General features: G+C 61.1%; 409 protein-coding genes, 2 tRNA genes, 1 rRNA gene and 4 pseudogenes (1 of these 416 only partly in view). 189 read left to right on the top strand and 227 right to left on the bottom strand.

The features are described 5' to 3' along the window. The 4 genes from KHO30_RS24860 to KHO30_RS24845 all read left to right on the top strand — a co-directional run. Positions 1 to 602: the 3' portion of a sensor histidine kinase gene (locus tag KHO30_RS24860; RefSeq protein WP_234486762.1), read on the top strand. The gene continues 1,219 nt to the left of window position 1, outside the view; only the last 602 of its 1,821 coding nucleotides appear in the window; the start codon falls outside the window, past its left edge; the stop codon is at positions 600 to 602. Between the two features lie 216 nt (positions 603 to 818). Next, complete coding sequence (locus KHO30_RS24855; protein WP_200619863.1) at positions 819 to 1,265, top strand: Ohr family peroxiredoxin; 447 nt, start codon at positions 819 to 821, stop codon at positions 1,263 to 1,265. Between the two features lie 70 nt (positions 1,266 to 1,335). Next, positions 1,336 to 1,608, top strand: coding sequence for a hypothetical protein (locus KHO30_RS24850; RefSeq protein WP_211702645.1), 273 nt, complete (start codon positions 1,336 to 1,338; stop codon positions 1,606 to 1,608). 246 nt (positions 1,609 to 1,854) lie between these two features. After that, positions 1,855 to 2,316 (top strand): MarR family winged helix-turn-helix transcriptional regulator, encoded by a 462-nt coding sequence (locus KHO30_RS24845; RefSeq protein ID WP_211702644.1) that lies wholly within the window; start codon positions 1,855 to 1,857, stop codon positions 2,314 to 2,316. 14 nt (positions 2,317 to 2,330) lie between these two features. On the opposite strand, the gene KHO30_RS24840 is transcribed toward KHO30_RS24845, so the two are convergent. Then, positions 2,331 to 3,215 (bottom strand): LysR family transcriptional regulator, encoded by an 885-nt coding sequence (locus KHO30_RS24840; protein WP_211702643.1) that lies wholly within the window; start codon positions 3,213 to 3,215, stop codon positions 2,331 to 2,333. A gap of 151 nt (positions 3,216 to 3,366) precedes the next feature. On the opposite strand from KHO30_RS24840, the gene KHO30_RS24835 reads away from it, so the two are divergent. After that, positions 3,367 to 4,398 carry an NAD(P)H-quinone oxidoreductase gene (locus KHO30_RS24835; protein ID WP_211702642.1) on the top strand — a complete coding sequence of 344 codons (1,032 nt, stop codon included), beginning with the start codon at positions 3,367 to 3,369 and terminating at the stop codon, positions 4,396 to 4,398. 87 nt (positions 4,399 to 4,485) lie between these two features. Here KHO30_RS24835 and KHO30_RS24830 read toward each other — a convergent pair whose 3' ends face one another. After that, positions 4,486 to 5,610, bottom strand: coding sequence for a branched-chain amino acid ABC transporter substrate-binding protein (locus tag KHO30_RS24830; RefSeq protein ID WP_200564978.1), 1,125 nt, complete (start codon positions 5,608 to 5,610; stop codon positions 4,486 to 4,488). A 319-nt stretch (positions 5,611 to 5,929) separates the two neighbouring features. On the opposite strand from KHO30_RS24830, the gene KHO30_RS24825 reads away from it, so the two are divergent. The 5 genes from KHO30_RS24825 to KHO30_RS24805 all read left to right on the top strand — a co-directional run bounded on the left by KHO30_RS24825 (position 5,930) and on the right by KHO30_RS24805 (position 10,887). Further along, on the top strand, positions 5,930 to 7,009 hold the full coding sequence (locus KHO30_RS24825) for a GlxA family transcriptional regulator (RefSeq protein ID WP_211702641.1): 1,080 nt from the start codon (positions 5,930 to 5,932) through the stop codon (positions 7,007 to 7,009). A 168-nt stretch (positions 7,010 to 7,177) separates the two neighbouring features. Then, positions 7,178 to 8,428 (top strand): D-amino acid dehydrogenase, encoded by a 1,251-nt coding sequence (locus tag KHO30_RS24820; protein WP_211702640.1) that lies wholly within the window; start codon positions 7,178 to 7,180, stop codon positions 8,426 to 8,428. A gap of 34 nt (positions 8,429 to 8,462) precedes the next feature. Continuing rightward, on the top strand, positions 8,463 to 9,455 hold the full coding sequence (locus KHO30_RS24815) for an asparaginase (protein ID WP_211702639.1): 993 nt from the start codon (positions 8,463 to 8,465) through the stop codon (positions 9,453 to 9,455). A gap of 188 nt (positions 9,456 to 9,643) precedes the next feature. After that, positions 9,644 to 9,964, top strand: a complete 321-nt coding sequence (locus tag KHO30_RS24810) for a DUF4148 domain-containing protein (protein WP_211702638.1) — start codon at positions 9,644 to 9,646, stop codon at positions 9,962 to 9,964. Between the two features lie 194 nt (positions 9,965 to 10,158). Then, the gene (locus tag KHO30_RS24805; RefSeq protein WP_211702637.1) at positions 10,159 to 10,887 is read left to right on the top strand and encodes a hypothetical protein; all 729 of its coding nucleotides are present in this window, start codon (positions 10,159 to 10,161) and stop codon (positions 10,885 to 10,887) included. Between the two features lie 56 nt (positions 10,888 to 10,943). Here KHO30_RS24805 and KHO30_RS24800 read toward each other — a convergent pair whose 3' ends face one another. Further along, a complete protein-coding gene (locus tag KHO30_RS24800; RefSeq protein ID WP_200619855.1) occupies positions 10,944 to 11,540 on the bottom strand; it encodes a DJ-1/PfpI family protein in 597 nt (198 codons plus the stop codon). A 90-nt stretch (positions 11,541 to 11,630) separates the two neighbouring features. On the opposite strand from KHO30_RS24800, the gene KHO30_RS24795 reads away from it, so the two are divergent. Together KHO30_RS24795 and KHO30_RS24790 are read left to right on the top strand one after the other, a co-directional pair. After that, complete coding sequence (locus tag KHO30_RS24795; RefSeq protein ID WP_211702636.1) at positions 11,631 to 12,962, top strand: aminotransferase-like domain-containing protein; 1,332 nt, start codon at positions 11,631 to 11,633, stop codon at positions 12,960 to 12,962. 126 nt (positions 12,963 to 13,088) lie between these two features. Beyond that, positions 13,089 to 13,655, top strand: a complete 567-nt coding sequence (locus KHO30_RS24790; RefSeq protein WP_200619853.1) for a cysteine hydrolase family protein — start codon at positions 13,089 to 13,091, stop codon at positions 13,653 to 13,655. A 22-nt stretch (positions 13,656 to 13,677) separates the two neighbouring features. Here KHO30_RS24790 and KHO30_RS24785 read toward each other — a convergent pair whose 3' ends face one another. The 3 genes from KHO30_RS24785 to KHO30_RS24775 form a co-directional block, all read right to left on the bottom strand. Further along, positions 13,678 to 14,166 (bottom strand): SRPBCC family protein, encoded by a 489-nt coding sequence (locus tag KHO30_RS24785; RefSeq protein WP_093633157.1) that lies wholly within the window; start codon positions 14,164 to 14,166, stop codon positions 13,678 to 13,680. Between the two features lies 1 nt (position 14,167). Beyond that, positions 14,168 to 15,289 carry a sensor histidine kinase gene (locus tag KHO30_RS24780; RefSeq protein WP_200653656.1) on the bottom strand — a complete coding sequence of 374 codons (1,122 nt, stop codon included), beginning with the start codon at positions 15,287 to 15,289 and terminating at the stop codon, positions 14,168 to 14,170. A 90-nt stretch (positions 15,290 to 15,379) separates the two neighbouring features. Next, complete coding sequence (locus tag KHO30_RS24775; RefSeq protein WP_211702635.1) at positions 15,380 to 16,366, bottom strand: alpha/beta fold hydrolase; 987 nt, start codon at positions 16,364 to 16,366, stop codon at positions 15,380 to 15,382. Positions 16,367 to 16,572: 206 nt separating this feature from the next. Between KHO30_RS24775 and KHO30_RS24770 the strand changes: the two genes are divergently transcribed. Genes KHO30_RS24770 through KHO30_RS24760 form a run of 3 tightly spaced genes read left to right on the top strand, consistent with a single transcriptional unit; the run spans position 16,573 to position 20,280 of the window. Further along, the gene (locus tag KHO30_RS24770) at positions 16,573 to 16,944 is read left to right on the top strand and encodes a DUF805 domain-containing protein (protein WP_154560212.1); all 372 of its coding nucleotides are present in this window, start codon (positions 16,573 to 16,575) and stop codon (positions 16,942 to 16,944) included. Positions 16,945 to 16,951: 7 nt separating this feature from the next. Then, a complete protein-coding gene (locus KHO30_RS24765) occupies positions 16,952 to 19,189 on the top strand; it encodes an FAD-binding protein (RefSeq protein ID WP_211702634.1) in 2,238 nt (745 codons plus the stop codon). Next, complete coding sequence (locus tag KHO30_RS24760; RefSeq protein WP_244864124.1) at positions 19,186 to 20,280, top strand: hypothetical protein; 1,095 nt, start codon at positions 19,186 to 19,188, stop codon at positions 20,278 to 20,280. The genes KHO30_RS24765 and KHO30_RS24760 overlap by 4 nt, the downstream gene beginning before the upstream one ends. 84 nt (positions 20,281 to 20,364) lie before the next feature. Here the strand turns inward: KHO30_RS24760 and KHO30_RS24755 are convergent, their stop codons facing one another. After that, positions 20,365 to 20,838: a VOC family protein gene (locus KHO30_RS24755; RefSeq protein ID WP_200619849.1), complete on the bottom strand. Its 474-nt coding sequence runs from the start codon at positions 20,836 to 20,838 to the stop codon at positions 20,365 to 20,367. Between the two features lie 124 nt (positions 20,839 to 20,962). Next, positions 20,963 to 21,847, bottom strand: a complete 885-nt coding sequence (locus tag KHO30_RS24750) for a LysR family transcriptional regulator (protein ID WP_211702831.1) — start codon at positions 21,845 to 21,847, stop codon at positions 20,963 to 20,965. A gap of 78 nt (positions 21,848 to 21,925) precedes the next feature. Here KHO30_RS24750 and KHO30_RS24745 point away from each other — a divergent pair, with 78 nt between their 5' ends. Next, positions 21,926 to 23,227 carry an aspartate aminotransferase family protein gene (locus tag KHO30_RS24745; RefSeq protein WP_211702633.1) on the top strand — a complete coding sequence of 434 codons (1,302 nt, stop codon included), beginning with the start codon at positions 21,926 to 21,928 and terminating at the stop codon, positions 23,225 to 23,227. A 230-nt stretch (positions 23,228 to 23,457) separates the two neighbouring features. Further along, positions 23,458 to 23,859: a hypothetical protein gene (locus tag KHO30_RS24740; protein WP_211702632.1), complete on the top strand. Its 402-nt coding sequence runs from the start codon at positions 23,458 to 23,460 to the stop codon at positions 23,857 to 23,859. A 62-nt stretch (positions 23,860 to 23,921) separates the two neighbouring features. On the opposite strand, the gene KHO30_RS24735 is transcribed toward KHO30_RS24740, so the two are convergent. Next, positions 23,922 to 25,019, bottom strand: coding sequence for a lactonase family protein (locus KHO30_RS24735; RefSeq protein ID WP_211702631.1), 1,098 nt, complete (start codon positions 25,017 to 25,019; stop codon positions 23,922 to 23,924). 143 nt (positions 25,020 to 25,162) lie between these two features. Continuing rightward, the gene (locus KHO30_RS24730) at positions 25,163 to 26,719 is read right to left on the bottom strand and encodes a methyl-accepting chemotaxis protein (RefSeq protein WP_093633167.1); all 1,557 of its coding nucleotides are present in this window, start codon (positions 26,717 to 26,719) and stop codon (positions 25,163 to 25,165) included. A 433-nt stretch (positions 26,720 to 27,152) separates the two neighbouring features. Here KHO30_RS24730 and KHO30_RS24725 point away from each other — a divergent pair, with 433 nt between their 5' ends. From KHO30_RS24725 to KHO30_RS24705, 5 genes are all read left to right on the top strand, one after another. Further along, positions 27,153 to 27,761 (top strand): TetR/AcrR family transcriptional regulator, encoded by a 609-nt coding sequence (locus KHO30_RS24725; RefSeq protein WP_211702630.1) that lies wholly within the window; start codon positions 27,153 to 27,155, stop codon positions 27,759 to 27,761. Positions 27,762 to 27,877: 116 nt separating this feature from the next. Continuing rightward, complete coding sequence (locus KHO30_RS24720; protein WP_200621781.1) at positions 27,878 to 28,687, top strand: oxidoreductase; 810 nt, start codon at positions 27,878 to 27,880, stop codon at positions 28,685 to 28,687. Between the two features lie 93 nt (positions 28,688 to 28,780). After that, entirely contained in the window at positions 28,781 to 29,782 is a 1,002-nt protein-coding gene (locus KHO30_RS24715) for an NADP-dependent oxidoreductase (RefSeq protein ID WP_200621780.1), read from the top strand. 162 nt (positions 29,783 to 29,944) lie between these two features. After that, the gene (locus KHO30_RS24710; RefSeq protein WP_093633171.1) at positions 29,945 to 31,246 is read left to right on the top strand and encodes a UDP-N-acetylglucosamine 1-carboxyvinyltransferase; all 1,302 of its coding nucleotides are present in this window, start codon (positions 29,945 to 29,947) and stop codon (positions 31,244 to 31,246) included. A gap of 45 nt (positions 31,247 to 31,291) precedes the next feature. After that, the gene (locus KHO30_RS24705) at positions 31,292 to 32,251 is read left to right on the top strand and encodes an alpha/beta fold hydrolase (RefSeq protein WP_244179248.1); all 960 of its coding nucleotides are present in this window, start codon (positions 31,292 to 31,294) and stop codon (positions 32,249 to 32,251) included. 171 nt (positions 32,252 to 32,422) lie between these two features. Here the strand turns inward: KHO30_RS24705 and KHO30_RS24700 are convergent, their stop codons facing one another. Both KHO30_RS24700 and KHO30_RS24695 read right to left on the bottom strand, forming a co-directional pair. After that, complete coding sequence (locus KHO30_RS24700) at positions 32,423 to 33,664, bottom strand: NAD(P)/FAD-dependent oxidoreductase (protein ID WP_211702629.1); 1,242 nt, start codon at positions 33,662 to 33,664, stop codon at positions 32,423 to 32,425. A gap of 64 nt (positions 33,665 to 33,728) precedes the next feature. After that, entirely contained in the window at positions 33,729 to 34,517 is a 789-nt protein-coding gene (locus tag KHO30_RS24695) for an ABC transporter substrate-binding protein (RefSeq protein WP_211702628.1), read from the bottom strand. Between the two features lie 240 nt (positions 34,518 to 34,757). On the opposite strand from KHO30_RS24695, the gene KHO30_RS24690 reads away from it, so the two are divergent. The 4 genes from KHO30_RS24690 (at position 34,758) to KHO30_RS24675 (ending at position 38,764) form a co-directional block, all read left to right on the top strand. Further along, entirely contained in the window at positions 34,758 to 35,729 is a 972-nt protein-coding gene (locus KHO30_RS24690; protein WP_211702627.1) for an ornithine cyclodeaminase family protein, read from the top strand. A gap of 144 nt (positions 35,730 to 35,873) precedes the next feature. Next, positions 35,874 to 36,518, top strand: coding sequence for a helix-turn-helix transcriptional regulator (locus KHO30_RS24685; RefSeq protein WP_211702626.1), 645 nt, complete (start codon positions 35,874 to 35,876; stop codon positions 36,516 to 36,518). A 270-nt stretch (positions 36,519 to 36,788) separates the two neighbouring features. Beyond that, the gene (locus KHO30_RS24680) at positions 36,789 to 38,192 is read left to right on the top strand and encodes a GGDEF domain-containing protein (RefSeq protein WP_211702625.1); all 1,404 of its coding nucleotides are present in this window, start codon (positions 36,789 to 36,791) and stop codon (positions 38,190 to 38,192) included. A 125-nt stretch (positions 38,193 to 38,317) separates the two neighbouring features. After that, on the top strand, positions 38,318 to 38,764 hold the full coding sequence (locus tag KHO30_RS24675) for an SRPBCC family protein (RefSeq protein WP_093633177.1): 447 nt from the start codon (positions 38,318 to 38,320) through the stop codon (positions 38,762 to 38,764). 10 nt (positions 38,765 to 38,774) lie between these two features. Here KHO30_RS24675 and KHO30_RS24670 read toward each other — a convergent pair whose 3' ends face one another. From KHO30_RS24670 to KHO30_RS24620, 11 genes are all read right to left on the bottom strand, one after another. Continuing rightward, positions 38,775 to 39,395, bottom strand: coding sequence for an ANTAR domain-containing response regulator (locus KHO30_RS24670; protein WP_093633178.1), 621 nt, complete (start codon positions 39,393 to 39,395; stop codon positions 38,775 to 38,777). Further along, the gene (locus KHO30_RS24665; protein WP_093633179.1) at positions 39,392 to 40,567 is read right to left on the bottom strand and encodes a transporter substrate-binding domain-containing protein; all 1,176 of its coding nucleotides are present in this window, start codon (positions 40,565 to 40,567) and stop codon (positions 39,392 to 39,394) included. The genes KHO30_RS24670 and KHO30_RS24665 overlap by 4 nt, the downstream gene beginning before the upstream one ends. A 32-nt stretch (positions 40,568 to 40,599) precedes the next feature. Then, complete coding sequence (locus tag KHO30_RS24660) at positions 40,600 to 41,901, bottom strand: amidase (RefSeq protein WP_211702624.1); 1,302 nt, start codon at positions 41,899 to 41,901, stop codon at positions 40,600 to 40,602. Between the two features lie 35 nt (positions 41,902 to 41,936). Further along, on the bottom strand, positions 41,937 to 42,644 hold the full coding sequence (locus KHO30_RS24655) for a branched-chain amino acid ABC transporter ATP-binding protein (RefSeq protein ID WP_093633181.1): 708 nt from the start codon (positions 42,642 to 42,644) through the stop codon (positions 41,937 to 41,939). Next, the gene (locus KHO30_RS24650; RefSeq protein WP_211702623.1) at positions 42,641 to 44,503 is read right to left on the bottom strand and encodes an ABC transporter permease subunit; all 1,863 of its coding nucleotides are present in this window, start codon (positions 44,501 to 44,503) and stop codon (positions 42,641 to 42,643) included. Before KHO30_RS24650 ends, KHO30_RS24655 begins: the two co-directional genes overlap by 4 nt. Further along, positions 44,496 to 45,329, bottom strand: a complete 834-nt coding sequence (locus KHO30_RS24645) for a branched-chain amino acid ABC transporter permease (RefSeq protein ID WP_200564904.1) — start codon at positions 45,327 to 45,329, stop codon at positions 44,496 to 44,498. Before KHO30_RS24645 ends, KHO30_RS24650 begins: the two co-directional genes overlap by 8 nt. 64 nt (positions 45,330 to 45,393) lie before the next feature. Further along, complete coding sequence (locus KHO30_RS24640; RefSeq protein ID WP_211702622.1) at positions 45,394 to 46,560, bottom strand: substrate-binding protein; 1,167 nt, start codon at positions 46,558 to 46,560, stop codon at positions 45,394 to 45,396. A gap of 64 nt (positions 46,561 to 46,624) precedes the next feature. Next, the gene (locus KHO30_RS24635) at positions 46,625 to 47,521 is read right to left on the bottom strand and encodes a nitrilase family protein (RefSeq protein ID WP_211702621.1); all 897 of its coding nucleotides are present in this window, start codon (positions 47,519 to 47,521) and stop codon (positions 46,625 to 46,627) included. A 319-nt stretch (positions 47,522 to 47,840) separates the two neighbouring features. After that, entirely contained in the window at positions 47,841 to 48,707 is an 867-nt protein-coding gene (locus tag KHO30_RS24630; protein WP_211702620.1) for an NmrA family NAD(P)-binding protein, read from the bottom strand. A gap of 56 nt (positions 48,708 to 48,763) precedes the next feature. Continuing rightward, positions 48,764 to 50,077 carry a serine hydrolase domain-containing protein gene (locus KHO30_RS24625; RefSeq protein ID WP_211702619.1) on the bottom strand — a complete coding sequence of 438 codons (1,314 nt, stop codon included), beginning with the start codon at positions 50,075 to 50,077 and terminating at the stop codon, positions 48,764 to 48,766. Between the two features lie 50 nt (positions 50,078 to 50,127). Next, on the bottom strand, positions 50,128 to 50,463 hold the full coding sequence (locus KHO30_RS24620; protein ID WP_211702618.1) for a DUF4148 domain-containing protein: 336 nt from the start codon (positions 50,461 to 50,463) through the stop codon (positions 50,128 to 50,130). A gap of 160 nt (positions 50,464 to 50,623) precedes the next feature. Between KHO30_RS24620 and KHO30_RS24615 the strand changes: the two genes are divergently transcribed. Then, positions 50,624 to 51,538, top strand: a complete 915-nt coding sequence (locus KHO30_RS24615) for a LysR family transcriptional regulator (protein ID WP_211702617.1) — start codon at positions 50,624 to 50,626, stop codon at positions 51,536 to 51,538. A gap of 33 nt (positions 51,539 to 51,571) precedes the next feature. On the opposite strand, the gene KHO30_RS24610 is transcribed toward KHO30_RS24615, so the two are convergent. From KHO30_RS24610 to KHO30_RS24570, 9 genes are all read right to left on the bottom strand, one after another. After that, complete coding sequence (locus KHO30_RS24610; protein ID WP_093633190.1) at positions 51,572 to 52,870, bottom strand: L-fuconate dehydratase; 1,299 nt, start codon at positions 52,868 to 52,870, stop codon at positions 51,572 to 51,574. Between the two features lie 171 nt (positions 52,871 to 53,041). Beyond that, the gene (locus KHO30_RS24605; RefSeq protein ID WP_200621635.1) at positions 53,042 to 53,983 is read right to left on the bottom strand and encodes an ABC transporter substrate-binding protein; all 942 of its coding nucleotides are present in this window, start codon (positions 53,981 to 53,983) and stop codon (positions 53,042 to 53,044) included. Between the two features lie 122 nt (positions 53,984 to 54,105). Next, entirely contained in the window at positions 54,106 to 55,131 is a 1,026-nt protein-coding gene (locus KHO30_RS24600; RefSeq protein ID WP_093633192.1) for an ABC transporter permease, read from the bottom strand. A gap of 24 nt (positions 55,132 to 55,155) precedes the next feature. Next, positions 55,156 to 56,667 (bottom strand): sugar ABC transporter ATP-binding protein, encoded by a 1,512-nt coding sequence (locus KHO30_RS24595; RefSeq protein ID WP_211702616.1) that lies wholly within the window; start codon positions 56,665 to 56,667, stop codon positions 55,156 to 55,158. A gap of 266 nt (positions 56,668 to 56,933) precedes the next feature. Continuing rightward, positions 56,934 to 57,899 (bottom strand): LysR family transcriptional regulator, encoded by a 966-nt coding sequence (locus tag KHO30_RS24590; protein ID WP_211702615.1) that lies wholly within the window; start codon positions 57,897 to 57,899, stop codon positions 56,934 to 56,936. A gap of 187 nt (positions 57,900 to 58,086) precedes the next feature. Next, positions 58,087 to 58,728 (bottom strand): DsbA family oxidoreductase, encoded by a 642-nt coding sequence (locus tag KHO30_RS24585; RefSeq protein ID WP_211702614.1) that lies wholly within the window; start codon positions 58,726 to 58,728, stop codon positions 58,087 to 58,089. 143 nt (positions 58,729 to 58,871) lie between these two features. Then, positions 58,872 to 59,354 (bottom strand): cupin domain-containing protein, encoded by a 483-nt coding sequence (locus KHO30_RS24580; RefSeq protein ID WP_211702613.1) that lies wholly within the window; start codon positions 59,352 to 59,354, stop codon positions 58,872 to 58,874. A 48-nt stretch (positions 59,355 to 59,402) separates the two neighbouring features. Beyond that, a complete protein-coding gene (ampC, locus tag KHO30_RS24575; RefSeq protein ID WP_211702612.1) occupies positions 59,403 to 60,572 on the bottom strand; it encodes a class C beta-lactamase in 1,170 nt (389 codons plus the stop codon). A 263-nt stretch (positions 60,573 to 60,835) separates the two neighbouring features. After that, complete coding sequence (locus tag KHO30_RS24570; RefSeq protein WP_200653683.1) at positions 60,836 to 61,345, bottom strand: DUF1993 domain-containing protein; 510 nt, start codon at positions 61,343 to 61,345, stop codon at positions 60,836 to 60,838. Between the two features lie 295 nt (positions 61,346 to 61,640). Here KHO30_RS24570 and KHO30_RS24565 point away from each other — a divergent pair, with 295 nt between their 5' ends. From KHO30_RS24565 to KHO30_RS24555, 3 genes are all read left to right on the top strand, one after another. After that, the gene (locus KHO30_RS24565; RefSeq protein WP_211702611.1) at positions 61,641 to 62,930 is read left to right on the top strand and encodes an NAD(P)/FAD-dependent oxidoreductase; all 1,290 of its coding nucleotides are present in this window, start codon (positions 61,641 to 61,643) and stop codon (positions 62,928 to 62,930) included. 15 nt (positions 62,931 to 62,945) lie between these two features. Beyond that, entirely contained in the window at positions 62,946 to 63,503 is a 558-nt protein-coding gene (locus tag KHO30_RS24560; protein ID WP_097394205.1) for a helix-turn-helix domain-containing protein, read from the top strand. Positions 63,504 to 63,685: 182 nt separating this feature from the next. Then, positions 63,686 to 65,032, top strand: a complete 1,347-nt coding sequence (locus tag KHO30_RS24555; RefSeq protein WP_211702610.1) for a glutamine synthetase family protein — start codon at positions 63,686 to 63,688, stop codon at positions 65,030 to 65,032. Positions 65,033 to 65,040: 8 nt separating this feature from the next. Here KHO30_RS24555 and KHO30_RS24550 read toward each other — a convergent pair whose 3' ends face one another. From KHO30_RS24550 to KHO30_RS24540, 3 genes are read right to left on the bottom strand one after another with little or no spacing between them, the layout of a single operon-like run. Continuing rightward, the gene (locus KHO30_RS24550) at positions 65,041 to 65,901 is read right to left on the bottom strand and encodes a class I SAM-dependent methyltransferase (protein ID WP_211702609.1); all 861 of its coding nucleotides are present in this window, start codon (positions 65,899 to 65,901) and stop codon (positions 65,041 to 65,043) included. Positions 65,902 to 65,953: 52 nt separating this feature from the next. After that, positions 65,954 to 66,394: a GNAT family N-acetyltransferase gene (locus KHO30_RS24545; RefSeq protein WP_200654125.1), complete on the bottom strand. Its 441-nt coding sequence runs from the start codon at positions 66,392 to 66,394 to the stop codon at positions 65,954 to 65,956. Between the two features lie 44 nt (positions 66,395 to 66,438). Beyond that, positions 66,439 to 67,218 carry an SDR family NAD(P)-dependent oxidoreductase gene (locus tag KHO30_RS24540; RefSeq protein WP_200654124.1) on the bottom strand — a complete coding sequence of 260 codons (780 nt, stop codon included), beginning with the start codon at positions 67,216 to 67,218 and terminating at the stop codon, positions 66,439 to 66,441. A gap of 158 nt (positions 67,219 to 67,376) precedes the next feature. Between KHO30_RS24540 and KHO30_RS24535 the strand changes: the two genes are divergently transcribed. Continuing rightward, positions 67,377 to 68,270, top strand: coding sequence for an AraC family transcriptional regulator (locus KHO30_RS24535; RefSeq protein WP_200621644.1), 894 nt, complete (start codon positions 67,377 to 67,379; stop codon positions 68,268 to 68,270). A 17-nt stretch (positions 68,271 to 68,287) separates the two neighbouring features. Here KHO30_RS24535 and KHO30_RS24530 read toward each other — a convergent pair whose 3' ends face one another. The 7 genes from KHO30_RS24530 to KHO30_RS24500 form a co-directional block, all read right to left on the bottom strand. Next, entirely contained in the window at positions 68,288 to 69,190 is a 903-nt protein-coding gene (locus tag KHO30_RS24530) for a metal-dependent hydrolase (protein WP_211702608.1), read from the bottom strand. A 28-nt stretch (positions 69,191 to 69,218) separates the two neighbouring features. Next, complete coding sequence (locus KHO30_RS24525) at positions 69,219 to 71,018, bottom strand: SDR family oxidoreductase (protein WP_211702607.1); 1,800 nt, start codon at positions 71,016 to 71,018, stop codon at positions 69,219 to 69,221. Between the two features lie 11 nt (positions 71,019 to 71,029). Then, on the bottom strand, positions 71,030 to 71,902 hold the full coding sequence (locus KHO30_RS24520) for a M24 family metallopeptidase (protein WP_211702606.1): 873 nt from the start codon (positions 71,900 to 71,902) through the stop codon (positions 71,030 to 71,032). Between the two features lie 345 nt (positions 71,903 to 72,247). Next, entirely contained in the window at positions 72,248 to 74,038 is a 1,791-nt protein-coding gene (locus KHO30_RS24515; RefSeq protein WP_211702605.1) for a chloride channel protein, read from the bottom strand. 6 nt (positions 74,039 to 74,044) lie between these two features. Continuing rightward, the gene (locus tag KHO30_RS24510; RefSeq protein ID WP_211702830.1) at positions 74,045 to 74,458 is read right to left on the bottom strand and encodes a MarR family winged helix-turn-helix transcriptional regulator; all 414 of its coding nucleotides are present in this window, start codon (positions 74,456 to 74,458) and stop codon (positions 74,045 to 74,047) included. Between the two features lie 119 nt (positions 74,459 to 74,577). Further along, positions 74,578 to 75,741: an HPP family protein gene (locus KHO30_RS24505; protein ID WP_211702604.1), complete on the bottom strand. Its 1,164-nt coding sequence runs from the start codon at positions 75,739 to 75,741 to the stop codon at positions 74,578 to 74,580. A 198-nt stretch (positions 75,742 to 75,939) separates the two neighbouring features. Continuing rightward, positions 75,940 to 76,728 carry an SDR family NAD(P)-dependent oxidoreductase gene (locus tag KHO30_RS24500; RefSeq protein ID WP_211702603.1) on the bottom strand — a complete coding sequence of 263 codons (789 nt, stop codon included), beginning with the start codon at positions 76,726 to 76,728 and terminating at the stop codon, positions 75,940 to 75,942. A 191-nt stretch (positions 76,729 to 76,919) separates the two neighbouring features. Here KHO30_RS24500 and KHO30_RS24495 point away from each other — a divergent pair, with 191 nt between their 5' ends. From KHO30_RS24495 to ppnP, 4 genes are all read left to right on the top strand, one after another. Further along, on the top strand, positions 76,920 to 77,774 hold the full coding sequence (locus KHO30_RS24495; protein ID WP_200619187.1) for a helix-turn-helix transcriptional regulator: 855 nt from the start codon (positions 76,920 to 76,922) through the stop codon (positions 77,772 to 77,774). A gap of 547 nt (positions 77,775 to 78,321) precedes the next feature. Further along, complete coding sequence (locus KHO30_RS39585) at positions 78,322 to 79,764, top strand: hypothetical protein (protein WP_211702602.1); 1,443 nt, start codon at positions 78,322 to 78,324, stop codon at positions 79,762 to 79,764. A 315-nt stretch (positions 79,765 to 80,079) separates the two neighbouring features. Beyond that, a complete protein-coding gene (locus KHO30_RS24485; protein ID WP_211702601.1) occupies positions 80,080 to 80,784 on the top strand; it encodes a hypothetical protein in 705 nt (234 codons plus the stop codon). 191 nt (positions 80,785 to 80,975) lie between these two features. Further along, complete coding sequence (gene ppnP, locus KHO30_RS24480; protein ID WP_200619184.1) at positions 80,976 to 81,296, top strand: pyrimidine/purine nucleoside phosphorylase; 321 nt, start codon at positions 80,976 to 80,978, stop codon at positions 81,294 to 81,296. A 125-nt stretch (positions 81,297 to 81,421) separates the two neighbouring features. Here ppnP and KHO30_RS24475 read toward each other — a convergent pair whose 3' ends face one another. Together KHO30_RS24475 and KHO30_RS24470 are read right to left on the bottom strand one after the other, a co-directional pair. Beyond that, entirely contained in the window at positions 81,422 to 83,467 is a 2,046-nt protein-coding gene (locus tag KHO30_RS24475; protein ID WP_200619183.1) for an arabinofuranosidase catalytic domain-containing protein, read from the bottom strand. 779 nt (positions 83,468 to 84,246) lie between these two features. Beyond that, positions 84,247 to 85,404 (bottom strand): pyridoxal phosphate-dependent aminotransferase, encoded by a 1,158-nt coding sequence (locus tag KHO30_RS24470; protein WP_211702600.1) that lies wholly within the window; start codon positions 85,402 to 85,404, stop codon positions 84,247 to 84,249. Between the two features lie 32 nt (positions 85,405 to 85,436). Between KHO30_RS24470 and KHO30_RS24465 the strand changes: the two genes are divergently transcribed. Continuing rightward, positions 85,437 to 86,090 carry a GntR family transcriptional regulator gene (locus tag KHO30_RS24465; RefSeq protein WP_211702599.1) on the top strand — a complete coding sequence of 218 codons (654 nt, stop codon included), beginning with the start codon at positions 85,437 to 85,439 and terminating at the stop codon, positions 86,088 to 86,090. A 12-nt stretch (positions 86,091 to 86,102) separates the two neighbouring features. Here the strand turns inward: KHO30_RS24465 and KHO30_RS24460 are convergent, their stop codons facing one another. From KHO30_RS24460 to KHO30_RS24450, 3 genes are read right to left on the bottom strand one after another with little or no spacing between them, the layout of a single operon-like run. Further along, positions 86,103 to 86,921: an alpha/beta fold hydrolase gene (locus KHO30_RS24460; protein WP_211702829.1), complete on the bottom strand. Its 819-nt coding sequence runs from the start codon at positions 86,919 to 86,921 to the stop codon at positions 86,103 to 86,105. After that, positions 86,905 to 88,146 carry a pyridoxal phosphate-dependent aminotransferase gene (locus KHO30_RS24455; protein ID WP_244864123.1) on the bottom strand — a complete coding sequence of 414 codons (1,242 nt, stop codon included), beginning with the start codon at positions 88,144 to 88,146 and terminating at the stop codon, positions 86,905 to 86,907. The genes KHO30_RS24460 and KHO30_RS24455 overlap by 17 nt, the downstream gene beginning before the upstream one ends. After that, complete coding sequence (locus tag KHO30_RS24450; RefSeq protein ID WP_211702598.1) at positions 88,146 to 88,811, bottom strand: RraA family protein; 666 nt, start codon at positions 88,809 to 88,811, stop codon at positions 88,146 to 88,148. Before KHO30_RS24450 ends, KHO30_RS24455 begins: the two co-directional genes overlap by 1 nt. Positions 88,812 to 88,916: 105 nt before the next feature. Here KHO30_RS24450 and KHO30_RS24445 point away from each other — a divergent pair, with 105 nt between their 5' ends. Further along, entirely contained in the window at positions 88,917 to 89,840 is a 924-nt protein-coding gene (locus KHO30_RS24445; protein ID WP_211702597.1) for a LysR family transcriptional regulator, read from the top strand. A gap of 72 nt (positions 89,841 to 89,912) precedes the next feature. On the opposite strand, the gene KHO30_RS24440 is transcribed toward KHO30_RS24445, so the two are convergent. Then, entirely contained in the window at positions 89,913 to 90,482 is a 570-nt protein-coding gene (locus KHO30_RS24440; RefSeq protein WP_211702596.1) for a cysteine hydrolase family protein, read from the bottom strand. 296 nt (positions 90,483 to 90,778) lie between these two features. On the opposite strand from KHO30_RS24440, the pseudogene KHO30_RS39780 reads away from it, so the two are divergent. Continuing rightward, a pseudogene (locus tag KHO30_RS39780) lies at positions 90,779 to 90,955 on the top strand (tetratricopeptide repeat protein); the annotation flags it as partial. Between the two features lie 36 nt (positions 90,956 to 90,991). Here the strand turns inward: KHO30_RS39780 and KHO30_RS24430 are convergent. Beyond that, on the bottom strand, positions 90,992 to 91,147 hold the full coding sequence (locus tag KHO30_RS24430; RefSeq protein ID WP_167378288.1) for a hypothetical protein: 156 nt from the start codon (positions 91,145 to 91,147) through the stop codon (positions 90,992 to 90,994). A 145-nt stretch (positions 91,148 to 91,292) separates the two neighbouring features. Here KHO30_RS24430 and KHO30_RS24425 point away from each other — a divergent pair, with 145 nt between their 5' ends. Continuing rightward, positions 91,293 to 91,553: a hypothetical protein gene (locus tag KHO30_RS24425; protein ID WP_211702595.1), complete on the top strand. Its 261-nt coding sequence runs from the start codon at positions 91,293 to 91,295 to the stop codon at positions 91,551 to 91,553. A gap of 50 nt (positions 91,554 to 91,603) precedes the next feature. On the opposite strand, the gene KHO30_RS24420 is transcribed toward KHO30_RS24425, so the two are convergent. Then, entirely contained in the window at positions 91,604 to 92,416 is an 813-nt protein-coding gene (locus KHO30_RS24420) for a class I SAM-dependent methyltransferase (RefSeq protein WP_211702594.1), read from the bottom strand. A gap of 358 nt (positions 92,417 to 92,774) precedes the next feature. Between KHO30_RS24420 and KHO30_RS24415 the strand changes: the two genes are divergently transcribed. Next, positions 92,775 to 93,299, top strand: coding sequence for a GNAT family N-acetyltransferase (locus KHO30_RS24415; RefSeq protein ID WP_211702593.1), 525 nt, complete (start codon positions 92,775 to 92,777; stop codon positions 93,297 to 93,299). Positions 93,300 to 93,513: 214 nt separating this feature from the next. Here KHO30_RS24415 and KHO30_RS24410 read toward each other — a convergent pair whose 3' ends face one another. Continuing rightward, entirely contained in the window at positions 93,514 to 94,566 is a 1,053-nt protein-coding gene (locus tag KHO30_RS24410; protein ID WP_211702592.1) for an alpha/beta hydrolase family protein, read from the bottom strand. A gap of 167 nt (positions 94,567 to 94,733) precedes the next feature. Between KHO30_RS24410 and KHO30_RS24405 the strand changes: the two genes are divergently transcribed. The 7 genes from KHO30_RS24405 to KHO30_RS24380 all read left to right on the top strand — a co-directional run bounded on the left by KHO30_RS24405 (position 94,734) and on the right by KHO30_RS24380 (position 98,274). After that, on the top strand, positions 94,734 to 95,537 hold the full coding sequence (locus tag KHO30_RS24405; RefSeq protein WP_211702591.1) for a lipid II flippase Amj family protein: 804 nt from the start codon (positions 94,734 to 94,736) through the stop codon (positions 95,535 to 95,537). Between the two features lie 210 nt (positions 95,538 to 95,747). Continuing rightward, positions 95,748 to 96,254: a GNAT family N-acetyltransferase gene (locus tag KHO30_RS24400; RefSeq protein WP_200619173.1), complete on the top strand. Its 507-nt coding sequence runs from the start codon at positions 95,748 to 95,750 to the stop codon at positions 96,252 to 96,254. 17 nt (positions 96,255 to 96,271) lie between these two features. Beyond that, positions 96,272 to 96,511 (top strand): hypothetical protein, encoded by a 240-nt coding sequence (locus KHO30_RS24395; RefSeq protein WP_200619196.1) that lies wholly within the window; start codon positions 96,272 to 96,274, stop codon positions 96,509 to 96,511. Further along, on the top strand, positions 96,463 to 96,687 hold the full coding sequence (locus KHO30_RS24390; protein ID WP_200654757.1) for a tlde1 domain-containing protein: 225 nt from the start codon (positions 96,463 to 96,465) through the stop codon (positions 96,685 to 96,687). Before KHO30_RS24395 ends, KHO30_RS24390 begins: the two co-directional genes overlap by 49 nt. Further along, positions 96,684 to 96,983, top strand: coding sequence for a hypothetical protein (locus tag KHO30_RS24385; RefSeq protein ID WP_200619171.1), 300 nt, complete (start codon positions 96,684 to 96,686; stop codon positions 96,981 to 96,983). Before KHO30_RS24390 ends, KHO30_RS24385 begins: the two co-directional genes overlap by 4 nt. Positions 96,984 to 97,125: 142 nt before the next feature. Then, entirely contained in the window at positions 97,126 to 97,428 is a 303-nt protein-coding gene (locus KHO30_RS39580) for a VF_A0006 family four-cysteine protein (protein WP_266210533.1), read from the top strand. A 345-nt stretch (positions 97,429 to 97,773) separates the two neighbouring features. Further along, positions 97,774 to 98,274 carry a DoxX family protein gene (locus KHO30_RS24380; protein WP_211702590.1) on the top strand — a complete coding sequence of 167 codons (501 nt, stop codon included), beginning with the start codon at positions 97,774 to 97,776 and terminating at the stop codon, positions 98,272 to 98,274. 64 nt (positions 98,275 to 98,338) lie between these two features. Here the strand turns inward: KHO30_RS24380 and KHO30_RS24375 are convergent, their stop codons facing one another. After that, positions 98,339 to 99,310, bottom strand: a complete 972-nt coding sequence (locus KHO30_RS24375; protein WP_211702589.1) for an AraC family transcriptional regulator — start codon at positions 99,308 to 99,310, stop codon at positions 98,339 to 98,341. Positions 99,311 to 99,404: 94 nt separating this feature from the next. Between KHO30_RS24375 and KHO30_RS24370 the strand changes: the two genes are divergently transcribed. Next, positions 99,405 to 100,238: an oxidoreductase gene (locus KHO30_RS24370; protein WP_211702588.1), complete on the top strand. Its 834-nt coding sequence runs from the start codon at positions 99,405 to 99,407 to the stop codon at positions 100,236 to 100,238. 57 nt (positions 100,239 to 100,295) lie between these two features. On the opposite strand, the gene KHO30_RS24365 is transcribed toward KHO30_RS24370, so the two are convergent. Then, the gene (locus tag KHO30_RS24365) at positions 100,296 to 100,754 is read right to left on the bottom strand and encodes a cupin domain-containing protein (RefSeq protein ID WP_093646096.1); all 459 of its coding nucleotides are present in this window, start codon (positions 100,752 to 100,754) and stop codon (positions 100,296 to 100,298) included. 221 nt (positions 100,755 to 100,975) lie between these two features. Here KHO30_RS24365 and KHO30_RS24360 point away from each other — a divergent pair, with 221 nt between their 5' ends. From KHO30_RS24360 to KHO30_RS24350, 3 genes are all read left to right on the top strand, one after another. Then, the gene (locus tag KHO30_RS24360; RefSeq protein ID WP_211702587.1) at positions 100,976 to 101,848 is read left to right on the top strand and encodes an AraC family transcriptional regulator; all 873 of its coding nucleotides are present in this window, start codon (positions 100,976 to 100,978) and stop codon (positions 101,846 to 101,848) included. Between the two features lie 110 nt (positions 101,849 to 101,958). After that, positions 101,959 to 102,417 carry an NUDIX domain-containing protein gene (locus tag KHO30_RS24355; protein WP_211702586.1) on the top strand — a complete coding sequence of 153 codons (459 nt, stop codon included), beginning with the start codon at positions 101,959 to 101,961 and terminating at the stop codon, positions 102,415 to 102,417. Positions 102,418 to 102,494: 77 nt separating this feature from the next. Continuing rightward, positions 102,495 to 103,067 carry a GNAT family N-acetyltransferase gene (locus KHO30_RS24350; protein WP_211702585.1) on the top strand — a complete coding sequence of 191 codons (573 nt, stop codon included), beginning with the start codon at positions 102,495 to 102,497 and terminating at the stop codon, positions 103,065 to 103,067. A gap of 365 nt (positions 103,068 to 103,432) precedes the next feature. Here the strand turns inward: KHO30_RS24350 and KHO30_RS24345 are convergent, their stop codons facing one another. Together KHO30_RS24345 and KHO30_RS24340 are read right to left on the bottom strand one after the other, a co-directional pair. Continuing rightward, complete coding sequence (locus KHO30_RS24345) at positions 103,433 to 104,098, bottom strand: c-type cytochrome (protein ID WP_211702584.1); 666 nt, start codon at positions 104,096 to 104,098, stop codon at positions 103,433 to 103,435. 145 nt (positions 104,099 to 104,243) lie between these two features. Then, positions 104,244 to 105,026 carry an alpha/beta hydrolase gene (locus KHO30_RS24340; RefSeq protein ID WP_211702583.1) on the bottom strand — a complete coding sequence of 261 codons (783 nt, stop codon included), beginning with the start codon at positions 105,024 to 105,026 and terminating at the stop codon, positions 104,244 to 104,246. 439 nt (positions 105,027 to 105,465) lie between these two features. On the opposite strand from KHO30_RS24340, the gene KHO30_RS24335 reads away from it, so the two are divergent. Continuing rightward, entirely contained in the window at positions 105,466 to 106,632 is a 1,167-nt protein-coding gene (locus tag KHO30_RS24335; protein ID WP_093646106.1) for a porin, read from the top strand. A gap of 88 nt (positions 106,633 to 106,720) precedes the next feature. On the opposite strand, the gene KHO30_RS24330 is transcribed toward KHO30_RS24335, so the two are convergent. Next, positions 106,721 to 107,272, bottom strand: coding sequence for a DinB family protein (locus KHO30_RS24330; protein ID WP_093646108.1), 552 nt, complete (start codon positions 107,270 to 107,272; stop codon positions 106,721 to 106,723). A gap of 15 nt (positions 107,273 to 107,287) precedes the next feature. Then, the gene (locus tag KHO30_RS24325) at positions 107,288 to 108,070 is read right to left on the bottom strand and encodes a GntR family transcriptional regulator (protein WP_200653325.1); all 783 of its coding nucleotides are present in this window, start codon (positions 108,068 to 108,070) and stop codon (positions 107,288 to 107,290) included. A 112-nt stretch (positions 108,071 to 108,182) separates the two neighbouring features. Here KHO30_RS24325 and KHO30_RS24320 point away from each other — a divergent pair, with 112 nt between their 5' ends. From KHO30_RS24320 to KHO30_RS24310, 3 genes are all read left to right on the top strand, one after another. Beyond that, the gene (locus KHO30_RS24320; protein WP_200653324.1) at positions 108,183 to 108,914 is read left to right on the top strand and encodes an enoyl-CoA hydratase/isomerase family protein; all 732 of its coding nucleotides are present in this window, start codon (positions 108,183 to 108,185) and stop codon (positions 108,912 to 108,914) included. Between the two features lie 146 nt (positions 108,915 to 109,060). Next, positions 109,061 to 110,476: an MFS transporter gene (locus tag KHO30_RS24315; protein WP_211702582.1), complete on the top strand. Its 1,416-nt coding sequence runs from the start codon at positions 109,061 to 109,063 to the stop codon at positions 110,474 to 110,476. A gap of 20 nt (positions 110,477 to 110,496) precedes the next feature. Continuing rightward, the gene (locus tag KHO30_RS24310) at positions 110,497 to 112,008 is read left to right on the top strand and encodes an aldehyde dehydrogenase (RefSeq protein WP_211702581.1); all 1,512 of its coding nucleotides are present in this window, start codon (positions 110,497 to 110,499) and stop codon (positions 112,006 to 112,008) included. A gap of 164 nt (positions 112,009 to 112,172) precedes the next feature. Here the strand turns inward: KHO30_RS24310 and KHO30_RS24305 are convergent, their stop codons facing one another. Further along, positions 112,173 to 113,114: a substrate-binding domain-containing protein gene (locus KHO30_RS24305; RefSeq protein ID WP_211702580.1), complete on the bottom strand. Its 942-nt coding sequence runs from the start codon at positions 113,112 to 113,114 to the stop codon at positions 112,173 to 112,175. Positions 113,115 to 113,592: 478 nt separating this feature from the next. Between KHO30_RS24305 and KHO30_RS24300 the strand changes: the two genes are divergently transcribed. After that, entirely contained in the window at positions 113,593 to 113,901 is a 309-nt protein-coding gene (locus KHO30_RS24300; RefSeq protein ID WP_211702579.1) for a hypothetical protein, read from the top strand. A 136-nt stretch (positions 113,902 to 114,037) separates the two neighbouring features. On the opposite strand, the gene KHO30_RS24295 is transcribed toward KHO30_RS24300, so the two are convergent. From KHO30_RS24295 to KHO30_RS24270, 6 genes are all read right to left on the bottom strand, one after another. Then, positions 114,038 to 114,865 (bottom strand): ABC transporter permease, encoded by an 828-nt coding sequence (locus tag KHO30_RS24295; RefSeq protein WP_093646123.1) that lies wholly within the window; start codon positions 114,863 to 114,865, stop codon positions 114,038 to 114,040. A gap of 38 nt (positions 114,866 to 114,903) precedes the next feature. Further along, positions 114,904 to 116,157, bottom strand: a complete 1,254-nt coding sequence (locus tag KHO30_RS24290; RefSeq protein WP_211702827.1) for an ABC transporter permease — start codon at positions 116,155 to 116,157, stop codon at positions 114,904 to 114,906. 37 nt (positions 116,158 to 116,194) lie between these two features. Next, positions 116,195 to 117,241, bottom strand: coding sequence for an ABC transporter substrate-binding protein (locus tag KHO30_RS24285; protein WP_093646128.1), 1,047 nt, complete (start codon positions 117,239 to 117,241; stop codon positions 116,195 to 116,197). Between the two features lies 1 nt (position 117,242). Next, positions 117,243 to 118,424, bottom strand: coding sequence for an ABC transporter ATP-binding protein (locus KHO30_RS24280; RefSeq protein WP_211702578.1), 1,182 nt, complete (start codon positions 118,422 to 118,424; stop codon positions 117,243 to 117,245). A gap of 32 nt (positions 118,425 to 118,456) precedes the next feature. After that, entirely contained in the window at positions 118,457 to 119,623 is a 1,167-nt protein-coding gene (locus tag KHO30_RS24275; RefSeq protein WP_200619153.1) for an SRPBCC family protein, read from the bottom strand. A 182-nt stretch (positions 119,624 to 119,805) separates the two neighbouring features. Continuing rightward, a complete protein-coding gene (locus KHO30_RS24270; protein ID WP_093646132.1) occupies positions 119,806 to 120,732 on the bottom strand; it encodes a LysR family transcriptional regulator in 927 nt (308 codons plus the stop codon). 272 nt (positions 120,733 to 121,004) lie between these two features. Between KHO30_RS24270 and KHO30_RS24265 the strand changes: the two genes are divergently transcribed. The 5 genes from KHO30_RS24265 (at position 121,005) to KHO30_RS24245 (ending at position 126,343) form a co-directional block, all read left to right on the top strand. Continuing rightward, a complete protein-coding gene (locus KHO30_RS24265) occupies positions 121,005 to 122,363 on the top strand; it encodes a flavin-containing monooxygenase (protein WP_211702577.1) in 1,359 nt (452 codons plus the stop codon). Between the two features lie 53 nt (positions 122,364 to 122,416). Next, the gene (locus KHO30_RS24260) at positions 122,417 to 122,854 is read left to right on the top strand and encodes a RidA family protein (RefSeq protein ID WP_054041383.1); all 438 of its coding nucleotides are present in this window, start codon (positions 122,417 to 122,419) and stop codon (positions 122,852 to 122,854) included. A gap of 10 nt (positions 122,855 to 122,864) precedes the next feature. Continuing rightward, the gene (locus KHO30_RS24255) at positions 122,865 to 123,542 is read left to right on the top strand and encodes a DUF1028 domain-containing protein (protein ID WP_211702576.1); all 678 of its coding nucleotides are present in this window, start codon (positions 122,865 to 122,867) and stop codon (positions 123,540 to 123,542) included. Further along, positions 123,535 to 124,722, top strand: a complete 1,188-nt coding sequence (gene argE, locus KHO30_RS24250) for an acetylornithine deacetylase (protein WP_211702575.1) — start codon at positions 123,535 to 123,537, stop codon at positions 124,720 to 124,722. Before KHO30_RS24255 ends, argE begins: the two co-directional genes overlap by 8 nt. A gap of 193 nt (positions 124,723 to 124,915) precedes the next feature. After that, positions 124,916 to 126,343: a purine-cytosine permease family protein gene (locus tag KHO30_RS24245; protein WP_211702574.1), complete on the top strand. Its 1,428-nt coding sequence runs from the start codon at positions 124,916 to 124,918 to the stop codon at positions 126,341 to 126,343. 113 nt (positions 126,344 to 126,456) lie between these two features. Here the strand turns inward: KHO30_RS24245 and KHO30_RS24240 are convergent, their stop codons facing one another. Next, on the bottom strand, positions 126,457 to 127,218 hold the full coding sequence (locus KHO30_RS24240; RefSeq protein WP_211702573.1) for an SDR family oxidoreductase: 762 nt from the start codon (positions 127,216 to 127,218) through the stop codon (positions 126,457 to 126,459). 53 nt (positions 127,219 to 127,271) lie between these two features. After that, positions 127,272 to 128,114, bottom strand: coding sequence for a DMT family transporter (locus tag KHO30_RS24235; RefSeq protein WP_211702572.1), 843 nt, complete (start codon positions 128,112 to 128,114; stop codon positions 127,272 to 127,274). A gap of 99 nt (positions 128,115 to 128,213) precedes the next feature. On the opposite strand from KHO30_RS24235, the gene gcvA reads away from it, so the two are divergent. Then, complete coding sequence (gcvA, locus tag KHO30_RS24230) at positions 128,214 to 129,122, top strand: transcriptional regulator GcvA (RefSeq protein WP_211702571.1); 909 nt, start codon at positions 128,214 to 128,216, stop codon at positions 129,120 to 129,122. Positions 129,123 to 129,174: 52 nt separating this feature from the next. On the opposite strand, the gene KHO30_RS24225 is transcribed toward gcvA, so the two are convergent. Next, positions 129,175 to 130,005: an SDR family oxidoreductase gene (locus KHO30_RS24225; RefSeq protein ID WP_093646149.1), complete on the bottom strand. Its 831-nt coding sequence runs from the start codon at positions 130,003 to 130,005 to the stop codon at positions 129,175 to 129,177. A 115-nt stretch (positions 130,006 to 130,120) separates the two neighbouring features. On the opposite strand from KHO30_RS24225, the gene KHO30_RS24220 reads away from it, so the two are divergent. After that, positions 130,121 to 131,014: a LysR family transcriptional regulator gene (locus KHO30_RS24220; protein WP_211702570.1), complete on the top strand. Its 894-nt coding sequence runs from the start codon at positions 130,121 to 130,123 to the stop codon at positions 131,012 to 131,014. Between the two features lie 100 nt (positions 131,015 to 131,114). Here KHO30_RS24220 and KHO30_RS24215 read toward each other — a convergent pair whose 3' ends face one another. Then, positions 131,115 to 133,292: a carbohydrate-binding protein gene (locus tag KHO30_RS24215; protein WP_244864122.1), complete on the bottom strand. Its 2,178-nt coding sequence runs from the start codon at positions 133,290 to 133,292 to the stop codon at positions 131,115 to 131,117. A gap of 357 nt (positions 133,293 to 133,649) precedes the next feature. Between KHO30_RS24215 and KHO30_RS24210 the strand changes: the two genes are divergently transcribed. From KHO30_RS24210 to KHO30_RS24200, 3 genes are all read left to right on the top strand, one after another. Further along, positions 133,650 to 134,906, top strand: coding sequence for an MFS transporter (locus KHO30_RS24210; protein ID WP_200653315.1), 1,257 nt, complete (start codon positions 133,650 to 133,652; stop codon positions 134,904 to 134,906). 385 nt (positions 134,907 to 135,291) lie between these two features. Continuing rightward, complete coding sequence (locus KHO30_RS24205) at positions 135,292 to 136,899, top strand: tetratricopeptide repeat protein (protein ID WP_211702569.1); 1,608 nt, start codon at positions 135,292 to 135,294, stop codon at positions 136,897 to 136,899. Positions 136,900 to 137,095: 196 nt separating this feature from the next. Next, a complete protein-coding gene (locus KHO30_RS24200) occupies positions 137,096 to 137,554 on the top strand; it encodes a hypothetical protein (RefSeq protein WP_093646159.1) in 459 nt (152 codons plus the stop codon). 81 nt (positions 137,555 to 137,635) lie between these two features. Here KHO30_RS24200 and KHO30_RS24195 read toward each other — a convergent pair whose 3' ends face one another. Further along, a complete protein-coding gene (locus tag KHO30_RS24195; protein WP_200619143.1) occupies positions 137,636 to 138,127 on the bottom strand; it encodes an Lrp/AsnC family transcriptional regulator in 492 nt (163 codons plus the stop codon). 157 nt (positions 138,128 to 138,284) lie between these two features. Between KHO30_RS24195 and glmS the strand changes: the two genes are divergently transcribed. Then, positions 138,285 to 140,114: a glutamine--fructose-6-phosphate transaminase (isomerizing) gene (glmS, locus tag KHO30_RS24190; RefSeq protein ID WP_211702568.1), complete on the top strand. Its 1,830-nt coding sequence runs from the start codon at positions 138,285 to 138,287 to the stop codon at positions 140,112 to 140,114. A 5-nt stretch (positions 140,115 to 140,119) separates the two neighbouring features. Next, positions 140,120 to 140,842, top strand: coding sequence for a P-loop NTPase family protein (locus tag KHO30_RS24185; protein WP_244864121.1), 723 nt, complete (start codon positions 140,120 to 140,122; stop codon positions 140,840 to 140,842). 110 nt (positions 140,843 to 140,952) lie between these two features. On the opposite strand, the gene argC is transcribed toward KHO30_RS24185, so the two are convergent. Next, positions 140,953 to 141,882, bottom strand: coding sequence for an N-acetyl-gamma-glutamyl-phosphate reductase (argC, locus tag KHO30_RS24180; protein ID WP_200619189.1), 930 nt, complete (start codon positions 141,880 to 141,882; stop codon positions 140,953 to 140,955). A 129-nt stretch (positions 141,883 to 142,011) separates the two neighbouring features. Here argC and KHO30_RS24175 point away from each other — a divergent pair, with 129 nt between their 5' ends. The 4 genes and pseudogenes from KHO30_RS24175 to KHO30_RS39330 form a co-directional block, all read left to right on the top strand. Beyond that, the gene (locus tag KHO30_RS24175; protein ID WP_200619141.1) at positions 142,012 to 142,896 is read left to right on the top strand and encodes a LysR family transcriptional regulator; all 885 of its coding nucleotides are present in this window, start codon (positions 142,012 to 142,014) and stop codon (positions 142,894 to 142,896) included. Between the two features lie 323 nt (positions 142,897 to 143,219). Next, on the top strand, positions 143,220 to 144,899 hold the full coding sequence (locus KHO30_RS24170) for an ABC-F family ATP-binding cassette domain-containing protein (RefSeq protein WP_211702567.1): 1,680 nt from the start codon (positions 143,220 to 143,222) through the stop codon (positions 144,897 to 144,899). A gap of 213 nt (positions 144,900 to 145,112) precedes the next feature. Next, complete coding sequence (locus KHO30_RS39775; RefSeq protein WP_425312912.1) at positions 145,113 to 145,643, top strand: GFA family protein; 531 nt, start codon at positions 145,113 to 145,115, stop codon at positions 145,641 to 145,643. Between the two features lie 237 nt (positions 145,644 to 145,880). Continuing rightward, positions 145,881 to 146,021, top strand: a pseudogene (locus tag KHO30_RS39330) (glutamate racemase); the annotation flags it as partial. 157 nt (positions 146,022 to 146,178) lie between these two features. Here the strand turns inward: KHO30_RS39330 and KHO30_RS24160 are convergent. The 7 genes from KHO30_RS24160 to KHO30_RS24130 all read right to left on the bottom strand — a co-directional run bounded on the left by KHO30_RS24160 (position 146,179) and on the right by KHO30_RS24130 (position 155,471). Next, a complete protein-coding gene (locus tag KHO30_RS24160; RefSeq protein WP_200653309.1) occupies positions 146,179 to 146,469 on the bottom strand; it encodes a PAAR domain-containing protein in 291 nt (96 codons plus the stop codon). A 134-nt stretch (positions 146,470 to 146,603) separates the two neighbouring features. After that, on the bottom strand, positions 146,604 to 147,155 hold the full coding sequence (locus KHO30_RS24155) for a hypothetical protein (protein ID WP_200653308.1): 552 nt from the start codon (positions 147,153 to 147,155) through the stop codon (positions 146,604 to 146,606). 151 nt (positions 147,156 to 147,306) lie between these two features. After that, a complete protein-coding gene (locus KHO30_RS24150) occupies positions 147,307 to 148,218 on the bottom strand; it encodes a hypothetical protein (RefSeq protein ID WP_200653307.1) in 912 nt (303 codons plus the stop codon). An 86-nt stretch (positions 148,219 to 148,304) separates the two neighbouring features. Further along, positions 148,305 to 148,880 carry a lysozyme inhibitor LprI family protein gene (locus KHO30_RS24145; protein WP_200653306.1) on the bottom strand — a complete coding sequence of 192 codons (576 nt, stop codon included), beginning with the start codon at positions 148,878 to 148,880 and terminating at the stop codon, positions 148,305 to 148,307. A gap of 395 nt (positions 148,881 to 149,275) precedes the next feature. Then, positions 149,276 to 150,295: a hypothetical protein gene (locus KHO30_RS24140; protein ID WP_211702565.1), complete on the bottom strand. Its 1,020-nt coding sequence runs from the start codon at positions 150,293 to 150,295 to the stop codon at positions 149,276 to 149,278. Then, a complete protein-coding gene (locus tag KHO30_RS24135; RefSeq protein WP_244864120.1) occupies positions 150,289 to 153,078 on the bottom strand; it encodes a glycoside hydrolase family 19 protein in 2,790 nt (929 codons plus the stop codon). Before KHO30_RS24135 ends, KHO30_RS24140 begins: the two co-directional genes overlap by 7 nt. A 56-nt stretch (positions 153,079 to 153,134) precedes the next feature. Then, positions 153,135 to 155,471 (bottom strand): type VI secretion system Vgr family protein, encoded by a 2,337-nt coding sequence (locus KHO30_RS24130; protein WP_200651195.1) that lies wholly within the window; start codon positions 155,469 to 155,471, stop codon positions 153,135 to 153,137. Between the two features lie 625 nt (positions 155,472 to 156,096). On the opposite strand from KHO30_RS24130, the gene KHO30_RS24125 reads away from it, so the two are divergent. Further along, a complete protein-coding gene (locus KHO30_RS24125) occupies positions 156,097 to 156,558 on the top strand; it encodes a hypothetical protein (RefSeq protein ID WP_200651196.1) in 462 nt (153 codons plus the stop codon). Between the two features lie 196 nt (positions 156,559 to 156,754). Here the strand turns inward: KHO30_RS24125 and prpF are convergent, their stop codons facing one another. From prpF to prpC, 3 genes are all read right to left on the bottom strand, one after another. Then, entirely contained in the window at positions 156,755 to 157,939 is a 1,185-nt protein-coding gene (prpF, locus tag KHO30_RS24120) for a 2-methylaconitate cis-trans isomerase PrpF (protein ID WP_200651197.1), read from the bottom strand. A 35-nt stretch (positions 157,940 to 157,974) separates the two neighbouring features. Next, complete coding sequence (gene acnD / locus KHO30_RS24115; RefSeq protein WP_200651198.1) at positions 157,975 to 160,572, bottom strand: Fe/S-dependent 2-methylisocitrate dehydratase AcnD; 2,598 nt, start codon at positions 160,570 to 160,572, stop codon at positions 157,975 to 157,977. 318 nt (positions 160,573 to 160,890) lie between these two features. Beyond that, entirely contained in the window at positions 160,891 to 162,060 is a 1,170-nt protein-coding gene (gene prpC / locus KHO30_RS24110; protein ID WP_200651199.1) for a bifunctional 2-methylcitrate synthase/citrate synthase, read from the bottom strand. A gap of 286 nt (positions 162,061 to 162,346) precedes the next feature. Between prpC and prpR the strand changes: the two genes are divergently transcribed. Continuing rightward, positions 162,347 to 164,323: a propionate catabolism operon regulatory protein PrpR gene (gene prpR, locus KHO30_RS24105; RefSeq protein ID WP_200651200.1), complete on the top strand. Its 1,977-nt coding sequence runs from the start codon at positions 162,347 to 162,349 to the stop codon at positions 164,321 to 164,323. On the opposite strand, the gene KHO30_RS24100 is transcribed toward prpR, so the two are convergent. The 11 genes from KHO30_RS24100 to KHO30_RS24050 all read right to left on the bottom strand — a co-directional run bounded on the left by KHO30_RS24100 (position 164,280) and on the right by KHO30_RS24050 (position 176,863). Then, positions 164,280 to 164,690 (bottom strand): helix-turn-helix domain-containing protein, encoded by a 411-nt coding sequence (locus KHO30_RS24100; protein ID WP_093641162.1) that lies wholly within the window; start codon positions 164,688 to 164,690, stop codon positions 164,280 to 164,282. The two genes, prpR and KHO30_RS24100, sit on opposite strands and share 44 nt — an antisense overlap. Then, complete coding sequence (locus tag KHO30_RS24095; protein ID WP_200651201.1) at positions 164,687 to 165,856, bottom strand: NAD(P)/FAD-dependent oxidoreductase; 1,170 nt, start codon at positions 165,854 to 165,856, stop codon at positions 164,687 to 164,689. Before KHO30_RS24095 ends, KHO30_RS24100 begins: the two co-directional genes overlap by 4 nt. After that, positions 165,853 to 167,223 carry an FAD/NAD(P)-dependent oxidoreductase gene (locus KHO30_RS24090; RefSeq protein ID WP_200651202.1) on the bottom strand — a complete coding sequence of 457 codons (1,371 nt, stop codon included), beginning with the start codon at positions 167,221 to 167,223 and terminating at the stop codon, positions 165,853 to 165,855. The genes KHO30_RS24095 and KHO30_RS24090 overlap by 4 nt, the downstream gene beginning before the upstream one ends. Beyond that, the gene (locus KHO30_RS24085; RefSeq protein ID WP_054039288.1) at positions 167,208 to 167,522 is read right to left on the bottom strand and encodes a (2Fe-2S)-binding protein; all 315 of its coding nucleotides are present in this window, start codon (positions 167,520 to 167,522) and stop codon (positions 167,208 to 167,210) included. The genes KHO30_RS24090 and KHO30_RS24085 overlap by 16 nt, the downstream gene beginning before the upstream one ends. Continuing rightward, the gene (locus tag KHO30_RS24080; protein ID WP_200619188.1) at positions 167,519 to 169,363 is read right to left on the bottom strand and encodes an ABC transporter ATP-binding protein; all 1,845 of its coding nucleotides are present in this window, start codon (positions 169,361 to 169,363) and stop codon (positions 167,519 to 167,521) included. Before KHO30_RS24080 ends, KHO30_RS24085 begins: the two co-directional genes overlap by 4 nt. Next, positions 169,363 to 170,319: an ABC transporter permease gene (locus tag KHO30_RS24075; protein ID WP_093641174.1), complete on the bottom strand. Its 957-nt coding sequence runs from the start codon at positions 170,317 to 170,319 to the stop codon at positions 169,363 to 169,365. Before KHO30_RS24075 ends, KHO30_RS24080 begins: the two co-directional genes overlap by 1 nt. Further along, positions 170,316 to 171,269: an ABC transporter permease gene (locus KHO30_RS24070; RefSeq protein WP_093641177.1), complete on the bottom strand. Its 954-nt coding sequence runs from the start codon at positions 171,267 to 171,269 to the stop codon at positions 170,316 to 170,318. Before KHO30_RS24070 ends, KHO30_RS24075 begins: the two co-directional genes overlap by 4 nt. A gap of 122 nt (positions 171,270 to 171,391) precedes the next feature. After that, entirely contained in the window at positions 171,392 to 173,008 is a 1,617-nt protein-coding gene (locus KHO30_RS24065) for an ABC transporter substrate-binding protein (protein WP_200651203.1), read from the bottom strand. A 67-nt stretch (positions 173,009 to 173,075) separates the two neighbouring features. Beyond that, on the bottom strand, positions 173,076 to 174,350 hold the full coding sequence (locus tag KHO30_RS24060; RefSeq protein WP_211702564.1) for an NAD(P)/FAD-dependent oxidoreductase: 1,275 nt from the start codon (positions 174,348 to 174,350) through the stop codon (positions 173,076 to 173,078). A gap of 54 nt (positions 174,351 to 174,404) precedes the next feature. Then, entirely contained in the window at positions 174,405 to 175,073 is a 669-nt protein-coding gene (locus KHO30_RS24055) for a haloacid dehalogenase type II (protein WP_093641185.1), read from the bottom strand. A gap of 299 nt (positions 175,074 to 175,372) precedes the next feature. Next, on the bottom strand, positions 175,373 to 176,863 hold the full coding sequence (locus KHO30_RS24050) for an aldehyde dehydrogenase family protein (protein WP_211702563.1): 1,491 nt from the start codon (positions 176,861 to 176,863) through the stop codon (positions 175,373 to 175,375). A 278-nt stretch (positions 176,864 to 177,141) separates the two neighbouring features. On the opposite strand from KHO30_RS24050, the gene KHO30_RS24045 reads away from it, so the two are divergent. The 4 genes from KHO30_RS24045 (at position 177,142) to KHO30_RS24030 (ending at position 181,101) form a co-directional block, all read left to right on the top strand. After that, positions 177,142 to 178,014, top strand: coding sequence for a GNAT family N-acetyltransferase (locus tag KHO30_RS24045; protein WP_211702562.1), 873 nt, complete (start codon positions 177,142 to 177,144; stop codon positions 178,012 to 178,014). Between the two features lie 6 nt (positions 178,015 to 178,020). Further along, positions 178,021 to 178,947, top strand: a complete 927-nt coding sequence (locus KHO30_RS24040; RefSeq protein WP_211702561.1) for a 2-hydroxyacid dehydrogenase — start codon at positions 178,021 to 178,023, stop codon at positions 178,945 to 178,947. 205 nt (positions 178,948 to 179,152) lie between these two features. Next, a complete protein-coding gene (locus KHO30_RS24035) occupies positions 179,153 to 180,550 on the top strand; it encodes an aspartate aminotransferase family protein (protein ID WP_211702560.1) in 1,398 nt (465 codons plus the stop codon). Between the two features lie 53 nt (positions 180,551 to 180,603). Next, positions 180,604 to 181,101, top strand: a complete 498-nt coding sequence (locus tag KHO30_RS24030; RefSeq protein ID WP_054039304.1) for an Lrp/AsnC family transcriptional regulator — start codon at positions 180,604 to 180,606, stop codon at positions 181,099 to 181,101. A 12-nt stretch (positions 181,102 to 181,113) separates the two neighbouring features. On the opposite strand, the gene KHO30_RS24025 is transcribed toward KHO30_RS24030, so the two are convergent. From KHO30_RS24025 to KHO30_RS24015, 3 genes are all read right to left on the bottom strand, one after another. After that, the gene (locus tag KHO30_RS24025; protein WP_211702559.1) at positions 181,114 to 183,399 is read right to left on the bottom strand and encodes an LPS-assembly protein LptD; all 2,286 of its coding nucleotides are present in this window, start codon (positions 183,397 to 183,399) and stop codon (positions 181,114 to 181,116) included. Positions 183,400 to 183,545: 146 nt separating this feature from the next. Continuing rightward, complete coding sequence (locus KHO30_RS24020; protein WP_093641202.1) at positions 183,546 to 183,947, bottom strand: hypothetical protein; 402 nt, start codon at positions 183,945 to 183,947, stop codon at positions 183,546 to 183,548. After that, a complete protein-coding gene (locus tag KHO30_RS24015; RefSeq protein WP_093641205.1) occupies positions 183,940 to 184,119 on the bottom strand; it encodes a hypothetical protein in 180 nt (59 codons plus the stop codon). Before KHO30_RS24015 ends, KHO30_RS24020 begins: the two co-directional genes overlap by 8 nt. A 335-nt stretch (positions 184,120 to 184,454) precedes the next feature. Between KHO30_RS24015 and bamA the strand changes: the two genes are divergently transcribed. Both bamA and KHO30_RS24005 read left to right on the top strand, forming a co-directional pair. Beyond that, positions 184,455 to 186,764 (top strand): outer membrane protein assembly factor BamA, encoded by a 2,310-nt coding sequence (gene bamA / locus KHO30_RS24010; RefSeq protein WP_211702558.1) that lies wholly within the window; start codon positions 184,455 to 184,457, stop codon positions 186,762 to 186,764. Positions 186,765 to 187,120: 356 nt separating this feature from the next. Then, entirely contained in the window at positions 187,121 to 187,819 is a 699-nt protein-coding gene (locus KHO30_RS24005) for a winged helix-turn-helix domain-containing protein (RefSeq protein WP_093641208.1), read from the top strand. A 107-nt stretch (positions 187,820 to 187,926) separates the two neighbouring features. Here KHO30_RS24005 and KHO30_RS24000 read toward each other — a convergent pair whose 3' ends face one another. Continuing rightward, positions 187,927 to 188,280, bottom strand: coding sequence for a hypothetical protein (locus tag KHO30_RS24000; RefSeq protein WP_143131763.1), 354 nt, complete (start codon positions 188,278 to 188,280; stop codon positions 187,927 to 187,929). A gap of 108 nt (positions 188,281 to 188,388) precedes the next feature. After that, positions 188,389 to 188,751: a DUF2866 domain-containing protein gene (locus KHO30_RS39325; protein ID WP_234486647.1), complete on the bottom strand. Its 363-nt coding sequence runs from the start codon at positions 188,749 to 188,751 to the stop codon at positions 188,389 to 188,391. 254 nt (positions 188,752 to 189,005) lie between these two features. On the opposite strand from KHO30_RS39325, the gene KHO30_RS23990 reads away from it, so the two are divergent. After that, a complete protein-coding gene (locus KHO30_RS23990) occupies positions 189,006 to 190,670 on the top strand; it encodes an ATP-binding protein (RefSeq protein ID WP_093641213.1) in 1,665 nt (554 codons plus the stop codon). Beyond that, on the top strand, positions 190,667 to 191,374 hold the full coding sequence (locus KHO30_RS23985; protein WP_093641216.1) for a response regulator: 708 nt from the start codon (positions 190,667 to 190,669) through the stop codon (positions 191,372 to 191,374). Before KHO30_RS23990 ends, KHO30_RS23985 begins: the two co-directional genes overlap by 4 nt. 18 nt (positions 191,375 to 191,392) lie before the next feature. Here KHO30_RS23985 and KHO30_RS23980 read toward each other — a convergent pair whose 3' ends face one another. Next, entirely contained in the window at positions 191,393 to 192,334 is a 942-nt protein-coding gene (locus KHO30_RS23980; RefSeq protein ID WP_093641219.1) for a LysR substrate-binding domain-containing protein, read from the bottom strand. 135 nt (positions 192,335 to 192,469) lie between these two features. Here KHO30_RS23980 and KHO30_RS23975 point away from each other — a divergent pair, with 135 nt between their 5' ends. From KHO30_RS23975 to KHO30_RS23950, 6 genes and pseudogenes are all read left to right on the top strand, one after another. Then, positions 192,470 to 193,552: a tartrate dehydrogenase gene (locus tag KHO30_RS23975; protein WP_211702557.1), complete on the top strand. Its 1,083-nt coding sequence runs from the start codon at positions 192,470 to 192,472 to the stop codon at positions 193,550 to 193,552. A gap of 37 nt (positions 193,553 to 193,589) precedes the next feature. Beyond that, positions 193,590 to 194,585, top strand: a complete 996-nt coding sequence (locus KHO30_RS23970) for a M14 family metallopeptidase (protein WP_211702556.1) — start codon at positions 193,590 to 193,592, stop codon at positions 194,583 to 194,585. Positions 194,586 to 194,619: 34 nt separating this feature from the next. Continuing rightward, positions 194,620 to 194,964, top strand: a complete 345-nt coding sequence (locus KHO30_RS23965; RefSeq protein ID WP_093641227.1) for a cupin domain-containing protein — start codon at positions 194,620 to 194,622, stop codon at positions 194,962 to 194,964. A gap of 274 nt (positions 194,965 to 195,238) precedes the next feature. Next, positions 195,239 to 195,409, top strand: a pseudogene (locus KHO30_RS23960) (porin); the annotation flags it as partial. Between the two features lie 94 nt (positions 195,410 to 195,503). Beyond that, on the top strand, positions 195,504 to 196,862 hold the full coding sequence (locus KHO30_RS23955; RefSeq protein ID WP_211702554.1) for an MFS transporter: 1,359 nt from the start codon (positions 195,504 to 195,506) through the stop codon (positions 196,860 to 196,862). 136 nt (positions 196,863 to 196,998) lie between these two features. Continuing rightward, positions 196,999 to 197,328, top strand: a complete 330-nt coding sequence (locus KHO30_RS23950) for a hypothetical protein (RefSeq protein ID WP_211702553.1) — start codon at positions 196,999 to 197,001, stop codon at positions 197,326 to 197,328. Positions 197,329 to 197,362: 34 nt separating this feature from the next. On the opposite strand, the gene KHO30_RS23945 is transcribed toward KHO30_RS23950, so the two are convergent. The 6 genes from KHO30_RS23945 to KHO30_RS23920 all read right to left on the bottom strand — a co-directional run bounded on the left by KHO30_RS23945 (position 197,363) and on the right by KHO30_RS23920 (position 204,982). Further along, a complete protein-coding gene (locus tag KHO30_RS23945; protein ID WP_211702552.1) occupies positions 197,363 to 198,523 on the bottom strand; it encodes a glycoside hydrolase family 53 protein in 1,161 nt (386 codons plus the stop codon). Positions 198,524 to 198,647: 124 nt separating this feature from the next. Then, positions 198,648 to 200,612: a beta-galactosidase gene (locus tag KHO30_RS23940; RefSeq protein WP_211702551.1), complete on the bottom strand. Its 1,965-nt coding sequence runs from the start codon at positions 200,610 to 200,612 to the stop codon at positions 198,648 to 198,650. A 37-nt stretch (positions 200,613 to 200,649) separates the two neighbouring features. Beyond that, the gene (locus tag KHO30_RS23935) at positions 200,650 to 201,501 is read right to left on the bottom strand and encodes a carbohydrate ABC transporter permease (RefSeq protein WP_054039330.1); all 852 of its coding nucleotides are present in this window, start codon (positions 201,499 to 201,501) and stop codon (positions 200,650 to 200,652) included. Between the two features lie 19 nt (positions 201,502 to 201,520). Further along, the gene (locus KHO30_RS23930) at positions 201,521 to 202,426 is read right to left on the bottom strand and encodes a carbohydrate ABC transporter permease (RefSeq protein WP_200651215.1); all 906 of its coding nucleotides are present in this window, start codon (positions 202,424 to 202,426) and stop codon (positions 201,521 to 201,523) included. A 76-nt stretch (positions 202,427 to 202,502) separates the two neighbouring features. Then, a complete protein-coding gene (locus KHO30_RS23925; protein WP_093641246.1) occupies positions 202,503 to 203,756 on the bottom strand; it encodes an ABC transporter substrate-binding protein in 1,254 nt (417 codons plus the stop codon). Positions 203,757 to 203,842: 86 nt separating this feature from the next. Then, positions 203,843 to 204,982: an ABC transporter ATP-binding protein gene (locus tag KHO30_RS23920; RefSeq protein WP_211702550.1), complete on the bottom strand. Its 1,140-nt coding sequence runs from the start codon at positions 204,980 to 204,982 to the stop codon at positions 203,843 to 203,845. Between the two features lie 205 nt (positions 204,983 to 205,187). Between KHO30_RS23920 and KHO30_RS23915 the strand changes: the two genes are divergently transcribed. From KHO30_RS23915 to KHO30_RS23885, 7 genes are all read left to right on the top strand, one after another. Next, positions 205,188 to 206,204 (top strand): LacI family DNA-binding transcriptional regulator, encoded by a 1,017-nt coding sequence (locus KHO30_RS23915; RefSeq protein ID WP_200618448.1) that lies wholly within the window; start codon positions 205,188 to 205,190, stop codon positions 206,202 to 206,204. 272 nt (positions 206,205 to 206,476) lie between these two features. Further along, complete coding sequence (locus tag KHO30_RS23910) at positions 206,477 to 207,949, top strand: NAD-dependent succinate-semialdehyde dehydrogenase (protein ID WP_211702549.1); 1,473 nt, start codon at positions 206,477 to 206,479, stop codon at positions 207,947 to 207,949. A 105-nt stretch (positions 207,950 to 208,054) separates the two neighbouring features. Beyond that, complete coding sequence (locus tag KHO30_RS23905; protein ID WP_200618450.1) at positions 208,055 to 208,954, top strand: LysR family transcriptional regulator; 900 nt, start codon at positions 208,055 to 208,057, stop codon at positions 208,952 to 208,954. 253 nt (positions 208,955 to 209,207) lie between these two features. Then, positions 209,208 to 210,530 carry an MFS transporter gene (locus tag KHO30_RS23900; RefSeq protein ID WP_211702548.1) on the top strand — a complete coding sequence of 441 codons (1,323 nt, stop codon included), beginning with the start codon at positions 209,208 to 209,210 and terminating at the stop codon, positions 210,528 to 210,530. Between the two features lie 79 nt (positions 210,531 to 210,609). Continuing rightward, on the top strand, positions 210,610 to 211,650 hold the full coding sequence (locus tag KHO30_RS23895; protein ID WP_154562493.1) for an amidohydrolase family protein: 1,041 nt from the start codon (positions 210,610 to 210,612) through the stop codon (positions 211,648 to 211,650). Continuing rightward, on the top strand, positions 211,647 to 212,327 hold the full coding sequence (locus KHO30_RS23890) for an RraA family protein (RefSeq protein ID WP_211702547.1): 681 nt from the start codon (positions 211,647 to 211,649) through the stop codon (positions 212,325 to 212,327). Before KHO30_RS23895 ends, KHO30_RS23890 begins: the two co-directional genes overlap by 4 nt. A 110-nt stretch (positions 212,328 to 212,437) precedes the next feature. Next, positions 212,438 to 212,836, top strand: coding sequence for a hypothetical protein (locus tag KHO30_RS23885; protein WP_211702546.1), 399 nt, complete (start codon positions 212,438 to 212,440; stop codon positions 212,834 to 212,836). Between the two features lie 23 nt (positions 212,837 to 212,859). Here KHO30_RS23885 and KHO30_RS23880 read toward each other — a convergent pair whose 3' ends face one another. The 6 genes and pseudogenes from KHO30_RS23880 to KHO30_RS23855 all read right to left on the bottom strand — a co-directional run bounded on the left by KHO30_RS23880 (position 212,860) and on the right by KHO30_RS23855 (position 218,129). After that, entirely contained in the window at positions 212,860 to 213,714 is an 855-nt protein-coding gene (locus KHO30_RS23880; protein WP_093641272.1) for an AraC family transcriptional regulator, read from the bottom strand. Between the two features lie 23 nt (positions 213,715 to 213,737). Continuing rightward, a complete protein-coding gene (locus tag KHO30_RS23875) occupies positions 213,738 to 214,451 on the bottom strand; it encodes an alanyl-tRNA editing protein (protein WP_093641275.1) in 714 nt (237 codons plus the stop codon). A gap of 211 nt (positions 214,452 to 214,662) precedes the next feature. Continuing rightward, positions 214,663 to 215,226 (bottom strand): annotated as a pseudogene (locus tag KHO30_RS23870) (hypothetical protein); the annotation flags it as partial. Positions 215,227 to 215,632: 406 nt separating this feature from the next. Continuing rightward, the gene (locus KHO30_RS23865; protein ID WP_093641280.1) at positions 215,633 to 216,040 is read right to left on the bottom strand and encodes a hypothetical protein; all 408 of its coding nucleotides are present in this window, start codon (positions 216,038 to 216,040) and stop codon (positions 215,633 to 215,635) included. Beyond that, on the bottom strand, positions 216,037 to 217,194 hold the full coding sequence (locus tag KHO30_RS23860; protein ID WP_093641282.1) for a cupin-like domain-containing protein: 1,158 nt from the start codon (positions 217,192 to 217,194) through the stop codon (positions 216,037 to 216,039). The genes KHO30_RS23865 and KHO30_RS23860 overlap by 4 nt, the downstream gene beginning before the upstream one ends. After that, complete coding sequence (locus tag KHO30_RS23855; RefSeq protein WP_211702544.1) at positions 217,188 to 218,129, bottom strand: TylF/MycF/NovP-related O-methyltransferase; 942 nt, start codon at positions 218,127 to 218,129, stop codon at positions 217,188 to 217,190. Before KHO30_RS23855 ends, KHO30_RS23860 begins: the two co-directional genes overlap by 7 nt. A gap of 347 nt (positions 218,130 to 218,476) precedes the next feature. Between KHO30_RS23855 and KHO30_RS23850 the strand changes: the two genes are divergently transcribed. The 3 genes from KHO30_RS23850 (at position 218,477) to KHO30_RS23840 (ending at position 223,589) form a co-directional block, all read left to right on the top strand. Beyond that, a complete protein-coding gene (locus tag KHO30_RS23850; protein ID WP_234486559.1) occupies positions 218,477 to 219,100 on the top strand; it encodes a DUF3455 domain-containing protein in 624 nt (207 codons plus the stop codon). 15 nt (positions 219,101 to 219,115) lie between these two features. Continuing rightward, positions 219,116 to 220,204: an LLM class flavin-dependent oxidoreductase gene (locus tag KHO30_RS23845; RefSeq protein ID WP_200618461.1), complete on the top strand. Its 1,089-nt coding sequence runs from the start codon at positions 219,116 to 219,118 to the stop codon at positions 220,202 to 220,204. A gap of 169 nt (positions 220,205 to 220,373) precedes the next feature. Further along, positions 220,374 to 223,589 (top strand): hypothetical protein, encoded by a 3,216-nt coding sequence (locus KHO30_RS23840; protein ID WP_211702543.1) that lies wholly within the window; start codon positions 220,374 to 220,376, stop codon positions 223,587 to 223,589. Between the two features lie 17 nt (positions 223,590 to 223,606). Here the strand turns inward: KHO30_RS23840 and KHO30_RS23835 are convergent, their stop codons facing one another. From KHO30_RS23835 to KHO30_RS23825, 3 genes are all read right to left on the bottom strand, one after another. Next, complete coding sequence (locus tag KHO30_RS23835) at positions 223,607 to 224,968, bottom strand: polysaccharide pyruvyl transferase family protein (protein ID WP_211702542.1); 1,362 nt, start codon at positions 224,966 to 224,968, stop codon at positions 223,607 to 223,609. Next, positions 224,968 to 226,959 (bottom strand): 2-succinyl-5-enolpyruvyl-6-hydroxy-3-cyclohexene-1-carboxylic-acid synthase, encoded by a 1,992-nt coding sequence (gene menD, locus KHO30_RS23830; RefSeq protein ID WP_211702541.1) that lies wholly within the window; start codon positions 226,957 to 226,959, stop codon positions 224,968 to 224,970. Before menD ends, KHO30_RS23835 begins: the two co-directional genes overlap by 1 nt. Before the next feature lie 89 nt (positions 226,960 to 227,048). Continuing rightward, a complete protein-coding gene (locus KHO30_RS23825; RefSeq protein WP_211702540.1) occupies positions 227,049 to 228,146 on the bottom strand; it encodes an aromatic ring-hydroxylating dioxygenase subunit alpha in 1,098 nt (365 codons plus the stop codon). A gap of 493 nt (positions 228,147 to 228,639) precedes the next feature. On the opposite strand from KHO30_RS23825, the gene KHO30_RS23820 reads away from it, so the two are divergent. After that, positions 228,640 to 229,698: a response regulator transcription factor gene (locus KHO30_RS23820; RefSeq protein WP_234486558.1), complete on the top strand. Its 1,059-nt coding sequence runs from the start codon at positions 228,640 to 228,642 to the stop codon at positions 229,696 to 229,698. Between the two features lie 58 nt (positions 229,699 to 229,756). Here KHO30_RS23820 and sctC read toward each other — a convergent pair whose 3' ends face one another. The 10 genes from sctC to KHO30_RS23770 all read right to left on the bottom strand — a co-directional run bounded on the left by sctC (position 229,757) and on the right by KHO30_RS23770 (position 239,537). Further along, entirely contained in the window at positions 229,757 to 231,541 is a 1,785-nt protein-coding gene (sctC, locus tag KHO30_RS23815) for a type III secretion system outer membrane ring subunit SctC (RefSeq protein WP_200618466.1), read from the bottom strand. A gap of 75 nt (positions 231,542 to 231,616) precedes the next feature. Then, positions 231,617 to 233,092 (bottom strand): helix-turn-helix transcriptional regulator, encoded by a 1,476-nt coding sequence (locus KHO30_RS23810; RefSeq protein ID WP_200651230.1) that lies wholly within the window; start codon positions 233,090 to 233,092, stop codon positions 231,617 to 231,619. A 188-nt stretch (positions 233,093 to 233,280) separates the two neighbouring features. Beyond that, positions 233,281 to 234,135 carry a type III secretion system export apparatus subunit SctT gene (gene sctT, locus KHO30_RS23805; protein WP_200618468.1) on the bottom strand — a complete coding sequence of 285 codons (855 nt, stop codon included), beginning with the start codon at positions 234,133 to 234,135 and terminating at the stop codon, positions 233,281 to 233,283. Beyond that, on the bottom strand, positions 234,132 to 234,638 hold the full coding sequence (locus KHO30_RS23800; RefSeq protein WP_211702539.1) for a type III secretion protein: 507 nt from the start codon (positions 234,636 to 234,638) through the stop codon (positions 234,132 to 234,134). Before KHO30_RS23800 ends, sctT begins: the two co-directional genes overlap by 4 nt. Before the next feature lie 20 nt (positions 234,639 to 234,658). Next, on the bottom strand, positions 234,659 to 236,008 hold the full coding sequence (gene sctN / locus KHO30_RS23795; protein ID WP_211702538.1) for a type III secretion system ATPase SctN: 1,350 nt from the start codon (positions 236,006 to 236,008) through the stop codon (positions 234,659 to 234,661). After that, a complete protein-coding gene (sctL, locus tag KHO30_RS23790; protein ID WP_211702537.1) occupies positions 236,005 to 236,826 on the bottom strand; it encodes a type III secretion system stator protein SctL in 822 nt (273 codons plus the stop codon). Before sctL ends, sctN begins: the two co-directional genes overlap by 4 nt. Continuing rightward, positions 236,811 to 237,596 carry a type III secretion protein HrpB4 gene (locus KHO30_RS23785; RefSeq protein WP_211702536.1) on the bottom strand — a complete coding sequence of 262 codons (786 nt, stop codon included), beginning with the start codon at positions 237,594 to 237,596 and terminating at the stop codon, positions 236,811 to 236,813. Before KHO30_RS23785 ends, sctL begins: the two co-directional genes overlap by 16 nt. Positions 237,597 to 237,614: 18 nt before the next feature. Next, positions 237,615 to 238,442: a type III secretion system inner membrane ring lipoprotein SctJ gene (gene sctJ, locus KHO30_RS23780; RefSeq protein WP_093641321.1), complete on the bottom strand. Its 828-nt coding sequence runs from the start codon at positions 238,440 to 238,442 to the stop codon at positions 237,615 to 237,617. A gap of 77 nt (positions 238,443 to 238,519) precedes the next feature. Next, positions 238,520 to 238,918: a type III secretion protein HrpB2 gene (locus KHO30_RS23775; protein WP_093641324.1), complete on the bottom strand. Its 399-nt coding sequence runs from the start codon at positions 238,916 to 238,918 to the stop codon at positions 238,520 to 238,522. A 25-nt stretch (positions 238,919 to 238,943) separates the two neighbouring features. Then, on the bottom strand, positions 238,944 to 239,537 hold the full coding sequence (locus KHO30_RS23770; protein WP_211702535.1) for an HrpB1 family type III secretion system apparatus protein: 594 nt from the start codon (positions 239,535 to 239,537) through the stop codon (positions 238,944 to 238,946). Between the two features lie 303 nt (positions 239,538 to 239,840). Here KHO30_RS23770 and sctU point away from each other — a divergent pair, with 303 nt between their 5' ends. The 11 genes from sctU to KHO30_RS23715 all read left to right on the top strand — a co-directional run bounded on the left by sctU (position 239,841) and on the right by KHO30_RS23715 (position 250,054). Then, entirely contained in the window at positions 239,841 to 240,983 is a 1,143-nt protein-coding gene (sctU, locus tag KHO30_RS23765) for a type III secretion system export apparatus subunit SctU (RefSeq protein ID WP_211702534.1), read from the top strand. Between the two features lie 11 nt (positions 240,984 to 240,994). Continuing rightward, positions 240,995 to 243,100, top strand: coding sequence for a type III secretion system export apparatus subunit SctV (gene sctV / locus KHO30_RS23760; protein WP_093641332.1), 2,106 nt, complete (start codon positions 240,995 to 240,997; stop codon positions 243,098 to 243,100). A gap of 10 nt (positions 243,101 to 243,110) precedes the next feature. After that, the gene (gene sctP / locus KHO30_RS23755) at positions 243,111 to 243,845 is read left to right on the top strand and encodes a type III secretion system protein SctP (protein ID WP_211702533.1); all 735 of its coding nucleotides are present in this window, start codon (positions 243,111 to 243,113) and stop codon (positions 243,843 to 243,845) included. Positions 243,846 to 243,859: 14 nt separating this feature from the next. Next, positions 243,860 to 245,317, top strand: coding sequence for a type III secretion system cytoplasmic ring protein SctQ (gene sctQ / locus KHO30_RS23750; RefSeq protein WP_244864118.1), 1,458 nt, complete (start codon positions 243,860 to 243,862; stop codon positions 245,315 to 245,317). Continuing rightward, on the top strand, positions 245,301 to 245,951 hold the full coding sequence (gene sctR / locus KHO30_RS23745) for a type III secretion system export apparatus subunit SctR (protein WP_093641338.1): 651 nt from the start codon (positions 245,301 to 245,303) through the stop codon (positions 245,949 to 245,951). Before sctQ ends, sctR begins: the two co-directional genes overlap by 17 nt. Before the next feature lie 36 nt (positions 245,952 to 245,987). Then, positions 245,988 to 246,251: a type III secretion system export apparatus subunit SctS gene (sctS, locus tag KHO30_RS23740; RefSeq protein ID WP_035546645.1), complete on the top strand. Its 264-nt coding sequence runs from the start codon at positions 245,988 to 245,990 to the stop codon at positions 246,249 to 246,251. Between the two features lie 38 nt (positions 246,252 to 246,289). Next, positions 246,290 to 247,327 (top strand): hypothetical protein, encoded by a 1,038-nt coding sequence (locus KHO30_RS23735; RefSeq protein WP_211702532.1) that lies wholly within the window; start codon positions 246,290 to 246,292, stop codon positions 247,325 to 247,327. A 153-nt stretch (positions 247,328 to 247,480) separates the two neighbouring features. Beyond that, complete coding sequence (locus tag KHO30_RS23730) at positions 247,481 to 248,806, top strand: type III secretion protein (RefSeq protein WP_211702531.1); 1,326 nt, start codon at positions 247,481 to 247,483, stop codon at positions 248,804 to 248,806. Positions 248,807 to 248,847: 41 nt separating this feature from the next. After that, a complete protein-coding gene (locus KHO30_RS23725; protein WP_093641347.1) occupies positions 248,848 to 249,096 on the top strand; it encodes a type III secretion protein in 249 nt (82 codons plus the stop codon). A gap of 160 nt (positions 249,097 to 249,256) precedes the next feature. Then, a complete protein-coding gene (locus KHO30_RS23720; RefSeq protein WP_167378473.1) occupies positions 249,257 to 249,424 on the top strand; it encodes a hypothetical protein in 168 nt (55 codons plus the stop codon). A gap of 174 nt (positions 249,425 to 249,598) precedes the next feature. After that, complete coding sequence (locus KHO30_RS23715) at positions 249,599 to 250,054, top strand: CesT family type III secretion system chaperone (RefSeq protein WP_093641351.1); 456 nt, start codon at positions 249,599 to 249,601, stop codon at positions 250,052 to 250,054. A 15-nt stretch (positions 250,055 to 250,069) separates the two neighbouring features. On the opposite strand, the gene KHO30_RS23710 is transcribed toward KHO30_RS23715, so the two are convergent. Continuing rightward, positions 250,070 to 250,534: a hypothetical protein gene (locus tag KHO30_RS23710; RefSeq protein ID WP_211702530.1), complete on the bottom strand. Its 465-nt coding sequence runs from the start codon at positions 250,532 to 250,534 to the stop codon at positions 250,070 to 250,072. A 321-nt stretch (positions 250,535 to 250,855) separates the two neighbouring features. On the opposite strand from KHO30_RS23710, the gene KHO30_RS23705 reads away from it, so the two are divergent. The 5 genes from KHO30_RS23705 (at position 250,856) to KHO30_RS23685 (ending at position 259,487) form a co-directional block, all read left to right on the top strand. After that, positions 250,856 to 251,479 (top strand): GNAT family N-acetyltransferase, encoded by a 624-nt coding sequence (locus KHO30_RS23705; RefSeq protein ID WP_200618478.1) that lies wholly within the window; start codon positions 250,856 to 250,858, stop codon positions 251,477 to 251,479. A 194-nt stretch (positions 251,480 to 251,673) separates the two neighbouring features. Then, positions 251,674 to 254,805, top strand: a complete 3,132-nt coding sequence (locus KHO30_RS23700; protein ID WP_211702529.1) for an ATP-binding protein — start codon at positions 251,674 to 251,676, stop codon at positions 254,803 to 254,805. Positions 254,806 to 254,886: 81 nt separating this feature from the next. Further along, a complete protein-coding gene (locus KHO30_RS23695; RefSeq protein ID WP_211702528.1) occupies positions 254,887 to 258,174 on the top strand; it encodes an autotransporter in 3,288 nt (1,095 codons plus the stop codon). Positions 258,175 to 258,345: 171 nt separating this feature from the next. Further along, the gene (locus KHO30_RS23690) at positions 258,346 to 258,912 is read left to right on the top strand and encodes a chromate transporter (RefSeq protein ID WP_200618481.1); all 567 of its coding nucleotides are present in this window, start codon (positions 258,346 to 258,348) and stop codon (positions 258,910 to 258,912) included. A gap of 2 nt (positions 258,913 to 258,914) precedes the next feature. Next, complete coding sequence (locus tag KHO30_RS23685) at positions 258,915 to 259,487, top strand: chromate transporter (protein WP_211702527.1); 573 nt, start codon at positions 258,915 to 258,917, stop codon at positions 259,485 to 259,487. A gap of 10 nt (positions 259,488 to 259,497) precedes the next feature. Here KHO30_RS23685 and KHO30_RS23680 read toward each other — a convergent pair whose 3' ends face one another. The 8 genes from KHO30_RS23680 to KHO30_RS23645 form a co-directional block, all read right to left on the bottom strand. Further along, entirely contained in the window at positions 259,498 to 260,745 is a 1,248-nt protein-coding gene (locus KHO30_RS23680; RefSeq protein WP_200618483.1) for an enolase C-terminal domain-like protein, read from the bottom strand. 115 nt (positions 260,746 to 260,860) lie between these two features. Beyond that, entirely contained in the window at positions 260,861 to 262,153 is a 1,293-nt protein-coding gene (locus KHO30_RS23675) for an MFS transporter (RefSeq protein ID WP_211702526.1), read from the bottom strand. A gap of 80 nt (positions 262,154 to 262,233) precedes the next feature. Then, a complete protein-coding gene (locus KHO30_RS23670) occupies positions 262,234 to 263,001 on the bottom strand; it encodes an SDR family oxidoreductase (protein WP_211702525.1) in 768 nt (255 codons plus the stop codon). A 90-nt stretch (positions 263,002 to 263,091) separates the two neighbouring features. After that, positions 263,092 to 263,811 (bottom strand): FadR/GntR family transcriptional regulator, encoded by a 720-nt coding sequence (locus tag KHO30_RS23665; RefSeq protein ID WP_211702524.1) that lies wholly within the window; start codon positions 263,809 to 263,811, stop codon positions 263,092 to 263,094. 230 nt (positions 263,812 to 264,041) lie between these two features. Then, complete coding sequence (locus KHO30_RS23660; protein ID WP_211702523.1) at positions 264,042 to 265,037, bottom strand: ABC transporter substrate-binding protein; 996 nt, start codon at positions 265,035 to 265,037, stop codon at positions 264,042 to 264,044. Positions 265,038 to 265,160: 123 nt separating this feature from the next. After that, positions 265,161 to 265,958, bottom strand: coding sequence for a BPSS1780 family membrane protein (locus KHO30_RS23655; protein ID WP_211702522.1), 798 nt, complete (start codon positions 265,956 to 265,958; stop codon positions 265,161 to 265,163). A 56-nt stretch (positions 265,959 to 266,014) separates the two neighbouring features. After that, positions 266,015 to 267,175 carry an HAAS signaling domain-containing protein gene (locus KHO30_RS23650; protein WP_211702521.1) on the bottom strand — a complete coding sequence of 387 codons (1,161 nt, stop codon included), beginning with the start codon at positions 267,173 to 267,175 and terminating at the stop codon, positions 266,015 to 266,017. After that, entirely contained in the window at positions 267,172 to 267,513 is a 342-nt protein-coding gene (locus KHO30_RS23645) for a PadR family transcriptional regulator (RefSeq protein ID WP_054039365.1), read from the bottom strand. The genes KHO30_RS23650 and KHO30_RS23645 overlap by 4 nt, the downstream gene beginning before the upstream one ends. Positions 267,514 to 267,811: 298 nt before the next feature. On the opposite strand from KHO30_RS23645, the gene KHO30_RS23640 reads away from it, so the two are divergent. The 4 genes from KHO30_RS23640 (at position 267,812) to KHO30_RS23625 (ending at position 271,696) form a co-directional block, all read left to right on the top strand. Next, positions 267,812 to 269,170 (top strand): MFS transporter, encoded by a 1,359-nt coding sequence (locus KHO30_RS23640; protein WP_093641390.1) that lies wholly within the window; start codon positions 267,812 to 267,814, stop codon positions 269,168 to 269,170. A gap of 9 nt (positions 269,171 to 269,179) precedes the next feature. Next, a complete protein-coding gene (locus KHO30_RS23635) occupies positions 269,180 to 269,833 on the top strand; it encodes an RraA family protein (RefSeq protein WP_211702520.1) in 654 nt (217 codons plus the stop codon). A 137-nt stretch (positions 269,834 to 269,970) separates the two neighbouring features. After that, a complete protein-coding gene (locus KHO30_RS23630) occupies positions 269,971 to 270,747 on the top strand; it encodes a class II aldolase/adducin family protein (RefSeq protein ID WP_211702823.1) in 777 nt (258 codons plus the stop codon). A 22-nt stretch (positions 270,748 to 270,769) separates the two neighbouring features. Further along, positions 270,770 to 271,696, top strand: a complete 927-nt coding sequence (locus KHO30_RS23625; protein WP_211702519.1) for a 2-hydroxyacid dehydrogenase — start codon at positions 270,770 to 270,772, stop codon at positions 271,694 to 271,696. Here KHO30_RS23625 and KHO30_RS23620 read toward each other — a convergent pair. Then, the gene (locus KHO30_RS23620; RefSeq protein WP_244864116.1) at positions 271,693 to 272,658 is read right to left on the bottom strand and encodes a LysR family transcriptional regulator; all 966 of its coding nucleotides are present in this window, start codon (positions 272,656 to 272,658) and stop codon (positions 271,693 to 271,695) included. The two genes, KHO30_RS23625 and KHO30_RS23620, sit on opposite strands and share 4 nt — an antisense overlap. 141 nt (positions 272,659 to 272,799) lie before the next feature. Here KHO30_RS23620 and KHO30_RS23615 point away from each other — a divergent pair, with 141 nt between their 5' ends. The 4 genes from KHO30_RS23615 to KHO30_RS23600 all read left to right on the top strand — a co-directional run bounded on the left by KHO30_RS23615 (position 272,800) and on the right by KHO30_RS23600 (position 276,844). Continuing rightward, entirely contained in the window at positions 272,800 to 274,032 is a 1,233-nt protein-coding gene (locus KHO30_RS23615; protein WP_211702518.1) for a Zn-dependent hydrolase, read from the top strand. Beyond that, the gene (locus KHO30_RS23610) at positions 274,029 to 274,931 is read left to right on the top strand and encodes an HpcH/HpaI aldolase/citrate lyase family protein (RefSeq protein ID WP_211702517.1); all 903 of its coding nucleotides are present in this window, start codon (positions 274,029 to 274,031) and stop codon (positions 274,929 to 274,931) included. Before KHO30_RS23615 ends, KHO30_RS23610 begins: the two co-directional genes overlap by 4 nt. Before the next feature lie 122 nt (positions 274,932 to 275,053). Beyond that, positions 275,054 to 276,364, top strand: a complete 1,311-nt coding sequence (locus KHO30_RS23605; RefSeq protein WP_211702516.1) for an MFS transporter — start codon at positions 275,054 to 275,056, stop codon at positions 276,362 to 276,364. A 186-nt stretch (positions 276,365 to 276,550) separates the two neighbouring features. Continuing rightward, entirely contained in the window at positions 276,551 to 276,844 is a 294-nt protein-coding gene (locus KHO30_RS23600) for a DUF1330 domain-containing protein (RefSeq protein ID WP_054039434.1), read from the top strand. A gap of 22 nt (positions 276,845 to 276,866) precedes the next feature. Here the strand turns inward: KHO30_RS23600 and KHO30_RS23595 are convergent, their stop codons facing one another. Beyond that, the gene (locus KHO30_RS23595) at positions 276,867 to 277,268 is read right to left on the bottom strand and encodes a DUF302 domain-containing protein (protein WP_093641408.1); all 402 of its coding nucleotides are present in this window, start codon (positions 277,266 to 277,268) and stop codon (positions 276,867 to 276,869) included. A gap of 104 nt (positions 277,269 to 277,372) precedes the next feature. Between KHO30_RS23595 and KHO30_RS23590 the strand changes: the two genes are divergently transcribed. Next, positions 277,373 to 278,095: a phosphonate utilization associated transcriptional regulator gene (locus KHO30_RS23590; RefSeq protein ID WP_211702515.1), complete on the top strand. Its 723-nt coding sequence runs from the start codon at positions 277,373 to 277,375 to the stop codon at positions 278,093 to 278,095. 60 nt (positions 278,096 to 278,155) lie between these two features. On the opposite strand, the gene KHO30_RS23585 is transcribed toward KHO30_RS23590, so the two are convergent. From KHO30_RS23585 to KHO30_RS23565, 5 genes are all read right to left on the bottom strand, one after another. Continuing rightward, complete coding sequence (locus KHO30_RS23585; protein WP_211702514.1) at positions 278,156 to 279,544, bottom strand: FAD-dependent oxidoreductase; 1,389 nt, start codon at positions 279,542 to 279,544, stop codon at positions 278,156 to 278,158. Between the two features lie 106 nt (positions 279,545 to 279,650). Further along, complete coding sequence (locus KHO30_RS23580; protein WP_211702513.1) at positions 279,651 to 280,781, bottom strand: 2-aminoethylphosphonate--pyruvate transaminase; 1,131 nt, start codon at positions 280,779 to 280,781, stop codon at positions 279,651 to 279,653. Between the two features lie 34 nt (positions 280,782 to 280,815). Continuing rightward, on the bottom strand, positions 280,816 to 282,543 hold the full coding sequence (locus KHO30_RS23575) for a putative 2-aminoethylphosphonate ABC transporter permease subunit (RefSeq protein WP_211702512.1): 1,728 nt from the start codon (positions 282,541 to 282,543) through the stop codon (positions 280,816 to 280,818). Next, positions 282,540 to 283,631 carry a putative 2-aminoethylphosphonate ABC transporter ATP-binding protein gene (locus KHO30_RS23570; protein ID WP_093641579.1) on the bottom strand — a complete coding sequence of 364 codons (1,092 nt, stop codon included), beginning with the start codon at positions 283,629 to 283,631 and terminating at the stop codon, positions 282,540 to 282,542. The genes KHO30_RS23575 and KHO30_RS23570 overlap by 4 nt, the downstream gene beginning before the upstream one ends. A 137-nt stretch (positions 283,632 to 283,768) precedes the next feature. Further along, the gene (locus KHO30_RS23565) at positions 283,769 to 284,779 is read right to left on the bottom strand and encodes a putative 2-aminoethylphosphonate ABC transporter substrate-binding protein (protein WP_244179471.1); all 1,011 of its coding nucleotides are present in this window, start codon (positions 284,777 to 284,779) and stop codon (positions 283,769 to 283,771) included. A gap of 284 nt (positions 284,780 to 285,063) precedes the next feature. Between KHO30_RS23565 and phnA the strand changes: the two genes are divergently transcribed. Both phnA and phnY read left to right on the top strand, forming a co-directional pair. Continuing rightward, positions 285,064 to 286,299 carry a phosphonoacetate hydrolase gene (gene phnA / locus KHO30_RS23560; protein WP_200654049.1) on the top strand — a complete coding sequence of 412 codons (1,236 nt, stop codon included), beginning with the start codon at positions 285,064 to 285,066 and terminating at the stop codon, positions 286,297 to 286,299. 13 nt (positions 286,300 to 286,312) lie between these two features. Then, positions 286,313 to 287,767, top strand: coding sequence for a phosphonoacetaldehyde dehydrogenase (gene phnY / locus KHO30_RS23555; protein WP_093641423.1), 1,455 nt, complete (start codon positions 286,313 to 286,315; stop codon positions 287,765 to 287,767). Positions 287,768 to 287,839: 72 nt separating this feature from the next. Here phnY and KHO30_RS23550 read toward each other — a convergent pair whose 3' ends face one another. Continuing rightward, positions 287,840 to 288,313, bottom strand: coding sequence for a hypothetical protein (locus tag KHO30_RS23550; protein ID WP_211702511.1), 474 nt, complete (start codon positions 288,311 to 288,313; stop codon positions 287,840 to 287,842). Between the two features lie 642 nt (positions 288,314 to 288,955). Between KHO30_RS23550 and KHO30_RS23545 the strand changes: the two genes are divergently transcribed. Both KHO30_RS23545 and KHO30_RS23540 read left to right on the top strand, forming a co-directional pair. Then, positions 288,956 to 290,584 carry a methyl-accepting chemotaxis protein gene (locus tag KHO30_RS23545; RefSeq protein ID WP_211702510.1) on the top strand — a complete coding sequence of 543 codons (1,629 nt, stop codon included), beginning with the start codon at positions 288,956 to 288,958 and terminating at the stop codon, positions 290,582 to 290,584. A gap of 187 nt (positions 290,585 to 290,771) precedes the next feature. Then, a complete protein-coding gene (locus KHO30_RS23540; RefSeq protein WP_211702509.1) occupies positions 290,772 to 291,143 on the top strand; it encodes a hypothetical protein in 372 nt (123 codons plus the stop codon). 26 nt (positions 291,144 to 291,169) lie between these two features. Here the strand turns inward: KHO30_RS23540 and KHO30_RS23535 are convergent, their stop codons facing one another. Next, the gene (locus KHO30_RS23535; RefSeq protein WP_093641434.1) at positions 291,170 to 291,391 is read right to left on the bottom strand and encodes a hypothetical protein; all 222 of its coding nucleotides are present in this window, start codon (positions 291,389 to 291,391) and stop codon (positions 291,170 to 291,172) included. Positions 291,392 to 291,469: 78 nt separating this feature from the next. Further along, positions 291,470 to 292,132 carry a DUF3313 domain-containing protein gene (locus KHO30_RS23530; protein ID WP_211702508.1) on the bottom strand — a complete coding sequence of 221 codons (663 nt, stop codon included), beginning with the start codon at positions 292,130 to 292,132 and terminating at the stop codon, positions 291,470 to 291,472. A gap of 296 nt (positions 292,133 to 292,428) precedes the next feature. On the opposite strand from KHO30_RS23530, the gene KHO30_RS23525 reads away from it, so the two are divergent. The 4 genes from KHO30_RS23525 (at position 292,429) to KHO30_RS23510 (ending at position 296,865) form a co-directional block, all read left to right on the top strand. Beyond that, positions 292,429 to 293,025 carry a TetR/AcrR family transcriptional regulator gene (locus KHO30_RS23525; protein ID WP_093641439.1) on the top strand — a complete coding sequence of 199 codons (597 nt, stop codon included), beginning with the start codon at positions 292,429 to 292,431 and terminating at the stop codon, positions 293,023 to 293,025. Between the two features lie 357 nt (positions 293,026 to 293,382). Next, positions 293,383 to 294,660, top strand: coding sequence for a paraquat-inducible protein A (locus tag KHO30_RS23520; RefSeq protein WP_211702507.1), 1,278 nt, complete (start codon positions 293,383 to 293,385; stop codon positions 294,658 to 294,660). Between the two features lie 76 nt (positions 294,661 to 294,736). Next, complete coding sequence (locus KHO30_RS23515) at positions 294,737 to 296,281, top strand: PqiB family protein (protein ID WP_211702820.1); 1,545 nt, start codon at positions 294,737 to 294,739, stop codon at positions 296,279 to 296,281. Then, positions 296,278 to 296,865, top strand: a complete 588-nt coding sequence (locus KHO30_RS23510; protein WP_244864115.1) for a PqiC family protein — start codon at positions 296,278 to 296,280, stop codon at positions 296,863 to 296,865. Before KHO30_RS23515 ends, KHO30_RS23510 begins: the two co-directional genes overlap by 4 nt. A 221-nt stretch (positions 296,866 to 297,086) precedes the next feature. Here KHO30_RS23510 and KHO30_RS23505 read toward each other — a convergent pair whose 3' ends face one another. Beyond that, positions 297,087 to 298,190: an alkene reductase gene (locus KHO30_RS23505; protein ID WP_211702506.1), complete on the bottom strand. Its 1,104-nt coding sequence runs from the start codon at positions 298,188 to 298,190 to the stop codon at positions 297,087 to 297,089. Between the two features lie 431 nt (positions 298,191 to 298,621). Here KHO30_RS23505 and KHO30_RS23500 point away from each other — a divergent pair, with 431 nt between their 5' ends. Further along, positions 298,622 to 299,554: a LysR family transcriptional regulator gene (locus KHO30_RS23500; protein ID WP_211702505.1), complete on the top strand. Its 933-nt coding sequence runs from the start codon at positions 298,622 to 298,624 to the stop codon at positions 299,552 to 299,554. Here the strand turns inward: KHO30_RS23500 and KHO30_RS23495 are convergent. The 13 genes from KHO30_RS23495 to KHO30_RS23435 form a co-directional block, all read right to left on the bottom strand. After that, on the bottom strand, positions 299,503 to 300,225 hold the full coding sequence (locus KHO30_RS23495; protein ID WP_211702504.1) for an SDR family oxidoreductase: 723 nt from the start codon (positions 300,223 to 300,225) through the stop codon (positions 299,503 to 299,505). The genes KHO30_RS23500 and KHO30_RS23495 overlap by 52 nt on opposite strands. Positions 300,226 to 300,304: 79 nt before the next feature. After that, positions 300,305 to 300,979 carry a peroxiredoxin-like family protein gene (locus tag KHO30_RS23490; protein ID WP_093641453.1) on the bottom strand — a complete coding sequence of 225 codons (675 nt, stop codon included), beginning with the start codon at positions 300,977 to 300,979 and terminating at the stop codon, positions 300,305 to 300,307. Between the two features lie 225 nt (positions 300,980 to 301,204). Then, entirely contained in the window at positions 301,205 to 301,816 is a 612-nt protein-coding gene (gene tssJ / locus KHO30_RS23485) for a type VI secretion system lipoprotein TssJ (RefSeq protein ID WP_244864114.1), read from the bottom strand. Positions 301,817 to 301,845: 29 nt separating this feature from the next. Next, positions 301,846 to 302,838, bottom strand: a complete 993-nt coding sequence (gene tssG, locus KHO30_RS23480) for a type VI secretion system baseplate subunit TssG (RefSeq protein ID WP_211702819.1) — start codon at positions 302,836 to 302,838, stop codon at positions 301,846 to 301,848. A gap of 74 nt (positions 302,839 to 302,912) precedes the next feature. After that, on the bottom strand, positions 302,913 to 304,736 hold the full coding sequence (gene tssF / locus KHO30_RS23475) for a type VI secretion system baseplate subunit TssF (RefSeq protein WP_211702502.1): 1,824 nt from the start codon (positions 304,734 to 304,736) through the stop codon (positions 302,913 to 302,915). Between the two features lie 37 nt (positions 304,737 to 304,773). Then, on the bottom strand, positions 304,774 to 306,348 hold the full coding sequence (gene tssA / locus KHO30_RS23470) for a type VI secretion system protein TssA (RefSeq protein ID WP_211702501.1): 1,575 nt from the start codon (positions 306,346 to 306,348) through the stop codon (positions 304,774 to 304,776). Between the two features lie 37 nt (positions 306,349 to 306,385). Beyond that, positions 306,386 to 310,030, bottom strand: coding sequence for an ImcF-related family protein (locus KHO30_RS23465; RefSeq protein WP_211702500.1), 3,645 nt, complete (start codon positions 310,028 to 310,030; stop codon positions 306,386 to 306,388). Between the two features lie 14 nt (positions 310,031 to 310,044). Next, positions 310,045 to 311,319, bottom strand: coding sequence for a hypothetical protein (locus KHO30_RS23460; protein WP_211702499.1), 1,275 nt, complete (start codon positions 311,317 to 311,319; stop codon positions 310,045 to 310,047). Further along, positions 311,319 to 311,576 (bottom strand): PAAR domain-containing protein, encoded by a 258-nt coding sequence (locus KHO30_RS23455; RefSeq protein WP_211702498.1) that lies wholly within the window; start codon positions 311,574 to 311,576, stop codon positions 311,319 to 311,321. Before KHO30_RS23455 ends, KHO30_RS23460 begins: the two co-directional genes overlap by 1 nt. 55 nt (positions 311,577 to 311,631) lie before the next feature. Continuing rightward, positions 311,632 to 312,285 carry a DUF6708 domain-containing protein gene (locus tag KHO30_RS23450; RefSeq protein WP_211702497.1) on the bottom strand — a complete coding sequence of 218 codons (654 nt, stop codon included), beginning with the start codon at positions 312,283 to 312,285 and terminating at the stop codon, positions 311,632 to 311,634. Positions 312,286 to 312,569: 284 nt separating this feature from the next. Beyond that, positions 312,570 to 315,641 carry a T6SS effector BTH_I2691 family protein gene (locus KHO30_RS23445; RefSeq protein ID WP_280531448.1) on the bottom strand — a complete coding sequence of 1,024 codons (3,072 nt, stop codon included), beginning with the start codon at positions 315,639 to 315,641 and terminating at the stop codon, positions 312,570 to 312,572. Then, positions 315,638 to 316,654: a DUF4123 domain-containing protein gene (locus KHO30_RS23440; protein WP_211702495.1), complete on the bottom strand. Its 1,017-nt coding sequence runs from the start codon at positions 316,652 to 316,654 to the stop codon at positions 315,638 to 315,640. The genes KHO30_RS23445 and KHO30_RS23440 overlap by 4 nt, the downstream gene beginning before the upstream one ends. Continuing rightward, positions 316,651 to 319,023, bottom strand: a complete 2,373-nt coding sequence (locus KHO30_RS23435; RefSeq protein ID WP_211702494.1) for a type VI secretion system Vgr family protein — start codon at positions 319,021 to 319,023, stop codon at positions 316,651 to 316,653. The genes KHO30_RS23440 and KHO30_RS23435 overlap by 4 nt, the downstream gene beginning before the upstream one ends. Before the next feature lie 273 nt (positions 319,024 to 319,296). Here KHO30_RS23435 and tssB point away from each other — a divergent pair, with 273 nt between their 5' ends. From tssB to tssE, 8 genes are all read left to right on the top strand, one after another. After that, positions 319,297 to 319,803: a type VI secretion system contractile sheath small subunit gene (gene tssB, locus KHO30_RS23430; RefSeq protein WP_211702493.1), complete on the top strand. Its 507-nt coding sequence runs from the start codon at positions 319,297 to 319,299 to the stop codon at positions 319,801 to 319,803. Positions 319,804 to 319,829: 26 nt separating this feature from the next. Further along, positions 319,830 to 321,377 (top strand): type VI secretion system contractile sheath large subunit, encoded by a 1,548-nt coding sequence (gene tssC, locus KHO30_RS23425; RefSeq protein ID WP_211702492.1) that lies wholly within the window; start codon positions 319,830 to 319,832, stop codon positions 321,375 to 321,377. A 120-nt stretch (positions 321,378 to 321,497) separates the two neighbouring features. Next, entirely contained in the window at positions 321,498 to 322,844 is a 1,347-nt protein-coding gene (tssK, locus tag KHO30_RS23420; protein ID WP_211702491.1) for a type VI secretion system baseplate subunit TssK, read from the top strand. Next, positions 322,841 to 323,512 carry a DotU family type IV/VI secretion system protein gene (locus tag KHO30_RS23415; RefSeq protein WP_211702490.1) on the top strand — a complete coding sequence of 224 codons (672 nt, stop codon included), beginning with the start codon at positions 322,841 to 322,843 and terminating at the stop codon, positions 323,510 to 323,512. Before tssK ends, KHO30_RS23415 begins: the two co-directional genes overlap by 4 nt. Positions 323,513 to 323,523: 11 nt before the next feature. After that, positions 323,524 to 325,251: an OmpA family protein gene (locus tag KHO30_RS23410; RefSeq protein ID WP_211702489.1), complete on the top strand. Its 1,728-nt coding sequence runs from the start codon at positions 323,524 to 323,526 to the stop codon at positions 325,249 to 325,251. Positions 325,252 to 325,264: 13 nt separating this feature from the next. Continuing rightward, complete coding sequence (locus KHO30_RS23405) at positions 325,265 to 325,750, top strand: Hcp family type VI secretion system effector (RefSeq protein WP_200653622.1); 486 nt, start codon at positions 325,265 to 325,267, stop codon at positions 325,748 to 325,750. 104 nt (positions 325,751 to 325,854) lie between these two features. After that, on the top strand, positions 325,855 to 328,641 hold the full coding sequence (tssH, locus tag KHO30_RS23400; RefSeq protein ID WP_211702488.1) for a type VI secretion system ATPase TssH: 2,787 nt from the start codon (positions 325,855 to 325,857) through the stop codon (positions 328,639 to 328,641). Then, complete coding sequence (gene tssE, locus KHO30_RS23395) at positions 328,638 to 329,072, top strand: type VI secretion system baseplate subunit TssE (protein ID WP_211702487.1); 435 nt, start codon at positions 328,638 to 328,640, stop codon at positions 329,070 to 329,072. The genes tssH and tssE overlap by 4 nt, the downstream gene beginning before the upstream one ends. Positions 329,073 to 329,203: 131 nt before the next feature. On the opposite strand, the gene KHO30_RS23390 is transcribed toward tssE, so the two are convergent. From KHO30_RS23390 to KHO30_RS23335, 12 genes are all read right to left on the bottom strand, one after another. Further along, positions 329,204 to 329,983 (bottom strand): cyclase family protein, encoded by a 780-nt coding sequence (locus KHO30_RS23390; protein ID WP_093641468.1) that lies wholly within the window; start codon positions 329,981 to 329,983, stop codon positions 329,204 to 329,206. Positions 329,984 to 330,053: 70 nt separating this feature from the next. Next, complete coding sequence (locus tag KHO30_RS23385) at positions 330,054 to 331,553, bottom strand: indolepyruvate oxidoreductase subunit beta family protein (protein WP_211702486.1); 1,500 nt, start codon at positions 331,551 to 331,553, stop codon at positions 330,054 to 330,056. Positions 331,554 to 331,569: 16 nt separating this feature from the next. Further along, positions 331,570 to 333,780, bottom strand: coding sequence for a thiamine pyrophosphate-dependent enzyme (locus KHO30_RS23380; RefSeq protein ID WP_093641474.1), 2,211 nt, complete (start codon positions 333,778 to 333,780; stop codon positions 331,570 to 331,572). 209 nt (positions 333,781 to 333,989) lie between these two features. Further along, the gene (locus tag KHO30_RS23375; protein ID WP_093641477.1) at positions 333,990 to 334,898 is read right to left on the bottom strand and encodes a LysR family transcriptional regulator; all 909 of its coding nucleotides are present in this window, start codon (positions 334,896 to 334,898) and stop codon (positions 333,990 to 333,992) included. A 379-nt stretch (positions 334,899 to 335,277) separates the two neighbouring features. Further along, positions 335,278 to 336,399 (bottom strand): porin, encoded by a 1,122-nt coding sequence (locus tag KHO30_RS23370; protein WP_244864113.1) that lies wholly within the window; start codon positions 336,397 to 336,399, stop codon positions 335,278 to 335,280. 96 nt (positions 336,400 to 336,495) lie between these two features. Next, positions 336,496 to 336,798, bottom strand: a complete 303-nt coding sequence (locus KHO30_RS23365; protein ID WP_093641482.1) for a Zn-ribbon domain-containing OB-fold protein — start codon at positions 336,796 to 336,798, stop codon at positions 336,496 to 336,498. Continuing rightward, the gene (locus KHO30_RS23360) at positions 336,795 to 337,961 is read right to left on the bottom strand and encodes a thiolase family protein (protein ID WP_093641485.1); all 1,167 of its coding nucleotides are present in this window, start codon (positions 337,959 to 337,961) and stop codon (positions 336,795 to 336,797) included. Before KHO30_RS23360 ends, KHO30_RS23365 begins: the two co-directional genes overlap by 4 nt. 14 nt (positions 337,962 to 337,975) lie before the next feature. Beyond that, positions 337,976 to 339,301 carry an MFS transporter gene (locus KHO30_RS23355; protein ID WP_093641488.1) on the bottom strand — a complete coding sequence of 442 codons (1,326 nt, stop codon included), beginning with the start codon at positions 339,299 to 339,301 and terminating at the stop codon, positions 337,976 to 337,978. 126 nt (positions 339,302 to 339,427) lie between these two features. Beyond that, positions 339,428 to 341,038, bottom strand: a complete 1,611-nt coding sequence (locus tag KHO30_RS23350) for an ATP-dependent acyl-CoA ligase (protein WP_211702817.1) — start codon at positions 341,036 to 341,038, stop codon at positions 339,428 to 339,430. Between the two features lie 240 nt (positions 341,039 to 341,278). After that, positions 341,279 to 341,530 carry a DUF4148 domain-containing protein gene (locus KHO30_RS23345; RefSeq protein WP_211702485.1) on the bottom strand — a complete coding sequence of 84 codons (252 nt, stop codon included), beginning with the start codon at positions 341,528 to 341,530 and terminating at the stop codon, positions 341,279 to 341,281. Positions 341,531 to 341,633: 103 nt separating this feature from the next. Continuing rightward, a complete protein-coding gene (locus KHO30_RS23340; RefSeq protein WP_200653617.1) occupies positions 341,634 to 342,422 on the bottom strand; it encodes an alpha/beta fold hydrolase in 789 nt (262 codons plus the stop codon). A gap of 36 nt (positions 342,423 to 342,458) precedes the next feature. Then, the gene (locus tag KHO30_RS23335) at positions 342,459 to 343,895 is read right to left on the bottom strand and encodes an amidohydrolase (RefSeq protein WP_200618517.1); all 1,437 of its coding nucleotides are present in this window, start codon (positions 343,893 to 343,895) and stop codon (positions 342,459 to 342,461) included. 147 nt (positions 343,896 to 344,042) lie between these two features. Between KHO30_RS23335 and KHO30_RS23330 the strand changes: the two genes are divergently transcribed. The 6 genes from KHO30_RS23330 to KHO30_RS23305 all read left to right on the top strand — a co-directional run bounded on the left by KHO30_RS23330 (position 344,043) and on the right by KHO30_RS23305 (position 351,730). Next, on the top strand, positions 344,043 to 345,032 hold the full coding sequence (locus KHO30_RS23330; protein ID WP_244864112.1) for a LysR family transcriptional regulator: 990 nt from the start codon (positions 344,043 to 344,045) through the stop codon (positions 345,030 to 345,032). Positions 345,033 to 345,256: 224 nt separating this feature from the next. Next, a complete protein-coding gene (locus KHO30_RS23325) occupies positions 345,257 to 346,585 on the top strand; it encodes an MFS transporter (protein WP_211702484.1) in 1,329 nt (442 codons plus the stop codon). Positions 346,586 to 346,708: 123 nt separating this feature from the next. After that, positions 346,709 to 348,193 (top strand): amidohydrolase, encoded by a 1,485-nt coding sequence (locus KHO30_RS23320; RefSeq protein ID WP_244864111.1) that lies wholly within the window; start codon positions 346,709 to 346,711, stop codon positions 348,191 to 348,193. Then, a complete protein-coding gene (locus KHO30_RS23315) occupies positions 348,193 to 349,659 on the top strand; it encodes an amidohydrolase (protein WP_211702482.1) in 1,467 nt (488 codons plus the stop codon). The genes KHO30_RS23320 and KHO30_RS23315 overlap by 1 nt, the downstream gene beginning before the upstream one ends. Before the next feature lie 43 nt (positions 349,660 to 349,702). Continuing rightward, positions 349,703 to 350,410 (top strand): ethyl tert-butyl ether degradation protein EthD, encoded by a 708-nt coding sequence (locus KHO30_RS23310; protein WP_211702481.1) that lies wholly within the window; start codon positions 349,703 to 349,705, stop codon positions 350,408 to 350,410. A 198-nt stretch (positions 350,411 to 350,608) separates the two neighbouring features. Next, positions 350,609 to 351,730, top strand: a complete 1,122-nt coding sequence (locus KHO30_RS23305; protein WP_211702480.1) for a porin — start codon at positions 350,609 to 350,611, stop codon at positions 351,728 to 351,730. Between the two features lie 137 nt (positions 351,731 to 351,867). Here KHO30_RS23305 and KHO30_RS23300 read toward each other — a convergent pair whose 3' ends face one another. The 11 genes from KHO30_RS23300 to KHO30_RS23250 form a co-directional block, all read right to left on the bottom strand. Continuing rightward, positions 351,868 to 352,470: a hypothetical protein gene (locus tag KHO30_RS23300; RefSeq protein WP_244864110.1), complete on the bottom strand. Its 603-nt coding sequence runs from the start codon at positions 352,468 to 352,470 to the stop codon at positions 351,868 to 351,870. 150 nt (positions 352,471 to 352,620) lie between these two features. After that, positions 352,621 to 353,718, bottom strand: a complete 1,098-nt coding sequence (locus tag KHO30_RS23295) for an asparaginase (protein ID WP_211702478.1) — start codon at positions 353,716 to 353,718, stop codon at positions 352,621 to 352,623. Then, a complete protein-coding gene (locus KHO30_RS23290; protein WP_211702477.1) occupies positions 353,715 to 354,086 on the bottom strand; it encodes a Rieske 2Fe-2S domain-containing protein in 372 nt (123 codons plus the stop codon). The genes KHO30_RS23295 and KHO30_RS23290 overlap by 4 nt, the downstream gene beginning before the upstream one ends. Further along, the gene (locus tag KHO30_RS23285) at positions 354,083 to 355,021 is read right to left on the bottom strand and encodes a dihydroorotate dehydrogenase (RefSeq protein WP_093641524.1); all 939 of its coding nucleotides are present in this window, start codon (positions 355,019 to 355,021) and stop codon (positions 354,083 to 354,085) included. Before KHO30_RS23285 ends, KHO30_RS23290 begins: the two co-directional genes overlap by 4 nt. Beyond that, positions 355,015 to 356,001: a dihydroorotate dehydrogenase electron transfer subunit gene (locus KHO30_RS23280; protein WP_211702476.1), complete on the bottom strand. Its 987-nt coding sequence runs from the start codon at positions 355,999 to 356,001 to the stop codon at positions 355,015 to 355,017. The genes KHO30_RS23285 and KHO30_RS23280 overlap by 7 nt, the downstream gene beginning before the upstream one ends. After that, positions 355,998 to 356,612 carry a nuclear transport factor 2 family protein gene (locus tag KHO30_RS23275; protein WP_200618524.1) on the bottom strand — a complete coding sequence of 205 codons (615 nt, stop codon included), beginning with the start codon at positions 356,610 to 356,612 and terminating at the stop codon, positions 355,998 to 356,000. The genes KHO30_RS23280 and KHO30_RS23275 overlap by 4 nt, the downstream gene beginning before the upstream one ends. Before the next feature lie 2 nt (positions 356,613 to 356,614). Continuing rightward, a complete protein-coding gene (locus tag KHO30_RS23270) occupies positions 356,615 to 357,874 on the bottom strand; it encodes an NAD(P)/FAD-dependent oxidoreductase (RefSeq protein WP_200654693.1) in 1,260 nt (419 codons plus the stop codon). Further along, positions 357,871 to 358,203: a cupin domain-containing protein gene (locus tag KHO30_RS23265; protein WP_093641535.1), complete on the bottom strand. Its 333-nt coding sequence runs from the start codon at positions 358,201 to 358,203 to the stop codon at positions 357,871 to 357,873. Before KHO30_RS23265 ends, KHO30_RS23270 begins: the two co-directional genes overlap by 4 nt. Further along, positions 358,200 to 358,616 carry a cupin domain-containing protein gene (locus KHO30_RS23260; protein ID WP_200618525.1) on the bottom strand — a complete coding sequence of 139 codons (417 nt, stop codon included), beginning with the start codon at positions 358,614 to 358,616 and terminating at the stop codon, positions 358,200 to 358,202. The genes KHO30_RS23265 and KHO30_RS23260 overlap by 4 nt, the downstream gene beginning before the upstream one ends. 38 nt (positions 358,617 to 358,654) lie before the next feature. Continuing rightward, positions 358,655 to 359,047: a hypothetical protein gene (locus KHO30_RS23255; protein WP_211702475.1), complete on the bottom strand. Its 393-nt coding sequence runs from the start codon at positions 359,045 to 359,047 to the stop codon at positions 358,655 to 358,657. 5 nt (positions 359,048 to 359,052) lie between these two features. After that, positions 359,053 to 360,381: an aromatic ring-hydroxylating oxygenase subunit alpha gene (locus tag KHO30_RS23250; RefSeq protein WP_211702474.1), complete on the bottom strand. Its 1,329-nt coding sequence runs from the start codon at positions 360,379 to 360,381 to the stop codon at positions 359,053 to 359,055. Positions 360,382 to 360,607: 226 nt separating this feature from the next. On the opposite strand from KHO30_RS23250, the gene KHO30_RS23245 reads away from it, so the two are divergent. Both KHO30_RS23245 and KHO30_RS23240 read left to right on the top strand, forming a co-directional pair. Beyond that, a complete protein-coding gene (locus KHO30_RS23245) occupies positions 360,608 to 361,198 on the top strand; it encodes a TetR/AcrR family transcriptional regulator (protein ID WP_175050674.1) in 591 nt (196 codons plus the stop codon). Between the two features lie 307 nt (positions 361,199 to 361,505). After that, positions 361,506 to 362,855, top strand: a complete 1,350-nt coding sequence (locus tag KHO30_RS23240) for an MFS transporter (protein ID WP_211702473.1) — start codon at positions 361,506 to 361,508, stop codon at positions 362,853 to 362,855. 84 nt (positions 362,856 to 362,939) lie between these two features. Here the strand turns inward: KHO30_RS23240 and KHO30_RS23235 are convergent, their stop codons facing one another. The 3 genes from KHO30_RS23235 to KHO30_RS23225 form a co-directional block, all read right to left on the bottom strand. Further along, positions 362,940 to 364,481, bottom strand: a complete 1,542-nt coding sequence (locus KHO30_RS23235; protein ID WP_211702472.1) for a methyl-accepting chemotaxis protein — start codon at positions 364,479 to 364,481, stop codon at positions 362,940 to 362,942. Between the two features lie 149 nt (positions 364,482 to 364,630). Then, positions 364,631 to 365,830 (bottom strand): porin, encoded by a 1,200-nt coding sequence (locus KHO30_RS23230; protein ID WP_211702471.1) that lies wholly within the window; start codon positions 365,828 to 365,830, stop codon positions 364,631 to 364,633. 280 nt (positions 365,831 to 366,110) lie between these two features. Next, the gene (locus KHO30_RS23225) at positions 366,111 to 367,016 is read right to left on the bottom strand and encodes a LysR family transcriptional regulator (RefSeq protein WP_200621237.1); all 906 of its coding nucleotides are present in this window, start codon (positions 367,014 to 367,016) and stop codon (positions 366,111 to 366,113) included. A gap of 95 nt (positions 367,017 to 367,111) precedes the next feature. Here KHO30_RS23225 and KHO30_RS23220 point away from each other — a divergent pair, with 95 nt between their 5' ends. From KHO30_RS23220 to aroE, 5 genes are read left to right on the top strand one after another with little or no spacing between them, the layout of a single operon-like run. Then, the gene (locus tag KHO30_RS23220; RefSeq protein WP_211702470.1) at positions 367,112 to 368,062 is read left to right on the top strand and encodes a ketopantoate reductase family protein; all 951 of its coding nucleotides are present in this window, start codon (positions 367,112 to 367,114) and stop codon (positions 368,060 to 368,062) included. Further along, a complete protein-coding gene (locus tag KHO30_RS23215) occupies positions 368,059 to 368,451 on the top strand; it encodes a VOC family protein (protein WP_093635363.1) in 393 nt (130 codons plus the stop codon). The genes KHO30_RS23220 and KHO30_RS23215 overlap by 4 nt, the downstream gene beginning before the upstream one ends. A 1-nt stretch (position 368,452) precedes the next feature. After that, positions 368,453 to 368,911: a MaoC family dehydratase gene (locus KHO30_RS23210; protein WP_093635361.1), complete on the top strand. Its 459-nt coding sequence runs from the start codon at positions 368,453 to 368,455 to the stop codon at positions 368,909 to 368,911. Further along, positions 368,911 to 370,131, top strand: a complete 1,221-nt coding sequence (locus tag KHO30_RS23205; protein ID WP_211702469.1) for a CaiB/BaiF CoA transferase family protein — start codon at positions 368,911 to 368,913, stop codon at positions 370,129 to 370,131. Before KHO30_RS23210 ends, KHO30_RS23205 begins: the two co-directional genes overlap by 1 nt. Next, entirely contained in the window at positions 370,131 to 370,964 is an 834-nt protein-coding gene (gene aroE / locus KHO30_RS23200) for a shikimate dehydrogenase (RefSeq protein ID WP_200621241.1), read from the top strand. Before KHO30_RS23205 ends, aroE begins: the two co-directional genes overlap by 1 nt. A gap of 33 nt (positions 370,965 to 370,997) precedes the next feature. Here the strand turns inward: aroE and KHO30_RS23195 are convergent, their stop codons facing one another. Further along, a complete protein-coding gene (locus KHO30_RS23195; protein WP_211702468.1) occupies positions 370,998 to 371,687 on the bottom strand; it encodes a ferredoxin reductase domain-containing protein in 690 nt (229 codons plus the stop codon). A gap of 254 nt (positions 371,688 to 371,941) precedes the next feature. Here KHO30_RS23195 and KHO30_RS23190 point away from each other — a divergent pair, with 254 nt between their 5' ends. Then, on the top strand, positions 371,942 to 373,798 hold the full coding sequence (locus tag KHO30_RS23190) for a beta-galactosidase (RefSeq protein WP_211702467.1): 1,857 nt from the start codon (positions 371,942 to 371,944) through the stop codon (positions 373,796 to 373,798). A 61-nt stretch (positions 373,799 to 373,859) separates the two neighbouring features. Here KHO30_RS23190 and KHO30_RS23185 read toward each other — a convergent pair whose 3' ends face one another. The 3 genes from KHO30_RS23185 to aspA all read right to left on the bottom strand — a co-directional run bounded on the left by KHO30_RS23185 (position 373,860) and on the right by aspA (position 378,746). Further along, positions 373,860 to 375,821 carry an alpha-galactosidase gene (locus tag KHO30_RS23185; protein ID WP_211702466.1) on the bottom strand — a complete coding sequence of 654 codons (1,962 nt, stop codon included), beginning with the start codon at positions 375,819 to 375,821 and terminating at the stop codon, positions 373,860 to 373,862. 88 nt (positions 375,822 to 375,909) lie between these two features. After that, positions 375,910 to 377,202 carry a dicarboxylate/amino acid:cation symporter gene (locus tag KHO30_RS23180; protein WP_211702465.1) on the bottom strand — a complete coding sequence of 431 codons (1,293 nt, stop codon included), beginning with the start codon at positions 377,200 to 377,202 and terminating at the stop codon, positions 375,910 to 375,912. A 116-nt stretch (positions 377,203 to 377,318) separates the two neighbouring features. Continuing rightward, a complete protein-coding gene (gene aspA, locus KHO30_RS23175) occupies positions 377,319 to 378,746 on the bottom strand; it encodes an aspartate ammonia-lyase (protein WP_211702464.1) in 1,428 nt (475 codons plus the stop codon). A 243-nt stretch (positions 378,747 to 378,989) separates the two neighbouring features. Here aspA and KHO30_RS23170 point away from each other — a divergent pair, with 243 nt between their 5' ends. Continuing rightward, positions 378,990 to 381,227, top strand: coding sequence for an NADP-dependent isocitrate dehydrogenase (locus KHO30_RS23170; protein ID WP_211702463.1), 2,238 nt, complete (start codon positions 378,990 to 378,992; stop codon positions 381,225 to 381,227). 67 nt (positions 381,228 to 381,294) lie between these two features. Here KHO30_RS23170 and KHO30_RS39660 read toward each other — a convergent pair whose 3' ends face one another. From KHO30_RS39660 to ansP, 5 genes are all read right to left on the bottom strand, one after another. Then, the gene (locus KHO30_RS39660) at positions 381,295 to 381,570 is read right to left on the bottom strand and encodes an ElaB/YgaM/YqjD family protein (protein ID WP_093635343.1); all 276 of its coding nucleotides are present in this window, start codon (positions 381,568 to 381,570) and stop codon (positions 381,295 to 381,297) included. 81 nt (positions 381,571 to 381,651) lie between these two features. Next, complete coding sequence (locus KHO30_RS23160) at positions 381,652 to 382,482, bottom strand: transglutaminase family protein (RefSeq protein ID WP_093635342.1); 831 nt, start codon at positions 382,480 to 382,482, stop codon at positions 381,652 to 381,654. 8 nt (positions 382,483 to 382,490) lie between these two features. After that, complete coding sequence (locus tag KHO30_RS23155) at positions 382,491 to 383,432, bottom strand: alpha-E domain-containing protein (RefSeq protein ID WP_093635341.1); 942 nt, start codon at positions 383,430 to 383,432, stop codon at positions 382,491 to 382,493. Positions 383,433 to 383,526: 94 nt separating this feature from the next. Beyond that, positions 383,527 to 384,942 carry a circularly permuted type 2 ATP-grasp protein gene (locus KHO30_RS23150; protein WP_093635340.1) on the bottom strand — a complete coding sequence of 472 codons (1,416 nt, stop codon included), beginning with the start codon at positions 384,940 to 384,942 and terminating at the stop codon, positions 383,527 to 383,529. Between the two features lie 99 nt (positions 384,943 to 385,041). Continuing rightward, positions 385,042 to 386,538 carry an L-asparagine permease gene (gene ansP, locus KHO30_RS23145; RefSeq protein WP_200621249.1) on the bottom strand — a complete coding sequence of 499 codons (1,497 nt, stop codon included), beginning with the start codon at positions 386,536 to 386,538 and terminating at the stop codon, positions 385,042 to 385,044. Positions 386,539 to 386,880: 342 nt separating this feature from the next. Between ansP and KHO30_RS23140 the strand changes: the two genes are divergently transcribed. After that, a complete protein-coding gene (locus KHO30_RS23140) occupies positions 386,881 to 387,834 on the top strand; it encodes a LysR substrate-binding domain-containing protein (RefSeq protein WP_093635338.1) in 954 nt (317 codons plus the stop codon). Between the two features lie 17 nt (positions 387,835 to 387,851). Here the strand turns inward: KHO30_RS23140 and KHO30_RS23135 are convergent, their stop codons facing one another. From KHO30_RS23135 to glnT, 7 genes are all read right to left on the bottom strand, one after another. After that, a complete protein-coding gene (locus KHO30_RS23135) occupies positions 387,852 to 388,547 on the bottom strand; it encodes a P-loop NTPase family protein (RefSeq protein WP_200653162.1) in 696 nt (231 codons plus the stop codon). A 185-nt stretch (positions 388,548 to 388,732) separates the two neighbouring features. Further along, the gene (locus tag KHO30_RS23130; protein ID WP_211702462.1) at positions 388,733 to 390,550 is read right to left on the bottom strand and encodes a bifunctional protein-serine/threonine kinase/phosphatase; all 1,818 of its coding nucleotides are present in this window, start codon (positions 390,548 to 390,550) and stop codon (positions 388,733 to 388,735) included. Then, the gene (locus tag KHO30_RS23125) at positions 390,551 to 391,993 is read right to left on the bottom strand and encodes an APC family permease (protein WP_211702461.1); all 1,443 of its coding nucleotides are present in this window, start codon (positions 391,991 to 391,993) and stop codon (positions 390,551 to 390,553) included. Positions 391,994 to 392,073: 80 nt separating this feature from the next. Further along, positions 392,074 to 393,435, bottom strand: coding sequence for an FMN-binding glutamate synthase family protein (locus KHO30_RS23120; protein WP_211702460.1), 1,362 nt, complete (start codon positions 393,433 to 393,435; stop codon positions 392,074 to 392,076). 25 nt (positions 393,436 to 393,460) lie between these two features. After that, the gene (locus tag KHO30_RS23115; RefSeq protein WP_211702459.1) at positions 393,461 to 394,150 is read right to left on the bottom strand and encodes a GltB/FmdC/FwdC-like GXGXG domain-containing protein; all 690 of its coding nucleotides are present in this window, start codon (positions 394,148 to 394,150) and stop codon (positions 393,461 to 393,463) included. Continuing rightward, entirely contained in the window at positions 394,138 to 395,046 is a 909-nt protein-coding gene (locus KHO30_RS23110) for a class II glutamine amidotransferase (RefSeq protein ID WP_211702458.1), read from the bottom strand. Before KHO30_RS23110 ends, KHO30_RS23115 begins: the two co-directional genes overlap by 13 nt. Before the next feature lie 11 nt (positions 395,047 to 395,057). Beyond that, positions 395,058 to 396,446: a type III glutamate--ammonia ligase gene (gene glnT, locus KHO30_RS23105; RefSeq protein WP_211702457.1), complete on the bottom strand. Its 1,389-nt coding sequence runs from the start codon at positions 396,444 to 396,446 to the stop codon at positions 395,058 to 395,060. 223 nt (positions 396,447 to 396,669) lie between these two features. Between glnT and KHO30_RS23100 the strand changes: the two genes are divergently transcribed. Then, positions 396,670 to 397,275: a helix-turn-helix domain-containing protein gene (locus KHO30_RS23100; RefSeq protein ID WP_200621255.1), complete on the top strand. Its 606-nt coding sequence runs from the start codon at positions 396,670 to 396,672 to the stop codon at positions 397,273 to 397,275. A 258-nt stretch (positions 397,276 to 397,533) separates the two neighbouring features. On the opposite strand, the gene KHO30_RS23095 is transcribed toward KHO30_RS23100, so the two are convergent. After that, positions 397,534 to 398,499, bottom strand: coding sequence for a LysR family transcriptional regulator (locus KHO30_RS23095; protein WP_093635387.1), 966 nt, complete (start codon positions 398,497 to 398,499; stop codon positions 397,534 to 397,536). A gap of 187 nt (positions 398,500 to 398,686) precedes the next feature. Here KHO30_RS23095 and KHO30_RS23090 point away from each other — a divergent pair, with 187 nt between their 5' ends. The 7 genes from KHO30_RS23090 to hutC all read left to right on the top strand — a co-directional run bounded on the left by KHO30_RS23090 (position 398,687) and on the right by hutC (position 405,432). Next, positions 398,687 to 399,874, top strand: a complete 1,188-nt coding sequence (locus KHO30_RS23090) for an NAD(P)/FAD-dependent oxidoreductase (RefSeq protein WP_211702456.1) — start codon at positions 398,687 to 398,689, stop codon at positions 399,872 to 399,874. Between the two features lie 341 nt (positions 399,875 to 400,215). Next, entirely contained in the window at positions 400,216 to 401,067 is an 852-nt protein-coding gene (locus KHO30_RS23085; RefSeq protein ID WP_211702455.1) for a substrate-binding periplasmic protein, read from the top strand. Further along, positions 401,034 to 401,816 (top strand): amino acid ABC transporter permease, encoded by a 783-nt coding sequence (locus tag KHO30_RS23080; RefSeq protein ID WP_211702454.1) that lies wholly within the window; start codon positions 401,034 to 401,036, stop codon positions 401,814 to 401,816. Before KHO30_RS23085 ends, KHO30_RS23080 begins: the two co-directional genes overlap by 34 nt. Then, positions 401,806 to 402,600: an amino acid ABC transporter ATP-binding protein gene (locus KHO30_RS23075; RefSeq protein WP_244179388.1), complete on the top strand. Its 795-nt coding sequence runs from the start codon at positions 401,806 to 401,808 to the stop codon at positions 402,598 to 402,600. The genes KHO30_RS23080 and KHO30_RS23075 overlap by 11 nt, the downstream gene beginning before the upstream one ends. Before the next feature lie 38 nt (positions 402,601 to 402,638). Continuing rightward, on the top strand, positions 402,639 to 403,493 hold the full coding sequence (locus KHO30_RS23070; protein ID WP_200621259.1) for a phytanoyl-CoA dioxygenase family protein: 855 nt from the start codon (positions 402,639 to 402,641) through the stop codon (positions 403,491 to 403,493). Then, on the top strand, positions 403,490 to 404,629 hold the full coding sequence (gene hisC / locus KHO30_RS23065; RefSeq protein ID WP_211702453.1) for a histidinol-phosphate transaminase: 1,140 nt from the start codon (positions 403,490 to 403,492) through the stop codon (positions 404,627 to 404,629). The genes KHO30_RS23070 and hisC overlap by 4 nt, the downstream gene beginning before the upstream one ends. Positions 404,630 to 404,679: 50 nt before the next feature. Continuing rightward, the gene (hutC, locus tag KHO30_RS23060; protein ID WP_211702452.1) at positions 404,680 to 405,432 is read left to right on the top strand and encodes a histidine utilization transcriptional repressor HutC; all 753 of its coding nucleotides are present in this window, start codon (positions 404,680 to 404,682) and stop codon (positions 405,430 to 405,432) included. A gap of 14 nt (positions 405,433 to 405,446) precedes the next feature. Here hutC and KHO30_RS23055 read toward each other — a convergent pair whose 3' ends face one another. Continuing rightward, positions 405,447 to 406,043 carry a TetR/AcrR family transcriptional regulator gene (locus KHO30_RS23055; protein ID WP_211702451.1) on the bottom strand — a complete coding sequence of 199 codons (597 nt, stop codon included), beginning with the start codon at positions 406,041 to 406,043 and terminating at the stop codon, positions 405,447 to 405,449. A gap of 178 nt (positions 406,044 to 406,221) precedes the next feature. Here KHO30_RS23055 and KHO30_RS23050 point away from each other — a divergent pair, with 178 nt between their 5' ends. The 7 genes from KHO30_RS23050 (at position 406,222) to KHO30_RS23020 (ending at position 410,808) form a co-directional block, all read left to right on the top strand. Then, a complete protein-coding gene (locus KHO30_RS23050; RefSeq protein ID WP_211702815.1) occupies positions 406,222 to 406,773 on the top strand; it encodes a sigma-70 family RNA polymerase sigma factor in 552 nt (183 codons plus the stop codon). Next, positions 406,770 to 407,411: a DUF1109 domain-containing protein gene (locus KHO30_RS23045; protein ID WP_200621263.1), complete on the top strand. Its 642-nt coding sequence runs from the start codon at positions 406,770 to 406,772 to the stop codon at positions 407,409 to 407,411. The genes KHO30_RS23050 and KHO30_RS23045 overlap by 4 nt, the downstream gene beginning before the upstream one ends. 158 nt (positions 407,412 to 407,569) lie before the next feature. Beyond that, positions 407,570 to 407,881, top strand: coding sequence for a BufA1 family periplasmic bufferin-type metallophore (locus KHO30_RS23040; RefSeq protein ID WP_054041172.1), 312 nt, complete (start codon positions 407,570 to 407,572; stop codon positions 407,879 to 407,881). A gap of 32 nt (positions 407,882 to 407,913) precedes the next feature. Beyond that, positions 407,914 to 408,843, top strand: coding sequence for an MNIO family bufferin maturase (gene bufB, locus KHO30_RS23035; protein WP_211702450.1), 930 nt, complete (start codon positions 407,914 to 407,916; stop codon positions 408,841 to 408,843). Then, complete coding sequence (locus KHO30_RS23030; protein WP_211702449.1) at positions 408,833 to 409,612, top strand: HvfC/BufC N-terminal domain-containing protein; 780 nt, start codon at positions 408,833 to 408,835, stop codon at positions 409,610 to 409,612. Before bufB ends, KHO30_RS23030 begins: the two co-directional genes overlap by 11 nt. A 5-nt stretch (positions 409,613 to 409,617) precedes the next feature. Next, positions 409,618 to 410,124, top strand: a complete 507-nt coding sequence (locus KHO30_RS23025) for a DoxX family protein (RefSeq protein WP_093635322.1) — start codon at positions 409,618 to 409,620, stop codon at positions 410,122 to 410,124. Between the two features lie 42 nt (positions 410,125 to 410,166). Further along, positions 410,167 to 410,808 carry a DUF1109 domain-containing protein gene (locus KHO30_RS23020; protein ID WP_200653174.1) on the top strand — a complete coding sequence of 214 codons (642 nt, stop codon included), beginning with the start codon at positions 410,167 to 410,169 and terminating at the stop codon, positions 410,806 to 410,808. Between the two features lie 64 nt (positions 410,809 to 410,872). On the opposite strand, the gene KHO30_RS23015 is transcribed toward KHO30_RS23020, so the two are convergent. After that, the gene (locus KHO30_RS23015; protein WP_211702448.1) at positions 410,873 to 411,970 is read right to left on the bottom strand and encodes a branched-chain amino acid aminotransferase; all 1,098 of its coding nucleotides are present in this window, start codon (positions 411,968 to 411,970) and stop codon (positions 410,873 to 410,875) included. Between the two features lie 329 nt (positions 411,971 to 412,299). After that, positions 412,300 to 412,476, bottom strand: coding sequence for a hypothetical protein (locus tag KHO30_RS23010; RefSeq protein ID WP_167378411.1), 177 nt, complete (start codon positions 412,474 to 412,476; stop codon positions 412,300 to 412,302). Positions 412,477 to 412,724: 248 nt separating this feature from the next. Here KHO30_RS23010 and KHO30_RS23005 point away from each other — a divergent pair, with 248 nt between their 5' ends. From KHO30_RS23005 to KHO30_RS22995, 3 genes are all read left to right on the top strand, one after another. Further along, a complete protein-coding gene (locus KHO30_RS23005) occupies positions 412,725 to 412,964 on the top strand; it encodes a hypothetical protein (protein WP_200620220.1) in 240 nt (79 codons plus the stop codon). Between the two features lie 384 nt (positions 412,965 to 413,348). After that, positions 413,349 to 414,836: a hypothetical protein gene (locus tag KHO30_RS23000; protein ID WP_211702447.1), complete on the top strand. Its 1,488-nt coding sequence runs from the start codon at positions 413,349 to 413,351 to the stop codon at positions 414,834 to 414,836. A gap of 117 nt (positions 414,837 to 414,953) precedes the next feature. After that, entirely contained in the window at positions 414,954 to 415,280 is a 327-nt protein-coding gene (locus tag KHO30_RS22995; RefSeq protein WP_093635317.1) for a putative periplasmic lipoprotein, read from the top strand. Between the two features lie 123 nt (positions 415,281 to 415,403). On the opposite strand, the gene KHO30_RS22990 is transcribed toward KHO30_RS22995, so the two are convergent. Both KHO30_RS22990 and KHO30_RS22985 read right to left on the bottom strand, forming a co-directional pair. Further along, entirely contained in the window at positions 415,404 to 416,351 is a 948-nt protein-coding gene (locus KHO30_RS22990; protein ID WP_211702446.1) for a LysR family transcriptional regulator, read from the bottom strand. 17 nt (positions 416,352 to 416,368) lie between these two features. Then, on the bottom strand, positions 416,369 to 416,677 hold the full coding sequence (locus tag KHO30_RS22985) for a hypothetical protein (RefSeq protein WP_211702445.1): 309 nt from the start codon (positions 416,675 to 416,677) through the stop codon (positions 416,369 to 416,371). A 27-nt stretch (positions 416,678 to 416,704) separates the two neighbouring features. Here KHO30_RS22985 and KHO30_RS22980 point away from each other — a divergent pair, with 27 nt between their 5' ends. From KHO30_RS22980 to KHO30_RS22970, 3 genes are all read left to right on the top strand, one after another. After that, the gene (locus tag KHO30_RS22980; protein ID WP_200620223.1) at positions 416,705 to 418,093 is read left to right on the top strand and encodes an MFS transporter; all 1,389 of its coding nucleotides are present in this window, start codon (positions 416,705 to 416,707) and stop codon (positions 418,091 to 418,093) included. Between the two features lie 320 nt (positions 418,094 to 418,413). Next, positions 418,414 to 419,160, top strand: a complete 747-nt coding sequence (locus KHO30_RS22975; RefSeq protein ID WP_425312916.1) for a hypothetical protein — start codon at positions 418,414 to 418,416, stop codon at positions 419,158 to 419,160. A 333-nt stretch (positions 419,161 to 419,493) separates the two neighbouring features. After that, positions 419,494 to 421,119 carry a methyl-accepting chemotaxis protein gene (locus KHO30_RS22970; RefSeq protein ID WP_211702443.1) on the top strand — a complete coding sequence of 542 codons (1,626 nt, stop codon included), beginning with the start codon at positions 419,494 to 419,496 and terminating at the stop codon, positions 421,117 to 421,119. Positions 421,120 to 421,598: 479 nt separating this feature from the next. Here KHO30_RS22970 and KHO30_RS22965 read toward each other — a convergent pair whose 3' ends face one another. Then, positions 421,599 to 422,591 (bottom strand): LysR family transcriptional regulator, encoded by a 993-nt coding sequence (locus KHO30_RS22965; RefSeq protein ID WP_211702442.1) that lies wholly within the window; start codon positions 422,589 to 422,591, stop codon positions 421,599 to 421,601. Positions 422,592 to 423,042: 451 nt separating this feature from the next. Here KHO30_RS22965 and KHO30_RS22960 point away from each other — a divergent pair, with 451 nt between their 5' ends. Next, a complete protein-coding gene (locus KHO30_RS22960; RefSeq protein ID WP_211702441.1) occupies positions 423,043 to 424,173 on the top strand; it encodes a porin in 1,131 nt (376 codons plus the stop codon). Positions 424,174 to 424,372: 199 nt separating this feature from the next. On the opposite strand, the gene KHO30_RS22955 is transcribed toward KHO30_RS22960, so the two are convergent. Genes KHO30_RS22955 through KHO30_RS22935 form a run of 5 tightly spaced genes read right to left on the bottom strand, consistent with a single transcriptional unit; the run spans position 424,373 to position 429,178 of the window. After that, entirely contained in the window at positions 424,373 to 425,122 is a 750-nt protein-coding gene (locus KHO30_RS22955) for a GntR family transcriptional regulator (RefSeq protein ID WP_211702440.1), read from the bottom strand. A gap of 36 nt (positions 425,123 to 425,158) precedes the next feature. After that, positions 425,159 to 426,601, bottom strand: coding sequence for a dihydropyrimidinase (gene hydA, locus KHO30_RS22950; protein WP_211702814.1), 1,443 nt, complete (start codon positions 426,599 to 426,601; stop codon positions 425,159 to 425,161). A 25-nt stretch (positions 426,602 to 426,626) separates the two neighbouring features. Next, entirely contained in the window at positions 426,627 to 427,376 is a 750-nt protein-coding gene (locus KHO30_RS22945) for an amino acid ABC transporter permease (protein ID WP_211702439.1), read from the bottom strand. Positions 427,377 to 427,418: 42 nt separating this feature from the next. Then, positions 427,419 to 428,261, bottom strand: a complete 843-nt coding sequence (locus KHO30_RS22940) for an ABC transporter substrate-binding protein (protein WP_211702438.1) — start codon at positions 428,259 to 428,261, stop codon at positions 427,419 to 427,421. A 23-nt stretch (positions 428,262 to 428,284) separates the two neighbouring features. Continuing rightward, the gene (locus KHO30_RS22935) at positions 428,285 to 429,178 is read right to left on the bottom strand and encodes a dihydrodipicolinate synthase family protein (RefSeq protein ID WP_211702437.1); all 894 of its coding nucleotides are present in this window, start codon (positions 429,176 to 429,178) and stop codon (positions 428,285 to 428,287) included. 145 nt (positions 429,179 to 429,323) lie between these two features. Between KHO30_RS22935 and KHO30_RS22930 the strand changes: the two genes are divergently transcribed. Together KHO30_RS22930 and mreB are read left to right on the top strand one after the other, a co-directional pair. Further along, the gene (locus KHO30_RS22930; protein WP_211702436.1) at positions 429,324 to 432,251 is read left to right on the top strand and encodes an FAD-dependent oxidoreductase; all 2,928 of its coding nucleotides are present in this window, start codon (positions 429,324 to 429,326) and stop codon (positions 432,249 to 432,251) included. 287 nt (positions 432,252 to 432,538) lie between these two features. Beyond that, positions 432,539 to 433,576: a rod shape-determining protein gene (gene mreB / locus KHO30_RS22925; protein WP_211702813.1), complete on the top strand. Its 1,038-nt coding sequence runs from the start codon at positions 432,539 to 432,541 to the stop codon at positions 433,574 to 433,576. Positions 433,577 to 433,657: 81 nt separating this feature from the next. On the opposite strand, the gene KHO30_RS22920 is transcribed toward mreB, so the two are convergent. The 7 genes from KHO30_RS22920 to fdnG form a co-directional block, all read right to left on the bottom strand. Further along, positions 433,658 to 433,753, bottom strand: a tRNA-Sec gene (locus KHO30_RS22920). Between the two features lie 57 nt (positions 433,754 to 433,810). Beyond that, entirely contained in the window at positions 433,811 to 435,727 is a 1,917-nt protein-coding gene (gene selB / locus KHO30_RS22915; protein ID WP_211702435.1) for a selenocysteine-specific translation elongation factor, read from the bottom strand. Further along, on the bottom strand, positions 435,724 to 437,154 hold the full coding sequence (selA, locus tag KHO30_RS22910; RefSeq protein ID WP_211702434.1) for an L-seryl-tRNA(Sec) selenium transferase: 1,431 nt from the start codon (positions 437,152 to 437,154) through the stop codon (positions 435,724 to 435,726). Before selA ends, selB begins: the two co-directional genes overlap by 4 nt. Before the next feature lie 16 nt (positions 437,155 to 437,170). Further along, the gene (gene fdhE / locus KHO30_RS22905) at positions 437,171 to 438,169 is read right to left on the bottom strand and encodes a formate dehydrogenase accessory protein FdhE (protein WP_093646699.1); all 999 of its coding nucleotides are present in this window, start codon (positions 438,167 to 438,169) and stop codon (positions 437,171 to 437,173) included. 120 nt (positions 438,170 to 438,289) lie between these two features. Beyond that, complete coding sequence (locus KHO30_RS22900; protein WP_097394618.1) at positions 438,290 to 438,955, bottom strand: formate dehydrogenase subunit gamma; 666 nt, start codon at positions 438,953 to 438,955, stop codon at positions 438,290 to 438,292. Then, on the bottom strand, positions 438,942 to 439,874 hold the full coding sequence (fdxH, locus tag KHO30_RS22895; protein ID WP_093646694.1) for a formate dehydrogenase subunit beta: 933 nt from the start codon (positions 439,872 to 439,874) through the stop codon (positions 438,942 to 438,944). Before fdxH ends, KHO30_RS22900 begins: the two co-directional genes overlap by 14 nt. Before the next feature lie 9 nt (positions 439,875 to 439,883). Next, entirely contained in the window at positions 439,884 to 442,952 is a 3,069-nt protein-coding gene (gene fdnG / locus KHO30_RS22890) for a formate dehydrogenase-N subunit alpha (RefSeq protein WP_211702433.1), read from the bottom strand. Positions 442,953 to 443,206: 254 nt separating this feature from the next. Here fdnG and selD point away from each other — a divergent pair, with 254 nt between their 5' ends. From selD to KHO30_RS39575, 4 genes are all read left to right on the top strand, one after another. Next, positions 443,207 to 444,271 (top strand): selenide, water dikinase SelD, encoded by a 1,065-nt coding sequence (selD, locus tag KHO30_RS22885; RefSeq protein WP_093646726.1) that lies wholly within the window; start codon positions 443,207 to 443,209, stop codon positions 444,269 to 444,271. 145 nt (positions 444,272 to 444,416) lie between these two features. Beyond that, positions 444,417 to 445,484 carry a tRNA 2-selenouridine(34) synthase MnmH gene (gene mnmH / locus KHO30_RS22880; protein WP_211702432.1) on the top strand — a complete coding sequence of 356 codons (1,068 nt, stop codon included), beginning with the start codon at positions 444,417 to 444,419 and terminating at the stop codon, positions 445,482 to 445,484. Positions 445,485 to 445,515: 31 nt separating this feature from the next. Then, a complete protein-coding gene (locus KHO30_RS22875; protein WP_211702431.1) occupies positions 445,516 to 446,571 on the top strand; it encodes a permease in 1,056 nt (351 codons plus the stop codon). A 3-nt stretch (positions 446,572 to 446,574) separates the two neighbouring features. Next, positions 446,575 to 446,709, top strand: coding sequence for a hypothetical protein (locus KHO30_RS39575; RefSeq protein ID WP_266212432.1), 135 nt, complete (start codon positions 446,575 to 446,577; stop codon positions 446,707 to 446,709). Between the two features lie 6 nt (positions 446,710 to 446,715). Here KHO30_RS39575 and KHO30_RS22870 read toward each other — a convergent pair whose 3' ends face one another. Then, positions 446,716 to 448,026: an MFS transporter gene (locus tag KHO30_RS22870; protein WP_093646684.1), complete on the bottom strand. Its 1,311-nt coding sequence runs from the start codon at positions 448,024 to 448,026 to the stop codon at positions 446,716 to 446,718. Positions 448,027 to 448,271: 245 nt separating this feature from the next. After that, on the bottom strand, positions 448,272 to 449,015 hold the full coding sequence (locus KHO30_RS22865; protein ID WP_211702430.1) for a GntR family transcriptional regulator: 744 nt from the start codon (positions 449,013 to 449,015) through the stop codon (positions 448,272 to 448,274). Positions 449,016 to 449,170: 155 nt separating this feature from the next. Between KHO30_RS22865 and KHO30_RS22860 the strand changes: the two genes are divergently transcribed. Together KHO30_RS22860 and KHO30_RS22855 are read left to right on the top strand one after the other, a co-directional pair. Then, on the top strand, positions 449,171 to 450,469 hold the full coding sequence (locus KHO30_RS22860) for an MFS transporter (protein WP_211702429.1): 1,299 nt from the start codon (positions 449,171 to 449,173) through the stop codon (positions 450,467 to 450,469). Between the two features lie 2 nt (positions 450,470 to 450,471). Beyond that, on the top strand, positions 450,472 to 451,407 hold the full coding sequence (locus KHO30_RS22855; protein WP_211702428.1) for an amidohydrolase family protein: 936 nt from the start codon (positions 450,472 to 450,474) through the stop codon (positions 451,405 to 451,407). A 45-nt stretch (positions 451,408 to 451,452) separates the two neighbouring features. Here KHO30_RS22855 and KHO30_RS22850 read toward each other — a convergent pair. The 8 genes from KHO30_RS22850 to KHO30_RS22815 all read right to left on the bottom strand — a co-directional run bounded on the left by KHO30_RS22850 (position 451,453) and on the right by KHO30_RS22815 (position 459,116). Next, positions 451,453 to 451,529: transfer RNA gene (locus KHO30_RS22850), tRNA-Val, on the bottom strand. A 112-nt stretch (positions 451,530 to 451,641) separates the two neighbouring features. Next, complete coding sequence (locus KHO30_RS22845) at positions 451,642 to 453,132, bottom strand: M81 family metallopeptidase (protein WP_211702427.1); 1,491 nt, start codon at positions 453,130 to 453,132, stop codon at positions 451,642 to 451,644. Beyond that, positions 453,129 to 454,409, bottom strand: a complete 1,281-nt coding sequence (locus KHO30_RS22840) for a Zn-dependent hydrolase (protein ID WP_200653907.1) — start codon at positions 454,407 to 454,409, stop codon at positions 453,129 to 453,131. Before KHO30_RS22840 ends, KHO30_RS22845 begins: the two co-directional genes overlap by 4 nt. 39 nt (positions 454,410 to 454,448) lie before the next feature. Then, positions 454,449 to 455,150, bottom strand: a complete 702-nt coding sequence (locus tag KHO30_RS22835) for an ABC transporter ATP-binding protein (RefSeq protein ID WP_211702426.1) — start codon at positions 455,148 to 455,150, stop codon at positions 454,449 to 454,451. Continuing rightward, entirely contained in the window at positions 455,147 to 455,914 is a 768-nt protein-coding gene (locus tag KHO30_RS22830; protein WP_211702425.1) for an ABC transporter ATP-binding protein, read from the bottom strand. Before KHO30_RS22830 ends, KHO30_RS22835 begins: the two co-directional genes overlap by 4 nt. Next, complete coding sequence (locus tag KHO30_RS22825) at positions 455,911 to 456,978, bottom strand: branched-chain amino acid ABC transporter permease (RefSeq protein WP_211702424.1); 1,068 nt, start codon at positions 456,976 to 456,978, stop codon at positions 455,911 to 455,913. The genes KHO30_RS22830 and KHO30_RS22825 overlap by 4 nt, the downstream gene beginning before the upstream one ends. Then, positions 456,975 to 457,835, bottom strand: coding sequence for a branched-chain amino acid ABC transporter permease (locus KHO30_RS22820; RefSeq protein ID WP_093646663.1), 861 nt, complete (start codon positions 457,833 to 457,835; stop codon positions 456,975 to 456,977). Before KHO30_RS22820 ends, KHO30_RS22825 begins: the two co-directional genes overlap by 4 nt. 72 nt (positions 457,836 to 457,907) lie before the next feature. After that, positions 457,908 to 459,116, bottom strand: coding sequence for an ABC transporter substrate-binding protein (locus KHO30_RS22815; RefSeq protein WP_211702423.1), 1,209 nt, complete (start codon positions 459,114 to 459,116; stop codon positions 457,908 to 457,910). A gap of 270 nt (positions 459,117 to 459,386) precedes the next feature. Here KHO30_RS22815 and KHO30_RS22810 point away from each other — a divergent pair, with 270 nt between their 5' ends. Together KHO30_RS22810 and KHO30_RS22805 are read left to right on the top strand one after the other, a co-directional pair. Continuing rightward, positions 459,387 to 460,232, top strand: coding sequence for a FadR/GntR family transcriptional regulator (locus KHO30_RS22810; protein ID WP_093646658.1), 846 nt, complete (start codon positions 459,387 to 459,389; stop codon positions 460,230 to 460,232). A 397-nt stretch (positions 460,233 to 460,629) separates the two neighbouring features. Further along, positions 460,630 to 461,094, top strand: coding sequence for a hypothetical protein (locus KHO30_RS22805; RefSeq protein WP_093646656.1), 465 nt, complete (start codon positions 460,630 to 460,632; stop codon positions 461,092 to 461,094). A 195-nt stretch (positions 461,095 to 461,289) separates the two neighbouring features. Here the strand turns inward: KHO30_RS22805 and rrf are convergent. Beyond that, a 5S ribosomal RNA gene (rrf, locus tag KHO30_RS39770) occupies positions 461,290 to 461,373 on the bottom strand; the annotation flags it as partial.

Raw genomic sequence — 461,373 nt, 5'->3', positions numbered from 1 at the left:
AGCACATCGCGATGGAAGTTCACGACGAACTCGGCCAGTTGCTGACCGCGTTGAAAATGGACCTGTCGTTGCTGAGGATGCAACTGACGACAGGTTCCGCCGCCATGCAAAAAGCCGAACAGATGCGCGATCTGGTTGAACAAACCATCAAGATCGTGCGCAATGTGGCCAGTCACCTTCGGCCAGTCGCACTGAATTTCGGCCTCGCCTCCGCGCTGGAATGGCTCGCGGAGGATTTCACCCGCCATACTCACATTCCCTGTCACTTCAACGTCACGGGTTCCGAACCGACTTTCTCGGATTTCCGCGCCACAGCGCTATTCCGTATCGTGCAGGAGTCGCTGACCAACGTGGCCCGTCATGCCGGTGCGTCGCGTGTCGATGTGACCCTGGTCAACAGCGAAGCGGGTGTCGAAGTGACCATCTGCGATGACGGCCGAGGCTTCGATATGGTTACCGCACGGGCCGGCTACTCGTACGGACTGCAGGGCATGGCCGAGCGCGCCAGGCTGATCGACGCGAAGCTGTTCATCGAGAGCACGCCCGATTCCGGTTCTGTCGTGCGGCTATTCGTTCGGGATGATGCCGTGATTGTCACGTAATCCGGACCAGCACACCTGTGGCGTGAAATGCCACGGGCAGCCGGGCGCTTCGCATTTTGCCCGCGGGGGATCTTCGTTCATTCCCTATAAATATCGCATGCGATTTAATCTTTTGCGATTGACATTCGTCGCTCTTTCCCGCATCATGCGACGCATGCGATTACATCGCATACGATTTAAAGCACCTTGACACCCTTATTCGCAAAGGAATCCATCATGGCCAAGATCGACCAAATCCTCCTCTCAGGCAACAGCCACGCCACCGTTAATCGCGACCCCAATCTCCAGCGCGGCGAGTTTGGCGTCCTCGACCTCAAGCTGTCGGCGTCTGGCGTCGAAAACCTCGAGTTCATCGCCACCGAGCCGCACCCGATAGCCGAGCAGTTGTTTGCGGGCGCGTGGTCGGCCTGTTACACCAGCGCGTTCCAGATTGCGGCCTCGCTGAAGAAGGTCACGCTGCCGTCCGACTATTCCGTGGACATCCAGGTAAACATTGGGCAAACCGGCGCCGCGTGGTTCCTCGGCGCCGAGTTCACCATCCGCGCACCCGGCCTGGAAACGGAAGTCGTCGAGGCAGTCGCGCACCTGGCCCATCAGATCTGCCCCTACTCGAAGGCTGTGCACGGCAACATCGAAATCGGCCTGAATGTCGTCACGGCGTAATCCATCAAGGCACATGCATCTCACTCAAGCACGCGCCCTTCACCGAACATTTTTCTAAGGAATTTCCATCATGAAGACCAAGCTCATCGTTGCACTGCTCGTCGCCGTTTCGGCATTCGCCACCGCACCCGCGTTCGCCAGCGGCTATGGACCAGCCCCGTTCTACAAGCCCTCGGTCGGCGCACCGGCGTCGCAAAGCGGTCAGAGCGCGCGAACCGTCGCTGCCGAACGCAACGACGTAACTGCATCGCAAGAGGCATATGGCGGCGTAGTCGCCGGACTCTCCCAGGCGGGCAGCCATGTCGCCGTGACGCCGCGCGATAGCCTGTACGCGCATCGCTAGATCGCGTGCCCTCTCGCCGCAGGGCCGTCGCGCATTTCCGTTGCTCATGCGCGGCGACCACAGCGCCAGGGAGGGCGCCGCCGCAAGACCTCTACGATGCGAAATAGCGGGCCGGTGAAATTGACCACCAAGTTGCACGCTATAAGGCAGCAGTCCGACTTTCACTACATTGCGATATAATCGCATACGATACATATCGCTTCGTACGTCTTGTGAAACATCAGGCTCCAGCCAAAGAGGATACAGATGAAATCCATCGATCAACCTGAACCCGCAAATCGAATGCTCTCCGACTATCTGTGCTTTGCGATCTACTCCGCGAACCTGGCGTTCGGCAAGGCGTACAAGCCGATACTCGAGGAACTCGGGCTCACTTACACGCAATACATCACGATCATTGCGCTGTGGGAGACAGACCATCAGACCGTCGGCGGACTGGGCGAGAAACTGTTTCTCGAATCCAACACGCTTACGCCGATCCTGAAGAAGCTTGAGGTAATGGGTTATCTGGAAAGGCTGCGCGATCCAGAAGACGAACGTCAGGTGCGTGTCAGTCTGACGAAAAGCGGACGACGCTTGCGCGAAAAGGCCCTGAAAATGGACGTCGTCGAAGCAACGGGCCTCGCGCCCGACGAGTTCGAGAATATGCAGAAGGCAATCGTGACGTTGCGAAACAATCTGATCAAGTCAGTCCAGGACGACGAATGAGCGCTCGTGCGTGACTAGTTTGTGTGGGTCGTGGGATCTTCGAACGCGGAGACGATGCCGTCAATCATGGCTGCGATGCGCGCGGTATGCCGAAGGTCTTGATGCGTAACGAGCCAGGTTTCATAGACCGCCCCACGTGTGGGTTCCGGCCATAGCTGCACGAGGCCGTCCCGTTCAGCCAGATGGATCGGAAGCTCACCGATACCGATGCCGGCCCTTACCGCGGTACGCAGCATAAGACTGGAATTGAAGGTCGATACGATGCGCCCAGCGTGAACCGGTTCGCCTGCAAGAGTTGGCGGTCGATTACCGGTCCAGCTTCCCTGATAGACGACAAGATCGTGGCCCTCGAATGCGGAGCCTGGAACGGGCCTGCCGTGCTGCTCGAGATACGCGTTCGATGCAAAGAGCGCCATAGGCCAGCGCGCCAGGCGCCGCGCGACAAGATCGGGATTGTCCGGCCTGACTGACCGGACCGCGATATCCGCTTCACGCTTTGCCAGATTCAGCATGCACGTCGACGTGTCCAGCAGGACCCGCACTTCGGGATGCGCAGCATGCAGGCGTTCGATGGCGGGCAGCAGAAAATCGAGCGCGATCGAGTCCGTGCTGGTGACTCTTACGTCCCCCGCAAGCCGTGTATCCGTGCCCTGAGTTCGTCTGACGAATTCGTGCGCGGAGTGTTCCATTTTCTCCGCTGATCTCAGCGCGGCCTCCCCTGCCGCAGTCAACGCGTAACCCTCAGAGGTGCGCAGGAAGAGCGTTGCCCGCAGGGCGTGCTCCAGCGCCGCAATCCGCCTGCCGACCGTCGCCTGATCGAGATTGAGCGTTCTGGCCGCTCCGCGGAGCGTTTTTTCGCGCTCCACCGCGAGAAACACTCGCGCGTCGTCCCAGTTCATCGTGCCACCCTCCTGATGCAAATTTGCATCTCACTACATGAATAATGCTGCGTTTATTCATCAATGTCGATGCCTATACTGAACTCAAGAGTTCCTCGCCAAGTGATCCGACCGGATCAATCGAGCCTCATCAAACGAAGGAGTGGTATCCATGTCTGCTTCAACTTATCGTGTGCCGTCGACCATGACGGCGATTGAAATCAAACAGCCCGGCGGTCCTGAGGTCCTGGTGCCGACCACGCGCCCGGTGCCGGTGCCGGACGCCGATCAGGTTCTGATTCGCATCCACGCGGCTGCCGTGAACGGCCCAGACGTTTTCCAGCGCAAAGGGCTGTATGATCCGCCCCCCGGCGCTTCGGACATTCCAGGGCTGGAAGTGGCAGGTCAGGTGGTGGCCGTCGGCGCCGACGTGTCCCAATTCCAGATCGGCGACCTGGTGTGCGCATTGATTCCCGGCGGTGGCTACGCGGAATATGCCGTCGCGCACGCCTGCAACACGATGCATATCCCCAAAGGCCTGACGTTGGTGGAAGCGGGCGCCATGCCCGAAACGTTCATGACGGTATGGCTGAATCTGTTCCAGCGCGGCAAGCTGGTTGCCGGCGAATCGGTGTTGATCCACGGCGGCGCGTCAGGCATCGGTACCACGGCGACCATGCTGGCGAAGGCATTCGGTGCGGCGAAAATCATCACGACAGTGGGCTCGCAGGCACATCGGGAGGCCAGTCTGGCGCTCGGCGCAGACCTCGCGATCGAATACCGCGAGGAAGATTTCGTCGCCGAAACAAAGCGGTTTACCGATGAAAGAGGCGTCGACGTGATCCTCGACATCATTGCCGGCGACTACGTGGCGAGAAACTATGAGGCCGCAGCCATGGACGGACGGATCCTCCAGGTGGGCGTGATCAAGGGACCGGCGAAGGATCTTAACCTCGTGCCGATGCTGACGAAACGTCTGACGCATATGGGCTCGACATTGCGATCGCGCACCTCCGCGGACAAGGCGGCTATCGTCAATGAACTCGAGCAGCATGTCTGGCCGCACTTCGAGAGTGGCAAGATCAAACCGGTTGTCTACAAGACCTTCGCACTGGCCGACGCTCGCGGCGCTCACGAGCTGATCGACTCCGGCACCCACTTTGGAAAGATTGTCTTGACGACAGGTGCCGATCTCATTGGCTGAAGATTGCGTGGTGCAGTAAATGCCGGGCGCATCCGCGCACTGACAGGTGACTTTAAGCGCTCGGCAAAGCACAACCCGCAAATCCGCTCATTGCTCCACAACGCCGAGCAGCGCCTGCTTGCCTCCGACGTATTTGTAGAGCGAAATCACACCGTGCTTCAGATCGCCCTTCGCATCGAACTGCGTTTCTCCGAGCACGCCCTGATGATCGGTCGCAGGCATGGCAGCAAGGATTTTTGCCGGCTCGGTTGATTGCGCGCGCTTCATCGCATCGATGATGACACCCACCGCGTCGTACGCGAACGGTGAGTTCAGAACCGGCGCGTAACCGAAGCGCTTCTTGTAGCGCTCGACGAACGCCGGCCCACCGCTCATCTTCAACAGCGGCGCGCCGGCGATCGAGCAAATTACGTTGTCGGCCGCATCGCCCGCAAGTTTCGCGAGATCGTCGGCGCACAAGCCGTCGCCGGCCAGCACTTTCATCGTCATGCCCAACTGCTTCGCCTGTTTCGCGAACGGACCGCCCGTACCATCGAGGCCGCCATACATGATCGCGTCCGGCTTTTCGCCCTTGATCTTGGTGAGAATCGCGCGGAAATCGACAGCCTTGTCAGTGCTCGCGTCGTGCGACAGCACCGTAATGCCGTTGGCTTTCGCCTGCTTTTCGAATTCCACGGCTAGACCCTGGCCGTATGCGGTCGAGTCATCGACGATGGCGACCGTTTTGACTTTCAGCGTTTTCGCCGCATAGTCGGCGAGCGTTGGCCCTTGCTGGGCATCGGTCGCGACCACGCGATACGCCGTCTTGAAGCCCTGCTGCGTATAGGCGGGATTCGTCGCGGACGGCGACACCTGCGCGATGCCTGCATCGCTATAGATCTTCGAGGCCGGAATCGTCGAGCCGGACTGCATGTGGCCGACCACCGCGACGACCTTGTCGTCCACCAGCTTCTGTGCGACCTGGGTGGCCTGACGCGGGTCGCCCGCATCGTCCTGCGCATCGAACACCAGCGTCACCTTCTTTCCACCGATCACGAGGCCCGTCTGGTTGATCTCCTCGATCGCGAGCCGCGCGCCGTTCTCGGTGTCCTTGCCAAGATACGAGGCCGGCCCCGTCACGGGTGCGGCTTCGCCGATCTTCACCATCTCGTCGGCACGGGCGACGCCCACTGCAGCGGCCGCCGATACTCCCAGAATGCAGACGGTCGCCATACCGCGACCCAAGACTGTGCTTGTGCTCATGCTTCACCCGAAAAGAAGTTGTAATGGTCGGAACGGACGCTAACGGCCGCCCGCCGATCGGAAACACGCGGCCGTTTGTGCCAGCAATGCGGACGGTGTGCCTGCCTTCGCCGGATCGTTCGCACCCCACAGTGCGGCGTCGTTCGTTAGCGGGTTTGAATTTATGCAGCCACAATGCGCCCGGATTGCATTGATCTGCCGGAAAATAGAAGAATTGCGGCAAGGCCGCCTCGGACTGATTCGCCGGGCGTCGCCGTATAATCTGGGCGATCCGCCCTCGAGTTCGCGCATGACCACTGCCGACAATTCCAGTCAGGTAACCCAGACTGCTCACCAACTGGTCGAACAACTGGACGCGCTGCCGCGCACGCTTCAGGCGCGCCCGAGCCGTTCAGGCGCGGAACTGAGCGTCGGCATCCTGTTGTGGCCACGCTTTCCAATGCTTTCGCTGGGCGGCCTGTGTGACGCGCTACGTCACGCAGCGGACCGCGGCGACCAGAGCCGTCAGCTACGCTGCCTGTGGACTATCGTCGGCGCACAGGGCGAATCGGTCGAAGCGAGCTGCGGCATTCCAGTGCAGGCGCAGTCCACGTTTCCAGATGTCGCGCAATTCGACTATCTCGTCGTGATCGGCGGCCTGCTTCCCCACCTCGATCAAGTCGACCGGCGCTACTGGGACTATCTGAAACAGGCTGCCGAGGCGGGCGTTCCGCTCATCGGCATGTGCACGGGCAGCTTCGTTCTGGCGCGTGCCGGCCTGATGGAAGACCATGTTGCCTGCGTGCACAGCTTTCACCTCGACGATTACCGGCACATGTTCCCGGCGCTGCGCGTCGTGACCCACGCCGATTACCTGATCGACGGCACGCGCATTACCTGCGCGGGCGGCATTTCCGTGGTCGAGATGGCCGCGCGCCTGATCAGCCTGCACTGCGGGCCTGACCGTGCGTCAAAAGTGATCCATCAGATGACGGTTAGCCGCCAGGGCGGCTCCTCGTTCGTCGAGCGGCGCGCGGCGCTCGGCTACCTGTCGGTGGAAGATGCAACCGTGCGTCACGCGGTGCTGCTGATGGAAGAGAACCTCGAAGCACCATTGAACATCGTGGTCATTGCGAAGATGATCGGCACCAGTGTGCGCAATCTCGAGCGCGCGTTTGCGACCGAGATGAACACATCGCCAAACGAGTTTTACCGGCGGATGCGACTGCGTTACGCGCGCTGGATGCTGGTCAATACGGCGCGCAAGATCACCGATATCGCCTACGAGTGCGGCTTTGCGGACTCCGCGCATTTCATCCGTGTGTTTCGCGAGGCCTACGGCGTGACGCCTGGCAAGCTGCGCGCATCGCGTGGCGCGGCCGCCGCCTGATCCATTCCGCCGCCCTGCTATTCGCAAGCCTGTCGCGATTCTTCTACTTTCCGGCAGATCAATGCAATTCGGCGCATCGGTGGCGCCGTACAGTCCAGTCAAAGGGCTGACGACGCACCCGCGGCACATGGCCTCCCTGCAAACACACGAAAAAGCGAGTGCAGCTGTATGCGGATATTGATCCTCGGTGCGGGCGTCATTGGCTTGTCGAGTGCGTATTACCTGAGCCGCGCCGGCCACGACGTAACCGTCGCGGATCGGCATCCGGACGTAGCGAGCGAAACCAGTTCTGGCAACGGCGGCCAGTTGTCGTATAGCTATGTCGCGCCGCTCGCCGGCCCCGGTGTCGTCTCGAAGCTGCCACACTGGCTCACGCGCGGTAATTCACCGGTGCGTTTCCGCCCAAAGCTGAGCACCGAACAGTGGCGCTGGTGCTTCGAATTTCTGTCGGCATGCACGCGTGAACAAAGCGAATTCACGACACGCAAACTGCTGTCGCTGTCGTTCCTGAGCCGGACGCTGATCCACGAACTGATCGCCGCCGAACCGGCGCTCGACTTCGACTTCGTCCGTTCGGGCAAGCTCGTGCTGCATCGTGACTCGAGCGAGATGCAGAGCGCGATCAAGCTGCTTGAATTCCAGCGCACGCTCGGCTGCGAACAAAAGGCGCTGAGCGCCGACGCGTGCGTCGAACTCGAACCGACGCTCGCGCATCTGCGTCCATTTCTCGCGGGCGGCATCCATACGCCGAGCGAAGACACGGCTGATTGCGAACGCTTCTGCAAGAGCCTCGAAGCATTGCTGCGCGCTCGCGGCGTGCACTTCCTGATGAACACATCGATCGATTGTCTGAGGCTTACGGCAAGCGGTAGCGTTGAAGCCTGGAGCAACGGTGCGCCGCTCGCGGCCGATCATGTCGTCGTCGCATTAGGCTCGGCTGCGGCATGGCTACTGAAGCCGATCGGCATCCGTGTGCCGATCTATCCGCTCAAAGGCTACAGCCTGACGTTCGACCTGCAAGCACAGACGGCCGCGCCCCATGTGAGCATCACCGACTTTAGCCGCAAGGTGGTTTATGCCCGGCTCGGCGAGCGGCTACGCGTTGCGGGCATTGCCGATATCGACGGCTATTCGCTCGAACCTGATCGCTCACGTCTTGCAACGCTGCGAGCGGAGGCGGCTGCCATGTATCCCGACGTCGCCAGATCTTCCGCGGGTAGTGAATGGATCGGCTTGCGCCCCGCAACGCCACGCGGCACGCCGATCGTCGGGCCGACGCGCTACCGCAATCTGTGGCTCAACGTCGGCCATGGTGCGCTCGGTTTCACACTTGCGACGGGTTCGGCGACGCTGCTGGCGCAGTGGCTGGCAGGCAGCAACGGCCAGGAACTGCGCAGCGCATTTGCCCTTTCGCATTGATGCCGCTCCCCCTTCAAAACATCATCGACTTCGCATGACAGAAAAGGCCAACATCGTCGTTATCGGCACAGGCGGCACCATCGCAGGCCAGGGCAAAGCCGTCATCAACACGTCGGCCTACCTGTGCTCAGTACTCGGTATCGATGAGATTCTCCGCACGATTCCACATGCGTCCGCGCTGGCGAATTTGCGCGCCGAGCAGTTGCTGCAAACCGGCTCCGAGAATTTCAACAACGAGCATCTGCTTGCAATCGGCAGGCGCGTTTCCAGTTTGCTCGCGCAGGACGACGTTGATGGCGTGGTGATCACGCACGGTACCGATACGATCGAGGAAACCGCGTACTTTCTCCATCTCACGCTCAAGAGTGCGAAGCCCGTAGTCGTGGTCGGCTCGATGCGGCCGCCGTCGGCAATGAGTTCCGACGCGGCATTGAATCTCTATGATGCGATTGCAGTGGCTGCGCATCCATCCTCGCGCGCCATCGGCACGCTGGTCGTCGCCAATGACGAGATCCACACTGCCCGGGACGTCGTAAAGAGCAACAGCATCAAGCTCGAGGCGTTTCGTTCACCGTACGGCGCGCTTGGCCATGTGATCGAAGGCCAGCCGCGCTACTATCGTCGCCCATGGCGTGCCCATACGCTCGACACGCCGTGGTCGATCGATACGCTTGGGGCATTGCCCAAAGTAGACATCGTCTATGCGTACGGCGCGCTCGCCCCCGACGCAGTGGAGGCAATCGCCGCGCACGCGCGAGGGCTGATCTATGTGGGCACCGGCAACGGCAACGTCGCGGAGCATCTCATCGAGCCGCTGCGCAACGCTGCCCGACACGGGGTTCACGTGGTGCGCGCATCGCGCACCGGCAATGGAATCGTGCTACGTAATGGCGCACAACCCGACGACGAATACGGCTGGCTCACCGTCGAAGATCAGATCCCTCCAAAAGCCCGCATCCTTCTGACGCTCGCACTCACCCAAACGGACGACATGCAAGCGTTGCAAGTCGCCTTCGAGCGCTACTGAAGCGCATCCTCCTGCTCTCCACTGCCTTCAGGCGAATGAGGGAATAACTGGCACACGCGTGCAGTCTTGCAAGGTGAGCACGCTCAAAGCGCGCGAGCTTCGAGCGCAGCGGAACGCATCTGCCACGGACAACACGGCTCAGTGAACGTCCGTCATTATTTCGCCTGCAAGGCACAAGGAGTACCAACATGAAATCGGATTCGTCGAATCGGCGTACCGCTTCGCTATTACTCAGCTTCGTGATGGCAGGAGCCGTGCTGATGGCAAGTTCAGCGAGCGTTTTTGCGCAAGCCATGCCGGAGCCCGCACCCCATCAAGTCACACGTGCGGAAGTTATGCATGAACTCGAAGAACTGGAGGCCGCGGGTTACGACCCATCCCAGGGGGACGACGGTTCGTACCCCGCCGATATACAGGCTGCGCAAGAGAAGGTTGCCGCCAAACACCGGGCGGAAAGAGACCCGATGATGAACGCAGGCCAAAATGGGCAGGCAAAGCCCACGCCGTAAGGTGCGGGTGCTGTCTGCATATTTTCAAATTGACGTCAACGAAGTAGCACGTTGAAAGGACGACTATTTCCGAGCGAAAACTTTCCGCGCCTTACCGATAGCCGAGATGGCGGGTGAATCCACCCCTTACCAGGCATTTGGAAGTGTTGTCATCGCTTACTCTAAATGCTCAACTCGTAAGGAGGTCAAACATCATGAGCATACAAAGTGTAAGTGGTTCACAAACCGGCACGAGCCTGCTTTCTGTCGGCGCCACTCGTCGCTCGGCCGGCGGCGGCTGCGAAACGGGGTCGTCCTCCTCGTCTTCATCGACCAGTTCGACGGACTCGAATCCGCTGTTGTCGGCACTCGAGGCGGCGTTGTCGGCGCTTGGCATTGGCAGCACGGGCAGCACGTCATCGACCACGGCTACTTCGGGCACGTCGAGTACGACGGCTTCTTCGAACTCGTCCACCACCGCAGCCTCTTCCACCTCCTCGACGAGCGATTCGTCGTCAACGAGCACAATTTCCGGCGCGCTGCAGGCCTTTCTCGGTGCGTTGTTTCAGGCACTAGGATCGCTTCAGCAAACGGGCAACGGTGATAGCTCCACGTCTGATAGCACGAGCGGCTCGACGAGTTCGATCGCGAGTTCTTCCTATGGGGATATTGGCGGCGCGCTGAATGCGCTCGCCCAGGAGCTCGGGTCCAGCAGTACGACGAGCTCAGGTACCGCGTCCAGTACTTCGGATGCAAGCAGCGATTCTTCTTCGTCTTCTTCGCCGGCGTCGACGCTACAGACGGATTTTCAGTCTCTGTTGAGCTCACTCGGCGATAGCAACTCGGGCACGTCGTTGCAGTCGTTTGTGCAGACGCTCGCGGATAACCTCAAGGGACATTCGCATATGCAAACGGTTGGGAGCCTGGTGTCGACTACGGCTTAGGGTAACGAAATGACGGGCGGTCTTTCGGGTCCGCCCAAGTCGAGACCCTTTGCGCATTAGAGGAACGGCGAAATGTTCTCCATCGCGCGCGTCACGTAGACTTCCTTCTCCCCCACTGGCGCCACATAGTGAATCGCGCTACGTGCAGCCTCGACACCTTCCAGACGCGCGATGAACCAGGCTGCCAGATACTGTGACGACAGACACCCGCCGGCTGTCGCGACGTTTCCCTTCGCCACGAACGGCTGATTGAGCACGGCCACACCCGCCTCCTCGACCCAAGGTTTGGTGGTCAGGTCCGTGCAGGCCGGAACGTCGTCCAGCAGGCCCAGCCTGGCAAGTATCAGCGTTCCCGAGCACTGCGCGCCCAGCAACTGGCGCGTCGGATCGAACTTCAGTTGCGACATCAACGCGGCATCAGCGACGACGTCCCGGGTCAGCCTCCCACTCCCAACCAGCACTGCGTCGGCGTCGCATGCGTCCTTTAGCGACGCTTGCGCCTCGATCACCACACCGTTCATCGAACGCACCTTGTCTGTCGGACTGGCGATCGAAACGCGCCAGCCCGGCCGCTTGACCCGGTTGAGAATGCCGAGCGCGATCAGCGAGTCGAGTTCGTTGAAACCTTCAAAGGTCAGGATAGCGATGTGCATGGGGGCCTCGTGCGAGTGGAGACGTTGTATTGCGCCATCGTAGAACCGATAATCAATACATTCAAATAATTGTCATGGATACGCTCAGGCATGCCTCAGCCCCGTTACAAGCAACTGGTCGACCGCCTCGCGGCCGATATCCGCGCGGGGCGGCTGCGTCCCGGCACGCGGCTGCCAACGCACCGCGATCTCGCGGCTCGAGAAGGACTGGCGCTGGTCACGGCCACGCGCGTCTACGCCGAGCTGCAAGCGATGGGCCTGGTAAGCGGCGAAACCGGTCGCGGCACGTTCGTCAAGGAGGCGCTCCCGCGCGGTCAAGGTATTGATCTGCAAGCCTGGAGCGCTGACACAGTGGATCTGAGTTTCAACAATCCCTCGTTGCCGGATCAGGGAGACCTTCTGCGCGCGGCGTTGCGCCAGCTCGCCGCCGCAGGCGACCTGGAGACGCTGCTTCGATACCAGCCTCATGGCGGGCGAGAGCACGAGCGGGCGACCGTGGCGCGCCACCTGACCAGCCGGGGACTGGCGGTACCGGCTGAAACCGTATTGCTCGTGAGCGGCGCACAGCACGGGCTGACAACAATCGCCATGGCCTTGCTCGAGCCCGGCGACGTGGTGGCCGTAGATGCTTTGACGTACCCGGGATTCAAGCTCGCCGCCGAGGTCAACCGGCTGGAACTCGCCCCCATTCCTGCCGCCGGGAACGGCCCGGATCTGGATGCATTGGCGGCACTATGCAAGCGGCGGCGAGTACGCGCCGTGTACGCGATGCCGACGCTCCATAACCCGCTCGGCTGGGTGATGAGCGCAACGCGGCGTCGCGAGCTGGTCACCATCGCCCGGCAGCATGGGCTGATGCTCATCGAGGACGCCGCCTACGCGTTCCTGGCGGAAGGCGCCCCGCCGCCTTTGGCAGCGCTTGCTCCGGAGACGACAGTCTATGTATCGAGCTTGTCGAAGAGTGTCGCGACCGGGCTGCGCGTCGGCTTCGTCTGTGCCCCGCGCGAATGGGTTCCCAGGCTCGAACGGGCCATCCGAGCGACGACCTGGAACACCCCCGCGACCATGACGGCTATCGCCTGCGGCTGGATCGAGGACGGCACCGTAGCCAGGCTTGAGGCCGACAAACGGCGGGATGCCGCACAGCGCCAAAGCATTGCCGCTGAAGTCCTGCGCGGGCTGAAACGGATCAGCCATCCCGCGTCGTACTTCGTCTGGCTTCCTCTGCCGCAGGAGGTTCGGGCAGACGCGATCGCAATGGCGTTGATGCGCGAACACATCTCCGTGTCGACGGCCCATCCGTTCGCGACGTCAGCGCATGTGCCTCATGCCATCCGGTTGGCGCTCGGCTCCGTCAGCCTGTCCACGTTAAAGCAGTCACTGGAGACGGTGGCTCGTGTTGTTGCCAACCAGACCTACTGATGCACGGATGCGGCGGCGCAATCCGACAGACAGGAGTCGCTGGTCAAAGGGCTTAATGGTCGATATAAAGGAGAACGTGTAAATGGAGGCAGTAGCATTGAGAACGGCTAATAGGCGGCGTCAATCATGAATCCAGAAATCGTGCCGGCGCAAACCGCGCTTGTCGTCATGCATTATCAGACTGACATTCTCGGGCTCTTTCCATCGGTCGCGCCGGTCTTGCTCGCCAATACGCGCAAGCTATGCGACGCGGCGCGGGCCAAAGGCGTCAGTGTCTGTTTCGCCAATCTCCGCTTCAGTCCGGGCTATCCGGAGGTCAGCCCATTGAACAAGAATGGGCAGGGAATCAAGCAACTCGGCTTATTCGTCGACGACCGGCCTTCGCCAGAGTTAGGCCAGCAGGCCAGTGAACCCGTCATCATCGCGCATCGCGCCAGCGTGTTCTTCGGCACCGGTCTGCAGGCACGACTTCTCGCACAAGGTGTCGATACGCTGATTATGGTCGGCATTGCATCGACCGGTGTCGTGCTGTCGTCGGTGGCATATGCGAGCGACGCGGACTTCCGCCTGTACACGGTCAAGGATTGCTGTTACGACCCGGATCAGGTGGTACATGAACACCTGTTCTCTACCGCATTCGATTCGCGCACCACGGTGCTGTCGCTTGCGGATGCGTTGCTTCTGCTCGCCTAGACGTTCGACGTCCGCGCCGGCTTCATCCGTGCTCGATGCCAAGCAGCCGCGCGTCCAGCCGCCGCGCTAACGCCGCCCCGCCTTCGCGCATCACTGCATCGTGATTCCATTGGAAAACCGGTCGCAACAACGGTGCCAATGCGTTCATCCATGCGCGGGTTGTACGCACGCGCCAGTCATAGCGGACCACGGTCAGGTTGCGTCCGTCGGTTGAAAAGCTCCACCGCCCGGCGCCTTCGACGTCGCCACTGGCCTCCCCCTCCAGCGCGACCAACGGGTCGACGCGCGTTACTCGCATGTCGAACACGAGGCGATAGGGCAGCCGGCCTTTCCACGTATAGCGTTGTACGACGCCCACGCCCTGATCTGAACCGGCCTCTAGCTGATCCACGCGCTCAACGTTGTTCCACCACTCGGGCCAGCGCGCCGAATCCTGGATTGCCGCCCAAACTTCCTGCACTGGCGCATCGATGCGCCAAATGGTGGAAAAGCGGTATTCGGCCGTTCGCAAGTTATTGAAGACGCGGCAGGCGCACAGCGAACGCGGTTTCTGCCTCGTCGGAGCGTGCCTCGATCTCGCCGCCATGGGCCTTGGCAATCTCGCGCGCGATATACAGTCCGAGCCCCAGGTTGCCGTCGGCGTTATATGAGTCTTCGTGATGCAGGCCGCGCTGGAGCGGGTCGAAGATCCGATGCAGCGTCGTTTGATCGATGACAGGTCCCTGGTTCCTCACCTCGAAACGTACGTTCTGCTCTTCGCCGATCACGACCACTCGCACGGGCGCGTCCGACGCGCCGTATTTGATCGCATTCAACACCAGATTGCCGAGCAACTGCTGCAGACGGCGGCCGTCCCAAACACCCCGACAGTCCCCCTGCACTTCCAGATCGATCTGACGGTCCGGGTGCGCTGCCCGCAACGTGTCGAGTTCGTCGGCAAGCAGGTTCTCCAGATCGGCATCAGTCGGCGCGATATTGATCCCCAAACCCAGCCGGGTTCGATTGAAATCAAGCATATCGTTCAGAAGCGCCTGCATGCGGGCGCCGCTTCTGATCAAACGGGACGCCGCTACGGATACCTGCTCCCCGGCGTTCAGTGCCGCCAGATATTGGGCCGTCATCAGGATGGTCTGAAGTGGGCTGCGCATATCGTGCCCGAGCATGCCAAGCAAAAGATTGCGAGCCTGATCGACTTGGGCGCTGAAATACCCGACCGATTCGGCAAGCGCCTGATCGATGGCCTCGTTGAACCGGATCACATCATCCGGATGTGGCGCTTCGGGCTGGCATTCGTCCATCCAGAGGCGCAGGACGCTCGCGCGCAAGGCGCGATACTCAGCAGCCAACTGGTTAATGTCGAACCCGCCTCGCGCCCGCAGAAGGGCGTGCGTCTGCGCACCTGTCTCTGGCGCCCCGATCAGTATGGGGGCCCGCCCCATCGACTTTTCGGCTTGCGCTTCCCGGGTCTGGGCCGTCGACAGATCTTTCGCGACGGCTTGCAGAATCTGTTGCGCGTGGTCTCGCAGGGCGAGAGATTTCATGTCCACGGCTGCCGGCAACAGCGTGGCGGCGAACGTCTCCCACTGCACCAGAATCGTTTCCATGTCGCGCAGGATGAAGTCAGCCAATCGCATGTTTGCCCTCAAAGAAGCCGAAAGAGACAGTATGGCGCATCCGCTGAACTTATATTACGCACAAATAGCTGCTTTGACTCTATCAGGCCCCTAAACGCCCTGCAGACGGACGAGGAAGCCCTCAAGCGCCCGATTGAACGCGCCATTGTCCTCGACATGAGGTATATGCCCAATTCCCGGCAACACGTTCATGCGTGCGTCGGGCAACAGTCGCGACAGGCGCAATCCTTCGCTAACGGGCGTTACACCATCGGTCCTCCCCCAGATCACCTCGACCGGCATGCTCAGTGACGCGTAGTCCGGCGAGCGACTGCTTCTACTGAGCCCTGGATCATTGACGAATGCATCCAGCCAGTAGCCATACGCCTGCGTTGTTCCCACCACAGAAAGCGGTCGCTGATAGACGGCAATCCGGTCAGCCGTCAGCGCGTCATGACGTGAGGTGAATTTCCGCAGAAACCACCCGGTGAGCCACGGATTGGTCGCCGTCGCGGCAATCACGGGCCGCGCCACGGCCGGTACCTCAATCAGGCTGCCGAGCAAGCCACGTTCGGCTGGCGGCGGATCGATAGCGAGCGCAACGTCCACCAATACCGCCGCTTTAAATCGCTTGGGTTCGGCCATCAATGCTTCGACCGTAGCCCGTCCTCCGAAAGAATGACCCACGAGAATTACCCGCGAAAGCTTCAGCGTGTCGAGCATCCCGAGAATACGCAAGGCCTGGTGGCCAGTGTCGTATGTGTTGTCCGCGGGACGGCTAGTGTACCCAAACGGCGGCAGATCCACCGCGATGCAGTGATAGCCGGCTTGAGCGAGATAATCCATGGTCGGAAGCCATGTCGAGCTCCAGGCGCCCACGCCTGAAATGAAAACGATCGGCTGTCCACTCGCGGGGCCACGCTCCTGTATCAACATGTCCACGTCCGCAGCACGCACGAAGCGCGATCCGGCCGGCGCCGCGCTCCGCGCGATGTCCTGCTCACGGCTATGGGCGATCAGATCCGCGCCGCCTAATACGGCAACCAGCGCGATGATCGGCACAGCGACCAGTGCGACCGCGACTTTATAAAGTTTCATGGCGTTTTACGCATTCTTTTTATGCTTGATGGGTTCGGCGGCACACTTATTCTGGCCGATGATTATGTACAGTTATGCTCAGCCAATTTTCTCAAGATTGAGATCGACCGATAATATCAAGTCCGCTTAAACTTGCGTTCCGAATGAAACGTTTTGATGGCTTCAGGAATCACCAATTGACTTCCGGGAATAGGCAAAAATAAAAAATGCTATTAACCACCCTCACCCCCGCTTTCTTTTTGAGCCGCGGTCGTATTACCCGCAGCGAATGGCTGACCCGAATCATCATTGCCGCATTCGTATGCGCCGCCTTCGGCAGTCTTGCCGGTTCCTGGTTTGGCGAGATCGGCGCGGCCGTCTTCGCGATCGTTTTTCTCTGGAGCGCGGTTGCGCTCTCCACCCAGCGCCTGCACGACACCGGACGGTGCGGATGGTCGTTGCTGACCGCCATCGTTCCGGTGTTCGGGCCGATCTGGGTACTGATCCACGTGCTGCGCCGCGGCGTCGATCACGAGAACCGCTTTGGCCCCGATCCGGCAACTCGCGCGGATTACCTCAAAGTCAACATCGGGGAGTGATGCAGATATGGCAACGGTCAACGACGTCACTCAGCTGAACCGGATTCCTGTATTTTCAATCGCTACGCCCACCTCCACGCAGGAAGTCGTCGAGGCGCTCACCCAGACCAATCTGCCGGTGTCGGTAGGCGGCGGCCACTTCAGCATGGGCGGGCACACCGCGAGTCCGGGCACTCTGCATCTGGACATGCGCAAGATGAACCGTGTACTCCGGTTCGAGCCGCACACGTCGGTGATTCGTGTGCAAGCCGGTATCCGCTGGTGCGATATCCAGCGGTTTATCGATCCGCACGGTCTGTCGGTCAAGATCATGCAGACCTATGCGAACTTCACGGTGGGCGGCGCGCTGTCGGTGAACGCCCACGGACGATACATGGGATTGGGGCCGGTCGTGCTGTCGGTACGGGCGATTACGCTCGTGCTCGCCAACGGCGAAGCAGTCAACGCCACCCCCACTGAGAACAGCGTGTTGTTCAACGCGGCGATCGGCGGATATGGCGGCGTAGGCATCATCACGGAAGCGGAGCTCGACCTTGTGCCCAATACGCGGGTCAAGCGCAGCGATCGCAAGATGCGCACTGCCGACTACAAGGCATGGTTCGATACCACCGTGCGCAGCCATCAAGACGTGATCTTTCACAATTTCGATCTTTATCCGCCGCGCTACACACGCGGCAGGGCGATCAGCTGGACCGTCACCGATGAGCCGGCCACGTCAGCTCGATTGCAGCCGCTCAGCCGCGGCTTTCTTGCCGCGAAATACTTTCTATGGGCAATCACTGAAACGCCGCTCGGCAAGTTTCGTCGCGAGTATCTGTACGACCCGCTGCTGCATTTCGGCAAGAAGGTGCACTGGCGCAATTACGAAGCCGGTTACGACGTCGCGGAACTCGAGCCAGTCGGGCGACGCCAGCGCACATATGTGCTGCAGGAGTACTTCGTGCCTGTAGACGCCGTCACGCGATTCGCCGAGGCGCTATCGGTGATTCTCTCGCGGCATCGGGTGAACGCGGTCAACATTTCGATCCGCCATGCGCTCGCCGACAACCGCACCGTCATGGCATGGGCGCGCGGCGAGACGTTTGCCTTCGTGCTCTACTACAAGCAGCGTACTCGCGAGAATGCCAAAGAGCGCGTTGCGGTATGGACGCGCGAACTGATCGACACCGTGCTCGCCGTGGGTGGCACGTACTATCTGCCTTACCAGCTGCACGCAACGCGCGAACAGTTCCATCGTGCGTATCCGCGAGCGCGCGAGATGTTTGCGCTCAAGCGGGAGCTCGATCCGCAATACCGTCTGCGTGGCGCGCTGTGGGATCGCTACTATGCGCCTGAGCGAAGCACGCTCGACGCGATACCTGAAGTGACGGCGGCACAAGAGGACAGCAACAGCAACGGCACCCTGTTCGCCACGATCTATCGTAACGAGCGCGAAGCCGATCGTTTCTATGCATTCCTGCAGAATATTTTTAATGTGCTGCCCGAAGACCGTCTGCATACGTTGATCAAAACTTCGACAGCCGAACATACGGGCGACGAACGTATCTACCGCGCGATCCAGGCGGGGCTCAAACCGATCACGCCGCGCCTCGCGATGCTTACGCATGCGCTGCCGTCCCTCTCGATGCAGAAGGCTGAAATGGGCCGGCAAGCCGCCATGCTGCTGGGCGACTCACCGTTGCAGGACTATGTCGAGATTGGCACGACAGGGCGCTACGTTCGCGCCATGAAGAAGTATCTGCGGCTCAAAGGCAAGGTGACCCTGGTTCATGACGTGCGGCCGGGAATGAGCCCGGTCGATATTGTCGAGCGTGGGCAGATCGGCTCGATCGGCGAGTTCCAGCCGCTGAACGACTACGCGCCCATCGCGCTGCCTGCCGCTAGCGCGGACCTGGTGAGTTGCTTTGTCGGCTTGCACCACATGGCGCCGGCGAAGCTCGCGCCGTTTCTCGACTCGATTGCGAGAATCGTCCGCCCCGGTGGCTATTTCGTGGTCCGCGATCACGACGTCACGACGCCGACAATGGATGCATTCGTTTCACTTGCCCATACGGTGTTCAACGCGGGCCTCGGCGAAACGTGGGAAACCAACCGGTCGGAGTTGCGTCATTTCGCCAGCGTGGACGACTGGATCGCGCGCGTCGAAGCGGCAGGTTTTCGCCATACCGGCATGCGCCTGACCCAACAAGGCGATCCGTCGGACAACATCCTGATGGCGTTTGTGCGCCATGGAGAGGCGGCATGATGTGGCCGTTGCGCAAGGCGCTTCTTACCGTCACCGTCACCGCCGGCGTCGCGCTCACACTCGCGATGCCGGTTGCGCATGCTGCAGCGTCCTCCGCGACGCCTGAGACACCAGGAGCCTCATACCAAAGCCCTGTGCCGACAGCGGATCGCCGCGGCACTGAGCAGACGCTGCTGACTTTTCCGGAGTGGTATCTCGTGCACAGCCCGGCGGAATACGCGCGAATCGTGCAACACGAACCGTCGCACGATTTTCCGTTTCTGGATCAGATCGGCCAACTCTGGTCGAGTTATGCGACCGTCACGCGTGAGCAGATGCATGACAACTATCCGCTCAATCCCGGTTACCACGTGATGATCTGGGTGATCGCATCGAGTACGACCGTGGAGTATGCGCTGCGCTCCCTCTACGAAAATACGGTGGGTCGTGCGAGCTGGCTGCTCGGCGGGAAAAAGCTGACCGATGAAGACCGCTATGGCGCCCAAGCGGCTCAGGAGTACGTGGACTTCATCCGTCAGGAGCCCTGGTACCTGTTCGATTTCGGCGCCCGCCTTCGCCATCTCTGGAGCGATGTCCCGATGTGGGGACCGGATCTCATACGCAAATGGGAACGCCGCTACGCGCTGACCACCGAATACGCGATCAAGGCCGTGTACGGAAAACTGATCGAGAAGGCGACGCGGGCCACCTACACACCGGCCCTGATGACGACTGACGTGGTCGTCGACCGCCTGCCCGACGGGTGGTCAGCGCCGGCTCACGTCAGCGTGCTTGCCCGTCTGCCGGACGGTCGGGCGTTGCTTGCGTTGCCGCGCTATTTCGACTTCAGGCTTGCGGCGACAGCGCTTGCGCAACAGGGCATTCATCTCACCGACATCGCCGGCAACATGTCAGTCATTCTGGTCACGGTGTGGGCGAAAGACGACGCCCCGTTGCCCGCCGGTAGCGGCCGCATATTGTTCGAACAGCCGCTGGCAATGCCGGCCCATACCCGACGCGTCGCGTTGTTGATGCCGGTTCGGGACCTATCCGATTTTCTGGCGGCAGCCGAAAAAAATGGCCTGGTAACGGAGCACGTGTACGACTATTGAATCGGCAGAGTGTGCGGAGCGTCTGCTGGAAGCGGGTAAGCCTGACCGACGCTCTATAGCGCACACGATGCAAAGGACCTTCTGTTAATCCGCCGTCCCAAGATAAGCGGCCTTCAGGGCCGCCGCGTCGAACTTCACCATTTTCATCATGGCCTGAGCGACACGCCCTGCCTTTACCGGATCGGGGTCAGCCATCATCCTGATGAGATCGCCTGGAACGATCTGCCATGAGACGCCAAAGCGGTCTTTCAGCCACCCGCACGCCTCGGGCGAACCGCCACCCTCAAGAAACGCATTCCAGTAGCGGTCGACTTCTGCCTGATCGGCACAGTCGACCATGAGGGATATCGCGTGGTTGAACGGATCGCCCCCGCTAGAGGTCATGGCAATGAAGGGCTGCCCAAACAGAACAAATTCGACCATCTTCGTGGAACCGGCGGCCGGCACCGGTGTAACCCGGTTGACGCGCGAGTCCGGAAAAATACTCGCATAGAAAGCAGCGGCCTCCTCAGCCTGATCGGAATACCAAAGAAATGGCGTGATCTTTTGAATCGTCATGGCAAATCTCCTGTCAGTGGTGGCTGAATGCGGAGGTAAGCCGCATGCTGCCATTGAGACGACGAACGAAGACTATCAAAATCGACATGCCGGGAAGAAAAATATCACTTCTTACCCGCTGCGATTACAGCAACGGCAACGTCAGCCTGATGTGCTCCGCGAATACCGTAATCAGATGGGCAGGACGCTCCCGCTCGAACTTCAGCGTAATGCCAACGGTCGGCAGGGATGGAAGCGCCGGATCCCCATTGAGTATGCAGAGATCCGGGGGCACTGCCGTCTGTGTGATAACGGCAACGGCCTGCCCCGAGCGGACCAGGGCCGTCAGACCGGCAAGACTGCTGCTCGCATAGGCGATGCGGTAAGCCCTGCCCGCGCGTTGCAGCGCTTCACAGGCTGCAACATGGTCGAGCGTGTCAGGATCGGAAACCGCCAGCGGCAAGGGGTCGAAGTGCGCGGAATCCAGTCCCGGATAACCCACCCAGACCAGTGGTTCGCGGCGAATGATGTCGTCATTCGCCGCGTCGTCCGGCAGCGAGATCATGGCAAGGTCCAGCGCATGCATCTCCAGTTGTTCGAGCAATCGGGGGGTCGGGGAGCACATGACCTCCACCAGGGCATGCGGGTGCTGGCTCGAGAACTGGCGCAGCAAATGCGGCAGGAAAACGGCGGCATAGTCGTCCGGGCAGCCAAAGCGGATCGTCCCCGACAGCCCTTTACCGGACAGATCAGCCATCGCCTCGTCGTGCAGCCGCAAGATGCGTTGAGCGTGGATCAACAGGCGTTCGCCGGGATTGGTCAGCACCACCCCTCGCCCCGTGCGCTGGAACAGCGGCTGATCGACGATTTCTTCGAGGCGCTTCATCTGCTGACTCAGCGCAGACTGGGTTCGGCCGATCCGGTTGGCCGCGCGACTGAGCGCCCGGACCTCGGCGATGACGGTGAACGAACGCAGCAGATCAATTTCCAGGGAAAGACTCAAGGTATAAGCCCCGCTTCTATCTTCGATAAGAACTATTCGATTCTATGAAAGCAGAGAGCCATCTAGACTGCAAGTTATTCTCGCCACCCGCCAAGGAGAAGCAAGGTGTCCCTGAACAACGATGCAAATTTCTGGCGCAACGCCAGGCAGCACCTCATCCGCTACGGCGGCACCTTCGAGCCGATGATCATCGAGCGCGCCCAGGGCAGCTTCGTCTATGACGCGGACGGCCGCGCGATTCTGGATTTCACCTCGGGGCAGATGAGCGCGGTGCTTGGGCACAGCCATCCGGAAATCGTATCGGTCATCAACGAATACGCCGGCAAGCTCGACCATCTTTTCAGCGGGATGCTGTCTCGGCCGGTGGTCGATCTGGCGACCCGGTTGGCTGAGATCACGCCTGACGGGCTCGACCGGGCGCTGTTACTCAGCACGGGTGCGGAGTCGAACGAGGCTGCCATTCGCATGGCGAAGCTCGTCACCGGTAAATATGAAATCGTCGGTTTCGCGCAGTCGTGGCACGGCATGACGGGGAACGCGGCGTCCGCAACTTACAGCGCCGGTCGCAAGGGTGTCGGTCCGGCAGCCGTCGGCTCCTACGCGATCCCCGCCCCGTTCCCGTACCGGCCGCGTTTCGAGCGCAATGGCGAATATGATTACCTGGCGGAACTGGACTACGCTTTCGATCTCATCGATCGTCAGTCCAGTGGCAATCTCGCCGCCTTCATCGCGGAACCGATCCTCAGTTCCGGCGGCATCATCGAACTGCCGGTCGGCTACATGGCGGCACTGAAGCGCAAATGCGAGGAGCGCGGCATGCTGCTGATCCTCGATGAAGCGCAAACGGGTGTCGGGCGCACGGGCACGATGTTCGCCTGTCAGCGCGATGGCGTCACGCCCGACATTCTCACCTTGTCGAAGACGCTGGGTGCAGGTCTACCGCTCGCGGCCGTTGTGACCTCCGCACAGATCGAGGAGCGGGCCCATGAATTGGGTTACCTGTTCTATACGACCCATGTGTCCGATCCGCTTCCCGCCGCTGTCGGTTTGCGGGTGCTGGATGTGGTCGAGCGCCAGGGGCTGGTTGCGCGTGCGAACCTGATGGGCGAGCGACTCAAGCGCGGCCTGCTCGATCTGATGGAACGCTTCGAGTGCATCGGCGATATTCGCGGACGCGGGCTGCTTCTGGGGATGGAGATCGTCAAGGACCGCCGCACGAAGGAGCCGGCGGATGGGCTCGGCGCGAAGATCACCCGCGAGTGTATGAACCTGGGCCTCAGCATGAACATCGTGCAATTGCCAGGTATGGGTGGCGTCTTCCGGATCGCGCCTCCGTTGACCGTGCTCGAGAGTGAGATCGACCTGGGTTTGGATCTGCTTGGGCAGGCGATTGAGCGCTCGCTGTAGTCACATGTGTTGACACGCGTTCCAATTGCAAAGAAACTTGACCCCATGCTGACGCTAAACCTCTTCTCCTTCGCGTTTCAAAGCCACATGGCAGTCCGTTCGGGCATGCCATCGGAGGCCAACGCGCGTTAGATAAGCAGGAACGCAGCTCAAAGGCCTCGCCGACAATACGGTTGAGGCCTTTTTTGTTTGTGGCGTCTCCGTGATCGGCATCACCAGCGGAGATGACCATGGACGAAAGAAGCCCAACGTTGGCCCCATCGGGCTTGCCTGCAATCGACGATTGCAGCAAAGACCGCGTGGCAAGTACTGCGATCTACCCAACCCGTGGCCCTATATCGGCAACGCGTTGGGAAACGACCGGCGAATGGCACGATAGCGGATGCGATGCACGTATTCGCTTCGCCCGGATGTTGTACCCATACGAGTACTGGAATCTTCCGATGCAGGAAGGCCACTTCGACCGGCCAGCCATTTCGATGATTTCAGAGGATGACCCGCCGGCAACGACAGGGCCACCGTTCCTCGACATTCTTGCGACTGTGGGCCGTTTGTGGCGGCTGGCGACTCGCAGGGCACACGCCATCGGGAGAGCAACCTCTGCGCTCTTCGGCAAGCAGTCGCAGGATTGACTAACGTGTTGACGTTCCGCGCGACAGTGCTGCGCTGTCGCGCGGAACCTCATCCGCAAAGCTCAATTGCCGTTTGATCCCTCGAACTCAACGATCTCAATCCAGTTCGCGCCCTTACCCACGGGGTACTGCCCAATCAAAGCCAGTGCGCCGGAGTCGCGATCAATGCGGTAAGCGCTCATGGTTGACGACAGCTGACCGACTGCAAGCAGATACTTGCCCGACGGATCGATATTGAATCCACGCGGCTGCTTTTCCGTCTGGTACGTGCCGATGCGCGTCAGCTCACCCGATTTCGCGCTCACCCGATAAACAGCCAGCGTGTTGGACGTCCGTTCAGAGGCGTACAGGAAACGCCCGTCTGGCGTGACGTGCACATCCGCGCCCCATGGCTTGTCGCCGGAAAAATTGGGCGGCAGGATGGAAATGGTCTGAACGGGTTTGACCTTGTCATGCGTGCCATCGAAGGCGAGCACATGCAGTTTGCCGTCGAGCTCATCGATCAGATAGACAAAGCGATGATCCGGCGAGAACACAAAGTGACGCGGCCCCGACTTCGGAGGCAACGAATAGGCGGGCGCGGCGTCTTCGGTCAACTGACCGTTCGACGCATCGAATTTCAGACGCAACCAAGCATCCGAGCCGAGTACCGATGCGAAGACATAGCGATTGTCGGGCGCATTGCGGATGGCGTGAGCCATTGGGCCGGTTTTGACGGTTTGCTGAACATCACCCGCCACGCCATTTGCGGCGATACGGTTCACCGCCAGAAGGTTTCCGCCATACGACGCGGAAAAGAGGTAGCGGCCGCTCGCATCCGTCGATACGTAGGCCATGCTCTCCGCAAGCGGCGCCCTGCCCAGTTCGATCAGCCGGCCGTCGAGCGGATTGACCGCGAAGCTCACCACGCTATACGGCTTGGAGCGTAACCCTGCATAGAGCCGGAGATGGTCGGGCGAAAGCGCCATCGGCATGACGGTGCCACCAACCGGTACTGTCTCGACTGCGGCAAGTGAGCCGCTCGATTTGTTGAGGCTGAAGACAGAGATGTCCTGACTGTCCGCATTCGATACGTAGGCATACGTAGCAGCGTGCGATACGCCCGATCCCAAAGCACCCGCAAACAGAACTGCTGCGACCAGGGTAGCCCTAACGCTCATCGTGACACTCCGTTGAAATGGTTGAATATGAACATCCAGCATCGGCCGCCTCAGTCTTTTCGAACGAATCTCCGCGGCCGGTGGCAGCGCATTGCCGCCCCGACACTTGCGCGATCGATGCTTTTACTGGATATGGATGCGGGTCAAGCCCGATTGAGGCGGAATGCGGAAACAGCATCCGTCATCGCTTGCGCCTGCTGCTCAAGTGCGCTCGCGGCGGCGGCGGCCTCCTCGACTAGCGCGGCGTTCTGCTGCGTTACCCGGTCCATCTGGCTGACGGCCTGCCCGACCTGCTCGATGCCGGAGCTCTGCTCAACTGTCGCCGAGGTAATCTCGGCCATGATGGTGGCAACGCCTTGCACCGCGCCAACAATCTCACCCATGGTCTGCCCGGCCTGAACAACGAGTTCATTGCCATCGCGGATATCGTTGACGGACGCGGCGATCAGCGTTTTGATCTCCTGTGCCGCGGCAGCGCTGCGCTGCGCGAGCGTGCGCACCTCGCCGGCGACAACCGCAAAACCGCGGCCCTGCTCCCCTGCTCGCGCGGATTCGACCGCCGCGTTCAAGGCCAGAATGTTGGTTTGAAATGCGATGCTGTTGATCATCCCCGTGATCTCGGCAATCTTGTTCGAACTGGCCGTGATTGCCGTCATCGTTTGCACAGCCTGCTGCACGACGTTGCCGCCGCGCTGTGCAACGTCCGCCGCGTTGGCGGCGAGCTTGCTCGCCTGGCGGGCATGGTCGGCGTTCTGTTTGACAGTCGAGGTCAGCTCTTCCATGCTGGCCGCCGTTTCTTCGAGCGATGCAGACTGCTGCTCGGTTCTACTCGACAAATCGAGGTTACCAGCAGCGATCTCACGCGCACCACCGTGGATGGCTTCACAGTTCACGCGCACATTCGACACTGTCTTCGCGAGGCCCGTCTGCATCTGCGACATCGCTGTAAACAGCTGCCCCAGCTCGCTCCTGCCGCCTTCCGGAATCGATACGGTAAGGTCGCTTCCTGCGATACGGTTGAGCAACTCAGAGGCAACCTGCAGCGGACGGACCACGATCTTGCGCAAAGCGAAATGCGCGGCGACGATCAATGCAAGGGCCAGCGCCACGCCCGCCGCCACCATCGTGACGACCCATGTGTATTCACGATCACCTTGCGCGGCGGAATCCTGGGCAAGTGCTTCAGCGAGCTTCTGGAACTTCTCGACATTGGCCGAATAGGCGATGCCGGCCTGCGTGATGTCTTTGTCGTTGATCGATACGTATGCATTTGTATCGCCCCGCTGCAAGGCGTCGAACGCAGCATGCAGAATCGTGGCCAACGTATTGGAGGAATCGAAAAGTTTTTGCTTCAGCTCGTCGTCCTGGCCCGCAAATTTATCGGCATCACGAAACATCTTGGTTTCGCGGTCCGCACGCTCCAACGTCGTGGCGGCACTTTTGAGTGCCGAGTCGCGGGTCGCTTCGTCATTGCGCTCTTTCAATGCGGAATAGGCACGCGTCAGTGCCGCGCGGGTGCGTGTGGAGTCTTTATAGGCATCGTTGACCAGCACTTCCTGGCTGGCGATATCGTGCAGACGCCGAGCGTTGTCGTTAGAACGGCCAAGCGCCAGCACCCCCACTACGCCGCCGATCAGAATCATGCCCGCGAAAAGCACGAGAACGGCAAGGAGACTGTTTCTTATTGTGAGATTACGCATGCCTACCGATCCAGTTAACCATTGTTCGTTTGTTTACGACATAAACAACGCAAAACCTGAGCCGTCCAGCTCGCAAGATTACCTTACAGACCGCTGCGCGGCGCGGCGTCGTAGAGATCCATTTCGAGATACGTCATCATACAAGATGAATTGACCCTTTGTAGAAATTCTTTAATGCGTATTCACCCGAATTTTCCCCTTTCGCTAAATTTCAATTCCTTTCAGCGCGATAGCAGCCGAGATCCTATTTATAAGACGTCATATATCTATCAGGCCTCCCGCGATCACCGAGATCGCAAACGAAGCAACGCGCCCACGCACTCATTATCTTTACAGCCAAGACGCCGAAGCTGGTTGCACTGCTCAGCGCAGTCTGACGAACATTGACCGTCATCGACATTGTCTCGCCCAGCAAACTGCGTCGAAATGTTATATGATGATCATCATGAAAACGCCATCAATCAATCGCAAGGCTGCCAGCCGCAAAGAAATCACGCACGAGCGCATCGTCGAAGTTGCCGCGCGCGCGATCCGGCGCAGCGGGTACGACGGCACAGGCGTGGCCGACATCATGAAGGAGGCCGGCCTGACGCATGGCGGCTTCTATGCCCATTTCCCATCGCGCGAGGTGCTGCTTGCCGAAGCAGCTGACCGCGCCGGTGCTGAAGCCGTAGCCCTGTCAGAACATATCGCCGCCTCCGTCCCGCCAGAGGATGCGTTGACATCGATGGTGCGCGCCTATCTGTCGAAGGAGCATTGCGAAGACATAGAGAATGGCTGCCCGGTCTCCGCCCTTGGTTCCGAGATGCCGCGCCAGGCGCCGGTCGTGCGGCGCGCAACCACCCGCCGCATCAAGGAGATGATCGATGTCATTGCGCGCCAGTTGCCCGATTGGGGTCAGCCGGGCGCGCACGAGCAGGCGCTTGTCACGGCGGCCACCATGGTTGGCACGATGGTGCTGGCGCGCGCCGTCGACGACCCGAAACTGTCGGAAGATTTTCTTGAAGCCGCATTGAAAAAACTCACGCCGACTGACGCGTAAATCCACCGGCCCGGTGTCGGTTTTTGTTGGATCGAAAATATGATGAACGTCATATTTTAGCAAGACAAACACTCACGCAAGCACCTGAAGACATCCCTCAACATCGGAAGGACATCATGGAAACTGGAATAGCGCTCGTGACGGGCGCCTCGTCAGGAATCGGCGAAGCCACCGCCAAGCGGCTCGCGAAGGCTGGATACAAGGTCTACGGCACCAGCCGGCGCGGCGCACAGGCCGGCCAGCGGACGTTTGGGATGCTGCCACTGGACGTGACTAGCGATGAATCCGTCGAAGCTGCCGTCAAGGAAGTACTGCGCCTGCACGGCCGCATCGACCTGCTGGTGAACAACGCTGGTTTCGGCGTGGCGCCTGCTGCTGCGGAAGAGAGTTCGATTGACCAGGCTCGTGCGATCTTCGATACGAACTTCTTCGGGATCGTTCGCATGACGCGCGCCGTGCTGCCCCAAATGCGGCAACAAGGCAGCGGCCGCATCATCAATATTGGTTCGGTGCTGGGCTTCTTGCCCATGCCCTATATGGCGCTGTATTCCGCCACCAAGCATGCGGTCGCGGGCTATTCGGAATCGCTCGATCATGAGTTGCGCACGATGGGCATCCGGGTCTCCGTCATTGAGCCCGCCTACATCAAGACGCCTTTCGACGCGAACTTCATGGAGCCGGACGTTCCCCTCGACGACTACCTTGAGATACGCACGGCGATCGCGAGGCGTGTGAAAGAGGTTGTCGAGAGCGCCGACGGTCCGGAGGTCGTGGCCGAGACCGTACTGCAGGCCGCCATCGCGGCTCGCCCGAAACTTCGCTATACAGCCGGTGGACTCGCCGCCCGTCTGCGATTGCTGCGCAGGTTTGCGCCCGCCGGCCTTGTGGATGCAGGTATTCGCAAAGACCTGCGACTTCAAACTTGAACGGCATGACTGCGTTGCGATCGATCTGGAACGCTGCATCCCCTACTCCCCGCGAAGCACTCTGACTCAACGAGAAACGTACAAGGAAACATGATGAAAGCTTTTGTTGTCGATCGATACGGACGCAAGAATGACTTGCGAGCCGGCGAAATGCCGGTCCCGGAGCTGCGCGAGGACGACGTATTGATCCAGATCCACGCCGCGGGCGTGAATCCGCTCGATGCCAAAATCCGGGACGGCGAGTTCAAGCTTATTCTGCCTTATCGTTTGCCGCTGATTCTGGGTAACGATCTGTCCGGGGTGGTCGTCCGCGTTGGATCGCGCGTTCGGCAATTCAAGCCAGGCGATGAGGTCTATGCCCGACCGCACAAAGATCGCATCGGCACTTTCGCGGAATTCATTGCGGTCAAAGAAGACGGCGTGGCGTTGAAGCCCAAATCACTCGCCATGGAGGAAGCAGCCTCGATCCCGCTGGTAGGCTTGACCGCGTGGCAGGCGCTAATCGAAAAAGGACAACTCAAGAAAGGGCAGAAAGTGCTGATCCATGCAGGCTCCGGCGGCGTCGGCACATTTGCCATTCAACTGGCGAAACATGTCGGCGCGACCGTCGCAACGACAACGAGCGCGCGCAATGCTGAACTGGTGAAGCAACTCGGTGCGGATATCGTCATCGATTACAAAAAAGACGACTTTGCTGACATCCTGAATGGCTACGATCTCGTGCTCGACACGCAGGGCGGCGATACGCTCAAGAAGTCACTGCGCGTGCTCAAACCAGGTGGCAAACTCATCGGAATCGCGGGACCGCCCGATCCCGACTTTGCCAAAGAGATGGGCGCTTCGTGGTTCCTGAAAACGGTGATGCGTCTTTTGAGCTATCGCATCCGGAAAACCGCAAAACGTCATGACGTCAGCTATTCATTTGTGTTCATGCGCGCCAGCGGAGACCAACTGAGCCGGATCGCAGCACTAATCGATGCAGGGTCCATACGGCCGGTGATCGATCGAATCTTCCCGTTTGCGGCCACCAATGAGGCCATGGCTTACGTCGAAACCGGGCGTGTAAAGGGTAAGGTTGTCATCAAGATCCATTAGACGGCCTGGACCGGTCGCGAGCCATTGGCCGGGAGATGCTGGATAGTTCGCTTTAAGCAGCGACAAGAAAAAAACGGCTCCGGAATCCCGAAACATCCTCCGCATGCCATCCAGTGGCATGATAGTGGCCTCGCTTCTCAATCCACCAGCTCTCTCCCGAACATGTCGAACCTGATCGTACATGGCGGCCTCCCGTTACGCGGCGAGATCGTGCCATCCGCCAACAAGAACGCTGTCCTGCCTATCCTTTGCGCCACGCTGCTGACCGACCAGCCACTGCGTCTCATCGGCGTACCCGAAATTACCGACGTCAAGAAGATCCTCGAGATCTTTCGCACGCTCGGCAGCAACGTGTCGATGGACTTTGCCACCGGCATTCTCGATTTGCATCACCACGCCACGTCCTTCGATCCTGTCGCGCACAGGCTGCCGGAGGAGATGCGTTCTTCGATCATGCTGGTGCCGCCGTTGCTGGCGCGTTTCGGCGTCGCACGTCTCGAGAACGATGTGAAGGGCTGCACGCTGGGTGTGCGCGAGATCGATCCGCACGTTGAGGTGTTCGAGCGCTTCGGCGCGGGCATTGAGCGCACTACCGACTCGCTGATCGTGCGCGCGACCACTCAAATGGCGGCCAATCATCATTGGCTGGACTACGCGTCGGTCACCACCACCGAGAATTTCGCGCTGTGCGCGGCGTCGGCCAACGGCACGTCGACCTTGGTCAATGCAGCATCGGAACCGCATGTGCAGGAGTTTTGCCGTTTTCTGGCGATGCTTGGTGTGCCAATCGACGGCATCGGCACATCGCGCCTGAGCGTGGAAGGCGGCCATAAACTCGGCGGCGGCGAGTTCCGGTTCAGCGAGGATTTCCACGAAATCGCGACCTTTCTCGCGCTTGGCGCAATCACCGGTGGCGACATCAAGGTCAAAAACAGCGCGCCCGATCAGTTCCCGCTGATCGACCGAACCTTCGCGAAGTTCGGCGTGCAGGTGGAGCATCGCGATGGCTGGTCGCATGCCGTTCGGGAGGGTCCGTTACGAGTGCGCCGGCCTTTCACGCAGAACATCCTCACCAAGGTGGAAGCGGCGCCCTGGCCGTATCTGCCCGTCGATCTGCTCCCTATCTTCATCGCGCTTGGCGTGAAGGCGGAAGGCAGCGCGATGTTCTGGAACAAGGTCTACGACGGCGCGATGGGTTGGTCCGTTGAACTCTCCAAGTTCGGTGCGCACGTGTTTCTGTCGGACCCTCATCGTTTGATCACTTTCGGCGGACTTCAGTTAAGTCCCGCGAAGGTCGAGAGTCCGTACATCATTCGCGTGGCGATTGCGCTGCTCATGGTCGCCGCAAGTATCGAGGGGCGCTCGGAAATCACCAATGCGCTGCCAATCCGCCGTGCACACCCCAATTTTGTGGAAAACCTGCGCTCGGTGGGCGCGCGCGTGGAATGGACCAGCAGCGAATGATCGTCTAAGGCGATCCGCCAGAACCCGAACATCATGGAGCAAACCTTGCACGAACTTCGCCTCGAGACACTGCAGGTCGGTGCACTGCGCATGCGTGTGGCCAGCCAGGGCAGCGGCCCGCTGGTGCTGCTATGTCATGGATTTCCGGAATCCTGGTACGCCTGGCGGCACCAGTTGGCGGCGCTGTCAGCCGCCGGGTTCCGCGCCGTCGCACCTGACATGCGTGGCTATGGCGGCACCGATGCGCCGCCGGACGCGGAGTCATACACGATGCTGCATCTCGTCGGCGACATGGTCGAGCTCGTCAATGTTCTCGGCGAGAGTGAGGCGGTGATCGTCGGCCACGACTGGGGCGCGCCGGTGGCCTGGAACGCGGCGATGTTACGGCCCGATCTGTTCCGTGCCGTCGTTGGCATGAGCGTGCCGTTCCATCCGCCTGCGCGGGAGGACTTGCTCAGTGCGCTGGAGCGGCAAGGTGTGCAAACGTTCTACATGCAGTATTTCCAGACACCCGGCGTAGCTGAGCGCGAATTCGAGGCTGATCCCGAAGCCACAATTCGACGCGTCACGTTCAGCATGTCGGGCGATGGGCCCGACCACGTGGTGGCGGGCATACTCGCGCCCGGCACAAGTTTTCTCGACAACACAGTGGACCCCGAGACGCTGCCAGCCTGGCTAAGCAGTGAAGAAATCGCTTACGTGGCAGGCGAATTCGCGCGCACCGGTTTCCGAGGTGGGCTGAACTGGTACCGCAGCATTCGGCGCTCATCGGAACTCATGGCCGCTTGGCGAGGCTGCGTGATCCGGCAGCCATCGCTATTCGTGGCCGGCGCGGAAGATGACGTCCTTAAGTTTCCGGGCGCCCAGGCCCGTATCGCGAATCTGGCACGCGTACTGCCCGGACTGCGCGGATGCCATATTCTCGACGGCGCGGGTCATTGGATTCAGCGCGAGCGTTCGGCGGAAGTGAGCGAGTTGCTGGTTGCGTTCCTGAAGGGGCTGTAGGCAGCGCGCATCCCCTGCTCGATCGCGTGCAGCCTACAGCGATCAGAACCTCGCGAGGAATTCCGAAACCTTCGCCAGCCCCGTTTCAAGTACGTTCCGGTTGTTCGCATACCCGATACGCGATGATTCGTGACGCAGTGATTTATGGATGAAGCGGGTCCACCACGCCCTCTATCGGAATCGCTCGGGACGGAACGGATGGGGATCGGTAAAAGGCTCGCCCCCCGTCATCATTTCCGCCAGCAAACGCCCTGTCACCGGACCGAGCGTCAATCCGTGATGGTTATGCCCGAACGAGAACCACAGCCCTCGATGGCGAGGCGCGCGCCCAATGACAGGCCGCATGTCAGGCGTACACGGCCGCAACCCGAGCCATGGCGCGTCGTCGACGCGGCGGCCCAGTCCGAATATCGGCCGGGCCACGGCTTCCGCGCGGTCCAGTTGAACGCCCGTCGGCGGCGCATCGCGCCGGGCGATTTCCACGCCGGTAGTCAGCCGCAGGCGGCCTTGCATGGGCGCGACCACATACCCTTTTTCCGTGTCGACCAGCGGTACCGAGAGCATCGATTTCGTGGCCTCGTAGTGCATGTGATAGCCGCGCTTTGCCCGTAGCGGTATCCGATATCCGAGCGGTTCAAAAACCTTGTCGGACCAGGGGCCGAGCGCTACGACCACCTCTTTGGCACTGATCCTGCCTTGCGACGTCTGCACAGTCCATGCATCGGCTTCCTGACGTACCGTGACCGCCTCGCCAGTGAGCAGCGCGCCGCCGCCCTCCTCGAACAGCCGCGCATAGCCCTTCGTCAACGCACCCGGGTTGGAGATGCTCCTCGGGTCCTGCCAATGCAATGCACCGCAAAAACCCGGCGCGATACCGGGTTCGCGCGCCGCCAGTGCATCGGCATCGCACGGCACCACGCGCAGTCCGTATGTCCTCGCCGTGACTTCGGCGGCCGATGCCTGCCGTTCATACTCCGAGCGGGTGCGAAATGCCTCGATCCAGCCACCGTCGTGCGCGAGGCCTTGGAGGCCGGCACGCTCGATCAGCACATCGTGCTCGGCAACGCTTCGCCGGATCAAGGGCAGCATGTCGCGCGCGGCAGCTTCGAGCCGCTCAGGAGACGACTCCCACCAGAATCGCGCGAGCCACGTCGCGAAAGACGGCAGCGCCTTGTAGTCCCAGTAAAGATCGGTCGACCGATTGCGCAGGTAGCGCAGAAGCGTACCGAGATCGCGCGGAAAGCCGTAGGGAACCACCGACGAGCTTTCGATCAGCCCGGCATTGCCGAAACTGGTCTCTTCGCCGGGGCCGCGCCGATCGACAAGCCCCACGCGGCGACCGCGATCCTGCAGATGCAGCGCGGACGACACGCCGACAATCCCGGCTCCCAACACGATCACATCGAAATCCATAAGCCCGCTCGAATGTTCATTTCGGATCCCGATGCGAATCGGCTCGCATCGGGTCATGAACCGGTTACTTCGCGATGATGTCGCGCTTGAAATACTTCTGCGACAGGTTGCTGAGCGTGCCGTCTTTCTTTAGCGCGGCGAGCGCGGCATCGATCTTTCCGGCCAGCGCCTTGTCGCCCTTGCGCAAGCCAAAGCCCGTGCCTTCGCCAAGCGTTGCCGGATCGCTGAGTGGCTGGCCGACAATCGCATAGTCATGGCCTGACGGCTTGTTCAGGAAACCATCCTCAACAGTCTGCGCTTCCTGGACGGCGGCATCCAGGCGTCCGGCAACGAGGTCGGCGTACACCTGATCCTGGTCCTGATACGAAACGATCGATACACCGGCATTCGCCCAGTGGCGCTTAAGGAAATCTTCCTGCGACGATCCCTGCAGGACGCCGACGCGCTTGCCCTGCAGGCTCTTCACATCCGGCAACAAGGGTGAACCGCGCTTCGCCACCATCACGATAGGCACCACGTAGATCGGCGGCGTGAAATCGATGGACTGTTTGCGCTTGTCCGTAATGTTCATGGCGGAGTTGATGACGTCGAATTTGCGCGCCTGTAGTGCCGGAATCAATCCGTCGAACGAATTCTCCACCCACTCGCATTTCACGCCCATCTTCGCGCAGACCGCGTTGCCGACGTCGACGTCGAATCCCTGCAATTGCCCCGTCGGCGACTTGCTTTCGAACGGCGGATACGCGGCCTCGATGCCGAAGCGCAAGGTGCTTTGAGTCTCGGCGCTGACAGTGCCAACCGAACCGGTTAAAGCGGCAGCGACGAAAAGTGAGAGTGAAAGCTTCAGACGCATGATGGTTCCCTATGAAATTGGGGTTCACAAAATTAGGGCACGGGGCGGTAACTGACGGCGCGACCTCGAGAAGATGCATGAGGTGCCAGAAAGGCCTGTTCTCACACTCGTTCTGGAATGACAGTCTATTCTGGACACTCACAAATGCAAGCGATTTTCAAAATAAAAGTCCAGACTGGACTTTTTGACTTTAGAATTGGGCTGACGCCGCTAGCCGGCAACGATGTGGAGAGCAGTCCCATGAGCAGCACAGACACAGTATTCCCGTTGATCGTCCAGCAGGACGCGGTGCGTAAAGCACTGCCCCACCTCGACGTGCGCGGCGCGTTGACACGCATGTTTCTCTCGCTTGCGAACGATTCCGCGGTGCAGCCGCCCCAGACCTTCACTCCGTTTCCACAAGGGGCTGGCGATTTCATTACGTACTTAGGGGTCCTGGCGGACGCCAAGGTATTCGGAGCAAAGATTTCGCCGTACATCGTGACCGAAGCGAAACCGGTCATTACGGCGTGGACCGCACTGATGTCTATGGAAACGGGGCAACCTTTGATGTGGTGCGATGCGGGTCTGCTCACCATCGAACGCACAGCCGGCGCAACGGCGCTTGCGGTCGAACACCTTGCGGCGCCCGACGCACGCCGGCTCGCCATCGTCGGCGCGGGTGCCGTGGGCCAGGCACATTTGCGCCACCTTGCACCGCTGCGAGCGTGGGACTCGATCAATGTGTTTTCACCCGAGCTTGCAAGCAACGAAGCAAAGCGCGCGGAGGTAAGCACCCTTCATGAACGCGTGCGGATTTGCGCCCAGCTCGATGAGTGTGTGCACGATGCCGACGTGATCGCGTTGTGCACATCCTCAGGCACGCCTGTACTGTCGGACAACCTGCTGACCAAGCCAGCACTCATCACGTCGATCAGCACGAATGTCGCCAATGCGCATGAAATTCCACCGGCGTGGATTCAAGACATGGACGTCTATTGCGACTACCGGCGAACCACGCCTGCCAGCGCAGGTGAAATGAAATTGGCGGCGCAACGGCATGACTGGTCGCCGGAAAGCGTTCTGGGCGATTTGCCCGAACTCGTATCCGGCGGCGCCAGGAAACCCTCATGGCGGCAGCACGTCTTCTTTCGCTCAATCGGACTCGGACTGGAAGATGTAGCGATCGCCTACGCACTATTCAGGCACGTAACCGGGCAACCGATCGGTTGAGCGAGACCGACGCGGCGGTGCGTGGGTTGCCGCAAACAGGGGTGAATATTGCCCGTGGCAAAATAGTGCATCGCACGAATATGCGTTGCACATTGCCGCACATGCCGGCAGACCCGGCCAAACCGAAAAATCTCATGCTTCCCTATGCGAAAGACTAAGATCACACCCGCGCGCCGGCTTTTGCTGGATCGCTACGGCCGTGTCGCCGACGGTATTGCGCTGCTCTTCTTTCCGTACGTCGAAATCGTCATTCATGACCTGCATAGCCAGACGATCGCGTACATTGCAAACAACCTGTCAAAGCGCGAGCTGGGCGATGAATCGGCGCTGGAAGAGATTGATCATTCGGCGCAGTCAGGCACGATCGGTCCGTACGAAAAGATCAATTGGGATGGCAGACGAATGCGCTGCGTCAGCACGGTGCTCTTTGACGACACGGGCGCGGCTGTCGGCGTGATGTGCGTCAATTACAACATCGCCGTCTTTGAGGACATGAAACATGTCATCGATCGCGTGGTGTCGGGCGCGGGTCTGATCAAGCAGCCGGAGGAACTGTTCAAGGACGACTGGCAGGAGCGCATCAACACGTTTCTCCACGCATGGCTTCAGGAACGCCAGTTGGCACTCAACTCCCTGACCCGGGAACACCGTCGCGAACTTGTCGAGGCACTGTGGGAGGAAGGGGCCTTCAAAGGAAAGAGCGCGGCTAACTATGTTGCCAACGTTCTGGGCATGGGCCGTGCGACTGTATATCAGCATATAAGGGATTTACGCGGCGCCGCAGCCTAGGCTGAATCGGATTCAACGGCTGGCGACCGCCGACTACGGCTTCTGATATTTTCAGAAGACAACCGCACGATATATCAGGCGCTAATTGCACGATCGATATACCTCCGATGTAAATCGCAGTCAGCTATACTTTCAATTGCCTTTACGTAGTCCGCTGCGCGGTATGTTTGGCCAAGCATAACCGCATGGTGTCGTGTCCGAGTCGGCTGATCCACGCGTCAATCGCTCGGCAATACGAAAAACCACCGTAGTATTGTCGGAGACGGGCACATGAGCACGACAATTTCAATAGAAGAGCCGCCTCGCCTCATCGGGATCGTGACCAAGGTCTACTCGGGTTTGCTGGTCATTGGTTTTGCGCTCCTTCCCGCCTACCTGATTGCCTATCTGGCTTTCTTTCAAGACCCAAGCCTGAAGTTCGAAAACCACGGCTTCCACGAAATCGCGATTGCAGCGGCAACGCTCGAGGGGCTGTTCGTCACCTATGTGACCTGGCGTTGTTATCTGTCGTCGGGTGAACCGCTGTTGCGGTGGCTGACTTTGGGTTTCCTGGGCTTTGTGCTGGTCTATGCGCTGCACGGCGCGTTCACCGGCATGGCGCACCACAATATCTGGCTATTCCTGCTCTACGGACCCGCATCGCGTCTGGTGATGTCGGTGCTGCTGCTGATCGGGCTTCTCTCGTATCACCGCGCGCCGCACGCGCTCAAGCTGCGCTCGAATCCGCGCCCGTGGCTCATGTGGATCGCTGTGTTCGTCGTGATCGACCTGGTTGTCGGAGTCATTGCGAACTCGCCCATTGCGGGCAACCTCGCCGTGCGGCTATCCATGGAAGGCGGCGCGCTGGTCTTCTCGACACTGAACGTCACGGTGCTGATGCTGCGTCGCATTCGCTCGCCGCTCATGGTGATCTACGGCATCTCAATCACTTTCTTCGCGCTGGCGTCGCTCGCTTTCATTCTCGGCAAGCCGTGGAATCATATGTGGTGGCTGGCACACGCGATCTTCGCCGCCGGCTTTTTCCTGTTGAGCTATGGCGTCGTTCAAGCGTTTCGTACAACGCGATCTTTTTCGACGATCTACAGCCAGGAAGAACTGATGGCTCGCCTCGCCGAAGCGATGGCACGTACGGAAAGCGCGCTGCAGGAACTGCAACGCACCAATCACAAGCTCGAGCATCTCGCCGCGACCGATCCGCTGACGGGCGCCGCGAACCGGCGCGAGTTTATCCAGCAAGTGGAGGCGGAAATCGCACGCGCGAGGCGAGGTGGCGCACCGTTCTCGCTGCTGGCGCTGGATCTCGACCACTTCAAATTGATCAACGACAACTACGGTCATCAGGTCGGTGACGAGGTATTGCAGCGATTCGTGCAGAAATGCCTTGATGCCATTCGGCCCTATGACGGCGTGGCGCGAGTGGGTGGCGAAGAGTTTATGGTGCTGCTGCCCAGAGCCGCGCTGGACGTGGCACGTTCGATCGCCGAGCGCGTTCGGGGCGCCGTGGCGACCGAGGAGTTCTATACCGGAACCGGGCGGACCGTCGCCGTTACCGTCAGTGTCGGCGTCTCCGAGTTCGGCCGCGACGGCGACACGATCGACACCCTCTTACGCGTTGCCGATGAACGTCTTTACCGGGCCAAGCACGATGGCCGCAACCGTGTGGTGGCGGGATAGAAGCGATAACAGGTGATGCTCTTTGCCACCTACGGGTTTTTCCTGGTCTTACCCGATGTCGATACCGGCGTCGCCGGATCGTCGTAGGGGTATGTTCAACTTCTCCAGTGAAGGACCAGCACACCATGACTACCGGAACAATCCGTCTCCATCGCGTCCTGAACGCTACTCCCGAACGCATCTATCGGGCCTTCCTCGAACCCGATGCGATCGCTAAGTGGCTTCCTCCCTATGGGTTCACCTGTCAGGTCCACCACATGGATGCACGCGTGGGTGGCACTCACAAGATGTCCTTCCGTAACTTCGGCACCGGCAATGGTCACTCGTTCGGCGGCGAATACATCGAACTGGTGCCGTTCGAGAAGATCCGCTACTCGGACCGTTTCGACAACCCCAACCTGCCCGGCCAGATGGACGTCACTATTTCCTTGCGGGCAGTGTCCTGCGGAACCGAGCTCACGATTGTGCAGGAGGGTGTGCCCGAGGTCATTCCAGTGGAGATGTGCTACCTCGGCTGGCAGGAGTCGCTGGTTCAGTTGGCGAAGCTGGTCGAGCCGGTGATCCCTGACTAGCGTGTGAGGCTCAAGGCTTTGGTCCCTTGCCAAGGCCGAGCTTTTCCATTGCCTCATGGGCATCAATCACCAACGTGGCGATCTCGCTCACCGTGACCCGGAGACTTGTCGCTCTCGAGCGCATGTGCTCGTATGCGTTACTCTCGCTGAGCTGGTGCGCCTCCATGAGGATGCGGATGGCCTTCTCGATGTGGCGTCGCGCCTTGATCGCCTCCTCGAGCTTGGAGACCTTGCTGTGCAAGCGCTGCTGGTAGCCTGAAGACGCACGCGCGAGCACCAGGGTACTAAGAATGCCCGTAGACCGGTAGGGCTTGGTGATGACGCCATGCGCCTGCGTATCCACCAGCATTTTTAGCGCCGTCGGATTCTCGTAGTCGGATAACGCGATCAGCGTGGCTTCGGTATCGGCTGCGCACCAATTGCCCGCGCTGCGAGTTTCGGGGCCGACGAGAAAGAAAATCGCGTCGACATCGGCGGGCAGTTGCGAGGGAAACGGCCAGAGCACGCGCACCTGGCAGCCGATGCGGCGCAACTGCTCTTCCAGAACAATGCGATCCTCGCCCGGCGGATGAATCACGAGGACGCGCAGCGTGCGTAGATCGTCGAACAGACGACGGGCCCCCGTGCTCATGCCGATTCTCCGTCGAGCCAGAATTCCGCGAATCCGTACGTCGTCAGATAGGGATCGGGTTTGACCGGACCTCGGCCCTCCCAGACGATATCGAACGAGCCGTCCGGCCTGCACACGGCAATGCGCGGCGTCAGTATCGCGTGATTGTTCTCCGGATCGATTTTCAGCACTCCCTCTGGCGAATCGAATTCGACTTCGTGTACCGCCTCCACCAGTCTGGCCGTATCGAGACTTCCGGTACGGGCCAGCGCCAGCGCAAACAGATGCACCTGGTTATACGCCATCTCCGACCACATGCTGGCCGGTTGATCTCCGAATCGCGCATGCCATGATTTCAGAAAGCGCTGGTTACTCGCGAGGTTCAGCGTGTTGACGTAACTCGCCGAGACGATGTGGCTGCCACACAGTTCGGAGCCGATCATCCGCGTTTCGCCCTCGGTCATTGTCAAGCTTGCGATCGGAATCTGTGCGGGGTCGATACCGTGCTCGCGATACAGCCGATAAAAGTCGCGCGCACCTCGCCCGATCAGCGTGGAGAACACCACATCGGGCGCGATGTCCTTGATCTGCCGCACCACTTCTTCCAGCGCCGCTGGATCCGCATCGCTCGGCAGATAGAGTTCTTCCACGATTTCGCCGCCATGCTGCTCGACCATGTCGCGCATGATCCGATTCGATTCTCGCGGATAGATGTAGTCGGCGCCAACCAGAAAAAAACGGCGGCCGTGATTGCGCAGCAGATAAGCGGCCAGTTGCATGCTGTTCTGGTTCGGTACCCCGCCGGTGTAGATCACGTTCGGCGAATACTCAAACCCCTCATAGATCGAGCAGTACCAGAGCAATGCGTTGGTGCGTTCGATCACCGGTAAAACCGCCTTTCGGCTCGACGAAGTCGAACAGCCGAAAATCACGGTCACGTCGTCTTCCTGCAGCATCCGCGTGGCGAGCCGGCGATATTCGTCAGGATCGCTCTTCGGATCGTAAACAACGGGGTCGAGCAGGCGCCCGCCCACGCCGCCGGCCGCGTTGACTTCCTCGATCGCGAGCACGGTGCCGAAAAAATGCTCCGACCCGGTCGCTGAGGTCACGCCCGTGCGCGAGTACAACACGCCGATACGCCAGCCATCGTCCGCGGGCGCCGGATTGGCCGGCTGTCGCGAGCTCGCCTCCATTTTGTCTCCTCCTTGCATCGCTTCCTCGTTGCTCAGGTCGCGGGAAAACGTTCCACTGCTGCCGCGATCGCCTGCTCGGCAAATGCGGCAGCGTCGAGGCATCGGGCATCGTCCCAAGGGCGGCAGATCACCTGCACGCCGATCGGGGCGCCTCGCGCGCCCCTCAATCCCGGCACGTTCACACACGGGCAACCGAGCAAGGTCCAATTGCGATTGAACGCGGGGTCGCCCGTTGACGCGTGGCCCTCGGGCGCTTCGTCGGGCGCGCTCGGTGTGAGCAAGCCGGTGATGCCGTCGAATAGTTCGGCAAGCCTCGCCTTCGCCTGTTCCGCGAGCACACATGCCTCGATGTAGGTTGCGGTATCGACCCTCGCTGCACGATCAAGAAAACCGGCAAGCATCGGCGATAGATCGGTACGATGATGATCGTACTCGAAGCCCAACGACTGATACGCCTCATAGCTCTGGATGGTGTTGTGCGCGGCGACCAGGTCGGCCATCCACGGCGCGAAACGCACACGCCGCACGCGCCCTCCCGCCTGCTCGATGGCGCGCACCGCTCTGTCGAGTACGTCACTCGCATTCGCTGACGGCGCGGTCCATGGGTAGCTGTCCGGCACGCCGAACACCGGGCCAGCCGTCACGCCGCTCAAGGCAAGTGACCGGCCCGACAGGGCCTGTGCGAAGTAAGCCACGTCACGCACACCGGCGCCGAATAAGCCGACCGTATCGAACGACCACGAGAAGCACTTCATGCCGACGGTCGGCAACATGCCGAGTGTGGGCTTGTAGCCGGCGATGCCGCAGAACGAAGCGGGCCGAATGGTCGAGCCGCCAGTCTGCGTGCCGATCGCGAAAGGCACGATGCCGGCTGCCACCGCGGCAGCCGACCCAGATGACGATCCGCCAGGGGTACGCGTCAGGTCGCACGGATTGCGCGTCACAGGCGGCGTCATATAGGCGAATTCGCTGGTAACGGTCTTGCCGATGACAATGCCGCCGTTACGCCGTAATAACGTGACAATCGCGGCATCGGACTTCGGTTGATGGCCTGCGTAAATTGGCGAGCCGTAGCCGGTGACGAGGTCGCTCGTGTCGAAGATATCTTTCACCGCGATCGGTATGCCGGCCAATGGACCCGTTGCATCGGCGGCCGAGGTCAATGCCGTTTCCCGCTGCGCGACGGCCGTCATCGCCCTCACCTCGGGCTCGACTTCCTCGATGCGCGCAAACGACTCGAGAACGGCGCGTTCGCGCTCGCGCGGGTCGCCGGCGGTTTTCTCGAGCAGGTCAAGCCCTGAGCGGGGTCGATAAAAAGAGTTTGCGTTCGTCATGTGCCGCCTTTCGTCATGGTCATCCTGAATGTTGCTTACACACGCAGGTGTTCGAAGATCGATCCTACCGCTGCTTCATCTTTCGCGTTGCCATGCTCGAGGATCTCGCCTTGCTTGAGTACCGCGTAGCGGTCGGCAACCTTCAGCGCAAAAGGAACATTCTGCTCTACCAGCAGCAGCGTCGTGCCGTGCTGGCTGCGTTCCCATAGCAGTGCGTCTGCGAGACGGTCGATCACGGACGGTTGCAACCCTTCCGTAATTTCGTCGAGCAAAATGAGCGAAGGACGCATCATGAGCGCGCGCGCCACCAGCAGCATCTTCTGTTCGCCGCCGGAAAGCGTGCCGGCCAACTGCTTCAGACGACTTGCGAATACCGGGAACACGGGCTCGATCGCGGCAAAGCGTTCGTCGAACGCCGACGCCTTCTGGAGCCCAAGACGCAAATTGTCGCGAATGGTGAGGTCCTGAAACAATGCATGTTCCTGCGGCGCGTAAGCAATGCCCTCGCGCGCGATCTGATGAGGCGCCATGCGCGTGATATCTTGCCCGCGCGCACGAATGGCGCCGGCTTTCTTCGGCAGATAGCCCATGATCGTCTTGAGCACCGTCGTCTTGCCCATGCCGTTCTTACCGAGCAGCGCGACGGCCTCGCCGTCGGCAACGGTCATCGAGAGCTTGCGCAGCACGACCGAAGCCTTGTATCCGCTCGTCACGTCCTGCAACTCCAGCGCAATCTGGCTCATGACGCCTCCTGATGTCCGACGTTTTCGCCTGCCGCAGCGCTTTGCGCAGTCCCGGCATAAATCGTTCTGACCAGCTCCGAGTTGACGACTTCGTCGAAGTTGCCTTGCATCACGATGCGCCCCTGATGCAGGACCACGATACGCGTGGCAATTTCGGCCACGAAGTCGAGGTCGTGCTCCACCAGCAGACAACAAAGCCGATACTGGTGAGCCAACGCGGCGAGCACATTGCCGATTTGCGTGCGCTCCGTTTTGGTCAAGCCTGCCGTGGGCTCGTCGAGCAGTACGATACGCGGCTCCAGTGCGAGCACCATCGCCAGTTCCAACGCCTGCTGTTGGCCATGCGAAAGATCCTTCGCGACAGCGCCCAGCCTCTGATCGAGATGGGTGGTACGCAGCACCTCCAGCGCATAGGGCGGCAGCGCAAGCGTCGTGGAGCGTCGCAGGAGCGATGGCCGCTCGATGATGGTGCCGGCGATTCTCAGGCACTCCGCAACGGTAAGCGTCTCGAAGATATTTGCGTTCTGGAACTTGCGCCCCAAGCCGAAATGCACGCAGCGATCCGGCGGCAATTGCCGGACGTCGTTGCCACACAGCGTGACCGTGCCGGCAGAACGTTCCGCGCCGTCGCTCATGCAGCGCATAAGCGTCGTTTTGCCGGCGCCGTTCGGGCCGATGAGACCAACCAGTTCACCGCCATCGGCGTTCAGATCGATGCCTTGCAACACTTTCAGGCTGCCGTAATGTTTGGCGACGCCGTTCATCTGCAGCGCTGGCACTGATAGCGCCCGTTCATGAGCTGCGCCGACGTCGCGCTCAACCAGCTTCGGTTCGGCGCCGTGACCCGCAAGATGACGTAATGGCTTGAGCAACAGCGGCACCAAGCCTTGCGGCAACAGCACAATCACAGCCACGAATGCAGCACCCAGAATCAGTTGCCACGCGAACGGCATGCTGCCGCTGAGATAGGCGGTCCCGACATTGATCAGAAGCGCGCCGATCACCGGCCCCCACAACGTTCCCCGACCGCCGAGCGCGACCCAGATAATCAGTTGGGTGCCAAGGACAAACCCAGCCAACTCAGGCGCGACCACGCCGCTGAACGATCCGTAGCCAAATCCGGCAACGCCGGCGATGGCCGCGGTTGCAACCAGCAAGACGATCTTGACGAGCGAGGTATTGATGCCGAGATATGCGCAGCGTGATTCGTTGTCGCGGATAGCAGCCAGCACGCGGCCGCCGTCGCTACGAACAAATAGCCACGCAATCGATGCAACAGCCAGCAGCGCAGCGCCGGCGAGCCAGTACCAGGTCTGCAGCGAAAGATCGAAGGTCTCATAGCCGGTGAGTCCCGAACTCGAGCCCGTCCACGCGCCGCCGGAGAGCAGCAACTGGCTGAGAACGATCGGCAATACGAGCGACATCACCGTCGCGAAGAACGGCGACGCACCGCGATAGAACGACAGCCAGCCGAGCAATGCGGCCACGGCCGCGGTCACCGCGATAGCCGCTCCCACGGCAAGCACCACATAACCCGCCGAAAAACCGCCGTGCGTAAACACAAGACCCGCCGCATAGGCGCCCAGACCGAAGAACGCCGATTGCCCGAACGTTAGATACCCGGTGTAGCCCCACAGGATATCCACGGTCACGGCCACGATCGAGAAAAAGAAGGCCTGAATGAGGACGTTGAGCAAATACGAGCCGAAGACAAGCGGACCCGCGGCCAGCAGCACGACAACCAGGCCACCGGCCACGAGCAGACCGCGTCCGTGAATCGTTCGCCCGTTGCTTACCCGCTCATCGTTTTGTACAGCTTGATCTCCGGTTCCATGTGGCGAAGCGTCGACTTTAACCATGAGAGAACCCCTTGGGACGAATGCGCAGCGTGAGCGCCGCCAGCACCGCGATAGTCAATCCGCCCAGCACCGGACTAACGAACGTGCTGACCAGCACCTGGCAAGCGCCGAATACGAGGCACGTCACCAGCAAACTGAGCATCGAATGTCCTGAAACCATGACCAGCATGAACGCGCTCACCAGCCACGGCAGTCCCATATCGGGGTCGACGCTCGACAGCGGCGTAATGAGCGTGCCGGCGAGGGAACCGAGCGCAGCGCCCAGACTGAAGGTGATAAACCGGATGCGGCCGGAATGAATGCCGAGCCCTCGCGCCAGATCCTCATTCATGATCACCGCACGCGTCTTGATGCCGAAGCGCGTTCCCGTGAGCAGCGCGGTCATGAGAATGCACAGACCGAGTGCGATCGGGATCAGCAGCAAACGATAGGCCGAGTAATCGGTCCCACCGATGGTGACGGCTCCTTTGAGCGGCGTCTCCACGAACTGCGCCTCGCGGCCGAAGGTCATCACGATGAGCTGCCCAATCACGATGCCGAGACCCCAGGTAGCGAGGATCGCGTCGAGCGGTCGCTTGTAGAGCGGACGCACGATCACCTGCTCGACGAGCATGCCCACGACGGTACCCACCACGACCGCGAGCGGCAGTCCGAGCCATGGACTCAGCTTGAGTTGCGTCACGACGAAGCTCGCGTATGCGCCTATTGTTAGTAGCGCACCGTGGGCGAAATTGACGATTTTCATCACGCCGAAAATCACCATCAACCCTGCGGTCACGATGAACAGCACCGCCGCGGTTGTGAAAATGTCGAGTGCCAGAACCATTGTCTTCTCCGGTCGCATCCGCCTGCGAATGTGCATCAGGCGGATGCTGTATTTCCAGTTGCGTCTACTTGATATTCGGGCACTGCGCGCCCGGATCCACGCTCGGGAAGGTCTGCAAGATCTTGATCGAGCCATCTGCCTGGATCTGGCCAAGGCGCATGGCGAGAGGCGTGTGGCGGCTCCTGTTCATGGCCACTGGTCCGCGTGGCCCGTCGAACGACACCTGGCCCAGCGCCTTGATCACCTTGTCAGCGTCGGTTGAGCCCGCCTTTTCAACCGCAGCCTTGTACAGGAAGAAGGCTTCGTACTGTGGCTCGGACAACTCGTTCGGCGTCTTCAGATCCTTGCCGAATTTCTTGTCCATGGCCGCGAGAAACTTCTTGTTGCCCGGCGTATCGATGCCCGTCAGGTAGGAGCCCGACATATACATGCCCGTGGCGACGTCGCCCATACTCTTCGCCGTGCCTTCGTCGATCGCCAGGTTGCCATAAGGCAGCGTCATGCCGGAGCCCTTCAACTGTTTGGCGAGCGACACGTTAGGCGCGCCGCCGGCCGTCGCGCTGATCAACGCATCGGGATGAGCCGCGCGGATCTTGGAGAGAATCGGTGTCCAGTCGGTGCCGTCGATCGGCAAGTACTCCTCGCCGACCACCTTGCCGCCGTGCTCCTCGATGTACTTTCTGGTGAATCCAAGCATACCGCGGCCAAAAACGTAGTCGTTGCCGACCAGATAGAAGGTCTTGGCGCCCTTGCTCTTCGCGAAGTAATCGACCACCGGCGCGACCTGCTGCTCAGGCACCCAGCCATTGATATACATCCACGGGCTGCACGAACGGCCCTCGTAAAACGACGTATATACGAACGGCTTCTTGCCACGCGCCACGATCGGCAGCGCCGCGTTACGCGCGGCGCTCGTTTCCATGGAAATGATCGCGTCGACGTTCTTCTGGAACACGAGCGTGTCGTACGCTTTCTGCGCGCCGACTGCACCGGACGCGTCGTCGGTGATGTCGAGCTGCAACTGGCGGCCCATGATCCCACCTGCTGCGTTGATTTCGTCGACAGCGAGTTGCGACGACTGCACGACGGCCGGCGCGACCACGCTATTTGCGCCAGAGAGCCCCACTGCTACGCCGATCCTGATCGGATCGGCAGCGAGCGCGCTCATGCAGGTGCAGGCCGCGACGAGCGCCGCGGCGGCGCCAAGGATTTGTCTATTGAACGGAGTCATGGATTTTTCCTCACAGTGGTCGAATGAAATTCTTGTGTTTCGTACGGGTGTGCCATCGGATGCCTCATGCGCGCGAGGTCGGCCAACCGGTGCCGAGCATCGGGTCGTACACGTCCGCGCGCCGATCGCTCAGCACGTGATTGAAGGCGTTCAGCGTGCGTTCCGAACGGGTGCGCGTCAGATCGATTGCGGCGTACAGGATTTCTTCGCGATCGACACTGGCCGGGCCTGCGACCGGCCATCCGTTACCGCCCACAATCAGGCTCTGGCCGACGAACGGTTGACCACGCTCCGTGCCGATGCGGTTTGCACATGCGATCGCCACGCCATTGCTGTGCGCGGCCGCCATGGTGAGCGTCGTGGCCATGGCGGGCCGATCGTCCGGCTGCGCCGGCATCGGCACCCAGTTGGTCGGCACGCAGACGATGTCCGCGCCTTGCATCGCGGCAAGCCGGTATGTTTCGGGAAACCAGCCGTCGTAGCAGATTGCGATGGCGATTCGTCCCAGCGGCGTGTCGAACACCGGAACGCCACGATCGCCCGGTTCGAAGAAGCGATGTTCGTTGTTCCAGAGATGCAGTTTGCGATAGACGCCGATGTGACCCGCCGGGCCAGTCAGGATCGCTGAGTTGTAGAGTTGCTTGCCCGCCCGCTCGGCAATACCCATCACGACATGGACGCCAAGGCGCTGCGTCGTTTCCGCAAGCAATTGCGCGGTTTCCCCTTCCGGCAGCGTTTCGGCCAGCGCGAGCGCCTCATCGCGATCGTTGAACACGTAGCCGCTATTGGCCAGCTCCGGCAACACCACCAGAGACGCGCCGTGATGCGCCGCGGCTTCAATGTGGCGGATGCATTGCGCCACGTTGTCGTGCTTACTGCCGACATGAGGTTCCATCTGAACGCATGCGACCACCAGGTCTGCGACACCACGTTCCGCGGGGTTGTACTGCAACGTCATCATTTCTTCTCCCAAAAGCAAAAAGCCCCCGAACCAGCGTTGGACGCAAGTTCGGGGGCTGCATAGCCATTCATATGTAGCACGGCATCGTTGCCGTGGAGCCGCCGGAAACAATGACGGCTCAGTCGAAGCGAATTTATGAAGCCAAATTCAGGATGTCAAGCGGTTTGACTGCGCCCAGGGTAATTCCTTGGGGACGTGTTTCTGGTCAGTTCGAAATCTAGAATCCATAGCGAACCCCTTGATATGAGTCCCTTGCTGAACGATGAGCGGAAAGCACCCGGCGACGCGGGATCTGCACACGCCACCGGGTGTGCCCGCGTTAGCCCGCCTGCGAAACGAGGCCTCGCAGAACGGTTTCCAGTTCCACCTCGCCCTTGACGATGTCGGCTTCATCGCCTTCGAAGGCGATGAAGCCTTCATTGAAGCCGTCGAGCATGCGCATGCGCGGCAACGGGTCCGTCGTGCCTTGGGAGCGGAACAGCTCGCCCCATGTTTCGCGCAGCACCACCTCCGCACGAACCGGACGACCGAGCACCTGGGCAAATGCCGCGGCCAGATCGTTCGGGCTCACACGTTGCGGTCCCTCCAGCTCGACGACACGCACGCCAAGCCAGGTTTGCTGAAGCAGTTGCGCGGCAACGCGACCCACGTCCGAGGTAGCGACCATCGGCACCGCCTTGTCGAGCGGCTGCAGAAAGCTGGGGATCACCCCCGCGTCGCGGGCAGGCGCCACGTCCCACGCCGCGTTTTCCATGAACCAGCCGGGACGCAGGAATGTCACCGGCATCGGCAAATCCTGAAGCGCCTGCTCCATCAGCGTACGTTGCGTGAGCAGATTGATCTCGGTGGCTTGCGCGCCGATCGTCGACAGGCAGACCACCTTGCCAGGCGCCGCGGACTGCAGCGCCCCACGCACAGCGTCAATGACTGCACGTGCCTCGGGAAAGCCCGGCGACGGATCGAACTCGGACGGCGGCAGGATGAAGACGCCTTGCGCGCCCTCGAAAGCGGCGGTTAGCGATGCCTCGTCGTCCATGTCGGCCGTCACCACTTCACATCCGCGCTCAGCCCACGAACGTGCCCGGGCCGCATCGCGTACAACCGCGCGAACCGGCTGGCCCGCTGCGAGCAACGTGCGCGCCACCGCGCCGCCGACCTTTCCTGTTATTCCTGTGATTGCATACATTGCAGTTTCTCCATGCGTAAATAGATGTGTCCCGAGTGCCGATCACTGACCAGTGCTCAAGCGTGTTGCAAGCCGTGATACAACCCCTGCTCGAACTGTCCATACAGATCCACCACGCGAGGGTCGTAGAACGGCAGGATCTGCGTGAACAGCGTGCCGGTCACCTTCCTGACAGGATCAACCCAGAAATAGCTATTCAGCAGTCCCGCCCAGCTAACGCTGCCCGCGCTGCGGCCATGCGGACCCGGCTGCGTGTTGATGTCGAAGGAAAGCCCCCACTTGTGCGGCATGCCAGGAAATTGATCGAAGCTGTTCGACCACGCCGGCTGTGCTGTCTTCATTTCGGTTACCTGAAGATCTCCAATGTGATTCTGGAACATCGTCGCAACGGTGTCGGCGCGCAGGACCCGCTCGCCGCGGTACGTCCCGCCGTTCACGAACATCTGCAGGAACGCCATGTAATCGCGCGGCGTGCTGAATGCCCCGCCGCCGCCCATAAAGAATTCGGGTCGCTGGTTGATCTCGAACGGAGCGGGCTTGAGCGATCCATCGGGTTGCCGGTTGTGCATGGTCGCCACGCGTTGCTTCTGCGCGCCACTGATCAGAAATCCCGAATTGCTCATGCCCAGCGGTGCGAAGATGTGCTCGCGAAAATAAATCTCCAGCGATTGATCGGTGACTGCCTCAACCAGCTTGCCCACCCAGTCCATTCCGATGCCGTACTGCCAGCGCTCGCCAGGCTCGAACTCCAGCGGCGCCTTGAACGCGCCGTTCATCGAGTAGCCAATATCCGGCATGCCGGTCACCTTTTCGTACCGGCTCATGTTTTCGCTCCAGATGCTGTAAGTAAAGCCGGACGTGTGAGTCAGCAGATGACGCACGGTAATCGTGTTGCGCGCAGGGCGCAGTTTCGGCTGTCCGGATGCGTCGAAGCCGTCCAGCACTTGCGGCGACTTCAGTTCCGGGAGAATGTCGCCCGCGGGTTGATCGAGTGAGAGCCTGCCCTGCTCGATGAGTTGCATACAGGCGGTCGCAGTGATCGCCTTGGTCATCGATAGCAGCCAGAACACCGTGTCGGGCGTCATCGCCGTACCCGTCTGAGGATTGGCATGGCCGGATGCGCCCTCGTAGACGAGCCCGCGCTGCGTGGCACCCATCGCCACCACACCGGCTACGGCGCCGTTGTCGACGGCCTGCCGCAGGGAAAGATCAATCGCGGCAAAGGCAGGGTTGCGGACCAGAACACGATGACGCTCCTGATGACCCTCCGCGGCCTCTGTTCCGATGCTGGTCAATCCGCCCACGGCGGCGACCGCCAGGAGGCCGGACGCCCGCTTCAACAGGTCGCGGCGGGTGAGTTGAACGGTCATCTCCTACTCCTTGGAAATTGGAATGAACGATGATTGGTGTGACGCGCCGATCAACGATGTGCATAAAGCGAGTTGAACGGTGCATTCGCGAGAGCTGCCTCGGCAACGCGATTGCCCGAATCGGACGAACCGCTGCGCACACCGCCCACGCCGCTGGCGACGTTCGACTCGGCGCCCTTCCGCGCGGCCACTGCTGCTTCGGCTGCCTGAATGTCGGTGGGGTAATGCGGATCATTGGCGCGGCCGGGCTGGTAGCCCACGCTTTCCAGCTGGACGAGTTCCGCGCGCACCTGGGCACGCGTCACGGTCGAGGATTCCTGAGCGTAGCCAGCGACAGGGAAGGCGATGGCGGCGGCAATAGCAACTGCGAAATAACGGGTATTCATGGCAATGCTCCTTTGGATCGTTGCGGTCGAAACGGACCGTTGGGATGCATTGTGGGTAAACTCGATGAGAAACTAAATGATACGAATGACACTTGTGAAGTGACAGGTAGTCACTAATGGGCCATAGTGCGGTTTTTGAAGCAATTCGCGGGGAGCGTCAATGAGATCGTCCAGCGAGAATCTCTCTAGCGGTATCAGCGTATTTGCGGCCGTCGTCGATGCGGGGACGTTCGCAGCTGCGTCCGAAGTAATGGGTATGTCACCCCCCGGAGTTAGCCGGGCAATCGCCCGGCTCGAAAAGCGGCTAAAAATACGGCTCTTCAATCGCACGACCCGCGCCGTTTCCCTCACGGAAGAGGGCAAACGGTTCTACGAGCAGGTCATGCCGCACTTAAGGGGAATGGAGGAAGCGGCGGCCGCCGCTTCAGGCGGCACCGCGACAGTGCGCGGGAAACTGCGAATCAATCTTGATCCCGCTTTTTTTCGAATCGTTCTGGGCCCGAAGCTCGACGAATTCATGGATGCGCATCCTGAACTTGAACTCGAGTTCATTGCGAGAGATCAGCTCGGCGACCTCATCGTGGACGGCTTCGATCTGGCCTTGCGATTTGGCGAACCGCGCTCATCCAGTCTGATTGCGCGAAAGCTTCTGGACACGGCAGTTGTCACCGTCGCAGCACCCTCGTACCTCGCGCGCCGGGGGCGGCCAGAGGAGCCTCAAGATCTGGGTCGCGGGGCGCACCGGTGCCTCGAGTTCCGAAACCCGGAAACCGGCAAGCCGTATCCGTGGGAGTTTCATCGCAAGCGCAAAAAGCTGGTTGTCGAAACGAATGGACGGCTTACGGTGAACGATCCGAGCGCACTCTTCAACGCGTGTCTGGCCGGCTCCGGCATCGCGCAGATGCTTCTGCTCGGAGCGGAACCCCTGATTCGGGAGGGACGGCTCGTCAACCTGTTCCCAGACTGGCCGGATGAACGCTTCCCGCTCTATGCGTACCATCCATCACGACACCACACGCCGGCCAAGACAAGGGTGTTTCTTGACTTTATCGTCGCCTTGGCGAGTACAAGTTAGCCAATAGCCGCAGAGGGGCCCGCGCGTGCCGCTTCAAACCCGCCAGGCCGGCCCCTCGGGAAAGTCATACTCATCAAGCGACGCGGCATGCATTTCGATGCTGTAGCCGGCACGTTGCGGCGGCATATAACGGCCGTTTCGAATCACGACAGGGTCAACAAAATGCTCATGCAAATGATCCACGTATTCGAGCACCCGGTTGTCCAGCGACGCCGACACGCAGATATAGTCGAACAGTGAAATGTGCTGGACGTACTCGCACAAACCGACCCCGCCCGCATGCGGACACACGGGCACACCGAATTTCGCCGCCATCAGCAGGACGATGATCACTTCATTCAGACCGCCCAGGCGGCAACTATCGACCTGACAGAAGTCGATGGCCTGCGCCTGCAGCAACTGCTTGAACATCACCCGGTTATGGCAGTGCTCGCCCGTCGCGACACCGATAGGCCGAATCCGCTCGCGGATAGCGGCGTGGCCGAGAATGTCGTCGGGACTCGTGGGTTCCTCAATCCACCAGGGATCGAATTCCGCCAGGCGCCGCATGTTCGCGACCGCTTCGTCGACATCCCACACCTGGTTCGCGTCCATCATCAGCTTCAGGTTTTCGCCGATTTCTTCGCGCAGGATGCGGGCACGGCGCATATCTTCTTCAAGATTGCCGCCCACCTTCTGCTTGAAGTGCGTCCAGCCCTGCGCGACGCCTTCACGTGCGAGCCGGCGAATCTTGTCGTCGTCGTAGCCGAGCCAGCCGGCCGACGTCGTGTAGGCCGGATAGCCATGCGCCAGCATTTCCGTTTCGCGCTCGCCTCTTGTCTTTGCATGACGGTGCAGCATGGCGATGGCTTCCTGCGGCGTGATCGCATCGGTCACATAACGGAAGTCGAGGCATCGCACGAGTTCTTCGGGGCTCATGTCGACGAGCAGTTTCCACACCGGCTTGCCTTCCGCTTTGGCCCACAGGTCCCAGGCCGCATTCACGACAGCCGCAGTCGCCAGATGAATCGCGCCCTTGTCCGGACCGATCCAGCGCAACTGGCTGTCCGACGTCAGCGTGCGCCAGAAGGCGCCCATGTTCGCAGCGATATCCTCGAGCTTTGTGCCGATGACCAGCGGGGCAAGCGCCTTTACCGCACTTACGCAGATCTCGTTGCCGCGGCCGATGGTGAAAGTAAGGCCATGGCCTGTGAGACCCGTCGGCGAATCGGTTTCGAGCGTCACATAGGTGGCGGAGTAATCCGGTGCGGCGTTCATCGCATCGGAGCCGTCGAGTGAACGCGAGGTCGGGAACCGAATGTCCCGGACGGACAGCTTGGTGATCGTGGGCATCTGAACCCCTCCTCTGCGACAGCTATCGTCTTCTGCTTATAAGCAAAGAGGCCGTACGTGCACGCCCCACCTCTTTGCAGCCACCTTCGTTCCAAGCGGACACTTGGCAGCACGAGAAAAGAAAAGGGAGCGCCATGCCCCCTCCTCTCTCTTCGCGTCAGGTAGTGCCGGTCAATCGTAGAGCACAGCCGCGATCTTCGGATCGCTCATATTGCTCTTGTCGTACCAGTAGAAGCCCGTGTCGACTTTCTTGGGCAGCTTCTCGCCCTTCAACGCCTTCACCGCTGAGTCGACAACGCATTTGCCGATGCCGACCGGGTTCTGCGTAATGGCGCCGGCCATCAAGCCCGAATTGATGTCGTCCTTCTGCTCCTTACCGGAGTCATAGCCGATCAGCACGAGCTTCTTGCCTGATTCCTTGATCCCGATCGCAGCACCTTCCGCCGACCCTTCATTCGCCCCGAAAATGCCCTTGAGATTGGGGTTGGCCTGGATCATCGTCTTGGCGATTTCCGCCGACTTCAGGTGGTCGCCGCCGCCATACTGGACTGAGACGATCTTGATGTTCGGGTGCTTCGTTTTCATCTCATTCAGGAAGCCGTCGCGGCGATCGATGCCGGTGCGGCTGGTCTGGTCATGCACCACCAGACCCACCTCCCCGGCATTGCCGATCGCCTCGGCCATCTTGTCAGCGGCGAGTGCCGCCGCGGCAAGATTGTCGGTCGCGCACGTGGTCAACGGAATGTCGCTGTCGACGCCCGAGTCGAAGGCGATCACAGGTATCTTGGCTGCCTGCGCCCGCTTCAACAGGGGAATGGCTGCCTTGCTATCGAGCGCGGCAATGCCGAGCGCCTGGGGCTTCTTGGCGAGCGCCGCCGAAAGCATGTCGATCTGCTTATCGACCATGGCCTCGGTTTCCGGACCCTCGAAGGTGATCCTGACGTTGTGCTCCTTGGCCGACTGTTCCGCTCCGGCTTTGACCGCCTGCCAGAACTGGTGCTGGAAGCCCTTCGAGATCAGCGGGATGTAGGTGTCTTGCGCGAACGTCACACTCGTTCCGCCAATGAGCGCGCCAACGCCGACCACGACACCGACTAGTTTTCTTTTCAACATGGGGTTCTCCTCCTAAGTTGGCCATCAACCTTCAGCCGTGCGGGGAGCCTTGGGCGCTCCCTTTTCTTGATCCTGTTTCTTGATCCTGTTCTTGACCCTGTTTCGCGTAGCGTCCACCTTCGTCAGCTTTTCTTGCGCCGCAAAATGTCGGCATAAACCGCGAGAATGATGATGAGGCCGGTCACCACGATCTGCCATTCCTGTGCGACGGACATGATGCGAAGGCCGTTGGTCAGCACGCTCATGATGAACGCGCCGATGATCGTGCCCAGAATCGTGCCCGAACCGCCGCTGAGCGAGGTCCCGCCTATGACCACGGCGGCGATCGCTTCGAGTTCGTAACCTTGGCCTAGCGCGGGCTGGGCCGAATTCAGCCGCGAGGCGATCAGCAGCCCGGCGATGCCGCAAATGGCCCCAGCGAGGCCGTAAATGGCGATCTTCCACCGGTCGACATTCACGCCCGAAAGGCGCACCGCTTCTTCGTTGCTGCCGAGCGCAAACGTGTAGCGGCCGAGTGCCGTGCGATTGAGCGTGATCGAACTCACCACCGCAAGGAAAAACAGGATCAGGACCGCGTTCGGAACCGGCAGGCTCGGCAGGAAAGAGCCAATCAGCGAATCCTGGGAAATCATGTAGAAGTTTTCGGTGTCGGTGAAATAGATCGGCTTGTCGGCCGAGACGACGAGCGAAAGGCCTTTCAGCAGCAGCATCATGCCCAAGGTGGCAATGAACGGCGGAATTTTCATTTTCGCCGTGAGGGTGCCCGAAATAGTCCCGCAGATCGCACCCGTCCCGATCGCAGCCAGGACGCCGGTCCACATCGGCAAATGCCAATAGGTCAGAAACACGCCGCAAATCACGGCCGTGAAGGTCATCAAGGTGCCGACGGACAAATCGATGCCGCCGGTGATGATGACGAACGTACAGGCAATCGCCAGCACGCCGTTGACGGCGGTCGCCTGCAGAATCCCGAGCATGTTGTCCATCTGCATGAACGCAGGGGACGCGAAGCTGAAAAAGACCAGCAACAAGATCAGGCTCCCGAAGGCGAGCAGCTTTTGCAGAGCAGTCGGCGTAAAGACGCGGGCTCTGAGGCCGGACAACCGTCCCTCGTTAGCGAGCGTCGAAGTATCCGATGGCTGTGTCATAAACTGGATCTCTCCTCTTCGGGCTCACGCCGCTTTTAAGGTTTCGCGTTGCGTCGCCAGTTGCATGATGCGCTCCTGCGTCGCCTCCGTGGCTGAAAGTTCGCCGGTAATGCGGCCCTCGCACATCACGACGATGCGGTCGCTCATGCGTAAAATCTCCGGCAGTTCCGACGAGATCATTACGATCGCCTTGCCTTCGCCGGCGAGCGAGCGCAGGAGTTTGTAAATTTCGCTCTTGGCGCCGACGTCGATGCCGCGCGTCGGTTCGTCGAAGAACAGCACGTCGCAGTCGCGCTCGAGCCATTTCGCAACGACGATTTTCTGCTGATTCCCGCCCGAAAGAAGACGCACTTCCTGCGTCGCGGAGGGCGTACGAATAGCGAGCAGATTGATGAAATGGGTGGCTGTCCGGCGGATTTCAGTGCGGCGCAAGAAAAAGTTGAGCGACAGGAATTTGCGCAAATTGGACATGACGATGTTCGATTCGACGTTCATGCCGGTCGCGAGACCAAAGCGCTTGCGGTCTTCCGAGAGATAACCGATGCCACGCGCCACCGCATCGCTCGGATTCCTGATCGTCGCCTTCACACCTTTCACGATGATTTCACCCGATTCGATCGGGTCGGCGCCGAACACAGCTCGGGCGACCTCGGTGCGGCCAGCGCCCATCAAGCCGGCAAAACCCAATATCTCGCCTTTGCGCAGTGTGAAGCTGACGTCTCTGACAAGCGGGCCGGCGTTCAGATTGTGGACTTCGAGCGCAACCTCGCCAGTACCTGTCACGTTCACAGAAGGCGCGACGTCGGTCAAGGTGCGCCCGACCATCATGCCGATGATCGCGTCGACGCTGGTGTCTTTCGCGGTGACGGTGGCCACATATTCCCCGTCACGCAACACGGTGACGCGGTCGGCGATCTGCTTCAGCTCGTCCATCTTGTGGGAGATATAGACGATGCCCACGCCCCGGCTCTTCAGCTCGCGGATGATGCGGAATAGCTCGGCGATCTCGGCGTCGTTGAGCGCCGAGGTCGGCTCGTCCATGATCAGCACGCGCGAATCGAAGGACAAGGCCTTGGCGATCTCGACCATCTGCTGCTTCGCGACGGTAAGCGTGCTGACCACGGCCCGCGGGTCGATATTCACATGCATGCGGGCAAGAATGTCGCGCGCCTGCGCATTGAGCTTGTCTTCGTCGAGGAACAGACCGAGGCGCCCACGCGGCTCGCGGCCGATAAACATATTCTGGGCGACGGTCAGGTGATTCATCAGCTGGAGTTCCTGATGAATGATGCCGATGCCGAGAGCCTGCGCCTCGCGCGGACTCGAGAACTCGACCGGCTGACCGTCATAGAGAATGTCGCCCGTATCCCGGGTGTAGACGCCGGCGAGGATTTTCATCAGCGTCGACTTGCCGGCGCCGTTCTCGCCCATCAGCGCGTGGACTTCGCCCGCCATGAGTTCGAACTGGACTTCGTGAAGCGCCCGCACGCCGGGAAAGCGCTTGTTGAGCCTTGTGACGGAAATGAGCGGGATCATGGCGCGGATTGGACGACAATTCCGCGACCGCCGCTGGCCTCAATGCGGGGAGCGGGTCGAGAAAGCGCGGGAAGCCGCTGCGCCGGGCATTGCCGGGTATCGCGGCTGAAATCGTAACGAGAAGCCAGACACATTGCTGGGCCACCCAAACTGATGTGCCACGATTTTACGACGCTGAATGGCAACGGCTCAAGCGTAGGCATTCCCTAGTGTCGTGCGCACTGGTATCTCACGCCCGGTTCCCACTATGTGGTTTGCCGCTCGTTTCAGGCCGGTTCGGCGGTCTCCACGCCACGCAGACTCTGCTGCACGGGCGGCTGCTCATGGCTTACATGCCGCGCTGTTTCGAACAGTTCCGCGAGCCAGTTGACGAAGGTAAGTACGCGAGGCGGAGCGCGGCGATGACGCAGATACGCGACCGATACCGGCAGCGCCGCGGGCCTGTGATGCGGCAGCACTTCACGCAGCCGCCCGGAGTCAAGATAGGGCTGGGCCAACGCCCGTGGCGGCTGGATCAGTCCAAGTCCGCGCAGGCCGCATTCGAGGAACGCGTGCTCGTCGCTCACCTGCACAAAGCCCCCAAGCGACACGTTGACCGTGTCGCCTTCGACCTGAAAATCGAAATCCGCCGCACGCCCTGTTTGCGCGCACGTGTGGTTCACCGCGGCGTGACCGCTTAGCTCCTCGAACCGTTGCGGCGTGCCGTACCGTGCGAGATAAAGCGGGCTCGCGCAGGTCACACGCTCGAGCGCGCCCAGTCGGCGAGCGGCGAAGCCCGCATCCGGTGGCTTGCCAGTCAGAATGCAGCAATCGATCGCTTCGCCGGCCAGTTCGACCTGGCGGTTGCTGACGCCGAAGGTGAGCAGGATGTGCTCGAAGCGCGCGTGAAAATCGTCGAGGGCCGGAAACACGATCGCGTTCGCAACGACCGCCGGCATCTCAACGCGCAGCCGCCCGCGTGGCCGGTCGTCGGGATGCCGCAGGCTCGCCTCGATGTCGTCGATGTCGGCGAGAATCTGCACGCAACGCTCGTAATAGGCGGCCCCCTCGGCAGTCAGACTGAGCCGGCGCGTGGTGCGCACGAGCAACTGGATGCCGAGCATGGCCTCGAGGTTCTGCACGAGGGTTGTCGCGCTGGCGCGCGGAATCCCGAGCGACTGCGCGGCGCGGGTAAAACTGTTGGCGTCGACGATGCGTACGAAGGTCTGCATCGCCATGATGCGATCCATCACGAGCGTCTCTCCTATGGATGTCGAGGCGCTATGGAACACATCACCAGCCTCGTCCTTGTAGAGCACACTACTGCCGTGCATCGAACGGTGTGAGTGACAAGTGTGGCGGGATTCAGTGTGCGGGCAATGAACCCGGTGACGACCCGTTGCGCGCAACGGGTCGCCGGCGCGATTGCCGATTGCCGCCCTACGCTTCGGCGAGAATCTGCTGGATGACTTGCTCGAAGGTTTCCACGGGTTGTCCGCCGCTCACCAGATAGCGACCGTTGAAGATGATCGCCGGCACGGACTGAATGCCCTTCGCCTGGTATTCCCGTTCTTCCGCACGCACGTCGTCGGCATAGATTCCGCTGCGCAGCACCTCAGCTGCTTGCGCGGCGTCGAGCCCCACGGACTGGGCCGCGTCGACCAGAACTTCGTGATTGCTCGGATCTTTGCCCTCGGCATGATAGGCCCGCAGCAGCGCCAGTTTGAGCGGCAACTGCTTGCCTTCGATACCGGCCCAATGCAGCAGGCGGTGCGCGTCGAAGGTGTTATAGACGTGCTCACGCGGGCCGAAAGTAAAACCAACGCTCGCCCCGCGTTCGCGGATCATGGCCTGGGTTTCCGCGATCTGCTCTGGCGTGCGTCCGTATTTCTTGCCGAGATAATCGACAATGGCCTCGCCGTCCGGCCCCATGTCCGGATTCAGCTCGAAGGGATGCACGGTGACTTGAGCGTCGACCGTATCGCTCAAGCGCGATAGTGCAAGCTCGAGTGACGACAGGCCGATGGCACACCACGGGCATGCGATATCGGAGACAAAATCGATTGTTAGCTGTTGTTTCATTGCTTTCCTGACTGAAATAACCTGTGGCGCGGCCGCTTCGGTGCGACGCAAAAACGGCCCACAGGGTAGCCTAGCCTGAATCGCTGATTTCTGCAGGACCGCGCTCCGGATGTACGCCGTAGCGCTCGTCCGCTGCGTGGCCCTCAGTCCGGCATCCCGTTGTGATCCCCTAGCGGCCTGGCGGGCCAGTCTACCCAGCGGTCCGCGCGGGTCCGTTCGTACGCTTCGTTGACCGGATAACGAATGCGGTTGTCGTCGCGCGGACGTTCGCCGATCACCATCAGCCTGACTTCGTCCTTCGTATTGTTGATGAAGGTGTGGCAGATGCCCGTGCCTGACGGAAACGCGACGGAATCGCCTTCAGCAATCGAATGAAGCACGCCGTCGATCCAGACGTCAGGCTTGCCTTCGAGCACGTACACAAACTCCTGCTCGGTACTTTCGGCGTGCGGATATGACGTGCGCCGGCCGGGCAGAAGCCTCACGTGATGAATGCCAATGCGCGTGATGCCGAGTGCGGCGGAAAGCGGCGCGTCGAGCGCCATTTTCTCGGTATCGCCGCGATAGGAATGCGCATCCGGTTCTTCCAGCTCGGTCCAATGCTTGATGAATTCGGGTCGGCTCATCGGGTGTTCTCCTTTGGGGGCTACGGTCGATAATAGCGCCTTACACACTCATTGTTCGTCGTTAGCTAGCGACGTGAGAATCCGGTATGCGGCGGTCACGCGTTCATCAATAGGGAAATTCTTGTTCGCGAGAATGACGATCCCCAACCGCTTCTGCGGAATGAATGCGACGTACGCGCCGAAGCCGTTAGTCGAGCCGGTTTTGTTGATCCAGACGTCTTCACGAGGCGGCTGCGGCGGCACGATTTCAGTGACCGGCGTTGCGTTGAAGATCATCGCCGACGAGTTTCCGTCCAGAAGCGTCTGCAATTTGGCGGGATAGGGATACTGTTCCCATATCAGGTCCTGGGTCATGCCCCCTGCCTTGAAGTATCCGGTGTGGGTGTCCGCAATCGCGCGCTGGAGCTTCGGGTCCAACTGGATTAGATTCATGTTGGCTTCCACGAAACGAACCATGTCGGCAGCCGTGGTCTTCACACCGTAGGCCTCAGCGGACAACACCCCAGGCGCCACTCTGATCGGCCCACCATCTTTCGTGTAGCCCTGAGCGTAGTCGTTCAACTTCCCCGCGGGAACGTTGATGTAACTGCGCTTCATATCAAGCGCAGGAAACAAACGATTTTCCATCAACGCGCTGAAATCCTGCCCCATGCTCTTCGCCGTTATCAGCCCGAGCGCACCAATGCCGGGATTGGCATAAGTCCGATGGGTTCCCGGCGCATAGGTGGGCTGCCACTGCTTGAAATACTGCATCAACTGATCGTCGTTGCGAATGCTGTCCGGCACCTGCAGCGGGAGTCCTCCGGGCGTGTGCGTGCCCAGGTTGAGAAGACTGACCTTGCCGAATTCGCTATTGCGCAGAGACGGAAGGTACTTGCTCGTCTGATCCGACAGAGACAGATAACCGCTCACCTGCGCATAGGACGCGAGCGTCGCCGTCAATGTCTTGCTGACGGAACCCAGTTCGAACAAAGTGTCCGAGGTAACCGGCGTTCTGGTTTTCGTCGACGCGAGTCCGTAGTTGAATACGTAATGCCGGTTACCGTCGATGATGCCAACGGCCATGCCGGGAATACCATCGTTCGCCATGACCGGTTGTATGGCGCGGTCTACCGTACCTCTGATTCTGTTTTGCTGATCGTCGGCCGCGTGACTAACGGTTGCGATAGTGCACGCAAAGACGGTCGCTGCGATGAGGCTTATGGTTCTCAGATTCATGTCCCTGATCGATCGGTTTTGCGTAGGTGGGTGACGGGCGTTGAAACGGGTCTGCCGGGGAAGGAGTATGCGTGCTCGCAGACTCATCGACTATCGACGATATCTTGTCCGTAGCGAAAGAAAATCTTTCGCGTGGCTCGCGATATCCCTCCACGGCTTACCCGCCATTCACCGCTTACGCATAAAACCGAACCATCGAGCAAAGGCATGCGGGCCGGACGGCAAGTGCAGATGAAACGACCGCCCTGCCCGTGCGCCGACGATCAGTACGATCCCATATAGTCGCGCTTCCCGATTTCAACGCCGTTGTGACGCAGAATCGCGTAGGCCGTTGTGACGTGGAAGAAAAACTGGGGCAGACCGTAGTTCTGCAAATAGGCGCTGCCGACCAGCTTCTTCTCTTTCGGCGTACCCGGACGCAGGACGATTTCCTTGTTCTCGCTACCCTCGAACTGGGCGGCGTCGAGCGTGCCGAGGTGGGCCAACGCTTTGGCGATCAGCGCTTGCAGGTCGGCAAACGTCACTTCAGTGTCAGGCCACGACGGCACCTCTACGCCGGCCAGGCGCGAGCTGACGCCCTTGCTGAAATCCGCGGCGATCTGCACCTGGCGCACCAGGGGGAACATGTCCGGGAACAGGCGCGCCTGCAGCAACGCGTTCGGCTCGATGTTCTTTTCGGTGGCATGCGCTTCGGCTTTCTTCAGCACCTCGGACAATGCGGTCAGCATTTGCTTGAAGACGGGGACGGATGCGCTGTAGATGGAACTGGTCATGATCACTCTTTCGGTCGATGTTGGATGCCGGCGCGGAAGATGCCGCGCCGGCCGGTTGAATAATAGGCGGGGGAAGGTTACCACCGTCCAGCCGGAAGTGCGGGTCCACGCGCCTTCGGGGCTGAACAGCAATAGCTGTCTCGCGTTGGCCGAACTCGGCCCGATGCCCGATGCGCGTTTCTCCGTCGGTTGATCGATGAAAAGAACGTCGGCATTTTGACGCGCGCTTGCGCCCGTGAAAAATGAATGGTATTTTTTCATGAAATTTACCGCTAAATTTTTCACGGGAGCCAACATGTTCGACCAGTCAGCCGAGCACGTCGCGAGCTACTACGCACGCACCTATCCTGCCCCGATCCCTCTGCGGCCGGCGCTGGAAGAGCGTCTCGACACGGGAGTGCTGATCATCGGCGCGGGGTTCAGTGGCCTGCACACGGCGCTGCGTCTGGCCCTCGCGGGTAAGCGTGTCACGGTGCTCGAAGCCAGCCGGGTAGCCTGGGCGGCGTCCGGGCGCAACGGCGGCCAGGCTCTGCTCGGTTGGTCTTGCGACATGCCTCCGCTAGAGGCAGCGCTAGGTCTGGAACGTGCCCGCCAACTGTGGGACAGCATGCGTTGGGCCGCCGGCGAGATACGTGAACTGCCGGCGCGGCATGGCTTCGATGCGGACTACCGTGCGGGAAGTCTGTGGGCGGCGGTGCTGCCGCGCCGCACCGCCCTCCTCGAGCAGACCCAACAGGAAGCCGAGGAAAAGTGGGGCTACGACAAGATGCGCTTCATCCCTCGCGAGGAAATGCCTCAATGGATAGCAAGCGAACGCTACCAGGCGGCGCTCTACGATCCCGAGGCAGGCCATCTGAATCCGCTGAAACTGGCCCAAGGCCTGGCCGCGGCGATCGAACAGGCCGGTGGACGCATCTTCGAGCAAAGCCAGGTGTTGGACTACCGCGAGACGCCTGGCGGTTTTGTCGCGCGCACCGATAAAGGCGAGGTGCGCGCGGATGTCCTGGTACTCGCCTGCAATGCCTATATCGACCGGCTCGACCGCAAACTTTCCAGGCGCATGCTGCCCGTTGGCACCTATCAGGTGGCCACGTCGCCGCTGCGGCCGGAGGTGGCCTGTTCGCTACTGCCACGCAACAGCTGCGTGATCGACAACCAGTTCGTTCCCGACTACTTCCGCTTAAGTCCTGACAACCGCCTGCTGTTCGGCGGCGGCTGCACCTACGCGGGCGGCATTCCAAAGGATATTGCGGCGGCAACCCGGCCTTACCTGGAGCGCGCATTCCCGCAACTGCGCGGAGTGGAACTCGAGTTTGCGTGGGGCGGGCATATCGACATCAGCATGAAGCGCACGCCGGATATCGGTCGACAAGGTGAGCGCTACTGGTTGCAAGGCTATTCGGGGCACGGCGTGCTGCCTACGCTCGCCGCCGGCCGGGCGGTCGCCGACGCCATCCTCGGCGACGACGAATTGCTGGACCTGTATCAGGCCATCGACAATCCGCCTTTTCCGGGCGGTGCGCTACTGGCCGCGCCGCTGGAGGTCATTGGCAAGACCTGGTATCGTCTGCGCGACAGAGTCTGAGCGAAGGGGCAGAAGATGAACAAGCAGGAAGAAATCGAAGGTCTCGCGATACTGATTCGGGACCTGCGCAAGCATAAGAAGGTGACGTTGGGGGCGTTGGCGGAAAAGATCGGCCGCTCGGTGGGTTTCCTTTCCCAGATCGAGCGCGGCCTCTCGCGTCCGACCGTGGGCGATCTGACCGCCATCGGCGAGGCTCTCGGCGTGCCCACCACTTATTTTTATAGCCTGAGCAAACCCCGTGCGCTGCCTTGGGTGACCCGCCCGGATGAACGCCGCACGCTGTATTACGCCGAAGGCGTGACCGACGTGCTGGTGTCGCCGAACATGTCAGCAGGTTTTTCGATGCTGGAAAGCCACCTGGCGCCGGGCGCCAGCAGCGGCGACAAACCGTTGAATGACAGCGATGAGCAAGGTGGCTTTGTGCTCGAAGGCGAGTTGACCATCTGGCTGGACGACGAAGCGCAACCCGCGACACTCGGCCCTAACGACGGCTTCCAGGTGCCGGCGCACGCGCGATTCCGCTACGCAAATCTCTCCGATGAACCCACGCGGGTACTTTGGGTGTTCACCTAGGATTCAGGCAATACATGACGCAGCAGTGAAGGCTGCGCTAAATGTCAATTCGGATGACTAATGGACGGCGTTGTGATTATCGCGTTCAGCTCTGTTATGCCGCCGACTTGCCTACGTTTTCCACGACTGCTTTTAACTGAAGCTCAATCATCGCGTCATTTTTGCGTGAGAAGGACAACAACATGACTTCCCCCAGCGTCGACCTGCTCAGCGAAGTACGCGCCTTTCGCGCGGCGTATCCCGAGGTGCGTTACGTCGACCTCATTTGCCTGGATATCCCCGGGCACTTCTACGGCAAGCGATATCCCGTGGACATCCTGGAGAAAGTCGCTGCCGGCAGTCTCCTGAAACTGCCGCAGAACTGCATTTTGCTCGGCGCACAAGGTGGCGTGTTCCCAATCGGCGACTACTGCTTCAACGACGGCGATCCGGATGCGCAGCGCCGACTGATCGCCGGCACTCTCAAGCCCGTGCAATGGGAAAGCCAGCCATTGGGACAGATGCTGATCAGCTCGGACGGCACCGAGACGCCCATCGAGTTCGAGCCGCGCGAGGTATTGGCACGCGTGCTGAAACGCTTCGAGCGGCGCGGCATCCGCCCGGTTGTCGCCTTTGAACTGGAGTTTTATTTGTTCGACGCCAGGCTGGCGGACGGTCTTCCGCAATTCCCGCGCGACCCGTTCTGCGACGATCCGGACGACCAGTCCAACATGCACATCGAGCGATTGTCGCGCTTCTCCAGTGTGCTCAACGAGATTGTCGACGCTACGCGTGAGCAGGGCGTGGACGCTACCGTGATCACCGCCGAGCTCGGGCCCGGGCAGTTCGAGATCAACTTTGGCCACAACGACGACAGTCTGCGCGCCGCCGACTGGGCTGCCCTGTTCTGTCGCAGCACGCGCGGCGTGGCGCTGAAACACGGCTACCGCGCGAGCTTCATGAGCAAGCCGTACCTGCACGCGCCGGGCAGCGGCATGCACGTGCATGTGAGTCTCTACGACGAAGCGGGCAACAACCTGCTGGCCGCCGACGGCCAGCGCCCGCTGCGCCATGCAGTGGCCGGGTGCCTCGCCTTGCTACCGCATTGCATGCCTGTCTTCGCCGCCAACCACAACGCGTTTCGCCGCTATGGCTGGAAGACGAATGCAGCCAGCCGTGCCAGTTGGGGTTTCGAAGACCGCGACGCCTGCATTCGCATTCCGGAATCGGATGACCGCAACCTGCGCATCGAACACCGCCTGGCGGGCGCCGATGCGAACCCTTACCTTGTACTCGCCGCTATTCTCACCGGCATGGAACACGGGCTGGATGCAGGCCGCGAACCCATCGCACCGCTCAACGAAGACCGCCAAAGCGGTGTCGACTTTCCGCAAGACATGCTCTCAGCCGTCGCCGCGATGCAGGACCATCCGGTCGTAGGCAAAGGCTTGGGCGAAGAGTTCGTGATGGTCTACTGCGAGAACAAACGCCAGAACCATCTGGATTTCATGAACGAAGTGAATGCGCGGGAATACCGCTGGTTCCTTTGAGCGAGCGGCTAGGTATTGGCCACCAGCAGCTCCTCAGCATTCTTTGGCGGCCGCAGACCATCGGTCCTGCCCATGAAGTAGCGCTCGGTAAGATCGGCCGCCGAGACGTGCCGTGCTTCTCCGAAGCCCGCTTCATGAGCCAGCGCCAGAATCTCCGGCGGCGTGAAGAAACTGATGAACGGTGTCCCGCTTGATCGTGCGCCCTTCTCTGCCATCTCAAGCCCGGGGCGCACCTCAGGGTCCGCCATCTCAAGCGGAAGCAGGAACGTCATAGCGAGCGTCGATCCTGGAGCAAGGGACGCGACTTCGCGCAGCGCGGCTGCGTTCGCATCCTTCGTGAGATACATGCTGACGCCTGTGGAGACCACGATTGCCGGCTTGCTGTCATCGAAGCCCGCGGTCACGAGCCCGTCTCGCCAGCTTCCCCCCGCCTCGAAATCGACTGGCACAAAGCGCAGCCAGTCCGGAACGCCGAAGCCCAGCTCGATCAGACGCTGACGCTTCCATGCCTGAGGACCCGGCTGGTCGACCTCGAACACCTTGAGATGGGATGCGATCTCCGGTCGCCGCTGCGCGAAGCTATCGAGGCCGGCGCCGAGGATGACGTACTGATCAAGCCCGCGGCCGGACTGCTCCACAACCAGGTCTTCAATGAAGCGGGCACGCGCCACGATCGAAGCGCGAAAGGGTCGCGTGAATTGAGGATCCATGTCCCCGCGGCTGCGCCAGCCCTCGTCCGGAGCCAGCAGCTTTAGGCCGATTACGTCTTCCAGCACATGCGGCGGCGGGTCGGACCAAACATGGAGCGCGCGCCACAAGGCGACTCGCGCTGCTGTGCTGTCTGGCGCTGCATCTTGCTTGTCGGTCATGACTTTCGATCCTCCTGTGGGCGAATATTGTTGACGTTAACCCATTTCACGCTTACGAGGGCAAGAGGACTTTTTTCATCGACGGTGCGGGATGCAGCACGTAATTCTGTCGCTCATAGAAGGGAACGGCATCCGGCCGCGCGTCGAGAAACACCGCAGTCATAGCGCGAGCACGTGCGTCGGCTTCCGCATATTCCGTCAAGGCGCGACCCGCACCGCCGCCCCGTGTCGCCTCATCGACGACGAGATCGTCGATATGCAAGTGCGCCCCGCGCGCCAACGTGTGGACCGGCCTCATCCCCATCACGCCAACAAGTTTGCCGCCTTGAAAAGCGCCGACAAGCTCATAGCCAGAATGCGATTGCAGCCTGGCTCTTTTGAGAAATTCGTCTTGATCAAGCGCCCGCAATTGCGCGATCACCGGAAAGGCTTGCGCCCATTCTGTCGGGGAAAGCCTTCGGATATCCAGGCTGTTGTTGTGATTGTCGGCCATATCGGCATTCTGTCCTCGTTGGGAGAATGCCGATTCTGGCACAGCTACAGAGACATGCCGCCCGAGACTTCGATGCGCTGGCCATTGACCCAGCGATTGTCCTCGGACAGCAGCGACGCGATCATCGGGCCGATGTCGTCGGGCAAGCCCGCACGGCCGAGTGCCGTGCCGTCCGCAACCAGCTTGTTGATCTCGGGATTGTCGCGCACCATGCCGCCGCTGAAGTCGGTGGCGACTGCGCCTGGCGCGACGGTATTGACGGCGATTCGACGCGGACCGAGTTCCTTCGCGAGATAGCGAGTCAGAACCTCGACCGCGCCTTTCATGGATGCATAGGACCCACTGCCTGGGAAGGTGAAACGGGTCAGTCCCGAGGAGATATTCACGATGCGGCCACCGTCCTTGATCAACGGCAGAAGCTTTTGCGTCAGGAAAAACACGCCCTTGAAATGGACATGGTAAAGACTGTCCAGCTCCTCCTCGGTTGTCTTTTCGAACGGCGTGTGATTCGAAGTGCCGGCGTTGTTGACAAGGTAGTCGAAACGCTCGGCGCCCAACTGCGCAAGCGACGCCCGAACCTGCTCCACGAACGCGTCGAATGTGCTCACCTTTCCGGTATCGAGTGGCAGCGCAATGGCTCTTTGCCCCTCCTCCGCCACGAGGCCGACAACCTTGTCGGCTTCCGCCTGATTGGCGCGATAGGTGAATACGGAACTGACGCCGCGCTTCGCAAGGCTCACGACCGTATTGCGCCCCAAGCCGCGACTCCCGCCTGTCACGATGGCAATTTTCGAAATGGCGTCTGCCGATTGTCCTGCTGTCATTTTTGCGCTCCGCGTTAGAGGTGTAGACGCAGCTTATTCCGGCCGATGGCGAGGCTGAATGCCCTAACTGTCCTTCTTCTTGCCTAATCCTGCTCAGGCTCTGCAGCTCGACACGGGAGGCAGTAACATGCGGAAATGCAGGCGCGGAGGAAGTTCATATGTCAAATGCCTTGGTCGAAGGTGTCAAACGCTACACCGACAATCAAGCCGGGAGCGAAGGCCCGTTCATGACCGCCATCGAGGGCTTGATCATCATCCGGTCGGATCATGAAAAACACCCTTCTCATCTGATCATGAAGCCGGCTCTCTGTGTCGTCGTTCAAGGCGCCAAGTGGACGACGTTCGGTGACAGGCGGTACGACTACAGGGCAGGACAAGCCCTGATCGTCAACGTTGAGATGCCGGCGTTCAGCAGGATTGTGAAGGCCAGTCCGACAGAGCCTTACCTCGCTATTGCCATGGAGTTCGACCTTGCCATCATGCGCGATGTCATGGCATGTCTCGATACGCCACCTGCGCCGGAAGACGAGCTCGGCCACGGCGTGTTTGTCACCGAGATTGACGGGCCGCTCGCCGACTGCATGCTGCGAATGGTGCGTCTCCTCGATACGCCTCACGCTATTCCCATTCTCGCGCCGATGATCAAGCGAGAAATTTGCTACTGGTTGCTAACGGGGCGTCACGGCAACGAGGTCGCACGGGTCGTGCTGGCAACCAGCCATGTGCATAAAGTCGTGACTGCCATCCACGCGTTAAGAGGCCAATTCACCGAGACCATACGCATCGAAGACCTGGCCGCCGTGGCACAAATGAGTCCGTCGGCATTCCACCGGCAGTTCAAGGCGCTGACATCGATGACGCCGCTGCAATACCAGAAGCAGCTTCGCCTGCTTGAAGCACGCAACCTGATGGTGGCAGGTATTGCCAATGCCGAAGCTGCGGCCTATCAGGTGGGCTACGAAAGCGCGTCGCAATTCAGCCGCGAATATTCGCGCATGTTTGGAGCGCCACCTCGCCGTGACATAGAGGCTTTGAAAACCGCAACAACTTAGTGCTTCACGCCGCCGTATCAATTCGCATCGCGCACCCAGTTGCCTCCATGCGCCGCGGCCTGCGCAGCGGGCGAGGTGGCAAGATAAGCGAGCGCCTGCTCGGTCGAGCCTTCGTGATGCGGCGTATAGCGCGGATTGAAATAGCGTAGCGCTGCCGCGATCATTTTCCAGAACGACGGCAGGCAACCGCGCCGCGCTCCGGCGCGCCAGGCGAGGATAAAACCCCGGTACGTACCGGCGTCGGGATCGCGCTGGTGCATGAAGCGCGCGCCGTGCGTGAGAAAGTACAGTAGGAGCAACACCGTCGACAGCATGTGGAAGCAGCGTTCGAAGTAGGTACCGCCCATATGCCGGAAGATGTCGAAGGCAACGGTGCGATGCTCCACTTCTTCGGCGCCGTGCCAGCGCAGCAAGTCGAGCATGGTTGGGTCGGCATGAGCGGCATCGAGGCCGTTGGCATTGAGCACCCAATTGCCGAGATAACCAAAAAAATGTTCCAGCGCGGCGATGACACCCAACTGTTGACGCAGCCAGAAGCGCGTTTTACCGATCTTCAGTCCAAGCGGCTGCTCGCCGAGCAGCTTGCCAAACAGCCAGTCGAGTTTCTTTGTGAAAGGCTGCGTGTCGATGCCGTGCGCCTTGTAGTAGTGCGTGAGCACACCGCCGTGCGAGCGCGAATGCACCGCTTCCTGCCTGAGAAACCCCTCTGCGTCGTCGCGCAGCGCCGGGTCGGTGATCAGCGGTAGCGCCTTGTTATAGACGCGGCAAAACCATAGTTCGCCGGCGGGGAACAGCAGGTTCAGCACATTGATGATGTGCGTGCTCGACGGGTCGCCGGGAATCCACTGGATCGGCGTTTGACTCCAGTCGAACTTCACATGGCGCGCCCTGATCTTGTATTGAGTGTGCTCTTGGGTCATGACGGTCTCCGGCATCCGGTGAGTGAGATCAATGCGGCACCATGCCGATGCGGGCGATCACGCGGCTTAGTCCAGGCATGTAGCGCGAGATGAAACGCATTGAATGCGCCTCGAAGCCGATGGCGACCACAGGCTTGTTGCGCAATACCGCACGGAGCGCGGCTTTCGCGACCGTTTCGGGTTGCAGGCCGCGCAACTGGTAAAGCCTGGTGGCTTTCTGGCGCATGCGGTCCTGTTCCTGAGCACTGGCGCCGACGTACTGGGTCGAGGCCATGATTCCGGTCTCGGCGAACCCAGGGCAAATTGCGCTGACGCCGATCCCGTGTGCAGCGAGTTCTCCACGCATGCACTCGCTGAGCATCAACACGGCAGCCTTGGTGGTCGCATAGGCCGGCAGATCGCGCGAAGGAGCGAAGGCCGCGGCTGATGCGGTGTTGATGATGTGGCCACCGTTGCCGCGCTTCACCATCTGCCGGGCGAACAGGCGCGAGCCGTGAATCACGCCCCACAGGTTGACGTGAAGAATGCGCTCCCAGTCTTGTGCCGAGGTGTCGAGCACGCCGCCCGCCATGCCAATGCCGGCGTTGTTGACCACGATGTCGGCGCCGCCAAGGTCCGTTCCTACCCAATTCGCCAGCGCTTCCATCTGTTCGGCGCTGCCAACATCGGCCTTGCGTGCATACGCCTGGCAGCCTGACAACCTGGCCAGGGTAGCCGTGCGTTCCGCGCTTGCAGTGTCGATATCGACCGCGACCACTGCGGCGCCCTGCTTCGCGAATTCCAGTGCAATGCATCGCCCGATGCCGCTGCCCGCACCGGTCACGACCGCGAGCTTGCCGCTGAGCGGTTTGCGTGCGGCGTCCATGCGGGCGCGTTGCAGCGTGTCCGGTTCGACGCCGCCTTCAGTGTGATCGACGAGTTCACGCACCATCCGGGCCATCTGTTCAGGGTGCGTGACCGGCAACCAGTGCCGCGCGGTCAGCTCACGGCACCAGTACTTAGGCACCCACCGCGAAAGATCTTCGGACAAGGCCGGGCTAACGTATTTGTCCAGCGTCGGCACGATCACCTGGACCGGCGCGTGTGCGTAACGCTTGCGCGGCGTGAACAGGCAGCGGATGAAGTTGGCGCGGTACAGCGAGACGCCACGCACGCCGTCCTGCGTTTGCGTCGGGCGCGGTGCGATCTGTGTCTTTTCCACGCGACGCAATACACGCGGCCACGCGCGGCCGAGCCATAGGTGCCAGGTCAAGCCTGGAAGCACCGGCAAATGAAACAGCAGCACATACCAGGAGCGCACCAGCTGACCCAATAGCTTGCCGATCGAACGCGGCGTGGGACGCAGCAAGCGTGCTCGGATCCAGTAAGCGACGTGGTCGAGGCAAGGGCCCGAGCACGATGTGTACGACGCAATGCGCCCACGCAGTCGCTCTTCAGTGACGAACTCCCAGCCCTGGATCGAGCCCCAGTCGTGCGCGACCAGATGGACGGCACGATTCGGGCTTACGGCGTCGATGACAGCGGTGAAGTCGTCGGTGAGTTTTCCCAGACGGTAAGCAGCCATCCCTTTAGGCGCAGTGGATTGCCCCGCACCGCGGACATCGTAGGCAATCACATGGAAATCGTGTGCCAGCAACGCGGCCACTGCGTCCCAGACTTCGCTGTTGTCGGGGTAGCCATGCACTAACACCACAGTAGGCCGGGCGGGGTCGCCCCATGCCCTCGCGGCAAGCGTCACATCGCCCGAGTTCACCGTGAATTCGGTGCGGCGCGTGACGGGCGGCGCCTCGTACAGCGTGGGCGATATCGGTTCCGTTAGAAGTTGCATGCGCGCCTCCGTCATGCCGCAGCCAACGCCCGCCCGCGCTGTGCCCAGCGGCGTACATGCGGCAGGTCGTCGTCGAGCCAGTAGGCGTCGTCATCGGTGATGACCAGCAACTCTTCGAATTTGGCGCCCACACCCTGAAAGCCGAGATGCGGCTCGACGGCCCAGAGGCCTGGCGTCGGCGGGTGATCGGAGCGGCGATCGATCGACCATAACGGCGACCAGCCCTCCTTCCTGCCCGCGCTAACCTGATCGAGGACGAGGTTGCGCGTGGCGTTCAGGCCGAAACGCGCCACGAAACGCGGCTTGGCCGGCTGGTTCAGCTTCGCGACACGATGTGCGAGCACCTTGAACGGATAGGCCTTGTGGCGTGGCTCGACGCCCTGTTTTCTGCACAACAGATCGACCGCGCGCGCGACGTCGGCAAGCGTGTGCCGTTGCTTCACCATGGTGACGATCAACTCGCGGTGCTCGGCCAGGTCGTCTTTCAGTTGTCCAAGCGTGGGATTCGTACCGACGCAGGTGGCGTAGCCGACGTCGGCGATCACGCCGTTCAGCACGGGCGCCACATCGAGAATGACCGGCATGTTTTCTTCCAGCCGGCGCGAACTCGGAAAGAACGCCAGGTTAAAACCGGCCATGTGCGACAGCCCGGAAAAACCTTCAAAGGCGGTGCGTTCGCCAAACCAGGCGAAGGGTTTGTGCAGCCAGTCGCGCACGCCGTGGTCCTGCAGCCATTCGGTCAGCAGCCGGGCGGCGTCTTTTTCCGTCATGCCCGGTTGGACCATTTCGCCGACGCTCTCGACGCAGCGATAGGCCAGTTGCTGGACTTCGCGGAACTGCGTCAATTCTTCCACGTCGACGTGTGGAATGGACTTGTCACCCATACATGCCTCCCGAATATGCTGTCGACGGGGGCGCGGCCACCCGTCACGATGACATTTTTTATTGTTACATTGTTTGATGTAACGATTGGATCGTACACCACCCTGGGTGCTCGTCCACTGGTTGTTTTCCCTGGGGGCTTATTGGGGATGCGGGATGGGGGCGTTGAGGCCGTCCGGTTAGCCGAAGGTACGGGCGCCTGAACTCAGTCAGGCACCGACTTCGGCATCAACCGTGTGGCGTGGGGATGTGGTGGATTACGTGCCGGAGCGTTGCCTGCACCGGCAAACCGCGTATCCGCTCCGGCTGTTGAGCGGCTACTGAGCGGCCTATGACTGGCCGATGGCTTAAGGAACCGGCGGGAAGTGCCGCTTGCCGGAGCGGACTGGCAAGCGCCGGAAGCGTTCTTTCTTGTGCTCTTCGTCGAAGTGCGCAAGTGACGGCTTGACCAGATCGCTGCGCGACACGATGCCGATCAGTTGCAACGTTTCGGAGTCCGTGACTACAGGCAAGCGTTCGAGACCGTGCACCGCAAGCCGAGTTGCGACGAGCCGGCAAGTTTCGCTCGGCAATGCAAATGCGGGGGAACGGTGGCGCAACACGTCAGCGAGGCGCGAATCGAGCGCATCCGCTGCCTCGTCATCGCGCATTTTTTCCAGTAGCGCGCGATCGACCACACCCGCTAGCACGCCTTGACGCACGACCGGATAAGCACGATGTGTCTGCGTCGCGCCGAAGAACGTTGCTAGCGCTTCGCCCACGGATATATCGCCATCGATTGTCTCGACCGTACGCGACATCACCTCATCGACGTGGTGGCGCTCAAGCGGATCGACGCCGTATTCCCGGTAGATGTGATAGCCACGCCGGGCAATTTTCTCGGTCATGATGGAGCGCTTCATGACGACCGTCGCAAACCCGTGTGCGACCAGCGTCGCGGCAAGCAGCGGCAGCAATGCGTTGCTGTCGTGCGTGAGGCCGAATGCGAACACGATGGCGGTCAACGGCGCGCCCAAGGTAGCGCCAAGCGTGGCCGCCATGCAGACGAGCGGCCACAGGGCTGGTTCGCCGCCCGGCAACACGTGGCCGAGCACGACGCCGAGCCCTGCGCCCAACATGAGTAACGGCGCGAGCACGCCACCTGAAGTGCCCGAGCCCAATGCCACGACCCAGATGATCGCCTTCACGATCAGGATCGCCAGCGCGATCTGGATGGCAATGTGTTGGTGTAACAGATCGCCTATCACGTCGTAGCCGACGCCTAGCGCGCGAGGTTCGAGCAAGCCGCCGATACCGACAACGAGGCCGCCGAGCGCGGGCCACCACATCCAGTGGATGGGCAGCTTGCCGAACAAGTCTTCGGTCTTATACAACGCGGCCGAAAGGCCCGATGCAAGCGCGCCGGACAACAAGCCTGCAATGACGCACGACACCAGCGACAGCGCGCCGGGAGGCGCAGTCTCAAGCGGAAACAGCGGCCCCGTGCCGAAGAATGCCGCACGCGCAAAACCCGCAACTGCGCACGCAAGTGCGACCGGCAGAAAACTGCGCGGACGCCATTCGAACAGCAGCAGTTCGACTGCGAGCAACACGGCCGCCACCGGCGTGCCGAAGACCGCTGTCATGCCCGCCGCTGCGCCGGCAACCAGCAGCGTCTTGCGTTCAGCGGACGTGACCTTCACGCACTGCGCGATCAGCGACCCGAGCGCGCCGCCTGTCATGATGATCGGGCCTTCCGCGCCGAACGGCCCGCCACTGCCGATCACAATGCCGGACGACAGTGGTTTGAGAATCGCCACTTTCGGCGACATGCGGCTCTTGCCGAACAGGATGGCTTCGATCGCTTCGGGAATGCCATGTCCACGGATCTTTTCCGAACCGTAACGAGCCATGAATCCGACGATGAGACCGCCGATCACCGGGATGATCACCACCCAGATACCCAACGTGTTGAGGGCCGGCGAGCGCTCCGCAAACGAAAATTGCTGGAAGAAAAACAGATTGGTGAACAGATGAATCAGGCTCAGCAGCACGAACGCCGCAAGCGTGCTGAGCGCACCAATTGCCGCGGCGAGTGCGGAAATACCGGGAAGCCGCGCGTTGGTGGAAAAGTCGCGCTTATGGGTATCGAGACTCATGGTGACTCAAACATCGATCTGGGGAACACTGAACGTGCCTTTGAGCGACTTCAGTTCGGCACGGTGCATCTCGGCGAGGCGGGCCAGCAGTTGCTCGCCTGCTTTCAACAAATGAACCTCGACCTGGCGACGGTCCGTCTCACTGACCTTTCTGCGGACCAGTTCGAGCGCCTCGCAGCGGGACACGAGCGCGACCACGCCGTGATGCTGCGCCTGAAGCCGTTCCGCAAGCTCGCCGACGGTCGCCCAGTCACGCTCCGGATAACCCTTGATATGCAGGAGCAACAGATACTGCAACGGTGTGATGCCTTCACCCTGCGCGGCCTGCTCAGAAAAACGCTCGAAGCGACGCATCTGGTAGCGAAACTCGGACAGTTGCTCGAAGTTCGCCTTGGTCAAGCCGCGAGTGATTGTTTTCATCGGAGTACCGTGGAGAAATAGGTGTACCGTGGAGAAATAGGTGATGCGAAACTCTATCACGTCGTGATATTTATGCATGTACTCACGCGCAAGTGCCTACGATAGTGCGATTGCTTTTGCTATGCCGCGTGTCGCTGCCTGGCGTAAGCCTGGCGATAGAGTCCCGCGATGAGGTCGGCCTGCGTGATCATTCCTGCAAGCCGCTGATTCGAGTCCAGAACCGGGATGTGATGGTGTCCGTAGTTCGCGAACACCGGCACCAGTTCGACGATCGGTGTCGTGGCGTCGACCGTGTGAACGTCAACGTTCATCAACGCACCGACGAAAGGTGCCGGCGTGATGCTGCGCCGGAGCCAGCGTTGCACGGGGGACGACAAACCGGCCCCTTTGCTATACGCCCGTTTGTCGACAAGGTCGGCGCGAGTCACGATGCCGATTACGTGCTGTCTCTCGTCAATGACCGGGAGCGCCTTGATATGGCGCTGTTTCAGCAGACTCCATGCTGCCGACGCTCTCGTGTTTGCCGACACGGCGACCAGCGAACGCGACATGATGTCCGCGCACGTCAGTTCATTGAACGTGCGGGCGTAGGCCTGCAACTGAACGTCGCGCAGCAGGGACTCCAGATCGTCCGTGTCGATATCGAGCAATTCCCCGCGCCGGTTCAGCACCGCCTCGAGGTCCGCGCGCGTGAAACCTTCGTTCGAGGCCGCAGACGATGCAGCCGCGCCTTTGCCAGAATTCTGCGCGACGTGCGGATATCGATGCCCGGTCGCAGCGTGGTAGACGATAGCCGCGCACAGCAGCATCACGGACTGGATCGCAATAGGTTCGGCAACAAAGCGGTAGCCCAGTGCATGCACGGCCGGACCGCCCAGGACCGCGGTCAGGGCGACCGCGCCCGATGGGGGGTGAACGCACCGCAGCGCGAACATCGCACAGATCGCCAGCGAGACGGCCAAAGCAGCGGCGCCTAACGGATCGGCGATCCAGCTTGCACAGGCAACGCCAACCGTCGCGGAGACGATATTGCCGCCGATGATGGACCACGGTTGCGCAAGTGGACTGGCGGGCACCGCGAACAGCAGCACAGCCGACGCGCCCATTGGCGCGACGAGGAGCGGAATGTTTGCCGCTGGTCCGAGAAGAACGTGCATTGTCCCGCCGGTGAACGCAATCCCTAGCAATGCACCGAGACACGATCTCAGGCGTTCCGGCCACCGCACAGCGATGGGATGAGGAGCGAAGCTGGAAAGCCAACGGATGAGGGCGTAGCGGGACAAGGTTTAGATGGGAAAGTTGGCGGGTATCACGTGGGATTGGACTGCACCTTAAGGTGCAAATCCTCACGAAATGAAAGTGCGTCTCGCTAGCATTATATCTCGTTGTGATATAAAAGTCCGTTCCGCGCCGCCACGCCCTGATAGCACTGGCCTTGCCACGCGGATGCCGCGCCCCGCTCCGACGCGCTCGATCCGGATTTACCGCGCGGTCCATCCCCCGTCGATGACCAGATTTGCGCCAGACATGTAGGCCGAGTCGTCGCTCGCCAGAAAGACTGCGGCGCCGGCTACTTCGTCAGGAGAACCAATTCGGCCCAGCACCGTCGCAGCTTCGAAAGAGCGCCGCAGGCCGGCCGGATCGGCGCTGCTGGAAAACACGTCCTCCAGCAATTGCGTCGTAACGGGTCCGGGACAAAGGCAGTTCACGCGAATACCTTGACGACCGTGGTCGATCGCCATCGCCTTTGTCAACATCACCACCCCGCCCTTCGAGGCACAGTAGGCCGCCACATTGGCCTCGCCTACGAGTCCCAGTTCGGATGCAATGTTAATGATGACGCCCCGACCGCGCCGTTGCATCGCCGGGATGATGGCTTTCGAACATAGGAAAACGCCTTTCAGGTTAACGGCCATCAGCTGGTCCCATTCCGCAACGCTCGTATCGAGAACAGTTTTCGCGAATTCGATGCCGGCGTTGTTAACCAGTATGTCCACGTTTCCGAATCGTTCTTCAGCGAGGCGGACCATTTCGCTCACATCGGGTTCCAGCGACACATCCGCACGAACGTAGCAGGCTTCGCCGCCCGAGGCGCACAGCGCGTCTGCCTCGGCGGTCGCGTCTGTTACGTCGGCAAGCACCACCTTTGCTCCTTCGGCCACGAACCTTTCCGCAATTGCATATCCAATGCCTCGTTGAGCACCCGTAATCAGGGCAACGCGGTCTTTCAGTCTCATGTCGTTTTCTCGCTTAAACAGGGTGAGCGTCATGGTATCAGCCGAGATCGCCTTGATTCTCTGAGGCAGTTGGAGTCGTCATACACGTAAACCGACACACCCTTCTCGCGCGCGATGCCGATGTGAAACCCTTCCGAATTCGATTGATTGCGAGCGACGTACGAGGCAGAATCATCCTGTTAAATTGGCAAATTTATCCGGGTATACGTCTTAACAGGTTAAGCATGGCCCAAGTGAACGACGACGAAAGCAGCAACCGGCTCGGCAACTATCTGAAGAACCGGCGGACCAAGCTCGATCCCGCGTCCTTCGGCATTTCCGGTGGCCGGCGGCGCACGGCCGGACTACGCCGCGAAGAGGTGGCGCAGCGCGCCAATATCAGCGCGGCCTGGTACACGTGGCTGGAGCAGGGGCGCGGCGGCAATCCGTCAGCGGACGTGCTGGACCGCATTGCGAAGGCACTCATGCTGACCGAAGTCGAGCGCGAACACGTGTTCCTGCTCGGCCTCGGCCATCCGCCCGAAGTCCGTTATCGCGGAGGTGACGCAATCACGCCGCGACTGCAGCGCCTGCTCGACGCACTGCCCTACAGTCCGGCAATCGTCAGGACTGCGACGTGGGATGTGGTTGCGTGGAACCGCGCGGCCGCGACCGTGCTCACCGACTACGGCTCCCTGCCACCCGAACAACGCAACGTCCTGCGCATGATCTTCTGCGACCCCCGCGTCCGTGCCGCGCAGTTCGATTGGACAAGCGTGGCCCGCTTCGTGGTGGGCGCCTTCCGGATCGATGCCGCGCGCGCAGGCGCCGACGCCGAGGTGGCGCCGCTCGTCGACGAACTGTGCCGCTCGAGTCCCGAGTTCGCCGCCATGTGGCGGGACAATGAAGTGCAGACCTACGGCGAGGGGGTCAAGCGGCTGCGCCACCCCGTGCTCGGGCCGATCTCGCTGGAATACTCATCCTTCGCAGTCGACGGGCGGCCGGATCTTCAGATGATCGTCTACAACCCCGCGACTCCGATCGATCAGGAGAGGATCAGATCCCTGATTGAAGACAAGCAGGCACTTGCAACGAAGTGAGCCGGTGCACCCTCGAATCGCGAGCGTTAGAAGTCATTGAGCCAGCACAGATCTAAACGTGCGTTTCCAACACGTGCCTCAATAGATCGGATTCCGAATGATGGCAACGCCGCCTTTTGTCTGAACTAATTGCGCAGCACGACGTGTAACGGCGAGGTTACGTTCGACGTGACGGGAACACGTAACACCTTGGACGTAACGCGCCCCACGCAATGCCGCCACCGCGTTCTCCCTCTCGCCCGATCTACCCCGTCCAGCAAGACGCTCATCGCCGCACACCGTTCAATTTCTGCACTGCGCGTGCGCGGAACATGCCGCGCTCTGTAACCGGCGCATTGGCTCGGAACTTGCAGCGACCAATTGCCCGAGCAAGCCACATCCGAGCATGGCGCTACCGCGCCAGCTCCAAAATTAATCGAAGGCGACGCGCACAAACGCGGTCTTGGGCTAGAAAAGCAAACGTTTCTGCAAGACCGATCAGCGGTTTTCCGGGGGCACTGATTACACCTTCCAATCAGGACGCGATTTCATCGCGAAAGGACTAATCATGGCTCCCTTCAAACACACTCTTGTTGCATCGGCGAGCGCACTCCTATGGTGGTCGCTAGCCACTTCTTGTCAGGCCGGAGACGTCACGACCACACCGCCGCCCTCGTTTACGCAAGGCGGCGGATGGACGACAACCGGACAACCAGGATCGGGATACGCGTGGGCAGGAGGCGGTACCACATCCGGCGCATGGGCCGGCAGCGGTGCGGGTAACGGCTCGGTTTGGGCCGGCGGCTCGGCATGGGGCGGCGGTTTTGGAGACGGCGGTTATGGCGGCGGCTCGGGTGGCTCCACGGGCTCAGGCGGTTCGGGTGGTGGATACGGAGGTGGATCGGGTGGATCCGGCGGCTCGGGCGGCTCGGGAGGGTCCGGAGGTTCAGGCGGTGGGAACGGTGGCGGCTCTGGAGACGGCGGCCACGGCGGCTCAGGTGGCGGGTACGGCGGCGGCTCTGGAGGTTCGGGTGGCTCCGGTGGCTCCGGTGGCTCGGGCGGCTCGGGCGGCTCGGGTGGCTCGGGTGGCTCGGGTGGCTCGGGCGGCTCGGGTGGCTCGGGTGGCTCGGGTGGCTCCGGCGGTTCCGGTGGCTCAGGCGGTTCGGGTGGTGGGAACGGCGGCGGCTCCGGAGACGGCGGCCACGGCGGCTCAGGTGGCGGGTACGGCGGCGGCTCTGGAGGTTCGGGTGGCTCAGGTGGCTCCGGTGGCTCGGGCGGCTCAGGCGGCTCAGGCGGCTCAGGCGGTTCGGGTGGTGGGAACGGCGGCGGCTCGGGTGGCTCAGGCGGTGGTAACGGTGGTCACGGCGGCACCAGCGGCTCCGGCGGCTCCAACACTGGCGTTGGCTCCAGCAGCGGCAGCCAGACCACCGGCGGCCTGCTGGATCCGATCGTGAACCTGGTCGTCAGCGTCGGCGCGATCAGCGTGCCTATCGTGCCGATCACCGTGGGCAACAACAGTGGTAGCGGCAATGGCAACGGTGTGGCCAACGGCACAACCGGTGGTTCACACGGCGTCACAGGCGGATCGAGCGGACATAGCACCGGTGGCCTGCTGGCACCTGTGACCGCGTTGCTCGGCGGGCTGTCGGTGGCCTCGGTGAACGGCGGCTCGCAAGGCAGCAGCAGCCCTCTCGCACCAGTTACCACCCTGCTCGGTGGACTGACCGGCGCGTTGGGAGGCGGCACAGCGCAAGGCAGCGGCCCTCTCGCACCGGTTACCACCTTGCTCGGCGGACTAACCGGAGGCCTGGGCGGCGGCACCTCTCATGGATCGTCGACGAACACCGCGTCCAATCCGGTTGCACCACTGACCAACCTTGTCGGCACACTGACCGGTATACTCGGCGGTGCAAGCGGCGGCTCGTCTCCGCTCGCCCCGTTGACGAACCTGCTCGGCGGACTCACAGGTGGACTCGGCGGCGGCAGCACGCCGTCCACACCCAAGCATTAGCCGCAATGCGAGGTGCCCCGGGGGGCACCTCCAGCGCGACCTCGTGGGTGCAACAGAAAGACGGCCGGACCTGACTGGCATCACAGCCTCACAACGTCAGGCCCGGCGCATTCATACGAGTCAACCCGCACGATACGTCACACGCCGCACCTGCTGGCCGCTGACTACGCGAGACAATCTCCACGAAGTCGGGCGCGGTCAACCCCGCACACCTTCGCGAACGCCACGGCATGTAACCGGAACGCGCCGAAGCGGGCCCGCGGGATCGTTACAATGCCCGGATGACTCCCCCCTCAACTGAATCGAATGCGCCACATGCTGACCTCCTATTACTGGAGTGACGACGCTATTCGCAGCCGAAGCGTGAGCGACATCGTGCTATCAGGCACCGTCGACGTCCCTATGCCCTCTGTTCGTCTGCTTGCGGATTGGGAGCGAGAGATCTCGTCGCATCTGGTCCTGGAACCCGGTGACGTCGAACCCATGCCGTTGCCGCGAGCGCGGGCGCGCTGGCCGGACTACACGCGCTGCGTGCAGGCCGTGTCCGATTGGACGCACGCGCTTGGACTGCCTGAGGTGCTTGCCGCCAGTGACGTCGCCCTCATGGCCTGCCGCGGCGCGCGGTATCACCATGACGGTGCGCAATATGGCGACGCGGCCTTCTGCAATCTCTTCATGAGCGAGGACCGAGGTCTGGACTTGCACTTTCCCGCTCTGGGCCGGCGGATTCCTCTGACCCGGGGAACGGTTGTGATATTCGATACTGGCCAGCCTCATGGCGTCATCCAGCGCGGCAGCAGTGGTTTTAACGCGGCCGACTTCCCGCCGGACCAGGATTGGATCCAGATATTCCTGACCTGGGAGCTTCCCATCGAAAATGCTCATGTGGGGCACGCACTGAAGGTGGCCTTCGACGTTGCCCCTTCGACCTCGCCGCAACCGGATACCGAGCAGGTCCAGTTGAACGGCGAACAGGTGATTGTGTGTCCGGACTCGGGTCGTTGGTCCCGGGCTGGCTAGTCGTCAGAATCACGTCGCAGCGTTGCCCTGACACGCACGTGGGTTAGCGGCTGACGCCGCCGGCCGCCTGTATGATGGCGGGCTTGCGTCCAACGAAAGCCCGCGCCGGCGGTCCGCGCAGATCGCGCACCGCCCGCCGCCGCAACGCGGCGCGAATGCATCCATTCACGATGACCCAAAGGAAGACCGCCATGACGGCCACAACGCAATTCGATCAGGTTTCCGTTATCAAACGCGCCAACGTCTACTTCGACGGCAAGTGTGTCTCGCACACTGTTCTCTTCACCGACGGCACGCGCAAGACGCTCGGCGTGATCCTGCCCGGCACGCTCAACTTCGGCACCGACGCGCCGGAACTCATGGAGGTGCAGGCCGGCCAATGCCGCATCCGCCTCGAAGGCAGCGACGAGTGGAAGACGTATGGCGCGGGCGAGTCGTTCTCGGTGCCCGGCAAGAGCCGCTTCGATATCGATGTGGTCGAAACGCTCGACTACGTCTGCAGCTATCTGTAAAGACGGACGGGTGCCGGGTCATTCACCCGGCACCGTCACCCACTTTGCTGACCTTTCCTTTATGTTTTCCGTGACGCCCTTCCCTTAAGAGCGACTGTCTGCGGAAACCACCACACGGTTCACGTCTACGCTCCAGCGCTAGTCACGATTGCAAGGCTTGGGCAATAGTGTGTTGCGCTCAAGTACGGCGCTTGCTGTGAACGAGCTCCAGCAGCATTAGACGTGGGCGGATCGATAAAAACTGATGCATTGTTCGATCCCGCGGGAGCGGTGAGGGTCATCGTCACTTTCCACCAGTTACCCGATTTCACTGCGCTCAGCGAAGTTGCCTGTCCGGCGCCCCATGTTCCGCGCACTACAGCGCCCGTATTCGTGTTGAGGACCCAGCCAAATTCAGTGCCGCTCGGGTCATCGGTCTGGATTGATCCCCCAGGAAAGACCGCCGCGTTCGTAGTGGCGAGAACGTAGTCAGTGAAGCTATAAGATTGGCCGCCCTGAACCCTGATGATTTCGCGGACATTCGAGACTGACGAGCCGTTCGTGCTGGTAACCATTGCAGCGCCCTTGTTCACTCCGGAGACATCAGTTGCAGGCACAGCGGTGCCTCCATTCTGTTGCGACCATGCATCCGGTGTGGCGAGATTCAGCGGCGAGTTGATCAGATTGTTTGCATAGCAGGCAGCCACGGCCTTGTCAGCAGGCGGTCCGTAAAACTTTGCAATGCTCGCCTGGATCGCGTTATCGGTCGTGTCGGATGTCGCCTTGGTGATGATCGCTCCTTCGAAGAACTGGATGGGAGCACCGCTACCGTCGCCGCCTTCGCCAAGCGAAAGACCGCCCTGCCATTGCCCATTAAATGCATGACCCGCGTCGTTGCCAAAGTTCAAGGCTTCTGGGGGCGCCTGGTCATAGAGTGCCGTGAGTACGCTCTGCGAGGCAGAGCCGCCTTTGACCACGAAGATATTTGACGCGGTTACCGGTGAGTATTTAGAAAGCACCGTGACGAACTTTTCTTTTGGAGGCTGCTGCGGACCATAGAGATAAACGCCTGCCTCCGCGTCGACGCCCGGCCAGTTAATATCAAGTGCGTTGCACACGGGGTCTTTTACGTTCGGCGCCTGGTTCGAGTCGCCGTCACAATAGCCGAACACAGCTGCGTTGCCGTTCGAGAACGCCAGCGCGAACATTTCCCCTTCTACTTCTCCATGCGCATAGGTGCTCGGGTTAGCACTGCTTTCCATATTTCCATAGGTCCCGCAGCACGTGGAGGACTGGCTATAGTGCGCTCCTGCCACCATGTATTCAGCGATATCGCTATCACCAATCGACTGGTTCACCGTGCCGAACCTGTTGCGATAGGCTTGTCCCGCCAAAGTACCGAGAGCTGGAATCTGAACGCCTTGCAACGGCACGAAGCCTAACTTGGCCGGCGTACCGGGGAGCGCCGGCAAATCGTTTCCGATCGATAATTGGAGCGTCGGTGACTGGGTGGTCAGCGCGGTGGGGGGCTGGAGCAGTTGAACGGTCAGTGCTCCACTGGTTCCTGGAAGCGTGATTGTCGCAAAGCCGTTGAGGACCGGAACAGTCGTCGCTTTTTGCTTCCCTGAGCCGCTATTCGGCAGGGTCAGTGACTCTGTTCCGTCCGCGTTGAGTGTGAGGGTGGCCGGCACATTGCCGAATGCTCCTCCCTTGAGCGGCGCAACCAGGTCGATCTGATCGTAAATGTAGGTGACGGAGCAGCTTGTATTGTTGCAGAACGCGTTTGCGCTCTTAACGTTGGCCGAGCCGATCAGCGTGCGGTCGGCGCCGTTCGGCAAGCTACCCGACGTATAGGGGTAGATGTCCTGCGTTGCACTATCGGACGCACGTCGAACCTGGAATAACGGGCCTCTGTAATTCTTTGTCAGCAAGCGTGTCACGCTATGAGCCGCTGAACACGGCGTGTTGGCAGTTGCTGCGGCGTCGCAAGGTAGCGCGCTCGCGATCGCCTGTTCCGCTTGTGTACTGTCATTTGACTGGGCTGCGTCATTCGTCGGCGACGGCGACGTACTTGAGTTCGACACCCCTGTCGCTTGAGATGCGGACGTGCCACTACTATCTCCGTTACATGCGGCAAGCCCGACGGTCATCGCTAACAAGACAGCAATTAATCCGGTTCCTCTGGACATCATGACCTCCTCCTATGAAGCCATAGCTTCTGATTGGACTCGTTCAACTTAGTCATGCAAAATGATTTATAAAAAATCACCACGGGTCAGGCGGGTTCAGAACTGCCACTCATTGCCGTCAGCTAGAAAACGTGCTGCCGAGCGATTTAACACACCGCCCCAGCCATACGGTGCGTGGGAATAAAGTTGATTGTCTGGTAGACCGCAAAGATGACGGCGTGCGCGGCGGCCTGGCAGTCGAAATGCGTTGGCTGGCCGTCACGCAGGATCTCGCCGGCCACGGACCGCGGCATTGTATTCATCGCGTTCGTGAGCGCGGGCGACTAGTACGCGAGGTCAGCGGCCAACATCGCCACCATCCATTGCGGTACACAACGGCTCGCCATGCTCGTCTCCACTATCGTTGTATCGATCGGCTGCCCTGCGGGACAGCATCTGACGACGCGAGACGGTAGGGTCGCCGCGTTAGGTAATAATATTAGTCAATAATATCGACTCATCGCCTCAGTACAATCCCGTATGTTCAGACTAAGGAATCGAACGTGACACCCACATAGTGGGGAAAGCGGGGCTTGCCCACCCGAATTTCGCCAATATTATCGCTAATACAATTTGTAATAAATCAGCGAGCCCTAGTCGGGCGTTTGTTCCTCAAGACGATTGAGTACGCGTGGCAACTGAGGCATGCCTAGCGAACATGTGGGGGCCGACCTGGTCGTACGACACACTGAAAGCGCTCGTTTTTTGCGGTCAGCGCCGTTTATGTAGCCACTTCTCGGGAGTCATACCTGCCACGACCGGCGTATGCGCTCACGAATGTCATGCAAGCGCGAAACGGATTCGTTGGAGAAAACGAAACGCAGATAGCGGTCCGCGCCGGGTCCCCAATTCGTCATCGGCGTGGCTGCGATCTTGCCGTGTTCGAGCAGCAGCTTCGACGCCTCGGATGGCTCCAGACCCAGCGCACGGGTATCGATGAGCATCGACCAGCCGCCATGCGGACGGATCACCGGCAGATCGGCAAGCGCGCTCATCAGGAAGTCGCGACGGCGCTCCCATTCCGCGACTGCGGCTGCCACGCCGTCGTCGGTTGCAGTGAGCGCGGCAGTGGCGCCGGGCATCGCGATACCAACCTGACACACCACGTTCGACAAACTCACGAGACGTACGTCGTTCATGATCGATGCAGGCCCAACGATCCAGCCGACGCGCCAGCCGATCATCCGATACTCCTTCGACACCGCGCCGATGGTGATGGTGCGCTCGCGCATGCCCGGCAAACCGGCGGGATGAATGACCTCGCGCCCGTCGAACAGGATGCGCTCCATCGCCGCGTCATAAACCAGCCAGATGCCATTGCGCTTGCAATGTTCCGCAATCACAAGCCATTCGTCCCGCGACGCGACGTAGCCGCTCGGCATCGAAGGCGACATGATCAGCAGCGCTTTCGTTCGCGGCCCGATCGCCGCAGCAAGACTGTCGAGATCGAGCCGCCAGCCGTCGGCACCCGGCTGCAGCCGCGCGAACTTCGGCACGCCTGCGGCCAGATGCACCCGGTTGATCAGGCCGGCGTAGGTTGGGTCCGTCAGCACGACCTCGTCGCCCGGCTCAAGAATCGAGAGCAGTACGTTAAAAATCCCCGCCAGGCCGCCGGCCGAGACGATGCACTCACTCGCTGCGTCGTATGCGACGCTCGCGGCGCGGCCGACCCGCTCGGCGGCCGCCTCGCGCAATGCACGTTGGCCGGTAAAGGGCAGATAGCTGTTTGCCGCGTCGTCGTCGATGGCCTCGTGCGTGTGAGCCAGCGCCTGCGCCGGCGGCCGCAGGTCGGTATCGAGATTTTCAAGCCTTAGAATGTCCGCGTCGCGCAGAGAATCCGCGGCGTCGCCGATTCGGTCGACTCCAATGCCAGGAATATTTATTAATCGAGATACTGTCACACGGTCCTCCGTTATCGTTTTAATATATTAAAGTGAAAAAATCTCGAGATAGCAAGCCCTCTTCGACTTCGCTTGCCGAACTCCTGCGCGAGCGCATCGCGAACGGCACCTTGGTGCCCGGGACGCAGCTGCGGCAGGATCTGATTGCGAAGGAATTCGGCACCAGTCACATTCCGGTGCGTGAGGCGTTCGTGCAGTTGCAGGCGAGCGGGTTCGTTACGATCGTGCCGAACCGGGGCGCATTCGTCTCCGCGATGACGCGGCTCGAAGCGTCAGAATTAACGGAGATGCGGATCGCGCTCGAACTGCTGGCGCTCGACTCCGCTATCGATGCGTTCGGCTCAGACGACGAGACCGCGGTCCGCGCAATTCTTAAGCACGACGAGAACGCGCACGAGGTCGAGAACTGGTCGATCGACAACTGGGCATTTCATCGAGCGATCTATCGGCCGAGCGACAAGCGGCATCTGCTGGAGACGCTGGAAGCAATCTGGCGCAAGACTGACCGCTATCTGCGGCTCGTCTGGCAGCTAGAGCGCTACCAGGGCATCTCGCTGGCAGAGCATCATGCGATCCTCGATGCAGTGCTCGCACGAGATCGGCGCGCCGCCAAGCGCTTGACGAAAGCGCATATCGAGGCGGCTGGCGTTGTGATGCAGGACGCGCTGCGCGAAGCGCGGCAATGACGAAGCCGGTAGTCAACCGGCCGAAGCTGTCGCCAGGAACTGCGCCAGGCGCGCCCACATTTCGACGGGATTCGAATACATCGGAAAGTGCCCGCTATGGGATATTTCCGCCAGCTCTATTCCGTGCGCCCGAAGAGACGGCAGATACGACAGAGAACCGTTCTGCTCGCCATACATGAACATCCGCGGAAACGGCAGTGAAAGGAGCTTCGTCATCAGGTCACCATGGTCGGACAGTTCGACCATGGATCTGAAGATGCCCGGCACCGCGTCAGCGCGTACCTTGTGACGCAAGCTCGCGGCATAGAGCGGACACGAATAAAACGGCGAGTGCCAGGTCCGTTCAATGAAGTCATCGAAGAATGCTTGCGCGTTCTCTGCCGGATAATCGATCACCTGTCGGCTCAGGAAACAGTCCTCGGGCGCCACGTTACCCTCGATATCGGTGAAGCTCAGCACGCGCTGAGGTTCTTCATGCGCCAGCATGAGCGCGGTGAGGCCGCCCATTGAGTGGCCGACGAGATGGAACCTTTGGATGCCGAAATGCTCAAGCACGGCCTTCGCAGTCGCGACCAGAAACGGAATCGAAATCTTCGACAGATCGCTGCAGTGTGTTGCGCCGCAGCCGGGTGCGTCGTATGCCACAACCGCACGTCCCGCGAACGCCGGATAGCGAACGATGTCGGCGAAATCCTCCTTGGTCGAACCGAAGCCGTGCAGGTACAAGATCGGCGCCCGTTCACCTGCCCTGCGCATTGCGGCGATCTGGAGGTCAACACCTTGTACGCTCAGCGTCAGCGTTTCTCTTGCAAGCTCACTCGGCGACGGCATGATTTTCCTGACTAAGTAATTGGCAAAAACTCGTGATCGCACGGCACGCTTCAATTAGTGCGTCGTCATCGAGCGCGTAGGCGATCCGGATGTAGGGGCCGAGCCCAAAAGCGCTGCCTTGAACCACGGCGACGCCGGCTTCGTCCAGTATGGCTGCTGCTACGTCCTCGTCGGTGTTGAGTTTTGCGCCGGCCGGCGTCGTGCGTCCGATCAGCCCCTCGCACGAGGCAAACGCGTAAAAGGCGCCGCTGGGTAAGGCACATGTCAGACCGGGGGCCTGATTGAGCAGCTTCACCATCAGGTCGCGTCGCTGCTCGAAGACGGATCGCGATTCGGCGATGAAGTTCTGAGGGCCGGTGAGCGCCGCCAATGCTGCATGCTGCGAGATAGCACTGGCGCCCGAGGTCTGTTGCCCCTGAAGCTTTTCCATTGCATCCAGCAACCAGCGCGGACCGGTGCCGAAACCGATGCGCCAGCCCGTCATCGCATAAGCTTTGGACACGCCGTTCATCGTCAGCGTGCGTGAGATCAGCCGCGGCTCGACCTCAGCGATCGTATGGAAGCTCGCACCATCGAAGATCAGGTGTTCGTAGATATCATCCGACAGGATCAGCACATGGGGATTGGCCAGCAGCACTTCGGCAAGCGCGGCCAACTCTTCACGCGTGTAGACCGCACCGGTCGGATTGGAAGGCGAGTTCAGGATCAGCCAACGCGTGCGTGGTCCGATTGCGTCGGCCAGCGCCTGGGGCGTCAGCTTGAAACCGTCTTCGCTGCCGCAGGTGACGACGACTGGGGTCGCGCCGCACAACTGAACCATCTCCGGGTAACTCACCCAGTAAGGTGCGGGCACGATGACCTCGTCGCCTTCGTTGAGGGTTGCGGCCAGCGCGTTGTAGATGACCTGTTTGCCACCGCTGCAGACGATCGTGTCCTGCCAACTGACGTCAAGACCATTTTCGTGCTGGAATTTGGCGGCCACTGCCTCGCGCAGCGAGCGCATGCCGGCGACCTGCGTATAGCGCGTGTGTCCGGCACGAATCGCGTCGACTGCCGCGTCGCAGATGTGCACGGGCGTGTCGAAGTCTGGCTCGCCCGCGCTGAGCGAGAGAACCCTGGCACCCGCGGCACGGCGCACCGCAACGCGGTCCATCATGCGGTAGGTCGCCGAAGCTTGGGCCTTGGCAAGGTGAACGTTCAGGTGTTGCAGATCTTCGTGATTCATTACCTGCACCCTTCCTTGATGGCGTCGAATTCCTTGTCGTGCATGACATCGGCAACCGACCGCCCGGCACGCACCGCCTGCACCATGCCGTCCTGGCGCCGCGCGATGCGCTCACCCAGTTCAACGACTTCTTCGATGCGCGCAGCCGACACGAACACCGTGCCGCAACGGTCCGCGATGACGTAGTCGTCTTCATGGACGAGCACCCCGGCGACGCGGACGGGCTCGCCTGAGGAAACCTGAACGACCCGATTGCGTGCGCTGATCATCGTGACGCCACGCCCAAAGACCGGGTATCCGATCGATTCGCTGCCGTCGATATCACGGCTCATGCCATCGATTACTGAACCGCGAATGCGCTTGAATTGGGCAGCATTGCCAAGGATGTCGCCCCAGCACGAAATCCCATCGATGCCGCCGGCAATAACCAGAATCCGGTCGCCTGACTGGATCTGAGCGATGACCGGTGAAATCAGGTGGACGGTTGGTGCCGCGTCCGCCTTCGCTCCCAGTTGAACGGTGCTGGCGCGTCCGACGATCTTCGGACAATCCCACAAGGGGCGCAGGCCGAACGTAGCGCCGGGAATGCCAAGGAAGTCCAGCGCGTCCGATACCGTGTTGGTGTCGAGCGCGGCAAAGCGATCAAGCAGTGAGATTGAGGTCATGAAAGCGCCGCGAGATGGTTGCGATGCCCTACTTTCACGCCTACAGTTCGATATGTAAATTCCGAATTTTGGAAGCTTTCGATACGGCAAACCTATCAGTCAATCATGATCAATTTCCGGCTTATCCGTCATTTATGGCTCTTCCTGGCCGTTGCCGAGGAACAGCACTTCGGGCGTGCGGCACGGCGCCTGGATATGTCCCAGCCTCCGCTGACTGAGCAGATTCAGGCGCTCGAGCAGGCGTTGAAGGTGAAGCTGTTCGAGCGCTCCCGGCGTGGAACGCAACTTACGCCGATTGGCGCTGCGATCCTACCTGCGGTGCGTAAGTTCGCGGAGCAGCTCGAGCGACTTGAGCTCTCGGTGCGCGAGGCAGTCGCCGGACGAAGTGGCGTCCTGACAATCGGGGCGATTTCGTCTGCGATGCTGGATGTTCTGCCGCCGCTGGTCGAGCGGCTAAAGTCTGAGTACCCGCAACTTACAATATCGGTCAAAGAGATCGACAGTGTCGAGGCCGTTCCAGCGCTCGAGGCGGGCGACATTGACCTGGCTTTCGCCAGACTGGAGGGCGAGCTTGGCGGGACGATTCAGTCATTGCCGCTGGCCCAGGATCGGCTGGCGGTGGCCATGCATCGTGATCATGCGATGGCTGGAACTTCACGCATCAGGCTGGCGTCGCTCGCGGATCAGGATTTCGTCATGTTTTCGCGGCAGGTAAGCCCGATGTACTTCGATAGCCTGGTGGCGTCTTGCCGGTCCAATGGGTTCTCTCCGCGAATACTGCATGAGGTCCGTTCGGTGGCTTCCCAGGTTGCTTTCGTGGGATGCGGGCAAGGCATCGCTCTGGTGCCCGCTTCGCTGAAGAAACTGGCTCCTGAGAATGTTGTGTTTCGCCCGCTCAAGGAAAATGTAAGTGTGGTGACTACGGCTGTGGCCTGGAGTACTGGTCGGGATAATCCGCTTATTGACGCCGTGGTTGCCGTATTAGCAAGTACCGGAGGCGGGCCGAAGATGCGTAAGGTGTCGCGTTAAGCCATTTGACCGTATGGCACGCCTGGCCTGAAGCTGCCTAGATCTCTGGCGCACCATCTGAAATGGCCCAGCTTATTTGTCCGTGTCCAGCAATGTCTCAGCAGTCGTGACGGTGCAGTATTCCGGGTCGAGATTGGCAAGCGACATCGCGTGCACGTCTTCCGCGCTTCTCAGGTTTCCGTTCCAGTCCGTTCGATCAAACGTGAAACAGCAGTCGGATAGGAGATAGGTTGTGAAGCCCAGGTTGCCGGCCATGCGAACCGTCGCCTCGACAGAATTATTGGTGATGACGCCGACGACCACTAGCGTGTCATAGCCTTGCGCGCGGAGTTGCGCTTCCAGATTCGTACCAATGAAGGCATTATTGGTTCGCTTCGGGATCACAGGCTCGCCGGCGACAGGGGTGGCCTCAGGCTTGAAGTCATGTCCGCTTTGGCCCGGTCGATAGTGCGAGCCAGGTTCGGTGGAGTCGTGCCGAATGTGCCATACCGGCCAGCTGTTACTCCGCCAATGGTCGAGCAAACGTGCAATTTGAATTTCCGCAAGCGGGTTGTTTCTGCGTCCCCAGCTTGGGTGGTCTATTGCTTTCTGAAGATCCACCAGCAAAAGGAGCGCTCCGGCCGGACGTAGCGAGGCAGTCATTTTTGGTTCTGCGTGAGGGAATGCTGTGGCGAAGCGATTCGATTCAGGACTTTACCGCAAGTCTGCTGCGAGCCTCGAATCGCGTTGTCTGATCGGCTTGGTACGGCCAACATGGGGTGAGCGGCAAACCTGTGGCGAGTAAGATTGATTGGACCACTCACGCCTTGATTTCCGTGCGTGTATCGATACGACTTACATAGACCGGATCCCTTCTCCTGACAGATACGCTATGCAAATTCGCTTGACTAAAGCCTGTATTAACTTCATTGCCGTGCTGATCTCTTGCCTCCTCGCAGGTCAATCTGGCTGAGATGTACCTTCATGGATACGGCGTCCAACGTCACAAGGTAACGGCCACGTACTGGCTCCGCAAAGCGGCCAATCAAGGCGACGAGAGTGCTCAAACAAAGTTGGGCTTGATGCTAAAAAATGGCGCCGGCGTTCCGCAAAATCTGATCGCGGCATATGTCTGGCTAAAGATTGCTGAAACTACGCATCCTGGATCGGTACTATCGTCCAAAACTGTCCTGCGACTCACTGTCGACTGCCGAGGAAATCGCACGGAACTGGAAAGTCGGAACGTTGGTGCTGGTGGACGTGGTGCCAACAAGGCCGTCGTTGACGCCTTCCAACATCGCTTTTTTAAGTTCGGCAAAGTTGCTCATTTGAAGGTCTGTTATGCGGGAAACTGAATGACCCAAACGGGTCAGACTGCGACTCCTGCGTTCGGCAAAGTCCGTCCACATACCGTGCCGGATTCGTCATCAGCCATATTGTCATCAAAGCCACGTTGCTGGAGTTCACGCCATCATGAAACCTTTTTGCTTCGCTGCGGCCTTCGTCGTGCTCACCGGCGGCTGCACCTCGACATGGTCGCCCACGAATAATCAGACCGCCGGGCCAGGTCCGGCCGACACGGATACCTACATTCTGCACTCTACCAACAGTGCGACGCCTGGTGGCTCCACGTCAAAGCGACCTAGGCTCAGCGTCGGTGTCAGCGATCCCGATACGCAGTTGATTCTGCCGTGGTTCCTCAATGACATCATCAACTTTGTTAACTATCACTAGCTTGCCGTACATGCCGATCGGGCTTGCAACAGCCTCGCTCCGAGACTCCACTATCCCGCCGCCACGATCACATGCGCCTGAATTTTGCCGACCACCGGGCCTTCGCCATGACGGTTGGCAATCGCCTCCGTCGCTCGGTCCGTCGCCAGCTGAAGCAAGCCGGCGTCGCGCGCCTCGATTTCGTTGCGCAGCGGCGTTCCCAGGCAATAAGCAGCGGCGGCGGCGCGTGCCGAGGTCGCGCAACTCACCTTCTCGCGTGTCGCGATCTCGATGTCGGCGAACCCTGCGCGGCTCAACTCCTCTCGGATCAGCGCGATATCGTGATAGCCGTGCGGCGTGCGGGCGAGAAATCTCGGAGGGTCGTGCGGAAACACCGTGGCGACGGCGTTGGCGACTTCGTCGGCAAAGGCGTTCTCTTCGATACGGTCCCAGACATTGAAGACAAAGCGCCCGCCGGGTCTCAGCACGCGACGCGCCTCGGCATAGCCAACGATCCGATTGGGGAAAAACATCGCGCCGAACTGGCAGCAAACGACGTCGAACGATGCATCTTCGAACGGCAGGTCGAGCGCGTCCGCCTGCCTCCATTCGATACGGCTATCGGCCCCCTGCCTGGTAGCGGCATAGTCGAGCATGGGCTGGTTAAGGTCGGTCGCCACGTACCGCGCGCCAGCGCAAAGTTTTGGTTCAAGCACCCGCGTGACCACGCCGCTGCCGGCCGCCGTTTCAAGCACCGAGCCGGGCGCGAAGGCTGCAACAACCTCCGCCAGGTCGGCAGCGTAGGCCTCGAAGATTAGGGGGACCATCAGCGTGTCGTAGAACTTCGGGATCGAACCCGCAAACACCTTATCGCGCTCAGTCATGACATCCCCTTGAAGCTCTCAATAGCGCCCGCGACCATCCATTCGAGAGCAGGCCAAGCCACTCCAAGGCGTACTCTTTCTGGCCGGGCGTTGCGCTATAGTGGCCGCGCATACCAGCCTCGTCAACGTCATCCAGTGACCTTTCCAACACGCGTGCCTTCATAGCAGCGCTGCCGCGGTAATGCTGCGAAGGCAACTAGCGGGCGAACAATCTCAGCCACCGTATGGCCGATATGGGTCGAACCGAATCTGTCAGCGTCCGACCAAGAACGATCAACCATAAAAGCAAAGTGAATTGGCGAGAATTTTGATTCGAAGTACTCTTGAGAATTGTCTTCATATAGCCCAGATCCCTGCTATGTTGCCGTCTATCGACGAACTCCTCGCGCTTGACGCGCTGACCTTACGCGAACACACCGAGCAGGCGGGTGATACCTTCGATGTTGATGAGCACCGAGTCCAGTTGCGAAAGTCCCTGGAGGTCAGCGAGGTGTGCTCAGTGCGGCGGGAAGGCAAACTCGTTGCCTATGCAATGCTTCGACCGCATTCAGGTGCTTGCTGGTTCGTTGGCGCGTTTGGTACGCATCCGTTGTATCGAACGTATGCCGTTATGACTGAGCTGCTCGCAAAGATGGCGAAGCTGGCGAGTGAACAAGGGATCGGCGAGCTAAAAAGTCATGTCTACAAAACCAACCGGTTATCTATCGCTTTCCATCGCAAGCTTGGATTTCAGGTGACGCGTGAGAACGACAAAGGCTTTGAGTTCTTCATTGCAATACGTGAACTGACCACGAGCCCAGCGGTTCAACGCGCCACTGCCAGAGCGGCATGCAGCCCCGAGTCCGGCGCGCCGGAAGCACCGGCAATCCTGCGAAAAGTGTGACGCCGGCACGTTGAATATTCGTCGAGTCACAGCGGAACATTAGGAGTTAGAGGCCACTCACGTAGCACCTGATCGCCCCGCTCGGGTTGGCGAAACCGGGAGCGAGGAATTTCAGAGATCGCCGCGATCTCGATCATCAGTTCGGGTGGGTATAGACGTTCGACCTGGACGGCCGTTGTGACTGAATATGGCATGCTGGAAGCGTCACAGGCTGCTAAAGCTTGCTATGAAAAAAAGCGGCGATTTGCCCTTCGATATCAGTCTGTATCGCCGCACGATCGATACCCTGTGCGTCATCGCACACCTCGGGTGCGGCCGCCTTTAATGCTGGCGGGCAAACATCCGTCATGACGAAATGTCCGCCCGATACATAGACGACCTTGGGTGGGTACGGAAGGCCTGCTATCAGCGCGTTCAAGTTCTCCTCGCCGAGGTCGCTCTGCTTCGGCCGGAACACGAGCGTGGGAATCTTCACAGAAGTTAGCCCGGCAGGCGTGAACAACACCGCGAAAGGATCAAGTAAAGCAAGCGCTTTCAAAGGAAGACGCGGAGCTTGGGGCGATTGGCCGGGGAATTGAGTTTGATTCGAGGGGGCCGTCCCACTTTTGCCGCCCGGGCCGGCGCCGCATGACTTTGCATCGGCCGGATGCGCCGCGCAATAAGTTGCGAGATGCTCGAAATCAGGTACACCACCGGCGATCCGCAACGCGACTGCGCCGCCAAGCGAAAAGCCAAGCATGCCAAGCTTATCTGCGTCTGCATGAATCGCGAAACGAGGATCGGCCATCATGGCTTCAAAAGCAGCAGTAATCTGGTAAGGCCTGTGAAGAAAGGCCGTGTTTCCGTGGATCGGTGCGACTACGATAAAGCCTTGGCGAGCAAGGTAGGTGGAAAGGTTCCGTAAAACGAGCGGAGAACCGCCTCCCGCGCCTCCGCCGTGCGACAGGAGCAGAACAGGAAACTGACCGGCGGCAACCGGCGCATTGCGGCTGGCTGATATAGGAAACGGACCAGCTTGCCAAGGTATCTCCTGAGTCTCTGTCGGATACCAGATGAAGGTGTCCAACCGATCTTCACCAGATACCGAAATGCGGGTGACACCAGCATGGAATTGAGCCGTTTGTGCCCACGCCGTTGATGCGACACAGAGTGTCAGCAGGGCGATCACGAGGGAGAGCATACGCATGGCGGCGGTTTCCTTAGTCTTCGGAGCAGATTGAAAATTCGGTTGAATCTGGTGGATGAGGCTTGGATTGAACCTGTGCATCTGTCGTTGACTTCACTCCACTGTCCCGCAAGAACGATCAGATGACCACCGTCCGTCGTGCCCTAGTCAGCTTCAGACGTTCGGTATCGACCGTCGGTTTGGTGAAAATCGGACCGACGACGGCGCTCCGGTAGACTGCAACTCTCGCCCAACCTCGCCGCGATCGCATGGACACCCAGCTTTTGATCATCTGCGGACTTACATTCGTAATCCACGTCATCGCAACGCTGGCTTATGCTGTGCGGATCGCCGGTGTTCGCACTCGACGTATCGCTGTGTCGTTCTCACTGTTCGGAATTATTGCCCTTGTGTCCCGAACGGCGAACTCCTTTCAAGGACCATTCATAGCCAAGCGCGTAGAGCTCGATATCGCTCGGCATCTTGAGAGTGGCCTGCTCGGTGATTTTCGACTCTTCCTGATTACAGCTACAGCCGCAAGCATAGTCGGCGCGTTGCTGATCCCAACGTTTCAGCGTTATTTCAGTCGTGCCGTCGAGCACTTTCAAGCTAATCGTTCATTGCCGCGCCTTCTGCTCCACATTTTCAGCCGTGGCGGCATCAACTATATGCGGGACGGCGCGCGGGTTCCGTCGCGCCAAAACATCTCCCAGCTAACGAGCGGTGCCGGCGTATCCGGGACGGTGATAGCTCTCAACATCTTTGCGATGGCCATCTGGACTGTCGGTGTTTTCGCGTCGCTCTACGCGGGATATCTCAAGCCAGATTTGCGCGTGACGTGCGCCAATCTATCGTCGGTCATTAATGGCTTTGCGACCGTTGTATTGGCGGTGGTCATCGACCCGCAGGTCTCCGTCATGACGGACGACGTGATCGAAGGCCGAGTCTCCGAAAACAACTTTCGACGAGCTATCACCACCCTCGCTGGGGCACGAGTTGTCGGAACCTTGTGTGCACAAATAATGCTCGTACCGGCCGCGCTCATTATCGTACGCGTCGCGGAGTTGATTTAGAGCGGAGTGTGTCAATCTGGAATACTGTGATCGACCGCACACGGGGATAGTAAGGCCGCTCCTGGTAGGTTAGCGGCGGCATCCGTCAGACACAGACTCGGCCAGTTGCAGTCATTCGACATCTGTATCTAGATCGGTGACAATCCGAGGCTCATTTGCGTCAGTCTTACGTCTTTCGTTCACAAATAATGTCCAACGGAGATATGAGTGATGGACTCGAAAAGCATCCGCCGGGCAACGGCAGAGGATGTCCTGGTGCTCACACGGATCCGTAACGAAGCACACACATGGAAGCTAGCGCACCGCGACTACGCGTGGGGCAAGGAAGGAGACGGCGTTTCCGAGCGATGGATGCGAAACACTGTCGCTCAAAAGGAAGTGTATGTTGTTGAGCTGGACGGCACTCCTGCGGGCATGTTTTCGCTCGATCTGGACGATGAGCGGCGCTGGGGGCCGCAGGAGCCAATCGCGGCTTACGTGCACGGGCTGAGCGTGCGAACAGGCTTTAACGGACGAGGACTCGGCGGCTTCATGCTTGACTGCTGCGCTAGCAAAGTGCGCGGCTTGAACCGTCGCTATGTCCGGCTCGACTGCGCCGCTCACAACGCGAAGCTATGCGCCTGGTATGAGTCGCTTGGTTTTATCCGCGCAGGACTGTGGCAGGAACCCGGTCCCGGTGGCTATGTCTGGTCACTATACGAAAAACCGGCTCATTAACGTTGCAGGACAAGATCATGAAAATCGAAGTCACTGACCTGCGAAATGATCGGGATGACTCATTCGTGGCAACGCAACTCAGTACCTACAACGCCACCTTCACAGTTAGAGATTTCAGGTTGTTGCGCGTATTTGCACGCAACGCGGACGGTAGCATCATTGGCGGCTTGTTGGCGGATATGGCTCAACCGACAGGCACGCATGGTTCATGCTCTGGAACCCTGCGACTGGCGACACGACGAACGTCAACGGTGTGAAACGCGGAAACTTCCGACTGCATCCCATGGGACCGCTCCGGCTGAGCGAAGGGTGCATTACGGTCGTCAACCCTGACGCCTTTGATGGACTTCAGAAGTACATCCGGTCACAGGGGCTCACGACACCGGTCCCGGGTACGACCATGAAGGCGTATGGAACGGTTGAAGTGAAATGAAAAAAGAGTTTGCGGTAAAAGCGCTGCTAGTCGTCGCCTTCGTCGTCGTGTCGGTGATAGGGGGTTGGTACGTGGCGGCCCTTTACAGCCGGTTGCCAATCGAGATGCCGCACCCGGTAAATACGTTCGTCCGCTTCGTGCTGTCCGTGACTGGCAACAGCGATATGGCGAACCCCGACGACATGGAAATGCTCGCGCTACTTCTGTACTGGGTAGTGTCCACGCTGCTGGTCGGCGGACTTATCTTTGCCGGCTACCGGGCGCTGCGGCATTACCGGAAACAGCGAACGGCATAGACAAAAAGGCCCGCTACAGAGGCGGGCTTCGGCGCAATCGAAGGCCCTAAGGCGCTGTTCGGCCAGGAAGAGGCATTCGACATCAATGCGGAGATCGTCGACAATTGGTACCTGCCCTTATCCTTGCGTCTCGTCCAGAACCATGCGCAACGTCGCCTATCTGCTTCTCTCGATCACGCTTGCCTCGCCGCTTTCAGCGCTGGCGCTCGGTAACGACAATCCAGATTACGATCAATGCATTCTGCTCTCGCTGAGAAACAGCCAGAGTCGCATGGCGGCGGGCGCGATCAGAGACTCGTGCGATGCGCTTTACAGAAACGGCGCGCTGCTTTTACCTCGCGAAAGGTCGTATCACGTGTGTGTCTTGCAGAATGTGCAGAGCGTGAGAGACGCATTTGCGGTTAACGAAATTCTGCACGCGTGTCGACGTCAGAATCAGATGTGAATGTCCGCTAACGGGGCCTCCACATGTCCCATGTGGGTCGAACTGAGCCGCTCATCGTCCGGCTGAGTTCGGTCCTGAGCGGCTCCTCGTCGCCGGTGCGCAAACGTCCACTCGCCGCGCAAAGCTGGCCCTCAGTTCAACAAAGAGGATCGGCATGCCCTCTCTGAGCCGACAGTTACCAGCAGGCGGCCGGCAACAGGGAACGCAGGCGCGTGCCAAGAAAAAATATTCAGCCTCACTGTAACCGCGCATCCATCCCCGACGAACTACAAAGAGAGCGGGCGAGGCATACCCCACCTGCATCGCCCGTTGTTCTTTGCTAACGTTCATCAGGAGGCCTTGCGCATGAACACTGTCCGCTACCTGCTTCGTTTCGCCGATCCCGCCTGGCTGACGGACCGCTGGAGCCTCGCGCGATGGGCACCCTTGCCATTGCGGCTGATCGTCGGTTACGGGTTCATGGCGCACGGCTACTCAAAAATCGTCAAGCATCCGGATGCATTTGCTGGAATTTTGCGCGCGCTCGGTGTGCCGGCACCACACTTCATGGCGTGGGCGACCATCGCAATCGAACTGGTCGGGGGTCTCGCGGTCATCGCCGGCGCATTCGTGCCGCTCGTCAGTCTGCCAATGATCGCGGTGCTGATGGTTGCGACGCTGACTGTGCATCTTCCATACGGGTTCTTGTCGATCAAGCTGATGGCCGTCACGTCAGCCGGCCCGCAGTTCGGTCCGCCGGGCTACGAGACCGATCTGCTTTATCTTGCGTGCCTTGCCGCGCTAATGATGGGGGGATCGGGACCGTTCTCCGTCGATGGCTGGCTTAGTCGCGGCAGGCGGCAATAGGAAGGGCGATGGAATTTGAGGGCGGCATTGCGGACCAGGTACCTGATCTTCGTCGTTATGCGCGCTAGTGCGACGAAACATACATCGCATCATCGAACGCAGCCGGAACAGCAAAGCTCTCACGCATACGCTTCGCCTCCGCCGCTGGCGTCAAGCCAAAAAGCCGCTTGAACTCTCTGCTGAACTGGGACGCGCTCGTGTAACCCACTGCGTGGCTCGCGCCCTCCGCAGTCAAATCCTCACGGACCATTAACAGGCGGGCCTGATGCAAACGCGTTGACTTCACATACTGCATCGGCGAAACGTGCGTGATCGTCTTGAAGTGGCTGTGGAAACTCGGAAGGCTCATTCCCGCTTCCTCTGCCAACTGCATCACGTCCAGCGGCTGCGCGTAGCCGGCATGGATGAGGCGCAGTGATCTGCCTATCCGGCCGAACTGCCCTTTCATCGCCAAAGCCTCACGCATCGAGCTTCCCTGCTTTCCTGTGAGCACACGGAAATAGATTTCGCGCAGCAGGCCAGGTCCCAATACAGCAGCTTCGAGCGGGCGATGCATCGCCTCAAGGAAGCGCAACACGGACGCCTGCATCGCGTCATCCATCGGCGTCGACATCATGCTCTGAGGCGCCTGCACGTGTTCCGTTGCGCCTTCACGATCGATCTGTACGGCGAGTTCGGCAGCCAATGTGAAATCGAGGTGCAGGTACAGCGCGAGCAGCGGGCGCTCCGGGCTTGCCTCCGTTTCCATGCTGAACGGAACAGGCACGGACACGGCCAGGTAGTGACGCTCGTCGTACAGATAGAGCTGGTCGCCAAAATAACCTCGCTTGCGGCCCTGACAAACGATCACGATGCCGGGGTCGTAGAGAACCGGCGTGCGTGACAGAGGCCGGTTTGAACGCAAGATCCGCACGCTCGGCAGCGCCGTGAGGTTGTAGCCCTCCTGCGGTGCCAACGCGCGAAGCAACGCAATCATGCGTTTCTGGGTTCCCGAGGAAAGATCCGGATTGTGCGTGGAGGTCCGCTTCGCATTCATAGTTTTAGGCAAGAAAAATAACGGAATATGGCTTAGCCAGCCTCGTCCCTCAGACTAGTATGCATTCTCCAGACACCATTTGGGAGAAGCTTCAATGGCATCCAGCAAAATTCTGCTCATCACCGGCGTCAGCAGCGGCTTCGGCCGTGCACTCGCAGGAGAGGCGTTAGCGGCGGGACACAAAGTCGTCGGTACGGTGAGAAGCGCGGAAGCAAAGCGTGATTTCGAATCTCTGTCCGCGACAGCTGCTTTTGGACGTGTACTTGACGTGACCGACTTCGATGCCATCGACGGCATCGTGGCGGAAATTGAGGCGACCGTCGGACCCGTGGACGTTCTGGTCAACAACGCCGGCTACGGGCACGAAGGTGTCATGGAAGAATCGCCTTTGTCCGAGATGCGCCGACAGTTCGATGTGAATGTGTTTGGCGCTGTCGCCATGATGAAAGCCGTCCTGCCTTTCATGCGTGAGCGCAGACATGGCCACATTCTGAATATCACGTCGATGGGCGGCCATATCACCATGCCCGGAATCACCTACTACTGCGGCAGCAAATTCGCGCTGGAGGGCATTTCCGAGGCGCTTGGCAAAGAGGTCAAATCTTTCGGCATCGCCGTAACAGCCGTCGCGCCAGGCTCGTTCCGCACCGACTGGGCGGGTCGCTCGATGACGCGAACGCCTCGTTCGATCGCGGATTACGACCCGATCTTCGAGCCCATCCGCAAAGCTCGTGAAGAGAAGAGCGGCAAGCAATTGGGAGATCCCCAAAAGGCGGCACGCGCGATGCTCGCAGCAATCGCCGCGGACCACCCTCCCACGCATCTTTTGCTCGGTAGCGATGCACTCGGGCTCGTTAGGGACAAGTTGTCCGCGTTGGGAAATGAGATTCGTGACTGGGAGTCTGTCACGGTCTCAACTGATGGCTGAAGACCGCAGGCGCCAGGAGGACATGAGCGCCTGCATCTGCACGCTGGGGCGCCGTGCTCAGCGCTCGAGCAGATCCTGCGGCTCGATGCCCGCCTCGCTGCAATAGCGTTGATAGTCGGCAAGGCGATCTGCGGTTGTGATGCGGAGTTTGACCTCGCCATTGTGGCCAAGATACTCGACAGTGCCCATCACCACCACCATCACGACCAGCGGTTTGTCACCGACCGCCTCCCACCAGTCGACGTTGCCGGTAGACTCATGCACATAGTCGCCGGGTTCGACAATTTCGCCAGTACAGAGGCGACGCTGCCCTTCAAGGTTGAAAGCGTGCACTTCGCCAGTATGACGGTGCAGGCCGAGCTTGATACCTGGCTCGAGACGCATCAGTTCCACCCAGCCGCGGCCATCTTTCAGGAAGCGCAGCGGCCGCGACCACTTGCCCGGACCTTCGGGGATCCACAACCCGTCTGCGGACAAGGGGCTGGCACGGGTGACCGTATGTCGTTCGTTGATCATGCGATGGCTCCGAATAGATTGTGATGTCGTTGTTCGCGGCGTTGTTCGCGCGGCGTTGTTCGGTTAGCTACGCACCGAGGTGCGTAGAAAAGTCTATCACCCGTGACAGGCAGGCATCTCCGCGAGTTTCCGTAGTCCGGAGATTGAGCAAGAACGGCTAGGCGCGATGTTTCGACCATGAGCGACCATAACGCCAGTCGCACAATCCAGATACCCAGACCATGCAAGCTCATGTTGACGCCACTCATGCTTACACGAAGCGCTTCAATGCCGTACTCGCGTACATCGAAACGAACCTCGATGGCGACCTGTCAGTGGAAGCGCTAAGTCGCATTGCGAACTTCTCGAAGTTCCATTTTCATCGGCAGTTTGCCGCCTATGTGGGGGTGCCAGTCGCACGTTACGTGCAACTGATGCGCTTGCGTCGGGCTGCCCACCGCCTGGCTTCGCGTGAGTTCTGCTCGGTGCTCGACGCCGCGTTCGACGCGGGCTTCGACAGTCCCGAAGCCTTCAGTCGTGCATTCAAGCGCGCATTCGGCACGGCGCCGAGTTCGTTTCGGCAGCATCCGAACTGGCAGATCTGGAGTGCGACTTTTGTCGTCCCCTATCTTTCAAGGAAACTCACCATGCAAGTACAAATTGTCGATTTTTCTGAAACCCGTGTCGCCGCGCTTGAACACTGCGGACCGCCTGGGCTTGTCAACGAGAGCGTGCGCAAGTTCATCGACTGGCGCAGGCAAAGTGGGCAATCTCCGGTTGCGTCGAGCAGAAATTTTGGTATCCCGCGCAATAACCCGGACACGACACCGGCCGATGCATTTCGTTTCGATATCTGCGGAGAAATCGACGAGCCGGTCGCGTCGAACGCCTACGGTATCCGCGAACTCGTCATTCCGGGCGGCCGATGTGCCGTGGTTCGGCATACCGGATCGACCGACCACGTCGGCGAGACTATCTATCCGATCTATCGCGACTGGCTTCCTGCAAGCGGAGAGGAACTTCGGGACCATCCCTTGTTCTTTCACTATCTGAGCATTTTTCCGGAAACGCCGCAGGATCAGTGGCAAACCGACATCTACATTCCCCTCGTGTGACCGGGTGATCTGCGACAGCGACCTTACGGTCGCTGGACCGCTGATCAGAAGTTGGCGACAATGCGACATCCATCGACTTCTACTACCTCAGGTAACGGGTGCGACCGGCTATGCTTATCGACTCTCTCTGGCGCATCGCACTTCGCATCGCATACCCGCTCGCTCGCGCCTGGTGGCACCTTCGGCGACCTCGCCATGAAGGCGCGCTAGTGGCAATCTACGTCGGGCAGGCGCTCTTGCTTGTGAAGTCGTCGTACCGGGCCGAGTGGAATTTTCCCGGCGGCAGTGTCCATCCCGGTGAGACGCCTGATGCCGCGGCGCAGCGCGAGATGGAAGAGGAGATTGGTCTGCCGTCATACACACTACTCCCTGCAGGCAGCGTCTATGGCACCTGGGACGGGCGAAGAGACCGCGTGCATTTCTTTGAACTGCACCTCGATTGCATACCCGAGCTGCGGCTTGATAATCGTGAGATTATCGCCACGCATCTGGCATCGCCTGAGGAATTGCACAGCATCGCGCTGACAGGGGCGGTCATTGCGTATCTCCGCAAAGATTTCTGCAGTTAGTTGGCACCTCTCCTTTCGGGACATCTTGGCTCGAAAACGCTGTGCACACCGTGCTTGACCAACACACACATACGCTCATGTCTTTGCCAAGCCCGACACTGCATACCCCTCGCCTGCTATTGCGCCCTTTCACGGAGGCCGATACGGACTCCATCTACGCACTGCAGAGCAATCCGCGCGTGCTGCGCTACTGGGACGCACCGCCCTGGAAGGAGCGCGCGCAAGCAGAGCGCTTCATCGCGGTTTGCAGGCAGATTGAGCAGGAAGGCACCGGCGCGCGGCTGGCCATCGAGCGTGCCGTCGACGGTGTATTCATCGGCTGGTGCTGTTTGATGAAATGGGATCCAAACAACCGCAGCGCGAAGATGGGCTACTGCTTCGATGAAACGGCATGGGGCCAAGGCTTCGCCACCGAAGCCGCAAGCGCTTTGTTGCAGTGGGCCTTCGACACGCTGGACCTGAACCGTGTTCAGGCCGAGACCGACACGCGCAACACGGCGTCGGGCCAAGTGCTGGAGAAGCTCCAGTTTGTCCGCGAAGGCACACTGCGAGAAGATTGCATTGTGGACGGCGAGGTATCGGATTCCCGCGTGTATGGGCTTCTCAGGCGGGAATGGAAGCCGTTGCAGTCAGGATCGACCACAGGCTGAAACGGGCTCCCTTGCCCCCACCCGAACGCGTCACTACCGACGAGATAGCCAACGCGGTCGGTGCCTTCCTATCCGGGTGGACAGGTCATCGGCTTAACGTGCAAGCTTTGGCAAGGATAGGATTCAGGTAGCTGCGGGTTCTGCGCGGCACTCAAATTTGAGCCGTCGCTGCTCACGGTGCAGCCGGCAAGCATCATTAGCAGACCGGATACCACGGCGACATTACGCCACACGGTAAATTGCATATGTACTCGACACAACGGGAATGGGTTGCGGTACGGGAAACCCGTCGCAAACGCTGTTAGGCATGGAGTTGCAACGCCAATCAACACCGTGTTGACGCGTAGATCACGCATTGCCGGTCGTCAAGGCCCGGTCACCGAAAGGTAAGCCGCAGCCGCTTCAATCTGCGCATCGTTCAGCGTGGCCGCGACGGCTGTCATCGTTCCCGGCGCCGGCGTTTTCCCCTTCGCGCGCGCCTGAAATTCGTGTAGCCGGGCAACGACAAACGCCGCCGGTTCGCCCGCAATGCTCGGAAAGCGCGCGCCGTTGCCTTTGCCGCCGGCCGCGTGGCAGCTGAAACAGGCGGGAATGCCGGATCCCGCACCCATCTCGGCGAGCTGCTTGCCGGCCAGCACCAGGCTTTGTTGCGGCGGCGCACCTTCGGCAAGCGGCGGGTCCTGCTTCGAGAAAAAATTTGCGAGCTCGCGTATCTCGCTATCAGAAAGAGTGAGTGCAACCGTCTGCATGACAGCGCTTGCGCGCGTACCCGCCTTGAACATTGACAATGCGTGCGCGAGATAATCCGGATCTTTGCCGGCGAGCCGCGGCCCACCGGTTACAGTGCCGGCGCCCAATGCGCCGTGGCACGCGACACAGGTTGCGATGGACGGAGCCTCCGTCCCATTGGCAGTGTCATGCACACTCACTGCGGATTGTGCATGACAGGTACTCGCGAAACCGACGAGCGCCGCAACCGAAAGCGGACGCAAGCCGGCGCGCAACATGTTGACAGAACGTGGACCGATCATCGTGATTTTCCCGCTATGCTTTGAACAAGCGTCCCGTGAACGACGCGATGGGACGATTCTGCCGGGATGATTCTGACCGGCGAGCGTCAAGCGGATTACGGATCTGTTATCTAGGGCGATGACCGGCCTGTCTGCAAGCGTCGCCTTACTTCTGCTCGCCGGTCGCTTCGAGGATCAGATTTGCCACTTCAGTCGGATGCGACAGCAGCGACACGTGGCTCGACTTAAGCTCGATCGTATGCGCGTGCATGCGGTTCGCCATGAAGCGCTCCAGATCGGTGTTGATGGTCCGATCTTCAGTCGACACCGCATACCAGGTCGGCTTGTCGTGCCATGCAGCGACGGTCGTCTTCGCCATCGTGATCGCCTTGCCAATCGGCTGCTGAACCGCATAATACTTCTCTGCTTCAGCCCTCGGCAGATCGCCGGCAAAGTCTTTCAAAAATGCCTGCTCGGATAGCTGGCCGTAGCCGTCGGCCGACCACTGAAGCCCCGCCGATGCGGGCGCGGCCGGAAATTTCTTCGTCAGTGCCGGATAGTCCTCGCCGGCATCCGGCGCACGCGCGGCAATGTACACGAGACCGGCCACCTTCGGATCATCGCCAGCCTGGCTGATCACCATCCCGCCGTACGAGTGCGCGACTAGCAGCGTCGGGCCATCCTGTTGCGCAAGTGCGCGCTTGACCGCGTCCACGTCCGCGTCGAGCGAAGTCGTCGGATTCTGCACCGCCGTCACGTGCAGGCCCTTTGCCTGAAGCAGCGGAATCACCTTCCCCCAGCTCGAACCATCTGCAAACAGCCCGTGAACCAGCACGACGTTCTTGATCGGTGCGGACGAAGCAGCGGTGCTGTCCTGCGCGAATGACGTCGTTGCGCTCAGCAGCGCGGCGCAGGCGAAACCGGCCAGGACAAACGAATTCAACTTCATGAGACTTCTCCGAGGTATGTGAAGGATGAGATTCGCGAATTTCGCTCAGCCGCAATGGCGAGTCGAAAGACGAGCCATACCCAGTCAATCATCCCGTCGATGCGTACGACTGCAAGCGGGCGCTGGATTCTGGTGTACGAAGGTGCAAACACAGTCCCTGCACAAACATTCCGTTCGCTGCAAAGTTTTTTATGAGTCGACGTCTGCAAGGAGCCATTGCATCTGGACAAGCACGAACGGCTGATGCAGGTCGAGCCGGGGAGCTGACGTACTGATCGAACTGTCACTGACTCACTTTCTGAAAAGTCTGCGGAATAAATTGGGTCGGCGCTCGTTTCGTCCATTGCCTTTGATTTTTCTTTCTTCCGCTTCGGCATTGTCGGACCTGCTTGCGCTCTCCACGCGCTGCGGGCGACGCCGGCATCCTGCGAGTTCGTTAATGAAAAAAGTCCTGGTGACGTGTGCTTTTGTTGTATCTGTCCCTGCCGCGCATGCGCAAAGCAGCATTACGTTGTACGGCATCATTGATGAGGGCTTCGAAGCAATCAGCAACGCGCCTGTTGCCGGCAGCAAAGGCGGCGGCAGGCTGTTTCGGCTCGATGCCAACAACGGTCTGAATGGGTCCCGTTGGGGACTCAAAGGATCCGAAGATCTCGGCGGCGGCCTCAAAGCAATCTTCACGCTCGAGAGCGGCTTTGAACTCAACACCGGAAATCTCGCGCAAGGAGGCGATGAATTTGGCCGACAGGCCTTTGTCGGTTTGTCGAGCGACCGGTATGGCACCGTGACGCTCGGGCGGCAATATGATCCCGTCATCGACTACGTCGGAATATACGAGTTCGGCGATTCAAATCTTGGCTCGGATCACGCCGCACATCCCGGTGACCTCGACAATTTCAACTTCACACGTCGCCAGAACAATTCGATCAAGTACCAGAGCCCCGACTACGGCGGTTTAAGATTCGAAAGTCTCTATAGCTTTGGCGGCGTGCCAGGCTCGCTTGCAACCAACCAGGCCTACTCTTTCGGAGCCCATTTTATGAGAGGCCCGCTCGGCATGTCCGTGGCATATTCACACGTCAACAATCCGGCGGCGTCCTTGTTCGGGAGCAACCCAACCGATACCGCGACGTCGAACGGGCTGACCGCGAGCCCGATCTACAGCGGCTATGCGTCGGCAAGAACGTACCAGGTCGTAGCGGCAGGCGGTTCATATACGTTCGGACACGTCGTCGTGGGCGCGACCTATTCGAATATTCGCTATTCGAACATTGCCGCGCTGAGCGAAAGCAGTGCGGATTTCAACGACGCGGAAGTCAGCCTGCAGTATCTGATTGCCCCGGATTGGTCGGTGGGAGCCGCATACAACTTCCTGAAGGGGAACGCAGTGACTGAAACCATTGGGGGCGCCAAATACAATCAGCTCTCCGCCGGTGTGAATCACAAGCTGTCCAAGCGCACCGATGTCTATATTTCAGGCGCATGGCAGACGGTGAGCGGAGACGACTCGACCGGGCACGCGGCGGTCGCGAACATCGCCGATTTGTCGCCTTCTTCGAATCGTCATCAAGCGGTCGCTCGTGTCGGAATCCGGCATCAGTTCTAGTCTTACTGTGTCAACCCAAGCACACCCTCCCCTGCGCACGCACGCTTTTACAAGCGTGCGTCCGGTCGATTTGCCAGGCCACCTCGTACTACGCGTTCACCTGATCGTGTGACGCGGGGGAAGGGGGCGAGAAACTGGACTCCGGATGGGCCGTAAGAAAAACAGGCAGATCGGTAGCGGGCGGTTTGGCGGGAACGTCGAAGAACATTTCGCAAACCCACCCGCGATGATACGAAGCGTGATTCACGAGATGCATGAACATCGCGCCGCGCGACATTGCCGAACGCTCGCCTGATATGAACGCGAACGACAGCACTTCAGCCAGCGACGCGTCGGTCTGTTCATCCGCCCAGCGTTCGAACCACGCGTTCATGTCCTGTTGCGCGCGACGCAGGTCGCGCAAATCGGCATGCACGACCACGTTGCGCGCCGTGAAGCCGTGCTCCTTGCGTTCGAGGTGCGCCTTCCAGATCAGATCGACCACGTAAATGTGATTCAGCGTGCCGATCATCGACTTGAACAATGTCTGCCGCGTTTTGACGGCTTCATCCGGCGGCAGTGCTTCGATGCAATCGAATAGCACGTTGTCGGCCCAGGTTTTATAGCGCGAAAGAATGCGGGTGGTTTGCGTATTAAGCATGACTCGTTTCCTTGACTATTCGCTCGCGTCGTTCAGCACGTCCAGCGCGGCACGACACGCGCCGGCCAGCTGTTCGCGCATCAACTCCTGCACGTTCGACGAGCGGTTAACAATGGCATCGCGAATTTTGACCGATTGACTGAACGACGCCTGCATACGGCCGCCACGCGCCATCGCAATGCGCCGCAAGCGGCGCACAGGTCCGATCAATCCTGCGTGACTGTCCTGCAGCGTGCGGTTGTCGGCGATCGTCATCACGATTGTGTAGAAGCGGTCTAGCGCTTCGACGTAACCCACCGGATCGCCGGCATCGACGCTCATTCGCATCGCCTCGATCACGTCGTCGAGTTGCGCGGTGCCGAGCGTCGTGATGCGCTCCAACGCGAGTTGTACGGCAAGACATTCGAGCGCCGCGCGCACCGTGTAAATCTCCTCGACGTCACGCAGCGTCACGGCACGCACGTACGCGCCGACACGCGGCAGCACCGTCACCAGTCCCTCGCGTTCGAGTTGCGCGAACGCCTCGCGCATCGGCGTGCGGCTTACGTTCAACTGCTTCGCGACCTGCACTTCTGAAAGACGGCTGCCCGGCGCAAGCACGCCCTCGATGATCGCCTCGCGCAACGCGGGCACCACGACGCCTTCGCTCAATGAGTCGCTAGTTGCATCGACGGTGCGCATGCGCGAGTGATATTTGCTCGCGATCTTGTCAAGCGAATGTGCGCCTGCGTGTGCCCCTTTCGCCTGCTTCGGTGCGGCGGCTTCGGCGGTTTTCATTGCAGTTTTACTGGAAGGCATTGACACCTCGTGATCATGTGAATACGCTGTATACAGATTATACACCCGCAATGACTTGCACGACACAGGCGTAAGCGCTGAAGCGTCCACACCGGTCGACACAGGAGAAGTTATGGATCGCAGTTCATTCCCGCAGCCGGTTTTGATCGAGCGAACGGGCGACGTGCTGAGTTTTACGCTGAATCGCCCGGACGCAGGTAACGAGGTTTCCGGCCTGATGTTCGAGGCAATGACGGCGGCGTTACGCAGCGAAGCCGCTGAGCCGAGCGCGCGTGTGCTGCGCATCCGCGGGACCGGCAACGTGTTTTGCACCGGACGCGAGCGCGCCGGGCGCGATGCCGTGTCGATCCGTTCGGAGGTCGCGCGGCTGATCGAACTGAAGCGCCTCGTGCGCGGCACGTCGATGATTTCGATAGCGGAAGTGGATGGCGATGCGCACGGCTTCGGCTTCGGACTCGCGATTCTGTGCGACTTCACGCTCGTGTCGTCACGCGCGACGCTCGCGTTTCCCGAGATGCGCAAGGGCTTGCCGCCCGCCGCGATCATGGCCTATGTGGGCCGCTACGCCTTGCCGAAGACGCTGTTTCCGATGGTGTTGTTCGGCGACACGTTGACGCCCGCCGCCGCGTTGCAGGCGGGGCTGATCACGCAGGTCTGCGAGCCTGCTGCGCTGCGCAGCGACGCCGACGCCCTCACCGATCGCATCCTCGCGCTCGACGACGCGGGCGTGCGCCAGTGCAAGGCGTTCTTTCAGGCGGCGGAAGAAAGCCCGATCGAACAGAACTTCCGCAGCGCGACCGACATGCTGACCGTCACGAGCCTGCGACTGATGCACGGCCGCTGAGCGCGAGCTCACCCAGCGAAGTCCGTACATGGCGCGCGCGGACTTGTCCTGGGAAAGCTTGCGTTTCTTCAGCACGCCGGCAGCAAGCATCTTGCATGGGACAAGAGTAAGTGCCGAAGCGCTAACTCGGTCGACAGGAGACAGACATGAACGTCAACGCAGGGCCACGGCTCGACCGTTTGCCGATGTCGGGATTTCATCGGCGCATCATGTGGTTGATTGGCATCGGCATGTTCTTCGACGGCTTCGACATCTACGTCGCGTCGACCGTGCTCGGTGCAACGCTCAAAACCGGCTTCTCGACACTCGGCCAGAGTGCGCTGTTCGTGTCGCTAACCTTTCTAGGCATGATGCTTGGTTCGCTTGGCACCGGTTTTCTCGGCGACCGCTTCGGCCGCCGTTTCACGTATCAGGCAAATCTTGCGGTGTTCGGACTCGCGTCGCTCGGTGCGGCCCTCGCGCCGAACATGAGCGTGCTGATCGCGTGCCGCTTCGTGATGGGCCTCGGGCTCGGCGCGGAAAATGTCGTCGGCTATTCGACATTGACCGAATTCGTGCCGCCACAAAAACGCGGCAAGCTGCAAGGACTGATGGCCGTGTTCGTCGTGTCCGGGTTGCCGGTCGCCGGGCTGATCGGTTTGCTGCTGATCCCCGCGTTCGGCTGGCGCGCGATGTTTGTGCTCGGCGGCTTCGGCGCGCTAGGTGTCTGGTATGCGCGCAAGTCGCTGCCCGAGTCGCCGCGCTGGCTCGACTCCGTCGGTCGCCATGAGGAAGCCGACGCGATCCTGAATCGCATCGAAGGCGAAGTCATCGAAGCGCGCGGCGGCGAGCCGCTGCCGCCGCTTGTTGTGGCAAAGACGCCCGGGCAAGCGGCAACCTTGCTATCGTTTGGATCGCTTTTCAGCGGCACGATGCTGCAACGGATGATCGTGGGCTGCGTCACCCTCGTCGTCATCAATACGCTGCTGTACGGCTTCGTCACCTGGTTGCCGACCTTTTTCGTGCATCAGGGCTTCAGCATCGCGAAGTCGTTCGGCTTCGCACTCGTCATGTCGCTCGGCGCGCCAATCGGCTCCGCAATCGGCGCATTGACGGCGGACTCGTGGGGCCGCAAGCCGACCATCATCGGCGCGTCGTTCGCTGCAATCGTGTTCGGCGCGATCTATCCGTTCGTTTCGGATCCGCTGCTGCTGCCCCTTGTCGGCCTGTTACTGACCATTCCGATCTACGTGCTGGTCGCTCTACTGTTCGCGATTTACGTACCGGAACTCTTTCCGACCGAAGTCCGGCTGCGTGCATCGGGCATCTGCAACACGCTGGGTCGCGGCGCAACTATCGTCACGCCGTTTATCGTCGTCGCACTGTATGCGCAGCACGGCATTGTCGGTGTGCTGGCGTTGATGATCGGCCTGCTCGTCATTCAGATCGTCGTGGTTGCGTGGCTCGGCGTCGAGCCGACCGGCCAGCGTCTCGAAGACCTACAGCCCACCAACCTGCAAGCAAGCGATGCGATGCGCACCGACGCGCCGGGCGCCGATGCGCATGCATCGTCTCTCAAGTGAACCACCTGGAATTGATCTCTATGGACACAGTGAACCAGACACATCTCGATGCACAGCTTTTCATCGACGGCGCATGGATAGACGCCGACACCGGCCGCACGCTCGACATCGTTAATCCAGCGACGGGTGAAGTGATCGGCGCGCTCGCGGCCGCGTCGCAACAGGACGTGGACCGCGCGGTGCGCGCGGGCCATCGTGCGTTCGAAAGCGGTGCGTGGCGCGACATGCCGATCCAGCAACGCGCGCGTGTGCTAAACCGCTTCGCCGATCTGTTCGAAGCGGACCTCGAACAGTTTTACAAACTCGAAACGCTGAACAACGGCCGACCGATCTCGGAGACGCGCGCGCAGATCTCACGTCTGCCGCAGTTCTACCGCTATTTCGCGGCGCTTGCGCTGACGCGCCGCAGCGACGTGATTCCGATCGAAGGGCCCTACCTGTGCTACACGCAGCGCGTGGCGCTCGGCGTCGTCGCGTTGATGACGTCGTTCAATCATCCGCTGATGATTCTGTCGAAGAGTCTTGCGCCCGCGCTCGCTACGGGTAACAGCGTCGTCATCAAGGCATCCGAGCAGACACCGCTGACCACGGTGCGCCTTGTGCGTCTGCTGGATGAAGCAGGCGTGCCGAAGGGTGTCGTCAACGTCGTGAACGGCGAAGGACGCGAGGCAGGCGCGGCGCTCGCGCAGCATCCGCTGATCCGCAAGGTCGTGTTCACGGGCGGCACGGAAGTCGGCCGCTCGATTGGCGAAGCGGCGGCACGCACCTTCGCGTTGACGACGCTCGAACTCGGCGGCAAGGGCGCGGTGATGCTATTCGACGATTTCGACATGGAGCGCGCGGTCAACGGCGCGGCGTTCGCCGCCTTCATCGGCGCGGGGCAGACCTGTGTGTGCGGCGCGCGGATTCTGGTGCAGAAGTCGATCTATACGGAGTTTCTCGAACGTTTCCGCGCGAAGGCCGCGGGCATTCGCGTGGGCGATCCGGCCGATGTAAAGACCCAACTCGGGCCAGTGATTTCGGACCGTTCGCGTCAGCGCATTCTCGCGATGCTGGAGCGCGCGCAGGCGGCGGGCGCGAAGGTGCTGACGGGCGGCGGCGTACCGTCCAACCTGAAGCAGGGCTTTTTCATCGAACCGACCGTGCTGTATGACGTCGATCCGCGCTCGGAGATCGGTCAGGATGAAGTGTTCGGACCCGTCACCGTCGTGATGCCCTTCGACGACGAGGCGGACGCGATCCGTATCGCCAACGACACGCAGTTCGGCCTCGCCGCTTCCGTGTGGACGCAGGACGTCGCACGCGCGCATCGCGTTGCGAGCAAACTCGAATTCGGCATGGTCTGGGTCAACGATCACCACCGGCTCGACCCGGCCTCGCCGTGGGGCGGTTTCAAGAACAGCGGCGTGGGGCGCGAGACGGGCGTCGAATCGTTCGATCAGTTCAGCGAACCGCGCGCGGTGACGATCAATGTAAGCGGCAAAACCGTCGACTGGTATGCGGACGATGGTGAACTGAAGCGTCTTAATTGACTCTTCCGAAATGACGCAAGAGGCTAGTGTGGGCGACCGGATTGTGCGAAGCGGTTCCTCGCGGGTCACGTAGCATGCATCGCGCATTGCCGAACCACGCTGTCGCCGCACTGTATGTCATCAATACAGTGAAATACCGGCCTAGGAAGCCCTATCGCGCGCCGCTATCGCCTGTAGTTGGCTAACACGGCGCGTATCGCCGGGTCATTCAAGTTTTCGCGTGTCACCGTCACCACGTCGACAAATATCTTGGGACGAGGCGGCTGGCCCTGCAAGGCAGCGACCAGCGTCTCGACCGACCGATAACCCATACGGTAAGAATCTTGCACAACGTCCGCGTGTATCACGCCGTGCTCAAGCGCATGCAGAAATTCCGGGCGCCAATCGAACACAACCAGACGAGGACGAGTACTCACGGGCATCTCTTCGACGACGTGCAAGGCCCCATAGGCTATCGTCTCGTTCGGAGCGAAGACCGCGTCGAGGCGCCCTACGTCACCGGACAGTGACTTGCGCACCTGTGCTTCCGTCTCGCGAAACTGATACCCGACATAGGGTGCGATGACCACACGCCACCCCATTTCACGCGCGACAGCCAAAAACCCCTCTTCTCGCGCGGTTGTCGAACTGATATTCGGCGCGAGTCTTAGCACTGCAATTCTGGCGCCCTTGTGCAGAACGGGTACCAGACTCAGGGCCGCCGTTCTACCTGCTGCGAAATTGTCAGTGCTGACTGTGGAAATCGCGTTGTAGTCCGTGCTGCTCCGGTCGACGAATACCGTAGGAACGGCGATCGGAATCGGCGTCGCTACGTCTTGCAGTGGTTCGGGCGCCAACACGATACCCGCTACGCCGCTCTTCACCAGGTAGTCGATCATTCTCAACTGGATATTGGGTTCTGCGCCGAGTGACATTCCGTCGGAGGGGCTGCGCATTAGCAGTTCGACATGAAGATCGTCAGCGGCACGATGCATACCCCTGCTCATCGGCCCCCAGAAATCCAGGCCCGAGCCGGCGAGCACCACACCGATCTGGGTGGCAGACGCCGCCTGCACTATCCCCGCCAATACAGTAACCACTATAAGAAGTGAAAGCGTTCTGCGCATTGAGTATTGCCGTCGTACCGAATATGGGTTCTGCTGTGTACGCAACGCGGCTCAAAAGGGCCGCAACTGATTTAGCCCGTGTCATCGCGGAATAACCCGGATGACTTGTCCCAAGCATTGGGAAATTAATTGCACCCGAAGGAAGTGTCAATGCATTTCGGATATCAATCCCTCCGCCTCCAGCTTGCCTCGGCGACCTGAAAGGCCCGTGGTCATTCCCTTAGCGGATTAGGGGTAACCCCAAAAACCGAAATACATCCTTGCGAACAATGCGCTTAATTATCAGCGACCGCTTTCCTAAACTTTGTTTTACCTGCTATGGCCCTAGGCGGCGATCTGTGGTTTGCGTCATGTTATTACCGTGAAAGGTCGCGTGAGTTTATTTGATCGCCACGGGCCAGGCGTGCAACGACGCTACGGAAAAATATGAATGAGTCGTTTGCGTCGAAATTCCAGTCAAAACAAGGAGGAACCGGTCATGAAGACGACAACCAGCACATTAATCGCGGCCGTCGCCGCACTCACGCTGTCGGGTGGCGCTTATGCACAGGCCAACAACACGCTGGCAACCCCGAGTGTAGTGTCGCCGGCCGCCGTGTCGCCAGCCAATGCAACGAGCGGCTACGGCACGCCTGGCGCCCCCAATTCGGACAGCGGCATGAGCACCGCGTCGCCGAACTCAGGCATGCCGAATAGCACCAGCAATAGCTCGACGTCCCTCACCAACCTTCCCGGGAGTCACAACACGCTGGCGACTCCGAGCGTAACGTCGCCGGCCGGCCAATAGTTCGAGTCCCTCGTTCGCCACCCATCATAAGAAAGACCGCTGCCCGTAAGGGCAGCGGTCTTTTGTTTTTCTCCCCGTCCTCTTCCTGCCCTCATCCTGGCAGCGGTCGGGAATGGCCCTGGGTAGCCTCGATGCGTCAGATAAGAGCGTTGCTAGCGGCGGCTGCGCGACCGCGCAGCCAGTTAATACTCGCAAAGAGCAGCACGGCGAATACGATCAGCATCGTCGCCACGGCGAGGATCGACGGGTCGATCGAGTCGCGAATACCGCTCCACATCTGTCGCGGCACGGTTGTTTGATCCGGGCCGCCGATAAACAGAATCACGATGACTTCATCGAACGAGGTCGCGAAAGCGAAGACGCTGCCGGTCGCGACCGCCGGCGTGATGAGCGGCAAGGTCACACGCCTGAATGTGACCCAGGGCGTCGCGCCGAGCCCGGAAGCCGCGCGCAACAGACTCTGATCGAACGAAAGCAGTGAGGCCGTCACGGTGATCACGACGAATGGCGTGCCGAGCGCCGCATGCGCCAGCACCACGCCGGGATACGAGTTCACAAGACCAAGCGGCGCGAAGATCAGATAGAAGCCCGCGGCGACGACGACAATCGGCACGATCATCGGCGAGATGATGATCGGCATGATCAGCGAGCGCAGCGGAAACTGCGCGCGCGAAATGCCCAGCGCCGCGAGCGTGCCGAGACACGTGGCGATCAAAGTCGAAGCCGCGCCGATGCCGATGCTGTTCAGGAGCGATCGTTGCCAGGCCGCGCTCGTGAGCGCCTGCTCATACCAGCGCAGCGAAAAGCCCTGCAATGGGTACGAGAAATACGAGCCTGAATTGAACGAGAGCGGGATGATCGCGAGAATCGGCGCAATCAGGAAGAATAGGACAAGCGCTGTATGCAGCCGCACCCAGCGCGCGGCGACGCGTTCCGTCAGCACCGTGTTGCGTTTATCTGGCATATCGTTCCCTCGTCGTATCCGCGTGTGTCAACCGGGTCTCAACCGAAGCGCAAACGGTCGATGCCGACAATGCGGTTGAACAGGAAATAGAAGATCGCCGTGAAGATCACGAGATAGGCTGAGAGCGCACCGGCGAGGCCCCAGTTGAGTTGCGTGTTGGTCTGGATTGCGATGAGCTGACTGATCATCTCGTCGCCTGCACCGCCGAGCAGCGCGGGCGTGATGTAGTAGCCCAGCGCGAGCACGAACACGAGGAAGCAGCCCGCCCCCACGCCCGGCAGCGTCTGCGGCATGTAGATCCGCACGAACGCAACGAACGGGTGCGCCCCAAGCGATTGCGCGGCCCGCACATACACGGGCGATACGCTCTTCATCACCGAGTAAATCGCGAGAATCATGTAGGGCAAAAGTACGTGCGTCATACCGATGAGCACACCCGCGCGATTGAAGATGAGCGGCAGTGGATGGGTAGTGAGACCAAGACCCATCAGCAGGCTGTTGATTACGCCACCAGGTTGCAGCAAAACGTACCACGCAGTTGTGCGCACGAGCACCGAGGTCCAGAACGGCACGATCACAAAGAGCATCAGGCGGTTACTGCTTTTCGCGGGCAAATTCGCGAGCAGCCATGCGACCGGATAGCCGAGCACAAGGCACAGTAGCGTGACCGTGGCGCTGATCGAAATCGTGCGCACGAACGCCTGCCGATAGATCGAAGCGTTGTCCGGCACGAACGCGACCGAACCTTGCGGCGTCACTTGCGCATCGACGGCCGCAAGCAGAAAGTCCGGCGTCGGCGACGTGGCGGCGCGCTTCAGCAAGCGCCAGATTTCCGGCGAATTCCAGCGTGCGTCGAGTTCGACGAGCGCCGGCTTCCACGCGGGCGGCGCATCGGGGGGCAACTGGCGCGCGGTGCGCATCAACAGGCTACGAAACTCGGCCTGATCGAAGTTCAGCCGCCGCGCGACAGTCCCGAGCTGCCCGCTTTGCTGCGCCTCTTTGAGCCCCGCAGCGAGCAGAGCGAACATCCGCTCGTCCGGCACGCCCTGCCCGTCCCATGCATCAAGCGCGCGTGTGAGCGCGGGCATGCTGTCGGGCACTTCATGGTTCTCCACGCTGCGCGCGAGCAGGAGCGCAATCGGAGCAATGAACGTCGAAAGCAGAAACACGATCAGCGGCAGCGCGAGCAAAAGCGCTTGCACCGACGCACGGCGGCGCGCCTTTTGAAACGACGCGCGGCCGTCGGCTCTCGTCGGAGAGCCCGGGGCCGTGGCTCGGGCCGAAGCGGGCATGTGGCTAGTCACGTTGGGCTCTCGTTGGACGATCGTGTTACTGCGTCAGCCACACCTGGAAACGCTTATTGATCTGGTCCGCGTTGTCGGCCCAGAAGTTCGCGTTGATCTGCAAGGCGCGCTTGAAGTTCTCGGGGGCGGTCGGCAGATCGGCGAGGCGTTGCTTGTCGACCAGCGCGATTGCATCCTTGCGCGGCGGCGCATACGCGATGTACTTCGACAGATCCGCATACGCCTTCGGCTGCGAAGCGGAGACGATGAATTTCGCCGCGGCGTCGGCGTGCTTCGCGCCCGTCGGAACGGCCCACCAGTCGAAGTCATAAACCTGCGCGTCCCAAACAGTCTTGAACGGCTTGTTGTCCTTCTTCGCAGCGTCGGAAATGCGGCCGTTGTAGGCCTGCGTCATCACGACCGCGCCGTCTGCGAGCAACTGCGGCGCCTGGGCACCCGACTCCCACCACACGATGTTTTGTTTGATCGTGTCGAGCTTTTTGAACGCGCGATCCACGCCGGCGGGCGTAGCGAGCACCTTGTAGACGTCCTTCGGATCGACGCCGTCCGCAATCAACGCCCATTCCATCGTTACCTTCGGCGACTTGCGCAGGCCGCGCTTACCGGGGAATTTCTGCAGATCGAAAAAGTCGTTGACGGTGGTCGGAGCCGTCTTCAGCTTGCTCGTGTCATACGCGTAGACCGTGGACCAGACCATGCTTGCAACCGCGCAATCGCTGATCGTGCCGGGGATGAAGTCGCTCGTCTTGCCGAGCGTCTTCTTGTCGAACTTCTGCAGCAGGCCTTCGTCGCAGGCAGTGATCGCATCGTTCGTTTCGAGGTCGATCAGGTCCCACGTGGTGTTCTTCGCCTGCTCCATTGCGGAGAGCTTCGCGAGGCCGCCGTCATACGATTCGGTCGAGAAGCCAATGCCGGTGGCTTGCGTGAATGGTTCGAAATAGGCCTTCTTGGCAGCCGCTTCGTACGCGCCGCCGAAGGTCACGACGGAGAGCGTCTCCGCCGCCTGGACGGTTACGGTGGCGAATGCGAGTACGGCGAGTGCGGCGCTTTGTGCTTTGATGAGAGTGCGCATGTCAGTTGGCTCCTGCTGGTGCGGTCGTGATGATGGAAGGTGAGAGCGGTGTGGATGCTGGAATCACGGGCGCGCTGCGTGGCACGCTTATCGCGAGAATCTTGCAGTCGTCGTGGCACCATGCGATATCGATCGCGCTGCCGGGCGAAGGCAGCGCATGGCGCTGCGTATTGGGCACTTTCACGACAAAGGAATCGCGTGAACCGAGCGCGAGGTGCACGCGATGATGATCGCCGCAATACACCAGTTCCTCGACGCGTGCGCGCACCACGTTGCTGTGTTCGTCGACGGGCGCGCCTTCGGCGCTCGGGATATGTGCGCGCTCGGGGCGCAGAGCGAGCATCGCTTCGTCGCCCGTGCTCAGGCCGGCCTCGCAGCGGCCACGAATGACGCTGCCGTCCGAGAGCGCGAGCGTCGCCCACTCCTCGTTCGCACTGACGACGCGCCCGGTCAGCCCGTTGTTTTCGCCAACGAAGTTGGCGACGAAGGCGTTCTGCGCGTTCTCGTAGAGTTCGCTGGGCGTGGCGGCTTGCTGAATGCGGCCATCGGAAAACACGGCGACGCGGTCCGACATGGTCAGCGCTTCGGCTTGATCGTGCGTCACGTAGACGATCGTAAGCGACAACTCGCGATGCAGGCGCATGATTTCGTACTGCATGGTTTCGCGCAGGCGCTTGTCAAGCGCGCCGAGCGGCTCGTCCATCAGCACGACGCTCGGCTCGAACACGAGCGCGCGAGCGAGGGCCACGCGCTGCTGCTGCCCGCCGGAGAGCTGCGCGGGACGCCGGTTCGCCAGATGCGGCAGTTCAACCATCTCGAGCGCGCGCTTCACGCGCGTCTTCTGCTCGGCGCGGCTGACGCGCCGCACAGAGAGTGGAAACGCGACATTCTCTGCAATCGTCAGATGCGGAAAGAGCGCGTAGTTCTGAAACACCATGCCGATGTCGCGCTGATGCGGAGGCTTGTCGTCGAGCCGCCGTCCGTCGAGACGTATCTCGCCGCGCGTGGGCGATTCGAATCCCGCAAGCATCATGAGCGTCGTCGTCTTGCCTGAACCGGACGGCCCCAGCAGCGACAGGAATTCTCCCTTGCTCACGTCGAGGTTCAAGTCATCGACGACGTATTGCGCGCCGTCATACGACTTGCTTACGCCCGAGAACGAAATGAAGGAAGGGTTTGACATCGTGATCGCGTCCTGTCGATGGTGCGTCTTGATCAATGCGTTTTCTCGAGCTGCATCGCGGCGATTTTGCTGGCGATGTAGCGGGCGAAATCATAGTTGGGCCGTTCGAGATGGCTTAAGTGACCGGGCTTCGCGAGCGGCGCGTGCACGCCGCGAAAGACGGCTTCCACGCCGCGTTTGTCTTCCGCGTTCACGTCGTCGAGCAGCTTCTTCAACGTCGTCATGTGCGCGTTGGCCTCGGTATCCGCGACGAACTCCGGCGCAAGCCCGCCGCCGAAGCGGATATGCACGCGATCCACGCCGTGAGGTTGCAGCACGAGATACCAGAAGTAGCCCGGCGTAAGCGTGACGAGATGCGTCGGGTAGATCGCGAGCAGCGCTGTGGTCTTGCGCCAATGTCCCGTGAGGCGCGTATTGTCCGGATGCGCGTTGCCGATGGGCAAGGACGCTTCCTTCGTGATCCAGTGATAGTTAAAAGCTGGATACCCCGGCGGACATTCCATTTCATCGAGCCGCGAATGCGGTCCTACCGTCGCGCGATGCAGCATGGGCAGGTGATAGCTTTCCATGAAGTTTTCCGCGAGGATCTTCCAGTTCGTGTCCCACACGTGCTCTTCATAGAAAGTTTCGATGTAGTCCGACATGCCGTATGCACCGATGAGCTCGTTCAGTTTGGCGAGCTGCGCGTGAACAGGCGGTGCGTTTTCGTCGAGTGTCACGTAGATCCAGCCTTGCCATTCTTCGCAGCGCACGGCGGGCAGCTTGTAGCTTTCCTTGCAGAAGCCCTCTTGCCGATCCATGAGCGGCGCGCCTTGCAGGGCGCCATCCAGCGAATAGTTCCAGGCGTGATAGGGGCAGACGATGCGGCGTACGTTGCCACGTCCTTCGAGCAGCACCGACATGCGATGCAGGCACACGTTCGACATCGCCTTGAGCTGCATCTGTTCGTCGCGCAGTACGACGATCGGTTGCGCTCCAAGTCGCGCCGTCATGTAATCGCCAGGCACCTTGAGCGCACTGGCGCGGCCGACGCATTGCCATTCGCGCTCGAAGATAGCGCGCTCTTCCAGCGTGAGGAATTCGGGCGACGTATAGACACCGGGCGGCATCGCATGCGCATCGCCGAATGACCGTTCGCAACCCGTCTGCAGTTCGTCGACCAGCGCTTGCACTGCGATCGTCCTTGCCGGGTTGGCCATGGTGTCCCCCTTGATTCTTCACGGTGAAAGCGCGGCAACGCAAGGCTTTACGGCGTAGCGCTCAACATGGACACCAATCTATCAAGCCAAATTGCAAGCCAAAATATTGTTTTTAGATACAAAGCAAAGGTTTTGCCTATGCAGCGCGCGCAGACCTAAAGCAGACGATCGCGCTTTCTTGATCATGCGTCGATATGCAGGCGCCGTATATAGGTTTCGCAGAATGACGTGAAGCGATGCACGACCTGGCGCGGCTTCATCGTGCGCGATTGCGCGATGCCGAGCATCGTGGCGTTGACGTTGTCTTTGAAACGCTTAATGACGAACTCTTCGCCATCCACAGTGCGATTCGATTTGAGCGGAAAGTTCAGGAGGCTATAGCCGAGACCGTTGGCCACCATGCCGCGCACAACTTCCGGCTGCGACGAGCGGAACGCGGGCACGGGGCGGCTGCCCACCGCATCGAAGAGCGCGGCGAAATACTCGCGGCTGTGCGGCAGGTCGAGCATCACGTAGGGCTCGGGCAAGAGATCCGCGAGCGATACCTTGCGTGCGCGTGCCAGACGATGCGTCCTCGGCAGGATTGCGTAAGGCGGCAGCGAGAGCAGCGGCGTGAAGGCGATTTCCTCTGTCAAATCGAGGCTGTAGGTGAGCGCAATGTCGAGCGAGCCGTCGTGCAGGCCACGCAAGAGGCCATCCTGATGCGCCTCGACTGTGCGAAACGAGATGCCCGCGTGCTCGTCGACGAATCGGCTAATCAGCCGCGGCATGAGCGGCGGCGCAAGCGAGACGAGGCAACCGAGCGTGATGACGCCCGTCATGCCGCCGTCCATTTCCTTCGCGGTCGTCTGCAATTCCTCTGCAATCTTCAGCAGATTACGCGCTTGCCCGAGCAGATCGCGACCGGCTTGCGTGAGCGAGAGACCGCTCGCGTGATGCCGTATGAAGAGTTGCACACCGAACGACACTTCTAGGTCCGCGAGCGCCGTCGAGATCGACGGCTGCGAAATGTGCAGACGCTTCGCGGCGGCAGTGAAAGACAGCGCTTCCGCGGTGACCACGAAATAGCGCAACTGGCGCAACGAGTAGCGCAACGGTTGACTCTCCATCTGCAACGCTCCGTGTTCAAAGTCCCCAATGGGCGGCATTGTGAAGCGATCAAAAAGGCTTGCATAGGTAAATCCGATGCTATGCATTTTTTAAATATATTTTTCAGATTCTGAATGGGCGCGTAGATTTTCACGAAAGACGAACGGACCAGGTGGCGACGCGCTGTCGGAAAACACTACCGGGTCCGCCACGATCGCGAGCCCTCGCAGGCCGCTGCGCCGTGACACCGCGATCGAATCGAAACATTCCGCGTTTTCAGAAGGACACAGCTATGACAGTGGAAACAACGTCAATCGACACGCTCGTCGTCGGCGCCGGCCAGGCCGGCGTCGCCATGAGCGAACATTTGAGCAAGCTTGGCGTGCCGCATCTCGTGCTCGAACGCGCTCGTATCGCCGAGCGCTGGCGCACGGGACGCTGGGATTCGCTGGTTGCCAATGGTCCCGCGTGGCACGATCGTTTCCCCAATCTCGAGTTCGCCGACTTTGACCCCAACGCATTCGCGTCGAAGGAGCAGGTCGCGGACTATTTCGTCGCTTATGCGGAGAAGTTTGAAGCGCCGATCCGCACCGGTGTGGAAGTGAAAAAGGTCGTGCGCAATGCGGGGCGCCCAGGCTTCACCATCGAAACATCGGAGGGCACGATCGAGGCCAATCGCGTGGTAGTCGCGACGGGGCCCTTCCAGCGCCCTGTCATTCCGCCAATCGCACCGCAAGATTCGAGTCTCACGCAGATTCATTCCGCCGACTATCGCAATCCCGGGCAATTGCCCGAAGGGGGCGTGTTGGTGGTCGGGGCCGGATCGTCAGGCGTGCAAATCGCGGACGAGTTGCAACGTGCGGGCAAGCGCGTCTATCTGTCGGTCGGGGCGCACGATCGTCCACCGCGCGCCTATCGCGGCCGCGACTTCTGCTGGTGGCTCGGCGTGCTCGGCGAATGGGATGCAGAGGTCATGAAGCCCGGCAGAGAGCACGTCACCATTGCAGTGAGCGGTTCGCGTGGCGGCCATACGGTGGACTTTCGGCGTCTCGCGAATCAGGGCATCACGCTCGTGGGTCTCACGAAATCGTTCGATAACGGCGTGGTGACCTTCGAAGCCGATCTCGCGGAAAACATCGCGCGCGGCGACGAAAACTATCTGTCGCTGCTGGACGCGGCCGACGCGTACGCCGAGCGTAACGGTCTCGATCTTCCCGAAGAGCCCGAAGCCCGCGTCATTCCTGCGGATCCGGAATGCGTGACGCACCCGTTGCACGATCTCGATCTGGCGAAAGCCGGCGTGACATCGATTGTCTGGGCGACCGGATATGCAGTCGATTTTAGCTGGTTGAACGTCAACGCCTTCGATGAAAAGGGTAAGCCGAAACATCAGCGCGGCGTATCGAAGGAGCCCGGCATCTATTTCATCGGTCTGCCGTGGCTATCGCGCCGAGGGTCCGCATTCATCTGGGGCGTGTGGCACGACGCGAAGCACATTGCCGATCACATCGCCACGCAGCGTAAATACCTGGCTTACTACGACGACTCGCAAGGCCAGGCACCGAGCCGCGGCGAGGAAAGGGTTGAAAGCGTTGACAACACCTCCGCCGGCTCACGCATCCACAAAGTCAGCGAGATGGGCGTGAATTGATGCGTACGCCTCTTTAATCCGCGATCCATTTCTTCCTACATTAAGGTGCATTGATGAGCCAACCTACGCATACCCGTATTCGCATGTTCAACACGAAGGATACGTATCCGAACCAGACGCTCGACAACGATCTTTGTCAGGCCGTGCGCGCCGGCAATACGGTCTATGTACGCGGCCAGGTAGGTACGGACTTCGAAGGCCGCCTGATCGGCATCGGCGATCCGCGCGCCCAGGCCGAGCAAGCGATGAAGAACGTCAAGCAGTTGCTCGAAGAGGCCGGCAGCGACCTGTCACACATCGTCAAGACCACAACGTTCCTGACTGACATCCGCTACCGCGAGCCGGTCTATCAGGAAGTCGGCAAGTGGTTGAAGGGCGTGTTTCCTATTTCGACCGGCCTGGTGGTGGTCGCGCTGGGTCAGCCGCAGTGGTTGATGGAAATCGACGTTATCGCGGTCATTCCGGATGGATGGACGCCGCCGACGGCCTGAGGAGCGGGACATGACATTTTCTATTGTTGGACGTTGTCCGGAATCCGGGCAGCTTGGCATCGCGATCAGTTCGTCCAGCATCGCGGTGGGCGCTCGATGCCCATGGTTGCGCGCAGGCGTGGGCGCGGTGGCGACGCAGAACGTCACGCTGCCCGCGCTCGGCCCGCAAATTCTCGATCTTCTGGAGAACGGGCAACTCGATCCCGCCACTGCATTGGACCGTGTGCTCGGCGCGAGCGAGTGGAGCGAGTACCGCCAGGTGACGGTGATCGATAGCCAGGGGCGCACGGCGTTCTTCAGCGGTAAGGAAGCGTTGGGCACGTATCACGCTGTCGCCGGCAAACAGTGCGTAGCTGCGGGCAACATGCTCGCCGGCATCGAAGTGATCGAGGCCATGCTTCCGGCGTTCGAGCAGGCATCCGGCACGCTGGCCGATCGCCTGCTCGCGGCCATGCATGCCGCGATGGCTGCCGGCGGCGAAGCGGGGCCCGTGCATTCGGCGGCGCTCAAGATCGTGGGCGACGTGAGCTGGCCGATCGTCGATTTGCGAGTCGATTGGATCGATGACGACCCCATCGGTCAACTCGACACGCTATGGCAAGCGTATCGGCCGCAGATGCAGGACTACTTGACCCGGGCGTTGAATCCGACCGCCGCGCCTAGCTACGGAGTGCCCGGCAATGAATGACAGATCCAGCCGGGCGCTGCTCGAACGGCTGATCGGCTTCGCCACGGTCAGCCGGGACTCCAATCTGGACATGATCGAATTCATTCGGGCTTACCTGCAGGAACTCGGTGTCGAAAGCGAGCTGTTCTACAACGCCGAGCGCACCAAGGCGAATCTGTTCGCGACCATCGGCCCGCGTGAGCACGGCGGCATCGTGCTGTCCGGCCACACCGACGTGGTGCCTGTCGATGGCCAGGCGTGGACCGTCGATCCATTCCGTCTCACTGAACGCAACGGGCGGCTGTATGGCCGCGGCACGGCCGACATGAAGGGCTTCATCGCTTCGGTGCTGGCAGCGGTGCCCGGGTTTCTCGAGCGCGAGCTGAAACAGCCGGTGCACCTCGCCTTTTCGTACGACGAGGAAGTCGGCTGCCTCGGCGTGCGGCCGATGCTGGCGGAACTGGAGCGGCGTGCGCACAAGCCCGCCCTGTGCCTGATCGGCGAGCCAACCGAGCTTAAACCGGTGCTGGGCCACAAGGGCAAGCTGGCGATGCGCTGTCAGGTGAAAGGCGCGCCTTGCCATTCGGCCTATGCGCCGTACGGCGTCAACGCGATTCAATACGCGGCGCGGATGATCGGCCGTCTTGAAGAGATCGGCGAACAGTTGGCGCAACCCGAGCATCACGACGAGCGATTCGATCCACCCTTCTCGACCGTGCAGACGGGCGTGATAAAAGGCGGCCGTGCGCTCAACATCGTGCCGGCCGAATGCGAATTCGACTTTGAAGTGCGCGCGTTGCCTGGTTTCGACGCAAACCAGGTAGCCGACGAGTTGCTGACCTACGCCGAGGCTGAGCTGCTGCCGAAGATGCGCGCCGTGCAATCCGACACTGACATCCGCCTTCAGCCGCTCTCCGCCTATCCGGGATTAGCCACGTCGCCTGACAGTGAAGCGGCGCGTCTTTTGGCGCTGCTCAGCGGTTCCAATGAGTTCGGCACGGTTGCATTCGGCACCGAGGGCGGACTGTTCGATAAGGCGGGCATTCCAACGGTTGTCTGCGGACCCGGCAGCATGGACCAGGGGCATAAGCCGGACGAATTCGTCACCGTCGAGCAATTGCACCAGTGCGATGCGATGCTGGCTCGGTTGGGAGATTACATTTCGGCCACGGCCGCGTCGCGAGACGTATGCATCAAATAGCGAGACCACTGTCTCGCGCCGAAGTTAGACGATCAGCAAGACCACGCAACTCAAATACTTTCGAATGCCAGGCATGGCGATTCGGTAGACCGAACACGCCTGATTACGCATGGGCGCAGAGCATGCGACAGGAGTAAGAGCTTTGCATGGGACCAGAGTAACGCGCTAGCTCCTGTCAACACTGGAGACAAACTTGAATACTTCCGAACGCGACGCTTCGCCGTTGATCGAAAAACACACCATCGGCTACGTGCCGCCAGAAGATCGCCATGGCAAGGTGCGCGACCTGTTCACGCTATGGTTCGGCGGCAATATCGCGCCATTGCCCATCGTTACCGGCGCACTCGGCGTGCAGATATTCCACCTGAACTTGCTGTGGGGCATCGTAGCGATCATCGTCGGTCAGGCGGTCGGCGGCGTGCTGATGGCGTTGCATTCGGCGCAGGGCCCGCAGATGGGCATCCCGCAGATGATTCAAAGCCGTGCGCAGTTCGGTTCATGGGGCGCGCTGCTCGTCACCGTGATCGCAGGCGTGATGTACGTGGGCTTCTTCGCGTCCAATATCGTGCTTGCCGGGAAGTCCCTGCATGGCATCGAACATGGCATTCCGGTTCCCGTCGGCATCGTGCTCGGCGCGATGGGATCAGGGCTGATCGGGGTCATCGGTTACCGGCTAATTCATATTTTGAATCGCATCGGCACCTGGGTGCTTGGAATCGGGATTTTCATCGGGTTCGGCTATATCCTCACGCATATCTCTACAGGCGATTTCCTGACGCGCGGCGGATTCAACTTCGCCGGCTGGCTCGCGACCGTTTCGCTGTCGGCGCTCTGGCAAATTGCGTTCGCCCCGTACGTGTCCGACTATTCGCGCTATCTGCCGCAAAACGTGCGCGTCGCATCGACGTTCTGGGCGACCTACCTCGGCTGCACGATTGGCTCAACGCTCGCGTTCGTCTTCGGCGCAGTAGCCGTGCTCGCGGTGCCGCCCGGCGCCGACGCGATGGACGCCGTCAAGCAGGCCACCGGACCGCTCGGGCTGCCGATGCTCGTCCTCTTCCTGCTGAGCGTGATCAGCCATAACGCGCTGAATCTTTACGGCGCGGTGCTCGCGGCCATCACGTCGCTGCAGACATTCGCTTATCGCTGGATTCCCACGGCGAAGGCGCGTGCCGTGCTGTCGATTGCGATTCTCCTTGCATCCTGCTACGGAGCGATCGGCGCTTCGACGAACTTCGTCGGCAATCTGGTTGATCTCGTGCTCGCGCTGCTGGTCGTGCTGGTGCCGTGGACCGCGATCAACCTGATCGACTTCTATGTGATCCACAAGGGGAAATACGACATCCAGTCGATCTTCCAGGTGGACGGCGGCATCTACGGCCGCTTCAATCCGCAAGCGCTGATTGCCTATGGGATCGGCATCGTCGTACAGATTCCGTTCATGAGCACGCCGATGTATACGGGTCCCGTGCCGAAGTATCTCGACGGCGCGGATCTCTCGTGGGTGATCGGGTTGCTTCTGACATCGCCGCTGTATTACTGGCTCGCGTCGCGGGACACCGTCTATCGGCGCAGACAGTCCGGTGCAAGTGTCACGCGTGGTCCGGCGAGACAGTCATGAGCATACTGCGCGGTCACGACGACCGTGCCGATTTTCTCGCCGGAATCGATCTCATGCTTCGCGGGATCGAGTCAGCGGGTGGTCGCTAATCTGCCATAGCGGTACCCTGCTGCTTACTTCCCGCCAGTGACATCGAGGAATGTGCCGGTGATGAAGGAAGCCTCGGCGCCTGCTAGCCATAGGATCGCCCGCGCAACCTCTTCAGGTTGACCGCCTCTTCCCATGGGGATCGAGTCTTTAACGCGATCCACCCGTCCCGGCTCGCCGCCGTTAGCATGCATCTCAGTGTAAATGTGCCCAGGGCGAATGCAGTTGACGCGTATCCCATCCCGCGCGACTTCTTTGGCGAAGCCGATAGTGAATGTCTCAAGCGCACCCTTCGACGCAGCATAGTCGACATATTCGTTTGGACTGCCAAGCCGGGCCGACGCCGATGAGATGTTGATCACGGCGCCGCCCCGCCCGTTGTGACGATACGACATCCGCTTCACCGCCTGCTGCGCACAGAGGATGGGGCCGATCGAGTTGATCGCGAAGATACGCTGCATCCGCTCGAATTCGAGATCTTCCAGCCGGGACTGCTGCGCAATGATCGCAGCGTTGTTCACCAGCACATCGATCCGGCCAAACTTCCGGTCGATCGCGGCGAATAGCTCAGCGACCTGCTCTGGATCTGCGCTGTCTGCGCGCATGGCTAAAGGCCGGCGCCCGAGCGCTTCCACATCAGCCGCCACCGCACGGGCGGCAGACTCGTTGGAGACGAAACTGATCGCTACATCGTAACCTTGTGCGGCGGCAAGCCGCGCAGTCGCCGCGCCTACACCACGGCCTCCACCCGTTATCAGAATCAACGGAGCCTGCGGAACAGCATTCATTTAGTGATCCTCCACGTGATAGTGCCGGTATAAAAGAGCGCAAACGCGCAATGTCAAAGGCCCAAACAAACCGCCCCACCCGCGACGATCACGCACGCGAGCCAGCGTTTTCCACTGACCGTTTCACGCAGAAACCCACGCCCGATCAGCACCGCGAACACCACGCTGGTCTCGCGCAAGGCCGATACCGCACCCATCGCGCCCGACTGCAGCGCCCATATCACGATGCCATACGCCGCGATCGACACGAGGCCGCCGAAGAGCGATGAGCCGATTGCCATTGGCGCCGTCTTTACCGGTGCCCATAGCGCCACACTCCCACGCGTTACGACGAACAGAACCGGCATCAGCCAATAGAACAGGAACATCCACGCGGTGTAGGCGAGTGCCTCGCCACCGGATAAACGCACGCCGATGCCGTCGATCACGGTATAGATGGCGATCGTCACGCCGGTCGTCAGCGCGGCCAGCAAACCTGCACGCGACACGCGTCCCCTCTCCAGTGCGATTGCGACGATGCCACCCGATATCATCACGATCCCGAGCACATGCAACGGACCGATCGCCTCATGCGCAAAGAGCGCCGCGCCGAGCGTGACGAGCAGGGGCGACGAGCCGCGCGCAATCGGATACGCCTGCGCCAGATCGTTGCTGCGATACGACCGTACGAGCGTCACGTTGTAGACGACATGCACGAGTCCCGATGCGACGATGTACGGCCAGGCCGCGCCGGACGGTAACGGCGTGAAGAGAATCACGACCGTAGAAGTTGCCGCGATGGCGATGCTCATCCATGTCATGGACAGGAACCGGTCGCCATTGCCGTGCAGCATTGCGTTCCAGCTCGCGTGAAGCAGAGCGGCGAGGAGAACGAAGCCGCCGGTATAACTGAGCATTCGAATTCCGGAAAGACAAGGTATGAGGAAGAATATCTATCTTGTGGTCGGCCATCAAACCAGATAAATTGGCCATTCGCGTTAGATAAACTATTCCGAATGAAGCGGACGTTGCCTCCTCTCAATGCATTGCGTGCCTTCGAGGCCGCAGGCCGACTCGGCAGCTTCAAGGAAGCCGCTGCGGAACTGCACGTCACTCACGGCGCGGTGAGTCAGCACGTTCGACTGCTCGAGGAGTGGCTCGGCGCATCCTTATTCGAACGGCACAACCGGCGCGTGGTGCTGACCCCGGCGGCCGAGGCCTACCTGGCGGAAGTCGGTCCTTTGTTCGAGCAGCTCTCGCAGGCAACCGCCCGATATGGTTTGCTCGAAACGGTCTCGCGAACACTGTCCGTGAACGCGCCCGCGACCTTCACGTTGCGCTGGCTGGTGCCGAAACTGGCGCAATTTCGCGCCGAGCATCCCGACGTGGACGTCAAGGTGGAGACGTCGAACGAGTCGGTGGAGAGCTTGAAAGAGATCTATGACGTCGTTATCCGGGGTGGTCCGGACACGTTTTATGGCTACTCGATGCAGCTTTTCCTGTCCGAGGAGAGACTCCCGGTCTGCAGTCCGGCACTCTTGCAACGACTGCCGCTTCGGACGCCAGACGACCTCCGGGAGCATACGTTGCTGCACACGTCGAGTCTGCCGCGACTCTGGCCGGACTGGCTGGCGAGAGCACAGATTTCCGCACTCCGCCCGGCTGCCACCCTCACCTTCGATCACTTCTATCTGACGTTACAGGCTGCCATCGATGGCATAGGCATCGCGATGGGACCGACTGCGCTTGTCTCAGACGACCTTGCTACCGGCCGGCTTGTCGCGCCGTTCGCTGGCCCTCGCCTACCGTCGCGGAGCTATTGCACTTACGTTCCGGATGGGAGGTCTGCAGATGACGTGATCGTGCTGTTCCGCTCATGGCTCGAGCGCGAGGGGATGCGTTCACGAACGGAGACGGCCCCTTAGATGTGGGCTCGCTGAGCGCTATCGGAGCGGGGCGACTGAAGCGCTCCGACGCCTAGCTTATCGAGTCGACTGAAAACGCGATGTCCTTTTGCGCTTCGAGCACCCTCAGACGCTCAGCCAACGCAGCCCTGATCGAGTCGTAGGCACCGCCGCCAAGCGTCAGGCGTAACGGCGGATGTGCCGAGTCCGCCGCGACGATCATTGCGGTGACCGTCTTGCCGGCATCGCCCCGAATTGCAAAGCTGTTGGATGCGATTGCCCGCCTGACGTCGCCCGCCGGGGTATCGTCGTACTCGGGCATCGGCACCGCGTGATCGAGACCGGCACCGAACTGCGTGCTCGTCGGCCCCGGCTCCACGATCACGAAGTCGATGCCGAATGGCCCCACCTCCTTCGCTACCGACTCCACGAAACCTTCGATGCCCCATTTCGTAGCGTGATAGAGGCTGAAATTCGGGTAAGCGATCTGTCCACCTTCGGACGAAACCTGAACGATCCGGCCGCCGCCCTGGCGGCGCAGGTGAGGCAGCGCCGCACGGATGACCTGAATCGATCCTGTGAGATTGGTGGCAATCTGCCGCTCAATCTGTTCATCAGTCACTTCCTCGGCCGCGCCGAATAACCCGTAGCCCGCGTTGTTCACGACCACATCGATGCGGCCCATCGCTTCGAATGCGGCGGAGATATTCGTGTGCACCTCGCGGATGTCGGTGACATCGAGTGTCAACACATGCAACCGGTCGTCGTACTGTTGCTTCAGCTCATCGAGCGCCCCCTCGTGCCGCAGCGTCGCGACGACCCGATCGCCGCGTTGCAGCAGGCGCTCCGCGAGTAGCCGGCCGAGGCCTGACGACGTGCCGGTGATAAACCAGGTCTTCACCATGGTGTGTTTCTCCAAAGAGTGGATGGAATGGCATTGCCTGATCACCAGTCTAGGGACCCGTCATTGGTCAGAGAAGTCTCTATAGTACGTATGACCCCGTGAAAATTCGCCACCAATGACCAAGCCGACACTCGCCGATCTCACCGCGTTTTCCGCTGTCGCAACGCATCGGAGTTTCCGCCGTGCCGCTGATGCACTCGGCGTTTCGCGCTCCTCGCTAAGTCACGCCATGCTCGCCCTGGAGCGCGAATTGGGCGTACGCCTGCTCAACCGCACGACGCGCAGCGTGTCGCCGACAGAAGCCGGCGAAGCATTGCTCGCCCGGCTTGCGCCCGTGCTCCGCGATCTCGACGAGGCACTGGACGCCGTCGCCGATGCGCGCGGCAATCCGAGCGGCACGCTCAGGATCAACGCCAATGAGGGTGCAGCGCGACTGTTATTGAAAACGGTGGTGCCGCGTTTTCTGAAGCGCTTTCCCGGCATGGCGCTCGATCTGGTTGCAGAGGGGCGGCTCGTGGATATCGTCGAGCAAGGTTTCGATGCCGGAGTACGGCTTGGCGAGTCGGTCCCGCGCGACATGGTGGCGGTGCGCATCAGCGACGATCTTCGCTTCGTAGTCGTTGCGGCGCCTTCGTATCTCGCGGGTCGAACACCACTCATCACGCCCGACGACCTTCGCAGCCACGACTGCATTCGCCAACGTCTGCCGAGCGGCAAACGCTACCGCTGGGAGTTTCGCAAGCACGGGCAGGAGGTGGCGATCGATGTTCCCGGCGTGCTCACGCTGGATCACAACGGTCTGATGGTCGAGGCCGCGTCCGATGGTTTGGGCCTCGCGTATGTACCGGAGTCCACGGCCCGCGACTGGCTGGACGACGGCCGGCTGGTTACCGTGCTGGAAGATTGGTGCCCGTTCATCCCGGGGCTCTGCCTGTACTATCCCGGGCATCGCCACGTGCCTGCTGGCTTGCGGGCGTTCATAGACGTGCTGAGAGAGGTCAATCACTAGCGCATGTGGATGTCCGTTGTCGAGGAGACTGGCCGACCGCCCAGGTCGCATGCCGTCTGCGCCGCCGTTGAAGACGGCGGCGCAGCTCCTTCAACTGAAGCTATTGCGCTGTCGGCGCGCTAACGCCATCGATGTCCGGCGCCCAACCCGAAGGGTTCGAGAAAATCAGCGCGTTCGTGTTGCCCGCCTTGAACGTGCCCGTTACAGCGAGCGTCGAGACGGTGCCCCAGCCACCGCTCGGCGGAAACGACACCGTGACAGGCGTTGATCCGTTAAAGCTGATGTCCGCGGAGCGCGGCGCCGAGTCGCCGTTCGCATAACCCACCAACACAGTGTAGGTACCGTCCGCGGGGACACTAATGTCGTTGATCGTCAACGTCCCGCCGTTGCCGATATAGCCGACGTCCGAACCACCCGAACAAGCGCTGCATGTCGAAATACGCGCGCCACCGGCGAGTACGCTGGTCGACGCTTCTGCCTCGTAGGCGGCCTTGAACGGCGGTAGCGTCACCGGGCCGGCGACGACAGTGACTGTGCCGATCTCGGGCGTGGGCGCGCTGCTGTCCGCGCTCGACAACGTCAGCGAGTTAGCCCCGCCGGCTTGCAGCGGCACGTAGACCGTGACCGTGCCAATGCGCCCTTCGCCGCCGGTCGGCGGAAATGCCACGGTGGTCGGCTGGCCGCCGTTTGTCGAAAGTTGCGCGGTCAGCGTTTCGCGAGAGCGGTTCGCATAGGCAATCGCAACGTATCCGCCGGTGCCGGTCGATGCGACGTTGCCGAAGGTCACAGTGCCAAGTCCCCGAACGATCTTGCCGCCGTCGCAGTCCGAGCAGTGCGTGTACGACGCGCCACCGCCAAGTGAGGTCGGCTGGTAGGTCGTCGCGGCGACGTCCTGTCCGCTTACCAGGAGCATCACCGCGCCGCCCGCCGGCACCGTGGGGGCCGTATACGAAGTGACAAACGAGCCGAGTTGCTTGCTGGCCCAGAGATCACGCACACTCGCGTGCGCGTTCGGCACCAGGCCGAGTTGCTGCCACGTGACCGTCATCGGCGCGTCCGTCGCGCCGTTGTTGAACAGCACGACAGCACGCTGTCCCTGCCCGGCCAGAAGCTTCGCCCACACCTGCTGTGCGCCGGACTGCGCTACCTTTACGCCTTGTGTGCCAAGCAGGTCCTGGTCGACCGCAATGACGCCGGTATTGGTCATCAACTGCGTGGCATCCGCGGTCAGCGGCTTCGACAGGTCGTTGCCGAGAATCAGCGGTGCGCCGGCGATCGCCCACAGGCTCATGTGCGCCTGATCGTGAACCGCCGTCATGCCCATGCCGACCACCATCATGTCGGGGTCGTTGTAGAAGCCGGTGTGCTGGCCCTCGGGGTGATAGTTGCCCAGAAAGTTGCCGGTCACGCTGCCGAAGTTCGGCGCGCCGCTGTTCGGCCCATAGATGTCGCCCGTGGTTCTCCACATCCGGCCAACTCCGGCGGCCCACGCCCACGGTCCCTCGTTGAAGTCGGGGTACGTGCTGTTATTGGCGATGGTGCCCCAGTCGCAGATGCTGAGCGTCACGCGGTGGCCGGTCTGCACGTATGCCTTGTCGATCGCGTCGGCAATGGCCGTATAGGCTTGCTGCGGATCATAGCCGGCTGCGCTGCCCCCGCAGAAGTCAACCTTCACGAAGTCGAATCCCCACTGCGCGAATTGCAGGAAGTCGTGATCGTAATGCGCGAAATCGCTACCGACAAAATGCGTGCCGTTGGTTCGCGTGCCGCAACCCTGCGGGCCGGCGTCGATGTAGATGCCCGCTTTCAGCCCTTTGCTGTGGATATATTGCGCGATGGCTGGCATGCCGCCCGGCCATTGAGTGTTGTCGATGACGAAGTTGCCGTTGGCATCTCTCGTTCCTGAGGTCCACCAGCCTTCATCGGTGTTCACGTACTCGTATTGCGCGCCGGATTTTATCTGCGCATTCAGTGCGGAAAGGCCATCGGCTTCGGCCTTGATCGTGTTGTAATTCACGTTCTCCGCAAGGCTGTTCCATGACGACCATCCCATTGGCGGCGGCACTACGGCAATTTGACGAGAGAGGCGGCGGTTTTGCTGCGCCGCGGATTCGCTTTGCGCGGCAGAGACCGCTGCGGCCTGTTGACTCTTCAACGAAGCGGCGGCGCTACTACCGTCCGACGCATCTCCGCCGCAACCCGACAAACCCAGCGACACACTCACGGTTAATGCGGTTAACAGCGAAATGACACAACGTCTGTACACGAGCAGGTTCATGTCTGTCTCCTGGTTGAACGCTTGACTCTTGCGGCAGGGCTGTTTTGGGAGTGACTATATTCAGGTCTGCTCTGGAACTCCAAAAATTTTTTGTCATCCCAGCACGTGGGAATGTTTAGGGATACAGAAATTTATGCATAAAAGATAAAATCGAAGAGCCGTTATTAGACGGCAATGCGAATTGCTAGAGCAGTTGCAATTTCAAGCCTCATCCCGTTGTTTCTGCAGTGCGGAAAAAGTAACGAGTTCGACCTGACCATAGCAATTGGGAAGCGGTCGCGATAATCTCCAGCATGCGCGCCGCATTGACCGTCGCTGTCAAAGAGGTTCAGAAACATAACCGGGAGACGTTTCACAATGTCTGACCAACGCGGTAGTCAAACTGTCACGATGTCTGACCGAACCGGTAGCCAATCTGCATTGCGTCAAGTTGCAGCTTCGAGACTTTTTCTCGGCGCAACGATTGCGATGTTTCTGTCGGGTCTCGGCGCGTCGGCGGCTGCGCCACAGATCGTTCTGTTCCTCGCGAAGGAACTCGGCGCCTCGCTGCCGTTGGCGGGATTCTATTATTTGACCAGCCTTGCAGCGCCAGTCGCGGGGTATTTCGTCGGCCGCTACTCCGATCGTACAGGGAATCGTCTCGGTCTTTTTCGCCTTTGCGCTGTGGCGGGTTTTGTGGGCTGGGCGGGGCTCGCTCTCTCTACTTCGGTCTGGATGCCCTTCGTCATCGCCATCGCTTTGCTGGCCGTTTCCGGTGCTACCGCCTCGCAAATTTTTGCGGCAGTGCATGATGAACTCAGCGACAGGCCCGGCGAGGCAAATGAAAGTGTCGTTGCCATCATCCGTATGGCGCTGACCGGCGGATGGATCATCGGACCTGTGCTGGGAGCGTGGGTGGCGGCTGCCTATGGCCTGCGTCCCATGCTTTGGATGACTGCCATCTGCATGCTTTTACAGATCGTACCTCTCGGAACGCTGAACCCGACCGCCAGGATCAAGCCAGAGTCGGCGAGTGAGCACGCGCATCACTCCAGCCTACGTGCCATGCTTCCACTGCTGACGTTCACAGGACTCTTCGTTCTGGTCTACGCAGGGGAGCCAGTGAAATACGGATTCCTGCTGATCTACATGGAAGAACACTTAAAGCTGAGTCCGGCCCTACGGGGAGCGGTCATCGGAATACAGCCGTTCATCGAGTTACTCATCATGCCCTTCAGCATCGGCCTCGGCCGCAAGCTCGGCAACGTGTGGTTGATGTGTATCGCGGCCGCCATGGGAGTGTGTGCCAATCTTTGCTTTGCGCTCTGGTCGTCCGCAGCGGGCATGTTCGCCGGACAGATTCTCATGGGCGGTGTGTGGGGCATATTTATGGTTCTGGGCATCATCGTCGCTCAACGCCTACTTCCCAATGCGGTAGCGACGGCCTCGGCAATCTTCATGAGTTCGACTGCTCTCGCCTCGGCGTTAGGAGGCGTCGCGGGCGGTTTCGGCGTGGCGTTTCTGGGCCTTCCCAATGTTTTCCTGCTGCCAGCGCTTTTCGCGGGTTTAGCAGTTATTGGGCTGGCATTGATGGCACGCACTAGCCGAGTTACTCGTCGTGCGGCGGGACTTTGATGAGCACAAACCACAACACTGCCAAAATGATAAAGAAGGGAATCGAATGCACTTTGAGTCTTCCGGTGGAGATGACTCAGAGCATAGCGATTACAGCCCCGGATAGGTGTTTCCATCGGTTTCGCTGCCTTACGCTCCATGACTTTCATGGCCTCACATACTCGAAACACGGCGCAGGACACTTCATTTTTACCGAGGTAACGAAGCGTAAGTTCGCAGCCGCGGCGAAAACCTCAACGCTCAGCTCTTTTCCCCTTCCTTCACCGCCCGTCCATTGCCGTCAGCAATTGGCCGGCTCGCTCTGGCGACTCGCTATACGCGATCCCGTACAATAAGTCGTTTCGAATCCCGCGACAGATCGCACTTTGCTCCAGCCTTCAGCGCCATGAATCACGATATCGAACACGCTCTCGCCGCCGCGCAGGAGAACCTCCAAGCCGGTCGGCTCGACGATGCCGCAGGTCTGCTGCGCGGCATTCTGGCGAGCGTCCCCGACCACGGCGAAGCCCTTTCAGGTCTCGGTTATATCGCCGCCAACCAGGGCGATCATGCACGCGCAGCGGAGTACCTGGTGCAGGCATCGGCGCACGTGTCAATGTCTATGGATCAACTGAACTTCGCCGCACAGGTGTGTGAGTTGGCGCAGCGTCACGATGCTGCGATAGCGCTGTTCGAGCGCTGCCTGACGCAGTTTCCGCACCATGCTGCCTCGTTGTATGGTGTCGCAATGTCGCTGATACAGCTTGGCGAATTGCAGCGGGCACTCGAGGCGTTGGTGCATCTGTGCAAGATCCAGCCACAATCAGCCGAAGCGCATTACAACCGTGGCACGCTGCTCGGCACGATGGCCCGCTATGAGGACGAACTGGATGCCTATCAGCAGGCGATCACGCTCAAGCCGCGGTTCGTACGCGCATACGTTAATCTCGGGGTCGCGTTGCGAGATCTCGGGCGCTTTGATGAGGCACTGCTTCAATTCAAGAAGGCGCTCTCGATCGATCCGAACGACGCCGGCGCACGCACCAATCGAGCTCAGACGAATTTGCTGCTCGGCGAATTCGAACACGGCTGGCGCGAATACGAATGGCGTTGGCGTGATGGCACCTGCAGCCACGGTTTTCCGCAGAACACCCTATGGACCGGCACCCAACCGATAGATGGCAAGACAGTGCTCGTTCATCATGAGCAGGGGTTCGGCGACACGCTGCAATTCGTGCGCTTTGTGGATCGGCTCAGTACAGCTGGCGCTCACGTCATGTTGCGTGTTCAGGATGCCCTGTTGCCGCTCCTCCAAAATTATCGGGGTGCGGCCGAAGTCATCGGTGAGACAGGGCAAGTGCCACATTTCGACTATCACATTCCAACCCTGAGTCTGCCGTTTGCGCTCAAGGTTCGTGCGCCCGATCTCGCGCTATCCGGTCCATATGTAGAGGCAGACGGTGCGCTTGCCCCTCAATGGGACGATCTTTTTACAGGCTCCATTCGACGGCCGAGCGTTGGGATCGTGTGGTCGGGAAGCCGTACGCATCTGAACGATCACAATCGATCCATTTCGCTGGAGCAACTGAAGCCGGTGTTCGATGCAGACGCGGATTTCTTCGCGTTGCAACCGGATGTACGCGACAGTGATCGCGCGCGCCTCGCGCAACTTGAGCAGCGCGGGGTGCTGCGCGATGTTTCCGGGCGGCTCACCACGTTCGCTGAGACTGCTGCGCTGATCGCTCGCCTCGACCTCGTGATCAGCGTCGACACAGCCGTGGCGCATTTGGCTGGGGCGCTTGGGAAGCCGGTATGGATTGCTTTGCCGTTCATGCCGGACTGGAGATGGCAACTCGACCGAAGCGATAGTCCGTGGTACGCAAAGGCGCGACTGTTTCGACAAACGACGCGAGACGATTGGACTGGCGTCGTTGCTGCGCTCCGCGCGGAGATCGACGCATTGCCGGGTCCAGACAACGGAGAATACTTGCCGTCGATCGAGTGTCCAGTTTAAAGCCCTCTTACGGACATTCGTCACGGTGATTCGACAGGCGGTTGCGGGTCGTTCACGGAAATTCGGCACGGAACCGGGTTGGCCATGAACCGGCATTCTCCCGCACAGTCGCATGGACATTTTCGCGGCCGTCACCCGACCCACTGCAAATGACGGTTACACTGGATAACCCATGTTCAGGTGCCAGGAGACTTCTATGAGCAAGCACGCCCTCGTATCGATTACCACCACCTTACTGTGCGCGGTTGCCCTGACGGGTCTGACCGCCACCCCTGCTCAGGCAGGCAGCGCGTCGGTGAAATGCCATCTGACCTACAGCATGTCCGGATGGTCGGCGATTTATCAGCATGCCGAAGGACGCGGCAAAGTAAGCTGCAGTAATGGACAAAAGGCCGCTGTCACCATCAGCGTGCACGGCGGCGGCCTGACCGCCGGCAAGTTCCACGTCAGCGGCCGCGGCGAAATCACCCATGTCTACAGCATCAAGGATGTGTTCGGCAGTTACGCGCAGGCCGGCGCTTCGGCCGGCGCGGGGAAGAGCGGTACTGCGCAGGTGCTGACCAAGGGAACCACGTCGATGGCGTTGAGCGGCAGCGGTGAAGGCGTGGACCTTGGTGTAGCGGTCGATGACTTCAAGATTGAACCGGTGCACTGAGACCGGGCACTGTCCGGTCAGGAGCCGGCGTTCAATCACGGCTCTCAGATAGTTGACAGAGAGCGTCGGGTCTAACTGACTTCAGTCTGAACCGACTCCGCGCGATCGTACGGGCGCGTTCGCCTCGAACTTGGCGCAATGCGTCGAGAAAAACGTGCGGACGTTGCGAATGTTCGATGAGCTCGTGAACAGACGGCGAGCAAGCTCATCGTAAGCAGCCATGTCCATGACATCTGCGACCACGACGAAGTCCGGCCCTGGCGACACGCGATAACACTGCGTGACGGCCGGTTCCGCACAGATATACGACTCGAAACGCTGATGGTCTTCCGCCGTTTGCCGGTCGAGACTCACCTCGATGATCGCGGTCAGCGTCGGGCCGAGCTTCGAGTGATCGAGGATCGCAATCTCGCGCTTGATCACGCCGCTCTCCCGAAGCCGGTTTACGCGACGCAGACACGTCGGCGGGGACGTATGCGCGCGTTCCGCGAGTTCGATATTCGACAGCGAGCAATTGGTTTGCAGAATGCCAAGAATGCGCAGGTCAAGCTCGTCAAGTGTGATGCCGGGCACGCGGACCTCGCAGCGAGTAATGGGTGAAATTAAATTCCATCACACTTCATCGGCGATTCAAAATTCTATTTGTTAATGAATTATGAAATTTACTTTCATATGACCACCCTTACTATCGCAGCATCGGTTCCCAACGAACCCTTTGCGGAGAAAAGTGATGTGTGGAATTGTCGGTGCGGTCGCCCAACGAAACATCCTGCCTGATCTCGTCAACGGCCTGAAGCGACTCGAATATCGCGGCTACGACTCGTGTGGCGTAGCGCTCTATCAGGACCGGGAGCTCGTGCGCGCACGCAGCGTAGACCGCGTCGCCACCCTGCAACAGGAGATATCCGATCGCGGCCTGTCCGGCTATACCGGCATTGCACACACGCGGTGGGCAACGCATGGCAAGCCCGTCACGAACAACGCCCATCCGCACTTCTCGCCCAATGCCGAGTCACCGCGAATCGCGCTCTCTCACAACGGGATCATCGAGAACTATGAGGAATTGCGCGCGACGCTTCAGGATCACGGGTATGTATTTTCGAGCCAGACCGATAGCGAAGTCATCGCGCATCTGATCGACTATCTGTACGACGGCGATCTGTTCGACGCGGTACGTGAAACAGTCGCACGACTGCGCGGCAGCTACGCCATTGCGGTGATCTGCCGTGACGAGCCGCATCGGTTGGTGGGTGCGCGCGATGGCATGCCGCTTGTGATCGGCATCGGTGAAGGCGAGAACTTCCTCGCGTCTGACGCGATTGCGCTGTCGGGCGTGACGGACAAGATCGCGTACCTCGAAAATGGCGACGTCGTGGACGTCCAGCTTCATCGCCACTGGATCGTGGACGCTGCCGGGCGACGCATCGAACGTCCCGTTCACACAGTTGCCGCGCACAGCGGCGCGGCCGACCTCGGCCTGTACCGCTACTACATGCAGAAGGAGATTTTCGAGCAGCCACGCGCCGTCGCGGACACCTTGCAGGACGTGTCGTCAATCATGCCGGAACTCTTCGGCGACAACGCCTGGCGCGTGCTGAATTCAGTCGACTCGGTCGTACTGCTCGCGTGCGGCGGCAGTTTTCATGCAGCGCTAACGGCCAAATACTGGATCGAGAGCCTCGCGCAATTGCCCGTCAATGTCGAGATTGCAAGCGAGTACCGATACCGTGAAAGCGTCGCCAATCCGAACATGCTAGTGGTGGCGGTATCGCAAAGCGGCGAAACAGCGGATGTACTCGGCGCCATTCACGTCGCGAAACAACGTGGCATGCTGAAGACGCTCGCAATCTGCAATGTGCCGACCAGTGCGCTGGTCCGCGAATGTGCATTGAATTTCATCACGCGCGCCGGCATCGAGATTGGCGTTGCATCGACCAAGGCATTCACGACGCAACTTGTCGCGCTCTTCATGCTGGCGCTGACGTTGGCGCAAGTGCGCGGCCGTCTGTCCGAGGACGACGAAAGAACCCATCTGCGTGCGCTGCGTCATCTGCCTGATGCGATGAGCAAAGTGCTCGCGCTCGAACCGCACATCATGGCGTGGTCCGAGATTCTCACTCGCAAGGAAAACATTCTGTTTCTCGGGCGCGGCATGCACTATCCGGTTGCACTCGAAGGCGCGTTGAAGATGAAAGAGATCTCATACATTCACGCTGAAGGATACGCAGCGGGCGAATTGAAGCATGGGCCGCTGGCACTGATCAGCGACCAGATGCCCGTGGTCGCCGTCGCGCCGAACGATCGCCTGCTCGAAAAGCTTAAATCGAACATGCATGAAGTGAATGCGCGTAACGGCAAGCTTTTCGTTTTCGCCGATATCGATTGCGGGCTTTCGCCGAGTCCCGATATCGAGGTGATCCGGCTCACCGAATACTACGGCTTGCTCTCACCCATCCTGCACACGATCCCAATGCAACTGCTCGCTTTTCACACGGCGCTCGCGCGCGGCACGGATATCGACAAGCCGAGGAATCTTGCGAAGTCCGTGACTGTTGAGTGACTGACATGCCAAGTCAAACCGGACTCTTAGCGGGAGAATCTTGCAATCCCCATCGGCTGGTGGTTGTTGAGGGCATCATGGGATCGGGCAAGTCAACGACCATGCGTTTCATTGCGAAACGCCTACAAGATGCGGGGCGCGCGGCGCTACCTATCCACGAACGGACCGACCCACACCCAGTGCGCGCGACCGATGAACTCGAACACTGGTTTGAGCCGTGGCGAGACGCAACACCACAGAATCTCGCGGACCGTGCATTGGCCAGATGGAGTGCTTTCGTCGACGACACGCGGACAGACATCTCGATTCCGGTATTGGACGGTCAGCTTTTTCACGGAGACCTGACTCATTTACTGCTGATGGAAGCGGACCCCGCGCTCATTTTCGACTACGTACAGAATCTCGCAAAAGTCATTGCACCGCTCAATCCTTTCGTCCTTTACTTTTGGCAGGAAGATGTCGAAGAAGCAGTCAGAATGGTCTGCGCAGAACGTGGCCCCGAATGGATCGACTATCAGGTCAACTGGAAACTCGCAGCTCCCTACTGCGTGCGCAAGGGGTTCGCCGGACTAGATGGGCTGATCTCCCTCTATCGGGAATACCGTCAACTCACCGATGACTTATTTAGCGAACTGCCGCTAACCAAGCTCGCGATTGAAAATTCGAGAAGAGACTGGCCGACATATAACAGGCAAATTCTGCGCGAGTTGGGGTTGCCGACGGAATGAGGGTGCAGGCAGTAAGAAGCAAGCCTTCCAAATGCCCGTCGGCCACGACCAGATTGACAACAATCGTTGCCAAATGGCTACGGCCGAACGTTAGCTCAACCCATCGACCACTAATGCCGCGTAAGCATCAGGTTCAAGTTCTGAACCGCAGCGCCGGATGCGCCCTTGCCAAGATTATCGAAAACCGCGGACAGCAAGACGTGCCCATGTTCCACGTTAGGAAACACGCTTAAGCGCATGTCGTTCGTACCGTTCAGCACTTGCGGATCCAGGTGCTTCAAGACGGACGATTCGTGCAGCGGCAAGACACGTACGTGGGCCGCCTCGGCATAGTGGCGTGCGAGGCATGCGTGTAGCGTGGCGCCATCCACATCGGGTGCCAGCAGCCGCAACTCCAAGGGCACCGTCAGTACGATGCCCTGGCGGAATGCACCATACGCAGGGACGAAGATGGGGCGCTGCGCGAGCCCGGCGTGCTGCTGGATCTCCGGGGTGTGCTTGTGCGCGAGTTCTAGACCATATACCTGGTATGAAGGCGCGTTGGCAGCACCCTGCCCCTCATGCTCCTCCACGCCGGCACGCCCGCGTCCGGAGTAGCCGGACACCGCATGAATGCTGACAGGGTAGTTGCCTGGTATGAGCCCAGCCTGCAACAGCGGACGCAGCAAGCCAATGGCACCGGTCGGATAGCAACCGGGATTGGTGACCCGACGTGCGCTCACAATGCGCTCAGCCTGTCCCTGCGTCATTTCCGGAAAGCCGTATGTCCAGTCTGGCTGCGTGCGATGAGCGGAACTTGCGTCGATAACTCTGACGGCAGGATTAACAATGGCGTCCACTGCCTCGCGCGCAGCAGCGTCGGGCAGACAGAGGATGGCGATGTCGCAGGCGTTGATAGCCTCTGCGCGACGCCGCGGATCTTTGCGTTCTGCCGCTGGAAGCGTGACCAGTTTCAGATCGGTCCGGTCGCGCAGCCGTTCATGGATCTGCAACCCGGTGGTGCCTTGGTCGCCGTCGATGAAAACAACGGGAGAGCTCATAGTTGGAATACTCCGCTGAATATAGGTTGTAACAGGTAGAACGAGCCCCTATGTTCCATGGACGGCTAGAATAGAGAAAGTTGAATTTCATAACGTGAATATTCAGTTTTTCTGAATCTGGACGCCGACATGAGAGAGATCAGCCTGGACCGCTTGCGCACTCTGGTCGCCATTACCGACCGTGGCTCATTTGCCGATGCGGCGCGTGCATTGAACCTGGCGCCGCCAACGGTCAGCCTCCACATCGCTGAACTCGAAGAACGAATTGGGGCTCCCCTCCTGTCACGCAAGCGCGGACATGTCCGGCCGTCGGCGATAGGAGAGGTGCTGGTGGAGCGCGCGCGTCGACTGCTAGCCGATGCGGAGCAGGCACTAGACGACATTCAACGCCAGGTGCAGGGGCTCGAAGGGCGCGCGCGGCTCGGTGCGTCGACTGGCGCGATCGCGCACCTGTTGCCGCAAGCGCTTGAGGTGCTGCGCCAACACCATCCCGCTATCGACATTCAGATTGCAGTACTCACGTCGCATGAAACGTTGTCCCGACTGGCGGATGGAACGCTGGATGTCGGGCTGGTCGCACTGCCTCAGCCACCGGTGGCTGGACTCGTGATAAAGCCTTGGCGCCGCGATCCCGTGATGGCCTTCGTGCCGGCGCACTGGCGGTGCCCGGCCCGCGTCACGCCTGAATGGCTCGCCGCCCAGCCTCTCATTCTCAATGACGCGACCACACGTCTCTCGCGTCTGACCGCGGAGTGGTTCGCGGCCGGGGGGCACCATCCTGTGCCGCGCATTCAGCTCAACTACAACGACGCGATCAAGAGTCTGGTAGCGGCGGGTTACGGCGCAGCGCTGTTGCCCCATGAGGCCACTACGCCCCTACCCGACAAGCGCATTGTCATGCGTCCGCTGCGCCCGGCGTTGTGGCGTCGACTCGGCATTGCACATCGCGCGGGGTACGTTGAGCGTTCCACGCAACACGTACTTGATGTGTTGTGGGACCTGAGATTGGCGTAGGTGTTGCCATTTGCCGCTTCGGTTCGTTCTCGCTGGGACAGTAGCCTTATTGCACGCCACGACGAGCGAATGGCCGGTTTGTAGAAATTTGACTGAGCGGACTGGGTCGATCTGAGCCGCTCGTCGTCCAGCTGAGTTCGGCCAGGAGCCGTCACTCACCGTCTGGCCCCGCATCCGGATCGCCCGGTGCGCCAGTGCCCGCCTCGCTTTGCGGCCGGTGGGCGCCGCAAAGCGCAAGCGGTTCTTCACTCGTTCGGCCAGAAAAGAAACGGCCCTGTACGTCTGGTGGGCTATCATGCCTATCCTCTCCGAAGTAGCTCCTTATGATTTCCGTCCGTAATGTCACGCTGCGCCGTGGCGTCAATGTCGTACTCGACCGCGCGTCCGTCACCTTCACCCCCGGCGAAAAGATTGGCCTTGTCGGCCGCAATGGCGCCGGCAAGTCATCCTTCTTCGGCCTTCTCAACGGCACGCTGCACGAAGACGGTGGCGAGTTCTCGATTCCCGCTGCGTGGAAGATGGGCCAGGTCGCGCAGGAGATGCCAGAGACCGAGCAGAGTGCGACCGACTTCGTCATCGAGGGTGACACCATCCTGCTGGCAGCGCAGGCCGAAGTAACCGCCGCTGAGGCCAGCGACGATGGCATGCGCATGGCGCACGCCTACATGGCCCTGCACGACGCCGGTGCACACGATGCTCCCGCACGCGCCCAGGCGCTGATCCAAGGCCTGGGCTTCAGTGCTGCGCAGCTTGGCCAGCCGGTCAACAGCTTCTCTGGCGGCTGGCGCATGCGACTGCAGCTGGCGCGCGCGCTCATGTGTCCGTCCGACTTGCTGCTGCTCGACGAACCGACCAATCACCTCGACCTCGACGCGCTGGTCTGGCTGGAAGCGTGGCTCAAGCGCTACGAGGGAACCATGGTTGTGATCAGCCACGACCGCGAATTCCTCGACGCGGTGACGCAGGTGACCGTGCACGTCGACAACGCCAAGCTGGTGCGTTATGGCGGCAACTACAGCAAGTTCGAAGAGATGCGCGCCGAGCAACTGCTGTTGCAGCAGGCCGCGATGGCGAGGCAGGCGGACAAGATCGCCCATCTGCAGAAATTCATCGACCGTTTCAAGGCCAAGGCCTCGAAGGCGAAGCAGGCGCAGAGCCGGGTCAAAGCGCTCGAACGCATGGAGAAGATCGCACCGGTGCTTGCCGACGCGGAGTTCACCTTCGAGTTCAAGGAGCCGCTCAACGTCCCGAACCCGCTATTGTCGATGCTGGACGCGAGCTTCGGCTACCCCGCGCTGGCCGACGCAGCGCCGGACACGCCGCCGACGGTCATCGTGCGGGGCATCAACCGCTCCGTGCTGGCCGGGCAGCGCATCGGCATTCTCGGTGCCAACGGTCAGGGCAAGTCGACGCTGGTGAAGACGGTGGCGCACGAGCTGGCGCCGATTGCCGGCGAAATCAGCGAAGGCAAAGGCCTGAACATCGGCTACTTCGCCCAGCAGGAACTCGACGTGCTGCGTCCCCTCGACACGCCGCTGGAACACATGATCCGCCTTGCGAAGGACACGCCGGCGCACCTGCGTGCCCCCGGCCAGAGCGGCACCGAACAATCGCTTCGCACCTTCCTCGGCACCTTCAACTTCAGTGGTGACATGGTCCATCAGGCGGTCGGCACGATGAGCGGCGGCGAAAAGGCGCGGCTCGTGTTGTGCATGATCGTGTGGCAACGCCCCAACCTGCTGCTGCTCGACGAGCCCACCAACCACCTCGACCTGGCCACACGCGAAGCGCTAGGCATGGCACTCAACGAATTCGAAGGCACAGTGTTGCTGGTCAGTCACGACCGGTCCCTGCTGCGCGCGGTCTGTGACGAGTTCTGGCTCGTTACCAAAGGTGGCGTCGAGCCCTTCGACGGTGATCTCGACGATTACCAGCAGTTCCTGCGCGACGAAGCCCGTCGCATGCGCGAGCAGGCTGCCGGGGAGCAGAAGGTCGTCGCCTGAACTACCTCCTGGCAGTTCCAGTTTGGAAGCTGCCATAGCGCTCGCATCGAGTCGAAGGGCCGCTCAGGGTTGCCCTGAGCCGTTCATCGTTGGCCTCATTGCGACCAGTTTCGCTCGTTCGCCGCCATCTAACTTGCGGCTTTGGCCTCTCTTGCCAACTGCATTGCTTTTAAACTGTCGCGTGAGATAGTCAAACCTCACTGAGTAGAGCCTATGGCCACAAAAAATCCAGCACACGTGGCGCACTGCCAATGTGGCGCGGTCGAGATCAGCGCCTGGGGTCAGCCCATTATGGTCAATGCGTGCTACTGCGACGACTGCCAGACCGCAGCCCAACGTCTCGCCGCACCCGCCAATTCAGGGCGAGCGTCCAGCGTCGACGGCGGCACGGAGTTCATGGTGTTCCGCCGCGATCGCATTGCCTGCACGCGGGGCGCAAACCGACTCCAGGCGATGAGGCTGACCGCCCCCTCGAAGACCAGACGGATGATCGCGAGTTGCTGCGCAACACCGATGTACATGGCTTTTGACGACAAGCGGCCCTGGGTGTCAGCGTTCCGCTCCCCTTTCGGAGCGGATGCGCCGCCGGTGGAAATGCGGATCTGCACCCGATTCAAACGCTCGGAAGCGGAGGCCGAAGACGGCTTGCCCAGCCATCCCGGATACCCTCCGGCAATGATGATCCGGATCTTGGCCGTCTTGCCGTTCATGCTGTTCAGCAAGCCGGTCGGCGCTTTGCCGTAGCGCGATTGTTCGATGCTCTTGGATGCGCCAATGGCCGGCTGGGGTCAAGCTGTGCCGACCGTGTCGGGCGGCGGTCGACAAATAAGCGACACTCGACGGTCTTGTCAAAATTGACGACAATCCGATGCCTGGCGCGCGCTTCGGACAATTACACCGTGTCAATGACGACGTGCTCGACGCTTTTTGCTGCTGCCAGTCCACTTTCCTGCTTGTAACTCGTTTCTGGCTAACTGACTGATGCTGAACGGCTCGACTTCAATTGGTGTTTTCGATTCAGGTTTGGGAGGTATGTCCGTAGTCGACGCAATTCGTCGACGCTTGCCAGACGAGTCAATCGTCTATGTTGCAGACTCGCAATTTGCGCCGTACGGCGAGAAGCGAGTCCCGCTCGAACAGCTAGCGGACGCTTTGTCGCTTACCAGGAACCGAGTGGATTCCGTCCAGATCGGTATGTAACGAAAGGAGACGGTTGGTCCCTACACCTGAATCGATCCACTTTTCAGCCGTCGTTGTTTTCCTTCCATGCATACCGCCGTCATGCTCGCATCCCAGACCGGTTCTGCGAGGGAATCAATAACGGTTTCGGATCGCACTTGCACACGCACCAGTCATAGCTCAACGCCTGCTCGCGGCCATTGGCCCCCCTGTTCGGAAGACGCTCGCCGACGCATAGAATCCAGCCCATCGTGTCGCATTTGGGACATGAAACCTGATCGCCTTCATATGCGACCGCGCGACCGTTGAGGAGGTCCGCGCGAGAACCGGCGAAGACTCGGCCGCCCGCGGTGGTTGTGTCGCCATCGCAGATATCAAAACGTTGATTCACTGATGATAGGTTCCTTGGAAAGACTGTGATGCGTTGAGTAAATCTCTAAGAGGCCACCGCTAAGGTGTGTCTGTGAAGGGGACGAAATGCCACCACAGTCAAGCCGCAAACCGGGAATCGACAAGGTGCCCCCATTATTTCCAACTCTTACTCTGACGCAGACTCTTCCGAATCGATGAGGCATCCTTAAATCGAAAATGCACCATCTTACCCTCCTGTTTTCCGTCAAACCCCGAACCAAAAAAATCCGACATTTCCTTATTTTCCGAGAAAACTATCTCACCACCTTCATTTTTTTGAGCTTCAAACGCATGCACTTCATAGTAGTCGCCTTCCGTATCGATGCCGGACAGGTAATAACGCCACTTCACAATTGCAAATAGCACTTGCTTCCCGCCGACCTTATTTTTGAAAGCGCTAACTAATTCCGGATAAGCAGGCCCATCTTGATTAAATTCCGCAATCGGAATCACCTCCCCTTCTCTACGCGCAAGTCGCATCAAAAGTTTTTCAGGTTCTTTTTCGATTGGCTTCGTTTCAATCCAATCTGGAATCGAAATTAGATCGATACGTAGCCTGCCAATGCTCGACGCATCGGAAGGGGATCCTGCAAACACCGAAACCGACGAATATATCAGTGCGACAACTATATTGATCCTTGCAAAAAAACCGATAGCACTCTTCACACTTCGACACCTTTAAATATTTTTTCACTCATGATTCTATGGTCATTGCCTCTTCGAAGCACGTAGCTAGTAGCGTTACGCCTTCTGCGAATTATTGCGATTGGCATCTGCCCATCCCCACACTCCCCGCAGAATTTAGCACCGACCTCTATTATTGAGGGAAACCCTGCATATACATGGAAAACGGCAAATGCCTCGATTTATCAGGCGACACCCACTCTCCAGAAAGTGCACCATCAACAACAACCCCATGAAAGTAACCAGAAATAGCCCCAGATTTCCCACCAAACTCCGTCATTGCGAGCGTGCCGTCCTGCGCCAAACTTCCTTGCACCTTTATGAATTTCTCTGAACGATGGAGATATCGATACTGACCAGTAATAGAATCTCCATTTTTTCTCACAGCAATTTCTATAAGATGTTTATTATCTAGCAACCCAGTCAAATCATACTGGCCATTGTTCATCGGAACTTTCAAAAGACGACATGCCATCAAATCCAAAGGTAGAACGCTGTCCTCTGAGCTGAACGGAACAAAGCACTGCTCACTCCTGGTTTCGCGCGTACTCGTTGCCACGTACAGCTTTGTGCTGGGCCAGCCAGAAGGCAGAAGCGAACTAAATTGTTGTTTGGACGCCAGATCCCCCGCGCGGTCCAGAATGTCGTCACTGACCTTTAGTTTCTGAGTGACGATTTTTCGGCCCGACCAAAGCGGACCGGACTTCGCCGAAGAGGCCATAAGTGAGGTCGAGAAATAATAGACGGAATTTGCGACCCACCTCTCATTTATTTTAGCCAATGGAATCGCCGTGACAAGTCTATCGCTCGAATGATTTTCTTGAACAAGAGCATACTGATTTCCATATTTATAAACGGAAACGTCAGAAAACATGCCAACGTTGCCGACGTTGTTTGCAACTACATCTCCAGTACTGCGATCCAAGAGAGACCCGCTCTTATCAAGATACAAATCGCATGCGGCGACCTCTTTGTAGCAAATCACGGCGGCGCTCGCATGCGTCACGTAGAAGACCGCAAGAATGGATAGCAGACTTTCTTTCATACGCATTTCTTTAGAAAAATTCAAATTTATCTTCAAATCAATAAATATTATATTTTTATCAGCCTCATTTATTATCCGACACGCATTCAATACCTGTAGAAAATTTGTCTCGCCATGCAATCCTGCTTCTCCTCGCTAAATCGAGAAACAGCTAATTTGCAGTTTTCTGCCACGTACAAATTCCAATTCGGATCATCTTTGAGCAGCGCCTTATCTGCCAGCTTGGCAATGAATCGATTTCTGCTTCCATTTTCATAGTATTCAGAAACCACATCAGCGGCATGAAAAAAATCCGCCAATCCAGCTCCCGACTCTAGATATTGCAACTCCCTTAAACGAGTTTTTGTGATTTCATCCAGACAGGTCCATTTGTCTATTCCCGCTTCTTCTCCTGGACTGGTCGCATCATAGGCACCTTGGCAGGTCTTTTCTTTGTATGCCACCCATGCTCTTTGGGCTGTTAGAAGCATTTGTGCGTCTTCACGCTGAAGTTTGGACGCGAGGGTTCTATAAGCGCCATTCAATTGCTTATCTGACAACTCAAAGTTATTTCTGGCGCACGCCTCAAGTTCACGAGTTATTTTGCTGTTGCAAAGCGTGCTAGCCGCAGCAATACTCGAAAATACAAAAATAGCAAACATAATAAAAATACGCTTTATCATATATTCATCTCTAGCAGTTACAGTTCATTCCCTTTTCAAACAGGACCGCCTCATCTTCGCGGCGGGTGAGCAACCCTCCTTGTCCGCCTCCTGCCCAAAGTGCTTTCATCGCTCGCAACTGAATGGGTATGTCCGCTAGGTTGTCAACTGCGACATCGCGTCGAATCGCTCTCATATGTACCAAGGCTTTTTATGAGGCTTATCCTCCATCCCCGGGCCTCGATTGATTACGAGAAGAAGTGCGCCCGAGCATTGAGGGTGAAGATTTTCGGCACGGGGAAATGCCTTGACGGTCTGGCACGTAGCTATCTATGCCACTATCGATCAATGCATTAATTTGATCAATTTTCTAGTTGGCATTTTATTCATTTGTTTGACGTGAAATATCGTAAAACTTAATTTACCGTGAGCGGCTCCTTCGGAGGAACCGCAACCCATACGCCCCGAGCACCGCCATCTAGTCGATTAAGTATAAAAAGGCCACTCGATGTCTTTTGCGACACCATTTCGAGTAAATAAAATACCCCGTTGCTCTTATGACCTTTTAGCGAAATCTCTCCACTTCCCCCGAAATACGAATAATGACCAAAAACGCACGCATTAACCTCGTTGAGTGCATAATTTATAGAAAACTTATCCGCGATTTTGGCCACACCCGATAGGGAATTTGAGTTGACCAGATCTTTCGATAGACATCGGGCATCTCCACTGAAAACAATCGCCTGACTTTGAAGGTCAGCGATTATCGCGAATCCAAATCCATCCACCTTTGGAATCAATTCGTAACCAACAAGAGTCGCAAGGGATTTCCCGGTTCTGTCGAGAATGATGATTTTCTGGTTTTTCGTGTCCGAGACCCCGGCGACACTACATCTAACAAAACGAAAATCCCCATATTCCAATCCAGTCGGGTTAGAGCAGGCTGTGTGCTGTGTGCTTTTCAGCCAATCCTTTCCATCACTATAGGTAATCATGCCGTCTTCACTAATCGCAGCAGCAACGTCAAAACTGCCTAACTCCACTCTCCTGCAAGAAGAGCCAACTGAGCGCGTCTCGTCAACGGAGTCATAAAATGTTTTGTATATGCAATCGATATAGAGCCGACTTCCGACTCGGTCTATCGGTGCGACGATATGAAACTTGTTTCTCGATCCTTCTGAATCAATTTCAATGGCGAGCCCTCCGCCCACAAGCGGCACTATATTTGAAGAAAGCGAGGATTCGTTGACGATTAAATTTTCGTACTTCCCCAGAAATTTTCCGTCTTCAAAGATTTCGGCCTCACCAGCCTTATTTACCTTCGCAACCAGTATCTTGTCTGCGCCACTACCTCGCCCCAAGTCAGACGCAATCGTTTTTGTAGAAATCAACAATGGCATCGAAAAAATAAATGCACAGAACACTGACTTCAGCATCTTGTCCCCTCAAGAATTATTTTAAACTTAATCGCAAAACCGGCAATCTTATCGGCCTGATCCAAGCCGTTTATTATCCGCCGAGCGTTAACGTAGTCCTGTGTCGCTTCACTGATATAATTTGAGAGTCTTCTCCCAGTAAAAATCCCATTCTCCATACCATAGACAGTTGCCCATGCCGCGATTTCTGGCTCCAACATTCGGTCCGGATTGTTAGCCAAGTCGATGCCAATTACTTGCCCGATTGCCCGATAGTTATTTCTCCAAGTTACCTGAACGTATCCACGACCACGATATTTGTAACCATCCCCTTGATGTGCGTTCCCATTATCAAGCGCACGTTGTCGATGAGCTGCCGTATCGGCTAGAACAGGGTCGTACTTATTAAAATAGGGTATGGGACCACCTTCCGTAGTTGGCTCGAAATAAATAGTTTTATGCAGATTCGCATGGTATTTTTTTGTTTCCAAGCGAGCTGTTCCGAGCATGTAAGCGATATAGGCAATGTTGCACTCTCCATTTTTATATTTCTTGTAATAGTCGAGAATTCCTTGAATGAAAATTCGCAGATTATTTTTTGACGCGTCATCTAGCGGCTGCGTGCCTGCTTCAAATGCTACGTGCTCGGCTTCATAGGCCTGCAAAAATTTATCTATATCAATACAGCCACAGTTGCACATGAAATTCGCAACCAGCGCAATCGGATGAATGTGATGCACGGTCGCACTAACAGGAAACCCCGCAACCTTGCCCTTCACATCGTTCCACCATTGAAGCTCGTGGATGCGCTGCAACTCGACCAGCCAGTTATCTTTCGCGTTTCGCATCAGCGGCGTGATTGCGTTCCATCGCGACATGTCACCGCCCCATTCGCTTTCGTAGCGAAGGATCACACGTGACAATGCCTGCGCGAGCCACGGCGTACGCATGGCGGCCTGCATGGCCTTGCCCGTGACCTTGCCGGCCGGATTCTCTTTGGGCTTGCTACTGGCACCATAGCTCGGCGGGGGCGCCAGCTTTGCAATCGTCCGCTCCAGCTTCAGCAACAGCGGACTGCCATTGACTGCTGTGACCGACGGCTCGAATTCCGTCTGCTCCTTCCAGTCTGCAGAACCGGTGAGAACCAGATTGCGCCTAAAGGCATCCGCGAGATCGATACCCGTCGCGTCCACCTTCTCAAAGCCAGGCCACGCCCACGGACTCTGCCACTGCGTATCTGGATGCTTCTTTTCGCAGACCCAGCCCGAAGCCGGATGCCCGTCCGCGTCGCCAAATTTCACGCGCCACCATTGCGTCTTGGCATCATCCACAGCCTTTTCCCGCGCACTCAATCCATCGAGTTGACTGCGTGAATACACGAGCGTAAACGCGTTCGCCGGGTCAGCCACCTTTTGCAGGCTTAGCGGAAACTGAGTCCAGGCGGGTGTTGTCGCCGTTGCAGTCGCAAGTTTCTCCCGCTCAATCCAGACAGGCGCCCCCTCGGGCATAAGCAGGGTCGTGGTTGGGTCCTGATATCGCGGCTGCACCTTGATCCAGGGACCGCTTGCCGGACTATCCGGCGTCACGTCGGCGCGGTACAGGGGACGCCACTCACACAGCTTGCGATCCGCCGGAAGGACGTCCTTCACCAGTTTCGCGCCGGCATTTATCACGAGAAGTGGTAGCTGATCGGGGCGGAGAAACTGTGCCGCCCGCGCACGGCTTTTGTCGAGAAACGCGCTGAAGCTGTCGTCGGCAAATACTTCAAGGTGCAAAAGCTGGCGTTTCGGTACAGGTGGCAGCGGCGTCGCGCGCTCGTAATCGTGATACTCACCGATCTGCCCGAGCGGCGTTCCGGCCTTGACGAATACCGGTGCCGGCGGAATCACCACCTGACCCACCGGGTCCGGTTCCTTGATCCCCTTCAGGTTCGGCTTGTAGAGCCAGCCCCAGTCGTTCTCAGGCGTGACCTTTGCGTTATTGGTTTCGGTTTTCCACGGCACATTCTCGTCCTCACCCCCGAAATAGCCGCCATTGACCGGACTGGTCATATGACCCGCAGTGATGCGCTTGATGTGCACCCACTGGCCACGCGTCTCGCTGGCGATGATCTCGCTGCCCTCAGGCAGGAAACCAACCCGCTCACCCGCCGTGAAGCTTCCTGGCTTCTTGCCAGCCTTCGGCTCCGTCCAGACAAATGCGCCTGCCGCCCCGGTCGTGCCGTCCTTGGGCGCGGCCATCTGGCGATCCCTGCCCTGAACCCGAAACGCGTCAACGTTCAGCCACCACCACGGACGTTTCAGTTTCTCATCGGCCAGGTAGGTTGCCCAGTCCGCCGTGTGCATGTAGAGACTGTAGATATCGTGTGATTCGTCAGCGGGCTGTACGCCGGTGCTGTTGGGCGCAGGTGGCAGCGTCAACCTATGGCGTACCAGTACGAAACCGGTCGAGTACATGGCCCATTTGCCGTCCTTGAATTGCAGATGCGGATACGCGTCATCGATCTTGTAGGCGACGATGTACCCGTCCGCAATGCAGCGCACGCCGTCCTTGGTCCCGAACATGCCGACGCTGTTGTTCAGGTGGATACCGCCGTGCGGAAAGCCGTTGACTCCAAGGGGGAAAAAGCCGTCATCCATTCCGGCCAGTGCCTGATAAAAGGTCTGCGGGCTGGTCACCTCCTTGTAGTCCTTGTCCGGAAACGGATAGCGCCACGTTAGCGGCGTAGTCGCCGAAGTCGGCGCGGGCGGGGCTGATGCGGGCGTGGGAGGTGGTGCTGGATGCGGGTGAGTCTGTGCGGTCATGCTTGTAACGTGTCGTATTGGTTGTGGTTAGCAATCCGGAGTAAGACGTAACGATGTCATCCGGAGAATCGTGAACCGTGAGCGCCCGTATCCGGCAGATCGGTCGTGTAAGGCAGGGATTCCTTCCTCAACTGCGAGTCCGGCGAATTCCTCTGCCAGGACACCGCTTTCTCGATGTAGTCGCCCGGCGTGGCATTCGTGATGTTGCACGGCGTAATACGCAGGTAGGAACCGCCGGCGCCAATCCAGACCTCCTCCTTCGCCGAGAGCACAAGCCTGCCGTTCGTGCTGGTAATCGTGAGATCCTTAAGCGCTGACATGGCAAGCTCATCGCTTTGCGCCTGGATCTGGACCTTTCCGCACGCAGCAAACAGTTTTATTCCGAGCGTATGCGCGAAGAGCGAGAGTGCGCTTTCAGCCGCCATAACGATGCTCTTCAAGGCGCTGACGTTGAAACCCGATCCTGTCGTCACATTCACGTCCTTGCCCGCACTAACCGACACGCGATCAGACGTCGAAACAGCAACGCCCTTCGGCGAGGACAGCAGCACGACGGCCTCCTTCAACTCGTTCACGCTGTTCTTCAGCCATTCGTTTTCGGCCTTCAGATCGGCAATCTCGGCCTTGGCCGTGTTCGCCTGATCAGCGAGGCTCTGAGCCTGGATCTGTAGTGTCTGGAACTGCGTCATGGCTTCCGCCATGTCGGTCTGCTTGCCGTCCGCCTGTGGCTGCATATCGCTGCACAGCATCAGCCCGCCACCGGCACGCAGCACGCCGTGCTGATCAGTGCGCAGTTCAAAACCGCTGCCTCGGTGCTGACGTTTGCCGTTGACGATGTGGCCCAGGGTCAACTGGCTCTTTCCTGAATGCTCGGTCGAGAGCCTGACGTGCTCCTCACCTTCCCAGTCTTCAAGATCGAACTCGTTGCCACTCTGCGTATAAATGCGATTGCGCGACATCAGCCGATCCTGATTGGTAATCAGATCGACCTGATGGTTCGTGTGATGAAAAGCGCCGATATACGGCTTGTTCGGATCGCCATCGCGGAACTCGATGACGGCTTCCGTACCTTCCACTACAGGAAAGTGGAAGCCGGTCTGCAAGCCGCCTGCAAATGGTTTCGCAAGCCGCAGCGGCACACTCTCACCGCCGGCAGGCCACTCGCCATAGTCGCAGTCGAAGCGAACGACGTAATAGCCCTGCTGTGTCAGATAGGCATATTTGTACTTGCCCGGTGACGTGACACGGGCACTCAGCGTTCCCGCGATTTTTGGCCATTTGTGATCTTCGATTTTTAACCGGAAACGCCGGTCCGAAGGAATGGCCTTGTAGGTGTTGCGATAGGGCTGGGCGCGGCCGCCCGAGTGCGCGACTTCGATGATGACCTGACCGTGTGGTGCATCCGCCAAATTTTCGTCGGTCGTCAGGATGCGGCCGGGACGCAGTTCGCGCAGGTTGCTCTCGCCGGTGTAGACGACTTGCCAGGCGAGCGCAGCCTCATGGCGTAACTGCGCTTCCCACTGTGCGCCGGACTGGTCAAGATGGCCCGTGCCGTAGATATACGGCTGGCCGTAAGTCGTTTTGTCGCTTCGGGCGACGTTGGCTTCTGCCTTGATACGCTCCCAAGCCTGGTCAGGATTGTAGTCGGCGACGACATACGCCATGGGCACCATTTCGGTATCCATGCGCAGCGCTGATACGGATTCTTCGCCCGTCATCAGCCCCGAGATGGGCCGATGCAGGGACGCGAGTTTAGGCTGATACACATAGTGATCGATATCGTCGCCAAAGATGACGACATCACCGTGTTCGCCCTGGATGATGTAACTGTACATGCCCTCCTGCTGCATGAGCATGTTGACAAAATCCCAGTCTCCCTGCTGGTACTGAAACCTGAACGAATGCCTCGGGTATTGGCGACGCAGTTTGAAAATGAACTGATGCCCCTTCAGCTCGTTGCGGCGTAGGATCGCATCGATGATCTCGGGCGCACTGCTGTTCTGGTAGGTCTGCGTCGTGTGGGGATTCAGGCAGCCGATGTGCGCCTTGAGAACAAGCTCGTAGCTGCTGAGGTCCTTTGTCGTCTTCGTATGTGCGAAGCCTGTAATGCGCCCCCAGTACACGACCGGCTCGCCGCCATCGTCGGGCACGAGCCTGAACTTCGCCTCATGTCCCAGGATCACATCGCGCGTCAGCTTCTGCGGGCAAGCCGCGACGATATCAACGCGATAGGACTGCCCCATTTTTTCGACGGCACGGTATGACACCACCGAAATATCGCTGATCCTTTCCGCCCCGAACACCTCGATGAAATATTTCGCCTGGTCACTAGCCCCTGCGAGCTTCTTTGCATCCCGTTTAAGCTCGTCCCCATACTCAACTGTCGAACTCACAAAGTACTCCACAGTGACTGACCTGATCGCCGAAGCAGTAAACTAAACGTTTGAATCTGATCAGGTCAACCAAATATTTTTTGAGATAAAGTCGATGTCAATCTGAAGAGTGGAAAGCATGCTCGGCGATCGCACCAAGGGATGCACGGTCGATCGGAGTATTGAGCAATGAATCCGCTGTGCGCGAGCTGTTCGAACAACTCGGACATTTCGATCATCTGATCTATAGCGCGGGAGACGCGTTGCTTGCGAAGTATTTGACGCCGATGACGGAGGAAGGCACGAACGCCCTCCTCCTCGCCCCAGTCCGCCTTATCCTTTCGGCCAAATCAAACATTTTGCCTATAAGGTTGAAGTCAACCGCGGTGACCTCCCTTATAATTACCAAGCCGTCGGGAAACACCCAACGGCCGGGTTTGACAGCCCGTGGCAATAACCGCACACCCGCTCACGCGGGTCGTGCGTCTACCCCTGCACGTCTATATTTCAATGGGCGGGCCGTGGTGGGGGAGCCGCAAGGCTCGCCGGTTTGTTATTGCCCCGGTCTGTCAACCCTATTACGTGCCCGCTCACCCCTTCCCAAGCGAGTGTCGGGCGATCCGAGAAGTAACAGGGAGATCGCATCATGAGCAAGTCCACAAAAAATCAACCCGCTTCACGTCCGCCTGTCGACGCAATCCAGTACGAAAAGCTTGCCCTATCCGCCTTCGATTTATGCGACCGGCACCTGGCTCATCTGGATACCTTGATCACTCTTGCGTCTTCGATATGTAGGAATCCTTCCGTCACGCTTGAGGAAAGAAGACGTCGTCAGACACTCCTCGAATTGCTGGTGGACACGGCGGAGCAATATCAGCAGGAACTTGAATGCGACCGCGAGTTGTACAAGGTGATTGCGCTCGATGCGAAGGGTGTTCCGCAAAGCCGCATCACGGCACGCCATGCAGCGAGCCTGCTTGCAGAGGAGGTAGCACAACGAGCAGGAGCAGCCACCGCAGACGTGCAGCAGCACAAAATTCGATCGGCGGAAAGCGGCGCGGCATTGGGAGCCAACACCACGCAGCAACCAGTTGTCGCGCAAAACTAGGCGATCGAAAAAACAGCCGAGTGGTAAGGCGGCGCGTCCGAGTCCTTCGGCGATTCGTGCACTGAGACGGCTTTCGTCCAGACATCTACGACGACTTTACGCGCCGCCGCACAGATGCAACCGGCCCCGCCCTGCCCCAACGTTCTCTGGAGAAAAGCGATGAAACTCGCCAACTTCCGGGCCGGCAACTGTTACCTCACTCCCCCGGCACCCTCACCCATCCCTCCATCAGCACCCGTGCACTCCGGCTCATGATTGCTTTGGTGACCGTCCACTCCCCGCCTTCCTCTCTAGCCTCGGCGCCCACTCGCAGCGTCCCCGACGGATGGCCGAATCTCACCGCCTCGCGCGCCCCACCGCCAGCGGCGAGATTCACCAAGGTTCCCGAAATCGCAGCAGCCGTACCAATCGCAACCGCTGCCGTCCCCATCATCGCGTGATGCAGCTTGCCCATCGACATCGCGCGCACCAGCAGATCGACATCGCTCGCAGCAACACGCTTGCCGCTGGAAGCCACGTAGTCCGCAGGCTTGGCGACAAACGCAACCTTCGGCGTATGCTGCCGCGTTGCGATCTCATCGATGTTCTTGATCAGGCCCATACGCACAGCACCATGCGCGCGAATGGTTTCGAACATCGCGAGCGCCTTCTCGTCGCTATTGATCGCGTCCTGTAGTTCGGTGCCCTTATAACCGATCGCTTCCGCGTCCACGAAAATGGTCGGGATACCGGCGTTAATCATCGTCGCCTTCAGCGTGCCGACACCCGGCACCTCGAGGTCATCGACCAGATTCCCCGTCGGGAACATCGCGCCGCCGGCGCCGTCTTCTTCAGCAGCCGGGTCCATGAATTCGAGCTGAACTTCGGCAGCCGGAAACGTCACGCCATCGAGTTCAAAGTCGCCAGTTTCCTGCACAGCGCCATCGGTAATAGGCACATGGCCGATGATCGTCTTGCCGATATTCGCCTGCCAGATACGCACAACAGCCACGCCGTTCTGCGGAATCCGGCTCGCATCGACAAGACCCGCACTAATCGCAAACGGCCCCACCGCAGCAGAGAGATTTCCGCAATTGCCGCTCCAATCGACGAAAGCCTTATCGATGGAAACCTGCCCGAACAGATAGTCCACGTCATGATCCGGCTTGCTGCTCTTCGCGATGATGACCGTCTTGCTCGTGCTGGAAGTCGCGCCGCCCATACCGTCGATCTGCTTGCCATACGGGTCCGGGCTGCCAATCACACGCATCAGCAGTGCGTCACGCGCGGCGCCCGGCACCTGGGCCGCCTCCGGCAAATCCTGCAGCCGGAAGAACACGCCTTTGCTGGTGCCGCCGCGCATGTACGTCGCCGGAATCTTGATCTGAGGTTTGTGAGCCATGAAAGTAATGTCCTGATGAGAGAAGCTCAAAAGCCTTAAGCCGCGGCCTTCGTCGATTCAAGAAAGTCCTGTGCGAAGCGTTGCAACACGCCGCCGGCTTCATAGATCGATACCTCTTCCGCCGTATCCAGGCGGCACGTCACCGGTACCTCGACGCGCTCACCGTTCTTGCGATTAATCACGAGCGTGAGGTCGGCACGCGGTTTGCGTTCGCCGATTACGTCGAAGGTTTCAGTGCCGTCGATTGCGAGCGTGAGTCGATTCACACCAGGTTTGAATTCCAGCGGCAGCACGCCCATGCCGACCAGATTCGTGCGGTGAATCCGCTCGAACCCTTCCGCAACAATCGCTTCCGCGCCGGCAAGACGCACGCCCTTCGCCGCCCAGTCACGCGACGAACCTTGCCCGTAGTCGGCCCCGGCAATCACGATCAGCGGCTGCTTGCGCTCCATGTAGGTTTCGATTGCTTCCCACATACGCGTCACCTTGCCCTCCGGCTCGATGCGCGCCAACGACCCGGCCTTCACCTTGCCGTCTTCCAGCACCATCTCGTTCTTCAGCGTCGGATTCGCGAAGGTGGCACGCTGTGCGGTCAGGTGATCGCCACGGTGCGTTGCGTACGAATTGAAGTCCTCTTCCGGCAAGCCCATCTTGGCGAGGTACTCACCCGACGCGCTGTCCGCCAGAATCGCATTCGACGGCGACAGGTGGTCAGTCGTGATGTTGTCGCCCAGCACAGCCAGCGGACGCATGCCCGCAAGCGTGCGCTCACCAGCAAGCGCGCCCTCCCAATACGGCGGACGGCGGATATACGTGCTCATCGGACGCCAGTCGTACAACGGATCAGCCTTCTCACCGGTATCGACAGAGACCGCGAACATCGGCTCATACACCTTGCGGAACTGCTCCGGCTTCACGCTCGAAGCGACGATCGCGTCGATCTCTTCATCCGACGGCCAGATGTCTTTCAGCTTGATCTCGTTGCCGGCAGCGTCGACGCCCAGCACGTCCTTCTCGATGTCGAAGCGGATCGTGCCGGCAATCGCATACGCCACCACCAGCGGCGGCGAAGCGAGAAAGGCCTGCTTCGCATACGGATGGATACGGCCGTCGAAGTTACGGTTACCGGATAGCACCGCCGTCGCATACAGATCACGATCGACGATTTCCTTCTGGATCACCGGATCCAACGCACCCGACATGCCGTTGCACGACGTGCACGCATATGCGACCACGCCGAAGCCCAGTTGCTCGAGTTCCGGCAGGAGGCCCGCCTCTTCCAGATACAACGTGACCGCCTTCGACCCTGGCGCGAGCGAAGTCTTCGCCCACGGCTTGCGGGTGAGTCCACGTTGATTGGCGTTACGCGCCAGCAAACCGGCGGCGATCATGTTGCGCGGATTGTTGGTGTTCGTGCAGCTCGTGATCGCAGCGATGATCACCGCGCCGTCCGGCATCAGACCCGGCTCGTTCTCCACCTTGCCGCTGATGCCGCGCGCAGCCAGTTCGGAAACCGGCAAACGACGATGCGGATTCGACGGCCCCGCCAGCGTGCGCACCACGGTAGACAGATCGAACTTCAGCACGCGCTCATATTCGGCGTGCTTCAACGTATCGCCCCACAGGCCGGTTTCCTTTGCGTAGGTCTCGACCAGCTTGACGAGTTCGTCGTCGCGGCCGGTGAGCTTGAGGTACTTGATGGTCTGCTCATCGATGTAGAACATCGCCGCCGTCGCGCCGAATTCGGGCGCCATGTTGGCGATGGTCGCGCGATCGCCGAGCGTCAGGTTGGCCGTGCCTGCGCCGTAGAACTCGAGGTAGGCGCCTACCACTTTTTCTTTACGCAGGAATTCGGTCAGCGAGAGCACAACGTCGGTCGCCGTGATGCCCTCAGCCGGCTTGCCCGTGAGCTCCACACCGACGATATCCGGCAGCCGCATATAAGACGCGCGGCCCAGCATTACGCTTTCCGCTTCAAGACCACCCACGCCGATTGCGATCACACCGAGCGCATCCACCATCGGCGTATGCGAGTCGGTGCCGACCAGCGTATCGGGGAAAGCCACACCGTCTTTCACCTGCACCACCGGGCTCATGCGCTCGAGGTTTATCTGATGCAGGATGCCGTTGCCCGGCGGAATCACGTCGACGTTCTTGAACGCGCGCTTGGTCCAGTTGATAAAGTCGAAGCGGTCTTCATTGCGGCGATCTTCAATGGCGCGGTTCTTCGCGAACGCATCCGGATCGAAACCGCCGCACTCGACGGCAAGCGAGTGATCCACTACGAGCTGCGTCGGCACAACCGGGTTGACCATCGCGGGATCGCCGCCTTGTAACGCGATCGCATCGCGCAAACCGGCGAGGTCGACCAGAGCGGTCTGGCCGAGAATGTCATGACACACCACGCGCGCCGGGAACCACGGAAAATCCAGCTCGCGCTTGCGTTCGATAATCTGCTTGAGCGACGCCGTCAGTGTCACCGGATCGCAGCGGCGCACGAGGTTTTCGGCCAGCACGCGCGAGGTGTACGGCAGCTTGTCGTAGGCGCCGGGCTGGATTGCATCGACGGCGGCACGCGTGTCGAAGAAATCCAGTTGGGTGCCGGGAAGGCGTTTGCGATTGGCAGTATTCATGGCGTAGGGGACAAAACAAAAATGATCCGGGGACGATGGCGGCAGCCGTGCTTCACAATCCGCTGCCCCTCTTTCAGTCGGCGCTTCGTTGGCGTATCAATCGGACAGTCTGTGTAGTTTATAGCTTGCGATGGCGCGCCGGCTTGCAGTGTGTTTCGTTGATGCGCCGCACAACGTACCGCACGAAGCACTGCAATAAGCCCCGCAAAAAAAACAGCCTTGGCTCGGGGGTTCCAGCGAGCCAAGGCCCAAACTTCATTACGTCGCGCTCATGAGACGCAATGGAGGAGAAACGCTTGCGGCTTTGCGTTTACACGCTTAGACGCGTTTGGCCAGCGGCACGAACGGCAGATCGTCGGGACCAGTGTAATTCGCACTCGGACGGATGATCTTGTTGTCGATCCGTTGCTCGATGATGTGCGCGCTCCAGCCTGCGGTGCGTGCGATCACAAACAGCGGCGTGAACATCGCGGTCGGCACGCCCATCATGTGATACGAAACCGCGCTGAACCAGTCGAGATTCGGGAACATCTTTTTCGCGTCCGCCATCACCGACTCCAGACGTTCGGCGATGTTGAAGAGCTTGTTGTTGCCCGCTTCCTTCGACAGCTTCTTCGCGATTTCCTTGATGACCTTGTTGCGCGGGTCGGAAATCGTGTACACCGGGTGACCGAAACCGATCACCACTTCCTTGTTCTCGACGCGCTTGCGGATGTCGGCTTCGGCCTCATCCGGTGTCTGATAGCGCGACTGGATTTCGAATGCGACTTCGTTAGCGCCACCGTGCTTCGGGCCGCGCAGCGCACCGATTGCACCGGTAATCGCCGAGTAAATATCCGAGCCCGTACCGGCGATCACGCGACCCGTGAACGTCGACGCGTTGAACTCATGCTCGGCATACAGGTTCAGCGACACATGCATTGCATCAACCCATGCCTTCGACGGCTCCACACCGTGCAGCAGATGCAGGAAGTGACCGCCGATCGAATCGTCATCGGTTTCGACTTCGATGCGCTTGCCGTTGTGGGAGTAGTGATACCAGTACAGCAGCATCGAACCAAGCGAGGCCATCAGCTTGTCGGCGATGTCGCGTGCGCCCGGCAGGTTGTGATCGTCTTTCTCGGGCAACACGGTGCCGAGCACCGACACGCCGGTGCGCATCACATCCATCGGGTGCGCGGCAGCCGGAATCCATTCCAGCGCGGCTTTGACGTTCGCGGGCAGGCCACGCAACGCCTTGAGTTTGGTCTTGTACGCGGTGAGTTCAGCCTGCGTCGGCAGCCTTTCGTGGACCAGCAGATACGCGATCTCTTCGAATTCGCAGGCACCGGCGATGTCGAGAATGTCGTAGCCGCGGTAGTGCAGGTCGTTGCCGGTCTTGCCGACCGTGCAAAGGGCAGTGTTGCCAGCCGTCACGCCAGACAGGGCGACGGATTTCTTCGGTTTGAAGGCGCCTGCGTTCGGCGTGCTGTTATCGGCTTCACTCATAATTTCGTCTCCAACTGCGGGGTTGCGTTCGTGCGGCAATCAGCGCGCCGAGCTTGTCTTGCGGGGTTTCGATGCGGGAACCGGTGAAAACGGTGGCTATAACGCAAAGAATGGGCCATGCGGGAACGTACGCTGCTAAGTGCCTGATTTAACAAAAAATCATGTCCTGGCCATACCGGCATCTGATTTCATAAATGAAATTTCAGATTTCAAATTCGAAAACGAAAGGCGCATAATAGGCGGACTTCCTGCCCTTCCAGCCTCTTTCCAGACAACGAGCCCCGCCGTGAGCACGCCCCCCTTCGACCCCGCGCAGCGCCCTCGTATCTGGGCCGTCAGCATCAGCCGTCTGCGTGATCTGTTTTTCGACATTGCCGGCGAGTACGTCGAACGCGCCGATCTGCGCATCGTCGCGCATGGCTTCGAAGACGCCGTGCACGAGATCGACGCGGTCGGCGCCGGGCGTCCGGATGTCGTGATTGCCGGCGGCTCCAACGGCGCGTATCTGAAAACGCGCGTCAGCGTACCGGTCGTGCTGATCGGCCCAACCGGCTTCGACGTGATGCACGCGCTAGCGCGAGCACGGCGCGACGGCGCCAAAGTCGCACTCGTCACGCACGGCAACACGCCAGACGAAGTGCGGCGCTTCATCGCCGCGTACGGCATCGACGTGACATTTGCGTCGTATCAATCGGCGCAGGATGCGGAGAGTGTCGTTCTCGATCTGCGCGATCGCGGCATCCAGGCCGTGGTCGGCCCTGGGCTCATCGCTGATCTCGCGGCGAACGCCGGCATGGGCGCGGTGTTTCTGTATTCACGCGCCTCGGTACGCGCCGCGTTCGATACCGCACTCGAAGTCGCACAGGCCACCCGCCGCGAAACAGTTCGGCGTCAACGGCTCGACAATCTGCTGCAGCATCTGCGCGACGGCGTCGTCGCGCTCGATGCGCAAGGGCGCGTCGAAGCGATGAACCAGCGGCTTGCCAGCGTGCTCGGCATCGATGCAGCACAGGCAGTGGGCCGAGCGCTGCTCGATCTCGCGCCGGATCTCGCCGGCAGCTTGCCGGACGCGGACGGCGACACGTTCTGCACGGTGCGTGGTGCGAGCTACGTCGTGCATCGCGGGCCGCTCGCGAGCAGCAGCTCGGCGGCAGGCACCGTGCTGACGTTTCAGGAATCGCGCGCGGTCGAACGGCTCGACCGCACCTTGCGCTCGCGGCAACGCGTTCAACAGTTCAGCGCGCGTTATCAGCTTGGCGATATCGTCGGTGTATCCGATTCAATCGAACGGGTCCGTACGCTCGTGCAGCGCTACGCCAAATCGGACGCCACCGTGCTGATTCTTGGCGAAAGCGGCACAGGCAAGGAGATGGTCGCGCAGAGCATGCATCAGCTGAGCGCGAGGCGCGACTTCGCCTTCGTCGCTATCAATTGCGGCGCGTTTCCTGAGGCGTTGCTCGAGAGTGAGTTGTTCGGTTATGAGGAGGGTGCGTTCACCGGCGCACGCAAAGGCGGCAAGGCGGGGCTGATCGAAGTGGCGCACCGCGGCACGCTGTTTCTCGATGAAATCGCCGAAATGCCGCTGTCGTTGCAGAGCCGGCTGTTGCGCGTGCTGCAGGAACGTGAAGTCGTGCGGCTTGGCTCGACAGAGCCGACGCGAGTGGACATCCGGGTCGTCGCGGCGACGCATCGTGCGTTGACCGAGGGCATCGAGGTCGGCAGTTTTCGCGCCGATCTTTACTACCGGCTCAACATTCTGAGCATCGCACTGCCGCCGCTGCGTGAGCGGCCAAACGATCTGCTGCCGCTCGCGGTCGAACTGTTGCTGCAGGCGGCGTCGCGTGAGCCGAGACTGGCGGCTCGCTTGCCCGATGCGGATGCGGCGAAGCGCGTTCTCGCTAGTCTCAGCGAGCCGTTCAAGCGTTACACGTGGCCAGGCAACGTGCGTGAATTGCAGAACGTGATCGAGCGGATTGCGGTTGAACTGGCAGATGCGGATATGGGCACGGGCACGGATTCAAACAGCGCAGCAGAAACCGTCTTCACGCGCGAGGTTCTGCGCACCGTCGCACCTGAAATCTTCGATCAACCCCACACGCGCACGAAGAAAGCAGCGCTAACGTTACGCGAGCGCAGCCGTCACGTGGAAGCAGACGAAATCCGCGCCGCCCTCGCCGCCTGCGACGGCGATCGCGATGCGGTTTGCCAGGCGCTCGGCATCAGCAAGACGACGTTATGGCGGAAGCTGAACGCGGCGCAGTAGCCTGAACGACGCCACCGTGCTTCACAGCATTCTTCGCCGCATTCGCACCGGCGCGCGCGATGAACATGCTGGGCGTCATTCCGCAGCATCGCTTGAAATGGCGGCCAAAGTGGCTTTGATCGAAGAATCCCACCTCCGTGGCGACGACCGATCCCGGCACACCTTCGAGCAACAGAGTCTGCGCCCGCTGAATCCGCAACCCGCACAGATAGCGATAAGGCGACGAACCATACTGCTGACGAAACACCGTCGCAAAGCGCGACACGCTGAGCGCGGACAGCGCGGCCAGTTGCGCGAGCGTCACCGGCTCGTCGAAATGGGCTTCGATAAACGCCCGGGCGGCATTGAGGCTGATGGACTGTTTCATGACGTCGCGATAGTCGAGCGGGGCGCGGCTTGCTTCGCGAACCGGGTAACGGAAAACACGTCGAGGGGAATGTCCGTACGACCTGTATCGACGAGCTCGGCCAGCGTTTCGCCAACACCCGGACCGATCTGGAAACCTGAGCCGCAGAAACCGAACGCGTAGTAAAGACCGTCGACCTTGCTGCTCGGCCCGATCACCGGCTCACCGTCCGGCAGATAACTTTCCACGCCGCTCCACACGCGGATCACATGCAGCGGCGCCATCGCCGGCACGAGCCGCCGCAACTGCGCGACTTGCCGCACGGTATTGCTCGGTAGGACCGATGCGCGGCACGTCACGGCATCCGCCGGCCCAGCGGGACCGCCACCGAGAATGATATTGCCGCGCGGAATCTGGCGAAAATAGATGCTCTCTTCCTTGATCGATGTGAACACCCCCATCGACGACTTGAACACATACGGCACCGGCTCGGTCACGGCCATCTGCGGTCCGCTCGCGACAAGCGGAACGGGTTCGCCGAACTGTTCGGTGAGACGGCTCGCCCAGGCGCCCGCGCAGATCACGAGTTGCGCGGCCCAATACACGTCGCCGCGTGCGCTCTCCACGCGAAACCGGTCGCCGTCTTTTTCGACGCGCACGATCTCGGTGTTCTCGATCACCTGGGCGCCGAGCCGCGCGGCTGCACGACCAAACGCAGGTGCAGCGAGACGCGGATTGGCGTGGCCATCGAGTGGCGAAATCGATGCCGCCAGCACCTCGCGCCCGAGAAACGGAAAGCGCTGGAACATGGCGTCGCCGTGCAGCACCTTGAGGTCAAGACCATAAGCGCGGGCGTCGATCGCATATTGATCGAAGTTCTCCACGTCTTTCTGGTGGTAGCACACACGTGTGTGCCCCGACGCCAGAAACTCGATGTCCTCACCGAGCAGTTCCGTGGAGCGTTGCCATGTGCGCAGCGCGCGATTCGCCATCGCCAGTTGTGGCAACGCGCGACCCTGCCGCCGGATGCCGCCGAAGTTCACGCCACTCGCCTGTTGTCCCGTGAGCCCACGTTCGAGCAGGATCACCGAACGCTTACGCTGACGCAGGAAGAAGGCGGTCGTCGTTCCCATGATGCCGCCGCCGATCACGATCACGTCGGCTTCGATTGTAGTCGTCGTACTCATTCGCTCACCTCTTCGGTAAGCGCCACAGGTAGCGGTTTAACAGGCGCCTGGCCGCGCAGCCGTCCCACCGAGGACAACGGCACACAAGCCGCCGCCGCAATGATCTCAGCGCCCGCGTGACCGCAATAACGCCCCTGGCAGCGGCCCATGCCGACGCGCGAAAACGCCTTGGCGCGATTGGCTTCCTGCGCGCCGGTCGCGTGCACCACACGACGCAGTTCGCCCGCTGTAATCGCTTCACAACGGCAGACGATCGTTTCATCCGGCAAGGACGCGGCGAATTTCGCCGGCCACGGAAAGGCTTCGCGCAAGCCGGCGGCGAAGCGTGTGAAACGCGCGAGTTCGGCGCGCAACTGCTCGACGCCTCCAACATGCATGCCGTGATCGCGCAACGCCGCCAAAGCCGCGAGACGGCCCGAACGTTCGGCTGCGTCCGCACCCCGCACCCTTGCGCCGTCTCCCGCGAGGTAGACGCCCTTGATGCTGCTACGGCCGTCGTCGTCGATTTGCGGAAGCCATTGCTGCGTGTTGTCGTCAAACAGGAAGCGGCACCCCGCGAGATCCGCAAGCTGCGTCTCGGGACGCAGGTGATAACCGAGCGCAACGGCATCGCACGCCAGCGCCAGGCGTTCGCCGCCGGGCAACGCAACCACAACGCCGCTCACGCCCTCTTGCGGCGAGCCTTGAATCTCCAAAGGCTGCACGCCGCGATGAACCGGCACGCGAGCCTTTGCGAGCACACGCGTCAATGCAATCCCCTTCTTGAGCGCGGCGGGAATCGCCAGCAAACGCGGCAGCGCAGCCACATGCTGCATGAACGTCGACGTATCGAGCACGGCGGCCACCTGTGCGCCCGCCTTCACATATTGCGCGGCAACGAGATACAGCAGCGGGCCGCTGCCCATCATCACGATACGCGAGCCGATCGCACAGCCCTGCGATTTCAGCGCGACCTGCGCGCCGCCGAGGCTATACGTGCCGGCCTGGTGCCAGCCCTTGACCGGCATCAGCCGATCCGTCGCCCCGCTGCAAACGATCAGGGAATCGAACCTCAGCGTCTGGTAGCGCGTGCCGCTTGCCAGATGCACGGTGTTCGGCGAAATATTCCAGACCAGCGTTTCCGGCAGATAATCGATCTTGCCCTTCAGCGCATCGAAGCTTTCGTGCAGCGAAGCGGCGCGTTCAGCTTCGGTGCCGTACAAGGTCTCGTAGCTACGCGAAAACCCTTCCGGTTGCCGCCGATAGATCTGGCCACCGTCACGCCGCCCTTCATCGATGACCGTGGGCCGCAGCCCCGCTTCAACCAGCGCCTCTGCGGCGCGCACGCCCGCCGGCCCGGTGCCGATGATCACTACACGCGGGGCCATACACCCTCCGCGGCTTCGGCCAGCTTCGTCACGATCGACATGCCCGGCGCCGCAGGCGTGCTGCACGCCCGCATGCGTTCGCCTTGTGCGGTCCAGACCCAGCAATCCTGGCACGCGCCCATCAAACAGAAACCGGCGCGGCGGCCATCGCCGAATTCGGAATCGCGCAACGTGCTCACGCCGGTCAGCAAGGCAACCATCAAGGTGTCACCCTCGGCGGCTTCGCGCACGACACCGTCCACGGTAATCGGAAACGTCTTGCGCCCCGTCTCCGCGAGTCGCACAAATCGTCCGTTCATACCGGGGCCGCCTCTTCGGTCTGCAAGCGATTCAACTCGGCGGCCGGATGATGGCAAAGAATCTCCGCGCCCGAAGGCAATTTCTTAAGGGACGGCGGCGTCATATTGCACATTCCGTCGATACGCACTGGGCAGCGCGCGCGAAACGCGCACAACTCGGGAATATCCGCGCTCTCACCCATCGCCGGCAGCGTGGCACAACCGATCTCGCGGCGCGCATCGAGCCAGCCCGGTTTCAAAGCGGGCACCGAATCCACCAGCAATTCCGTGTACGGGTGATACGGCGGCGCCGCGAGCACGTCACGCTGCCCGGCTTCCACGCGATGCCCCGCGTACAACACGATCACTTCGTCGCAGATCGCCCGCACGGTCGAGATATCGTGGCTGATGAACATGTACGACACGCCGAGTTCGCGGCGCAATTCGGCCAGCAGGTCGAGAATCGCTGCGCCGACCACCGTATCGAGCGCGGAGGTCACTTCATCGCAGAGGATCAACGCGGGGTCGGCCGCAAGCGCGCGCGCCAGATTCACGCGCTGCTTCTGACCGCCGGACAGTCCGGCAGGCGTGCGCGTGGCAATCGAAGCCGGCAGCTTCACCAGATCGAGCAACTCCAGCATGCGTTTCTTCGCAGCCGAGCCACTCAGATGGTGATAGAACGCGAGCGGACGGCCCAGGATATCGGCGATCGAATGGCTCGGGTTCAGCGCCGTATCGGCGTTCTGAAACACGATCTGGATCTGACGATACTGCTCCGGTGTGCGACGCGACAGTTGTGCGGGCAATGGCTTGCCGTCGAACAACACTTCGCCGCCCGCACGGTCGACAAGACCGGCCACCACGCGCGCGAGCGTCGTCTTGCCGGAGCCGGATTCACCGATCACGCCGAGCGTGCTGCCGCGCGGGATCGACAAACTGACGTCGTCGAGCACGCGCACGGCGGGATTGCCGAAGCGATCGATACGTCCATAACCCGCCGAGAGTCCGCGAATTTCGAGCAGCGGCGGGATGTGTTTGCCGAGATTCTTCGGAGTCTCCAGCTCCGCTTCCGGACGGCGCGTAGCGGCAAGCAGTTGACGCGTATAAGTATCCACCGGCGCATCGAGCACTTGCGCGACCACGCCGTTCTCTTTCACCGCGCCGCCATTCAGCACGACGATGCGGTCTGCCATCTGCGCGACCACAGCCAGATCGTGCGACACGTACACGGCGGTCGTACCGAGTTCGCGGATCACTTTCTTGAAGGCCGCGAGCACTTCGATCTGCGTGGTGACATCGAGCGCGGTGGTCGGCTCGTCGAACACGACAACAGCCGGATCGGTGATCAACGCCATCGCGGCCATCAAACGCTGCAACTGGCCGCCGGACACCTGGTGCGGATAACGCTCGCCGATCGTCTCCGGCGCGGGCAGCGCCAACGCGCGAAACAGGTCGATCGCTTTCGCGCGCGCCGCGTCTTTCGTCATCAAGTGATGCAGCAATGCCGGCTCGGTCACCTGATCCATGATCGTGCGCGCCGGATTGAAGCCTGCCGACGCACTCTGCGCGACATACGCCACAGTCCGTGCCCGCAATGCGCGACGGCCCTTCGCATCGAGCGACAGGACATCCACCTCGCCGACGCGCACCGAGCCGCTGCTGATCGAACATCCTGCCCGCGCATAGCCGAGCAAGGACAACGCGATGGTCGTCTTGCCCGAGCCGGACTCGCCGATCAGCGCCAGCACCTCGCCCTTCTTCACCGAGAAATCGACGCCCTTGACGATCTCCGTCACCGGCCCCGGCGCGGCACCCGCGACAACCCGCAGGCCCTTCACTTCAATCATGTCCCGATCCGCCATCATGCACCTCCATGGCTACGGCCACGACGCCGCAAGTTGTCGATCAGCAGATTCATGCCGATGGTCAGCGTCGCAATCGCAACGGCCGGCATCAGAACGGCAGGCGCGCCCTCAGACAAACCGCCGATGTTCTCGCGCACGAGCGACCCCCAATCGGCATTCGGCGGCTGCACGCCAAGACCGAGGAAACTCAGCCCGCTCAGCAGCAGCACGATGAACACGAAGCGCAAACCGAAATCGGCAAGCATCGGATGAATCATGTTCGGCAGCACCTCGACACGTGCGATATAGAAGATGCCTTCGCCGCGCGCTCTCGCCACCTGCACGTACTCCAGCCCCATCAGGTTCACCGCGAGCGAGCGCGAAATACGGAATGCGCCGGGGATATAGGCCAAAGCGGCAACAGTCGTCAACATCGGGATCGACGAACCGAACGCCGCGATCACCACGAGCGCGAGCACCTTGCTCGGAATCGAAATCAGCGCGTCGAACAGACGGCTCAGGATTTCATCGACCCAGCGCCCGGACACCGCGGCGAGCAGACCGAAGAACGTGCCGATCAAACTGGCGAGCACGGCAGCGGCCAGCGCGAGGCCCATCGTATAGCGCGCGCCGTAGAGAATCCGGCTCAACATATCGCGGCCGAGATAGTCGGTGCCGAGCGGATAGGCCGCGCTATAGCGGCCAAAAATCTCCGTCGACGTCAGCGTTCCGCCTTTATACGGTGCAACCAGCGGCCCGATGAAGGCGACGATCAGCCAGAAAGTCACCAGCACGAGACCGATCAGGCCGAGCACGGAGAAGCGGTGCACCAGCCGTTTCAACACGCCCTGCTTAAGCGTTGCCGTTTCGACAACCGGCGTCTCGATGACGGGTTCATCGACGCCCAGGTCGTACAGCTCGGTAGTGGCGTGGGGAACATGAGGAACGTGGGGATTGGTAGGTTGGCTCATCATCGACGCAGCCTCGGATTGGATACGATTTGACACAGGTCGGCGATCAGCACCAACGCGAGGTACGCCGCGCAGAACACCATCACGCAGCCCTGCACGAGCGGCATGTCACGGTTGGTGACGGCATCCACCATCAGGCTCGCGAGGCCGGGATAGTTGAAGATCGATTCCACGATCACCACGCCGCCGAACAGATACGACAGGCTCAACGCCACCGCATTGGCAATCGGGCCGATGGTGTTGGGCAACACATGCCGCAACACTACACGGGCGGGCGACGCGCCCTTCAACACCGCCATTTCCACATACGACGAATTGAGCTGATCGAGCACCGCGGCTCGCGTCATGCGCGCCATCTGCGCGACGATCACGCAGCACAGCGTCATCACCGGCATCGCGTAGATGCGCAGCAGCGCGCCGAACGAATGGACCTCCGAGAGATACGACAGCGCCGGCAGCCAGCGCAGCTTGACGGCGAAGATCAGCACGGCGATGGTGGCGATCAGAAATTCCGGCACGGCCACTGTCGAGAGCGTAAGCACGTTGAGCGTGCGATCGAGCAGCGAACCGCGGAACATCGCTGACGAAATTCCGATCAGCAAGGCCACGGGCACCGAGACCAGCGCCGTCAGACCGGCCAGCACCAGCGAATTCGGCAGGCGCGTGGCGATCAGCTCGCTCACGGGCAGATTATTCGACAGCGAGGTGCCGAAGTTGCCGCTGACAATATGAAAAAGCCACTCGAAGTAGCGTTGCAGCGCCGGCTGGTCGAGCCCGAACTGATGCCGCAATGCCGCGACGGCTTCCGGCGTTGCCGCCTGGCCGAGCGCCTGTTGAGCGGCATCGCCGGGAAGCAGCCCGGTGATGGCGAACACGACCGCGGAGACCAGCAGTAGCGTAAGCAGCGCGAGGCCAAGGCGCGCGGCGATGAGTCGTTGCGCATGTGCTTTCATCGAAAGTCGGCTCCAAGGGTAAAGCCGCACGCCGCAAACAGGCGGCGTGCGTATTGCCGGGTTCGACTTCCCAGTTCGTCAGACTGGAAACCCTTTGTTACTGCTCGTCAGACACGACTGGCTCAGGCATCCAGCCAGACGTTTTCCGCGAACATGAAGCCCATCAGGCCAGCCAGCGGAATCGAGCCGAGGCCCTTGAGTTTCGTCGTGTAGGCATCGAGCGAACTCTGGAACAGCGGAATACCGACGCCGCCGGTTTCATGCACCAGCACCTGCATGTCGCCGTAAATCTTCTTGCGCTTAGCATCATCCGGTTCGCCGCGTGCTGCAAGCAGCATCTGGTCGAACTTCGGGCTCTTCCAGTTCGCTTCGTTCCAGGGTGCGTCCGACTTGAAGAACTGGGTGAAGATCACGTCGGCGCTCGGACGCGCGTTGACGTTGCCGAAACCCAGCGGATGCTTCATCCAGTGGTTCGACCAGTAACCATCGGACGGCACGCGCGACACCTGCAGATTCAGACCGGCTTGCGGCGCGACCTGCTGCAGGAACATCGCCATTTCAACCGAGCCCTCTGCTGCCGGCGAAGCAAAAATCTGGATCGGCGCGCTGCCGACCTTCGCCTTCTGGAAATGGAACTTCGCCTTGTCCGGATCGAAGGTACGCTGCGGCAAGCCGGCCAGGTAGTACTTGTTGGTCGGATCGATAGGCTGGTCGTTGCCGATCGCGCCGTACCCCTGGAAGATCGCGCGGCGCATCTGCTCGCGGTCCTGCAGGTACATCATGCCTCGCCGAAAATCGTCGTTGCCGGTAATGCCGCCTTCGTCGCGAACCACCAGGTCGGTGTACAGACCCGTCTTCGTCTCCAGCACGGAGAAGCCGCCGGCACCCTTGATCTGCGTGGTCGAACGCGGGCTCACCGCGTTGATCAGTTGCACGTCACCCGAGAGCAGCGCGTTCACACGCGCCGACTCGTCGCCAATGCCGATCAGTTCGACTTCGTCCAGATGCGGCAGGCCCGGCTTCCAGTACTTCTCGTTCTTCACGCCAACCGTACGCACGCCCGGCGAGAATTCCTTGACCTTGAACGGGCCGGTGCCGACCGCCGTTTTGAAATCTTTGGTGCCGTCCTTGATGATCTGGAAATGCGAGGTGGCGAGAATCACCGGCAGATCGGCGTTCGGACCTTCGAGCGTGATCGTCACTTCGTTCGGACCCGTCGCCTTCACTTCCTTGATCTGATCGGCGAGCGTCTTCGCTTTCGACGCCGTTGCCGGATCCTTATGGCGCATGATCGAGTACACGACGTCTGCCGGTGCGAGCGACTTGCCGTCGTGGAACTGCACGCCGGGGCGCAGCTTGACGACCCACACCGTCGCATCCGTCGTCTCCAGCGAGGTGGCAAGCGCCATCTTCGCGCCGAGATGCGAATCGAGTTCGGTCAGGCAGTTGTAGAACATGAAGCCGCGGACATAGTCCGTGCCGAGCGCGCCCTTTGCCGGATCGAGCGTGTCGGCGGCCGATGCGGACTGCGTCGCCACCCGGATCTTGCCGCCCTGCTTGGGCTTCGCTTGCGCAAATGCCTCGCCGCTCGCGGTCAGAAGACCGGCGCCCGTCACCGACATCATCCCGGCCGCGGCCATCGCGCGCAGCACGCCGCGCCGCGACGCGCCTTTTGACGTCAAGCGCTCCAGCTCGGTGCCGAGTTGAAGAGCGTCATATTGTGAGGTTTCCTTATTCATCGAACATCTCCGCGAGGGTGACAGGGATAGCAGCGTGGTTTTTAATGGCAAATGCAACAGTGAAGAATTAATAGAAAATGTCTTTGATGCGGTAGTACGTCCCCACCAGCGGCAGGAACCAGGGTTTGCCGGTGTGACCTGGAATCGCGGGCCACTCCGACTCGCGCCACGGATTACGCTCTTCGTGGCCGTCCATCACGTCGGCCATCACCTGGCCCATGTGCGTCGACATCTGCGTGCCGTGGCCGCTGTAACCCAGCGAGAAGTAAATTCCGTCGTGCTGCCCGGCATGCGGCAGGCGGTCCGCGGTCATGTCCACGAGGCCGCCCCAGCAATAGTCGATGCGCGCATTGGCCAGCACCGGGAACATCGCCGCGAGACCTTGCTGCAGAATCCTGCCGCTCTTCGCGTCCGATGGCCGCTCGGACGCCGTGAAGCGTGCGCGGCCGCCGAACAGCAAACGTGAATCGGGCGTCACGCGGAAGTAGTTATGCATCAACCGCGTGGTGGTATACGCGCGCCGGTTCGGAAACACCTGTGCCAACAGTTCCGGCGAGAGCGGTTCCGTCACGACGATGAACGAACCGACCGGCGCGAGACGACGCCGATACCAGCCGAACGGACCATGCCGCGACGGGCCGGTGGCGATCAGCACCTGCTTCGCGCGCACTTCACCGCGTGCGGTGGTGACCTTGAAGCCGCCGCCGTCTTTCGCGATCGCGGTGACCGCCGCGTTTTCATACAGCTTCGCGCCGCGACGAACCGCGGCATCGGCGAGCCCGACCGTGAATTTGCCCATATGCATCTGGCCGCCGTGCCGTTGCAGTAACCCACCGTAAAAACTGTCCGACTGGATCTCGCTGCGAATCCGCTCACGTCCGATTAATTCGATATCCGTATCGACTTCGCGCCGGATCAACTCCGCCGTCTTCTCCAGATGCGCCAGGTGATGCGGTTTCGACGCCAGTTTCAGCTTGCCGGTCGCGCTGTAATTGCAATCGATGCTTTCCTCCCGAATCAGACGCTCGACCGTATCGACCGCATCCGAAAACGCGCGGTAGCAGGCGCTCGCCCGCTCCACACCGAGTTGCGCAACCAGCGCGACGAAGTCCTGCGCGACGCCGGTATTGACCTGCCCGCCGTTGCGCCCGGACGCGCCGCCGCCGATGCGCCCTGCGTCGAGCACCGTCACCGAAGCGCCGCGCTTGCCCAAGGCCTGTGCCGCCGAGAGTCCGGTGAAGCCGCCGCCGATCACAACGACATCGGCCTGACCTTCAACCGGACCTTCACACGCCGAAACGAGCGGCGGTGCGGTGTCGAGCCAATAGGAATCGAGCTTCATCCGGTCTGTCCTTGAGATTGGCAATGAGCGAGGCGATCAATGTGCAAACGTCGCTTACAGGCCGAGTTCCGCGGCCAGATGCGGAATGTCGTTGACTTCGTAGTACTGGTAGTACGGCGTCGACGGTTCGTGGCCGCGCTTGACGAAAGCCTTGTGCTTGATGCCCAGGTCGTGTGCGGTCATCAGGTCGTAGCGCAGGCTCGACGACACGTGCAGCACGTCTTCCGGATTGCAATTCAGTTGGTCGAACATGTATTCGAAGCCTTGCATGCGTGGCTTGTACGACTGCGCCTGCTCTGCCGTGAAGACGGCGTGGAACGGCGCGCCGAGCTTGTCGACGTTGCTCTGGATCTGGTTGTTCGACGCGTTCGAGAGAATCACCAGCTTGTACTTCTTCGCCAGACGCGAGAGGCCTTCCGGTACGTCCGGATGCGGACCCCAGGTCGGCACCGCCGTGTAGATCTTCTCGGCTTCCACTTCATTGAATTCGACATTCATGCGCTTGCAGGCGCGGCGCAACGCATTGACGACCACGTCGCGATACGGCTTCCATGCACCGAGCACTTCGTCACGACGATAGCCGGAGTAGAACGTAACGAGCTTCTCCAAATCGTCGCCTTGCAGCACATGGCCGAACATTTCGCGGGTCATGTCGGCCATGCGAAATTTGGTCAGCGTGCCGTAGCAGTCGAAGGTGATGTACTTCGGTTCGAAATCGATCATGGTGCAGTCCTATCGTGGTGGTGAACCCACATTGAGTTCAGTGACGAAAACAGATAACGCTCACTTCTGTTAAAGATTTAATCAGCGCAAAAACATAGATGTTCCTGATTAGGGCGCTGCTGATGACACAAACCATGCGTTTTGAGGCCGCTGCGCAGCACAGTCTGCGGTGGGCGGGCCGAAAGCCCCGTCCGTATTGGCTTTGCGGGATTCGGCTCTGGCCGGTTCGTTGTACGGGCCGATGAAACCCGAACCCGTAGAACCGCGTACGGGTTTCCGCTTACGAGTCCTTGCTGACATCAAGGCCGCAAGTCGATCAACACGCTCTTGAAGCGCAGGTTTGCCTCGTAAGCCTGGCGACCGAGGTCCTTGCCGATGCCTGAACGCTTGTAGCCGCCGGTGGGGATCATGAAGTCGGAAGTCCGGCCGTAGCGGTTGACCCAGACCGTTCCCGCTTCGAGGCCGCGTACGAAGCGCAGCGCCCGGCCGAGGTCGGCGGTGTGCACACCGGCAGCGAGGCCGTACTCGGGATGCTGGGCGAGCGCGAGCGCTTCTTCTTCGGTGTCGAAGGTTTGCAGTGTCAGCACGGGGCCGAACACTTCTTCGCGCACGGCTTCGGAGTGAGCGGTGACGTCCGTGAGCAAGGTAGGTGTATAGAACGCACCATTCGCCCCAACGTCGGCTCGCACGCCGCCAAAGCGCAGTGTCGCCCCCGCCTCCAGCGTGCGCCCGACAATTCCTTCGATACGCGCCGCCTGTGGCGCGGAGATGATCGGCGACAACGTAGTGCCCGCGGCCCACGTCGCACCAGGCTTCAACTCGGCGAAGACCTTGCCGATGCGCTCGGCGAGCGGCTCCGCCAGGCTTCGCTCGACCAGCAGCCGCGAACCCGCCACGCACACCTGGCCGGCATTGCCGGTAATAGCGCCGGCAATCCGGCGCGCTACGTCGTCGAGACGCGGGGCGTCGGCGAACACGATTTGCGGACTCTTGCCGCCCAGTTCGAGCGTGACCGGCTTCGTGCCGCTGTTGGCGCAGGCCGCCATGATCGCGGCGCCGGTACGCGTGGAACCGGTGAAGGTAACTTTGCTGATCTTCGGATGGCGCACCAGTTCGTCACCGGTGACACGGCCATCGCCCTGAATCACGTTGAAGATGCCGGCCGGCACACCCGCCTGCACGGCCAGTTCGGCGAGCCGCAACACCGAGAACGGCGTCATTTCCGAGGGCTTCAGCACGACGGCATTGCCCGCCGCCAGTGCAGGCGCGATCTTCCACGACGCCATGACCAGCGGGAAATTCCATGGCGCGATCGCCCCGATCACGCCGTACGGTTCGGCGATCGTCATGCCGAGGTGGTCATGATCGGTCGCGGCCACATCGCCGCCCACCTTATCGGCGAACTCGGCGTAGAAGCGGATGCCCTCGGCGGTGAACGGCACGTCCCAGCCGATTGCCTGAGAAATCGGACGTGTCGAACCGAGTGCCTCCAGACGGCCCAGGAACGGCGCATCGGCTTCGACCAGCTCGGCGAAACGGCGCAGGATCTTCGCGCGCTCGCGCGGCGCCATGCGCGCCCAGCCGCTCGTTCTGAAGGCTTGCCAGGCGTTCTCCACCGCGCGGTCCACCATCTCGCCGCCGGCGACCGGCACGGAGGCATAGATCACGCCGTCCGAGGGGCGCGCCACCTCGATGCGGCGCTCACCGCCGTGCTCGTTCTCGTCGACATACTCACCGCCGATAAAATGCCCGCTGCGAACCGCGACGTCGTCCGGATTGAAGCTGTCCATGAGAAGGGTTTCCTGTGTGACTGCTGTGGGTCCCGGGCGGTGCGTCTCGAGCGCGCCGCCGCCATGGCAAAATCGTAGAGCCGCAGGCGCGGCATATATCGCCGACAAAAATCCCCACGCAGCAGAACACGCTTGTAATGCACGATGAAACGCGGCGTTTTGCATCGATTTGCGATGCGGCCCTCTCGAGCGGCCCGGATAAAAAGATCGTCCTAGTCACACCGCGCACCGAATGACAAAGTGACGGCGTAAGCCTTCAGCCATCCAGGGAGTACGGCGTGTCCGATCCGATTACCTACAGACGCTTTACCCACGAGGACATCCCCGCCGCGCATGCGTTGACGGTCGAGCTCAAATGGCCGCATCGCCCGGACGACTGGAGATTCGTCGCTCAACTTGGCGTGGGCTTCGTCGCGGAAGATGCGAGCGGCGTGATCGGCACGGCCTTGTGCTGGAAATACGGCGCCGACCGGGCCTCGCTCGGGATGGTGATCGTGTCCCCCGAGCAACAAGGACGCGGCATCGGCCGGAAGTTGATGGAGTTGGTGCTGGAAGAACTCGGCGGCCGGGTCACGTTGCTGCACGCCACCACGGCGGGGCAGCCTTTGTATGAAAAGCTCGGTTTTCGCGCGATCGGCACGATCGACCAACATCAGGGCGCCGCATTTCAGCCGCCCCTCGTTTCATTGCCGCCTGGGGAACGCCTGCGCCCGCTCGGTTCGAGCGATACGGCTCGGCTGGTCGAACTGGCCTCGCAGGCAAGCGGTCTGGATCGCGGAGAAGTCTTGCCCGCCCTGTTGAGCGCCGCCGATGGCATCGCCCTCGATCGCGACGGCGAACTGGTCGGCTTTGCCCTGTTTCGCCGCTTCGGACGGGGCTTTGCGATCGGACCGGTGGTCGCACCCGAGTCGGAAGATTCGAGCCGCGCCAAAGCGTTGATCAGCCACTGGCTCGCGCTGAACGAAGGCGTGTTCGTGCGTATCGATACGCCGGGCGAGAGCGGGCTGACCGAATGGCTGGAGCAGTTGGGGCTACCGCGGGTGGATACGGTGGTCAAAATGGTTCGGCATGCCACGCCGGCCGATCTTGCGGCCGCCGGCAAGGACGCGCCCTATCTGCAATACGGCATCATCAACCAGGCAATCTGCTGATCCACCATGGCCTTCCTTTATAAAGCCGACCCGGCGCGTGGTGCGCAATGGGCCAAACTTTTCGCGCAGAAAGCACCGAACCTGCCGTTCCACGTCTGGCCCGATCTCGGCGACCCGGACGCAATCCGCTACCTCGCCGCCTGGCAACCGCCGGAAGATCCCACCCGCACCTTCCCGAACCTCGAAATCGTGTTCTCGGTCGGCGCGGGCATCGACCAGTTCGACCTGTCGGGCGTGCCGGCGCATATCCCGGTGGTACGGATGATCGAGCCCGGCATTATTGAAGGGATGGTCGAGTACGTCACGCAAGCCGTGCTGACGATTCATCGCGATCTGTTCGATTATGGCCATCAGCAACAACAGCAGATCTGGCGTGAACTGCCCGCCCGGCCGGCCAGCGCTCGCCGCATTGGCGTGCTGGGACTCGGCGTGCTGGGCACGGCGGTGCTGGAAAAGCTGCGGCTGTTCGGCTTCACCTGCGCGGGTTGGAGCCGTTCGCCGCGCGAGATCGAAGGCGTCGATTGTTATGCAGGCGAAGGCGCACTAGATGCGTTTCTCGCCCGCACCGACATTCTGATCTGCCTGTTGCCGCTCACGCCCGCCACACGCGGCCTGCTCGATGCTGAATTGTTCGCGAAGCTGCCGCGCGGCGCGTCGCTGATTCAAACGGGGCGCGGTCCGCATCTGAATCAGCCCGATCTGCTGGCAGCGCTGGACAGCGGCCAGTTGCACAACGCCATTCTCGACGTCACCAATCCCGAGCCGCTACCCGCCGGTCATCCGTTGTGGACGCATCCACGTGTGCGTCTCACGCCCCATATCGCCAGCTCGACACGGCCCGAGAGCGCCGTCGACGTGGTGCTCGAGAATCTGCGCCGCCATCGCGAAGGCCTGCCGATGCTCGGTCAGATTGACCGGACCCAGGGATACTGACTCCGGGACACTGAGCGCGGCGCCGCGGCGCTGAATGAAACGCCCGCCCGTCGCGGCTTTTCAGCGTCCGCAGCAGAAAATGCTGAGGTCACACGTCAAAACGCGTCGGACGCGCTTTTCAGGCATTTGTTTAGGTGAGCAGGCGATTGCCCTGGGTCAGTAGTATGGAACGGTCAACAGCCCTTTCCCGCGACGAGAACCCATCATGCCGATCCATTCGCTCATTGAAGCCGACCGCAAGCATCTGATTCACCCGGTTATCAACTACCGCGTGCACGAAGCCCGCGGCGTCACCGTCCTCGAGTCCGCCAGCGGCGCGTTCCTGCGCGACGCGGCCGGCAACGAACTACTCGACGCCTTCTCCGGCCTGTGGTGCGTGAATGTGGGCTACGGCCAGCAAAGCATTGTCGACGTCGCCACCGAGCAGATGAAGAAACTGCCCTACGCGACCAGCTATTTCCATTTCGGCTCGGCCCCGGCGATCGAACTGGCGCAAAAACTGGTGGAAGTGTCGCCCGCTTCGCTGCAACACGTGTACTTCACGCTCGGCGGCTCCGATGCAGTCGATTCGGCCATCCGTTTCATCACGCACTACTTCAATGCGACCGGCCGGCCGTCGAAGAAACACATCATCGCGCTGCAACGCGGCTACCACGGCTCGTCGACGATGGGCGCGGGGCTGACCGCCTTGCCCGCCTTCCACCGCAATTTCGATCTGCCGCTGCCGAACCAGCATCATCTGCCGTCGCCTTACGCGTACCGCAACGATTTCGCCGACGACGCCGCGTTGATCGCCGCCTCGGTGGCCGCGCTCGAAGCCAAGGTGGCCGAACTCGGCGCAGACAATGTCGCAGCCTTCTTCTGCGAACCGATCCAGGGCTCGGGCGGCGTGATCGTGCCGCCGGTCGGCTGGTTGAAAGCGATGCGCGAAAGCTGCCGTAAGCTCGGCATTCTGTTCGTCGCCGATGAAGTCATCACCGGTTTTGGCCGCACAGGTCCGCTGTTCGCGTGCCAGGGCGAGAACGTCGAACCGGACCTGATGACGGTGGCAAAGGGTTTGACCTCCGGCTATGCGCCGATGGGCGCCGTGCTGATGTCTGATGAAATCTATCAAGGTATCGCCGATGGCGACGCTGAAGCGATCGTCGGCCACGGCCATACGTATTCGGCACATCCGGTCAGCGCGGCGATCGGCCTCGAAGTGCTGCGCCTCTATCACGAAGGCGGCCTGCTCGCGAACGGCGTGGCACGCGGCCCGCGTTTCGCCCGCGGCCTCGACGCGCTGCTCGCGCACCCGCTGGTGGGCGACTCGCGCCATCGCGGCCTGCTCGGCGCACTCGAACTGGTATCGGACAAAGACAGCAAGACCGGATTCGATCCTGCGCTGAAACTGTCCGAACGGATCGCCGCGGCGGCGTATGAAAACCGCCTGATTTTCCGCGCGTTCGGCGACAATATTCTCGGCTTTGCGCCGGCGCTCTCGTACACCGAGGCCGAGTTCGATCTGCTGTTCGAACGCCTCGAAAAAACCCTCGACGACGTTCTGGCGCAAGCCGATGTCCGGGCCGCGCTGAAGGTCAAAATTCATGCCACTGCGTGCTAGAGTAGAGGGCCCTTCGAGACCCTTTCACCCATCGCCGGAGCGATAACGTTACGATGAGCAGCGACAGCAAGCTGGACCGGATTGACCTGCGCATACTTTCCCAGTTGCAGAAGAAAGGCCGCATAACCAACGTCGAGCTTGCCGACGCGGTCGGCCTTTCGCCCAGTCCTTGCCTGATCCGGGTCAAGCGTCTGGAGAAGGCCGGCTACATCATCGGTTACGGCGCACAGATCCAGCTCGAAAAGCTCGGCGACGTGCAGATCGTGTTTACCGAAGTCACGCTCGCCGATCATCGGCGGGAAGACTTCATCAAGTTCGTGAACGCGATCAAAGACGTCGACGAAATCGTGGAGTGCCATCTGGCGAGTGGCGGCTACGATTACCTGCTGAAGTTTGTCACTCGCAGCGTGAGCCACTACCAAAGCATCATCGAGGGTCTGCTGGAACGCGATATCGGCATCGAGAAGTACTTCAGCTACGTGATCATCAAGTCGCCGTTCGTGAAGAGTCACTATCCGCTCGAAACGCTGTTCTCGCAGAACCACAACTAGTCCAGCAGCCCCTTACGGATAATCGCTAAACCGGGATGTCGGTTCGGTTTCCGTTGTCGCCGGTGTATAGCCTGGCACATTCGCGCGAAACTGATTGAGCAGACCGTTATCGACCTGCGAAAAGCCTTTGAGCTGAAGTTGCATCAACACACGCGTGCCGGTGCTGGGCGACGTGGTCGAGCTGGTGGCGTTGGTGTATTTCTCGAACGCCACGCCGAGCGACCAGCAATCCGCATCGTATTGAAGTCCCAGCAGGCCCGCGATCAGCCGGTGGGCGCTCATGTCGTAATTGACGCGCGCCACGCTCACAACGTTGTGCATTAACGGCCATTGCTCGGACACGATGAACTGATTGACCGGTTGATAATCGAGCGTGGTGTTGGCGCGCGTATAGCGATACGCGACATTCAACACCTCCCGTGAAGCCGGCGACCAGCCAAAGCCGGCTTCCGCATTCGTCAGATAGTGGTTGGCCTGGCTGTACTCCACGGCCTGTTCCGCTGAAAAACCCGCCCCCAGCTTGTACGACGCGCCGACAATCACACTCGTGCGCGCCACGGTGCCAATCGCATCGTCTGTGTTGAGCGTCACGCGGGGCGTACGAAAGTCGTACTGCTCTGCAAGGACGAAACGGGACCGCTCATCGCCGTTCGTCGCATCAATGAAGCGCGTCGTCAGCGCTGCCGTAACGCGGTTGGCATCGGACACCCGGTCATTGCCGACGAAGCTGTTGGGCATGAACAGTTCCGCCAGCCCGAAATCGGCCGTCGCCGTATCGAACAGCGGCGCGTATGCCTGGTTGCGGTAAGGCGTGTACACATAGAACAGCCGCGGTTCGAGGGTCTGGATATACGACTGCCCGAAGAGCCGCACGCTTCGCTCGAAGCGCATACCCGAATCGAGGGTGAAGGTCGGCACGTTGACGTTAAACGTCTTGGGCTGCCCGGCGGGCGCATCCGATCCGATCGTCGTCAGGTCATAGGCGGCGAAATGCCATGCGAGCTTCGGCGTGATGAACCAGCCTGGACGCTCGATCGGATAGCTGATGTAAGGGTTGAAAACGAAGCGGCTGCCTTGCGTTGCATCGGCCGACGAAATCGTGAAGCGCGTCGCATCCGCTTCGGCGCCGAAGTCGAACCCCCCCACGTTATAACGCGCGTACTTAACATTAACCTGCGGTTCGCGGTTATAGGTCGAGTCGCTGGTAAAGGCCTGCCACCGTTGCTCGCGAGCCAGAACACTCCACGGCCCGTTTGAGTAAGTCAAACCCGCTTCCTGCTGATACAGCGTGGTGGAGCCCGTCGGAAACGCAACACCCGACGCAAGATCGGTGACCACTGTCGAGTCCGACACCCGGTTGTAATTGACGTAGGCGCCGAAGCCTGAGCCGAAGTTCCAGTTCTGTTTCAGCGCGATCGAGTAACGGTCGGTGTTGGTGATCGCATCGTGTGGCAGCCACGCGACCGAGATCGTCCCCGAATCGTTCGGATCCAGATAACGATAGTCCGCCGTCAACATCTCGCCTCGCTTCGACATGATGCGAGGCGTCAGAGTTAAATCGTAGTTCGGCGCGAGGTTGAAGTAATACGGCAACGCAACGTCGACACCGTTGGTCGAACTGATCGAGAACGTCGGCGGCAGGAGACCACTGCGCCGGGCACCGGACAAGGGAAACGATAGCCACGGGCTCGCCAGCAACGGCACGCCCTGGAAAAAAAGCACACCGTTGTGTGCGATTCCCTCATCGCCGCCGCTGTCGATGTCGAATTCGGAGGCCTTCAGATACCACGCGGGATCGGATTCGCATTGGCAAGTGCTGTACGTACCGTGATGAACGACCGTGCGCTCGCTATCGACCAGATCGACGCGTTGAGCGCTGCCCCACCCTCCCGTCAGATGAAACCGGTACTTCGGCACGCTCATGTAGCCTTCATTCGCTTCGACGTAGAAATGCGCGTCCGGGCCATCGAACACATTGCCGTTGTCGACGAGTCGCACTTGTCCGTACGCGTCGACCTTGTCGGTATCGACGTCGTAGTGCAGCGCATCGCCTTTAACGATCGATGCGTAACGCCGCAGTTGCGCGTGACCTTTTAGCGAAACGTCCGTGTCGGTGGTCGCGGTCACCGAATCGGCAATGGCCGCGGTAACGGGTTTGTCGCCCGGCCGCAGGGGTTGCTCGGTCAGTTGCGGATCGAGCCGCAGACCCCAGACGCCGTCAAGCGGTTCCGGAATCGCAGACGCACCGACTAATTGCGCGTGCCCGGCAAGCGGCATGCATCCAGCCGTACCCAGCACGAAAGAAACGAGAGGCCTTAAGCGTAGGCGTCGAAATACACCGCGTAGTATCAAAACAGATAAGGATCGGAAAGGATGACAGACGCATCAAGGCGAACGGAAGCCCTGACTTGCGTCAGGATGAACAGCAGCGAATACACACGGCGCTATTGAAGTGTGACGTCCTTGGCGCGGGGGTCCGCTGGCGTGCCTGCCCCGCTCGCAGCGCCGCCCAGCGCCTGAAGCAGATAGGGAATCTGCTCCGCAGGCAACGAAAACGACAGCCCTGCGCTACCGGACAGACGGAACCGGATCACCACCATTTCCATGCCGTTCAGCCGGCCGACTTCCCAACCCTGGCAGTGCAGCGCGAAGCCCATGTCCTGATTGTTATGAATCACGCGGTCGGCGTGCTCTATGGCGTTCGGCAACGCCACCAGCAGATCGTTGAGCACCGAACGGTGCAGCGCCGCCGTGGGTTGATTGCCGTGAATCAGCAGATATTGACCGTCCGCCGTCAACTGCATATCGGTGATCGAATTCAGCACGAAGGTCGACGGGTCAGACATGACGCGCGCCCTCCCCTGTAACCTCGTAGCGGCCTGCCGCCTCACTCACCGTGTCGCCGGGCACGGCGCGAAGCGTGCGCACCGATGCCATCGCAAGATGGACTGAATAGATCGGTGAGGAACTCACGCGCAAGACAGCAGCAAGAACCGCCGGTGAAAAAAATTCAATCATGACCACTTCTCCAGATCGCGTTACGCAGGTAGCGGAATCGACAATTTGACAATAGCAGTGCAAAGTCGCCGCCAGGTTACGCGCGGACTACGCTTCTTTTGAGTCTGTAACGCATTATTTCGAAGCTCGCGCTCCAATCGGCGTCAGCCTGCGCGGGTGCACGCTGCGCACCCTGGCGGCCGGAATGGTCGGAAAGTTTTCAGTAACGATCGGCAGAAAACGCGTCCCTATACTTCGCGCTTTCCAGTGTCATGGAACGTCGTTTCGAATGCGTCGCTTGCCTTCGAGCGCTCCCGTCTGCGCTCCGCGCGCTGCATCAGGACTGAAAACCCAAGATGAATCTTCAAGTTTTAACGAGCCGTATCGCCGGCGCACTCTCGCTCGTCGGCGTCGCGCTGACAAGCGGGGCAGCCCACGCAGCGCAGCCGTTCGTGGTGCAGGACATCCGGATCGAGGGCTTGAAGCGCGTCGAACCCGGTACCGTGTTTGCCTACCTGCCCATCAAGCAGGGCGCCACGTTTGACGACGATAAGGCTTCGGAATCGATTCGCGCGCTGTACGCCACGGGCTTCTTCAATGACGTCAAGATTTCGACCGAAGGCAATGTCGTCATCGTTCACGTTCAGGAGCGCCCCGCGGTCGGCACGATCGACTTCGCCGGCATTCACGAGTTCGACAAGGAAAATCTGACCAAGGCACTCGGTGCGGTCGGACTCTCGCAAGGCCGCTACTACGACAAGGCGCTAGTCGATAAATCCGAGCAGGAGTTGAAACGCCAGTACCTGACGCGTGGCTACTATGCCGCCGAAGTGACCACCACGATCACGCCGATCGACCGCAACCGGGTCGCGATACTGTTCTCGGTCGCAGAAGGGCCGAACGCGAAGATCCGCCAGATCAACTTCATCGGCAACAACGTTTTCAGCACGGACACGTTGCGCGACGAAATGCAGATGTCCACGCCGAACTGGTTCTCGTGGTACACGAAGAACGACCTGTACGCGAAAGACAAGCTGACCGGCGACCTGGAGCGCATCCGCACGTACTACCTGAATCGCGGCTATCTGGAGTTCAACTTCGAGTCGACCCAGGTATCGCTTTCGCCGGACAAGAAGGAGATGTACCTGACGGTCACGCTGCACGAAGGCGAGCCGTACACGGTTTCGTCGATCAAGCTCGCCGGCAATCTGCTCGATCGCGAAGCCGAGCTGAAGAAGCTGGTCAATATCAAACCCGGCGAGCGTTTCTCCGCTGAAAAATTACAAGCCACTACCAAGGCGATCGTCGATAGGCTCGGCGAATACGGTTACGCGTTTGCCACTGTCAATGCGCTGCCGCAGATCGATCAGGAACACCACAAGGTCGACCTGACGCTGCAAGTGGACCCGAGCCGCCGCGTGTACGTACGTCACATCAACGTGGTCGGCAACACCCGTACGCGTGATGAGGTGGTGCGCCGCGAAATGCGTCAGCTCGAAAGTTCGTGGTTCGATTCGAACCGACTCTCGCTGTCGAAAGACCGCGTCAACCGTCTCGGCTACTTCACCGATGTCGACGTCACCACGGTGCCGGTGGAAGGCTCGCCCGACCAGGTCGATGTGGACGTCAAGGTGAGCGAAAAGCCGACCGGCGCGATTACCCTGGGCGCGGGCTTCTCGTCCACGGACAAAGTGGTGTTGTCGGCCGGGATTTCGCAGGACAACGTGTTCGGTTCCGGCACCAGCCTCGCCGTGAACGTGAACACCGCGAAGACCTACCGCACCCTAACCGTAACGCAAACCGACCCGTATTTCACGGTGGACGGCATCAAGCGGATCACCGACGTGTACTACCGCACCTCCTATCCGCTTTACTACTACACCGACACGAGTTTCCGGATCATCACCGTGGGCGCGGACCTGAAGTTCGGCATTCCGTTCTCCGAATCCGATACCGTTTACTTCGGCGCCGGCCTCGAACAGAACCGACTGTCCATTGATTCGTCGACACCGCAGAGCTACAAGGACTACGTAGCCGAATTCGGCAGCGTGGTGAACAACGTGCCGCTCACCGCGGCCTGGGCTCGGGATAACCGCGACAGCGCACTGGTGCCAAGCCGCGGCTATTTCTTCCAGGCCAATGGTGAAGTGGGCACACCGGCTGGCAACACCGAGTACTACAAGACCGATGTGCAGGCGCAGTATTACTACTCGTTCTCACGCGGTTACATTCTCGGCTTGAATTTTCAAGGTGGCTACGGCAACGGCTTCGCCGGAAAAGCCTATCCGATCTTCAAGAATTACTACGCGGGCGGTATCGGCTCGGTACGCGGCTACGAATCGGGCTCGCTCGGCCCGACCGACAAGACGACCGGCGACCCGATCGGCGGCTCGCGCATGGTCGTGGCCAACATCGAGATGACCTTCCCGCTGCCGGGCAGCGGCTGGGACCGCACGCTGCGCGTCTTCACCTTCATGGATGCGGGCAATGTCTGGGGCACAGAAGGCAACAGCAATGGCGCCAACGGCCTGCGGTATAGCTACGGCGCGGGTCTTGAGTGGATTTCGCCGATTGGCCCGCTCAAGCTGTCGCTGGGTTTCCCGCTGATCAGACACTCCACCGACAAGTACCAGGTATTCCAGTTTCAAATCGGCACATCGTTCTGAACACGTCATTCTGCTTTGCAACGCCCGCAGTCATGCTTTGAAGACCGCGGGCGTTATCTGCATCATTCCCACACGCTTTCAGCCGCGCAGAGACGCCCAACCGGTATGACCCGGTTCGGTGCCCGCTCAAAGCACCGCATCTGCGCCCTCCCGCCCCAAGTTCACAAAGTCTCCTTATTTTCACCATCGTTGCTCCAACGTTGCTATCTATCATTCGCTCATCATCAGCGCGACCGTGTCCGGTCCGCTTTCTGAGTTCGATAGGTCGCTCCAAAGCAGCAGATGGTTGAATTGGCTGAACGTGAACATCGCACGGGCTGCAACCGTCGATTCCGGTTGGGAGGTAACGCAGATTTATGACGATCAGCCTTCTTGTAGTCGAACCCGATCAAACCATTCGGGATCAGTTGCGCTTTCATCTTCACAAGAACCAGATCGCACTCTCGGTGCTGTATAGCGCGGCTCAGCTTGTCAGCCGGGTGGAACTGGAGTGTCCGTCAGCGATTCTATTGCGCGCCGAGTCGCCGATGAGCGAGGCGCGCGAGGCGCTCCGGCAGCTGCGGCTAGCCGGCTACGACATGCCCATCTTCGTGCAAAGCACCTCTGATGAGATCGTCGACAAAATCGTCGCCTTCGAATTGGGTGCGGACGACTATATCGTCGACCCGATCGATCCATACGAATTGACCGCCAGAATCAAACGCGCCGTGCAACGCTGCAACCGCTCGCTTTGCGACGCGCCGGAAATTCGTGAGAAGGTGTTGTTCGGCGACTACCAGATCGACTTCGCTACGCGGCGTCTGCTCAAGGACGGCTGCGAAATCTCGCTGCGCTCCGGCCAGTTTGCGTTGCTCAAGCTGTTCGCAAGCAATCCGATGCGAATCCTGACGCGTTCGATGGTCAACAGCCAGCTAGGAAGAGCGGAGAGCCAGAAGGCCAGTCTGGATGTTGCGGTCTGCCGCTTGCGCGGCGTGATTGAGACAGACCCGGGCAATCCCAGGTTCATTCAGACCTTGCGCGGACGAGGCTATATGTTCGTACCGTCGCTTGAATAGATCGAATAGATTGGATAGTTCGAATAATTCGAGTAACAAGCCTTACTTGAGGCGGGCGAAAGCGAACGGCATAGCACGACACGTTGCGTGCTTGCCGCCATACTGCGTTACTTTTGACCTTCTTCTAACGCGAGCTGCATGATAGGCCCCGTCATCGCGGCATCGATCACGTCGATGATGTCGGCATAGCCCACATAGTCGGAATACAGGTCACTGGTCGCTGCCAGCAGGCCACCGAATCCGTAATGGAAGTCTGCCGGAACGATTGGCCTGAACCCTGAGGCATAGTGTGGCCGTGGCGCGCAGCTATTCAGCTCATCAACAACGCCGGCAGAAACACTGTGATTCCCAAGTGCGAGAGCATTAATACTCTCCTGGCGCAAACCATGGCGAATCGGAGCGCAGCAAATCGATACCACGACCAGGACGACAATAATGATGCGCATAATGGACGTGTTCAAAGTTGATCTTTAAAGTCAGACAGCCGTAGGATAACGAAGTTTTTTTGACTCAATTACAATCCCTTTCTACCGGCCTGAATTACACGCAGCAACGAGGTTATGCAGCACTCAACCGCGCCGCAGACGCCCGCGTCCCGCAGGTGCAGAAGGGTCGTCCGCCAGCGTGTGGCGTTGACCGTTGCGATGCATCCGCACGCGTTCCCGAATCTCGGCCACGGTCGCGGCGCCTGGCACGGCAACGCAAGAGTACTCACCGTTGCGGTTGATCCATTCGACGATCCGGCAGCACTCGCCCCATGGCTGCATGAGCGGTGCGGACACGCGGCAGCCGCGTATCTTCATGACATCGGTGGCGAGTGGTGCGTTAGCGCCGTTTTCAGCGGTGCCGCGCGTAGCGGCAGCTGTTGCTGTCTTTCGGCCGGGCCGGAAACCGCGCGACTCGGCACGGTTCACAGGTGAGGAGACTTGCATGAGATTGCTCCACTGACGGATCTGATCACCGGACATGGCCTCTTTGAGACCACGGTAAAAGTGCCATACCATCATATCCAGACAACACGCAGAGACAACGAAGAAAGGATGGAGAAGTTGTGGAGATTCGTCGGCAAGTGTGGATTGACGTAGCATTCATCTAGAATTCAGCCATGCAAAGTGAAACTATCCGAATTCGTCCAAGCCGCCCTTTAGGGACCTTTCTCTCGCGCGCGCGGCAGCAGCGAACGAAGATGCGCTTTGGCATTACCTGGAAAATGTTTCTCGCCGTTTTAATCGCCTGTCTGGCGATTTCCCTGACGATGGGCTACGCCTTGCGCGTGAGCTTCGAAAACGGCTTCCTGCACTATGTTCGGGAACGCAACGCCGGGCGCATCAAAGCCGTCATGGCGAAGGTGACGAGCGAATACTCCGCTCACGGCAACTGGAATTTCCTGCGGGAGCATCCCGAGGCATGGCTCGCGCTGCTGGACGGCGCCGCGCACGACGCCTTGCGCGAAGAGCTCGCCACAGCGCAGACGGGCAAGCTGCCGGGCTGGCGAACCTTTCCCGGGAGCGGCAGCGTACAGCAGTTGCTTGGGCCGCTCTCCGGCCCGTCTGAAGGGCCGCACTGGGGCATGCGCCTGCCACCGGCGCCACCGTCCGGTCCCGACATCGCGATGGAGCGCGACCGTGTGTCGGCAAGCGGTGTCGTAGGCGGCGACAGTCGCTATGACCGGCCGCCCCCTTCAGTCGCTTTGGCGTCGTCTCCCGTCTCGCCCCCGTCGCATGACAGTGTGACCCGTGACACGCCGCCCGAGGGGCCGCCCGTCACACTGTACGACGCCCGCCATGAACTCGTGGCGAGCACCGGCCAGCCGCCCCCGCCCGGCAGCACGATGCGCCCCGTCGTCTACGCCGGCAAGGTGGTCGGCTGGCTTGCCGTGAACGGGCCCGACACCCTTTCGGACGCGGCCGACATCGCCTTTCAGGCGCAGCAGAAGCGCGCGACCTGGGAGATTGCGGGCGTGGCGATCGTGCTCGCGGCGCTAGTCGCTCTGGTCCTCGCGCGTATCGTGCTCGCACCGGTAAAGCGCTTGATGAATGCGACCCACCGCCTGGCCGGCGGGGACTACACGGCCCGGGTGCCGGCCGGCAGACGCGACGAGCTTGGCCGGCTGGCGGGCGACTTCAACGTATTAGCCGATTCGCTGCAAAAAACCGAGCGCTCCCGGCGCGATTTCATCGCGGATATTTCACACGAGCTGCGCACGCCGCTCGCCGTGCTCCGCGGCGAGCTGGAAGCCATCGAAGACGGCGTGCATGTGTTCAACCGCGATTCGCTCACTTCGCTGCAAACCGAAGTGAACATGCTCAACAAGCTCATCGAAGATCTGTACGAGCTGTCGCTGAGCGATGTCGGCGCACTCAGCTATCGCAAGACGCCGACCCATGTCGGGCAACTGGCGCGGGCTTCGATCGAGGCCATGCGGGAGTCGTTCAAGGCGAAACGGATCGAGCTCGACCTGACCTGCATGCCGGACATTGCGGATACGACCTTCGCGGTCGATCCCGCGCGCTTCGTACAGCTGTTGAAAAACCTGTTGCAGAATTCGTTGCGTTATACCGATCCGGACGGCCAGGTGCGCGTGTCGCTTTCGCAAAGCGCCGGCGGTTGGCAACTCGACGTACAGGACTCCCTGCCCGGTGTGCCCGAAACCGCGCTCGCGCACCTGTTCGACCGCTTCTATCGCGTGGACGAATCACGCAGCCGTCAGAACGGCGGTGCGGGCTTGGGCCTCTCACTGTGCCACGCTATCGTGACGGCGCATGGCGGCACGATCGGCGCCAAGGCCTCGCCTATGGGCGGCGTCTGGATCACTGCCCGCTTTCCATCGGAAGGAGACGTGACAACATGACCGAAGGGCGCCCTTCGCACATCCTGATCGTCGAGGATGAACCCAAGCTCGCCGCCGTGCTCGAAGCGTATTTGCAGCTCGAGGGCTTCGTCACCACGATCCTCAACGATGGTCATCAAGTGATGCCCTTCATTCGCTCAACGCCACCGGCGCTGATGCTGCTCGACCTCATGCTGCCCGGCCGCAGCGGCATGGATATCTGCCGCGAGCTACGGCAATTTTCGGCGTTGCCCGTGATTATCCTGACTGCGCGCATCGACGAAATCGATCGTCTGCTGGGTCTTGAGATCGGTGCCGACGACTACGTCTGCAAACCGTTCAGTCCGCGCGAAGTGGTGGCGCGCGTCAAGGCGATCCTGCGCCGTGCAACGCCTGCTGCGGCGGCTGCGGACGGCTTGCCACAGGGGCAACCGGGTTCACAGGGTCTCCAGGTCGACGAGCAGTTTCATCACGCCTTACTCGACGGTAAGGAACTCAAGCTCACCCCGCTTGAATTGCGGCTCCTCGCGCTGCTGATGAAATCGCCGGGACGCATTTTTTCCCGCGACTACCTGCTGAGTCATCTCTACGACGATCACCGGGTGGTCACCGACCGCACCATCGACAGCCATATCAAGAACCTGCGCCGCAAGCTGCAAGGCGCGCGGCCGGACAGCGAGCCTATCGCGTCCGTGTATGGCGTGGGTTACCGGCTGGAAATCTGACGCTGGCCGTTTTCGAATTCAGCTCGCCTTTTCCGCCGCCGTTGTATCCGGCGGCGGACTCCATTGCGCGAACTCCTCGCTCAGAAAGTCGACGCACACCCGCACCTTTGCCGACTGAGCGAGCCGCGCCGGATACACCGCCCACAGGTTCGCGGGTTGCGTGACGTCCGGTAACACCTGCTGCAACTGGCCGCTGTCGAGCAAGGGCCGCACATCCCACATCGAGCGCAGCACGATTCCGCGTCCGGCCAACGCCCATTGCACGGCCACCTCACCGTGATTGGTCGACAGCGGTCCCGTGACTTTGATCGATGCCGCCTCGCCGCGCACCGTCAAACGCCACAGACCGAATGGATGGTCGCGCTCCTTGATCGCAAGACACGCGTGCGTCGACAGGTCCGCGAGTTGACGCGGCGCGCCGTGGCGCGCGAGATATTCCGGCGACGCGCACAGTACCCGATGATTCGACGCGAGCCGTTTGGCGATCAGATGCGGCGCGATTTCGTCGCCGATACGGATATCGAGGTCGAAGCCTTCGCCGCCCACGTCGACGAGACGGTCAAACAGGTCGAGCCGCACGCTCAGTTGCGGATACCGGTCGGAGAACCGGGCCAGCGCGGGGGCGACGAAACGGCGGCCAAAGCCGAAGCTGCTGGAGATGCGCAACTTGCCGCCGGGGATGCGGCGCGTGGTCGAGACGTCTTCCACCAGTTGGTCGACGTCGTCGAGAATCTTTTCGGCCCAGGTGTAGACGCGCTCACCGGCTTCCGTAATCGCGACGCGCCGCGTGGAACGGTGCAATAAACGCGTACCGAGCGTAGTCTCGAGCACATTGATGCGTTTGCTGACGTACGCCGCGGACACCGACAGCGCCTCCGCCGCCGCGCTGAAACTCGATTTGCGCGCCACTTCGCAAAACACGCGCAAATCGCCTAGATCGGGTGATGGGACGGCGTTCATAGGTCGCTCGGTGGCAGATTGTTTGTACACGATTCGTGCACAGTGGCTTAACTAAAGCGACTATTTTAAGCTCAAACAGCAGGAATAAAATAAGCGCTATCGAACCATCGAAATTCCCAACGGAGGAGCAGGAACATGTCGAAGACCTATCGGATTGCGGTCATACCCGGCGACGGCATCGGCGTCGAAGTGATGCCGGAAGCCATTCGCGTGCTGGAGACGGTGAAAAAGCGCTTCGGCATCGAACTGGAGTATCAGCACATCGAATGGGCGAGCTGCGATTACTACGCCAAGCACGGCAAGATGATGCCGGACGACTGGAAAGCCCAACTGCAATCCGCCGACGCGATTCTGTTCGGCGCGGTCGGCTGGCCCGACACGGTGCCCGACCATATCTCGCTGTGGGGGTCGCTGCTGAAGTTCCGTCGTGAATTCGATCAGTACATCAACCTGCGCCCTGCCCGGCTCTTCGCAGGTGTGCCTTCGCCGCTCGCGGGCCGCAAGGCGGGCGACATCGATTTCTGGATCGTGCGTGAGAACACCGAGGGCGAATATTCGTCGGTGGGTGGCGTGATGTTCGAAGGCACCGAGCGTGAGTTCGTGCTGCAGGAATCCGTGTTCACGCGGCACGGCAGCGAACGCGTGCTGAAGTTCGCGTTCGACCTCGCGCAACGGCGCGAACGCAAGAAGATCACCGTGGCGACGAAGAGCAACGGCATCGCGATCAGCATGCCGTGGTGGGACAAATGCGCGGCCGGCGTCGCGGCGCAGTACCCGGACGTGGCGTGGGACAAGCAGCACATCGACATTCTCTGCGCGCGCTTCGTGCTGAACCCGGATCGTTTCGACGTGGTGGTCGCCACCAATCTGTTCGGCGACATCCTCTCCGATCTCGGTCCTGCCTGCACGGGCACAATCGGCCTTGCGCCGTCGGGCAATCTGAACCCGGACCGCAAGTTTCCGTCGCTGTTCGAACCGGTGCACGGTTCGGCGCCTGACATCGCCGGCAAGAACATCGCCAATCCGATTGCGATGATCTGGTCCGCCGCGATGATGCTCGACTTCCTCGGCAATCACGAAGGCAAGGAACGCGAGGCGCATGACGCGATTCTCGCGGCGATCGAAGCAACGCTGGTCGAAGGCCCGCATACGGGCGATCTCGGCGGCAAGGCGAACACCACCGAAGTCGGCCAGGCCATCGCGGCTAAACTCGCCTGAGCCTGTCGATCCCTACCTTCTGCGAGGACACCTTCGAATGAGCATGGAAGCCTACCCCATCGAAGTCGAATTCCCCGATATTTCGGTTCACGAGCAATCGTCGTCCGGCGTCGCCTACGTTCATACGTTCGATTCCGGCGTGCCGGGACCGCACGTGATGATCAACGCGCTCACGCACGGCAATGAAGTGTGCGGGGCGATCGTCGTCGACGAACTGCTGCGGCGCGCGTTGAGGCCGCGTCGTGGAAGCCTCACGCTTGCCTTTGCGAACGTCGCGGCGTATCGGCGCTTCGACGCGGCTAAGCCCGACGCGGCCCGCTTCGTCGATCAGGACTTCAACCGCGTATGGACCGCCGCGGTGCTCGACGATACGTCGCGCACGTCGAGCGAATTGACCCGCGCACGCGAGATGCGCCCGGTGATCGACACGGTCGACGCACTCCTCGATCTGCATTCGATGCACGAGAAATGCAAGCCGCTGATCGTAGCGGGGCCGCTGCAGAAAGGCATCGACCTTGCAGTGCGTCTCGGCACGCCCGCCACGGTGATCTGCGACGAGGGCCATCCCGAAGGCCGCCGCATGCGCGATTACGAAGGCTTCGGCACGGTGGATAGCGCAAAGCATGCGTTGCTGATCGAATGCGGACAACACTGGGAACGAAGCGCGGTCGCCGTGGCCCGCGATACGACCGCGCGCTTCCTGCTGCTGGCAGGTGTGATCGATGAAGCCGATCTGCCGGACGGCTGGCTGGCGCCGCTGCCGCCCACCCAGCACATCGTCCGCGTCACGCAGCCGGTGGTCGCGACCAGCATGGATTTTCGTTTCGCTGCGCCCTACACCGGCCTGGAGATCTTTCCGGATGCCGGCACGGTCATCGGCTGGTCGAACGGCGAAGCAGTGGTCACGCCTTACGACAACTGCATGCTCGTGATGCCTTCGCTGCGGCAGTTGCGGCCTGGGGTCACCGTCGTGCGGCTGGGCAAGATCGAACAAACCGTGACGAACGCCGACGCAAACACAAGCGGCCGATGAATCGGCTCATGCACATTCAAAAGGTAACGTGAAAATGAAGGTTCAAAGCATCAAGCAAAGCGTGAATCTGCAGAATCTCGAGGACTGGGGCAAGGCGGGGCTGCCGGGCACGACGCCGATTCAGGTGTCCGGCGTGCAGCGCGTGATCAAGGGCAGCGAGGCCATCGACACCGGTATTTTCGAATGCACGGCGGGCACGTACCGCCGCTCGGTCAAGCAGGCCGAGGTGATGCACTTCATCGCGGGGCGCGGCCGCTTCACGCCCGATAACGAAGAGACCATCCATTTCGAAAGCGGCGACACGCTCTTTTTCGAAGCCAATACAGAAGGTCTTTGGGAAGTCGAGGAAACCATGCGGAAGGTCTATGTGATCTTCTGAGTACGGCCCTGAGCGCCGTCCTCGGCGCTCGCCCTGACCTCCTACGCCCCGTCCCGGCGCACCCTGCGCCGCGGCATCCCCAGCCACTCCCACTGTCCTGTCGCGCTGCCTCATTCGATGAGGCAGCGGCGCCATAGTCGGGTAATCCCGCGTTGCCCCTCGTTGTCAAACTACTTACAGTTCGGCCTGTTCTTATAGAGAATCAGCGTTCTTTATACGAACAAATCAGCCGAATTTATTGACGCCCGGATCGCCTGTATCTTCTCGCAGGTCAAGGCAGGTCAACCTGTCCGAGTACTATGCATTGTCGAAGCGCATCGATCTGTATGCGCTACAGGCGTTCCGGCGCACCAACGGCAACGCGCTTGGCACGGCCGGTTCGGGCCTTATCATCACGGCCGGCGCAACCATCGGCGACGGCTTACTAAGCGCGCCGCCGGCATAGGCATCGTGCACCGCGTCCAACCGGCGTACGATCGTAAAAGAAAGGAAGGCTCGTTACGGCGGGCCTTTACGTATTGTGCAGTCAGGAGACCAGCATGAGCCGCAGCAACGCTGTGAACGTTCAAACGTTTATCAACGACCACCCCTTCTCGCCGTTCCAGTGGCTCATCTTTTTCATGTGTTTCATCATCGTCCTGCTGGACGGTTTTGACACGGCCGCGATCGGCTTCATTGCCCCATCGCTGATTTCCGAATGGGGCATCACCCGGCCCGCGCTCGCGCCGGTGTTAAGCGCGGCGCTGTTCGGCCTCGCCTGCGGTGCGCTCGTCTCAGGTCCGCTATCCGACCGGCTCGGGCGACGCTCGATGTTGCTCGGCTCGGTGCTGCTGTTCGGTGTGACCTGCTTCGCATCGGCGTTCTCGAACAGCATCGAACACCTGACGATATTGCGCTTCGTCACCGGCGTCGGCCTTGGCGCGGCGATGCCGAACGCCGTGACGATGATGGGCGAGTACTGCCCCGATCGCCGCCGCGCGACCGTGATCAATCTGATGTTCTGCGGCTTTCCGCTCGGCGCGGCCTTCGGCGGTTTTCTCGCTGCGTGGATGATTCCGCACTTCGGCTGGCGCAGCGTGCTGGTGCTCGGCGGTATCACGCCGCTGTTGCTGCTGATCGTGCTGGTACTGAAGATGCCGGAATCGGTCCGCTATATGGTGGCCAATAGCAAGCCGGTCGAACGGATTCGTGCAGCGCTGGCGCGCATTTCGAGCGACGCCGCGCAGGCCGACAGCTTCGTCATGACCGAAACCGCGCCGCAAACCGGCGGCAAGGGCATGGGCGTGGTGCTCTCGCGCTCGTACATCATCGGCTCGGTGATGCTGTGGATCGCCTACTTCATGGGCCTCGTGATCTTCTACGCGTCGATCAACTGGATGCCGATTCTGCTGAAGGACGCCGGACTCACGCCGCAACGCGCGACGCTGATTTCCGCACTGTTCCCGCTCGGCGGCGTAGGCGCCGTACTGTGCGGCGTGCTGATGGACCGCTTCAACGCGAACCGCATCATCGCGGCCTGCTATGCGCTGACCGCGGTGAGCGTGTATTTCATCGGCCAGGCAGTTGGCAATGTCGGCGCGCTGGTGTTTATCGTGTTCGTCGCGGGTGTGCTGATGAATACCGCGCAATCGTCGATGCCGGCGCTTGCCGCCGCGTTCTACCCGACGCAGGGTCGCGGCACCGGCGTGGCCTGGATGCTGGGGATCGGCCGCTTCGGCGGGATCGCTGGCTCATTCCTCGTGGCTGAATTGACGCGCCGCCACTTCACCTTTGGCGGCATCTTCGCGATGGTTGCGGTGGCGGGTCTGATTTCGTGCGTGGCGTTGCTGATCAAGCAGGCGGCACGGCCGCATGTGGCGGCAGGGACCGGCGCGAAAGCGGAGTCGTTTGGGCATTGAAAAGGCCCGCGGTGCGAGTAAAAGGCACCGTCCGCCACTTCCCGATAAACTACGCCGTTATTGATTCGTGCGGGCATGGCAATGGTCAATACCACTGCCTTTGCACCGTCGCCCATCTAACGACAGGATTCACGTAATGAAACGCGTAGTTGTATCGGCCGTGCTCGCACTGTGCCTCGCGCAGCCGGCCGTTGAAGCCGTTGCACAAACAGTCAGCGATCAATGTTTTGCAATCGGCGATATTGCCGGCCAGGTGGCCTCGTGGCGTGCCCACAAGAAGACGAAAGCGCAGGCGCTTGATCAAGCGGCCAAGTACTACAAAGGTAAATCCGACCGGCAAGCAGTCTCCGCCATCGTCGAAAAGATCTACAGTCCGAACGCCCCTCACATGACGCCCGATCAGGCCAGCATGGCGTTCACTTCGAACTGTGCCAACCAGCAGAAATCGCAGGCACCCGCGCAGTAGTGCCTGCTATCCGCACTAGCGGTTAACGCCAGAGCTAGCGCTTCCTGAATGCATCCAGCGACGTCAACGCGTTGCCGTGAAAATCGAACAACGTGTTGTTGTCCCACTGATCGCCCGCGCCGACTTTCCATCCGACGTTCGGCGTCGGGATCCATTCGGGCTCCCACCAGAACACGCCCTTGCCGTGGCCACCGGGTATCGCTTTCACGATATCCGTCACCGCGCCGATGAATTGCGCCTGACCGGCCGGCGTCTGCGGGAAGGTTGTAGAACCGGTGTTGGTCATCGAGTTGGGTTCCGAATCGCCATCGCTCGTGGTCCACGGATACGCGGTCTCGACGACCATCACGTCCTTGCCGTAACGCGTCGCCATATCGTTCGCATTGTTCTGCAAGTCGCTTAGCGCGCCTTGCCACTGCGGGTAGTAAGACAAACCGATCACATCGAACGTGACGCCGCGTTGCACCGCGCTGTCGAACCACCAGCGGCTCGTTGCGTTGTTGCCGCCGCTGTCGAGGTGCAGCATGACGTTGATCCGTTCATCGACCGATTTCACCGCATCGTGCCCGGCCTTCAGCAGTTGCGCGAGGTTGTCCCACTGATCGTATTTGCCGAGCGGCCACAGCATGCCGCCCGTGATTTCATTGCCCACCTGAACCCACTCCGGATGCACGCCATCGCGCTTGAGCATCGTGAGGACCTTCGACGTGTATTCGGACAGCAACGCGCAGGTTTGCTCGATATCCTTGCCGGCCCAGTCGTGAGGCGGATACTGCTTGCCCGGATCGGCCCACCAGTCGCTGTAGTGGAAATCGATCAGTATGCGCATGCCGAGCGCAGCGGCGCGGCGAGCCAGAACGCGGACATGTTCGGCATTGTTGTAACCGACAGCGGGACTTTGGTCGGCCGGAAAAAAGTTCGGATTGCCAGGATCGTTCCACACCTTGATGCGGATCGAGTCGACACCGTGACTCTTCAGAATGAAGAGACAGTCGAGCGGTATACCGTGCTCGTAAAACTTCGCGCCATTGGCCTCGAGTTCCAGCAGCGTCGATACGTCCGCACCCTTTGCAAACCCACGGCCATGACCGAACACGCCAAGTTCGCCGGCAACGGCGGGCACGCCGACCGTTGCGCCAACACCAGCGGCAGCCCCAGCAGATGCGAGCCATCCGAGCATTTCTCTTCTGTTCATCTGTCATCCTCCATCGATTGAATGGCGGTTCTTTTTGAGGCCGCCTGTTCCGGGTTGAAGCGCTTAAATTTCTGCCTCCAGTAACGCCTTCTTCTACCTTGATAAAACGTTCAGACGCGAGGGCCTACGTGTTCCTCCACGCGCAGACGTCGCCGGTTTTCAATTCCGAATGTCCCAGCACAAACGTCGCATTGGCTGGCGCCGGTGCTTGCACTGGCTCCGGGCCGAAGTTGAACGCGAAAGTCAGATCGCCGCGTCGACGAATGCGCAAGCCGTCAGCCAGGTGTTGCGTCTCGATGCCGGCATCGTTCGCGGCCCGCTGCAAAATCTCGCGATGCAACGCGTGCGACAACCAGCCCGCCACATAGCGAACCCTTCCGTGTGCGAGGATTGCGGGCCATGTGTCGTCGAATTGCGCGTCGACGGTTGTCTCGCCATTGGCGCGAACGTGCTCGCGCCAATGCAGTGCAACGCCCTGCGTGTCTCCGATCGAAAGCGCTGGCGTAAGCGTCGGACGCAGCGTTTCGACTTCAAGCACCTGCATCGGCAGAACGCGTTGCAACGCGCCCGGTGGCAAGTTCGACGGGATGGCAAAGGTCGTGGTCTTCGAACCGCTCCTCGGGCCGAATACCCATTGCGCCGAACTTCGCTCGATCTGGTCGACGAGCGTGTCATCGATCACGGCGATGCTCGGCACCACCACCAGCCGGTACGGCGAAAGATCGGCCTTGCTCGACACGATATCGACGTCGAGGCCGAGTTCACGCAGCGCCTCGTAGTAGTCGAACGCCAGCGTCTGGTAATCGAAGGTTTTGCCATGACGCTGAATCTCGAACATCCACTGCGTCTCGTAGTCGAACACGATCGCCGTGGCCGCGCGCGTCGGCGCACCGAGTCCGGATAGCGCTGCGGACGAGGCAATTTCATGCGCCGCCTGCTGCACTTCGAGGCCGCCAGGCGACAGTTCGTTGTTCGGCAAGTTGAGACCCGAATGCATCTGTTCCTGCGCATACGGACACTGACGCCAGCGGAAATACGACACCAGTTCCGCACCATGCGCGAATGCTTCGTATGCCCACAGCCTGACCATGCCCTTCGTCGGCACCGGATTCCACGGCGCCCAATTCACCGGCCCCGCCTGTTGCTCCATCACCCAGAAGCGGCCGGCGCCGATCGCGCGGTAGCGGTCGTGATCGAACGCCGAGACGTCCGGATGCGCGGTACGTGCGTAACGCGCCTTCTGCTCTTCAGGCAGTGTGATCGATTCCGTGCGTGCGATCGGATAGCTGTCCCACGCCGCCACGTCGAGCGCGTTGTCTTCGGTGAAGCGGTAATGATCGAAGGTCGTGAAGAAGCCCATGAAGTTATGCAGCAGATCCGCCTTGGGCGCATGCTGACGCAGCACGTCGATCTGCTCGCGATGGAAGCTGGCTACCTCATCCGACATGAAACGGCGGAAGTCGAGCAGATGGATCGGATTGGCGTCGGTGGGCGTGCGGTTCGGCAGGCCGATCGTATCGAACGACGGATACTCCATGCTCCAGAACACATTGCCCCATGCATCGTTCAGCGCCTCGACGCGCTCGTAGCGATGCTGCAACCACGTCTGAAAGCGCGCCAGCGCCGCGCCCGAATAGCTCGGCACGGTCTCGTGGCAGCCGAGTTCGTTATCGGTCTGCCACGCAACGATAGACGGGTGCCGTCCATAGCGCTCCACCATCGCGGTGACAATGCGCACGCACTCATGCCGATAGGTTTCGCTGGAAATATCGTAGTGGCGACGCGAGCCGAAATTCCAGCGCACGCCGTCCGCACGTACCGGCAACACGTCCGGGTGCGCATCGATCAGCCATTTCGGCGGCGAGGCGGTCGGTGTGCCCAGCACGAGTTTCAGCCCTGCGGCCGCGAGCGTCTCAACGGCTTCATCGAGCCAGTCCCAAGCGAATTCGCCGGCGCGTGGTTCCATCCGGCTCCACGCGAATTCGGCGATCCGCACATGCGTGATGCCAAGCTCGACCATACGTTTCGCATCGTCGGCCCACATCGAACGCGGCCATTGTTCGGGGTAGTAGCAAACACCAAGTTGCATGAGAGAGTCTCTTCGTTAAATGACGGCGAACGGGCGATCAACCCTTGCTTGCGCCGAAAGTCAGGCCGGCGACGAAATGCTTCTGCATCAGGAAGAACATCAGCACGGAGGGCAAAGCGGCGAGTACCGAGCCGGCGGCAACCAGATTCCATGCCGTGGTCCATTGGCCTTTGAGCGCGGCGACGCCCACGGTGATCGGCGCAGCCTCATCGCCTTGCGTGAGGCACAGGGCCCAGAAGTAGTCGTTCCAGACAAACGTGAAGACGAGGATGCCCAGCGCGGCGAGCGCGGGACGAATCAGCGGCAGCACGATGCGCCAATAGATCGTCCATTCGCTCGCCCCTTCCACGCGCGCCGCCTCGATCATCTCGAACGGCAACTGCTTGATGAAGTTACGAAGGAACAGCGTGCAAAAGCCGGTCTGAAACGACACATGAAAAATCACCAAGGCCCATACGCTATTGAAGAGGCCCACCTTCAGCGCCATGTCGCGAACCGGGATCATCAGAATCTGAATCGGCACGAAGTTGCCGGCTACGAAGGCGAACAGCACAGCGGTATTGCCCGGGAACCGGTAGGTCGCCAACGCAAAACCCGCCATTGAAGCGAGCACGATCGCGCCGATCACCGAGGGCACCGTGATTAACACACTGTTGGCGAAGTAATGAAGCATCGGCGTTTGCGTAAGCGCCGTGCCGTAGTTTTCGATTAACGCAAAATGCTTGGGCCAGCCCCAGTAGTCGCCTTGCGATAGTTCGTCCGACGAGCGGATCGACGTGACGAGCACGGCCAGCATCGGCAGCAGCCATATCAGCAGCGCAAGCGGCAGCGACGCTTTGTACAACGTGCGGTTGAGCGGTTTCCAGCGTTCGACGGGAAGCGGATACATGACGCGTAACTCCTGGAAATCAGTGTTCTTCGCGCAGCATGCGGCGCAGATGGAACACGATGTAGACGAGCATGATGGCGAACAGCACAACGGCAATCGCTGCGGAATAGCCTTCGCGGTAGTACTTGATCGCCTGGTCGTACATGTAATAGGCGAGCACGGTCGAGCTATCGAAAGGACCGCCGCCGCTCATGACCGCAATCAGGTCGAAACTGCGCAGCGCGCCGATCACGGTCAGCACGACTGCCATGAATGTGGCAGGTCGCAGTTGCGGAAGGATCACGTGCCATAGCAGACGCACGCCTTTCGCGCCCTCCATGCGTGCCGCCTCGACCACTTCGGGATTGATACCTGTCAGCCCGGTGAGATACAGCACCATGCAGAACGGCGTTTGCGGCCACAGCGCGGCGAAGATAATGCCGAGGGTCACCGTGTGCGGATCGCCGAGCACAGGAATGCCATGACCAACGATCAGACGCAGCAAGCCGAAGCCGGGATCGTAGAACCAGCTGAACACGAGCCCGACCACCACGCCCGATAGAACGAACGGAGCAAAAAACAGCGACTTCACGACCCGCATGCCACGGATATGCTGGTTCAGATACAACGCGAATAGCAGTCCGAGCGGCGGCGCCAACAGGAATAGCGCGAGCCAGATCAGGTTGTTCTTGAGCGCCGTATAGAACGTGTCCGCATGAAACAGTTCGATGTAGTTGTCGAAGCCCGCGAACGTCTTCGGCGTCATGCCGTCCCAGTTGTAAAAGCTGAGCGAAATACTGCTGATGATCGGGTAGACCACGCACAGGCAAAACAACACACAGCCCGGCAGCAGGAAGAAAAGCGCCGCGCGGTGCTGGTGACGGCGCGTCGTGGAGACGTGCCGGTGCCGCGCCGCGGGTAGGCGGCGCGCTGCGGAATGAGACATGATCGGCCCTGGTCGAAAATCGAAGGAGATCGAAGGCGAGCGCCAGCGCTTGCTGCCTTGCTGGCGCTCCGGGGGCTTACTTCTTGTAGATGCGCTTGCGGGTCGCTTCGAGGCGGACCAGCACGGCGTCGAGTTGCGACGGATCGCTGTAGAACTGCTGCATCGCCTTCATGCCTTCGTCGGCCATTTCCTTCTGCATGTCGCGATCGTAGAACTGCGCAATGCCGCCCTTCGTATTAGCAAGGGTCTGGAAACCGACCTTCGAAATCTCGTCTTCAGGTTCGGCCGATTGGCTGTTCGACGGCAACTGCCCCCAACCCTTAGCGAGATCGGCGTTGATCTGCGGCTGTTCCATGAAGGCCAGCAGTCTGCGGGCATCGGCCTTGTTCTTCGCCTTCGCCGGAACCAGCAGCACATTGACCGGGCCGTCTTCGGCCATCGGCACGTTCGCGTCGACCACCGGGAAGCGGAAGAAGCCGGTTTGTGGCCGGACCGATGCGGGGATGCTCGCCGAGAAGAACGTGCCCATCAGCATCATCGAGGCCTTGCCGCTCACGAGAAACGGTGCGATCGAATCGAGATCGTAGGAGAGCGCGTTGTCGATGAAGTAGTGATCGTCGATCAACGTTTTCCACGCCGTGTAGACCTTTTTGACGCGTGCGTCGGTGTAGGGAATTTCGCCGGCCATCAACTGCTGGTGGAATGCGTTGCCGTTGATGCGCAGGTCAAGATAGTCGAACCACGCGGCAAGCGTCCAGCTATCACGCGCCGCGACGGCGATCGGTGCAACGCCGCTGGCCTTCAGCTTCTTGCAGGCGTCGAGAAATTCATCCCACGTTTTCGGTTCGCCCTTGATGCCGGCCTTCTCGAACAGATCCTTGCGATAGAAGAAGCCGTAGGCGTCGTAACCGAGCGGCGCGGCATACTGCTTGCCCTTATACGTTGATGCTTCCTTCACCGACGCATACTGTTGCGACCAGCCGTTTTTGCTCCAGTCCGACGACAGGTCTTCGAGCAGGCCGCGTTGCGCGTAATAGGCCATGCGCTCGCCGTCGTGCCACGACACGACATCTGGCGGATCGGTGGCGAGCCAGCCGCCCATCTGCACCTTGTACGCTTCCTCGGTGATGTAGGTCACCTTGAGGTCGACGTCGGGATTGGCTTTCTTGAACTTGTCGAACGCGTCCTGCCACGTCGAGCGCTGATTACCGCGCGCCGAGACGTTGACGGTCAGCGTGGCCGCGTCGGCCGCAGTGGCGCAGAGTGTGCCTGCGACCAGAGCGGCCGCAATCGACGCGTATGCCAGACGGCGAAGGCGAAGAGAAATCATCTTATGTCTCCTTGACTACCTTGTTGGCTGGCAGCGGCTCGCTGCCAGACGATGTACCCGCTCTTTGGCGGAATAGGGTTTTCCGATCAGGCGGCGACCCGCTCGGGCTCGAACGTGCTGCGCCGCAGTGCAACGCCGTCCGCATCGAACAGATGACATGCGGCAGGCGGAACGTGAATGCAGATGCGCTCGCCCGAGCCGATCTGTGTATCGCCCGCGGCCTTGGCGATGAGCGTGCCGCCCGCGTGATCGGCGTGAATATAGCTGTGCTCGCCGAGCCGTTCCGATAGCACCGTGACGCATTGAATGGATTGCTCGTCGCCGGAGAGGTGCAGATGTTCCGGGCGCACGCCGAGCGTGACGGACTGCCCGCGCTGAAGACGTTGGCCATCCACATGAGCGACCAGCCGTTCGCCGCTTTCCGTCAGCGTGACGATCACCTTGCCTGCGTCGATCGAATCGACCACGGCATCGATGAAATTCATGCGCGGCGAACCGATGAAGCCCGCCACAAAGCGCGACTTCGGATGGTGATACAACTCGAGCGGCGCGCCGCTCTGCGCGATGCTGCCGAAACGCTCGGCGTCCGCGCCTGCATGCAGCAACACGATTCTGTCGGCAAGCGTCATCGCCTCGACCTGATCGTGGGTCACGTAGACCACGCTCGCGTTCGCGAAGCGCTGGTGCAGGCGGGCGATTTCGACACGCGTCTGGCCGCGCAATGCGGCGTCGAGATTCGACAGTGGTTCGTCGAACAGGAACACACCGGGTTCACGGACGATCGCGCGGCCGATCGCAACACGCTGCCGCTGCCCGCCCGAAAGCGCTTTCGGATAACGGTCAAGGAAGGCGTCCAGTTGCAGAATGCGCGCGGCCTCGCGCACCTTCCGGTCGATCACGTCCTTGGGCTGCTTCGCGAGTTTCAGGCCGAACGCCATGTTGTCGAACACGGTCATGTGCGGAAACAGCGCGTAGCTCTGGAACACCATCGCCACGCCGCGCCCGGCGGCGGGCACATCGTTCATGAGGCGGCCGCCGATGTGCAGCTCGCCTTCGCTCAGGTCTTCGAGACCGGCGATCATTCTCAGCAGGGTCGACTTGCCGCAACCCGAGGGTCCGAGAAACACGCAGAACTCATGCTGGGCTATCTCGAGATTTACACGCCGGATCACCGGCGGATGGTCACCGTACGACTTTTGCACGTTCGTAAGACGAATCGTAGCCATGTTGTTGCCCTTTGGATTTAACCGCTTAAATTTCTAGGAAAAATAAACGGCCAGCTCTTGTGCAGCAGGCATTTAATCGCTTAAATTCGAGTCCGAGGGGAAAAGTCATGATGAGTGTCTCCGCTGTGTTTTCCAGCAACTTATCAACGTCGCCCGTTGCTTGCAACATTTGAATCGCGCTCCCTGAATATGGGATAAATAGTAAATGGTCACCCTTTCCGAAGTCGCAAAGCGCGCGCACGTCACCGCCGCCACCGTTTCCAATGTCCTGCGCAACCGCGAGAAGGTCCGCCCGGAGACGGCCGAACGCGTGTTGAAGGCCATCGCCGATCTCGGCTACCGGCCCAACCTGAACGCACGCGCGCTGGCGGAGGGCCGCTCGTCGACCTTGGCCCTGATGCTGTCGAACATCTCGAACCCGTTCTACCCCGAGTTCGTCTCGGCCGCCGAACGGGCGGCACGCAAAGCCGGGTACTTCCTGATGGTTTGCAATACTGACGACGATGCGGAGATCGGCCGCGCGTATCTGAACCAGATCGCTGGCACGCTCGCGGACGGCGTCCTCGTGATGAACACGGACATCGCGATCAACGACTTGTGTGCGTCGGCCACGCACAGCGCGCCGATCCTGCTGGCGATGTGGGAACACCCTGAGGCGCCGCCCGCACTGCCCTGCATCGCCGTGGATTTTGCTCATGCGGGTGCGCTTGCAGCGAGGCATCTGCTCGAACTCGGTCACCGCGAGATCGGTCTTCTGATCGGCGACGGGTGCGGCGGCTTGCAAGACGCGCGCTCCAACGGATTTCGCGCGGTGATGCGCGAAGCCGGAATCGAAACAGACGCCGCCGCGGTGCTGCAGATCCGCGACTCGATCGACGCCGGCTACGCCGCCTGCATGCAGTTGATGGCGAGCCGCCCTCACCTCACCGCGATTTTCGCGACCAACGATCTGCTGGCGATCGGCGCGGCCCAGGCATTGATCACACTTGGCCGCGCCGTGCCGAACGACGTCTCGGTCATCGGCATTACGGACATTCAACTCGCACACCAGGTGCATCCTGCGTTGACGACGGTCGCGATCCAGACGGCGGCCGTTGCGGAGTTGTCGATCGAGAGTCTGATCCGGCTGATCCAGACGCCTGAACAGCAACCGTCGATGGTGCTCGCGCCACCGCCGCAACTCGTCGTACGCGCTTCGACGGGGCCGCGGCGGGTACGTTGAGGCGCGAGCTAGCGCGTACCGCAGACCGCGCAACACAGCCGCCCCCCCTCCCGGCCTGCCGCTTCACCGCACATTCAGCAGAAAATGCTGTGGCGGCGTGAAAAAAAAGCGGCGCGCACCGTCAAAGGCCCGCTGGGATGATTTCATTGACTGCGGCGTACGCGTAGCATCAACGTGTTAGTCGCCCGCAATCTATCTTAAGTGCGCGGCCGCGCCGCCGCATCGATGACTCGCCCTCGCCTCATCCAGGGCAACCCGAAGGAGCAACCCCGATGTCACTCGCATTGACCCGCAAAGAACTGATTCGCCCGCAGAACCTGATCGACGGCAAGTGGATCGACGCCGCAGACTCGGCGCGCTTTCCCGTCACCAACCCGGCCACCGGCGAATTGATCGTCGAAGTCGCGAACAGCGGTGCAGCGGACGCCCGCGCAGCCACCGACGCCGCGGCCCGCGCGTTCCCCGCGTGGCGCGACAAGCTGCCGCGCGAACGCGCGGAGATTCTGCGTCGCTGGCATGCGCTGATCGTCGCCAATACCGAAGACCTCGCCAAGCTGATGTCGACGGAACAAGGCAAGCCGCTCGCGGAAAGCCGCGGCGAAGTCGCCTACGGCGCCTCGTACGTCGCGTGGTTCGCCGACGAGGCGACACGCATCTACGGCGATCTGATCCCGCAGCAACAGCGCGGCAAACGCATGAGCGCGGTGAAGGAACCGGTCGGCGTGGTCGCGGCGATCACGCCGTGGAATTTCCCGCTGGCGATGATTGCGCGCAAGATCGCGCCCGCGCTCGCAGCCGGATGCACGGTCGTGGCCAAGCCCGCCGAAGATACGCCGCTCACGGCACTCGCGCTGGCGGCGCTCGCCCAGGAAGCGGGCTTGCCGGACGGCGTGCTGAACATGCTGTCGGCTTCGCGTGACCAGGGCATTGCGGCGGTCGCTGACTGGCTCGCCGACGGACGCGTACGCAAGATCACGTTCACGGGCTCGACGCCGGTCGGCAAGCATCTCGCCCGCGAATCGGCTGGCACGCTGAAGAAACTGTCGCTGGAATTGGGCGGCAATGCGCCCTTTATCGTATTCGACGACGCCGATCTCGACGCGGCGGTCACTGGCCTGATGGCCTCCAAGTTCCGCAATGGCGGTCAGACTTGCGTGTGCCCGAACCGGGTTTATGTGCAATCGGGTGTCTACGCACGTTTCGCCGATCTGCTCGCGAAACGGGTCGCCGCGCTGAAGGTTGCGCCCGCAACCGATCCGGACGCGCAAATCGGCCCGATGATCAACGAACGCGCAATCGACAAGATTGCCCTGCACGTGGAAGATGCCGTCAAACACGGCGCAAAAGTGCTGACAGGCGGCAAGCGCCTGACCGAACTCGGCCCGAACTACTATGCGCCGACCGTGCTGACCGATGCACGGGACGACATGATCGTCTGTTGCGAAGAAACCTTCGGGCCGGTGGCGCCGCTGTTCCGTTTCGATGACGAAGCCGAAGCGATCCGCCTTTCCAATGACACGCCGTTCGGCCTCGCCGCCTACTTCTACACGCAGGACGTGCGACGTATCAATCGCGTCGCAGCCCAGCTCGAAGCGGGCGTGATCGGCATCAACGAAGGCGCCGTGTCGAGCGAAGCGGCGCCGTTCGGCGGGGTGAAAGAATCGGGCTATGGCCGCGAAGGCTCGAAGTACGGGCTCGACGATTACATGTCGATCAAGTACCTGTGCCAGGGCGGATTGGATTAAGGAAGGAGCCGCCGCGGCGCCAGAACCTCCCCCAGCGCACCAGCATTGCACCGTCCACCGCATAACCCGTTATCCTCTTCCTACTGAAGATCAGGAAACACGGATATGAATCTTAGGGCGTTGCAGTGCTTCGTGATTCTGGCGGAGGAGCTCAATTTCAGCCGCGCCGCCGAGCGCTTGCACATCGCGCAACCCGCGCTCAGTCAGCAGATCCGTTCGCTTGAAGAGCGGCTCGGCACGCAGTTGGTCGATCGGGCAAGACGCCCGCTGAGTCTGACCGAAGCCGGCCACTACCTCTGCACGGAGGCGCGTCAGATACTCGGTTCGCTGGAACAGGTGTCGCTTACAGCGCAAGAAATCGGCGTCGGCCGGCGCGGCTGGCTCAGCATCGGCTTCACGCGCTCGGCGATGTACAGCATCCTGCCGCCCGCGCTCAAGGCGTTTCACAACGCGTTCCCGCAGGTCGAACTCAAGCTCTTCGAGTTGCTCACTGAGGAGCAAACCGATGCGTTGCGCGACATGCGCATTCACATCGGCATCGGGCGGCAGCCGCTCGCGATTGATGGCTGCACGTCCTATCCCTTGCTACGCGAGCGCGTCATGGTCGCGCTCGAACCGGGTCATCCGCTCGCCGCGCACAAGACCGTGCGAATTGCCGAGCTCGCCGATACACCCTTGATTCTGTATCCGAAGCACCAGAACGCACAGTTCAAACGTTCCGTGCAGACGCTCTATCGCGATGCCGGCGTAACCCCGGTCGTCGCTCACCAGGCCTATGAAATTCAGACCGCGATTGCACTCGTAGCAGCGGGCCTGGGCGTGACGTTCATAGGCGAATCGGTTGCGCGCCATGGACGCACGGACGTCGTGTACCGGCACCTCAGCGGTCCCGGTTCATCATACCGATCGACGCTCGCAGCCACCTTTCGCACCGACGACGCCTCACCGCATCTGCGCGCCTTCCTTGCCTGTCTCCCCGCGCCGCTTGCTGACGCCACACTATAAGTAAAAACCTATACAAGCATAAGCAAGCGGTCTTGGACTCTCCGTCCGGGCGTTCTTATCATGGGCCTCATGCTTCAGCCGCTGTCCGTTCATGAGCGCATCAGCATCAGCGCCTGCAGGCACGGACGGTAACCCCTGAAGCCCGGCCGTCAAATACGCGGCCACCGGGACACTGCCGGCGTTCGATCCGGCAGGCCGACCATAAGAACGCCGCCACGGCTCATGAAGCCGTCGCAGCAAGGTAGGAGACAGCATGACCTCATTCGACGAAGCCACCACCATGCGCAAAGTGTACGGGCGATTAATGCCCCTGCTCTTTGCGATGATGTTCTTCAACTATCTGGACCGGATCAATATCGGATTCGCCGCGCTGGACATGAACAAGCAGTTGGGCTTCAGTCCGGCGGTGTTCGGTTTCGCCGGCAGCATCTTCTTCGTCGGCTACATGTTGCTGGAAGTGCCGAGCAACCTGTTGCTGCATCGGGTCGGCGCGCGCCGCTGGATCGCGCGCATTCTGCTGACGTGGGGCGCGGTTGCCGCAGCCACCGCCTTCGTCTTCAACGACTCGAGCTTCTATGTGCTGCGCTTTCTGCTGGGCGTGATGGAAGCGGGCTTCTTGCCGGGCGTGGCCGTCTATCTGACGAAATGGTTTCCGGTGCGCTACCGGGCACGCGCGGTGGGCGGCTACATCATCGCGGGTTCGTTTTCGGCGGTGCTGGGCGGTCCGATCTCCACGACGTTGATGACCTACGCGAACGGCATTCTCGGTTTGCAGGGATGGCAATGGATGTTCATCCTCGAAGGCATCCCGGCGATGGCGCTCGGTCTGCTGACGCTGCGCATCATGACCGAACGTCCGGCCGACGCCAAATGGCTCTCCGATGACGAAAAGCGTTGGCTGGAATCGACGCTCGCAGCCGAACGCGAAGCCGTTGGTGGCACCAAACATTTTCCGCTGCTGCGCGTGGCGAGCGACATTCGCGTGTGGAGCCTCGCGTGTCTGTTTGGCTGCGCGCTGGTCGGCATTTATGGCCTATTCCTGTGGCTGCCGCAGATCGTTAAAAGCCTCGGCCATCTGAGCAATATCGAGGTCGGCTTTCTGTCCGCCGCGCCGCCGCTGCTTGGCGTATTGGGCACGTTCCTGATCAGCCGCAGTTCCGACCGCACGGGCGACCGCAAGAAGCACCTCGCCTTCGTGTACGGCATGAGCGCATTGGCGATTGCCGGCAGTGCGTATGCGCCGAACCCTGTGATCGCCTACGCGCTGCTGTGCCTGACCGGTTTGTTCATCTATGCGGGCAACCCGCTGTTCTGGAGCCTCGCGTCCTCGTTCAGAACGGGCGCCGCGGGCGCCGCGACGATTGCGCTGATCAACACCATCGCGCAGTTCGGCGGTCTGGTCGGTCCCTGGAGCATCGGGCTGGTGCGCAACGCCACCGGCAACTTCAAACTGGCCTTGCTGACGATCGCAGCGTTTCTGGTGGTCGCGACGATCATCGCACTCGTGATGCGCGTCACGCCGTCTGAAGATGAAACCGCCTCGCTCGCGACCGGCGACCCTGCCCCGCGCACCTGAGCGCCCTGACCGACGAAACAGCGAACGCTTAGCGCGGACAGATAAGCATTCACAACGACACTCACGGATTTTTCACACCATGATCATCGATTGCCACGGTCACTACACCACCTCGCCGCCGCAGCACGAGGCTTGGCGCGCGCAGCAGATCGCCGCGCTGAAAAACGGCGGCTCGCCGCCGCCACGGCCCCTCATTACCGACGACGAAATTCGCGAGAGCATCGAAACCGGCCAGATTCGCATCCAGCGCGAACGCGGCACCGACCTCACGATCTTTTCGCCACGCGCCGCCGGCATGGGGCATCACCTTGCCACGGCCGAAGCCAATGCAGTGTGGTCGAGCGAATCCAACGACCTCATCCATCGCGTGGTTTCGCTGTTTCCGCGCAACTTCGTCGGCGTGTGCCAGTTACCGCAAGCGCCGGGCGTGGCGCCGGCCAATTGCATCGCCGAACTGCGGCGTTGCGTGGAAGAGCTGGGGTTTATCGGCTGCAATCTGAATCCGGATCCGTCCGGCGGCCATTGGTCGGGGCTGCCGATTACGGACCGCTCGTGGTATCCGCTCTATGAAGCGATGGTGGACCTCGACGTGCCGGCAATGATTCACGTGTCCTCGTCGTGCAATCCGAATTTTCATGCGACGGGCGCGCATTACATCAACGGCGACACGTCGGCGTTCATGCAGTTGCTGCAGGGCGATCTGTTCGCCGACTTCCCGACCTTGCGCTTCATCATTCCGCACGGCGGCGGCGCGGTGCCCTATCACTGGGGCCGCTATCGCGGGCTCGCGCAGGACATGAAGCGGCCGCTGCTCAGCGAGTACCTGATGAAGAACGTGTTCTTCGATACCTGCGTGTATCACCAGCCCGGCGCTGAACTGCTCGCCAAGGTCATTCCGGTTGAGAACATCCTGTTCGCCTCGGAAACCATCGGTGCGGTTCAGGGTATCGATCCGGAAACCGGCCACTACTACGACGACACGCGGCGCTATATCGACGCCATCGAATGGCTCAGCGCCGCGGACCGTCAGCGCATCTACGAAGACAACGCCCGCGCGGTGTACCCGCGGCTGTCCCACCAACTCGAGCAGCAATTCGCCACGCAAGGGGCAACGATATGACTGTCACTACGAATCCCATCGGCTGGCGCGAACACGAGTCCGCGCCTCAGGCCAACCCGGCAACGCTCGACGCATTGCGTGAACTGGCGGTTTCGCTGCTCAGCGACAACATGGCGCGCGCGAGCGGCATGGTCGGCTTGCGGCCGTATCATCAGCCCAAGCCGATGGCCGGCACCGCGGTTACGGTCCACACCCGCCCCGGCGACAACCTCGCGATCCATCGCGCGTTCGACTTTTGCCGGCCGGGCGACGTGCTCGTGATCGACGGCGCCGGCGAACTGACGCAAGCGCTGATGGGTGAGATCATGGCCAGCTTCGCGGAGAGTCTGGGCGTGCAGGGCCTCGTGATCGACGGTGCGATCCGCGATGTCGGCGCGCTACGTCAGCGCGATTTCCCGGTGTACGCGCGCGGCGTGACGCATCGTGGGCCTTACAAGAACGGTCCTGGCGAGATCAACGTGCCGGTCACGGTCGGCGGGATGGTGGTTCATCCTGGGGACATCATCGTCGGCGATGAAGACGGCTTGCTCGCGATCTCGCCGGCTGACGTGGAAGCGGTAATCGAAGGCGCACGGCGGCAGCATGCGAAAGAAACGGCGGCGTTGAAGTCGATCGCTAATGGCTGTTTCGACCGTTCGTGGGTCATGCCGCATCGCGATCGGATGATGAACGGCTGACTTCACGCACGACGCCAGAGCGTGCATGATGCTGACTGGTTCCTGCCGCGTAGCTTGAGTCGCGGCGAACCAGCTGACATCGTCCCAACCCTGCTGGAATCATGTGCCTCATGGCGGAATATCTGAACGCTGCAATGCTTCTTGAACTCGCGCAACGTGCGGAAGAGCGCCCTGACGCGCCCTGCATGTGCACAAAAACGCCGCTGGACGGCTGGCACTCGCAGCCGCTTTCTCTCGACGAAACGCAGTTCAAGGAAATCGGCACGCTTGCACCGGAGGACGATCCGGAACCGACGTTCAGCGAATACCTGCCGGGAAAAACGACCTACTGGTCGGCCGACGCCCCCATCGCACCACGTTACTTCCCGTACAACCGCTGTGCCGTCTGGCAGTGCGCGTTATGCGACCGCCTTTATCTGCGCTACACGGAAGGCGGTGGCTACTTCGTCGATCGCAGGATTCGCGCTGTGCAGTCGGTGCTGATCGAGGACGTTCCGCTTCCCGAGTAACGTTAGAGGTGCAACGCGCGGACTTAATGCCCAGGCTTCAGCGCCGCATACGTTCCCGGTGTGATCCCATAGGCCCGCTTGAAAAGCCGGTTGAGATGGCTCTGATCGTAAAAGCCGACGGCCGCGGCAGCGCTCGCCGCGCTATGCCCCGCCGCGAGCATGCGTTTGGCCGCGAGTAGCCGCACCTGCGTCGCATAGGCGTGCGGTGGCAGGCCAAACTCTTTGCAGAAGGCACGGGTGAGGTAATAGCGGCTCAACCCCACAAGCTCCGCCAATTCGTCGACCGGAATGTCGCGCGCATAGTTGGCAGCGACGTACTCCCGCACCTGCGCCATCTTGTGGGCTTCGCGCCGCGCTTCACCAAGCTCGTGACGCGATTGCCCATATCGTCCGACCAGCATTCCCATCGCTGCCCACCAATTCGCCTGCCGCTCCATCAGCGAGACCGAGCCGTGCTGGTCGAGACTCGCATGCGCTTTGACCAGCAGGCCGGCCAGATGCGCATCCTGATAGAGCCCCGGCGGGATCAGAAGCGGTTTGTCGGGACGCGAGTCGGGCGAAAACACAGCACCCAGCGCGCCCAAGCCATCCATGTCGAGATAAATGGCGCGGTAATTCCATTCGCGGCCTTCCCACACCTCGCCGCTGTGATATTCGCCCGGTCCGAACACGAGCACGCTGCCGGGTCCGGCGACTTCGCTGCCGGTGCGCGTATGACACTGCCCCGCACCGGACTGCGTCATGACAATGACGAGTTCGTCGTGCAGATGCCGGTCGAATTTGTGCTCGCCGTAGCGGGCACTCGCGAGACAGGCGCCGTCGAGCGCGCCGTCTCGCCAGCACACCACTTCCGGCTCGCTTTTATCCGATGTGTCCATGGCTCGCTCTCCCGGGATGCCCTTCAAACCAGCTCTATTCTGACCCGGCGATTGCGGCGCCCCTTGTTTTCTATCTTCACGATGCGGATCGGTTTCGATTGCGCCGTGTTGGTCAGATGCGTGCCGCCGCAAGCCTGCCGGTCCAGGTCGCCGATTTCGACGATCCGCACCGTGCCGTCGGAGGTCGGCGGCGGCGCCACTGAAAGACTGCGGATCAGGCCCTGCGTCGATTTTGCCTCCGCTGCGCTGACGTAGTAGGTCCGAACGTCCATGGCGCTGCGGATCACCTCGTTGGCGGGCTCCTCGAGCAGGCGCAATGCGTCGTTATCCGCCTCGGGCAGATCGAAATCCATGCGGGCGGTGCCGTCGGCATTGATCTGCGCGCCGGTCACGAGTGCGCCGGCGAAGCGTTGATACACGAGGGCGTTGAGAATATGCGTGGCCGTATGAAGCTGGGCGACGGTGGAACGCCGGGCCGCGTCGACGGCAACGTGGACCTCGCCGTTCAGTTCGAGCGGCTCGTCAAGCAGATGCCAGAGCATGCCGCCTTCCGGCGCGACGCCGGTAATGCGGACGGCACCGTGCGCGTGGGTCAGGGTTGCGGCGTCCGACACCTGGCCTCCGCCGCCCGGGTGCAAGGCCGTGCGGCCCAGCACGACGGCGCCGGGCCGCGAGGCGATCACGCTCGTCTCAAACTCGAGTAGGTCCGGCTGCTCATGGCAAAGATAGTGCGCCACCTTGAATTCCCCGCATGAAATGACTGATTACGCCTAGGATACTCAGTCTCATAGGAGGTCGTCTTGGTCAAAAATGCTCTCTGCGGTTGGAGCTGGACCATGGCCGCCCGTCTTTTGCGGATCAGGCGGAAGGCGGCCGGTAAGCCGCCACGCGCTTGGGCGATCAGACGGACAGCGTCTGCTGAAGGTTCAGACTGGGCGAATTGAGCGCCAGATCCGTGTTCAGGTTAGGCAGATTGAACGAACCGTTGCCGGAAACCGTCTGGTCGAGGCCGCCTTGCGCGGCCCACTGGAAGTTGCTCACGCCGGAAACGCCGTCCGCACCGGACACGTCGTGCGTCTCGATCTGCTTATAGACGTCCGGGTTCTGCAGCATGTACGACGCTGCGGCGGACACGTCGGACGGCGTGCCGGCAGGCGGATTGTTGGCGAGCTTGTAGAGCTGATCGGGATCGAGCGACGAGATGCCGTTCTGGCTCATGTAGCTCGCCAGCGCGCCGGACGCGCTTTGCGCATCCATCATGGCGCCTTGGGTCGAGGTCGAATCGAGCGTATCGGTCGTGCTCGGCGACGGCTCGCTGTCGAGGCCGCCTTGCGCGGCCCACTCGAAGTTGCCCACGCCGGAAATACCGTCAGCACCTGACACGTCGTGCGTCTCGATCTGCTTATAGACGTCCGGATTTTGCAGCATGTACGACGCCGCGGCGGACACATCGGGCGGCGTGCCGGCAGGCGGATTGTTGGCCAGTTGATAAAGCTGATTCGGATCGAGCGACTTGATGCCGTTCTGGTTCATGTAACTCGCGAGCGTGCCCGACGCGTTCTGCGCCATCGCGTTCTGTCCCACCGACGACGAACTTTGCTGCAACACCTGGTTGATCATCGCATCGACTTGCTGCTCCAGCTGCTGGATGGACTGATCTTCTGAAGAGAACGACGAGTCGAGGCTGGGTGTGGCAAAACTGGAGACGGCGTCGTTGGCGATAGCGGTCATGGGATCCTCTGCAAGGGAAGATAGACCGCCATCGGTCATGCGGATGTGAAACGAAACACAGCGGCGGTCCGGGGTCGTCTAATGCTAATTGGGCCAACTGGGCCGGTTTCGGCCCATGCGAAAAGCGGGCCGAAAATGCGAAGCCATGTCTGTGTGAGGGGGAATGCGTGGCATCCGGCACGGCACATCATTGGACCTGCGCAGCGCCGCGCGCGGCCTGCTCTTCGCAGTAAGCCAGGTACTTATCGTAGGCCTGCTGCGGCGGTGTTTTGGCGTACTGTCCGTACAGACGGTCGATAAAGGTCGTCAATTCCGCCTGCGCGTACAACTGTCGTTCAATCGGCATTGCCGCCGCTACATGCTGCGCCTTGCGCAACTCGTCTTCCTTGCTGACGCCAGCATCGCGGTCCTGTGCGATCAGCTTCGCGTTGTTCGCACGCGTCGTGCAGACCTGCGTCATTGCCGACGAAGCCTGTGCATGCGCGGATAACGGGCTTAGCGCTGTGGCCGACGCAATCAGCGCTGTCACGGCCATGCCGCGTACGAATGGCAGAAAGGAGGTGCAAGGCGAATCGCTTCGGGGTACGCCGATCATCCGGTCCTCGTTATATTCGGTTGTAAAAGCCTGCCGTCGAGCAGCGTCGACGCACTTTCGTCGTCAGCAAAACGACTGATCGACAGCACATGATCCAGCGCCCAGACGCAGTGAAACCAACCGGTTGGAATCACCAGCAGATCGCCCGGTTCGAGCATGACGTCCACGCTGGACGCATCGGCAAAGCGCGGAAAGCGTGTCAGGTCCGGAGCCGCTACGTCGACGCGGCAAGGACGATACGTGTTGAATGCGTCGAGCGCGTAGACGGCGCCTTCCTGAGCAGGCGCATAGAGCCGCACCCGCTTGCGGCCGTGAATCTGTGCAAGAAACGAATTCGCCAGATCGCAGTGCAAACGCGTGACAAGTGCGGCGGCGCTGGCCCGCCCGAACCAGAGTTGCCCTGCGCCGAACATGCGCGCCGGAAGCATCGGCAGTGAAAAACGCGCTTCCCATGCGGGCGGCAGGAGGCAGCCTTCCGTGTAGGTGGCGGCGCCTGCGCTGGCGAGAGGCTGTACGGCGAATCCATCGATAAAGTCGGCAACGGTTTGCGGAAGGCCGCTCGACGGATTCGCGCGCAGTACAGTAGCGCCCTCGTGAGTACGCCAATCATCGAGTGTCCAGGCGACTTCGGGCCAGCTCACCATGCCGCGCAACACCAGCGGGACGGAGGCATCGAGCGTGTCTGCGAGTGCCGCGTGCAGGTCCTGATCGCCGCAGCCGCTGGCCTGCAGCGCCGGCACGGTCGCCAGCGCTGCGGGTGCGCGCCGCCGGGCTCGCTCCAGCGCCATGCGGGCCGCCGCCGAGGGTCGCTTGAGCAGTTGCAACCAGTAAGCGGCGAGCCGCTCAGCGCCGTCGATTCGCACGCCGCCGAACGCCATTGCCGCCGCACTGCGCGGATCGAAGCCGGTGGGATCGTCGAGCATCGCGCTCAACAACGCGCGGCTCAGCGTGATGCGGGCTGCGGCGCGGTGCACGTCGTCGGGTGGGATCGACGTCGACTCGATCCGCGGACCAAACGTGAAACGGCGGCTGGCATCCGCGCAATCGCTGACGATCAGATCGACGGCCACCGCTTGTGGCGGCGCCACGTAATGTGCGCTAAGCCGCGCTTCCAGAACCGCGCTGAGTTCGACATGCGCCGTCATGCTCACCATGGCTTGCGCCAGTAGACCGCTTGCGTGTTCACACGCGTAAGCGGCGCGTCGATGCGATGCACGGCGCGGTATTCGTCAACGGCGCGTGCGCAGCCAGTCGGCAGGCCATAGTCGTCGACGATCACGAAGCCACCCGGTGACAGGCGCGGATACAAGGCCTCGAGTGCGTCACGGGTCGAGTCGTACCAGTCGCCATCGAGACGCATCAACGCGAGGCGCTCGATCGGCGCGTCCGGCAACGTATCGGCGAACCAGCCCGGCAGAAAACGCACGCGGCGATCGAGCAGGCCCGCGCGCGCGAAAGCTTCGCGCACGGTCGCCAGATCGCTGCGCAGCAGGCCGACCGCGCGCATCAGGTGATGCCAGATGGCATCGCGCAAATCGGTGGCAGGGTTCGGCGCGGGCAAACCCGCGAAGGAATCGGCCACCCAGACGTTGCGACCAAAGCCGCCGAACGCGGTCAGCGCGGCGCGCATCAGAATCGTCACGCCGCCGCGCCATACGCCGGTTTCGATGAAGTCGCCCGGCACGCGCTCGTCGATCACGAGGCGCGCCAACTCGACGACGTTATCGAGTAGCACGTCGTCGCACATCGTCAAACGACGCGACTCGTGGTGCATGTGGTTGAGCGCATCCGCCATGCGCGCCGGCTCGATCCCGGCAACCTCAGCCGCCGTGCGATGCAGTGGCGCGAGCCATTCGGCAAACACACGGTCCGCATCGGCGAGCCGTTCGACGCAATCGTCGGCGGTGATTGGCGCAGTTTGGGCCGCGGCGGCTTGCGCGAGGTCGTGAATGTCGGCCGCGCCGCCAATGTAGCGGCGGATCATCGCCAGATACGCATAGGCGCGCTCGTCGTCGGCGACCAGCATGGATAGCTGCGGCTCAGGGCCGGACAAAGAAGCGGAAGAAGGACTCGAAGGATTCAATTCCATCGCGGGTTCGGGTGGGCGCTCGGGCCGTTAGCGGACGAGACGTGTGCGAGAAAGCCGCCATACGCAAGGCGCGGCGCGGCGGCAAGCCCGAACCAGTATCGGCCGACACGGCCCCCCGTTCAGCTGAATCACGAACGGATGCATGCTCATGCGAACCGCGGAGGGTTGGCGCCTGGGCGCGCCGGCCAGCATGCGTGTCCCACCCACTGCGTGCGGTTTTCAATGCAGTCTTTCGTGTCGAGCCACGCAGCGGCATGCCGGATCAGGTGTGATGGCAGCATCGCCGCCTTCCCCTTCCGCCAATGACTGGTTTTCCGCCCCGCCCCGCGCAGTTGCTGCGCCCGTCGATGACCTGCCTCGTGGCCGGCTGCCTGCTCGCACTCGCCGGCTGCGCGACGCCGCCTAAACCGCCCCCGCCGACGGCAGACGAGTCCTTGCCCGTGGCCTTGCGAGCCAACCAGGACGAGGTGCTCCAGGAAGTCATGACCACCCATGGCGACGAAACCTACATATGCCGCCGCATCAAGGCGGGCCCAGTCGCGCTGCCTGACACGATCCCTGGCGTCGCCCGTGACGGCACGCAGCTGCTCTGGGATCCTTTGGGTTCCGAAGCAACCCTCGTCGACGCCGCCGGCCAAAGCGTCGGCACCGTCGCGCCGGGCCGCTACTTTCTCTCCTACGACGGCAGCTACGTGATCGGCAACGTCGCCGCCGAAAGCCAGGTGGGCGCCAATGCGCTGACCTGGGCGCGCTACACGGCCCGCTTCGTCGCGGCCCCGCGCCCGGGCGAGGGCCGTTTCGCCGACGTCAGCTCGATCCAGCGCATCGACACCACGGGCGGTGTGCCGCCGCAACCGTCGTGCGAACTCGAGGGCGCGCATCTGCTCGTGCCGTACGGCGCGACCTATATGTTCTACCGCGCTAAAGGCCGCGCGCCGGTCGCCTTGTCGGCGAATCAGGCCACGCAGTAACCCGAGGAGTCGACGATGCAATTCGGTTTGTTCATGACGTTGCCTGCCCCGGAGCCGAAGCCGGCAGCCGAGCTCTACCAGCGCGCGATCGCGATGGCCGAAGCCGCCGATACGCTCGGCTTCAGCCACCTGTGGCTCGCCGAACATCACTTCACGAACTACTCGCACTCGTCACGGCCGCTGATGCTGCTGTCCCATATCGCCGCACGCACCCACCATCTGCGCCTCGGTCCGGCGATCGTGCCGGTGCCGCTGCATCATCCGCTCGTGATTGCGGAAGAACTCGCCACGCTCGATGTGTTGAGCGGCGGACGTGTCGAAGCCGGGCTTGGCAGCGGCTATCAACGCTATCAGTACGAGCGCTTCCAGCTTGTCAAAGGCGCCACCTCCGCCCGCGACGACGAAGCGATCGACGTGCTCTTGCAAGCACTACGCGAACCCGTGTTCTCGCACCAGGGCGAGTACTTCAACATTCCCCGCACCGGCCTCGTCCCGCAACCGCTGCAACGCGCGATGCCGGTATGGCTCGTCGTCAATTCGAGCCGGCGAGCGTCGGTCGAACAGGCGGTGCGACGGCGCGCAAATCTCTTCACCGGCGTGCTCGAACCCATTTCGAAGCTGACCGACGTACGGCGCCATTATCCGGACCTCGCCCCTGCACTCTCGACTGTACGCATCGGCACGCAGCGGCCGGTGTTCGTCGCGCAAAACGAAGCTCAGGCCCGCGAGGCTGTCGAACATGCGCGCTGGAACGGACGCGCGACGCTGCGCCTGCGTCACGACATGGGCGACGTGGTGGACGGCGTCGTGCCGGACCAACCGCTACCCGACGAACCGTCCGACGACGCGCTACGCAACGATTTCCTCGTGATCGGCACCGCCGACGAATGTATTCACCAATTGCGCCGGATTCAAGCCGGCCTCGGCTGCGATTATTTCAGCGCGAGCTTCTGGTTTGGTTCGATGCCGCATGAGATGGCGATGGAGTCGATGCGCCGGTTCGCACGCGACGTGATGCCCGCATTCGCGAACGGTGCGCTTGCAGCGACCACCCAGCAAGCGCCGGCATCGCGCCCGCAATGGGAATCCACCTTGGCGTGGTGAACGCATTCAGCGCGCATGACACGCGTTCCTGCGCACGACGTTTGCATCTGCCACGTTCGCATCCTCGGCCCTCACTTCGGACTTCCAGCACTGCAATGTGACGTGGCGATGAAAATTCGTCATCGTCGGCGAGTTGCCGACGCGACCGTCCTCACATGGGAGACCGCTCGTGCCATTCGGGATTCGCAACCCTTTCTCACGCGGCGCACCGCCCGTTCAGCAACAGCAGCAGCCTGCGGCCCCGCAGGCGAATCAGCCGCAGAACAATGTACCGCTGCCTGAAACGAGAGTGGTTGGCGGCCCGCTCGACAAGCTGCGCGCATTGCGCAACCATCTGCCCAGCGCGCCAGTGCAGACGCCGCTTGGACCAGGGCAGACGCATAGCGACCCGATGCCGCAAGGCTCGCCCCTCAACGACCTGACCGGCAGCGGTGCGAACAGCACCTTCACGCCGTTCCACGCACGGACCACCGTGCGCGCATCGCGGCCCGCGCCGGATATCCAGCCGAGCCCTGGGCAGATGCACACGCCGAAGGCCAACGCGAGCACACCGCTTGGCGTCAATTCGCACAACAACACCAACGTGAAGACTGCGGTCGGCAAGAACGAGCGAGCCTTGTCGCAAGCAAGCACCGAACTGCGCGACCCGGCCAGGGCCGACGCGCATCTTGCCGAGAGCTTTCCGGCTGAAGCGGGTACGCAGTTCGCAACCGAGCGCGACACGCTGCTGGCCAATATCCGCGACGCGATTCCGCAAGGTCAGCGCGGCGACCCGCCGCTCGCGAAGTCGCGCTATCTCGGTCACGCGCTCGCCGAAGCGACTGGCGGCAACGTGCAACGCGCAAGCGACGTGCTCGGCGTGCTGCAAGGCACGATCCAGAATCCCACTCCGCAGCAGACGCGCGACGCGTTCGCGACACGCTGCGCGATGGCGCGCTCGCGAGCCGCGTTTCACGCGCTGCGCAACGTCGAAGCGGCGCCGCCGATGGGCGGCAACATCCAGGCGCCGACCGACCGTGACCGCAAGGTTCACGCGGAAGCCGACTGGCAAACCTGGCGCGCCGCCGACACGCTGTTGTCGGCATGGCCGAACGGCATGGAAAAACCCGGCACGCTGCCCGAACTCGCGGAATCGGCCAACGCTATGCTGCCGGCCGCCGAACGCGACGCCAACACCCAGGTCGCGCAAAGCCAGCAGCAGGCCGCGATCAGCCTCGCGCTGACGCCGCATACGCAGACCGCCAAGGCGATGCTGTGCGGCAACGCATTGCTCGAGAGTCCGCGCGCGCAACCGCAAACGCATCTTCGTTCGGCGTACCTCGCGCATCGCAACGGCATCGCCGAAGCTGATGTCGGCCAGGTGCAGAATCGTATGTACTCGGTGGTCAAGCATGCGCAGCGCAACGCGACGTCGGCACGCACCGGCTCGTGGATGAATCGCACGGCGCAGCGATTTCGCAGCGGCGTCAAGCAAAGCTTCGGCCACGAGAAGGACCCGATCTCGGCGCTCGGCATGGGCACCGCCGGCGGTCTGATGGATCATCCGGACAAGGACTTCAGCACACTGCAATCCATCGACACGGTGGTCGACGCGCTAAACACGCAGGTGGTGAACGCGCCGCACCGGCAGCGCGGCCAGGCGCCGGACAACGCGACGATGAACGCCGCTGTGCGCGCCGCCGCGCTACGCAACTGGAAGGGGAACATCGGCGCCAAGGGCTGGTTGCGCGACGACACGAAATTCGGCCGTCTGCAACGCAATCAGATTGCGCGCGACGTTGCTGGCGCGCTGAACGTCGATAAGGACACGGTGCGCAACAGCCCGGCGTTCCGCGATCTGCCGAAGATGAACGCCGAGACGCTGCGCGCCTGGGCAACCGAGTCGGGCGCGGATATGAATGCGCCGATCGGCGCGACCAACCGCACGCTTGGCCAGAATCTCGACCGCATGCAGGCGATCCGTCAGGATCCGGTGGCGACGCCGGCCACGCCGCAAGGCAACATCGATTCGTTATGCCATCTGGTCGAAAACGTGCCGAAGACGTGGAGCGTGCAGATGTCGAGCGGCGGCGTCTACGGGCTCGACGCGAACATCTCCGAGAACATCGCAACCGCGCTCGGCCTCGTCGGCGCGCCGAGCGCCTCGGTGGCGCCGGACGTGCGCTATCTGAAAGGCCGTCACGCGCTGCTCGAAGTCGGCTCCACCTCGCATCACGGCGAAATGTTTATCGGCACCGACAACCGCAAGTCCGCGCACCTGGGCGTCGGCGGCTTCATTGGCTGGTCACTCGCTGGCGGCAAGGCGATGGCGAGCGGCTACGGGTCCGTGATTGGCGGCCGCGACACCAGCAATCCGCGCGGCGTGGTAATCCGCACGCCGTTCGACCAGACCGGCAACAACGACCCTGAGGCCTGGCGCGGCAAGATGACCGACGTGGTGCGCACGCTCGGCGGCTCCGGTCCCGGCGGACAACTGCCGCGCACAAAGGACGAAATGTGGAATGGCATGGCGGACAGGTTCTTTGCCGATCCGGATGTGTCGATCGGCTGGGTCGACAACAAGAGCCGTTCGAATTACGGCTCGCTCGCGGTGACGGGCGGCGCGCGTTATGTGACCCCGGCCAACGTCAAGTTCGGGCCGCTCGTAACGGGCGAGGCCGTGTTCAGTTCGAGCAAGGCTCACTCGACCGATCAGAGCGGCGCGCGCAATGTCGACAAATCGAGCAGCGGTCATCGGTTCGCAGTCAATGGCAGCGCCACGCTGGTATCGAGCCCGCCGCCCGTGCCGATCGGCAACGCCGGGCCATTCAATTCACTGTCGTTTTCGAGCGCACCGCTGGTCGGCTTCGGCACGACCTTGCTGCAAACGGGCACCGGTTCGACGCTGCGGCTCTATGAAGAGAGCGGCGACATCGTGCCCGAGCGCACCTATCGCGACACCGAATTCACCAGCGTCGGCAATTACCTGCAATACATCGACAGCCGCAACGACGCATGGGCGCATTCGGTAAACGGCGGCCAGAACGCATTGAACACGTACCAGACCAAGGTCAAGCTCAACGCGACGCGCGGCAATCAATACTATGGCGAGCGGCAGCGCATCGTGCCGGAAGCGGCTGCCGAAATCAACGCGTATCGCGGCACGCTGCGGATGTTCGAGCAAGGCGGACGCACGCCGACCCAGGACGAGCAGAGGGAAATGCTGCGGATTCGCGGCGAAATCGCGCGCTTGCTCGAATCGCCGACAAGCTGGACGAATCATGTGCTGTACAGCTACGAGTCGAATTCGGCGTCGCGCACGTCGGGGCTCTCGTATGTCGGCACGGCGCAGGCGGTCAAGCAGGTCAGCGCGCAGCGGGAACTCAGTTCGTTGTCGGTGCCTTGACCGTGAACTGAGCGCGCCTAGCCTTCGAGCACGGCGCGCACCCGCTCACCCATCGCGTCGAAACGGGCGCGTTGCAAGCGCGCATAGTCGTCGTATGCGGCAATCAATGCGCCGCGCACACCGTCGTTCTGCAGCGATGCGATGGCTGCGAGCGCGCCGTGTGCGCCGTCGTCGCCGTCGCATGCCGCGCTCCATGACTCGCAACCCACCTCGCTCAGGAGACGTTCGATGCGCGTGTCCATCGAGAGCCCGAACACCGGCACGCCATGCGAGATCGCGAGTACTGCCGCGTGATAGCGCGTTGTCACCACGCATGCTGCATGCGCGACCGTGGCGGCCACTTCGTCGAGCGTATGCGGGCCGCGCGCGACGATGTCGATTGGGAATGGCACACGGGCCGCCAGATCGGCGCAGGCGCCGCTATCGAGTTGCTCCATGCCCACCAGCACCGGCGTGTAACCCTGCTCCCTCAAGCCGACAGCGATCTGCGCGAAGCGATCGAGATAGGCGTGATAGGCCTCGGCGCGCGCCGTGTTCCAACTGTGAAAATGCAAAGGACCATAGCGCAGCGATGATGCCTCGCCGCGTGCGTCGAGTTCACGCGCCCGCGCGGCGTCGGCATGCACTGGCCACCAGAACGGATTGTTCGGGCATAGCGCGACGCGCCGTGAACTGAGCGCCGCGTTGCTTGCGTCAGCGGGCGCCCGATAAGTCCAAGCGGTATCGGCGCCCACTTGTGCGCTAACGCCGAGCGAAGCAAGTTGTACACGCGCAGCGTCATTGCGGCAAATGACTTCGCCGGCTTGCGCATTGCGTTCGACAAAGCGCGTGAGCGCAGTGCTCATCGTGCCGCTATCGACACCGTATGCAATCGCCGGCCGCCGATGCGCATGCGCAAGCGCAATCCCGCCGATCAGCACGCCCGCCAACGAGTCGGAAAACTTCGACGTATAGGTCGAGCCTTCCACGTTCAGCACGAGATCGGCGTCGCGCACGGCGGCGTCGAGCGCATCGGGCAGATAAGGCAGCGAAGGCGTGAGCCGCGGCGTGCCGGCAAGCAGCGGATGATCGAAGCAGTCTCCGAGCGCAAACAGCGTGATACGCGGCTCGCGCGGCGCGAGCAGGCGGCGCAACTGGGCGATCGTCTCGATCGTGCGCAGATCGGCGCCGGTGTTGCCCGCGCCGCTATAGCCGAGCAGCAATACGCGCGGCGCGTCACGATTCGCGCCTGGATCGCTGCGGCCGGGCGCGCGCCGTGCCGCGTTGATGCGTTGCTGCATATCGTCGAGAAAGACCTCGTCCGGCGCGGGTGCGCTTGCATAGCGACTCAACGCGGCTAGCGAACGCTGCAACGGGCTCTCGACAATGTCCCAATCCATCACGTCGCTCCCAAAGCTTGCGCGAGTTGCTGCATTTGCAGCGCGCCGGAATACGGTTCGACCGCCACTTCAATGATCGTCACGCCGGCGTGATCGCGTGCTTCGGCGAGCGCCTCGTCCAACGCGTCGCGCGTCTCGACACGGCGATGCGCGAGCCCGAACGCCTGCGCGAGCGCGCCGATATCGAACTTGTAGGGATTGCGGATCGTGCGCCGATAGGCCGGTGCGCGGGCGATCGGCAAAAAGTCGAAGATCGCGCCGCCGCCGTTGTCGACCACACAGATGCAGGCTGGCGTACACACACGTTGCGCGCTCGCCAGTGAAGAAAGGTCGTGGATCAACGCCTGATCGCCGAGCAGCAGCAGACCCGCATCGCGGCGCGCGAGCGCTTCGCCGATGAACGTCGCCATCGTGCCGTCGATGCCGCTCACGCCGCGATTCACATAGATGTCCTGGCGCGCGGCGCGTACGTCGTAGCCGATATCGGCGTGACGCATCGACATGGAATTGCCGAGATGAACGAAGGCAAAGCCGGGCGCCGCCAGCACGCAATGAACCGCCGACACTTCGCCCCAGGCGAGCGATGCGACGCAAGCGCGCCGCTCGCGTGCGCCGTAACCGGCAACGCTTGCCCAGCGGTCGCGCCAGGAAAAGGCGACGGTCGGGCGAGGCGGCGTGGGTGCGTTGGGACTGGCGTCGGCATGTGTACGCCGCTGCACTGCTTCGGCCAGCGCTGCGGCAATCTCTTGCAGCATCGCCGATGACGGCGCAACCAGCACGTCGCGTGGATCCAGAGCCGGATGCAGATAGTCATGCGCCACACGGCAAGGCGCGATCTTGATCGTCGGCACGTCGGCGTGTGCTTCGAGGTACGCGTGCAGCACCGGCATAACCGGCGCGAGGCCGAAGCGCACGATCAGTTCCGCGCGCGCCGATGCGAGCCGTGCGGCACCGCCGAATACATCGAATGCGTTGACGATCAATGCGCCCGCCGCGCCGCGCGCGGCCGCTTGCGGCGTCAACGCCGACGGCCCCGATCGCAGCCCACTGCCCGCGTCGGCTAGCACGGGAAAGCCACTCGCCGCGGCCAGCGCGAAAATCGCTTCGAGTGGCACGCCCGGTTCAGGGCCGACCACGATCAACCCGTTGAGGCCGTTACTGAGCGGAACGCTACCGCGCTTCGCAAGCACGCGCGCCATGACGCGTTCGACGATACGCGCGGGCGACGCTTCGGATACGGGGGACGCGGCATGATCGTGCAAAGCCACCGGAGTCCGTGCCGCGCGGACCGTTTCGAACGAAACCGGCTGCGTCTCAACCGCATCGTAAACACCCGCGAGCGGGACATTGATATGCACCGGACCACGCGTCGGCCGCTGTGACGATGGATGCACATCGGCGCGCGACAAGCTGTCATCGACGTCCGCCACGCCCTTGGACATCGCAACAAGCGCTGCCGCGAGCGCATCACGGGCTTGCTCCAGAGCCTGCACTGCATCTTCAGGATCTTCCAGGTCCGCCTGCGCGCGCACGAAAGCGCGGGTCGCACCGAGATGATCCGCCATCTGTCCAAAACCGGTGCCGCGCAGCGCACGCGGCCGGTCGCACGTCAGTACGACGAGCGGCACATCGGAAGCGTCCGCTTCGGTCAGCGCGGGCAAGACATTCGCTACCGCCGAGCCGGACGTCGTGACGATCGCGACCGGTTCGCCGCTTGCCTTCGCGATCCCGAGCGCGACGAAGGCGCCGCTGCGCTCATCGGTGCTGACCATCTCGACGGCAATGTGCGGATGTCCGTCGAACGCGAGGCACATGGCGCTCGCGCGGCCACCGGGACACAAGACAGCGTGACGCACGCCGGCAGCACTCAGCGTTTCGACAATCCATTCCACCCACACTGCGTTGAGCGATTCGCCGCTTGCCGCACAGGCTTCGCTAAACGATTCACTGCCCGTCGCGGCGGTTTCGTACCGCAAGGCGCTTACCGTCATAGCCGCTTCGTTTAACGGCCCACCGTCCGACGCTGAGGTTTCGTTAAAAAATTGGCCAACTCTCGAGGCAACTTCAGGAACGGCGCCCATCAAGCCACCGCTTGCGACGTACCCGCCACCGGCGTAATCGCAATCGTGCTCACGGGAGTGGGCGCCGCCCCCTGCTCCGCCGCAATCAACCGCTCCATCACGCGTCGTGCGCGAATCGCGCCGGCGTCGATCGGCAGCAGCGCCGGCTGCATCGCCCAGAAGTCGTGGTCGCCGAGATTCTTCTGTTGCGCTTCGAGCATCGGCAGGTCCTCGCACTCGAACGGCTTCATCAGTCCTTCGACGGCATAGCGCACCAGGCCGCGCGCCGCGTCGCCCATCTCCTTCGGCAAACCGAACGCGAAGAAGTAATGCGTCGTGCGTTCGGTCTCCGGCGTCAGCCAATGCGCGGACGGCGCGATCAGCCCCGCTTCGCGCGGCATGCCCGCCGCGGTCACGCCGACCACGATCGAGAGCAATCCAGGTGGCGTCCAGCGCACGTCCATCCAGCGATCCACCCGCGTACCGGGCGGAATCCCGAAGCCTTGCGCGACGAACGGCTGCAACGCTTCGTCGTAAGCGCTGCGGCGCACCCAGACAATGTCGTCGAGGCTGCCCGACTGCACGTCGCCACGCGCGATCGCCTCGCTGCCGAGCGTATCGGGATGAAGAAACTGGAAGTGGCTCAGATCGAGCAGATTGTCGGCGCTCAGCTGATAGTGCGCGCGCGTATGCAGGTAACCGTCGTGTGTGACGTTAGCGGCGGGATCGACGAACGGAAACGACGGCAGCAAGGCCGCATCCGCGCGCGCGGGGTCGCCCGGCCAGAACCAGATGGCGCCGTAACGTTCGAGCGAAGGGTACGCACGCACCTTCGCGCCGGCCGGCACCCGGCCGTCGCCGTGCGGATTGTGCACGCACTGTCCGTTCGCACTGAAGCGCAGACCGTGATACGGACATTCGAGCACGCCGTCGACGATACGGCCTTGCGACAGCGGCGCGAAACGATGCGCGCAGCGATCGTCGAGCGCGATCGCGCGCTGTTCCGCATCGCGATATAGCACCACAGGCCGCCCGAGCAGCGTGCGCGAAAACGGCACGTCGGCGCGGACCTCGTGGGCGAAAGCCGCGACATACCACGCGTTTAACAGAAAGGACATGAGCGCACTCGCAATGGAATCGGCACAAGAAAAAAATGCGCGGCGCCGCATTGGCGGCCACCTCATGCGAGTGTAAATAGCCGCTCATCCCACAGATTCAACAAAGCTCAGGGAAATGCGAAGCCGCATTTCTTAAAACGCGCTTTTCAGATTCTCAACAAAAATAAATACGGCTTGCAACGCTGAAAGGTACTGCGAACCTTGCTTCGCGTGCGATTCCCGGCGATGCGGGTCTCTTTTACCCGTTACCGAATGCATGACGGTAATTGCTGCCGAAATCGTGTTTAGAAGTGCATCTCCCGGCTAATAGCCGCGATCTGTCTGGTTATTGACCGGATCGAAACGATGCGAAACAAATTCTCCATCTTTCATGCAATTTCAATGCGTCATGCGATGAAACAATTCGTTACAGCCCTGATATTTTAAGGGCCGTAATTTTCGGGACACGCAATGCGGTTTGGGAAGCAACCTTAGGCATCAGTCCCGGGAGGGCATGTTGAAATTCGCCGTGATGACCACCAGCAGCAGTCTGTTCAATCTGATTTGCCAATGCTTTCGCGACGATACGATCGAATGCTGCCGCTTCCTCGATGACGTCGCACTCTCGCGGGCGATCTATCGGGAGGACTATCACGCCATCCTTGTCGACGCGGCAACGGGCATCGATGCAACGCGCGCAGTGTTCGCACGCCGTGCCTGCTATGGCGACCGCCGCGCGCCGTTGATCGTGATTGGCGCATTTGCCGATCGTGACAGCATCGAACGGGCCTTCGAAGTCGGCGCCGACGACGTGGTGCTCTCACCGATCGATCAGGGCGAACTCGAGGTACGCACCTATCAGGCGTTGCGCCGCTTCCAGTCGCCGCCACCGTTGCAATCCGAAGACCGGGCCGAACTCGGTCCCTATCGGCTGGACCGTCGTACCGGCACGGTGCTGGTGGACGAGCGCGAAATCCGCCTGACGGTGCGCGAATTCGCGATTGCATGGCTGCTGTTCTCACGCGCCGGTGAATACGTGAGCCGCCGGCAGATTGCCGGTGCGATCTGGAGCAGCACGGAAGATATCGTGGGCCGCACGCTCGAACAGCACATCTACAAGCTGCGCAAGAAGCTGGGGCTGAACGGCGCGTCAGGCGTCCAGCTACGCACGATGTATGCGCACGGATATCGCGTCGAGTTGTGCGATGGCAAGGCGGATGCCGACGCCATCATGCCGGGGATAGTCCAGGTCGAGCAGACCGTGGATGCGATTACGGCGATCACTGAAGTCGTCGACATCGCTCGCCACGAAGCGAATATAGAATGCGTCGGGCAAACAACGCGCCCCTCCCGAACGCTCGACGTCCATGCAAAAGACAGCGAAGCCGCTCGCAGCGCACAACCATGGGGCCAGTATGCGGCCATGTGGCACAGCGGCACAGCGCACTTCGTGCACCCGGTAGCGGGCTTCACGGCGCGCGGGGCTGAATCGCCGGGCAGCGACTCTTCGTCGGCATTGACGTCGTTCTCGATTCCCGCCGCGCTGCTAGGGAGCAACGGACGGCGCCGCTAAAGCATAGAGGGGCGAGCGCTGCGTGCGCCTGCCCCTCGTTTCATAACACAGCCCTCGATTACAGATCCAGCACCCGTGGCGACAACAGGAAGACGCGTTCCATATGCGAGCGCGAGTCGTTGTTGTTGCGGAACAGTGCGCCGATGAGCGGAATCTTCGACAGGCCCGGCACACCGGTCACGCCGTTCGAGTTGTTATCCACGCTGTAGCCGGCGATCAACAGGCTCTCGCCCTGGCCGACAAAGGCCTGCGTATTGATCTCGCTGCTGGTGATCACCGGAATGTTGTCGACCTGCTGGCCGGTCAGCTGACCGTCTTCGATATGCACCTCGAGCTTGATACGCGTCTGACCGTCTTCCTGTACGACCATCGGCAGCACGCGCAGCGAGACGCCAGTCGACACGCTATACAGATCCGCCGACGTATAACCGGACACACGCACGAAGAACTTGGTCTTGTTGTCCATCACGGCCTCGACGTTGTCGAGCGTGGCGACCTTCGGCGACGCGTCGATCTTCGCCTTGGAAGTGCTCTGCATCGCATTGACGCGCGCCATCAGATAACGCCCTGCATCGCCGAGCACGGCGGTAATCGAGGCGCCCACCGGCGTCGCGGAAACCACCGTGGTGCCGTCGGCAAGCGTCGTAGTGCCGAAGTTCGGATTGATCTGGCCGTTCGCGTAGCTGTTCTGCTGATACGTTCCCGTGCCGGTCTGGAAGTCGAGATGACTGTTGTGCGCGCGCCAGTCCACGCCGATCTGCGCAAGCACGTCGTCGTCGATTTCGATGATGTGCGCTTCGATTTCGATCAGCTTGGGCCGCGTGTCGAGTTGATCGATCAGCGACGCGTACTGGTCGATGCGCTGCGGCGTATCGCGGATCAGCACCGAGTTGGTGGTCGGATCGGGCTGCATGATCGGCAAGCTCAGATCGCCGCCGCTCGGCTGGCTCGTCTGCGAAGCGCCAGGCGCGTTCGCGTAGCCCACACTGCCCGTGCTGCCGTAGTTGGACGGCTGCGCGTTGCCGACCAGGCCGCCGAGCGCGGAGCCTTGCCCGTCTGCCATATTGGGCGGCAATGGCGGATTCATGACCGGCGCGCCGCCGCTGTTGCCGCCGCCCACGTCGTTCATCGGCTGCACGCGTTGCATGTTCGGCGACACCGAGGTCTGCGATTGGCCGCCACCCTTCTCCTGCTTCGCGTGATACATGTTCGACAGCACGGTGGCGACACCCGGCACCGTGATCGTGTTGCCGTCGATCTGCACCTTGTGGTCCGCGGCCCAGGCGTGCTTCAGCTTGAACACGCGAATCACGGAGCCGCTGCGGCGGCTCGCGTTCTCGTCGAGGCGTCGGGCGATCTCGCTCACCATCTGCACATATTGCGGCGGCCCGTTGACGATCGCCGTGCCCGCGCTTTCGTCATATACCACCGGGAAGCGCGCGTCGTCGACACTCATCGTATGCAGCGCGGCGCGCAGATCGGAAGCGGATGCGTGATCGAGCTTGATCACCTGATGCGTGACGTCGTTGGCGCTGCTGATCGACAGCACGCTGCCGTCATAGAACCAGACAAAACCGAAGGTCGAAGCGAGCGTATCGAGAAAGCGCTGCGGCGACATGTCGAAGCGGCCCGTCACCGCGCCCTGAACATTGCCCGCGATCGACGCGGCCACGCCCTGGCTCGCGGTGAAATCGCGCAGCACGTCTTTCAGATCTTTGCCTTCCACGGCGATGTGCACCGAGGTGCCACGCCATCGCACGGGAGCCGCGCTAGCAGGTTGCAGCGCGCTCAACGTCAGGGACGCCGCGAGCCACGCGGCGCAGAACAGCGTCTTCGATTTCATGGAGTCGACTGTGTGAGGGTGATGGAAAAAACCGCGAATACCGAAACGCGCAGCAGTGGCAACAAAGCGGCGGCGTTATCGTTCAAGCGTTTCGGACGGCGCTTCATGAAACTGCTTGCGATAACCGTTCACGAGCGTCGAGCGGTTTTGCACGCCCCACTTGCTCGCCGCGCCCAGCACGCCGCGATCGCTCGAATACGACCGGTCGGTGAGTTCCGCGCGAATCCGCTCCATGCGTTGACGGCGGATCAATTCGGTTGGCGACAGTCCGAGGAAATTCTTGAAGGCGCTTTGCAACGCACGTTCGGTTACGCCGATCTCCGCGGCCACTTCGCGTACTGAAAGATCGCGCCGGTCGAGGTTGTCGAGCACGTAGCTATATGCGCGGCGGTACTTGGCCGGTAGACGTGCGCCGACATCGTCGAGTTGCGGCGAGGCCTTCGCGCTGCGCTGCAGGAACGGCGCGCGCACTTGCGAGTCTTCGCGCAGACATTGCATGGCCACGAGCGCATAGCGGCTATAGAGTTGCAGCGACTCCTGCGCACGGCCTTCGGCTTGACGCGTTTTGGCGCTGCAGTAGAGATATTCGAGCTGACGGTGGCCGGTGGTGCCGTTGCGACCAATCTGATGCAGCGGCTCCAGAATCGAACAGGCCAGATGCGGCGCCGCGCCGGCCAGTGTCGCAAGCGCAATTTCGAGGCGCAGCGTGCGCTGATAGTCGCCGATTCCCTGCTCGCGCGACCACTGCAAATGACGCTGCAATTCGCCGATCGCATCTCGATCCGCGCAGGCGGCCAGACGCAATTGCTGCAGATAGTCGATGCGCGCGCGCAGCAACGGCGAACGCACGCCGAACACGGCGCGTGCAAGGCTGTCGACGCTTGCATCAGCCCCCTGGCCCGGCCGCGGCACGCGTTCGCTCGACAAACCCGATTGCCAGTAGACGTGATCGCGCAGCGCCGTCGCGTTACGCACTTCCATTTGCACGGCGAGGTCGAAGCGCAGCGTCGCGAGCAGCGCGTGCCAATGGCCCGCTGCATCGTCGAGATCGCGCTCCACCCGTTCGACAAGATCGTCAATGGCGTCGGCGGCTTCGCTGGTGCGGCCCAGCTCATAGAGCACGCAAACAATGCCGAAGTGCGCTTCCACGGCGCGCGCCGGTTCGATTTCCGGCTCGTCGGCGACACGCGAGAAACACGCCAGCGCCGTGCCGAGGCGATGCCGGAAAAATGCCTGCCATGCGGCGTTGCGGCATGACGCGGTGCGGATCGCGTGCTTCGACGAACGGATCAGCTTTTGCGAGCGACGGTAGTTCTCCTCGGCCTCGACTTCGATGCCGAGCATCAGTTGCAGATCGGCGTGCAGTTGCAGTGCGTGCGGCGCGAATTCGGCGTTGCCGGCTTCGTCGGCCCAGCGGCTCGCCAGCTGACTCGCGGCGTTCAGCTTGCCGTCGAGCAAGGTATCGAGAAATCGGCCGGACAGTGCGGTGTGAGCACAGGGTGCGGGCGTTGCGAGCGCGGATACCACGGGGAAGTAAAGCATCGAGAACATGGACGACTCCTCTGAGTGCGGGAACGCGTCGCAAGCGGCATGCGCGATGCGTCGAGTGGAGTCAATGTAGCGAGGCGCACCAAACGAAGTTTCAATTAATCTGATATTTGCGGCGCATTTGAGAAGGTTTGAGATTTGCATCGGCGCGGCCGCGCAGCGACGTTCTGCAAGGCATTCTCAACACAAGCTCAAGGCTTGTTCGGCGGACGGGAAGAGTTCGATGTATTCGGCGCCTTCGTCGTTTCGTTAAGCACGCGAAACTGCGCTTCAAGACCGCGCAAGGTCACCTGATCGCGCACCTGGTCGACGAAAATGCCGACGAACAGCGCCAGCATCAACACCGTCACCGCGCCTTTGACCGGCTGGCTCAGCGTCATCAGATCGAGCTTCGATGCGGACTTCGCGGCAAAGCCGAAGGCGAAGTCGACCAGCAGCAGAATGAACATCATCGGCGCGGCGAGCTTGGCGATGGTTTGCATCAGCGTGTCGGTCTGCGTCAGCACGAACGATTCGATGATGTTCGACACGTTCGGTCCTGCCGACACGATCGGCCACCAGTGATACGACTCGTATAGCGTACCGAGCAGAAAGGTCATGCCGCCGAGCGCCCAGAACGCGACGGAGGCAATTTGCCCGAGCAGCGTGGCGGTCGGCGTTGATTGCTCCTGGCGCGTGGGATTGGTGATCTGCACGTTGTTGTAGCCGGTCAGATCGTCGATATAGGTGCCCGCGCCTTCTGCAACCCAAAACACGACCGAGGCCGCGAAACCGATCACGAGTCCAATCAACGCCTCGCGCAGACCGACTTCCAGCAACATGACGCCGTGCAGCGATTGCATGAACGCGACGGGTTGACCGTACGCCACGTAGGAGCTGAACAGCAACACGACTGCATTACGCACCACGCCTTGCAGCAAACCGTCGGCAGTCGGCGGGAAAATGAACATCACGATGAACAGGCGCAGCGAGCACACGCCGATCAACGTGATGTAGCCGACCAGCAGCGTGCCGAGTTGCGGCAGCGCGGAAAAGATGTCGTTCATGCGGGCGCTCCGCGCGCCTGAAAACGTCGCGCGAGCGCGGTTTCTTCGGCCTCCTCGTCGCTCGCGTCGCTGGCCGCGTTTTCCTGAGCGCGGCGGATATCGCGAATCCGTTCGCCGCACAGATCGATGCGGCCTTGATTCAGGGCGATCTCGCGTTGCGTCTGCGCGATCGCCGCAGTATTTTCCTGCACGGCGGCTTCGGCTTGCGCGAGTTCCGCTTCGAGCAGGCGCAGCCGGTCGCTCACCACCCCGATGTACAAACGGCAGTTGTTCAGGTCATCGAGCGAGAACGGTTCGGTGCCCGTCATCATGCCGTCGATGCGATGCTGGTAGAACTGCAGCACGCCGGCTTCGTGCGCGACCTGGTCTGCCTTTGCATCGCGCGCGGCTTCGAGTTGCAATTGCGCGTTGCGCTGCGCGGTAAGCGTCACGCGCAAAGTTTCGTCGAGACGCCGGCGCCGCGTACACGATCGCTCGAGCGCGACGATGCGCCGTTGTTGCATACCCATCGATCCTGCCGCCATTAGCCGAGCCCGCTGAGGTCGTAAAGCAGCGCTTCCGTCTCGTTCGGCGCAGCGTAGTCGCCGGTGCGTTGCGACAGGAACGCCTTGATCGCGTCAGCCTTGGCGATGGCTTCATCGGCCAGCGGATTGGCGCCGGGCTGATATTCGCCGATCTGCAACAGCATCTCCACCTCGCGATGCTTCGCCATCAATTCGCGAATCCGCGCCGCAGCCTGCACGTAAGCGTCCGGCACGACCTGGGGCATCACGCGCGACAAACTGCCGAGCACGTCGATCGCGGGGTACTGGTTCTTCGCCGCGATCTCGCGCGACAGAATCATGTGGCCGTCGAGAATGCCTCGCACTTCTTCCGCGATCGGATCGCTGCCGCTATCGTCTTCGGCGAGCACGGTGTAGAGCGCGGTGATCGAGCCGGTTTCGCCCATGCCCGCACGTTCCAGCAAACGCGGCAATTCGGCGAAGATGGACGGCGGGAAGCCGCGTCTTGCGGGCGGCTCGCCCGCCGCCAGACCGATCTCACGGCCGGCGCGCGCGAAACGCGTCAACGAGTCCATCATTAGCAGCACGCGCTGGCCACGGTCACGGAAATACTCGGCAATTGCAGTCGCGACGTAGGCCGCTTTCGCGCGCTCCATCGACGAACGGTCCGACGTCGCGCATACCACCACCGAGCGCGCCATGCCTTCCGGTCCGAGAATCAGTTCAACGAACTCGCGCACTTCGCGGCCGCGCTCGCCGATCAAAGCGATCACGTTGACGTCGCACGAAGCCCCGCGTGCGAACATGCCGAGCAAGGTACTTTTGCCGACGCCGGCCGGCGCGAAGATGCCCATACGCTGGCCCTCGGCGAGCGTCATCATCGCGTCGACGGCACGCACGCCGGTCGGTAACGGCGCCTCGATCATGCGGCGACTCATCGGATCGGGCGGCGCCGCGAAAATCGGCCGCAGCGTGTCGGAATGAATCGGCGGACCGCCATCCACAGGTTCGCCGAGACTGTCGATCACGCGGCCCAGCAGCATGTCACCGACTTTCACCGCGAGCGAGCGGCCGAGGCCGATCACCTGAGTCGAACGCGAAATGTTTTCGAGGCGGGAGAACGGCGAAAGCAGCGCGACGTCGCGCGTGAAGCCGATCACCTCGGCATGCTGAAGCAAGGTGCCGTTCGGCGCGCGCAACTCGCACAACTCACCGAGCGACAGATCGAGACCGGCCACCTTGATCAGCGTGCCGATCACTTCCAGTACTTTGCCCGTGCGAGTCACACCCGGCACGGCGAGAATCTCGCGCTCGATCTCGTCGGTCAGCCGGTCGAAATCGACGGTTCGGGTGAGCCATGGCGTGCTCATGCAGCTTCCTCGTCATTGCGCGGGTCGTAGCCGTCGGCGTCGTTGTCGGCATCGGCTGACGCCGGTTCTTCGTCGTGCGCATCGGCCTCTTCGACCGAGCGTTTCAGCGCGCGTGACACGGCGCTGCGCATGGCGCGCAATTGTGTGTCGAGGCTCGCATCGACGGTGCCGAAGTCGGACTCGCAAACGCAACTGCCGGGATCGAGCCGTTTGTCCGCGATCACCGAGAGCGGAATCGGCTGGCCGAGATCGCGCCAGCGCGAAGCGAGCCGGTCGAAGGTGGCTTTAGCCTCGGCGTAGTCGTCGGGGTGAACGGCGACACGCAAATAGGTCGCGCCCTCCACAATGCGGTCGACGGTTGCGAGCGCCCGTTCGAACAACGCCTCGTGACGCTCCACGCGCACGATCTGTTCGACTGCCGACGCCACGATCTGCGCCAGCCGCTCGCGCATGCGAATCTGTAGCTGGCTCTGCGCATCGGCGACGTCGGCGAGACGCTGCATCCAGTCGGCGAGCGCGCGATCGCAGCCGTCGCGGTAGCCCTGTTCGCTGGCGGTGTCGTATTCGCGCTGCGCCTGTTCGGCGATTTCGGCGGCCTGCGCATGGCCTGCATCGACGATTCGCGCCGCCTCGTCACGCGCGTCGGCCAGCAGCGCGTCGCGTTCGGCTGCGAGCGCCGCATAGGCTGCATCGATCGAGACCAACTCGCCGAAGGTCGCGCGAGGAATCACATCGGCTGCCGCGCCGACTCTTGCAAACGATGCGTTGGCATCGACTTCGCCAAAGGCGGAGCGCGCGTGCTTCAACCAAATAGCCATGCAAACTCCGGTAGCAGATCGGATAGACGCGCGAAGAGGCGTGCGGAGCCGGCTGCATCCAGCTCTTCAGGCACGGACGCGAGCCACGCAGGAGTGGGCAGCACGCGCGGCAATGCAAGGCGCAGCAGCGGAAACGGCACACGCGCGCTTTCGTTCGTGCCACTTGCGCCGCTCGTTGTGTTCGTGCCGCCCAGATCGCGCAACAGCAGCGCGCAGCCTTCTACCGCTAGCGTCCCGGCATCCAGCGTCGTCAACGGCGGCATCGCGGCGCGCGCGGTCAAACGCGCGATATCAGGCGCATCGGCGAGATGGGCGTCCTGCGTGAGACGGTCGATGCCCACGCCCGTCCATTCCGACAGTTGCGATCGCGTGCGTTTGTCGATCAGGCGACGCACCTCGGCGCGCCGGAACGACAGTGCACGCATGCGCAGAACCTGTAGTGCGTGATGGACCGGCAGTACATCGAGCAGCACGGCATTCGGCTGTACGGTACCCGCAGGCGTCGGTTTCAGCGCGGGTTGAGTGAGCGAAGCGAACGAAGGTGGTTTGGCGCCGACGGCATCAGCAAGGGCCTGAGAACAGGCCTGAACCGCTGCTGCACCGGCACGCTCGAGCGCAGCACGCCAATGTTCCAACTGCGCCGCGTTCGCGCCGAGCAACGCGGCGCTCCACGACGGATCGGCCCACTGCGCCGCAGTAGCGAGGTTGCGGCGATACGAATCGAGCGCCGCGGCCACCCGCATGAAAGGCAAATCGGTCGGCGCGTTCATCGTAGCCGCGTCGCCGGATCAGTTCGCGGGGCGCAGACGGCGCAAACGCGCCAGCAATCCAGCGAAGCGGCCGCTCGCGGGCTCGCCCGTTCCAGTGCCACCCGCCTCGCCGCCCGGCCGTCCCGCCAGTACGCCACGGCGCGCCAACACCAGGAGCGCTGTGGCGGCCAGCACGACCACACCGGCCAACACGCCCATCAGCCACACCGGCATGCTATTGCTCTGCGGCAGTTGCGAGTATTCGACCGGGTCCGCCGCAACCGCGGTTACGCTGACCTGATCGTAGGTGAGCCCTTCCACGCTATGCATGACGAGCGTCTTGATCTGCGGCACCAGCGCGCCGATATCCGAGTCGCGCCGGTACTTGATGAACACCGCCGCCGACGAGGGCTTGATGGTCTGCGCCAACGGGTCGTTGTTCGGCAACACGATCTGCACACGCGCGACCAGCACGCCGTCGATCTTCGATAAGGTCGACGACAACTCCTGCGACGTGCCGTAGATAAACCGCACACGTTCTTCGGTCGGCGTCGAAACCAGGCCGTCCTTCTTGAACAAAGCGCCGAGGTCGTCGAACTTGTTGTGCGGCAAACCGCGCGCGCGGAGCACTTCCATGGCGCGCACCATCTGCGCGTCGTCGACGTCGAGCGACCAGGTCTTGCCCGCGTCCGACGTATCTTTCGACGCATCCACGCCGCGTTCCAGCAGCGCGACCACCATCTCGTTGACGTCCTGCTCGGACAGGTTGCCGTACAGCTCTTTCTTGCAGCCGCTCAGCGTCACGCATAACGCGAGTACGCAGAGTAACGGTGCGGCGCGGCGGCGGATCGGCAATCGGTCGAACATGGTGGCGGCGTCTCGCATCGTATGCACAAGGTTCGCGAAGGCGCAGCGCCACGTTCAGGGTGGCGTGCGCAAGCGCGTTACTGGTTCTTCATCAACGTTTCGATCGCCGACTTCGACGAATCCACCACGCCCATCTTCGCTTCCAGATCGAGCTGCGTGCTGGCAAGTTCGAGCGTCATGCGAATCGTGCCCGCGCTCATCTCGTTCATCGTCATGTTCGGCGCCTGCTCGGCGAGTTGCAGCGCGTCGTTAACGGTGTGCTGCAACTCGGCGTCCTGCGAGGCGACCAGCTTCGAGGCAACCGCGGTGCCATCCTGCTGCGGCGTGGCGGGCGCGCTCATCGGCGACTTCTGCATCAGCGACTGGAACTTGTCGGCCATTTCAGGCGTGGTCTGTGCGGCCGGCGCGGCGCCCGCACCTTGCGACATCTGCTCGAGCGAGGCTTGCAAGGCGGTCGTGGTGGCATTGACGGTCATGTGCGGCTCCGGAAACGGATGGAAATCAGGCTCGTAGGAACGACTGGTGCGCGTAGTCGGTTGTAGCCGGCGTGGCTGCTGTAGCCGGCGCGGGCTGAACATCGGCCTCGGCGTTTTCAGCGGTTTCCGCGTCGAACTCAGCCAGCGCCTCCAACGATTTCGGCGTGACGAACTGGCCGCCGGCGCGCTTCACCTTCATCGCGTTCAACAGGTCCTCGCGGGCTTCGAGCGCGCGCACCAGCGACTGCGTGTCGCGCGTCGGATTGTTTTCCATGGCTTCGGTCGCGCTTTGCTTCCAGTCCGGGTCGCCCTTCGCGGACAGGCAGAAGGCGAGCAGCGCCTTGGCGTAGCCGAAGCGCGGCGCGTTCTCGCCGACCTGGCGCAGCACGTGGATGGCGTCGTCCCAGTGGCCGCGCACCATATGCAGGATGCCGTCGAGCGTGTCGATTTCGGCGACGCGCGGACGCAGCACGCGCAGCGCATCGAGCACGAGTTCGATGTCGTACGGGTCGGCGGACACCTTCGGGAAGTTGCTGAGCAACGCGGTCGAAACGGTTTCGATCAGACCGCCGACGACATCGGGGCTGCAATTCATGTATTCCGGCGTGCTGACGGTCATGGCGATGGGCTCCTGACAGAAGCGTTGAGGTCGACCGTGCCGTTCGCAGCCGGTCGGGAAGGATGACGCAAACATAGCAACCGGCGCGCGGCGGCAGACCGTTGGACGCGAAGTGAGCGCATGGGATGCGAAGCCGGGTGTCCGCTTCGTAATGCGCGCGCCCGCTTCGCCTCACCCGGCACGGGGGCTCAGCGCGGGCGCTATCGTCAGGCGGGATATGCGGCCCTCGCCTCAGGCACGCTTCGTGAACGCGCCGCGTGCCCCGCCCGCCCACGCCCCTCCTCCCATCGCGACCGAGCCGACATGAGCGACGAAAAGACCGAAGAGCCAACCCAGAAAAAGCTGCGGGACGCGCGCAAGGACGGTCAGGTGTCCCGCAGCAGCGATTTGACCGATTCGATCTCGATGTCGGCGGTGGTGTTGTTGCTGATGGCGGGCGCGAGCCACTTTAGCGACGCGATGCGCGAAGCGGTGCTGATCGCCACGGGCTTCGTCAACGGCGACCATTCGCTGACCAATATGCAGACGCAGTTCTACAAGATCGGCGGCCTTGCGTTGTCGGCGATCGTGCCGTGCGTATGCATCGCGGCGCTCGCCGCGATCGCGGGTTCAATCGGCCAGGTCGGCATGCAGATCGCCACCAAGCCGATCACGCCCGATCCGAAGGCCGTCAGCCCGATGGCGGGCCTCAAGCGCATATTCTCGGTTCGCACGCTGATCGAGTGCGCGAAGATGATCGTCAAGGCGGCGATCGTGTTCTGCGTGATGTGGCAGACCATCAAGTGGCTGTTTCCGCTGATCGTCGGCTCGTTGTATCAGCCGCTGCCGGAACTCGTACGGATGTTCTGGGACCTGCTGCTGAAGCTTTTCATGGTGGCCGCGGCAGTGTTCGTGCTGGTCGGCGCCGCGGACGTCAAGCTGCAAAGCTTCATGTTCCTCAAGAAGATGAAGATGTCGAAGGACGAGGTCAAACGCGAGCACAAGAATCAGGAAGGCGATCCACGCATCAAGGGCGAGCGGCGACGTCTCGCGCGCGAAATGCTGAACGCGCCGCCGCAATCGAAAGTCGGCATGGCCAACATGATGGTGGTCAATCCCACCCACTATTCGGTCGCGGTGCGCTATGCGCCGGATGAACACCCGCTGCCGCGCGTGATCGCCAAAGGCATGGACGAGAGCGCCGCCGAGCTGCGGCGCGCGGCCCGCGATGCGGGCGTGCCGATCATCGGCAATCCGCCGGTTGCGCGTGCGCTGTACAAAGTCGGCGTCGATCAGCCGATTCCCGAAGAATTGTTCGAAACGGTCGCGGCGATTCTGCGCTGGGTCGATGCAATCGGCGTGCGGCGCGTGGAGGGCGATCTGGCTGCCGGCGCCGGGACACACGTCGACACGCACACCGATAGTGCGGCCATTCATCCCTCCGACCCGCCGCCTGCCCTCCACTGACGAGACCCACCATGCTGAAGACGTTGAAACTTCCCGCCGGTGGCGAAATCGGCATCGTCGCGCTGATCGTCGCGATTATTTCGCTGATGATCCTGCCCTTACCGCCGACGCTGATCGACATTCTGCTCGGCGTGAACATCACGATCAGCGTGACCTTGCTGATGGTGACGATGTACGTGCCCGACGTGGTGTCGCTGTCCGCGTTTCCGTCGCTGCTGCTGTTCACCACGCTGTACCGGCTCTCGCTGAACATCGCGTCGACCAAGTCGATTCTGCTGCATGCGGAAGCCGGCCATATCATCGAGAGCTTCGGCGAACTGGTGGTGGGCGGCAATCTGGTGGTCGGGCTAGTGGTGTTCGTCATTATCACCACCGTGCAGTTCATCGTGATCGCGAAAGGTTCGGAACGGGTCGCCGAGGTCGGCGCGCGCTTCACGCTCGACGCACTGCCAGGCAAGCAGATGAGTATCGACGCCGATCTGCGCGCCAATCTGCTGACCGCCGAAGAAGCGCGCCGAAAACGCGCGACGCTCGCTGTCGAAAGCCAGTTGCACGGCGGCATGGACGGGGCGATGAAGTTCGTCAAAGGCGATGCGATTGCGGGCTTGATCATCACGATGATCAATATCGTCGCGGGCATCGCGGTGGGTGTCGCGTATCACAACATGAGCGCGGGCGAAGCGGCGAACCGCTTTTCGATTCTGTCGGTCGGCGATGCGATGGTGTCGCAGATTCCGTCGCTGTTGTTGTCGGTGGCGGCCGGCGTGATGATCACGCGCGTCGCGGATGAACGGCAAGCCAAACCCGGTTCGCTCGGCGATGAGATCGGTCGCCAACTCGGTTCCAGTTCGCGCGCACTGTATTTCGCGGCGGTGTTGCTGCTTGGCTTCGCCGCTGTACCGGGCTTTCCGGCTGCGCTCTTCCTGCTGCTCGCCGGCACGCTCGCATTCACCGCATGGCGTCTGAATGCAAAAAAGCCCCAGCAGCAAAATCACGAACGCGAATCGCTGCACGCCATGCAACGCTCGGGTTCGAAGACCGACGTGCCCGCGATTCTGGCGCGCGCACCGCAATTCACCTGCCCGCTCGGCGTTCGTATTGCGCCGGACCTGGTCGCCCGGCTGACCATGCCCGCGCTCGACAAGTCGTTCGAAACCGAACGCGCGCGCTTGCAGGAAGAACTCGGCCTGCCGTTTCCGGGTATCACGATGTGGACCTACGCCGCGCTGCCTTCTTCGACCTGTCAGATTCTCGTGCACGATGTGCCGCAACTGACGATCGAACTACCGGCCGGCAAAGTGATGTTGCCCGAAGCCAGCCGTCTCGCGCATTCGGCCGCACCCGTCACGCTGACGAGTGAAGAAAGCCAGGCCATGGACGCGCTCATTGCGCAATGCGAAGCCGGCCCGCCAATCGACACGAGCGGCGCGCCGACGCGCTGGCTCGAAGAGCGTGCGGTGCCGCCGAAAACACCGGTGTGGCGTGCGGAACAGGCGATCGCGCATGCGTCAGTGGCGCTGATGCGGCGGCACGCACCGCTCTTTCTCGGCATCCAGGAAGTGCAATGGATTCTCGATCAGTTGGGGAGCGACTATCCGGGCCTCGTCGCCGAAGTGCAGAAAGTGCTGCCGCCGCAACGGATCGCCGACGTGCTGCGCCGTCTGCTCGAAGAGCAGATTTCGATCCGCAATGTCCGCACGATCATGGAAAGTCTGATTGCGTGGGGACCGAAAGAAAAAGACATGCTGATGCTCACCGAGTACGTGCGCGGCGACCTCTCGCGCTTTCTCGCGCATCGGGCCGCGAGCGGCGAGCGGACCCTGTCGGCGGTGCTGTTCGACATGCCGGTCGAGCAGCATATCCGTCAATCGATCAAGCAGACGCCGACCGGCAACTTCCTCGCCTTGCCGCCCGACGAAGCCACGTTGCTGATCGACAAGATCCAGTCCTTCGTCGGCGCTGTGCCGCGCGAAGGAGTGGCGCTGGTGACATCGATGGATATTCGCCGTTACGTGCGGCGCATGATCGAGGCGCGGCTCGGCTGGCTTGCGGTGTATTCGTATCAGGAACTCGGCGAGCACGTTGAATTGCGGCCGCTCGGCCGTGTGTCGATCTGAGGCCGTGACGATGACGCACATCGTTTCGCGCCACGTGCGTGTCATTCCCGGCGAAGCGGACAGCGAAACGGCCGACGAAATCGACGCGCGCACAGCTTCGCGCGGATCGGGTGGACGCGGTTTCGACTACGCGTCGCTGCTCGGACGACGTCGTACGTTGCATCGGCTCAATAGCAATGCGAATACCGATGCGCATGCAGGTTCGCAAGGTGGAGACGAAGCGGATGCCGCTGAAGACACTGCTGATGTGCCTGTTCCGTCGGCACCGCGCCCGTTTGCACGTAGCGGCGGAGACGCGGGCTCTGACGCGTCTGCAAACACTGCGTCCGGCGCTGACGCGAATCCTTCGACAAACGCGGATAGCACGCCCTCGCCCGAGCGTCTTGCAATCGGCGCACGTGTCGCCGATGCCGCAGCGCCGGTCGTGACTGCCGTCTACCGGCAGCAGCAACGCTTCGTGCAACTGCTTGGCTCGCTTGCGCGTGAGATCGGCGCGTTCTGCGGCGATCCTTCGATTGCAGAAGCCGGCAACTGGGAAGTGCAGTTGCCGCTCGATCAGAAACTGCTGCCGCAGACCACGCTGTATCTGACGCTTTCGCGTTTCAGTCTGCAGCTTCGGTTCGACACGCCGGATACGGCGACGAGGCAACTACTCTTGGAACACAGCGCACTACTCGAGCGAGAGCTCGATACCTTGCTGCGCGCGTGGGGTGAAGCCCGCGAAATCGAACTCACTGTGTGGTGACGGATTCCCTGCGCATGACCTATCCGCTCGACGAGCCGACAACCGAAGACGAAGCCGCGACCGATCCGCACGCCGCGCGCGAGCGGACATCGGGCGTGGGCCCTATATCGGGCGATACGGCGCGCGAGCGTGCCGCCGCGGTGGAATCGACGCATCGGTCGAGCGACGTTGCTCGTAGCGCGCAGCAGCAGCAGCACGGTGCAGCTGCAATGCCGATCGCAACGATAAGGAATCCGGCACACGATGCGGCTGTGGTCGAAACACCCGTTACGCCGATCGCGCCGCTGCGTCTACCAGCCATCGGCCGCGCCGCCGCGCGCGTGACGCGCACGGTCTGCGATGCGCGGGTCGCCGGTTATCTGCATGCGACGCTCGGCGTCACCGAATGGCACGCCGCCTTGATCGATGCACACAGCGTTGATGCGGCTTACGCGGACCCGGGCGTCATCGAACTAACGCTCGCTTCGGCGGATGGCAATTCGACCGTCGCCATGCGCGTTGCTCTCGATCTGCACGACTATCCGGCCCTCTCGATCGCGGCGTGGCCGGACAGCGACGCGCTCACCACGAAGCCTCCCGCCGACGTCGCGTTACGTCAGGCTGTTGCCGGCGTCGTGCTGGAACCACTATTCGAGCGATTGATCCGCGCAGGTTTCAAAGGCCCACGTGTCGCCGCTGTTCGCCGCGGGCGGCTGAACGAGGCTAATGCCGACGCACCTGTCGTCGCACTCTCGTTTGTGCTCGGTGAACGCCGCTATCAGGCCGCGCTCAGCGCCGATCCCGCGTGCTATGACCTGCTCGACCGGTTGTTACGTACCGAACCCGCGCCTGCTTCGATTCAATCAATCGCAGCCTCAACTGCGTCGTCGACGTCGTCCGAACCCACACCAGAAACCGCCTTCGACCTCACCGTCCCCGGCAGCCTGATCCTCGGCGTCAAGCGCTTACCCGTCGACACACTGCACGCGCTGGAACCCGGCGACGTGCTGCTGCGCGCCGCCTTCCCTTCGCTCGATGCAACGCTGCTCGATGCCTCGAACGATCCCTCTTCGCCTCACGCGCGGCCACGTGCCGTCGCCGCGTGGGGAACCCCCGGGCTCACTCGTGTGTGCGCCGCTGTGGAACTCGACGGGCAGTCGCTCGTCATCGTCAAGGAGCCGAACATGTCAGAAGAGCTGGACCCGGCGAGCGCCGACGCCGGGCTCGCCATCGACGACCCCGCCGACCCGATCCGGATCGGCGAACTCGAGCTGCCGGTGCAGTTCGAGATCGACACGGTGGCACTACCGCTCGCCCAGTTGTCGGCGCTCGGCCCCGGTTACGTGCTCGAACTGCCCGTACCGGTGGCAGACGCGCAATTGCGGCTCGTCGCACACGGACAGACCATCGGCTATGGCGAGCTGGTGACGGTCGGTGAGCATCTCGGCATCCGCATCATTCGCATGGCGCACAGGCATGGTCCAATTCAGTGATATCACCGGGCTGCTGCTGGTCGTCGTCGCGATCAGCCTGCTGCCCTTCGTTGCCATGGTCGTCACGTCTTACGCGAAAATCGTCGTAGTGCTGGGCCTCTTGCGCAATGCGCTCGGCGTGCAGCAGGTACCGCCGAACATGGTGCTCAACGGCATCGCGATTCTGGTGTCCATCTACGTGATGGCGCCGATCGGCATGCTCGCCGCGAAATCGCTCGAAGGGCAACAGCTCGCCGCGCAGCCTTCGCAAGCGTTGATTCAGGCATTCGGCGCGGCGCGCGAGCCGTTCCGCGCGTTCCTCGTCAAGCACACCAACGAGCGCGAAAAGCGCTTCTTCCTGCGCTCGGCTTCCGTGGTGTGGCCGAAGGAAGAAGCCTCGCAGATCAAGGAAGACGATCTGATCGTGCTGGCGCCCGCGTTCACGCTGACGGAAATGACCGACGCGTTCAAGATCGGCTTTCTGCTGTACATCGCGTTCATCGTGATCGACCTGATCATCGCGAACGTGCTGCTCGCGATGGGCCTGAACCAGGTCACGCCGACCAACGTCGCGATTCCGTTCAAGCTGCTGCTGTTCGTCGTGATGGACGGCTGGTCGACGTTGATCCACGGTCTCGTGATGTCCTACAAATAGCGCGCGTAGTCGGAACGACCGCCCAGGGAAACTCACATGGAAATCGATTCGCTGATCCGCTTTACCACCGAGGGCATGCTGCTGTGTCTGACCGTATCGCTGCCGGCGGTGATCGTCGCGGCGGTGGTCGGGCTCGGCGTGTCGTTCCTGCAGGCCATTACGTCGATGCAGGACCAGACGCTCTCGCACGCGGTCAAGCTGATCGCGGTGACGGTGGTGATCGTGGTCGCCGCGCCGCTCTCGTGCGCGGCGATTCTGCACTTCGCCAACGAAATGATGCAGGCAGCTGTGCCGCTGTAAAGCGGCGCACTGCCTGACCGACCAGCGAGGCGATCGACATGAGCCGCATCTCTCATCAGGGCAGCGATACGGCGGCGGCCCAGGCACAACACGTCGCCCAGTCGCAGCAGAAAGCGGCCAATGCGCAAGGTGCTCGCAACGGCGCGCAATTCGCGGCCCTCTATCGCGGCACCACCAATTTCACATACGGCAACGACGCGCAGCGTGGTCCGTCGGTGAGTTCGGTGCGTGCGAAGAGAATGGCCGATCAGTTGGCGCGCAAACGTCGCGCCGCGAAGAAGCAGCGCAGTAATGCCGGGGGGCTCGACGACGATGGCCCGGACGACGCCGAAGCGCATCATGCCGAGGGCCATAAGGTCAACCGCGACGGCGGCGGGCGTGGCGGCGGTGGCCATTCGCAGGGCGATCATAGTGATGAACATGATTCCGGCGCGGCGCCGTCGATCAAGGCGCGCGGCGATCGCAACGCCGTGCCGCCTCCACCGCCGGGCCGTCTCGACGCGATCGCCGCACAGTATGCACAGCCGGGGCAGGAAGGCGCGCGCGCCGCAGCGGTACGCGACGCGTGGCGCACTGACATGCTGAGCTTGCGCGAGCAATTAGCCGCCAATCCGCAGATGCCGATCGACGCCCGCGTGCTGGAACAGGCGATCGATCTGCTTGGGGTGCAGCAGAGAATCGGCAGCATTGCCGCGCCGCAGCCAGGTGCGGGATCCGGTGTGGCCGCGTTGCGTGAGCGTACCGCCGGGTCGACCGCCCAAGGGGTGACGCGGCTGCCGCCGCCGGAGCGGGTGCAGCGTTTCAACCTGCTGTTTCCGTTGCTTTGGCTGCATGCCGATAAACCGTCCAATGCGGCGCAGCTCAACCGGTCGATCGACACGTTGTGCGTGATGCGCAGCGGCACGCTCGGGCGGTCGGCGGTTTCGGGCTCTTCCGAGGCACCGGGGACCGCGGGCGCGTTGGGTACATCTGGCGCAACCGAGTCTGCCCCTGAAAGAAGCGCCCATGCAGCCGCACCCGGGGCGCCGACGCCCCCGCCAGGCCCGCGCCGGGCCTTTCCTGGCGGCGGCCGCTAGGCGGTTTGCCGCGCGGCTTCGCATCCCATGCGGCGCCTTCGCATCCGCTCCCGACCATGCCATAGCGGGCGGCTACATTAGGGTCGATCGGGCCGGTCGCGCCGTGCACCGCGCGCGCCCCGGTTCTCCTCCCATCCACCCTGTGCGAGCACGATGAAACTGCTGCGGATACTGACGGGCGTTCACGCGGGAGCGCAATTGCAGCTCACGCCGGGCACGCATCGCGTCGGCGCCGACGACGATGCCGACATCCGCCTCACCGACTGGCGCGGTGCGGATGCGCTGCTGCACGTCGATGCGAGCGGCGTGGTCAGCGCACAGCGCGTCGCGGCTGCGGCCGTGCAGACAGTGGACACGGCAGACGGGCAGCCAGCACAGCCCGCCGTCGCGGAAGAAGTGGTGTTGCTGGTGGACTTCGTGCCGATGCAATTCGACGACATGATCCTGTGCGTCGGCGCGGACGACGCCGTGTGGCCGTCCGACCTCGACCTGCTGTCGATGCTCCTGACGCGCCCCGCCGAAGCGCGTTTCGCCGCCGAACGCAAGAAGCGCCGCCGCTATGTCGGCGCCGTGGTGGCGTGCTTCGCGCTCGGTATCGTGATCGTCGCCGGTTCGCTGCTGACGACCACGCAGATGAGCCGCGCCGCCCTGCCGCGTAATGCGGACGACCGCGCGCAGCGCGTCAGCGAAGCGTTGGCCGCGGCCCACGTGAGCGGTTTGCAGGCGCACGCGGTGGGCAATACCGTGGTGGTGACCGGCATGGTCACGAGCCCTGCCGACGACGACGCCGTGCGTAACCTGCTCGCGCGGATTTCGACGACCGGCATCTCGCGCAATTACGACGTCGCACAGAACGACGCGCGCAGCATCGAGGATTCGCTCGGCGTCGCGGGCGCTCACGTGCGCTATCTCGGCGACGGCAACTTCGCGATAACAGGTGCCGTCAGCAGCCGCGCGGATCTCGACGCCGCGCTGGCGCGCGTGCGGGCCGATCTGGATTCGAACGTGAAAAACGTGGTCGTGGAAGCCGCGGAAAACACCAGCATTGCCGCGGCCAACCCGAGCGCGGCGTCGTATTCCGAAATGATTTCCTCCGACGACGTCCGCTACGCGCAAACGCCGGACGGCGTCAAACATATCTACGCGATCGATCCGCCAGCGTCGGACAGCGATGCGGCAGCCGCGGCGAATGCGGCTTCGGGAACAGGCGGTGCGAGCGGCGTAGTGGTCGCCAACGGCAATGCCAACGCCAACGCCAACGCAGCCACTCAATCCAGCGGCACCGCGACAGCGAATGCAAACGCCACGGCGAAAGGCAACCCCAACGTCGCCCATACAGCAAACACGGCAAACCCATCGAACCCGGCAAACGCCTCGATCGTCGACAACGACACCGTCACCCGCAGCGCAGCCGGCGTCGTGCCGCTGCCCAACCCCGCCACACTGCCGACCGCGCAGCCGCGCGGTCCGTCCAGCTGACCCACTACCGGCACACCGCCCCGTTCAATCAGGAGATCGACATGTACGAGCAGCTCGAAACCCACGCCAGCGAATTCAACGACCTGCAGAAGACGCTCGCCGATCCGGCCGGTGCGCCGAAAGTGGACGCGATCCGTCAGGCGCTCGACGCAACCGCGCAGCGGATCAGCGACACGCAGGGCGCAACCGACCTCGATCGCAACAATCTGGCAAAGCTGTATCGCGGCTTTCTCGCTGCGTCGCGCGTGATCGCGCGGCTGCAGGAAAAACAAGCCGGCGCGCACGCCTGATACGGCGGCGCGGTGGCTCACCGCGAGCCTGGCGGCGTGTCACGCACCGGGCTCGCGGGCAACGCGCTTGCTGCGGCGGCCTGTTCTTATGAGCAGCCGGCGCGGCGGCAGGTCTCGATATAGGCCACTCACTCTCTACCCATAGTCACTGGAGGTTCTTATGTCCGTAGGAAGCGCAGGCGGAATGATGGCTGGTCTCACGCAGGAAATGGACCAGATGACGATGATGTCAGCCCAGATGCAAGTTGAGCAAAGCATGTATTCGTCGGTGGCGAACATTGCGAAGAGCGGTGCAAGCAACGTCAAGGATGCTTCGCGCGGTAGCTAAGCATCGCAGACGCGGGCCGCTCGCCATCGGCGGCGGTCCGCACACGGCCGGTCCTGTTTTGCGTGGGACCCGGCCGTGTTTTTTGCGGCATTCTCAGCATTCGCCGGATGCATGGCGCGGGTCGCATCCGCACCGCGCCGATTACAGCGTGCATCGCCCAAGCAAGGTACGAGGATGAGCAGCGAGCGTTACACCAGCCTGATCGTGGATCTGTGCGCGACCGTCGGTCTCGGCGACGCGGACCATGTGCTGCGCACGCGGTCGATCGAGGTCGAAGGCTTCGACGTGCGGCTCGACTATTTCGAGCGCGACCTCGACGCGATGTATGCGAATTTTCATTTCGGCACGGTGACGGCCGGGCGCACGCTCGTCGTGTTCCGGCTCATGCTCGAAGCCAACCTGCTGATCTATGCACAGGATCAGGCGCAACTGGGGCTCGATACGGACACGGGCGGCGTGGTGCTAGTGCTGCGCTTGCCGTTCGCCGACGGTCTCAACGGCGAAGGGCTCGCCGATCTGCTCGCGCATTACGCGGAGCATGGCCGCTACTGGCGGCAGAACATCGTCGAATCGAACGACGAGATGTTTGAAGGCATCGCTTCGGGGGAATACTTCTGGCTGCGGGCCTAAGCCCGCATTACCCCATCACCCCTTCGACGCCTCTTCGACATTGTGCGCGCCCTGCTTCAGCAACTCCGCGATCTGGTTGACCGCCGCCTGCTCCAGCTGCATCACGCCGCCCAGTACGTTCAAACCAGCCGATGCCACGCCGGTTGCATCGTTCGCGACGGTGGCCGCGCCTTGCGTCAGCCCGCCGAACCGGCCGGGACGGCCTGGCACGCCGCCGGGCACGCCTCCCGCGTTTTGCTGAGGCACCACAGGCCTGCTCGCCGACGAGGTGTTGGCCGAGAACGACGCGCCCTTGCGCTTGCCCGTTGCCTCGCCGCTGCCGTTGGCGGCTAGCTGGCTGAGATTCGCGTCCGCTTGCTGACTGGCGTGCGCCGCCCCGTCGACGGGCTTGCGGCCGCCGGTGGCAGGCGACGACGGCGTGCTGATGTCGGATAGCGGTAGCGTGCTGCTCGGGCGTGAAATCGACGGGGAATCCGGCATGGTGCGAGGCTCCTGATGGAATGTGCGCTGCGGTGACGAAGCGCAAGACGGGACGTCGAACAGGCATCCTGCTCGACCTTACAACAGGCGTACGAGGCCCGCGGTAACAGCGCGAAATAGTGTGCGACGAAGCGAAGCCGGATACAGGGCGCGATGGGACAAATCACGTAGCCGCGAGCACGGTCAGCCGCACGCCAGCGCCTTGCCGGCCGTCCGCAGCCCGGTCTTCGCGCCCCCTTACGCCGGTTCGCGGACCGTCGTGCGTGAGTCACACGCGGGCGGCACACTGCATGAGTTCGTCGCTCATTCGGAGTCCGAGTCATGCGCTTCATCCCGCTCGACAGCATGGAAACGCCCTATCTGCGGCTGCGTCCGCTCACCCTTGCCGATGCGCCCGCCCTGTTCGACCAGATGCTCGGCGACGCCGACACGATGCGCGACCTGCCGGTGCTGCGCCATACCGGCGTGGCGCAAACCACCGAATTCGTCGACGAAGCGCTGCGCGGCTGGGACGACGGCAGCCTGATTCGCTACACGCTCGAATGCAAGGAAACCGGCCGGCTGACCGCGTTGATCGAACTGAAGCCGACGCTGCCGCGTGTGGAGATCGGCGTGATCATCAGCCGGCACGGCGGCGCCCGACGCCGCCGGGCCGGCGTACTCGCGCTGCAGGAATTGATCGACTGGCTGATCGAGCAGCCGGGCGTGTACCGGGTCTTCGCGTGCTGCGCCGTGGATGGCGCCGCGCACAGTTCGATGGAGCGCCTCGGCTTCGTCCAGGAAGCGCGGCTCACGAATCACGAGCCGCGTCCGAACCGCGGCCTCGCCGCCGACGACAGCTTTCTCTACGCCTTGACGCGGCCCGCACCGGTCCCGCCGGAGCCGGCCAGCGAAGGTGCAGCCTGGCTGCGCAACACGATGCAGTGGAGTCTCGCGGACGCCTGAAGCCGCCGAACCGTCCAACCGCCCAGCAGAAGGCCCAAGCCGGAACGAAGAAGTGTCCGCAAGACAAGCAATTGTTCACTTCTCAGGCGATAATGCAAAGGTCAGACGAATACCGCATCGCGGCCATTCGTTACGCGTGCCTCGCGAGTACCCCTCGCCGGTGGACCGAAACACAACTACGCCGGAGACCCATCATGTCGCTACCGCGGCTCACCGGTCAGGTGATCGCCTTTTCGCGATTCTGGCTCGCGCGCGAGGTGGGCCTGCTGATTTCCGACGGCGCCGTCATCGAACTCGGCGCGCGCCCCTTCGCGATGCTCGCTGCCCTGCTCGAGGCGCGTGGCCGCGTTGTGTCGACCACCGAGTTGCGCGAGATCGTCTGGCCGGGCAGCAATGTCGATGCGAACACGGTGCAGGCGCAGATCTCCGCGATTCGCCGCGCGCTCGACGACGACCGCGACCTGATCGTCACCGTGGCCGGCCGCGGCTACCGCTTTGCGGGCGAAGTCCGCGTGCTCGACACCCCCGACGCCGGGCTTGATTTCCCGGTGGCGAACGCCGGCAGCATAGCAGCCTCGCTCGCCACCTCGTTCGCGGCAACAGCCGCAGCCAGCCCGCCGACCACGGTCGGACTCACGTTCGGTTCGTCGTACGGCTCGTCCTATAGCGCAACGTGGCGCGGCGCCGCTCCGGCCTCGCCGCGCACCGCGTATTCCAAAGCCGCGCCGTCCGCGACGCTGACCTCAGTCACAGCCGTATCGAGCCTCGCCGCGGCCGCCGTGCCGACCACCTCGGCTTTTCCGGCGTTGATGCCGACCAGCGCCGTCACGTCGCTGCGCTCACAGATCATCGACCCGTCGCCGTTCATCGGCCGTCATGCCGAACTGTCCGAATTGCTTGCACTGGTGCCCACACGCCGCATCGTCACGCTGACCGGCGCATCCGGCGTCGGTAAAACGCGACTCGCGATCGAAGCCGCCAGCCACCTCGCGCCGCATTTTCCAGACGGCGATTTTTGCGCGGCGCTGGCCTCGCTCGCCCAGCCCGACCGCATCGCCAACGCGATCGGCGCGGCCATCGGCCTCGAGCCGGATAACGAGTTGGCGATGGCGGCCAATCTGGCCATGCAGATCGGCGAGCGCCGCATGCTGCTGATCGTCGATCACTGCGATCATCTGAGCGAAGCCGCGGCCGAGTTCATCGATACGCTGGTGGCGAATACAGGCGGCTTGCATGTGATCGCCACGTGCGAGTCGCCTCTATTCATCGGCGGCGAAACGGCCGTGCCGGTGGCCGCGTTGCGCGCGCCGCCCGAGCAGATCGACGGCACGCCCGCCACGCTCGACTACGACGCGCTGCGCCTGCTCTTCACCCGGCTCGCGCACTGTCTGAAGCCAGCCGCTTTGCATGCGCCGCTGCCCGAAGTGGACAGCATCGCGCCGACCACCTTTGCGGCGGCCGCGCTGATTTGCCGGCGTGTCGACGGTGTGCCGTTCGCGCTCGAACTCGCTGCGGCGACCATCGCCGGCCAGGTGCGTGCGGGTGTGCCGCCGGAAGACGCGATCGTCGCATTCGCGCGAGAACTCGATACGGTGATGACGCATCGCAGCGGCGGGCGCCGCATCGTGCTGCCGCGCGCGGCGATCGTCCACGTGATGCTCGACCTGTCGTACGCGGCGCTCGAGGCGCCGACCCGCACCATGCTGCGCCGGCTCGGCATTTTTGCCACCGCGTTCTCGCACGACGCTGCCTGCGAAATGCTCGGCGCGTTCGGCAGCGACTACGGCTTCGGACCGCCCGACCCGCGCCAGCTGGAACGCCAGCTTCATACGCTGATGGATGCGGGCCTCGTGAATGCGGTCGACTGCGACGGCGCCTTGCGGCTGCGCTTGCCGCCCGCCGTGCGCCGCTTCGCGCTCGACGCGCTGGAGCGCAACCGAGAAAGCGCCGAGGCAGATCTGCATCACGCGCAGTTCGTCGCCCGCGATATGGCGCGCCGTTTCGGCGCGGGCGTCGCTGTGGCCACGGCGCACAGCCGCCACGATATCGACGCGCTGCGCGCTGCGCTCGAATGGGCCGTCTCGGTCGACAAGGTGGAACTGTGCACCGAGTTGCTCGACAACACGGCGCCGATGTGGGGGGCGCTCGCGCTCGTCGACGAATACATCGGCTGGGTGCGCGCCGTGCTGGCGCGCGTGGACAGTGTCTCGATGCGCCGTATCCGCGACGAGATGCGCTTGCGCGCCGTGCTTGCGCGCGCGTTGATGCTCAAGCGCAGCACGTCGAACGAGATCGTCGAGAGCTGGCAGCGCACCTACGAGCTCGCCAATATCTGCGCCGACACGCCGTATCGCCTGCGTGCGCTGTTCTGCCTCGTGATGTGCGCGCTCGACGCCGGCGAGATCGAGCATTGCCGGCGCCTCTCCAACGAGTTCAGCGAAATCGCGCCGGTGGCGCACAGCCAGGCGGTCAGCATCAACGCGCGGCGCATCGAAGGCATCGTCAAGGCGTATGCGGGCGAGTTCGATACCGCGATCCGCCTGCTCGCGCCAGTCGTCGGACTCAATGACGAAGCGGCCGACGAGATCGACGAAGACGTCAGTCGCGAGGCCAATGCGGTCGCCACCAGCTATGGGCTGTCGCTGCATCTCGTGGCGCGGGCGATTCACGCCGTGGCGCTGTGGCTGGTCGGTCAACCGCATATGGCCGCGCCGCTGCGCGTCACGATCCGCGATCCCGCCGACGAAAGCGAACCGCTCGCGGGCTGCATCGCACTCGGCCTCGCCTGCGCACTTGCCGCACTCGACGACGACATTCCACTGACCGAGTCCTGCGCGGCGGCGATGGTGACGCGAGCGCGAGCGGCGGGCGTGAAACGCTGGCTGCGCCTCGGCCTCGATTTTCAGCTTTGGCTCGACGCGCGGCGCGGCGATCAGGAAGCCGCGCGGCGGCTGATTACCGGCGCGATGAAGCGGATGGCGCGCGAACGCGTCAATGTGCCCGATATCGCCTTCATCGCCACGCTGCTGCCGCGCATCGCGCTGCAGGACGAACCAGAATTCGCGGCCGCGCTCGGCGCGACGCTGCGCGAAGCGGTGAGCCGCAGCGAACGCACCGGCGAGCTCTGGTATGTGCCGGAGCTGCTACGTCTGATTGCGACGCTGCGTCAGCGCAGCGGCGAAGATCCGCGAGCCGTGCGGCCGCTGCTTGAAGACGCGCTGCAGCGCGCCCGGCAGCACGGCGCACGACGGCTCGAATTGCGCATCACCGTCGATCTCGAAGCGCTCGACGCATCGGCTTCCGCGGGGCTGCTTCGCGTGCGATGACCTCGCTTCGCACCCTGCCTGGGACTGTCATATGCGCTCCATACCGTGACTTCAACTGCCGCTCGTTGAACGTCACGCGCCATGTCCGACATCCATGCAGTACCGCAGCACCCGATTCACACGCCCGAGGTCGAAGGGACTGAAGCGGCCGGTCATCAGCCTGCCGGTGCGCCTACCGTGCAACCCACGGGCACGCCGCAGGCCCGGCCGCTGGTCGACGAAACGCTGCTGGGCAGGCTCGGTAACAAGCTGTCGCGCACCGGCGCACGGCTGCGCGCGAGCAAGTTCGATATCAGCACAGCGCTCTCGCAAACGAGTCAGCACGGCAAGCCGTTTGCGCCGGCCGACTTCACCGCGAACGGCGAGCGCTATCCAGCGAAGCCATCGGCGGCGTCCAACGCGTCAGGAACGCCGTTGGCGAAGAGCGAGCGGCAAGTTCGGCAGGCGCTTGGCAAGACGGCGCGGTCTTCGTCCGCTTCGTCCTCCTCGGCGGGCAGACTCGCAGCGGAACACGAAAACGAAGCGTCGACGATTCCGCTCGACGCGATGGCCGGCGAGGCCGCGCTGCGCGACTATGTGGGTCGTCAATTGCCTGGCCCTCAAGGCAACCTGCTCGCGCAGGGCGAGCTTTCGCATCGGCTGGCGGCGCTGAGCGGCCCCGACACCGCCACCGACACCCATCGCGGCGCCCTGGTCGCCCAGGCGCTACACGGCGCCAATATCGGCGACGCGCACAGTGCCAACGAAGTGCTCGACGCACTCGAACACCTCGACTTCGCGCAGATGCACACAGCCCGCTCGACGACGCCCGCCGAAGCCGGCGCATGGCAAGTCGCCCGCACGCTGGCGCGCACCGACGCCGGTTTCGACGCGCTCAACCAATTGCGCCATCACGGCCAGCCGCCGCCCGGCGATGCGTCGACGCAGCTCGCCCAGCGGATGATGCTGCAAGCCGCCGATGCGCTCGATCCGCCGCTTCACGGTGCGGGCCCGGCGCAGGATCCCGCACCGGCCGCCGTCGCCGCGCGTTCAGCTCCCGCGGCCGGCACACCGCTGAATGAAACCCCGCTCGCGTGGCAGGCTTATGACGCGGCGTCGACACTGACCACACAGGGTCGTGGCGCACTCAACGCCGATCAGAAGGGCGCGTTTTTCGCATGGCGCCAGAATTTTCGGGAAGACGGACGCGGCAGCGACTTGTCGCAGGCACGCGAACGTCTTAACAAATTCTCAGCGAAGACGATCGACCGCGTCGGCGAAAACCGTTGGAAGACGTTCTTGCCGCGGCTCGCCGGCAAACGCAGCTCACCGTTGTCGGCACTGCGCTTCGGCACGCAAGGCGTGCCGCGCAAGACCGTCGGCACTGAGCAGGGAAAGCTCGAGGAGGCCATGCGCGGGTCGTTGGCACCACTCTCCGAGCGGCCCGAGATGCGTCCCGCGGCGGCGCTTTCGCATGCGCGCCCGGAGCAGTCGATCGCCGAACTCGCAGCGCTGCATGTCTGGCTCGAATCAGGCGGCTTTCCGAATGGCAAGCTCGATGCGGAACAGTTGCACAAGGTCACCGAGCGCGCGCAGCAGTTGTGCGCCGAGCTGCAACCACGCGACGTCGGCTCGCCTGCAACGCTCGCGCGCCTGCAAACCGAAACCGCGCGTTGGGCCACCGCCGATCCGCACGCGCTCGCGCGCAGCAAGCCGTTCAAGTCGATCGCGAAACAGCCGTTCAATCTGGAACGGCTCGCCTCGTGGGGCAAGGTCGCGAAGGTGCCCGCCGATTCGCCGTTCTGGACCCATGTCTCCGACCTGAAGGACAAAGCGCGCCCGCCCGCGCCGACCGCCACCGCGGACACTGCCGACACGGTCCGGCAAACGCTCAAGGACGTCGCACACGATCTGCAATCGAGTTCGCGACTGCGTCTTACCGACGGCCGCCGTATCGGTGTAAGCACGCGCGGGTTGTCTGCGAATCTCAGCAAGGTGCTGCATACCGGCGGCGTGCCGATCGCGCCGCGCCTCGATCTGCGCGCGTCGAAAAGCCGTGAAGCCGTGGTCGAATTGAGCCGCGGCACGCACGGCGTCGAGATGTTCGTCGGCACCGCAAAAACGCAGGTGCGGCATGCGGGCGTCGGCGTACTGGTCGGCTACGACATGGACGTCGGGCTGACCCAGTTGCGCGCCGGGCTGACCACCCAGGCCGTGCTGCACTCGCAGGAGTTGTCCGAACCGAGCGGCGTGTCACTGCGCGTGGCACGCCGCGTCAATCCGAACGGCACCGGCTATGAAGATAGCGCGATGCGCGAAAAACTCGAAGGCATCATCGATCATGTCTTCGACGAAACGACCGCGGCGCACGGCGCCAACTCGGGCGGCTCACGCGGCACCTGGAACCGGCTCGCCGAACATTATTTCGATGACCCCGATGTGTCGATCAGCTGGACCGACACTGTGGCGCGCACCGTCAAACGCGGGGCCTCCGCCGATGTCGGCCTTTCCGTAAGCGTGCCGAAGATCGGCTCGCCGTTTCGCGCGGGCGCCAACATCGGCATCGGTTATGAGAAAACCGCGAAACAGACGCTTGATTCGAATGAGCAAAGTGGACGCATGCAAATCGAGCAACATCGCGTCGGCGCCGGCTCGCGTCTGATCGGGCGGCTGAGCGGCACCGTCAGTGCGACGCAGCCGGTCGGCGCGAAAGAGTCGAGCGTGGGCGTAGGGCTCGTCTCGCTCGACGCGCCGTCCGCGACCATGACGTTCAACGACGACAGCCACCTTGCCAAAGTACAACTGGTGCGCGAAGACGGCGCGCTGGTGCATCGCGCGTGTCTACTCGACACGGAGTATTCAAGTGCCGAAACCTACACGCGCGCACTCGATGCGAGCCGTGACCAGTGGGTCGATCTGTTCACTGAGCAGGTAAATGCAGAACAGGAAGGCGAACGGCAGGAAGCGCGGCTGAACGGCAGGCCCGAGCCGCAGCTACCACCGGCACGCACGCTCGCGGAACAACGGCTCGACCGGCACCTCGGCGATGTGAAGGCGAACCGGCGGCCAAACCAGACTTACTTCCACCGTTACCGGTTAAAGCGTAGCGCGGCAAAACAGCTCGACATGCTCGCGGCGATGTCGAAGCAACTGCCGCCCGGCGAGGCCGCTGCCGGGCGCGCGAAGATCGATGAAAAGGTGAATGGCATTCTGAACGAGCCTGCCTCGTGGATGCCGATTGAACTGAAGGTCAAGGAGCGCACAACCAGCACGCAGAGTCCTGGTTTGAATTTCGCGCTGCAGTTGAATACGCAGACGAGTGCGACGGGAGACAGGGAGTTGTTTGCGGAGAGTATTCCGTTTGCGCTGGTGGATCAGTTGGATCGTTGAGGTGCCGCAAGCGCGCCAACCTTGCTCCCGATCCCCCGTTGCGACCATCAGTTTAAAAACGACCGGGGAAAGAACATCCGGTTGATATAATTTTCCAGTCGCATATGAACGGGCACGCTCTTCAGGAGCAAATATTTCACCCGTCATACATCAATCTGACTGGAAGACTCGATGTCCCAACAAATTGCCAACACGAGTCGACCTCCCACCCTCACCGGGCTCTTCCTTATATTCAGCCGTATTGGGCTCACCAGCTTCGGCGGCGGCCTGAGCGGCTGGCTCCTGCGTGAATTCGTCCAGGATCGCGACTGGATCAGTGAAGAAGACTTTTTGAATGGCCTGGCCATTTCGCAAGCGCTGCCGGGCATCAACGTCAAAAACATGGCGATCTGGATCGGCCACCGTCTGCTCGGCTGGCGCGGCGCGCTGCTAGCGGTTGCCGGCATCATCATCCCGCCCGCCATTTTCATCATTGTTCTCGGCACGGTTCTCGGCCATCTACTGCAGTTCCCGATCGCTCACATCCTGCTTGCGGGCGCGGCAGCCGCGGCCACCGGCCTGTCGTTGTCGATGGGCGTGACAACCGCGCGCCGGGTGCCACGCAGGCTCCTGCCGCTGCTGTTCCTCGCGGGTACCTTCGTCGCGGTCGGCATATTGCGCCTGCCGCTGGTGTGGGTCGTGATCGGCGCGGGAGGCCTGAGCGTGCTGGTCGAGTACATCAAACTGCGCAAAGCCTGACCATGTCGAATCGCGTTCTTCTACAGCTTGCGGCTGTTTTCGCGCCCCTGTCACTGGTGACGATAGGCGGTGGCCAGGCCATCATCGCCGATATCCAACGGCAGGTTGTCGACGTGCATGGATGGCTGACGCATGCGCAGTTTGGTGTCGACTTTGCCATTTCGCGTATGGCGCCTGGCCCCGGGTCGCTGCTGGCCACCTTGATCGGCTGGCAGATTGCCGGGTTCTGGGGCGCTGTGGTGACCACGCTGGCATTGCTCGCCCCGACCGGCATTCTGATCTATGGCGTGACCCACGTCTGGACCCGTTATAAGGGCGCGGCGTGGCAACTGGCGCTCGAACGTGGGCTGCGCCCCGTCGCCTCCGGGATGATTCTCGCCGCGGGATGGGTTCTGTTGAAATCGCTCGACGGCGGCCATCCGGCGCAAGCGATTGCCCTCATGTCAGTGGGGACGCTGCTTGGCACGCGAATCAACCCGCTGCTTCTGTTGCTCTGTGGCGCGTTGATGTTGCTCGGTATGTCCGAGCTTGGCGCCAGCCTTCCGTCCTTGCTTCAAGTTCACATGGCGAGCTAGTGCAATTCCGTCACGGCGTCTGCAGCGTGCCGTCCTTCAACCGAGTTTGCGTCCACGTCGTCACGGTGTTTTCGCACGGGTATTTCGCGGCCTCGGTTTCGTCGATGTCCACGCCCAGGCCCGGTTTGTCATTGGCATAAACGTGTCCGTTCCTGAATTCCGGCAGCCCCGGGAAGACATCGAGCAAGGCCTCTCGAGGACCCTTAAGGTCCTGAATCACGAAGTTCGGCGGCTCGGTTCCCGACCACTCCTGCACGCCGAAATTGCGCGCGGAGAGATCGATATGGATGTTCGCCGCATGCGCTAACGGCGACATATCGCCCGGACCGTGCCATGCGGTCCTCACTCCGAACTGCTCGGCAAATATCTGCAGCTTGCGTCCCGCCGTGATGCCGCCGATCTGGCTGAGATGCACACGGATGAAGTCGATCAGACGCTCGGTGATCAGAAACCGCCATTCGTACGGGTTGTTGAACAGCTCGCCTTGTGCCAATGGCGTAGTCGTTTTGGCGCGTAGCTGACGCATCCATTCGCCTTCCTCGAGCGCAATCGCGTCTTCGAGAAAGAACAGTTCGTACTGTTCCAGCTCGCAAGCAAAACGGATCGCCTCCACCGGCTTCAGACGTTCATGCACGTCATGGCACAACTCCACGTCGAAACCGATCTTGCTGCGAATGCCGTCGAACAGCTTGAGCGTCTCCCGCATGTACTTTCTGCTGTCGAGATACACGCCATCCGCGGCGCCTTCGGGTGCACTCGCTGGCGCCTTGCCGAAGCTACCTCCGCCATAGCCGCCGCTCTGGCAACGAATATGCGTGATGCCCTGCTCGCGATACTTCTGGATGTTCTCGCACAACTCGTTCAAATCACGACCGTCCGCATGGCGATAGATCGGTACGCCTTCGCGGCACTTACCGCCGAACAGCTGATAGAGGGGCATGTTCGCCAGCTTGCCCTTGATGTCCCACAGCGCCATATCCACACCGGAGATTGCGTTGTTCTCGATCGCACCATTGCGCCAGTACGCGTTCTGATGCATCAGTTGCCACAGTTCCTCGATCGCCTCGGCGTCACGGCCGATCAGCAACGGCCGCAGATATTCCTCGATGAGGCACTTCACCGCCACGTGCCGGTAGGCGAATGTCGCGCATCCGAGACCGACCAGACCGGACTGATTAGTCTCGATCTTGACGACGATCAGGTTGATGCCTTCCGGCGCGGTCAGGATGACCTTTACATCGGTAATCAGGGTTGCCATGTTCTGTCTGCCAAAATCGAATCAATCAAACGAAGTCGAATTGCGCGCTTCTTCGCCAAAACGTGACGTCCGAGGTGTGGGGAAACACGGACCTGCACGAGAGATTCCCCGGGCGTTACGTACGATGCAGCGACAACGAAGCATCACGCTTGGCGTGCTCGTCGGCATTCGCGGGCACGGTCATCATCAGGATCACCGAAAGCAGCAGGCCGGTCGCCATGAAAATGTACGAAGCCGCCGGGCTGCCGGTCGCGCCGTTCAGATAGCCCACCACCCACGAACCGAGGAACGCCCCCAGCGCGCCGCATGCGTTGATGAGACCGATCGCGCCGCCCAGCACGTTGCTCGGAATCAGTTCCGGCACGAGTGCGAAGAACGGGCCGTACGGCGCGTACATCGCTGCACCTGCAACGACCAGCAGCGCGAACGAGATCCAGAAATGCGAGCCGCCGATCAGATAGGAAGCGACGAACGCAATGGTCCCGACGAGCAGTAGCGGCCAGACGAACAGCTTGCGATTGCGCGTCTTGTCCGAGAGCCACGACGCGAGCAGCATCAGGATGATTGCGGCGAAATAGGGCACCGCGGCGAGCCAGCCGACCGAGACGATGTCGATCGTCGAGGCGGCTTTGAGAATCGACGGCAGCCACATGATGAAGCCGTACACGCCGATGCTCCACAGCGCATGTATCGCGCAAAACTTCATCACAATCGACGAACGGAACGCCGCCTTGTAGTTGCGCACCGGCGCGATATGGGCCTGCTCGGCCTTCAGGCGCGCATCGAGTTCAGTCTTTTCGGCGTCGCTCATCCAGGGGGCGTCGGCCGGACGGTCTTTCACCGTGAACCACCAGACCACCGCCCATGCGATGGCGGGCATGCCCTCGAGGACAAACATCTCGCGCCAGCCGAAGCTGCGAACCAGATAACCCGACACCACCGACATCCACAGCACCGTCACCGGATTGCCGAGAATCAGGAAAGTATTGGCGCGCGAGCGTTCGCTACGCGTGAACCACCGGCTGATGTACATCAGCATCGACGGCATCACGGCCGCCTCCACGACGCCGAGCGTGAAGCGCAGCACCATCAACATCGGAATATTGCTGACCATGCCGGTCGCCGCCGCGCACAGCCCCCACAGAATCAGGCTGAAGAAAATCAGTTTCTTGACGCTGTTGCGCTGTGCGTAAATCGCACCGGGCACCTGAAACAGGCAGTAGCCGAGAAAGAACAGCGAGCCGATCAGCGACGAGGTGCCGTGCGTGATGCCGAGATCCTTGTCGATTCCGGCCGCGGCGGCGAAGCCGTAGTTCGCGCGGTCGAGATAGGCGAGGCTATACGTGATGAAGATGATGGGCATCAGATACCACCATCTTTGAGTTGCTACGGGTTTGACGCTTTCCATGATGTCTCCGGATCAGTGCGGCGCATGAACGACCTGGCGCGATTGGCTGTTTGTTTTGCTCTACCCGCGCGAACCTGCATTTAAAGAACGGCTAGCCAGCCACCATCGACGTAGATGATCTGGCCGTTCACATAGCTCGACGCCGGTGAGGCCAGATATACCGCCGTACCGACGAGTTCCTCCGGCTTGCCCCAGCGTTGCGAGGGATTGCTGCTCTTGACCCATGCGTCGAAAGCGGCGTTCTGGATCAGCGGCTTGTTCATGTCCGTCAGGATGTAACCCGGGCCGATCGCGTTCGCCTGAATGTCCGAGGCCGCCCACTCGGCGCTCATGGCGCGGGTCAGCATCTTGATGCCGCCCTTCGCCGCCGTATAGGCGCCGACCGTCGCGCGCCCGGCTTCGCTCGTGAGCGAGCCGATGTTGATGATCTTGCCGCCCGTGCCGCGCGCGATCATGCGGCGTGCAGCCTGCTTCGCGACGATGAAGGCGCTCGTCAGATTCGTGTCGATTACGCGCTGCCAGTCGCTCAGTTCGAGGTCGACGAGCGGCTTGCGAAACTGGATGCCGGCGTTGTTGACAACGATATCGACTGGCACGCCGTCCTTGTCCCACTGCGCGAATGCTTCGGCAACGGCGCTTTCGTCGGTCACATCGAAGGCGCGGCCTTGCGCATTGAAACCCTTGTCGCGCAGTCGGGCGACCGCTTCGGCCACCGTGTCGGCGCGCGTGCCGTTCAGGATGACGTTCGCACCGGCGGCCGCCAGTCCCTCGGCAAGCGCGAATCCGATGCCGCGCGCCGAGCCGGTAACGAGTGCCGTGCGGCCGCTCAGATCGAATAGCTGTGTCATGCGTATGTCCTCTCGATGTTCAGAAACGAGGCGCGAGTGCGCCCCTCGCGATCCCGACGAGGGTCGCGATGAAATGGGTTGCGGCGATTGCTATGTGGGTTGATCGTTGGCGGTCTGGTCTAGCGCAGCGCGGTCCTCGAAGTCCTGCTCGGCGCGCCTGATGAGCGTGAGTACGGCCTCTTCCGCCGCCACGGGGTCGCCCTTCTCGATCGCGACGCACAGTGCCTCGTGCATCGGCAGCGAACGGGCCGGACCGCCGGCGATTTCAGAGCTGAGTTCGAAACTGGTGCGCAGGATCGCCGACAGCGCGTTCTGCATTTGCTGGACGAACTGGTTGTGGCAGGCAGTGAGGATGGCGCCGTGAAACGCCAGGTCGGCGGGAACGTACTCGCCGTGGCCGGCGACCGCGCGTTCCATTGCCTTGAAAGCGCGCCGGACCGCGAGGCGGTCTTCGTCAGTCGCGCGTTTCGCGGCGAGCCTGGCCGCGTTCGGCTCGATGATCAGTCGCAGTTCCATCAGGTCTTCGATGAGGCCGGGCTCGACGGAGCTTGCACGCGCGCGCCACATGATCACGTCCGGATCGAACAACTGCCATTGCGCACGCGGCAGCACGACCGTGCCGTAGCGGCGGCGCACCTGCAGCATGCCCTTGGCGGAGAGCGACTTCATCGTCTCGCGGATGGTGATGCGGCTCACCTGCATCTGCTCGGCAAGCACCGGCTCGGCGGGAAGAATGTCACCGGGCATGAATTTGCCTGAACAAATCTGTTCGCCCATCTGATTCAGGACCTGCCTGTGCAAAGTCGCCACGATTTGCTCTCTATGTCATACGTATGATGTAGAAAGATAGGCGCGACGAGGCCGCGTGGCAATTCGGGTTCACCCGGAGTGCGGGTTGGAAGGGGGTGTCGGGGTGCAGGGAATTGCCGGCGTGGAAGGGGTTGCCGGGGATGGCAGGCGCCGCCGGAGATGGAAGACGCCGGGCGAACGCGCTCCGCTGGGCGCGGAGCAGCGCGCCGTGAGGCGCGCCACCGTTCGCGTCAAACCTTCGCGATATGCGTCTCGGCAATCGCGCGGACATCGATGCGGCGCGGCAAGATAGCGTCGCGATCCGCGCTATCAGCAACCTTCTGGAGCGCGGCGATATCCGCCTCGGTCACGAAGTGTTGTTTCAATGCCGCGCGCTGCGTGATCTGCTTCGCGGCGTCGAGCGGCGAGCGCGTCAAGGTCGAGTAGATCTGCGCGTAGGCATCAGGGTTCGCAAGCGCCCAATCACCCGCACGTTGCAGCCGAAGCAGAACGTCCGCGATAGCCCCGCGTTTGCGTGTATCCGCAAGCGCAGCGCCCGATGCCGTGATAAAGCCGAGACCGCTATTGATCCCAGAACCGTCACGCAAAATACGCGCGCCACGTTGAACAGCGATACCGTAGTACGGATCGAACGTCGCCCACACGTCGATCGATCCGGACGCGAACGCAGCAAACGCATCGACCGGCAGGATGAACCGGACCTTGACGTCGTCCTTCGAAAGTCCGGCTTCGGCGAGCGCACCGTACAGCTGGAATTGCGAAATGCTGCCGCGCGCCGACGACACGAACACGGTGCGTCCCTTCAGATCCGCCACCGTACGAATCGGTGAATTGGGCGCAACCAGAATACCGAGTTGCGCGCCCGAACCCACACGCGTCGCGACGATCTTCAAGGTCGGATCGCCGACAGCCGCGGCAAGCACAGGCAGGTCGCCCGCGGGGGCAAGATCGACGGCGCCCGCGCGTTGCGCCTCGAACAGTGGCGCGGCACCCTGGAAGTTGGCCCAGCGAAATGCGTACGGCGTGCCGTCGAGTACCTTGGCGGCTTCGGCGAGCGCTCGTGTGCCGCCGGCCTGGTCGCCCAGCACGATCGTGGTCGATGCCAGATCGGCGCCCTGCACGTTGAGTGAATGAAACGCGCCGGTTGCGGCAAGCGCCGGCACCGCGCCGAGCAGCTTCAGCGTGCGCCGCCGCGTGGGAAAAGACGTAGAAACAGAAGCGGCCATATGCCCTCGCTTGCAATATTTCTGCAAGCGTAGCGATCAGGACGCTTCGTGAGAATGATTCAATTCCGATATCGATATTTCGACCGGGCAGCTATCTTTTTCACCCCGGCGCGAGCCTGTCACCTACGACTTCTCAAATATGCCGCGATACGCGCCGTACATCGACAGAACGATCAGTGCGCTGACCAGCGGTGTCACCAGCAAGCCGCGCAAAAGAAGCGGCGCGAAGGTGGCAAGCCACACGTCGACGGCGATGGCGATGCCGAACACCAAAGCGACGCGCCAGTTACGCGCCACGGCACGCAGGCTTGCCGCCATCGCGTTCAGGGGCGCAACGTTGTTCAAAACAACCAGCGCCGGCGCGAACCATACGAGCGATGCCGCAAGCGCATAGGCCAGCATATTGAGCACCGGCTCCAGCGCATTGCCCGTGCCGTTATGTGCACCGTAGACGATCGTCAGATCATGCACGCCATTCGGTGCAACAGAGGTCTTCATCGACACATGAAACGCCACAAACGCGATCAGGTGCCCCGCATAGGCAACGGCAGCGCCGCATTGCCCGATCATGATCAACGCATTGCGATGCACGTTGACGGCTTCGATCGTCTCGCGGATCGACCAAGGGCGCGCATTGCTCGCACGCTCCTGCATCAGCACCAAACCAGCAGCGAGAACCGGCCCGACGAGCACCGCCAGCACGCGCAACGGCGGCGCCAGTTCAAACAGCGTGACGAAATCGGCGCAGCCGAGAATCGCCACGAGCCACAACACCGGATTCGCGCGAGCGATACGAACCCCTTCTGCGAGCCAGCCGGCAACATTCTCGACGCTGACCACGCGACCATCTGGATAGCGCAGCCCCGAAGCAGGTTGCCGGTGTGCCGGGACTGCCGTACCGCCTGAATAATGCATGTTCATGACCGTTTCCTTTTCATCGAATGAGGATAGAGACGTCAGTCAACCTGCGCCGCACTTCAGGCGGATTGCCCTTCGTCGAGTCGAGCAGTAATCAGATCGAGTTGCCGCTGAACATAGCGGACCAAAGCGCGCCATGTGATGCGCGTCAACCACAAACACAGCCATAAACCGACGATGCCCGCAACCAGCATCGCAAATCCGTAAATCATTGCGCCGATGCCCGAGCCATGCGGCCCGACGATCACGACGTTGTCCGAACCGTCCTTGATCGAAATGTGGTCGCGATCGATCACGACCGAATCCGAGCCGCTGTTGACCGCCAGACGCTTGCCGCTGCCGTCCGCGCCCTGCACGAAGGACACGTGGTCGCCGTGGTTCCTGATGTCCCACGCCAGCGCCTTCGCACCGGTTCCGATGCGCGCGACCGATACCTTGTCTCCTTCGCCATCCTTAAGATCGAGCGCTACGATGTCGGTGGCTGCGATCGACCATGTGCCGTCGGGGTCGACCTTGAATAGATCGCGCGCGCCGCCAACGGAATTGATCTTGAGTTTGCCGTCGTCGTTCTTGATGTCGATCGGACCGGCCAGCGTCACAACCGAAATCCGCGTGGCTGCATCCGGCCGCAACACGAAACGGTCGCCGTCCACCCGGAACACCTTCATATTGGCGGTTGCGAGGCGCGGGTCGCCCTGTTTGGGGGCGTCATCCGCGTCGTCGTCATCATCGTCGTCGTTTCCGTTGGCGCTCGCCTGCTGACCCGTTTTCACGTCACTGCTCTCGAAGGTGAACGGCACCGAATTGAACGCCGGCCACCCGAACAGATGATGACTTCCGAGCGCGACCACCGTCACGAGCCCGGCAATCGTCAGCGCGCCTGAAACCGCGTAGCCGATCGTCAGCATCAGCAGATAGAACATGAACGGAATCAGCAGGAACAATTGCAGCAGACCAAGCCCCGCGATCGACACGACCACCCGCATCAGGTTGCCGAACGAACGCCGCGTTTCCCACTGACGGAAATTCGCCTGCGCCTTCAGTTCGCGTGCGAGCTTGACCGGGTCGCCGAGCGCTGCAACCACTTCAGCCTCACTGCGGCCCGCTGCGAGTGCATCACCGAAGTACTCGCGATAGTCGGCGACGATTTCGTCGACCACCTGCTTCGGCAAACTCCGCAGTTCGTGGCGCAATTGCTGGATGAATGCGTCCTGCGTCATTGCTTTTCCCCTGTTCCTGAGGGCGTACGGGACAAGGCCAGCACACCGTTGACTTCATCGACAAAACTGCGCCATTCGCTTTGCATTTCCGCCAGACTGTTGCGGCCCGCCGCCGTCAGCGAGTAGTACTTGCGCGGCGGCCCTGAACTGGATTCCACGAAGTACGTCGACACCCACGCCTCGGCCTGCAGCCGGCGCATCAGCGGGTAGATCGTGCCCTCGCTGATCTCCATGGTTTCGGAGAGCGTCGAGACGAGCTCGTACGCATAGCTGTCGCCGCCGGCGAGGACAGCTAACACGCACATATCGAGCGTTCCCTTCTTGAGCTGCGTTTTCATTCAATTCCATTACATTAGTGTGCATAGCACGGTACCTTGCTATGCACTGGTGCCGAACACACCGATCCGCGAGATGACGAACGAACTCTAGCACCCAGTATTGTTTAATGCAAGGTACTGTTTTATGCACAGGACGTCTTCGCTCACCGGAGCGGCCGTCCGATCATTCGCTCCATTAATACAAAGGATTAGAAATGAGACTTTTACTTATTGTTTTTGGCTTCCGATAAAGGCACCAGGCCATGCGCGCAATGGCTGCGTTCATCCACTGAAACCGCCATGCCCCAAGGAGAAACCCATGACGTCCTATCGCCCCGCGGACACGCCAGCGCCACTGCCAGGAGATGGCACCCCGGCCAACATGAAAAAGATCGCGGTGGCGAGTGTGATCGGTACGACCGTCGAATGGTATGACCTGTTCGTTTTCGCCACCGCGTCGGCACTCGTCTTCAACAAGGTGTTCTTTCCCGGCTTTGTCCCGTTGGTCGGCACCTTGCTGGCGTTCGGCACGTTCGCCTCCGCCTACCTCGCGCGCATTGTCGGCGCTGCGCTGTTCGGCCATTTCGGCGACCGCCTCGGACGCAAGGCGATGCTGCTGGTCTCCCTCATCATCATGGGCATCGCGACGTTCTCAATTGGGCTGCTGCCGAACTACGCGTCGATTGGCATCTGGGCACCCATTCTGCTGCTCACCTTGCGCGTCATTCAGGGACTCGCGCTCGGCGGCGAATGGGGCGGCGCCGTGCTGATGGCGGTGGAACACGCGCCGGCCGGCAAGCGTGGACTGTATGGCTCGTGGGTGCAGATCGGCGTGCCTGCCGGTACCCTGATCGCCAATCTGGCGTTTCTGGTCTGCAACGCCACGCTGTCAAACGACGCACTGCTCTCCTGGGGTTGGCGCATTCCGTTCCTTGCGAGCGCGTTGCTCGTAGGGGTCGGGCTTTATATCCGTCTGAACACATCGGAAACCCCGTCGTTCCGCAAGATCAAGGAAGCTGACGCGCAGGTCAAGCTGCCGATCGCCGAAGTCCTCACCCGATACTGGAAGCAGGTTCTGCTCGGCGGCATCGCGACGATGTCGACGGGCACCTCGTTCAACCTGATCGTCGCTTTCGGGTTGACCTACGGAACGCAGACGCTGGGCTTCTCACGTAACGCGATGCTTTCCATCGCGCTGATTGCCTGCGCGCTTTGCATCGTGTTGTTGCCAGCCTTCGGCAAGCTATCCGACGTCGTGGGCCGCAAGCCGGTGATCATCGGCGGCATCGTCGCCGAAGCCCTGCTCGCTTTTCCGCTTTTCTGGCTGCTGGATACGCGCGAGTTTCCGTTCGCGCTGCTCGGCTATCTGCTGATGATGACCGCCTTCGCCGCAAACTATGGACCCATCGCCACCTTCCTCGCGGAGTTGTTCGGCACCGAGGTTCGCTACTCCGGCTTGTCGGTAAGCTATATGTTGTCCGGGCTGCTCGGCAGTGCGGCCACGCCGATTGTCACCACCGCGCTGTTGTCCGCTACAGGCCGCGGTTCGTCGGTGGCGTGGTACATGATGGGCTCGGCTGCTGTTTCGGTACTCGCACTCGTGTTGCTCGCGGAGACGCTTCGCCGCGATATCTCGTCTGCGGCGCGCACCAATGCCGCCACCGCGAGCCTTTCGTGAAGGCCTGAAATGAAAACGGAAAATGCCGCTCTGATGCAAGCCACGCCAGACTCATCCTTACTGCGCAGCCTCGAATCCGTCAGCTTCCCGACACTAGGGCACTTTATGGAAGACGGCTTCGCGGACCATCGTCTTCGAGCGATGGTCCCCAACGTGAAGGTGATCGGACGCGCGGTAACGCTCAAGCTGCTGTCGCCCGACGCCATTCCCGTGAATCGCGCCCTCTCGCAACTCCAGCCCGGCGACGTGCTGGTGATCGACATGAGCGGTAACCATATGCATGCACCGGTCGGAGCGGTTACGGCATGTGCCGCGCTCAACGCCGGCGTGAGGGGTGTTATCGTCGATGGCGTAGTGACCGATCTCATCGAACTACGCAGCACGGGGTTGCCGGTGTTCGCGCGCGGAACGTCGTTGCTCACGACCAAAAAGCGCGACACGATGTCGAGCCTGTTTAACGAGCCGGTGATATGCGGCGGGGTCGTGGTGCGCCCAGGCGACATCGTGCTGGCCGACGACAACGGTGTACTGTTCGCTGAAGCACCGACCCTCGCCGCCGTGATCGATCTGGCGCGGGCTTCCGACCGCGCGGAGCCCGCGATACTGGCTCGCCTCAACGCCAAAGCGCCGCTTCACGAGGTCCTGCAGTGCGTCATGGCGTAAAGTATTCGCGCGGCTAATAATCTGCATTAGAACAATGAAGTTGACGGACACTGACGCGCTGACGAACACTACGCGCACTACAGCACGTGAGAACCTGGGAGTCTTTTGAAATGCAATCCACGCCCACATCCGATCGCATGAGCGACAAACCGGCGCCGATCGGTACCGAACAGCAGGTACGGGAGGAACTGGCGGCGCTCTACCGGCTGGCCGCTCACTTCCGCATGACCGACATGATCGACACGCACATCACGGCGCGCCTGCCCAGCTCGCCGGGCGAGCCGCCGGCCTTTCTGATCAATCGCTATGGCGTGCTGTTTCACGAGATGCGCGCGTCGGACCTCGTGAAGATCGATCATCTCGGCAATGTCATCGATGAGCGGGCGCACAACGACCCCGCTCTGTTTCGTGTGAACGCCGCGGGATTCACGATTCATTCGGCCATCCACGCAGCACGCGACGATCTGCATTTCGTAATCCATACGCACACTGCCGCCGGAACAGCCGTATCGGCCCAGGAACAAGGGCTGCTGCCGATCAGTCAGCATGCGCTGAAGTTCTACGGCAAGCTCGCTTACCACGATTACGAAGGCATCGCGCTCGAACTCGGCGAGCGTGAGCGTCTGGTGCGCGACCTCGGTTCCTGCAAGGCGATGATCCTGCGCAACCATGGCTTGCTTGCGGCAGGCGCCACGGCAGCCGAAGCGTTCCACGAGATCTATTTCCTCGAGCGGGCCTGTCAGGCGCAAATCCAGGCGCTGGCCGGTGGCAGCGCGCTGCGCATCCCGCCGCGCGAAGTGTGCGAGTTGACCGCGAGCCAGTTCGCTCGCGACGACTCCGCGGGAATTTCCGAGTTGGCGTGGCGCGCGGCGTTACGGTTGATCGACGACCCGAAATCCGACTACCGCAACTAGGCCCGTTCTACGATTCGATGCAATGACCAAATTAGTTCTGATGAGCCGTGACTTCGACATGTCACACCTGGTGCAGCCGATTCTGCGCGCCGCCCCTGAATTCGATGTCGTGATGCACGGCGAGCGGTCCAGCGGCGATGCTGACATCGCCGTGTGCTGGAACCCGCCGGCCGGCGCATTGGCAGCGCTGCCGAAATTGCGGCTCGTGCATAGCATCGCTGCGGGCGTGGACAACATTCTGTCCGATCCTGCCCTGCCCGCCGTGCCGCTGTGCCGAGTCGTCGATCCGCAACACGCACGCGGAATGAGCGAATTCGTCACGTGGGGGGTGCTGCACTTTCATCGTCAACTCGACCGCGTGCTCGCCAATCAGCGTCTTAGCCGCTGGTTCCGCGACGATCAGCGCGATGCTTCCGAATGCGCCGTCGGCATCATGGGATTGGGAGAAATCGGCAGCCGCGTCGCGACGGATTTGCAGCGCTTCGGCTTTGCGGTGCGCGGTTGGGCGCGCAAGCCCCGCGAACTGCCGGGCGTGACGACCTTCGCCGGTCCGCAGGAATTCAAGCCATTCCTTCAGGGGACGGACATCCTCGTGTGTCTCTTGCCGCTCACGCACGAAACCCGCTGGATTCTCAATGCGAATACGTTCGAGCACCTACGGCCTGGCGCGAAACTGATTCACGTTGGTCGTGGCGAACATCTGGTGCCTGCGGACCTGATCGCGGCACTGACGAGCGGGCAGATTGGCGGTGCAATCGTCGACGTGTTTCCGACCGAGCCGTTACCCCCCGAAGATCATTTATGGCGCGCACCCAATCTGATCGTGACACCGCATATGGCGTCGGTGGCAAGCTCGGACACGATCGCCACGCAAGTGGCGCACAACGCGCGCAGGCTGATCCGCGGCGAACCGCTGCACAACGTGGTGGACGTCACCCGCGGCTACTAAGCGCGAGGCTCGAGGCCGGCACCATCCGCCTGACCGTCGATGAACACATTCAGCGCGTCGATAAACGCAGCCTCAGCGGCGCTCAGCTTACGGTCCTGTGACCACAGCATATAGATATCGAGGTCAGCCACGCCTTCATCCGGCGGCAGCCGCTGAAGGCGGCCTTGAGCGATATCGTCGCGCACGACGTGTTCCGGCAGGCAGCCGATGCCGAAGCCCGCAAAAATGAAGCGCCTCACCTCGGTCATGCTCGACGATGAGCCGACCACGCGCCCCGTGAAGCCCATCTCATCGCGAAAGAATGTGAGCGGCGACAGGTGATCGCCTACTTTGTCGCCGGTGAAGGAGACGAACTTCTCGCCGGCGAGATCGGCGACCCGAAGATCGTCGCGCCCAAAGAGCGGATGATGACGTCCGCAGAAAAGTGCATACCGTTGACGCAGAAACACGCGGCTGTCGACTCGTTTGGGTAAGGCGCGCCGCGGCGTCAGTCCGAGTGTTGCGGACTTTTGCTGGAGGCTGTTCACCACATCGGCGCTGCGCATTTCCTGGCTTTCGAGCTCGATACGCGGATACGTGCGATGGAACTCCGCGAGAAACGTGTCGTAGGCCGGAAAATCGATTCCGCTGACGGTACTCACGCGCACCATGCCGGAGATATCGTGTTCGCGATCCACCTCGGCCAGCGACAGCCGCGAGATCGTGCCGTACACGTCTTCGGCAATCTGCTTCACTTCGATACCGGCCTGCGTGACCTCGATACGCGGACCGTGGCGATCCACGAGGCGCAGCCCCAACTGATCTTCCAGCCGGCGCAACGCCTGGCTCACGGCAGGCTGCGTCAGATGCAGTTTCGTCGCCGCGCGACTCACGCTGCCTTCTTTCGCAATGGCAAGAAAAGTACGCAGCAGGTTCCAGTCAAGGCGGTCGTTCAGATAAGTGTCCGGGCGGTCTTTGCTCACGATGAGCCTCACTGGTTTCATCATCCGCCAAAATTATACTTAGGATTAGAATTAGAAATTAGACTTATCATTTTTGATTACGGATAAAGGCATCACGACGAACCCGACGCGGTCAGTACGCCGCGACTTCAGGAGTGTGTGATGCTAAAGATCAATGGTGAGCGGCTCTGGACGAGCCTGATGAACATGGCCGCTGTGGGCGCCACGGCAGGCGGTGGCGTGCGGCGCCTCGCATTGACCGAACAGGACGCGGCAGGCCGGGCGCTTTTCTCGCAGTGGTGTGTCGACGCGGGGCTGACGTTATCCGTCGACCAGGTCGGCAATCTTTTTGCGCGACGCGCCGGCAAACGGAACGACGCCGCGCCCGTAGCAAGCGGGAGCCACCTCGACACCCAGCCCGAGGGCGGCCGCTTCGACGGGGTCTATGGCGTGCTCGCCGCGCTCGAAGTCGTCCGCACGCTGAACGATGCGAACATTCAAACCGACAAGCCCATCGAAATCGTCGTGTGGACCAACGAGGAAGGCGCGCGCTTCACGCCGGCCATGCTCGGTTCAGCAGCCTTCACAGGCGTCATGCCGCTCGCCCAGGCGTTGAACACGTGCGACGCAGCAGGGACATCGGTCGAGCAGGCATTGCAAGCGACAGGCTATGCCGGCACGCGCGCCGTGCCCGGCATCGTCTTCGACGCCTACTTCGAAGCACATATCGAACAGGGTCCGGTGCTCGAGGAAAGCGGCGTGCCGATCGGCGTCGTCACGGGCGGCCAGGCGATTCGCTGGCTCGATGTGCGCGTGCGTGGGCAGGCCGCGCACGCAGGCACGACGCCGATGCAGTACCGCCGCGATGCGCTATTCGCGAGCGCGGAAATGGCGGCGGAACTGGAGAGCATCGCGGCAGATTTCTTTCCGCAGGGTCTCGCCACCATCGGCGAACTGCACATACGCAACGCATCGCGCAATACGATCGCGGCGGACCTGTCGTTCACGGTGGATCTGCGCCACCCCGACGATGCGATGATCGAAAAAATGGAAGCCGCGCTGCGTGAGCGCTTCGATGCCATCGCCAGAAGACGTCGCCTGACTGTCGAGGTGGGGCAGCATTGGGTCAGTCCTGCTACGCCGTTCGATCCTCACTGCATTGCTGCCGTGAGCAATGCGGTCGAGACGCTGGACTATCCACATCAACGTATCGTCAGCGGTGCCGGACATGACGCGATCCATCTCGCGAAACACTGTCCGACCGCGATGATTTTCATCCCCTGCGTCGATGGCCTGAGCCATAACGAAGCCGAAGACGCTTTGCCGGCAGACGTCACGCGTGGCACGGATGTGCTGCTTCACGCGATGCTGGCCCGCGCTGGGCAGGCCGTATGAACGCGCATCAAACGCCTCGTCCACCCGGCATCCGGCGCACATGGCTCTTTGTACCCGGCAACCATGCCGAAGCCCACGCGGTCGCGCTGCAAAGCGGTGCAGATGCAATCGTCGCCGATCTCGAAGAGATGACTTCGCCGCAAGACCGGCCGCAGGCACGCGAGCGCATCGTCACGCTATTGCGCGAGGCGGCTCGCGCCGGCACGGTCGGCTCGGTACGGATCAACAAACTGGAGCATGACGGCCATGCCGATCTCGAAGGCGTCATGTCCGGCACCCCACGGGCGATTTTTCTGCCACACGCGGAGAGCGCGGCTCAACTGGCCGCGCTCGACGATGCGCTGGCCGTCATCGAGCGCAAGCTGGGCATTCCGGCGGGCTCGACGGAGGTGGTTCCAGTTATCGAATCCGCAAAGGGTCTGGTCAATCTGGGAGCGCTACTTCAGGTGGGTGCACGGATGAAGTGCTGCATGCTGGCGGTCGAAGACCTGGCGGCGAATCTCGGCGCGCGCCGCACGCCGGGCGGTCACGAACTGCTTTACGCACGCAGCCGCTTTCTGATCGAGTGTATTGCCGCCGGCTGCGTGCCGATCGATCTTCCTTGTACGTACCGGTCGGCGCAGGTGCTTGGGCAGGACCTGGACCTCTCCACGCAACTCGGATTCGCATCGAAGAGCGTCGTGTTTCCCGAACACGTGCCCGCGATTCACCGCGCGCTGACGCCGTCGGCGGAAGACGTGCAGGCAGCGCGCGCGCTCGTCGACGCACACGCAGCACAGCAGGCGAACCCACCCTCTGCTGGATCAGTATGGATCGACTATCCGGAGCGCAACAACGCGCAACGGTTGATCGCGCGTGACGCGCTGCTCCGCGCCGTTGAGGAAAGCGGCAACGCATAAGCGGGCCAAGCATTAGCCGCTTTGATACTGAAGATTAAAAATCCGAATTTGGCGGGCGTATTTCGGCGACCGATAAAGACAGCGGTCAAGCCAACGCCGCGCGTTCAACAACAGGATTCCCCATGTCCCCTTCTGAACAGACTCATCAGCCCGTGCGCGCCGCCACCGCGGCTTTTATCGGCACAGCTGTCGAGTTTTACGACTACTACACCTATGCGACGGCCGCCGCGCTCGTGCTCGGCGAGGTGTTCTTCCCGAGCAGCAATCATTTCCTTAGCACGATGGCTTCGTTCGGCACGTTCTTTGTGGGCTTCATTGCACGCCCATTGAGCGGCGCGGTGTTCGGGCATCTCGGCGACAAGCTCGGCCGCAAGAAGATGCTGCTGCTGACCATGTTCCTGATGGGGATCGCCACCACCGGCATCGGCCTGCTGCCCGGCTATGCCAGCATCGGCATCTGGGCGCCGATCTCACTCGTGCTGTTGCGGATTCTCCAGGGTATCGCCGTGGGCGGCGAATGGGGCGGCGCGGTACTGATGGCGAGCGAGCACGCGCCAACCGGCCGCAAGACGTTCTTCGCGTCCTTTCCGCAGATGGGCAGCCCGGCCGGGCTGATTCTTTCGCTCGTATCGTTCAGGCTCGTCACTTCGCTCGATCACGCAAGCTTTGTTGCCTGGGGTTGGCGCCTGCCGTTTCTGGCCAGCTTCGTGCTGCTGTTGATCGGCATGGCGATCCGTCTCGGTGTTAAGGAGTCGCCCGAGTTCGAGCAGCTTCGCAAGAATCGCGAGGTGCTGAAGTCGCCCGTCAAGGAAGTGCTGCGCACCGCATGGTATCCGATCGTCATGGCGGCGATGGCCACGACAATCGGCTCCGCCGGGTTCTTCTTCACCAATACGTTCATGATTTCGTATGTCACCGGATATCTCGGCATGTCGAAATCGTTCATTCTCGATTGCCTGTTTGTGGTCACGCTGATCCAGTTGGCGTCCCAGCCGGTTTCGGCGCTGTTGGCTCAACGGTTTGGAGAGACCCGCTTTCTTACCTTCGCCGCCCTGCTATCCATGCTCACGCCTTACCCGATGTTTCTGCTCGTTCAGACGCAGAATCCCGTCGCGATCGTGGCGGGTATCTCGCTTGCGGTGGTGGTGCTGTCCGCTGTCTATGCGGTCATCGCCGGTTTCATGACGCCGGCATTTCCCACGCAGGTCCGGTACTCCGGCATTTCGATCGCCTATCAGCTGTGCGCGACGATCGCCGGTGGGACGACGCCTTTGATCGGCACGGCGCTCGCGCAGAACTACAAGGGTGAGTGGCTGCCGCTGGCGATTTTCTTCAGCGTGCTTTCGGCGGTGTCGCTGGTTGGAATCGTGGGGCTCGGACGTTATCGCAAGGGGATGCGCGCGGAGGGATCTGCGGCGGTGCTTGCTAATTAAGGCTGGCCGGGGGTGATCGGGGGAAACTATGTCGATTGGTAATTGCGGCGGCGCGGATGGACGCAAACCGGCCGAACACGTGCGCGCCCGTGAAGCGCACGCGGGAATGCTCGAAGTGACATAATTCCCGCGTCGTTGCTTTGCAACGCGACCACTACTTTCACGCCGCAAAACCAGGAGATTCACATGAGCAAGGGATATTGGGTGACCGCATACCGCGCGACGAAAGACCCGTCGAAACTGGCCGCGTATGCACAACTGGCAGCGCCCGCGGTAGCAGCCGCCGGCGGCAAATTTATCGTGCGCGGCGTCGCCGAAGAAGCACACGAGCAAGGTTTGAAAGAGCGGACCGTCGTGATCGAGTTTCCGACCTACGAGCAGGCCGTTGCCGCCTATGAGAGCGACGCCTACAAGAAAGCGCTTGAAGCACTGGGCGACGGTGTCGAACGCGATCTGCGTATCGTTCGCGGCGCCGAGTAACGACGCGAAACGATGCGTGCGCTCAGCCGGCCGCGGCGGCCTGCACGAGCGCGCCGATGCCGTCGATAGCTTTCATCAACTCTGCAGGCGCACCATGCCGCGCCTGCAGATAGCTCGTTGCGTTATACGAGAGCCACACCCTGCCATCGCCGTCCTGCCACACCAGCACCTTGAGAGGCAGATCGAGCGCCACGCTCGGCACGGCCTGCATCAGCGGCGTCCCCGCCCGCGGATTACCGAACACAAGCAACTGTGACGGCGGCATCGCAAGCCCCGCGCGCTGTGCATCCGCCGCGAAATCGATGCGCGCGAACAGGATGATGTTTTTCGCTTCGATCAGTGAGGCAAGCGCGTCGGCGGCTTGGTCGACCGTGCGCTGCGTGGGTACGGTGACGATGCCGTTGTCGGCTGCGAGACTGGACATGGATTTCTCCGCGTGTTGACGATTGTTGACAATAGACAAGCTGGCAGGCTATGGTCAAAGAAGCCCACGGTCTGTTATCCCATCCTTTGTTCTAATCGCCGATCATGACCACGTCAACCACGTCTAGCGCCATCGAACTGCTGCAGCGGCATTCCCTTGCGACGCTAGTGCAGGAAATGCTCGAACGCAGCATCGTCTCGGGGGAATTCGCCCCGGGAGAGAAATTGAACGAAGTCGAAGTCTCCACGCGATTAAATGTGTCTCGCGGGCCACTGCGCGAGGCGTTCCGCGCATTGGAACAGGCAGGTTTGCTGAAAACGGAGAAAAACCGCGGCGTCACGGTGCGCGCGCTGTCGTTACGCGAGGCCGAAGAAATCTATGAAGTTCGCGCCATGCTGGACGAATCGGTCGCCCGCTCGTTGGCCAATCGAATGACGCCTGAAACGCTCGCCACGCTCAAAGGCATCATTACGTCGATGAAAGCGGCGAAGAAGGATCACGATCTCACGCGCTACACGGCATTGAACGTCCAGTTGCACGATGCGATGGTGACGGGCGTCGGCAACCAGCACCTGATCGAAACCTATCGGCATCTCGTTCGCCAGCTTGGTTTGCTGCGTCAGGCCGCGATCGAATCGGAAAAGAGCGCGCTGGCGACGTCGGTGACGGAACACGAGAAAATCGTCAACGCGCTCGCCAAGGGCGATACGGAAAGCGCCGTCGCGCTCGTGCGCGAACACGTCGCGCATGGCCTCGCGAGAATGCGGCGTGCCCACGAGCACTGGGCGGCGTCTGCCGGTAATGGCGGCAACACAGGCAACGCCTGAAGCAGGGCCGGACCGCTGAGTACGCGGCCCCGAGCTCAGCGCAGCGGGGCCGTCATTACACTAGGCTTTATCCGACTTCCCAGCCGCATTGGCGAGCTTGCTGAGCAAGCGATCGACCAGCCAAGGCTGCCGGTCTTCGTCTTCCGCGCGCTCCTTGCGCCGAATCGCGTCGCGCACGGTAATCGAACCCACGTACCGGATCGGCTCGGGTGGGAAATAGCCCAACGGTCCCTTCGTCAACGGACTGCGCGTCCATTCGTTGTCGAGTTCGAGCAACAGCGATGACAGAATCTGCCCACCCATATAGGTCGGTCCAACGCCGTTGCCTGAATAACCAAAGCCATAGAGCACGTTCGGCGCGTCGTCGAGTCTGCCGAAAAACGGAAAGCCCGTGACCGAGCGATCCGACGGACCGTTCCAGCTCGCAGTGACCGGCACATCGCGCAACGCGGGGAAGAAATCGTGCAGGCTGCGCGTCAGATCCGCTTCATACGGGGAGCGCTGATCGAACACGGGCGCGATCCGGCCTCGCCAGGCAAAGGTATTGCCGCCCTTGCCGAGCATCAGACGACCATCCGCCGTGCTGCGATAGTAGTAAACGAAGATGCGCGAGTCGAGCACCGACACGCCGTCTTTCAAGCCGATTTGTTGCAGCAACTCCGGACATTTCTCGGTGACGATCATGTCGCTGGAAACGACAGCAAGCGTGCGTTCGAACTGCTTGAAGCGGCTCGCCATCCACGCATTGATCGCGAGCACCAGTTTGGGCGCCGTGACGCTGCCAGCCGGCGTGCGCACGGTTACGCGATCGCCTGACGTGAAGTCGAGCATCGGCGTACGTTCATAAATACGAATGCCCATTTCAATCGCGACACGCCGCAATCCGCGCACAAGCTTGCCCGGATGCACCGTTGCCGCGACCGGCGAATACACGCCGCCGAGATTACGCGCCGAACCGGAGCGGCTCGCCACTTCGCCCGGTGCGAGATGTTGATACGAATTGATGCCGTGTTCACTCAGTGCTGCGATCACCGGATCGAGCAGGCCGAATTGCGCACGTGATGTCGCCGTGTAGAGCGTGCCGTCGAGCCGAAGCTCGGCATCGATCGCGTGCTCGACACAGAAATCGCGAATCCGTCCCACGGCCGCTTCGGACGCTTTCACCAACCGGATCGCTTCGGCCTCGCCAAACAGACGCCGCAGCGTGAAGAACTTCGTCGACCATGTCAGCAGGCAGCCACCATTGCGGCCGCTCGCGCCCGCGCCGCACAGATCGCTCTCGATGATCACGATGTCGAGATCAGGTTTCTTCTGCTTCGCCTGGATGGCGGTCCACAAACCGGTGAAACCACCACCCACGATGCAGACATCGGCCGTCGTCGCACCTTGCAGTGCGGGCGCCAGTGAACCATCGGCGAAGAGTGCTTGTTCAATCCAGAACGGACGCATGAATTGCTCACATTGATACAACGGTTTAACGCCACGCGGCGAAAGGAAAGACTTCTCCCCGCGCCAACGGAAAGAAGCCTTTGCGCGTGGACATGCTCAGGCCAACTCAGGCTAACGCTTTCGCCGACACCTGCCTGATTCCCATGGCCTTCAGCGTATCGGCGATCGCGGCGACCGCGCCGGGGATGCCACTATCGCCAAAGTGCCCGATACAGCCGACACGGAATGTTTCCACCTGGGTCAGCTTTCCCGGATACAGGATGTAGCCGCGCTTTTTCACTTCGGTATAGAACGTCTTGAAGTCGTAGTTGGGATCATCGGGCGCATGGAACGTGACGATGATCGGCGCCTGAATCGCAGGGTCGAGAAAGGTGCGAAAACCGAGCGCGGCCATGCCTTCGATCAACGCGCGGCAATTCCTCGCATAGCGCGCGCCGCGCGCTTCCAGACCGCCCTCTTCAACGTATTGCGCGATCGCCTGATCGAGTGCCGCGACGACGTGGGTGGGCGGCGTGAAACGCCACTGCGTCGTGCGGCTCATGTAGATCCATTGATCGTACAGATCCATGGCGAGCGAGGGGCTGTTGCCCTCGCATTGCTCCAGCGTGCTGCGGCGGATGATCACGAAGCCCATGCCCGGCACGCCTTCAAGACATTTCCCGGAGGCGGCCACGACTGCGTCGAACGGTGTTTGGCGCGCGTCGATGTCGATGGCGCCGAATGAGCTCATCGCGTCGATGATCAGACTGCGTCCGTGCTTTGCGACAACCATGGCAATCTCATGTAGCGGGTTGAGCACCCCGGCACCGGTTTCGCAATGCACGAGCGCGACGTGCGTGATGCTCGGATCAGCCGCTAGCGCACGATCGACGTCAGCCGCTTTGACCTGCGTGTCTTCGGGATAGTCGAGCGTCTGGTGACGACGGCCGAGTGCCCGGCAAATCTTCGCGATGCGCTGGCAATACGCGCCGTTGTTCGGTATCAGCACATGTCCATCGCGCGGCACCAGCGTGCCAATTGCCGCCTCGACCGAGAACGTGCCGCTGCCTTGCAAGGGCACGCATTCATGGGTGTCTTCGCCATGCACGATGCGCAGCGTCTGCTGGCGGACACGAGCGGTGATCTGATTGAAATCGCCGTCCCACGATCCCCAGTCGCGCAGCATCGCCTGACGCGTGCGGTCTGAGGTCGTGAGCGGACCGGGGGTGAGCAGAATGGGCTGGGAAGGCAGGTTCACAGTAGCTCCTTATCGATCTTGATGAAGACTTGTTTCAGCCACGGCGCGTGGTGCGCCATGCCTGGGTTCTACGCAATACGCCATGCGATACGCAGGCAAACAGCACGCAGGCGAACGCCGCCGTCACGAGGACCAGCGTGGCCATCGCCGCGGCCGGTCCAATTTGTCCAGCGTCGTCGAGATTGAGAATGGCGACGGAGGCCGGTTGCGTGTCGGGTGAATAGAGAAACGCGACCGCCGACACCGTCGTCATGCCGTTGACGAACAGATAACGCGCGATCTGCAGGATCGACGGCAGGCACACAGGCACGGTGACACGCAAAAACGTCTTATAGAAAGGCACTTTCAGCGAAGCCGAGACCGCTTCGAACTCGTTGTCGATCTGACGAAGCGCGGTGACCGCAGTCAAGTGGCTTGACGAGTAGTAATGCACCACCGTCACGATCGCGAGCAGCGCGAGCGTGCCGTAAAGGCCGTTCAAAGGGTTAGCGGGCGAGTTGAACAGAAAGATGTAGCTGATGCCGAGCACGAGACCCGGCACGCCCATCGGCAGGATCGCGCACAGATTGATAAAACCGCGCAACCAGCGCGGCCCACGTGTCTTCTCCACCAGATACGCGCCGCCGAACACGATGACGGTGCCGCCGATCGCCACGCACGCGGCCATTTTCAGGCTGTTCTTGTACGCATCGAAAATCCCCGCGCCGATCAGTCCCATTTTGTAGTGCTGCAAGCCGAGGCTCATCTGATACGGCCAGAACTTCACGAACGAAGCGAACACCGAAATGCCGACCACCGCCAACAGCAGCATGCAGACGAAGCCGCAGTACCCGAGCATCGCGATGTCGAAGCCGCGTGAGGGTTTCGGCTGGTAAGGCGTCGAGCGCGCGCCGAGTTGCGATTGCTGCTTGCGGCGAATGAAGAAGTCGACGGCGAACGCAACCAGTGCCGGACAGAGCAGCAGCAGGCTGACCACCGCGCTCCGGTTGAAATCCTGCAGGCCGATGATGAGCTTATAGATGTCCGTGGAGAGCACCGAATAAGGCCCGCCGATCACAACCGGCACGCCGAAGTCGTTGATGCAGATCGTGAACGACACCATCGTCGCGCTGATCAGCCCGTACTTCGCGCCCGGCAGCGTGATCGTGAAGAATTTGCGCGCACGGCGTGTGCCCATCGCTTCGGCGGCCTCGTATAAACGTCCGTCGGATAGCGAGAGCGCCGTCACGAGAATCATCAGCACATGCGGAAACGCGGCGTACACCAGACTGCATACGATGCCCGGCAGGCCATAGATCGAATGTCCGTGAAGCAAGGGCTTCAGGATGCCCGAGTTGCCGAACCAGTAGATGAACGACACAGCGGACAGCAACGTCGGTGCAAGCAGCGGAAGCAGCGCGACCGTGCGCACGGCGTTCTTCATCGGCATGCACGAGCGGGTCAGTGCATACGCGAACGTAAAGGCCATCGGAATCACGATCACCGTCACGAGGCAAGCCACCGTGACCGAATGCAAAGTCGACGTCCACACGCCGGAATTCACCAGATAGCCGGTGAAATTGGCGAGTCCGACGAAATGGCCATCCGCATCGACGAAGCATTTGCCGATGACCAAGGCCAGCGGCAACAGCAGAAACACGCCGAGAAACGCGGACATCAACACAAGCGCCAACTGCGCGATCCGGTCATGCCAATGGCTCTTCTGGCGCACCTCGGCATGACCTTCCTCGCCGCTGCGGCGCTCGATCAGAACGGCGCTCATTGGAGTCGCTCCTTCGCGGCGGAAAAGACGCACACATGTTCGCGGTTGATAGCCAGATTGAAGCGCGATCCCGGCTGCAGGCGGGTGCGATGCATTTCATGAAACGACAGGTCGGCGACGATCTCCTGCTCGCCGAGCCCATCCACCTTGAAGCTGACCCGGCAAAACGCACCGAGGAATTCCAGCTTTTCGACTGAGGCGGGCAACAGGTTGTCCGCCTCGTTGCCCGGCGCACTGAGGTGAATGTCTTCCGGCCGCACGAACGCCGACACTTTCGAACCAAGCACCGCGCGCTCCGATCCGCACCCGTAGCGCAGCGCGATGGAGCCCGCCTTGAGACTGCCGTCGCGTGCCACCTCGGCCGGAATCAGATTGACCTTGCCGATGAAATCCGCAACGAACGGCGAGGCCGGCTCGCGATAGATTTCGTGCGGCGTGCCGATCTGCTCGATCACACCCTGATTCATCACCACGATGCGGTCGGCCATGGATAGCGCTTCTTCCTGGTCATGCGTCACCATGATCGTGGTCACGCCGAGGCGCTGCTGCAACTGGCGGATTTCCTGGCGCAGCCGCACACGAACACGCGCATCCAGCGCAGACAGCGGCTCATCGAGCAACAGCAAACCCGGCGACGTTGCGAGCGCACGCGCCAGCGCGATACGCTGCTGCTGCCCACCGGATAACTGGTTCGGATGCTTCTTCTGCGCATCCGGCAAGCCGACCAGGGCGAGTAGTTCGTTCACACGATCGGCGATCGCCGCGCGCTTCATCTTGCGATTCACGAGACCATAGGCCACGTTGTCGAAGATGGTCAGATTCGGAAACAGCGCGTACGACTGGAACACGATGCCGTAATCGCGAAGCTGAGGCGGCAGCCGCGAAATATCGCGGCCGTCCTGCGTGATCTGGCCGGCGCTCTGTGTTTCGAGCCCGGCAATGATGCGCAGCAAAGTAGTCTTGCCGCATCCCGACGGGCCGAGGAAGCAGAGCATTTCTCCCTTCTTCACGCCAAGATTGATGTCCTCCAGAACCGGCGTGTCGTTGAACCGCTTGTAGACCCGCTCTACGCTCAAATACGTTGTCATCTGCTCCTCCGCTTCCGCTTGCATGTCGACGTGGCGTGACGCACTGCCGTGCGCTGTAACGCTGGGTCGCTGCGTCGTTCGGGGGTCACGCAGCGCGCGCCCCGGCGCTCCTCGTCAAGACCTGGTTGAACCTGGTCTTACTTTTGTTCCTTGTTGCCGTAGCGCTTTTGCCAGTCTTCGAGAATTGCGTCGCGGTTCTTTGCGGACCATGTGAAATCGTTCTTCACGAGCAGTTCCGAATAGTTGTCGGGGATACCGGAGAGTTTCTTCGCGACACCCGGGTACGCAACGATCGCCCACCACTGCGCGGTGATTTCATTGGCCTCCTTGCTGGCCATAAAGTCCGCGAGTTTTTTGGCCGCGTCCGGCTGCTTTGTCGTTTTCATGATGCCGGTGGCTTCCATGTCCCAGCCCAAGCCCTCTTTCGGGAAGATCAGGTCGATGGGCGCGCCTTGCGCCTGCAACTCATGCCCGCGGAATTCGAATGAGATACCGATCGGAAATTCGCCGGTGCCCGCCAGCGTGCAGGGCTTCGAACCCGAGTGCACGTATTGCGCGACGTTCTTGTCCAACGCGTCCATGTACTGCCAGCCCTTGTCCTTGCCGAAGGTTTGCAGCCAGGACGTCACGTCCAGATAGCCGGTACCGGACGACACCGGACTCGGCATCACGATCATGCCTTTATAGACAGGCTTGGTCAGGTCTTCCCATGACGTGGGCTTAGGCAAATGGCGCTTCTCCGCTTCGACGCGGTTGTAGCAGACCGTCGCGCCCCACACGTCCATGCCGACCCAGTGCGGCGGCGTGTTCGTGTCGCTGTACTTGCGCGTCAGGCTGTCGAAGCCCTTCGGTGCGTAAGGCATCAGCATGCCCTGCAGATCGAGCAGCGTCAGGCTCGATGCCGCGAGTCCAAGCACCACGTCGGCACGCGGATTGTTCTTTTCGGCGAGCAGCTTGGCCGTGACTGCGCCAGTCGAATCGCGCACCCAGCGGATTTCGATATCCGGGTTGGCCTTTTCGAACGCGTCTTTATAGGGCTTCATCGCTTCGTCTTCGAGCGCCGTGTAGACGAGCAACTGCGTTTTTGCCTGCGCGAACTGGACCGCGCCGAGCGTGACGGTGGCGGCGACCAGACAGCGCAACGCCATATTCAGACGACCTCTACAAGCTTTAAACCCCGACTGTTCCTTCATTTCCAGACCCCTTGAGAAAGTGGCGTCGCGGCCAGCGACGAAAACGACCGGTGCTACGGGACGACTGCGTGTTGCAACCCTCTTAAGCAACTGCTGATGACTGCGGTTGATGATTTGCGATTTGTTGTCTGTTGTTGACAATCTACAAAGCATCAATTTTAATGTCAAGTATTGCCTCACTTTGCCACATAACGCCACATCGTCATTACCCGACTTACCCCTAGCCAAGAGGACATGTCATGAGCGAAGCACCGGTTTCCATTGAAGTGAACGGCCGCAGCTACAACTGGATGCGCAGACCCGTCGTCGTGGTCTGCGTGGACGGCTGCGCGTATGAATATCTGGAGATGGCGGCCGCGGCGGGAGTCGCGCCCTTTTTGGCCACGCTGCTGCGGCCCGGCACGTCGCTCAAGGGCGAATGCGTGGTGCCGAGCTTCACGAACCCCAACAACCTGTCGATCGTGACCGGCGTGCCGCCCGCGGTGCACGGCATTAGCGGCAACTACTTTTTCGATCGCGACAGCGGCACCGAGGTGCTGATGAACGATCCGAAGTACCTGGTCGCCCCTACCGTGCTCGCCGGTTTCGCCGAGCAGGGCGCGCATGTTGCGGTGGTCACGGCAAAGGACAAACTGCGCCGGCTGCTCGGCAAAGGCCTGAAGGGCATCTGCTTCTCGGCGGAGAAAGCCGACGAAGCGACGCTCGAGGAGAACGGCATCGACAACCTGCTCGAACTGGTCGGTCAGCCGGTGCCGAGCGTCTACAGCGCGGAGCTGTCCGAGTTTGTATTCGCGGCCGGCGTGCGCCTGCTCGAAACTCGCGATATCGACCTGATGTACCTGTCGACGACCGACTACGTACAGCACAAGTGCGCCCCAGGCACCCCTGGCGCCAACGCGTTCTATCAGATGATGGACGGCTATCTACAGCGGCTCGACGAGCTGGGTGCGATCGTCGCGGTCACGGCCGATCACGGGATGAATGCGAAGCACAACGAAGACGGCGAGCCTAACGTGATCTATCTGCAGGAGCGCTTCGACGAGTGGCTCGGCGAGGACGCTGCCCGCGTGATCCTGCCGATCACGGACCCCTACGTCGTGCATCACGGCGCGCTCGGATCGTTCGCGACGGTCTATCTTCCCGCGTCGGCCGATCTCGAAGCAACGCGCCGCCGGCTCGCCGCGGAACCCGGCATCGAACTGGTGCTGACGGGCGCCGAAGGCTGCGCGCGCTTCGAACTTCCGCCTGCACGCATGGGCGACCTCATCGTGATTTCAACGCAAGACGTGGTGCTCGGCACGCGACGCATCAAGCACGATCTGTCCGGCCTCGACGTGCCGCTGCGCTCGCATGGTGGTCTTGCTGAACAGATCGTGCCGCTTCTGTTCAATCAGCCGGTCGCGAAGTCGGTCGGCGAGCGCGCACGGTTGCGCAACTTCGACATCATCGATATCGCACTCAACCATCTTCAATGATCGGGGATCAGACATGAACGCTGTTGCTGAAATCAAGGCTCAATTGCAGGTGCGTCATGAAGCGCTGCGTATCGGCGGCGAGAAAATCTTCCGCGACGAAGTGATCGAAGTGCGCAATCCTTACGATGGCACGCTCGTCGGCACCGTGCCGAAAGCGACGCTCGAAGACGTGCGCCGCGCGTTCGAATTCGCACGCGCGTATCGTCCGGCACTCACCCGCTACGAACGCGCCGCGATCCTGCGCCGTGCGGCCGATGCAGTACGGGCGCGCACCGAAGAAATCGCCGCCGTCATCACGGCGGAAGCGGGCTTGTGCAAGAAGGATTCGATCTACGAAGCCGGCCGCGTTGCGGACGTGCTGGTGTTCGGCGCGGGCGAGGTGCTGAAAGACGACGGCCAGATTTTCTCGTGTGACCTCACGCCTCACGGAAAGAAACGGCGCGTCTATACGCAACGCGATCCACTGCTGGGCGTCATCTCAGCCATTACGCCGTTCAACCATCCGATGAATCAGGTCGCACACAAGATCGTGCCGGCGATTGCCACGAACAATCGCATCGTGGTGAAACCGTCGGAGAAAGTGCCGCTGTCATGCTATTTGCTTGCCGACATTCTCTATGAGGCAGGCTTGCCGGTGCAGATGCTGCAAGTGTTGACGGGCGACCCGAGTGTGATTGCCGACGAGCTGATCACGAACCCCGCGATCGATCTCATCACTTTCACCGGCGGCGTCTCGATCGGCAAATCGATCGCCTCGCGCATGGGCTACCGGCGCGCCGTGCTCGAACTGGGCGGCAACGATCCGATCATCGTGATGGAAGATGCCGATCTCGACGAAGCCAGTTCGCTCGCGGTGTCGGGTTCGTACAAGAATTCGGGCCAGCGTTGCACCGCCATCAAGCGCATGCTGGTACACGAGTCGGTCGCCGACCGCTTCACGGATCTCGTCGTGGACAAGACTCGCGCGTGGAAATATGGCAATCCGGCGGATAGTTCGGTCGACATGGGAACGGTCATCGACGAAGCGGCCGCGCAGTTCTGCGAACGTCAGGTCAACGACGCCTTGTCGCGCGGCGCCCGTCTGCTTGCAGGCAATCTGCGCGACGGCGCGCTCTACTCACCGACGGTAGTCGACCGTGTCACGCCCGACATGCCGCTCGTCAAGTACGAGACGTTCGGACCGGTGTCGCCGATCATGCGCTTTGCCAATATCGACGAAGCGATCCGCATGTCGAACTGCACGGACTATGCATTGTCATCGTCGGTCTGCACGAATCGCTTCGACTACATCACGCGGTTCATTACCGAACTGGAAGTGGGCAGCGTGAATGTGCGCGAAGTGCCGGGGTATCGGCTCGAACTCACGCCGTTCGGCGGCGTGAAGGACTCGGGACTCGGCTACAAGGAAGGGGTGCAGGAAGCCATGAAGAGCTTTACCAATACGAAGACCTACTCGCTGCCGTGGTGAGTGTGATGTGAGGACGAGAAGCGCTGGATGCGCTTCTCGTCACGCGCCTGCCCAACCGCGGCTCGTCTGGAATTACGCCGGTCGGCTGGAGTCGCCGGAAACGTTCGGCTGCTCGGCCGCCGATGCTCCCTTTGCCGTCACCGCGCGATGGATTGCTTCGGTTAGCGAATTGTTGATCTCGATGAGCCGGTGCATCTCATCCTGGATATTCAGGAGCGCCTCAGCGTCCTTGTAGGTCTGTAGCGCCTGCTTGTCTGAGGCTGCGGCCGCAACCTTCTGGCCCACCATGATGACTGACAGCAGCACCAACTGCAAAAAAGTCTGCGCGATCCAGGCGATCAGCGTCGACACGCCGCCCTGAACGGCGGATGGCAAGCTGATAAGCGCGATCGCCGCAAAGACATAGGCACACCACATCGTGCCAACCGCGTTGGTGATAACGAGAGCGATCCTACCGTTCAGGCCTAAGTGCTCCTGAGCGGTCAGGTGCGGTCCAGTTTTTTCGCGTTCCTTGAGTCGCTGATTGGGAAAATGTTCGAGTTTCATTATTGGGTCCCCATTGAAGAGTGAGTAATCTACGGCACTATCAGCGCTTTACCGCCTTGGTCTCGAGTAACTCACGTAGCGCGTCGACGGCAGCTTCCCACATCATGGTATGGCGGGCGGATGTCACGGCTGGCTCCCTGCCTGTTCTGTCAGCCCAACATTGGCTGTCCATTCATGAAAGGCTAACGGTGCACGCGTGTCAAGTAAGCGGAGAGTGCACTGCACCAACCAGTCCGGCCAGCGGGTATCGACGTCTTATTGGACCAGTTGATTATAGTCAACCTGATCACACTCGATAGAGGTCGAAATGTCGATGTACTGATCAATACGATCGATAGTTACTATCGGGTTTTGCGTGTCAGGATTTACGAAATGAATCCCTTCAATGTGGCAACCACCATCGCTTTCATCGGCAGCTAGCTGTGCAAGCAGCCTGGAACGAAAAATCCAACCATTACAGACTCTTACGGCAACGCGCTGCGATCCAACCGCGCCGCGGACCTGCAGGATATGCCTAGCCAAAAATCAGGAAATCCTGACATCAAGCTGCATCTCGACGTCGCCGTATACCTACTGAGGAGGCGCCCTCAATTCCTTTGGCGCAACACTATGTCCCCTGAAAGCGTCCTGAAGGATAACAAAATGAATAAATTCATCTACACCATCCGGTTCAAGATCATTGTCGTCCTCGGTGCCTGCATCACACTGATGGCCGCGATGGGCGTGATGGCGATCGTTGGGCTCGCAAGACTGAACTCGAACATGAGCGAGACGTACGGGGGCACCGTAGTTCCGCTTGCGCAGATCTCCGAGGTACGTGCGGCGCAACTGAACATCAGGGTCAAGCTCAGGCGCATTCAGATCGAAAAAACGCCCGCCACACTCGACAAAATGTTGCCGATTGTTCAGAGCGAGCTCGCAACAATCGATAAGGTCTGGCCGCAATACTATCCCGCAGCGGTATCGAGCCCGACCGAACGTGAGGCCGCCGACCGGGCGGACCGCGCGCTCAAAGAATTAATGACGCAGACAGGCAGCATCATTACGCTTCTGAAAGCCGGGAAATTCGATGCGGCATCGGACCTGATCAGCAGCACAGGGGATCTCGCTGATGTATTGAATCTGGCATTGAGCGACGATACGAAAATAAATGTACTCGAGGCAAAGCAGTTTGCCGACGACGGTGAATCGACCTACAAAACGCTGCTCATGGTGACCGTCGCGCTCCTCAGCGCAGGCGTACTGATTGCGGGTGGCATGTCGATTTACCTTATGCGCGTGATTACCCGGCCACTTGACCGGGCAGTCAACATCGCCAACCGGATCGCTGAGGGCAAGCTCGAAAACCGGATCACCGTCGATATACGCGGCGAATTCGGGCTGCTGCTCGACGCGTTGAAAACCATGGACGGCAAACTCAGCGATACCGTTCGCGGCATCAAGGCCTCGGCCGAGTCGGTCACAGTCGCTTCACGCGAAATCGCCAGTGGCAATCTCGATCTGTCGGCGCGGACGGAGGAGCAGGCAGCGTCGCTGGAGGAAACCGCAGCCAGCATGACGCAGTTGACCGAGACCGTCAGACAGAACGCGGACAATGCCCGTCAGGCGAATACTCTGGCCTCGGGAGCAACGGACATGGCGCACGCCGGCAACCAGGCGGTGCAGGACATGGTGGCAAGCATTGGCCGGATCAGCGATAGCTCCACCAAGATCCGCGATATCACGAGCGTCATCGAAGGGATCGCATTTCAGACCAATATCCTTGCGCTGAATGCGGCAGTCGAGGCAGCGCGTGCCGGTGAGCAGGGCCGTGGTTTTGCAGTCGTCGCCAGCGAGGTTCGCAGTCTTGCGCAACGTTCGGCCACTGCTGCACGGGAAATCAAGGAGTTGATCAGCACGTCCGTTGCGATGATTCAGGGCGGCTCAAAGCAGGCAGCTGATGTGGGCGTCACCATCGGACAGGTGAAGCAGGCGATCAGGCAAGTCGCCGACATCGTGGGGGAAATCGCGGCCGCTTCCGAGGAACAGAGCCGGGGCATCGAGCAGGTCAACCAGGCCGTGACACAAATGGATGACGTGACCCAGCAGAACGCCGCACTTGTCGAGCAGGCCGCGGCAGCAGCGCAATCCCTCGAGGAGCAGTCTTCGAAGCTGCTGGATGCCGTTCTGGTGTTCAGTACGTCGGACACGGAGTCCACACGAACGCCTGCGCGCGCCGTCGGAAACAATGCGTTGACCGTCCGTCGCGATCTCGCGATGGCGGCGCGTTGAGCAACCCCATAGACGCGTTTTCCATCGCGATCCACGAACTCTTACAGATGGACACTTACCGGTGAATCCGCAGACGTTTGTCCTACAGGCGCGGCTTTGCGCTCGCGCCACGTCGCTTAAAGCGCGGATGACTGAAGCGCATGATCAGGCGAAGGGGCTGATCGAGCGCGCTGAGGGTTGTCTCGCCGTGCTGGATCATCTGCGACAGAGCACCGCCGCCCTGGCAAACATTTCCCCTGGCGCCGACATCGGTCTTTTTATCGAAGAGTTGCGTCGTTCAGAGAACGGTTGGCACGATCAGTTGCAAATGTTGAGAACGCTACTGACTGAACTCACGGCTCAGACTCATAGCGCCCGCGGCGAGATCGAGTCGTTCGCCACGCTTGCGCTTGGCACGCAGACGGCCCCCGAGACGATCATCGATGCCGAGTGCGCCGTCGAAGCGAGTGAAGCCCACTTTCGGGAGGTCATCGCGCAGTTGGAAGCGACGCAGGTGTGGTTCGAACACTTCGACACGCAAATCAATACCATCATGGCCAATTTGCGAAAATCGCGCTAGCGCTCGCGGCCGTCCGAGAAGCGTGTCTATCGTGCCGCAGTTTGAACACCCGGATAAAAGCCCACAACCAGCACGATGTATGCGAGTGCAGCGAAAATGCCGGCCAGGGTGCCGAGCCAATCCCTGGCGGTCGCACCACGCGTGAAATGGACCGGAATCCCCACCAGCAGATACGCGACTGAGAAAACGATCGCAACCATCAAGGGCGGGGGCGCGAACGAAACAACCACTTCGGCAAAGGGCCGCATTCGCAAACCTCATAGAAGTCCGAAACGGCCGCGCTATCGCTGCGGCGAGTTCCGGTACCCGGGTAACAGACGGACCAGTTAACGAAGCTGTTCCACCAGCGCATCAGCGCCCTTGTCGAGGCCGGTCTTCGCGGCACCCAACGAACCAAAGGCTGCCGGCAGATTCATGGCATTCGGATACTGCTTCGAAACGTATGCCTTCAGCAGACGGCCGCTGGAGCCGTCAAAGACCTCCACGGAATAGGTCACCGAGCCGCTGAATGCGCCCTGCCCCCCGCGGACTGCCTGTACGCCGTTATAAAGATTGCCCGCAAGGTCGAAATGCATGAACTGCCCGACGAGTAACGTTGTTTTTTCGGCGCCCGTGAGTGTCAGCTTGATCCTTAGCGTATTCGGGCCGGCCTGGTTCGCAACGCTGAACCGTTTCGCGAGTTTCTCCGAGAACGTCTTTCCCATGTAATCGGCGAGCGCCGCCTTGTCGGCCTCTTTCAGGTCGCCGAACTGGTTGTCGTTGCCTTGATACACGGTAACCGGGTCCACTATCACCTGCGTGTATTGGGGCCAGGCAACTGAAGTGGCGTACTTGTAGGGAACCTTGCCTGAGTCGTCATCGCGGTTCTGCTTCAACTGCGATGACGATGCGATACCCGTGTAGGCCACCGGTTGCACGCCGGCACACGCTGTCAGGGTTAGCACCGCGACTCCGGTGAAAAGAAGCGGTACTAGTTTGTTCTTGAACATTTAGGTTTCCTCGAAAGCCCAGTTAAGTGCCAGATGGCGCTCAGTTCAGGCGAGAACTGATCAGGTCGCCACAGTAGCATCGGCAGAATAAGATGTAAACCGTCCAGACGGTCTGTACATTAAAAAAATGAGCGCGTACAATTACGCCTGGTCAGGAGACCGCCTGCTCCGTGGGCGGCACATAAGGCCGTTCGCCAGCAGTGCGTCGCAGTCGGCTATTTGTCCACCAACAGAAGAGAGGCGCGCCAGCGGATTCGGTGCGCGCTGCAATCGTCGCAACGTCATCAATATCGATAATGGATAACCAGACCCGCTCGGAGATTTCCCGCAAAAAAGCGATTGCTGCCGCTTTCACCATCCTCACCCGAGACGGTGTGGGCGGGCTTACGTTCGATTCGCTGTCGCGTGAAAGTGGTATCAGTAAGGGTGGACTGCTTCACCAGTTCCGCACCAAGCACGGCGTGCTGTGCGCGCTGCTGGAACAGCATCAGATTCAGTTCGAGCAAATCGGACGCGAATACATCGCGAAGGAAGGCGCATCAAAGGCGGAGCCAACGCTTGCAGCCCAGATTGCAATGTATCGGGAATCCTCGAATCAGCCGCATTCTGTGGCACGGGCCATTCTCGCAGCGCTCGTCGAGAGTCCTGAATTGCTCGAAAGCCTCAAGGCGTCTGACACGGCGAAAATGAAGGCGTTGCAGGATGAGGCGCCTGACCTCGACTTGTCATTGTTGCGATACTTTGCGGCTAGCGGTCTCGCATTTCATTCCTTGATGGGACTCTCGCAATTGAGCAATTCGGCGCGGAACAGACTATTCGACCGTCTTCTTGACGAAGAAAGTTGGCCGGCGCAGGTTCCACAACCCAAGCCTCGTAAGCGGTCGGCGCGCTAACCGCCATTAAATCCCTTTAGGCGATCGGGGCGTTTTCACACGCCCCAGGTCGTGTGCTGCCTCGACCCTTTACGTCGGGAGCGCAACACTTCTAACACGTGCGTATTGCCCTGATCGCAGTGAAACTCCGCGAACAATACAAACCGTCTATCCGGTTTACATCGAGTATTTGCAGTGCTACGCTGAGGCCTCACCTGAATCGTCCGCTCTGGGACCTCCCAGAAAGACACGTTCGAAGGCAACGGCCAATCGGCCCCAACCCCGTCGAGTTAGCCGATGCCTACTCCCTTATGACCCTCACCCCGAAAGCCAGACCGGGGCGTTTCTCGATCGTGTTTCCACGAGCGGATGCAGAAGATGAACAGAGACAACTTGATCGCCTGTCACGAATGTGACTTCCTTCAGCGAGAAGCGCCGCTCGTTGAACGCGGTACTGCGCGATGTCAACGATGTGGTGCTGCGCTCTATCGATACCGAAGCGTATCAATGTCGCACGATTGGGCACTGGCGTTCACTTTAGCCGCGGCGATTCTTTTCGCTGTTGCCAACCGCTTTCCGATCTTTGCACTCTGGGTCAATGGGGTATCCGTCGAAACCACCCTTTTCGGCGCAGCGTCCGCGCTCTACACAGATGGCATGTGGCCGATCGCGGGCCTTGTGTTCGTGACCACGCTTCTGATGCCTTCATTGAACATAGCAGCGGTGATCTATCTTCTCCTGCCGTTGCATACAGGCGGCTTTCCCCACAAGCCTGAAATTGTTCTTCGTGTGCTGCGGCACGTTGCACCATGGGGAATGATTGAGGTGCTGATGGTGGGGATGCTGATCGCGCTCGTCAAACTCCAGCACATCGCGACAGTCGTCCCCGGGGTAGGCGCGTGGACGTTCGGAGCCGTGATGGTTCTGCTTGCCGCTACGACGGTTGCGTTTGACCCCCGTGAACTATGGGCTCGCATCGACACGTTGCGTCGCGACGTCGGCATCTCACACGCACAGAATGCACGCATCACAGCAGCAACTGCCGCACGTGCTGGCCTGTTCGCCTGCCACGATTGCGGCCTGCTCTCAAAGCCGCTTTTCCCCGATGTCCACGCCGGAATCTGCCCACGTTGTGGCGCAGTGCTGCACTCGCGCAAGCCCAATAGCCTGGTTCGCACGTGGGCATTCCTGTTCGCCGCCATGGTCCTTTACATCCCCGCCATTCTGCTGCCGGTGATGGTCACCAGTACCTTGTTTGGCGCCCGCTCCGACACGATCCTGAGCGGCGTCGTGTTGCTCTGGACCTCCGGGTCGTGGTTGCTGGCAACAATCGTTTTCATCGCAAGCATCGTGGTGCCCGTGCTCAAAATTCTTTCGTTAGCCTATCTCGCCTGGAGTACCCAGTTGCGCTCTCCGCAAATCCCCCACCAACGTACACGTATTTATCGAGTCGTTGAGTTTGTCGGTCGCTGGTCGATGCTTGATATCTACGTGATCACTATCCTTGTCGCGTTCGTGCAATTCGGTTCGATCGCAACAATCGACGCAGGTCCCGGATCGATCGCTTTCGGCGCGGTAGTCGTGCTGACCATGTTCGCCGCGTTGTCATTCGATCCTCGGCTCATCTGGGACGCAGTGGAGTCAGAACGTGAATGAATTGTCCGGACAGAAAGATGACCAGGATACGTCCGGTTTTCCAAGCGCCGTTGCTGTCAAACATTCGAAGTGGCGCATGCAGCTCGTGTGGCTGGTGCCCATAGTCGCCGTGCTGATCGCCGGCTGGCTGGCCGTGAAGTCCGTCATGCAAACAGGCCCGACTATCACGATCAGGTTTTCCACTGGCGAGGGTATTGAGGCCGGCAAGACGAAGATCAAGTTCAAGAACGTCGATGTTGGCGTAATCAGGAACGTTGAACTCTCCGACGATCACAAGACGGTGCTGGCAAGCGCTGAAATGTCCCGCAACGCTTCCAGCATGCTCGTCGACGATACCCGCTTCTGGGTCGTTCGGCCGCGTATATCGGGCGGCACGGTATCGGGCATCGGCACGTTGTTGTCCGGCTCCCACGTCGGAATGGATATCGGTACATCGCAAAAGGCGCGACGCGATTTTGTCGGACTCGAGTCACCGCCAGTCCTCGCTTCCGGTGCACCGGGGCGGGAGTTCGTGCTTAAGAGTGAAAACCTCGGCTCGCTCGATGTCGGTTCGCCGGTGTTCTTCAGAAGGCTTCAGGTTGGCCAGATCGTCTCCTACGCACTCGATCCCGAAGGCGCGGGCATGATCGTCCACGTCTTTGTCAATGCGCCTTACGACAAGTACGTGACGAACGACACCCGCTTCTGGCATGCAAGCGGCGTCGATGTGACCGTGGATACGACGGGCGTGAAGGTGGACACCGAATCATTGGTATCGATTCTGATTGGTGGCCTGGCATTCGAGAGTCCGCCCGACACAAGGGCTGGCGTTGAAGCCGATGCCCTGCACCAGTACCCGCTTTTCCTCAATCGAACCGAGGCGATGAAGCGGCACGACACAATCACCGACAAGTACGTGTTGAACTTCAAAGAGTCTGTGCGTGGGCTTACCGTGGGCGCACCCATCGACTTTCGCGGGATCGTCATCGGCGAGGTATCGGCGATCAACACACATTTCGATCCGGCTACGCGCGAATTCAGTATCCCGGTCGAAGTCAACATTTTCCCGGAGCGCCTCATCCCACGCGACGAATGGAAAGACCAAGGTGGCCAAATATCCTCCGCGCGAAAGGAGTTTGCGGACTACCTGGTCTCAAGGGGGTTACGGGCACAACTGAGAACAGCGAGCCTGCTGACCGGACAGCTGTACATCGCGATCGATTTCTTCCCCTCCGCACCGAAAGTGACCATGGACTGGAGTAAAAAGACGCCGCAACTGCCCACTGTGCCAGGCAATCTGCAAGGGCTTCAGGAATCCATTACCGATCTCGTCGCGAAGCTGAACCGTATTCCTTTTGAAGGAATAGCCACGGACCTGCGCAAGACAATGGGCGACGCGGACACGCTCTTGAATACGATCAATACGGATATTGCGCCAGACGCAAAAACAACGATGGCCGCAGCCCGTGAAGCACTCGCGTCCGTCAATCGCACGATGCAAAGCGATTCGCCCTTACAGCAAAGCACCGCCGACACCATGCGCGAAGTCTCGCGGGCTGCCGCCTCGATCCGTTCGCTTGCGGAATATCTCGAACGCCATCCCGAAGCGCTGATCCGTGGCAAAACCGAGGACAAGCCATGAGCCTACGTTCAGCATTCCCTGTATCGATGATCGCGCTTGTTCTTGCCGCCGGCTGCGCAACGTCACCGACGCCGGCGTTCTACACATTGAGCGCTGTCCAGCATATTGAACAGTCGCCAGCTGCGAGTCCGATTGCAATCGCGATTGATCTGGTTACGGTTCCCGAACTGGTCGATCGTTCGCAAATAGTCACGAAGCTCGACGCGAACCGCGTCCGTATCGACGAGTTTGCGCGCTGGGCCGATCCGTTGAAGAGTCAGATTCCTCGCGTACTCGCTGCGGATCTGGCGGAGATCATTCCGGGAGCGATCGTATCGACTGTTCCACAGCGTGCGAACGACAACGCCTACCGCGTAACGGTTGACGTGCAGAACTTCGATTCATTGGCGGACGGTACGGTGACGCTGGTCGTCATCTGGTCGGTGCGTCCTCCAAACGGAGGAAAGCAGATTGCGGGACGTTCTGTCGTTCGTCAGAGCGCTGTCGGGTCAGGTTACGATGGTTTGGTGAAGGCACACAGCCGAGCCCTGTTGTCCGTAGCGAAGGATATTGCTGCGGCGACGCAATCGGCTTCGCGATTGTGAAAGCGCCGGGTGCGCGCTTTCGCGTCAGGAGAATACGCCCGTCAGCTTTTCATTAAAATCGCAAGATCGATTGGAACCTTTCCCCTTGCCATGCGCTAAGTGGATCGCGCAACGACCGGCACCACGTTGGCACCGGTCGCTGCATCGTTCAGGCCGTACTTGCGTGAAGGGAGTCAGGTACCGGAATCCACCCTTTCGAACCCAGATGGTAGCGCGAAGAATTACGCCGCCTGCGTTTCAGCATGGAACGGATAGTCGGTGTAACCGCGCGCGTCGCCGCCATAAAAAGTACTACGGTCATACCGGTTGAGCGGCAGATTCAACCGCAGACGCTCGGGCAGATCGGGGTTGGCGATGAAGTGGCGACCAAACGCTACGATGTCCGCGTGACCCGCTTCGATGATCGCGTCCGCAGTCTCTTTCGTGAAACCGCCTGCAGCGATTAGCGTGCCGCTGAACTTCGGGCGCAGATGGCGCGACGCGACCGGGTCATGAACTTCGCCGATCGTCTCCGTGCCCTTGATGCGTGGCTCGACCACGTGGAGATAGCCGATGCCGCGCTTGTCCAACTGCTCGGTCACGTAACCGAAGGTGGTTTCCGGATCGCTGTCATACATCGAGCCATAGGTGCCACTCGGTGCAATGCGCACGCCAACCCGCTTCGCGCCCCACACCGAAATCAGTGCGTCCGTCACTTCGAGGAAGAAGCGGGCGCGATTTTCAATCGGCCCACCGTACTCGTCGGTGCGAGCATTCGAACCGTCCTGGAGAAACTGGTCCGGCAGGTAGCCGTTTGCGCCGTGCAGTTCGACACCGTCGAAGCCCGCGCGCAGTGCACGCTCGGCACCCCTGCGGAAGTCCTCGATAATGGCGGGGATTTCGTGCAGTTCAAGCGCACGTGGCATCGCGAATTCGACTTCGCCGTTCACCGAATACGCATGGCCTTCAGCTTTCAGCGCAGACGGAGCGACGGGCGCCGCGCCACCTGGCTGAAGATCCGGGTGAGACTGACGGCCTACATGCCACAACTGGAGGAAGATGCGAGCGCCTTTGGCGTGCACGGCATCCGTGATCCGGCGCCACCCTGCGATCTGATCGTCGGAGTAAATTCCCGGGGCCATTGCATAGCCGTAGCCCTGTATCGAAACGGGGGTTGCCTCCGTGACGATGAGACCACCTTCGGTTGCGCGCTGCGTGTAGTACTCAACCATCAGATCGCCCGGCACGTCGCCGGGCTCCGAACGCATGCGTGTCAATGGCGCCATCGCGACGCGATGGGAGAGCGTGTAAGGACCTACTTTGACGGCTGAAAACAGCTTGCTCATGGAGTTACTCCTTGCGAATCAGTTAGCACCGGCTTGCGGTACGAGAGCGGTAACACGTTCGATGGCTCTTGCAACTGCGGCAGCGAGCCACAACGGCGATTTGCTGTCAGACGAGCTCCTGGTAGCGGTTCGCCAGACACATAAGCATCGTCGTTGAATTGAACGAGCCAGGGTAGGCAGCGCGACCGCATAACAGTCATTCCCTTGGGGCATATCAGGTGAACTTGTCTCGATCGGTGAACAACTCACGGCGCAAGAGAACGCGCCGAGGATAAGAACGCGTTACCGTATGCCTGTGCGGAATGAGTGCTATGCCCGCGCTGTGGAAAACAACGTGGCGCGGTGGTGTATCTTCCGACAAGCAGGTTTCGTCGCGCGTATTCGACGGTGCGACGCACGAGCTCCAAACACCTGTTCCAGGAAGGACGACCATGGACCGACTGACAGCGATGGAAACGTTTGTGTGCGTGGTGGAGTCCGGCTCTTTCTCGGCGGCAGCGCGGCTGCTGAACGTTGGGCAGCCCGCCGTTTCCAAGTCCATCGCGCAACTCGAAGAGCGACTCGCGGTTCGACTGCTGCTCCGTTCGACGCGCGGGCTGACGCCGACCGAAGCGGGCCACGCATTTTACGAGCGCGCAAAACGGGCGATCGAAGAGGCGGACGAGGCGGAGGTTGCGGCAAGAGGATCGGCCGGTGCCCTCTCGGGTCGCCTCAGGATTTCAGCAGCGGTTACCTTTGCGCGGATTCACATCCTTCCGCGGCTTCAGACATTTCTTGATCGACACCCAGAGGTCAACGTCGACATTGTGCTCGACGACGAGAACATCGATCTGCTGGAACGCGGCATCGACGTTGCACTCAGGATGGGGGTGCTTGGCGACTCGAACATGACTGCACGCAAGGTCAGTCACGGTCGGCGTTGCGTCGTCGGCACGCCGGCATGGTTCGCAAAGGCCGGCGAACCGCGGGCTCCTGCGGATCTGCTATCGCATCAGGCGATCGTGTATGAGCAAGGCGGCGGCGGAAGCGTGTGGTCGTTCAGGCAGGGCAATTCGGAAACGGCCATTGTCGTGACCGGGCGCGTCCGCGTGAACGCCGCGGAAGGCGTACGCGCGGCCGTGCTCGCCGACATGGGCGTCGCGATCGCTTCGGAATGGATGTTCACGCCGGAACTCGCAAGTGGTGCCGTCAAACGCGTGCTGCCCGACTGGGAATTGCCGGGTATCGACCTGTGGGCAGTTTTTCCCAGTGGGCGCATGGTCAGTGCAAAGGCACGCGCTTTCGTCGCCTGGATCGAGGAGATATTCGGCCCTCAGATTGAAGCCCTGCCGATCGAGGCGCCGCCGTCGACAAACAACGTTTGACCCGTAATGAAAGCAGCATCGTCGGACAGCAGGAAAGTGATGGCTGCGGCAATCTCGTCTGGCTTGCCGAAGCGCTTCATTGGGACGGCGGAGAGATAGCGCTGCTCCCCTTCGCTGCCTGGCGCGTTGTTGGCTCTGAACAGTTCGGTTTCCGTCGGGCCGGGCGCGACGGAATTGACCGTGATGCCGGTGGTCGCCAACTCGAGCGCCCAGGAGCGCGAAAAACTCACCAGGGCAGACTTGGCGGCGGCATAAGCGGTACGTTCCACGATGCCAAGGACAGTGAGGCTCGTAATGTTGACGATCCGCCCCCAGCCCTGGTTGCTCATATTGGGCAGCAGTGCTTGCGCCGCCTGTATAGCGGGATGCAGATTGAGCGACATGACGGAGTCAAGCGTGTCCAGGTCGATGGCGCCCAGCCTCTGCGGTTTGACGAGGCCAACGTTATTGACCAGGCCGTCGAACTTGTATTCCGCCACAAGCCTATCGAGCACAGCCTGCGTTTTCACGCGGTCGGACAGGTCGACAGACACGAGCGTTCCTGGGAAGCCAGGATCGTCTGCCTGACGCGCCAGTCCCACAACCCGGTGCCCGTCTGCATTCAGCCGCGCTGCGACGGCTCTGCCGATGCCTTTGCTGGCACCGGTTACAAGAAAAGTGCGTGATTTCATATTGCCTCGATGTTGATGGTCCGGCTTGCCTGTTCAATCGTTCCCGGCGGTTCACGGCCGGGAACGAAGCAGGACCGAATCAGGATGCAGAAACAACCTTCTTGCGGAGCACCGGCAACATATCCTGAGGCTCAGGACGATGCGTATAGTCAGGGTTGACTTCCGAGTACAGGATCGTTCCGTCTTGCCCGACCACGTAGCGCGCCGGCATCGGCAACGTCCAACTGTCGTCCCCGTTGAACGCCGGCAGATCGTTCTTGAGGTTCTTGTACAGATCCACGAGATAGTCGGGCAAAGCAAAGCGGATGCCGAATGCGGCAGCGACATCGTTGTGCGTGTCGCTCAGGATCGGGAAATTCAGCTTGTTGGTGCGGACAGATTTGCGGCTGTTCACGGCATTCTGCGGTGAGATCGCAACCAGGCTTGCACCCTCGGCCTTGAACGACGGCAGCGCTTCTTCAAGGGCCGTCAGTTCAAGATTGCAATACGGGCACCATACGCCGCGATAGAAGCTGATCACGAGCGGCCCCTGCTTCAGCAGGTCGACAGACGACACGGGTTTGCCGTCCGGATCATTGAGGGTAAATTCCGGTGCTACGTCGCCTGCTTTGAGAGCGCGTGCGGCCTGTCCGGACGCCACGAGTTCGGCCGTCGCGCGTTCCATGATCGGATGGATTTCCGGCGGTGCAAAGAATGGGGCTTTGCCGCCTTTGAAATCGGCCTTGAATGCGTCGAGCCTGGCTTGAAGTGACATGACAATCTCCTTCCTGATGATGTTTAACGCACAGTGCGTAGGAGGGATAGTCCGGCAATGCAAACCGGTGGAGAAGACAGCGCGGATGCATAACTGTCATTCCTGCTGGGCATAGGGGTGATGGCTGGATTTACCCTCGACCGTGCGCCGATGCGCGCCGCCCAGGTTGAACAGGTAGCCTGCCGTCGCGTACGCTCCGCACTAACACAAACGGCATGTGTTCGCTCACCCCGCCTGCGTTCCATACTCCGTGATTACCGCCGGTTTCGGCTTCGGTGGATTCGGCACGCTCTGCTGCGGCGCGTTACGCTTGATCGTGTCATCCGTCGCACCAACGAGATTTAGCGTGTTGTCGCGCGCCTCGATCTTCACCGGGTCCGTCTTCTTCCACTGCTTTTTCGGAATCACCAGCTTCCACGACGAGTCTTTGCCGGCGTCGCGGAAGAACGCGACCACGCCGACGTACGCCGCATCACTGCTCATTGGCTCACTGATGCTCGCGCTCGCCTCCGGACGCAGGACGACATCTTTGGTCGCGAGCAGATCGGCCTTCAGCGCCGCAAGGTCATTTGTCTGCAACTGCGTGTAGTCGAGTTGCTGGAAGGCCTGCGGTGTTTTCAGTTGATAGATCCGCACCACCGTCGACAATGATTGCCCCGCGCCGTTTGCGTTTAGTGACGACCGGCTGACGAGATCCATGTTCATGGTCTTGACCTGCGTCGTGAACGCCCATTTCGCTGCGTCCACTGTACTGTCCTTCACTGCCTGCCCTACGCCGCAGCCTGCGACGGCAAGCACGGCTAACGCCGCTGCGCCGATTCGAAGCTGTCGCTTCATTCTGTTGATCCTTTTGTGTTCCATATCCGTTAAATACCGCGCCCGTGCGTCGCACGCTCCTCGTTGGCACGTCGTTCGCTGCCCCCTGTCCATTCGCCAAGCTGCACGCGCGTGACTGCAGCGACAGAATCGTGCCTGCGGGGCTGCGCCAACTGGGTGGTGTAACCCAGGCTGACCTGATCTGAGTTCAGTTGCTGGGCCGGCATGAGCTCCGCACTGACGTGCATTTCCAGGTGCGCCCTCGCCTCATAGCCCAGGTAAAAGCGCAGCAGCGCCATGAGTTCATGATGATGGGTCCGCCCCGGCATCAGTCCGAGCACCGACTCACGCGTCTGGGGTGTGATGATCACGCGCACTGCATTCGCCCGGTCATAAAAACCGCGACCGAGCAGACAGCCCTCACCCAACGCTCCCGGCGAGTAATCGTCTACGCGGATCCATACGGGATGGAACTCCTCCACCGTGATGCGCGCATCCGGAACCGCATGCTGCAGCACACCCTTCAGTCCTTCGGCCGTGCGCGTCTTCTGACTCGCGAGCCCGAGCATCGACAACAGCTTGCGTGGGCCGACCGCCTGTGCGATCTCCGGTGTGCCAATGCCGAGTCCCGCGAAGCTCAGCAGGTAGCGCGAAATTTCGTCGGTGCCCCCGCTCCTGAAGCCGGCCGGGTAGCGATACTTTCGCCACACGCGGTAGTACTGCGTAACGACCCGGTGATGGAAAAGATCAAGAAAACTCGACATCGGGTCGGCGCCGTCGCGGTTCTGCGCGACTTCTTCGACGAAATACGACGGCATGCGCGCGTCGACCCCGTACAGGCCAAGAAACGTCGTGCGAACGGCCGGTGGCGCCGACGGGTTGTCCAGATCGTATTCGACCGCGTCGATTTCACGGTTCGGAAATCCGATCCGCGCCCGCGATCGAAACCGCACTGGCTCTGTAGCGGGCGAATCGCTCGCACCCAGCGGCGGCTTGTCGGGAGCGGAAAGTTCGATCAGCTCGCAGAAGCGGAAGAAGTTCATCCGCGTCGCATCGTCGAGCAGCGCCGGCAGCAACTGCCGGTCCGCGTATGACGGAAACTCCTTGCTCGGTGCGTTCAAAACGGTGCTCCTTCGCCCTTCGTATCCGGCCATTCAATGCGGCGGCCAGTGGGCTGCGACACAATCACGAGCTTTGTGAACAGGTTCAACGTCGCGTACAGCCCAAGAAAACGGTTGAGCATCCCACCAAACAGTTCGATGTCGCCCTCGCCGGCAAACCGGTTGCTGTCGAGCGTCACCTCGATTTCAACGCCACGCTGCAGCCCGCCCTTCACGAGCTTCTGCAACAGCCGGTGCTGCACGTCGGTGATGGCATCGATGCGGCGTTTGTTCATCTCGCCCTCGGTCCAGTCGTACAACGCGAGCGCGCCGCGCAGAATTTCCGGGTTCAGCAGCGACAGGTAGTTCGGCGCGAGATGCGACAGCACGCGCCACTGGAAGCGGTCGCCGGTTGGCGGGTAAACCGGTAACGTCGGCGCAGTCAGATTGCGCACCGAGCCAATGTTCGTGAAGCCGCTGCGCATGCGGGTGATACCCGCTTCGCGAAGGCCCTTGCGCGGCAACAGCCCGTTAGTGCCCGTCACCGACAGCGACAGCGTTTCCTTCGGCAACGTCACCTGATTCTCCCAGGCGTGGCCGCCGAGGACCACCCATGTGTCGAACCGTCCCGATGGCCCGCGCCGCACGCGCGTATGGAAATACCGTTCGGGCATTTCGTGGCGCAGCATGCCGCCGCGATGACGGAACGAAGCGAACGGCGCGTATTCGAAGCGCTGGCCGGATCCCGCCTCGAAGCCCTGCACGGTGTCGACCGAATACACGTCGACTTTGTCCCCGCGTTGCTCGATCGAGTGGACACGATATTCGGTTTCGAACTGGGTCGCTATGATTGGGTCAGCTTCCAGCTGGAACAGATTGATGATTGGTGTGCAGAAGAGGCGCACATTTTCGGCTGAGAAGCGCAAGTCGTCGGGATAGGGCTTCTGCAGTGCGACCTCGACATCGAAATACGGTGCGTCTTGTGGAATCGCCTGCATGTCCAGACCGAGCAGGTCCACAAACATGAACTTTTCTGGAAACGTGAAGTACTCGAGCAACAACTGGTAGCCACCGAACGCGTTGTCCGCTTTCGGCCACAGGCGCTCATCGGCAGCGAAGCCCGCCGGTTCGATGTGCAGGCCCGGCATCGGTTGCAGCATGCCGGGACGGTCGGCGGGATAGCCCGGTATGCGTACGTCGATCGCAACAGGCTCGGCGGTCAGCGCCGCGTACAGCGCGAGCGCAACCGGCCGGTCAGCGTTCAGGAAGAGGCGCAGGCGCGGCACTACCAGCTGCTCGCGCCGCGCCTGCGGTTGTACCTCGAGCCGCAAACGCAGCACGGAACGGCCATCCTCGCACGCGTAGGCGTTCGCTTCGGAAAGGCGCAGCGGATATAGATCGATTTCCTGCGTAGTCCGATAGATGCATTCGACGCCTTCCTCGCCCGAGCCCGAGGGCTGTCCCGCCGGGATGCGATCGGACATGACTTCAAGCCCGGCCGCAAGCGTTTCGTGTTTCTGCAGTACGCCATGGGCCGGGCTCACTTCGAGAATCGACAGCGATGGAATCATGCGCAGGTAGTGCGGCCACAACATGCTGACAAGGCCCTCGGTCAGCTCGGGCAGTTCGTCGTCAAGTTTGTGACGCAAGCGCCCCATCAGGAACGCGAAACCTTCGAACAACCGCTCGACATGTGGGTCGCGTTCCCCGATGCGATCGATGTTCAACATTCGTGCGCGGTCTGGGAACGCGTGGGCAAATTCCTTGCCCGCCTCGCGCAAATAGCGCATTTCCGCTTCGTAGTAGCGGAGGACTTCGTTGTCTTTGGTGGGGCTGCTCATCGGCTTGGTCTCGTCATCTCGCTGTTTCCGGGCGTGCTTATGCCAGCGTCACGGCTCGCGCCGGATCGATCGCTGTCAGCTCGCCCGTCAGCAGATCGATGCGGGCAGCCAGTGCGGGCTTGTCCGCGTCCTTGCGGTTCATCCGGATCTTCAGCAGCCGCAGCAGATGGTGTTTGGTTTCGAATGCCAGTGACGGCTCCCATTCTGTGAGCCGGAAGCGCTGCGTGACAGCATCAAGCGCCGAGAGCAGGTGTAGTGCCGTATCCGGCCGGTCAGCGCGCTCTGCCACGCGTGCCATCACCAGTTGCCGTACGAAGCGGTCGCGTTCGCCGTCCTCGGCCGGCAAGCGTTGCAACCAGGCAAAGGCGGCGTCCAGCCCCTGCTGCGCGGCGAGATCGGACGCCTGTGCTTCGGTTTCCGCCCAGTTGGTATCCGCCGACGCTACGATCACGGGCGCCACGGCTTCGCCCCGCTCGACGTCACGCACGGTGGCGTAGCGTGCGATCCATTCCAGCGTCGCGTCATCGGCAAACGGTGAGCCGTCGGAGAACGACAGTTGGTCCAGACCCGGCAGACGTTCGAGCATCAGCGCGCAGTCGGTTGCGACCAGATCGCGAACCTGCGCATATTCACCGCCCGCCTGCTCCTGCGCGCTGAACGCGAAATACTGCAGATCCAGCCAGAAATGATTCGCACCTTCGGCAAACGCCGCCTCGACACGGTCCAGCAATTCCGGCCACTGCTTTTGCAACATCAGGCGTTTAAGATGCGCCCGCAGTTCGGCGCGTGGCGCGACGAGCCGCGTCTTGCCGCTAACCTCGTGCGGCGGCACTTCGGTGAGCGTATCCCAGCGTATGCAACGCATCAGCCGATACGCCGCCAGATAACCCTGCGGCTGATCTCGCAGGAACTGCGCCATCTGGCGCGCGCGGTCGAGTAGTTCGCGAGTGGAAGAGACTTCAGTGGCCGGCGGCAGCGTCGTGGCTGATGCGCCGCCTGCCGGTGTCTCGCTGTTTGCGTGCGCCATCGGCAGCGGGGTTTCAACGCGGTCTTCGAAGCGGCGAAACAGCGGGTCGAGTTCAGGGCGTGCCGCCTCGGGCCATTGCGCGGTACGCTCGGTGATCAGCGCGAGCGCCGACAGCGTGCGTTCGAGCAGCGTATCGGACAGACCCTGCACACGGTCGAGCCGGTCAGCAAAGGAACTGCCGGCAAGCCATTCGAGCGCGGCCCTGCGAGTTTCGGCACGGGCCGGCAACAATGCGTCGCCGAAGCGATCAACGAGCGCCGAGAGCAGTTCAAAGCCGGATGCCACGCCTTCCGCGCCATCGCGACGCATGCGCCCATAGACGTAGTAGACCGCGAGGCGGACATCCTTCGCGCTTTGTTTGAGCAGGCGTTCGGCGGTATTGACGATCAGCGTGTCGTCGACGTCCGAGAGTTTCGCAACTTCCTCCCTGATCGCGAGGAAGTCATCGTCATAGCCGGGGTCGGTACCGGTCGGCGTAGCCTCGCTGATCGGCCGTAGCCAGTCATCCCAGCGCCCCTGTGTCGAGCGCGCGAGGTCTGAGGGCGGGTGGGCGCCAAACAGCGCGCTGAGGAGGTTCGTTAGCATGAAGCGTCTTCTCCGGGCGAAGCAGTGGGGTCGGCTCTCATAGCGGGCTGAATCCACCGGGAAGCGGGGTTTCGGCGTGCTTTGCCGCGTCGAGCATCGCCCTCGGCAACGGTGGTGGGCCGTCAGCCTGCGCGGTCTTTTTTGCACCTAATGCCGCGACGGGCACTGTGCCGGCGAAGATGCGCGTCGGCAGCGCGAAGTTGCGCAACGCCAGCAGTTCCAGCGGCCCCTTGCCCACGTCCGTACGCATCATGAAGCTCAGCGGATAAGTGAGGTCCTGTGACGCGGTTGTGAGCGGGGCTTGCGTCGTCAGGCTGTCGAGACGTTTGGCACCGAGGAAAGCCGGATCGTCAACGTCGTCATCTTCTTCGTTGGCATTGGCGTTGGCGTTGGCGTTGGCGTTGGCGTTGGCGATATTCGACGCGTTTGCCGGTGAAGGCGCGGATGCAGGCTTCGGTATCTGTGCCGCCTTCGAAGCGCTCGTGTCCGGCGCAGCCTGCCACGTCAACTGGAAAGTGGCGCTATCGAGCGGCTGCACCTGGGCCCGTTCGAGCATGCGCACCAGCCCCCAGCGCCCACTGAACTCAAAGCTCTTGTTCGTACCCGCCTTCTCCGTCTGCCATTGCAGGCGCGTGCCGAGACCCTGCGGATTGTTCGACGGCCACGTCAGCGCCTGCCAGGCTTCCTGCTGGTTGTAGTAATGCAGTTTCTGGCCGTCGAGCGTCAACACCGTGTCTGTCACGCCCGCCGCCGGCACCGGCCTGAAGTCGAAACGATATTGCGGCTCCCCCTGTGCAAGAAGATGGCCCGCAATGCGTTGCAGCGTGTTCAGCGCCCTGAGGAAGTTGGGATCGAACGTCAGCGTCGTGTTGCCTGTGGCTACCGGCACCCACTGGTCACCCTGCAGTTCGAGCACGCCCGCGAGTTGCGAGCCGAGGAACGTACCAATCAACCCGCCTTGCGGGCGCAGGAAACGCGCGAGTTCGGGTAGCGACGCATCGTTATCCGTATTGGCGAACGGATAGCGTCCCGCAAAGGATCGATTCCACGTTGCGACGATCGTCTGGCGCCAGGCATCGTTCAGGCTGGCCTGGGCCGGCTTCAGCACCGTTTGCGTTGCCTGGGCGACTGGCCTCACGAAGAGCGCATCGCCCATACCCGCCCATTGCGCGCCGAGACTCGCGGCGATCAATTGCGCGTAGGCCTCGGTGTCGGCCAGTTCCGAGCCTTTGCCCTGAAAGAGTGATTGCGCAACCTGCTTCGCCTCAGCGTCGACATCCGGGCTGTCGCTTACCTGCTGCAATTTCAGGCGCAGGGTGGTGACACGCTCCATGAAGCGTTGCAGGCTCAGGTCGCTGCTCGGGACAGCGCTGGTATTGCCCTGTGCGACGAGACGCAGCACTGGCCCGAATGATGCGCCGAGCGGGCCGGCCGGATCGGGCTTCGCCGTCTCAGGACCCTCGACCTTGCCGCCGAACACGTGCTGCGCCTTGTCCACCAGCGTGTCGGACAACGACGTTTTCAGCGCGCCCGCTCCGCCCTGGTATTCGAGTGATTTCATAAGCGCGATCACCGGCGACTGCCGCGCGTCGGCCAACAGTTTCAGTTGCTCGATCGCGGATGGCAGCGTGGGCGCGAGGTCCCAATGCAGGGTGTTCATGAAACCCTGCCAGCGGTCCGCGTAGTCCGAGAAGTAGCGGCTGATGAGCGACGCCCTTACATCGTCGGCCGACTGCTCCGGCTCGTGCCGATGCGCATTGCTGGCCAGCACCCAGTCGCTCGCGACTTCATTGCGTTTCGCGGCTTCGTCGATGGCGGCGGCAATGGTGCCCTCGTAGGCTTGACGGGTGAAGGCGCCGGATATGAACGCTGAGGTGCGCAGCAGTCCGCGCGTGTCGGTGCCGGCCGTGAGGGAGGCGAGCGTCTGGTCGGGATAGCGATTGCCCGCCGTGTCGAGCACGTGCTGGTAAATCGTGTCCTCGGAGTTTTTCACGCCGATCACTGCGAGCAGCGTTTGGCGCGATGCGTTGACCAGATCCTGGCGCGGCTGGATGCGCCAGTCTTCATGTGCTCTCAGGTGCTGGGCGTAAAAGCCCAGCAGACGCTCGGAGAGGTCGAGTTTCTCGCCGGCCGGCAGGTTCGCGTTTGTGCTCCAGTAGCGGGTGAGCAACGGGGTCATGAATGCTGCGTCGGCGCGGCTGGGTTCGGACAGCATCAGATAAGTCTTGAGGGCTTTGTGGCCGTCGAGCGCGAGCCGGTTGGTCTGGTCATCGACCTGCTCGGTCTGCATCTGGCTTAGGTCGACGAGGGAGGCTTCGAGGTTTTGCTGGAGCGGTGTGACCAGCACTCGCCGGCTGGCTTGCGCGTAAGGTGCCCACAACGCGGCGAGCACCTCCCGGTCGCGATTCAGCCCGAAGCGCGTCAGCAGCGGCGCGTGATGCTGCGTGCGAGTTTCGTATAGGTCGATGCGCTGTTGCAGCTTGAACAGCGCGCGCAGTCTGGCGGCGGATTCGGGTGCCGTCGCGAGGGCCCGGACCGCCTGCTTCGTGAGATGCAGTTCGCGCGCGTTGTTGAAACCCGATATCAGCATGCCGGTGGTCCACAGGCCGATTGCGCTCAATGCGATGATCGAGAGCGTCGTCACGGGGTGCCAACCGAGGCGGCGGCCGCGGTTGGTGCGTGCGGCCTCGCCGATGTGCTGCCATATAGGAAGGTCAGCGCTGGTCGGATGCTCGCTGTTGTGCGTTGTGTTCGGTAACGGGTACGGCGCGAAGAATGCACCGCTGACCGGTTGGACGTGCCGCTGGCGTCTGGCAAACGCGGCGATCCATCCGGCAAGCAGTGCGCTGCGCGTGTCGAGTCGTTGCGACAGTTGCGCGACGTACCGGTCGCAGCCATTGTTGGCTAGCTGCGCGACGCTGCGATCGGCCAGGCGGTCGCGCAATCTCAGCAGCGCGGTTTCGATTGCGCTGGCGTCGGCGGTGCGCGGGAACTCGCAACCTGTTACCGGCGTTGCGCCGCTGCTGACCGCGTCGTCTTGCGCGACGTCAAGGACATAAACGGGCGCAGACCAGTGCAGTATCTGTGCGATGCGTGAGAGGCTAACACCGTATGTATTGGTGCCGCGGCGTGCAGTGGACAGGTCCTCAGTGCCGTCGAGAGTCAGCACCACCGCGTCGATCGGGCGGCAGCGGCGTAGTTTGGCTAACCGCTTCAGCCAGTTTTCGTCTGGTTGACCGTCCTTGCCTGTTTTTCTCCATAGGAGCACAGCGTCGTCAGTGACGAGCCAGCCTTGTTCGGCCAGGTCGGGGAGCAGTTGCGCGATTGCTGCATCGCCGCCTGTTAGCAACAGCCAAGGTTGGCGGTAGCAATAGCGAAGGCCGTGACGTGTTCGCAGATATTCCCGCAAAGAGGTCAACGGTTCGGTTGTCACCTGAATCTCTTCCGGCTGCTTACCTAGCTCAGCCGACCCAACGTCTCGCAGTGCAGCCTTGCGGCTGGCCTTTCGAATCAGCGTAACGTTGACGATAACGGCGAGCAAAAACACGATGACCAGACCCGAAACGACAAGTAGCTTCTGCGCCGGAGTGGTCAGACCAAAGACGTGCCCTTTTGTAAGCACGATGAGTCCGGTTGCGACTAACACCACAAAAAAACCAGCCAGCTTGAAATTGAAGCGCATAGGGGAAACTGATCTTAAAGTTGCGGCCCGACAACCGCGAGGGTCATATGGTCGACATGAGCAATGCTCAGTAATTGTTTCTGCCCGGAGGCCCGCACCTGCGCAGAAGCAAGAGCGACGCACAACCATGGCGCAGCCATGCCAATCGTGCCGATAGTCAGATCGACGTCATGCTGCCCTTGCAATCCGGCTGTCTTGAGTACACCCACATCTTGGGTATCCATATGGGTCGACAACTCCCGCTGCAAAGGTGCCTCTGTGCCACCGATCAACCACTGGTCGTTCACCTCCGAGCCCCGAGAACGGCTCCACAGCAATACTTGCAGTAACCCCTGCGCCATACCTTCTTCATCGTGATGTTCTGGTCGATATAGCAGAGTGTTACTGGCTAAGTGCCTTTGCGCGACGAACGCCCGTGAAGCAAACATCAGGATGGCTCCCGCTTCCGCCACTCCAGCATCTGGAATCGCGTTGAGAAGCGGGTTGAGTTGCACCACGCAAAGTACGTTGACCGCATCCGTGACGAACCCGGGGGCACCGTCGAGCCATCCGTCGACAGCAATGAGGTCCGGAGCGTCTGTGTTCACTGCGGTTAGCGCCGCATTGCCGAGCTGATGCGCATCCCATGAATCGTGCCAAATGGCTTCGATTTCCGAAGTCGTCAATTGAGCGGCAACACTCACGCGAACAATCAGCCGTGTACGTTCAGGCAATGCTCTGACGGCCGGCGCAATCTGCCGCAGCAGCGAGCCGAATACATACCCAAGCACATCGCGATGCCGCTCCTCGTCTGCAGCTTCGTCGCCTGGTCGCCACGCATAGCCATCCGGATCGATCCACCGAGCGGCGATTGCTTCGCTATCGTCGTCGAACCGAGTTTTCGGCTCCAGCGTGAGCTGCCGCTCCACCACCGCCGACGCAGTGTTCTCATGTTCCCGCGCGGAGAAAACAAAACCGGAGTCGAGGATATGCAAAGGAATGCCGGCCCTCCGGCAGACCTCATCCTTATATTCACGTCGTGCCTCGTTATGCTCTTCGGCACAGGTTCGCCGGGACTGCAACACGCCAAGATAACTAAAGAGCAGGACCGTCCATACGAGCACCGGGAACGCTGCCACGCACGTCCAGAACCAAACCGTTTGCGTGGACTCGCCAGCCGGCCAGAAGCGGACGACACCGAAGGCACCGCCGCCGACGATCAGCAGAAAGAGGAATGCCCAAAGCGGCCAGGCAGGTCTAAACGGTGGGACCTCCCGCTCAGGAGCAATACGTCTCAAGTCGTAGGCCATCACGTACTGCCTGTCGCTCCACTAGACGAAAGCAGAATCGCACCGCAAAGCGTCTTGTGACCATGAAACGCAATTGGCAGATCGCCATCAAACATCTTGTCATTTCCCTCTGCAATCGCGTTTTCACCACAGCGGGGACAGGACACCTTGTCGGTCTTGCGGGATGCGAATCTACCGTTCAATGAAATGCGCGGCGATCCGGTAAGCACCTTGCCGCCGTGGCTCGTGTCGTCGCCCACGTAAATCACATTTGGCATATGGCCTCTTCTGAAAGTTAAGGAAGATGGTTCACACATTTAAGCCGTGGGCCGCTCATCGATACCCCACCGGATTTGTGCTCGAATCGCGCACATACGCATCGCCTGGTGCTATCCGGCATGATGCTTCGACGTCGGCGGGCCAAAGCGGGACCTTGCTCGTTGCGCGGCACACCAGACGACCGATAAAGAACAGGATGTGGAACGGCAGCATCAGCCATTTGGCAATCGGGTTCCATGCGTCCTTTGACACCAGCGCTATCCAGCCCTGATACAGCGTTTCCCGCTTGTCGGCAATCGGCAGACAGTACGTGAAGCCGGGGGCGTAGATCACCGCCTGCGGCCCCTCCTCCATGTAGCGGCGGATAAATTCCCAGTGACGCAAACAATCGTCCTGACTGCTCGATGCGTAGCCGAATACGAACATTTCCTCGACGGTCTGCGCATCCTTCAGCACAAGACCGCAGATGCCTAGTGTACGTATGCCAAACGCCTGACTGTTCACACGCAAGGTGAAGTACGCCTTGTCCCACGGCACTTCCAGTACCGTTCCGTCGCCGCGAAACACGTAGACCATCCGGTTCTGGCGGTTGAAGCGCATCGGGTAATGCGTGTAGCGGAACCATTCGCCGATCGTGCGGTTGAACGTAATTACGCCCGCGATAAACAAAGACGAAACAATTGTCGCAAACCCCATAAATAGCAACATTGCGCTTTCGTCGCGGTGATCCCAGTTCGGATTGAAATAGAAATCAGCAAAAGTCGACCACCACGAAATCAATAGAAAAAATAAAAGTAGTCCCGCGCCGAACAACCCAACCGCACTCATCGTTCCTCGATTTGAATAGATCCCATCAACCAGTTCCAGATAGGTGGAGTTCAACCGGATCACCCGGCCAGACGCATGCCGTTCTGCGGTGCGTTCGCTGATTGACAGACGCCATTCCCGGTCCTGCACGCTCAGGGGGCGTTGTTTCCTGTTTGTCGTAAACATCACACATCCGCCATCGCCAGGCTGAAGTCGGACTGTTCCTTGCTGGAATCGGTATAGCGGCTACCCGACGCCAGATTGCCCCAGTAGCAGCGCTCCAGCCACTGCGCGAAGGTGTCGCCTTTAACATGATCAATCAGCATACTTAGCGCCACCAAGACCACACCCAAGACGAGTCCCCATCCGGTCAAACTGAGTCCGACGACGACGGTCGCACCACCATCGGCAGCAACTGCAGCCCAAAAGGCAAAGCTAGCGGCGGCAATTCCAGTTACGCCAGAAAGGAGTTGAAGACCGCCCAATTCCCACTTCTGCTGATGTCTGCTTTCATTAGCATCGGCTAAGTCCATCGCTGCTACCACTCCCGAAACTGCAGCCGTCAAAGCCCCGGCCCAGCGCAACGCCACCGCGGCACGTCTCACCGTTTGCTCACCCATCACACGCTCGGCCATACCAGTTGCATTGAGATTGCGCCAGGTCCCGTAGCTCTTCACAACGTTGCCCACCCCCGTCCCGAGCGCACCCACATAGAGTGCGCGACCGAGCTTGTAGCGCGTGTCCTGCTCCCAAGTCTTCTGAAAACTGAGCGCCTTCGCTTCGGCGGTGAGCATCTGCTGCCACGAGGCCCATTTGCAGACCACATCGATGACAGTCAGCACACCCTCCGACACCGCACCATATAACTTCGTCCTGGACGCCGTCTTCAACAATCCATAATCTTTCACGGTTAGTGGCGTCTTCACGTTAGCCGCAAGCCAGGCGATTTTCTTCGTCGGATCCTTGATCTGTTTAAGTTGCGCATACATGTCATCGGTGACAAACACCGCCATCTTCGCCTTCACGGTGTTTTCCTTTGCTGTCTCGAACGCCCCGATATTTCCGCTCGCGAAGCTACCCGCCACCTGCCGTTTGGTGTACTTCGTCAATTGCCTGACCTGCTCCTCAGAGAACGGTTTTCCGCTCTGCTCAGCTGCTGTGGTCAGATTCTTCACAAATGTCGTCGACAGAAACTCGATCGTGTCCCGCGCGCTGCCGCTGACCTCGATCACCCCGACCGGTGTCATCAAGGTGACACCCACAATAGCCATCCAGCGCGCCAACGTCTTTTCTGCCGCGTTATCGTTGAATTCGCGCAGCATCGTCGCTATAGGCGCGGCAATCTGCACCAACACACTAGCAACCGAATCTGGCAGCAGTTTGTCTACCGTCTCGCGCTGCGCTTCCCCCGCCTTGACCTGATTGGCCTTCCACTCCGCCTCGGCCTGCTCCGCTTTCCGCTTCAACGGCGTATCGGCGAGCGCGAATCCGGAACTCATGTCTGTCGAATCCACAAAATCTGCGAACGCCTCATCGTATTTCTTCTTCGCTTGCGCTACTGCCGCGTGTGCGGCCTGCGCTTGCAGCTTCGCGTCCGACGCGGGCTTAAGCAACGCCTGCACGTGCTTAGCGTACTTGTCCATCATTTCTGCCCACGGCAACTTCGCCGGATCGAGTGGCAGCGTCTGCATCGCACTGATCAATTCGTCCTGACGCAACACCAGCGCACGCAGCAGCAGGTTGGTCCGCTCCGTGATATCGCCACTCAGCCACCGGCGATACACCTGCGCGCACCCATCAATCTGCTGCGTCGCTGCCATGCACCGCTGCAAGGTCTCCGCATAGACATCACCCGAATGCGGGTCCTTCCCGTCGTGCGTGCAATCGAGCTTGTTCGATAGCAGATTGCTCTGCATCCACGCCGCATGCGCCTTCGCCAATGACTCTATATGCTGCGTTTGCAGCCTATCTGATGCCGCCTTGAAGTCCTTGGCCCAATCGCTGTAGGGAGCGGGCTTGATCCTATCCAGGTACGCCTTCCATGAATCGTCCTGAGCAATCTTGATCTTCTGTGGCGACGGATTTCTCAGGAGTGCATCCATCTGTTGCTGCCTGGCCAAGTCCGCTGGGTCCACTTTCTTCACGAATGTGCCGGGAATCACGGGCCGGTTCGCCATCACCGGACTCACTGCAACCGCCGCCTCCTGCTCGCGCGCGACGTCGTAGCTCACCTTCATGTAGTCAGCGAAGGCGTTTGCGTCCGCAAACACCTGCATCTTGACCTTCTCGTCATTGGATGCCTGCAATGATTTGATCGCACCGTCCAGAGCGACCAGGTGCCGAAATGTCGTAGCGTAATTACCGTATCCGTTCGCTTTGTCGTACTTCCCCTTCTCCACCCTCGTGTCGAGGAGCCGCTCCTGATGCCAGTTGATCAGCGCGGCGAGATCCTGGGCGACGCCTGCGGGGTCGTCCAGCGCCACGATCGCGCCCTGCATGCCAGGGCTGCGCCGCCGGCACGCCGTCAGAGTTCCCTCTGCCTGCCCCGCACGCGCGCGAAAGTAAGGTGACGAAGGCGGAATGAACGCGCGCGCGCCGATCGGTACGGGCTTAGCAGCGGTCGCGTAGTCGGCCACGGTACTGGCCAGAACGTCCATCGCTACTGCATGGACCGTGCTGCCCCGGCCGGCCGCGACCATCTGTCCTGGCAGCGTCTGGTGCGTCTTGGCCCATGCGCCCGCATCAAAGGCGCGCATGTGCATTTCGCGCTGCGACTTGCCCGCGCTTCCCTTGTGGGCCATCACAACTGCCGGCGTCCATTGCACGTCCGAATACCCGAGCCACACCATGCCCGCCTGCCCCGCATCAGGAATCGCGATGCAGCCAGCCAGCTCCTTGTGTCCAGCGAAATCGCACGGTTTGGCCGTCTTCGCCTGCTCCGATACCGTCGTCTCCGGCGGAAAACTCATGTAGTTGCCGTCCTGCGTGATCCAGTACGCCGCCATCCGGTCGCGCTTCTCGTCATATACGTACAAGTAGCCGCTGCGCAGTACACGCGCTGTGTAGCCTGCGCTGCCCTGCAGCGTCAGATCCTGCTTCTTGCCTTTGCCCACGCTGTGAGCCGTGTCTTCAACCTTGAGCGGCGCAGATATCGTGGGCAGCCCCATATCGAGCGGTGCGATCGCATAGCGCACTGGCATGATCAGCAAACCCTGCTTGTCGCATAAATTGCATTTCGGTTCGACACTTGTTGTCATAGATCTCTTGTCCCCAAGGCTGCCGTGTTCGAGAAATTGGCCGGCGGTAAGGTTGGTACGGTGTTCATAGCCTGCTGCGCAAGGACGTCGTATTCCTCTGTTGTCAGAAGCGCCGCAAGGTCCGCCCAACTCCCGGGCGTTCGCTGTGCTTCCCTAAGCGTCCAGTAAGGTGCTAGCTTGGGATGGGTCAAAAATGCAAGACCGTAGCGCACCACATGCTCGGCGTATCGGGCCTGATCTTCCCGTTCATCCCAATGCAGGCGATCTTTCGCCACTGCCACGGCCGTCTCAATGTGATTGGCAACGGAGGCACGCTGCGACCAGGAGATATCCGGCGGCAAGGCGAGGCGTGCGAGCACCTGATTGACCAGCGCAACACGTTGAGCGCGTTCCCAGACTTCAATGTCAATGCGCATAAATCCGGCAATGCGCTCCGCTGCGTTAACGCCGGTTATGCGCACGGGGGACGTGGCAAGTTCGAACCAATTGCCGAACCATGGAAATAGCCATGTCGAGATCGGGCCCGTCAACGCGGCGAACCGGTCCGCATCCAGCAACCAGCAGAGATTGGCAAATACACGAGGATCAAAAAAACGCCATAAAGCAGCACTCCCCGATCGATTGCCACTCTTGTCGATCGGCAACACGAGCATCTGCTGTCCCAAATGTGAGGCAACCACGTCTGCCGACACGAGCGTCTCAAGGTACCCGCACACGCGCGGTCGGAACAAAGGAAACCGCTGCTGCGCTTCGAGATCATCGGCCAGGGCGGATTCCAACCACTCTTTCTGCCTTGCATCGCATTGACGCAGATCAATCAGCATCGGCAAACCAGTAAAATCTTTGCCCCAATTGATCGGGACACACATGCGTCCGCAAAGCGACGCCAACTCTCCGGCATCGGAAAATGCACCTGGATCGACTAACGCATACCCGTCGCGAGAAAGCGAGGGAGGCTGACAATCAGAAATCGCGTCGGCCAAATGCCAAGTACTCGACTTCGATACGATCATGCCAATGCCACGCTGTTTTCACCGGCCGTTGCCGCGGCAGCTTGTGATCCGTGACACGCGGAGAACGCAGGGAGTTTTCCGGCGATGCTATCGGGCCCGTCCCATTTGAAGTTGGCCATCTTGATCGTCACTTGTGCTGGTGACGCAATCGTCACATTGCCGTTCTCGAGCTTGATATACGCGCCTCCCCCGTCAGTGAACGTGACGGATCTCCGCGCTTGCAGCACGACATGCCCCTCACTGCTGCTGATTGTCATGTTCTGCTGGGAGGTAAGCTCCATCTCATCGCTTTGCGCCTGAATCTGCACTTTCCCCTTGTTCGCGAACAGCTTTACGCCCATCTTGTGCGCGAACAGCGATATCGCTTCGCCTGCAGCGACGGTAAATTTGCGAAGCACACCAATGTCGGCGCTTTCACCTGCGGTGAACGTCAGATTGGTACCCGCACTATGCTGAATCGCATCCGGCGTGACGAGGGCAATGGATGAACTCGCAGACAGCAGGATCACAGCCTGCTGTAGATCCTTGATCTGATCCTGAAGAACCTGCTGCATGGCCTTTGCATCCGCCGCATCGGCTTGCGCGATTCTCGCTGCCTGAGCTAGCCCCTCCATACGGCCCTGCGCGTCGGCAAGGCGCGTCATCGCTTCTTGCATATCAAGCTGCGCGCCCGTTGCATTAGGCCGATCGTCGGATGAAACAAACAACCCCTTCCCACCCCGAATCGCCCCCCACCCTGACGTCCGCAGCTCGAACCCCTCGCCGCGCTTCTGACGTTTGCCGTTAACCATATGGCCCAGGGTCAGCTGGCTCTTGCCCGAGTGTTCCGTGGAGAGCTTCGCGTGCTCTTCGCCTTCCCAGTCTTCTAACTCCAGCTTGTTGTCGCTCTGCGTGCGAATCACATTGCGTGAGAGCCACCGCTCCTGATTCGTGATCAGGTCCGTGGCCTGGCTGTGGTGATGGAACTGCGAGATATATGGCTTGTCCGGATCGCCGTCGCGGAATTCGATCACCGCTTCCGTGCCGTCCAGCGCAGGGAAGTGGAAGCCCGTCTGCAATGCGCCCGCAAACGGCTTCGCGAGCCGTAGCGGCACACTTTCTCCGCCCGGGTTCCACTCGTCAAAGTCCAAGTCAAGGCGCACCGTGTAATAGCCCTGCTGGGTCAGGTATGCGTACTTGTACTGGCCCGGCGACGTCACCCGCGCGCTCAACGTGCCGTTGATCTTCGGCCACGCATCGTCTTCGAGCTTCAGACGGAAGCGCCGATCTGACGGAATCGCCCGGTAGCTGTTGCGGTACGCCTGATCACGTGCACCCGTATGGGTAACCTCAATGATCACCTGGCCACTAGCGGCATCCCCCGGAGCGACTTCCTGTGATGCGTCCGGCATATCCGCATCCATGCGCAGGATGCGCGCTGGCTGCAAGGCCAGCAAATTGCTTTCGCCCTCATAGACGACCTGCCATGCAACGGCCGCCTCGTGGCGCAACTGCGCTTCCCACTGCGCGCCGTCCTGGTCGAGGTGGTGGGTGCCGTAGATATACGGCTGGCCGTACGTGGTGGTGTCCTTGGCCGCGACGTTCGCTTCAGCCCGAAATCGCTCCCACGCCTGATCGGGGTTGTAGTCCGCGACGGCAAACGACTGCGGCACGGTCTGCGCATGTATCTGAAGCGCGAACACCGCCTCGATCCCGGCCTCCAGCCCCGCCGTCTCCCGGTACGGCACGCTCAGTTCGGGCTGATAGATGTAGTGGTCGATGTCGTCGCCGAACACCACCATGTCGCCATGCTTGCCCTGGACGATGTAGCTGTAGATGCCTTCCTTCTGCATCAGCATCTGGACGTAGGCCCAGTCCGTACTCTGGTACTGGAACCGGAATTTATGTTGCGGATACTGCCGACGCAACCTGAAGACGAACTGATGGCCCTTGAACCCATGGCGGCGCAGGATCGACTCGATGATCTGCGGTGCACTCTGCTGCTGGTAGACGCGACTCGCGCGAGTGAGTCTGAGCCGCGCGATGTGCGCCTCGACTACGATCCGGTAGCTGCTGAAGTCCTTCGTCGTCTTCGTCTTTGAGAAGCGCGTGATGCAGCCGGCGAACACGCGCGGCTCGCTGCCATCCGCCGGATCGATCGTGAAGGTCGCGTCGCGACCGAGATAGTCCGCCCTCGACAGGCTGTCCGGATGAGTAAGCTCGATGCTCACCCGGTACGGCTCGCCCACGCGCTCAACCGCCTCGAACGACACCACCGACAGGTCCTTCGCGTTCCCCGCTCCAGGCACATCCAGAAAATAGGACTGTCGCCCCGTCACCCCCGATAGTGCGGCGCCGTACTCCCTGACTCTCGCGTTCAAATCTACCATCGTTGTTCACCCCGTTCTCAAGCGTGCCAGGAAGAAACGGCGGGGAACATGGTGTTGTCCGCGCGGTTTCTCTCGATCCGATGCGTGCGTTTGGGCACGGAAGGTAAACGGTTTCCCGATCGTTGTGAATGACTAGACCTCACGTTTAAAGTATTTTTTAAGCGAGATCCAATTATCAGACTTATCTCATATCAAAGACATGGACATCCGTGATAGCTTCTCCGACGACCTTGGTTGTACTGACTGTTATCAAAAAACTAGAAGGATCAAAAGATGAGTGAGAGCTTCCAGAACGAAGTACCAACAAGTCGCATCAACATCAAGCTCGATCTGCACACAGGGGGTGCGCAGAAGAAGGTTGAGTTACCGCTCAAGCTGTTGGTGATGGGCGACTACAGCAACGGTCAGGACACACGTGCACTCGCTGAACGCACAAAGGTTGACATCAACAAGAACAACTTCAACTCCGTGCTCGCCGACTACAACCCCAAGGCAAAGATCGCTGTTGAAAATACGCTGGCCGGCGACGGCACGGAACTGCCGGTCGACCTCGACTTCAAGTCGATGGATGATTTCAAGCCGGACATGGTCGCCGGCAAAGTACCCGAACTACGCGCGCTGATGGCCGCCCGCAATCTGCTGCGCGACCTGAAGTCGAATCTGCTCGACAATGCAACGTTCCGCCGCGAACTGGAAAAGATCCTCAAAGACCCGGCACTGTCCGAACGCTTGCGCACCGATCTGCAAAAGATCGGTGAAGCAACGCCGTCCGCCCAGTAACCGCGCAGTTCATCGAGGAAACCATCATGGCAAAGAACGAAATCAATCTTCACGAATCGACAGCGGCGGAGACCGTCGTGCTGGACGCACCAGGCAAGAGCGTCTACGAGGCGCTGTGCGAAAAGATCAACCTGACGCCGGTCAAGGCAACCCGCCCGTTCGATTCTTTCCAGAATGCGGATGCGCTGTCGGAGTCTTCTTTGGACGAACGCGTCGCGCAAGCGATGAACGTGTTCCTGAAGATGATCAAGGACTCGTCGCAGCAGGTTGATCGTCTCGACAAGAGCCTGCTCGATTTTCACATCGCACATCTCGACCAGCAGATCAGCCGTCAGCTCGATGCGATCATGCACAACGAAACGTTCCAGCAGATCGAATCAGCATGGCGCGGACTGAAGTTCCTGGTCGACCGCACCGACTTCCGCAAGAACGTCAGGATCGAAGTACTCGACGTATCGAAAGACGCACTTCGCCAGGACTTCGAAGACACGCCCGAAGTCATCCAGAGTGGCCTGTACCTGCACACGTACATTCAGGAATACGACACGCCAGGCGGCGAGCCGATCGGCTCGATCATCTCCAACTATGAGTTCGATCGCGGCCCGCAAGACATCGCCCTGCTGCGCAACATTTCGAAGGTATCGGCTGCGGCCCACATGCCGTTTATCGGCTCGGTGTCGCCGAAGTTCTTCGGCAAGGAGTCGATGGAAGAAGTCGCCAGCATCCGTGACATCGGCAATTACTTCGATCGTGCTGAATACCTGAAATGGAAGAGTTTCCGCGATTCAGACGACGCCCGCTACATCGGCCTCACACTGCCGCGCTTCCTCGCGCGTCTGCCATACGGTCCTGAAACGGTGCCCGTGCGTGCGTTCAACTACACGGAAGCAGTGAAGGGACCGGACCATACGAGCTATCTGTGGGCGAATGCATCGTTCGCGTTTGCCGCGAACATGGTGAAGAGCTTCATCAAGAACGGTTGGTGCGTACAGATCCGCGGCCCACAAGCCGGTGGTCTGGTCGAAGACCTGCCGATCCACCTGTACGACCTCGGCACCGGCAACCAGGCAAAGATTCCAAGCGAAGTGCTGATTCCAGAAACGCGCGAGTTCGAATTCGCCAACCTCGGTTTTATCCCGCTGTCGTATTACAAGAACCACGACTTCGCGTGCTTCTTCTCCGCGCATTCGGCACAAAAGCCAGCGCTGTACGACACGAAGGAAGCCACCGCGAACAGCCGCGTCAATGCACGCCTGCCGTACATTTTCCTGCTGTCGCGCATCGCCCATTACCTGAAGCTGATTCAGCGCGAAAACATCGGTACAACAAAAGACCGCCGTTTGCTCGAGCTCGAACTGAACACGTGGGTCAAGACGCTCGTCACCGAAATGACCGATCCGGGCGATGACCTGCAGGCGTCGCACCCGCTGCGCGAAGCCAAGGTGATCGTCGAAGACATCGAAGACAACCCCGGCTTCTTCCGCGTCAAGCTCTTTATCGTGCCGCATTTCCAGATCGAAGGGATGGATATCAATCTGTCGCTCGTCTCGCAGATGCCGAAAGCGAAGAACTGAGCATTCGCAGCTACCCGTCAGTAGCGTAGCACCGCCGCGCGGCGACCACGCAGTCGCCGCGCGGCTCGCATTCAATGCGAAGCGGCTTTCGTCCGCCTCTTCGCGCATAAGCCGATCACGATGAAGATAACAAGACCGCTGTGGGCTCAGGGGATTTTCATGACGCCCCAGCACTTTCAGCAGCAGGCGCTGTGGGACCGGTTTGCCGACGAACGCGTCGCACGCATTGCGAGTCCCGAGCCATGGGGCGTAGAGCAGGTTGCGTTCGATACGCAGGCACTGTCGATCAACCGGCTTCAGTTGAGCTCGCTTGCGATACGTCTGCCGGACGGGACCTTTGTCGATACCGAAACCGCTGACCGCTTGCCTGCTGTCCGCGATCTGACGGACGTACCCGCGAATATCGACGCGGTTGTCGCGCTGGTGGGCCTCGCACTCGTCGACCCGCAGGGTGGCAACTGTATCGAAGCTGGCGAGAAGCCGGCTCGTCCGCGCCGCTTCGTGCGGGAATATCTACACGTGGCCGACGTTAACGGCGAAGGTAAGGAAGAAATCAGCGTCGAACGGCACGCGCTGGCGCTGCTGTTCGACTTTGAAACAGTGGGCGACTACGTCACCTGTCCGATTGGCCGGTTCGTACGCAACGCCCAGGGCCGGTTCGAGATCGATCCAACGTTTGTCCCGCCCTGTCTGTTCCTGTCTGCCAGCGAGCGGCTGACCGAACGCATGAACCGGCTCTCGGAAATCCTCGGTGCGAAAAGCGCGAGCCTCGCCGTACGCCGGCGTGAACGCTCCGACCAGATTGCGGACTACGCGGTAGCCGACGTCTCACTGTTCTGGCTGCTGCACAGCGTGAACAGTTCATGGCCGGATCTCGCGCGCCTCTGCCAGGCGTCGCACCAGCACCCCGAGCGGCTGTACGGCGTGCTCGCGCGTCTGGCAGGGTCGCTGCTGACGTTCTCCACTACCGAAACACTGCAGGCCATTCCGCCGTACGACCACCACGCCCCAGAGCCGGTGTTCGCGGAACTGGAATCGTTGATCCGTACATTACTCGACACGGTGATACCGTCACGCGTCGTGCCTATCGCGCTGGAGCGCGTCAGAGGCACTATCTGGGTCGGCAAGATCAACGATGAACGGCTCGTCGACGGCGCCGACTACTACCTGTCAGTCCAGTCGGGCCTGCCGGCTCATGCGCTGCTCGAACAGTTGCCGCGCCTGTGCAAGGCGGGTGCGCCCGACGAGGTCGAGCAGATCGTCAATTCCGCGTTGCCTGGCATCCCGTTGCGCACCATGTCGCGTCTGCCGGCCGCGATTCCCATTCGCGTCGAGAACCAGTACTTCGCGCTCGACAGTGCACACCCCGCTTTCAAGCGGATGGTCGCCGCGCGCGCTTGCCAGTTCTACGTACCGGCTTCGATTCCGGACGTGTCGCTTGAACTCTATGCGGTGTTGCCGACATGACCTTTCCCGCTTCCACCAAGCGCACCGCCGCGCTTCTCCCGATCGCGTTGCGCGACACGGCGTTGACCGTCACGAGTCTGTCCATTCAAGGCGTGCCGAGTACACCGGGCGCTTTCGATGGGTTCCGCCAGAAGTGCAAGGAACAGATCGATCGCCTGGGCGCAGAACTGGCGTCTGCCGGCCACCCAGCCGATGTCATCGAAGACGCCACTTACGCGCAATGTGCGTTGCTCGACGAGGCCGCGCTCAGCAGTCTGACGGATAGCGACCGCGACGCGTGGGAACGTGAACCTCTGCAGGTGAGCGAGTTCCAGAGTCACGATGCAGGCGAAGAACTCATCGCGCGCATCGAACGCCGTCTGGCCCAGCCGCAGCCCGTGCTTCCGCTGCTTGCCATTTTCATAGCGGTGCTCGATCTGGGTTTCAAGGGCAAATTCGCATTGAACGGTAGCGACGCACGCGCAGCACTGATGCGTGCTCTGGATGAGCGTCTCGATCGCCATCGCGACACGTCCGGTCCCGTCATCGTCAACGAAGGAATCACGCGTCGCTGGAGTGGACGTCTGGCACCGTCCGCCTGGGTCGTGATCGCCTGCATCGCGGCAGGCGTCGTGTATTTTTCGGTTGATCAGTGGCTGACCGCCTCAATCGCACAGATCGCACCTTGACGAGGCGAAGCTTGGCTGGCTATCCGTATCGAACGCTGTTTATCTGGAGCGCGACGCTTGCGCTCATCTGGCTCGTGCTCTGCTCGCCCTGGTCATCGGGGTGCAATGTCGTGCTCGCCGTACTGGTGGTTGCCGTCGCGCTCGTTGCCATCGTCATTGCAACGCAACGTATTCGCGCTCGGCGCGAGGCAACCCGGCACGTGCTGAGCGCCATCGACACCGCCCTCAGTTCACTCCCTGCCGACGTTAAGCGCAATACGCCGCTGATACTCACCGTTGGCGACGCCGCAAGGCACCCTCCTGAAGAATCCGGACATACGCATAGCACGCTAGACGACGCATTCGGCACCGACCCGGTTCGTGTCACCGACACAGCCATCTGGGTGCGTTGGGACGATCCCGCACGACTCATGCATCTTGCTGACGCCCTCAAGCGCTGGCGTGACGGACAAGGCCCGGATGCGGTCGCCTATCTGATCGCTGCCGACAGGATCGATAGTCAGGCCACTCTGGCAGCCGGCCTGAAGCGCTGGCGCTCGGCCATCGGCGAGGCGAGCCGCGCAGTCGGCTACGCATTGCCGGTATGTGTCGCTGTGTACGCGGAGGAAACCCATGCGGCAGCCGACGACTGCCCGTGGTTCGGCGTATCCGGTGGGCCGTCGCTGCAGATCGGCACGCTGCCCGCACTCGTCGCCTCACGCATTGCACAGTACACGCGGCTTGCGATTCCAATGGACAGGCAACCCCGCGCACATCGATCCGCGCGGCTCGATGCTCTCACGCGATGGGCCTGCGGCGCGGTGCTGCCCGCGCTGGTCGACACGCAGCGCAACAGTCAACCGTCACATATCGCCGCCTTCGGCGTGACCGTCATCGAAGGGCGGCAAACGTCGGATTCGCTCTACGGTCAGTTCGTTTCGTCTATCACCGGCCTGACACTTCCAACCGTCGACGGAGCGCGACAAGTTTGTCCGCTGCCGGAGCCGCTGATCCGCGGCATCCCGCCTCAACCCGTAAGGCAGGCCTTGCCACGCGCATTCGCCCATGCCTTTCTGTGTCTCGCGGCATGCTTCTGCGCTGCCGCGGCCGCCTCGGCCTGGCAGAATCGCGCGCTGGTCGAACGTGTTACGACCAACATGGCCCGCTACAAAGCGATCGCGCCGGCCCAGGACGCGGCACGTATCGACGCACTGAAGTCGGTCAAACACGATCGCGCCGAACTCGAAAGCTACGCCAGTTCCGGTGTGCCGCCGCGGCTGGGCCTCGGCCTCTATCGCGGCGCTCCGCTGCTGCCGCTTGTCAACACGCTGATCGCCAGCTATCAGCCACCGGCTCCGCCGCCGTCGACCATCGAACTCGACAGCCTGTCGCTGTTCCGCACTGGCAGCGCCGTGCTGAACCCCGGCTCGAACCGCGTGCTGGTAGGCGCGCTGGAAATGATCAAGGCGCATGCGGACAAGCGCGTTCTGGTAGCCGGCCACACCGATTCGGTCGGCATTCCCGACAGGAACCTGAAACTCTCCGAGGCACGCGCAGCTTCAGTACGCGACTGGCTCGCAGACGCATCCGGCATCCCATTGACGCACTTCGCAATCCAGGGCTACGGCGATACCCGTCCGAAGGCCGCCAATGACACTGAGGCGGGGCGCGCGGCGAACCGTCGTGTCGAAATTACGCTCGTCCTCGATTGTCGTGACGATCGTGCAACCCAGGGCCATCCGGCCTGTTCATTCGAGTAAAAGGAGAAAAACAATGGCAATTCCGGCATACATGTGGATCAAGGACGATGGCGGCGCCGACATCAAGGGTTCGGTGACGGTCCAGGGTCGCGAAGGCAGCGTCGAGGTCGTCGCGCTCGATCATGGCGTGAACATCCCGACCGATGCGAACACCGGCAAGCTGACCGGCACGCGCGTGCACAAGCCGATCACCTTCACGAAGGAAACCGACGCCTCGACGCCGTACCTCTACAAAGCGGTGACGAGCGGCCAGACGCTCAAGTCGGTCGAGATCAAGTGGTACAAGATCGACGACGCAGGCAAAGAGAAAGAGTACTTCAATACGAAGCTCGACAACGTGAAGGTTGTCGCCGTCAAGCCGAAGATGCTGGACATCAAGAATCCGGCCTACGAGAAGCACAATCACCTGGAAGAGATCGAACTGCGCTACGAGAAAATCACGTGGTCGTACAAGGACGGCAACATCATTCACGCCGATAGCTGGAACGAACGCTCGTAAATGTAGCTGGTCCGGCACCCCTGGTCGTTCTCTCCGGGGTGCCGTTTTCTTGCGCGAGCCGCCGTCAATCCGGTTCGCGAGTTTCTTCCTTCCGATCTCCTGCCATGACCGCCCGTGACCTCTCCCCGTTCCTGCGCCGCCTCAACGACCATTGCGCCCGCGCCCTCGCCGAAGCCGCGAACCTGTGCGAAGCGCGCGCCCACCGGGATATCGAAGTCGAGCACTGGCTGATCAAGCTACTTGAACTGGGCGAAGGCGATCTGGTCGCGATCGTGCGCCGCTACGACCTCGACGTCGATAGCATCTGGAACGGTCTGCTGAGCGCCATCGATCGCTTGCCACACGAGCTGCGCGGCAAACCGGGGCTGTCTTACCGACTCGGTCAACTGCTCGAAGCGGCGTGGATGAGCGCGTCGCTCGAAGCGGGCGCCACGTCGATCCGCTCGGCGCATCTGTTGGCGGCGCTTGCCGATGCGCCGCATCTCCTGCGTGCGCCGGATGCGTGGCCGCTGCTCTCCGTGTCCGCCGCGCAGATCGAACGCCTGAGGCCGGAACTGGACAGGGTTTCGGTCGAAGCGCCAACTGCCGTTGTGCACACGGATGGAAACGTTCCGTCCACGTCGGACACCAGCAACAATGAACACTCACCTTCCGGCATGCGCGCCGCCGTCGGAGCAACCGCTACGCCGACGCACTCGTCTCCCACGATAGATTCACCGCGCGCAAGCCTCCCTGAGCGCCCCGGAACCGATGCATTGCAACGCTTCACCATCGACATCACACAAAAAGCGCGCGACGGCAGGATCGACCCGGTGTTCGGCCGCGAAGTAGAAATTCGGCAGATGGTCGACATTCTGGCCAGGCGGCGCAAAAACAATCCGATCCTTGTGGGCGAGCCTGGTGTCGGCAAAACCGCGTTGGTCGAAGGACTCGCGCTAAAGATTGCCGAAGGCGACGTGCCGGCGGTGATCCGCGACGTCAGCGTATTGACGCTCGATCTCGGCCTGCTGCAGGCCGGTGCAGGCGTCAAAGGCGAATTCGAGCAACGCCTGAAGAATGTGATCGAAGCCGTCCAGCAGTCGCCCACGCCGATCCTGTTGTTCATCGACGAAGCGCACACGCTGATCGGCGCAGGCAATAGCGCCGGCGGCGCCGACGCCGCGAACCTGCTCAAGCCCGCGCTCGCGCGCGGCGAACTGCGCACGATCGCGGCAACCACGTGGTCCGAATACAAACAGTACTTCGAACGCGACGCCGCACTCGAGCGGCGTTTCCAGATGGTCAAGGTCGACGAACCCGACGACGACAACGCCTGCTTGATGCTGCGCGGCCTGAAGGAGCGCTACGCACTGCACCACGGCGTGCATATCACCGACGCGGCAGTGGCCGCGGCCGTGCGGCTATCGCGCCGCTATCTGACCGGCCGCCAGTTGCCGGATAAGGCAGTCGACCTGCTCGACACCGCAGCGGCACGCGTGAGCATGAGCACTGAAGCTACCCCGGTGGTAATTTCGGCGCGCCTCGCGGAGCGCGCCGCGCTCGAAGTGGAACGTGCGGCGTTAATCGAGGACCAGGGCGCGACCTCCGCAGAAGTCGGCGAACGATTGAACGCCATCGAAACCCGCCTCGCCTCACTCGCTAGTGAACTCGGCGCACTGGAAGCGGCGTTCGCCGAACAGAAAGACGCCGCTACCGTGCTGCAGACGCTGCGGCGACAATGGCACGCGGCAACGGACGAATCCATCCGCAGCGACCTACAGCAATCGATCCGCGCAGCACACGAAACGCTGGCGAAACACGGTGCCGACGCGCTGATTCACGCGGAAGTAGACGACGCCGCGATCGCACGCGTCATCGCCGACTGGACGGGCGTACCGGTAGGCAGTCTGCTCGAAGACGAACTCGCCACCCTGCTCGATATGGAAACACGGCTCTCGCGGGTCGTGGTCGGCCAGGACGACGCCCTCGCCGCACTTGGCAAGAGCTTGCGTGCCGCCAAGGCCGGTCTCAAATCCGACGAAGCGCCGCTTGGCGTGTTCCTGCTGGTCGGGCCGTCCGGCGTCGGCAAAACCGAAACGGCTCGTGCATTGGCCGACCTGATGTTCGGCGGCGAGCGAGCGCTGATCACGATCAACCTGTCCGAGTACCAGGAAGCCCATACCGTCTCACAGCTCAAAGGCTCTCCGCCGGGATACGTCGGGTATGGCCAGGGTGGCGTACTCACGGAAGCCGTCCGACAACGCCCATATAGCGTGATCCTGCTCGATGAAGTCGAGAAAGCCCATCGCGACGTGTTGAACCTCTTTTATCAGGTGTTCGACCGCGGCTTCATGCGCGACGGTGAAGGCCGCATCATCGACTTCCGCAATACGGTGATCCTGATGACGTCGAATCTCGGCAGCGAGCAGATCATGGCGGCCAGAGACGCTGTCGCCGAAGCCGGCGGCGAACTGAGCACCGGCATGTTGATGGAAGCAATCCGCCCGCTGCTGATCGAGCACTTCCAGCCGGCACTGCTCGCGCGCTTCCAGACGGTCGTGTACCGGCCGCTGTCGGACGCGGCGTTAGCGTCAATCGTGCGGATGAAACTCGACAAGGTAGCACGGCGCATCGAGCGCCGCTTCGGCGTGCCACTCGTCTGCAACGATGCACTGGTGAGCGAACTCGCGCACGCGTGCCAGTTGCCTGACTCCGGCGCACGCAACATCGACAGCCTGCTCGATCAGCAGATCCTGCCTGTGCTCTCGCGGGAATTGCTGGTGCGGATCGCAAGACATCGTCTGCCGCGCGCGACATCTGGTGGGAAGCTTCCGCGGGCGATCCGGCTGTCGCTCTCGGATGACGACGGCATCACCGTGGAGTTCGATGACGCAGCGGAGGCGCTGACATGACGCGTGGGGGACCAGGGCTCTTCGAGTTGGTGACCGGGCACTTCGCAAACGGCACGGTCGTCGACGACTTCGATGCGCAAACACAGACCTTCTTCTCCGTACAGGACAACATCCAACGCATCCTGAACAGCCGCCGCAATGGACTCGCACATTTACCTGACTACGGACTCGACGATCTGTCGGAGATCTATCGGCATCTGCCATCGTCCGCGCACAAGCTCAAACATGCAATCGAAGTGACGCTGTTGAAATACGAGCCGCGCCTTGAATCGATCGCTATCGATATCGAGGATACCGAGCCGGGCACGCTGCTGAGCTTCACGTTGAGTTGCCAGTTGCATCAGAGCGGACTGGTGCGCTTTGGCACGCACTTCACGCCGGACGGCCAGACACGACTCAAGATGCTGCAGGCGGAACGCGATCGCGATTGACGCTGCGGGCCCGCAACCGGTGGTACAGCGGAGCGCTCCGTTACAAAGGCCGACGGTTACTTCACTGAACGAGGCGTGACGCGGGAAGGCAGCAACCGCGTCGCCGTTCGGAACGGATTTACCTCATCAACCTAACTCGCCACCAAAGCAAGTACTCGAAGCGGACTGCCTGAGCCATCCTTAATCTTAAGCGGAGCCGAAACGATGATCGCGCCGACCGGCGGCAGAAGATCGAGGTTGGTCAAGCATTGAAGACCGTAGCGATTTGCGCCGTGCATTAACGTATGGCACGGGTAAGGGATTGGCCAGGCATAAGCCTGCCCCGCGTCGGTGTTGATTGTCTCCACGCCAAAACCATGAACGTCGCGTTCGTGAATCATCCACTCCACCGCTTCCTGCGTTGGACCCGGCGTGTGCGCCCCATCGTCTCTCAGACTTAGAAATTCAGCCGGATCGGTACGCTTTGACCAGTCGGTACGGAATAGAACCCACGCGCCCGCAGGTATCCGGCCGTGTTGCTCTTCCCACCTCCTGAGATAGTCGGAAGTCAGCAGCCAGTCCGAATTCCCAGCGACCTCCGCGCTCGCATCGACTACGACCGCCGGCGCCACGAAGTTGTGTGCATCGATCGTATCGACCGAGTTATGCGGATGATCCTTTCCAGTTACCCAGTGCACAGGCGCATCGAAATGCGTTCCCGTATGCTCGCCACAGGAGAAATTGTTCCAGTACCAGCCCGGCCCCTTCTCGTCATAGTGGCTGATCGTTTCCATCTTGAACGCCCACACCTGCCCGAACTGCGGAGGGAGTTGAAGCGCGGGAAACTCCGGTGACAGTATCTGCGTGAGGTCGACCACTCGCACATCTCCACGAGCAAGGCCGGAAGCTAGTTCACTAAGAGCGGAATGCATCGGTTAATCTCCTTGGCTGAGAAGCTATTACACGCATACGGAGCAAGCACTTCGCTCGTTCCAGTCGCACTTATGCAAGAGCGTACCGGCGCAGCGTTTCACGCAGCCGGTTGCCGTGTTCATCGGCGAGAGCGGCGTCGCGCAATTCGCGCAGCGTGGCAGGCGCAATTCTCGCGCCCGCCTTGACGACCGCCGCCATCACCGTCTGGTAGTTCTTCAGGCCGCGCGCGTGCGTGTCGCTGTAGCCCTTCACGAGACGCTGGCACTGCGCGACCTCGATGGCGAGCGCCGGATTCAGCTTCGCTGTCTCGATGATTCGCTCCAGCCAATCTTCAATGCGCGCGTTCTCCAGCTGGTAGCGTAGCGTGCTGCGGCGCATGCCGCGCAGACGCGAAACCGCATACAGCGTCAGATAGCCGCGCAACGAACTCGTTGTCACGACGCGTCCCGACCGTGCAAACCGTCGCACCAAACGATGTACCCAATGCGGCCGGGTGAGCCAACGGCCAAGCGCAGCCGGCAGCGTTTCGCAGATTTCCTCGATACGCGGGTGCATGAACTCGTTGATCGCGAGCAGCTGATTCTCCCCGGCGCGCACTTCGCCGCGCACCCGTTCGAAGCGCGAGCCGCGCGTCTTGAGGTCAGCGACACGGATGGTGTCTTCGTACGACATCCACAGCGCGAGATAACGCGCGGTTTCGCGCAGCAGCGTCGCGTCGTCGACGGGCAGCGCACGGCGCAGTTCGGAGAGACGATCCAGATAGAACGCTGCGTAAGTGGAGTCCTGGTAGTCGATCAGGCGACGCACCCCTTCGATCGCGAAGGTCTGCGCCTCGGGCGGCAATTCGGCCAGCACGCGTGCGAGCAGTTTCACGGCCACCGGATGGTTGGGCACAGCCGGCGGTACAACCTCGGCCTTCGCGCCTTCTGTTGCTTCATCAGCCCCACCGCGAAGATAGGCCAGGTCGAACGCGCGCAAACTCGGCTTCACACCGACACCGCCACGCTCGATCGTTTCCTCGAACTGCTTGCGGCTAAAGGGCAGCACGCCCGTTCCGGCCAGCGCGCCGAACAGCACCGCGCTGATCACACTGCCAGTCGTCTCGGCGGCCTCTGCCATGTCGAAGCGGACGAAGCGCTTTGCCGCCTGCTTCGCGTGGGCGATCAACGTATCGCTGTCCACGCGGCCATCGCCCATTGCAGCCTTTTCAGCGATCGAATAGACGCGGTGCGTGGACGTCACCAGCGTCGTGCGGTCCGCCGTTACGAGACCACGCTGCACCGCGCGCCCAGCCTCCATAAGCTCAGACGCGAGCACGACGTCGACGTCTCCGGGCAACGGCATCAGCGCAAGTACCGGCGCGCGGCTGTTCGAGTCGTTCAACTCGCGCGGGAACAGTTCGACATAATAGATCGTTGCACCGGTCCGTTGCGCGACGCCCGGCACCGACGTGGTCTGCGCGTAGTAACCGTTGTGCTCGCCGAGATCGACAATCCAGTCGGCCAGCACCCCACCGCCTTCGCCACCCATGGCGAGAACGGCAACCTTGATGGGCTGAGCGTTGCTCATCTATTTCCTTCCTGAATCAGAACGCGAGACGTGCGCGACGCTGAGCATCACGACGTTGCAGCCAGCCGATCACCACATTGCGTACTCGTTGACGCAGCTTGTCGACACGCGTCGGATTGCTGACGATCTGCGCGCGATAGAACGAGGGGCACAAGACAGCTGCATGCGATACCTCACCGCATAGCCCGCAACCGACGCAACTGTCAAGCACGCTCGCAACCGGATCGGTACGAAGCGGATCGGGATTCGGCTTGATCGACAGCGACGGACAGCCGGATAAGCGGATGCACGAGTGGTCGCCAGTACAGGTGTCAGAGTCGACACCGAAGCGCTCGCGCACTACGCGCTCGCCCGCGGCAATCGCCTTGCGGGTCTTCGGTTTTTCACGGCGCTGCTTGTTCAGCATGCATTCGCTCTGCGCGATCAGTACCTTGGGTCCTTTCGAGCTGGTGGTAAGCGCTTCCTTCAGCGTCGCCATCATCGTCTTCAGGTCATAAGTACGACGCACCGTCTTCACCCACTTCACGCCGACCCCGCGTACCGCCTGCTCTATCTCGTGACCGGTGCTGCGTGTCGGATTGAGTGCTGTCGACGACAGAATGTCCTGGCCGCCCGTGGCCGACGTGTAGCTGTTGTCGACCACAATCGTCAGGTTGTCACTCCTGTTGAACACCGCGTTCGCAATACCGCTCGTGAGCCCGTTATGCCAGAAACCACCGTCCCCCATCACAGAGATCGCGCGCTTGTCAGCGCTCGCGTTGAGCGCGGAAGCACTTGCGCTGCCGAGGCCATAGCCCATGGTCGTCGCGCCCAGGTTGAACGGCGGCAGAATCGAAAACAGGTGGCAACCGATGTCGGCGCTCACATGATGCGCGCCGAGTTCACGTTCGACGAGCTTCATCGCCGTAAAGATCGGGCGCTCCGGACAGCCGGTGCAGAACCCGGGTGGACGCGCATGCACATTAGCGTCGAGCGCCGCGACGGGATCGAGCAGAGTGAGCTCAGCTTCCACCGCTTCAGCGGGCTCCGCCATCGCGAGAGGCGTGGAAGAGACGGCCAATACCGGAATGACTTTTCGGGGAACAGGTTGCGGTTCGAGCACGCCATAGCGCTCGAAGAATGCACGCAAGCCCTTGAGCACGGTAGCAGTGTTGTACTCACCAGCAAGCGGCAGCATGTCCTTGCCGTGCAACGCCACGGTCGAACCGCACTGCCGCAGAATCGAACTGGCATTCTGCTCGACGAAATTCGGCTGGCCTTCTTCGATCACCAGCACGGCACGCTTGCCTTCGCAAAAGCGCTCCCATTCGGAATCGATGAGCGGATACGCAACGTTCATCACGTACAGCGGGATTTCCGAATCGCCGTACACGTCAGCGAGGCCGAGGCGTTCTAACGCGCGCATAACCGTGTTGTAGCTGCCACCCTGCATTGCGATGCCAATCTCGCCAGCGTCCGCCGAGAAGAACTCGTTGAGTTGCCGCTCTTCGATGAACTTGACCGCGGCCGGCCAGCGCTCATGAATTTTCTCGCGTTCATGCATAAAACTCGCGGGAGGCAGCACGATACGGTTAACATCGCGGCTCGGGTTTTCGAGTGCGTCCTTGATCGAGAACGCCGCGCGGCGATTGTCCGAGGCAATGAACTGGCCATGCACATGGCAAGCACGGATGCGCAGTTGCAGCATGACCGGCGTATGACTCGCCTCCGACAAATCAAAACCGTCTTTCACCGCCTGCACGATGCAAGGCAAGTTCGGCCGCGGGTCCAGCAGCCAGATCTGCGACTTCATCGCGAACGCGTGACTGCGCTCCTGCATGATCGATGAACCTTCGCCGTAGTCTTCGCCAACGATGATGAGCGCGCCGCCCGTCACGCCACCCGACGCCAGGTTCGCAAGCGCGTCAGAGGCGACGTTGGTGCCAACCGTCGCCTTGAACGTCACGGCCCCGCGCAACGGATAGTTGACCGACGCGGCCAGCGATGCGGCAGCCGTGGCCTCGCTCGCACTATTCTCGAAGCGGATGCCGTGATCGCTGAGGATGTCCTGCGCGTCAGCCAGCACGTCCATCAGGTGTGAAATGGGCGCCCCCTGATAGCCGCCCACGTACGCGACTCCGGATTCCAGCAGCGCCTTGGTCACGGCCAGGATGCCCTCGCCGCTGAATAGTTCGCCTGCACCCAGACGCAGCTTCTTCACCTCTTCGACAAACGACCGCTCAGCCATGGCGTCTCTCTACCTTCCAGATTTATGCAATGCAGATGCCCGCAAGGACTTTCAGCCCAATCCTTCATGTGTGGACTCATCCAGACTCGTGGATTAGTCCACTCCGCAGTGCGTCTTTCAATGCAGCCCAGTATAGGTGGCGAAGGAGAGTCAGCCTAATCAATCAAATTCGAACCGTGCATAAAATCGTTTATGACGGCCGTGTACTATCAATCTTCGTGAAGGCTATCGATAATCACCGAGCGGAGCCAGCGATTGCCTTCCTCCGACTCGAATGCATCGTGCCAATGCACGGTAACTTCCACTTCCGGGATCTGGACTGGGAGTGGATAGATAACAAACTCGCCTCGCTCGTTGAACAGGCGCGCCACCCGCAGCGGCAACGTGACCATCCAATCCGTGCGCCGGATGATCTGCGGGACAACCGTGAAGTGAGGCACACGTAACGCGATTCTCCGGTGCAAACCTTCCGCCTGCAGCAGGTGTTCTATGTTCCGATGGCTGCTCTCGCTCGATCCAACGGAAATGTGCGACAGGGAAAGAAATTTCTCACGGGAGATCTGTCTGGCAGGCAAGCCTGTGCGCTTACGCGTCATGCAAACATAAGGCTCATGAAACAGCAGCGCGTATTGTGTCGTCAGCTTGAGGGCCGGCATATTGCCGACTGCAAAATCCAGTTGCCCGAGCCTGAGCCTTTCTTCAGCGTCAGCGATGGGAATCTGCTGCACCGAGAGCCTGACGAACGGCGCGGTTTGCTGAAGCTTGGTGCACAGGATCGGCAGAAAAACCTGCTCGCCAACGTCGGACATCGAGAGATGAAATTCCCGGCTGCTGGCAGCCGGGTCAAAGCGGTCGCCGTGACGGAATACTTCACGTAGCGAAGAGATCGCCCGATTGACAGGTGCAGACAGCTCCGTCGCGGTTGGGGTGGGCAGCATCTCCCCGGTGGTGCGCACAAAGAGCGGATCGTCGAAGAGCGAGCGAAGCCTCCCGAGCGAGTAACTGACCGCGGGCTGTGACAGACCCAGCCGCTGCCCGGCACGCGTCAGGCTGCGCTCCTCCAGAATTGCCTGAAAGACACGCAGGAGGTTCAGGTCAACGTCGTTGAAGTCCACCACAATGGATTCCTTGCTCTTAAAGATCACCAGCGTGACGATTACACGCCCGTACTTCTTGCAAACGCATGGGGCGGTCGCCGATCAGGAACTGTCTGAAATGAAAATAGCGGCCTGGCGCGCGCAGGGGCCACGCCGTCCACGCCAATGCGGAACGGCGGCGCCGGTCATTATTGTAGACGCGTCAAGTGATGGTGGGGTCGTATGATCGGGCGACGAGAGCGCTGTTTGCAAACAGACGCCTGACGAGTTGTGGCTCTGGTCGCGCTGTCTTTTTCATTGTGAGCTGACCTGGAAGCGCAGGCCAGCTTCGTGCTCATTCAACCGAAGATATGCGTTCGGTCGCGGTTATCGCTGGAGCGGATACAGTCCCGCCCGAAACTCAGAATTTCTTTCGAATCCCGAGCCGCAATGCCACCTGGTTGGCCGAGCTCGACGCCGCCAGCACGGGAGCGAGGTCGGCAACCGCGCCGCCCCCCGCTCGCATGTAAGTCGCACTCGCGTAGACATCGGTCGACTTCGACAGGAAATAGTCCGCGCTGGCGTCTGCCTCGTGATAGTGCGGGGCTTGCCCGGTTGCGGACACGTTGCCTTCTGTATAGCTATACGCGACGCCGAGCTGCAACGCGGGGGTGATCATATAGCTGCCCACGATTTCAGCGATGTTGAAGGTCACGTGCCCACCGATCTTCGCACCCAGACTGGGGTCGAGATTGCCGAACTGTGTGTGGGTCCAGTCCGCCGTGATGCGCGCGGGTCCCATCGCATAGGACGCTGCGACACCGAACACCTTGTAGCTGCCCGCCGCGAGACCGTAGTTGCCGTCCACTGTGTTTCCGGCTGTCCAGACGCCGTCCGGCACTGCCGTAGCCGGATGATCGATCGACGTATACGCGCCGACGAGCTGGAGATTGCCGGTCGCGTATTGCAGTGCAAACGACTTCGCGCTGTTGCTGGCGAAGTTGCCCGGCGCGCCGCCGAAACTGTAGATGCCGACACCTGTGAGACCCGCGAAGGTCGGCGACACGTACTTAACCGCGTTTTGCAGACGAAAGTCGATGCCGTTGTTGTCGAGATCCCCCGGATGCGGGAATAGTATCCCGCCGGGCAAGGTTCCGTTAGCCGACAGCGCGCCGATATAGTCGCCAATCGCCTCACCCAGGCGACCGAGCGTCAGCGTACCGTAACGGTCGTTCGACAGCCCCACGTAAGCGAGGCGGCCAAACTCGCGCCCGCCCTGGCTAAGCGCGCCGTTGTTGACGTTAAAGCCGTTCTCCAGCCGGAACAGCGCGGAAGTGCCGCCGCCGAGGTCCTCGACGCCTTTCATCCCCCACCGATTGCCTTGCGAGATACTGCCTTGCATTTGCCACGCGCTGTGCCCGCCCTGGTTGCTGGACCAGGTGAGACCATCGTCAATGATGCCGTAGATGGTGACGCTGCTCTGCGCATGCGCCACCTGACAAATTGATAGGATACCGAATGAACAGGCAAGCAGCTTTTTCATGAATTCTCCAATTCCCGGTGAGCGTTTTTTAGGGTGGTGTAACTGAACGGCTAGTAACGCCGCGCCGCCTCGCGAAAGCGGCCGCGCGGCGGCATGTCAACCGCGTCGGGCAACGATCCGGTGTTGTGCATCCAGCGCGAGACTGACTGCATCGCCGGTTTCCACAGGAGAGTCGAGACGCGCGATGACAATCGGTCCCGCTTCTGTGGCAACGCTCGCCAGGTGGATGTCAGCGCTGTTATCCGCGCCCACTCGATGCCGGACGGCGGTCGCCGCCTTCACGGTGCCGCCCTCTGCGTCGAGCGCCGACCACTCGGCGCCCCCACAAGACGGGCACAGGTAGCGAGCCGGAAATAGCGTGGTGCCGCAGTGCGTACAGCGGAAAACTTTTATGCTCATTGCGCGCCTCGATCGAAAGCTTCAAGCACCACCGCATTCGCACACATACCGTAGCGATACTCGACCATGCCGTAGCCGCTGACGAGCGCCCGCCGGGCACCCGCTACCTGCCGCTCGCCGGCCTCACCGCGCAACTGTGTCAGGGCTTCGACAAGCCCGTGCATTCCACCAGCCGCGCCCGCCTGCCCTGCCGAAAGTTGTCCACCCGACGTATTGACCGGCAATTCTTCCGACGCAATGCGCGCGATCAGCGCACGCATGTCGCCGTCCGGCGCGAAGCCGAGGTCCGCCAATTGAACGAGCACCATCACCGGATAATCGTCGTACACGGACACGAGATCCATGTCGGCGGGCGTCATGCCTGCGTCGCGCCACAGAGTCGGTGCAAGTGCGGCAAGCGACGTCTGCAATCCATCGCCCATCTGGTGATCGGGGTTATAGCTGCAGCGCAGCGCACGCACCGCGACGTGCCGGTCGTGCTTCGCGAGGTCGGCTCGCGCGATAACGATCGCGTTCGCGCCGCTGACGACCGGCACGCAGTCGAAGCGTCCTAGCGGTTCAGCTATAAGCGGCGCATCCAGATACGCCTCGACGGTCAGCGGTGCACGATAGACAGCTTGCGGGTTGCGCGATGCCCACGCCCGCTGCGCAACGCACAGCGCGCCGTAATCCGCGCGCGACAGGTCGTAACGTTGCGCATGCAACTGCGTCATCATCGCGAACAGCGCGTTCGGCCCGCCGCTTTCGAGGGGTCGCAGCCAGGTGCGCGTCGTCAGGTTGTAATGGTCGACGAGTTGCTTGAAATCTGCCGGCTCGAAGCGATCCCCCGATACGAGCACGATCACGTTGGCGTCGCCGCACTGGATCGCGCGCACTGCATGTTGCAGCAGGTTGATTGCGCTGGCGCCGCCGTGACAGTCGTCCATGCACCAGCGTGGCGAGAGCCCAAGGCGCCAGGCAACGTCGATCGCGTGATCCGGAGCAAGGGTGAACGATGCCACTCCCAGCCCGTCTACTTCATGGGCGGCAAAGCCTGATTGCGCCAGCGCCGCGGAGAACGCCTCCGCGAGCAGATCGCCTGTCGTGCCTTCCGGCGCCTGGCGGCGATAGGGAACTTCCACCCCGCCGCAAAGCAATACCCCGGCATGGTCGCGTGACTGCATGATCGATCTCCCCTTTAGCGTGCGGAGCGTTGCGCTGTTTCCCGCGCACAGAGAAGCGCCACGACGGTTATCGCACCCATCGCCATGAGCATTAGCGCGACCGGCCACGCGGCGTGGTACTTCGCAAGCAGCGCGGTGGCCACGAGCGGCGAGAGGCCGCCCGCGAATACGGAGGCGATCTCGTGGCCCAGCGCCATGCCTGAATAACGGACCTCCGTGCTGAACAGTTCGCCCATCAGGCTCGGCTGGGTCCCGATCATCGCACCATGACACACGCCATTGGCCAGCAGGAAAGCGAGCCAGATGAGCCCCGGCACCTTCGTGTCGATTAGCCAGAAGAACGGCAGCGCAATGACGATTAGCCCCACCGCGCCGATCATGTACACGGGCTTGCGGCCGATGCGATCGGATAACCGACCCCACACCAGCATCATGCCCAGCTCGACGGTCATCGACACCATCACCCCCGCGAGCATGACCGAACTCGGCACGCCGATGAACTTCCCATACACAAGTGAGAAAGCAAGGAAGATATAAGAGCCGCCGTTCTCGGCCACGCGCAGGCCCATTGCGATCAGCAACTCCTTCGGGTGGCGGCGGATCGCTTCGAGCACGGGCGTGTGCGTCGTCTTGCCCGCCGCCGCTGCCTTCGCGAATTCAGTGCTTTCCGGCAACCTCGAGCGGATGTAGACGCCGACACCGAAGATCACAATCGATAGCAGAAACGGCACGCGCCAGCCCCAGCTCATGAACGTGTCGTGTGGCAGCTTTTGCACGAGAAAGAAAACCGCGGCCGACAACACAAAGCCGCCGCCCACACCGATCTGGCTCCAGGAGGCGTACATGCCGCGCTTTTCTGGCGGCGCCGACTCGCTGATCATCAATACACCACCGCCCCATTCACCGCCTGACGCGACACCTTGCAGCACGCGCAGCACGAGAAGGAGCGCCGGCGCCCACAGCCCGGCCTGGGCATAGGTCGGCAACAGGCCGATCAAAAACGTCGCGCCGCCCATGATCGATAGCGTCCACACGAGAGCGCCCTTGCGTCCGTAGCGATCGCCGATGTGGCCGAACAGTACGCCGCCGAACGGCCGCGCGGCAAAACCGACGGCAAAGCCTGCGAACGCGGCAAGCGTTCCGATCAACGGGTCGGTTCCTTTCGGAAAAAACAGTTCGCCGAACACCAGCGCGGCCGCAGTACTGTAGAGAAAGAAGTCATACCATTCGAGCGCGTTGCCTGCGACCGACGCCATGACTATGCGCCGCAACGACTTCTGATCGATCCCACCGCTGACGGCTTGTACGTCAGGCGCGGGAAAGGTTTGCGTGCTTGCCATACTGCCTCCGGTATGCCGCAGCGCGGCACGATATTGGGCTGGTGCGACGACTTATCGACTGCGAAACGGCTGAGCGTGAACGCGCCAGGCTGATGGTGCAGATGAGTAGCTCGCCAGGCTATGCCGCTAGGAACGCTTGAGCCGGTAGCCGGATTTTTCGAGGTCCCACGTGCTCTCTGTCACACCGGCCTCGCGCAGTTTGTATTTCTGGATCTTGCCGTTTTCCGTTCTCGGCAGCTCGCGCACGAAGTCAAGAAAGCGCGGCACGGCGAAGTACGGCAGACGTGGCTCGCAGTACTGGATCAGGTCCAGTGGCTCCAGCGTCGCGTTATCACACAGCACGAGTGAGGCCATCACTTCATCTTCGGCGAGTTCGGAGCGCACAGCGAATACCGCGGCGATTTCAACCGATGGATGGCTCAGCAGAGCCTGCTCAACCTCGTAGGACGAAATGTTCTCACCACGCCGCCGGATCGCGTCCTTCTGCCGATCGATGAAACGGTAGTAGCCGTCTGCTTCGCGTACCACGCGATCCCCGGTGTGAAACCACAGATTGCGCCACGCTTCGACTGTCTTCTCCGGCATGCCGAAGTAGCCACTCGCGAGCGCGCATGGCTCGTCCGCCCGGACAATCAGCTCGCCAGCCTCGCCGTCCGGGACAGGATGGTCGTGCTCGTCGACGACGCGCGCATCGAAACCCTCCGTAAGTTTGCCCATGAAGCCGGGACGCTGTGCGCCGATGTGGGCGCCGATCACAAAGTTCGTTTCCGTCGAACCGTAACCGTCCAGCAATGCAATTCCACAACGCTCGTTGAACTCATGCTGGAACTGGCCCGGCACGCCCGGCGCTAGCGCAATGCGCACCCTATGTGCGCGTTCGTTCGGCGACACGGCGCGGCTGAGCAGAATCGGCACCATCGCACCCAGCACGGATGTGATGGTCGCTTTGGTCTCAACGAGCGCGTCGAAGAAACCGCTCGCTGAAAAGCGACGATCGACGACAAGCTCGGCATCGCACGTGAGTGCCTGAAAGAAGAAGTTCAGTGCATTCGTATGGAAGAGTGGCAGGCAGGTATAGAGCACATCGCCGGCCGTGACGCCGAGATAATCAGCCGTGTGCCTGCCCCACCAATAGAACTGCGCGTGCGAACAGATCACGCCCTTTGACAATCCCGACGTCCCCGACGTGTACAGAATCGCGAGCGGATCGCTATCGGCAAGCTCTGCGGCTGCGACCGGTTCACCCCGCTGCGGCAGCGGCACAGACCGAACGCTGTATGCCGGCGCTGCGCTCGGCTCTTGCCCAATCAGCCATACAGATTCGACTGCCAGGTCGCCGGGATCGAGTGCGTAAACGGCGTCGACGAGATGAGTTTCGGCAGCGACCAGCCTTGCGCCGGAGTTGCGCAGAATGTGTTCGAGTTGCAAGCCGCGCGAAGCCGTATTGATCGGAACCGCGATCGCGCCGAGCCACGCGCAGCCCAGAATGATTTCCATGAACTCGCTGCGATTCGTGCAAAGCAACGCCACCCGGTCGCCGCGCCCCACGCCTTGAGCGGCTAGCGAACCTGCACGGCGCGCAGCGATATCGAGTGCCTCGGCGCCGGTCCATTGCGTCGAGCGATCAGAGAAAAGCGGTGCGTGCGGGTTTCGGGCTGCACGAGCAGCCAGCATTTCCGGCAGGGTAAGTCTCGTGGTGTTACTCCCCGGCGCCTGGCTGCAAATCGCAGCTGGCATGTGGATGTTGCCCATGTCGTCCCCGTCTGAAATGTATGCAGGCGAGTCTAGGTTTCGCGACGGACATGTGTCAAATTCATCAATTTTGCTCTCGCTATCAATCTGGCGGATTTTGGGCGGCACGCTCAGCTCGTCCAACCGATCAGATTAAAGTCCGATTTTCCAGTTCGCCAATTCAATCTGTAATCCTTATAAACAATCGCCAAAAGCACCGCATGTGTGCCGAACCCTGTATTCCCACTACTGCGCTGGAACGGTGGAGATACCCCGGGTTGCGCGTTTGGCGTCGAGACGCTTTTCTGCGGCAATGAGGTCGTTTGGATAGTCATACCGTGCTGCGTCGGGCTGATATCCAATCGCGACCAGTTCCCTGAGTTCCTGCGTCACCTTCGTCCGGGTCACAGCGCTATCGCTCGATGTTTGCGCGAACGCGCCCCCAGGGAGAAGAACCAGCGCAGCGGCAACCGACACCACAATCCGAGGCATGTTCATGATCCACACTCCTGGCGAGGCGCTAAAGGAGGTTGCGTCAGCCTCGCTCAGCCAAGTATAGGTGCGAATCTGCAACGACAGAAATGCGTCAAACTCTCGAAAGCTATTCGCAAGGATCGTCCGAATCCCCGGCAGACAAGCCCTCATTGATGGCAAACGCCAGGCCCGCCGGATTGTCCCGCATCATGAAGTGCCCCGCGTTCTGCACGATACTGACCACGATACCCATCCTCGATAAGCTAACCGCGTCGGGATGCGGCAGCGAGCGCTCGCCGAAAATCACTGAACGCGGCATTTCCAGCCGCAACAGCAATTCACGCCACGCCACTGAATCGCCTTCTACCAACGATGTCGCCGCACGATGGACTGCTCTGGCACAGGAGATCGCGAGAGCGCCCGCCCAAACGGGATCGCCCTCTCTCGACGCGGTCGCGACCGTTTGCGCGTGGCCGTACAACCAATAGTCAGATTCAGAGTAGGCCGCAATCTCGCGACTGAACAATCCTCCGCCCGCGTCAAGATTCGGCTCTGCGAGAACCAGACGGCGTACCCGGCGAGGCGCCATCGTAGCCGCAACGATCGCGACCGCCCCACCCATGCTGTGACCGAAGAGATCGACGTCTGTGTCGAGACTCCGAATGAGTTCGACGACGATTCGAGCATGGTCTTCGACACGATATCCGAAGCACTCAGGCCGGTCGCTATACCCGGATCCCAGCAAATCGACCAGAATGCTGCGCCGCCTCGTCAATGCCGGATCCGAGATCACTTGCGGGTAGTCGCACGAGGACGCGCAGCCAAGTCCGTGGATAAACACTAGCGGCGTGCCTACCCCTGGAATGTCATGGAATCGCAGCGTCCCGCTTTGCCCGGAAAGCTTGAGAGTGCGCACGGATGATCCTGGGTCGATATGCCGGGCCTGCGGTGTTCAGGCGGTCGCTTGGGTACGCGCCGGCGGGGGCAAGACTTCCGGCGGAATCGGGCAATCATAAGGCTTGCGCCCGCGCTTTTCGTCAAGCTCCACTTTTGCTGCGCGCAGCACATCCGGTTGGCCGACCAGATCGACGGCCGTGGCAGCCAGTGTCTGCGCGGCCAGCAACATGCCTCGGTGAGCCAGCGTCGCCTTGCCCTGCGAGACCATTTGCCACGAATGAAAACCTGTTCCCCATGCGAAGCAGGACGTCAGGCATTGCGTGGTCGGAACGACCCAGGTGACATCGCCAACATCGGTCGAGCCTGTCACCGGGCGCGCCATGTCGGCACGATACGGCTGGATGTCCGTAACGATCGGACGCGGGTCACGCAGCGCCGCCGCGAAGTGACGAGCGCTGTTCTCGAAATCATCAGACGAAATGGTCTGCTGAATCTGCCTCGCGAATTCGACGTCGCGATCGCTGACGTCGAAGCCGCCGAGCGCCCGCATGTTCCGGTCGAGAACCTGATCGAGCGTGTCGTTATGCAGTACGTTCGAGCACGCCTTGTCGAAAACGATCTCGAGACGCGTGCCGGTCATCAATGCGGCACCGGCCGCGATCTGTTTGACACGCTCGAACAGATCCCGCGCTTCTTCGCTGCGCGGTGCGCGCACCGTATAAAGCAGTTCGGCGAGTACCGGCACCACGTTGGTCGAAATGCCACCGGAATTGATGTAAGCGAAATGTACACGTGCCTGATCCGGCATGTGCTCGCGCAGATAGTTGACACCGATGTTCATCAGTTCTGCGGCGTCCAGCGCGCTGCGCCCAAGATGCGGCGCGAGAGCCGCGTGCGCGGCCTTGCCGTGAAAGCGGAAATACGCCTGTACGTTCGCGAGCGTGGCGTTCATGAACACCGAATTCGCTACCGAGGGATGCCAGCTCAACGCGACGTCGAGGTCGTCGAACAATCCGGCGCGCGCCATAAAGGTCTTGCCGGCAGCAGCTTCTTCGGCGGGGCAACCGTAGAACCTGACCGTGGCGTCGATATTGTTGGCAGCAAAATAGTCTCTCGCGGCAACTGCCGCGAGATGTGCGCCCGCGCCGAGCAGGTGATGGCCGCAGCCGTGCCCATTGGTGTTGACGCCGTCAGCGGCCGGTACGCAGACCAGCGCGCCGCTTTCCTGGCTCAGCCCGGCCAAAGCATCGTACTCGCCCAGAAATCCGACCAGCGGGCCGCCGCTGCCCGCCTCCGCCACAAACGCCGTCGGCAGTCCGGCCACGCCACGCGTCACGCGAAACCCTTCTTCTTCAAGTAGCGCCGCGTGCAGTTCGGCAGAGCGATATTCGCTGTAGCGCATCTCGGCGTACGACCAGATTTCATTTGCCAGCTCAACGTATCGCTGCTGCTTTGCCTCGACGAGACGCTTCACCTGTGCTGCGTGCTCCACATAGCCTCCATTCTCTCAGGATCGGTAGTCGTTTCGAAAGATTCGCGCCGGTAAGCCGGCGCAAATTTTTCCACTTTCTGCTGGCGTAGAGTATGTCGACAGATAAGCGGCCAACAACTCAATGAAAGTGTTGCCGTTGACTCCCGGTTGTCTCCTCCTGAAAAAATTTGGTGTCATACATTGACCATGAAGCTACATCAACTCCGCGCACTTGTTGCGATCGCCGACACCGGCAGTATCCGGAACGCAGCCCGCGCCACGGACCTCTCGCCGGCCGCCATTACCAAGGCGATACGTGAGCTTGAGGAAGACCTGAATGTCACGCTGATCGTACGCGAAGCTACGGGTGTGACGCTGACCGAAGCAGGTCAGACGCTGCTCGGGCATGCAAGGCTGACAGTCGGACAGTTGGCGCGAGCGCGGCAGGAAATGGAGCGGCTATCCGGTAAGAGGGACGGCACCCTGTCGATTGCAGCGGTGTCGTGGGTCGGTCTAACGTTGCTTGGAGAGGTTGTCGGCCTGTTCCAGCAGCGTATGCCCGAGGTAAAGATCGAATTCTTCGAAGGATTGGCAACCGTGTCGATACCAAGATTGCGTGACGGAACGCTCGATATCTCGATTGGAAGGGCTAGCTCTGTTAGGCAAACGGAGGAGTTCACCCATGTCCCGTTGTTTCGCACCGGTTACGCGGTAGTCGGCCGGACAGAACATCGTCTGGCAGGGTGTCGATCGCTGCATGAATTGAAGGACGCCGAGTGGATTCTGAACCGCGACTCATCCGTCGACGAACTCGCCGCGACCAATGCGTTCACCGAATATTGCCGCGTCTACGAACCCCGCATTCATATATCGCATTCCAGTGCGATCGCGCTTGGGCTGGTCGCAAGCACCGACATGTTGACGTTGATGCCATGGCCGCTCGCTGAACTGCTCGTGAGCAAGGAACGATTAACGGTCCTTCCGCTAGTCGACTCCATTGCCGAAGCCGAGATCAGTCTTATATACCGGCGCGCCGCACCACTCAGCAATGCCGCCAAATACTTTGTGGAGTGTCTGACCAGCGTGATCCGCACCTCCATGGCATCCGAAGATCCTTTCAAGCGCCGGCTCTTTCACTCTGTCGAGTGCCTGCTGTAGGCAGCAATCACTCGCTGCGCAGCGAGTGGTTTCTCCTTGACGCAATCCATTCTCGTCATGCCGGACAGCATGACGCCAGATTGCTTCGTGCGCGCTTTCCGAATCATCAATCGTTCAGGAAAGCCAAGCAAATTTTTGACACGTTGACGACACCAAAAAAGAACGTCATTATTTTTTCAATCGCACGGCAAGCGTGCCGGCGCTAACCCAATTCGGAGACGGGTGTGTCAAATCAAGCAAACGGGTGTGAGCACCCGACAGTCCGCACAGCATCGACCCTCGACTTCATTGCGGTGGTCGTGGGCAACGCCCTGGAATTCTTCGACTTCACGGTCTACGCCTTTTTTGCGGTATTCATCGGCAAGGCTTTTTTCCCGGCGTTTTCTCCGGCGAGCCAGGTGATCGCATCGGTCGCGGTGTTCGGCGTCGGCTTCGTCGCACGCCCGATCGGCGGCCTGGTGATCGGCGCCTACGCGGACCGTTCGGGACGCAAGGCGGCGCTGTCTCTGACGATCGGTTTGATGGCACTCGGCACCGCCATCCTCGCGTTCACACCATCGCACGCGACGATCGGCGTGGTGGCGCCCATACTCGTCGTCATCGGCCGTCTGCTACAAGGGTTTTCTGCCGGCGGCGAAATGGGACCCGCGACAACGTACATGCTCGAAATGGCGTCGTCGAACCGGCGCGGCTTCTATACGAGCTGGCAGCTCGCGACCCAAGGTGTGGCTTCGCTGCTGGGCGGGCTGGTCGGCTACGTCGTGTCGTCGATGCTGTCGCCGGCGGCGCTCGAGGAGTGGGGGTGGCGCGTACCGTTTGTCATGGGTCTGTTGATTGCGCCGATCGGACTGTATATCCGGACGCAGTTGAGCGAAACCCTCAATACCGAGTCTGCGGTCAAAGGTACGGGTGAGCTCGTATCCACCATTGTCAGCAAGCACCTTTCCGATTTGCTGCTTTCGTGTGCCGTAATAATCGGACCGACGATCACGGTATATGTCGTCGGGTACTACATGACGACCTACGGCCTGCGCGTACTGCACCTGCCCACGTCGACCTCGATGCTGGTCGGCCTCATCACAGGCGGCGTGGGAATTTTCGCATCCCTGGCCGCCGGCCTGATCTACGACCGGTTTCCCAATACGAAGTGGATGGTACTGCCGCAGGTTTTGACGGTACTGGCGATCGTGCCGGCATTCGTGTGGGTCACCCAGAACGGCACGGCCGTCACCTTTCTTTCGATGGTTGCGCTGCTGACGTTGTTGCGCGTGCTGATGGCGCCGTTTCAACTGTGCTTCATTCCCGAGATATTTCCTAACGCGATTCGCAGCACGTGCGTGTCCGTCTGCTTCAGCGTGCCGACCACGATTTTCGGCGGCAGCGCGCAGGTGGTAGTGGCATGGCTCGCCGCGAGGACGGCCGACCCGATGTCGCCGGCCTGGTATCTGCTCGCCGCAAACTCTATTTCGCTGCTCGCCGTGCTGACGCTTTACATGCGACATCGCGCAACGATGGGACGAAACAGCGTATTCCGCGCCAAAGCGGGGATCTAGCAGTCCGTCGATCCAGCCGGATTATTTATTCATGTTCGTCTTTCGACTGCGAGGCCTGGCATGTCATTTCGATTACGGGTCGAACGGCAACGGGTTTCGTGCGTCAATCGAACCGGAGAGCACGTGAATTTCGATCAACTCGATCAAGAGATTGCCGCGCGGATCGAATCGTACCGTGATGTGTGCGTGCACCTGAGCGACCGGCTGTGGGATCTCGCTGAAACGGCCTATGCGGAGTACGAGTCGGCGGAATTGCAAATTCGCGAGCTCGAGCGGCATGGCTTCCGGATCACGCGAGACGTTGCGGGTATCCCTACTGCGTTTGTCGCCGAAGCCGGCGACGGCGGCCCGGTCATCGGCTTTCTCGGCGAGTACGACGCGTTGCCTCACCTCAGCCAGGTCGCCAACTCCGCCACCCGGCAACCGGCACCAGATGCCGGCAGCGGACACGGTTGCGGTCACAACCTGCTTGGCGGCGCGGCGCTGATGTCCGCTTTCGCCATCAAGGATTGGCTTCACGCGTCCGGGCGCGCGGGCCGGGTTCGCTATTACGGCTGCCCCGCTGAGGAAGGCGGAGCCGGCAAGACGTTCATGACGCGAGCCGGCGCATTTGCCGATCTCGACACCGCGCTTACCTGGCATCCTGCCAGCATCCTCGCAATCGATGCGATGACAACCCTTGCGACGCTTCACGCGCGCTTCACGTTCAGCGGCGTCGCCGCACACGCGGCGGCCGCGCCTCACCTGGGGCGCAGCGCACTCGACGCGGTCACGCTGATGAATGTCGCCGCCAACTATCTGCGCGAGCACATTCCGAGCGATGCCCGCCTTCACTACGCGCTGCACGATACGGGTGGGACGGCGCCCAACGTCGTTCAAGCTCGTGCCGAGGTCGTCTATCAATTGCGCGCACCTGAACTCTCCACGATCCATTCGCTACTCGACCGGCTGCGCAAGATCGCGGACGGCGCCGCGATGATGACCGACACCACCGTCGTATGCCGGGTGGAAAAGGCCATGTCGAATATGAGGCCCAACAAGGTCCTGTCCGATCTGATGTACGAGCGCATGCTCGCAATCGGTCCGACGCCGTTCGACACCGTCGATCACGATTTTGCCGCGCGCATGCACGCCGCCATTTCACCCGCCGAAGCACTGGGCAGCTTGTCGATTCTCGGCGCCCATCGGCTCACGGGAGTTCTGCATGACGGGGTCCTACCAGCTGCGTCGATGCCATCGTTGTTGCCCGCGTCGACCGACGTAGGCGATGTCAGTTGGGTCGTGCCGACAGCCCGCTGTCTCGGCGCCTGCTTCGCGCTGGGCACGCCGTTCCATTCGTGGCAGTTGGTCGCCCAAGGCAAATCGTCGATCGCGCACAAAGGCATGCTGCAGATCGCGAAGGTGATGGCTGCCACCGCCGCAGCGCTCTACACGAGTCCTTCATTGCTTGAACAGGCCAAGGCGGAATTGCGTGAGCAATCGGCCGGTGAAACCTACATCTGCCCCATTCCGGACGACGTGCTTCCTCCCGTCGCTAAAGAAGGCCGAACGCAAAGAGGCTCGGTTCGGGGGGCGTTTCCGCACCAATACGCCGGGGGTAACGCGTGATGAAGCGCGAAGATAACCAACGGATCGGACTCATCGAGCAGTTCGTCGAAACAAAGCGTGGCGACTTCATTGATCTTGCGGATCGCATCTGGGATCTTGCCGAGACTCGTTGGGAAGAATTTCGCTCAGTCGAAGCGCAGATCGAGTTACTTGAGCGCGAAGGATTTCGGATCACGAGAAACCTGGGCGGTCTGCCCACGGCGTTCGTTGCGGAAGCCGGAAATGAAGGACCCGTCGCCGGGTTTCTGGGCGAATACGACGCGTTGTCGAACATGAGCCAGCAAGCCGCGGCCGTAGAAGCGTGCCCGGTATGCGCCGGAGGCAACGGGCACGGATGCGGTCATCATCTGCTTGGTGTCGGTGCGATGCTGGCCGCAGTAGCCACGCGCGACTACCTCCTTTCCCAGGATTTGCCTGGGATCGTCCGTTACTTCGGATGCCCCGCCGAGGAAGGTGGCGCCGGCAAGACCTACATGGCTCGCGAAGGTGTATTCGATGATATCGACTTCGCATTGACCTGGCACCCTGGCCCGTTATCGGGGATTTTCAAGTACAAATCGCTGGCGGTGATGCAGGCATTTTTCCGCTTCTCCGGCGTGGCCTCGCACGCGGCGGCTTCACCCCATCTCGGACGCAGCGCGCTCGATGCGGTTGAACTGATGAACGTCGGGGTGAATTTCCTGCGCGAGCATATGCCCGCCGAGGCTCGCGTCCATTACGCGATCATCGATGCCGGCGGCCTCGCTGCAAACGTTGTTCAGGCCCGTGCCGAAGTGCTGTACGTGGTCCGCGCGCCGAACATCGAGCAGGCGTGGGCGCTATTCGAGCGCGTTCGACGAATCGGCGCGGGCGCTGCGCTGATGACCGAAACAACCGTTGAGGTCGAAGTCGATCGCGCATGCTCGGACGTGCTGCGCAACGAAACGATTGAAGCCTTGATCATGGATAACCTCGAGCGTTTCGGCCCTCCTCCCTTCGACCAGTCCGATCGCGATTTCGTCACGCGGCTCGCCGGAAACATCAGCGCGGGTGATTTGCAGGAATGTCTCGACGCCTATCGCGGGCCCGCTGGTGCCCATGGACTCGCCGACACGCCGCTTCCATTGAACGAGGAACCGGGCTCGTTGACTGGATCGAGCGATGTGGGAGACGTGAGCTGGGTCGTGCCGACAACCCAGTACCTCGGCGCTTGCTACGCGGTGGGGACCAACATGCACACGTGGCAACTGGTGTCGCAGGGAAAACTGCCCGCTGCACATAAAGGAATGCTGCACGCGGCAAAGGTACTCGCGGCGACCGCGCTGGATCTGCTGACGGAGCCGTCACATATCGACGCAGCTCAGGCAGAACATGCGTGCCTCACTGGCGGACGTCCCTATGTCTGTCCAATTCCCGAATCGGTACTCGCGCCACCGCTGCGTAAAAGGACGGAAAAGAAAAGGACGGAAAAGGGACACCTAACCTAGCGCCCAACCGCACTCCTTTTACGCACTTGACCTGACCTGATCCATGACATTTTCCTACTTCATCACGGCGACTAACGAGCACGATCCGCATGCGCGGGTAAGCGCGGCACATTGTCAGTTCATTCAGGAAGCCATCCGCGCGACGCCTGACTTGATGAAGGCCGAGCTTTATACGCCCGCCCAGATCACGACTTATCACGACGACGGCCCTTCGCCCCTGCTCGCGCTGCGGCTCGAGTTCACCAGCCTCGAGGCACTCGAGTCACAAGTCACCGAGGGCGGACATCTCTGGCGGCTTGCGCAGTCGGATGACTGGCTCGCGCCGTGCGCAAGCCTGGTCACGCATCAAGCCATGCTCACCCGTACGTTTATGCCTCTCACGACGACGCCCGCGGAACCGGCGTTGTGCAGCTATCTCGTGCATTACCCGGGCGCTGCGGAAAATTTCAACGACTGGCTTTCCTACTACGTCGCCCATCACCCTCAGATCATGCTCGACTACCCGCATGTACGGCAGGTCAACGTATTCACCCGGGTCGACTGGTGTGAGTCGATGCCATGGACGCGCGTGAACTACATGCAGCGAAACATGCTGACCTTCCCTTCTTCGCAACTGCTCGCCGAGGCGCTGACGTCGCCCGTTCGTGCGCGAATGCGGGAAGACAATGGACGGTTTCCGGCGTTCTCGGGACGAGCTTGCCACTACCCGATGCTCACCAACGTAATCGCTCCGGACAACAAGAAGTCTTAGCCGAAACCAAAGGAGAAAGACAAACCAGATAAGTTTTCATTCGCTGTCTCGTATCACACGCTTCAATATTAGTAATACTTATTAAAAAATAACCAATTGCGTTTGGAAATCAACTTCGTCAACGAATCGCCTCGAAAAATCGAATACCACTAACAACATTTCGAGCGATCTACGCAGCACTTTAAGAGGATGTTTAAAATGTGTAGGAAAGTTCTAGTCACCGCTACCCTGCTCGGCTCCATCGCAGGCACCGCACACGCGCAAAGCAGTGTGACCCTGTACGGGCTCGTCGATTCGGCAATTGGCTACACGAGCAACCAGGGTTCGACCAACGGCCACATCAATCACGGCATTCAGGCGTTGCCCGGCGCCATGTCGGCGAACCGGTGGGGCCTGCTCGGCTTCGAAGACCTCGGCGGCGGTACGCAAGCCACCTTCAGGCTCGAAAACGGCTTCAACATTCAGAACGGTGCGCTCGGACAAGGCGGCCGGATGTTCGGCCGCAGCGCGTACGTGGGCCTCGTCAACAACAGTTGGGGAGCCGTGACAGCCGGCCGCCAATACATGCCGTTCCAGGAAGACGTGGGCAACGAAATGGCCGCCCTCTACATGTCGGGTTATACGTTCCATCCGTATGACAACGACGACATGAACTGCACCTTCAGACCCAACAATACGGTCAAGTACACGACACCTACCATCGCCGGTTTCACCGCGAAGGTCCTGTATGCGTTTTCGAATCTCGCCGGTCAGATCAATACCAACCGCCTATGGAGTGGCAGCGCCGACTATGTGAACGGTCCGGTCCACCTCGACGCCGGCTTCTTTACGGTCAGTCAACCAGGCTACGGCACAGCCGGTGCTGAAGCGTCGGATAACACGTATGGCGCGCTTCCGACGATTGCTGCCGGCGGCATTGCGAAGCACACGGTATGGGGCGCCGGCGGCACGTATACGTTCGGCGCGCTGCTCGCGAGCATCATCTATACGCATGCGGACTTCGACGCGACCGTCGGCGGCACACTGAAGTTCAGCAACTACGAAACGAGCCTACGCTATCAGCTCACGCCCGCTGCGGTGTTAACTGCAACCTATCTCTACACCACACAGAGAAGTACCGTTGCCGCAGGTGGGAATACGCACTACAACCAGGGCGCATTAGGGGTCAATTACTTCCTGTCGAAGACAGTTGACCTGTACAGCAACCTTGTCTACCAGCGGGCCGCAGGTACGGCTCATGCGTGGATTCTCAATGGAACGGCAATGTCCAGCAACGACAGTCAGTTCATGGCTCTCGTCGGGATCCGGAAGAAGTTCTAGGGACCCTAGTTTCGAAACAACGGCAATGTGTGCTGGAGGATGCGCGAACTGATCGAAGCGCATTCCGGCGGCACACCACGCGGCACAACCTGAAATAATGAGCCGCACGCGTTTCTAACGGCGCTCACCGTGTCGCCTTAACCGGCTTCACCAAAGAAGGTTCTTGCCGACATGGGATGATGAATATTGCTCCCTTCGAACGGCGGGAATTTCTCGAAATCCGCACGCATCTGATGTCTGACCGGCGAATTCATAGCACGGGTAATCGCCTCGGCGCTATCGAACATCAGCTTGTTGCGTTGCATGTAGTGAACCTTGCGCCACGGCATAGCATCGACCCAATCGACCCGCGTGAAAATCTCGATCTCACGCGCACCGTCGAAGAACTTCATGATTTGCGGGTGGTGCGCCAGATAGTAAGTGAGCCACTCGTCGAAGTTTTCAGCGTGCCCCGGATAGTGAACCAGGAACTGGCAGGGAAGCGCCCCATCCGGCACCTTGGCCTCAGGGTCAAGCACCGGATAGGGCCGGCGCGCCATGACCTGTTGTTCGACTGCAGACGGCTTCAGACTTTCGAATTCCGTGCGAGCGATCTGCTGGAGGTGCCCGTCGGCGGATATTGCGGCTTCGAGCGCCGCGAGCTTTTCGAAGTCGAGCTGGAACGCGAAAATCGGCGACGGGCCGTCGTTCGTGTAGAAGTCTTTCGCGCTCTGCGGCGTATATAAGCGCGCGCGGCTCATGGCAGGCGTGGTCCGAATGCAATCGGTGATGGCTTGTAAATCCGCGTCGCTAATGCGCGCGTTCGCATCTGGATGTGTAAACGTTACGAGGTAGGAGAATTGCATGATTGCCTGAACGTAGGTGTTGTACGTAGGAAAGAGAACGCGTCATCATAGGTCGAGCAGACATGCCTGCAAGCGCTCGACATCGACGCTCGCAACCCGGTCAGGCACAGCCCCGCCCGAATGATCCGCGGCCAGCGCAAGCATCAGCGCAATGCGCAGCTTCGCGGGCGCCAGATCGCCGCCGACCAGTATTCCGTCAACCGTGAGAAAACGCTGCACCGGTACCACGCCGCGCGGCGCGCGCGTCGCCTGAACGACCACCACGCCCGCCTGCACAGCGTCCCGGAGCGCGCGCATTTCGCCGGCGGCCGGCCGCCCAGGCGCAAGCCCCGCGCAGACGATGCCACGGGCGCCCGCCGAAACGAAAGCGTCGATCGCCGTGCCGTCGGCACCTGCGTAGGATGTCACGATATCGACCCTCGGCAGCGTGAACGCACGCATGGAGGCGTGATCGAGCACCGCAGAAAATGCCGAACCCCGTTGCCCATCACGAAACGCGCGACGACGCCACACCACGCTGGCGTCGGCGTCGATCCGGCCAAGCGGTCCGTATGGGGGCGCTTCGAATGCAGCGAGCTCGAAACTGGCCGCCTTCGTCACGTCTCGTGCCGCGAAAAACAATCCGCCCATTGTCACCAGCACGCCGGCGCCGCGCGAGGCCGAGGCCGCCGCGAGCGCGACCGCGCCGCGCAAATTCGCCGCGGCGTCGCTGCCGTCTGTGTTCGCGGGGCGCTGCGCGCCGGTCAGCACAACGGGTCGCTCCACGGCCAGCACGAGGTCGAGAAACCAGGCCGTCTCCTCAAGCGTCGCCGTGCCATGCGTGACGACAAAGCCTGTCAGCAACGGATCGGCCGCGGCTGTATCGCGAATCAGCGCGGCGAGCTCCAGCCAGTCCTTCGGCGTAATCGCTACACTGCCCAGACTGCGGAACGGAATCGGCACGACGTCGACGTCCGGCGCGAGTTCGCCGAGCCGAGCCAACAGATCGTCGATCGGGTGAATCACGCCGCTGTCGGCATATTCAATCCAGTCGAAGCGGTGGCGGCCATGCATGGCAAAGGTGCCGCCCGTGCCGATCACTGCGATTCGCGGACGCACAAGATCGCGCGACGCAATCCGCGTTTCCATGTCATCGTGCTTCATGCTTGCAGACGAACGAACAGTTCGTTTCCGACCATTTTCGCCTCGTGGCGGCGCGTATCCCGCGTGATCGGCGCCGACAACGCCTTGCCCGTGCGCACGTCGACGAGACCTGCATGCAGTGGGCATTCGATTTCATGGCCGTCGAATTCGCCATCGCTCAGCAGCGCCGCGCCATGCGTACAGATATCGTCGAGCGCGTGCACATCGCGATCGATCAGAAACAGCCCGACCTTGACACCCTCCAGTTCGATCCCGCGACACGCGCGCGAGCCGAACACCTGCTCCATCGCCCCCAACCGATACCAGCCGTCGTCCTCACGGACGTAGTCGCCTGCGGACGCCGCCTTGATTTCGTGAATCGCGTTCATAGGGCCGCCTTCTGTTGAAGTTTGACAGGTTCGTGCATCCGTACAGCGCCGATCAGGTCGGACAGTTTCGATACGCCGTGCCGCTCGCAATAAGCAGTGAGATCGTGGATCAGGCGCGGCATCGCGGTGGGGGACACGAAGTTGGCCGTGCCGACCTGCACGGCGCGGCAACCGGCCAGCAGGAATTCCAGCGCATCGGCTGCCGTGCCGATGCCACCGCATCCGATCACCGGAATCTTGACGGCCTGCACGCACTGGTACGCGATGCGCAGCATGATCGGGCGGGTTGCCGCGCCGGTCAGTCCACCCATCACGTTCGCGACGCGCGGCCGGAACGTCTCGACGTCGATCGCCATCGCCAGAATCGCGTTGCTGACGACAAGCGCATCCGCGCCCGCCTCTTCCGCGGCCAGCGCGACTTCGACCACATTGCCCGCGTTCGGCGTCATCTTGGCCCAGACCGGCAGGCCGCACGCTTCCTTCATTGCCTTGACGACCTGATACGTCGCCTCCGGATCCATGCCGAACGCGCGGCCATCCTTTTTCAGATTCGGGCACGACACATTCGCCTCGATCGCGGCCACGCCCGGCACCGCGATTTTCGCGGCCAGCGTGCCGAACTCCTCGATCGTGTTCGCCGAGATGCTTGCGACCAGCGGTGGGGTGTAGCGGCGATAGAACGGCACAGTCTGCTCGATGTAGTAATCACTGCCCTTGCTCGGAATGCCGATCGAAAACAGCGTGGCGTCGCGAAACTCGGCGACGCGCGGCGGCGGCACGCCTTCGCGGATATCCTGCGTGATCGTCTTCGTGACGATCGCGCCGAGGCAGTCGAGGTCGAACACCCGAGACGTGCCTTCCGCGAAGGTGCCTGACGCGGGCATGACCGGATTCGCAAGCGTGAGCGAGCCGATCTTGACGCTGAGGTCTACCATGATGTCGTTTCCTGAAGATCGAAGACGGGACCGTCCCAGCACACGCGGCGATAGGTCAGTTCGTCGGAACCGGCGGACTTGCGGAACGGGCGCACGCACGCATAGCACGCGCCGATCGCGCAGCCCATGTGCTGCTCAAGTGCGATCTGGCCGGGAATCTGCAATTCCGCAGTAACGCGTTGAAGCATCGACAGCAACCGGTTCGACCCGCACGTCGTTGCAAACGTGACAGGCCGGGACACGTGGAGGCGGCGGATCAGGTGCTCGACCTGAACCACGTCGCTGGTCTGGTCGTCGTCGGTGACGATGACGATGTCGGCCCCTGCGTCGCGCAAATAGTCCACTGACATCACCAGCGAAGGACTGCGCGCACTCAGCACGGCTGTCACGTGGGCGCCTGCCGCAATCGCTTCTTGCGCAAGCGGCGCCATCGTCGCGAGGCCGACGCCGCGCGCCAGCAGCAGCACGTGAGCCGCGCCGGTCGTCGCAGGAAGATCGAAGCCTTTGCCTAGCGGTCCGAGCGCGTCGAGCGTGTCGCCCCTGTTCAGTTGCGCGAGGCCGCGCGTGCCGACGCCCTGCACCTTGTAAAGAAACTCGATGCGCTGATTCTCTGGTGCTACGCGGTAGATGCTCATCGGCCGGCGCAAATACGGCACTTCGTCGTTCGAAGGCGGACACGCCAGATGGAAAAACTGTCCGGCGCGTACGGTCAACGCGAGGTCTGGTGCGCTCAACACGAGATGCTTGTATTCCGGATTCACCCATTCGTTCGAACGCACGACACACTGGTTCTCCGCGATCGACGGTATCCGGCTGTACGTTAGATCCGCAGCGGATGCTGCGTCGTCGCGATGTGCACACAGCGGAACCACCTTGCCTGTTGCTCGCGTTTCGCTGCTGCAACGGCCGCCCGTTGTTTGCGCGTCGTTGTCCGATGCGAGGCTCTCCGCCGCGCAGGCGTCTGTCTGTAAGCTTGTCATGTTTCTTCCGTCGTATCCTGTCGAATCAATGTCCTTTGCTCGCTCACACGCTTCGCATTCAGCGAGGCGAAATCGCTCGCGAGCGGGAACGGTTGGGCGCCGGGCTCTAGCATGTGAAGCTGCGTAAATCGCATTTCCCGCACCAGCCAGTCACCCGACGCTTCGCACACGTACTTCTCTTCGGTGACGGCGCCAAGCATCACGGCGCGTGCGTCATCGTCGCGCAGGGCCAGTTGCCACAAGCGCCATGTGCCGACTGCGTTGTGAGTGTCGATGAAGGTGAGCGTTTCGCTGACGTAGTAGTGCATCGCGAATAGCCACGGCGATCGTTGAAACCAGTCGGCCAATTTCTCGCGGCCCACCAGGTTGTCACCGAATCCGGAGCCACCGACCCACACCGCCGTTTCGGTGAAGCATTCCGCCTGTTGACGCGCGATCTCGCGCATCACGCCCTCGGGTTGGCGCTGATAGTCGGCGGTGTATTTGGCGTCGGCCAACGCCGCGTAACGCGCTTTCAGGGCGCGTATCGCATCGACCGCTTCGAGCCGCGCCACGCGCGCTTCGAGCGAAGCGGCATCTCCCGCCACGGTTTTCTCGATTGGGCTGTTCATCGTCAAACCAGCTCCTTCAGTGAAACCAGCGCGTTGCCAAGCTGTTGCGGATCGATCCGCTTGCGTGATTTGACAAGCGCTTCCAGATAGCGCCGGTCGCGGCTCTGGTTGATCGTGACGCCGGCGCTCACGCAGCCGTCACGCAGCGATATGACGGTCGCGTTCGCCGCATTCAGATCGCCGCGCACAACGGTTGCATCGGTAGCCTCAGGCAGACCGGTTACCTGAATCGCGTGGCCGAGCTGATCGGTCCACATCCACGGCGTTTCCCGATACGGTTGCGTGCACCCCATAATGATTTCCGCGACGGCGCGTGCCTGGTTCTCCGCGTTGCGCCAGGTTTCCTGGCGCAAATGAAAACCGGCGTCACTGTCGAGCGTGCAGGCGACGTCGCCAGCCGCGTAAAGCCATGGCAATTGCGGGCTTCGGCAGAACGCATCCACGGTGATACCGCGCGCATCAGACAGGCCCGTGTGCTTCAGAAAACGCGGATTGCAATCGACGCCGATCGCAACCAGCACGCAATCCGCGTCGACGCCAAACGGCACGCCATTGCGTGTGGCATCGACTCGCAGCCGGAGCACATTCGTCTGTTGCCTCTCCGCCGCCACGATCCGCTCGACACTGACGCCCGTATGCAACTCGACGCCTCGCGCGGTGTGCTGCTGCGCCAACCAACCGGCCACGAGAGGCGGCAGACAGCGATTCATGATGCCGTTGCCCGCTTCGAGTACGGTAACGGGCACGCCGAGCGCGATCGCAGTCGACGCGACTTCCATTCCGATCACGCCCGCCCCGATAATCGCAAGCCGTCTGCACCCCACGAGCGACTCTTTCAACGCAAGGCAGTCATCAAGTGTTCTGAGCACGTGTACGCCGGGCATTGCCGCGGTCATGAAAGCGGGACGTCGCGCCTCGCCGCCCGTGGCAACCACCATCAGGTCGAAATCGACGCTGCGTCCGTTGTCCAGTTGCACGCGCCGTGCGTCGATATCGAGCGAATCGGCGCACGCGTGAATCCGTTCGATACGCGCAGCCGTCAACGCGTCTACCGACCAGAATTCCGCAGGCGCCAGCGCGAGGCTTTCCTGGGCACTCGTGCCGAGTAGCAAATCCTTGGACAGCGCCGGGCGCTCATAAGGCGCATGCGCTTCCGCGCCAATCAGCGTGACTCGGCCGGCGTGCCCGAGCGCGCGCAGATGCTGCGCGACACGTCCGCCAGCGTGCCCAGCGCCGACAATCGCGATATGCGACGCAGTCATGGCTGACGCTCCTGATCCGCAGCGATACGCACCGTCACGCGGTACAGCACGCAGCGGTCCGACACGCACGTATAGCGGCGCGGTTCGTTGGGCGGAATAAGGATCGCCTCGCCTTCAGACAGGATGTAATGCTCGTGTGCCGCGACAATGTCGACGCGTCCTTCGAGCACCGCACCGACCTCTTCGCCCAGCACGTCTTCGCCGAACTCGACGGTTTCGTCGCGTGACAGCAATTGTGTTGTGGCGGCCAGCGCATCGCCGTCCGCGGTCTGCATGGCTGACGATGCAGCCGGCTCGGAAACCAGCAGGCACTGCTCGATGCGGGTCACGATGCGTTCTCCCGATCGGCGAGCGGGTAATACGGGGTTTCGTCACCGCTGCCGTATTCGGCGCGCGGCGGTGTCACCACGTTGAGCCTCATGCTGACGCCCGCGCCTTCGAAGCGATTCACACCGTAATGGCTCAACCCGGCGGGGATGATCATCGCCTCGCCGGCATTCATCGGTCGCTCGATCTCCGGGCCGCCGGCGTGCACCTCGAAGATCGAACACGCACCGCGCACCTGCAACGATGCTTCCTCGCCGTGATCGTGCGCCTTCGCGGGCAGCCCGCGCCCGGCGGCTTCCACAAACTTGATAACGGCAACGCTTATCGTTTGGCCGATCATCGTCTTCATATAGAGTCCGTCGGCGACGACCTGCTTGAGGCCATCGTCGATTCCAAATATCCGACACTTCGGCATAACGCTCTCCTGATCCGAATTAGCACGTCGCGGCAGTTTCAGATGGCCGGACGCATCGTGAACGTTTCATCGGCGACGAACCGGCGCGGATCGTATCCGTCGATCACCGCCGGCTGCTGGTAAAACTCGACGGCCGGCGCGATCTCCGCAAACGAAAGCAACAGGTACATCAGCGTTTTCGCTTCTTCCGGCAGGCTGGCGAGTTCGTACTGGTTCAGCCATTCAACGATCTCGTCGACCTTCGGCAGCATCGCGTCCTTGAACTCGACGATCGCGTCCATGCCGACGGTATGGCGTTGCGTGTTGCGCTGGGTCTCGGTGGGCAGCGCCCAGATTCCGACAAAACAAGCCAGATCGCTGAACACTTCGGGCAGTGCAACCGGCACGGTTCGCGCCTCACGCTTTGGCATGACGATGATTTTCTGTTCCATGATCTTTACTCCGTAACCACTTCGGCTTTGCTGACGGCCGCTTTACCTTCCGCGTCCGCTTCCGCTTCGGCCAGCAGGCGTTCGATGACGTGATAGCTGTGACGAACCAGCAGTTCGTTGTCCTGCAGCACCATGAATTTCTTCACGCCCGTTTCCGCAGCACGCTGCGTGCGTTCGAGTGTGCTCAAATCTTCGAGGAGCACGTCGCGCAGCGCCACCTTCATGTACTCGAGGAAGAAGCGGCCACCCGGCGTCGTCATTTCCGGGTAGTACACGCGCGCTTCGAGCAGCGTCCTGTTGTGCGCGATCGGCCGGAAGTTGTATGCCTGGCAATAGTTGGGCCGCAGCGACAGATAGAAGTCCGGAAACACGACGTTGATATCGAACAGCCAGTTCGGGCTTTGGGTCCAGTTCACGCCTTTGGGCAATGCGTCGAGCGGAAACGCATGGCGCGCGCTGCCGATGCCCGCACGCAAGGCCGACGCGGCAATCGGCCGTTTGGAACCGGCATCGGACAGCGCCTCGCTGGCGGCCACGCCGCCTGACGTAACAGCTTTCGGATTACCGTAGACCGACTTCTGGTTGCCCGCGAGAGACAGCCGTCGATGCAAGTCGCCGCACAACGCGTCGAGCGGCGGCATGCTTCCACCCTCGCTCCTGTCGATTGCATCGGCGATCGAATTGCCGTGCACGTAGGCGACGTGATACGCCTCCTGGAATGCGTCGAGCGCCAGCTTCCAGTTGCAATCCACCACCGTCTCCCATGCAAAACCAACCGTCATCTTGTCGAACGGATAGCCTTCGATGTCGCCGTACATCGGCTTCATGAAGTCGTCCAGCGACATCTTCGGGTCCGGATCCATGTTGACGAAAATGAAGCCCTGCCACACGTCGCAAGCAACGCGGGTCAGCGCGTAATCCTTGAAATCGATCCCGAAGAAACACTTTTCGTCCGGCACACCCGTCAGCTTGCCGTCGAGGTCGTACGCCCAGCCGTGAAACTTGCAGAAGAACTTGCGCGTGTGGCCGCTCTTGTCATACGCAATCTGGTTGAGCCGATGCGAACACACGTTGTGCATCGCGCGAATCTGGCCCTGCTTGTTGCGCACCACGATGACTTCCGTGTCGCAAGCGTCCAGTTTTTTAACGAAGTAGTCACCGGCAGCGGGAATCTCCTCCACCCGGCCGACCTGCAGCCAGGTCTTCTTGAAGATATGGGCCTTTTCCCGCTCGTAGTACTCGGCCGAGATGTAAGGTTCGACCGGGATCAAGCCCGAGCCGAGATGCGCATACCGCGCAGTGAGCGTGCCTTCCGGGGCGGGTATCTCGTTCATCAGCAAAAATCCTCAACAGGAACATGCAATTCGTCGAATAACGAATGTCATTCTGTTTTTGAAAAATTATGCTGTCAAGTCTTTCCGGCCAAAGGTGTTGAGCGCCGATGCGCGACTCGATCGTTCACGCCGCGAGGACGGTTGCTAGAATGACGAGCGTGCAGGCGGGGATATCGCTCCGGCCCTCTCCGCCAGAATGCGAAAACCAACCGATTCAGGGGATCCAGTGCCGCAGGTAAAAAAAGCAGAAGTACGGGAGGCGATTCTGGCCGCCGCATTTTCGGCGTTCAGCGAGAAGGGCTATTCCGCGACCACGATGACCGAAATCGCGCGCCAGGCCGGCACGACCGTGGCCAATCTCTACGTCTATTTCGATTCGAAGCTCATCATCCTGTACGAGCTCTACCAGCCATGGCTGATGAAGCAGCTCGACGCGCTTCGAGCGGAAGTGGTGCTGTTGTCCAATCCGAAGAAAAAGATCCGACGAATCCTGACGGGCCTATGGGCTGACATTCCAGCCTCCGACCAGGCATTCGCGAATGCACTGATCGACGCGTTGGCAAGCGCGCCGCCGAACATGGGAAAGCCCGTGAAACTGCTCGATTCGGTGGAAGGATTTCTGACCAGGCTGCTGCGCGAATCGTTGCCGCCCGAGCGCGCGGAAGTCGCACGCGACGATCTGATCTCGCATGTGATCTGGATGGCGTTCGACGGCTTCGTCATCAACCATCGCATCGGCGACGTGCGGGATATCGAACGAATCGCCGCATTGATGACTGATCTGTTGCTGGGCGACACGGGTCCGAAGGCCCGCTGAACACTGCCGCGCCGGTTCCCGCCGGTGCCGCTCGCCGGTTGTCAGAAGAAAAAATAAAAAGACAATTTTGAAATTCTTTGACACGCCACAATAAAGAATGCCATTCTGTATTTAGGCCGCAACGTCGGCTGCTTTCCGCGCGTATCCGGATTCGAAGCGACGCAACGGCCGCCTGGTGCATCGGTCCTGGCGTCGCGTCCGGCCGCCCTGTGTGGACGGATGGCTTTGCACACAAGCCTGGTCACGAGCGAGAAGCCATAACGCTCCTACCCATGATCTGTGTTGCTCACCACCTGAGGTGTCTTCAATGGCCGCACTATCCGATAGTTCAGCAAGCCACCCGTTCGATCCACCTGCGCGAACCACCTATCTGGTTCTGATCCTCTGTTTCCTGACGATTGTCGCGGAAGGCTACGACATCGGCGTGATGGGCACGATCGTGCCGTCTCTGCTCGCCGATCAGGCCTGGAAGCTGACGCCGATCGAAATTGGCGCAATGGGCAGCGCCGCGCTCTTCGGCACGCTGTTCGGGTCATATTTCATCAGCGTCGTCAGCGACCTGGTGGGTCGCAAGCGGCTGTTAGTTGGATGTGTCGCGTTGTTTTCGGTATCGATGCTCGGCGCAGCCTGGTCGCCAACGCCCTTTGCATTTTCAGTCGCGCGTTTTGCTGGTGGACTCGGTCTGGGTGGTGTCATTTCCGCCGCTGCCGCGCTAACAGTCGAGTATTCGCCATCCGGGAAACGCAATCTGAACTTTGCGCTGATGTACTCGGGCTATTCGATTGGTGCGCTGCTGTCGGCATTGATCGGGATCGCTTTTCTCAGTTCGCATGGATGGCGGTTCGTCGTCGCGCTCGGCGCAAGTCCGCTCATCGCGCTTCCGCTTCTGCTGTACCTGTTGCCAGAATCACTCGATTTTCTGATCGCTCGTGGAAAACAGGCACAGGCGCAAGTTCTCGCCGCCAAACTCGGCATCAGGATGTTCGGCCCGGAACACCTCCCGAAAGACGCACTGCCCAAACCTTCGATCGGCACCGTGTTTGGCGAAGTGTTCTCAAAACAGAATCGATGGGCGACGATCAGTCTCTGGATCGCGCAGATCGCTGCCGTCCTCGTGATCTATGGATTGGGGACATGGCTGCCGCAGTTGATGCGCAAACTGGGCTACGACCTCGGCTCAAGCCTTTCGTTTCTCGCAGTCTTCATGCTGTCGTCCGCCATTGGCGGAATCCTGATCGGCCGAATCAGCGACCGCCTGGGCGTACGCAAAACCATCTGTGGCGGATACGTGATCGGCGCCCTGGCAATCTCGGGGCTCGCGATCAAGAGCAGTCTCGTCGTCAACTACATCCTGGTCGCGCTGGCTGGTTTCGGAAGCATCGGTGTCGCGATGGTTCAACTCGGCTTCATCGCCAACTACTACCGCGCCCATGCAAGGGCGAGCGCAACGGGTTGGGCCGTGGGCATCGGCCGCCTCGGCGCGATGAGCGGTCCGATGGTGGGCGCCTATCTGGTGGCACAAGGTGTCGACGTCAAGTGGAATTTCTTCGCCTTCGCGGGATCGGCGCTCGTCGCGGCCATGGCTATCGCACTGACACGCAATCCTGAGCGCAGCCTCTCGTTTCAGAACTCGATGGGGATCCCTGTCGAAAATTGATTTTCTAAAAAACAACAATATATTTAGACATACAGATCAACAATCTGGGCAACGGGGATTCACGATACATCCGTTGACAACAACCTATTGCCCAGCCACCCGAAATACCGCCACCACAGAACGCAGGCGCGCCGCCTGTTCGTCGAGCGACGCCGCAGCCGCAGCCGCCTGCTCCACCAGCGCAGCATTCTGCTGCGTCACTTCATCCATCTGCGACACCGCGCGGCTGACCTGCTCAATGCCAGTGCTCTGCTCGTCCGATGCGGAGGAAATCTCGCCCATGATGTCCGTTACCCGGCGAATCGACTGCTCGATCTCGGCCATCCTGCCACCGGCTACCTCGACCAGCCGCGTGCCGCCGCTGACATTCGCCACCGACGCCTGGATCAGGCTCTTGATATCTTTCGCGGCTGCAGCGCTGCGTTGCGCAAGGGCGCGGACCTCGCCGGCCACGACAGCAAAACCGCGCCCTTCCTCGCCTGCCCGCGCTGCCTCGACAGCGGCGTTGAGCGCAAGGATGTTGGTTTGAAAGGCAATGCCTTCGATGACCGCGGTGATCTCGGCGATCTTCTTCGACTCGCTCTCGATCTGCTTCATCGTGCCGACCACTTCCTGCACCGCGGAACCCCCACGCGCTGTGGCCTCGGTCGCGGCATTGGCGAGCCCGTTTGCCTGTCTTGCGTTGTCTGCGTTCTGCTTAACGGTCGCCGTAATCTGCTCCATGCTGGCAGCCGTTTCCTGCAATGACGCCGCCTGCTCTTCAGTGCGTTGCGACAGATCGAGGTTACCTTGTGCGATTTCGCCTGAACCGGTCGCGATCGAATGACTCGCCGACTGAATCTCCGACACGACGGCCGCGAGCTTTGACTTCATGTCGTTCAGCACGTACAGCAGGCTGCCCGGTAACGCCCGACCCACTTCAACCTCGATGCCCAAATTGCCGTCCGCGATTTGCGTGGCGATATGAGCCGCGTAAGCAGGCTCCCCGCCGAGCGCCCGCTTCACGCTGCGCGTCACGGTCCATGCGATCACACCAACCGCGGTGAAGATGACGGCTGCAATGGACCCCAGAACGATGACGAGCTTGATAAACGCGGCGTTGATGTCGTCATAGAAAAATCCGGTGCCGATCCACCAGTCCCAATCGGGTATCGCGACCACGCCTTGCAACTTTGGCTCCGGGTCCGCATCCGGCGTGCGCTTCACGAGTACGTCGACGAGCGCGATATGCGAAGCCTCCATGCCCTGACGGTAAGCCTCGCTGTCGGTCAATCCGGTCGTGGTTTTATTGCCCTTAGCCTTGGTCCCGATGAACTTGGCATTCGGGTGGACCAGGTTCACGCCATCGGCCGTGGTGACCCAGTAGTAGCTCTTCGTGTTCGCATTAAGCTGGGAGACGGCGTCTTTGGCGGCCTGTTGGGCCTGGTCGCGCGTCATCACGCCACGCGACTGCAGGTCGTGGTAGTGATTGACAAGATGCTCGGCTTTCGTGAGAAGAATAACGATCTGCTCCCGCCGACTGTCGACAAGCGAGCTGCGTACAGTCTGAACGGCAGTTGCCGCCACGAGTACGACGCCGAGCAAGGCCGCGACGACCAGAGCCAGCAACTTGGTGGACAACTTCATGTGACCGCCCCAATTTGTAACTATCTAGTACATTTAACGGCATTCACGACATACTTCTTCAAGCCTCTTGACCCAGGAAAAACCCTTAGCCACCTGCACTTCTGTGTTGCGGTGGCGGCGTCGACAGACGCCGCCACGCCACCTGGCAATTAGAACCGGTGGATGATGCCTACGCCTGCAGCAAACTGGCTGCGTGACGAGGACGGCGCGCTGTTCTGGCCGTCGCCGATATCCGCCGTTGCGTTGATGATGCTCGTGCCGTTCGTTCCGATCGTCTGACCGCCCGCACGCTGATAGGCTTCCAGCGCGTACAGACCGGTGCGCTTGGAGAGGCTGTAGTACTGCGAGAGGTTGAACTGCTGATAGCGTGCCGAGCTCGAGATGCCATTCGACTGCGTGGCGCGCGTATAGCTGTAGCCGGCAGCCAGATCCAGCACCGTCAACGGCTTGAAGTGCAGCACTGCGCCAGCGGTGTTGAAAATCGCCTCGTTGTGGAACTTCGAGTTGATGCCCGGGATGTATTGCACGTTCGAGTACGAGAACGAGACGTCCCATTGCGCGCTGAACGCATAACCGCCCGTCACCGCAACGCGCTGCTGCGCCTGCGCCGTCTGGTAGCCGTTATTGATGCCCGACACACCCGCCTGCGCGCCCGCATTCGACGTCGTGGAGTTAGCGTCCCACGCACCGCCGCCAGACGCCGCGTTATTGATGCGCTGGTAGCCTGCCGCGATCCCGAACGGACCATTCAGGTACTGGATTGCCGCGCTATACGTCGAACCGGCATTGGTGCGGCCTGCCACGCCACCCAGCGCATACGAACCGCTCACCGTCAGGCCATGCATGCTCGGCGACGTGTACACCAGCGAGTTATTCACGCGGTACAACGTATCCAGCGAATCGATATCGCCCGGGTGTGCGCCGTATGCGCCCGTCAGCCACGTGGTCGGGCTATACGGCGACAGCAGCGTGTAGTACGACGTGTATTGACGGCCGGCCGTGAACGTACCGTAGGTGGGGTTCGCCACACCGACATACGCCTGCCGGTTGAACGCCAGACCAGTGACTGCCTGTGCGCCGGTTGCGCTGTTAAAGCCTTCTTCCAACTGGAAAATCGCCTTCGTGCCGCCGCCCAGATCTTCGGAGCCCTTCAGGCCGAAGCGGCTGCCCGCCCAGATGCCGTTCAGCATCTTGATTACCGAGCGGCCGCCACTCGTCGAACCGAGCGACGTCTGGCTGCTCTGATAACCGATCCCCGTATCGACGATCCCGTACAGCGTCACGCTGCTCTGAGCGTGTGCGCCGAGGGCGACCAACCCAAGGGCTGAGGTTGCTATTACCTTTTTCATTTCTGCTCCTCTTTAAAAATCTTTTCTTGGTTTCTTACGCAAACTCTCAATCCCTTACACCAGCAATCGCCCCGGTAAGCTAAGGCGTGCAGAACTACCCGGCTCAGCATGCCGGTGCAAATACGAAGAGGGATGAGCAATGAGTGACGCCTGGATCTCTAAACCCGCACGAAGTGTCGTTCAAACACGATCTGATGTCTTTCGGGGTTTATACGCATTTGTACGATCTAGTTAGTTTTTTTCCGGCGCAATTTTTTTTGAGCTAGAGTGGTCGGCCCGATCAGCCCGAGGTTCCGAACAATTGCACCATCAGGCCACGCAGCCAACGGTTGCCCGCTTCGTGGTGATATCTGGCGTGCCAGTGCTGCCGAACGGCAAAACCTTCCACAGGAACCGGGCACGGATGGACCGCCAGATCATTGACCTTTGCCAGCGTCTCACCGATGTGCCGCGGCAGCGTGGCGATCAGGTCGGTACTCTTGATGATCGCCCCGAGCCCGAGAAAACCCGGTAACTCCAGCACCACGTCGCGATCGATATGCTCACGCACCAGCGCCTGGTCGAGCAGTTGCGCTCCCGTCCCCGCAGTGATGGCGACATGTCCCTCCGCGCGATAGTGCTTCAGGCCAAGTTTGGCGCCTAACCTCGGGTGACGGCGATTCGCCAGACAGACCCAGTCCTGCAGATAAAGCTGCTGCTGGTAAATCCCGCCGCCAAGCCAAGGCACATGGCCGATCGCAAGGTCGGCCTCACCGGATTCCAGCGCCCGTTCCGTATTGCCGTCAATCCTCGTCGCTTCGAGGCGTAGGCCCGGCGCCTGCGCGCGCACGTGCGCCAGCATCCGCGGAAGCAGCGTTATGTGGCTGGCGTCGGTCATACAGATACGGAACCGCCGCTTCGCGGTGGCTGGATCGAACACGATCTCCCAGGCAGCGAAGCGCCGCAGCGATTCGAGAATCTCCCGGCACGGACCGATCAGCGCATCGGCTTGCGGCGTCGGCGCCATACCGCCCGATGTACGTATGAACAACGGGTCCTGTAGATGCTCCCGCAAGCGCCCGAGCCAGATGCTAATCGTCGGCTGACTTTGTCCGAGCTGCTCGGCCACACGCGTGACGCTGCGGGCGTCGTACAGGAGGTCGAAAAGCTGCAGCAGTTTCAGATCAGGAAGTTCGGTCGAGTTCATAAGATTATTGCCCTCCGCAATGACGCCATTGTATTCATTGCATTGCCGATATGAACATCGGCTCGTATCTTGGTCTCCAGATTAAGGAGACGGCAGTGAAGATTGCGATTCTGGGTGCGGGGGCGCTGGGCTGCGCCATTGGCGCGGCGCTGACCGAAGGCGGCAATGAGGTCTGGTTGCTGAACCGTTCGGCAGTGCATGTGGAGGCGATGAGGCGTGATGGTCTGCAGGTGGACGATGCGGAGGGTTCCCGTCGCGTGAAGGTCCGCGCGGCGACACAGGCGGCCGAGGCCGGCGTCGTCGACCTGGTTGTCGTGCTGGTCAAATCATTTCATACCGATGCCGCGATGCGCGGCGCACTGGCGCTGATCGGACCCGAAACGCTGGTCCTGTCGTTGCAGAACGGCCTGGGGCACGAAGACGTGCTCGCCGACATCGTGGAGCGCGAACGCGTGCTGGCTGGCAAGACGTACGTTGGCGGCGTGATGCGCAACCCGGGCCACATCGAGTCAGGCGTCGCCGGCAAAGCCACCTACATCGGCGAACTCGACGGCCGGATTACGTCGCGTGCAACGGCAATCGCAGAAATCTTCAACGCCGCCGGACTGGCTACCACGGTCAGCGACAACATCGTCGGCACGATGTGGGACAAGCTGCTGGTCAATGTCGCGACTGGCGCGCTGACCGGTATCACCGGCCTGACGTACGGCCAACTCTACGACGAAGCGCTTCTGAAGACGACCGCGCTCGCAGCGGTCGCCGAAGCGATGGCGGTCGCTCGCGCCGCCGGTGTGAAGCTCTCCACCACTGATCCCGAACGCCCGTGGACGCTTGCCGGAGAAGGACTCTCCCCGGTCTTCAAGACCTCGATGTTGCAAAGCCTCGAAAAGGGCTCCATCACCGAAATCGACTTTATCAATGGCGCGGTCGTGCGCTGGGGACAACGGCACGGCGTGCCGACCCCGGTCAACACGACGCTGGTGGCCTGCATCAAGGGCGTCGAGCGCGCCATGACCGACCGACAACATAGGGAGACAACCGCATGAACGGCAGCAAGGCCTATCTGGAGCACGTCGCCATCTGGGTGAAAGATATTCACTGGCACATCCGTTTTTTCGAGGACGTGCTCGGCATGACGATGCGCGAGATCGACGGCACGGTCGAGAAACCCCGGCAGTACTGGACGCTTGGCGGTCTGCAATTCATCCATAACCCAAACCATGACGCGCCTGAAGGCAGGCTCGGCCATCTCGGCGTGATGTGCGAAGACATGGAGGCGGCGCTCGCCGCCGCGCATCGATACGATGTCAGCGAAATGCCGCAGGGACGCAACTGGTTGCGCCTGCCGGACGGACTCGCCGTCGAACTGATCCAGGCTAAGCCCGCCTCGTGCGTGGCGCGTGCACTGAATATCAACCCGCGCGCGGAGGCGTGACATGACGATCGTCGATAAATACTGGGACGATGCCCGCGAAGGCGACGAATGCGTGAGCCCGACTTACACGGTGACCAAGGAACGCATTCTGGCCTACGCCGATCTCACTGGCGATCACACACCGGTCCACGTAGACGAGGCATACGCGAACGCGAGTCACTTCGGATCGATCGTCGCACACGGTCTGTTTGGCTTGTCTATCGCCGATGGCCTCAAGACCCAAAGCACCTACCGTTTCCTGCCGGGTATGTCGCTCGGCTGGACGTGGGATTTCAATCTGCCGATCAAGGTCAACGACGTGCTGCACGTGAAATTCCGCGTGGGCGCGATGCGTGCGAGCAAAAGTCGTCCAGACTGGGGCATCGTCGTGCTGCCTTCCGATCTGATCAATCAGGATGGCCAGGTTGTCCAGCACGGCGAACATCGTCTGATGGTGCCGCGCCGGCCGGGAGCGTTCTGATGCAAGCCCGTCCTCTCGAAGGTATTCGCGTCGTCGACTACAGCCACTTCCTCGCCGGCCCGTACGTCGGGCGCTGCCTCGCGGCGCTCGGCGCCGAAGTCATCAAGGTCGAACGTCCGGTCAGCGGCGATGCTGGACGTCAGCACGCCACCGTGCTCGATGATGAACAGAGCGGCTACTTCCTGCAGCTCAATATGGGCAAACGCGGCGTTAGCGTCGACATGAAGGACTCGCGCGGCAAGGAATTCATGCAGCGCCTGTGCGACTCGGCGGATGTGTTTGTCGAGAACTACCGGCCCGGCGCACTGAACAAGCTCGGGCTGGGCTATGACGAACTGTCCGCGCGCAACCCGAAACTGGTCTACTGCTCGATCTCGGCATATGGTCATACGGGACCGGACGCGCATCGCGCCGGCTTCGGCCTGATTGCCGAAGCGAAGAGCGGGATCATGCAGATGATCGGCAATCCCGGCGAGCCACCGCCGCTGATGCGCATCTCGCTCGGCGACATGTACACCGGCATTCACGCGGTGGCGGCGATCAACGCAGCGCTGCTCGGTCGCGTGAAGAGCGGCCGGGGCCAGCACATCGATATGGCGTTGTACGACACGCTGGTGTCGATGCACGAGTACGCGGTGCAGTGCTACACGATGCAAGGCATCGTCCCCGAGCAGACCGGCCACGACATGCCGACGTCGACGCTCTACGGCGTGTTCCGTGCCGCTGATGGCGACCTTGTGATCGCCGCGCAAGTAGACGATGCATGGAAGCGCTTCGCAGCGCTGATCGAAGCGCATGGCGGCCCCGCTGGCTTCGGCACCGACGCGCGTTTTCACACCCTCGCGGGACGCAATACGAATCGGCTGGAGATTCTGTCCATCGTGAAACCCTGGGTGGCCAACCAGCCGGTCGCACAGGTGCTGGACCTGCTCGATGGCATTGACGTGCCTTGTGCGAAAGTGCAACGCATCGACGAAGTACTCACCGATCCGCAGATCGTCGCGCGAGGCATGGTCGTCGAGCAGGAGCACCCGCGCTACGGGAAGTTGCGTCTGCCGAACCTGCCGTTCCGATTCTCCGATTGCGACACGACGATTCGCGAGGTCGCGCCCGATCTCGGTCAACACAACGCGGAAGTCGCGCAGTCGCTCCGCTTCAGCGTCGCCGAAATCGACGCAATGCAAACCGATGGTGTGCTGTATTCAAAGCTGAGGCCGTGATGACTGACCAATACGCCGTGATCGGCAATCCAATCGGCCATACGAAATCTCCGTTGATCCATGGCCTCTTTGCGCAAGAGACACGGCAGGACATGTCCTATACGGCCATCGAGGGTCCAGTCGAGCCGCAGGACGCCTTCGCCGGGACCGTCCATGCGTTCGTAGCGGCCGGTGGCAAAGGCATGAACGTGACCGCGCCGTTCAAGCTGAAGGCGTTCGCGATCGCCGATGAGCGCAGCGAGCGCGCCACGCTCGCCGGTGCGGCCAACGCGTTGAGCTTCAAGGATGGCCGGATCGTTGCCGAGAACTTCGACGGTGTCGGCCTGCTGCGCGACATCGAAGTCAACCTGAGTCTGCCGATGGCCGGCAAGCGCGTGCTGGTCCTTGGCGCGGGGGGCGCGGCGCGTGGCGCTTTGCTACCGTTCATTGCCGCGCGCCCTGCTGAACTGGTCATCGCAAACAGGGACATCGCCAAGGTAAAGGCCCTGGTCGAACAAGTCGCGAGCAGCGGTCCGCTGGCCACCTGCGGGTACGGTGATCTGGAGGGGATGGGGCAGTTCGACCTGGTGGTCAATGCGACATCGGCCAGCCTCACCGGCGAGTTGCCGCCGGTCCCGCCGAGCGTTTTCAGCCCCACCAGTGTGGCTTATGAACTCGCCTACGGCAAACGACTGACGCCTTTCCTGAGACTCGCACGCAATGCGGGCGTGGCGAGCGTCGCGGACGGTGTCGGCATGCTCGTGGAGCAAGCCGCGGAAGCATTCGCCTGGTGGCGCGGCGTACGACCCCAGACCCATGCCGTAATCGACAGGCTTACCGTTCCGCTCAACTGAACTTGAATCGGAACCACATCGGGAAAAGACGCGCTATGACTCTTTTCTGTCACCCAAAACAATTTTGTGGATATTAGCCGGATACACCCAGTCGCGCGCCTGGCGCTCGATGAGGTCCATAAATGCTGGGGGGCCACTGCAGTAGATCTGCGTGTTCGCATGTGCCGGGCTCATCGCGTGCGAAGTGGTCTGCTCCAATCGGTCAGCATTCAAGCCAAAATGGTGATGGACCCTGCCCTCGCTTTTAAGCGCATCAAGTTCTTTCCGGAAGACTGCGCGTTCCGGTGATCGAGCGAAGTTGTGCAGCTCGAATTTTTGACCTGCCGATGCAAGCCGATTCGCGATTCCCGCGATCGATGCGGCGCCAACGCCTCCAGCAAAAAGAATAGACCGTGTGCTGCCGCCTAAAATAACTGAAGGACTCCGTGGCGTCACGATGAACGCCTCGTCTCCTTGACTCAACGAGATGTCAGCTCCTTCTGCGTCCGTATCGTCATCATCCTGTCGCACAGCGATTACATATGCGCTCGGCCGGGACATAAAACAGCACAGCGGATATATTCTCTCCTTGCAGATGACGTTGTCGCGAACAAGGGTGATGCAAGCGCCATCGTCAAACGACGGGAGCTCCGATCGGGACCTGGTTTGAAGTTCGACGGCATGGTAACTCTCGGCAAGTTGCCATTTCCGTGTGATGATGACCGGGAGGAGGTTGTCGTGCATGTCTTCTCCAATAAGATCTTCGTCTTCCGAAATCGGGAGTTCGTCGATGTATGGATTGCATGAGATGGCCGGCCCAGGAAACTGTTCGACGGGCCGCTGAATGTCAGATTCAGGTTAGGGCGCGAGAAATCCATCAGCAAGGCGTTCAACGCGCATACCACGTATACAACCGTGCGGATAAAGGGTGGCCGTTGCCTGGTTTTCACCTTTCGCCTAGTTCAACCGCGCCTCAAGCGCCAAAGTGTGAGTGCACCGTGAACCTCGAATGCGGCCACACCTTCTCTTTCAGCCTTGACGGCGAACACTTCCTGCTCGACGGCGAGCCGTTCCAGATTCGCAGCGGCGAGATGCACCCGGCCCGCATCCCGCGCGAATATTGGCAGCATCGAATCAGGATGGCCAAGGCGATGGGGATGAATTGCATCGCCTTGTACATCATGTGGAATTACCACGAGACGCGTCCGGGCGTATTCGATTTCCACAGCGGCAACCGCGATATCGAGGCCTTCATACGGCTGTGCCAGTCCGATGGAATGTGGGTACTGCTGCGCCCAGGGCCTTACGTCTGCGCCGAATGGGATCTGGGAGGCCTCCCTTCTTACCTGTTGAGCGATCCGGACGTCCAGTTAAGGACCGACTCGGCCACCGATGCCCGTTATATGGCGGCGGTGGCTCGCTACATCGAGGAACTGGTCCCGCGTATTAAGCCGTTACTGATCGATCACGGCGGTCCGATCCTGATGATCCAGATCGAAAATGAATTCGGTTCGTATGCGAGCAATCCGGCTTACCTCGAGGAGCTCAGGCAGCTTTGGCTCAAAGGAGGCGTAACCGGGCCTTTCTACACCGAAGACGGCCTCCAGCAACTCGAACGCAATCGCACCACGGTAAGCGGTGGTGCGATTGCGTTGAGCAATGGCGATGCGGCACAAATCGCAACCGTCCGCCGGAAATTTCCCGCGGTGCCCGCGATGGCCGGTGAGGTGTACCCAGGGTGGCTCACTCATTGGGGTGAACCGGGTTTCGCGGGATTGAACTATGACCTCTCGAACACCCTGACCGCGTTCATGCAGTCGCAACAGTCGTTCAATCTGTATGTCATTCACGGCGGTACGAGCTTTGGTTTCTATGCCGGCGCGAACGTGGATGATTCAGGCAACTATCAACCCGACATCACCAGCTACGACTATTCGGCGCCGATCAACGAGCAGGGCGCGGCGATGCCGAAGTATATGAAGTACCGCGACATCATCGGCAGCTACCTGCCTGCGCAGTTGCCTGATATACCTGGTGCCATCGCCGCGCTCGAATGCACAGGCATCGCTGCCTTGATGCCAACGCTCTACGCGTCGATCTGGGACAACTTGCCCACGGCGCTGCCGCGCGATCAGAGCATCGATCCACAGTCCTTCGAGAGTTATGGTCAGGCGTTTGGCTTCGCGCTGTACCGCAAGCAGTTGCAAGAGTATGCAGGCGGTGCGCTGGATATCGGCAGTGTTCACGACTATGCAACGGTTTTCGTAGGCGAACGCTACGTAGGCGGCGTGTCGAGGGCGCAAATACCATCGGAGTACGCGCAGCCGCTCCACATGATGCATCGCGCGTCGCTCGCGTTACCTTCGACGTTGCCGGAGCGCGAGTCGAACTCAGGTGGCCCGGTATCGTTGGAGATCCTCGTGGAGGGCATGGGGCGGGTCAACTTCGGCCCCGCGCTCGTCGACCGCAAAGGACTGCTCGATCCGGTCAGGATGAAAATCGCCGATGGGTCGTTCGCCACGCTCAAGGGTTGGGAAGTCTTCCTACTGCCAATGGATGAAACGTTTATCGCCAACCTGAGGGGAAACTGCGCGAACCCACTGAAGCCCGGGCTGTTTTTCAAGGCAAGCTTGGGGCTGGATGAAGTCGGCGACACCTGGCTCGATATGAGCAACTGGACCAAGGGCGTCGTCTGGGTCAACGGGCACAATCTCGGACGCTACTGGAACATCGGTCCGCAAAGGCGCCTGTATTGCCCTGCGCCGTGGCTCGTCCGCGGTGACAACGAAGTGCTTATCTTCGACCTGCACCAGACCCAGGCGAAGCCGGTGGAACTGGCGGACACGTTGTCTTAGCGCGAGCACCGTGGTGTCGATGCCGGGCAAGCGGCAAAAAAATGCGGCCACATCCACATCACTACTCCGCTTCAGCGATCGGCAACAATTCCAGCGTGAGCACTTCGAACGGCGCGAGCTGGACTTCCTGCAGCACATCGGCATCTAGCAATGCTGGAATATCGGAAGCCCCTTCACGCCAAACGCTACGCGCATTGAAGCGCCCCGCCGCCGCAGCCGGCAACTCCAGTTGTCGCCGCAGATCCAGCGTGAAGCGTTGCGCGCCGCTGTCCGGATTGCGCAGCGTCACGATCGCCTTGTGCTGCGCCCACGCTGCCCAGCCGTAAACCGCTTGCTGGTCCGGTGCCCCGCCGATCCAGTGGCTGTCGCGCAGTACATCGGCGTTTTCGCGCGCCCATCTGGCAGCGTCCGCGAGCACATTCCAGTCAGACTCGGTGAGCAGCGCCGGCGTAATGTATAGCTCCTGCAATTGCGTGCCGCTCCCGAAGTAGGAACGCACTTCGTTGGCAAAATCATCGCCTGCCGCCGTATTGAGGCGCGGATTGCACTGGGCATAGAGAATGCCGTGCAGCATCAGCGAATTGAGCGGAAAGAGCGGACTGCGCACCACGACGTTGTGATACGTCTGCGCATCGCGGTAGGTGATCCAGCGCTCACGGTTGGTGCCGGTTCCCACCAGATCGTCATCTTTGCCACCACGCCAGATGGAGTCTGCGTAACGCAGCCAGAACGGCGACGGATGCGTCCCTGTAGTGAGATTGATGAAGGTCTCGGGTTTTGCCGCGCGGATGTCTTCGATAAGCCGGATCGCCGCGTCCCAGTCGCTATCGAAGAGGCTGCCTGGAAACACCCTGTCGGCGTTGCCTGTACCGTCGAACTTGAACTGGTTGACGCCGTCCTCATCAAGCAAGGCCATCACGACGTCGTGAAAGCGTCGATAGTAATTTGGCCCCGATAGCGCGAGTCCGTTATCGATGACCTCATAGCCAGCAGCACGGCCGCGCGCCACGCGCTCCTGTTGCGGCGCACAGTAGCCACCCCACGGGGACAGCCATACGCCGGGCGCGGCGCCGTATCGTGCTGCAGCGTCGCGCAGCGGAACGAAGCCATGCGGAAAATCCTTGCTGAAATGCCAGCTGCCGCTAAGGTCGTCCCAGCCATCATCGAACAGAAACGAATCGATCTGAACGCCGCGCGCTTCATGCAACTCGCGGCCGATTGCTTCGATGCGCTCCAGCGCTTGCTCCTGCGTGTACGGTGTGAGGTAGCCGATGTCGCCCCAGCTGTTGTAGTGCAGAAACGGGCGATACGGGTGAGCCCGCTCCCGTTCCAGATAGGTGGCGAAATCGCGCCGTAACTGGCCGTCGCGCACGACGCCGGCCACGGCGGAGTAGACCAGCGTCCTGTTCCTTTCCAGCGGCAATGCGCGTTGCAGAGTAAAGCTGACGCTGTCGCCGTCCACATGACTTTCCGCCAGCGGCAGCTCGAAGCCCAGATAGAAATTGCCTGCGATGGCAGGCGTGCCCTTCAGTTCACTGCTTGCCTGTGCGTCAGCAGCACGTGTCTCCAACAAAGAAACGACGGCGATATTTTCGTCCCGAAGAAGCGCCGTAATCGCCAGCTGTTCGCGCAGGTATCGTGAGCCTTCGCGTTGCTCCACACTCCACTCCACCTTCAGACGGCCTTGGGCGTCGAGGAGGGTGGCGCTCACGCGTCGGCCTGCGATTCGTTCGGCCAGACAGGACGCGTGGGGGTTGGGTGCAAGCGCGGTTTCGTTCAGTGGCGCAAGGATCTTCAGCTCGGCCACGCCAACCGTACTTCCGTCACCGAGCAATAGCGCGAACGGCGCGACGATGGGCAGCGTGCGCTCCCCCGCGAAATCGATCAGCGAGAAATCGGCGAGCCGTTCGTCACTGACGGTCCAGCGCAACGCGAGCGCGTCGTTACCGAATGAGCAGGCGTCGCCCGTCGTCTGGAACACGGGCATGCCGGCTTGCTTAGGCAAAGCATCGTTGGCGCGCATGGGAGGCCGGTCTCGAGCAGGAGCAACGTCCATAGAGTACCGGCAACGGCCCAGCGCGTCCAAGCCCTCCAGCGAACCCCACTCCGCCCTAGTTCGCCAGAGCGTTCTGCTCAGGCGGCTCGAGCATGTCGTCCTCGTCGGTATCGCGGGTGACGCCCAGCAAGCCTTCCGACTTGGCCACCACCGCGGTGGCGATGCTGTTGCCGATCACGTTGGTCGCCGTGCGGCCCATGTCGAGAAACTGGTCGATGCCGAGAATCAGCAGAACGCCGGCCTCGGGCAGCTTGAACATCGGCAGAACGGCAGCCACCACGACGATCGACGCCCGCGGCACACCGGCGATGCCCTTGCTCGTGATCATCAGCACCAGCAGCATGGTGATCTGCTGCGTCAGGCTGAGCTGGATGTTATAGGCCTGGGCGATGAACAGCGACGCGAAGGCCGAGTACATCATCGAGCCGTCGAGATTGAACGAGTAGCCGAGCGGCAGCACGAAACCGGTGATCTTGTCGGGCACACCGAACTTCTTCAATTGCTCCATGACCGCGGGATAGGCGGCCTCGCTGCTGGCGGTCGAGAAAGCCAGGATGGTTGGCTGCTTGACCAGCTTGAGCAGCGTAAATACGCGTGCGCCAAGAAACAGATAGCCCGCCGCGATCAATGCCACCCACAGCACCAGCAAGGCCACGTAGAACTCGCCGATGAACCTGCCGTAGGTCGCGAGCACACCGATGCCCTGAACGGTGATCGCGGCGGCCACTGCGCCGAATACGCCGAGTGGGGCAAAGCGCATCACGAAGTCGGTAACGCGCAGCATCGTCTTGCCCAGGTCCTCGATCGGCGCGAGCAGATGCTGGCCGGCGCGGCCCTTGAACGACGCGATGGCGAAACCGAAGAACAGTGAGAACACCAGAATTTGCAGGACCTCGTTCTGGGACATCGCCTCGAACACGCTCCTCGGGAAAACGTGCGTGACGAAGTCCTTCACGTTCAGCGTGGAAGTCTGCAGATTGGTCGTGGCGGCGATGTCCGGCAGCGGCAGGTTAAGCGCGTAGCCCGGCTGCAGGACGTTCACGAACAACATGCCGAGCAACAGCGATACCACCGAGGCGGAGATGAACCACCCCATTGCCTTGACGCCCATGCGCCCGACGGCGGACGAGTCCCCCATGCTGGCGATACCCCCCACCAGGGTCGCGAACACGAGCGGCGCGATGACCATTTTTATCAGACGCAGGAACACATCCGTGGCGATCGAGAAATAACCGGCGATCTCCTTGGCGGCTTTCGCATTGGGTGCGTTGATGTTGCAGATATAACCCACAACAACCCCCAGAACCATGGCGACCATGATCCACGTAGTAAGCTTGTTCGTCTTCATGAATTCCTGTCTCCGGCAACTGCGCTAGATCGTGGGTTGAGCATCAATCAATTGGTACCTGGGCAACGCGTCGTCTCCCGGCTCGGCACCGGGCGCTTCATACGTCCAGATCGCTTTTACTGCTTCGGCGGCATATAAAGCGGCATGGGCTGCGTGAGGACCTCTGGCTTGAGGATCTCGTCGAGTTGTTGCTCGGACAACAGCCCCCTCTCGAGCACGATGTCGTAGACGCGTCCGCCCGTGGCATGCGCCTCCATCGCGACGGATGTCGCGTTGGCGTAACCGATGTACGGATTGAGCGCGGTCACGATGCCGATCGAGTTCTCGACCGACGCGCGCAAGTGCGCCTCGTTGGCGGTAATGCCTTTGACGCAGCGTTCGGCGAGCGTCAGGCAGCCGTTGCGCAGGTGGGTCACGCTCTTGAACAGGCTGTGCGCGATGATCGGCTCGAATGCGTTCAACTGAAGCTGACCGGCCTCGGCCGCGAAACTCACGGTGACGTCGTTGCCGATGACCTCGAACGCTATCTGGTTGACGACTTCGGGAATGACCGGGTTGACCTTCCCCGGCATGATGCTCGAGCCAGCCTGCATGGGCGGAAGGTTGATTTCTCCAAGACCCGCACGGGGACCGCTGGAGAGCAGGCGCAAGTCGTTGCAGGTCTTTGAAAGCTTGACTGCCACGCGCTTGAGCACGCCGGACAACTGAACGAAAGCGCCACAGTCCTGCGTCGCTTCTATGAGGTTGGGTGCCGTGACAAGCGGAATGCCGGTAATTTCCTTGAGATGCTTCAGGATCAGCGGTGCGTAATCGGGATGTGCGGTAATGCCCGTTCCGATCGCCGTCGCGCCCATGTTGATTTCACAGATCAGCAGCGCCGCCTCCCGAAGCCGCTCTTCATCCTCTCCGAGCATCACGGCGTAGGTGCTGAACTCCTGGCCGAGCGTCATCGGCACCGCGTCCTGCAATTGCGTACGTCCCATTTTCAGAACGTCCTTGAACTCCACCGACTTTGCTTCGAAAGCGCGCCGCAAAACGGCCATCGCGTCGATGAGACCCAGAATGCCGAACCATGTCGCGACTTTCAGGGCCGAGGGGTACACATCGTTGGTGCTCTGGCCAATGTTGACCTGCTCATTCGGGTGCAGATACTGGTATTCGCCTTTCTTCTTCCCCAACAGTTCGAGCGCTCGGTTGGCGATCACCTCGTTCGCATTCATATTGGTCGATGTCCCCGCGCCGCCCTGAATGACGTCGACCACAAACTGATCATGCAGCTTGCCTTCCAGCAATTCCGCGCAGGCTCGGACGATGGCGTCGCAACGCGTCGCGTCGAGCAGGCCCAGCTCATGATTCGCCTGTGCGGCGGCCTGTTTGATGCAAGCCAGCGCCTTGATCAACTCCGGGTATACCGAGATCGGCGAACCGGTAATCGGGAAATTTTCCAGCGCGCGTAGCGTGTGAACCCCATAGTAGACGTGAGCGGGAACGTCACGATCGCCAAGCAGATCATGTTCGGTTCTAAACGAGATTTCAGCGGCCATAGACATGTTCCTCGCGCGGGATTGGGGTTGAAGACACCCTTGCACCTATATGGAGGAAACAAAAATCCAGCGCGACCGTCATGCTAATTTTTCATGACGCGCGCCAGTCCATGCATAGGTCAGCCGCGTTTGTCGGAAATTACATGATGGCGAAACCGAAATCAGGCAGAATTCGAACACGAATGCCGGTTTGTGACGCGGCCGGTGACATCCAAAACAGGTTTCCCGATCTTGAGGCAAGCGATGAGCACCCAGCAACCGACAATCATCTACACCCTGACCGATGAGGCCCCGCTGCTAGCCACCAGCGCCTTCCTGCCCGTCGTCCGTACATTCACCGCGGCGGCCGGTATCGACGTCACCACCAGCGACATCTCCCTGGCGGGCCGCATCCTGGGCGAATTCCCCGAATTTCTGACCGAGGCGCAACGGGTGCCCGACAGCCTGTCCGAACTCGGCCGCCTCACCCTCCTGCCCGACACCAATATCATCAAGCTGCCCAACATCAGCGCCTCGGTCCATCAGTTGGTCGGCGCGATCAAGGAGCTGCAGGCCAAAGGCTACGCGGTGCCGGATTTCCCTGAGGAGCCGAAAACCGACGTTGAGAAAGCCATCCGCCAACGCTATTCCAGGTGCCTCGGCAGCGCCGTCAATCCCGTACTGCGCGAGGGCAACTCGGATCGCCGCGCACCCGCCGCCGTAAAAAACTATGCCCGCAAGAATCCGCACAGCATGGGCGAGTGGAGCATGGCTTCGCGCACCCACGTGGCTCACATGAAGCACGGCGACTTCTACCATGGCGAAAAGTCCTTGACGGTGGACCACGCCCGCGACGTGAAGATGGAATTGCTGACACAAAGCGGTAAAGCCATTGTGCTCAAGCCTAAAGTGTCGCTGCTGGACGGCGAGATCATCGACAGCATGTTCATGAGCAAGAAGGCGCTGTGCGACTTCTACGAAGAGCAGATGGAAGACGCCCGCAAGACCGGCGTCATGCTGTCGCTGCATGTCAAGGCCACGATGATGAAGGTTTCGCACCCCATTGTTTTCGGCCACGCGGTGAAGATTTTCTACAAGGAAGCCTTCGAGAAGCACGGCAAGCTGTTCGACGAACTGGGTGTGAACGTCAACAACGGCCTCGTCAATTTGTACGACAAGCTGGAAAGCCTGCCCAGCTCGAAGCGCGAAGAAATCATCCGAGATATGCACGCCTGCCACGAGCATCGCCCCGAACTGGCGATGGTGGACTCGGCCAAGGGTATCTCCAATCTGCATGCGCCCAACGACGTGATCGTGGATGCCTCGATGCCGGCCATGATCCGCATCGGCGGCAAGATGTGGGGCGCCGACGGCCGTCCGAAGGACACCAAGGCCGTGATCCCGGAGAGCACGTTCGCCCGCATCTACCAGGAGATCATCAACTTCTGCAAAACCAACGGCAACTTCGACCCCGTCACGATGGGCACGGTCCCCAATGTCGGGTTGATGGCTCAGCAAGCCGAGGAATACGGCTCGCACGACAAGACCTTTGAAGTTCCGGAAGCGGGCGAAGCGCGCATCGTCGACCTCGCCACCGGCGAAGTACTGCTTACGCAGAACGTTGAAGAAGGCGACATCTGGCGCATGTGCCAGGTCAAGGACGCGCCGATCCGCGACTGGGTCAAGCTGGCCGTCACGCGCGCCCGCAACTCCGGCATGCCGGCCATCTTCTGGCTGGACCCGTACCGCCCGCACGAAGCCGAGGTGATCAAGAAGGTCGAGGCCTACCTGAAGGACCACGACACTGCAGGCCTGGACATTCAGATCATGTCGCAGGTTCGCGCCATGCGTTACACGCTGGAGCGCGTCATCCGCGGCCTCGATACCATCTCGGTCACGGGCAACATCCTGCGCGACTACCTCACCGACCTGTTCCCTATCATGGAGCTTGGCACGAGCGCCAAAATGCTATCCATCGTTCCCCTGATGGCAGGCGGCGGTATGTACGAAACCGGTGCCGGCGGCTCGGCGCCGAAGCATGTCAAGCAGCTCGTGGAAGAAAACCATCTGCGCTGGGATTCGCTGGGTGAATTCCTGGCACTCGCCGTGTCATTGGAAGAGTTGGGCATCAAGACCGATAACGACAAGGCGAGAATTCTGGCTAAAACGCTGGATGCCGCCACGGGCAAGCTGCTCGACAACAACAAAAACCCGTCGCCCAAGACTGGCCAGTTGGACAACCGTGGCAGCCAGTTTTATCTCGCCCTGTACTGGGCTCAGGAATTGGCAGCGCAAACCGATAACGCCGCGCTTGCCGCACAGTTTGCCCCGCTGGCGAAAAAACTGACCGACAACGAGCAGACCATCGTGGACGAATTGTCAGCCGTGCAAGGCAAACCGGCGGACATCGGTGGCTATTACCGGCCTGACGCCGAAATGCTGGCTGATGTCATGCGTCCGAGCAAGACGCTGAACGCTGCACTCGCGACGACGCGGGCTTAAGAAAATCCGGTCGCCCTGTCAATCATCAGGGCGACCGGACGCATGGATGTGCCGGTGCCCCGCCGGACTATTTTCGACCGATCAACAAACCAATCAGCACGCCGACACCCAGGGCCACACCGGCCGTCGTCCACGGACGGTCATGCGCATAGTCGTTGGCAGCCCGGGCAGACTTGCGCCCCGTCTCGATGACGATGACCTGCGCATCGGCCGCCTTCTGTTTCGCGCGCTTAAGACGCGCGCGCACCTTGCCGGACACCGGCTCCGCGTCCACGCTGGAAGCGTGTGCGACGTTTTCCGACGAGCCATTGATGTCGCTCACTGCGCTACCGACATTTGACATACTGCCTCCCTGCAAGCGTGGTTAAGAACATCTACGCATCCCTTATCAGCGCGACCGCTGATAAGGCGTTGAATCGGTCCGTCAGCCTTGACTTTGACTCTGGCTTTGACCCGGGACCGGCAAAACGCTGAGTTCGACAGTCAGCGTCTCAGCACCCTGCCCGGTGCGAATACCGGATACGGGCATCGCGTCGCGATAGTCAAGGCCGGTGGCGATGCGCACATAGCGCTCGTCCGGACACGTATTGTTGGCCGCATCGAAGCCGACCCAACCGAGTCCGTCGAGGTACGCCTCCGCCCATGCGTGGCTCGCCGCCTGCATCGCGACACCGTCCATCAGCAGATAGCCCGAGACGTAGCGGGCCGGGATGTGGAGCGCTCGCGCCACGGCGATAAAAACGTGCGCGTGGTCCTGACAAACACCGTGGCGGTTGAGCAAGGCCGTCTCTGCATCGGTGCTTACATCGGTCATGCCGGGCTGATAAGCGATCCGGTCGTGGATCGTATTCATCAACGCATGCAGCGACTGCAGCGGTGCGTCTTCGGTGTGCAGGTCAGCGGCAAGCGCCTTGATTCGTTCGCCGGCCCGCGTCAGCGGCGTCTCCCGCTCGAAGACCCAAGGCGGGGCAATACCATCGACCACGCCGAAGATGCCGGCCCGGTCTTCCGTGTCGATCGTTCCCTGCGCCACGATGACGATCTCGCGCTTGTTGCGCTCGTGCCGCACGAAATCGACACGGTTACCCAGACCATCCACGTAAGAGACGTTCGGCTCGACACCGTCGACCGTGACCTGCCAATCGATCACCGTCTGCCCGGGGCACGACTGCGGACGCAACCTCAGGCGTTGCAACGCGTAAGGGACCGGCTGCTCGTACTGATAGTGCGATGTGTGACGAATAGCGATGCGCATGGCCGGTCTCAATCGAAGTTGTAGGTTTCGGCGATTTCAAAACCAAGCCGGTTGTTCTGCCCGATGAAGCCCTCGAGAAACTCGTGCAGGCCCTGCGCAAAGATCTGCTTGACCGTGTTGTCCCGAAGCGTGGCGAGCGTAATGTCGGCGGTCTTATGACAGGCATGGGTGAAGCCATAGTCGTGCGCCAGATACGCGAGGTTCTCGACGATGTTCAGGTAGCAGAAGTTCAGCGAGCGCGGCATGCGGCCGTTGAGGATCAGATAGTCGGCGATATTGGTCGGCTTGTACTGGACGTCGTAGACCCAGCGGTAGGATCGATGCGCGTCGACCGAGCGCAGGATCGATTCCCACTGGTAGTTGTCGAGCGTCGTGCCCACATAGGACACCGCGGGCAGCAACAGGTGGTATTTGACGTCGAGAATGCGCGCGGTGTTGTCAGCGCGTTCGATAAACGTGCCGATGCGGGCGAAATCGAAAATCTCGTTTCTGAGCATCGTGCCGTGGAAAGTGCCGCGAATCAGCGCGGTCTGGCGCTTGATCTGATCGAGGACGACCGGCAGCTCGCTCGCCGCCACCGGCGTTGCCAGCACACGCCTGACCACCATCCACGCTTCGTTCACGCTCTCCCACGCCTCGCGGGTGAGCGCCGTGCGCACCATACGGGCATTCGAGCGCGCCGCTTCGATGCACGACAGGACGCTCGACGGATTGTGGCCGTCGCGCAGCAGATAGTCGGAAACGGTGGCGGCGGTATAGGCGTCGTGTTTCTCCCGGAAACCCTCTTCCGTGCCGGAGGTCACCACCACGGACGACCAGGTTGCTTGAGCATCGGACGTTCGGGTCAGCGCCATGCGCAGCCCGGCGTCGACTATCCGTGCGATGTTTTCCGCGCGTTCGATATAGCGGTGCATCCAGTAGAGTCCGCTTGCTGTGCGTCCGAGAAGCATGTGCTGTCCAATTCCAGTGTCTGTTCTTTTCCGTGTGCCAGCTCTGTATCAGGCTGGCGTTCTGCGAGGCTCGCCACCGGCCGTCAGTCGGCCCTCAGTCAGCCAATACCCAAGTGTCCTTGGTGCCGCCGCCCTGGCTCGAATTGACCACCAGCGAGCCTTCTTTCAAGGCGACGCGCGTCAGACCGCCCGGCGTGATGCGAATGCGGTCCGACACCAGCACAAAGGGCCGCAGATCCACGTGGCGCGGCGCGAGACCCTTTTCGGTCAGGATCGGTGTGGTCGACAACGCGAGCGTTGGTTGCGCGATGTAGTTGTTCGGACGGGTTTTGAGCTTGGCTGCGAAATCTTCCCGTTCCTTCTTCGACGCCGCGGGCCCGACGAGCATGCCGTAACCACCCGACCCGTGGACTTCCTTCACCACCAGTTCCTCGAGATGCTCCAGCACGTATTTCAGGCTGCCCGGCTCGGAACAGCGCCAGGTCGGCACGTTCTCGAGGATCGATTTGCGGCCCGTGTAGAACTCGACGATTTCCGGCATATAGGAATAGATCGCCTTGTCGTCGGCGATGCCGGTGCCCGGTGCGTTGGCGATCGTGATGTTGCCCGCGCGGTAGACGTCCATGATGCCGGCGACGCCAAGCACGGAATCGGGCCGGAAAGTCAGCGGATCGAGATAGGCGTCATCGAGCCGGCGATACAGCACGTCGATAGCGCGGAATCCTTCGGTTGTGCGCATCGCCACGCGGCCGTCCACGACCTGCAGATCGCTGCCCTCGACCAGATGAACCCCCATCTGGTCGGCGAGGAACGCATGCTCGTAGTACGCGGAGTTGTGGATGCCGGGCGTCAGCACCGCGATGGTCGGATTGTCCTGATTGCCGCCGGGCGGACATACAGCGGCAAGCGACTCGCGCAGCAGCTGGGGATAGGCTTCGACCGGCCGCACCTTGACCTGCTGAAACAGCTCGGGGAAAAGCTGCATCATCGTCTCGCGGTTCTCCAGCATGTAGGAGACACCGGAGGGTGTACGCGCATTGTCTTCCAGCACGTAGAACTGGTTTTCGGCCGTGCGCACGATGTCCACGCCGATGATGTGCGTGTAGACGTTGCCCGGCGGCCGGAAGCCGATCATCTCCGGCAGAAAGGCCTCGTTCTGGGCAATCAGTTCCTTCGGGATACGCCCGGCGCGCACGATCTCCTGACGATGATAGATATCGTCGAGAAAGGCGTTGAGGGCGATCACGCGCTGTTCGATGCCTTGTGAAAGACGTGTCCATTCCTGACTGGAAATGATGCGCGGGATGATGTCGAACGGAATCAGACGCTCGGCCGCCTCTTCTTCGCCGTACACGGCAAACGTAATGCCCGTCTTGCGGAACACGCTTTCCGCGTCATCGGCCTTCTGCGCGAGATTCGCAGGATGCTGCGTATCGAGCCATTGCTTGAGCAGTTCATAAGGCGCGCGGACCCCGTCAGCGGACGTCAGCATCTCATCGAATGGCTTCACTTCGGTTCTCCGTCGTTATTGCGGTTGTTGCTGTCGTTACTGTTGTTGTCGATGCAATAGGGAGGAGCTGCGCGCCGCATCAGCCCGCACCAGCCAGCATTAGCCCGCGTTGTCCTCGAGCACGCTCTGAGTCAGGGTGACCGACGGGATCGTCGGCTTCATCATCGCATGCGCGCGGCGGCGCACCCCATACCAGCCGGCAACCAGGATCAGGGCCACGACCGGAATCGCAGCAACGGTCCACGTGCCGTTCGGATAGTCGAATGCCATCAATACCAGCACCCCCACCAGAAACGCCAGCGTCAGCCAGGACGTCACCGGCGCGCCGGGCATTCTGAACGTCACCGGCTCAGCCTCACCACGCGCCACCGCCTGACGGAACTTCATCTGGCAAACCACGATGAACCCCCAGGTGCTGAGAATACCAAGCGACGCCACGTTAAGCACGATTTCAAATACACTCGACGGCACGAAATAGTTCAGCACGACACCCACGATGTAAATCGCGACCGTGACCAGAATGCCGGCGTACGGCACCGACTGTGAGCTCATGCGGGACAGGAAATGTGGCGCGGAGCCGCCCATCGACAGCGCGCGCAACACCCGCCCGGTCGAATACAGTCCCGAGTTCAGGCTCGACAGCGCCGCCGAGAGCACGACGACATTCATGACCGAGCCGACACCCGGCACGCCGAGCGCGGCGAAAAACGTGACGAACGGGCTCTGCCCCGCCTTGTAGGCACTCCAAGGCAACAGACAAACCAGCAATACAACAGCGCCCACATAGAACACGGCGATCCGCCAGATCACGCTGTTGATGGCGCGCGGCAGCACCTTGCGCGCGTCCTTGCATTCGCCCGCCGCCGTGCCGACCAGCTCGACACCGGCGAACGCGAACACCACGCCCTGCACGAGCACCAGCGCAGGCAGCAAACCATGCGGAAACAGCCCACCGTTCTCGCTGATCAGGTGCACGCCCGTGCTGTGCCCGCCAACGTGCGTCCCGGTACCCAGAATGATCGAGCCGATTACGAGGAACAGCGAGATTGCCGCAACCTTGATGAGCGCGAACCAGAACTCCATTTCGGCAAACCATTTCACGCCGATCAGGTTCATCGCCGCAACGATGCAAAGCGCAATCAGTGCGAAGATCCATTGCGGCACGGATGAGAATGCCGCCCAGTAATGCATGTACAGCGCGACGGCAGTGATGTCGACGATACCGGTCATCGCCCAGTTCAGAAAGTACATCCAGCCGGCGACATACGAGGCTTTTTCACCGAGAAACTCCCGGGCGTACGACACGAAGCTGCCGCTGCTCGGCCGATGCATCACCAACTCACCCAGCGCGCGCAGGATCAGAAACGAGAAGACGCCACAGACCAGATAGACGACGGCAAGCGAAGGACCCGCTATTTGCAGACGCGCGCCCGCGCCGAGAAAGAGGCCCGTGCCGATCGCGCCGCCAATGGCAATCATCTGAACCTGACGATTACCCAACGTTTTGTGATATCCCGCTTCGTGCGACTCCAGCCAGCTTTTCTTATCTACGTCGCCAGGGGATGCCGGGGAATTCTGGTTGTGCAATGTGGACATAATCAGTTCGATCCTTTTAACGCGGGCACTTGACTTCGCAATCCCGGGAACATATACGGAAGGATGTATGCGCGATGGCGCATCGATTAGGCTACAAATCAACAACTGACATTTCAGAACGATCGTTCGTTTTTCGCGCCGGACCAAGGGCAGTTTGTATCAGGTCACCGAGGGCAGGCAGACAAAAGGTATGTAGCCCAATTTATGGCGGCAACGCTCATGCATATTTCGACTAACACCTATCGAAAAAAAACATCGGTATTCTTGCAATGAGGAACGGTAGGCTAGCGTTGCCGCGTCGCACAGGCGCGGTTGTCGATTGACCCAACACAAGTGATCAATATGGAAGCAAAGTGGTTGGAAGACTTTCTTAGCCTTTCGGATACGAAGAGTTTCTCCCGGTCGGCGCGCAGCCGGAATCTCACCCAGTCAGCTTTCAGTAGACGGATCGTGGCGCTCGAAACGTGGATGGGCACGAAGCTCGTCGATCGCAGCGTCAACCCGATCACCCTCACGCCCGCGGGCCGGATGTTTCGCAGTCTTGCGGCGGACATCCTCCGCAGCATGCATGCGGCGCGCAACCTGGTAGGCGGGTATGAACAGTTCGCCGAAAACGACCATGTGGTTCATTTCGCGGTTGCCCATACCCTTGTCTTTACGCTTTTTCCCGACTGGCTCAAGCGCCTGACCAGCGAGTTCGGCCACATCATGGCCCGGGTTCAGGCCGTCAACGTACCCGAGGGTGTGCAACACCTCGTGGCAGGCGACTGCGACCTGCTAATCGGCTATCACCACCCGCAATTGCCGATCGCGCTCGATCCAAATCACTTTCCATTCCTTACATTGGGTGTCGAGCGCATCGTGCCGGTCTCGGCAGCAGGCAGCGACGGCAAGCCTCTCTTCGAACTCCCTGGCAAGAGCAGCAGGCCGCTGCCCCTGCTCGCCTATTCATCCGGTGCATTCCTTGGCAACGTTGTCGAAATGCTGTTGATGAACGCGACGCAACCGTACTCGCTGTTCCGCTGCTTTGAGACCCACATGTCGGAAGCGTTAAAAGGCATGGTGGTAGCCGGCCACGGAATCGGCTGGCTACCGGAGAGCTGTATCACCAAAGAGTTAAGCGAAGGAAATCTGGTTCGCGCAGGCTCGGACACTTGGGCGACTGAGCTGGAGATACGCCTGTACCGCCCGGTGAAGGAGCGTGGCAAAGCGGCCGAACAGCTTTGGGCTTTCATCAGCTCCGAGCTGGTCGAGCCGCGGGTGGATCAGTTACCGGACATCCTGACCGCGGCGTGAAGCCGGCCGAGACGCAGCTATAAGGCGAGCTTGGCCAATTCACCATAAGCGCGATGTAGCCACACCTTGACGCGTTGCCGCTCGAGCATACCCAGGCCGGCGGCGGCTCGGTCGGGATGATTGATGGCTGCCCAGAAGCTTGCGCTTTGCCGATCGATCTTCTGCATCGTCGCGTCGGGCAGACGGCGCAGCGTGATCACGCTCGCGCCGAGCGCTTCGGCACGCGCGAGTTCACCGGATGCCTCCAGAATCTCGAAGCGGTCACCGCGAAGTTCGTTCAATACGATCACCAGCTTGATCCGTCCACCAAACTGGTCGAGCCACTGCCGCAGCAGATCGACCGAATCGCGGCCTGCGTCCATGACGTGCCACCAGGTCAGCGTTAGACCGTGCTCTTCGGCAAGACCGATGACGTCCGCGTCGTCCAGCCATTGTCCGAGGGACTGCTGCGTTTGCGCGGCAAGATCGACCAGAACACGCCGCTGCGGATCTTCGAGTGCCTGTTCGATAATGGGATCCAGGCTGTCGTGCTGATCGAGTACTGCTGGAGCGGCGAAATCGGCATAGAAGCGCAACAAGGCGCCATGTGATTTATCGGTGTCGAAGCCGACGAACTGAATATTCTCGTCGATAAAGTACTGGGCCAAAACGCGGGCGACCAGCGATTTGCCGACGCCGCCCTTCTCGCCGCCAATAAAGTGGATGAAGCTCATCTGTGCAGATCCTTTGTCATGAAGCCGGCTAGGTCGAAAGCAGAAAGTATCAGATTTAGAAGGCGGAATTGCGACTTAGTCTACAGGGACAAATATTCGACAATAGCTCAGCCGGTCGGCAATTTTTCTACGGGCAGGATACCTTATCAAGTGATCTGTTACGGGGGCTGCGTCGCCGGCCCCGCTCAATGCCGCATCAACGACCACAGCAACAACGCCAGCAACAGCACCACGACCACCTGCCAGAACAGCACCGGATCGCTCTCGAGCAAAGGCTTGCGCCGGATCGGCGCCATCGCGTCCCGACCGCTCGAAAAACGTTCGAGATCGGCGCAGACTTCGAGCACGTCCTGATACCTACGCACCGGATCGGGTTGCAGCGCTTTCTCCAGCACCAGGTCGAGCCATAGCGGCGCGTCCGGCCGGTACTGATAGAGCGGCACACGGCCATTGAAGCCGTAGGGCAGCTTGCCGCCGCTGAACAACCGGTACAGAGTCACGCCAAACGCGAACACCTCGGAGCGCGCATCGCCCAGCGCGCCCTTCATCAACTCAGGCGCCATATAAGCGGGTGAGCCCGGTGCGACGTCGGGACCCGGCAACTGCATGCCCGGCATATAACCGAAGCCGAGATCGAGCAGGCGCGTGCTATCGCCCCACATCACCAGCACGTTCTCGGGTTTGATATCGCGATGGAAGATATTGCGGCGATTCAGCACGTCGATCGAATGACCCAACTGTCGCGCGATCTTGAGCGCACGTGGCAGCGCCATGGGCTGAGGCGCCGCCAGCAGTTTTTCGAGCGTGACACCTGAGCCGAGCGGCATCACCACATAGAGCCGGGTTTGCCGGTCGGCATCGATCGGCATCGGCGCGAGCACGCCGTCGTCGCTGATCTTGCCGGCCAGCCAGCGCTCGCGCACGATCGACTGCCGCACGTTCTCGTCCTGCTCGACACGCGGCTTGGGAAACTTGAGCGCCAGCGGCGTGTTCGGATCGGCCAGATCGTAGCCGGCGAAAATCCGCGAATAGAAGCCATCGCTCAACACGCTCTTGAGCAGATATCCGTCGATCACTTCACCGGCGTCGGGCACCGCCGGAATCGGCAAGGTGCCGACCACCCGCTCAAGGTAACCGACATCGAGCAAAGGCAGGCCGCCCACATCGAGCACCGCGCTCGTCACGTCGTCCTGCGAGCCGCGCGTCATCGCTAGCGCATTGAGCCGGCGTGCCGTTTCGAGCGCACCGCCGCGCGCCGCCAGCACTGTCTGCAGCTCGCGCATCGGCACGCGGCGATAGAGTCCGTCGGAGCACATCAGCAGGCGGTCGCCCTCGTGCAGCTCAAGCGTTTCGATGCGCGTCACCAGTGTCGGAAGCATGCCGACCGCATGCGCCACATAAGAACCGAAGGCGACCGGCACCACGTCGTCGTCACCGAGCTGGGTCAGTTGGCCATCGCGCAGCAGATAGAGCCGCACATCGCCGGCCGCGACCAGATACGCGGTAGCGCGGCGCACGATCAGCGCCGCAAAGGACGCGGACATTTGCTTCAGCGCAGGGTCGACGCGGCCGATCTGATGCAGCCAGCCGTGTATTGCCTCGAGCGCGCGCGCAGCGGCGACGCCGGGCTGCAAGGTGTCGGCGAGCCCGTAATAGGCATCGATAAAGGTCCGTACCGAGAGTTCGGCCGCGACCCGGCCGCCCCTGCTGCCGCTCACGCCATCGGCGAGAGCGATCACGCTGCCACGCGCGGCGCGCTCCGCCAGATCGCCGAGCATCACGCCGACATAGTCTTCGTTGATGTGATCCTGCCCGCGGGCGCGGGCAGGGAAAGAAACACAACCGATCTCGAGCGCGGCGCACTCGCCGCGCTCCGGCCTCAATTGCAGATCGATTTCCTGGCCGTCCATTCCGCGACCGCTAGTGGGCCTTCCCTCTGGATCGTCTGGCACCTGGCTGGTGTTCGGTGCGGGCAAGCTATCCTGGGAGAAGGGTTCATTCATTTACTTTTTGCCGTGGGTCATCACGTCGCTTGTTTCCAGATCGTGCTCGATCTTCTCGAGCACCTGCGGCGAGCGCTTCTTGAGCATCAACAACCAGACCGCGCCAACCAGCATATACGCAACGAACAGATACGGCAGGATGTTATACGGATAATCGGGCACCGGATACACGCTGCCGATCACCGCGCCGACCATCGCCAGTGCGCCGAGCACACCCCACACGACGTTGCTCGTCTTGAGCTCGCCCTGCTTCTTCAGATAAACCGGTGCCGCGATGGCGACCAGGAAATACACGACCAGGAAGCCAAACGTCGCAAACGTACTGGTATAGCCGAAGGTGTTGAGCGGACCCGTGCCGAGCATCGCGATACACACCACAAAGGTCACGATGGAGGAAAACGCAACGGCAATGTACGGCGTCTGGTGCGTGCGGTGCACCATGCCCATCGAGCGGTGCACGAATTGATAGCGGCCCATCGAATACAGCAGGCGGCTGGACGAGTTGATACACGCAAGCACGCATGAGAACGCGCTGACCGAGGCGATCAGATAAAACACCGGACCGAGCGGCGAGGCGCCGACGCTCGTGAGCAAGGTGCTGAGCACGGCAGAATCGCCGCCGAGCTTGGCTGCGTCGTCGTGGTAGGCAATCGTCATCGAATAGGCCACAAACATGAAGAACAGGCCCGACAGGATCACGCACCAGACCACCGCACGCGGAATGACGCGCAGCGGGTTCCTGGTTTCCTGGCCGAGCGAGGCCGCGCTCTCGAAACCCACGTACGAGAAGATGCCGAGCACCATGCCCTGTGCCATACCCTTACCGCTCACACCCTGCAGCCCAAGTTGCGTATGGTCGATGATATGGTCCGGATGCAGTGCGAGCACGTAGATCAGCACGCCGCCCACGATCACCACCGAAGCGGCTTCGATGGCAAGCGACAGACGCGAGGAAAGCTTCACGTCACGCGCCGAGAAGAACCAGGCGAGGCCGACAAAGATGGTGTAGACCGCCCACGACGGGATATTGATACCCCAGGCCGTAAAAGCGTTCTGCACGAACACCACGCCTGCGGCGCCAACCCCCATTGCCGTGCCCACATAAGCCGCGATCAATCCCCAGCCGGCAATGCCACCTGCCATCGGCCCAAGCGCGCGCGAGATATAGATAAAGAACGAACCGGCCGATGCGATTCGGCTCGAGAGCGCGATGATGCTCATGCTCACCAGCAGCAGCCCGAGCGTCGAAAGACCATAAATCAACCATGTCCCCGCACCTGCCAGCGCCGCGATCGCGGTCACGTTGATCGATGGCGTGAAAGTTGGTGAAAGGTTCGCGATGGATTGACCGATGACCTCGGGAAAACCTAGCGTGCCGGCACGCAGACCGCCGGATGGTACCGATGCTGGTGCTGCTTGCGTGGTGCTTTGCGGAGTGCTCATGTCGGGCTCCTGATAGAGGGGTGAATCAAGGTTGAATGCACTCAACTTTTCCACAGTCAAAAATCTCAAAACAACTCAATTCATGGGGTCCATCCAGGAATCCACGAAGTACCCGCGAGCGGAATACGCGCCATTGCCGCGGCCTCGACCGTCAACGCGACCAGATCCTCCGGTTCGAGGTGATGGACGTTCTGCTTGCCGCACGCTCGCGCGATCGTCGTCAGTTCCATGTTCAGCGTCTTCAGGTAGTTGCGCACGCGGCGCGAACCTTCATCGGGCTGCACACGTTGTTCGAGCACCGCGTCCTGGGTGGTCACGCCGACCGGGCACTTGCCCGTGTGGCAGTGATGGCAGAAACCCGGCGACGTGTTCAGCGCCGCGTAGTCCCCTTCCGCCGAATGCAATGTGCCGTTCTGAAAGTACGTATCGCTGTTGCAGCCGAGCGCCATCAGCATGCCCTGCCCGATCGCCACCGCATCCGCGCCGAGTGCCAGTGCCTTCGCTACGTCGGCACCGGTGCGGATGCCGCCCGAGACGATCAGTTGCACCTGGCCTTTCATATTCAGATCTTCGAGCGCGTCCACCGCCTGGCGAACCGCGGCCAGCGTCGGAATACCGACGTTCTCGATGAAGCAGGTCTGCGTCGCCGCCGTGCCGCCCTGCATCCCGTCGATCACCACCACGTCCGCACCCGCATGCACCGCGAGCTTGACGTCGTTGAACGTGCGGGTTGCGCCGACCTTCACGTAGATCGGTTTTTCCCAATCGGTGATTTCGCGCAGTTCCTGAATCTTGATCGCCAGATCGTCCGGGCCGGTCCAGTCCGGGTGACGGCTCGCCGAACGCTGATCGACGCCGGCCGGCAAGGTGCGCATCGAGGCGACACGCGGATTGACCTTCTGCCCGAGCAGCATGCCGCCGCCGCCCGGTTTCGCGCCCTGGCCGATCACGATTTCGATCGCATCGGCGCGGCGCACGTCGTCCGGGTTGAAGCCGTAGCGCGACGGCAGGCACTGATAGACCAGCGTCTTCGACGAGCGGCGCTCCTCCTGCGTCATGCCGCCGTCGCCGGTGGTGGTCGAGGTGCCCATCGCGGTCGCGGCCTGCCCGAGCGCTTCTTTCACGTTCGCGGAGAGCGCGCCGAAGCTCATGCCGGCAATCGTGATCGGAATATCCAGCACCACCGGCTTTTTAGCGAAGCGCGTGCCGAGAACGGTCTGCGTCGCGCATTTCTCGCGATACCCTTCGAGCGGATAGCGCGACAGCGACGCGCCGAGAAACAGCAGATCGTCGAAATGCGGCACACGGCGTTTCGCGCCCAGACCGCGAATTTCGTAGAGGCCGCGCTGCGCGGCCGAGTGGATATAGTCGATCGTCTTGCGGTCGTAGCCTTGCGACTCTTCCTGCTGCAAGCGGACGAATTGAACGGATTTGGCTTCCATGGGGGCCTTCTCAGAGAGCGTGTGTTCAATATTCCTGGTTCGCGTCGGCGTTCCAGTGATAGAGCGTGCGAGCGGAGGCGATCCGTTTGAACGACGCCGGGTCGTGGTCCATGCCGGCAGCGGAGAGCAGCGCGCGCACCGCGTCGATATCCGCCGGCGTCATCGGCTCGTACTGCGCGTCCGCGCCGAGCGATTTCACGTCGCCGCGCACGTACAGCACCGCTTCGTAAAGCGAGTCGCCGAGCGCATCACCCGCATTGCCACAGATCACCATGCGGCCCGCCTGCGCCATGAAAGCCGAGAAGCTGCCCACCGAGCCGCCCACCACGATGTCGCCACCCTTCAACGAAATACCGCAGCGCAGGCCCGCATCGCCGTCGATCACCAGCAAGCCGCCGTGCGCCGAAGCGCCCGCGCCGTTCGACGCGAAACCCTTCACATGCACCTTGCCGCTCATCATGTTTTCCGCGACGCCTGTGCCCGCGCTGCCGTCGATCTCGATCGTCGCGTGCTTATTCATGCCGCCTGCGTAATAGCCGGCGTGACCGGCGATCGTCACTCGCACCGGCGCATCCACACCAACCGCGAGGTTATGCGCGCCGTTCGGTGAGACGACGGTCACCGCCTGGCCCTCCAGTTCGCTCGCCGGTTTGTGCAGGAACTGGTTCAGCTCACGGACCGTCGTACGCTCCAGATCGAAAGTCAGGCTTTCCATACATACATCTCCTCAGGTGCGGGTTCGAAGACCCTGGCGTTCTTGATATCGGGCAGATGCGCAAGCGAACGGAACTCGGAAGCGATCGCGACGTAGTCGTCGTTTTCCGCGACCACCGCCGGTTTGCACGCGAAGGGATCGCGAATCAGTGCGAGTTCGGTCGAGGTGCCCATCAGGAACGTGTAGAAGCCGTCGAGTTCTTCGAACCCCTTCTGCAAGGCGACCGGCAACGTGTCGCCTTCGCGCAGCCGCCATTCGAGAAAGCGGCAGGCGGCTTCGGTGTCGTTGTCGGTATCGAAGTGAATGCCTTGCGGTTCGAGCTTGCGGCGCACGCCATGCGCATTCGAGAGCGAGCCGTTGTGGACGAGGCAGAAATCATCGCCGGCCGTGAACGGATGCGCGCGGTCGGGCGTTACCGCCGATTCGGTCGCCATGCGTGTATGGCCGACCAGGTGCGAGCCTTTCAGGTTCGCAAAGTCATAACGCTCGGCGACTTGCGACGGCGAGCCAATATCCTTGTACAGATCGATCGAGCGGCCGCTCGACAGCAGATACAGCTTTGGATAGCGCTCGCGCAGCCACGTCTTCACGCGCTCGACATTGCCTTGCACCGTCAGTACCGCGTGATTGCCTTTCGCATCGACACGGGCGGTCACGTCCATCGCCGCGTTCAATGCGTCCAGCAGCGGTTGCCATGCGAAGTCCGCGCCTTCGTCGGTGAAGCCCGCGTAGATGCTCAGCTTGCGCTGGCTCACATCCACCTGTTTGCCGAACACCGCGAGACCCGCCGAATCCGGCCCGCGCTCGGTCATGCCGATCAGCATCGGCACCATCAATTCGCCGAGCCGTTCGCGCAATGCCGGCGTCTTGACCAGCAAGCCCACAATTCCGCACATGGTGCTTCTCCTTAGAAAAATTCGAGGTAGGTCTTCAGTTCCCAGTCCGAAACGTGGCGCATGTATTCGAGCCACTCCATCCGCTTGAGCTTGAGGAATTCATCGGCAACCGGGCCGAGCGCGTCGCAGATCACGCGGTCGCTTTCCAGCGCGTCGAGCGCCTGCTCGAGGTTTTGCGGCAGCACGCCGATGCCGTGTTCGGAGAGTTTCGCGGGCGACCACTCGTAGAGATTCTCGTTAGCCGGTTCGCCCGGCGACAAACCACGGTCAACGCCGTCCAGCCCCGCGGCAATCACAGCCGACGTCGCGAGATACGGATTGCATGCGCCATCCGGCAAACGCAACTCGATGCGCTCGCCGGGCATGCGCACCATCGTCGAACGGTTGTTGTCGCCGTAGCTGATGTAGGCCGGCGCCCACGTTGCGCCTGTCAGCGAGCGGCCAACCACGAGGCGCTTGTACGAGTTCACCGTCGGATTGCACAGCGCGGCCAGCGCGGGCGCGTGCGCGAGCAAACCAGCGGTGAATTGATAGCCGAGCGTGGACAGGCCCATGCCGAGCTTGTCGCTCTTGTCGGAGAACAGGTTGCGTTCGCCGTCGCCTATCGACATATGCATGTGCATGCCATTGCCGGGACGATTCGCGAACGGCTTCGGCATGAACGAGCAGATCATGCCGAGTTCATTGGCGATCTCGGAGGCGGCCATCTTGAAGAACACGTAGTGATCGCACGAGGTCAGGCAATCGGTGTACGTGTAGTTGATTTCGAACTGACCGTTCGCGTCTTCGTGATCGATCTGATAGACGTCGATGCCGACCGCGCGCATCGATTCGGTGAGCGTTTCCAGGAAGACGCGCGTACGCGAGAGTCCCTTGTAGTCGTAGCACGGCTTGGCGAGCGTATCGCTCGGATCGCATGGCTCAAGCGTGCCGGACGCCGAACGACGCAGCAGCGAGAATTCCGGCTCCAGACCTGTGAAAAGCGTCCAGCTGCGCTCGGTCATCCGTGCGACCTGTTTCTTCAAGGTCACGCGCGAATCGTATTGCCATGCTTCGCCATCCACATGACCGTCGCAGACGATCCGTGCCAGGCCCGGCTGCCACGGCACCGGCGTGAGCGTCGCCAGATCGCCGACGGCCATATAGTCGGGACCGTTCGGCTCGATCCCTACTCCCCAGATCGCAAACCCCGCGAAACCGGCACCCGCCGTCAACACGCTCTTCAGATGACTGACCGGCACCGACTTCGCCTTGGCCACGCCGTGAATATCGACAAACTGCGCCAGCACGTACTTCACGCCCTGCTGCGTCAGATACGCCTGCGCCTCTTCCGCCGAGCCGAAGCGGGGCACGCATCCGAGCTCGTTGACCGGCAGCTTGCTCGCATCGTTCAGGTTCATCGCCACTCCTTGCAACTGCATCTTTCGTGGTTTGGAAAGCCACACGCAGCGCGTGTGACCGGGTTGCGCAACACGCTCCCGAACGCCGCTTGTGCCGCGCTTCGAGCCTGTTTTCAATCGGTCGGATATTTTATTGGTGAGAAACAAAGATTCTTTTTGTGAAACTCTTTGCGCGTGACTCAGCGCTGCAATCTGCTACGCTTTCGTTTTACGTGAGGCTTACATGCAAATCGGTGAAGATAATAAAACGCCGCTTGAACGCTATCTCGGCAACACCATTCGCGAATTACGCCAGCGCCACGGTCTGACCATCGCTCAGGTTTCCGCTCAGGCCGGCATCAGCCGCGGCATGCTCTCGAAGATCGAAAACGCGCAGACTTCCGCAGGTCTCGAGGTCCTCAACCGCATTGCACAGGCGCTCGGCGTTTCGCTCTCCATGCTGTTTCGCAATTTCGACGTGCCACAAGGCGGTGCACAGCTCGTCAAAAAAGGCAGTGGCATGGAAGTGGTTCGCAAGGGCACCAAAAGCGGCCACACCTATCACCTGCTTGCCTATGACCAAGGTCCTCGTAAGCTTTTCGAACCCTTCCTGATTACGATGGAGGACGAAGCCGAACGCTTTCCCGTGTTTCAGCATCCGGGCACCGAGTTCATTCACATGCTCAAGGGCGTGATCGAATACCGTCACGGTCAGCAAACCTACATTCTTCATCCTGGCGACACGCTCACTTTCCAGGGCGAGATACCGCACGGTCCGGAACGCCTGATCAAGACGCCCATTCAATTCCTGTCGATCTTTGTCTATCCGCAATCGAGTGCAGCTGACTGATCGCTCGCCGCGGCCGTCCCAGTCAATGCCTTTAACAATGCAACGTTTGTGCCATGTTTATCTGAGTGAATCAAAGATTCCCACCAATAAACGCTTTGGGCGCCATGCGTCGTTCCTGATTTCGATGCTGAAAGGTTCATCAGCCTGACTCCGGTGCACATCGTCGCTGTGACTGGTGCGACTTTGCACAAAAACGAGGTGGGCGGTTAAGCAGCGTTAAAAGCAACGCTTATACAAACGCGTGCTATGGCGCCTGAATCAGCGCAATGCATCGTCCGGCAGATCGGGTAGCGCCCGCGCGAGCGACGGTTGAATCGCGTTGTCCAGCACACCGCGCGTCAGCATGACGATGTCGCCGGCGAACTGTTCCCACTCGCCCTGGCGATGCAGCAGAAAAAAATCGCGCCGCCCGAGGCGGCTCGGCGGCAACGGCATCACTGCGATATCGTCCAGATAGTGCCGCGCCTGCCACAGACACAAAGGCGTCGAAATTGCGAACCCCGCCCGCGCGGCCACCAGACTCAGCAGCGGATCGGTCGCATCGAACTCGTAACGCCGCGGACTGTTAATACCCAGATGCCGCACGAAACGTTCGATCTGCTGGCCGATCACCGAGCGCGCCGTATAGCGGATCAGCGGCAGCTCGAGCGCAAGTGTGCGCCAGTCGATATTGCGGCGTCCGTTCAACTGGCTGCGCGCAACCACCACCACGAATGCCTCGGAAAACAGCGGCACTTCGACGATCCGTGGGTCGCTCAGCGTGGTCTGCGTGCAGATCGTGATATCCAGTTCGCGGTCGTGCAACTGCTTGCTCAAGCCCGGCGTGAGACCGGACCACATCGAAATCTGCCGCTCTGAATTCGACACCGCACGAATCAATTCCGGCCCGACAGTGGCCGCGAACGAATCGACGCAACCCAGGCGCACCGGCATCTTGCCGGTATGCGAGGCATCGCCGATCCGCGCGCTCACCATCTGCGCGTGTTCGATCAACGGCCCTGCCAACTCCAGCAACGCGCGCCCCGCTACATTCGGGCGCGGCGGACGGCTCTCGCGATCGAACAGCGTCAGGCCCTGATCTCGCTCCAGCGCGGCAATCGATTGACTGATGGCGCTCTGGCTCACGCCGAGCTGCTTCGCCGCGCCCGTCATCGAGCCGCTGTCGCAGACAGCCACAAACGCCTGCAACGCGCGCAGATCGATCGGGGTCGGGGTTCGTCTCATGAGATGCTCCGCTCGCATGGGTGACATGCAGGTCATCCTGTGCGGTACGCGCGGCTCGGTGCCGAGGTTCGCAGGCTTGCTGCACAGGATGAGAAATTGCATTGGCTCGCCATAAGTTTGCCTAATACAAAATTGGCGCGGCCAACGTTTTCCTAGAATTCGCCTCATTGCCTACACAGAGGTCCACATGAGCCACTACGATTTCATCGTGATTGGCGCTGGCGTCATCGGCGCGTCGGTCGCCCATCATCTCGCCGCACTGGGCGCGCAAAGCGTGCTGGTTATCGAACAGGGCACGATCGGCGCGGGCACCACGTCACAGTCGTCCGGCCTGTTGCGCACGCACTATTCGGTGCGCCAGAACGTGGAACTCGCGCGCTCTTCGTGGTGGGCATTCAATAATTTCGCTGACTATCTCGGCGACGACGAAGCGTCCTGTGGTCTCGTCAAGTGCGGCTATCTGATCTGCGCGCCCGACGGCGACAAGCTGGAGCCGCTGCGCGCCTCGCTCGCCGCGCAGCAGGATATGGGCATCGAAGTGCAACTGCTCGACAAAGCTGAGGCGCACGAGCGCCTGCCGATTGCGAACTTCGACGACGCCGCGCTGATCGGTTATGAACCTGAGGCGGGTTTTGCGGATGCCTATCTGGTGGCGACCGGCTTCGCCCGCTCTGCGCGCCGACGCGGTGTCAAGATCATGGAAGGCGTGACGGTTATGGGGCTCGTGCGCGAAGGACGCCGGATCACCGGGGTCGCAACCAGCGCGGGTAACTTCAGCTGCGGCACGCTGATCAGCACGCAGAACATCTGGACGCCGGAACTCGCCGGCTGGATCGGTGTGCCGCTGCCGGTCAAGCCGGAGCGTCATACGGTGCTCGCGCTTGAATGCGACGGCGCAGCGTATTCGTTCAAGATGCCCGCGTTCAAGGACCTGGGTTCGGACGGCATGCTCTATTACCGCAGCTATGGCGGCAGTCAGATGCTCGTGTCAGAAGGTGTGGTCGGCGAAACGTTGAACTCGCCGGAAACCGAACAGGGCGATATCTCGCTCGACTATGTCGCCGAAGTCGGCGCTCAGGTGGCGGAACGCTTTCCGGCTTATGAGGCCGCTGGTCTCGCTTCGTCATGGACCGGTGTGTACGACGTGACGCCCGATTGGAATCCGGTGTTAGGCAAGGTCGGCGATATCGACGGACTCATTGTCGGCTTTGGCTTCTCGGGGCACGGCTTCAAGCTGTCACCGGGCATCGGCAAGGTCCTCGCGCAGTATGCGCTCGGTCTACCCACGGATGTTTCTCTCTCACCCTATGCGCTCGACCGGTTCGCCAGCGGCGAGCTGCTGGTGGGCAAGTACGGTTCGGGCGCAGTCTCCTGACTCCGAATCCCGATCTCTGAATCGCTCGCCATCGGATTCGGGCAGCGCATCGCGTTGCACATACGTCACGTCGTCTCACCACGAGCGATCGGCTAATCGCGCAACGCGATTCCAGCGCCGAAAGAACGTTCACACCCTCCCCCTCCGATTTGCACTCAGGCCACAAACCTGATGTGCGAGTGCCGACTTTCCCTCCGTTATCGACGCCGAAAAAAAGCTTGGCTATTTTTTTTGTTGCAGTATAGTCCGGTCTAGACCGCATCGCGAAGGGGTTTCATCGAGGTATCGCGGACGCGCACAACGTTTCCCCAGCCGTTCCCTTTCTGCACGGAGTGTTCGCCATGAATCGTCTGATCGCGTTATGTGCCGCCGCCGTCCTGTTCAGCTCCGCATTTCCAGTCGCCGCGGGGTGTCTGGACGACGTGAAGACGAGCGGTGTCCTGACAGCGGGCAACGGCCTGATGGGTACCCGCCCTTTCGTCTGGCAAAACGAGGACGGCAGCTACGGCGGCTTCGAGGCCGATATGCTGAAGGAAGTGGGCAAGCGCATCGGCGTGCCGAAGACGGACTTCGTCGTCACCGAATGGAGCACGTTGATTCCCGGGCTGAAATCGAAGCGCTGGGACATCATCTTCTCGTCGATGTCGGCCACGCAGGAGCGCATCCAGAGCGCCAACGTGCGTTTCTCACGGCCCTACTTCCTGCTCTACGACGAAATCATTGTCAAAACCGATTCGCCGATCCAGTCGTTCGCAGATCTGAAGAACCGGAAGGTTGCCACAACACTCGGCACCAACGATTCGGTGAACGCGCACCGGCTCGCGACCGAAGGCCAGATCGGCGAAGTCATGGACTTCAATTCGTTCGGCGAGCCATTCATGGCGTTGCAAAACGGCCAAGTCGACGCGGTGCTGCTCGATCAGGGCACCCTGCTCGGCCAACGCGAGAAGATGAAAAATCTGCGCGTTGTCGGTCAGCCGATCTACTACCACCCGAAGCCCGAATGGGTCGACGCCGAGAACAAGGCGAACTATAAATTCGGCACGAGTGCCGCGGCGGTTCGCGCAGAATGCAGCGATCTGCTCACCGCGATCAATGGCGCGCTGCAATCGATGGATCAGGACGGCACGCGCCAGAAGATCCTGACGAAGTACGGTGCATGGTCGCCGGAGCAAGCGGTGCTGACGAAGTAATCGCGCCGATCATGAGCGAGTTCTTCTTTACGCTGATTCCGCGCTACTTTCCGTTCCTGCTGAAGGGCGCGTGGGTGACGATCGAACTGTCGGTCATCAGCATGACGTGTGCGATTGCGCTCGGCCTCGCGGTCGCGCTAGGCCGGCTGTCGTCACGGCGCTGGCTTGACTGGCTGCTGCGCGCTTATGTCGAGATCTGGCGCGACGTACCGCTGGTGGTTCAGTTGCTGGTGATCTACTTCACGTTGCCGCAGGTCGGCTTGACCTTGCCGGGATTCTGGGCGGGCGTGCTCGGCCTCGCGCTGAACCTCGGCGCGTATCTTTCGGAAGTGTTCCGCGCGGCGATCCAGGCGGTAGACAACGGCCAGCGTGAAGCGGGACTGACCATCGGCATGTCGCACACGATGATCTACCGGCGGGTGATTCTTCCTCAAGCGCTGAAGGTTGCGCTCCCCACGATCGGCGGTTATTTCATTTCGTTGCTGAAGGATTCGTCGTTGGTGTCGTTCATCGCGGTCAACGAATTGCTGAGGCACGGCACGATTGTGATCGCCGATACCTTCATGAGCATGCAGGTCTATCTGATGGTGGCGATCATCTACTTCGCGATGAGCTTTGCTGCGGCACGCGGCGTGCGATGGATCGAGCAGAAGTTCACCCCGGTACACCGCGGCGGCAAGCGCGTGTCGACACAGATTCCCGCAAGCAAGGCCGGCGCGGCGAGCACGGAGCCCAATCTTGAAACCTGATCTGAACGGGACGGCGAATCCTTCAACGTCTATTCTCGAAGTGCGCGCGCTCGAAAAATCCTTCGGCGCGGTACGGGTGCTCAAAGGCATCGACCTGCGTATTCGGCCCGGCGAGGTTAGTTTCTTCATCGGCCCGAGTGGCGGGGGCAAGTCCACGCTGCTCCGTTGCATCAATTTTCTGGACATGCCGACCGGCGGTGAAATTCATTTCGACGGCGAACGGCTTTGTCATCAGGATGGCGCCACGTTTCGCACGAAGCCGGAAGCGCAACTGCGCATCGCACGGCGCAAGATGCCCATGGTGTTTCAGCAATTCAATCTGTTCGCCCATCGCACCGTGCTCGAAAACGTGATCGAAGGGCCGATCCACGTGCAGCGTCGCCAGCGCGACGAAGTCATCAGTGAGGCCTCGGCGATCCTGCATCAGGTTGGCCTCGGTAATCGCCTTGGCTACTACCCTGATCAGTTATCGGGCGGCCAGCGCCAGCGCGTTGCGATTGCACGTGCACTGGCGATGAAACCGAAAGTTGTCCTGTTCGACGAGCCGACTTCGGCACTCGATCCGGAGCTTGTCGCGGGCGTGCTCGACACGATTCGCACTCTTGCCGATGCGGGTTTGACGCTTGCCATCGTTACCCATGAGATGGCGTTCGCGCGAAAGCTCGCCGACACGATTCATTTTGTCGCCGACGGCGTCATTCTGGAGTCAGGCACCCCTGACTCGATTCTCGGTGCGACAGGAAACAGCCGCATCGCCGATTTCATTCGGGCAGTTGAGCGGTGAGCAGCGTGCAATGTCAATCACATATAAAGGAAACGGAGATGTCTGAAACCATTCAACAGCGCGTCGCGCGCGCGGTGACCGACGATCTGGTACGGGCGTTTCGCGTCGACGGCGCGGTGTGTATTCGCAACATTTTCTCCGAGGATGAACTGGCGATGTTGCGCGAGGCCATCGACCACAACATCGCTCAACCGAGTCCGCGTGCAAAAGTGGCGAGCCGGCCGGACGATCCAGGCTGGTTTTTCGAAGACTTCTGCAACTGGCAGGATAACGACGGTTATCGTCGTTTCATCATGGAGTCGCCCGCGCCGAGCGTTGCCGGAGCGTTGATGGGCGGCGAAGCGGCCCGTTTCTATCACGATCATCTGCTAGTGAAGGAGCCCAACACGCGCCAGCGCACGCCGTGGCACCAGGACCAGCCGTACTACAACATCACCGGCGACCAGAACGTCAGCATGTGGATTCCCGTCGATCCGGTCGCGCGAGCATCAACACTCGAATTTGTCGCAGGTTCGCATCGCGGGCCATGGCTGATGCCGCGCACGTTCATTGCCAACGAGGCGAAGTGGTTTCCCGAAGGCAGCCTGACCGATTTGCCCGATATCGAAAGCAATCGCGACGCGTATCCGATCATTGGCTGGGAGCTCGAACCTGGCGATATGGTGTGCTTTCATATGCTGACGTTGCATGCCTCGGGCGGCGTTGGTGGCAACCGTCGGCGCCGCGCGTTTTCGCTGCGCTTTATCGGCGACGATATCCGTCACCAGCCACGCCCGTGGCGCACATCGCCGGAGTTTCCAGGTCTGCGCGAGACGCTAGCCGAAGGCGCGCCGATGGCGCACCCGCTGTTTCCGATAGTGTGGCGCGCAGAACAGGGACAGGTGAGCGCATGAGCGAAGCGAAAAGCGAGTTGGACGACGCCGTGAGAAACGCACCGGTGCCCGCACATATCCGTGCGTTGCCGCTCTATGTACCGGGCCGCTCCGAGCAATCGGTTGCGCGCGAATATGGTCTTGCACGCATCATCAAACTGGCGTCGAATGAAAATCCGCTCGGCTGCAGCCCACATGTCGCGCAAGCGTTGGCCGAGCAGTTCAGCGGCGCGGATACCGCTCTCGCGCGCTATCCGGACAGCGATGCATTCGATCTGCGCAACGCGCTTGCCCGCTATCATGGTGTGCCGGCCAACCACATCGCGGTGACGAACGGGTCTCACGAACTGATCGATCTGTGCGCCGCGTTGAGTCTGCGTACCGGCACCGCCGGCCTCTATTCGCAGTACGCATTTCAGGCCTATCCGATCAGTATCAAGGCGCGCGGCGCCACCGCAATCGAAGTACCGGCGTCCGATTACCGTCACGATCCTGCCGCGATGCGCGCGGCGTTGACCCCCGCAACGCGCCTCGTCTACATCTGCAACCCCAACAATCCAACGGGTACGTTGCTGTCCCCGACAGAGATCGAAGTCATTCTGGATTCGGTCGGCCCCGATACGCTCGTGGTACTCGATGAAGCGTATATCGACTACGTCGATCCCACGCTGCGCCCCGATTCGATTTCACTGCTTGCGCGTTATCCGCAACTGGTCGTCGCGCGAACGTTTTCGAAGGCATACGGGTTAGCGTCGCTGCGAGTCGGTTACGGCATCATGCATCCCGATCTTGTCGATGCCATTGCTCGAATCCGCCCGACGTTCAGCGTCAATGCACTCGCGCAGCGCGCGGCACTGGCGGCGCTCGCCGATCGCGTGTTCCTGCAACGCACGCAGAGTCTGAATCGTGCAGGCATTGCGCAAATCACCCAAGCGCTGGAGCGTCAGGGCATTCCGTTCATCCCTACACACGCGAACTTCATTGCGATTGGCCTGAACGACGCAAAAACGGTGGCCCAACGGCTGCTGCAGGCCGGCATCGTGGTCCGGCCGCTCGGCGCATACGAACTGGACGACCTTGTCCGCGTGACCGTCGGTACCGAAGAGGAAAATGATATGTTTCTGCGCGCGCTGTTCGCGGCGCTTGGGCGAGACTGAAAGCGTAATAGAATCGGTGTCGCTCAATTCGGAATCGAAGGGTAGTACATATGGCTCAAAAACCCGGTGCGCCGTTTCAGCAGATCAAGGCCGTTGTACGCGACAAGGTTCGTGCAGGCGAATGGGGCGTTGGCGAGCGCATCCCGTCGGAGATCGATCTGGCGACGGCGTTCGGGGTCGCACGCATGACGGTCAATCGCGCATTGCGCGAACTGACCGCCGAGGGTGAACTCGAACGCGTGGCCGGCGTCGGCACGTTTGTCGCCGAAGGCAAACCGCAGTCGAACCTGCTGATGATCGCTCATATTCGCGATGAGATTCGCTCGCGAGGGCACGAATATGCGTGCAAGGTCATTACGCTGGTGCGCGAAGCCGCTTCGATCGAGGTCGCCGCGGCGTTCGGGCTGCCGAGGAATACGCCGGTGTTTCATCTGACCTGCGTACATCTGGAAAACGGGCGGCCCATTCAGTTCGAAGACCGGTATGTGAACCCCGCCGCCGCACCGGATTTCCTCACGCAGGATTTCACGGCCGAGCCGCCATCGCAGTATCTCTACAACAACGTGTCCCACTACGAACTGGAAATCGAGCATATCGTCGACGCCTGTTTGCCGACGCCTGAACAGGCAGCGCTGCTCGAGATGCGAACCGACGAGCCTTGCTTGATGCTGACGCGTCGCACCTGGACCGGCGGCACGCCGGTGACACTCGCCCACTTCGTGCATCCCGGCAAGCGGTATCGGCTCGGTTCGCGCTTCAAGCCGAATTCGATGCCGGGCCAGGGCTTGGCGAGAGGCCGCTGAGGCACACGCAGGCGTCAGTCGAGTTTGTTGGGCTCGAGAAGCGCCAGTGCGGGCCGTACAACACCCTCCAGCAGCGCACGTTCCGGCCTTGTCCGGGCAAGTACCCGTATGCCGAGATGGAGTCCTAGCAGCAAGCGCGCAAGATCGTCCGCAGACTGGGCAGTCGAAATCTCGCCGGCCTGCTGACCCGCGTGCACACAGCGCCGGAAAAACGCTTCTACCGCCACCAGCACGTTGGCGATCATCGTCTGGAAACCGGCGTCGTGCGGTGCAACCTCAAGTGCCGAATTCACCAGCAGACATCCCTTACGATCCCTGTCGCTGACCGATCGCTCGACGATTTCCCGAAAGAATGCCTTGATGGCATCAAGAGGCGGCAGGCTCCGCTCGAATCTCGACACCCGGTCGCCGAAGCTATTTTCGATGTAGTGGGTCAGCGCCCGCTGAAACAGCGAACGTTTGTCTCCGAACGCGTTGTAGAGGCTCGCCCCCGTAATGTCCATGCACTGCGCAAGATCCCGCACAGAAGTCGCCTCGTAGCCATAGACCCAGAACTGGTGGGCGGCTGCATCGAGGACCGCATTTTCATCGAATTCCCGTGGTCGGACCATGCTTACTCCAGCCATCGCGCAACGTCTTCCCGGTCGGGATTGCAACGTCACACACGTTGCGATATTCTAAATCATCCGATCTAAAACAACCTGGAGCCTTAGCAAACCTGCTTTGGTGCCGCACGACAGCCAGCACGCGCGCATCAGGCGGTCTGAGAACGCAACGCACAGGAACATCATGACCGTGTACTCCGCAGAGGAGCGTCTGAAAACGTTGTTCGTCTCGGGCCTGGCAGGCGACGCATCCGAGTACCGCGCGTTTCTGTCCGAACTGACGCGTCACCTGCGCGGCTATCTTCGCAAACGGATTCCCCAACTTCACGATGACGTCGAGGATCTCGTTCAGGAAATCCTGCTGGCCGTGCATAATGCACGTCATACATACCGGCCGGATGAGCCTCTGACCGCGTGGGTCCACGCGATCGCGCGCTATAAACTGATGGATTTCTTCAGAACGCGTGCGCGACGGGAGTCGCTGCATGACCCCCTTGACGAGCACGACGACATTTTCGCCGAGTCCGCCGACGAACCGACCGATGCCCATCGCGACATCGGGAAACTGCTCGATCACCTGCCGGACAAGCAGCGGCTCTCGATCGTGCACGTCAAGCTGCAGGGACTTTCAGTCGCCGAAGCCTCCCGCTTGACGGGGCTATCGGAGTCGGCCGTCAAGGTCAGCATCCATAGGGGTCTCAAGGCTCTGGCCACATACGTCCGGAGAATGGCATGAGAACAGATGACCTCGTCGGATTGCTCTCGACCGGCATAGCGCCCGTAAAAAGCGGCACGGTGGCCCGTCGGTTCGGCATCTCATTGCCGGTTGCCGCCCTTGGCGCGACGGCGTTGATGGCTGCCGTATTTGGCATTCGCCCCGATCTGAGCACCATCGCCAAAACCGCAATCTTCTGGGAAAAACTCGCGTTTCCGCTGTGCCTCGCAATCGGCGCCCTGATTGCAACCGTTCGGCTCGCGCGCCCCGGCGCCAAGGTCGGAACTGGATGGCCCGTCATCGCTATACCGGTTGTAATCGTCTGGATTGCAGCCATAGCGGTGCTCGTCAGCGCCGCACCGCAAGAGCGGTTGCCCGCAATACTCGGGCAGACCTGGCGCACATGCCCATTCAATATTCTTCTGCTGGCCGTTCCAGGCTTCATTGCGATCTTCTGGGCTGTCAAAGGACTGGCGCCGACCCGTCTACGGCTCGCCGGCGCCATCTCGGGTCTGCTCGCAAGCTCAGTCGCCACGGTCGCGTACTGCTTTCATTGCCCCGAGATGAACCCTGCGTTCTGGAGCATCTGGTATGTGGTCGGCATGCTGCTTCCAGTCGCGCTCGGAGCGGTGCTGGGTCCCAAACTGCTTCGGTGGTGAATGCTCAGGCCTCTCGTTGATCGACCGGCTTGATTTCGTTGCGCGCAAGTCGAAAGCAAAAAAAAGATGACTTGCCTGTAACCGGACGTCTCCAGTCCACGAATTAGATGATGTATCCAGCACGGGTACTCCTCTATCTCAACTTCTGGAGAAATTCCATGTCCGCTAAAGCCACTGTCAGTTCCGCCCTCCTCGCCGGCGTAGTCGCGAGCCTGCTCGCATCCGTCGCCCACGCTGCACCGCTGACGAGCGCGGAGGCAAGCGCCGCGGTCGCCGCTCACAAGGAAAAGTGCTACGGCGTCGCCCTGAAAGGGCAGAACGATTGTGCCGCCGGTCCTGGCACCACGTGTCAAGGTACGTCCGCAATGGATTTCCAGGGCAACTCATGGAAGTTCGTTCAAGGTGGCACCTGCACGAGCATCGCCGTGCCGGGTGGCGGCCATGGCTCCCTCACCGCTCTGAAGTCCTGATCCGGCAAACGACGACAGGAAAGGGGGCGGCCATGACCGATTTCACCCGAACAACGCCAGTCGGAATCGACGAGCGCGGCTGCCCCTCCGGTGTGACCGCTGCGGAACGGCAGTTTGTCGGCACCAGTTTCAAGCATGAACATCTTGCCGCGATTCTCGCGGACGGGTTGAAAGACGGCTTCTTCGAAGTCCACGCTGAAAACTATATGGGCGCTGGCGGTCCTCCGCATCGCGCGCTAGCGACTATCCGCGAGGACTACCCGATCTCCATTCACGGCGTGTGTATGTCGATCGGCGGCCCTCATGCGCTGGACGCTGCTCATCTCGCACGCTTTCGCGATCTGCTTGCACGCTACGAACCCAAGCTGGTGTCCGAGCATCTGGCGTGGTCTTCACATGGCGGAACGTTTTTTAACGACCTTCTGCCTTTGCCGTACACGAAAGAAACGCTCGAGCATGTGTGCGAACACATCGACCAGGTTCAGCACGCGATCAAACGCCCCATGCTTCTTGAGAATCCGTCGACCTATGTGGCTTTCGAGTCGTCGACAATGAGCGAAACCGAATTCATCGGGGCCGTCGTTCAGCGTACCGGCTGCGGCCTGCTACTGGACGTCAATAACGTTTTTGTTTCGGCAATCAATCATGGTTTCTCCGCCGCAGCGTACCTTGACGGATTGCCCCTTGAGGCCGTGGGCGAAATACATCTGGCCGGGCACAGCGAGCAACGCGACGATGAAAACGAACTGCTGCTTATCGATAGCCACGACCGCGCCATCTCCGACCCAGTGTGGAATCTCTATAGGCATGTCGTATCGCGGATTGGCCCGAGGCCGGCACTGATCGAATGGGATAGCAATCTTCCCGCATGGCCCGTGTTGCGGGATCAGGCAACGACAGCACGGCAAATCATGGCAGAGCACGGAATGTCACTCGCACAGGAGCTCAGCCATGACGTCTGAGAATCGTTCGTGCCAGTACGCCACAGCGTTTGCGCCGGGACTGATAGACCCAGCGATCGCAGCGCCTGAAGACCTCGTAGCCGCACCAGGGAAGCGCGTAGTGAAGCGCTACAACGTTTATCGCAACAACGTCACGGTCAGCCTCATTGACGCACTGGCAGCGATCTACCCCGCTATTCAGCGCATCACCGGCGTCGATTTCTTCAGGGCGATGGCCCGTTTCCATATCCGCGAGACGCCTCCCGTTTCGCCGTTACTGTTCGAGTACGGGCGGGATTTTCCTGCTTTCATCGAGTCCTACGAATATGCCAGCGAAATGCCGTGGCTTGCGGATACGGCGCGCGTCGAGCGTGCGTGGCTGGATGCCTATCACGCTGCGGACCTGCCTGTGCTCGCTACCGAGGCGCTTGGAGATATCGAGCCCGCGTCGCTGGCCGGATTGCGTTTCACACCGCACCCCGCGGCGCGGATCGTGCGCTCAGGCTATCCGGCCGTCGCAATCTTCGCGATGAACCGCACGGATGGTCCTGTGTCCCCGCTAAGGTCAAACGAACCCGAGGATGCACTCGTGACACGACCGGAGCAGGACGTCATCGTCTCGCGTCTGCCGGCGGGCGGTGCAACGTTCCTTATCACCCTTCTCGCGGGCGCCTCACTGGGCGAAGCGGTCGCTGCTGCATTTGACGAAACCTCTTCCTTCGATCTCCAGGCCAACATGGCAGGGATGATCTCGGCTGGCGTTTTTTCTGCCATTCAACATGGAGATTGATCAAGATGACACCGGACACTCAACAGGCAAAACTGCCATTTCCAGGCGTAGTGATATCTGCGATTGGTGCGGCGAAGCGGCTGATCCAAAACCTCGCGCAACCGTGGCTCGTTCAACTCGTGCTTCGGATTGCGCTGGCCGTACCGTTCTGGAAATCGGGCATTCTCAAATGGCATGGCTTCCTTCAACTGAACGACACGGCAATCGATCTGTTCACTCAGGAGTTTCAGTTGCATCTGCCAGGCGGCCCGTACCCGTTTCCTGCTCCGGCCGTGTTTGCATTTTTGTCGGGCTGCGGTGAGGTGACATTCCCGGTGTTGCTCGTGCTGGGCTTCGGAACGCGGTTCGCCGCAGCCGGCCTGATACTGATGACGTGCATCATCGAGCTGACGGTGCCGGACGGCTGGCCTATCCATCTCACCTGGGTAGCCATGGCATTGGGAATCGCAGCCTGGGGACCAGGCCGGATATCCATTGACTATCTGCTGGGTGACAGGTCGTTCAGACCCTGACCCGAAGTTTTCGTCGAATCGTCGGCCTCCCCACTGAACAACATGAGAACTTCGGATCTGATACTCAGGCTGACGAATGGTCTTACGACGATTGAGCCGAATTCCGTTTCGAGGAGACTCAATCGGTCGTTGAGCGTGGGGCTTGCCGGCAGCATGGCGATGCTGGTGATCATTTACGGCATCCGCAGCGACATGCCGGAATTGCTGTTGACGACGATGTTCTGGATACGGCTCGCGTTCCCGGTGGCAACACTCATCACCGCATTGAAACTGGCCGGACGTCTTGGGCGCCCCGGCGTACCCGTCAAGCTCGCATGGTTCGCGGTCACACTGCCATTCATTGCCATGTTGTTCGTCGCCTCGCTCATGCTGATCGCGACTCCGCCAGGCTATCGCCTGGAGCTGATGCTGGGCACAACATGGCGGGTCGCCACAGCGAATATCGTGCTGCTCTCCCTGCCTTCACTTGCCGCCGTGATGCATGCCATGAAGGGGCTTGCACCTACCCGCCTGGCACTGGCGGGCGCCGGCGCCGGGCTGCTCGCCGGCGCGCAAGGTTCGCTCGTGTACTCCCTTTACTGCTCGGAGATGTCCGTACCGTTCTGGGGGACCTGGTACGTACTGGGCATTGTCATAACCGCCGGTATAGGTGCTGTATTTGCTCCGCTCTACTTGCGGTGGTAGTCCAGCGTCTCCCGGCGGCGCGCGTCAGACAAATTACCCAGCCCATATTATTCGGGCAAATCGCTCAGGCGACGTGATGGACCCAGCCGAACGGATCGTCGATCCTGCCACGCTGTATGCCGGTGAGCCTGGTGCGAATCAGTTGCGTGACGGGGCCTTCGCCACCATCGCCGATCCTGAACTCGCCGCCGGCATGACGGACCTCGCCGATCGCCGTGACGACCGCCGCGGTGCCACAGGCAAATGTTTCCTTAACACGGCCGCTGGCGGCGTCCGCTTGCCATGCTTCGAACGAGTACGGCGACTGGTCGACAGCGATGCCTTCACGCGCGGCCAATTCGATGATCGAGGCGCGCGTGATGCCCGGCAGGATCGTGCCCGACAGGGGCGGGGTGCGCAGCGAACCATCGTCCAGCACGAAGAACACGTTCATGCCGCCCAGTTCTTCGATCCACTTGTGTTCCGCGGCGTCGAGGAACACGACCTGGTCGCAGCCCTTGTTAGACGCTTCGGTCTGCGCAATCAGGCTCGCAGCGTAGTTGCCGCCGCATTTCGCGACACCGGTACCGCCCGAAGCGGCGCGCGTGTATTTATCCGACACCCACACGGTGACGGCCGATTTGCCGGGCTTGAAGTACGGACCCACCGCGCAGGCGATCACGCAGAAGATGTACTCGTGCGCTGCGCGCACGCCCAAAAAGCTCTCCGAAGCGAACATGAACGGGCGGATGTACAGGCTCGCACCTTCGGCGGCTGGAATCCATGCGCGGTCGATGTCAACCAGCTTCTCGACCGCTTCAAGGAACGCGGCTTCGGGCAGTTGCGGCATCGACATGCGTTCGGCCGATTCACGGAAACGCCTGGCGTTAGCTTGCGGCCGGAATAGCGATATCTTGCCGTCCTCACCGTGATACGCCTTCATGCCTTCGAAAATCTCCTGCGCATAGTGCAGCACCGCGCAGGCTGGGTCGATCTCGAACGGACGACGGGCTTCGACCTTGGCGTCATGCCAGCCCGTACCCTCGGTCCAGCGGATCGTGACCATGTGATCGGAAAAGACGCGCCCAAACGCCGGGTTGACCAGCCTGGCGGCGATCTGGTCAGCGGGGGTAGCGTTGGCGTGCGGCTCAATGACAAACTGCAGTTGATTCTCAGTGCTCATGTCTCGGTACCTCCAAAAAAATTCGCGCCCTGAATTCTGCCATCGTAAACGGCATCCGTGCCATTGGCCACGTCTCATCGCCGCGAAGTCGCCGATGTGCTGAAGCGGCTGCAGACGTAGCAGCAAGCATCGGCGACTCTCCCGCAAGCCGCCGAGTTATCACGGCAAACCATCCCACGCATCCAGAAGCGGGAGGCCCCTTGTACTGCGTCGCTCAACGGCTTGAGACGCACCCGTCGAGTTTCACGACTCCAATATGCCCTTCGAAACCCGTTGACTTTATACTAGAACGATCTATATCATTTGATCGACGAGAAATGTCTGAACATTCAAATCGAATGTATTTTTAACATTTCAGGCGTGGTGCCATGCAAACCGCTGACGGAAAAATTAGCTAACCCGGATTCAATAAGGGCTGCGGCAATTCTATTCAGGATCGGCGGCGGGGTCGCTTTGGTCATGGCGATACCAAAGGCTACAGCTCCATAAATACAGGTGAGCTTCATCGGCTCAGCCTGAATCAATTTCGTCCGTAATAGATTGCGCTGCGCCAGGAGATCAACAAATACGGCTGAAAGTCCGAAGACAGTTGATGCGCGAATACGCCGGCAACGAGCGGGAGTATTCGTGCGCCCAAAATTTAACAGTAATCAGAACAAGTAATGGAGGGTTTATGCGGTCTGCAGGCGTTTTACTCATAGGCATCATGGTTTCAGTGTTATCAGCCTGTTCAAGCATTGCCAGCAGTACAAACATGCTGACCGACGACAAGATTAAATCGAGCACCTCGGGCACGCTGGGGTACTCGCCAGACGATATTGCGATAACCAGCCGTCGCACGGAAGGGACGAACACCTATGTCAATCTGAAAGCGAAAGATGGCAAAGAATACACATGCACTATCAACGGCGGAAACATACTCACTTTCGGCATGACTAATCCGCCATCTTGCAACCGGAAAGGTCAACCTCGCCAGGCAGGGCCGATGCAGTGAACGCGATGTTCGACTGCAGCCGCGCAACCTGATTCGGGCCACGACACCGCTCGCATTCATCCTGCCGCGTGATCTGCGGCACCCGATAACGAATGTGCAATACCCGCGAGAGCTGTTTGGCCTGACGCGCATGTAACCCACCATCGCCGTTGATCTTGACGACTTGTGAAGACGGTGGGTGCTGCATTACACGATTAGGATTACCAATAAATAAGTATCTGACGCACATGAAAATGATGTGCCGTATAGCCCCTGCTTGCCTTTCAGTTGAGGTGATAGAGCAAGCAATCGAGCAACGGGTGTCCCGATTATCGATAGATGTCGTGCTTTGTGTCAGTTGATAGCTGGGAAGAACCAGTTGGGATTGAATAAAAAAGGACTTTTATGAAACCCATAGCGTGGATTGTTATGGCTACCTGCCTCACGTTGACAGCGTGCGGCGGTAGCGACGTTTCAAAAGACGGCGGTTCCTCGTCATCGGCGACCAACCCCGGATCGCCCTCCACGCCGTCGTCGCCCGGGGACGGAGGCACCTCCAAAGCGCAGGCCGGCTGGTCGAAAGTAGCCGCAATAGACGGCAAAGCCCCGGAAATCGAGCCCAGTACAACCATCGATACGAACGGCAACACACTCGTCACGTGGATGACGAGTGGTCCCTCGGGCGGGCTCGGCAACGAGATGTGGGGCGCGCGTTATGTGCCCGGGTCGGGCTGGGGAACGCCGACGCGTCTGGATACGGGCGATGGCAGCCATTCGATGACAGGGCCAGGCACGATTCAGCCGCAACTGGTCGGCAACGCCAGCGGCCAGGCGGTTGCGTTCTGGACGGAATGGATGCCGGGGCCCAATGCCTATGCGCTGTGGGCGCGCCCATATAGCCCAGCTACAGGATGGGGAACGCCGTTCGAAGTAGCACCGAGCGTCACGAGCTCCACATATACGGCAGGCATTGACAATCAGGGCAACGCCATCGTCGCCTGGCCGCAGGCGATTGACCTGCTCAATTCCCGAATCGCATGGACGCGCTATACGACGGACGGGACGTGGTCGACGACGGCACTGATTCAAATGCCGGCGCAGACCGGCCCGGGTGCCGTCACCGGTGATACCAACAATGTAAGGCCGATGATTTCGGTCCTACCGTCCGGCAGCGCGGTGCTCGCGTGGAGGCAGACCAACACGACGCAGTCGGCGCTCTGGACGGCCACGTTCGATGCGACCAACGGCTGGACCAACGTCAATCAAGCCGTATCGGACACGAGTCTGTTCACGACGATCGAGTTCCCCGCGGCTGGCATGGATACGAAGGGCAACATCACGCTGGTGTGGGGGCAACTCGATGTGACGAGCGGGAAAATCTCCACCACCACCATGTCGCAGCGCTACGTAGCGGGAACCGGCTGGCAGGCGGCTCAGGCCGTCGCCCCGGAGATTACGGAGCCGAGTGGCTTCATCGCCACGCCAATGCTGACCGTCAATGCAAACGGTGTAGCGGCCGTCATGTGGGCAGAGGGCGGCGTCGTTCTGCAGGCGAGTGTTGCGGACGCCAGCGGGACCTGGGGGCCGCTGCATCAACTGACGGAGCACCTGGATACGACGGCGCAACAGTATCCGCCCCTTGTGATCGATGCGGCAGGCAACGTGACGGTTGCGTGGCAGGACGCGAGTACGGCGGGTTCGTCGGACGTTCTCGCTGCCAGCTATCGGAACGGTGCGTGGAGTACGTCGACATTGTTCGGGCAGGACCCGCAGGACGCCTCCTGGCCCGCGCTGGCCGTCAACGCATCCGGGGCGATGGCGCTCATCTGGCAGTCGTACATCCAGAACGTCGGCTCGGAACTGCAGGCCAGCTTTTATACCCCGGGGACGTAATTGCTTCGTAGACGTCATCCAACTGCCTTCGCCGGATGCCTCGGCGAAGGCGGGATGCATCGCCGTTAGCGAGCAAGCGCACAGAGTGAAGATTCAACAAATCGATAAGGAATGACCATGCAAAAAGAACTGTATCCCGCGATGCGGACTGTCATCGGAATGGCGGCCGTCAGTTTGGTTTTGTCGGCCTGCGGAACGACGCAGATGAACATGATCGACGTTCAGGCGTCCACCGCCAAAACAATAGGGTTGGCTTCCTCGGATGAGATTGTCATTGCCAACGTCCAGTACGGGCAGAAGAACGGCCTGGGCGGCCAGCAGGTGAGTTACGACGCCACCACTGGCAAGGGACGGCGTTTTACCTGCACAGTGTTTATGATTCCCGGGCTGACGCCGATCGACAAACCGACTTATAACGATTGGGAATGCCATCCGCACCGTTGACTACCGCAACGAAGGATGACGGTGCACGCATCCGCCTCCCCGCCAAGCTGACAGAGCCCTCCGCAGGCGCTATTTGCGCTGAACTGGAATGACCGGCGTGGTGCTCGTAGGCGTCGTTCCGGATCAGAAATGCTGCGACGATGCACTGTCGGTTTCGGGGAGCAGCGCGAATTGCGGGCCGTTCGCGAGAGCGAAGTCGAGCATGACGGTGAGTGCCAGTCGCGCGATTGATTCTGGCAACAGGCTGTCCGGATGACGGCGATACGCGGCGATCAATGGCAATGCCGGAACGCGGTGCGTGACTTTCAGCATCTGCAGCCGGCCGGCCGCGAGGTCTTTCATCACGAATGCGCACGGCAGCACCGCGATGCCGAAGCCATCGGTCACCATGTGAATGATCGCGGCAACAGACGACATACAATTGATCTGCACAGCCGGTTCGCCTACCGATTCGAACAGACCGACAAGAAAGGTATGTGGTAGCGAGTGCCGCGCAAATCCGATGATCGGAAACGCGGCGAGTTCCGCTTCAGTCAGGGTTTCGTCCGAAATATTGAGCGACGGGCTCGCGATCCAGCACATCGGCAGACTGCCGAGTGCAATGCCTGACGTTTCCGCGGCGGTTGTCGGTGTGAGCTGCAGCGCCACGTCGATATGACCGCTGGCTAGCTGGGCAACGAGATGCGACGAGGTATCCCCGGTCAGCTCAATGGTGAGGTTCGGGTATTCCTCGCGCACGCGCTTGAGCAAATCGGGCAGCCACGTATGAATGATCGATTCCACTGCCCCGAGCCTCAGCAGCCCGGAAACCTTCGACCGGTCGCCGACGCTGTCGAGCATGCTCTGGTTCAGCTTGAGTATCTGCTCGGCAAATGGAAGTGCTTTCGTGCCCACCTGTGTCAGCGTGACCTCGCGTGACCCCCGATCGAACAGTTGCACGCCCATTTCCTGCTCGAGTGCGGAAATGCGGCTCGATATGGCGGCCTGGGTTGCATGCATGCGCTCGGCAGTCAGGCGGAAGTTGCGCAGGCGCGCCAGCCAGACGAAGGTCTCCAGAAAACGTATGTTCATATCGAATCGACCCAACTTTATGCGGGATTGAGCCGCAGTTTAGCCTGACGCACCGGCTGGCGTAGCAAAAAGGGCTTCTGGCTTACCCATAGAAATTCTTGTCGAGGGCGGCCAGGCCTGCCGCGCGCGATGGTTATGTGACGTCGGATGAGATGGGCGATAAATTTTATTTGTCGATGCTGAACGGAATTTCTTGCTGGACGCTGAATTTCGGCGATCAAATACTGGCCCGCTTGCGGTCGAGGGAAGGGAGGGACCTGCAACACGGTGACGAAACGGATTTTCAGATCCGTCTCGGGTGAACATTGAGCTGAATATAGATCCATAAACATTGTCCATAGTTGGGAGACACAATGCCGGCAGCAGGAAGATCAATCAATGTTCGCGAATTCATCGATGAGCGCAGAGTTAGTCCATTTCAATGGCTGGTCGGGTTTTTAGCGTTCCTGATCATCTCATTGGACGGCTGGGACACCGTCATTATCGGTTTTGCCGTACCGGAGCTCATCAGGGAATGGGGCGTGACCAAGCAAGCACTGGCTCCGATACTCAGCGCTGCATTGTTCGGCCTCGCTCTCGGCGCTTTTGTCGGCGGCCCGGTGGCGGACCGGTTTGGACGCAAACGCGTCCTCACCACCAGTGTTTTTATCATTGGCATTGGGACACTTGCCACTGCGTACGCTACATCTCTCGGGATGATGTTGCCGATCCGGTTTGTCACAGGGCTCGGCCTGGGCGCAGTCATGCCAAACGTAGTGGCCCTGTGGTCCGAGTACGTTCCGGAACGCCGGCGCTCCTTCCTTGTGACTGTTGTGTATAGCGGTTTCACAGTTGGCGCCGCCCTGTGCGGATTCATCGCAGCCTGGATCATTCCAGGCTACGGATGGCGCACCATGCTCATGGTCGGTGGCACGCTTGCAATTTTTTGCGTGCCTCTTCTCATACTCTGGCTACCCGAATCAGTTGCATTCCTGACAGTCCAGAACAGGCGCCCCGAACTGATTGGCAAGATTCTTTCTGCTATCGGTCGTACAAACGTGCCTGCTGATACGCAATTCTTCTTGCCAGCACAACCCGTGGTGAAAGGTGGCGCTATCGGGACAATCCTTTCGAAGCGCTACGTAGCCGGCACGGTCCTCATCTGGCTTTGCTATTTCGTCGGGCTGTTCGTTACCTATCTGCTTTACAACTGGCTACCCACAATGGCGAAGGAGGCGGGATATACGAGTGCCGAGGGCGCCGTCATGGTAGGGGTTTTGAATTGGGGCGGCACACTGGGCTCGATTGCCATCGGCTGGCTGATGGATCGCTTCGATCGATACTATACGGTCGCAGTGAGCTTTTGCATGGCGGCAATTTCGCTCTGGGCAGTCCATAGCGTGGAGTCGACATTCTGGGCTTTGCAGATACTTGCATTCGCCTGGGGATGGTTCATTCCGGGAACAAACACAGGAATGAACGCATTGACAGCGCGCTTCTACCCGACCGTTGCCCGATCCACCGGCTTGAGTTGGATGCACGCGTTCGGGCGATTTGGAGCCATTGGCAGCGCGTTTGCCGGCGCAGCAATCCTAAGTGCGGGACTGGGGCTCGGTCAGATCCTCCCGATGATGGCCTTTGCGCCGCTGACAGGTGCGGTAGCCGTACTCATCATCGCTGGTCTCGTGAGGCGCTGGGCGCTCGCCGATGAGTCGGCGACAAAGACCGAGCCGTCGAGTGCTGAAATTTCGCCAAGCGCTTGACTGGCCGTTGAACCCAGGAAGCAGGGACCTGAGATCAGATCCCTGACGAGGACGGGATCATGCCGGTCAGGTTTGGTAAGGATCAACGACGCTCGGTTCAATGTGGAATCTGTACTATTGCGCAAGGAGAATTCGACGCATAAGGCAGCTTCAAATTGACACGACTATCTACGTTGCTTCGCATCCAGCTACTCAGGAAGGCTTCAATTTTTGCCACCTGTTTGCTGGGTGCCGCAGTTGCACACGCCGATTGTCGACTCAAAGTCACAGCGCCACAGGATCTTGTACTCCCGTCGAAAACGCTTACTGCGTCTCCGGATATGCCCGTGGGGTCGACGATAGGATCGGTTCGCGTCGCAGCGGAGCGCGATATCCCGTTCGCCTGTAGCGGCACATCGAATGTACGCGAAGCAAAACTCACTGACATCTTCGCGCCCGTGCCGGGCTTCAGCCGGGTGTTTGCTACTAATGTTATCGGCGTAGGTCTGCGTGTCAGCGCAAGCGGCGGAAACTTTGCGGGCATTGACGATACTTCGCGCCCCGTACCCTACAAAGTTTCCGTCCCCACTGAAGCGGACCGTTTAACCGGATTCGCACTCCAGGTGGACTTCGTCAAGACCGGTCCGATACAGGACGGCGTGCTTGCGGCGGGAAGGCTTCTGAGCGTTCGTGTCGGCGAGACGGATATCGTCGGTGTCGACATCCCGGTCAACGCCATCGTTTTCACCTCATTCCAATGCGATGTGGTACGTGCCAACGGCATGGTCGCCACAGGCATAGGCACGAGGGGCGCATTTTCCGAAGAAAGCGTTGTAGTGCATAACGGCTGCAATCCGGGCGTCAGTGTCATGATTCAAGCGACCCAAATAAACGCCTACGGCCATTGGCCCAACCTTCCTCAACCGGATTCAGATCGAGGCCGCCCTGTGGGTGCCATCAGTGTGCGTGCTAACGCCTTCTCGCGAAATCTACCGGACGGAAGTTCCGCCGCCTTTGACGGTGTTGGAGGTGATTTCGGAGTCGGCGCAACCGGCGGAGCGGGCCGGGTCTCGAACTTTCGTCGGTAGCGCAAACAACGCGCACTACACATCTGCCGCTGAGTTCGTGATGCAAAGTCGTGCCATCAAAACAGAAGCGTAACGACTGGCGGCCCTTGTTCCGGGCTACGAAGCGACTGTTCGAATCCGATAAGCAGAATAGAAGTGAAGTGCGAGTGTTTTCGATAATCACGCTCTTTCCGCCATGGGAGAATCGCCACGTGAGCGGGGCCTTGTGCCTTTTGCGGTGAGCGCCACTCATAGCTACTCACGGGAGACTGTGGCTTGCCGGAGCGATGCGTTCCGTGACAACCGCGCTTAAGGAGGCGTCTTCCGGCACACAAGAACATACACGCCATCGACGTGCTCTCGGGTTGCATTCCATGCACCTGTCCAGCGATCGAAGGCAAAAGCCAACATACGGTTCGGGCAATATCCATGTCAACCAATAAAAAGACACCACATGCTACGGCCGGCCAGTCCCCTACACACGCCCCTTCTCTCCTTCTCAGGTCGGCACTACGCCGCTGGAACCTGCGGGTACAGTGGACGATCGTCGCACTGAGCGCCATCGGCGCCGTCGTGGCAACGCGCTGGTACGGCAGCTATGGCGCCGCGTTGGGATTGGCGCAGTTCCTGGTGATCTTCGGGCTGTTCGGGGCCGGCCTGATCCACGCGATCTCGACCTTGCGAGCCCAGTTGAATGCACTGTGCGATGGCGATCTGATGCAGGACGTGTCTTTGCCGGGACGCGACGAGCTGGCGGCACTGGGTGAACAGGCGCGCTTGCTCGCTTACCAGTTATCGCAGGTAGTTGCGCGCATCCGCAGCGAAGCCGAACTGATCGCGATGGGCGGCGCACAGGCGACCGAACATGCCACCTTGCTGTCGCAGCGCACCGAATCGCAGGCTGCCAGCCTGGAGCAGACCCGTGCCTCGCTTCAGGCCTTGCTGGAAGCCGTGCGCTACAACACCGATCAGACGCAGCAAGCCGATGAGCGCTCCACCCGTGCGCATGCCGATGCAGTCGCGGGGCAGGCAGCGGTGCGCGCTTCGGTCGAAAGCATCGAGCGCATCGAGCAACGTTCGCACGAGATGGGGGAGATACTCGGTGTGATCGACGGCATCGCATTCCAGACCAATATTCTCGCGCTTAACGCGGCAGTCGAGGCCGCCCGAGCCGGTGATTCCGGCCGCGGTTTTGCCGTGGTCGCCACCGAAGTGCGGGCATTGGCGCAGCGCAGCGCGCAAGCGGCAGCGGAAGTCAAGAAACTGATCCAGCATTCTCGCGACGAGGTGAGCGACGGGGTGCAAGCCATCGAAGGCAGCCGGAATCTGCTGTCGCGCGCAGTCGACGCGGTCAGCGAAGTGGCCGCTTTGCTGCGCGACGTCGCCCGCTCGAGCAGCGAGCAGACCACCGGCTTGCAGGAGATTGCCCAGGCGGTCGAGGTGCTGGACGACATCACTCACAGCAATGGCGAGATGGTCGGCGGGTCGGTGGAAACGGCGAGTCTGCTGCAAGCCCGTGCCGATCGACTAAGCGACGGGGTTAAATATATCCGGCTGCGGCAGGGCTGCGCCAACGAGGCCCGGGCCATGGCGGAGCGTGCGGCCCGACTGGTCGACACCGAGGGGCCGGAAAATGCCGTGCGCCAATTTCACGACCCCAAGGGCGGCTTTCGCGATCGCGATCTCTATATCGTGGTTGCGGACCGGGACGACTATTTCCGTGCCTTCGGTTCCGATCCGGGCAAGGCAGGCAAGCTGCGCAAAGAGGCGCTGCCGGGCGACGACCAATCCGCGATCCGCGAGGCCAGTTGGCTCGCGGTCGAACAAGGCGGCGGGTGGATCGAATTCAACGGACGCCATCCCGTCACCAGGCAACCGGTGGAAAAGATCGGCTATATTGCGCCCGCGCTCGGCGGCCGCTGGGCGGTCCAATGCAGCGTCAACCGCGGCGATGGCCTGAAGCCGTTCACGAGCGCTTGAGCGCGGCGACTGCGATTGATCATTCGCAGTCGCATCTATCGGGAAGCGCTGCAGGAATACTGTTGACGATGCTCAATGGCACCCGATAGCGCAGGTGATAAGACCGAAAGCGCCGACTATCCCCACACCCGCGCCGAGCCCGAACGTCTCGAGCGACGTGGCGCAGCCTTGCAGACTGCAGGCAAACGCAAGCGCAGCGGCCAGAAGAATTTGCCGGACCTGTTTGCGCGCAATCAGGCAGTGTCGACTACTGTGAATCATGTTTTTCCCCTCTGTCCCCGGTGGTCCGAGCAAGCGCGAAATCGCAGAGGCGAGTGTAACCAGCGAGCTTCAGCGCAAAATGGACAAATACCCGGGACAAAGACGGTGTTGATTACCAATGCTTCCACGCCGGTAATCACTGTTGTTGCCGAACGGCTTCCTGCGTGATGACGTGATGGATAAATCTGGATCAGGCCTGGCCGTGTACGGTCTACGTTTTATGACTGGACTTCCGCGGCGACATCAGCTTCAAAATCCCTGGGCGATTCGGAGTGGTTCGAATTATGGGAAATCAACGAAACCTGATCTTCTGCAAGCCGTCCCGGTAAAGCAGCCTTCACGAACTCGAACCATGTCTGAACCTTGGGCTCGCCATAGTGGGCAGAAGGACACAACACGTACGCGTTTCGGGCTGCTAGCCGATACTGCGGCAAAACCCGAACCAGCACACCGCTGCGCAATGCCGGCAGCGCCCGCGATAGAGACAGCTGACCGATACCGCCCCCCTCCTGTATTACGTTGACCAGTACGTCGGTCGTATCAGTCAATACCCGCGCCTGATCGCAGCAAAACACTTCGGGTCCGGCAAGTCCTTCGAACAGCCATTGCTCGGAGGCGTCGTCCATATGTCTGACTTGCAAGCACCTATGACGGCGAAGTTCGCTGACTGTTTCAGGGACACCATGGCTTGCCAGATAAACCGGTGATGCGCACAGCACGGTACTGGTTGCGCCGACGCGCTCAAACACCATGCGCTCCATTTGCGGGACGGGATTGCAAAGAAGTATCGTGTCGTGAATATCCAAAGCTGCATCCAAACTCCCGCTCAGGAGCGACGTTTGGACCGTTACCTCAGGATAGCGCGCTTGATAGCCGTGAATAAGCCACGCGAGATGGTGAGCATCGAACGTCGGATCCGCACCGATTCGTAACGTACCAACGGGCTTGGCGCACAGACCAGCCGCCTCGGCTTCCGCCAGTTCTAACCGGTCAAGGATGAACTTGCAGTGCGCAAGGTATCGATCACCTGCCGCAGTCAATGCCACGCTGCGGGTTGTGCGGCTTAGCAAGCGCAAACCCAGGTGTGTCTCCAGCTCTGCGATGGCGCGCGATACCTGCGGCGTCCCAACTCGCATCTGTCGCGCTGCTGCGGTAAAGCCGTTTGCATTTGCGACGGCCACGAAGGCGCGGATACTTTGCAACATGTCCATTCACATCCTTCTGCAATTCAGGTAAGCCACAACCTCATGTCCGATCGATCGCACAGCAGGCAGTAGGCGACTATGCAGACTCCGCGCTCTCACTCCGTGTCAGATTGGAGACCAAGTTTGACAGAACAAAAACACCTCTCACCATTTTGCGTGATGTGATTCTCACTCTCTCGTTTACTTGATCCAAGCAGGTGTGGATGATTCTTTTGTAGGGATACCCTGACCAACGACAATCTAGACTCCTTAGGAATGATCTTACTTACGCTAAGGAAATCCTTCGGCGAAGCCGAGAGAGTTAAGAAAGGTACGTTGCATAGCCTCTTTTGCATGTCGAAAAAATACATATAGTTTCCATTCCTAATCGACGGTTGTTTTTTGCCAACACTTTTTTGTAAGAATTTCGTGGCCGCTATTCTGCACCCCGCACTTCAACCAAAACCCAAGGATGCAGATGAAGACGACCACACTGGCAACTCTTTCGCTGGCCATGCTCGGCGCAACCGGCGTAGCTCACGCACAAAACAGCGTCACGCTGTACGGCATCATTGATACCGGCCTGACCTACGTTTCGAACGACGGCGGCAGCAAGTCCTTCAGCATGAGTTCGGGCAACGAGTCGGGTAGCCGTTGGGGCTTGAAAGGCTCAGAAGACCTCGGTGGTGGCCTGAAAACAATCTTCCAGTTGGAAAACGGCTTCAACTCGACGAACGGCAAGCTCGGCCAGGGCAGCCGCATGTTCGGTCGCCAGGCGTTCGTTGGCCTGAGCAGTGACAAGTTGGGTACGCTCACGGCCGGGCGTCAATACGATCCGCTGGTTGATCTGGTGCAGCCGGTGCAGGGCGACGGCTTCCTCGGTGGCGTATTCATCTCGCCGGGTGACATCGACAACGCCGACAACAGCGCGCGGGTCAACAACTCGATCAAGTACACGTCCCCGACCTGGTCCGGCTTCCAGTTCGAAACCATGTACTCGCTGGGCGGAGTGGCTGGCGCGACGGGCTCGGGTCAGAGCTACGCTGCCGCAGCTGCATACAGCAACGGTCCCGTCAACCTGGCAGCGGGCTACTATCACCTGAGCAACGGCAGCGGCGCGAACCGCGGTACGACGACGTGGGATTCGTTGTTCAACACGGCTGTCAACGCAGCGTATTCCACTGCGGCGTCGATCAACAATGCGCGTATCGGCGGCAACTACGTGTTCGGCTCGGTGACCCTGGGTGGCTACTACAGCTATGCCGAATACACTGCAGATGCCAGCTCGACATTCAAGAAGGCGGAGAAGTACAACACGGGTTCGGTGTACGCCGTGTGGCAGGTATCGGCGCCGCTGCAGACGCAGATTGGCTACGTGTACCTGAAGTCGAGCGGCAATTCGTCGGCAAAGTACAACCAGTTCGCTGTTGCAGCAGACTACTCGATCAGCAAGCGTACGGATTTCTACGCATGGGCCGGCTACACGACCGCATCGGGAACACAAGACTCGTCGGGCACGGCCGCAGTCGCTGTTATTGGCTCGGCAACCGGCGACTCGGGTTCCAACAAGCAGGCTACCGTGACAGTGGGTATTCGCCACAGGTTCTGATTGAGTCCGGCTTAGCGAAAAGCCCGCGTTGTTGAACGGCTCTCGCGAAGCTGGATGATTCGCAGAGCCAAATTTGGCCTGGCTGAGTCCTGTATCGCACAGGGCTCAGCCTTTTCACTTGAGTCCGGGCTTTTTTCTAATAGATATACTAATTATCCATATTCTAATTCAGACCTTCGAAGGTAAGACCCAGCGAGGGTTACCCCGTTATCGCCTTGATCACGTCGTCCTGAAGTCCGCGAATGTGACTGATCATCGCGTTGCGCGCTTCCACCTTGTCATGCGACTTCAGCGCGGCGAGGATCGCCAAATGTTCGACGTGATTCTCCTGCTGGCGGTGAAGATGGCTCGTCACGCGAAAGAGCCGTGCATTCAGCCGCATCATCGTGATCATCTGGACGAGAACGGCATTGCCCGACGCCTCTGCAATCGTTCTGTGCAGCAGATCATCCAGTTCACGATGCTCGACTTCCGTATGCTTGCCGACCTCGAGCGCGTGAACCTTCTCTTCCAGCGCCTCGATCGCCGCGGGCGTGAGCCGCTGGATGCCGAGGTCGATCGCCTGTGCTTCGAGTACTTCACGAACCCGCATGCTTTCGAAAAACTCGCGGGTAGACACTGTGCGCACCGCAAAACTGCGCGCGTCGGCGCGCACCAGCAGGCCTTCGCCGGTGAGCCGGATCAGCGCTTCGCGAACAGGTGTACGCGACATTTCCAGTTGGTCGGCGACACGCAACTCATTGAGCAGCGCGCCCGCCTCCAGCTCACGATCCAGGATCATCTCGCGCAAGCGCCGGTAGGCGCGCTCGCCAAGGCTCGCGACACGCGTTTCGGAGAGCGTTTCCTCTGTCTGTATGGACGGTGTATCCGGCTGCGGCAGGTTGCCTGTTGATTTCCTCGTCGCCTTCTTCACGCCCGTTACGGCTGCCTTCGTGTCTGTTTTTTTCATGATTGCGGGTAGTTCTCTTTTCTGCCGAATCCGCCTTCAGATGGCTGCAGTCCCGGCTTTGACCTGCGATGTTACAACGTCGGGGCGCTCGCATCGCAGGAACCGTCCGTGACCGGCCCGCCCGCGGAACTGCCCATCCGCCCAGACGGTCACGCCTCGACTCAGCGTCATCGCGGGCCACGCACGCACTTCGCGCCCCTCGTAGGGCGTGTAATCGGCTGCATGGTGAAGCTCGTCGTTGCGGATCGTACGTTCAATACCCGTATCCCATATCACCAGATCGGCGTCACTGCCCACCGCGATCGCGCCCTTGCGCGGATACAGTCCGTACAGTTTCGCCGCGTTCGTCGACGTGAGCTGCACGAAGCGGTTGATGTCGATCCGGCCTGCCAGCACTCCTTCCGAGAACAGCAAAGGCAGCCGTGTTTCGAGGCCCGGAATGCCGTTGGGCACCTGATGGAAGCCGCCAGCGGCACCGTGCAGCATCTTGCCGTGCGGATCGTCGTAGTTAAAGGGCGCGTGGTCCGACGACACGATCGTGAACATGCCGTTCTGCAATCCGGTCCATACGGCTTGCTGGTTCGCCTTGTCGCGCGGCGGCGGGCTGCAGATGCACTTCGCGCCGGCGAAGCCTTCGAGCGCGAGGTCTTCTTCGCTGAGGAAAAGATACTGCGGACAGGTTTCCGCGAAGATTGGCAGACCCCGGCCGCGCGCCCAGTGAATCTGCTCGATCGCCTCCCGTCCGGAGACATGGACGATCAGAATCGGCGCCTCCGTCACCTCGGACAACGCAATCGCCCGATGAGTCGCTTCCCGCTCGACCAGCATCGGCCGCGAATCGCCGTGATACTTCGGCGCGGTGAGCCCGGCCGCGAGCAGCCGTTCGGTCAACCAGCCAATGCAATCGCTGTTCTCCGCATGGACCATCGTCATCGCACCATGAACACGCGCGCAGGCGAGCACGTCTATGATCTGGCGATCGTCGAGCTTCATGTCGTCGTAGGTCATATAGACCTTGATCGACGTATAACCGTCCGCGATCAGTGCCGGCAGTTCGTCCTTCAGCACCGCCTCTGTCGGGTCCGACACAATCAGGTGGAACGCATAGTCAATCGAGGCCTTACCGTTGGCCCGGGTGTGATAGTCCTCGACCGCCGCGCGCACGCTGCGCCCCTTGAACTGCAGCGCGAACGGGATGACCGTCGTGGTGCCGCCGCATGCTGCTGAGCGCGTGCCGGTCAGAAAATCGTCCGCCATTTTTGAGCCGTCGGACGTGGGCTGGTCGAGATGGACGTGCGCGTCCACACCGCCTGGCGTGACGAAGCGGCCCCTGGCATCGATCGTCTCGCGGCCGTTGGGCAAATCGCGGCCGATGGCAACAACAACGCCATCGAGGATGCCGATATCGGCGGTGTAGAGGTCGGCCGCCGTGGCAATGCGCGCGTTGAGAATCACCGTGTCGAAGCTGGATTGGTACATAGCGGTCACGAGTGTTTCTCCGGAATCAATGAGAGCGGGCTGCTACGTGCAGCGTGCGGCGCGCCGAGAGCCATGCGCGCCAACCGCTTCGGTGTGTGTCGTGCGCGGCATAGCCCCGCCCGTAATAGGCTTCGATCTTGCGCTGGAAGAAGCTCCAGACCGTCGTCATCAGCAGGTAGTAAAGCGCGGCCACGACAAACAGCTCGAGCACCATGAAGCGTTCCTGGATGAGTTCCTGCGTGCGTCTGAGCAGTTCTTCCATCGAGATCACCGACGTGATCGAGGTCGTCTTCAGCAGGCTGTTCACGCTATTGCCAAGCGACGGCACGATGAGCCGCATCGCTTGCGGGAAGACGATCTGACTCATAGTCTGCACACTAGTCAGGCCGAGTGCCTTCGCGGCGCTGGTCTGTCCGCGCGGCACTGCGATAATGCCCCCCCGGATAATCTCGGCCAGATATGCCGCCTCGTTGAGGATCAAGCCGATGAGCGCCGCCTCGATCACGGAGAAACGCAGCCCGACCTGCGGCAGCCCCGTGTACAGGATGATCAGTTGCACCAGCAGCGGCGTCCCACGAAAAACCCAAACGTAGAACGCAGCCGGCGCTGACAGCCAATGCTTCCCGGACAACCGCGCGAACGCGATAAGCGAACCGAGAACAAGGCCGCCCGCGATCGCCACGAGCGTCAGCCAGATGGTCTGAAACGCGCCGCCGATCAAGTACGGGCTGATCAGATATGAGGCGAAACCGTCCCAGCTCCATCCTTTGCTCATTGCCTGGCTCCTGCAGATGTAATCAACGTGTTCGTGCAGCGATCACTTCGGTTGTGCGACTGCGATTGGCGCATCGAGCGGCTTCATGCCGTACTTCGCAAACAGCTTCTGGTAGCTGCCGTCCTTCTGCATCTCGTCGAGCACGCCGGCGATCGCGCTCGCGAGAGCCGGGCTCTTCGCTGCAAGCGCGACCGGCGTCGGGTGAATGCCGGACACGACACGCGCAAAGCCGCCGCGCTTCTGGTATTCGCCGGCCACCGCGTCGATCGAGACGACCGCGTCCACCTGGCCGGCGGCCAGCGCCTGATAAGCAATCGAAAACGTGTCGAAGGTGCGTAGCGTGAAGGGCGTCAACCCGCGCGCCGTCATATCCTTCATCATTGCGCGCGCCTGCGCCTCCTCGAAACCACCGATCTCGACGGCCACCGTGTGCCCCGCGAGGTCGTCCGTCTTCGTGATTTTCAACGGATTCGACGAGGTGGCGGAAATGCTGATCGCCTGGTTCTCGTACGGGATCATCTGCATGATGCGGGTACGCGCGTCGGTCACGAAAATGCCGGTATTGATGACATCCCAGCGGCCACCTTGCAGACCCGGCACCATCGCGTCGAAATCGATCTTCACGTATTCGGGCGTGAGGCACAGACGCCTGGCGATCTCTTCGCCCAATTCGATTCGCATGCCCATCAGTTGTCCGGAACCGTCGGTGTATTGCAGCGGCGGCAGCGTCGGGTTGGTCGACATGATGAGCGCGCCTTTCTTGATCAGCGCGTCGGCGGGAATCGACGACGTGCACGCGGCAGCGGCCGGCTGTGCGTTCAACGCGGCAGCAAGCGCGAGTGCGCCTGAAAGCAGAAACGGACGGGCAAACGAGCGGAAGGACATGAAATTCTCCAGGGGGAAAAGAATCAGGACAGCGTGTTCAGGACGCCGAGCGCCGCAAGGTCGGCGCGCAGCAGTTCGCGATCGCCTTGCGGCAGCGGCAGACGCGGCGCGCGCGGCGCGCCCACGGGCAAGCCCATCATCTCGAGGCCGGCCTTGCTTGCCGAGACATAGCGATGACCGCCAACCCAACGCACGATCGGCAGGATTTCGTGATAAATCGCGAGTCCCGCGTCGAGATCACGCTCGACAGCAGTGCATTCGTAAAGCCGGGCGGAAAGTTTCGGCAGCAGGTTCGAACACACCGCCACCCAGCCCTGCGCACCGACACACATGGATTCGTAGCCGAGAATCCCCGCAAACACGGTCATGCGGTCACCGCACAATTCGACGATGTCGCGCACCCGCGTGACCTCCAACGTCGACTCCTTGATGTAGCTCACGTTGTCGATGTGCGACAGGCGCGCGACGAGTTCCGGCTTGAGGTCGACGTTCGCCGTGGCTGGATTGTTGTAAATCATGATCGGCAGATCGATCGACTCGCCGATCCGACGGTAGTGCTCAAAGAGTTCGTCTTCGGTAGGCGTGCTGTAGAACGGCGGAATGACCATCACGCCGTCCGCACCGAGTTCCTGCGCTTCCCGCGAGCGGGCAATGGCGTCGTCGGTCCATTCCATCCCCGTACCGAGCAGCACCGGCACGCGGCCCGCCGCCGCCTCGATCACGGTCTGCGCCACTTCCAGCCGCTCCGCATCCTTCAGCGAAAGGAATTCGCCCGTGCTGCCGAGCGGAATGAGCCCATGAATCCCCTCTTCGATCTGCCAGTTCACAAGCTTGCGCAGAGCTGGCACGTCGACATGCTTGCCGTCGGCGGTAAAGGGCGTAATCAGAACGGTGTAGGTGCCGCGAAAAGTTTTCATCGTAGAGCTGGAATCCGGTTTTTTTGAGCGCTTTGCGTTTGCATATTGTTTGTATAGCATTTGTATACAAATTCCATACGTCAAGTTTTTCAAATTCCGGCCTCCGTCTGGAAGACGTGCAAAGCCCAATGCAACAAGGTTTCTGATGCGTCTAAAAAAATCGCACATCGCGCCATCCGGCAAGCTCATCTCGTTCGAATACGACGGCGAGCGCATCCGCGCGTTGGAGGGTGAGTCCATTGCCGCGGCGCTTGCCGACGCCGGCTGTGGGGTGTATCGGGAGACACGCGATGGGGCGCGGCGCGGGCTGTATTGCGGCATGGGCAACTGCTTCGAGTGCCTCGTGTGCGTGGGCGGCAAACAGGGACAACGCGCCTGCATGACGAAGGCGGCGGACGGCATGCAGGTCACCGCGCAAGGCACTGAGCGCGCAAACGCCGGCGCTCATGTGCCGCTCGCCCCGACGCCTGAAGGCACGCAGCCGCGCGAGGTCACCGTCGACGTGCTGGTGGTAGGCGCCGGCCCCGCAGGACTATCGGCGGCGTGCGCGGCCCGCTCGCGTGGTGCGTCGGTCGAGGTGATTGACGAGCGCCCTATGGCGGGGGGGCAGTTTTTCAAGCAGATCGCCCCGAGCCAGCAGGCCAGCAAACTCGATCGACAGTTCCGCGAAGGCGCAGCGCTGATCCGGCGTGCTCGAACGATGGGCGTCACGCTCACGTCGGAGGCGTTCGTCTGGGGCACATTCGGCCCGCACGAAATCGGCGTGATCGTAAATGGCGCAAGCGTCGTCTTCCGTCCGCAGCAGATCGTGCTCGCTCCCGGCGCATACGAATACACCACGCCCTTCCCGGGCTGGACCCTGCCCGGCGTGATGACCACCGGTGGCGCACAAACGCTGGCGCGGGCGTATCGCGTGGCGCCGGGCGAGCGGATCGTCATTGCGGGCAACGGGCCGCTGAACCTGCAACTTGCCGCCGAGTTGGTGACCGGCGGTGCGAACGTCGTGGCGGTTCTCGAAAGTGCGCCGCAGCCCGGCTTGCGCCTGTGGCGCGAACTGCTTATAGCGACCCGCGAAGCGCCCAGCCTGATTCGCGACGGCGCCGCTTACCTCGCTACGCTGCGCGCCGCGAACGTGCCGGTGGTCTGGAACACACGCGGGCTCGAGGCGCATGGCAAGCAGCGGCTCGCAGAGATTACCTACATTTGCGACGACAAAACCATCACCCTCTCCTGTGACACCCTGTGCGTCGGTGACGGTTTCGCACCGACGACCGATATCGCACGGACGCTCGGCTGCACGCATTCGTTCGTCGACAGAGGCATTGGACATCTCGCCACTGACATCGACGCAAACGGGCAGACGAGCATCGCAGGCGTGTTTGCGGCAGGCGACGGTGCACGCATCGGTGGCGCCCGGGTCGCGCTCGCGCGCGGGACGCTCGCGGGCCACGCGGCGGCAGATGCGCTACGTCTTCAGTCAACGGCGGACGCCGAGAGATCGCGTGCTGCGGCACGCCGCGCGTTGGGGCGCGCGGACCGGTTCCAGACCGCGCTGTGGAAGATTTTCGCCGCACCGACGCCGCATATCGCGGATGTGCCGCGCGACACGATCGTCTGCCGATGCGAGGACGTGACGCAGGGCGTGATCGTCGACCAGCTCGCCGCCGGCCACGACACGCTTGCGTCGATCAAGCGCAACACCCGCCTCGGTATGGGCCGCTGCCAGGGCCGCAATTGCGCGGCGAGTTGCGCGAAGCTCATCGAGGAATCGACCGGCCGTGTCCGCGAGGTCATGCATTTTCTCGCACCGCGTGTGCCAATACGTCCCACGCCGCTCGCCGCGCTCGCGTTCGAGAAGCCCGAATGGGGTGGCCATCGCAAGGCGTCCACGCCGAACATTGCGCGGCCTGTAAAAGAACCCGCGCTGGGCGATCAGACTACCGACATTCTCGTGATCGGCGGTGGCGTGATGGGTGCATGTCTTGGTCATTTTCTGAGCCGTGCCGGCCGCGATGTGCTGGTGGTAGACCGCGACGATCTCAACCTGCAAGCGTCCGGCGCAAACGCGGGCAGCCTGCACGTGCAACTCCTGTCGTTCGATTTCGGCAAGAAGGCGCGTGCGGGCGGGACGCCCGCAGCCAACACGCTTGCGCTCGGCCCTGCGTCAGTGCGGCTCTGGCAGCAGCTCGAACGCGAAAGCGGCGACAACCTCGAAATTCGTGTGACCGGCGGTTTGATGGTGGCCGACAGCGAGGCTGGCATGCGCTTCCTCGAGCAGAAGATCGCGCTCGAGAAACAGTTCGGCATCGAAGCGGAACTGCTCGATACGCGCAGCCTGCTCGCGTTGTCGCCACATCTTTCGCCCGCATTGCTCGGCGCCGAATATTGCCCGATGGAAGGCAAGATCAATCCGCTGCGCGCAACGTATGCCGTCATGCGCCTTGCCAGCGCGCAGGGCGCGCGCTTCCAGCGTGCGACCAACGTCACGGCGATCATGCGTGATCGCGACGGCTTTTCTGTCGACACGAGCCGCGGCCGGATTCGTTCACGTGTCGTGGTCAACGCCGCCGGCGCGTGGGCGAAAGAAATCGGTGCGATGCTCGGCGTGCACGTCCCGGTGGCGGGCACGCCGTTGCAGATGATCGCCACGGAACCCGCGCCGAAGCTCGTCGACCATCTGATCGCCCACGCCGACCGCCACTTGAGCCTGAAGCAGACCGCGACCGGCGGCATCCTGATCGGCGGCGGCTGGACCGCCGCGTTCGACCCCGCGCGGCGCATGAATCACGCAATGCGCGAGAGCATCGAAGGCAATGTCTGGGTCGCAAGCCACGTGCTGCCCGCGCTCAAAGGAATGCACATGGTGCGCGCCTGGGCCGGCATGAATATCGACATCGACGGCGCGCCCATTGTCGGCCCCGTTGAAGGTGTTCCCGGCTTCTTCAATGCCGTGACGTCGAACGGCTACACGCTTGCCCCAATCGTGTCGCAGTTGGTCACCGATCTCATTCTCCAACGTACGCCCGAACTTGACGTCGCGCCCTTTTTGCTCAGCCGCTTTGCGTCAGCATGAAGCATATTCAAGTTCACTTGCCCGAAAAATCCTGACTACCCAAGAGCGGGATTAACTGACATAAATTTCAGAAAACACCTACGTAAATCGCCCTTGATTGCAACTTCGCCTGGGCCGTAAACCGGTTGTGAAGGCATTGCGTGTGGAACTTCGTCTTACCGTCTGCCGCGAAACGCGGAATAGCGCTAAACACGCCCTGGATCTATGACGCTTCCGCACACATAACCACTCAACAACGCATCCGGAAAGCCAAGAATGAATCATCGGGTCACAGCTACGCACTTTTCATGTCAATAAGGGGCTTGTTGCGCCTTCGTCCAACTGACCTGGCCCTCGACGTAGGAACAGCGAACACGCGAATTCACATCTCCGGGGCCGGCGTCGTTCTGAATCAGGCGTCTGTGCTGTGTACTCATGGAAACAACTCGTTAAGAGCGCGCGGTCGTCCGACGCTGTCCGTGGGTGACGAGGCGAGGAGAATGCTCGGCCGGCTGCCGCAGAACATCGAAGCCGTCACGCCAATTCGCGGCGGCGTCATCTCAAACTTCTCGGCAAGCGAGCAGATGATCCGGCAATTCGTGCGTCATGCCTGCAAAGGCCGATGGCGGGCGAACGCGCCACGAATCACCGTCACCGTTCCGGGTGACGCGACCCAGGTGGAGCGCCGAGCCTTTAAGGAAGCGATACATGGTGCCGGTGCGTCCCACGTTGCGCTGCTCGCGAAACCGCTGGCCGCAGCCCTCGGCGCTGGGCTCGCTATTTCCGATGCCACGGGTTGCATGGTCGTCGATATTGGCGCCGGCACGACTGAAATCGGCGTCATTGCGCTCGGCAGCGTCGTGCGTGGAGCATCCGCCCGCGTGGGAGGCGACACGTTTAACCAGGCCATTGTTAACTATGTTCGCCGCACGCACGGCTTGCTGATCGGCGAACACACCGCGCAACGGGTCAAGCTGGAGATCGGCTGCGCCCTTCCGCCAAGGGACGACCTGTTTTTGGGGGTGACCGGCCGCAGCTTGGCGGAAGGCATACCACGCTCCATGACCCTATCGAGCCAGGAGGTATATGAAGCGCTCGCCGAGCCACTCGGGCAAATCGTATCGCTGCTAAGACGCGTCCTGGAAAGCATCCCGCCGGAACTTGCCGCCGACATCGCCGATCGCGGGTTCATGCTGGCCGGTGGGAGCGCCATGCTGCGAGGCCTTGATCAGCGCCTGCGCGAGGAAACGGGACTGGCCGTGGCGGTCGCTGAACAACCGATGACGTGTGTTATTCGCGGCACCGGGCTCGCAATCGAGACGCTTGATCCTGACTTCTTTGTGTAGCAGAAGCAGAATGTCGATCGAAAACCAGGTACTGTGATTCCATGCCTCGACAGCGAGCGTTGCCTCGCTCCGGGAATGTCCTGGCGGAAGGCAGCCGGAGTCGAACCGACCTGAGAGCGTCTGACGCCCTCAACTGGATTTGAAGTCCAGCCGCACCACCGGATGCGAATGCCTTCCTACGGTGATTGAACAAATTGAACTACCTGAACCACGCCCTGCAACTCAAACACTGAATCAGATCAGTTCGAGCCAACGACTATCCGTGCGCATCAGATGGAGGCCACGGTGGAAGCGAGTATATCCAACCCGGTCGAAGAATTCCAAAAGCTGGATCGCACGTTTTCGCCCAAGGCCGGTGACATCGCGAAACGGTGCGGCCGCTACCGTACCCGCATTCTTTTCTGCTTCGGAACCCGCAATCAAAGCCAGTTCGCGAATCACCTCGTGGTGATAGAAGAGGTCGCGCACAACCTGAAAAAGCTCGCCCTGCCGCGCGAGTTTGCGCAGTAACTGCCGCACGCGGTCTTCGGATACGCCGTGTGCATTTGCCAGATCACGCACCCAAGGCGGATCGAAACGTCCGTCTTTTAGCGCCGGCAGCAGCGCCGAAGCGAGTGCGCGATCGGCGTCGTCGAGCGTCACCGCGTGGTCCGGCAAATGCAACCACGGCCCGCGCCTGATGATCTCGCCGCGCGCCGCTGAATCGTCGACTAGTGCACGCCACAGTGCGTCGTCGACGAGCGGCGCTGCGATCCGCCGTAAGCGCGAGACATCCGGGCCGAGTTCGTCTGGCGAGCGCTCGTGGTATTGCCTTAGCGCCGCAATCAGGCGCGCATTCAAGGCACGCCATGACGCATCGGCGATCAACAACGCGTCATTACCGCCGGGGAGTTCCACCACGCGTGTGTCAGATGGCAACGCGAGCACGGCCGCCGGCATACCCGTCAGTCGTTCCAGCAACGAACGGGACAATCCATGCGGCGCCCTTGCCAGAAGCGAATCCAGCGCGCCGGTGTCGAGCATGACCTGAATCGCATCGAGCCACGCCAGCCGCTCCGCCGAGCGACGTTTCCGCGAAGGCGCAAACGGATCGAGCACATGACCACCCCCAACCGTGCGATTAGCCTGGGCATTGCGCACGACAAAGCGGTCGCCAGGAAGGGCGCACACCGGCCGTTCGAACACGAGTTGCACGCGCGCCCGCTGACCTGCGCCGAACGTTTCGCCATCGAGCAACGCGACATGCGCCACCTGATGCTGTGTGCCGAGGTGCACATGCAGCGGCGCCCAATGCTCCAGCGTCAACGGTGCATCAGCGAGTAGCGTCAGCATGACGTCGATGCGTTCCGAGGCTTCTGATAAACGCGGATCGACAATCCAGTCGCCACGATCGATTGCGCTCTTCTCGATGGCCGCCAGATTCAACGCGCAGCGCTCGCCGGCCTTTCCAGTCTCGGCCGGTCGATTCTGCGCATGAATACTACGCACACGCACCGGCTCATTTTTCGGCGCGAGCAGCATCGTGTCACCCACCGTCACGCGTCCCGACACGACAGTTCCTGTCACGATCGTGCCTTGACCTGAAAGCGTGAAGACCCGGTCGATCGCGAGACGGAACAGACCGTCGTCGCGCTTCATGCGCCACGCTGCTGCCGCTGCGTGCAAATGCGCTTTCAACGCGGCGACGCCAGGATCATCCTCACGCGTCGCGCAGGTGTCGAACACGGGCGCGTCCTGCAGCACGCTGCCGCTCAGAAACGCTGTCACCTCGTCATGTACTTTCTGCAGTCGCTCAGCATCAACACGATCTATCTTGGTCAGCACGACCGCGCCGCGCTTGATGCCGAGTAGCTCGACAATCGCCATATGTTCGCGCGTTTGCGGCATGACGCCATCATCAGCAGCAATCACGAGCAGCGCGAAATCGATCCCGCTTGCGCCCGCGGTCATCGTATGGACGAGCTTTTCGTGGCCCGGCACATCGATCAGGCCAAGCACGTCGCCGTTGTCGAGCGGCACGTATGCATAGCCCAGTTCGATCGAAATACCGCGCGCCTTTTCTTCCTTGAGACGATCCGTATCGACGCCCGACAACGCTCTCACCAGACTCGTTTTGCCGTGGTCGATATGTCCGGCCGTACCTACGATCATGCCTGCACGTCCTTCAGTTGCTCGATCAACTGCGCTTCATCGGCGGCTTCGAGACAGCGCAGATCGAGACGCAACGCATCGTCTGCAATCCGGCCGATGACCGGCCGCGCCATCTCACGCAAGCGCTTCTCGAGCGCGAGCAACTGACGGCCGCTGCGCTTGCCGTCGGCGGTCCTGACGACAAGACCGTAGCTCGGCAGCACATCGACAGGCAATGCGCCGCTGCCTATCTGACTGAACATGGGCTCGGCCACGACGACGTAGCGATCGCCGGCCACACGCTGCAACGCAGGCTGCACCCGCTCCGCGGTGAGCCGGATATCGTCACCCGGTCGCGTAAGCAAACGCAGCGTGGTCAGCCGCTCAGCGAGTTTTTCCGGCGCGCGATACATCTGCAGCACGGGCTCCAATGCCGCGAGCGTCAGTTTGCCGACCCGCAGCGCGCGCTTGAGGGGATGTTTCTTGATCTTGGCGATCAGATCACGCCGGCCGACGATCAACCCCGCCTGTGGGCCGCCAAGCAGCTTGTCACCGCTGAACGTGACGAGGTCGGCACCGGCTTCGATGGTTTCGCGCACGGTCGTCTCACGCGGCAAGCCCCATTGCGTCAGATCGACCAGCGTGCCGCTACCGAGGTCCACCGCCACGGCAAGACCGCGCGTGTGGGCAAGCGGCGCGATGGCGTCGACCGCGACCTCTTTGGTGAATCCGCTGATCGCGTAATTGCTCGTGTGGACTTTCATCAACAGCGCAGTCTGCGGACTGATCGCTTCGTCGTAGTCCTTCAGATGCGTACGGTTGGTGGTGCCGACTTCGCGCAACTTCGCGCCCGCACGGTTCATGATGTCGGGAATGCGAAACGCGCCGCCGATTTCAACCAGCTCGCCACGCGACACGATCACTTCTTTCTTCGACGCCAATGCGGACAACGTAAGCAACACTGCCGCGGCATTATTGTTGACGACGGTAGCCGCTTCGGCCCCTGTCAGTTCGCAGATGAGTTCGTCGATCAGGTCGTCGCGATCACCGCGCTTGCCGGTGCCGAGATCGAACTCGAGGTTGGCCGGTTGCGTGAGCGCCTTCATGACGGCTTGCACCGCTTCGTCGGGCAGCAATGCGCGGCCGAGATTGGTATGCAGCACGGTGCCGGTCAGATTGAAGACGCTGCGCAAGCGGGCCGCGTTGCGGCGGCGCAGCGTGGCCTCGACGGTGACCTGTAGTTGCGCGATATCGAGCGCGCTCACCGACGCATCGCCGGACTGCGCGCTGGCGCGCCAGGCGTCGAGTGCGTCACGCAGAGCACCCAACACCTGAGTACGGCCGAACTCGGTTAGCAACGGCGCAAACTCGGCCGACGCCATCACCTTTTCTACCGACGGCACACGCGCCATCAGCGCCCGCAATTCAGAGCCGGTTACATCGCTCACGAGGCAATCCTCATTCTCAGTCGGACTCGCCGGAAGAATCATCAGCCGCAGGTTCGGCCTGTTCCGGCCAGAGCCACGGATGCGGCGACGCGCGCCGGTAACCTTCCGCTCCCATCAGCAGGTCCAGCGTGAGACTGGCGAGATCGTCCGCGAACGGTTCGAAATCGTAGTCCTTCGACTGGATGCCGATCTTCCGGTAAGTATGGCATTCATCGCACGACTCCGCCTTCAAGGACGCATTCTTCGAATCGGCTTCTCGCGTGGCCTCGTCGGCGTCCTGCGAGCCGACAGCGTGATAGGCAATGCCTTTGGTCGAATCGCAGTTCGAGCATTTCGCGCGGACCATGTGCCACTCCGTCGCACACAGGCCGCATTGCAGGTAACGGTAATTGTCGTACGCACCGCCCACGCGCACCATGCTTGCCACCGGATGCGATCCACACACCGGACACAAGCCCAGCGTCTCGATGTACGGCACCTCGCGCTTGTCGATGTCGGCAGCAAGGTCGGTCCATACGACTTGCAGCGCCGCCATGATGAACGGCGCGCTCGCCGGATCGACTTCCTCGAAGCGCTGCGCGAAGATCGCGTCGGCCTGGGTGTCGAGCGTGGCCTGATCCAGCGTTCGCTGCTTTTCAATGAGCGCTTCTAGCGGCGGTGTAAGCGGGCCGGCGGCCTGCACCTTGTCGAGCAGATGCAGCAAAACCTCGTGCCACGCGGGATCGCGCACGCCGGAAAGCGCTGGAATCAGCGGCATGGAATGCTGCTGTGCACTCGCGATCAACTCGGCGCTGGGCGGCTTTGCCTTGAAGCCGGTGATCACGGCTTGCTGCGCGTCCGCGAGCACAGCCATCAGACGCAAATAGCCGGCGATCGGATTGCTGAGCGCCGCCAACTGACGCAGCCGCGCGGCGCGCGCCGAAAAGACCGCCAGCCGTTCCGGCGTACGGATGCGGGGAATCGCCGTGTGGTCGAGCGATTCGATATCGCCGGCCTCAAGAATGCGTTGAACCAAAGTATCGACCTCTGAAAACTGCGCTGAAAACTGAAGAGCCGCCGCAGTTCGTCGAACAGGGGCGGCGGCTCGGGGTGCGTGGCAAGTTGCGCCACGCGTTTTCCCTATCTATTGCCGTTCCTACTTGCCGATGATTTCCTTGAACCAGTTCGGATGATGCTTTCTTGCCCAGCCGTAGGTCACCGTCCCGCGCGTCATCGCACCGATCGAGCCCTTGATCCACAACGCCGCATAAATATGCACGACGATGCCGACGATCAGCACGAACGCAGCCGCAGCATGAACCAGCGCCGCGAGGCGAATGATTTCGATCGGAAAATAGAACGAGAAATAGCGCCGCCAGATCACAATGCCGCTCGCCAGCAACAGCAGCAGGCAAATCACCATAGTGAAAAATAGCAGCTTTTGACCGGCGTTGTATTTCCCAATCGCAGGGAGTTTTTCCTCACGATTGTTGAGCACGTCGTCGATCTGCTTCATCCACTGGATGTCGGCTTTGTCCAGATAGTTGTGATGCCAGAAGCGCAACGCAAGAATCAGGAACGACAGGAACATCACGCAGCCAACAAACGGATGCAGAATCCGCGTCCATTGCCCGCCGCCGAAGATCGCGTACAGCCACGACATGGCCGGATGAAACATGGCGAGACCGGAGAGCGCCAGCAGAACGAACGTGATGGCAGTGATCCAGTGATTCGTCCGTTCATTCGGCGTATAGCGCTGGATCAGGCTGTTGCCCTTCACGTCTTTCAGCACAACGTGCTCATGATTTTCAGCGTGCTTCATCGGATGCCTCCCGCGAACGGCGTGCTTCGTCAGCTTCGTGCTGTGCTTCGGCTTCTTCCGCCTCCGTCACCTCGTTCGGACCGACACGGGTGTAATGGAAGAACCCTGCCACCGCAGCAAACGCGATACCTGCCAGCGCCAGCGGTTTCGCCAGACCTTTCCACAGAGAAACCATCACGCTGATTTTCGGATTCTGCGGCAAGCCGTGATACAGGTTGGCTTTGTCGGCGTGATGCAGCACGTACATCACGTGCGTGCCGCCCACGCCGGCAGGATCGTATAAACCGGCGTTCTGGAAACCGCGCTCCTTCAGATCGACAATCCGATCCGCCGCCTGCTGCTTCATGTCCTCCTTGGTGCCGAACATGATCGCGCCAGTCGGGCAGGTCTTCACGCACGCCGGCTCCTGACCGACGGCCACGCGGTCCGAACACAGCGTGCACTTGTACGCACGGTTGTCCTTCTTCGAAATACGCGGCACATTGAACGGGCAGCCGGTTACGCAATAGCCGCAGCCGATGCAGTTTTCCTCGTGAAAATCCACGATGCCGTTCGTGTACTGCACGATCGCGCCCGGCGAGGGGCAGGCCTTCAGGCAGCCCGGATCCTCGCAGTGCATGCAGCCGTCCTTGCGGATCAGCCACTCGAGATCGCCTTCGGTGTTCTCGTACTCCGAGAACCGCATGACGGTCCACGAATGCTCAGACAGATCGCGCGGGTTGTCATAGATGCCGGTCGTGGTACCGATCTCGTCGCGCAGATCGTTCCACTCCATGCAGGCCGTCTGACACGCCTTGCAGCCAATGCACTTCGATACGTCGATGAGCTTGGCGACCGTGCCCGTCACCGGCTCACGCACTTGCGGTTCGGGCAAGGTCGTGGCCGAGAGGCGTTTGATATCCAGTGATTGCAGTGCCATCTCTTTTCCTTATGCCTTTTCGACCTTGACGAGGAACGACTTGAATTCCGGTGTTTGCGAATTCCCGTCGCCCACGGAGGGCGTCAGCGTATTGACGAGATAGCCCGGTTTCGCGAGCCCCTTGAAGCCCCAATGCAAGGGCAAGCCGACCGTCTGGACCTTTTTCCCTTCGATCATCAGCGGTTTGATCCGCTTGGTGACGAGCGCCACGGCGATGATGTGCCCGCGATTGGACGACACTTTCACACGGTCCCCCGCGACCACGCCCACCTCCTTCGCCAGATCTTCGCCGATCTCCACGAACTGCTGCGGCTGCACAATCGCGTTCAAACGCGCGTGCTTGGTCCAGTAGTGGAAATGCTCGGTCAGACGATACGTGGTGGCCGTATGCGGGAAATTCTCATGCGTGCCGAAGGCGGCCCGATCGTCCGGGAACACGCGCGCCGCCGGACTGCTGACGACCGCCTTGTTATCCGGATGCAGCGGGTTATAGCCGAGCGGCGTTTCAAACGGTTCGTAGTGCTCGGGGAATGGTCCTTCCACCAGACCGTCGCGCGAGAAGAAGCGCGCCACACCCTCCGCATTCATGATGAACGGATTCATGCCGTTTTCAGGCGGCTCGTCCACCTTGAAGTCGGGAATGTCGGCACCGCTCCACGTCTTGCCGTTCCACGCGATCAGCTTGCGCGTGGAGTCGAACGGCTTGCCGCTGACGTCGCACGAAGCACGGTTGTACAGAATCCGTCTGTTCGCCGGCCACGCCCATGCCCAATTCAACGTATTGCCGATGCCGGTCGGATCCGAGTTGTCGCGACGACCCATCTGGTTGCCCGCCTGAGTCCACGCACCGCAGAAGATCCAGCAACCGCTTGCGGTGCTGCCGTCGTCGCGCAATTGCGCGAAGCCCGCCAGTTGCTCGCCTTTCTTCGCGAGCACCTTGGTTTTGTCAGTGGCGTCGGTCACGTCGGCGAGCGCCTTGCCGTTGAACTCCATGGCGATTTCTTCAGGCGTCGGGCTTTCCGGATCGGAATAAGGCCAGCTCATGTTGAGAATCGGATCGGGATACTTGCCGCCGTTCTCCTTATAAGCCTTGCGAATGCGCAGCCACAGCCCCGACATGATCTCGAGGTCGCTCTTCGCTTCGCCCGGGCCGTCGGCGCCCTGCCAGTGCCACTGCAGCACGCGGCTGGAACTGACCAGCGAACCGCGTTCCTCGGCGAAACACGTGGTGGGCAGACGGAACACTTCCGTTTGAATCGTCGACGGATCCACGTCGTTGAACTCGCCGAAGTTCTTCCAGAACTCCGAAGTTTCAGTGGCGAGCGGATCCATGATGACGAGCCACTTCAGCCGGGCCAGACTCGCGCCGATCTTCGCCTTGTTCGGCGCCGCAGCGAGCGGGTTGAAGCCCTGCGCGATGTAGCCGGTCATCTTGCCTTGATTCATCAGCTCGAAGACCTGCAGCATGTCGTATGACTTATCGAGCTTCGGCAGATAGTCGTAGCCGAAGTTGTTCTCGGCGGTCGCGTTATCGCCCCACCACGACTTCATAAAGCTGACGTGAAACGCGCGGTAGTTGCGCCAGTAGCTCAACTGGTTCGGCCGCAACGGCTGGCTCGCGCGCTTCTTGATGAAAGCGTCGAAGTCCTGCTCGGCCTCCATCGGCAGCGTCATGTAGCCCGGCAACAGGTTCGACATCAAACCCAGGTCGGTCAAACCCTGAATGTTCGAGTGACCGCGCAGCGCGTTCATGCCGCCGCCCGCAATGCCGATGTTGCCCAGCAGCAATTGCACCATCGCACCGGTGCGGATGATCTGCGCGCCGATCGAATGATGCGTCCAGCCGAGCGCGTACAGGATCGTGCCGGCACGCCCCGGGACAGCTGTGGACGCCAGCATCTCGCACACCTTGAGGAATTTTTCCTTCGGCGTACCGCAGGTCCGTTCGACCTGTTCGGGCGTATAGCGCGAGTAGTGCTGCTTCATCAGCTGGTAGACGCAGCGCGGGTGCTGCAGCGTCGGGTCGATTTTGGCGTAACCGTCGTCGCCGATCTCGTAGTCCCACGTGCTCTTGTCGTAGCTGCGTTTATCCGCGTCGTAGCCGGAATACAGGCCGTCCGTGAACGAGAAATCCTCGCGCACGATGAACGGCATATCCGTGTAATTCCTGACGTACTCGTGCTGAATCTTGTCGTTGGTGAGCAAATAGTTGATCACCCCGCCCAGGAACACAATGTCCGAGCCGGTTCGAATCTGCGCGTAGTAATCCGCGACCGAGGCCGTGCGCGTAAAGCGCGGATCGACCACGACCAACCTTGCCTTGCGATGCGCCTTCGCTTCCGTGACCCACTTGAAACCGCACGGGTGCGCTTCGGCCGCATTGCCGCCCATCACGAGAATCACATCCGCGTTCTTGATGTCGACCCAATGGTTCGTCATCGCTCCACGGCCAAACGTCGGGGCAAGACCTGCCACCGTCGGGCCGTGTCAAACACGTGCTTGATTATCGAATGCGAGCATGCCAAGACTGCGGACAGTCTTGTGCGTCAAATACCCCACTTCATTGCTACCGGCCGATGCTGCGAGCATGCCGGTGGTCAGCCAGCGGTTGACCTTCTTGCCGTCTTCCGTCGTCTCGACGAAATTGGCATCGCGGTCTTCCTTCATCAGTTTGGCGATGCGATCGAGCGCGTCTTCCCAGGAAATCCGCTTCCATTCATTCGATCCGGCCGCGCGGTACTCCGGATACTTCAGACGGCTCGGACTGTGAATGAAGTCGATCAGGCTCGCGCCCTTCGGGCACAACGTGCCGCGGTTCACCGGATGATCGGGATCGCCTTCGATGTGGATGATGCTGGACTTTGCATTCTTGGCGTTGTCGCCAAGTCCGTACATCAGGATGCCGCAGCCCACCGAACAGTACGGGCAGGTGTTGCGGGTTTCGGTTGTGCGCGACAGTTTGTACTGACGAACCTCGGCCAGCGCGGGTGCCGGAGAGAAGCCCATGAGGGCCAAACTTGATCCGGCGAGCGTGGTGGCGGAGACCTTCAGAAACTGTCGCCGGGACATGTGGGTCATGTAATGGCCTCGGCTCTTTTTGGGATACTAATAACGATTATAGAGGCCGATATGAAGTCCTGCAGCCAGACCGCCCATCTCTTTAAAGTTGTTAAATATGAAGCGCCGCAGCCGGTTTAACGGAAGCAGCACTATTCCTCTTGCATCAGTTGATTGCGTCCGCAACGACCCGCGCCGTGGGTGGCCGCTATCCTGCGCCGCGCTCGAACAACCGCCATAATGTGGTCATTCGAAGCCTGAAATCCGCGCCACACATGACCGACACCCTCCCCGCCGCAAACCCTTCGCCCCGCCTGACCAGCCTGTCGCACGGCGGTGGCTGCGGCTGCAAGATCGCTCCTGGCCTGCTCGCCGACCTGCTCAAGCGCAGCGCGCCGCTGCCGTTCTTTCCCGACCTGCTGGTCGGCAACGATACCGCCGACGACGCCGCCGTCTACCGGCTCAACGACGAGCAGGCGATCGTCGCCACCACCGATTTCTTCATGCCGATCGTCGACGATCCGTTCGACTTCGGCCGCATTGCCGCAACCAATGCGCTGTCAGACGTCTACGCCATGGGCGGCAAACCGATCATGGCGCTGGCGATCGTCGGCATGCCGATCAATGTGCTGCCGCACGACGTGATCGCGGCGGTGTTAAAGGGTGGCGAGTCCGTCTGCGCCGAAGCCGGCATTCCCCTCGCCGGCGGTCACTCGATCGATTCGGTGGAACCCATCTACGGCCTCGTTGCGATCGGCGTGGTCGATCCGCGGCGCGTCAAACGCAATGCCGGTGCGCGCGCGGGCGACGTGCTGATCCTCGGCAAGCCACTGGGCGTGGGCGTGCTGTCGGCGGCGTTGAAAAAAGACCGGCTCGATTCAAACGGCTATGCCGCGATGATCGCGGCCACGACCAAGCTCAACCGGCCGGGCGCGGCGCTGTCCGCGCTCGACGGCGTGCATGCCCTCACGGATATCACCGGTTTCGGCTTGCTCGGCCATACGCTGGAATTGGCGCGCGGATCGAATCTGACTGCTCGCGTGCGCTATGCGGATCTGCCCTGGCTGCCGGACGTGGTCAGCTTCGCGGAAGCCGGCATTTTTACTGGCGCTTCCGGGCGCAACTGGGACGCATACGGTAAAGACATTGTTTTGCCTTCCTCATTGCCGTCGACGGCCCGTACGCTGCTCACCGATCCGCAAACCTCGGGCGGCCTGCTGGTTTCATGCGCGCCGGAAGTAGTCGACGAGGTGCTCGCCCTGTTCCGCGCCGACGGTTTCAACGAAGCGTGCGTGATCGGCGAAATGGTCAGCGGGGACAAGCGAGTCGAGGTTAGCTGAGGCGCGAGCGGGTTTCATCGGCGAAGCCAGGCTAGGCAAGGCGAGACGCAGGTCCAGGACGCAGGCCTGCGCGGCTCGCCAGCCGGTATTCACGGCGCATGCGATAATTTCGCTTCCCCCGCTGGTCTGTTTCGTCCGTAACCCCTTGAAAAACCTACTCGTCAGCCTCGATCAAGCCGGTGATTTCGATGAAATCATCGACGTACGCACGCCCCTGGAATTCGCCGAAGACCACATTCCCGGCGCGCTCAACGCACCTGTGCTGAGCAACGAAGAGCGTGTTCTGGTCGGCACAACTTACAAGCAGGTCTCAGCGTTCGAAGGCACGCGGATCGGCGCGGCGCTGGTTGCGCGCAACATCGCGTACCACCTGGAAACCACCTTCGCCGACCGGCCGCGCAACTGGCGGCCGCTGATCTATTGCTGGCGCGGCGGGAAACGTTCGGGTTCGGTCACGACGCTGTTCAATATGATCGGCTGGCCGGCACGTCAGCTGGACGGCGGCTATAAAGGCTATCGCCGCGCGACGCTGGACACCCTCGAGACGCTGCCGAAGCAGTTCAATTACATCGCGCTAGTGGGCCCGACCGGCAGCGGCAAGACGCGCCTGCTCGAAGCGCTGCGCCAGGCGGGCGCGCAGACGCTGGATCTCGAAGCGCTGGCTGCCCATCGCGGCTCGCTGCTCGGCGCATGGGCAGGCGTTGAGCAGCCGTCGCAAAAGCACTTCGACACGCTGCTGGTGACCGCCCTGCGCACATTCGATCCCAAACGGCCGGTGTTCGTCGAAGCGGAGAGCCGGCGGATCGGTTCGATTGCGCTGCCGCTCGCGCTCCTCGACACGTTTCATCAGGGCGCTTGCGTCGAAGTGCTATCGAGCCACGAAGACCGCGCGGCGTTCCTGCTGCATGACTATGCGCATCTGTTCGACGATCCTGAGTCGTTGAAAGCGCAGCTGCAGAAGATGATCGGTTTGCATAGCCGCGAACGTGTCACGGGCTGGCAACACCTCGTCGATGAAAATAGCCGGGCCGAGCTCGCGCGCGAGCTGATCGAACGGCACTATGATCCAGCGTATGCGCGCAGCAGCCATCAGCATTTCGTGCAATTACCGCAGGCGTTGCAAATGAATTTTCGGCCTAACGACGCCGATCTCGTTGAGCAGGCAAAAGCCCTGCTTGCCCAACTCGATAACAGCGCGCTCGCCGTCATCTGACCAAAAAAATTAACGTTCAAGACCATCCACTATGCAATCAACCCTTCGACAGCCCCGCGTCGCCCTCGGCTGGATCGTGTTTCTGCTGATCGCCATCGTCGGGCTCTTCTATGTGAAGTGGTTTCCGTACTACAACCGGGCGTTCGTCGCTGCAAGTCAGCATTCCATCGGCAAGTCGATCCTGATGGGTACGGCGTCGAACGCGCCTGCAGCCTCGTGGCAGGCCGCCATCGACTACGCGCTGGCCTACGGTAAGGCGATCTGGCAAGCCATGGTGCTAGGCCTTCTTCTGGGCTCGGCAGTGCAGGCGCTGATTCCGCCGCAATGGGTCGCGCGCGCGCTCGGCAGGACCGATTTCAGCAGCGTGGTGAAGGGCGGCTTGATGTCGTTGCCGGGCATGATGTGCACGTGCTGCGCGGCGCCGGTCGTGGCCGGCTTGCGCGCCCGTCAGGCGGCACCAGGTGCGGCGATCGCGTTCTGGCTGGGCAATACCGCTTTGAATCCGGCCACGCTGATTTTCATGGGCTTCGTGCTCGGCTGGCAATGGATGGGCTTGCGGCTCGCCCTCGGCCTCGTGATGGTGTTCGGCCTCGGCTATCTGGTGAACCGCATGGTCACGCCGAAGGAAGCCGAGGCGTCGCGCGAAGCCATGGCACAGCTCGTCACCACCGACGACCCGGGCACCGCGTTCACACGCTGGGTGAAAATCCTCGGAACAATGACGCTGCGGCTGATTCCCGAATACATCGTCCTGGTGCTGATTCTCGGCGCCGCGCGAGCATGGCTGTTCCCGCACATCGGACCCAGCATCGATAACAGCCTGCTGTGGATCGTCGCTTTGGCGATCGCCGGAACCTTGTTCGTGATTCCGACCGCGGGCGAAGTGCCGATCATTCAGGCCATGCTCTCATTCGGCATGGCCGCGGGTCCGGCTGGCGCGTTGCTGATGACGCTGCCGCTAATCAGCGTGCCGTCGATGGCCATGCTTGGGCGCTCGTTCCCGAGGCGCGTGCTGACGGTGGTGGCGCTGGCCGTGGTGGTTTGCGGGGTGGTCAGCGGGTTGCTGGCTATTGCATTGGGGTTTTAAAGCATGAAACGTATTGCAGCATTTGCAGCGACGAGCTGGTCGGCCGCGGCCCTTCTTTACTTCGGACAGCATTCGGTAGCGCTGATCGTGGTAAGCGGGGTTGTCGTGCTGGCCGGCTTCGACCTGCTCCGTCCCTGACGGGATCTACGTCGGACGAATCGTCGCCGACTCGAGCGTCATCCTGCGGCGCGCGCCGATCAGCGCGGCCAGAGCCGTGCCGATCCCCAACGCAAACAGGCACGCCGTCGGCACCAGCATCGGCGCAACATGGCTGTGCGCCACCTTGCCGACATAAGGCATCAGGTTCTGCCCGGCAAAGCCGCCCAGATTGCCGATTGCGTTGATCGCCGCCACGCTCGCTGCGGCCCTTGCGCCAGAGAAGAATCGCGGGGGCAGCGACCAGAAGCACGGATAGAGCAAGGGGATGCACGCCCCGCCCAGACACAGCGCGGCAAAACGCAGCGACGCTGTCGGCAGAACCAGGCTCGACGCAAAGCAAACGACGCCGATGCCGGCCACCACGCTCATCGCCTTCAACACGACGCGCTCACGCTTGAGCTTCCCAGGCAGCCACAGCAGAAGCAGTGTCGCGAGCGCCCACGGAATCATGTTCAGCAGACCGTTCAGCGACGACGACACGCCATCGCTTTTCAGCAGCGTCGGCATCCAGTAGGTCACCCCGTACAACGACGTCGACATCAGCATGTACGTCAACGCGAACATGAGAACCTTCGGATCGAGCAACGCGCCCCAAGGCCGCGTCGCCTTGGCATCATCCGACGCTTCCCGCTTGAGCGCGGCGATGACGACATCCTTCTCCTGCTGCGAAAGGAACGGCGCTTCCTGCACCGAATTCGGCAAGAATTTGAGCGCGACGAACGCAATCAGAATGGCGGGAATGCCGGTGGCGATGAACACCCACTGCCAACCCGCGAAACCCCACGTGCCGCCTAACGTCAGCAGAAGACCGCCGACCAGCGAGCCCAGCATGTTGGCGAGCGAGCTACCCAGCGTGAAGAACCCCAGCACTTTGGTGCGATAGCTTTGCGGGAACCACTGCGTAAGGTAGTAGATGACGCCGGGATAGAAGCCGGCTTCGGCAACGCCCAGTGCGAAGCGAAAGGAATAGAAAACGGGCAGCGAGCGCGCGAACGCCATCAGCACCGTGACCACACCCCAGGTCATCATGATCCGCGCGAGCCAGGTCCGAGCGCCGAAGCGATGCAATGCCAGCGTGCTGGGCACCTCGAAGATAAGGTAGCCGATGAAGAACAGCGAAGCGCCGAGGCCATATGACGCCTCCGTCATGCCGAGGGCATGCACCATCTCCAGCTTGGCGAAACCGACGTTCTGGCGGTCGATAAACGAAATCAGAAACATGACGATCAGAAGCGGCATCAGCCGCCACGCCATCTTCCTCATTACCTGCTGCTCAAATCCTGCCTGCGTAGACATGTCCGCTCCGGTTTTCTCGCCGGCCGCCTTCGCCTTTCGCTTCGCGGCATGGCAGCCGCTACGTCCAGGGAAACGGCCAGATTGATGTAGTCATATATATGTTTATATGAACTGGCATCGGACACCATGGGGTGATACCCGGATAGGCGCGTGCAGCCCCAGCGATTTCTAGGGGCGCCGCGTTCAAAAAGCGGGGGGTGAGGTTGAGGCGGATCAGCTCCGCTGTATTCCAGCGAGTCACTGACTCAGCGGATTTCCACCTGGTACTGAAACGTCGTGGCTGCGCCGCGCGTGCTACGCCATTCGAACGGCGTGCCCGCGAAGTCCGATGCGACACGCTGGACCTGGATGACAGGGCTGCCGACCGCTACATCGAGAAGCGAGGCATCGTCGGATGTGGCTTGTTCTACTCTTAAGATTTCCGTGGCGGACGCCACGATCTGCCGGCAAAGACGTTCATACAACGGATACAACAAGTCCTCGAAATCGTCGAGCGACAACGTGGCCAAGGGTTCGAAACGCGCACGCGGCAACCAGATTTCTTCAGACAGAACCGCCTGGCCTTCGATCAGGCGCACACGCGAGAGGTGGATCGCTTTCTCAGAGGCTTTCATGCCCAAAGTAGAGCGAATTTCTTCGCCGGGTTTCACGATCTCGCGCTTGAGCACGCGCGCGGTCGGCCGCACCGGCTCGCCGTCGCGCGACTTGAAACGGAAGAAACGAAACAGCGACGAATCGAAACGGGGCCGGCGAATAAACGTGCCCTTGCCCTGGCTGCGCGTGAGCACGCCGTCGACAACGAGCAGATCGATCGCCTTACGAACCGTGCCAGTGGAGACGTTATAGAACTGCCCCAACTCCGCCTCCGTGGCGATGGGTTCCTCCAGCGCCCATTCGCCTGCGGCAATGCGGCCAACCAGGTCGTCACGCAATTGCTGATAACGGGGCAACCGACCATCCGGCTTGGTCACAAAAGAGGTTGCGTCCATAGCATTCATATAGTTGTTCAGAGGAGTAACTACTGTACAACATCCCGCGGCGGCGACGTGAGCAAGGGTTAATACTCAATGACTTTTGGCGACTTTGCGACCACCATTCATACAGTCATATATATGACTACATGATAAGCACGACGGAGACGGCTATGTTCACGTGGTACAAGCAAGGCACGCCCCTCGAACGCAACACCTTCTGGGGGTGCTTTGCGGGTTGGGGGCTCGACGCGCTCGATGTGCAAATGTTCACCCTCGCCATCCCCGCGATCATTGCCGCGTACGGCATCGACCATACGCAGGCCGGCGCGATCAGCAGCGTCACCTTGATATCTTCGGCGCTCGGCGGCTGGATCGCCGGCGCGTTATCGGACCGCATCGGACGCGTCCGGACCTTGCAAATAACGATCCTCTGGTTCGCCGGCTTCACCTTTCTCTGCGCGTTCGCGCAAAACTTCCCGCAACTCCTGGTTCTCAAGGCGCTGCAAGGATTCGGATTCGGCGGTGAGTGGGCGGCAGGTGCGGTATTGATGGCGGAAACCATTCGTACCGAACACCGCGGCAAGGCGATGGGTGCCGTGCAAAGCGCCTGGGCGGTCGGCTGGGGTGCAGCCGTGCTGGTGTATGCAGCGGCGTTCTCCTGGTTGCCGTCGGACACCGCATGGCGTGTAATGTTCGCCGTCGGCCTCGTGCCCGCCGGCCTGGTGCTATTCGTCCGGCGCAATCTGAAGGAACCGGCACGCGTCGCGCCGGCAAGCGCGGCCCCCAAGGTGTCGGTGCTCGGGCAGATAACCCAGGTCTTCCAGCCGCGCGTGCTCCGGACCACCGTGATCGGCGCCGTGCTGGGCACTGGCGCACATGGCGGGTACTACGCGATCATGACCTGGCTGCCCACCTTCCTCGCCAAAGAACGGCACCTGTCGGTTCTGAACACCGGTGGCTATCTGGCGGTCGTCATCGTGGCTTTCTGGTGCGGCTGCATGGCGAGCGCCTATCTGCTCGACCGCATTGGCCGTCGGCGCAATGTCGCCCTCTTCGCGTTCTGCTGCATCGTGACGGTTCTCGCTTACGTGATGCTGCCGCTGACCAACACGCAAATGCTCGTGCTGGGCTTCCCGCTCGGTTTGTTCGCCGCAGGCATCCCAGCGAGTCTCGGCCCGCTGTTCAACGAACTGTATCCGGCCGACATGCGCGGCACAGGCGTCGGATTCTGCTACAACTTCGGACGGATCGCTTCGGCGGGCTTCCCTGTGCTCGTCGGCTACATGAGTCATTCGATGTCGCTCGGTATGGCAATCGGAATCGACGCGGCCATTGCTTACGGTCTCGCGATGATCGCCGTGTTGCTGCTTCCCGAGACGCGCGGCAAACGTCTGCGTGGCGTGGTGCCAGAATCGGCGCCCGATGCCGTCGACAACGCGCGATTGACCCTGGACCCGCCGCGGGGTTGATCATGGGTGCTCCCGTATCCGTCGCCCAGTCCCACTCCCGCCGCGTGGACACTCACGCGCATGTCTTCGAGAGAGGTTTGCCGCTCACGGATAGCCGGCGCTACGCGCCGGGCTACGACGCCACGCTCGACACGTATTTGCAACTGCTGAACACGCACGACATCGGGCGCGCGGTTCTCGTGCAGCCGAGTTTTCTCGGGACGGACAATCGCTACCTGCTACAAGCACTGTCGCGAGATACGCACCGCTTAAGGGGCGTAGCGGTCGTTGCGCCCGATGCTTCAGAGGAAACGCTGGCGGACCTACATGGTCGCGGCGTAACCGGCATACGGCTCAATCTGATCGAGCAGGCATTGCCGGATCTGGGCGCGAAATCATGGACGCCGTTGCTTGAGCGATTGTCGAGGTTGGGTTGGCACGTCGAACTGCACCGGAATGCGCAGGACCTGGCACCGATGCTCGACCGCTTGCTCGAAGCTGGCGTACCCGTGGTCGTCGATCATTTCGGACGCCCCGACCCAGAGAAAGGAATTCACGATCCCGGCTTCAAGAGGTTGCTCGGTTATGGCGCAACCGGTCGCGTGTGGGTCAAGGTCTCGGGCGCGTACCGATGTGCAGTTCCGGGTTCGGGTTTTGTGCGTGAGGCGACGAGCCTGCTTGTCGAACACTTCGGCGCTGAGCGGCTGATGTGGGGAAGCGACTGGCCCCATACTCAGTACGAGCAGGTGATGAACTACGGCCAGTCGTTATCGACGCTATTGGAACTCGGCCTGGACAAAGCGGTGGTTGACGCGATTCTATGCACAACCCCCGCGTTGTTTTACGGATTCGAACAGCGAACGAATCACGCTGTGGCGAAATACGGGCAATACGAAGGGGATAAACTGACAGGACAGCCGCACGATGATGAAGTGCGCCGATGTGATGCGAGAACATGACAGTAGACGAAAGCGGAGCCGCCTTCGTCTACGTCACATATGCGTTGGTAGGCTCGATTGGATTCGAACCAACGACCCCCACCATGTCAAGGTGGTGCTCTAACCAACTGAGCTACGAGCCTTTAGAGGCGCGAATTATAGAGACTCCGGACGCGTCGCACAAGCCCTGCGGGACAAGTATGTTCATGGGCGAATGTCCGTCGATTCGTCGTGTGGATCGTTGTTCAACCCGCTTCAGTTTGTCGACGCCCATTCGGTCTGCGCGTCCAGCGGAAACACCGGCCGCTTCACGTGCTCGAACCTGAACAGTCCGTAATCCGAACTCGTCACACCACGGCTGTCGCACTCCACCAAGCCGGCGGCGATCGGCACAAAAACCGGCCGGCAGTACATGCGTGATTTGAGCAACAGGAAACGCGCGCGGCGCGGATCGATGCCGACGCTCTCGAACACGCCGAGGTCCCACGGTTCGTGTGTGCGCTCGGTCATCACGAGCTTGACCGTGCCGGTGTCGAGCACGGCCGCGCGCCCCATGAATGCACGCTGGCCTGTGTAGGTCGGACCGCTGATCACGTATTCGCCATCGGTCAGCGCGCGCACTACGCCGGTCACGGCAACCGGCGGCCGCGGCGTCACCGCGCTGCTTGCGACCTTGTTGCCGATCGTCACCGTCACCGTGCTGCCGACTCCCGCAGCCATCAGCGCCGCGACGGCCTGCGGATCGCACAACGGGCCGCTCACAACCCCTTCGAGCTTCTGCTTGAGCGCTTCCTCCAGCAGGTCCATCGTGTCGCACGTGCCGCCCGACATGCAGTTGTCGCCGTGATCGAGCAGCAGTACCGGTTTGTCCGTGCCCTGTGCGAGCGCCGCGGCCTGTGCGACAGATTCGGCCAGCGCCGCACTGCGATAAACGAAATCTTCGCGCTCGTTCCAGATCTGTCGCGCGATGCGCTCCGCTACCGATTCCGCTTTCGCACGGTCACCGTTCGCCACCACGACGACGCTGATACATGGCGCCGCGATGTCAGCGAGCGAAAAGCCGGACAACACCGACACAGCCAGCACGCCATCGACCTCTGCCGCGCGTGCGGCGTCTACCGCGCGCTTCATCGCACCTTCGGTCGTCGCGCTGCGCAGCGTATGCGTGAGCAGCGGCGGCTGGCGCCATGCGATCACCGGCTTCGCCTTGCCGTGGACCAGGTCGAACAGCAGACGCGCCGCATGCGCGCCGGTCTCGTACATATCGACGTGCGGATAGGTTTTGAAACTGACGATCACGTCGGCGTTATCGACCATCTTCTGCGTGACGTTGCCATGCAGATCGAGTGCGACGGCAATCGGCGCGTTCGGCAACGCGGCGCGCACGCGTTCGAGCAGATCGCCTTCGCCGTCGTTCGTATTTTCGGCGACCATGGCACCGTGCAGGTCAAGCATCACGGCATCGCAACCCGTTGCGGCCGCAACGATTGCCTCGCAGATCGCGTCGTACGCGGCGGCTTCGACGGGTCCGCTCGGATTCGCCGATGCGGAAATGGGCGTCACGATCCCGGCATGCTCGCGCTCGGCTGCGTCGATGAACGCGGCCATTGCCGTCTGCATGCCCTTGTTTTCGTTGAACGCGTCTTCGCCGTAGCTCGGGCCATTGCGGCCGAACGCTGCAAGCGGCGTGGCCACCGGCGAGAACGTATTGGTCTCGTGGTTCATCCTTGCAATCAGGACTTTCATGCTTCCGTGCCCCCCGCCGTTTGCGCGGCGTTCAGCATCGCCTGCAATAGCACGTTGCAGCCGGCTTCCAGATGGTCCGCGCGCGCGTCTTCGATTTCGTTGTGGCTGATGCCGTCCTTGCACGGTACGAAGATCATCGCTGCTGGCGCGACGCGTGCGAGATAAACGGCGTCGTGGCCCGCGCCGCTGATGACGTCCATCGACGAAAATCCGAGCGTGTCCGCGCCCTGTTGAACCGCGGCGACCAGATCCGCCGCGAACGGTTGGGGCGGGAAATACACCACTTGTTCGACGTCGACCGTGATGCCGGCCTTCTCACCCGCGGTCGCACAGGCAGCGCGTAGTGCGGCATCCATCTCTGTGAGCGAGGCATCGTCAGCGGCCCGCAGATCGGCCGTCAGGGTCACGCGGCCTGGAATCACGTTGCGCGAATTCGGATGCACGTTGAGCCAGCCGACCGTGCCGCGCCCATGCGGCGCGTGATCGAGGGCAATGCGATTCACCGCGTGAATCAGATCGGCCGCAGCGAGCAATGCGTCGCGGCGCAGTTCCATCGGTGTAGGGCCGGCGTGCGCTTCCATGCCGTGCACTGTCACGTCGTACCAGCGCTGACCTAACGCGCCCTGTACGACGCCGATCGTCGTGTCATGCGCCTCCAGCACCGGCCCTTGTTCGATATGCGCTTCGAAATACGCGCCGACTACATGAGGCTTCCCACTGTCACCCGCATAACCGATTGCCGCGAGCGCGTCGCGCACCGAAATACCCTCGCGATCGCGTTGATCGAGCGCATGCTCCAATGTGAACGCACCGGCGAACACGCCTGAACCCATCATCACCGGCACGAAACGCGAGCCCTCTTCATTGGTCCACACCGCGACCTCCAGCGGTGCGAGCGTCCGCACGTTGGCGTCGGCCAATGTGCGCAACACTTCAAGACCAGCCAGTACGCCGTAATTACCGTCGAACTTGCCGCCTGTGGGCTGCGTATCGATGTGGCTGCCGGTCATCACCGGTGGCAGGTCGTCACGCAACCCCGCACGACGCACGAAGATATTACCGATCGCGTCGATCCGCACGCTGCAGCCAATCTCCTTTGCCCACGCGATAAAGAGGTCACGCGCCTTGCGATCCAGGTCAGTCAACGCGAGCCGGCATACACCGCCTTTTTCCGTCGCGCCGATTTGCGCGAGTTGCATGAGACTGTCCCAGAGCCGCGCACCGTCGACACGCAGATCAGCGAGCGTCGCGACGGTTGTTGATTCATGAACTTGCATCGATGCTTCCTCGTACTCGTAATGAAGACAGCGTGGGCGTTAGACGACGCCCACGCCCAGATAACGGTCCTTGATCGAATCGTCGGCGGCGAAGGAAGCGTTGTCGCCTTCGTAGACGATCACACCTTGTTCGATGATGTAGTGGCGATCCGCGAGTTGTGTGCAGACTTCCAGGTTCTGCTCAACCAGCAGAATCGCGACGCCCGCTTCACGGATCAACTTGAGTTGCGCGACGATCTCTTCGACGATCACTGGCGCGAGGCCTTCAACCGGTTCGTCGAGCATCAACAGTCGCGGATGATTCATCAACGCACGGCCGATCGCGAGCATCTGTTGTTCGCCGCCGGAGAGTTGTGCACCACCGTTCGTGCGCCGCTCTTTCAGCCGTGGAAATATGCGGTAGATGTCTTCGAGTTGCCACGGCGAATCCTTGCGCGCGCCGAGCCTTAGGTTTTCTTCGACGGTCAACAGGCGAAAGACGCCGCGATGTTCGGGCACGAAGCACACGCCTCGCGAAGCTATCTTGTGCGGCGGCATGCCGTTGATTGTCGTGCCGTTGAACATCACCGTACCGCGCTGCGGTGTGACAACACCGGCAATGGCCTTGAGTGTGGTCGACTTACCTGCGCCGTTACGACCCAACAGCGTGACCGTTTCACCATCGTTGATTTGCAAGGAGACACCTTGCAGGATGTGACTCTTGCCGTAGAAGCCGTGCATCTGCTGAACGTCGAGAATCATGCGCGGCCTCCGGTAATCATGTTGCCGAGATAGGCACTGCGCACACGCTCGTCGCCGCGAATATCGTCCGGGCGCCCTTCCACCAGCACGCGCCCTTGTTGCATGACGGTGATCGTGTCGGAGATATCCATCACGATGCCCATGTTGTGTTCGATCAGCACGACGGTGTAATCGTCACGCAGGCCACGGATCAACTGCTTCATGTCGTCGAGGTCGTCGATGCCCATGCCGGAAGTCGGCTCATCCAGAAAGATCGCCTTGGGCCGCGCTGCGAGCGCCATGCCGACTTCAAGCCGTCGCTGCTGGCCGTGCGATAGCGCGCCCGCCGGCACCTCGCTAAAGCGCTGCAATGCGAGGCGTTCAAGCACACTGTCGACGGTGTCCGCGTGAGTGAGTGCACCATGCGGCGGCGTCCATGCGTTCAATGCACGCACCGCGTCGACACCTTGCGCGGCAAGCCGCAGATTTTCGCGCACGCTCAGATTGGCGAACAGGCTCGTCACCTGGAACGAACGCGCGACGCCGCGACGCACGCGTTTATGGTCCGGCTCATGCGTCACGTCGTGACCGTCGAAGATGATCTTCCCGTCGGTGATGGGCAACGTACCCGTCAACACGTGAAACAGCGTCGTTTTGCCCGCTCCATTCGGACCGATCACTGAGTGCACGGTGCGTGGCATGACGCGCAGATTGACTTCGGAGAGCGCCGTGAATTTGCCATACCGCTTCACCACGCCGCTCGCTTGCAGAATCGCTTCGGTCATATGCGCTCCTCAGTTGCGTGGTTGCCAGTATCGTTGTCAGCGTCTGCGGATGAGTTACGCCGCAGCGCCTGCCAGATTCGTTCGCCCAAGCCCCATAGCCCGCGCTGCATGAAAAGGCTAACGGCGATCAGCACGATGCCGAGCAGCAACAGCCAGCGCGGCCATAGCGTGGACAACCAGTCGGCGAACAGCACATAGAACGCTGCGCCCAGCACCGAGGCGAACAGATTGCCCGTGCCACCGATCACCGTCATCACGAGAATCATCTCGCTCGTGTGGTAATCGATGTTGGACAGTGGCGCGATGCCGGTCATCAGCGCATGCAACGCGCCAGCGAGGCCCGTCACTGCGCCGGAGATCACGAACGCCATGAGCTTGAAGCGTTTGACGTCATAGCCGACTGCGGCCGCACGCGCCTCGTTGTCGCGGATCGCCAGCAACGTGCGGCCGAATACCGAATGCGAGACACGCATCAGCAACCAGAACACCACGAGGAACAGCACGGCGACGAAAGCGTAGTACTGCCACGGCGAAGTCAACGGTAAGAGTGCCTTGCCGAATAACCCCAGCGCCGGGCGTGGGATGTCGAGCAAGCCGTTGTCACCTCCGGTCAGATCGGGCGTGGTGTAGGCGAGGAAGTAGAACAACTGCCCGAATGCAAGCGTCAACATGACGAAGTACGTGCCGCGTTGACGAATCGAAAACCAGCCGACCAGCGCCGCGGCAGCCGCGCCGATCACGATCGCGGCAAGCAGCGCCACAGGTATCGGCATGCCCGTTTTGGTCAGGACGAGGCCCGCACAATAGCTGCCGAGTCCGAAGAAGATACCCTGCCCGAAAGAGAGCAAACCCGTATGGCCGAGCAGCAGATTGCAACCGAGCGCGGCGAGCGCGAACACGAGTACTTCTGTGGCTAACGATCCGGAACGTAACGTCAGCGGCAATACGCACACGACCAGTAACGCAAGCAACAGGAAGCGATAGCGATGCAACGCATGCTTCAAGCTGCGTTGAGCCGGCCGGGAAGAGGCATCCTGAACAGCAGGTTTCGAGGTATCGATCATGCCGCTCTCCCAAGCAGGCCGTTCGGCCGTAGCAGCAGCACGGCGGCCATCGCGACATAAATCATCAGCCGTGCGCCTTCCGGCCACAGCGTACTCATCACGCTCTGCACGATGCCGACCAGCAGTCCGCCTACCAGCGCGCCCAGAAAGTTGCCCATTCCGCCGACTACCACCACGACGAACGCGACGCTGAGCGCCTCGATGCCCATGAACGGATCAACGCCGCGAATCGGCGCGGCGAGCACACCGGCCAAAGCGGCAGTGGCGGCGCCTAGCGCGAACACCAGGCTGAAAACACGCATCACGTTGATGCCAAGAAGCGACACCATTTCCGTCGATTCACTGCCGGCGCGCACCGCGCTACCGAGCCGTGTGCCCTCCAGCACCCACCACAACAGCGCAGCCAGCACAGCCGTGAAGCCGATCACAAACAGGCGGTACTTCGGATATACGAAACTGCCCCAGATCACCACGCCGTTCAGCATGTCGGGAACCGGCACGTTGTCGCCGAGCGGCCCCCAGACCAGGATCGCACATTCCTGCACGACGAGGGCGAGACCGACCGTCACGAGAATATGAAACTCATGCTGTTGCGCGTAGACGTGCCGCAGAATCAGCTTCTCAACGATCCACGCAAGCGCACCGACGACGATCGGCACGACAACGAGCGCGGTCCAGAAATTCATCGACCACTGCATCGCCTGATAGCAAAAGTACGCGCCGAGCAGATAGAACGCACCGTGCGCGAAATTCACGAAGCGCAGCAGGCCGAACACGATCGACAAACCGACCGCGAGCAGGAAATACAGCATTCCCACTCCGATGCCGTTGACGATCTGCAGGAGATAAACGTTCATGGCGTCCGTCTAAAGGGTGTAGCGATGGAGTTTCGCTAATGAGCGTGCCGCGTTGCTTGCGGCGCTGATGCATCAGGCCATCTTGCAGCCGGTCCTGTCGAGCGGGAGGAACGACTGGCCGGAGCTCACGATATCCGCGTAGTCGTCGGCGTTTTTCATCTTGTTCTTCGCCTTGCCCTTCAACAGATAGTAGTTCTTCAGCACCTGATGGTCGCCCTTGCGGACTTCCTCCGGACCGGTCAAGCCGTCGTACTTCATCCCCTCGAGCGTTGCGACCACCTTCTTCGGATCGACTGTGCCCGCTTTCACGATGCCGTCGAGCAGGATCTTTGTGCAGATGTAAGAACCCGCGAGGCTGTAGTTGGGATTGGCCTTGAACGCGGCATTGCTGCGTTTGACGAGATCGCGATTGAGCGGCGAGTCGATGTCGTGCCAATACTGTGCGCCAAAATAGACGCCTTCGCACAGGTCAGCACCGAGCGATTCGAACTGCTCCAACCCGGAAGCCCACGCGAGCAGAATCGTGCAATTGTTCTTCATGCCGAAACTCACGGCCTGGCGCAACGTATCGGACGATTGCGAACCGAAGTTGAGAATCAGCAGGACGTCAGGCTTCGCGGCGACTGCATTCGTCAGATAGCCGCTGAATTCCTTCTCGTTGAGCGAGTGGTAGCTATTGCCCACGTGCTCAATGCCCTTCTCCTTGAAAATCGCCTTGGCCGCCGATAGCAGACCGTCGCCGAATACGTATTGCGGCGTGATGGTGTACCAGCGCTTGGCTTTTGGCATCATCTGGATCAACGGACGCACGGTCTGCTCGATCGCACCGTAGGTCGGCACGGACCAGCGGAAAGTTGCGTCGTTGCAGTCCTTGCCGGTGATTTCGTCCGCGCCTGCTGTGGTGACAAAGATGCCACCGGCCTTCTGCACTTCCTTGCCCATCGCCAATGCTTCGGAGGACAAAATACCGCCGGCAAAGAAGCGTGCATTCTTCTGCTGCGCAATTTCCTGCACCCGGCGCACGGCTGTTGCGGGTTTGCCTTCCGTGTCGAGCACCGTGTACGCGAGCGGTTGACCGAGTACCTTGCCGTACTGCTCGATAGCGAGCTTCATGCCGAGGTCGGCATACTTACCGTTCGCCGCGAACGGGCCCGACATCGGCACCGGACAGGCGAACTGCAAGGTGCCGGCCTGCGCGAACGCGCTACGCGCGACCAGCGAGCCCAACGTCCCCGGAACGGCCGACAACGCGGCCAGCTTCAACATATTTCGGCGATTCAAAATGACGCTCCTTAAGAAAGAGACACGCACTGACCGACTGCGAAACTGAAAGACTGCGCGAACGACGACGAAAGCCTGCTGGCCGCCGAGAAGTTTTCCACCACACCGGCTTTGTTCTATTTATCATGATAAATAGGTTGGACTCGATCGTAGGTACAATAAATTCGAGTGTCAATAAGGCAAAATTCCTGGCAGCGGCGTGGCTTTCCGCGCCATGACGGGCCCGGCGGCCCGTCGAAAGCGCGCAGGACAAAACTGGGAGTAACGAAAATGGCCATCGACCGCGCCAAGGCTGGCGCCGCGATTGAGATCAAGCAGCAAAAGCGTGGCGATCTGGTCGCCGAAGAGATCAAGCGGCTCATCACAGAGAAAGACCTGAAACCGGGTGACCGCCTGCCGCGCGAGGTGGAACTGCAGCAGCTCTTTTCGGTGAGCAAGAGCACGATTCGCGAGGCGCTGAAGTCGCTCGAGGTGCAAGGTCTCATCAAGGTGACCACGGGCCCAAGCGGCGGCGGCATGGTGGTTGAAGTGCCGCTCGATCGCACGCTACAGCTCTTGCAGAACTACCTGTTCTTCAAGGATGTATCGATCGACGATATTTACACCGTGCGTAAATTGCTGGAGCCGGAGCTAGCGGCGGGTGCGGTGCCGCATCTGACGGAGCAGGACTTCGAGGCGCTCGAAGCAAGCATTGCGTGCTGCGACCGGCCGGCTTCGTCACATGGCGGACAGGACATCGTTCGGCAACGTCAGGAAGACGTCAATTTTCACGACATCCTCGCGGCGGCGAATCCCAATCCGTTCCTGCGCTTCAGTTGCGAGTTGATCAACGAAATGATCCGGCAATTGATCGAGTTTCGTAACGACACGCCGCAAGTCGAACATGAACGTTTCGGTCTCGCCAACGTGAAGATTCACAAAGCGATCACGAAAGCGGCGCGTGAACGCGATGTGGAAAAGGTGCGCGAGCTAATGGTGGTTCACATGACCGAAGCACCTCGCTATGTGAAGCGGATGAAGGGCAAGTTGCGCGGCCGGCTGATTCTCGATTCGGAGATTCGCCGACGCGTGAGGGCGCGCAGTGTGGCACCGGTTGATGAGCCGGATCAGGAGTGAAGCCGATCTGGCAGGTGCTGCGGCTGGGTGGCGCGGCGTCTACAACGGAATGTGCTCGGCTTAGGTCAGAAGTTTACTAACAGCGTGTTCACGGTCGACCAAACCGCCGGGACACGACGACCAGGCAGGGCCGGTATGTCCGAAATTGCCATGATGCGGGACCCGGTAGTTCCAGAGACTGTTCGATCCGAGGCTGCGACAAAACAAGGGAAATCGGAAAAACCGTGCAATCGAGATGGAAGCTCGAGTGCACCGGTCAATCTATGCCAATTGGCTTAAGACAGCCATCCCACCGCTTTCGACGACCAAATTGGGGTGTGATAGCCGCGCAATAAGGACTCAACCTTTTACCGCCCGCGCCGTTATTGCATCTGCACAGGCATAACACTGGACCGTCATGGCACAACCTATTCCGTTTTCCCGCAAAACTGGCGCTGCACGTGCTCGGCATGACAAAGCCATGCTGTTGCCCATCGCACGGCAGGTCGCCGACGACCTTGCCCTGCGCGTGCATCTGGCGCTCGATGCCTTGCGCCGGGGTGCCGGCAGCACGAGCGATGCGCAAACGCTCACCCAGGTCATGCTGTTGACGGGTTTTCTGGCTGAATCGGGTTTTGGCTCGACGACTGGCGAGCAGATCGGTGCGGCGGAGAGAGCGGTGTCAGCGGTTTTCGATATCGGCCGTGAGACCGGCGAGTGGAGATTGGACAGCGCAGGGTTCGCGCTTTTCGCCGAAATCGCATCAAACTACGATCGGCAACTGCACAGCGCACCCCTTTGGGCGATCACCGACGCCAGTGAACGGCTTGACCGCTTCACCGCAGGCTTGTCGTATCAGACGCCGGTGCGGAAAAGGGCTTAAACGGATGAGATGATGCAGGACGGTGAGGGGAGTACCGTCGGCGATTTTGCGGCATTACGGATAGGGGTGAGACCAGAAGAACCGGAGCGCTTCGGGCAAAGTCTCACCGCGGCGATGTTTTCAGACGCCTGCTTTTTTGCGCCGTAAACGCAGAAACCCCACCTTTTAGGGTGGGGTTTCTGATGCTGCTGGGGAGCCTGACGATTACCTACTTTCACACGGGAATCCGCACTATCATCGGCGTGGAGTCGTTTCACGGTCCTGTTCGGGATGGGAAGG

The organism is Paraburkholderia aspalathi, assembly GCF_905220735.1.
GTDB classification, from domain to species: Bacteria; Pseudomonadota; Gammaproteobacteria; order Burkholderiales; family Burkholderiaceae; genus Paraburkholderia; species Paraburkholderia aspalathi.
This window is presented reverse-complemented; position numbering and strand designations above follow the sequence as displayed.

Coding starts and splice junctions, on each gene's coding strand:
- KHO30_RS24385 (WP_200619171.1), top strand. CDS start 96,684: ATGAAAAAAGAGTTTGCGGTAAAAGCGCTGCTAGTCGTCGCCTTCGTC.
- KHO30_RS24780 (WP_200653656.1), bottom strand. CDS start 15,289: ATGCGATTGGCTGACTTCATCCTGCGCGACATGGAAACGATTCTGGTG.
- KHO30_RS23370 (WP_244864113.1), bottom strand. CDS start 336,399: ATGAAAAAGCTGCTTGCCTGTTCATTCGGTATCCTATCAATTTGTCAG.
- KHO30_RS23450 (WP_211702497.1), bottom strand. CDS start 312,285: ATGTTGCTATTTATGGGGTTTGCGACAATTGTTTCGTCTTTGTTTATC.
- KHO30_RS22840 (WP_200653907.1), bottom strand. CDS start 454,409: ATGCAAGTTCATGAATCAACAACCGTCGCGACGCTCGCTGATCTGCGT.
- KHO30_RS23040 (WP_054041172.1), top strand. CDS start 407,570: ATGTCCGCTAAAGCCACTGTCAGTTCCGCCCTCCTCGCCGGCGTAGTC.
- KHO30_RS23295 (WP_211702478.1), bottom strand. CDS start 353,718: ATGAAGCACGATGACATGGAAACGCGGATTGCGTCGCGCGATCTTGTG.
- KHO30_RS23255 (WP_211702475.1), bottom strand. CDS start 359,047: ATGGAACAGAAAATCATCGTCATGCCAAAGCGTGAGGCGCGAACCGTG.
- KHO30_RS24475 (WP_200619183.1), bottom strand. CDS start 83,467: ATGATGTCCAGAGGAACCGGATTAATTGCTGTCTTGTTAGCGATGACC.
- KHO30_RS23700 (WP_211702529.1), top strand. CDS start 251,674: ATGTCGCTACCGCGGCTCACCGGTCAGGTGATCGCCTTTTCGCGATTC.
- KHO30_RS23030 (WP_211702449.1), top strand. CDS start 408,833: ATGACGTCTGAGAATCGTTCGTGCCAGTACGCCACAGCGTTTGCGCCG.
- selD (WP_093646726.1), top strand. CDS start 443,207: ATGACCGACACCCTCCCCGCCGCAAACCCTTCGCCCCGCCTGACCAGC.
- KHO30_RS23270 (WP_200654693.1), bottom strand. CDS start 357,874: ATGACTGCGTCGCATATCGCGATTGTCGGCGCTGGGCACGCTGGCGGA.
- KHO30_RS23550 (WP_211702511.1), bottom strand. CDS start 288,313: ATGAAACTCGAACATTTTCCCAATCAGCGACTCAAGGAACGCGAAAAA.
- KHO30_RS24320 (WP_200653324.1), top strand. CDS start 108,183: ATGGATCGCAGTTCATTCCCGCAGCCGGTTTTGATCGAGCGAACGGGC.
- KHO30_RS24265 (WP_211702577.1), top strand. CDS start 121,005: ATGACAGTGGAAACAACGTCAATCGACACGCTCGTCGTCGGCGCCGGC.
- KHO30_RS24255 (WP_211702576.1), top strand. CDS start 122,865: ATGACATTTTCTATTGTTGGACGTTGTCCGGAATCCGGGCAGCTTGGC.
- KHO30_RS24460 (WP_211702829.1), bottom strand. CDS start 86,921: ATGCCGTCGCCGAGTGAGCTTGCAAGAGAAACGCTGACGCTGAGCGTA.
- KHO30_RS24090 (WP_200651202.1), bottom strand. CDS start 167,223: ATGGCCCCGCGTGTAGTGATCATCGGCACCGGGCCGGCGGGCGTGCGC.
- KHO30_RS24585 (WP_211702614.1), bottom strand. CDS start 58,728: ATGAAACAACAGCTAACAATCGATTTTGTCTCCGATATCGCATGCCCG.
- KHO30_RS23710 (WP_211702530.1), bottom strand. CDS start 250,534: ATGCCGGATTCCCCGTCGATTTCACGCCCGAGCAGCACGCTACCGCTA.
- KHO30_RS23490 (WP_093641453.1), bottom strand. CDS start 300,979: ATGTCACTTCAAGCCAGGCTCGACGCATTCAAGGCCGATTTCAAAGGC.
- KHO30_RS24815 (WP_211702639.1), top strand. CDS start 8,463: ATGACAGAAAAGGCCAACATCGTCGTTATCGGCACAGGCGGCACCATC.
- KHO30_RS23095 (WP_093635387.1), bottom strand. CDS start 398,499: ATGAGACGAACCCCGACCCCGATCGATCTGCGCGCGTTGCAGGCGTTT.
- phnY (WP_093641423.1), top strand. CDS start 286,313: ATGAACGCTGTTGCTGAAATCAAGGCTCAATTGCAGGTGCGTCATGAA.
- sctJ (WP_093641321.1), bottom strand. CDS start 238,442: ATGTTCGACCGATTGCCGATCCGCCGCCGCGCCGCACCGTTACTCTGC.
- KHO30_RS23835 (WP_211702542.1), bottom strand. CDS start 224,968: ATGGATTGGGACATTGTCGAGAGCCCGTTGCAGCGTTCGCTAGCCGCG.
- tssB (WP_211702493.1), top strand. CDS start 319,297: ATGAGTGAGAGCTTCCAGAACGAAGTACCAACAAGTCGCATCAACATC.
- KHO30_RS24500 (WP_211702603.1), bottom strand. CDS start 76,728: ATGACGCTCACCCTGTTTAAGCGAGAAAACGACATGAGACTGAAAGAC.
- KHO30_RS24235 (WP_211702572.1), bottom strand. CDS start 128,114: ATGCTCAGTTATACCGGCGGCTTCGTTCTCCTCGCCGCTCTGCTTCAC.
- KHO30_RS23645 (WP_054039365.1), bottom strand. CDS start 267,513: ATGAAAACGCAGCTCAAGAAGGGAACGCTCGATATGTGCGTGTTAGCT.
- KHO30_RS24075 (WP_093641174.1), bottom strand. CDS start 170,319: ATGATGAGCCAACCTACCAATCCCCACGTTCCTCATGTTCCCCACGCC.
- KHO30_RS23080 (WP_211702454.1), top strand. CDS start 401,034: ATGGTCGCCGGAGCAAGCGGTGCTGACGAAGTAATCGCGCCGATCATG.
- KHO30_RS24350 (WP_211702585.1), top strand. CDS start 102,495: ATGTCTTTGCCAAGCCCGACACTGCATACCCCTCGCCTGCTATTGCGC.
- KHO30_RS23010 (WP_167378411.1), bottom strand. CDS start 412,476: ATGAAGCTCACCTGTATTTATGGAGCTGTAGCCTTTGGTATCGCCATG.
- KHO30_RS24440 (WP_211702596.1), bottom strand. CDS start 90,482: ATGACTGCCTCGCTACGTCCGGCCGGAGCGCTCCTTTTGCTGGTGGAT.
- KHO30_RS24510 (WP_211702830.1), bottom strand. CDS start 74,458: ATGAAAACAATCACTCGCGGCTTGACCAAGGCGAACTTCGAGCAACTG.
- KHO30_RS23300 (WP_244864110.1), bottom strand. CDS start 352,470: ATGAGCCGCGCGCGCTTATATACGCCGCAGAGCGCGAAAGACTTCTAC.
- KHO30_RS23275 (WP_200618524.1), bottom strand. CDS start 356,612: ATGAACAGCCCAATCGAGAAAACCGTGGCGGGAGATGCCGCTTCGCTC.
- KHO30_RS24260 (WP_054041383.1), top strand. CDS start 122,417: ATGAGCCAACCTACGCATACCCGTATTCGCATGTTCAACACGAAGGAT.
- KHO30_RS24675 (WP_093633177.1), top strand. CDS start 38,318: ATGACTACCGGAACAATCCGTCTCCATCGCGTCCTGAACGCTACTCCC.
- KHO30_RS23905 (WP_200618450.1), top strand. CDS start 208,055: ATGAATCTTAGGGCGTTGCAGTGCTTCGTGATTCTGGCGGAGGAGCTC.
- KHO30_RS23045 (WP_200621263.1), top strand. CDS start 406,770: ATGAGAACAGATGACCTCGTCGGATTGCTCTCGACCGGCATAGCGCCC.
- KHO30_RS23525 (WP_093641439.1), top strand. CDS start 292,429: ATGGATAACCAGACCCGCTCGGAGATTTCCCGCAAAAAAGCGATTGCT.
- KHO30_RS23715 (WP_093641351.1), top strand. CDS start 249,599: ATGAGCAGCGAGCGTTACACCAGCCTGATCGTGGATCTGTGCGCGACC.
- KHO30_RS24425 (WP_211702595.1), top strand. CDS start 91,293: ATGAAACCTTTTTGCTTCGCTGCGGCCTTCGTCGTGCTCACCGGCGGC.
- KHO30_RS24380 (WP_211702590.1), top strand. CDS start 97,774: ATGAACACTGTCCGCTACCTGCTTCGTTTCGCCGATCCCGCCTGGCTG.
- KHO30_RS24095 (WP_200651201.1), bottom strand. CDS start 165,856: ATGAGTACGACGACTACAATCGAAGCCGACGTGATCGTGATCGGCGGC.
- KHO30_RS22855 (WP_211702428.1), top strand. CDS start 450,472: ATGGGTGCTCCCGTATCCGTCGCCCAGTCCCACTCCCGCCGCGTGGAC.
- KHO30_RS24305 (WP_211702580.1), bottom strand. CDS start 113,114: ATGCGCAGAACGCTTTCACTTCTTATAGTGGTTACTGTATTGGCGGGG.
- KHO30_RS23315 (WP_211702482.1), top strand. CDS start 348,193: ATGAAGCGCGAAGATAACCAACGGATCGGACTCATCGAGCAGTTCGTC.
- KHO30_RS23440 (WP_211702495.1), bottom strand. CDS start 316,654: ATGATCGTATCGAAGTCGAGTACTTGGCATTTGGCCGACGCGATTTCT.
- KHO30_RS24800 (WP_200619855.1), bottom strand. CDS start 11,540: ATGCACATCGCTATCCTGACCTTTGAAGGTTTCAACGAACTCGACTCG.
- KHO30_RS24655 (WP_093633181.1), bottom strand. CDS start 42,644: ATGAGCCAGATTGCGCTGGAGTTGCAGGACGTGACGAGCGGATACAAG.
- KHO30_RS23350 (WP_211702817.1), bottom strand. CDS start 341,038: ATGCCAGCTGCGATTTGCAGCCAGGCGCCGGGGAGTAACACCACGAGA.
- KHO30_RS24535 (WP_200621644.1), top strand. CDS start 67,377: ATGTCAAATGCCTTGGTCGAAGGTGTCAAACGCTACACCGACAATCAA.
- KHO30_RS23825 (WP_211702540.1), bottom strand. CDS start 228,146: ATGTCCTTTCTGTTAAACGCGTGGTATGTCGCGGCTTTCGCCCACGAG.
- KHO30_RS23305 (WP_211702480.1), top strand. CDS start 350,609: ATGTGTAGGAAAGTTCTAGTCACCGCTACCCTGCTCGGCTCCATCGCA.
- tssJ (WP_244864114.1), bottom strand. CDS start 301,816: ATGAAGCGACAGCTTCGAATCGGCGCAGCGGCGTTAGCCGTGCTTGCC.
- ansP (WP_200621249.1), bottom strand. CDS start 386,538: ATGTCCACATTGCACAACCAGAATTCCCCGGCATCCCCTGGCGACGTA.
- KHO30_RS23735 (WP_211702532.1), top strand. CDS start 246,290: ATGAGCCGCATCTCTCATCAGGGCAGCGATACGGCGGCGGCCCAGGCA.
- KHO30_RS24580 (WP_211702613.1), bottom strand. CDS start 59,354: ATGAGCCGACCCGAATTCATCAAGCATTGGACCGAGCTGGAAGAACCG.
- KHO30_RS39575 (WP_266212432.1), top strand. CDS start 446,575: ATGAAACGTATTGCAGCATTTGCAGCGACGAGCTGGTCGGCCGCGGCC.
- hydA (WP_211702814.1), bottom strand. CDS start 426,601: ATGTACCAATCCAGCTTCGACACGGTGATTCTCAACGCGCGCATTGCC.
- KHO30_RS24185 (WP_244864121.1), top strand. CDS start 140,120: ATGCCAAGTCAAACCGGACTCTTAGCGGGAGAATCTTGCAATCCCCAT.
- KHO30_RS23140 (WP_093635338.1), top strand. CDS start 386,881: ATGGAAGCAAAGTGGTTGGAAGACTTTCTTAGCCTTTCGGATACGAAG.
- KHO30_RS23810 (WP_200651230.1), bottom strand. CDS start 233,092: ATGTTCTCGATGCTTTACTTCCCCGTGGTATCCGCGCTCGCAACGCCC.
- KHO30_RS24340 (WP_211702583.1), bottom strand. CDS start 105,026: ATGAAGTTGAATTCGTTTGTCCTGGCCGGTTTCGCCTGCGCCGCGCTG.
- KHO30_RS22995 (WP_093635317.1), top strand. CDS start 414,954: ATGCAAAAAGAACTGTATCCCGCGATGCGGACTGTCATCGGAATGGCG.
- KHO30_RS23455 (WP_211702498.1), bottom strand. CDS start 311,576: ATGCCAAATGTGATTTACGTGGGCGACGACACGAGCCACGGCGGCAAG.
- KHO30_RS23670 (WP_211702525.1), bottom strand. CDS start 263,001: ATGACACAGCTATTCGATCTGAGCGGCCGCACGGCACTCGTTACCGGC.
- KHO30_RS23465 (WP_211702500.1), bottom strand. CDS start 310,030: ATGCGCTTCAATTTCAAGCTGGCTGGTTTTTTTGTGGTGTTAGTCGCA.
- KHO30_RS24420 (WP_211702594.1), bottom strand. CDS start 92,416: ATGACTGAGCGCGATAAGGTGTTTGCGGGTTCGATCCCGAAGTTCTAC.
- ppnP (WP_200619184.1), top strand. CDS start 80,976: ATGACGGCCACAACGCAATTCGATCAGGTTTCCGTTATCAAACGCGCC.
- KHO30_RS23310 (WP_211702481.1), top strand. CDS start 349,703: ATGACATTTTCCTACTTCATCACGGCGACTAACGAGCACGATCCGCAT.
- KHO30_RS23345 (WP_211702485.1), bottom strand. CDS start 341,530: ATGAACATGCCTCGGATTGTGGTGTCGGTTGCCGCTGCGCTGGTTCTT.
- KHO30_RS23235 (WP_211702472.1), bottom strand. CDS start 364,481: ATGAAGTTGTCCACCAAGTTGCTGGCTCTGGTCGTCGCGGCCTTGCTC.
- tssA (WP_211702501.1), bottom strand. CDS start 306,348: ATGCTAACGAACCTCCTCAGCGCGCTGTTTGGCGCCCACCCGCCCTCA.
- KHO30_RS23695 (WP_211702528.1), top strand. CDS start 254,887: ATGTCCGACATCCATGCAGTACCGCAGCACCCGATTCACACGCCCGAG.
- KHO30_RS24345 (WP_211702584.1), bottom strand. CDS start 104,098: ATGATCGGTCCACGTTCTGTCAACATGTTGCGCGCCGGCTTGCGTCCG.
- KHO30_RS39660 (WP_093635343.1), bottom strand. CDS start 381,570: ATGTCAAATGTCGGTAGCGCAGTGAGCGACATCAATGGCTCGTCGGAA.
- glmS (WP_211702568.1), top strand. CDS start 138,285: ATGTGTGGAATTGTCGGTGCGGTCGCCCAACGAAACATCCTGCCTGAT.
- KHO30_RS24070 (WP_093641177.1), bottom strand. CDS start 171,269: ATGAAAGCACATGCGCAACGACTCATCGCCGCGCGCCTTGGCCTCGCG.
- KHO30_RS24805 (WP_211702637.1), top strand. CDS start 10,159: ATGAGCATACAAAGTGTAAGTGGTTCACAAACCGGCACGAGCCTGCTT.
- KHO30_RS23505 (WP_211702506.1), bottom strand. CDS start 298,190: ATGAGCAAGCTGTTTTCAGCCGTCAAAGTAGGTCCTTACACGCTCTCC.
- KHO30_RS22865 (WP_211702430.1), bottom strand. CDS start 449,015: ATGGACGCAACCTCTTTTGTGACCAAGCCGGATGGTCGGTTGCCCCGT.
- KHO30_RS23070 (WP_200621259.1), top strand. CDS start 402,639: ATGTCTGAAACCATTCAACAGCGCGTCGCGCGCGCGGTGACCGACGAT.
- KHO30_RS24285 (WP_093646128.1), bottom strand. CDS start 117,241: ATGCGCACTCTCATCAAAGCACAAAGCGCCGCACTCGCCGTACTCGCA.
- KHO30_RS22940 (WP_211702438.1), bottom strand. CDS start 428,261: ATGTCCTTCCGCTCGTTTGCCCGTCCGTTTCTGCTTTCAGGCGCACTC.
- KHO30_RS24170 (WP_211702567.1), top strand. CDS start 143,220: ATGATTTCCGTCCGTAATGTCACGCTGCGCCGTGGCGTCAATGTCGTA.
- KHO30_RS23205 (WP_211702469.1), top strand. CDS start 368,911: ATGCAAGCCCGTCCTCTCGAAGGTATTCGCGTCGTCGACTACAGCCAC.
- KHO30_RS23290 (WP_211702477.1), bottom strand. CDS start 354,086: ATGAACGCGATTCACGAAATCAAGGCGGCGTCCGCAGGCGACTACGTC.
- KHO30_RS23500 (WP_211702505.1), top strand. CDS start 298,622: ATGGACCGACTGACAGCGATGGAAACGTTTGTGTGCGTGGTGGAGTCC.
- KHO30_RS24240 (WP_211702573.1), bottom strand. CDS start 127,218: ATGAATGCTGTTCCGCAGGCTCCGTTGATTCTGATAACGGGTGGAGGC.
- KHO30_RS23685 (WP_211702527.1), top strand. CDS start 258,915: ATGTCGAATCGCGTTCTTCTACAGCTTGCGGCTGTTTTCGCGCCCCTG.
- KHO30_RS23380 (WP_093641474.1), bottom strand. CDS start 333,780: ATGGCTGAGCGGTCGTTTGTCGAAGAGGTGAAGAAGCTGCGTCTGGGT.
- KHO30_RS24645 (WP_200564904.1), bottom strand. CDS start 45,329: ATGGTTCTGGCACTCGACATTTTCACAACCGCGGCGGTGCTGTTCATC.
- KHO30_RS22955 (WP_211702440.1), bottom strand. CDS start 425,122: ATGAAAAAAACAGACACGAAGGCAGCCGTAACGGGCGTGAAGAAGGCG.
- KHO30_RS23460 (WP_211702499.1), bottom strand. CDS start 311,319: ATGGCCTACGACTTGAGACGTATTGCTCCTGAGCGGGAGGTCCCACCG.
- KHO30_RS23570 (WP_093641579.1), bottom strand. CDS start 283,631: ATGACAACGTATTTGAGCGTAGAGCGGGTCTACAAGCGGTTCAACGAC.
- phnA (WP_200654049.1), top strand. CDS start 285,064: ATGAGCGAAGCACCGGTTTCCATTGAAGTGAACGGCCGCAGCTACAAC.
- KHO30_RS23185 (WP_211702466.1), bottom strand. CDS start 375,821: ATGCGCGCCAACGATGCTTTGCCTAAGCAAGCCGGCATGCCCGTGTTC.
- KHO30_RS24400 (WP_200619173.1), top strand. CDS start 95,748: ATGGACTCGAAAAGCATCCGCCGGGCAACGGCAGAGGATGTCCTGGTG.
- KHO30_RS24390 (WP_200654757.1), top strand. CDS start 96,463: ATGCTCTGGAACCCTGCGACTGGCGACACGACGAACGTCAACGGTGTG.
- KHO30_RS22935 (WP_211702437.1), bottom strand. CDS start 429,178: ATGAAAACTTTTCGCGGCACCTACACCGTTCTGATTACGCCCTTTACC.
- KHO30_RS23005 (WP_200620220.1), top strand. CDS start 412,725: ATGCTGACCGACGACAAGATTAAATCGAGCACCTCGGGCACGCTGGGG.
- KHO30_RS22975 (WP_425312916.1), top strand. CDS start 418,414: ATGCCCGTGGGGTCGACGATAGGATCGGTTCGCGTCGCAGCGGAGCGC.
- ampC (WP_211702612.1), bottom strand. CDS start 60,572: ATGAATCTGAGAACCATAAGCCTCATCGCAGCGACCGTCTTTGCGTGC.
- KHO30_RS24775 (WP_211702635.1), bottom strand. CDS start 16,366: ATGAAACTTTATAAAGTCGCGGTCGCACTGGTCGCTGTGCCGATCATC.
- KHO30_RS23890 (WP_211702547.1), top strand. CDS start 211,647: ATGACTGTCACTACGAATCCCATCGGCTGGCGCGAACACGAGTCCGCG.
- KHO30_RS24220 (WP_211702570.1), top strand. CDS start 130,121: ATGACCAAGCCGACACTCGCCGATCTCACCGCGTTTTCCGCTGTCGCA.
- KHO30_RS24355 (WP_211702586.1), top strand. CDS start 101,959: ATGCTTATCGACTCTCTCTGGCGCATCGCACTTCGCATCGCATACCCG.
- KHO30_RS23390 (WP_093641468.1), bottom strand. CDS start 329,983: ATGCATTCCGCTCTTAGTGAACTAGCTTCCGGCCTTGCTCGTGGAGAT.
- KHO30_RS23630 (WP_211702823.1), top strand. CDS start 269,971: ATGAGCGACAAACCGGCGCCGATCGGTACCGAACAGCAGGTACGGGAG.
- KHO30_RS22900 (WP_097394618.1), bottom strand. CDS start 438,955: ATGAAGCACGCTGAAAATCATGAGCACGTTGTGCTGAAAGACGTGAAG.
- KHO30_RS24630 (WP_211702620.1), bottom strand. CDS start 48,707: ATGTATGCAATCACAGGAATAACAGGAAAGGTCGGCGGCGCGGTGGCG.
- KHO30_RS23660 (WP_211702523.1), bottom strand. CDS start 265,037: ATGGCCGCTTCTGTTTCTACGTCTTTTCCCACGCGGCGGCGCACGCTG.
- KHO30_RS23050 (WP_211702815.1), top strand. CDS start 406,222: ATGACCGTGTACTCCGCAGAGGAGCGTCTGAAAACGTTGTTCGTCTCG.
- KHO30_RS23135 (WP_200653162.1), bottom strand. CDS start 388,547: ATGAGCTTCATCCACTTTATTGGCGGCGAGAAGGGCGGCGTCGGCAAA.
- aroE (WP_200621241.1), top strand. CDS start 370,131: ATGACTGACCAATACGCCGTGATCGGCAATCCAATCGGCCATACGAAA.
- KHO30_RS24280 (WP_211702578.1), bottom strand. CDS start 118,424: ATGTCAAACCCTTCCTTCATTTCGTTCTCGGGCGTAAGCAAGTCGTAT.
- mreB (WP_211702813.1), top strand. CDS start 432,539: ATGTCAATAAGGGGCTTGTTGCGCCTTCGTCCAACTGACCTGGCCCTC.
- KHO30_RS23280 (WP_211702476.1), bottom strand. CDS start 356,001: ATGACAAGCTTACAGACAGACGCCTGCGCGGCGGAGAGCCTCGCATCG.
- KHO30_RS24125 (WP_200651196.1), top strand. CDS start 156,097: ATGAGCAAGTCCACAAAAAATCAACCCGCTTCACGTCCGCCTGTCGAC.
- KHO30_RS23605 (WP_211702516.1), top strand. CDS start 275,054: ATGTCCCCTTCTGAACAGACTCATCAGCCCGTGCGCGCCGCCACCGCG.
- KHO30_RS24615 (WP_211702617.1), top strand. CDS start 50,624: ATGAGATCGTCCAGCGAGAATCTCTCTAGCGGTATCAGCGTATTTGCG.
- KHO30_RS23885 (WP_211702546.1), top strand. CDS start 212,438: ATGGCGGAATATCTGAACGCTGCAATGCTTCTTGAACTCGCGCAACGT.
- KHO30_RS24360 (WP_211702587.1), top strand. CDS start 100,976: ATGCAAGCTCATGTTGACGCCACTCATGCTTACACGAAGCGCTTCAAT.
- KHO30_RS24145 (WP_200653306.1), bottom strand. CDS start 148,880: ATGATAAAGCGTATTTTTATTATGTTTGCTATTTTTGTATTTTCGAGT.
- KHO30_RS24755 (WP_200619849.1), bottom strand. CDS start 20,838: ATGACGATTCAAAAGATCACGCCATTTCTTTGGTATTCCGATCAGGCT.
- KHO30_RS24635 (WP_211702621.1), bottom strand. CDS start 47,521: ATGATGACGTTGCAGTACAACCCCGCGGAACGTGGTGTCGCAGACCTG.
- KHO30_RS24020 (WP_093641202.1), bottom strand. CDS start 183,947: ATGTCTGACCCGTCGACCTTCGTGCTGAATTCGATCACCGATATGCAG.
- KHO30_RS23100 (WP_200621255.1), top strand. CDS start 396,670: ATGCAAATCGGTGAAGATAATAAAACGCCGCTTGAACGCTATCTCGGC.
- KHO30_RS24820 (WP_211702640.1), top strand. CDS start 7,178: ATGCGGATATTGATCCTCGGTGCGGGCGTCATTGGCTTGTCGAGTGCG.
- KHO30_RS23855 (WP_211702544.1), bottom strand. CDS start 218,129: ATGGAATTGAATCCTTCGAGTCCTTCTTCCGCTTCTTTGTCCGGCCCT.
- tssH (WP_211702488.1), top strand. CDS start 325,855: ATGACCGCCCGTGACCTCTCCCCGTTCCTGCGCCGCCTCAACGACCAT.
- KHO30_RS24405 (WP_211702591.1), top strand. CDS start 94,734: ATGGACACCCAGCTTTTGATCATCTGCGGACTTACATTCGTAATCCAC.
- KHO30_RS24270 (WP_093646132.1), bottom strand. CDS start 120,732: ATGGAGAGTCAACCGTTGCGCTACTCGTTGCGCCAGTTGCGCTATTTC.
- KHO30_RS24520 (WP_211702606.1), bottom strand. CDS start 71,902: ATGGGTGACAAGTCCATTCCACACGTCGACGTGGAAGAATTGACGCAG.
- KHO30_RS23355 (WP_093641488.1), bottom strand. CDS start 339,301: ATGGCAAGCACGCAAACCTTTCCCGCGCCTGACGTACAAGCCGTCAGC.
- KHO30_RS24030 (WP_054039304.1), top strand. CDS start 180,604: ATGAGCAGCGACAGCAAGCTGGACCGGATTGACCTGCGCATACTTTCC.
- KHO30_RS24560 (WP_097394205.1), top strand. CDS start 62,946: ATGAACAAGCAGGAAGAAATCGAAGGTCTCGCGATACTGATTCGGGAC.
- KHO30_RS24450 (WP_211702598.1), bottom strand. CDS start 88,811: ATGACCTCAATCTCACTGCTTGATCGCTTTGCCGCGCTCGACACCAAC.
- KHO30_RS23000 (WP_211702447.1), top strand. CDS start 413,349: ATGAAACCCATAGCGTGGATTGTTATGGCTACCTGCCTCACGTTGACA.
- KHO30_RS23435 (WP_211702494.1), bottom strand. CDS start 319,023: ATGGTAGATTTGAACGCGAGAGTCAGGGAGTACGGCGCCGCACTATCG.
- KHO30_RS22830 (WP_211702425.1), bottom strand. CDS start 455,914: ATGACCGAAGCGATTCTGCAAGCGAGCGGCGTGGTGAAGCGGTATGGC.
- KHO30_RS39580 (WP_266210533.1), top strand. CDS start 97,126: ATGCGCAACGTCGCCTATCTGCTTCTCTCGATCACGCTTGCCTCGCCG.
- KHO30_RS23850 (WP_234486559.1), top strand. CDS start 218,477: ATGACCTGCCTCGTGGCCGGCTGCCTGCTCGCACTCGCCGGCTGCGCG.
- sctR (WP_093641338.1), top strand. CDS start 245,301: ATGGTCCAATTCAGTGATATCACCGGGCTGCTGCTGGTCGTCGTCGCG.
- KHO30_RS24085 (WP_054039288.1), bottom strand. CDS start 167,522: ATGAACGGACGATTTGTGCGACTCGCGGAGACGGGGCGCAAGACGTTT.
- KHO30_RS23640 (WP_093641390.1), top strand. CDS start 267,812: ATGACGTCCTATCGCCCCGCGGACACGCCAGCGCCACTGCCAGGAGAT.
- tssF (WP_211702502.1), bottom strand. CDS start 304,736: ATGAGCAGCCCCACCAAAGACAACGAAGTCCTCCGCTACTACGAAGCG.
- KHO30_RS24055 (WP_093641185.1), bottom strand. CDS start 175,073: ATGATCGATTTCGAACCGAAGTACATCACCTTCGACTGCTACGGCACG.
- KHO30_RS23445 (WP_280531448.1), bottom strand. CDS start 315,641: ATGACAACAAGTGTCGAACCGAAATGCAATTTATGCGACAAGCAGGGT.
- KHO30_RS24495 (WP_200619187.1), top strand. CDS start 76,920: ATGGCCCAAGTGAACGACGACGAAAGCAGCAACCGGCTCGGCAACTAT.
- KHO30_RS24765 (WP_211702634.1), top strand. CDS start 16,952: ATGGCAACGGTCAACGACGTCACTCAGCTGAACCGGATTCCTGTATTT.
- KHO30_RS24715 (WP_200621780.1), top strand. CDS start 28,781: ATGAAAGCTTTTGTTGTCGATCGATACGGACGCAAGAATGACTTGCGA.
- KHO30_RS24770 (WP_154560212.1), top strand. CDS start 16,573: ATGCTATTAACCACCCTCACCCCCGCTTTCTTTTTGAGCCGCGGTCGT.
- KHO30_RS24680 (WP_211702625.1), top strand. CDS start 36,789: ATGAGCACGACAATTTCAATAGAAGAGCCGCCTCGCCTCATCGGGATC.
- KHO30_RS24810 (WP_211702638.1), top strand. CDS start 9,644: ATGAAATCGGATTCGTCGAATCGGCGTACCGCTTCGCTATTACTCAGC.
- glnT (WP_211702457.1), bottom strand. CDS start 396,446: ATGAACCTGAACGATGCGAGCAAGCTGCCGGTCAACGAGCTCGGATGC.
- KHO30_RS23520 (WP_211702507.1), top strand. CDS start 293,383: ATGAACAGAGACAACTTGATCGCCTGTCACGAATGTGACTTCCTTCAG.
- KHO30_RS24300 (WP_211702579.1), top strand. CDS start 113,593: ATGAAGACGACAACCAGCACATTAATCGCGGCCGTCGCCGCACTCACG.
- KHO30_RS23510 (WP_244864115.1), top strand. CDS start 296,278: ATGAGCCTACGTTCAGCATTCCCTGTATCGATGATCGCGCTTGTTCTT.
- KHO30_RS23820 (WP_234486558.1), top strand. CDS start 228,640: ATGTTGAAATTCGCCGTGATGACCACCAGCAGCAGTCTGTTCAATCTG.
- argC (WP_200619189.1), bottom strand. CDS start 141,882: ATGAGCTCTCCCGTTGTTTTCATCGACGGCGACCAAGGCACCACCGGG.
- KHO30_RS23940 (WP_211702551.1), bottom strand. CDS start 200,612: ATGCAACTTGGTGTTTGCTACTACCCCGAACAATGGCCGCGTTCGATG.
- KHO30_RS23910 (WP_211702549.1), top strand. CDS start 206,477: ATGTCACTCGCATTGACCCGCAAAGAACTGATTCGCCCGCAGAACCTG.
- KHO30_RS24330 (WP_093646108.1), bottom strand. CDS start 107,272: ATGCTTAATACGCAAACCACCCGCATTCTTTCGCGCTATAAAACCTGG.
- KHO30_RS22820 (WP_093646663.1), bottom strand. CDS start 457,835: ATGAACGTTTATCTCCTGCAGATCGTCAACGGCATCGGAGTGGGAATG.
- KHO30_RS23530 (WP_211702508.1), bottom strand. CDS start 292,132: ATGTTCAAGAACAAACTAGTACCGCTTCTTTTCACCGGAGTCGCGGTG.
- KHO30_RS23955 (WP_211702554.1), top strand. CDS start 195,504: ATGAGCCGCAGCAACGCTGTGAACGTTCAAACGTTTATCAACGACCAC.
- KHO30_RS22835 (WP_211702426.1), bottom strand. CDS start 455,150: ATGATTCTCGACGTTCAGCAGATGCACGGCTTCTACGGCAAGAGTCAC.
- KHO30_RS24610 (WP_093633190.1), bottom strand. CDS start 52,870: ATGCCCACGATCACCAAGCTGTCCGTCCGGGACATTCGGTTCCCGACC.
- KHO30_RS23930 (WP_200651215.1), bottom strand. CDS start 202,426: ATGTCTCATTCCGCAGCGCGCCGCCTACCCGCGGCGCGGCACCGGCAC.
- KHO30_RS24310 (WP_211702581.1), top strand. CDS start 110,497: ATGGACACAGTGAACCAGACACATCTCGATGCACAGCTTTTCATCGAC.
- KHO30_RS24205 (WP_211702569.1), top strand. CDS start 135,292: ATGAATCACGATATCGAACACGCTCTCGCCGCCGCGCAGGAGAACCTC.
- KHO30_RS23625 (WP_211702519.1), top strand. CDS start 270,770: ATGACCAAATTAGTTCTGATGAGCCGTGACTTCGACATGTCACACCTG.
- KHO30_RS24060 (WP_211702564.1), bottom strand. CDS start 174,350: ATGAAGCTCGATTCCTATTGGCTCGACACCGCACCGCCGCTCGTTTCG.
- tssC (WP_211702492.1), top strand. CDS start 319,830: ATGGCAAAGAACGAAATCAATCTTCACGAATCGACAGCGGCGGAGACC.
- KHO30_RS24135 (WP_244864120.1), bottom strand. CDS start 153,078: ATGACCGCACAGACTCACCCGCATCCAGCACCACCTCCCACGCCCGCA.
- KHO30_RS23970 (WP_211702556.1), top strand. CDS start 193,590: ATGAGCATGGAAGCCTACCCCATCGAAGTCGAATTCCCCGATATTTCG.
- KHO30_RS23600 (WP_054039434.1), top strand. CDS start 276,551: ATGAGCAAGGGATATTGGGTGACCGCATACCGCGCGACGAAAGACCCG.
- hutC (WP_211702452.1), top strand. CDS start 404,680: ATGGCTCAAAAACCCGGTGCGCCGTTTCAGCAGATCAAGGCCGTTGTA.
- KHO30_RS23020 (WP_200653174.1), top strand. CDS start 410,167: ATGAGAACTTCGGATCTGATACTCAGGCTGACGAATGGTCTTACGACG.
- KHO30_RS23225 (WP_200621237.1), bottom strand. CDS start 367,016: ATGAACTCGACCGAACTTCCTGATCTGAAACTGCTGCAGCTTTTCGAC.
- KHO30_RS22860 (WP_211702429.1), top strand. CDS start 449,171: ATGTTCACGTGGTACAAGCAAGGCACGCCCCTCGAACGCAACACCTTC.
- KHO30_RS24790 (WP_200619853.1), top strand. CDS start 13,089: ATGAATCCAGAAATCGTGCCGGCGCAAACCGCGCTTGTCGTCATGCAT.
- KHO30_RS23950 (WP_211702553.1), top strand. CDS start 196,999: ATGAAACGCGTAGTTGTATCGGCCGTGCTCGCACTGTGCCTCGCGCAG.
- KHO30_RS23985 (WP_093641216.1), top strand. CDS start 190,667: ATGACCGAAGGGCGCCCTTCGCACATCCTGATCGTCGAGGATGAACCC.
- KHO30_RS23935 (WP_054039330.1), bottom strand. CDS start 201,501: ATGTATCCGCTTCCCGTCGAACGCTGGAAACCGCTCAACCGCACGTTG.
- KHO30_RS22960 (WP_211702441.1), top strand. CDS start 423,043: ATGAAGACGACCACACTGGCAACTCTTTCGCTGGCCATGCTCGGCGCA.
- KHO30_RS23610 (WP_211702517.1), top strand. CDS start 274,029: ATGAACGCGCATCAAACGCCTCGTCCACCCGGCATCCGGCGCACATGG.
- KHO30_RS24200 (WP_093646159.1), top strand. CDS start 137,096: ATGAGCAAGCACGCCCTCGTATCGATTACCACCACCTTACTGTGCGCG.
- KHO30_RS24695 (WP_211702628.1), bottom strand. CDS start 34,517: ATGCGTCTGAAGCTTTCACTCTCACTTTTCGTCGCTGCCGCTTTAACC.
- KHO30_RS23845 (WP_200618461.1), top strand. CDS start 219,116: ATGCAATTCGGTTTGTTCATGACGTTGCCTGCCCCGGAGCCGAAGCCG.
- KHO30_RS23865 (WP_093641280.1), bottom strand. CDS start 216,040: ATGATCGGCGTACCCCGAAGCGATTCGCCTTGCACCTCCTTTCTGCCA.
- KHO30_RS23785 (WP_211702536.1), bottom strand. CDS start 237,596: ATGAACGCGCCGACCGATTTGCCTTTCATGCGGGTGGCCGCGGCGCTC.
- KHO30_RS24850 (WP_211702645.1), top strand. CDS start 1,336: ATGAAGACCAAGCTCATCGTTGCACTGCTCGTCGCCGTTTCGGCATTC.
- KHO30_RS24275 (WP_200619153.1), bottom strand. CDS start 119,623: ATGGCCAACCCGGCAAGGACGATCGCAGTGCAAGCGCTGGTCGACGAA.
- KHO30_RS23770 (WP_211702535.1), bottom strand. CDS start 239,537: ATGACCGTCAGCACGCCGGAATACATGAATTGCAGCCCCGATGTCGTC.
- KHO30_RS24605 (WP_200621635.1), bottom strand. CDS start 53,983: ATGTTGAAAAGAAAACTAGTCGGTGTCGTGGTCGGCGTTGGCGCGCTC.
- KHO30_RS23720 (WP_167378473.1), top strand. CDS start 249,257: ATGTCCGTAGGAAGCGCAGGCGGAATGATGGCTGGTCTCACGCAGGAA.
- KHO30_RS23415 (WP_211702490.1), top strand. CDS start 322,841: ATGACCTTTCCCGCTTCCACCAAGCGCACCGCCGCGCTTCTCCCGATC.
- KHO30_RS24290 (WP_211702827.1), bottom strand. CDS start 116,157: ATGCCCGCTTCGGCCCGAGCCACGGCCCCGGGCTCTCCGACGAGAGCC.
- KHO30_RS24525 (WP_211702607.1), bottom strand. CDS start 71,018: ATGCAACTTCTAACGGAACCGATATCGCCCACGCTGTACGAGGCGCCG.
- aspA (WP_211702464.1), bottom strand. CDS start 378,746: ATGGCCGCTGAAATCTCGTTTAGAACCGAACATGATCTGCTTGGCGAT.
- KHO30_RS24065 (WP_200651203.1), bottom strand. CDS start 173,008: ATGAATAAGGAAACCTCACAATATGACGCTCTTCAACTCGGCACCGAG.
- KHO30_RS24690 (WP_211702627.1), top strand. CDS start 34,758: ATGAGCAGCACAGACACAGTATTCCCGTTGATCGTCCAGCAGGACGCG.
- KHO30_RS23980 (WP_093641219.1), bottom strand. CDS start 192,334: ATGAACGCCGTCCCATCACCCGATCTAGGCGATTTGCGCGTGTTTTGC.
- prpC (WP_200651199.1), bottom strand. CDS start 162,060: ATGAGTGAAGCCGATAACAGCACGCCGAACGCAGGCGCCTTCAAACCG.
- KHO30_RS23055 (WP_211702451.1), bottom strand. CDS start 406,043: ATGGTCCGACCACGGGAATTCGATGAAAATGCGGTCCTCGATGCAGCC.
- KHO30_RS24760 (WP_244864124.1), top strand. CDS start 19,186: ATGATGTGGCCGTTGCGCAAGGCGCTTCTTACCGTCACCGTCACCGCC.
- tssK (WP_211702491.1), top strand. CDS start 321,498: ATGAAGATAACAAGACCGCTGTGGGCTCAGGGGATTTTCATGACGCCC.
- KHO30_RS22965 (WP_211702442.1), bottom strand. CDS start 422,591: ATGGACATGTTGCAAAGTATCCGCGCCTTCGTGGCCGTCGCAAATGCA.
- KHO30_RS23920 (WP_211702550.1), bottom strand. CDS start 204,982: ATGGCTACGATTCGTCTTACGAACGTGCAAAAGTCGTACGGTGACCAT.
- argE (WP_211702575.1), top strand. CDS start 123,535: ATGAATGACAGATCCAGCCGGGCGCTGCTCGAACGGCTGATCGGCTTC.
- KHO30_RS23495 (WP_211702504.1), bottom strand. CDS start 300,225: ATGAAATCACGCACTTTTCTTGTAACCGGTGCCAGCAAAGGCATCGGC.
- prpF (WP_200651197.1), bottom strand. CDS start 157,939: ATGGCTCACAAACCTCAGATCAAGATTCCGGCGACGTACATGCGCGGC.
- KHO30_RS23880 (WP_093641272.1), bottom strand. CDS start 213,714: ATGGACACATCGGATAAAAGCGAGCCGGAAGTGGTGTGCTGGCGAGAC.
- KHO30_RS22985 (WP_211702445.1), bottom strand. CDS start 416,677: ATGGATCTATATTCAGCTCAATGTTCACCCGAGACGGATCTGAAAATC.
- KHO30_RS23125 (WP_211702461.1), bottom strand. CDS start 391,993: ATGAGCACTCCGCAAAGCACCACGCAAGCAGCACCAGCATCGGTACCA.
- KHO30_RS23230 (WP_211702471.1), bottom strand. CDS start 365,830: ATGAAAAAGGTAATAGCAACCTCAGCCCTTGGGTTGGTCGCCCTCGGC.
- sctC (WP_200618466.1), bottom strand. CDS start 231,541: ATGAAATCGAAGACGCTGTTCTGCGCCGCGTGGCTCGCGGCGTCCCTG.
- KHO30_RS23590 (WP_211702515.1), top strand. CDS start 277,373: ATGACCACGTCAACCACGTCTAGCGCCATCGAACTGCTGCAGCGGCAT.
- KHO30_RS23160 (WP_093635342.1), bottom strand. CDS start 382,482: ATGCGCATCGCTATTCGTCACACATCGCACTATCAGTACGAGCAGCCG.
- KHO30_RS24710 (WP_093633171.1), top strand. CDS start 29,945: ATGTCGAACCTGATCGTACATGGCGGCCTCCCGTTACGCGGCGAGATC.
- KHO30_RS24410 (WP_211702592.1), bottom strand. CDS start 94,566: ATGCACAGGTTCAATCCAAGCCTCATCCACCAGATTCAACCGAATTTT.
- KHO30_RS23260 (WP_200618525.1), bottom strand. CDS start 358,616: ATGCCGAAGTGTCGGATATTTGGAATCGACGATGGCCTCAAGCAGGTC.
- KHO30_RS24545 (WP_200654125.1), bottom strand. CDS start 66,394: ATGGCCGACAATCACAACAACAGCCTGGATATCCGAAGGCTTTCCCCG.
- KHO30_RS22805 (WP_093646656.1), top strand. CDS start 460,630: ATGGCACAACCTATTCCGTTTTCCCGCAAAACTGGCGCTGCACGTGCT.
- KHO30_RS24335 (WP_093646106.1), top strand. CDS start 105,466: ATGAAAAAAGTCCTGGTGACGTGTGCTTTTGTTGTATCTGTCCCTGCC.
- KHO30_RS24565 (WP_211702611.1), top strand. CDS start 61,641: ATGTTCGACCAGTCAGCCGAGCACGTCGCGAGCTACTACGCACGCACC.
- KHO30_RS23015 (WP_211702448.1), bottom strand. CDS start 411,970: ATGAGCACTGAGAATCAACTGCAGTTTGTCATTGAGCCGCACGCCAAC.
- KHO30_RS23130 (WP_211702462.1), bottom strand. CDS start 390,550: ATGAATGAACCCTTCTCCCAGGATAGCTTGCCCGCACCGAACACCAGC.
- KHO30_RS23615 (WP_211702518.1), top strand. CDS start 272,800: ATGCTAAAGATCAATGGTGAGCGGCTCTGGACGAGCCTGATGAACATG.
- KHO30_RS23115 (WP_211702459.1), bottom strand. CDS start 394,150: ATGGAAAGCCTGACTTTCGATCTGGAGCGTACGACGGTCCGTGAGCTG.
- KHO30_RS22845 (WP_211702427.1), bottom strand. CDS start 453,132: ATGAAAGTCCTGATTGCAAGGATGAACCACGAGACCAATACGTTCTCG.
- KHO30_RS23405 (WP_200653622.1), top strand. CDS start 325,265: ATGGCAATTCCGGCATACATGTGGATCAAGGACGATGGCGGCGCCGAC.
- KHO30_RS24370 (WP_211702588.1), top strand. CDS start 99,405: ATGGCATCCAGCAAAATTCTGCTCATCACCGGCGTCAGCAGCGGCTTC.
- KHO30_RS23925 (WP_093641246.1), bottom strand. CDS start 203,756: ATGATTTCTCTTCGCCTTCGCCGTCTGGCATACGCGTCGATTGCGGCC.
- KHO30_RS23535 (WP_093641434.1), bottom strand. CDS start 291,391: ATGCGGCCCTTTGCCGAAGTGGTTGTTTCGTTCGCGCCCCCGCCCTTG.
- KHO30_RS23585 (WP_211702514.1), bottom strand. CDS start 279,544: ATGCGTCCGTTCTGGATTGAACAAGCACTCTTCGCCGATGGTTCACTG.
- fdxH (WP_093646694.1), bottom strand. CDS start 439,874: ATGGCACTGCAATCACTGGATATCAAACGCCTCTCGGCCACGACCTTG.
- KHO30_RS23155 (WP_093635341.1), bottom strand. CDS start 383,432: ATGCTTCTCGGACGCACAGCAAGCGGACTCTACTGGATGCACCGCTAT.
- sctQ (WP_244864118.1), top strand. CDS start 243,860: ATGACCTATCCGCTCGACGAGCCGACAACCGAAGACGAAGCCGCGACC.
- KHO30_RS23170 (WP_211702463.1), top strand. CDS start 378,990: ATGAGCACCCAGCAACCGACAATCATCTACACCCTGACCGATGAGGCC.
- KHO30_RS24455 (WP_244864123.1), bottom strand. CDS start 88,146: ATGAATCACGAAGATCTGCAACACCTGAACGTTCACCTTGCCAAGGCC.
- KHO30_RS24445 (WP_211702597.1), top strand. CDS start 88,917: ATGATCAATTTCCGGCTTATCCGTCATTTATGGCTCTTCCTGGCCGTT.
- KHO30_RS22980 (WP_200620223.1), top strand. CDS start 416,705: ATGCCGGCAGCAGGAAGATCAATCAATGTTCGCGAATTCATCGATGAG.
- KHO30_RS24015 (WP_093641205.1), bottom strand. CDS start 184,119: ATGATTGAATTTTTTTCACCGGCGGTTCTTGCTGCTGTCTTGCGCGTG.
- KHO30_RS24620 (WP_211702618.1), bottom strand. CDS start 50,463: ATGAATACCCGTTATTTCGCAGTTGCTATTGCCGCCGCCATCGCCTTC.
- KHO30_RS22945 (WP_211702439.1), bottom strand. CDS start 427,376: ATGAGCAAAGGATGGAGCTGGGACGGTTTCGCCTCATATCTGATCAGC.
- KHO30_RS23025 (WP_093635322.1), top strand. CDS start 409,618: ATGACACCGGACACTCAACAGGCAAAACTGCCATTTCCAGGCGTAGTG.
- KHO30_RS23655 (WP_211702522.1), bottom strand. CDS start 265,958: ATGAACATGCATTATTCAGGCGGTACGGCAGTCCCGGCACACCGGCAA.
- KHO30_RS23595 (WP_093641408.1), bottom strand. CDS start 277,268: ATGTCCAGTCTCGCAGCCGACAACGGCATCGTCACCGTACCCACGCAG.
- KHO30_RS23515 (WP_211702820.1), top strand. CDS start 294,737: ATGCAGCTCGTGTGGCTGGTGCCCATAGTCGCCGTGCTGATCGCCGGC.
- bufB (WP_211702450.1), top strand. CDS start 407,914: ATGACCGATTTCACCCGAACAACGCCAGTCGGAATCGACGAGCGCGGC.
- KHO30_RS24555 (WP_211702610.1), top strand. CDS start 63,686: ATGACTTCCCCCAGCGTCGACCTGCTCAGCGAAGTACGCGCCTTTCGC.
- KHO30_RS23215 (WP_093635363.1), top strand. CDS start 368,059: ATGAACGGCAGCAAGGCCTATCTGGAGCACGTCGCCATCTGGGTGAAA.
- KHO30_RS22810 (WP_093646658.1), top strand. CDS start 459,387: ATGGCCATCGACCGCGCCAAGGCTGGCGCCGCGATTGAGATCAAGCAG.
- KHO30_RS24725 (WP_211702630.1), top strand. CDS start 27,153: ATGATGATCATCATGAAAACGCCATCAATCAATCGCAAGGCTGCCAGC.
- sctP (WP_211702533.1), top strand. CDS start 243,111: ATGACGCACATCGTTTCGCGCCACGTGCGTGTCATTCCCGGCGAAGCG.
- KHO30_RS24050 (WP_211702563.1), bottom strand. CDS start 176,863: ATGGACAGCTTCAATCCGGACGACGTCGCGGTTCGCAGCGGGCATTTT.
- KHO30_RS39775 (WP_425312912.1), top strand. CDS start 145,113: ATGGCCACAAAAAATCCAGCACACGTGGCGCACTGCCAATGTGGCGCG.
- KHO30_RS23915 (WP_200618448.1), top strand. CDS start 205,188: ATGGTCACCCTTTCCGAAGTCGCAAAGCGCGCGCACGTCACCGCCGCC.
- KHO30_RS24600 (WP_093633192.1), bottom strand. CDS start 55,131: ATGACACAGCCATCGGATACTTCGACGCTCGCTAACGAGGGACGGTTG.
- KHO30_RS24365 (WP_093646096.1), bottom strand. CDS start 100,754: ATGATCAACGAACGACATACGGTCACCCGTGCCAGCCCCTTGTCCGCA.
- KHO30_RS23650 (WP_211702521.1), bottom strand. CDS start 267,175: ATGACGCAGGACGCATTCATCCAGCAATTGCGCCACGAACTGCGGAGT.
- KHO30_RS24005 (WP_093641208.1), top strand. CDS start 187,121: ATGACGATCAGCCTTCTTGTAGTCGAACCCGATCAAACCATTCGGGAT.
- KHO30_RS24835 (WP_211702642.1), top strand. CDS start 3,367: ATGTCTGCTTCAACTTATCGTGTGCCGTCGACCATGACGGCGATTGAA.
- KHO30_RS24375 (WP_211702589.1), bottom strand. CDS start 99,310: ATGAATGCGAAGCGGACCTCCACGCACAATCCGGATCTTTCCTCGGGA.
- bamA (WP_211702558.1), top strand. CDS start 184,455: ATGAATCTTCAAGTTTTAACGAGCCGTATCGCCGGCGCACTCTCGCTC.
- KHO30_RS24395 (WP_200619196.1), top strand. CDS start 96,272: ATGAAAATCGAAGTCACTGACCTGCGAAATGATCGGGATGACTCATTC.
- tssG (WP_211702819.1), bottom strand. CDS start 302,838: ATGAACTTCTTCCGCTTCTGCGAGCTGATCGAACTTTCCGCTCCCGAC.
- KHO30_RS22825 (WP_211702424.1), bottom strand. CDS start 456,978: ATGATCGATACCTCGAAACCTGCTGTTCAGGATGCCTCTTCCCGGCCG.
- KHO30_RS23210 (WP_093635361.1), top strand. CDS start 368,453: ATGACGATCGTCGATAAATACTGGGACGATGCCCGCGAAGGCGACGAA.
- KHO30_RS23285 (WP_093641524.1), bottom strand. CDS start 355,021: ATGGTAGACCTCAGCGTCAAGATCGGCTCGCTCACGCTTGCGAATCCG.
- KHO30_RS23705 (WP_200618478.1), top strand. CDS start 250,856: ATGCGCTTCATCCCGCTCGACAGCATGGAAACGCCCTATCTGCGGCTG.
- KHO30_RS24660 (WP_211702624.1), bottom strand. CDS start 41,901: ATGACGAACGCAAACTCTTTTTATCGACCCCGCTCAGGGCTTGACCTG.
- KHO30_RS23250 (WP_211702474.1), bottom strand. CDS start 360,381: ATGAACGAGATACCCGCCCCGGAAGGCACGCTCACTGCGCGGTATGCG.
- KHO30_RS23180 (WP_211702465.1), bottom strand. CDS start 377,202: ATGAAGACGAACAAGCTTACTACGTGGATCATGGTCGCCATGGTTCTG.
- KHO30_RS23730 (WP_211702531.1), top strand. CDS start 247,481: ATGAAACTGCTGCGGATACTGACGGGCGTTCACGCGGGAGCGCAATTG.
- KHO30_RS23800 (WP_211702539.1), bottom strand. CDS start 234,638: ATGCAACAACGGCGCATCGTCGCGCTCGAGCGATCGTGTACGCGGCGC.
- KHO30_RS23545 (WP_211702510.1), top strand. CDS start 288,956: ATGAATAAATTCATCTACACCATCCGGTTCAAGATCATTGTCGTCCTC.
- KHO30_RS23195 (WP_211702468.1), bottom strand. CDS start 371,687: ATGCACGACAACCTCCTCCCGGTCATCATCACACGGAAATGGCAACTT.
- KHO30_RS24415 (WP_211702593.1), top strand. CDS start 92,775: ATGTTGCCGTCTATCGACGAACTCCTCGCGCTTGACGCGCTGACCTTA.
- KHO30_RS23575 (WP_211702512.1), bottom strand. CDS start 282,543: ATGAGCGCCGTTCTGATCGAGCGCCGCAGCGGCGAGGAAGGTCATGCC.
- menD (WP_211702541.1), bottom strand. CDS start 226,959: ATGACGGTAAGCGCCTTGCGGTACGAAACCGCCGCGACGGGCAGTGAA.
- tssE (WP_211702487.1), top strand. CDS start 328,638: ATGACGCGTGGGGGACCAGGGCTCTTCGAGTTGGTGACCGGGCACTTC.
- KHO30_RS24700 (WP_211702629.1), bottom strand. CDS start 33,664: ATGGATTTCGATGTGATCGTGTTGGGAGCCGGGATTGTCGGCGTGTCG.
- gcvA (WP_211702571.1), top strand. CDS start 128,214: ATGAAGCGGACGTTGCCTCCTCTCAATGCATTGCGTGCCTTCGAGGCC.
- KHO30_RS24140 (WP_211702565.1), bottom strand. CDS start 150,295: ATGCTGAAGTCAGTGTTCTGTGCATTTATTTTTTCGATGCCATTGTTG.
- KHO30_RS23895 (WP_154562493.1), top strand. CDS start 210,610: ATGATCATCGATTGCCACGGTCACTACACCACCTCGCCGCCGCAGCAC.
- KHO30_RS24515 (WP_211702605.1), bottom strand. CDS start 74,038: ATGAGTCTCGATACCCATAAGCGCGACTTTTCCACCAACGCGCGGCTT.
- sctN (WP_211702538.1), bottom strand. CDS start 236,008: ATGAGCACGCCATGGCTCACCCGAACCGTCGATTTCGACCGGCTGACC.
- KHO30_RS23085 (WP_211702455.1), top strand. CDS start 400,216: ATGAATCGTCTGATCGCGTTATGTGCCGCCGCCGTCCTGTTCAGCTCC.
- KHO30_RS24485 (WP_211702601.1), top strand. CDS start 80,080: ATGCTGACCTCCTATTACTGGAGTGACGACGCTATTCGCAGCCGAAGC.
- KHO30_RS24625 (WP_211702619.1), bottom strand. CDS start 50,077: ATGACCGTTCAACTCACCCGCCGCGACCTGTTGAAGCGGGCGTCCGGC.
- KHO30_RS24035 (WP_211702560.1), top strand. CDS start 179,153: ATGCCGATCCATTCGCTCATTGAAGCCGACCGCAAGCATCTGATTCAC.
- KHO30_RS23365 (WP_093641482.1), bottom strand. CDS start 336,798: ATGAGCATAAAAGTTTTCCGCTGTACGCACTGCGGCACCACGCTATTT.
- KHO30_RS24295 (WP_093646123.1), bottom strand. CDS start 114,865: ATGCCAGATAAACGCAACACGGTGCTGACGGAACGCGTCGCCGCGCGC.
- KHO30_RS39585 (WP_211702602.1), top strand. CDS start 78,322: ATGGCTCCCTTCAAACACACTCTTGTTGCATCGGCGAGCGCACTCCTA.
- KHO30_RS24640 (WP_211702622.1), bottom strand. CDS start 46,560: ATGACTCCGTTCAATAGACAAATCCTTGGCGCCGCCGCGGCGCTCGTC.
- KHO30_RS24550 (WP_211702609.1), bottom strand. CDS start 65,901: ATGACCGACAAGCAAGATGCAGCGCCAGACAGCACAGCAGCGCGAGTC.
- KHO30_RS24530 (WP_211702608.1), bottom strand. CDS start 69,190: ATGACCCAAGAGCACACTCAATACAAGATCAGGGCGCGCCATGTGAAG.
- sctU (WP_211702534.1), top strand. CDS start 239,841: ATGAGCGACGAAAAGACCGAAGAGCCAACCCAGAAAAAGCTGCGGGAC.
- KHO30_RS24225 (WP_093646149.1), bottom strand. CDS start 130,005: ATGGTGAAGACCTGGTTTATCACCGGCACGTCGTCAGGCCTCGGCCGG.
- KHO30_RS24315 (WP_211702582.1), top strand. CDS start 109,061: ATGAACGTCAACGCAGGGCCACGGCTCGACCGTTTGCCGATGTCGGGA.
- sctT (WP_200618468.1), bottom strand. CDS start 234,135: ATGAACGACATCTTTTCCGCGCTGCCGCAACTCGGCACGCTGCTGGTC.
- KHO30_RS24795 (WP_211702636.1), top strand. CDS start 11,631: ATGCCTCAGCCCCGTTACAAGCAACTGGTCGACCGCCTCGCGGCCGAT.
- KHO30_RS23675 (WP_211702526.1), bottom strand. CDS start 262,153: ATGGAAAGCGTCAAACCCGTAGCAACTCAAAGATGGTGGTATCTGATG.
- sctV (WP_093641332.1), top strand. CDS start 240,995: ATGCTGAAGACGTTGAAACTTCCCGCCGGTGGCGAAATCGGCATCGTC.
- KHO30_RS23090 (WP_211702456.1), top strand. CDS start 398,687: ATGAGCCACTACGATTTCATCGTGATTGGCGCTGGCGTCATCGGCGCG.
- KHO30_RS22875 (WP_211702431.1), top strand. CDS start 445,516: ATGCAATCAACCCTTCGACAGCCCCGCGTCGCCCTCGGCTGGATCGTG.
- KHO30_RS24840 (WP_211702643.1), bottom strand. CDS start 3,215: ATGAACTGGGACGACGCGCGAGTGTTTCTCGCGGTGGAGCGCGAAAAA.
- sctS (WP_035546645.1), top strand. CDS start 245,988: ATGGAAATCGATTCGCTGATCCGCTTTACCACCGAGGGCATGCTGCTG.
- KHO30_RS22930 (WP_211702436.1), top strand. CDS start 429,324: ATGCGTCTAAAAAAATCGCACATCGCGCCATCCGGCAAGCTCATCTCG.
- KHO30_RS23240 (WP_211702473.1), top strand. CDS start 361,506: ATGGCCGCACTATCCGATAGTTCAGCAAGCCACCCGTTCGATCCACCT.
- KHO30_RS23945 (WP_211702552.1), bottom strand. CDS start 198,523: ATGAACAGAAGAGAAATGCTCGGATGGCTCGCATCTGCTGGGGCTGCC.
- KHO30_RS23110 (WP_211702458.1), bottom strand. CDS start 395,046: ATGTGCGGAATTGTGGGCTTGCTGGTCAAGACGCCGGCATTGCGCGAA.
- KHO30_RS24595 (WP_211702616.1), bottom strand. CDS start 56,667: ATGATCCCGCTCATTTCCGTCACAAGGCTCAACAAGCGCTTTCCCGGC.
- KHO30_RS24040 (WP_211702561.1), top strand. CDS start 178,021: ATGGCCTTCCTTTATAAAGCCGACCCGGCGCGTGGTGCGCAATGGGCC.
- KHO30_RS24570 (WP_200653683.1), bottom strand. CDS start 61,345: ATGACCAGTTCCATCTACAGCGCATCCGTCCCCGTCTTCAAGCAAATG.
- KHO30_RS22870 (WP_093646684.1), bottom strand. CDS start 448,026: ATGTCTACGCAGGCAGGATTTGAGCAGCAGGTAATGAGGAAGATGGCG.
- KHO30_RS24720 (WP_200621781.1), top strand. CDS start 27,878: ATGGAAACTGGAATAGCGCTCGTGACGGGCGCCTCGTCAGGAATCGGC.
- KHO30_RS39325 (WP_234486647.1), bottom strand. CDS start 188,751: ATGCAAGTCTCCTCACCTGTGAACCGTGCCGAGTCGCGCGGTTTCCGG.
- KHO30_RS24665 (WP_093633179.1), bottom strand. CDS start 40,567: ATGGAGGCGAGCTCGCGACAGCCGGCCAATCCGGCGCCCGCGGACGAT.
- sctL (WP_211702537.1), bottom strand. CDS start 236,826: ATGGCTATTTGGTTGAAGCACGCGCGCTCCGCCTTTGGCGAAGTCGAT.
- KHO30_RS23965 (WP_093641227.1), top strand. CDS start 194,620: ATGAAGGTTCAAAGCATCAAGCAAAGCGTGAATCTGCAGAATCTCGAG.
- KHO30_RS23690 (WP_200618481.1), top strand. CDS start 258,346: ATGTCCCAACAAATTGCCAACACGAGTCGACCTCCCACCCTCACCGGG.
- KHO30_RS24175 (WP_200619141.1), top strand. CDS start 142,012: ATGAGAGAGATCAGCCTGGACCGCTTGCGCACTCTGGTCGCCATTACC.
- KHO30_RS23385 (WP_211702486.1), bottom strand. CDS start 331,553: ATGAGCAACGCTCAGCCCATCAAGGTTGCCGTTCTCGCCATGGGTGGC.
- KHO30_RS24825 (WP_211702641.1), top strand. CDS start 5,930: ATGACCACTGCCGACAATTCCAGTCAGGTAACCCAGACTGCTCACCAA.
- KHO30_RS24830 (WP_200564978.1), bottom strand. CDS start 5,610: ATGGCGACCGTCTGCATTCTGGGAGTATCGGCGGCCGCTGCAGTGGGC.
- KHO30_RS24210 (WP_200653315.1), top strand. CDS start 133,650: ATGTCTGACCAACGCGGTAGTCAAACTGTCACGATGTCTGACCGAACC.
- acnD (WP_200651198.1), bottom strand. CDS start 160,572: ATGAATACTGCCAATCGCAAACGCCTTCCCGGCACCCAACTGGATTTC.
- KHO30_RS24150 (WP_200653307.1), bottom strand. CDS start 148,218: ATGAAAGAAAGTCTGCTATCCATTCTTGCGGTCTTCTACGTGACGCAT.
- KHO30_RS23775 (WP_093641324.1), bottom strand. CDS start 238,918: ATGACCGTCAATGCCACCACGACCGCCTTGCAAGCCTCGCTCGAGCAG.
- KHO30_RS23635 (WP_211702520.1), top strand. CDS start 269,180: ATGAAAACGGAAAATGCCGCTCTGATGCAAGCCACGCCAGACTCATCC.
- KHO30_RS23860 (WP_093641282.1), bottom strand. CDS start 217,194: ATGGTGAGCATGACGGCGCATGTCGAACTCAGCGCGGTTCTGGAAGCG.
- KHO30_RS24540 (WP_200654124.1), bottom strand. CDS start 67,218: ATGACAGCAGGACAATCGGCAGACGCCATTTCGAAAATTGCCATCGTG.
- KHO30_RS23680 (WP_200618483.1), bottom strand. CDS start 260,745: ATGGCAACCCTGATTACCGATGTAAAGGTCATCCTGACCGCGCCGGAA.
- KHO30_RS24855 (WP_200619863.1), top strand. CDS start 819: ATGGCCAAGATCGACCAAATCCTCCTCTCAGGCAACAGCCACGCCACC.
- KHO30_RS23975 (WP_211702557.1), top strand. CDS start 192,470: ATGTCGAAGACCTATCGGATTGCGGTCATACCCGGCGACGGCATCGGC.
- KHO30_RS24740 (WP_211702632.1), top strand. CDS start 23,458: ATGGACGAAAGAAGCCCAACGTTGGCCCCATCGGGCTTGCCTGCAATC.
- KHO30_RS24730 (WP_093633167.1), bottom strand. CDS start 26,719: ATGCGTAATCTCACAATAAGAAACAGTCTCCTTGCCGTTCTCGTGCTT.
- KHO30_RS24080 (WP_200619188.1), bottom strand. CDS start 169,363: ATGGCGGATCGGGACATGATTGAAGTGAAGGGCCTGCGGGTTGTCGCG.
- selB (WP_211702435.1), bottom strand. CDS start 435,727: ATGATCGTAGGTACGGCCGGACATATCGACCACGGCAAAACGAGTCTG.
- KHO30_RS24735 (WP_211702631.1), bottom strand. CDS start 25,019: ATGAGCGTTAGGGCTACCCTGGTCGCAGCAGTTCTGTTTGCGGGTGCT.
- KHO30_RS24325 (WP_200653325.1), bottom strand. CDS start 108,070: ATGCCTTCCAGTAAAACTGCAATGAAAACCGCCGAAGCCGCCGCACCG.
- KHO30_RS24430 (WP_167378288.1), bottom strand. CDS start 91,147: ATGAGCAACTTTGCCGAACTTAAAAAAGCGATGTTGGAAGGCGTCAAC.
- KHO30_RS23990 (WP_093641213.1), top strand. CDS start 189,006: ATGCGCTTTGGCATTACCTGGAAAATGTTTCTCGCCGTTTTAATCGCC.
- KHO30_RS24670 (WP_093633178.1), bottom strand. CDS start 39,395: ATGAGCACGGGGGCCCGTCGTCTGTTCGACGATCTACGCACGCTGCGC.
- KHO30_RS23565 (WP_244179471.1), bottom strand. CDS start 284,779: ATGGCGTTGCGCTGTCTGGTCGCCGCCACCGTCACGCTCGGCGCGGTC.
- KHO30_RS24100 (WP_093641162.1), bottom strand. CDS start 164,690: ATGAAACAGTCCATCAGCCTCAATGCCGCCCGGGCGTTTATCGAAGCC.
- hisC (WP_211702453.1), top strand. CDS start 403,490: ATGAGCGAAGCGAAAAGCGAGTTGGACGACGCCGTGAGAAACGCACCG.
- KHO30_RS23725 (WP_093641347.1), top strand. CDS start 248,848: ATGTACGAGCAGCTCGAAACCCACGCCAGCGAATTCAACGACCTGCAG.
- KHO30_RS23900 (WP_211702548.1), top strand. CDS start 209,208: ATGACCTCATTCGACGAAGCCACCACCATGCGCAAAGTGTACGGGCGA.
- KHO30_RS24685 (WP_211702626.1), top strand. CDS start 35,874: ATGCGAAAGACTAAGATCACACCCGCGCGCCGGCTTTTGCTGGATCGC.
- KHO30_RS24215 (WP_244864122.1), bottom strand. CDS start 133,292: ATGAACCTGCTCGTGTACAGACGTTGTGTCATTTCGCTGTTAACCGCA.
- KHO30_RS24845 (WP_211702644.1), top strand. CDS start 1,855: ATGAAATCCATCGATCAACCTGAACCCGCAAATCGAATGCTCTCCGAC.
- KHO30_RS22990 (WP_211702446.1), bottom strand. CDS start 416,351: ATGAACATACGTTTTCTGGAGACCTTCGTCTGGCTGGCGCGCCTGCGC.
- KHO30_RS24650 (WP_211702623.1), bottom strand. CDS start 44,503: ATGGTTAAAGTCGACGCTTCGCCACATGGAACCGGAGATCAAGCTGTA.
- KHO30_RS23360 (WP_093641485.1), bottom strand. CDS start 337,961: ATGCAGTCACGCGACCATGCCGGGGTATTGCTTTGCGGCGGGGTGGAA.
- KHO30_RS23120 (WP_211702460.1), bottom strand. CDS start 393,435: ATGGAAGCCAAATCCGTTCAATTCGTCCGCTTGCAGCAGGAAGAGTCG.